This is a genomic window from Halorubrum salinarum (assembly GCF_013267195.1).
GTDB lineage: Archaea > Halobacteriota > Halobacteria > Halobacteriales > Haloferacaceae > Halorubrum > Halorubrum salinarum.
In genome coordinates this window covers 1,939,044-2,385,152 of sequence record NZ_CP053941.1, presented here as the reverse complement: position 1 = coordinate 2,385,152, position 446,109 = coordinate 1,939,044, and the positions used below count along the sequence as shown (strand labels likewise).

At 69.3% G+C, this 446,109-nt stretch carries 456 protein-coding genes, 11 tRNA genes and 3 pseudogenes (2 of these 470 running past the window's edge); 268 read left to right on the top strand and 202 right to left on the bottom strand.

Annotation, left to right across the window (positions count from 1 at the left end):
- A protein-coding gene (locus HPS36_RS12190) for a type II glyceraldehyde-3-phosphate dehydrogenase (protein ID WP_173230352.1) crosses the window boundary here: on the bottom strand, positions 1-819 show its 5' portion. The gene continues 249 nt to the left of window position 1, outside the view; the window shows 819 of its 1,068 coding nt (coding positions 1-819); the start codon lies at positions 817-819; its stop codon lies off the left edge, out of view.
- Positions 820-1,003: 184 nt separating this feature from the next.
- Between HPS36_RS12190 and HPS36_RS12185 the strand changes: the two genes are divergently transcribed.
- On the top strand, positions 1,004-1,954 hold the full coding sequence (locus HPS36_RS12185; protein ID WP_173230351.1) for an aminopeptidase: 951 nt from the start codon (positions 1,004-1,006) through the stop codon (positions 1,952-1,954).
- A gap of 353 nt (positions 1,955-2,307) precedes the next feature.
- Here HPS36_RS12185 and HPS36_RS12180 read toward each other — a convergent pair whose 3' ends face one another.
- A complete protein-coding gene (locus tag HPS36_RS12180) occupies positions 2,308-3,219 on the bottom strand; it encodes an HVO_0234 family beta-propeller protein (protein WP_173230350.1) in 912 nt (303 codons plus the stop codon).
- 145 nt (positions 3,220-3,364) lie between these two features.
- Between HPS36_RS12180 and HPS36_RS12175 the strand changes: the two genes are divergently transcribed.
- The 3 genes from HPS36_RS12175 (at position 3,365) to HPS36_RS12165 (ending at position 5,982) form a co-directional block, all read left to right on the top strand.
- Positions 3,365-4,348, top strand: coding sequence for a nucleoside recognition protein (locus tag HPS36_RS12175; protein WP_173230349.1), 984 nt, complete (start codon positions 3,365-3,367; stop codon positions 4,346-4,348).
- Between the two features lie 98 nt (positions 4,349-4,446).
- On the top strand, positions 4,447-4,611 hold the full coding sequence (locus HPS36_RS12170) for a DUF7838 family putative zinc beta-ribbon protein (RefSeq protein WP_173230348.1): 165 nt from the start codon (positions 4,447-4,449) through the stop codon (positions 4,609-4,611).
- Positions 4,612-4,722: 111 nt separating this feature from the next.
- Entirely contained in the window at positions 4,723-5,982 is a 1,260-nt protein-coding gene (locus HPS36_RS12165; protein WP_173230347.1) for a CaiB/BaiF CoA transferase family protein, read from the top strand.
- A gap of 20 nt (positions 5,983-6,002) precedes the next feature.
- Here the strand turns inward: HPS36_RS12165 and HPS36_RS12160 are convergent, their stop codons facing one another.
- From HPS36_RS12160 to HPS36_RS12145, 4 genes are read right to left on the bottom strand one after another with little or no spacing between them, the layout of a single operon-like run.
- Positions 6,003-6,923, bottom strand: a complete 921-nt coding sequence (locus tag HPS36_RS12160) for an HpcH/HpaI aldolase/citrate lyase family protein (protein WP_173230346.1) — start codon at positions 6,921-6,923, stop codon at positions 6,003-6,005.
- Entirely contained in the window at positions 6,923-7,963 is a 1,041-nt protein-coding gene (gene aceA, locus HPS36_RS12155; protein ID WP_173230345.1) for an isocitrate lyase, read from the bottom strand. Before aceA ends, HPS36_RS12160 begins: the two co-directional genes overlap by 1 nt.
- Before the next feature lie 4 nt (positions 7,964-7,967).
- Positions 7,968-8,231, bottom strand: coding sequence for a hypothetical protein (locus HPS36_RS12150; protein ID WP_173230344.1), 264 nt, complete (start codon positions 8,229-8,231; stop codon positions 7,968-7,970).
- Positions 8,228-8,569: a hypothetical protein gene (locus HPS36_RS12145; protein ID WP_173230343.1), complete on the bottom strand. Its 342-nt coding sequence runs from the start codon at positions 8,567-8,569 to the stop codon at positions 8,228-8,230. The genes HPS36_RS12150 and HPS36_RS12145 overlap by 4 nt, the downstream gene beginning before the upstream one ends.
- A gap of 304 nt (positions 8,570-8,873) precedes the next feature.
- On the opposite strand from HPS36_RS12145, the gene thiL reads away from it, so the two are divergent.
- Positions 8,874-9,788, top strand: coding sequence for a thiamine-phosphate kinase (gene thiL / locus HPS36_RS12140; protein ID WP_173230342.1), 915 nt, complete (start codon positions 8,874-8,876; stop codon positions 9,786-9,788).
- Positions 9,789-10,105: 317 nt separating this feature from the next.
- On the opposite strand, the gene HPS36_RS12135 is transcribed toward thiL, so the two are convergent.
- Positions 10,106-11,248, bottom strand: coding sequence for a thiolase family protein (locus HPS36_RS12135; protein ID WP_173230341.1), 1,143 nt, complete (start codon positions 11,246-11,248; stop codon positions 10,106-10,108).
- A gap of 63 nt (positions 11,249-11,311) precedes the next feature.
- The gene (gene gpmI, locus HPS36_RS12130) at positions 11,312-12,835 is read right to left on the bottom strand and encodes a 2,3-bisphosphoglycerate-independent phosphoglycerate mutase (RefSeq protein ID WP_173230340.1); all 1,524 of its coding nucleotides are present in this window, start codon (positions 12,833-12,835) and stop codon (positions 11,312-11,314) included.
- A 149-nt stretch (positions 12,836-12,984) separates the two neighbouring features.
- Here gpmI and HPS36_RS12125 point away from each other — a divergent pair, with 149 nt between their 5' ends.
- The 4 genes from HPS36_RS12125 (at position 12,985) to HPS36_RS12110 (ending at position 16,105) form a co-directional block, all read left to right on the top strand.
- Complete coding sequence (locus HPS36_RS12125) at positions 12,985-13,644, top strand: ArsR/SmtB family transcription factor (RefSeq protein WP_137715983.1); 660 nt, start codon at positions 12,985-12,987, stop codon at positions 13,642-13,644.
- 115 nt (positions 13,645-13,759) lie between these two features.
- The gene (locus HPS36_RS12120; RefSeq protein WP_173230339.1) at positions 13,760-14,680 is read left to right on the top strand and encodes a DMT family transporter; all 921 of its coding nucleotides are present in this window, start codon (positions 13,760-13,762) and stop codon (positions 14,678-14,680) included.
- Positions 14,681-14,810: 130 nt separating this feature from the next.
- Positions 14,811-15,404, top strand: a complete 594-nt coding sequence (locus HPS36_RS12115) for a GNAT family N-acetyltransferase (protein WP_173230338.1) — start codon at positions 14,811-14,813, stop codon at positions 15,402-15,404.
- Positions 15,405-15,511: 107 nt separating this feature from the next.
- Positions 15,512-16,105: a transporter gene (locus HPS36_RS12110; RefSeq protein WP_173230337.1), complete on the top strand. Its 594-nt coding sequence runs from the start codon at positions 15,512-15,514 to the stop codon at positions 16,103-16,105.
- Positions 16,106-16,149: 44 nt separating this feature from the next.
- On the opposite strand, the gene HPS36_RS12105 is transcribed toward HPS36_RS12110, so the two are convergent.
- Positions 16,150-16,602 (bottom strand): RNA-binding domain-containing protein, encoded by a 453-nt coding sequence (locus HPS36_RS12105; RefSeq protein ID WP_053772703.1) that lies wholly within the window; start codon positions 16,600-16,602, stop codon positions 16,150-16,152.
- Complete coding sequence (locus HPS36_RS12100; protein ID WP_173230336.1) at positions 16,599-17,213, bottom strand: AAA family ATPase; 615 nt, start codon at positions 17,211-17,213, stop codon at positions 16,599-16,601. The genes HPS36_RS12105 and HPS36_RS12100 overlap by 4 nt, the downstream gene beginning before the upstream one ends.
- Before the next feature lie 100 nt (positions 17,214-17,313).
- On the opposite strand from HPS36_RS12100, the gene HPS36_RS12095 reads away from it, so the two are divergent.
- Both HPS36_RS12095 and HPS36_RS12090 read left to right on the top strand, forming a co-directional pair.
- Positions 17,314-17,388: transfer RNA gene (locus tag HPS36_RS12095), tRNA-Arg, on the top strand.
- Positions 17,389-17,486: 98 nt separating this feature from the next.
- Positions 17,487-17,879, top strand: coding sequence for a DUF1648 domain-containing protein (locus tag HPS36_RS12090; protein WP_173230335.1), 393 nt, complete (start codon positions 17,487-17,489; stop codon positions 17,877-17,879).
- Positions 17,880-17,924: 45 nt separating this feature from the next.
- On the opposite strand, the gene moaA is transcribed toward HPS36_RS12090, so the two are convergent.
- The 7 genes from moaA to HPS36_RS12055 all read right to left on the bottom strand — a co-directional run bounded on the left by moaA (position 17,925) and on the right by HPS36_RS12055 (position 24,432).
- Complete coding sequence (gene moaA, locus HPS36_RS12085) at positions 17,925-18,929, bottom strand: GTP 3',8-cyclase MoaA (protein WP_173230334.1); 1,005 nt, start codon at positions 18,927-18,929, stop codon at positions 17,925-17,927.
- 115 nt (positions 18,930-19,044) lie between these two features.
- Positions 19,045-19,812: an MBL fold metallo-hydrolase gene (locus tag HPS36_RS12080; protein WP_173230333.1), complete on the bottom strand. Its 768-nt coding sequence runs from the start codon at positions 19,810-19,812 to the stop codon at positions 19,045-19,047.
- Positions 19,813-19,893: 81 nt separating this feature from the next.
- On the bottom strand, positions 19,894-20,319 hold the full coding sequence (locus HPS36_RS12075; RefSeq protein ID WP_121563996.1) for a universal stress protein: 426 nt from the start codon (positions 20,317-20,319) through the stop codon (positions 19,894-19,896).
- A gap of 87 nt (positions 20,320-20,406) precedes the next feature.
- Complete coding sequence (locus HPS36_RS12070; RefSeq protein WP_137715975.1) at positions 20,407-20,964, bottom strand: diadenylate cyclase; 558 nt, start codon at positions 20,962-20,964, stop codon at positions 20,407-20,409.
- Positions 20,965-21,104: 140 nt separating this feature from the next.
- Positions 21,105-21,995 (bottom strand): bisanhydrobacterioruberin hydratase, encoded by an 891-nt coding sequence (cruF, locus tag HPS36_RS12065; RefSeq protein WP_173230332.1) that lies wholly within the window; start codon positions 21,993-21,995, stop codon positions 21,105-21,107.
- Positions 21,992-22,933, bottom strand: a complete 942-nt coding sequence (locus tag HPS36_RS12060; protein WP_173230331.1) for a prenyltransferase — start codon at positions 22,931-22,933, stop codon at positions 21,992-21,994. Before HPS36_RS12060 ends, cruF begins: the two co-directional genes overlap by 4 nt.
- Positions 22,930-24,432 carry a phytoene desaturase family protein gene (locus HPS36_RS12055; RefSeq protein ID WP_173230330.1) on the bottom strand — a complete coding sequence of 501 codons (1,503 nt, stop codon included), beginning with the start codon at positions 24,430-24,432 and terminating at the stop codon, positions 22,930-22,932. Before HPS36_RS12055 ends, HPS36_RS12060 begins: the two co-directional genes overlap by 4 nt.
- Positions 24,433-24,545: 113 nt before the next feature.
- Here HPS36_RS12055 and HPS36_RS12050 point away from each other — a divergent pair, with 113 nt between their 5' ends.
- The gene (locus HPS36_RS12050) at positions 24,546-25,295 is read left to right on the top strand and encodes an SDR family oxidoreductase (RefSeq protein WP_173230329.1); all 750 of its coding nucleotides are present in this window, start codon (positions 24,546-24,548) and stop codon (positions 25,293-25,295) included.
- 352 nt (positions 25,296-25,647) lie between these two features.
- Positions 25,648-26,499, top strand: coding sequence for an SDR family oxidoreductase (locus tag HPS36_RS12045; RefSeq protein WP_173230328.1), 852 nt, complete (start codon positions 25,648-25,650; stop codon positions 26,497-26,499).
- A 39-nt stretch (positions 26,500-26,538) separates the two neighbouring features.
- On the opposite strand, the gene thiE is transcribed toward HPS36_RS12045, so the two are convergent.
- Positions 26,539-27,171 carry a thiamine phosphate synthase gene (thiE, locus tag HPS36_RS12040; protein ID WP_173230327.1) on the bottom strand — a complete coding sequence of 211 codons (633 nt, stop codon included), beginning with the start codon at positions 27,169-27,171 and terminating at the stop codon, positions 26,539-26,541.
- 115 nt (positions 27,172-27,286) lie between these two features.
- Between thiE and HPS36_RS12035 the strand changes: the two genes are divergently transcribed.
- The gene (locus tag HPS36_RS12035) at positions 27,287-28,738 is read left to right on the top strand and encodes an MATE family efflux transporter (RefSeq protein ID WP_173230326.1); all 1,452 of its coding nucleotides are present in this window, start codon (positions 27,287-27,289) and stop codon (positions 28,736-28,738) included.
- Between the two features lies 1 nt (position 28,739).
- On the opposite strand, the gene HPS36_RS12030 is transcribed toward HPS36_RS12035, so the two are convergent.
- The 7 genes from HPS36_RS12030 to HPS36_RS12000 form a co-directional block, all read right to left on the bottom strand.
- Positions 28,740-29,597 (bottom strand): mechanosensitive ion channel family protein, encoded by an 858-nt coding sequence (locus tag HPS36_RS12030; protein ID WP_137715967.1) that lies wholly within the window; start codon positions 29,595-29,597, stop codon positions 28,740-28,742.
- Between the two features lie 94 nt (positions 29,598-29,691).
- Positions 29,692-30,855 (bottom strand): 7,8-didemethyl-8-hydroxy-5-deazariboflavin synthase subunit CofG, encoded by a 1,164-nt coding sequence (gene cofG / locus HPS36_RS12025; RefSeq protein ID WP_173230325.1) that lies wholly within the window; start codon positions 30,853-30,855, stop codon positions 29,692-29,694.
- 142 nt (positions 30,856-30,997) lie between these two features.
- Positions 30,998-31,654: a 2-phospho-L-lactate guanylyltransferase gene (gene cofC, locus HPS36_RS12020; RefSeq protein ID WP_173230324.1), complete on the bottom strand. Its 657-nt coding sequence runs from the start codon at positions 31,652-31,654 to the stop codon at positions 30,998-31,000.
- A 17-nt stretch (positions 31,655-31,671) separates the two neighbouring features.
- A complete protein-coding gene (locus tag HPS36_RS12015; RefSeq protein WP_173230323.1) occupies positions 31,672-32,850 on the bottom strand; it encodes a tubulin/FtsZ family protein in 1,179 nt (392 codons plus the stop codon).
- 109 nt (positions 32,851-32,959) lie between these two features.
- Positions 32,960-33,856, bottom strand: coding sequence for a complex I NDUFA9 subunit family protein (locus HPS36_RS12010; RefSeq protein ID WP_173230322.1), 897 nt, complete (start codon positions 33,854-33,856; stop codon positions 32,960-32,962).
- A 117-nt stretch (positions 33,857-33,973) separates the two neighbouring features.
- A complete protein-coding gene (locus tag HPS36_RS12005) occupies positions 33,974-34,837 on the bottom strand; it encodes a universal stress protein (protein ID WP_173230321.1) in 864 nt (287 codons plus the stop codon).
- A 100-nt stretch (positions 34,838-34,937) separates the two neighbouring features.
- A complete protein-coding gene (locus HPS36_RS12000) occupies positions 34,938-36,326 on the bottom strand; it encodes a hemolysin family protein (protein ID WP_173230320.1) in 1,389 nt (462 codons plus the stop codon).
- A gap of 166 nt (positions 36,327-36,492) precedes the next feature.
- Here HPS36_RS12000 and tmk point away from each other — a divergent pair, with 166 nt between their 5' ends.
- Positions 36,493-37,086: a dTMP kinase gene (gene tmk / locus HPS36_RS11995; protein ID WP_121563965.1), complete on the top strand. Its 594-nt coding sequence runs from the start codon at positions 36,493-36,495 to the stop codon at positions 37,084-37,086.
- Positions 37,087-37,120: 34 nt separating this feature from the next.
- On the opposite strand, the gene HPS36_RS11990 is transcribed toward tmk, so the two are convergent.
- Together HPS36_RS11990 and HPS36_RS11985 are read right to left on the bottom strand one after the other, a co-directional pair.
- The gene (locus HPS36_RS11990; protein WP_121563963.1) at positions 37,121-37,444 is read right to left on the bottom strand and encodes a hypothetical protein; all 324 of its coding nucleotides are present in this window, start codon (positions 37,442-37,444) and stop codon (positions 37,121-37,123) included.
- A gap of 39 nt (positions 37,445-37,483) precedes the next feature.
- Positions 37,484-38,035: a DUF5813 family protein gene (locus tag HPS36_RS11985; protein WP_173230319.1), complete on the bottom strand. Its 552-nt coding sequence runs from the start codon at positions 38,033-38,035 to the stop codon at positions 37,484-37,486.
- Positions 38,036-38,187: 152 nt separating this feature from the next.
- On the opposite strand from HPS36_RS11985, the gene HPS36_RS11980 reads away from it, so the two are divergent.
- Positions 38,188-39,492, top strand: a complete 1,305-nt coding sequence (locus HPS36_RS11980) for a carboxylate--amine ligase (protein ID WP_173230318.1) — start codon at positions 38,188-38,190, stop codon at positions 39,490-39,492.
- Positions 39,493-39,517: 25 nt separating this feature from the next.
- Here the strand turns inward: HPS36_RS11980 and HPS36_RS11975 are convergent, their stop codons facing one another.
- Positions 39,518-40,804, bottom strand: coding sequence for an MFS transporter (locus HPS36_RS11975; protein WP_173230317.1), 1,287 nt, complete (start codon positions 40,802-40,804; stop codon positions 39,518-39,520).
- 160 nt (positions 40,805-40,964) lie between these two features.
- Between HPS36_RS11975 and pyrF the strand changes: the two genes are divergently transcribed.
- Positions 40,965-41,795, top strand: a complete 831-nt coding sequence (gene pyrF / locus HPS36_RS11970) for an orotidine-5'-phosphate decarboxylase (protein ID WP_173230316.1) — start codon at positions 40,965-40,967, stop codon at positions 41,793-41,795.
- A 45-nt stretch (positions 41,796-41,840) separates the two neighbouring features.
- Here pyrF and HPS36_RS11965 read toward each other — a convergent pair whose 3' ends face one another.
- Positions 41,841-41,981 carry a hypothetical protein gene (locus HPS36_RS11965; RefSeq protein WP_173230315.1) on the bottom strand — a complete coding sequence of 47 codons (141 nt, stop codon included), beginning with the start codon at positions 41,979-41,981 and terminating at the stop codon, positions 41,841-41,843.
- 50 nt (positions 41,982-42,031) lie between these two features.
- Here HPS36_RS11965 and trmY point away from each other — a divergent pair, with 50 nt between their 5' ends.
- The 5 genes from trmY to HPS36_RS11940 all read left to right on the top strand — a co-directional run bounded on the left by trmY (position 42,032) and on the right by HPS36_RS11940 (position 45,167).
- Entirely contained in the window at positions 42,032-42,646 is a 615-nt protein-coding gene (trmY, locus tag HPS36_RS11960) for a tRNA (pseudouridine(54)-N(1))-methyltransferase TrmY (protein ID WP_173230314.1), read from the top strand.
- Positions 42,627-43,043: a CHY zinc finger protein gene (locus HPS36_RS11955; RefSeq protein ID WP_173230313.1), complete on the top strand. Its 417-nt coding sequence runs from the start codon at positions 42,627-42,629 to the stop codon at positions 43,041-43,043. The genes trmY and HPS36_RS11955 overlap by 20 nt, the downstream gene beginning before the upstream one ends.
- Before the next feature lie 378 nt (positions 43,044-43,421).
- Positions 43,422-43,494, top strand: a tRNA-Pro gene (locus HPS36_RS11950).
- A gap of 92 nt (positions 43,495-43,586) precedes the next feature.
- Positions 43,587-44,360, top strand: coding sequence for a DUF429 domain-containing protein (locus HPS36_RS11945; protein ID WP_173230312.1), 774 nt, complete (start codon positions 43,587-43,589; stop codon positions 44,358-44,360).
- A 105-nt stretch (positions 44,361-44,465) separates the two neighbouring features.
- Complete coding sequence (locus tag HPS36_RS11940) at positions 44,466-45,167, top strand: TVP38/TMEM64 family protein (RefSeq protein WP_053772733.1); 702 nt, start codon at positions 44,466-44,468, stop codon at positions 45,165-45,167.
- Between the two features lie 52 nt (positions 45,168-45,219).
- Here HPS36_RS11940 and HPS36_RS11935 read toward each other — a convergent pair whose 3' ends face one another.
- Both HPS36_RS11935 and HPS36_RS11930 read right to left on the bottom strand, forming a co-directional pair.
- Positions 45,220-45,642 carry a GtrA family protein gene (locus HPS36_RS11935; RefSeq protein WP_137715953.1) on the bottom strand — a complete coding sequence of 141 codons (423 nt, stop codon included), beginning with the start codon at positions 45,640-45,642 and terminating at the stop codon, positions 45,220-45,222.
- On the bottom strand, positions 45,639-47,162 hold the full coding sequence (locus tag HPS36_RS11930; RefSeq protein ID WP_173230311.1) for a sulfatase-like hydrolase/transferase: 1,524 nt from the start codon (positions 47,160-47,162) through the stop codon (positions 45,639-45,641). The genes HPS36_RS11935 and HPS36_RS11930 overlap by 4 nt, the downstream gene beginning before the upstream one ends.
- A gap of 158 nt (positions 47,163-47,320) precedes the next feature.
- Here HPS36_RS11930 and HPS36_RS11925 point away from each other — a divergent pair, with 158 nt between their 5' ends.
- Positions 47,321-48,277, top strand: coding sequence for an alpha/beta fold hydrolase (locus HPS36_RS11925; RefSeq protein WP_173230310.1), 957 nt, complete (start codon positions 47,321-47,323; stop codon positions 48,275-48,277).
- Positions 48,278-48,422: 145 nt separating this feature from the next.
- Positions 48,423-48,695: a DUF7553 family protein gene (locus HPS36_RS11920; RefSeq protein WP_173230309.1), complete on the top strand. Its 273-nt coding sequence runs from the start codon at positions 48,423-48,425 to the stop codon at positions 48,693-48,695.
- A 34-nt stretch (positions 48,696-48,729) separates the two neighbouring features.
- Here the strand turns inward: HPS36_RS11920 and HPS36_RS11915 are convergent, their stop codons facing one another.
- A complete protein-coding gene (locus HPS36_RS11915) occupies positions 48,730-49,257 on the bottom strand; it encodes a hypothetical protein (protein ID WP_173230308.1) in 528 nt (175 codons plus the stop codon).
- Positions 49,258-49,340: 83 nt separating this feature from the next.
- Here HPS36_RS11915 and HPS36_RS11910 point away from each other — a divergent pair.
- Positions 49,341-49,415, top strand: a tRNA-Val gene (locus HPS36_RS11910).
- Between the two features lie 290 nt (positions 49,416-49,705).
- On the opposite strand, the gene HPS36_RS11905 is transcribed toward HPS36_RS11910, so the two are convergent.
- Positions 49,706-51,070, bottom strand: a complete 1,365-nt coding sequence (locus tag HPS36_RS11905; protein WP_173230307.1) for a restriction endonuclease — start codon at positions 51,068-51,070, stop codon at positions 49,706-49,708.
- Positions 51,071-51,337: 267 nt separating this feature from the next.
- Positions 51,338-53,614 carry a phospholipase D-like domain-containing protein gene (locus HPS36_RS11900; RefSeq protein WP_173230306.1) on the bottom strand — a complete coding sequence of 759 codons (2,277 nt, stop codon included), beginning with the start codon at positions 53,612-53,614 and terminating at the stop codon, positions 51,338-51,340.
- A 438-nt stretch (positions 53,615-54,052) separates the two neighbouring features.
- Between HPS36_RS11900 and HPS36_RS11895 the strand changes: the two genes are divergently transcribed.
- The gene (locus HPS36_RS11895) at positions 54,053-55,045 is read left to right on the top strand and encodes a hypothetical protein (RefSeq protein WP_173230305.1); all 993 of its coding nucleotides are present in this window, start codon (positions 54,053-54,055) and stop codon (positions 55,043-55,045) included.
- Between the two features lie 643 nt (positions 55,046-55,688).
- Here HPS36_RS11895 and HPS36_RS16880 read toward each other — a convergent pair.
- Both HPS36_RS16880 and HPS36_RS11890 read right to left on the bottom strand, forming a co-directional pair.
- Positions 55,689-55,880: a hypothetical protein gene (locus tag HPS36_RS16880; RefSeq protein ID WP_235681757.1), complete on the bottom strand. Its 192-nt coding sequence runs from the start codon at positions 55,878-55,880 to the stop codon at positions 55,689-55,691.
- A gap of 9 nt (positions 55,881-55,889) precedes the next feature.
- Positions 55,890-57,089, bottom strand: coding sequence for a HEAT repeat domain-containing protein (locus HPS36_RS11890; protein ID WP_173230304.1), 1,200 nt, complete (start codon positions 57,087-57,089; stop codon positions 55,890-55,892).
- Between the two features lie 122 nt (positions 57,090-57,211).
- On the opposite strand from HPS36_RS11890, the gene HPS36_RS11885 reads away from it, so the two are divergent.
- A complete protein-coding gene (locus tag HPS36_RS11885; RefSeq protein WP_173230303.1) occupies positions 57,212-58,453 on the top strand; it encodes a TM1812 family CRISPR-associated protein in 1,242 nt (413 codons plus the stop codon).
- Between the two features lie 358 nt (positions 58,454-58,811).
- Here HPS36_RS11885 and HPS36_RS11880 read toward each other — a convergent pair whose 3' ends face one another.
- The 7 genes from HPS36_RS11880 to HPS36_RS11850 form a co-directional block, all read right to left on the bottom strand.
- Entirely contained in the window at positions 58,812-59,126 is a 315-nt protein-coding gene (locus tag HPS36_RS11880; RefSeq protein ID WP_173230302.1) for a hypothetical protein, read from the bottom strand.
- Entirely contained in the window at positions 59,126-59,512 is a 387-nt protein-coding gene (locus HPS36_RS11875; RefSeq protein WP_173230301.1) for a hypothetical protein, read from the bottom strand. The genes HPS36_RS11880 and HPS36_RS11875 overlap by 1 nt, the downstream gene beginning before the upstream one ends.
- A 535-nt stretch (positions 59,513-60,047) precedes the next feature.
- The gene (locus tag HPS36_RS11870; protein WP_173230300.1) at positions 60,048-61,715 is read right to left on the bottom strand and encodes an ATP-binding protein; all 1,668 of its coding nucleotides are present in this window, start codon (positions 61,713-61,715) and stop codon (positions 60,048-60,050) included.
- The gene (locus HPS36_RS11865; protein ID WP_235681704.1) at positions 61,712-62,323 is read right to left on the bottom strand and encodes a hypothetical protein; all 612 of its coding nucleotides are present in this window, start codon (positions 62,321-62,323) and stop codon (positions 61,712-61,714) included. Before HPS36_RS11865 ends, HPS36_RS11870 begins: the two co-directional genes overlap by 4 nt.
- A 106-nt stretch (positions 62,324-62,429) precedes the next feature.
- Positions 62,430-63,659, bottom strand: coding sequence for a DNA double-strand break repair nuclease NurA (locus HPS36_RS11860; RefSeq protein ID WP_173230298.1), 1,230 nt, complete (start codon positions 63,657-63,659; stop codon positions 62,430-62,432).
- Positions 63,659-66,382: an AAA family ATPase gene (locus HPS36_RS11855; protein ID WP_173230297.1), complete on the bottom strand. Its 2,724-nt coding sequence runs from the start codon at positions 66,380-66,382 to the stop codon at positions 63,659-63,661. The genes HPS36_RS11860 and HPS36_RS11855 overlap by 1 nt, the downstream gene beginning before the upstream one ends.
- Positions 66,379-67,785: a metallophosphoesterase family protein gene (locus HPS36_RS11850; RefSeq protein WP_235681703.1), complete on the bottom strand. Its 1,407-nt coding sequence runs from the start codon at positions 67,783-67,785 to the stop codon at positions 66,379-66,381. Before HPS36_RS11850 ends, HPS36_RS11855 begins: the two co-directional genes overlap by 4 nt.
- Before the next feature lie 259 nt (positions 67,786-68,044).
- On the opposite strand from HPS36_RS11850, the gene HPS36_RS11845 reads away from it, so the two are divergent.
- The 9 genes from HPS36_RS11845 (at position 68,045) to HPS36_RS11805 (ending at position 85,483) form a co-directional block, all read left to right on the top strand.
- A complete protein-coding gene (locus tag HPS36_RS11845; protein WP_173230295.1) occupies positions 68,045-69,007 on the top strand; it encodes a hypothetical protein in 963 nt (320 codons plus the stop codon).
- A gap of 306 nt (positions 69,008-69,313) precedes the next feature.
- Positions 69,314-69,784, top strand: coding sequence for a hypothetical protein (locus tag HPS36_RS11840; RefSeq protein WP_173230294.1), 471 nt, complete (start codon positions 69,314-69,316; stop codon positions 69,782-69,784).
- A gap of 62 nt (positions 69,785-69,846) precedes the next feature.
- A complete protein-coding gene (locus HPS36_RS11835) occupies positions 69,847-71,085 on the top strand; it encodes a hypothetical protein (protein WP_173230293.1) in 1,239 nt (412 codons plus the stop codon).
- A 134-nt stretch (positions 71,086-71,219) separates the two neighbouring features.
- Complete coding sequence (locus HPS36_RS11830; RefSeq protein ID WP_173230292.1) at positions 71,220-72,239, top strand: transcription initiation factor IIB family protein; 1,020 nt, start codon at positions 71,220-71,222, stop codon at positions 72,237-72,239.
- A gap of 149 nt (positions 72,240-72,388) precedes the next feature.
- Complete coding sequence (locus HPS36_RS11825) at positions 72,389-74,137, top strand: helix-hairpin-helix domain-containing protein (protein ID WP_173230291.1); 1,749 nt, start codon at positions 72,389-72,391, stop codon at positions 74,135-74,137.
- A 67-nt stretch (positions 74,138-74,204) separates the two neighbouring features.
- Positions 74,205-79,313: a homing endonuclease associated repeat-containing protein gene (locus HPS36_RS11820; protein WP_173230290.1), complete on the top strand. Its 5,109-nt coding sequence runs from the start codon at positions 74,205-74,207 to the stop codon at positions 79,311-79,313.
- Positions 79,314-79,747: 434 nt separating this feature from the next.
- A complete protein-coding gene (locus HPS36_RS11815; protein WP_173230289.1) occupies positions 79,748-80,473 on the top strand; it encodes a transcription initiation factor IIB family protein in 726 nt (241 codons plus the stop codon).
- 427 nt (positions 80,474-80,900) lie between these two features.
- Positions 80,901-83,807, top strand: a complete 2,907-nt coding sequence (locus tag HPS36_RS11810; protein WP_173230288.1) for a DNA methyltransferase — start codon at positions 80,901-80,903, stop codon at positions 83,805-83,807.
- Positions 83,808-83,938: 131 nt separating this feature from the next.
- The gene (locus HPS36_RS11805; RefSeq protein ID WP_173230287.1) at positions 83,939-85,483 is read left to right on the top strand and encodes a DNA-methyltransferase; all 1,545 of its coding nucleotides are present in this window, start codon (positions 83,939-83,941) and stop codon (positions 85,481-85,483) included.
- An 8-nt stretch (positions 85,484-85,491) separates the two neighbouring features.
- Here the strand turns inward: HPS36_RS11805 and HPS36_RS11800 are convergent, their stop codons facing one another.
- Complete coding sequence (locus HPS36_RS11800) at positions 85,492-85,692, bottom strand: hypothetical protein (protein ID WP_173230286.1); 201 nt, start codon at positions 85,690-85,692, stop codon at positions 85,492-85,494.
- A gap of 142 nt (positions 85,693-85,834) precedes the next feature.
- Here HPS36_RS11800 and HPS36_RS11795 point away from each other — a divergent pair, with 142 nt between their 5' ends.
- Positions 85,835-86,701 carry a DNA adenine methylase gene (locus HPS36_RS11795; RefSeq protein ID WP_173230285.1) on the top strand — a complete coding sequence of 289 codons (867 nt, stop codon included), beginning with the start codon at positions 85,835-85,837 and terminating at the stop codon, positions 86,699-86,701.
- Positions 86,702-86,866: 165 nt separating this feature from the next.
- Here the strand turns inward: HPS36_RS11795 and HPS36_RS11790 are convergent, their stop codons facing one another.
- Positions 86,867-87,013 (bottom strand): hypothetical protein, encoded by a 147-nt coding sequence (locus HPS36_RS11790; protein ID WP_173230284.1) that lies wholly within the window; start codon positions 87,011-87,013, stop codon positions 86,867-86,869.
- Between the two features lie 43 nt (positions 87,014-87,056).
- Between HPS36_RS11790 and HPS36_RS11785 the strand changes: the two genes are divergently transcribed.
- From HPS36_RS11785 to HPS36_RS11760, 6 genes are all read left to right on the top strand, one after another.
- Positions 87,057-88,484 carry a DEAD/DEAH box helicase family protein gene (locus HPS36_RS11785; protein ID WP_173230283.1) on the top strand — a complete coding sequence of 476 codons (1,428 nt, stop codon included), beginning with the start codon at positions 87,057-87,059 and terminating at the stop codon, positions 88,482-88,484.
- 12 nt (positions 88,485-88,496) lie between these two features.
- Complete coding sequence (locus HPS36_RS11780) at positions 88,497-88,652, top strand: hypothetical protein (RefSeq protein ID WP_173230282.1); 156 nt, start codon at positions 88,497-88,499, stop codon at positions 88,650-88,652.
- Positions 88,653-90,668 (top strand): AAA family ATPase, encoded by a 2,016-nt coding sequence (locus tag HPS36_RS11775; protein WP_173230281.1) that lies wholly within the window; start codon positions 88,653-88,655, stop codon positions 90,666-90,668.
- Positions 90,668-91,141 (top strand): hypothetical protein, encoded by a 474-nt coding sequence (locus HPS36_RS11770; protein ID WP_173230280.1) that lies wholly within the window; start codon positions 90,668-90,670, stop codon positions 91,139-91,141. The genes HPS36_RS11775 and HPS36_RS11770 overlap by 1 nt, the downstream gene beginning before the upstream one ends.
- A gap of 370 nt (positions 91,142-91,511) precedes the next feature.
- A complete protein-coding gene (locus HPS36_RS11765; RefSeq protein ID WP_173230279.1) occupies positions 91,512-93,431 on the top strand; it encodes an AAA family ATPase in 1,920 nt (639 codons plus the stop codon).
- Positions 93,428-94,789, top strand: coding sequence for a hypothetical protein (locus HPS36_RS11760; protein ID WP_173230278.1), 1,362 nt, complete (start codon positions 93,428-93,430; stop codon positions 94,787-94,789). The genes HPS36_RS11765 and HPS36_RS11760 overlap by 4 nt, the downstream gene beginning before the upstream one ends.
- Before the next feature lie 36 nt (positions 94,790-94,825).
- Here HPS36_RS11760 and HPS36_RS11755 read toward each other — a convergent pair whose 3' ends face one another.
- Positions 94,826-95,119, bottom strand: coding sequence for a FaeA/PapI family transcriptional regulator (locus HPS36_RS11755; protein ID WP_321169534.1), 294 nt, complete (start codon positions 95,117-95,119; stop codon positions 94,826-94,828).
- Positions 95,120-95,259: 140 nt separating this feature from the next.
- On the opposite strand from HPS36_RS11755, the gene HPS36_RS11750 reads away from it, so the two are divergent.
- The 11 genes and pseudogenes from HPS36_RS11750 (at position 95,260) to HPS36_RS11700 (ending at position 105,286) form a co-directional block, all read left to right on the top strand.
- On the top strand, positions 95,260-95,757 hold the full coding sequence (locus tag HPS36_RS11750; protein ID WP_173230277.1) for a hypothetical protein: 498 nt from the start codon (positions 95,260-95,262) through the stop codon (positions 95,755-95,757).
- Positions 95,757-96,701 carry a hypothetical protein gene (locus HPS36_RS11745; protein ID WP_173230276.1) on the top strand — a complete coding sequence of 315 codons (945 nt, stop codon included), beginning with the start codon at positions 95,757-95,759 and terminating at the stop codon, positions 96,699-96,701. The genes HPS36_RS11750 and HPS36_RS11745 overlap by 1 nt, the downstream gene beginning before the upstream one ends.
- Complete coding sequence (locus tag HPS36_RS11740) at positions 96,698-96,973, top strand: hypothetical protein (RefSeq protein WP_173230275.1); 276 nt, start codon at positions 96,698-96,700, stop codon at positions 96,971-96,973. Before HPS36_RS11745 ends, HPS36_RS11740 begins: the two co-directional genes overlap by 4 nt.
- Positions 96,970-97,836: a hypothetical protein gene (locus HPS36_RS11735; protein WP_235681702.1), complete on the top strand. Its 867-nt coding sequence runs from the start codon at positions 96,970-96,972 to the stop codon at positions 97,834-97,836. Before HPS36_RS11740 ends, HPS36_RS11735 begins: the two co-directional genes overlap by 4 nt.
- A gap of 421 nt (positions 97,837-98,257) precedes the next feature.
- A complete protein-coding gene (locus tag HPS36_RS11730; protein ID WP_173230274.1) occupies positions 98,258-99,199 on the top strand; it encodes a hypothetical protein in 942 nt (313 codons plus the stop codon).
- Positions 99,196-99,852 (top strand): 3'-5' exonuclease family protein, encoded by a 657-nt coding sequence (locus HPS36_RS11725; protein WP_173230273.1) that lies wholly within the window; start codon positions 99,196-99,198, stop codon positions 99,850-99,852. Before HPS36_RS11730 ends, HPS36_RS11725 begins: the two co-directional genes overlap by 4 nt.
- Before the next feature lie 37 nt (positions 99,853-99,889).
- On the top strand, positions 99,890-100,615 hold the full coding sequence (locus HPS36_RS11720) for a hypothetical protein (RefSeq protein ID WP_173230272.1): 726 nt from the start codon (positions 99,890-99,892) through the stop codon (positions 100,613-100,615).
- Positions 100,616-100,999: 384 nt separating this feature from the next.
- Positions 101,000-101,494 carry a hypothetical protein gene (locus HPS36_RS11715; RefSeq protein ID WP_173230271.1) on the top strand — a complete coding sequence of 165 codons (495 nt, stop codon included), beginning with the start codon at positions 101,000-101,002 and terminating at the stop codon, positions 101,492-101,494.
- Between the two features lie 461 nt (positions 101,495-101,955).
- A pseudogene (locus HPS36_RS11710) lies at positions 101,956-102,980 on the top strand (IS110 family transposase).
- A 51-nt stretch (positions 102,981-103,031) separates the two neighbouring features.
- On the top strand, positions 103,032-104,327 hold the full coding sequence (locus HPS36_RS11705) for a hypothetical protein (RefSeq protein ID WP_173230270.1): 1,296 nt from the start codon (positions 103,032-103,034) through the stop codon (positions 104,325-104,327).
- A 106-nt stretch (positions 104,328-104,433) separates the two neighbouring features.
- Positions 104,434-105,286: pseudogene (locus tag HPS36_RS11700) on the top strand (IS5 family transposase).
- Between the two features lie 50 nt (positions 105,287-105,336).
- Here the strand turns inward: HPS36_RS11700 and HPS36_RS11695 are convergent.
- Positions 105,337-105,789: a protein-tyrosine phosphatase family protein gene (locus HPS36_RS11695; RefSeq protein ID WP_173230269.1), complete on the bottom strand. Its 453-nt coding sequence runs from the start codon at positions 105,787-105,789 to the stop codon at positions 105,337-105,339.
- Positions 105,790-106,276: 487 nt separating this feature from the next.
- Here HPS36_RS11695 and HPS36_RS17045 point away from each other — a divergent pair, with 487 nt between their 5' ends.
- Entirely contained in the window at positions 106,277-106,621 is a 345-nt protein-coding gene (locus HPS36_RS17045; RefSeq protein ID WP_222595373.1) for a tyrosine-type recombinase/integrase, read from the top strand.
- Positions 106,622-106,863: 242 nt separating this feature from the next.
- On the opposite strand, the gene HPS36_RS16875 is transcribed toward HPS36_RS17045, so the two are convergent.
- Positions 106,864-108,711 carry a hypothetical protein gene (locus tag HPS36_RS16875; RefSeq protein WP_235681701.1) on the bottom strand — a complete coding sequence of 616 codons (1,848 nt, stop codon included), beginning with the start codon at positions 108,709-108,711 and terminating at the stop codon, positions 106,864-106,866.
- Positions 108,712-109,003: 292 nt separating this feature from the next.
- Positions 109,004-109,177: a hypothetical protein gene (locus tag HPS36_RS11680; RefSeq protein ID WP_173230268.1), complete on the bottom strand. Its 174-nt coding sequence runs from the start codon at positions 109,175-109,177 to the stop codon at positions 109,004-109,006.
- A gap of 227 nt (positions 109,178-109,404) precedes the next feature.
- Between HPS36_RS11680 and HPS36_RS11675 the strand changes: the two genes are divergently transcribed.
- The 3 genes from HPS36_RS11675 (at position 109,405) to HPS36_RS11665 (ending at position 110,636) form a co-directional block, all read left to right on the top strand.
- Positions 109,405-109,662 carry an AbrB/MazE/SpoVT family DNA-binding domain-containing protein gene (locus tag HPS36_RS11675; protein WP_173230267.1) on the top strand — a complete coding sequence of 86 codons (258 nt, stop codon included), beginning with the start codon at positions 109,405-109,407 and terminating at the stop codon, positions 109,660-109,662.
- Positions 109,659-110,060, top strand: a complete 402-nt coding sequence (locus HPS36_RS11670) for a PIN domain-containing protein (protein ID WP_173230266.1) — start codon at positions 109,659-109,661, stop codon at positions 110,058-110,060. The genes HPS36_RS11675 and HPS36_RS11670 overlap by 4 nt, the downstream gene beginning before the upstream one ends.
- Positions 110,061-110,306: 246 nt before the next feature.
- Positions 110,307-110,636 carry a hypothetical protein gene (locus tag HPS36_RS11665; protein WP_173230265.1) on the top strand — a complete coding sequence of 110 codons (330 nt, stop codon included), beginning with the start codon at positions 110,307-110,309 and terminating at the stop codon, positions 110,634-110,636.
- Between the two features lie 150 nt (positions 110,637-110,786).
- On the opposite strand, the gene HPS36_RS11660 is transcribed toward HPS36_RS11665, so the two are convergent.
- Positions 110,787-111,644, bottom strand: a complete 858-nt coding sequence (locus tag HPS36_RS11660) for a CBS domain-containing protein (protein ID WP_173230264.1) — start codon at positions 111,642-111,644, stop codon at positions 110,787-110,789.
- A gap of 119 nt (positions 111,645-111,763) precedes the next feature.
- On the opposite strand from HPS36_RS11660, the gene HPS36_RS11655 reads away from it, so the two are divergent.
- The 5 genes from HPS36_RS11655 to HPS36_RS11635 all read left to right on the top strand — a co-directional run bounded on the left by HPS36_RS11655 (position 111,764) and on the right by HPS36_RS11635 (position 115,189).
- Positions 111,764-112,120: a hypothetical protein gene (locus HPS36_RS11655; RefSeq protein WP_173230263.1), complete on the top strand. Its 357-nt coding sequence runs from the start codon at positions 111,764-111,766 to the stop codon at positions 112,118-112,120.
- A 54-nt stretch (positions 112,121-112,174) separates the two neighbouring features.
- Positions 112,175-112,444, top strand: coding sequence for a hypothetical protein (locus tag HPS36_RS11650; RefSeq protein WP_173230262.1), 270 nt, complete (start codon positions 112,175-112,177; stop codon positions 112,442-112,444).
- A gap of 42 nt (positions 112,445-112,486) precedes the next feature.
- Complete coding sequence (locus tag HPS36_RS11645) at positions 112,487-113,401, top strand: ADP-ribosylglycohydrolase family protein (protein ID WP_173230261.1); 915 nt, start codon at positions 112,487-112,489, stop codon at positions 113,399-113,401.
- 151 nt (positions 113,402-113,552) lie between these two features.
- A complete protein-coding gene (locus tag HPS36_RS11640) occupies positions 113,553-114,386 on the top strand; it encodes a type IV toxin-antitoxin system AbiEi family antitoxin domain-containing protein (RefSeq protein WP_173230260.1) in 834 nt (277 codons plus the stop codon).
- Positions 114,383-115,189: a nucleotidyl transferase AbiEii/AbiGii toxin family protein gene (locus HPS36_RS11635; protein WP_173230259.1), complete on the top strand. Its 807-nt coding sequence runs from the start codon at positions 114,383-114,385 to the stop codon at positions 115,187-115,189. The genes HPS36_RS11640 and HPS36_RS11635 overlap by 4 nt, the downstream gene beginning before the upstream one ends.
- 456 nt (positions 115,190-115,645) lie before the next feature.
- Here the strand turns inward: HPS36_RS11635 and HPS36_RS11630 are convergent, their stop codons facing one another.
- Positions 115,646-117,877: an Eco57I restriction-modification methylase domain-containing protein gene (locus tag HPS36_RS11630; protein WP_173230258.1), complete on the bottom strand. Its 2,232-nt coding sequence runs from the start codon at positions 117,875-117,877 to the stop codon at positions 115,646-115,648.
- Positions 117,878-118,638: 761 nt separating this feature from the next.
- On the opposite strand from HPS36_RS11630, the gene HPS36_RS11625 reads away from it, so the two are divergent.
- From HPS36_RS11625 to HPS36_RS11615, 3 genes are read left to right on the top strand one after another with little or no spacing between them, the layout of a single operon-like run.
- Positions 118,639-120,159, top strand: a complete 1,521-nt coding sequence (locus HPS36_RS11625) for a tyrosine-type recombinase/integrase (protein WP_235681700.1) — start codon at positions 118,639-118,641, stop codon at positions 120,157-120,159.
- A gap of 60 nt (positions 120,160-120,219) precedes the next feature.
- A complete protein-coding gene (locus HPS36_RS11620; protein ID WP_173230257.1) occupies positions 120,220-120,546 on the top strand; it encodes a UPF0175 family protein in 327 nt (108 codons plus the stop codon).
- Positions 120,543-121,049, top strand: a complete 507-nt coding sequence (locus HPS36_RS11615; protein WP_173230256.1) for a twitching motility protein PilT — start codon at positions 120,543-120,545, stop codon at positions 121,047-121,049. Before HPS36_RS11620 ends, HPS36_RS11615 begins: the two co-directional genes overlap by 4 nt.
- Positions 121,050-121,182: 133 nt before the next feature.
- Here the strand turns inward: HPS36_RS11615 and HPS36_RS11610 are convergent, their stop codons facing one another.
- The 5 genes from HPS36_RS11610 to HPS36_RS11590 form a co-directional block, all read right to left on the bottom strand.
- Complete coding sequence (locus tag HPS36_RS11610) at positions 121,183-121,815, bottom strand: HhH-GPD family protein (protein WP_173230255.1); 633 nt, start codon at positions 121,813-121,815, stop codon at positions 121,183-121,185.
- A gap of 63 nt (positions 121,816-121,878) precedes the next feature.
- On the bottom strand, positions 121,879-122,874 hold the full coding sequence (locus HPS36_RS11605) for a tyrosine-type recombinase/integrase (RefSeq protein WP_173230254.1): 996 nt from the start codon (positions 122,872-122,874) through the stop codon (positions 121,879-121,881).
- Positions 122,875-123,141: 267 nt separating this feature from the next.
- Complete coding sequence (locus HPS36_RS11600) at positions 123,142-123,570, bottom strand: desampylase (protein ID WP_137715931.1); 429 nt, start codon at positions 123,568-123,570, stop codon at positions 123,142-123,144.
- A gap of 133 nt (positions 123,571-123,703) precedes the next feature.
- Complete coding sequence (locus HPS36_RS11595) at positions 123,704-124,060, bottom strand: DsrE family protein (protein ID WP_173230253.1); 357 nt, start codon at positions 124,058-124,060, stop codon at positions 123,704-123,706.
- A gap of 105 nt (positions 124,061-124,165) precedes the next feature.
- Positions 124,166-124,906 carry a competence/damage-inducible protein A gene (locus HPS36_RS11590; RefSeq protein ID WP_173230252.1) on the bottom strand — a complete coding sequence of 247 codons (741 nt, stop codon included), beginning with the start codon at positions 124,904-124,906 and terminating at the stop codon, positions 124,166-124,168.
- An 89-nt stretch (positions 124,907-124,995) separates the two neighbouring features.
- On the opposite strand from HPS36_RS11590, the gene HPS36_RS11585 reads away from it, so the two are divergent.
- On the top strand, positions 124,996-127,449 hold the full coding sequence (locus HPS36_RS11585; protein ID WP_173230251.1) for a penicillin acylase family protein: 2,454 nt from the start codon (positions 124,996-124,998) through the stop codon (positions 127,447-127,449).
- Positions 127,446-127,784, top strand: coding sequence for a hypothetical protein (locus HPS36_RS11580; RefSeq protein WP_173230250.1), 339 nt, complete (start codon positions 127,446-127,448; stop codon positions 127,782-127,784). The genes HPS36_RS11585 and HPS36_RS11580 overlap by 4 nt, the downstream gene beginning before the upstream one ends.
- A 20-nt stretch (positions 127,785-127,804) precedes the next feature.
- On the opposite strand, the gene HPS36_RS11575 is transcribed toward HPS36_RS11580, so the two are convergent.
- Positions 127,805-128,170, bottom strand: coding sequence for a cupin domain-containing protein (locus HPS36_RS11575; protein WP_173230249.1), 366 nt, complete (start codon positions 128,168-128,170; stop codon positions 127,805-127,807).
- 173 nt (positions 128,171-128,343) lie between these two features.
- On the opposite strand from HPS36_RS11575, the gene HPS36_RS11570 reads away from it, so the two are divergent.
- From HPS36_RS11570 to HPS36_RS11545, 6 genes are all read left to right on the top strand, one after another.
- Positions 128,344-129,204, top strand: a complete 861-nt coding sequence (locus HPS36_RS11570; protein WP_173230248.1) for a DUF7260 family protein — start codon at positions 128,344-128,346, stop codon at positions 129,202-129,204.
- An 80-nt stretch (positions 129,205-129,284) separates the two neighbouring features.
- Positions 129,285-130,316 (top strand): ring-cleaving dioxygenase, encoded by a 1,032-nt coding sequence (locus HPS36_RS11565; protein ID WP_173230247.1) that lies wholly within the window; start codon positions 129,285-129,287, stop codon positions 130,314-130,316.
- Positions 130,317-130,406: 90 nt separating this feature from the next.
- Positions 130,407-131,267, top strand: coding sequence for a TatD family hydrolase (locus HPS36_RS11560; protein ID WP_173230246.1), 861 nt, complete (start codon positions 130,407-130,409; stop codon positions 131,265-131,267).
- On the top strand, positions 131,264-132,385 hold the full coding sequence (locus HPS36_RS11555) for an SDR family oxidoreductase (RefSeq protein WP_173230245.1): 1,122 nt from the start codon (positions 131,264-131,266) through the stop codon (positions 132,383-132,385). The genes HPS36_RS11560 and HPS36_RS11555 overlap by 4 nt, the downstream gene beginning before the upstream one ends.
- Positions 132,386-132,584: 199 nt before the next feature.
- Complete coding sequence (locus HPS36_RS11550; RefSeq protein ID WP_173230244.1) at positions 132,585-133,166, top strand: DUF2150 family protein; 582 nt, start codon at positions 132,585-132,587, stop codon at positions 133,164-133,166.
- Between the two features lie 73 nt (positions 133,167-133,239).
- Entirely contained in the window at positions 133,240-133,722 is a 483-nt protein-coding gene (locus HPS36_RS11545; protein WP_173230243.1) for a DUF456 domain-containing protein, read from the top strand.
- 13 nt (positions 133,723-133,735) lie between these two features.
- On the opposite strand, the gene HPS36_RS11540 is transcribed toward HPS36_RS11545, so the two are convergent.
- From HPS36_RS11540 to HPS36_RS11525, 4 genes are all read right to left on the bottom strand, one after another.
- Positions 133,736-134,545 carry a DUF63 family protein gene (locus HPS36_RS11540; protein ID WP_173230242.1) on the bottom strand — a complete coding sequence of 270 codons (810 nt, stop codon included), beginning with the start codon at positions 134,543-134,545 and terminating at the stop codon, positions 133,736-133,738.
- On the bottom strand, positions 134,545-134,994 hold the full coding sequence (locus HPS36_RS11535; RefSeq protein ID WP_053772750.1) for a universal stress protein: 450 nt from the start codon (positions 134,992-134,994) through the stop codon (positions 134,545-134,547). The genes HPS36_RS11540 and HPS36_RS11535 overlap by 1 nt, the downstream gene beginning before the upstream one ends.
- 116 nt (positions 134,995-135,110) lie before the next feature.
- Positions 135,111-136,031: a DNA adenine methylase gene (locus HPS36_RS11530; protein ID WP_173230241.1), complete on the bottom strand. Its 921-nt coding sequence runs from the start codon at positions 136,029-136,031 to the stop codon at positions 135,111-135,113.
- A 91-nt stretch (positions 136,032-136,122) separates the two neighbouring features.
- Entirely contained in the window at positions 136,123-136,422 is a 300-nt protein-coding gene (locus HPS36_RS11525) for a DUF7344 domain-containing protein (RefSeq protein ID WP_121563856.1), read from the bottom strand.
- 338 nt (positions 136,423-136,760) lie between these two features.
- On the opposite strand from HPS36_RS11525, the gene HPS36_RS11520 reads away from it, so the two are divergent.
- Positions 136,761-137,048, top strand: a complete 288-nt coding sequence (locus tag HPS36_RS11520) for a hypothetical protein (RefSeq protein ID WP_173230240.1) — start codon at positions 136,761-136,763, stop codon at positions 137,046-137,048.
- Positions 137,049-137,180: 132 nt separating this feature from the next.
- Here HPS36_RS11520 and HPS36_RS11515 read toward each other — a convergent pair whose 3' ends face one another.
- Positions 137,181-138,236, bottom strand: a complete 1,056-nt coding sequence (locus HPS36_RS11515) for an NAD(P)/FAD-dependent oxidoreductase (protein WP_173230239.1) — start codon at positions 138,234-138,236, stop codon at positions 137,181-137,183.
- Positions 138,237-138,280: 44 nt separating this feature from the next.
- Positions 138,281-138,790, bottom strand: a complete 510-nt coding sequence (locus HPS36_RS11510) for a universal stress protein (RefSeq protein ID WP_173230238.1) — start codon at positions 138,788-138,790, stop codon at positions 138,281-138,283.
- A 347-nt stretch (positions 138,791-139,137) separates the two neighbouring features.
- Between HPS36_RS11510 and HPS36_RS11505 the strand changes: the two genes are divergently transcribed.
- Positions 139,138-140,496 (top strand): OFA family MFS transporter, encoded by a 1,359-nt coding sequence (locus HPS36_RS11505; protein ID WP_173230237.1) that lies wholly within the window; start codon positions 139,138-139,140, stop codon positions 140,494-140,496.
- Between the two features lie 72 nt (positions 140,497-140,568).
- On the opposite strand, the gene HPS36_RS11500 is transcribed toward HPS36_RS11505, so the two are convergent.
- A complete protein-coding gene (locus tag HPS36_RS11500; RefSeq protein WP_173230236.1) occupies positions 140,569-140,973 on the bottom strand; it encodes a hypothetical protein in 405 nt (134 codons plus the stop codon).
- Positions 140,970-141,578 (bottom strand): class I SAM-dependent methyltransferase, encoded by a 609-nt coding sequence (locus tag HPS36_RS11495; protein ID WP_173230235.1) that lies wholly within the window; start codon positions 141,576-141,578, stop codon positions 140,970-140,972. The genes HPS36_RS11500 and HPS36_RS11495 overlap by 4 nt, the downstream gene beginning before the upstream one ends.
- Positions 141,579-141,662: 84 nt before the next feature.
- On the opposite strand from HPS36_RS11495, the gene HPS36_RS11490 reads away from it, so the two are divergent.
- The gene (locus HPS36_RS11490; protein ID WP_137715912.1) at positions 141,663-142,430 is read left to right on the top strand and encodes a pirin family protein; all 768 of its coding nucleotides are present in this window, start codon (positions 141,663-141,665) and stop codon (positions 142,428-142,430) included.
- A gap of 49 nt (positions 142,431-142,479) precedes the next feature.
- A complete protein-coding gene (locus HPS36_RS11485) occupies positions 142,480-142,992 on the top strand; it encodes a hypothetical protein (protein ID WP_173230234.1) in 513 nt (170 codons plus the stop codon).
- Positions 142,993-143,020: 28 nt separating this feature from the next.
- Here HPS36_RS11485 and HPS36_RS11480 read toward each other — a convergent pair whose 3' ends face one another.
- Entirely contained in the window at positions 143,021-144,058 is a 1,038-nt protein-coding gene (locus tag HPS36_RS11480; protein WP_173230233.1) for a succinylglutamate desuccinylase/aspartoacylase family protein, read from the bottom strand.
- A 112-nt stretch (positions 144,059-144,170) separates the two neighbouring features.
- On the opposite strand from HPS36_RS11480, the gene HPS36_RS11475 reads away from it, so the two are divergent.
- Both HPS36_RS11475 and HPS36_RS11470 read left to right on the top strand, forming a co-directional pair.
- Positions 144,171-145,526: a putative ATP-dependent zinc protease gene (locus HPS36_RS11475; RefSeq protein WP_137715909.1), complete on the top strand. Its 1,356-nt coding sequence runs from the start codon at positions 144,171-144,173 to the stop codon at positions 145,524-145,526.
- Positions 145,527-145,604: 78 nt separating this feature from the next.
- A complete protein-coding gene (locus tag HPS36_RS11470; RefSeq protein WP_173230232.1) occupies positions 145,605-146,060 on the top strand; it encodes a ribbon-helix-helix domain-containing protein in 456 nt (151 codons plus the stop codon).
- Between the two features lie 66 nt (positions 146,061-146,126).
- Here the strand turns inward: HPS36_RS11470 and HPS36_RS11465 are convergent, their stop codons facing one another.
- Positions 146,127-146,723: a DNA-3-methyladenine glycosylase family protein gene (locus HPS36_RS11465; protein WP_173230231.1), complete on the bottom strand. Its 597-nt coding sequence runs from the start codon at positions 146,721-146,723 to the stop codon at positions 146,127-146,129.
- Between the two features lie 140 nt (positions 146,724-146,863).
- On the opposite strand from HPS36_RS11465, the gene HPS36_RS11460 reads away from it, so the two are divergent.
- Positions 146,864-148,846 (top strand): 3-hydroxyacyl-CoA dehydrogenase/enoyl-CoA hydratase family protein, encoded by a 1,983-nt coding sequence (locus HPS36_RS11460; protein ID WP_173230230.1) that lies wholly within the window; start codon positions 146,864-146,866, stop codon positions 148,844-148,846.
- Between the two features lie 28 nt (positions 148,847-148,874).
- Here the strand turns inward: HPS36_RS11460 and HPS36_RS11455 are convergent, their stop codons facing one another.
- The 3 genes from HPS36_RS11455 to HPS36_RS11445 all read right to left on the bottom strand — a co-directional run bounded on the left by HPS36_RS11455 (position 148,875) and on the right by HPS36_RS11445 (position 151,787).
- Positions 148,875-149,081: a hypothetical protein gene (locus tag HPS36_RS11455; protein WP_173230229.1), complete on the bottom strand. Its 207-nt coding sequence runs from the start codon at positions 149,079-149,081 to the stop codon at positions 148,875-148,877.
- Between the two features lie 52 nt (positions 149,082-149,133).
- Positions 149,134-150,180 carry an aspartate-semialdehyde dehydrogenase gene (gene asd, locus HPS36_RS11450; protein ID WP_137715905.1) on the bottom strand — a complete coding sequence of 349 codons (1,047 nt, stop codon included), beginning with the start codon at positions 150,178-150,180 and terminating at the stop codon, positions 149,134-149,136.
- A 524-nt stretch (positions 150,181-150,704) separates the two neighbouring features.
- Positions 150,705-151,787, bottom strand: coding sequence for a hypothetical protein (locus tag HPS36_RS11445; RefSeq protein WP_173230228.1), 1,083 nt, complete (start codon positions 151,785-151,787; stop codon positions 150,705-150,707).
- 191 nt (positions 151,788-151,978) lie between these two features.
- On the opposite strand from HPS36_RS11445, the gene HPS36_RS11440 reads away from it, so the two are divergent.
- Positions 151,979-152,713, top strand: coding sequence for an MBL fold metallo-hydrolase (locus HPS36_RS11440; protein WP_173230227.1), 735 nt, complete (start codon positions 151,979-151,981; stop codon positions 152,711-152,713).
- 64 nt (positions 152,714-152,777) lie between these two features.
- The gene (locus tag HPS36_RS11435) at positions 152,778-153,488 is read left to right on the top strand and encodes a hypothetical protein (protein ID WP_173230226.1); all 711 of its coding nucleotides are present in this window, start codon (positions 152,778-152,780) and stop codon (positions 153,486-153,488) included.
- 133 nt (positions 153,489-153,621) lie between these two features.
- On the opposite strand, the gene HPS36_RS11430 is transcribed toward HPS36_RS11435, so the two are convergent.
- Positions 153,622-153,694 (bottom strand) — tRNA-His (locus HPS36_RS11430).
- A 158-nt stretch (positions 153,695-153,852) separates the two neighbouring features.
- Here HPS36_RS11430 and HPS36_RS11425 point away from each other — a divergent pair.
- Positions 153,853-154,308 carry a DUF5814 domain-containing protein gene (locus tag HPS36_RS11425; RefSeq protein ID WP_173230225.1) on the top strand — a complete coding sequence of 152 codons (456 nt, stop codon included), beginning with the start codon at positions 153,853-153,855 and terminating at the stop codon, positions 154,306-154,308.
- A 65-nt stretch (positions 154,309-154,373) separates the two neighbouring features.
- On the opposite strand, the gene HPS36_RS11420 is transcribed toward HPS36_RS11425, so the two are convergent.
- Positions 154,374-155,876 (bottom strand): MATE family efflux transporter, encoded by a 1,503-nt coding sequence (locus HPS36_RS11420; protein ID WP_173230224.1) that lies wholly within the window; start codon positions 155,874-155,876, stop codon positions 154,374-154,376.
- A 217-nt stretch (positions 155,877-156,093) separates the two neighbouring features.
- Here HPS36_RS11420 and HPS36_RS11415 point away from each other — a divergent pair, with 217 nt between their 5' ends.
- The 5 genes from HPS36_RS11415 to HPS36_RS11395 all read left to right on the top strand — a co-directional run bounded on the left by HPS36_RS11415 (position 156,094) and on the right by HPS36_RS11395 (position 160,400).
- Positions 156,094-156,990 carry a COX15/CtaA family protein gene (locus tag HPS36_RS11415; RefSeq protein WP_222595372.1) on the top strand — a complete coding sequence of 299 codons (897 nt, stop codon included), beginning with the start codon at positions 156,094-156,096 and terminating at the stop codon, positions 156,988-156,990.
- 120 nt (positions 156,991-157,110) lie between these two features.
- Complete coding sequence (locus HPS36_RS11410) at positions 157,111-157,914, top strand: basic amino acid ABC transporter substrate-binding protein (RefSeq protein ID WP_137715899.1); 804 nt, start codon at positions 157,111-157,113, stop codon at positions 157,912-157,914.
- A gap of 1 nt (position 157,915) precedes the next feature.
- Positions 157,916-158,731 (top strand): amino acid ABC transporter permease, encoded by an 816-nt coding sequence (locus HPS36_RS11405; RefSeq protein WP_173230223.1) that lies wholly within the window; start codon positions 157,916-157,918, stop codon positions 158,729-158,731.
- A complete protein-coding gene (locus HPS36_RS11400; RefSeq protein WP_173230222.1) occupies positions 158,728-159,474 on the top strand; it encodes an amino acid ABC transporter ATP-binding protein in 747 nt (248 codons plus the stop codon). The genes HPS36_RS11405 and HPS36_RS11400 overlap by 4 nt, the downstream gene beginning before the upstream one ends.
- Positions 159,474-160,400, top strand: a complete 927-nt coding sequence (locus HPS36_RS11395) for an amino acid ABC transporter permease (protein WP_173230221.1) — start codon at positions 159,474-159,476, stop codon at positions 160,398-160,400. The genes HPS36_RS11400 and HPS36_RS11395 overlap by 1 nt, the downstream gene beginning before the upstream one ends.
- A 3-nt stretch (positions 160,401-160,403) precedes the next feature.
- Here HPS36_RS11395 and HPS36_RS11390 read toward each other — a convergent pair whose 3' ends face one another.
- On the bottom strand, positions 160,404-161,480 hold the full coding sequence (locus tag HPS36_RS11390) for a zinc-binding dehydrogenase (protein ID WP_173230220.1): 1,077 nt from the start codon (positions 161,478-161,480) through the stop codon (positions 160,404-160,406).
- Positions 161,481-161,626: 146 nt separating this feature from the next.
- Between HPS36_RS11390 and HPS36_RS11385 the strand changes: the two genes are divergently transcribed.
- The gene (locus HPS36_RS11385) at positions 161,627-162,784 is read left to right on the top strand and encodes a sensor histidine kinase (RefSeq protein WP_173230219.1); all 1,158 of its coding nucleotides are present in this window, start codon (positions 161,627-161,629) and stop codon (positions 162,782-162,784) included.
- 15 nt (positions 162,785-162,799) lie between these two features.
- On the opposite strand, the gene HPS36_RS11380 is transcribed toward HPS36_RS11385, so the two are convergent.
- Positions 162,800-164,299 carry a replication factor C large subunit gene (locus HPS36_RS11380; protein WP_173230218.1) on the bottom strand — a complete coding sequence of 500 codons (1,500 nt, stop codon included), beginning with the start codon at positions 164,297-164,299 and terminating at the stop codon, positions 162,800-162,802.
- Positions 164,300-164,595: 296 nt separating this feature from the next.
- On the opposite strand from HPS36_RS11380, the gene HPS36_RS11375 reads away from it, so the two are divergent.
- From HPS36_RS11375 to HPS36_RS11365, 3 genes are read left to right on the top strand one after another with little or no spacing between them, the layout of a single operon-like run.
- Positions 164,596-165,294: a P-loop NTPase family protein gene (locus tag HPS36_RS11375; RefSeq protein WP_173230217.1), complete on the top strand. Its 699-nt coding sequence runs from the start codon at positions 164,596-164,598 to the stop codon at positions 165,292-165,294.
- Positions 165,294-165,551, top strand: coding sequence for a hypothetical protein (locus tag HPS36_RS11370; protein ID WP_173230216.1), 258 nt, complete (start codon positions 165,294-165,296; stop codon positions 165,549-165,551). The genes HPS36_RS11375 and HPS36_RS11370 overlap by 1 nt, the downstream gene beginning before the upstream one ends.
- 3 nt (positions 165,552-165,554) lie before the next feature.
- Entirely contained in the window at positions 165,555-167,741 is a 2,187-nt protein-coding gene (locus HPS36_RS11365; RefSeq protein ID WP_173230215.1) for a type B DNA-directed DNA polymerase, read from the top strand.
- Positions 167,742-168,014: 273 nt separating this feature from the next.
- Here the strand turns inward: HPS36_RS11365 and HPS36_RS11360 are convergent, their stop codons facing one another.
- Positions 168,015-168,845 carry a hypothetical protein gene (locus HPS36_RS11360; protein ID WP_235681699.1) on the bottom strand — a complete coding sequence of 277 codons (831 nt, stop codon included), beginning with the start codon at positions 168,843-168,845 and terminating at the stop codon, positions 168,015-168,017.
- 76 nt (positions 168,846-168,921) lie between these two features.
- Between HPS36_RS11360 and HPS36_RS11355 the strand changes: the two genes are divergently transcribed.
- Positions 168,922-169,560 (top strand): helix-turn-helix domain-containing protein, encoded by a 639-nt coding sequence (locus tag HPS36_RS11355; protein ID WP_173230214.1) that lies wholly within the window; start codon positions 168,922-168,924, stop codon positions 169,558-169,560.
- 209 nt (positions 169,561-169,769) lie between these two features.
- On the opposite strand, the gene HPS36_RS11350 is transcribed toward HPS36_RS11355, so the two are convergent.
- The 6 genes from HPS36_RS11350 to HPS36_RS11325 all read right to left on the bottom strand — a co-directional run bounded on the left by HPS36_RS11350 (position 169,770) and on the right by HPS36_RS11325 (position 174,217).
- A tRNA-Pro gene (locus HPS36_RS11350) sits at positions 169,770-169,840 on the bottom strand.
- A gap of 46 nt (positions 169,841-169,886) precedes the next feature.
- On the bottom strand, positions 169,887-171,116 hold the full coding sequence (locus HPS36_RS11345; RefSeq protein ID WP_173230213.1) for a succinylglutamate desuccinylase/aspartoacylase family protein: 1,230 nt from the start codon (positions 171,114-171,116) through the stop codon (positions 169,887-169,889).
- A 22-nt stretch (positions 171,117-171,138) separates the two neighbouring features.
- Positions 171,139-172,137, bottom strand: a complete 999-nt coding sequence (locus HPS36_RS11340; RefSeq protein ID WP_173230212.1) for an RNA-guided pseudouridylation complex pseudouridine synthase subunit Cbf5 — start codon at positions 172,135-172,137, stop codon at positions 171,139-171,141.
- Between the two features lie 19 nt (positions 172,138-172,156).
- Positions 172,157-172,735 (bottom strand): (d)CMP kinase, encoded by a 579-nt coding sequence (gene cmk, locus HPS36_RS11335; protein WP_173230211.1) that lies wholly within the window; start codon positions 172,733-172,735, stop codon positions 172,157-172,159.
- A gap of 86 nt (positions 172,736-172,821) precedes the next feature.
- Positions 172,822-173,187 (bottom strand): hypothetical protein, encoded by a 366-nt coding sequence (locus HPS36_RS11330; RefSeq protein WP_137715889.1) that lies wholly within the window; start codon positions 173,185-173,187, stop codon positions 172,822-172,824.
- Complete coding sequence (locus HPS36_RS11325; protein ID WP_173230210.1) at positions 173,177-174,217, bottom strand: zinc-binding dehydrogenase; 1,041 nt, start codon at positions 174,215-174,217, stop codon at positions 173,177-173,179. The genes HPS36_RS11330 and HPS36_RS11325 overlap by 11 nt, the downstream gene beginning before the upstream one ends.
- 228 nt (positions 174,218-174,445) lie before the next feature.
- On the opposite strand from HPS36_RS11325, the gene HPS36_RS11320 reads away from it, so the two are divergent.
- From HPS36_RS11320 to rpsB, 13 genes are all read left to right on the top strand, one after another.
- A tRNA-Ser gene (locus tag HPS36_RS11320) sits at positions 174,446-174,531 on the top strand.
- A 55-nt stretch (positions 174,532-174,586) separates the two neighbouring features.
- Positions 174,587-175,108 carry a 30S ribosomal protein S13 gene (locus HPS36_RS11315; RefSeq protein WP_053771106.1) on the top strand — a complete coding sequence of 174 codons (522 nt, stop codon included), beginning with the start codon at positions 174,587-174,589 and terminating at the stop codon, positions 175,106-175,108.
- Entirely contained in the window at positions 175,105-175,632 is a 528-nt protein-coding gene (locus HPS36_RS11310) for a 30S ribosomal protein S4 (protein WP_121562527.1), read from the top strand. Before HPS36_RS11315 ends, HPS36_RS11310 begins: the two co-directional genes overlap by 4 nt.
- A gap of 6 nt (positions 175,633-175,638) precedes the next feature.
- Complete coding sequence (locus tag HPS36_RS11305; protein ID WP_004046448.1) at positions 175,639-176,028, top strand: 30S ribosomal protein S11; 390 nt, start codon at positions 175,639-175,641, stop codon at positions 176,026-176,028.
- A 1-nt stretch (position 176,029) separates the two neighbouring features.
- On the top strand, positions 176,030-176,782 hold the full coding sequence (locus HPS36_RS11300; RefSeq protein WP_053771104.1) for a DNA-directed RNA polymerase subunit D: 753 nt from the start codon (positions 176,030-176,032) through the stop codon (positions 176,780-176,782).
- Positions 176,783-176,931: 149 nt separating this feature from the next.
- A tRNA-Leu gene (locus HPS36_RS11295) sits at positions 176,932-177,016 on the top strand.
- Positions 177,017-177,055: 39 nt separating this feature from the next.
- Positions 177,056-177,409, top strand: coding sequence for a 50S ribosomal protein L18e (locus HPS36_RS11290; protein WP_006112315.1), 354 nt, complete (start codon positions 177,056-177,058; stop codon positions 177,407-177,409).
- On the top strand, positions 177,406-177,855 hold the full coding sequence (locus HPS36_RS11285) for a 50S ribosomal protein L13 (protein WP_121562528.1): 450 nt from the start codon (positions 177,406-177,408) through the stop codon (positions 177,853-177,855). Before HPS36_RS11290 ends, HPS36_RS11285 begins: the two co-directional genes overlap by 4 nt.
- Positions 177,849-178,247, top strand: coding sequence for a 30S ribosomal protein S9 (locus HPS36_RS11280; RefSeq protein WP_053771101.1), 399 nt, complete (start codon positions 177,849-177,851; stop codon positions 178,245-178,247). Before HPS36_RS11285 ends, HPS36_RS11280 begins: the two co-directional genes overlap by 7 nt.
- Before the next feature lie 12 nt (positions 178,248-178,259).
- Positions 178,260-178,454 carry a DNA-directed RNA polymerase subunit N gene (locus HPS36_RS11275; protein WP_006628058.1) on the top strand — a complete coding sequence of 65 codons (195 nt, stop codon included), beginning with the start codon at positions 178,260-178,262 and terminating at the stop codon, positions 178,452-178,454.
- Positions 178,455-178,456: 2 nt separating this feature from the next.
- Positions 178,457-178,633: a DNA-directed RNA polymerase subunit K gene (locus HPS36_RS11270; protein WP_006628057.1), complete on the top strand. Its 177-nt coding sequence runs from the start codon at positions 178,457-178,459 to the stop codon at positions 178,631-178,633.
- Positions 178,633-179,835 (top strand): phosphopyruvate hydratase, encoded by a 1,203-nt coding sequence (gene eno, locus HPS36_RS11265; RefSeq protein ID WP_173230209.1) that lies wholly within the window; start codon positions 178,633-178,635, stop codon positions 179,833-179,835. The genes HPS36_RS11270 and eno overlap by 1 nt, the downstream gene beginning before the upstream one ends.
- Positions 179,836-179,851: 16 nt before the next feature.
- Positions 179,852-180,664 carry a 30S ribosomal protein S2 gene (rpsB, locus tag HPS36_RS11260; RefSeq protein WP_137715886.1) on the top strand — a complete coding sequence of 271 codons (813 nt, stop codon included), beginning with the start codon at positions 179,852-179,854 and terminating at the stop codon, positions 180,662-180,664.
- A 122-nt stretch (positions 180,665-180,786) separates the two neighbouring features.
- Here rpsB and HPS36_RS11255 read toward each other — a convergent pair whose 3' ends face one another.
- Positions 180,787-181,041 carry a hypothetical protein gene (locus tag HPS36_RS11255; RefSeq protein WP_173230208.1) on the bottom strand — a complete coding sequence of 85 codons (255 nt, stop codon included), beginning with the start codon at positions 181,039-181,041 and terminating at the stop codon, positions 180,787-180,789.
- A gap of 203 nt (positions 181,042-181,244) precedes the next feature.
- Here HPS36_RS11255 and HPS36_RS11250 point away from each other — a divergent pair, with 203 nt between their 5' ends.
- Positions 181,245-182,615: a cupredoxin domain-containing protein gene (locus HPS36_RS11250; protein WP_173230207.1), complete on the top strand. Its 1,371-nt coding sequence runs from the start codon at positions 181,245-181,247 to the stop codon at positions 182,613-182,615.
- 115 nt (positions 182,616-182,730) lie between these two features.
- Here HPS36_RS11250 and HPS36_RS11245 read toward each other — a convergent pair whose 3' ends face one another.
- From HPS36_RS11245 to HPS36_RS11235, 3 genes are all read right to left on the bottom strand, one after another.
- On the bottom strand, positions 182,731-183,081 hold the full coding sequence (locus tag HPS36_RS11245) for a DUF4870 domain-containing protein (RefSeq protein ID WP_173230206.1): 351 nt from the start codon (positions 183,079-183,081) through the stop codon (positions 182,731-182,733).
- Positions 183,082-183,165: 84 nt separating this feature from the next.
- Positions 183,166-183,753, bottom strand: a complete 588-nt coding sequence (locus HPS36_RS11240) for a mechanosensitive ion channel domain-containing protein (RefSeq protein ID WP_121562534.1) — start codon at positions 183,751-183,753, stop codon at positions 183,166-183,168.
- A 150-nt stretch (positions 183,754-183,903) separates the two neighbouring features.
- Positions 183,904-184,869: a halo transducer protein gene (locus HPS36_RS11235; protein WP_173230205.1), complete on the bottom strand. Its 966-nt coding sequence runs from the start codon at positions 184,867-184,869 to the stop codon at positions 183,904-183,906.
- A gap of 207 nt (positions 184,870-185,076) precedes the next feature.
- Here HPS36_RS11235 and HPS36_RS11230 point away from each other — a divergent pair, with 207 nt between their 5' ends.
- The 10 genes from HPS36_RS11230 to HPS36_RS11185 all read left to right on the top strand — a co-directional run bounded on the left by HPS36_RS11230 (position 185,077) and on the right by HPS36_RS11185 (position 195,206).
- Positions 185,077-186,327, top strand: a complete 1,251-nt coding sequence (locus HPS36_RS11230) for a PstS family phosphate ABC transporter substrate-binding protein (RefSeq protein ID WP_173230204.1) — start codon at positions 185,077-185,079, stop codon at positions 186,325-186,327.
- 141 nt (positions 186,328-186,468) lie between these two features.
- Complete coding sequence (pstC, locus tag HPS36_RS11225) at positions 186,469-187,599, top strand: phosphate ABC transporter permease subunit PstC (protein ID WP_173230203.1); 1,131 nt, start codon at positions 186,469-186,471, stop codon at positions 187,597-187,599.
- The gene (pstA, locus tag HPS36_RS11220; RefSeq protein ID WP_173230202.1) at positions 187,599-189,227 is read left to right on the top strand and encodes a phosphate ABC transporter permease PstA; all 1,629 of its coding nucleotides are present in this window, start codon (positions 187,599-187,601) and stop codon (positions 189,225-189,227) included. Before pstC ends, pstA begins: the two co-directional genes overlap by 1 nt.
- 6 nt (positions 189,228-189,233) lie before the next feature.
- The gene (pstB, locus tag HPS36_RS11215; protein ID WP_173230201.1) at positions 189,234-190,157 is read left to right on the top strand and encodes a phosphate ABC transporter ATP-binding protein PstB; all 924 of its coding nucleotides are present in this window, start codon (positions 189,234-189,236) and stop codon (positions 190,155-190,157) included.
- A 5-nt stretch (positions 190,158-190,162) separates the two neighbouring features.
- Positions 190,163-190,834: a phosphate signaling complex protein PhoU gene (gene phoU, locus HPS36_RS11210; protein ID WP_173230200.1), complete on the top strand. Its 672-nt coding sequence runs from the start codon at positions 190,163-190,165 to the stop codon at positions 190,832-190,834.
- Between the two features lie 2 nt (positions 190,835-190,836).
- Positions 190,837-191,847, top strand: a complete 1,011-nt coding sequence (locus HPS36_RS11205; protein ID WP_173230199.1) for an AbrB/MazE/SpoVT family DNA-binding domain-containing protein — start codon at positions 190,837-190,839, stop codon at positions 191,845-191,847.
- Positions 191,848-191,917: 70 nt separating this feature from the next.
- Positions 191,918-192,934 (top strand): mevalonate kinase, encoded by a 1,017-nt coding sequence (gene mvk / locus HPS36_RS11200; protein WP_173230198.1) that lies wholly within the window; start codon positions 191,918-191,920, stop codon positions 192,932-192,934.
- Entirely contained in the window at positions 192,931-193,755 is an 825-nt protein-coding gene (locus HPS36_RS11195) for an isopentenyl phosphate kinase (protein WP_173230197.1), read from the top strand. Before mvk ends, HPS36_RS11195 begins: the two co-directional genes overlap by 4 nt.
- An 81-nt stretch (positions 193,756-193,836) precedes the next feature.
- Positions 193,837-194,874 carry an Mrp/NBP35 family ATP-binding protein gene (locus HPS36_RS11190; protein WP_173230196.1) on the top strand — a complete coding sequence of 346 codons (1,038 nt, stop codon included), beginning with the start codon at positions 193,837-193,839 and terminating at the stop codon, positions 194,872-194,874.
- Positions 194,871-195,206 carry a hypothetical protein gene (locus tag HPS36_RS11185; RefSeq protein ID WP_137715871.1) on the top strand — a complete coding sequence of 112 codons (336 nt, stop codon included), beginning with the start codon at positions 194,871-194,873 and terminating at the stop codon, positions 195,204-195,206. The genes HPS36_RS11190 and HPS36_RS11185 overlap by 4 nt, the downstream gene beginning before the upstream one ends.
- A 48-nt stretch (positions 195,207-195,254) precedes the next feature.
- Here HPS36_RS11185 and HPS36_RS11180 read toward each other — a convergent pair whose 3' ends face one another.
- Entirely contained in the window at positions 195,255-197,114 is a 1,860-nt protein-coding gene (locus HPS36_RS11180) for an aldehyde ferredoxin oxidoreductase family protein (protein ID WP_173230195.1), read from the bottom strand.
- Between the two features lie 120 nt (positions 197,115-197,234).
- Here HPS36_RS11180 and yqeC point away from each other — a divergent pair, with 120 nt between their 5' ends.
- Positions 197,235-197,966 (top strand): selenium cofactor biosynthesis protein YqeC, encoded by a 732-nt coding sequence (gene yqeC, locus HPS36_RS11175; protein WP_173230194.1) that lies wholly within the window; start codon positions 197,235-197,237, stop codon positions 197,964-197,966.
- 2 nt (positions 197,967-197,968) lie between these two features.
- Here the strand turns inward: yqeC and HPS36_RS11170 are convergent, their stop codons facing one another.
- Positions 197,969-198,613 (bottom strand): hypothetical protein, encoded by a 645-nt coding sequence (locus tag HPS36_RS11170; protein WP_173230817.1) that lies wholly within the window; start codon positions 198,611-198,613, stop codon positions 197,969-197,971.
- Positions 198,614-198,701: 88 nt separating this feature from the next.
- Between HPS36_RS11170 and HPS36_RS11165 the strand changes: the two genes are divergently transcribed.
- Positions 198,702-199,856: a CobW family GTP-binding protein gene (locus HPS36_RS11165; protein ID WP_173230193.1), complete on the top strand. Its 1,155-nt coding sequence runs from the start codon at positions 198,702-198,704 to the stop codon at positions 199,854-199,856.
- Here the strand turns inward: HPS36_RS11165 and HPS36_RS11160 are convergent.
- Positions 199,853-200,005, bottom strand: coding sequence for a hypothetical protein (locus HPS36_RS11160; protein WP_166377178.1), 153 nt, complete (start codon positions 200,003-200,005; stop codon positions 199,853-199,855). The genes HPS36_RS11165 and HPS36_RS11160 overlap by 4 nt on opposite strands.
- Positions 200,006-200,165: 160 nt before the next feature.
- On the opposite strand from HPS36_RS11160, the gene HPS36_RS11155 reads away from it, so the two are divergent.
- Positions 200,166-200,333 (top strand): hypothetical protein, encoded by a 168-nt coding sequence (locus HPS36_RS11155; RefSeq protein WP_173230192.1) that lies wholly within the window; start codon positions 200,166-200,168, stop codon positions 200,331-200,333.
- 48 nt (positions 200,334-200,381) lie between these two features.
- Here HPS36_RS11155 and HPS36_RS11150 read toward each other — a convergent pair whose 3' ends face one another.
- Positions 200,382-201,551 carry a glutathione-independent formaldehyde dehydrogenase gene (locus tag HPS36_RS11150; RefSeq protein ID WP_137715866.1) on the bottom strand — a complete coding sequence of 390 codons (1,170 nt, stop codon included), beginning with the start codon at positions 201,549-201,551 and terminating at the stop codon, positions 200,382-200,384.
- A 227-nt stretch (positions 201,552-201,778) separates the two neighbouring features.
- Here HPS36_RS11150 and fdhF point away from each other — a divergent pair, with 227 nt between their 5' ends.
- Positions 201,779-203,920 carry a formate dehydrogenase subunit alpha gene (fdhF, locus tag HPS36_RS11145; RefSeq protein WP_173230191.1) on the top strand — a complete coding sequence of 714 codons (2,142 nt, stop codon included), beginning with the start codon at positions 201,779-201,781 and terminating at the stop codon, positions 203,918-203,920.
- Positions 203,921-203,935: 15 nt separating this feature from the next.
- Here the strand turns inward: fdhF and HPS36_RS11140 are convergent, their stop codons facing one another.
- Positions 203,936-204,400 (bottom strand): hypothetical protein, encoded by a 465-nt coding sequence (locus HPS36_RS11140; RefSeq protein WP_173230190.1) that lies wholly within the window; start codon positions 204,398-204,400, stop codon positions 203,936-203,938.
- A gap of 127 nt (positions 204,401-204,527) precedes the next feature.
- Between HPS36_RS11140 and HPS36_RS11135 the strand changes: the two genes are divergently transcribed.
- The 3 genes from HPS36_RS11135 (at position 204,528) to HPS36_RS11125 (ending at position 207,474) form a co-directional block, all read left to right on the top strand.
- Entirely contained in the window at positions 204,528-204,845 is a 318-nt protein-coding gene (locus HPS36_RS11135) for a DUF5785 family protein (protein WP_121562556.1), read from the top strand.
- Positions 204,846-205,372: 527 nt separating this feature from the next.
- A complete protein-coding gene (locus HPS36_RS11130) occupies positions 205,373-206,431 on the top strand; it encodes a DUF1611 domain-containing protein (RefSeq protein ID WP_173230189.1) in 1,059 nt (352 codons plus the stop codon).
- Positions 206,428-207,474, top strand: a complete 1,047-nt coding sequence (locus HPS36_RS11125) for a dipeptide epimerase (protein ID WP_173230188.1) — start codon at positions 206,428-206,430, stop codon at positions 207,472-207,474. The genes HPS36_RS11130 and HPS36_RS11125 overlap by 4 nt, the downstream gene beginning before the upstream one ends.
- 65 nt (positions 207,475-207,539) lie before the next feature.
- Here the strand turns inward: HPS36_RS11125 and HPS36_RS11120 are convergent, their stop codons facing one another.
- A complete protein-coding gene (locus HPS36_RS11120; RefSeq protein WP_173230187.1) occupies positions 207,540-208,430 on the bottom strand; it encodes a PspA/IM30 family protein in 891 nt (296 codons plus the stop codon).
- Between the two features lie 178 nt (positions 208,431-208,608).
- On the opposite strand from HPS36_RS11120, the gene HPS36_RS11115 reads away from it, so the two are divergent.
- The gene (locus HPS36_RS11115; RefSeq protein ID WP_173230186.1) at positions 208,609-209,580 is read left to right on the top strand and encodes a sugar phosphate isomerase/epimerase family protein; all 972 of its coding nucleotides are present in this window, start codon (positions 208,609-208,611) and stop codon (positions 209,578-209,580) included.
- 23 nt (positions 209,581-209,603) lie between these two features.
- Entirely contained in the window at positions 209,604-210,737 is a 1,134-nt protein-coding gene (locus tag HPS36_RS11110; RefSeq protein ID WP_173230185.1) for a Gfo/Idh/MocA family protein, read from the top strand.
- Positions 210,738-210,782: 45 nt separating this feature from the next.
- Here the strand turns inward: HPS36_RS11110 and HPS36_RS11105 are convergent, their stop codons facing one another.
- Positions 210,783-211,247, bottom strand: a complete 465-nt coding sequence (locus HPS36_RS11105; RefSeq protein WP_137715858.1) for a type IV pilin — start codon at positions 211,245-211,247, stop codon at positions 210,783-210,785.
- A gap of 162 nt (positions 211,248-211,409) precedes the next feature.
- Here HPS36_RS11105 and HPS36_RS11100 point away from each other — a divergent pair, with 162 nt between their 5' ends.
- The 3 genes from HPS36_RS11100 (at position 211,410) to HPS36_RS11090 (ending at position 215,020) form a co-directional block, all read left to right on the top strand.
- Complete coding sequence (locus tag HPS36_RS11100) at positions 211,410-212,021, top strand: YIP1 family protein (protein ID WP_173230184.1); 612 nt, start codon at positions 211,410-211,412, stop codon at positions 212,019-212,021.
- 74 nt (positions 212,022-212,095) lie between these two features.
- On the top strand, positions 212,096-214,276 hold the full coding sequence (locus HPS36_RS11095; protein ID WP_173230183.1) for a DHH family phosphoesterase: 2,181 nt from the start codon (positions 212,096-212,098) through the stop codon (positions 214,274-214,276).
- 162 nt (positions 214,277-214,438) lie between these two features.
- Positions 214,439-215,020 carry a DoxX family protein gene (locus HPS36_RS11090; RefSeq protein ID WP_173230182.1) on the top strand — a complete coding sequence of 194 codons (582 nt, stop codon included), beginning with the start codon at positions 214,439-214,441 and terminating at the stop codon, positions 215,018-215,020.
- An 81-nt stretch (positions 215,021-215,101) separates the two neighbouring features.
- On the opposite strand, the gene fer (HPS36_RS11085) is transcribed toward HPS36_RS11090, so the two are convergent.
- Complete coding sequence (fer, locus tag HPS36_RS11085) at positions 215,102-215,758, bottom strand: ferredoxin Fer (RefSeq protein ID WP_121562566.1); 657 nt, start codon at positions 215,756-215,758, stop codon at positions 215,102-215,104.
- Positions 215,759-215,921: 163 nt separating this feature from the next.
- Here fer (HPS36_RS11085) and fen point away from each other — a divergent pair, with 163 nt between their 5' ends.
- The 4 genes from fen to gcvPB all read left to right on the top strand — a co-directional run bounded on the left by fen (position 215,922) and on the right by gcvPB (position 220,436).
- Complete coding sequence (fen, locus tag HPS36_RS11080; protein WP_173230181.1) at positions 215,922-216,899, top strand: flap endonuclease-1; 978 nt, start codon at positions 215,922-215,924, stop codon at positions 216,897-216,899.
- Positions 216,900-217,122: 223 nt separating this feature from the next.
- Positions 217,123-217,506, top strand: a complete 384-nt coding sequence (gene gcvH, locus HPS36_RS11075) for a glycine cleavage system protein GcvH (protein ID WP_173230180.1) — start codon at positions 217,123-217,125, stop codon at positions 217,504-217,506.
- Between the two features lie 171 nt (positions 217,507-217,677).
- On the top strand, positions 217,678-219,006 hold the full coding sequence (gene gcvPA / locus HPS36_RS11070) for an aminomethyl-transferring glycine dehydrogenase subunit GcvPA (protein WP_173230179.1): 1,329 nt from the start codon (positions 217,678-217,680) through the stop codon (positions 219,004-219,006).
- Positions 219,006-220,436 (top strand): aminomethyl-transferring glycine dehydrogenase subunit GcvPB, encoded by a 1,431-nt coding sequence (gene gcvPB / locus HPS36_RS11065; protein ID WP_173230178.1) that lies wholly within the window; start codon positions 219,006-219,008, stop codon positions 220,434-220,436. The genes gcvPA and gcvPB overlap by 1 nt, the downstream gene beginning before the upstream one ends.
- A gap of 30 nt (positions 220,437-220,466) precedes the next feature.
- Here gcvPB and HPS36_RS11060 read toward each other — a convergent pair whose 3' ends face one another.
- A complete protein-coding gene (locus HPS36_RS11060) occupies positions 220,467-221,312 on the bottom strand; it encodes a helix-turn-helix domain-containing protein (protein ID WP_173230177.1) in 846 nt (281 codons plus the stop codon).
- A 261-nt stretch (positions 221,313-221,573) separates the two neighbouring features.
- Between HPS36_RS11060 and HPS36_RS11055 the strand changes: the two genes are divergently transcribed.
- The 5 genes and pseudogenes from HPS36_RS11055 (at position 221,574) to HPS36_RS11035 (ending at position 226,284) form a co-directional block, all read left to right on the top strand.
- A complete protein-coding gene (locus HPS36_RS11055; RefSeq protein ID WP_173230176.1) occupies positions 221,574-222,800 on the top strand; it encodes a threonine synthase in 1,227 nt (408 codons plus the stop codon).
- 49 nt (positions 222,801-222,849) lie between these two features.
- A pseudogene (locus tag HPS36_RS11050) lies at positions 222,850-223,788 on the top strand (NADP-dependent phosphogluconate dehydrogenase); the annotation flags it as partial.
- Between the two features lie 105 nt (positions 223,789-223,893).
- Positions 223,894-224,682 (top strand): MarR family transcriptional regulator, encoded by a 789-nt coding sequence (locus tag HPS36_RS11045; protein WP_173230175.1) that lies wholly within the window; start codon positions 223,894-223,896, stop codon positions 224,680-224,682.
- An 81-nt stretch (positions 224,683-224,763) separates the two neighbouring features.
- Positions 224,764-225,108, top strand: coding sequence for a DUF5802 family protein (locus HPS36_RS11040; RefSeq protein ID WP_121562574.1), 345 nt, complete (start codon positions 224,764-224,766; stop codon positions 225,106-225,108).
- 267 nt (positions 225,109-225,375) lie between these two features.
- Positions 225,376-226,284 (top strand): Vms1/Ankzf1 family peptidyl-tRNA hydrolase, encoded by a 909-nt coding sequence (locus HPS36_RS11035; RefSeq protein WP_173230174.1) that lies wholly within the window; start codon positions 225,376-225,378, stop codon positions 226,282-226,284.
- A gap of 28 nt (positions 226,285-226,312) precedes the next feature.
- On the opposite strand, the gene HPS36_RS11030 is transcribed toward HPS36_RS11035, so the two are convergent.
- From HPS36_RS11030 to HPS36_RS11010, 5 genes are all read right to left on the bottom strand, one after another.
- The gene (locus HPS36_RS11030; RefSeq protein WP_173230173.1) at positions 226,313-226,705 is read right to left on the bottom strand and encodes a rhodanese-like domain-containing protein; all 393 of its coding nucleotides are present in this window, start codon (positions 226,703-226,705) and stop codon (positions 226,313-226,315) included.
- Complete coding sequence (locus HPS36_RS11025) at positions 226,705-227,031, bottom strand: cupin domain-containing protein (RefSeq protein ID WP_137715843.1); 327 nt, start codon at positions 227,029-227,031, stop codon at positions 226,705-226,707. Before HPS36_RS11025 ends, HPS36_RS11030 begins: the two co-directional genes overlap by 1 nt.
- Before the next feature lie 47 nt (positions 227,032-227,078).
- Positions 227,079-227,612: a cob(I)yrinic acid a,c-diamide adenosyltransferase gene (locus HPS36_RS11020; RefSeq protein ID WP_173230172.1), complete on the bottom strand. Its 534-nt coding sequence runs from the start codon at positions 227,610-227,612 to the stop codon at positions 227,079-227,081.
- Positions 227,609-227,848: a glutaredoxin family protein gene (locus HPS36_RS11015; protein WP_121562579.1), complete on the bottom strand. Its 240-nt coding sequence runs from the start codon at positions 227,846-227,848 to the stop codon at positions 227,609-227,611. Before HPS36_RS11015 ends, HPS36_RS11020 begins: the two co-directional genes overlap by 4 nt.
- A 79-nt stretch (positions 227,849-227,927) precedes the next feature.
- A complete protein-coding gene (locus tag HPS36_RS11010; RefSeq protein WP_173230171.1) occupies positions 227,928-228,326 on the bottom strand; it encodes an acyl-CoA thioesterase in 399 nt (132 codons plus the stop codon).
- Between the two features lie 112 nt (positions 228,327-228,438).
- Here HPS36_RS11010 and HPS36_RS11005 point away from each other — a divergent pair, with 112 nt between their 5' ends.
- Positions 228,439-228,918, top strand: a complete 480-nt coding sequence (locus tag HPS36_RS11005) for an Lrp/AsnC family transcriptional regulator (protein ID WP_053771048.1) — start codon at positions 228,439-228,441, stop codon at positions 228,916-228,918.
- 9 nt (positions 228,919-228,927) lie between these two features.
- Here HPS36_RS11005 and HPS36_RS11000 read toward each other — a convergent pair whose 3' ends face one another.
- On the bottom strand, positions 228,928-229,944 hold the full coding sequence (locus HPS36_RS11000; RefSeq protein ID WP_173230170.1) for an amidohydrolase family protein: 1,017 nt from the start codon (positions 229,942-229,944) through the stop codon (positions 228,928-228,930).
- A 263-nt stretch (positions 229,945-230,207) separates the two neighbouring features.
- On the opposite strand from HPS36_RS11000, the gene HPS36_RS10995 reads away from it, so the two are divergent.
- The 3 genes from HPS36_RS10995 (at position 230,208) to HPS36_RS10985 (ending at position 235,667) form a co-directional block, all read left to right on the top strand.
- Positions 230,208-231,695 (top strand): proton-conducting transporter transmembrane domain-containing protein, encoded by a 1,488-nt coding sequence (locus tag HPS36_RS10995; protein ID WP_173230169.1) that lies wholly within the window; start codon positions 230,208-230,210, stop codon positions 231,693-231,695.
- Complete coding sequence (locus HPS36_RS10990; RefSeq protein WP_173230168.1) at positions 231,685-234,150, top strand: DUF2309 domain-containing protein; 2,466 nt, start codon at positions 231,685-231,687, stop codon at positions 234,148-234,150. The genes HPS36_RS10995 and HPS36_RS10990 overlap by 11 nt, the downstream gene beginning before the upstream one ends.
- A gap of 110 nt (positions 234,151-234,260) precedes the next feature.
- On the top strand, positions 234,261-235,667 hold the full coding sequence (locus HPS36_RS10985) for a sensor histidine kinase (protein WP_173230167.1): 1,407 nt from the start codon (positions 234,261-234,263) through the stop codon (positions 235,665-235,667).
- A 69-nt stretch (positions 235,668-235,736) separates the two neighbouring features.
- On the opposite strand, the gene HPS36_RS10980 is transcribed toward HPS36_RS10985, so the two are convergent.
- Together HPS36_RS10980 and phoU (HPS36_RS10975) are read right to left on the bottom strand one after the other, a co-directional pair.
- On the bottom strand, positions 235,737-236,081 hold the full coding sequence (locus HPS36_RS10980) for a hypothetical protein (protein ID WP_121562585.1): 345 nt from the start codon (positions 236,079-236,081) through the stop codon (positions 235,737-235,739).
- Between the two features lie 155 nt (positions 236,082-236,236).
- A complete protein-coding gene (gene phoU, locus HPS36_RS10975) occupies positions 236,237-236,911 on the bottom strand; it encodes a phosphate signaling complex protein PhoU (RefSeq protein ID WP_137715835.1) in 675 nt (224 codons plus the stop codon).
- 143 nt (positions 236,912-237,054) lie between these two features.
- Between phoU (HPS36_RS10975) and HPS36_RS10970 the strand changes: the two genes are divergently transcribed.
- The 4 genes from HPS36_RS10970 to HPS36_RS10960 all read left to right on the top strand — a co-directional run bounded on the left by HPS36_RS10970 (position 237,055) and on the right by HPS36_RS10960 (position 241,086).
- Complete coding sequence (locus HPS36_RS10970; protein WP_173230166.1) at positions 237,055-238,713, top strand: ABC transporter substrate-binding protein; 1,659 nt, start codon at positions 237,055-237,057, stop codon at positions 238,711-238,713.
- A 70-nt stretch (positions 238,714-238,783) separates the two neighbouring features.
- On the top strand, positions 238,784-238,918 hold the full coding sequence (locus tag HPS36_RS17010; RefSeq protein ID WP_268898302.1) for a hypothetical protein: 135 nt from the start codon (positions 238,784-238,786) through the stop codon (positions 238,916-238,918).
- Positions 238,919-239,004: 86 nt separating this feature from the next.
- Positions 239,005-239,748, top strand: coding sequence for a carbonic anhydrase (locus HPS36_RS10965; RefSeq protein WP_173230165.1), 744 nt, complete (start codon positions 239,005-239,007; stop codon positions 239,746-239,748).
- An 87-nt stretch (positions 239,749-239,835) separates the two neighbouring features.
- Positions 239,836-241,086, top strand: a complete 1,251-nt coding sequence (locus HPS36_RS10960; protein ID WP_173230164.1) for an outer membrane protein assembly factor BamB family protein — start codon at positions 239,836-239,838, stop codon at positions 241,084-241,086.
- Between the two features lie 161 nt (positions 241,087-241,247).
- Here HPS36_RS10960 and ndk read toward each other — a convergent pair whose 3' ends face one another.
- From ndk to rpl7ae, 4 genes are read right to left on the bottom strand one after another with little or no spacing between them, the layout of a single operon-like run.
- The gene (gene ndk, locus HPS36_RS10955; protein ID WP_173230163.1) at positions 241,248-241,727 is read right to left on the bottom strand and encodes a nucleoside-diphosphate kinase; all 480 of its coding nucleotides are present in this window, start codon (positions 241,725-241,727) and stop codon (positions 241,248-241,250) included.
- The gene (locus tag HPS36_RS10950) at positions 241,724-241,918 is read right to left on the bottom strand and encodes a 50S ribosomal protein L24e (RefSeq protein ID WP_004595320.1); all 195 of its coding nucleotides are present in this window, start codon (positions 241,916-241,918) and stop codon (positions 241,724-241,726) included. Before HPS36_RS10950 ends, ndk begins: the two co-directional genes overlap by 4 nt.
- Before the next feature lie 3 nt (positions 241,919-241,921).
- A complete protein-coding gene (locus HPS36_RS10945; RefSeq protein WP_004595321.1) occupies positions 241,922-242,146 on the bottom strand; it encodes a 30S ribosomal protein S28e in 225 nt (74 codons plus the stop codon).
- Between the two features lie 6 nt (positions 242,147-242,152).
- The gene (gene rpl7ae, locus HPS36_RS10940) at positions 242,153-242,515 is read right to left on the bottom strand and encodes a 50S ribosomal protein L7Ae (RefSeq protein ID WP_004595322.1); all 363 of its coding nucleotides are present in this window, start codon (positions 242,513-242,515) and stop codon (positions 242,153-242,155) included.
- 278 nt (positions 242,516-242,793) lie between these two features.
- On the opposite strand from rpl7ae, the gene HPS36_RS10935 reads away from it, so the two are divergent.
- Positions 242,794-244,221, top strand: a complete 1,428-nt coding sequence (locus HPS36_RS10935; protein ID WP_173230162.1) for a bifunctional metallophosphatase/5'-nucleotidase — start codon at positions 242,794-242,796, stop codon at positions 244,219-244,221.
- A gap of 10 nt (positions 244,222-244,231) precedes the next feature.
- On the opposite strand, the gene HPS36_RS10930 is transcribed toward HPS36_RS10935, so the two are convergent.
- Together HPS36_RS10930 and HPS36_RS10925 are read right to left on the bottom strand one after the other, a co-directional pair.
- On the bottom strand, positions 244,232-245,125 hold the full coding sequence (locus HPS36_RS10930) for a bifunctional methylenetetrahydrofolate dehydrogenase/methenyltetrahydrofolate cyclohydrolase (RefSeq protein ID WP_173230161.1): 894 nt from the start codon (positions 245,123-245,125) through the stop codon (positions 244,232-244,234).
- A gap of 93 nt (positions 245,126-245,218) precedes the next feature.
- The gene (locus HPS36_RS10925) at positions 245,219-245,995 is read right to left on the bottom strand and encodes an aldo/keto reductase (protein WP_173230160.1); all 777 of its coding nucleotides are present in this window, start codon (positions 245,993-245,995) and stop codon (positions 245,219-245,221) included.
- Positions 245,996-246,212: 217 nt separating this feature from the next.
- Here HPS36_RS10925 and HPS36_RS10920 point away from each other — a divergent pair, with 217 nt between their 5' ends.
- Positions 246,213-246,752, top strand: coding sequence for a hypothetical protein (locus HPS36_RS10920; protein WP_173230159.1), 540 nt, complete (start codon positions 246,213-246,215; stop codon positions 246,750-246,752).
- 1 nt (position 246,753) lies between these two features.
- Here HPS36_RS10920 and HPS36_RS10915 read toward each other — a convergent pair whose 3' ends face one another.
- From HPS36_RS10915 to HPS36_RS10905, 3 genes are all read right to left on the bottom strand, one after another.
- Positions 246,754-247,503, bottom strand: a complete 750-nt coding sequence (locus HPS36_RS10915; protein WP_173230158.1) for a hypothetical protein — start codon at positions 247,501-247,503, stop codon at positions 246,754-246,756.
- A 78-nt stretch (positions 247,504-247,581) separates the two neighbouring features.
- Positions 247,582-248,259, bottom strand: a complete 678-nt coding sequence (locus HPS36_RS10910) for an HAD family hydrolase (protein WP_173230157.1) — start codon at positions 248,257-248,259, stop codon at positions 247,582-247,584.
- Between the two features lie 57 nt (positions 248,260-248,316).
- Positions 248,317-248,457 carry a hypothetical protein gene (locus HPS36_RS10905; RefSeq protein WP_173230156.1) on the bottom strand — a complete coding sequence of 47 codons (141 nt, stop codon included), beginning with the start codon at positions 248,455-248,457 and terminating at the stop codon, positions 248,317-248,319.
- Between the two features lie 126 nt (positions 248,458-248,583).
- On the opposite strand from HPS36_RS10905, the gene HPS36_RS10900 reads away from it, so the two are divergent.
- Entirely contained in the window at positions 248,584-249,723 is a 1,140-nt protein-coding gene (locus HPS36_RS10900; RefSeq protein WP_173230155.1) for a CBS domain-containing protein, read from the top strand.
- A gap of 72 nt (positions 249,724-249,795) precedes the next feature.
- On the opposite strand, the gene radB is transcribed toward HPS36_RS10900, so the two are convergent.
- Positions 249,796-250,530, bottom strand: a complete 735-nt coding sequence (radB, locus tag HPS36_RS10895; protein WP_173230816.1) for a DNA repair and recombination protein RadB — start codon at positions 250,528-250,530, stop codon at positions 249,796-249,798.
- A 170-nt stretch (positions 250,531-250,700) separates the two neighbouring features.
- A complete protein-coding gene (locus HPS36_RS10890; RefSeq protein WP_004595330.1) occupies positions 250,701-250,907 on the bottom strand; it encodes a cold-shock protein in 207 nt (68 codons plus the stop codon).
- Positions 250,908-251,115: 208 nt separating this feature from the next.
- Here HPS36_RS10890 and HPS36_RS10885 point away from each other — a divergent pair, with 208 nt between their 5' ends.
- The 4 genes from HPS36_RS10885 (at position 251,116) to HPS36_RS10870 (ending at position 253,805) form a co-directional block, all read left to right on the top strand.
- Positions 251,116-251,811: an SCO family protein gene (locus tag HPS36_RS10885; protein WP_173230154.1), complete on the top strand. Its 696-nt coding sequence runs from the start codon at positions 251,116-251,118 to the stop codon at positions 251,809-251,811.
- Positions 251,808-252,353 carry a TlpA family protein disulfide reductase gene (locus HPS36_RS10880; RefSeq protein WP_173230153.1) on the top strand — a complete coding sequence of 182 codons (546 nt, stop codon included), beginning with the start codon at positions 251,808-251,810 and terminating at the stop codon, positions 252,351-252,353. Before HPS36_RS10885 ends, HPS36_RS10880 begins: the two co-directional genes overlap by 4 nt.
- A gap of 16 nt (positions 252,354-252,369) precedes the next feature.
- Positions 252,370-253,035 (top strand): cytochrome c biogenesis protein CcdA, encoded by a 666-nt coding sequence (locus HPS36_RS10875; protein WP_173230152.1) that lies wholly within the window; start codon positions 252,370-252,372, stop codon positions 253,033-253,035.
- 113 nt (positions 253,036-253,148) lie between these two features.
- Positions 253,149-253,805, top strand: a complete 657-nt coding sequence (locus HPS36_RS10870) for an AIM24 family protein (RefSeq protein ID WP_173230151.1) — start codon at positions 253,149-253,151, stop codon at positions 253,803-253,805.
- Positions 253,806-253,835: 30 nt separating this feature from the next.
- Here HPS36_RS10870 and HPS36_RS10865 read toward each other — a convergent pair whose 3' ends face one another.
- A complete protein-coding gene (locus HPS36_RS10865; RefSeq protein ID WP_173230150.1) occupies positions 253,836-255,191 on the bottom strand; it encodes a sodium-dependent transporter in 1,356 nt (451 codons plus the stop codon).
- A gap of 198 nt (positions 255,192-255,389) precedes the next feature.
- Here HPS36_RS10865 and HPS36_RS10860 point away from each other — a divergent pair, with 198 nt between their 5' ends.
- Positions 255,390-256,778, top strand: coding sequence for an NAD(P)/FAD-dependent oxidoreductase (locus tag HPS36_RS10860; RefSeq protein ID WP_173230149.1), 1,389 nt, complete (start codon positions 255,390-255,392; stop codon positions 256,776-256,778).
- 63 nt (positions 256,779-256,841) lie between these two features.
- Here the strand turns inward: HPS36_RS10860 and HPS36_RS10855 are convergent, their stop codons facing one another.
- A complete protein-coding gene (locus tag HPS36_RS10855) occupies positions 256,842-257,966 on the bottom strand; it encodes a M24 family metallopeptidase (protein WP_173230148.1) in 1,125 nt (374 codons plus the stop codon).
- A 247-nt stretch (positions 257,967-258,213) separates the two neighbouring features.
- On the opposite strand from HPS36_RS10855, the gene HPS36_RS10850 reads away from it, so the two are divergent.
- From HPS36_RS10850 to HPS36_RS10800, 11 genes are all read left to right on the top strand, one after another.
- Positions 258,214-258,288, top strand: a tRNA-Val gene (locus HPS36_RS10850).
- A gap of 253 nt (positions 258,289-258,541) precedes the next feature.
- Complete coding sequence (locus HPS36_RS10845; RefSeq protein WP_173230147.1) at positions 258,542-259,984, top strand: lamin tail domain-containing protein; 1,443 nt, start codon at positions 258,542-258,544, stop codon at positions 259,982-259,984.
- A complete protein-coding gene (locus tag HPS36_RS10840; protein WP_173230146.1) occupies positions 259,981-260,277 on the top strand; it encodes a DUF3006 domain-containing protein in 297 nt (98 codons plus the stop codon). Before HPS36_RS10845 ends, HPS36_RS10840 begins: the two co-directional genes overlap by 4 nt.
- 115 nt (positions 260,278-260,392) lie before the next feature.
- Complete coding sequence (locus HPS36_RS10835; protein WP_173230145.1) at positions 260,393-261,091, top strand: AAA family ATPase; 699 nt, start codon at positions 260,393-260,395, stop codon at positions 261,089-261,091.
- Between the two features lie 99 nt (positions 261,092-261,190).
- On the top strand, positions 261,191-261,475 hold the full coding sequence (locus HPS36_RS10830; protein WP_006628131.1) for a translation initiation factor eIF-1A: 285 nt from the start codon (positions 261,191-261,193) through the stop codon (positions 261,473-261,475).
- Positions 261,476-261,698: 223 nt separating this feature from the next.
- Complete coding sequence (gene trxA, locus HPS36_RS10825) at positions 261,699-262,037, top strand: thioredoxin (RefSeq protein WP_173230144.1); 339 nt, start codon at positions 261,699-261,701, stop codon at positions 262,035-262,037.
- Between the two features lie 86 nt (positions 262,038-262,123).
- Positions 262,124-263,266 (top strand): aminotransferase class V-fold PLP-dependent enzyme, encoded by a 1,143-nt coding sequence (locus HPS36_RS10820; protein WP_173230143.1) that lies wholly within the window; start codon positions 262,124-262,126, stop codon positions 263,264-263,266.
- A gap of 72 nt (positions 263,267-263,338) precedes the next feature.
- On the top strand, positions 263,339-263,896 hold the full coding sequence (locus tag HPS36_RS10815) for a class I SAM-dependent methyltransferase (protein WP_137715815.1): 558 nt from the start codon (positions 263,339-263,341) through the stop codon (positions 263,894-263,896).
- Between the two features lie 95 nt (positions 263,897-263,991).
- Positions 263,992-265,092, top strand: coding sequence for a DoxX family protein (locus HPS36_RS10810; protein ID WP_173230142.1), 1,101 nt, complete (start codon positions 263,992-263,994; stop codon positions 265,090-265,092).
- Positions 265,093-265,212: 120 nt separating this feature from the next.
- A complete protein-coding gene (locus HPS36_RS10805; RefSeq protein ID WP_173230141.1) occupies positions 265,213-266,499 on the top strand; it encodes a glucose-6-phosphate isomerase in 1,287 nt (428 codons plus the stop codon).
- An 86-nt stretch (positions 266,500-266,585) separates the two neighbouring features.
- Positions 266,586-267,320, top strand: coding sequence for a CPBP family intramembrane glutamic endopeptidase (locus tag HPS36_RS10800; protein WP_137715812.1), 735 nt, complete (start codon positions 266,586-266,588; stop codon positions 267,318-267,320).
- A 40-nt stretch (positions 267,321-267,360) separates the two neighbouring features.
- Here HPS36_RS10800 and HPS36_RS10795 read toward each other — a convergent pair whose 3' ends face one another.
- Entirely contained in the window at positions 267,361-268,233 is an 873-nt protein-coding gene (locus tag HPS36_RS10795; protein ID WP_173230140.1) for a mechanosensitive ion channel family protein, read from the bottom strand.
- A 60-nt stretch (positions 268,234-268,293) separates the two neighbouring features.
- The gene (locus HPS36_RS10790; RefSeq protein ID WP_173230139.1) at positions 268,294-269,589 is read right to left on the bottom strand and encodes a DNA double-strand break repair nuclease NurA; all 1,296 of its coding nucleotides are present in this window, start codon (positions 269,587-269,589) and stop codon (positions 268,294-268,296) included.
- Positions 269,590-269,859: 270 nt separating this feature from the next.
- Here HPS36_RS10790 and HPS36_RS10785 point away from each other — a divergent pair, with 270 nt between their 5' ends.
- Complete coding sequence (locus tag HPS36_RS10785) at positions 269,860-271,767, top strand: methyl-accepting chemotaxis protein (RefSeq protein ID WP_173230138.1); 1,908 nt, start codon at positions 269,860-269,862, stop codon at positions 271,765-271,767.
- A 57-nt stretch (positions 271,768-271,824) separates the two neighbouring features.
- On the opposite strand, the gene HPS36_RS10780 is transcribed toward HPS36_RS10785, so the two are convergent.
- The 4 genes from HPS36_RS10780 to arcD all read right to left on the bottom strand — a co-directional run bounded on the left by HPS36_RS10780 (position 271,825) and on the right by arcD (position 275,634).
- Positions 271,825-272,211, bottom strand: coding sequence for a hypothetical protein (locus HPS36_RS10780; protein WP_173230137.1), 387 nt, complete (start codon positions 272,209-272,211; stop codon positions 271,825-271,827).
- Position 272,212: 1 nt separating this feature from the next.
- Positions 272,213-272,716 (bottom strand): DUF2240 family protein, encoded by a 504-nt coding sequence (locus HPS36_RS10775; protein WP_173230136.1) that lies wholly within the window; start codon positions 272,714-272,716, stop codon positions 272,213-272,215.
- 61 nt (positions 272,717-272,777) lie between these two features.
- Positions 272,778-274,220: an MFS transporter gene (locus HPS36_RS10770; RefSeq protein ID WP_343203863.1), complete on the bottom strand. Its 1,443-nt coding sequence runs from the start codon at positions 274,218-274,220 to the stop codon at positions 272,778-272,780.
- Positions 274,168-275,634, bottom strand: a complete 1,467-nt coding sequence (gene arcD / locus HPS36_RS10765; RefSeq protein WP_173230135.1) for an arginine/ornithine antiporter ArcD — start codon at positions 275,632-275,634, stop codon at positions 274,168-274,170. Before arcD ends, HPS36_RS10770 begins: the two co-directional genes overlap by 53 nt.
- A gap of 199 nt (positions 275,635-275,833) precedes the next feature.
- Here arcD and HPS36_RS10760 point away from each other — a divergent pair, with 199 nt between their 5' ends.
- Positions 275,834-276,817: an NOG1 family protein gene (locus HPS36_RS10760; RefSeq protein ID WP_173230134.1), complete on the top strand. Its 984-nt coding sequence runs from the start codon at positions 275,834-275,836 to the stop codon at positions 276,815-276,817.
- Between the two features lie 40 nt (positions 276,818-276,857).
- Here HPS36_RS10760 and HPS36_RS10755 read toward each other — a convergent pair whose 3' ends face one another.
- The 3 genes from HPS36_RS10755 to HPS36_RS10745 all read right to left on the bottom strand — a co-directional run bounded on the left by HPS36_RS10755 (position 276,858) and on the right by HPS36_RS10745 (position 281,178).
- Entirely contained in the window at positions 276,858-277,601 is a 744-nt protein-coding gene (locus HPS36_RS10755) for an SIMPL domain-containing protein (RefSeq protein WP_173230133.1), read from the bottom strand.
- A 60-nt stretch (positions 277,602-277,661) separates the two neighbouring features.
- Positions 277,662-279,818, bottom strand: coding sequence for a formate/nitrite transporter family protein (locus HPS36_RS10750; RefSeq protein ID WP_173230132.1), 2,157 nt, complete (start codon positions 279,816-279,818; stop codon positions 277,662-277,664).
- Positions 279,819-279,903: 85 nt separating this feature from the next.
- Entirely contained in the window at positions 279,904-281,178 is a 1,275-nt protein-coding gene (locus HPS36_RS10745) for a TIGR00341 family protein (protein ID WP_173230814.1), read from the bottom strand.
- A 124-nt stretch (positions 281,179-281,302) separates the two neighbouring features.
- Between HPS36_RS10745 and HPS36_RS10740 the strand changes: the two genes are divergently transcribed.
- The 6 genes from HPS36_RS10740 (at position 281,303) to HPS36_RS10715 (ending at position 286,603) form a co-directional block, all read left to right on the top strand.
- A complete protein-coding gene (locus tag HPS36_RS10740) occupies positions 281,303-281,551 on the top strand; it encodes a hypothetical protein (RefSeq protein WP_053771008.1) in 249 nt (82 codons plus the stop codon).
- Between the two features lie 154 nt (positions 281,552-281,705).
- Entirely contained in the window at positions 281,706-282,587 is an 882-nt protein-coding gene (locus tag HPS36_RS10735; RefSeq protein WP_137717401.1) for a homoserine kinase, read from the top strand.
- A 176-nt stretch (positions 282,588-282,763) separates the two neighbouring features.
- Complete coding sequence (locus HPS36_RS10730) at positions 282,764-283,813, top strand: metal ABC transporter substrate-binding protein (protein WP_173230813.1); 1,050 nt, start codon at positions 282,764-282,766, stop codon at positions 283,811-283,813.
- Positions 283,810-284,712 (top strand): metal ABC transporter ATP-binding protein, encoded by a 903-nt coding sequence (locus HPS36_RS10725; RefSeq protein ID WP_173230131.1) that lies wholly within the window; start codon positions 283,810-283,812, stop codon positions 284,710-284,712. Before HPS36_RS10730 ends, HPS36_RS10725 begins: the two co-directional genes overlap by 4 nt.
- The gene (locus HPS36_RS10720; RefSeq protein WP_173230130.1) at positions 284,709-285,827 is read left to right on the top strand and encodes a metal ABC transporter permease; all 1,119 of its coding nucleotides are present in this window, start codon (positions 284,709-284,711) and stop codon (positions 285,825-285,827) included. Before HPS36_RS10725 ends, HPS36_RS10720 begins: the two co-directional genes overlap by 4 nt.
- Positions 285,824-286,603, top strand: a complete 780-nt coding sequence (locus HPS36_RS10715) for a metal-dependent transcriptional regulator (RefSeq protein WP_394353763.1) — start codon at positions 285,824-285,826, stop codon at positions 286,601-286,603. The genes HPS36_RS10720 and HPS36_RS10715 overlap by 4 nt, the downstream gene beginning before the upstream one ends.
- A 91-nt stretch (positions 286,604-286,694) precedes the next feature.
- On the opposite strand, the gene HPS36_RS10710 is transcribed toward HPS36_RS10715, so the two are convergent.
- Positions 286,695-288,326 (bottom strand): HTTM domain-containing protein, encoded by a 1,632-nt coding sequence (locus HPS36_RS10710; protein WP_173230811.1) that lies wholly within the window; start codon positions 288,324-288,326, stop codon positions 286,695-286,697.
- Between the two features lie 145 nt (positions 288,327-288,471).
- Between HPS36_RS10710 and HPS36_RS10705 the strand changes: the two genes are divergently transcribed.
- Positions 288,472-288,888, top strand: coding sequence for a thiol-disulfide oxidoreductase DCC family protein (locus HPS36_RS10705; protein WP_053771002.1), 417 nt, complete (start codon positions 288,472-288,474; stop codon positions 288,886-288,888).
- Between the two features lie 42 nt (positions 288,889-288,930).
- On the opposite strand, the gene HPS36_RS10700 is transcribed toward HPS36_RS10705, so the two are convergent.
- The 3 genes from HPS36_RS10700 to HPS36_RS10690 form a co-directional block, all read right to left on the bottom strand.
- On the bottom strand, positions 288,931-289,512 hold the full coding sequence (locus HPS36_RS10700; protein WP_173230129.1) for a dihydrofolate reductase: 582 nt from the start codon (positions 289,510-289,512) through the stop codon (positions 288,931-288,933).
- Positions 289,512-290,540 carry a thymidylate synthase gene (gene thyA / locus HPS36_RS10695; protein WP_173230128.1) on the bottom strand — a complete coding sequence of 343 codons (1,029 nt, stop codon included), beginning with the start codon at positions 290,538-290,540 and terminating at the stop codon, positions 289,512-289,514. Before thyA ends, HPS36_RS10700 begins: the two co-directional genes overlap by 1 nt.
- Before the next feature lie 105 nt (positions 290,541-290,645).
- Positions 290,646-291,242, bottom strand: coding sequence for a metal-dependent hydrolase (locus HPS36_RS10690; protein WP_173230810.1), 597 nt, complete (start codon positions 291,240-291,242; stop codon positions 290,646-290,648).
- A gap of 143 nt (positions 291,243-291,385) precedes the next feature.
- On the opposite strand from HPS36_RS10690, the gene HPS36_RS10685 reads away from it, so the two are divergent.
- The 3 genes from HPS36_RS10685 (at position 291,386) to HPS36_RS10675 (ending at position 294,228) form a co-directional block, all read left to right on the top strand.
- Positions 291,386-292,471 (top strand): pyridoxal-phosphate-dependent aminotransferase family protein, encoded by a 1,086-nt coding sequence (locus HPS36_RS10685; protein WP_173230127.1) that lies wholly within the window; start codon positions 291,386-291,388, stop codon positions 292,469-292,471.
- A gap of 66 nt (positions 292,472-292,537) precedes the next feature.
- On the top strand, positions 292,538-292,912 hold the full coding sequence (locus tag HPS36_RS10680; protein WP_137717394.1) for a hypothetical protein: 375 nt from the start codon (positions 292,538-292,540) through the stop codon (positions 292,910-292,912).
- 329 nt (positions 292,913-293,241) lie between these two features.
- Positions 293,242-294,228, top strand: coding sequence for an aldo/keto reductase (locus tag HPS36_RS10675; RefSeq protein WP_173230126.1), 987 nt, complete (start codon positions 293,242-293,244; stop codon positions 294,226-294,228).
- A 68-nt stretch (positions 294,229-294,296) separates the two neighbouring features.
- Here the strand turns inward: HPS36_RS10675 and HPS36_RS10670 are convergent, their stop codons facing one another.
- Positions 294,297-297,431 (bottom strand): FAD-binding and (Fe-S)-binding domain-containing protein, encoded by a 3,135-nt coding sequence (locus HPS36_RS10670; protein WP_173230125.1) that lies wholly within the window; start codon positions 297,429-297,431, stop codon positions 294,297-294,299.
- A 120-nt stretch (positions 297,432-297,551) separates the two neighbouring features.
- Between HPS36_RS10670 and HPS36_RS10665 the strand changes: the two genes are divergently transcribed.
- On the top strand, positions 297,552-299,198 hold the full coding sequence (locus HPS36_RS10665) for a lipopolysaccharide biosynthesis protein (protein ID WP_173230124.1): 1,647 nt from the start codon (positions 297,552-297,554) through the stop codon (positions 299,196-299,198).
- A 55-nt stretch (positions 299,199-299,253) separates the two neighbouring features.
- Positions 299,254-300,132, top strand: a complete 879-nt coding sequence (locus tag HPS36_RS10660; protein ID WP_173230123.1) for a M14 family metallopeptidase — start codon at positions 299,254-299,256, stop codon at positions 300,130-300,132.
- Between the two features lie 51 nt (positions 300,133-300,183).
- On the opposite strand, the gene HPS36_RS10655 is transcribed toward HPS36_RS10660, so the two are convergent.
- From HPS36_RS10655 to pan2, 3 genes are all read right to left on the bottom strand, one after another.
- On the bottom strand, positions 300,184-300,561 hold the full coding sequence (locus tag HPS36_RS10655; RefSeq protein WP_053770950.1) for a DUF5811 family protein: 378 nt from the start codon (positions 300,559-300,561) through the stop codon (positions 300,184-300,186).
- A 92-nt stretch (positions 300,562-300,653) separates the two neighbouring features.
- Positions 300,654-301,199 (bottom strand): pyruvoyl-dependent arginine decarboxylase, encoded by a 546-nt coding sequence (locus HPS36_RS10650; protein ID WP_137717388.1) that lies wholly within the window; start codon positions 301,197-301,199, stop codon positions 300,654-300,656.
- Positions 301,200-301,283: 84 nt separating this feature from the next.
- Positions 301,284-302,507: a proteasome-activating nucleotidase Pan2 gene (gene pan2 / locus HPS36_RS10645; protein WP_137717387.1), complete on the bottom strand. Its 1,224-nt coding sequence runs from the start codon at positions 302,505-302,507 to the stop codon at positions 301,284-301,286.
- 256 nt (positions 302,508-302,763) lie between these two features.
- Between pan2 and HPS36_RS10640 the strand changes: the two genes are divergently transcribed.
- A complete protein-coding gene (locus HPS36_RS10640; protein ID WP_173230122.1) occupies positions 302,764-303,321 on the top strand; it encodes a response regulator in 558 nt (185 codons plus the stop codon).
- Between the two features lie 25 nt (positions 303,322-303,346).
- Here the strand turns inward: HPS36_RS10640 and HPS36_RS10635 are convergent, their stop codons facing one another.
- Complete coding sequence (locus HPS36_RS10635; RefSeq protein WP_173230121.1) at positions 303,347-303,631, bottom strand: amphi-Trp domain-containing protein; 285 nt, start codon at positions 303,629-303,631, stop codon at positions 303,347-303,349.
- 107 nt (positions 303,632-303,738) lie between these two features.
- Between HPS36_RS10635 and HPS36_RS10630 the strand changes: the two genes are divergently transcribed.
- Positions 303,739-304,128, top strand: a complete 390-nt coding sequence (locus HPS36_RS10630; RefSeq protein WP_173230120.1) for a hypothetical protein — start codon at positions 303,739-303,741, stop codon at positions 304,126-304,128.
- Positions 304,129-304,143: 15 nt separating this feature from the next.
- Here the strand turns inward: HPS36_RS10630 and HPS36_RS10625 are convergent, their stop codons facing one another.
- Complete coding sequence (locus HPS36_RS10625; RefSeq protein ID WP_173230119.1) at positions 304,144-305,223, bottom strand: aminopeptidase; 1,080 nt, start codon at positions 305,221-305,223, stop codon at positions 304,144-304,146.
- A 152-nt stretch (positions 305,224-305,375) separates the two neighbouring features.
- On the opposite strand from HPS36_RS10625, the gene HPS36_RS10620 reads away from it, so the two are divergent.
- Entirely contained in the window at positions 305,376-306,362 is a 987-nt protein-coding gene (locus HPS36_RS10620; RefSeq protein WP_173230118.1) for a M48 family metallopeptidase, read from the top strand.
- A gap of 4 nt (positions 306,363-306,366) precedes the next feature.
- On the opposite strand, the gene HPS36_RS10615 is transcribed toward HPS36_RS10620, so the two are convergent.
- The gene (locus HPS36_RS10615) at positions 306,367-307,674 is read right to left on the bottom strand and encodes an acetamidase/formamidase family protein (protein ID WP_137717381.1); all 1,308 of its coding nucleotides are present in this window, start codon (positions 307,672-307,674) and stop codon (positions 306,367-306,369) included.
- Between the two features lie 367 nt (positions 307,675-308,041).
- On the opposite strand from HPS36_RS10615, the gene nadA reads away from it, so the two are divergent.
- From nadA to nadC, 3 genes are read left to right on the top strand one after another with little or no spacing between them, the layout of a single operon-like run.
- Positions 308,042-309,172: a quinolinate synthase NadA gene (gene nadA, locus HPS36_RS10610; protein ID WP_173230117.1), complete on the top strand. Its 1,131-nt coding sequence runs from the start codon at positions 308,042-308,044 to the stop codon at positions 309,170-309,172.
- A 1-nt stretch (position 309,173) separates the two neighbouring features.
- Complete coding sequence (locus HPS36_RS10605; RefSeq protein WP_173230116.1) at positions 309,174-310,712, top strand: L-aspartate oxidase; 1,539 nt, start codon at positions 309,174-309,176, stop codon at positions 310,710-310,712.
- A complete protein-coding gene (gene nadC / locus HPS36_RS10600; protein WP_137717378.1) occupies positions 310,712-311,536 on the top strand; it encodes a carboxylating nicotinate-nucleotide diphosphorylase in 825 nt (274 codons plus the stop codon). The genes HPS36_RS10605 and nadC overlap by 1 nt, the downstream gene beginning before the upstream one ends.
- Positions 311,537-311,970: 434 nt before the next feature.
- On the opposite strand, the gene HPS36_RS10595 is transcribed toward nadC, so the two are convergent.
- A complete protein-coding gene (locus HPS36_RS10595) occupies positions 311,971-313,089 on the bottom strand; it encodes an ATP-binding protein (RefSeq protein WP_173230115.1) in 1,119 nt (372 codons plus the stop codon).
- A 188-nt stretch (positions 313,090-313,277) separates the two neighbouring features.
- On the opposite strand from HPS36_RS10595, the gene HPS36_RS10590 reads away from it, so the two are divergent.
- The 3 genes from HPS36_RS10590 to HPS36_RS10580 all read left to right on the top strand — a co-directional run bounded on the left by HPS36_RS10590 (position 313,278) and on the right by HPS36_RS10580 (position 316,443).
- Entirely contained in the window at positions 313,278-314,237 is a 960-nt protein-coding gene (locus HPS36_RS10590; protein ID WP_173230114.1) for an HFX_2341 family transcriptional regulator, read from the top strand.
- Between the two features lie 303 nt (positions 314,238-314,540).
- On the top strand, positions 314,541-315,998 hold the full coding sequence (gene cofH, locus HPS36_RS10585; protein ID WP_173230113.1) for a 7,8-didemethyl-8-hydroxy-5-deazariboflavin synthase subunit CofH: 1,458 nt from the start codon (positions 314,541-314,543) through the stop codon (positions 315,996-315,998).
- Between the two features lie 124 nt (positions 315,999-316,122).
- Entirely contained in the window at positions 316,123-316,443 is a 321-nt protein-coding gene (locus tag HPS36_RS10580; protein ID WP_173230112.1) for a DUF2250 domain-containing protein, read from the top strand.
- 38 nt (positions 316,444-316,481) lie between these two features.
- Here HPS36_RS10580 and hmgA read toward each other — a convergent pair whose 3' ends face one another.
- Together hmgA and HPS36_RS10570 are read right to left on the bottom strand one after the other, a co-directional pair.
- Positions 316,482-317,705 (bottom strand): hydroxymethylglutaryl-CoA reductase (NADPH), encoded by a 1,224-nt coding sequence (gene hmgA, locus HPS36_RS10575; protein ID WP_173230111.1) that lies wholly within the window; start codon positions 317,703-317,705, stop codon positions 316,482-316,484.
- 84 nt (positions 317,706-317,789) lie between these two features.
- A complete protein-coding gene (locus HPS36_RS10570) occupies positions 317,790-318,263 on the bottom strand; it encodes a GNAT family N-acetyltransferase (protein WP_173230110.1) in 474 nt (157 codons plus the stop codon).
- 168 nt (positions 318,264-318,431) lie between these two features.
- Here HPS36_RS10570 and HPS36_RS10565 point away from each other — a divergent pair, with 168 nt between their 5' ends.
- The 5 genes from HPS36_RS10565 (at position 318,432) to HPS36_RS10545 (ending at position 322,523) form a co-directional block, all read left to right on the top strand.
- Positions 318,432-319,241 (top strand): DUF502 domain-containing protein, encoded by an 810-nt coding sequence (locus tag HPS36_RS10565; protein WP_173230109.1) that lies wholly within the window; start codon positions 318,432-318,434, stop codon positions 319,239-319,241.
- Entirely contained in the window at positions 319,238-319,681 is a 444-nt protein-coding gene (locus tag HPS36_RS10560) for an archease (protein ID WP_173230108.1), read from the top strand. Before HPS36_RS10565 ends, HPS36_RS10560 begins: the two co-directional genes overlap by 4 nt.
- Before the next feature lie 55 nt (positions 319,682-319,736).
- Positions 319,737-320,279: a hypothetical protein gene (locus tag HPS36_RS10555; RefSeq protein WP_137717370.1), complete on the top strand. Its 543-nt coding sequence runs from the start codon at positions 319,737-319,739 to the stop codon at positions 320,277-320,279.
- 90 nt (positions 320,280-320,369) lie between these two features.
- Positions 320,370-321,878 carry an RtcB family protein gene (locus HPS36_RS10550; protein WP_173230107.1) on the top strand — a complete coding sequence of 503 codons (1,509 nt, stop codon included), beginning with the start codon at positions 320,370-320,372 and terminating at the stop codon, positions 321,876-321,878.
- 69 nt (positions 321,879-321,947) lie between these two features.
- On the top strand, positions 321,948-322,523 hold the full coding sequence (locus tag HPS36_RS10545) for an NUDIX domain-containing protein (RefSeq protein ID WP_137717368.1): 576 nt from the start codon (positions 321,948-321,950) through the stop codon (positions 322,521-322,523).
- 18 nt (positions 322,524-322,541) lie between these two features.
- Here the strand turns inward: HPS36_RS10545 and HPS36_RS10540 are convergent, their stop codons facing one another.
- The 3 genes from HPS36_RS10540 to HPS36_RS10530 all read right to left on the bottom strand — a co-directional run bounded on the left by HPS36_RS10540 (position 322,542) and on the right by HPS36_RS10530 (position 324,279).
- Positions 322,542-322,853: a thiamine-binding protein gene (locus HPS36_RS10540; RefSeq protein WP_173230106.1), complete on the bottom strand. Its 312-nt coding sequence runs from the start codon at positions 322,851-322,853 to the stop codon at positions 322,542-322,544.
- Positions 322,854-322,930: 77 nt separating this feature from the next.
- On the bottom strand, positions 322,931-323,866 hold the full coding sequence (locus HPS36_RS10535; protein WP_173230105.1) for an alpha/beta hydrolase: 936 nt from the start codon (positions 323,864-323,866) through the stop codon (positions 322,931-322,933).
- Positions 323,863-324,279 (bottom strand): hypothetical protein, encoded by a 417-nt coding sequence (locus HPS36_RS10530; protein ID WP_173230104.1) that lies wholly within the window; start codon positions 324,277-324,279, stop codon positions 323,863-323,865. The genes HPS36_RS10535 and HPS36_RS10530 overlap by 4 nt, the downstream gene beginning before the upstream one ends.
- Positions 324,280-324,514: 235 nt before the next feature.
- On the opposite strand from HPS36_RS10530, the gene HPS36_RS10525 reads away from it, so the two are divergent.
- The 3 genes from HPS36_RS10525 (at position 324,515) to HPS36_RS10515 (ending at position 327,624) form a co-directional block, all read left to right on the top strand.
- A complete protein-coding gene (locus HPS36_RS10525; protein ID WP_173230103.1) occupies positions 324,515-325,627 on the top strand; it encodes a DUF4013 domain-containing protein in 1,113 nt (370 codons plus the stop codon).
- A 25-nt stretch (positions 325,628-325,652) separates the two neighbouring features.
- Entirely contained in the window at positions 325,653-326,720 is a 1,068-nt protein-coding gene (locus HPS36_RS10520) for an mRNA surveillance protein pelota (RefSeq protein ID WP_173230102.1), read from the top strand.
- Positions 326,721-327,018: 298 nt separating this feature from the next.
- Positions 327,019-327,624 (top strand): hypothetical protein, encoded by a 606-nt coding sequence (locus HPS36_RS10515; protein ID WP_173230101.1) that lies wholly within the window; start codon positions 327,019-327,021, stop codon positions 327,622-327,624.
- Positions 327,625-327,681: 57 nt separating this feature from the next.
- On the opposite strand, the gene HPS36_RS10510 is transcribed toward HPS36_RS10515, so the two are convergent.
- Positions 327,682-327,861: a hypothetical protein gene (locus tag HPS36_RS10510; protein ID WP_173230100.1), complete on the bottom strand. Its 180-nt coding sequence runs from the start codon at positions 327,859-327,861 to the stop codon at positions 327,682-327,684.
- Positions 327,862-327,902: 41 nt separating this feature from the next.
- A complete protein-coding gene (gene infB / locus HPS36_RS10505) occupies positions 327,903-329,696 on the bottom strand; it encodes a translation initiation factor IF-2 (RefSeq protein ID WP_173230099.1) in 1,794 nt (597 codons plus the stop codon).
- 160 nt (positions 329,697-329,856) lie between these two features.
- Between infB and HPS36_RS10500 the strand changes: the two genes are divergently transcribed.
- From HPS36_RS10500 to HPS36_RS10490, 3 genes are all read left to right on the top strand, one after another.
- Positions 329,857-330,102 (top strand): PRC-barrel domain-containing protein, encoded by a 246-nt coding sequence (locus HPS36_RS10500; protein WP_119713056.1) that lies wholly within the window; start codon positions 329,857-329,859, stop codon positions 330,100-330,102.
- Positions 330,102-330,560: an NOB1 family endonuclease gene (locus HPS36_RS10495; RefSeq protein WP_121562660.1), complete on the top strand. Its 459-nt coding sequence runs from the start codon at positions 330,102-330,104 to the stop codon at positions 330,558-330,560. Before HPS36_RS10500 ends, HPS36_RS10495 begins: the two co-directional genes overlap by 1 nt.
- 131 nt (positions 330,561-330,691) lie before the next feature.
- Entirely contained in the window at positions 330,692-331,792 is a 1,101-nt protein-coding gene (locus tag HPS36_RS10490; protein WP_173230098.1) for a DUF2891 domain-containing protein, read from the top strand.
- On the opposite strand, the gene uppS is transcribed toward HPS36_RS10490, so the two are convergent.
- Complete coding sequence (gene uppS, locus HPS36_RS10485; RefSeq protein ID WP_173230097.1) at positions 331,789-332,784, bottom strand: polyprenyl diphosphate synthase; 996 nt, start codon at positions 332,782-332,784, stop codon at positions 331,789-331,791. The two genes, HPS36_RS10490 and uppS, sit on opposite strands and share 4 nt — an antisense overlap.
- Positions 332,785-332,845: 61 nt before the next feature.
- Here uppS and lwrS point away from each other — a divergent pair, with 61 nt between their 5' ends.
- From lwrS to HPS36_RS10465, 4 genes are all read left to right on the top strand, one after another.
- Entirely contained in the window at positions 332,846-333,229 is a 384-nt protein-coding gene (gene lwrS / locus HPS36_RS10480; RefSeq protein WP_173230096.1) for an LWR-salt protein, read from the top strand.
- A gap of 78 nt (positions 333,230-333,307) precedes the next feature.
- Complete coding sequence (locus HPS36_RS10475) at positions 333,308-334,027, top strand: HAD family hydrolase (RefSeq protein ID WP_173230095.1); 720 nt, start codon at positions 333,308-333,310, stop codon at positions 334,025-334,027.
- 34 nt (positions 334,028-334,061) lie between these two features.
- On the top strand, positions 334,062-334,367 hold the full coding sequence (locus HPS36_RS10470; RefSeq protein ID WP_173230094.1) for a PadR family transcriptional regulator: 306 nt from the start codon (positions 334,062-334,064) through the stop codon (positions 334,365-334,367).
- A 79-nt stretch (positions 334,368-334,446) separates the two neighbouring features.
- Entirely contained in the window at positions 334,447-334,962 is a 516-nt protein-coding gene (locus tag HPS36_RS10465) for a CopG family ribbon-helix-helix protein (protein WP_173230093.1), read from the top strand.
- A gap of 42 nt (positions 334,963-335,004) precedes the next feature.
- Here HPS36_RS10465 and HPS36_RS10460 read toward each other — a convergent pair whose 3' ends face one another.
- Positions 335,005-337,236 (bottom strand): AAA family ATPase, encoded by a 2,232-nt coding sequence (locus tag HPS36_RS10460; protein ID WP_173230092.1) that lies wholly within the window; start codon positions 337,234-337,236, stop codon positions 335,005-335,007.
- A 170-nt stretch (positions 337,237-337,406) separates the two neighbouring features.
- Between HPS36_RS10460 and HPS36_RS10455 the strand changes: the two genes are divergently transcribed.
- The 3 genes from HPS36_RS10455 (at position 337,407) to HPS36_RS10445 (ending at position 340,201) form a co-directional block, all read left to right on the top strand.
- Positions 337,407-338,321, top strand: coding sequence for a phosphotransferase family protein (locus HPS36_RS10455; protein WP_173230091.1), 915 nt, complete (start codon positions 337,407-337,409; stop codon positions 338,319-338,321).
- A gap of 67 nt (positions 338,322-338,388) precedes the next feature.
- Positions 338,389-339,543, top strand: coding sequence for a tRNA-intron lyase (endA, locus tag HPS36_RS10450; RefSeq protein WP_173230090.1), 1,155 nt, complete (start codon positions 338,389-338,391; stop codon positions 339,541-339,543).
- A 55-nt stretch (positions 339,544-339,598) separates the two neighbouring features.
- Positions 339,599-340,201: an LURP-one-related/scramblase family protein gene (locus HPS36_RS10445; protein ID WP_173230089.1), complete on the top strand. Its 603-nt coding sequence runs from the start codon at positions 339,599-339,601 to the stop codon at positions 340,199-340,201.
- A gap of 38 nt (positions 340,202-340,239) precedes the next feature.
- Here the strand turns inward: HPS36_RS10445 and HPS36_RS10440 are convergent, their stop codons facing one another.
- Together HPS36_RS10440 and HPS36_RS10435 are read right to left on the bottom strand one after the other, a co-directional pair.
- Positions 340,240-341,094, bottom strand: coding sequence for an SDR family oxidoreductase (locus HPS36_RS10440; protein WP_173230088.1), 855 nt, complete (start codon positions 341,092-341,094; stop codon positions 340,240-340,242).
- Entirely contained in the window at positions 341,091-341,750 is a 660-nt protein-coding gene (locus tag HPS36_RS10435) for an NAD(P)-dependent oxidoreductase (protein ID WP_137717350.1), read from the bottom strand. The genes HPS36_RS10440 and HPS36_RS10435 overlap by 4 nt, the downstream gene beginning before the upstream one ends.
- Positions 341,751-341,865: 115 nt before the next feature.
- On the opposite strand from HPS36_RS10435, the gene HPS36_RS10430 reads away from it, so the two are divergent.
- The 3 genes from HPS36_RS10430 to HPS36_RS10420 all read left to right on the top strand — a co-directional run bounded on the left by HPS36_RS10430 (position 341,866) and on the right by HPS36_RS10420 (position 344,282).
- Positions 341,866-342,273: a winged helix-turn-helix transcriptional regulator gene (locus tag HPS36_RS10430; RefSeq protein ID WP_121562673.1), complete on the top strand. Its 408-nt coding sequence runs from the start codon at positions 341,866-341,868 to the stop codon at positions 342,271-342,273.
- 99 nt (positions 342,274-342,372) lie between these two features.
- Positions 342,373-343,413: an ABC transporter ATP-binding protein gene (locus tag HPS36_RS10425; RefSeq protein WP_173230087.1), complete on the top strand. Its 1,041-nt coding sequence runs from the start codon at positions 342,373-342,375 to the stop codon at positions 343,411-343,413.
- The gene (locus tag HPS36_RS10420) at positions 343,410-344,282 is read left to right on the top strand and encodes an ABC transporter permease (RefSeq protein WP_173230086.1); all 873 of its coding nucleotides are present in this window, start codon (positions 343,410-343,412) and stop codon (positions 344,280-344,282) included. The genes HPS36_RS10425 and HPS36_RS10420 overlap by 4 nt, the downstream gene beginning before the upstream one ends.
- A gap of 49 nt (positions 344,283-344,331) precedes the next feature.
- Here HPS36_RS10420 and serS read toward each other — a convergent pair whose 3' ends face one another.
- From serS to HPS36_RS10405, 3 genes are all read right to left on the bottom strand, one after another.
- Positions 344,332-345,702, bottom strand: a complete 1,371-nt coding sequence (gene serS / locus HPS36_RS10415) for a serine--tRNA ligase (RefSeq protein ID WP_173230085.1) — start codon at positions 345,700-345,702, stop codon at positions 344,332-344,334.
- A 95-nt stretch (positions 345,703-345,797) separates the two neighbouring features.
- Positions 345,798-346,037, bottom strand: coding sequence for a hypothetical protein (locus HPS36_RS10410; RefSeq protein ID WP_173230084.1), 240 nt, complete (start codon positions 346,035-346,037; stop codon positions 345,798-345,800).
- 100 nt (positions 346,038-346,137) lie between these two features.
- Positions 346,138-346,728 (bottom strand): hypothetical protein, encoded by a 591-nt coding sequence (locus HPS36_RS10405; RefSeq protein WP_173230083.1) that lies wholly within the window; start codon positions 346,726-346,728, stop codon positions 346,138-346,140.
- Positions 346,729-346,846: 118 nt separating this feature from the next.
- Between HPS36_RS10405 and HPS36_RS10400 the strand changes: the two genes are divergently transcribed.
- The 5 genes from HPS36_RS10400 (at position 346,847) to yciH (ending at position 353,242) form a co-directional block, all read left to right on the top strand.
- The gene (locus tag HPS36_RS10400; RefSeq protein WP_173230082.1) at positions 346,847-348,178 is read left to right on the top strand and encodes a dihydroorotase; all 1,332 of its coding nucleotides are present in this window, start codon (positions 346,847-346,849) and stop codon (positions 348,176-348,178) included.
- A gap of 208 nt (positions 348,179-348,386) precedes the next feature.
- Entirely contained in the window at positions 348,387-349,424 is a 1,038-nt protein-coding gene (locus HPS36_RS10395; RefSeq protein WP_173230081.1) for an AAA family ATPase, read from the top strand.
- Positions 349,425-349,454: 30 nt separating this feature from the next.
- Positions 349,455-350,615, top strand: a complete 1,161-nt coding sequence (locus HPS36_RS10390; protein WP_173230080.1) for a DUF58 domain-containing protein — start codon at positions 349,455-349,457, stop codon at positions 350,613-350,615.
- A complete protein-coding gene (locus HPS36_RS10385; protein WP_173230079.1) occupies positions 350,612-352,894 on the top strand; it encodes a transglutaminase TgpA family protein in 2,283 nt (760 codons plus the stop codon). Before HPS36_RS10390 ends, HPS36_RS10385 begins: the two co-directional genes overlap by 4 nt.
- 54 nt (positions 352,895-352,948) lie before the next feature.
- Positions 352,949-353,242, top strand: coding sequence for a stress response translation initiation inhibitor YciH (gene yciH, locus HPS36_RS10380; protein ID WP_004596695.1), 294 nt, complete (start codon positions 352,949-352,951; stop codon positions 353,240-353,242).
- Between the two features lie 120 nt (positions 353,243-353,362).
- Here yciH and HPS36_RS10375 read toward each other — a convergent pair whose 3' ends face one another.
- The gene (locus tag HPS36_RS10375) at positions 353,363-354,196 is read right to left on the bottom strand and encodes a geranylgeranylglycerol-phosphate geranylgeranyltransferase (protein WP_173230078.1); all 834 of its coding nucleotides are present in this window, start codon (positions 354,194-354,196) and stop codon (positions 353,363-353,365) included.
- A gap of 146 nt (positions 354,197-354,342) precedes the next feature.
- Here HPS36_RS10375 and HPS36_RS10370 point away from each other — a divergent pair, with 146 nt between their 5' ends.
- From HPS36_RS10370 to HPS36_RS10360, 3 genes are all read left to right on the top strand, one after another.
- A complete protein-coding gene (locus tag HPS36_RS10370) occupies positions 354,343-355,386 on the top strand; it encodes a disk-shape morphogenesis protein volactin (RefSeq protein WP_173230077.1) in 1,044 nt (347 codons plus the stop codon).
- A 130-nt stretch (positions 355,387-355,516) separates the two neighbouring features.
- On the top strand, positions 355,517-356,125 hold the full coding sequence (locus tag HPS36_RS10365) for a helix-turn-helix domain-containing protein (protein ID WP_121562685.1): 609 nt from the start codon (positions 355,517-355,519) through the stop codon (positions 356,123-356,125).
- Positions 356,126-356,194: 69 nt separating this feature from the next.
- Entirely contained in the window at positions 356,195-356,362 is a 168-nt protein-coding gene (locus HPS36_RS10360; RefSeq protein ID WP_158598853.1) for a hypothetical protein, read from the top strand.
- Between the two features lie 19 nt (positions 356,363-356,381).
- Here the strand turns inward: HPS36_RS10360 and HPS36_RS10355 are convergent, their stop codons facing one another.
- The 3 genes from HPS36_RS10355 to fer (HPS36_RS10345) form a co-directional block, all read right to left on the bottom strand.
- Positions 356,382-357,617 carry a TIGR04347 family pseudo-SAM/SPASM protein gene (locus HPS36_RS10355; protein WP_173230076.1) on the bottom strand — a complete coding sequence of 412 codons (1,236 nt, stop codon included), beginning with the start codon at positions 357,615-357,617 and terminating at the stop codon, positions 356,382-356,384.
- Complete coding sequence (locus tag HPS36_RS10350; RefSeq protein WP_137717785.1) at positions 357,614-357,988, bottom strand: Htur_1727 family rSAM-partnered candidate RiPP; 375 nt, start codon at positions 357,986-357,988, stop codon at positions 357,614-357,616. The genes HPS36_RS10355 and HPS36_RS10350 overlap by 4 nt, the downstream gene beginning before the upstream one ends.
- Before the next feature lie 208 nt (positions 357,989-358,196).
- The gene (fer, locus tag HPS36_RS10345) at positions 358,197-358,586 is read right to left on the bottom strand and encodes a ferredoxin Fer (RefSeq protein ID WP_049931604.1); all 390 of its coding nucleotides are present in this window, start codon (positions 358,584-358,586) and stop codon (positions 358,197-358,199) included.
- 232 nt (positions 358,587-358,818) lie between these two features.
- Here fer (HPS36_RS10345) and HPS36_RS10340 point away from each other — a divergent pair, with 232 nt between their 5' ends.
- Positions 358,819-359,688, top strand: coding sequence for a CheF family chemotaxis protein (locus tag HPS36_RS10340; protein WP_173230075.1), 870 nt, complete (start codon positions 358,819-358,821; stop codon positions 359,686-359,688).
- 83 nt (positions 359,689-359,771) lie between these two features.
- Positions 359,772-360,689 (top strand): heavy-metal-associated domain-containing protein, encoded by a 918-nt coding sequence (locus tag HPS36_RS10335; RefSeq protein WP_173230074.1) that lies wholly within the window; start codon positions 359,772-359,774, stop codon positions 360,687-360,689.
- A gap of 238 nt (positions 360,690-360,927) precedes the next feature.
- Here the strand turns inward: HPS36_RS10335 and HPS36_RS10330 are convergent, their stop codons facing one another.
- The 8 genes from HPS36_RS10330 to HPS36_RS10295 all read right to left on the bottom strand — a co-directional run bounded on the left by HPS36_RS10330 (position 360,928) and on the right by HPS36_RS10295 (position 368,470).
- A complete protein-coding gene (locus HPS36_RS10330) occupies positions 360,928-361,161 on the bottom strand; it encodes a hypothetical protein (protein ID WP_053770891.1) in 234 nt (77 codons plus the stop codon).
- A complete protein-coding gene (locus tag HPS36_RS10325) occupies positions 361,158-363,149 on the bottom strand; it encodes a TRAP transporter permease (protein WP_137717788.1) in 1,992 nt (663 codons plus the stop codon). The genes HPS36_RS10330 and HPS36_RS10325 overlap by 4 nt, the downstream gene beginning before the upstream one ends.
- A gap of 155 nt (positions 363,150-363,304) precedes the next feature.
- Entirely contained in the window at positions 363,305-364,414 is a 1,110-nt protein-coding gene (locus tag HPS36_RS10320) for a TAXI family TRAP transporter solute-binding subunit (RefSeq protein ID WP_173230073.1), read from the bottom strand.
- A 173-nt stretch (positions 364,415-364,587) separates the two neighbouring features.
- Entirely contained in the window at positions 364,588-365,016 is a 429-nt protein-coding gene (locus tag HPS36_RS10315; protein WP_121562692.1) for a universal stress protein, read from the bottom strand.
- Positions 365,017-365,067: 51 nt separating this feature from the next.
- Positions 365,068-365,889 carry a fumarylacetoacetate hydrolase family protein gene (locus HPS36_RS10310; protein WP_173230072.1) on the bottom strand — a complete coding sequence of 274 codons (822 nt, stop codon included), beginning with the start codon at positions 365,887-365,889 and terminating at the stop codon, positions 365,068-365,070.
- A gap of 7 nt (positions 365,890-365,896) precedes the next feature.
- Entirely contained in the window at positions 365,897-366,244 is a 348-nt protein-coding gene (locus HPS36_RS10305; protein WP_173230071.1) for a cupin domain-containing protein, read from the bottom strand.
- Positions 366,241-367,029: an SDR family oxidoreductase gene (locus HPS36_RS10300; RefSeq protein ID WP_173230070.1), complete on the bottom strand. Its 789-nt coding sequence runs from the start codon at positions 367,027-367,029 to the stop codon at positions 366,241-366,243. The genes HPS36_RS10305 and HPS36_RS10300 overlap by 4 nt, the downstream gene beginning before the upstream one ends.
- A 121-nt stretch (positions 367,030-367,150) precedes the next feature.
- Positions 367,151-368,470, bottom strand: coding sequence for a DUF362 domain-containing protein (locus HPS36_RS10295; protein ID WP_173230069.1), 1,320 nt, complete (start codon positions 368,468-368,470; stop codon positions 367,151-367,153).
- 120 nt (positions 368,471-368,590) lie between these two features.
- Here HPS36_RS10295 and HPS36_RS10290 point away from each other — a divergent pair, with 120 nt between their 5' ends.
- The 5 genes from HPS36_RS10290 (at position 368,591) to HPS36_RS10270 (ending at position 373,513) form a co-directional block, all read left to right on the top strand.
- Entirely contained in the window at positions 368,591-369,700 is a 1,110-nt protein-coding gene (locus HPS36_RS10290) for a mandelate racemase/muconate lactonizing enzyme family protein (RefSeq protein ID WP_173230068.1), read from the top strand.
- Positions 369,701-369,721: 21 nt separating this feature from the next.
- The gene (locus HPS36_RS10285) at positions 369,722-370,942 is read left to right on the top strand and encodes a mandelate racemase/muconate lactonizing enzyme family protein (protein ID WP_173230067.1); all 1,221 of its coding nucleotides are present in this window, start codon (positions 369,722-369,724) and stop codon (positions 370,940-370,942) included.
- 179 nt (positions 370,943-371,121) lie between these two features.
- Positions 371,122-372,282, top strand: a complete 1,161-nt coding sequence (locus HPS36_RS10280) for an acyl-CoA dehydrogenase family protein (protein WP_173230066.1) — start codon at positions 371,122-371,124, stop codon at positions 372,280-372,282.
- Positions 372,283-372,456: 174 nt separating this feature from the next.
- The gene (locus HPS36_RS10275) at positions 372,457-372,849 is read left to right on the top strand and encodes a CopG family ribbon-helix-helix protein (protein ID WP_053770881.1); all 393 of its coding nucleotides are present in this window, start codon (positions 372,457-372,459) and stop codon (positions 372,847-372,849) included.
- Positions 372,850-372,928: 79 nt separating this feature from the next.
- Complete coding sequence (locus HPS36_RS10270) at positions 372,929-373,513, top strand: methyltransferase family protein (protein ID WP_173230065.1); 585 nt, start codon at positions 372,929-372,931, stop codon at positions 373,511-373,513.
- A 34-nt stretch (positions 373,514-373,547) separates the two neighbouring features.
- On the opposite strand, the gene HPS36_RS10265 is transcribed toward HPS36_RS10270, so the two are convergent.
- The 4 genes from HPS36_RS10265 to HPS36_RS10245 all read right to left on the bottom strand — a co-directional run bounded on the left by HPS36_RS10265 (position 373,548) and on the right by HPS36_RS10245 (position 377,319).
- Entirely contained in the window at positions 373,548-373,841 is a 294-nt protein-coding gene (locus HPS36_RS10265; RefSeq protein ID WP_173230064.1) for a chorismate mutase, read from the bottom strand.
- 39 nt (positions 373,842-373,880) lie between these two features.
- Positions 373,881-374,774, bottom strand: a complete 894-nt coding sequence (locus tag HPS36_RS10260) for a shikimate kinase (protein ID WP_173230809.1) — start codon at positions 374,772-374,774, stop codon at positions 373,881-373,883.
- A gap of 731 nt (positions 374,775-375,505) precedes the next feature.
- Positions 375,506-375,967, bottom strand: coding sequence for a hypothetical protein (locus HPS36_RS10250; RefSeq protein ID WP_173230063.1), 462 nt, complete (start codon positions 375,965-375,967; stop codon positions 375,506-375,508).
- On the bottom strand, positions 375,964-377,319 hold the full coding sequence (locus tag HPS36_RS10245) for a hypothetical protein (protein ID WP_173230062.1): 1,356 nt from the start codon (positions 377,317-377,319) through the stop codon (positions 375,964-375,966). Before HPS36_RS10245 ends, HPS36_RS10250 begins: the two co-directional genes overlap by 4 nt.
- 158 nt (positions 377,320-377,477) lie before the next feature.
- Between HPS36_RS10245 and HPS36_RS10240 the strand changes: the two genes are divergently transcribed.
- From HPS36_RS10240 to HPS36_RS10225, 4 genes are all read left to right on the top strand, one after another.
- The gene (locus HPS36_RS10240) at positions 377,478-377,936 is read left to right on the top strand and encodes a DUF5796 family protein (protein WP_121562704.1); all 459 of its coding nucleotides are present in this window, start codon (positions 377,478-377,480) and stop codon (positions 377,934-377,936) included.
- Positions 377,937-377,955: 19 nt separating this feature from the next.
- The gene (locus HPS36_RS10235; protein WP_173230061.1) at positions 377,956-378,195 is read left to right on the top strand and encodes a DUF7508 domain-containing protein; all 240 of its coding nucleotides are present in this window, start codon (positions 377,956-377,958) and stop codon (positions 378,193-378,195) included.
- A 72-nt stretch (positions 378,196-378,267) separates the two neighbouring features.
- Positions 378,268-378,624: a ferredoxin gene (locus HPS36_RS10230; protein ID WP_137717803.1), complete on the top strand. Its 357-nt coding sequence runs from the start codon at positions 378,268-378,270 to the stop codon at positions 378,622-378,624.
- Positions 378,625-378,669: 45 nt separating this feature from the next.
- Positions 378,670-378,754, top strand: a tRNA-Leu gene (locus tag HPS36_RS10225).
- Between the two features lie 272 nt (positions 378,755-379,026).
- On the opposite strand, the gene HPS36_RS10220 is transcribed toward HPS36_RS10225, so the two are convergent.
- Positions 379,027-379,245, bottom strand: a complete 219-nt coding sequence (locus HPS36_RS10220; RefSeq protein ID WP_173230060.1) for a hypothetical protein — start codon at positions 379,243-379,245, stop codon at positions 379,027-379,029.
- A 57-nt stretch (positions 379,246-379,302) separates the two neighbouring features.
- Complete coding sequence (locus tag HPS36_RS10215) at positions 379,303-379,755, bottom strand: MoaD/ThiS family protein (protein WP_137717805.1); 453 nt, start codon at positions 379,753-379,755, stop codon at positions 379,303-379,305.
- Between the two features lie 241 nt (positions 379,756-379,996).
- Between HPS36_RS10215 and HPS36_RS10210 the strand changes: the two genes are divergently transcribed.
- On the top strand, positions 379,997-382,285 hold the full coding sequence (locus HPS36_RS10210; protein WP_173230059.1) for a nitric-oxide reductase large subunit: 2,289 nt from the start codon (positions 379,997-379,999) through the stop codon (positions 382,283-382,285).
- A 22-nt stretch (positions 382,286-382,307) separates the two neighbouring features.
- Here the strand turns inward: HPS36_RS10210 and HPS36_RS10205 are convergent, their stop codons facing one another.
- From HPS36_RS10205 to HPS36_RS10190, 4 genes are all read right to left on the bottom strand, one after another.
- Positions 382,308-382,751, bottom strand: coding sequence for a CBS domain-containing protein (locus HPS36_RS10205; RefSeq protein ID WP_121562710.1), 444 nt, complete (start codon positions 382,749-382,751; stop codon positions 382,308-382,310).
- Positions 382,752-382,841: 90 nt separating this feature from the next.
- Positions 382,842-383,753 carry a 1,4-dihydroxy-2-naphthoyl-CoA synthase gene (locus tag HPS36_RS10200; RefSeq protein WP_173230058.1) on the bottom strand — a complete coding sequence of 304 codons (912 nt, stop codon included), beginning with the start codon at positions 383,751-383,753 and terminating at the stop codon, positions 382,842-382,844.
- A gap of 156 nt (positions 383,754-383,909) precedes the next feature.
- Entirely contained in the window at positions 383,910-384,149 is a 240-nt protein-coding gene (locus HPS36_RS10195; RefSeq protein WP_049931624.1) for a hypothetical protein, read from the bottom strand.
- Between the two features lie 98 nt (positions 384,150-384,247).
- Entirely contained in the window at positions 384,248-385,021 is a 774-nt protein-coding gene (locus HPS36_RS10190; protein ID WP_121562712.1) for a GTP cyclohydrolase III, read from the bottom strand.
- A gap of 149 nt (positions 385,022-385,170) precedes the next feature.
- Here HPS36_RS10190 and HPS36_RS10185 point away from each other — a divergent pair, with 149 nt between their 5' ends.
- The 6 genes from HPS36_RS10185 (at position 385,171) to HPS36_RS10160 (ending at position 390,156) form a co-directional block, all read left to right on the top strand.
- On the top strand, positions 385,171-385,950 hold the full coding sequence (locus tag HPS36_RS10185; RefSeq protein WP_173230057.1) for an HAD-IIA family hydrolase: 780 nt from the start codon (positions 385,171-385,173) through the stop codon (positions 385,948-385,950).
- 274 nt (positions 385,951-386,224) lie between these two features.
- Positions 386,225-387,559 (top strand): DUF92 domain-containing protein, encoded by a 1,335-nt coding sequence (locus HPS36_RS10180; protein ID WP_173230056.1) that lies wholly within the window; start codon positions 386,225-386,227, stop codon positions 387,557-387,559.
- Between the two features lies 1 nt (position 387,560).
- Complete coding sequence (locus HPS36_RS10175) at positions 387,561-388,046, top strand: GNAT family N-acetyltransferase (RefSeq protein WP_173230055.1); 486 nt, start codon at positions 387,561-387,563, stop codon at positions 388,044-388,046.
- Between the two features lie 78 nt (positions 388,047-388,124).
- Entirely contained in the window at positions 388,125-388,508 is a 384-nt protein-coding gene (hisI, locus tag HPS36_RS10170; RefSeq protein WP_137717812.1) for a phosphoribosyl-AMP cyclohydrolase, read from the top strand.
- Positions 388,509-388,511: 3 nt separating this feature from the next.
- Positions 388,512-389,687 carry a DUF7118 family protein gene (locus tag HPS36_RS10165; RefSeq protein WP_173230054.1) on the top strand — a complete coding sequence of 392 codons (1,176 nt, stop codon included), beginning with the start codon at positions 388,512-388,514 and terminating at the stop codon, positions 389,685-389,687.
- Positions 389,688-389,757: 70 nt separating this feature from the next.
- On the top strand, positions 389,758-390,156 hold the full coding sequence (locus HPS36_RS10160) for a hypothetical protein (protein ID WP_121562718.1): 399 nt from the start codon (positions 389,758-389,760) through the stop codon (positions 390,154-390,156).
- 37 nt (positions 390,157-390,193) lie between these two features.
- Here HPS36_RS10160 and HPS36_RS10155 read toward each other — a convergent pair whose 3' ends face one another.
- Entirely contained in the window at positions 390,194-390,361 is a 168-nt protein-coding gene (locus HPS36_RS10155; RefSeq protein WP_173230053.1) for a hypothetical protein, read from the bottom strand.
- An 83-nt stretch (positions 390,362-390,444) separates the two neighbouring features.
- Positions 390,445-390,996, bottom strand: coding sequence for a hypothetical protein (locus HPS36_RS10150; protein WP_173230052.1), 552 nt, complete (start codon positions 390,994-390,996; stop codon positions 390,445-390,447).
- 121 nt (positions 390,997-391,117) lie between these two features.
- Between HPS36_RS10150 and HPS36_RS10145 the strand changes: the two genes are divergently transcribed.
- Positions 391,118-393,838, top strand: a complete 2,721-nt coding sequence (locus HPS36_RS10145; protein WP_173230051.1) for an AAA domain-containing protein — start codon at positions 391,118-391,120, stop codon at positions 393,836-393,838.
- Positions 393,839-393,848: 10 nt separating this feature from the next.
- On the opposite strand, the gene HPS36_RS10140 is transcribed toward HPS36_RS10145, so the two are convergent.
- Complete coding sequence (locus HPS36_RS10140; RefSeq protein ID WP_173230050.1) at positions 393,849-394,565, bottom strand: DUF47 domain-containing protein; 717 nt, start codon at positions 394,563-394,565, stop codon at positions 393,849-393,851.
- Positions 394,566-394,658: 93 nt separating this feature from the next.
- Complete coding sequence (locus HPS36_RS10135) at positions 394,659-395,705, bottom strand: phosphoribosylaminoimidazolesuccinocarboxamide synthase (protein WP_173230049.1); 1,047 nt, start codon at positions 395,703-395,705, stop codon at positions 394,659-394,661.
- A 169-nt stretch (positions 395,706-395,874) separates the two neighbouring features.
- On the opposite strand from HPS36_RS10135, the gene HPS36_RS10130 reads away from it, so the two are divergent.
- A complete protein-coding gene (locus HPS36_RS10130; protein ID WP_173230048.1) occupies positions 395,875-396,510 on the top strand; it encodes a tRNA (cytidine(56)-2'-O)-methyltransferase in 636 nt (211 codons plus the stop codon).
- Positions 396,511-396,521: 11 nt separating this feature from the next.
- Here HPS36_RS10130 and HPS36_RS10125 read toward each other — a convergent pair whose 3' ends face one another.
- Complete coding sequence (locus HPS36_RS10125) at positions 396,522-398,075, bottom strand: ATPase domain-containing protein (protein WP_235681695.1); 1,554 nt, start codon at positions 398,073-398,075, stop codon at positions 396,522-396,524.
- 73 nt (positions 398,076-398,148) lie between these two features.
- On the opposite strand from HPS36_RS10125, the gene HPS36_RS10120 reads away from it, so the two are divergent.
- A complete protein-coding gene (locus tag HPS36_RS10120) occupies positions 398,149-399,651 on the top strand; it encodes a PAS domain-containing protein (RefSeq protein WP_173230047.1) in 1,503 nt (500 codons plus the stop codon).
- A gap of 16 nt (positions 399,652-399,667) precedes the next feature.
- On the opposite strand, the gene HPS36_RS10115 is transcribed toward HPS36_RS10120, so the two are convergent.
- On the bottom strand, positions 399,668-400,633 hold the full coding sequence (locus HPS36_RS10115; RefSeq protein ID WP_173230046.1) for a hypothetical protein: 966 nt from the start codon (positions 400,631-400,633) through the stop codon (positions 399,668-399,670).
- A 150-nt stretch (positions 400,634-400,783) separates the two neighbouring features.
- On the opposite strand from HPS36_RS10115, the gene HPS36_RS10110 reads away from it, so the two are divergent.
- From HPS36_RS10110 to HPS36_RS10085, 6 genes are all read left to right on the top strand, one after another.
- Entirely contained in the window at positions 400,784-401,308 is a 525-nt protein-coding gene (locus tag HPS36_RS10110) for a transcription factor (RefSeq protein WP_173230045.1), read from the top strand.
- Positions 401,308-402,003 (top strand): DUF2110 family protein, encoded by a 696-nt coding sequence (locus HPS36_RS10105; RefSeq protein WP_173230044.1) that lies wholly within the window; start codon positions 401,308-401,310, stop codon positions 402,001-402,003. Before HPS36_RS10110 ends, HPS36_RS10105 begins: the two co-directional genes overlap by 1 nt.
- Before the next feature lie 13 nt (positions 402,004-402,016).
- On the top strand, positions 402,017-402,796 hold the full coding sequence (locus HPS36_RS10100) for a DUF5803 family protein (RefSeq protein ID WP_173230043.1): 780 nt from the start codon (positions 402,017-402,019) through the stop codon (positions 402,794-402,796).
- A 75-nt stretch (positions 402,797-402,871) separates the two neighbouring features.
- Positions 402,872-403,570, top strand: a complete 699-nt coding sequence (locus tag HPS36_RS10095; RefSeq protein WP_173230042.1) for a competence/damage-inducible protein A — start codon at positions 402,872-402,874, stop codon at positions 403,568-403,570.
- Positions 403,571-404,167: 597 nt separating this feature from the next.
- Positions 404,168-405,295, top strand: a complete 1,128-nt coding sequence (locus tag HPS36_RS10090) for an ATP-NAD kinase family protein (protein ID WP_173230041.1) — start codon at positions 404,168-404,170, stop codon at positions 405,293-405,295.
- Between the two features lie 96 nt (positions 405,296-405,391).
- Positions 405,392-405,955, top strand: a complete 564-nt coding sequence (locus HPS36_RS10085; RefSeq protein WP_173230040.1) for a maltose acetyltransferase domain-containing protein — start codon at positions 405,392-405,394, stop codon at positions 405,953-405,955.
- Positions 405,956-405,959: 4 nt separating this feature from the next.
- Here HPS36_RS10085 and prs read toward each other — a convergent pair whose 3' ends face one another.
- Complete coding sequence (gene prs / locus HPS36_RS10080; protein WP_173230039.1) at positions 405,960-406,820, bottom strand: ribose-phosphate diphosphokinase; 861 nt, start codon at positions 406,818-406,820, stop codon at positions 405,960-405,962.
- A 167-nt stretch (positions 406,821-406,987) separates the two neighbouring features.
- On the opposite strand from prs, the gene HPS36_RS10075 reads away from it, so the two are divergent.
- From HPS36_RS10075 to HPS36_RS10055, 5 genes are all read left to right on the top strand, one after another.
- Positions 406,988-407,644 carry an HVO_0476 family zinc finger protein gene (locus HPS36_RS10075; RefSeq protein ID WP_121562733.1) on the top strand — a complete coding sequence of 219 codons (657 nt, stop codon included), beginning with the start codon at positions 406,988-406,990 and terminating at the stop codon, positions 407,642-407,644.
- Positions 407,645-408,400: 756 nt separating this feature from the next.
- Positions 408,401-408,604, top strand: a complete 204-nt coding sequence (locus HPS36_RS10070) for a hypothetical protein (RefSeq protein WP_121596059.1) — start codon at positions 408,401-408,403, stop codon at positions 408,602-408,604.
- Between the two features lie 96 nt (positions 408,605-408,700).
- Positions 408,701-409,006, top strand: a complete 306-nt coding sequence (locus HPS36_RS10065) for a putative quinol monooxygenase (protein WP_137717695.1) — start codon at positions 408,701-408,703, stop codon at positions 409,004-409,006.
- Between the two features lie 105 nt (positions 409,007-409,111).
- Positions 409,112-410,770, top strand: coding sequence for a gamma-glutamyltransferase (gene ggt, locus HPS36_RS10060; RefSeq protein WP_137717696.1), 1,659 nt, complete (start codon positions 409,112-409,114; stop codon positions 410,768-410,770).
- 210 nt (positions 410,771-410,980) lie between these two features.
- On the top strand, positions 410,981-412,381 hold the full coding sequence (locus HPS36_RS10055; RefSeq protein WP_173230038.1) for an ABC transporter substrate-binding protein: 1,401 nt from the start codon (positions 410,981-410,983) through the stop codon (positions 412,379-412,381).
- A gap of 75 nt (positions 412,382-412,456) precedes the next feature.
- Here the strand turns inward: HPS36_RS10055 and HPS36_RS10050 are convergent, their stop codons facing one another.
- The 9 genes from HPS36_RS10050 to HPS36_RS10010 all read right to left on the bottom strand — a co-directional run bounded on the left by HPS36_RS10050 (position 412,457) and on the right by HPS36_RS10010 (position 420,163).
- Positions 412,457-412,849, bottom strand: a complete 393-nt coding sequence (locus tag HPS36_RS10050; protein ID WP_173230037.1) for a hypothetical protein — start codon at positions 412,847-412,849, stop codon at positions 412,457-412,459.
- 90 nt (positions 412,850-412,939) lie between these two features.
- Complete coding sequence (locus tag HPS36_RS10045; RefSeq protein ID WP_235681694.1) at positions 412,940-413,734, bottom strand: ABC transporter ATP-binding protein; 795 nt, start codon at positions 413,732-413,734, stop codon at positions 412,940-412,942.
- Entirely contained in the window at positions 413,731-414,633 is a 903-nt protein-coding gene (locus HPS36_RS10040) for an ABC transporter ATP-binding protein (RefSeq protein ID WP_137717699.1), read from the bottom strand. Before HPS36_RS10040 ends, HPS36_RS10045 begins: the two co-directional genes overlap by 4 nt.
- Positions 414,626-415,969: a branched-chain amino acid ABC transporter permease gene (locus HPS36_RS10035; protein WP_173230036.1), complete on the bottom strand. Its 1,344-nt coding sequence runs from the start codon at positions 415,967-415,969 to the stop codon at positions 414,626-414,628. The genes HPS36_RS10040 and HPS36_RS10035 overlap by 8 nt, the downstream gene beginning before the upstream one ends.
- Positions 415,966-417,087 (bottom strand): branched-chain amino acid ABC transporter permease, encoded by a 1,122-nt coding sequence (locus HPS36_RS10030; protein ID WP_137717701.1) that lies wholly within the window; start codon positions 417,085-417,087, stop codon positions 415,966-415,968. The genes HPS36_RS10035 and HPS36_RS10030 overlap by 4 nt, the downstream gene beginning before the upstream one ends.
- Before the next feature lie 103 nt (positions 417,088-417,190).
- On the bottom strand, positions 417,191-418,129 hold the full coding sequence (gene lipA / locus HPS36_RS10025) for a lipoyl synthase (protein ID WP_173230035.1): 939 nt from the start codon (positions 418,127-418,129) through the stop codon (positions 417,191-417,193).
- A gap of 79 nt (positions 418,130-418,208) precedes the next feature.
- Positions 418,209-419,210: a hypothetical protein gene (locus HPS36_RS10020; protein WP_173230034.1), complete on the bottom strand. Its 1,002-nt coding sequence runs from the start codon at positions 419,208-419,210 to the stop codon at positions 418,209-418,211.
- Positions 419,211-419,328: 118 nt separating this feature from the next.
- Positions 419,329-419,400, bottom strand: a tRNA-Thr gene (locus tag HPS36_RS10015).
- Positions 419,401-419,497: 97 nt separating this feature from the next.
- Positions 419,498-420,163, bottom strand: coding sequence for a DUF7114 family protein (locus HPS36_RS10010; protein WP_173230033.1), 666 nt, complete (start codon positions 420,161-420,163; stop codon positions 419,498-419,500).
- Positions 420,164-420,222: 59 nt separating this feature from the next.
- On the opposite strand from HPS36_RS10010, the gene HPS36_RS10005 reads away from it, so the two are divergent.
- The 3 genes from HPS36_RS10005 (at position 420,223) to HPS36_RS09995 (ending at position 422,475) form a co-directional block, all read left to right on the top strand.
- Positions 420,223-420,930, top strand: coding sequence for an enoyl-CoA hydratase/isomerase family protein (locus HPS36_RS10005; protein WP_173230032.1), 708 nt, complete (start codon positions 420,223-420,225; stop codon positions 420,928-420,930).
- 89 nt (positions 420,931-421,019) lie between these two features.
- Positions 421,020-421,090: transfer RNA gene (locus tag HPS36_RS10000), tRNA-Gly, on the top strand.
- Between the two features lie 218 nt (positions 421,091-421,308).
- Positions 421,309-422,475 (top strand): inorganic phosphate transporter, encoded by a 1,167-nt coding sequence (locus HPS36_RS09995; protein WP_173230031.1) that lies wholly within the window; start codon positions 421,309-421,311, stop codon positions 422,473-422,475.
- A gap of 30 nt (positions 422,476-422,505) precedes the next feature.
- On the opposite strand, the gene HPS36_RS09990 is transcribed toward HPS36_RS09995, so the two are convergent.
- The gene (locus tag HPS36_RS09990; RefSeq protein ID WP_173230030.1) at positions 422,506-423,171 is read right to left on the bottom strand and encodes an undecaprenyl diphosphate synthase family protein; all 666 of its coding nucleotides are present in this window, start codon (positions 423,169-423,171) and stop codon (positions 422,506-422,508) included.
- A gap of 79 nt (positions 423,172-423,250) precedes the next feature.
- On the opposite strand from HPS36_RS09990, the gene HPS36_RS09985 reads away from it, so the two are divergent.
- From HPS36_RS09985 to HPS36_RS09960, 6 genes are all read left to right on the top strand, one after another.
- Complete coding sequence (locus HPS36_RS09985; protein WP_173230029.1) at positions 423,251-423,811, top strand: hypothetical protein; 561 nt, start codon at positions 423,251-423,253, stop codon at positions 423,809-423,811.
- Between the two features lie 61 nt (positions 423,812-423,872).
- Complete coding sequence (locus HPS36_RS09980; RefSeq protein WP_137717709.1) at positions 423,873-424,343, top strand: DUF5812 family protein; 471 nt, start codon at positions 423,873-423,875, stop codon at positions 424,341-424,343.
- A gap of 180 nt (positions 424,344-424,523) precedes the next feature.
- Positions 424,524-425,408: a protein translocase subunit SecF gene (secF, locus tag HPS36_RS09975; RefSeq protein WP_173230028.1), complete on the top strand. Its 885-nt coding sequence runs from the start codon at positions 424,524-424,526 to the stop codon at positions 425,406-425,408.
- Positions 425,408-427,012, top strand: a complete 1,605-nt coding sequence (locus tag HPS36_RS09970; RefSeq protein ID WP_173230027.1) for a preprotein translocase subunit SecD — start codon at positions 425,408-425,410, stop codon at positions 427,010-427,012. The genes secF and HPS36_RS09970 overlap by 1 nt, the downstream gene beginning before the upstream one ends.
- A gap of 62 nt (positions 427,013-427,074) precedes the next feature.
- A complete protein-coding gene (locus HPS36_RS09965; protein WP_173230026.1) occupies positions 427,075-427,776 on the top strand; it encodes a TMEM165/GDT1 family protein in 702 nt (233 codons plus the stop codon).
- 98 nt (positions 427,777-427,874) lie between these two features.
- Positions 427,875-428,342 (top strand): hypothetical protein, encoded by a 468-nt coding sequence (locus HPS36_RS09960; protein ID WP_173230025.1) that lies wholly within the window; start codon positions 427,875-427,877, stop codon positions 428,340-428,342.
- A 92-nt stretch (positions 428,343-428,434) separates the two neighbouring features.
- Here HPS36_RS09960 and rnhB read toward each other — a convergent pair whose 3' ends face one another.
- The 3 genes from rnhB to HPS36_RS09945 all read right to left on the bottom strand — a co-directional run bounded on the left by rnhB (position 428,435) and on the right by HPS36_RS09945 (position 431,317).
- Entirely contained in the window at positions 428,435-429,145 is a 711-nt protein-coding gene (rnhB, locus tag HPS36_RS09955) for a ribonuclease HII (protein ID WP_173230024.1), read from the bottom strand.
- Positions 429,146-429,195: 50 nt separating this feature from the next.
- On the bottom strand, positions 429,196-429,567 hold the full coding sequence (locus tag HPS36_RS09950) for a 30S ribosomal protein S8e (RefSeq protein WP_137717715.1): 372 nt from the start codon (positions 429,565-429,567) through the stop codon (positions 429,196-429,198).
- 118 nt (positions 429,568-429,685) lie between these two features.
- The gene (locus HPS36_RS09945) at positions 429,686-431,317 is read right to left on the bottom strand and encodes a potassium channel family protein (protein ID WP_173230023.1); all 1,632 of its coding nucleotides are present in this window, start codon (positions 431,315-431,317) and stop codon (positions 429,686-429,688) included.
- Positions 431,318-431,494: 177 nt separating this feature from the next.
- Between HPS36_RS09945 and HPS36_RS09940 the strand changes: the two genes are divergently transcribed.
- The 4 genes from HPS36_RS09940 (at position 431,495) to HPS36_RS09925 (ending at position 433,547) form a co-directional block, all read left to right on the top strand.
- Positions 431,495-431,893 carry an ArsR/SmtB family transcription factor gene (locus HPS36_RS09940; RefSeq protein WP_173230022.1) on the top strand — a complete coding sequence of 133 codons (399 nt, stop codon included), beginning with the start codon at positions 431,495-431,497 and terminating at the stop codon, positions 431,891-431,893.
- Positions 431,890-432,168 carry a DUF7521 family protein gene (locus HPS36_RS09935; protein WP_121562755.1) on the top strand — a complete coding sequence of 93 codons (279 nt, stop codon included), beginning with the start codon at positions 431,890-431,892 and terminating at the stop codon, positions 432,166-432,168. The genes HPS36_RS09940 and HPS36_RS09935 overlap by 4 nt, the downstream gene beginning before the upstream one ends.
- A 64-nt stretch (positions 432,169-432,232) precedes the next feature.
- Positions 432,233-432,934 (top strand): helix-turn-helix domain-containing protein, encoded by a 702-nt coding sequence (locus HPS36_RS09930; RefSeq protein WP_137717717.1) that lies wholly within the window; start codon positions 432,233-432,235, stop codon positions 432,932-432,934.
- Between the two features lie 67 nt (positions 432,935-433,001).
- A complete protein-coding gene (locus HPS36_RS09925; RefSeq protein WP_173230021.1) occupies positions 433,002-433,547 on the top strand; it encodes a DUF1684 domain-containing protein in 546 nt (181 codons plus the stop codon).
- A 138-nt stretch (positions 433,548-433,685) separates the two neighbouring features.
- Here HPS36_RS09925 and dpsA read toward each other — a convergent pair whose 3' ends face one another.
- Entirely contained in the window at positions 433,686-434,234 is a 549-nt protein-coding gene (gene dpsA, locus HPS36_RS09920; protein WP_121562757.1) for a DNA starvation/stationary phase protection protein DpsA, read from the bottom strand.
- A 72-nt stretch (positions 434,235-434,306) separates the two neighbouring features.
- Complete coding sequence (locus tag HPS36_RS09915) at positions 434,307-435,149, bottom strand: carbon-nitrogen hydrolase family protein (RefSeq protein ID WP_173230020.1); 843 nt, start codon at positions 435,147-435,149, stop codon at positions 434,307-434,309.
- A 118-nt stretch (positions 435,150-435,267) separates the two neighbouring features.
- Here HPS36_RS09915 and HPS36_RS09910 point away from each other — a divergent pair, with 118 nt between their 5' ends.
- From HPS36_RS09910 to HPS36_RS09895, 4 genes are all read left to right on the top strand, one after another.
- On the top strand, positions 435,268-435,912 hold the full coding sequence (locus tag HPS36_RS09910; protein WP_173230019.1) for a DUF7384 family protein: 645 nt from the start codon (positions 435,268-435,270) through the stop codon (positions 435,910-435,912).
- 25 nt (positions 435,913-435,937) lie between these two features.
- Positions 435,938-436,861: an HhH-GPD family protein gene (locus tag HPS36_RS09905; protein ID WP_137717721.1), complete on the top strand. Its 924-nt coding sequence runs from the start codon at positions 435,938-435,940 to the stop codon at positions 436,859-436,861.
- Positions 436,862-436,934: 73 nt separating this feature from the next.
- Positions 436,935-437,333, top strand: coding sequence for a DUF5778 family protein (locus tag HPS36_RS09900; RefSeq protein WP_137717722.1), 399 nt, complete (start codon positions 436,935-436,937; stop codon positions 437,331-437,333).
- Between the two features lie 34 nt (positions 437,334-437,367).
- Positions 437,368-438,015 carry an alpha/beta hydrolase gene (locus tag HPS36_RS09895; RefSeq protein ID WP_173230018.1) on the top strand — a complete coding sequence of 216 codons (648 nt, stop codon included), beginning with the start codon at positions 437,368-437,370 and terminating at the stop codon, positions 438,013-438,015.
- Between the two features lie 115 nt (positions 438,016-438,130).
- Here HPS36_RS09895 and HPS36_RS09890 read toward each other — a convergent pair whose 3' ends face one another.
- The 8 genes from HPS36_RS09890 to HPS36_RS09855 form a co-directional block, all read right to left on the bottom strand.
- Positions 438,131-439,375 (bottom strand): glycosyltransferase family 2 protein, encoded by a 1,245-nt coding sequence (locus HPS36_RS09890; RefSeq protein WP_173230017.1) that lies wholly within the window; start codon positions 439,373-439,375, stop codon positions 438,131-438,133.
- A 214-nt stretch (positions 439,376-439,589) separates the two neighbouring features.
- Complete coding sequence (locus HPS36_RS09885; protein WP_173230016.1) at positions 439,590-440,129, bottom strand: hypothetical protein; 540 nt, start codon at positions 440,127-440,129, stop codon at positions 439,590-439,592.
- Between the two features lie 5 nt (positions 440,130-440,134).
- Complete coding sequence (locus tag HPS36_RS09880; protein ID WP_173230015.1) at positions 440,135-440,464, bottom strand: transcription factor S; 330 nt, start codon at positions 440,462-440,464, stop codon at positions 440,135-440,137.
- A gap of 482 nt (positions 440,465-440,946) precedes the next feature.
- On the bottom strand, positions 440,947-442,038 hold the full coding sequence (locus HPS36_RS09875) for a putative sulfate/molybdate transporter (protein ID WP_173230014.1): 1,092 nt from the start codon (positions 442,036-442,038) through the stop codon (positions 440,947-440,949).
- 88 nt (positions 442,039-442,126) lie between these two features.
- Entirely contained in the window at positions 442,127-442,789 is a 663-nt protein-coding gene (locus HPS36_RS09870) for a hypothetical protein (protein WP_173230013.1), read from the bottom strand.
- Complete coding sequence (locus tag HPS36_RS09865; protein WP_173230012.1) at positions 442,786-443,766, bottom strand: AAA family ATPase; 981 nt, start codon at positions 443,764-443,766, stop codon at positions 442,786-442,788. Before HPS36_RS09865 ends, HPS36_RS09870 begins: the two co-directional genes overlap by 4 nt.
- A 111-nt stretch (positions 443,767-443,877) precedes the next feature.
- Positions 443,878-444,714 carry an RAD55 family ATPase gene (locus HPS36_RS09860; protein ID WP_173230011.1) on the bottom strand — a complete coding sequence of 279 codons (837 nt, stop codon included), beginning with the start codon at positions 444,712-444,714 and terminating at the stop codon, positions 443,878-443,880.
- A 3-nt stretch (positions 444,715-444,717) separates the two neighbouring features.
- A complete protein-coding gene (locus HPS36_RS09855) occupies positions 444,718-445,806 on the bottom strand; it encodes a beta-ribofuranosylaminobenzene 5'-phosphate synthase family protein (RefSeq protein WP_173230010.1) in 1,089 nt (362 codons plus the stop codon).
- Between the two features lie 176 nt (positions 445,807-445,982).
- On the opposite strand from HPS36_RS09855, the gene hemC reads away from it, so the two are divergent.
- Positions 445,983-446,109, top strand: partial view of a hydroxymethylbilane synthase gene (hemC, locus tag HPS36_RS09850; protein WP_173230009.1) — the 5' portion only. Its footprint extends 1,037 nt past the window's final position; only the first 127 of its 1,164 coding nucleotides appear in the window; its start codon is at positions 445,983-445,985; the stop codon falls past the right edge of the window.

Below are 446,109 nucleotides of genomic sequence, written 5' to 3'. Positions count from 1 at the left end.
GCGGGGCCGCCCCGCGTCGGCGGCGTAGTCCTTCAGCGCGCCCGCGCCGTCGATGCCGGCGGTCTCGGGGATGAGGAAGATCCGGCTCTCGTCGGCGAGCAGGTCGCGGACGGCCGCCGGGTCCGGCTCGGTCGCCAGCGTGACGTTGACGCTGTGGGTGTGCATGCCGGTGACCGGCGCCTTCAGCGCCGCGGTGTCGACGGCCACGTCCGGGAGGATCTCGTTCACGTCGGGGCCGTGGTGGGAGGGGACCGTCGCCGGGTCGGGGACGATGTCGTTTATCGGGCCGCGGTCGGTCTCGTTCGGGTCGCCGCCGCGGCGCACGAGCGTGACGCGCGCCTTCTCGACGCCGAAGGTCTCGTCGAGCGGCGCGAGCAGCCGCGAGAGCGCGGTCGTGTTACAGGAGACGACCCGGACGGAGTCGGCGCCGCGGGCGGCCTCGAAGCGGCCGCGGGCGTTGAACGAGGCGTCGGCGACGGCCGCGTCCTCGCCGCCCTGAAAGATCGCCGGCGTGTCGTGGGCCTCGTAGACCGGCGCGTTGCGCTCGCCGACGCCGGAGGGCGCGCAGTCGACGATCACGTCGACGGCGTCGAGCAGGTCGCCGAGGGTCCCCGCCAGGTCGACGCCGGCGGCCGCGAACCGGTCCGTGCGGTCCTCGACCGCCGCGTAGAGGTCGTATCCGCGGCGGGCCGCGGCTTCGACGCCGTAGTCCGGCGACGCCTTGGTCACGCCGACGAGCTCCATGTCGGCCTGGGCCGCGACGGCGTCCGCGACCCGCTTGCCGATCGTGCCGTAGCCGTTGACGCCCACGCGTATCATGTGCGTCCCTCGCTCGGGGACCGGTATAATCTTTTCGAGGTACGCAAATTGAAATTAACTACCCCACGAGTAATCGATCGGTTAATTCGACGCCGATCGGCACCGGACGTAAATAATTCAATTACGAAATAGAGTAAAATCGCCGATGACAAGGCCTAACGCCCGGGCGGACGGAGACGCGAGCATGGCTGCCGACCTCTCCGACGCCGCGGCGACCGCGGTCGAACAGTGCCTGAACGTCGCCTCCGACGAGTCCGTCGTCGTCGTCACCGACGACGAGCGCGAGCCGATCGGCGAGGCGCTCTACGCGGCCGCGAGCGCCGTCACCGATGACGCGACCGTCCTGCGATACCCGCCCGCGGACCAGCACGGGACGGAGCCGCCGGCGCCGGTCGCGGCCGCGATGCGAGAGGCCGACGTCTTCCTCGCGCCGACGACGAAGAGCCTGAGTCACACCCGCGCCCGCGGCGCCGCCTGCGACGCCGGCGCGCGCGGCGCGACGCTGCCGGGGATCACCGAGGACGTGTTCACGACCGGGCTCGACGCCGACTACGCCGCAATCGACGCCGCCTGCGACGACGTGCTCGACCAGGTGGCCGACGCCGACGAGGTCCGCGTCACCGCGCCCGCCGGCACGGACATCACGTTCGGGATCGGCGGCCGCGAGTGGCTCGCCGACACGGGCATGGTCCGCGAGCCGGGCGACTTCTCGAACCTTCCCGCCGGCGAGGTGTTCGTCGCGCCCGAGACCGCGACCGGCACGTTCGTCGTCGACGGAACGATGATGCCCCACGGCCTGCTCGACGAGGGACAGACCCTCTCCTTCGAGGTCGAGGACGGGTTCGTCACCGACATCGACGACGACGCGATCCGCGCCGACGTGGAGGCGGCCGCCGAGGACGTCGGCGACGCCGCCTACAACCTCGCGGAGCTCGGCATCGGGACCAACGGCGGCGTCGAGGAGCTCGTCGGATCGGTCCTGTTAGACGAGAAGGCGGGCGGCACGGTCCACATCGCGATCGGCGACAACGCCGGTATCGGCGGCGAAACGGACGCGCCGCTCCACCTCGACGGGATCATCCGGGAGCCGACCGTCTACGCCGATAGCGAGCCGATCGACCTGCCGAGCACGTAAGACGGCCTCAGGCGGGAATCTAACTAGTTGGTTATAAATGACCGAGGCGGTGGCGCGTGCCGACGAGCGCCCGCAGGGCGCGAGTCGCACGCGCGAGGGAGTCGGTGGTTCGGAGCGAAGCGGAGAACCGCCGACGAGGCTGGGGAGGCGTGAGGTGCGGGGCTGTGTGGGGCGGGACTCGAAGGGGCGGTCGCGAGGCGGGCGCAGGCGACGGAAGCACCGCAGCGAGCGAACGGAGTGAGCAAGCGAGGAGCGCACCGAGCGTGCGCCCGCCTCGCGACCGGGGCTTCGGCGGTCTTCATCGCGCCAGCGGCAGCGGAGGAGCAACCGAACGGTTCCGCATATCGCTCGTCTTATTCCACGACCGCGAGCGCGACCCCTTCCACGTCCCGGACGCCGACCACCTGGTGTCGCCACCCGTCGCCGGCGCCGACGCAGAGCGTGCCCGCCGCCGTGACCGCGACCGAGAGGCCGGGGCCGTAGCCGAGCGCGACGACCGCTTCGTCCACGGGGAGGTCGGCGGTCTCCCACGCCTCGGCGCCCCACTCGCCGCCCGCGTCGGCGTGAACCAGCAGGTCCCCGTCGACGACCGCCGTCGCGTGGCCGTCGCCGTCGGCCGCGACCGCGTTCGCCGGTCCCTCCAGCGCCGTCATCCAGCCGTTACCGAGCCAGTAGAGCCCCGCGCCCGTCGCGGCGAGCGGCATCCCGGCGCCGGCCACGTCGCGCGCGTCGTCCAGTCCCACGTCCGTGAGCCCGCCGTCAGCGACGCGGAACACCCCCTCTGCGCCCGCGACGAGCGCCCCGTCGACCGCGCGCGGCTCCGAGACGGTTCCGAGCCGCGTCGTCGAGGCGACCGCCGTCCCGTTCGGTTCGAACGCGACGCGCTCGACCGCGCCGCTCTCGCGGGCGACGAGGAGCGCGCCGTCACGCGCTCCCGTCGCGTCGCCGCGCCCGCTCGCCGCGCCGACCGCGACCGCCGCGTCGTCGTCGACCGATTCGAAGTCGGGGTCGTCGCCGACCGCGGCGACCGAGAGCCCGTCCGGCGTCGCCGCGGCGACGAGGTCGGCGGCGCCGTCGCCGCGCGCGAGGACGGCCACGTCGCGGGCGGGGTCGCGCGCGACCATGTCGAACGCGCCGACCTTGTCGGCCGACAGCGAGACGCGGACGATCCCGGTCCCCGTCGCGACGTAGGCGTCGGTGCGGCCGGCGCTGTCCGCGTACACGCGCTTTTCGTCGATCGAGATGTCGTCCTCGGCGGGAGCCATCGGCCCCCCGTTCTCCGCGGCGGGACATAAGCCCCGCGCGCCGCCGCTCTCGCTCCGCGCGCCGACGCCGGGTCGCCGTTCCGACGCGGTGAGAACGAGCGCGCGTTCCGACGCCCATTTGAGCGCCCCTCGCGTACGTCGGTTCGTGCAGTCAGTCGCCGCCGACCTCTCGGTCCTGCTCGCGGAGGTGGTCCCCCGGCTGGCGCGGATCACGGCGTTCATCGCGGGCGGCGTCTTCGCCGCCAACGTCGCCGTCGCGTTCGGGCTGGTCCGGTACGTCGCCGGGATCGCGGGATGGCTCACCCGGCCCGCGAATCTCCCGGACGAGGTCGGCACGGCGATCCTCACGACCGCGGCGTCGACGACCGCGGGCTACGCGACCCTCGCGGAGTACCGCGAGGCGGGCCTGCTCGACGACCGGGCGACGCTCGTCGCCGTGGTGATGAACACGTTCTTCGGGTTCGTCCAGCACGTGTTCACCTACTACGTGCCGGTATTGATCCCGATCCTGGGCGTCACCACCGGGGCCGTCTACGTCGGCGCGCGCGCGGGCATCGCGCTGCTGATCTCGGTCACGGGCGTCGTCGCGGGGGGACTCCTCCTCTCGGAGTCGAACGTCGACCGGGCCGCGCTCGCCGACGTGGACGCGACCGGTCCCGAGGCCGACGACCGGACCGACCGCGAGCGCGTCCGTGACGCCGCCGAGAAGTCGTGGGGGACGCTCCGCCGGATCGTGCCGCGGCTCGCCGTCGTGTACACGCTGGTCATCTGGATCGTCACCACCTACGACGTGAACGCGCTGACGAGCGTCGCCGAGCCGATCACGGGCGTGCTGGGACTCCCGGGCGCCGCGGTGCCGGTCATCGCGGTGTTCACGCTCGACACGACCGCGGGCGCGGCGACGCTCGCCGGGACCGAGGCCGGCGTCTTCACCACCCGCACCGCGGTCGCGTCGCTGCTCATCGGGAGCATCCTCTCCTTTGCCGTCTCGACGTTCCGGCGCTCGATCCCGTTCCAGTACGGGATCTGGGGCCCCTCGTTCGGCACGAAGGTGATCGTCGTCAACACCGCCCTGAAGCTCGTCTTCATCTCGGCGACGGTCGCGCTGCTGCTGGCGCCGGTGTGGTGAGGGGCGGCTCGTCGGGGCGCGGGCCGCGGCGACCGACCGCGCTCGACGGCGGCGGTCGGATCAGTAGGTTCAACACCGGCCCGGACCGATCGGCGCACATGGCGCTCGAAAAGGACGTGGACTGTCCCGCGTGCGGCGAGACTCGCTCGTTCTACCGGACCGCGGCGATGACGCTCCACCTCGGCGAGAAGACGAAGTGGCGGTGTTCCGACTGCGGCTACGGCTACGTCGAGATCGACGGTATCGACACGCTCGCGGCCTGAGGCGACGCTCGTTTTCCGTCGGCCGCGGCGACGCCGCAACACTCAGTACCCCGGCGGCTGTGCCGGATCGCATGAACCGGATACGGCGACGGTCAGCGGAGGCGAGACCGCGTGGTCGGTGAGGCGCGAGAGCCCGAGGGCGACGCGGGCCCGCTCGACGGGCTCACCGTGTTGGACCTCTCGCGCGTCCTCGTCGGCCCGTTCTGCACGATGCAGCTCGGCGACCTCGGCGCGGAGGTCATCAAGGTCGAGCGGCCCGGCCCGGGCGACCAGACCCGGACGTGGGTCCCTCCGGCGTTCAGCGAGGGGGACGACGAGAGCGACGAGGGCGCGGAGAGCGCCTACTACGTCAGCGTCAACCGCAACAAGCGGTCGATCCAGCTGGACCTGACGACCGAGGCCGGCCGGGCCGTCGTCCGCGACCTCGCGCGCGAGGCCGACGTGCTCGTCGAGAACTTCCGCGTCGGCAAGACCGCCGAGTGGGGCCTCGACTACGGCGACCTCGTCGAGGAGAACCCGGGGCTCGTCTACTGCGGCATCTCCGGGTACGGCGAGTGGGGGCCCGACCGCGACAAGCCCGCCTACGACATCATGATGCAGGCGCGGGGCGGGTTCATGTCGTTCACGGGCGTCGAGGGCGGCCCGCCGGTCCGGATCGGGGTCGCGCTCGCCGACGTGGGCGCCGGGATGTACGCGACGCAGGCGATCCTCGCGGCGCTGCTCGAACGCGAGCTCGGCGACGGCCGCGGGCAGAAGATAGACGTGAGCCTGCTCGACGGGCAGGCCGCCTGGACCAGCTACATGGCGACGAACTACTTCGCCAGCGGCGAGCCCCCGGGGCGCATGGGGAGCAAGCACCCGAACATCGTCCCCTACCGGGCGTACGAGACGGCGGACGACTTCGTCGTCGTCGCGTGCTCGTCGGACCGGTTCTGGCCGCCGCTTTGCGAGGCGATCGACCGCCCAGACCTGCTCGCCGACGAGCGGTACGAGGAGAACGAGGGGCGCGTCCGGAACCGCGACGAGCTCGAACGCGAGTTGGAGGAGACGTTCGCGGCGATGACGACCGACGAGGCGGTCGAGCGGCTGGAAGCGCACGACGTGCCCGCGAGCCGCGTCCGCGACGTGGGCGAGGTGTTCGACGACCCCCAGATCGAGGCGCGCGGAATGCTCGCCGAGGCGGAGCACCCGACCGCGGGCACGGTGCGGTTCCCCGGCTCGCCGATGCACTTCTCGCGGACGCCGACGACGGTCCGCCGCCACCCGCCCGCGCTCGGCGAACACACGGAGTCGGTGCTGCGCGAGTACGGCTACGGCGAGGGCGACATCGAAGAGCTCCGGGACCTCGGCGCCATCGCGGACAGGGAGTGAGCGGCGCGCGCGCCGGGGCCTCAGAGGATCCCGGCCTGCTCGGCGCGCGCGACGATGCCGCGGGCCATCTTGTCGGTCGCCTCGTCGACCATCTCGCCGTCGACCGAGACGGCGCCTTTCCCCTGTTCCTTCGCCTCGGCGTAGGCGTCGACGATCCGGCGCGCCTTCTCGGCCTCCTCGGGCGAGGGCGCGAACGTCTCGTTGGCGGGCTCGATCTGGCTCGGATGGATCGCCCACTTGCCGTCACAGCCCAGCTGGCTCGCCCAGCGGCAGGAGTCGCGGAACCCCTCCGCGTCCTCGATCTCGGCGTACGGCCCGTCGATCACCTGGAGGCCCTGCGCCTTCGCCGCGTGGGCGATGCGCGCGAGCTGGTAGTGCCAGTAGTGGCCGGGGTAGCCGCCGCCGGAGCCGATCGTGAGGCCGGCGGCGCCGACGTTGGCGGTGTAGTCGCCGGGGCCGAACACGAGCGACTCCAGGCGGTCGCTGGCGCGGGCGATATCGGCGACCTTCGTCATCGCCTCCGGCGACTCGATCTGCGCCTGGAGGCCGATATCGCCGACGGGGAGGTCGTTGTTCGCCTCGACCTGCGTCAGGAGGTTGTCGACGGTGGCGACCGTCTCCGGGTTGTTCGCCATCGGCACCATGATCGTGTCGAGGTACTCCCCCGCCCGCCCGACGACCTCGATCACGTCGTCGTAGAACCAGCGGGTGTCGACGCCGTTCATCCGGTAACAGGGCCGGGTGTCCGACCAGTCGTACTCGATCAGGCCCTCGATGACGTTCTCGCGGGCGTCGACCTTCGCCGCGGGCGCGACGGAGTCCTCTAAGTCGAGGAACGCCTCGTCGGCGCCGGAGTCTGGCGCCCGCTCGATCATCTTCGGGTCGGAGCCGGGGGTGGCGAGCTGGCTCCGCCGCAGCGTCACGTCGTCCGGTCCGCCCATCAGTCGTCGCCCTCCGAGGCCGTGATCGGGTCGCTCTCCTCTTCGGTGAAGCCGGCCGACTCCTCCTGGCGCTGCCGGGCCTCGGGGTCGAACTCGGCCTCGACCTCCTGGTACCGCGGGACGAAGGAGAGCTCGTGGTGGCTCTCCGTCTCGTGGCCGATGTACCGCTCTTCGAGGTCGAACTGCGCCTCCTCGTCGTTCTCGGCGATGTTCGCGAAGTCCTCGTAGGCGGCGTGCGCGCCGGAGTGGAGCCCGTACAGCGTGATGAAGATGTACTGGTAGCCCAGGTCGCCCAGCTCCTCGAAGGTGAGCGGGTCCTCCTCGGCGCCCCACTCGAACGACGAGGAGTAGTTGAAGGCGAGATCGAGGTCCGGGTGGGTCTCGTGGATCGTCTCGGCGTACTCGACCGCGTCCTCGCGGGACGGGTCGGGCATCTCGGGCCAGACGAGGTCGACGCCGGCGTCGGCGTAGATCCGGCCGCGTTCGAGGTGCTCCTCCCAGTCGCCGTTGGCGGAGCCGTACGCGTCGGTGCGGGCGATGATGACGGTGTCCTCGCTCTGCTTGGCGTCGACCGCGGCCTCGAAGCGCGAGCGGGCCTGCTCGCGGGAGACGATCTGCTTGCCCGCGATGTGGCCGCAGCGCTTCGGCGAGGTCTGGTCCTCGATGTGGACGGCGGCGACGCCGGCCTTCTCGTACTCGCGGACCGCGCGCCGGACGTTGTGGACGCCCCCGTACCCGGTGTCGCAGTCGGCGATGACGGGGAGGTTCGTCGCCTCGACCATGCGCTTTGCGTTCTCGACCATCTCGCTCATCGTGACCATCTCCAGGTCGGGGAAGCCGAACTGGCCGAGGACGGTCGAGTAGCCGCTCATGTAGGCCGCGTCGAGCCCGGCCATCTCCGCGAGGCGGGCGTCGAGGGCGTGGTAGATCCCGGGCGCGAACGTGTACTCCTGCTCGTCGAACAGCTCGCGGAGTCGGCGGCCGGCCGGGTTGTCGATATCTCTGGTGAAGACGTCGTCGTCGAGTTCGTTGGGATTCATCGGGTTACTGCGTGGGGTCGTCGGCTGCGGTGCGGTTCGTCGTCGCCCGGCGCTCGCCGGCGCGGCGGCCGTCGGTCGAGCGTCGGTTAGCGGCGGCGCGTCGGTCGCCGCGACGCTCGCCGTCGCCGCGAGCGCTCGGCGCGAACGTCGTGGGGTCGGGTCGGGGGCCGTCGCCGGTCCCGGCCATCGGGACGGCGCGGCGGAACGAGCCCTCGGCGGGCGATCCGGTCGAGCGGTCCCGGGACTGGCGCGCGGCGTTCGCCGTCATCGCGACCCCCCGTCCGTCCGCGTCCGCGAGGCGGGACGTAGGTCGGGGACGAGCGGCGCGTCGCGCTCGTCGTCCGTCGGCGGGCGAGTCGGCCCGCGGGTCTCGGTCGCCGGCGTCGAACCGGGCGACCGCGTTCCGGTGGCTCGCCTGGTCGTGATCGTCGGGACCAGCGGCGCGCCGGCCTCCTCGGTGATCGGGGTGCGGCCGGGGATGGTCCGGGGAGAAGGTGTCGTCGTACTCGACTCCGTCCGGCGGTCGGTACGGGTCGTCGAGTCCGCGTCGGTCGTGCCGTCGGTGCGTCGGGTCGTGTCGTCGGGCGTGTCGTTAGGTGTCGTCATCGGGTCGTGTGGGCGGTTGGGGCGGTCGTATGGTGATCGACTCGGTGCGTCGGGTCGCTGCGTGTCCGTGTACGGATACTGCCATTGCGACTGGGACGACTCGAGAGGGAGTAATAAACATAATGATTGATAATGGTAATATTCGTTATGTTGTTTTACCCGATTAAATGTTCCATGGCAACACGACCCATAGACGCGGCGAACGGCCCGACCGCACGGCCCTCGGCGCCGACGCCGAGCGGCGGTCGGCGGTCCCGCCGCCCGGACCGATCGCTTATTGCCCTCGCCGCGCCGAGCGTCGGTAGTGAACGAACGCGACGCCCTCCGGGCCCTCGCGGCCGACCTCCCGCACGCGGGCGACGACGCCGCCGTCGTCGACGGAACGGTCATCACGACGGACATGCTCCACGAGCGGACCGACTTCCCGCCCGGGACGACGCGCTACACCGCCGGCTGGCGCGCCGTCGGCGCGTCGCTGTCGGACGTGGCCGCGACCGGCGCGAGGGCGCGCGCAGCGGTCGCCGTCTACGCCGACGAGGCGTTCGACCGGGACGACCTCGAGGCGTTCGTCGCCGGCGCGGTCGACGTCTGCGAGGCGGTCGACGCCGAGTACGTCGGCGGCGACCTCGACGAGCACGTCGAGTTCACGACGGCGACCACCGCGGTCGGCGACGTGACCGAGGCCGGAGCCGTCACCAGGTCGGGGGCGCGGCCAGGCGACGCGCTCTGCGTCACCGGCGAGTGGGGGCGGTCCGCGGCCGCGCTGCGCCTGTTCGAAGAGGGGGACGACGCGGCGGTCGAGCGCGCCAACGAACTGTTCCGGTTCACGCCGCGGGTCGCTGACGGGGTCGCGCTGGCCGAGAGCGCGACCGCGATGATGGACTCCTCGGACGGCCTGGCGCGGTCGTGCCACCAGCTCGCCGAGGCGAGCGGGGTCGGGATCGAAATCGAGCGGGACGCGGTCCCGGTCCATCCCGCGGTCGAGGAGGTGGCCGAGGGGTCGGCGGAGCGGTTCGAACTCGCCGCGCACTTCGGCGAGGACTTCGAGCTGCTCTGTGCGATGCCGGACGAGGAGTTCGAGGCGGCCGCGGAGGCGTGCCCGGCCGGCCTGACGCGGATCGGGCGCGTGGTCGACGAGCCGAGCGACGACGGGGGGCCGCGCGTCACGGCCGACGGCGACCCGCTACCCGACCGCGGCTTCACGCACGGCGACGAATAAGCGATCGACGACAGGAGCGGATCAGCGATCGACACGGACACCTCCGAAGCCCCGGCCGTGAGGCGTGCGCACGCTCGCTGCGGTCCTCACTCGGTCGCTCACTTCGTTCGCTTCCTCGTTGCGGTCCTTGCGTCACCTGCGCACGCCTCACGGCCGCCCCTTCGAGTCCCGCCCGCACAGCACCTCACGCCTCCCCAGCCTCGTCGGCCGGCCTCCGCTTCGCTCCGGCCGCCCGACTCCCTCGCGGGCTGGCTCGCGGCCGCCGGGGGCGGCCGCTCGCAGGCGCGCCGCGGCGGAAAATTCGTCTCGTGGGTCGCCTACCGGATGAACTCGATCGCGGCGCCCTGCCCGAACCCGACGCAGAGCGTGGCGAGGCCGCGCTCGGCGTCGCGCTTCTGCATCTCGTGAAGCAGCGTGACGGGGAGGCGCGCACCCGAGGCGCCGAGCGGGTGGCCGATGGCGATGGCGCCGCCGTTGACGTTGTACTTGTCCTCGTCGACGCCGAGCTCGCGCCGCGAGTACTCGCACTGCGAGGCGAACGCCTCGTTGAGTTCGACCAGGTCGTAGTCGTCGATGTCCGTGCCGGCGCGTTCGAGCAGGCCGCGGGTGGCGGGCACCGGGCCGATCCCCATCACCGTGGGGTCGACGCCGGCGACCGCGTTGGTGCCGACCTCGGCGAGCACGTCGAGCCCGTGCTCCTCGGCGAAGGCCTTGCTCGTGACGACCGTGAGCGACGCGCCGTCCGAGATCTGCGAGGAGTTCCCGGCGGTGACGCTGCCGTCGCCGGTGAACGCCGGCGGCAGGTCGGCGAGCTTCTCGGCGGTGGTGTCCGGGCGGATGCCCTCATCCTCCTCGACGAGCCCGTCCTCAGTCTCGACGGGAACGATCTCGTCGTCGAAGCGGCCGGACTCGGTGGCCTCCGCGGCGCGCTGGTGGCTGCGGGCGGCGTACTCGTCTTGCGCCTCGCGGCTCACGTCGTACTCCTCGGCGACCTTCTCGGCGGTCATCCCCATCTGGAGCTGGAAGAGGTTGTACCGCTCCGAGAGCTCGGGGTGGAGGTGCTGGTAGGAGTCGCCGTCCATCGGGACGCGGCTCATGTTCTCGACGCCGCCGGCGATGATACAGTCGCGGTTGCCCGCGGCGATCGCGTCCGACGCCGAGATGACCGCCTGCATCGAGGAGGCGCACCAGCGGTTGATCGTGGTGGCGGGCACCGACTCGCCCAGCTCCGAGAGGAGGGCGATGACGCGCGCGACGTTGTTGTCCTGCTCGGTCCGCTGCTGGGCGACCCCCCACATCAGGTCGTCGACGTGGTCACTGGTCAGCCCCGTCTCTTCGAGCGCGTGGTCGATGAGCGTCGTCGAGAGGTCCTCGCTGCGGACGTCCTCGTAGACGCCGCCGTCTTTCCCCTGCGGCGTTCGGTACGCGGCCGCGATCACGGGCGTGGTCTCGTCTGTCATGAAAGATAGCAGGACAGACGCCGTATTAAAACGCCGTGGAACGGGCGGGAATCGCTCCGAAGTTTATCGTTTATTCGCGAGCAGGCTCTCGCCGGTCATCTCCGCGGGCCGGTCGCGGTCCATCAGGTCGAGGAGCGTCGGCGCGATGTCGCAGAGCGAGCCGTCCTCGCGGACCCTGCGTCCCCCGTCGTCGCCGTCGGGCGTCAGGTAGACAAACGGGACCGGGTTGTACGTGTGCGCGGTGTGCGGGTCGTCGGCCGTGCCCATGTCGTCGGCGTTGCCGTGGTCGGCGGTGACGACCGCGTGCGCGCCGGCGTCGGCGACCGCGTCGAGCAGCCGGTCGAGCTGTTCGTCGACGGCCTCGACGGCCTCGACCGCCGCGTCGAAGTCGCCGGTGTGGCCCACCATGTCCGGGTTCGCGTAGTTGAGGACGAGCAGGTCGGGGTCCTCCGAGGCGATGGTCTCGACGGCCTCATCGGTCACCTCGGGCGCGGACATCTCGGGCTGGCGGTCGTAGGTGGGCACGTCCGGGCTCTCGACGATGGTCCGGATCTCGCCGGGGAACTCCACCTCGCGGCCGCCGTTGAGGAAGTAGGTGACGTGGGGATACTTCTCCGACTCCGCGATCCGCAGCTGTGTGCCGCCCGCGTCCGCGACGACCTCGCCGATCGTGTTCGCCGGGATCTCCGGCGGGAACGCGACCGGGAACTCGAACGTCTCGTCGTACTCGGTCATCGTCGTCATGCGCACGTCGGGCTGATCGAGGTCGAACTCCCACGCCGGCCGGGTTCCGGTGAGCATCCGGACCAGCTGCCGCGCGCGGTCCGCGCGGAAGTTGAAGAAGACCACCGCGTCCCCGTCTTCGAGCGCGGGCTCGCCGGCGACGAGCGTCGGCTCGACGAACTCGTCCGTCTCGCCGCGGGCGTGGGCCTCCCTCGCGGCCGCGACGGCGCTCTCGGCCTCGTGGGGCGCCTCGCGCGAGACGATGGCGTCGTACGCCTTCCTCGTGCGCTCCCAGTTCTCGTCGCGGTCCATCGCGTGGTACCGTCCCGTCACGGTCGCGACGTGGCCGGTCCCGCGCTCGTCCGCCTCCGCGGTCACGTCGGCGAGGAACCCGTCGGCGATCTCCGGGGCCGTGTCGCGCCCGTCGGTGAACGCGTGGCTCGTCGCCGGCACGCCCGCGTCGGCCGCGGCGTCGATCAGCGCGAGCAGGTGCTCCACGTCCGAGTGGACGCCGCCGTCGGAGACCAGTCCCATGAAGTGGACTCGGCCGCCGGTCGAGTCGGCGTGGTCGAGCGCGTCCGCGATCGCGTCGTTGTCCGCGAGCGACCCCTCGGCGAGCGCGTCCGTGATCCGCGTGTACGCCTGCTTCACCACTCGCCCGGCGCCGATGTTGAGGTGGCCGACCTCCGAGTTGCCCATCTGTCCCTCGGGGAGCCCCACGCGACGTCCGTGGACGACGAGGCGGCCGTCCGCCCCGCGGTCCGTCGCCGCGTCGAACGTCGGCGTGTCGGCCGCCTTCACGGCGTCGCGGCGGTCGTGGTCGCCGAGCCCCCAGCCGTCGAGGATGACGAGTGCCGTCTCCATACTCCCGCGTGCCGCCCGCGGGGTAACTACCCTTCGGTGGGCGGCGTCTCGCCGCGCTCCCGGCGGGGCCGCTCCATCGGTCGATCCGCGCCCCGACAGCCCGTCGCCGGAAGCCAACCTTTTATCGGCTCGACGCTAACCACACGTTAATGGACTCCGCGGTACTGCTCGATCTCCTCGGTAACGAGAACCGCCGGCGTATCCTCCGGCTTCTCGCGACCAAGCCCTGCTACGTCACGGAGATCTCGGAGTACCTCGACGTGAGCCCGAAAGCGGTGATCGACCACCTGCGGAAGCTGGAGGAGGCCGGCGTCGTCGAGTCAACCACGGACGACCAGCGGCGGAAGTACTTCCGGATCGCGCGCAGCCTCCGCCTGGAGGTGAGCGTCTCGCCGTACGGGTTCGGCGCGAAGAGCGCGTACCCGGCGAAGAACAGCCTCGACATGTCCGGGCGCTGCCCCCACCTCTCGATCGAGGCGCCGGACGGGTCGGGCGCGACCGGCGACCTCGCGGAGCTCGCCGAGGAGTTCGCGCGCCTCCAGGACCTCGACCGCGAGCTCTCCCTCGCCCAGCGGTGGGTCCAGGGCCGCGTGGAGGACGCCCTCGCAGAGATCGACGAGCGGCTCGGCGGGCAGGCCGACAGCCGCTTCTTCGCCGCCGTCATCGCCGCGGTGGTCGAGACCGACGGCACCCCCGCGGCGGTGGCCGACGAGGTCGGCGCACAGGAGTCGACGGTCGAGAGCGCCCTCCGACGGCTCTCCGACGTGGGCGTCATCGCCCGCGACGCCGACGGGTATCGAGTCCGCTGACGGTCGGCCGTCCCCCGAGCCTCGGCGGCCGCGTCGCGCTCGACCCCCGGTCGTCCTAACCAGCGAACCGGGCCGCTTTCGGAAGCTTTTGGCCCGACCCGGGAAGAGGGCCGACGTGAGCCGTCTCAGAAACCTCTCGCTGTTCCTCGTCCTCGCCGCCGTCTGGGGCTCGGCGTTCGTCGCGATCAAGGCGGGGCTGACGTACTTCCCGCCGGTGCTGTTCGCGGCGTTCCGGTACGACGTGGCGGGGGTCGTGATGCTCGCGTACGCTGCGTACGCGGTCGACGACCCCGTCCCGCGCGGCCGGGACGCGTGGCTGGAGGTCGCCTCCGGCGCCGTGTTCATCATCGCCGCCTACCACTCCTTCCTGTTCGTCGGCGAGACGGACCCGGCGGTGACGAGCGCCGTCGCGGCCGTCATCGTCAGCCTCTCGCCGCTTTTGACCACCGTCTTCGCCCGGGCCTTCCTGCCCGCGGAGCGGCTGACCGCCGTCGGAGCGCTCGGCCTCGCGATCGGACTGGTCGGCGCGGTCGTCCTCGCGAACCCCGACCCCGCGAACCTGACGGGCGGCGGCACGGTCGCGAAGCTGCTCGTCCTGCTCGCGGCCGCCTCCTTCGCGCTCGGCTCCGTGCTCTCCCGGGCCTCCGAGGCCGACATCGCCATCGAGACGATGGAGGCGTGGTCGATGCTGCTCGGCGCGGGGCTCACCCACCTCGTCTCGGTCGCGATCGGCGAGTCGGTCGCCGACGCGGTCTGGACGACGGAGTCGCTGCTCGCGCTCGCGTACCTCTCGGTCGTCGCCAGCGGCGCCGGCTTCCTCATCTACTTCGACCTGCTCGACCGGTTGGGGCCGATCGAGATCAACCTCGTCTCCTACGTCGCGCCGGTGTTCGCGGCCGTCGTCGGGTGGCTCGTCCTCGACGAGGGGATCACCGCTACGACGGTCGCCGGCTTCCTCGTCATCTGCGTCGGCTTCGCGCTGGTGAAACGCGACGCGATCCGCGAGGAGCTGCGGGCGGCCGGCGTGACCGGCTGAGCGGTTCGCCGACGTTCGCGACGCCCGATCGCCGGCCGAATCGTCGTGGGGCCGTCGCCGGACCGACGGGTGTGACACGCCCTCTCGCGCCCCCGACAGGATTTATTCGGACGGAGACGAGTCGTCTGACATGTTCCCCGAGGTAATCGAGACGGACCGACTCCGCTTGGAGGCGCGACGCCCCGAGACCGTCGATCTCGACGAGTGCTATCGGATCTGTTCGTCGGACCCCGGCATCGACGAGGTGACCGAGTACGTCACGTGGGACCCCCACGAGACGAAGCGGGAGACGCTGGAGTTCCTCGAACGCGGCCGCGAGCGGTTCGAGGACGGCGAGGCCGCGAGCTACGTAATCCGCCCCCGGGAAGGCGAGAACGGCGCCGGCGAGATAGCCGGCTTCGGCGGCTTCGGCGTCGACTGGGACACGCGGACGGCGAACCTCGGCACGTGGCTCCGCAAGCGGTTCTGGGGCCGCGGCTACTCCGGCGAGCGGGCCGCCGCGCTCGTCGAGGTGGCGTTCGACGACCTCGACCTGGAAGTCGTCGCCGTGAGCCACCACCCCGACAACGAGCAGTCGCGGCGCGCCATCGAGAAGTACGTCGACCGGCTCGGCGGCCGCCGCGAGGGACGCCTCCGGAACCGCCTGACGTTCGCCGACGGCAGCGTCCACGACGAGGTCCGGTACACCATCTCGCAGGCCGAGTGGCGAGAGGCGACCGCCTGATCGGTCGGGAAAACCCTCCGAACGCGTCGCTCGGCCGGATAACCGCCAAATTTCGACTCCGTCTCGACCCAACAAACACTTACGCCGCCCGAAACGATACCGGGCGCATGTCTTCGTCACCGCCCGGTGGGACGACCGGTTCGAGTCCGAGCACGGCCCGAGAGGCGATCGGCGGTGCGGTCGCGGGCGCCGCCGCCTACCTCCTCGGCTACTTGTCCGTCTACCTCACGCAGAGCGGTCGGATCGAGGAGGGGCTGTCGGGGCTCAACTTCCTCGCCGAGCTGTTCGGGAACGACCCCATCTCGGCGTGGCAGGTGTCGGGCTGGATGTTCTACAACGCCCACTTCGTCGAGACCGTGTTCCCCGCGCTGTTCGGCGGCACGCAGTCGCGTAACCTCCTGATGGAGGCCGAGGGTGCCGGGTTCCTGTTCGTCGTCCCGCCGGTCCTGCTGCTCGTCGGCGGGCTCGTCGCGGGCCGGGTCGCCGAGGCGGATAGCCCCCTCGACGGCGCCCGCTCGGGGGCGCTCGTCGCGGCCGGCTACCTCCCGCTCGCATTGATCGGGGCCTTCCTGTTCCGGTACGCCGTCGGAGACGGGAGCGTGGCGCCGGACGTCGTCACCGCCGTCCTCCTCGCCGGCGCCGTCTACCCCGCCGCCTTCGGCGCGCTCGGCGGCGCGGGGTCGTCGCTCCTGATTAACTGAGCCGGACCGCAGGCGCGTTCCGTTCGAGTTCGCCCGCCCCGGAGTCAGTACGCCTCGTCCTCGGGGTCGAAGCGGTCGCCGTACTCGCGAACGGGGTCGACGGGCTGTCCCTCGTCGGTCTCGGGGGCGACGTAGTCGATGAACGACTCCACGTCCGGCTCGCGGACGCGCACCTCCACGTCGATCTCGCCCAGTTCGTCCGGCTCGCCGACCGCGAAGTTGACGACGCCTTCGAGCGCCGCCTGCTTCTTCAGCGAGAAGGCGAACCCCTCGTCGGTGCGGTTCTGCCGGAAGACGCGGCGCGCGGTGTCGAGGATCTCCTGCTCGTGGAGCACGTCGGAGAAGGCGTCGAGGCTGTGCGTCTCGGCGACGAGCCGCCCGTCCTCGTGGGCCGGCTCGGCGTCCGGGAAGACGTTCGCGACCGCGTCCGCGACCCGGTCGGTCACCTCGGTGTCGTGGACCGGCGCCTCGATCCGGACGTCGACGCTGTAGATCACGCGCCGTCACCCCCGGCCTCGGCCGCCTCGGCGCCGCCGTCGGAGCGGTCGGCCGCCTCGCCGTCGATGCCCAGCACCTCGCGGACGCGCTCGCGGAACGCCGTGAGGCTGTCGGTGTTGTCGATCTCCACGTCGGCGCGGTCGAGCGTCTCGCCGAGCCCGAGGTCGATCTCGCGGGCGTCGCGCTCGCGCAGCGCCGAGAGGTCGGCGTCGGAGTCGTCGCGGCCGCGCTCGCCCAGCCGCTCGGCGCGGAGCTCGAACGGCGCCCGGATCGCGACGAGGGTGAAGTCGTCGCCGAACGCCTCGCGGAAGCGGTCGAGTTCGACTGTCGACCGGAGCCCGTCGACCAGGACCGTCTCGTCGCGGTCGCTCTCGGCCGCCGCCTCCCGGATCCGCGGGAGCGTCCGGGCGGCGATCGCGTCGTCGCCCTCCTCCTCGCGGAGCGCCTGCGCGATCCGCCCGTGGTGCTGCGCCGGGTCGAGGTCGCGGCGGCGGCACTCGGCGCGGATCACGTCGCCCATGACGACGACGGGGATGCCCGCGGCCTCGGCCACGTTCGCCGCCTCCCCCTTCCCGCTGCCGGGGAGGCCGACGGTTCCGATGACGTTCATTACCGGCGGCTACTCCGCTCGCGGACTTATGTCTGCTGTTGGCCCGCCGACGGCGCGAACCGCGGGCGTTTTTTAGACACGGGGGATCAGGAGACGATAGGGGCACGTAGCTCAGCCAGGATAGAGCGTCGGACTTCTAATCCGATGGTCGTGGGTTCGAATCCCACCGTGCTCGTGAAATTGCTGAACGGAATCAAGCGCTCCGAGTGACGGAACGCGGCGTTCGTTTCGCGCGAATAACGTATTTATTCGGGGCCGCCGTCGCCTGTTCACATGAACCCTCCAGCCAGACTCCTCGCCCGTCAGAGGGCGGTCGCGGGGCTCGTCACCGCGGCGCTGTTGGCGCTCGGAGTCGTCCTGTACGGCGCGCTCCCGGACCAGATGGCGATCCACTGGAACGCCGCCGGCGAGGCAGACAACGTCGTGGGGAAGCCGGTCGCGGTCCTGATGATGCCCGCGATCGTCGTGTTCGTGAGCGTGCTGTTCGAGGTGACCGGCGCCGACGTCGGCGAGCGCATCGTCGGCTCCCTGGCGATGCTCCTGCTGTTCGTCGTACAACTGCTGGTGTTCGGGGTCAATCTCGGCTACGACGTGCCGATCGTTCCGATCGCGCTGGCGCTGGCGGGCGGGCTAGTGGCCGTTGCCGTCTGGTTCGAGATGCGGTAGGCCGGAACGCGTGACGGGCCGCCGGCCGGAGCGCGGGCCCTCGTCTCAGTCCGCCGCGCTCGGCGCCCCGAGGTACTTCTCGTTGAGTTCGTACTCGCCGTCGTCGCCCTCCACGAGGTACTCGCCGTAGTAGGGCACGCGGTTCGCCACGACCGCCTCGAAGGTCTCCGCGATCTCCTCGCGGGTCATCTCGCCCATCGAGCGGAGGTCGTCGTTGCGGTTGAGACACCCCTTCAGGTACCCCTCGTGGGTGACGCGGACGCGCCCGCAGTTGGCACAGAAGTCCTCGTTCTCGACGGGGTCGACGATCTCGACCATCCCGCCCGTCTCGTCGTCGCTCGCCTCGCCGACGAAGTAGCGCTTCCGGTCGTGCATCTCGCGGTGCTCGACGCGGTCCGCCTTCTCCGCGAGCCAGTCGTGGACACGCCCGATGTCGACGTTCCACTCGGGCTTGCCGGTCAGCTCCGGCATGTACTGGATGAGCTGGAGCTGGAGCCCCTCGTTGTCGGCGACGTGCTCGACCATCTCCTCGACGTAGCCCGCGGTGTGCGTGAACACGACCATGTTGAGCTTCACGGGGTCGAGCCCGGCGTCGACGGCGGCCTTGACCCCCTCCAAGACCTTCTCGTAGGCGCCCGACTTGGTCACTTCCGCGAAGTCGTCGGGGTCGAGCGCGTCCTGCGAGACGTTGACGCGGTCGAGCCCGGCGGCCTTCAGGTCCGCCGCGCGCCCGGGGAGGAAGGTGCCGTTCGTCGTCATCGAGACCTCCATCGAGTCGGGCGTGCGCTCGATGATCTCCTCGAGGTCTTGGCGGAGCATCGGCTCGCCGCCGGTGAACTTCACGGCGTCGACGCCGTACCCCTCGACGACCTCCAGGAAGCGGACCACGTCGTCGGCGCTCATCTCCGACTCGCTCGGCTCCATCGGCCCGCGCGTGTCGCCTAACCCCTCGTTGTGACAGTAGACGCAGTCGAAGTTACACCGGTCGGTGAGCGAGATACGCACCCCCGTCACCTCCCGTCCGAAGTCGTCCGCGAGTGGGCCGGCCATGAGAGACGGGAGCCACTACGCGCGCTTAAATATCCGGGTCGAACGTGCGGGTGCGTAACACTCAGCGGTTACGTCGCGCCCGCGACGCCGCCGACCGCCGGTTACGATTCAGGCCTCAAAGCGACACGCGCAGGCCGTCCGCCGCGACCCGCACCTCGCCGTCGAAGCCCGCGTCGCGGACGCTCTCTACCATCTCGCGCTCGCGGCCGCCGGTGTGCGGATAGAGGTGCGAGAGGAGGAGCGTCCCGACCGCCGCGCCCGCGAGCGACTCGCCGAGGCTCGTCGGCGTCGGGTGGTTCGACACGTCCACGTCGTCCGGGAACGAGCAGTCGTGGACGAGGCAGTCGGCGCCGTCCGCGAACCGCGCCATCCCCGCGAACGCCTCGGTGTCGCCCGAGAGCGCGAGGGGGCCGTCGCCGGGCGCGGCGTCCGAACTCGGCGGCGAGAAGCGGTAGGCGAACCCGTCCATCGAGTGGCGCGTCTCGCGGGCGGTCACGTCGAACCCGCCGGCGGTGAACGACCGCGCGGCGGACACCTCGCGGACGGCGAGGTCGATCCGGCCGTCGAGGTAGTCGTGGACGTCGAGCAGGTCGTCGACGAGCGACTTCGTGCCCGCGGGACCGACGACCTCGAGGTGCTCCTCGCCGGCGAGCCAGCGCGCCTTCACGAGCGGGAGGAGGTCCGCGACGTGGTCGAGGTGGTGATGCGTGAGGAGGACCGTCGAGGCGCCCTCGTAGCCGGTGTCGGTGCCGGCGAGGCGCCCGAGGACGCCGCTGCCGCAGTCGACGAGCAGCGAGCGGTCGCCGTCGTCGAGGAGGTATCCGGCCTGGGCGCGGTCGGGGACCGGCATCGCGCTGCCGGACCCGAGCACGGTGAGTTCCATGCCGACCGGTCGCGGCGCCACCCACCTAACTGGCTCGGACGGGCGCCGAGCGGCCGCGGTCGGTCGCGGTCGGCCGAGGGGTCACTTGATCAGGAACACGGGCACCGACGCGTCGTCGGCCACGCGGTCGGAGACGCTGCCGAGGGACTGGATCCGCTCGCGGGGAGACTTCCCCTCCGGACTCATCACGATCACGTCGATCCCTGCCTCGTCGGCGTAGTCGACGATCTCCGTGTCCGGCGTCCCGTACGCGACGTGGGTCTCGGCGTCCAGGCCGGCCTCCGCGGCCGCCTCGGCGACCGCGTCGACCGCGGCCTCGCCCTGCGACTCGAGGTCCTCGACCACGTCGTCGTGGAGGTCGCCGGAGTTGGCGGCCGCGATCCGCTGGTCGACGACGTACAGCGCGTGGAGCGTCGCGCCGTGGTCGGTGGCGAGTCGGATCGCGTGGTCGAGCGCGCGGTCGACGGCGTCGCTCCCGTCGGTCGGCACGAGAATGTCGTCGTACATGCGTCGCCGTTCGCCCGGCCGGGGCTTAACGGTGGGGCCTCGGTGTCGGCGTCCGGGATCGCCCCGCGGTCGAGGGGCCGCGACGCGCTACTCGCCGCGCCAGCGGCCGCCGATCTCCTCGCGTCGCATGCTGTTCGCCTTGCCGTCGCGGAACACGCTGACGCGGCCGGTCTCCTCGCTCAGCGTCACGGTCGCGACGACCTCCGGGCGCACGGAGGTCTCGATGGCGCTCATGTGGCGCGACCCCATCCACGGCTCGTAGCTCACGTCGTCGACGAGGTCGGCCTCCTCGTCGCGGGTGCCGAGGTCGCGGAACCGGACCATCTGCCCCTCGATCTCGCCGTCGACCGCGACCACCACGCCGCCGTCCTGCGCGACGCTCACCGACTCGGCGGCGGACGCGAGCGCGTCCTCTTCGAAGACGGACGGACAGGTGTCCCGCGGCCAGCGGTTGTCGCCCATCGGGTCCGCGTACGCCCCGTAGTCGCTGTCGCCGATGACGGCGAAGTAGAGCCCCGGTCCCTTCACGTGGGGCTCGTCCCACCCGTCGAAGGCGACGCCGACGTGCTCGGCGCAGTAGGTGAGTCGGTCGACGACCTCGCACACCCGCCCGTGGTCGCCGTAGTCGATGGCGAGGTCGTTCATCGCGTTCGAGCCCCTCGGTTCCGTCGTCCGCCGCTGTTGCCGCCGTCGATCACGCTCGAACGGACGGGACACCGGTATTTAAGCGCAACAGAGTCGGTCCGTGGCGGCTCGCGACCCGGACCTGCCGCGACGCCGACCGGTCACGACCCGCGCCACTGGGTGAACAGCCGCGTGTCGAACCGGTCGGCGCGGAGGAGGCCGACGCCGAACGCGGCCGCGACCGCCGCCGGCAGGAGGTTCCCGAACCAGAGGTTGATTCCGCCCCAGAGGATCACGAAGCTCACCATGTCGTCGAGCATGAACTCGCAGTCGCGGAGCCGCTCGCGGATTCCGACCGCCGCGAAGGCGCGGTCGAGCGTGACGACGGCGACGATCGCCGACAGCACCCAGCCGGCGTAGTTCGAGAGCGGGACGCCGTAGAACGCGCCGCCGCCGAAGTCCCAGAAGCCGAGCGACACCGCGCCGGGGTCCAAGACCACGTCCATCGCGACGACGACGGGGATCACGGTCGCCAGCCGGACCCACACGCTGTCGGCGCGCGGGCCGAGCAGGAGCAGGCAGAGCAGGTAGGCGTTGGTCACGAGCGGGATGAAGAAGACGGGGAGCGCGACCGGGACGCCGGCGAGCATCGGACCGAGGTCGACCGTGTACGCGAACTCGCCGTACGGCCACCCGGTCGCGACGCCGACCGACTCGATGAGGTACGTGTACGCTGTCAGGACGCCGATCCAGCCGAGCGCGCGGCGGTCGATCGTCGGCAGCACGCCGACAACCAGGGGCGAGCGCATCACGATCACGCCGAACAGCACGAACCACGGGTGGAAGGCGTACGGCTCCGGCACCCACCCCTCGGCGCTCCCGACGAGCGCTATCGCTCCCACGAGCGGGAAGACGACCGCGATGGTGAACCGGTTCTCGCGGACCAGGCGGTCGAGCAGCGCCTCGGCCTCGCGGCGCGTGTCCGGCGCGCGCTCGCGGAGCGCGTCGAGTCCGGCGGCGGTCGAGGTTCCGCCGGGCGAGCCGTCGGTCACGGCAGCGCCTCCCAGAGCGGGTACACCCGCCAGAGGCCGCCCATCGACAGCAGCGTGCCGACGACGGTGTTCAGCGCCGGGAACCACCAGTAGGCGCGGTCGACGGAGACCGACGAGCGCGCGACCCACGCGACGAAGACGGGGTACACGCCGAGCAAGGCGCCGAGCCGGGCGTCGACCGCCCAGAATCCGGCCGCCGCGGCGGCCCACGCCGCGAAGCAGTAGGCGTACGTGCGCCCCTCGCCGAGCAGCGTCGCGGTCGTGTCGATCCCCGCCGCGCGGTCCGGTTCGATGTCGGGGATGGCGGAGAACGTGTGCATCCCCATCGTCCAGAGCCACGCGCCGGCGAGCGCCGCGAGCGGCGGGTGCGCCCCCGCGACCGTCGCGTACGCCGCCGCGCCCGGGAGCGCGTACAGGCCGTTCGACAGCGAGTCGAGGAACGGCGTCGTCTTGAAGCGGACGGGCGGCGCGCTGTACCCGACGGCCAGGACGAGGAAGCCGAGCAGGTACGGCCACGCGACCCGCGGCGTAATCGCGAGCGTCGCGAGCCCCAGCGCGCCCGACGCGACGACCGCAGCGACCACGGGCCGGCTCCCCTGCCAGCGCGCCTCGCGGCCCTCCTTCTTCGGGTTCAACTCGTCGATGTCGGCGTCGAACACGTCGTTGACGCCGTAGAGGAACACGTTCGCGGGGACGAGGAAGTAGAGGGCGAGCGCGACGGTGACGGGGGTGAACAGCCCGCTCACGGCGTCGATACCGTAGGTGACGCCGACCGCGACGGGGCCGGCGAGGTACAGCCAGAAGCGCGGCCGAGACAGCACCAGCAGGTAGCGGAGCCCCTCGCCGCCGCCCCCGGCGGCCCGGGACTGCTCGTCCTCGACGGACCGGGGCTGGCCCTCTCCGGCGGATCGGTTCTGGTCGCTCACGGCGGGGATCACACGTCGTCGTCGGCCATCGCTTCCGCGGTCAGCCCCCCGCTGATGAGGCACATCGGGACGCCGATGCCGGGCGTCGTCGTCGACCCCGTGAAGTAGAGCCCGTCGACCGCGTCCGAGACGTGCGGCGGGCGCAGCAGCGAGGTCTGCGTGAGGGTGTGCGCCAGGCCGAGCGCGCTGCCCGCGTAGCTGTTGTACCGGTCCGCGAAGTCGTCGACGGAGAACGTCTCCTCGACGACGACCCGTCCGCGCAGGTCGGTGCCGGTGTTCTCCGCGATGTCGTCGATGACGAGGTCGCGGTAGCGGTTGCGGATCTCCGGGGTGTCGGCCAGCCCGGGCGCGATCGGCACGAGCGCGAAGAGGTTGCTGTGCCCCTCGGGCGCGACGGTGTCGTCCGTCTTGGAGGGGACACAGAGGTAGTAGGCGGGGTCGTCGGGCCACTCGGGGTCGTCGAAGATCTGCGCGAAGTGCTCGTCCCAGTCGGTCGGGAGGACGAGCGTGTGGTGTTCGAGGTCCGGCACGTCGCCCTCGACGCCGAGGTACAGCAGGAACGCGGAGGGGGCGTACGTCCGCGACTCCCAGTACTCCTCGGTGTACTGGCGCTTGTGCTCCGGCAGCAGCTCCTGTTCGGTGTGCGCGTAGTCGGCGTCGGAGACGACGCGGTCGGCGAGGTAGCGCTCGCCGCCCTCGGTGTCGACCGCGAACGCGCCGTACCGCCCCTCGATCCCCGTCACCTCGGCGTCGGTGACGAACTCGACGCCGAGGTCGTCGGCGAGCTCGACGATGCCGTCGACGACGGCGCCGATCCCGCCGTCGGGGTAGTAGACGCCCATGTTGTAGTCGACGTGGCTCATCAGGTTGTACAGCGCCGGCGTGTTCGTGGGCGAGCCGCCGAGGAACACGAGCGTGTACTGCATAAGCTGCTGGAGCTTCGGGTGGTCGAAGTAGTCCTCGACGTGGCCCTGCATCTTGCCCAAAAGCGAGAGCCCCCACGAGTAGCGCAACACGTCGGTGTCCACGTAGTCGCGCAGCCGCGGGCGGTCCTCGTACACGAAGTGCTCCATCCCGATCTCGTAGGTCCGCTCGGACTCGGCCAGGTACTCGTCGAACGCCTCGCCGGCGCCCGGCTCGTACGACTCGAATATCTCCTTGTTCTTCTCGCGGTCCGGCAGCACGTCGACCTTGTCTCCGTCCTTCCAGAACACGCGGTAGTGCGGGTCGAGCCGCTCCAGCTCGTAGAACTCGTCGGGCGACCGGCCGAAGTGGCCGAAGAACCGCTCGAAGACGTCCGGCATCAGGTACCACGACGGCCCCATGTCGAACCGGAAGCCGTCGACTTCGAGCCGGCTGGCCCGGCCGCCGAGCTGCTCGTTCTTCTCCAGCAGCGTGACGTCCGCGCCGGCGTCCGCGAGGTAGCAGGCCGTCGAGAGGCCGCCGAATCCGCCGCCGATCACGACGACGGACTCGCCGGCGACGCCGTCGATGTCCGGGACCACGTCCATACGCGATCGTAGGAGCGGCGGGGGTATAAATCCGGTCAGACGCGTCGGGGTCGGCGGCCGGTCGCGCCCCGAGTGGATACCACTAAGTCGCCGACGCGCGTAGCCGTGTTCACATGGATCTGACGGTCGCGATCACCGGGGCAACGAGCGGGATCGGACGAGCCGTCGCCGAGGCGTTCGTCGACGAGGGGGCGTTCGTCGCCGTCTCCGGGCGCGACGGCGAGGCCGTCGATCAGACCGTCGCGGCGCTGAACGGCGAGGGCGACGACGCGGACGAGGAGACCGACGCCGACGACGAGAGCGACGCCGACGCCGAGCGCGGCGTCGCGTGGGGCGACCGCGTCGACGTGCGCGACGAGTTCGACCTCGAACGCTTCTTCGAGCGGACCGCCCGCGAGGCCGGCCCGATCGACGTGGTGTTCGCGAACGCCGGTGTGTTCCACGGCGCGCCGGGCGAGCGGCCGACGACCGAGGTCACCTACGCCGACTACGACGACACGATGCGGACGAACGCGCGCGGCGTGTTCGCGACGATATCGGAGGCGGTCCCCCACCTGGCCGACGGCGCGCGCGTCGTCGTCCCGTCGGGCGCGGTCGCGGCCGAGTCGAAGCCCGGGATGGGCGCGTACGCGGTGTCGAAGGCGGCCGCCGAGGCGGTCGCGCGCGGCTTCGCCGCCGACCTCGACGCGACCGTCGGCGTCGTCGACCCCGGCCTCGTCGCCACCGACCTCACGGGCAAGGAGCGCGCCCGCGACCCCGAGAGCGTCGCGCCGCTGTTCGTCTGGGCCGCCACCGAGGCGCCCGCCGAGGACCTGAACGGCGGACGGCTGGGGCTGCGGGAGTGGAAGTCCGCGACGCGATAAGCGTGGATTGTGTCCGGATTGGCGGTCGCGAAGGGCCCAGCCGCTCGCTGGTGAATAATCGATAACGGGGCAGTGACAACCACCTCCAAAGCCCCAGCCGCGAGCCGCGCTGACGCTCGCTGCGCCCCTCGCTCGTTCACTCCGCTCACTCGCTGTGGTGCTTACGTCGCCTCAGTGCGGCTCGCGACTGCCCCTTCGAGTCCCGCCCCGCACGGCACCGCACCTCGCACCTCCCCAGCCTCGTCGCTCACTTCGTTCGCGACTCCCTCGCGCGTGCTCCTCGCGCCTACAAGGCGCTCGGAGGCACGCGCCGACCACCGAGAATTATCCTCCCGCCGGTCGAACGGCCGGTATGCCACTCGCGGACCCTGACCTCTCGGGATCGACAGCGTTCATCACCGGGACGACTCGCGGCATCGGCAAGCAGATCGCGCTCGCGCTCGCCGACCAAGGCTGTAACGTCGTCTCGACGGGCAAGACGACCGACGACGACGACTCCGAGCTGGAGGGGTCGATCGAGCAGACGGCCCGCGAGGTGCGCGAGCGCGGGCCGGAGGCGCTCGCGCTCGAACTGAACCTCCGCGACGAGGAGCGCGTCGACGAGGTCGTTGAGGCGGCGATCGACCGCTTCGGCGAGGTCGACATCGTGATCAACAACGCCAGCGCGATCCAGCTGGCGAACGTCGCCGACCTGCCGGCCGACCGCTTCGACCTCCTGACCGACGTGAACGTCCGCGGGACCCACCTCGTCGCGCACGCGTTCGCCGACCATCTCGCGGGGCTCGACGAGGCGTGGCTCCTGACGAACGCGCCGCCGGTCACGACCGACCGCTCGCCGGGCAAGGCGCCGTACGCGTGGTCGAAGCTCGGGATGTCGTTCGTCACGCTCTCGCTCGCCGAGGAGCTCGGGAGCGACGACGTGGGCTGTAACACCTTCTGGCCGGTGACGACCATCGACACCCGCGCGACGCGCTACTTCGGGCTCGGGACCGAGGACGACTGGCGCGCCCCCGAGGTCGTCTCCGACGCGGTCCTCGAGATCCTCGCCCGCGACCCGGCCGAGTGTACGGGGCAGAGCTTCTACGACGAGGAACTGCTCCGCGAGGCGGGCGTCACCGACTTCTCCGAGTACAACCTCACCGAGGGCGACCCGGCGCCGATGTCGGCGCGGCTGTTCGACCCCGAGTTCGAGCGCGACTGGTGACCGCGCCGGTGCGGTCGGTCTCCCGCCGGTTGGGCCGAGTCACCGCGTCACCGCCTCGCGCAGCGCCGCGGTCGCCGCCGCCGGGTCCTCGGCGGCGGTGATCGCCGACAGCGCCGCGACGCCGGTCGCGCCAGCCTCGACCACGGGCGCCGCGTTGCCGGCGTCGATCCCGCCGATCCCGAAGACGGGGACGTCGACCGCGTCGGCGACCGCGGCGATCCGCTCGGCCCCGATCCCGTCCCGGTCGCCGGAGACGTCCTTCGAGTCGGTGCCGTAGACGGCCCCCGCGCCGAGGTAGTCAGCGCCCGCGGCCTCGGCCGCCTCGGCCTGCTCGACCGTCGAGGCCGAGACGCCGACGACGGCGTCCTCGCCCAGCCGCTCGCGGGCGACCGCGACCGGGAGGTCCGCCTGCCCGAGGTGGACGCCGTCGGCGTCGACGGCGGCGGCGAGGTCGATCCGGTCGTTGACGATCAGCGGCACCCCGGCCTCCGCGGTCAGTTCGCGGAGCCGAAGCCCCGTCTCGTAGCGCTCCCGCGCGCTCGTCGCCTTGTCACGGAGCTGGACGACGTCGACGCCGCCGTCGAGCGCGGCCGCGACCACCTCGGGCGTCGCGCGCCCCGCGGAGCGGCTCGCCGCCGTGACGAGGTACGTCCGCCACTCGTTGATATTCACGTGTGGTACAGTCCGGTGGTCGCGTCAAAACGGTTGCGCTCCGACCGCGGCCGCCCGGCCCGGTCGCGGGCCGTGACGGACAGACACAAGCCGGCGCGACCCGTACGGGAGTCCAATGCTATCCCGGCTCCGGAACGGCGCCGCGCGCGTCGCCGAGGCGGTCGCGGGCGCGCTCGACCGGGCCGGCGTCATCGACCGCTCGCGGCTGGACGAGACGATGGGGTTGGCGTGGCCCCGGATCGTGACGGGGTTCGCGATCATGTCGAAAAACACCGTGGACCTCGCGGTGATCGGGTACGCGGTCGGGGTGTCCGCGGTCGCGGGCATGGGGTTCGCGTTCGCGTACTGGCAGCTGGCGAAGTTCGTCTCCATCGGGCTCGCGGGCGGCACCGTCTCGCTCGTCTCGCAGAACTACGGCGGCGAGGAGCGCGGGCGCGCCGGCCTCGTGGTCAAGCAGTCGCTGATCGTGGCCGCGCTGCTGGTCGCGCCCATCGTCGCGGGGTACGTCCTCGGCGCGGAGCGGCTGATCGCGCTCGTCGGCGGCGACGGCGCCGCGCTGTCGGCCGGGACGACCTACCTCGCGGTCACGGCGCCCGCGCTCGCCTTCGAGTTCTTCAACATGATCGCCAGCCGGACGTACGCCGGCGTCGGCGACACCCGCACTCCCATGGTCGCGCGCGCCGGCGGTGCGATACTGAACGTCGTCCTCACGGTCTGGCTCGTCCTCGGGGCCGGGCTGGGCGTGTTCGGCGCGGGGCTCGGCACCGCGGTCTCCATCGCCGCCGTCGGGCTCGTCCTCGCGTGGGGGATGACCGGGCGGTCGTACCTCGGCCGCGGCGCCTCCCCCGTCCCGGTCGGGCGCTCGGGCCCGTGGTTCGACGCCGGGCTGACGCGCCAGCTGCTCCGGGTCTCCGCGCCACTGATCGCGCGCCGCGTCGCCGAGGGGGTCGTCGTCTTCCCGCTCCTGTGGGTCGCGTCGTCGTTCGGCCAGGCGACCGTCGCCGCCCTGGAGGTCGGCCGCCGCGTCAGGGCGCTGCTCGGCAGCTTCAGTTGGGGATTCTCCATCGCCGCAAGCACGCTCGTCGGCCAGCGGCTCGGCGCCGGCGAGGAGGCGCTCGCCACGGCGTACGGCCGCGACGTGATCTCCCTGTCGGCGGTCGTCTACGTCCTCGCGTCGGCCGCGGTGATCGCCGCCGCGACGCCGATCGCCGGCGTGTTCGTCGACGACCCGGCCGCGGTGAGCGCCACCGCCGCGTTCGTCGTCGCCGCCGCGGTGAGCGCGGTGCCGCTCGGCGTGGACGGCTCGATAACGGGGTCGCTGCGCGGCGCGGGCGACACGCGCTGGCCCTTCCTCGCGTCGATGGTCGGCCTGTACGCGTTCGCGCTCCCGGTCGCGCTGGTCGGCCTCGTCACGCCGCTCGGCGTCGGCGGGCTCTACGCGGCGCTGGTGGCGGAGAAGCTGGTGCCGGCCGGACTGAACGGCTACCGGTTCCGCTCGAACCGCTGGCAGGCGGTCAGCCGGCAGTACCGGCCCGACGCGGGCGAAGCGGAAGAGGAGGTCGGGTGAGTTACTCGTCGGCGACCTCTTCGATCACTTCGACGCTGCCGGTTAGCTGGCGGTGGACGTACGGCATGTCGATGCCGGCGTCGTCGAACGCCTCCTTCACCGCGGTGACGTACTCGGAGCGCACGCGGACGAAGTCGCCGCGGTCGGGGTCGGCGATCCACCAGCGCGACTGGAGCCCGACGGCGGAGTCGCCGAGCTCGACGAGCCGGACCGAGACGCCGGGGTCGTCGAGGATCTCCTCGTGGGCCTCGGCCTCCTCGACGATGATGTCGGTCGCCTCGTCGATGTCGTCGTCGTAGCCGATCCCGAAGACGAACTTCTGTCTGAGCGTGTCGTAGGCGACGGGGTTGGTGACCGCGCTGTTCGCGAGGTCGCCGTTCGGCACCGTCACCAGTTCGTTATCGAACGTCCGGACCCGCGAGACCCGGAGGTCGATCTCCTCGACGCGGCCCGAGTTGCCGTCCCACTCGATCCAGTCGCCGACCTCGAACGGCTTGTCCTTGAGGATGAACACGCCGGCGACGAAGTTCCCGAGGAGCTCCTGCGCGGCGAAGCCGACCGCGAGCGCGATGGCGCCGCCGAACACCGCGAACGCCGAGAGGAAGCTCCCGTAGCCGGCGACGGCGAAGCCGATCGCGATCGCGGCCACCCAGACGACGGCGTTGAGGACGTTCGTGCCGAGGCTCAACACCGCCTCGTCGAACCCGCGCGCCCTGACGACCCGTCGCAGCCCCGGGATGAGGACGAGCTTTCCGAGCAACAACACGGCGACGAAGCCGGCGACGAACCTGGCCACCGTCACGGCGATCGCCGCCACGTCGACCGCGTTCGCGATCGCGTCGAGCTGTAAGGGGAGCATCGTCACCCCGTTCGCAAGACTATATAAAGAAGCTACTGGCAGCGCGGTTGTTTATCTCCGGCGGGAGGGGGCGATCGCCCGGCGCGGCGGCCCGTCAGTCGCTCCGCACCGCGAGCGGCCCGTCGCCGCGAGCGACCGCGCGCAGCCGACGGCCGTGGACGTCGTCGTCGGCCATCCGCCCGCGAACAGCCGGGGGGATCCACGCCTCGCGACCGGGCGGGTCCGGCGCGGAGTCGACGCCCGGCGGCCGGAGGTCGTCGGGGAGGTACCGGGCGTACGTCGGGAGCCGCTCGCGGAGCGGTACGCCGCCGGCGTCCGCCACGGCCTCGAGCCCGCGGAGGTCGGGCCACTCGTACGCCGGGTTGATGTAGTCGTCCGTCACCGGCGAGACGCCCCCGAGGTCGTCGATCCCGCAGTCGACGAGCTCCGCCGCCGGCGAGAGGTTCGGCGGGACCTGAACTGAGACCTCGGAGGGCAACGCCGCGCGCGCCATCGCCACGACGCGGCGCATCACGTCGCGGTCGGGCTTCGAGAAGTCGGAGCGCTCGTTGGGCACGACGTTCTGGACGATCACCTCCTGGACGTGGCCGAACCGCTCGTGGAGGGCCCGGATCGCGAGCAGGCTCTCGGCGCGGTCGCGCCAGTCCTCGCCGATGCCGACCAGGATGCCGGTGGTGAACGGGACGCCCTGCCGGCCGGCGGCGCGGATCGTGTTGAGCCGCTGGCCGGGCGTCTTCCGGCGCCCCCCGGCGTGCGCGTCGACGTCCGCGGTCGTCTCCAGCATGACGCCCATCGACGCGTTCACCTCGCGGAGGTCCGCGAACTGCGCCTCGGTCAGGTCGCCGGGGTTCGAGTGGGGGAGCAGCCCCTCCTCCAAGGCGATCTCGCAGGCCCGGTAGAGGTACTCGTGGATCGAGTCGAACCCCCACTCGGCGAGCGTCTCGTGGATCTCGGTGTACCGGTCATCCGGGTCGTCGCCGAACGTGAACAGCGCCTCCGTACAGCCCGCGTCGGCGCCGACGCGGCACTGCTCGCGCACCTCCGCGGGCGACAGCAGCGACGCCTCGCCGGGCACGTCGTAGTAGGTACAGTACGTACAGGTGTACCGGCACGCCGTCGTGAGCGGGATGAAGACGTTGCGCGCGAACGTCAACCGGTCGGCGGCCTCGACGTCGTCCGGGCCGACCGAGAGCAGCCGCTCGACCGCCCGGTCGGCGACCGCCACGTCGACCCCGTACTCGTCGGCCCCAGCGAACACGGCCGTCACTCGCGGTCGGCGTTTAAAAAGAATCGCGGTTGCGGAACCCCCGGCGACACCGGAACCGGTTACGCCCGGCGACGGGCGGAGGGGACGACCGCGGCAACGGGCGGAGGGAAAGGCTCGGGCGACCCCGTCTCGGTCACTCTCGAACGACCGCGACGCGGCCCTCGGACGCGTCGAGCGCGAAGCCGGCCTCGCGGAGCCACGCCGCCGCGCGGCCCTCGCCGTGGATCAGCACCTCGGCGAGGTCGTCCGGCTCGTCGACGTCGGTCCCGAGGCGGTGGGAGTCGACCGCGGCGAACGACGCCCCGACCTCGGCCGCGATGTCGCGGTGGTCGAGGTAGGAGGCGCCGTGGTAGTCCACCCGGAACTCGGGGTGGGAGGCGACGAAGGCGTTCGTCCCGCCGCCGCGGCCCGGCGCGACGGCCACGTCCGCGTCGCGCCCGGCCGCGAACAGGCGCTCGACCGCGTCGGGGGTCGCGAGCGCGAGGTCCGCCATCACGACGGCGACCGGCTCGGGGGGACCGTCGGCGTCGCGCTCGTCGCCGTCGGCCCCCAGCCGCGCGTCGAGCGCCGCGTTCACGGCCGCGGTCAGCGGGCGGTCGTCGACGGTGACCGGGCGGTCCACGTCGACCGCGTCGGTGGCGAGGACGCGCGGCTCGCCGCCGGCGGCGGCGACGGCGTCCAGCACGTCGTCGAGCATCGCGCGGGCGAACGCCGAGCGCTCGTCGGGGGAGAGGGCGTCGGAGAGTCGCGACTTCGGGCGGTCGGTCGAGAAGGGAACGATGACCTCCATCGCGGCGGCGGGAGGTCTTAGAACAGGGATTCCAGCTCGTCGCTGTCGTCGTTGACGAGCTCGTCGAGGTTGTCGTCGCTCTCCTCGCGGATCTCGTCGAGGTTGTCCTGCGCCTCGATGGCGACCTGCTGAAGCTCCTTGATCCGCGGGACGTTCGTGACGCCCGCGAGCAGGATCACCGTCGCGACGAAGCCGGCGCCGCGGTACGGGTAGTCCCCGCCCCGGACCTCCATTGAGCCGGTCTGCTCTTCGAGCCACTTGCGGCCGCGCTCGATGCCCTTCCGGTTGAGGTACTCCGGCGGGCCGGCGAGCACGAGCAGCGCGCGCTCCGCGCCCTCGATCTCACAGGGGAGCGTGAGCCGACCGAGCGCCGCCTTCCGGACGAGGCTGGTGATCCGGTTGGTGGTGTGGGCGCTGTCGAGCTCCTCGTCGTTGCCGTCGTCCCGGAGCCGCGAGAGCAGGCCGCCCGAGGAGCGCTCCTCGACCTCCTCCTCCGCGTAGCCGACCGTGGAAACGCCGCCGCCGGAGAGCGTGTTGATGATCTCCGAGGAGTCGACGACGCTCTCGGCGACCTCCTGGCCCTGCTGGATCTCGCCGGCGCCGAAGAGGATGCCGAACCGCCGGACGATCTCCTCGTTGATCTCCTCGTAGCCGCCCTGGACGGACTCGCCCGTCTTCCGCCAGGCGTCGTTGTCGAACACCATCAGGTTGTCCACCTCGCGGACGAACGTCTGGAACGAGCGGGCCGCGTTGAGGGTGTAGATGCCCCCCTCGTCGCTGCCCGGCAGGATGCCGAGCCCGTAAACGGGCTCGGTGTAGATCCGCTTGAGGTGCTTCGCGAGCACCGGCGCGCCGCCGGAGCCGGTCCCGCCGCCGAGGCCGGCGACGACGAGGAAGGCGTCGACCTCGTGGACCGGGATCGAGTCGATGGCCCCCTGGACCTCGTCGATGTCCTCCTCGGCGATCTCCGCGCCCAGTTCGTTGTCCGCGCCGACGCCGTGGCCCTTCACGCGCGACTGGCCGATGAGGACGCGCTGGTCTTCGGCGATGTGTTCGAGCCCCATGAGGTCCGCCTTCGCCGTGTTGACGGCCGCGGCGGCTCGAACGATCTCGGAGCCCGTCCGCTTATCGTACTCCAAGAACTTGTCAACGACTTTGCCCCCCGCCTGTCCGAATCCGATCATTGCGAGTTTCATCGTGTGCTCCCTCCGCGTTTGAACTGAACAGAACGCGATCTCGTATATAAGCCTTCGGTTGCCGTTACCAGCGTTGAGATTAGGACAGTTGACACGTTCGGTGCCCCGGTCATCGGATCCCGAGGTGTTCGCCGAGCGTCGTCAGGTCCGTCTGGTCGACGCCGAACGCGCCGACGTCGTTGTCGGCGGTCGTGTTGTCGAACTTCAGCGACCGGTACTGGTCCGGCCCCATCGGGAAGCCGGGCACCGCCCCGAGCACCGAGAGGCCGACCTTCGCGAGCGGCATCGGCAGCGGGACGATGGTGACGCCCTTCCGTTCCGCCTCGTAGACGAGGTCCGTCACCTGCCGGAGCGTGAGCACCTCCGGGCCGCCGATCTCGTAGGTCTCGCCGGCGTGCTCGTCGTCCGTCACCGCGGCGGCGATCATCGGCACGAGGTCCTCGACGTGGATGGGCTGGAACCGCGTCTTCCCGCCGCCGGGGAGCGGGTACAGCGGGACCCCCGGCGCGAACATCCCCTTCAGCCGCTTGGTGAAGGAGACGAACTCGCCGCCCTCGCCGAAGACGACCGAGGGGCGGAAGATCGTCCAGTCGAGGTCGCTGTCGCGGACGATTTCCTCCGCCTCGCCCTTCGCCCGGATGTAGGCGGTGTCGCCGTTCGGGTCCGCCCCGAGCGCGCTGAGCTGGACGAACCCGTCGACGCCGCCGTCCTCCGCCGCGCGGACGAGGTTCTCGGTCCCGCCGCGGTGGATCCGGTCGTGCATTCGGTTGCCGCCGTCGGGCTCGAACAGCGGCGAGAGCGCGACCAGGTTCACGACCGCGTCGTGCCCCTCGACGGCCGACGCGATGGAGTCGTAGTCGGTCACGTCGCCGCTGACGCCCGTCACGCCCTCCGGCGCCTCCTCGGGCGATCGGGAGAGCGCGGTCACGGCGTGGCCGTCGTCGGCGAGCGAGCGACAGAGGTACGACCCGATGAATCCGGTCCCCCCGGCTACCAACACTTTCATGCGAGCCATGAGGCGTGGAAGGCCCGTAAACCTACCGCGGCGTCAGACGCTCGCGGACGCCGGCGGGATCCGGGGCGGAGAGCGCCGCGGCGAGGGGGTTGACTCGGTCGACCGCGGTCACTCCTCGTCCCGGACCGGGACCGTCAGCACCGGAACGGGGGCGCTGCGGAGGGTACGCTCGGCGACGCTGCCCAGCAGGTACCGGCCCACGCCGGTCCGCCCGTGCGTCCCCATCGCCACGAGGTCGACGCCGGGGTCGTCGACGTACGACAGGATCCCCCGGGGGGGCGAGGAGGCAACCTCGACGGCGCCGACCGCCTCCAGCCCGGCCGCCTCGACGCGCTCGACGCCCGCGGCGACCGCGTCGTCGGCGTACTCCGAGAGCACGTCGACCTCGACGTGGTCCCCGACGCCGATGCCGCCGGTGTCGACGACCGAGAGGACGTGGACCGTCGCCCCCGCCCGTTCGGCGACCGGGAGCGCGCGGTCGAGCGCGGCGGTCGCGGCCGGGCTCCCGTCGGTCGGCACCAGCACGTCCTCGTACGGGTACGGGACGGCCTCGTCGCCCGGCCGGAGGGCCAGCACCGGCACCGGCGACCGCCGGACGACACGCTCCGTGGTGCTGCCGACGAGGCGTTCGACCCCCTGCCGCCCGCGCGTGGACATCGCGACGAGGTCGGCGTCGGTCCGGTCCGCGTAGTCGACGACCGTCTCGGGGACGCCCCCCTGCTCGACGGCCGTCTCCGCGTCGACGCCGCGCTCCGCGGCGCGCGCGGCCGCCGCCTCGACGATCGACTCGCCCTCCGTCTCCAGCACGTCGACCACGTCGCCGCCGATGCGCGTCACGCTGTCGCGGGTCGTGTCCGCGACGTGGAGGACGTGGACGGTCGCGCCGTGGTCGGCGGCGATCGCCAGGACATGGTCGAACGCCGCCGCGGCCGCGTCGCTGCCGTCGGTGGGGACGCAGATCCGGTCGAACATACCCGCCCGGTCGCGCCCGCGGGTGAAAAACGCTCGCGTCGGCGCCGCGTCGGCGTGGGGGAGGCGGGACCGCTCAGGGGTCCTCGAGACCGCCGCGCCGTTACGCCGCGTCGCCGCCCGTCGAGTCCCCGCCGCCCGACGACTGCCCGTCGTCGCCCTCGTCCGCCGACCCCGCCGGGTCGTCGCGCCGCGTGACGCGCACCGTCGAGATCCGCGCGCCGTCGACGGCGGTCACCTCGAAGGCGTACGCGTCCGTCTCCGCGACGTCGCCCACCTCGGGCGAGCGCCCGATCCGGTCGAGGACGAACCCGCCGAGCGTCTCGTAGCCGTCGCCGCTGAGGTCGGTGCCGAGCGCGTCGTTGACGTCGGCGAGCGCGACGGAGCCGTCGGCCTCGTGCGTCCGGTCGCCGGTCCGGCGGATGGTCCGGCGGCGCTCGGCCACGTCGAACTCGTCGCGGAGGTCGCCGACGAGCGCCTCGGCGACGTCCTCGACGGTGGCGATCCCTTCGAAGGCGCCCCACTCGTCGATCACCGCCGCCATCTGTCGGCGCTCGTCGCGGAACTGGACGAGGAGGTCGCTCGCGCTCGTCGTCTCGGGGACGACGAGTATCTCCCGTGCCAGGTCACTCGCGGTGGCGCCGTCGTCGCCCGCCGCGGTCGCGCGCAGCACGTCCTTCGCGTCGACGAAGCCGACGACGCGGTCGGCGTCGTCCCGCTCGACGACCGGGTACCTGGTGTGGCCGGCGTCGAGGACCGTCTCGCGGACCGCCGAGAGCGACGCGTCCGCGGGCAGCGAGACCACGTCGGGGCGGGGGACCATCAGCTCGCGGGCCGCGGTGTCGTCGAGGTCGAACACGCCCTCGATCATCGCGACCTCGGACTCGTCGACGTGGCCGGCCTCGCCGGCGCGGGCCAGCACGCGGCGGATCTCCCGCTCTTCGAGCGTCTCGTCGCTCTCCGAGGCGGGCGGCACGCCGATCAGGCTCGTGAAGGCGTTCGCGGTCCCGTTGAACACCGCGATGCCGGGCGAGAAGACCAGGTACGCGAGCTTCATCGGCGGCGCGAGCAGCAGCGAGATCCGCTCCGCCTGCGCGATGGCGATGGTCTTCGGCGCCAGTTCCCCGAAGACGACGTGGAGGAACGTGATGAACGAGAACCCGATCGCGAACGCGACGAGGTGGACCAGTCCCTCGGGCAGGAGCGGCCCGAGGACGGGCTCGATCAGCGCCGCGACCGCGGGCTCGCCGATCCACCCGAGGCCGAGCGACGCGAGCGTGATCCCGAGCTGGGTCGCCGCGAGGTAGTCGTCGAGGTTGCCCATCACCTCCTGGAGCGTCTCCGCGCCAGCCTTCCCCTCCTCGGCCAGCTGTTCGACCGAGGTGGCCCGGATCCTGACGAACGCGAACTCCGAGGCGACGAAGAAGCCGTTCAACGCGACCAGCGCGAGGGCCGCCGCCACGCGAGAGACCGAGACGGCGACCGCTACCATCCGTCCCCTCCGAGCGCGCGGGCGACCGAGGAGTCGACGACCATGGCGGTCGTTCGGGAAGGGGTCACAAAAAGGGGCGGTCGGACCGGGGTCGCAACCGGTGAGCGGGCCCGCCCGTACGGTCCGGACCCGCGCCGTTTATTCCTCGCCGCGTCGGAACGCCACCATGCTGATCACGCTGGAGGGGCTCGACGGCAGCGGTAAGACGACGGTCTGGGAGGCGCTCCAGGACGTGTACCCCGACGCGACGTTCACCCGCGAGCCCACCGACAGCTGGTACGGCGAGGCGGTCGGGCGCTCGATGGGCGACCCGGACGCCGACCCGCTCGCGGAGCTGTTCCTGTACACCGCCGACCACGCGAACCACCTCTCGGAGACGGTGCGACCGGCGCTGGCGGACGGCGGCCTCGTGATCGCCGACCGGTACTCAGACTCGCGGTTCGCCTATCAGGGAGCGACGCTCGCGCGCTCGGACGCCGGGATCGAGCGGCCGCTGGAGTACGTCCGAGGGATCCACGCCGCCTTCTCGCGCCCGCCGGACGCGACGATCTACCTCGACTTGGACCCGAAGACCGCGGCCGAGCGGGCGGGCCGGACCGACAAGTTCGAGCGCGACGGCTACCTCGCCGCCGTGCGCGACAACTACGAGCGGCTGATCGACGCCGACCCCGGCCGGTTTCATCGCGTCGACGCGACGCGCGCGCCGGAGGACGTGGTCGCTCGGGTCGAGGAGATAGTGGCCGGCCTGGTCGACCGCTGACCGCCGGGAGGGTCGCGGGCGACGGCTGTCGCCGTCAGCGCGTGTCCGGCAGCTCGTAGTCGTCCGGCGACGGGACGTAGAGGTAGTCGATGGCGATCCCGAGCGCCAGCGGGAGCGCGATCAGGAGCGCCAGCAGGATCGTCGAACTCCCAACGTCGATCCCGGTCCCCACGCCGAGCGCGCCGGTGAACACGAGCGTGGAGACGAGCAGGAGCAGGGGGGTCAACACGAGCGTGTAGAGGACCGACCCCCACGACGTGGAGAGCTGAATCCGAAAGAACCGGGTCGCGACCCCGGCGAGGAACGTGTGGAACGCCACCAAGGCGAGGAGGCTGCCGAACCCGAACAGCGCGAGCATGGTTGCCGTACGGGCCGCCGACACTTCCCCCTATCGGCCTCAGATGGGACCGCCGCCGCCCTGCTGCCGCGCGGCCGAGAGCAGGTCGGAGACGGGCGCCGTGTACTCGTAGCCCGGGATGACGCCCTGGACGTACGTCCCCTCGACGAAGTCGATCAGCGCGCCCGCGTCGTCGACGCCGCGACGCTCGTTGATGTCGACGAACTCGTAAGTGACCGCTATCTCGTCGCCCTCGCGCTCGACGACGGGGTCGAACTCGCGGTTCATCCGGGTGACGCCGCCCACGTCGACCGCGCGGCGCTCGAACGTGTCGGCCCAGCCGTCCTCGACCACGTCGGCCACCTCGTCGGCGGTAACGGCCGACAGCGTCGGCACGCGGACGGTGACCGCGAACCCGATCCGTCCCTCGGCCGCCGGCTCGGCGCGGACGCGCCCGTCGAACGCGGTGGTCGTCGAGACCCAGGCGTCGCCCTCGCGCTCGAACGAGCCGTGGTCCGCGAACGCGCGCCGGACCCGGTCGGGGAGTTCGTCGGCCGGGGCGGCGTCGTCGGCGTCGTCGACGCGCTCGGCGTCGTCCTCGGTTTCGGTCATACCGATCCGGAGGCGACGCGCCCTGAAAAGCCGCTCGCGTCGCCCGCGCGAACTGCGACCGCCGACGCGGACCGTTCCCCGCTCCGTCCTCGATACGGGCACTCCGGGCCGGTACGTGGGACCCTTTTGTGCGTCCGCCGACGAGGCGGGGTATGGCAGACACGTTCCGGTCCACGGAGGGACTGATCGACGCGCTCGCGGACGCCGAGTTCGACCGGCCGCCGGCGCTCGTCAGCAACGCGCACATCACCGGGCTCGGGGTCGCCCGCGCGCTCGACGCCCACGGCGTGCCCGTGATCGCGCTCGACCGGGCGGGCGGCGACGCGGGGACGGACGCCGGGACGGTCGCGCACGACGGGCTCGCGCCGCCGTCCGACGCGGTCGACTACGCGGGGGCGGTGACGTACCCGCTCGACGACCTCGACGGGTTCCGCGAGGACGTGGAGGCGGTCGTCGACGCCGCGGGCACCGAGGCGGTCGCGTTCGGCTGTATGGACGAGTGGGCGCTGTCGTACGCCGAGGCCGACCCCGACGGCGTCCGGCTCCCGTTCGCCGGCAGCGAGACGCTCGACGACGTGTTGAACAAGTCGGAGCTGTACGCGACCTGCGAGGCGCTCGGCGTGCCCTACCCGGAGACGTACCGGCTGGAGGAGACCGCGGCGGCGGCGACGCGCGACCCCGACGCGACGGTCAGGGAGGCGGCCGAGGCGCTCGGGTTCCCGCTGGTGGTGAAACCCGAGCTCAAGCGCGACTTCGAGGAGGCGTTCGGCACCAACGTGATCGAGGTCGCGGACCGCGGGGAGTTCGCGGACGTCGTCGCGGCCGCGAGCGAGGAGGGGATCGCCGTGATGGCCCAGAAGCGCGTCGACATCGCGACGGGTCGCGACCACTCGCTGGCCTCCTACGTCCCGCCGTCCGGGAGCGACGACGCGCTCGCCGTCGTCGGCAACGCCGCGGTCCGGTACCCGCGCAACTTCGGCACCTCCTGTCTGGTCGAGACGGCCGACGAGCCCGCCATCGAGGAGCGCGCGCTCGCCGTCCTCGACGACGCCGGGTACCACGGGATCAGCGAGTCGGAGTTCGTCTACGACGCCGACCGCGAGGAGTTCCTGCTGCTCGACGTCAACACCCGCCCGTGGAAGTGGATCTCGATGCCGGTCGCCGCGGGCGCGAACCTCCCGATGGCCGCCTACGCCGCGGTCACCGACGCGAGCTACGAGTCCGACGGCGTCGAGCCGACGCGGTGGGTGTACCTCCGCGACTACCTCTCGCTTCTGGCGGGCGACGACGCCTTCTGGGACCAGCTGTCGGCGGCCGACTGGCGCCGGCTCGTCTCCGGCGCGTTCGAGCGCGAGGGGGGCCCGACGACGGGCGTGTACCGGCCTTCCGACCCGGGCCCGGCGGCGAAGCTGTTCGAGACGGAGTTCGTCGACCGCGAGTACTACTGCTCCTGCTAGCGGGCGGCGGCGCCGAGCGAGCGCCTCAGTCGTCCGGGCGTTCGTCACCCGAGCCGTCCGGGCGTTCACCACCCGAGCCGTCGGTCGGCTCGTCGCCGATCGGGACCCGCCAGAGGAGGATGGCCGTCGCCCCGACGACGAGGACGCCGCCGCCGACGCCGAGCGCGAACAGCGGCGAGACGGCGTCGGAGACGACGCCGCTGCCGAGCTGGAACGGGACGACCGCGAGCCCGCTCACCATCGCCATCGCGCTCAGGACGGTGGCGCGACCCAGCGTCTCCGCGCGGTCGTTGACGTACTGCCCGGCGAACGACCGCGTGACGTCCGACACCCCCCGAATCAGGAGGAAGGTCGGGAGCGCGAGCACCGGGACGAAGTACATCCCGAGCAGCGCGCCGCCGACGGCGAACGGGAGCGCGAGGAACCACGTCCGCAGCCCGATCCGGTCCCGTATCGCCCCCGTGTAGTAGGTGAGGACCGCGCCGACGAGGCTGTACGCCGCGTAGAACCACCCGAGGAGGGGTTCGACCCGCGACCGCGCGACCCCGAGGTCGAGGACGACGGTCTCGAACACCGGCTGGAGGAAGACGAACGCGAGGTACGTGATGGCGGCGTACAGGACGTAGTAGTACAGCAGGAACGAGCGCATCCGACGGCGCGAGAGGACCTCCCGCACGATGCCGACGGTCCGGCGGAGGGTCAGGTCGTCCGCGTCGGTCTCCTTGTACGTCTCCGGTTCGTCGAGGGTGAGGAGCACCGCGACGCCGAGGCTCGTCACGCCGGCCGCGACGAACCACGGGTACGAGAGGTCGACGCGGCCGAGGTACCCGCCGAGGACCGCCGCGACGGCGCCGACGGCCAGCGCCGCGGACTCGCCGCGCCCCCGGACGTGCGCGAACTCGTCCTCGGAGAGGTCGTCGGTGAGCGTGTCGTAGAGCCACGCGTCCTCGCTTCCGGAGCGGAAGTTGTAGCCCAGCGACCAGCAGACGTACAGCCCCGCGAGCGGGAGGAACGAGTCCGACAGGCCGATGCCGAGGAGCGTCGCCGAGATGAGCGCCGTCCCGATGAGGAGGCTGTTGCGCCGCCCGACGCGGTCGCCGACGTACCCGGTCGGGATCTCGCCGAACACGGTCGTCAGGTTATACAGCGCCTCCAGGACGGCAATCTGCGTGAACGAGAGCCCCTGCGCCAGGAAGAAGAGGTACATGATCGGCCGGTAGAACTCGACCGACTTCGTCGCCTTGTAGACGTAGTACTTGAGGATGGGTCCGGAGACCGCCGTCCGGAGCCCACCGCCCGTGCGACCGGCCATGCGTGTGGCGACCGACGAGGGGCCGACTGGTGTATCCTGTTATTACGGCGCCCCCGGGTCGGCACATACGCCGGCTCGGCCGGCGGGGACGCTCGCCCGCGGTCCTCGGGGCGCGGCCGCGGAACACAACGGTTAGTGCGCCCGCCGACGCAGGGCGCGTATGGGCTTCTTCGAGACGCTCGCGGACCGGATCGAGGCGGTCGACAGCGTCGTGTCGGTCGGGCTCGACCCCGACCCGAGCCGACTCCCCGAGACCGTGACCGACGCCGACCTCCCGCGGTGGGCGTTCAACCGCCGGATCATCGACGCGACCCACGAGCACGCCGCCTGCTACAAGCCGAACGCGGCCTTCTACGAGGACCCGGACGGCTGGCGCGCGCTCCGCGAGACCGCGGCGTACGCCGAGGGTAAGGGCGTCCCCGTCCTGCTCGACGCCAAGCGCGGCGACATCGGGAACACCGCGCGTCAGTACGCCGGGATCCTCGACCACGTCGACGCGATCACGGTGAACCCGTACCTGGGCCGGGACTCGCTCCAGCCGTTCCTCGACCGCGCGGACAAGGGCGTGTTCGCGCTCTGTCGCACGTCGAACCCCGGCGGGACCGACCTCCAGGACCTCGAACTCGCCTCCGGCGAGCCGATCTACGAGCGCGTCGCCGCGCTCGCGGACACCTGGAACGCGAACGGCAACGTCGGCCTGGTCGTGGGCGCGACGACGCCCGACGAGCTGGAGACGGTCCGCGAGATCGTGCCCGAGATCCCGTTCCTCGTGCCCGGCGTCGGCGCGCAGGGCGGCGACGCGGAGGCCGCGGTCGAACACGGGCTCGCGTCCCGGCCCGACCTCCCTGTCGACGTCGGGCTCGTGAACTCCTCGCGCGGCATCATCTTCGCCGGCGAGGAGTCGAGCCGCCCCGACGACGAGGCGACGTACTTCGGCGCCGCGGGCGACGCGGCCAAGCGACTCAAGAAGCGGCTGAACCGCCACCGATAGGTCGCCGACTGCGAGGCGTTCCGGCGGGCGTCGGCTCGGGCGTCGCTACCCTCGCCCGGCGGCACAGCCCGAGCAGGCGCGGGCGGTCTCGTCCCAGTGGTCGTCGCAGACGGCGCGCCCGCAGCGGTCGCAGGTCCGGCTCGCGGTCGCCGCCTCGCAGACCTGGCAGAGTCCGGTGAGGCTCACGGCGGCGGTTGGGTCGCACGGCTTATGAGGGTCGGGGGCGAGCCCCGGACATGCGCCAGTTCGTCGTCATCGGCCGCGACGTGCCCACCGACCCCGACGCGATCTCGCTGTCCGACATCCCCGGGGCCGGCCGGCTCGACCTCCTCTGTCGATGCGTGAGCGCCGGCCTGTTCCTCTCGCACGGGATCCGCGAGTCGGTCCGGGTCCACCTCGTGATCGCCGACGAGTTCACCGTCACCGTCGACGCCGACACGGTCCGCCACCTCCACCCCGACGAGCGCAACGTCGCCGCGCGGATCCGCGACGCGCTCGACGCGAAGGCGGACGCGATCGGGCACATGCCCGCGGACGTGTCGCCGGGCGTCGAGATCCGCCGGATGGGGCTCGACGCGACCCTCGACCGGCTCGTCGGCGACGGCGGGCGCGGCCCCGACGGGACGCTCGTTCAGCTCCACGAGGACGGCGACCCGCTCGTCGACGCCGAGCCTCCGGAGGACCCCGTGTTCGTGCTTTCCGACCACCACGACTTCGCGCCCGAGGAGGCCGAGGCGGTCGCCGAGCGCGCCGAGCGGCGGCTGCGCGTCGGCCCCGAACTGCTCCACGCCGACCACGCCGTCACCGTGGTCCACAACTGGCTCGACACCGATGGCTACGCCGAGTACTGACCGCGAGACGACGACCGCGCCAGACACCGACGCGCGCTTCGCGGTCTCCCTCCGCGGCGTCGCCGTCGACCCCGAGACGCGCTGCGCGCACTGGGACGACCCCGTGGACGTGATCGCGCTCCGGTTCGGCTGCTGTGAGACGTACTACCCCTGCGACGCCTGCCACGACGCGGCCGCCGACCACGAGGCGGTCCCGTGGCCCCGCGACCGCTTCGACGAGCCGGCGGTGCTGTGCGGCGCCTGCGGGACGACGCTCACGGCCCGCGAGTACCTCGATGCTGACGACGACACGTGCCCGTCGTGTAGCGCCGCGTTCAACCCGGGCTGTCGGAAGCACCGCGACCGGTACTTCGAGATGTCGGAGTCGGACGACGGGGACGACAATGACGATTTATAAGGCATGGCGCGGTGCGGTGGCGCGTGCCTGCGAGTGGCCGCCTGCGGCGGCCGCGAGGAGCACGCGCGAGGGAGCCGGTGAGCGCTCGGAGAGCGCGAACCGCGAGGCTGGGGAGGCGTGAGGTGCGGTGCTGTCTTGGGCAGGACTCAAAGGGGCAGCCGCGAGGCCGCAGTAGGCGATGGAAGCACTGGAAGGAGCGAACGGAGTGAGAGACTGAAGCGCGCAACGAGCGTACTGCGGCCTCGCGGCTGGGGCTTTGGAGGTGTCCGCGGCTGCCACCAATTTGCTTGCTCCTCGCCGATTCGCGTTCCATCAGAACCTCGCTGATCGCCCCCCTTTCGGAAGGATTAAAAGAACGAGCGGCCTTCTGTCGAGTGCGGGCCGGTGGGGTAGCTTGGTATCCTTCGGCCTTCGGGTGGCCGTAACCACGATTCAAATTCGTGCCGGCCCACTTCTCCCGCATCCGTTCGCCCCGACGAGCCGCGGCGCTCGGGTTCCGACGCACCGAATCGATTGAGTGTCCCGAGCCGGAACCGATCGGTAATGCCAACCGACACCGTCGCGGGCGTCGACTGGGCGGGCGGCGCGTGGCTCGCGGTCGTGATCGACGGGGACGGCGAGCCGGACGCGCGCCTCGAACGCGACCTCGAAGCGCTGTGGGCGGACGGCGTCGATCGGATCCTGGTCGACGTGCCGATCGGGCTCCCGGACGACGCGGAGACGCTGGCGGCCCGGGAGGCCGTCGACGCGGCCGCGCGGTCGGCCAGCGGCCGACCGAGCAGCGTGTTCCCGGTCCCGTCGCGGGGCGCGTGCGAGGCGGCGATGGACGGGGCCGATTACGATACCGTGAGCGAGCGGAACCGACGGGACCTCGACAAGGGACTGAGCCGGCAGTCGTACCACATCGCGCCGGCGGTCGGCGAGGTCGACGCGTTCCTCCGAGGGGACGAGGCGGCGCGCGAGGCGGTGATAGAGGCGCACCCGGAGGTGTGCTTCCGCGGGCTCGCCGGACGGTCGCTCGACCACTCGAAGACCGGTGCGCCGGGCGTCGGCGAGCGGCTGGACGCGCTCGCCGACCACCTCGACGAGCCGGGCGCCGCGCTCGGGGATGTCTGTCGGGGGCTGGCCGACGACGCGCCCGACCTCGCGGAGACCGCGGACGCGACCGTCGACGACGCGGTCGACGCGCTCGCGCTCGCCGTCGTCGCGCGCCGCCCGGCCGACGAACTCCGGTTCCTCCCGGGCGACGCCGACTACCGCGACGCCGAGGGGATCCCGATGCGGATGGCGTACTGGAGCGCGGAGCCGCTGGCGTGAGGCGGGCCCGGGGTCGGGCCCGCCGACGTTCCCAGGGGGCGACGACCGAGATCCGATTCCGACGTTGGTAAGGTTCAAGTCCCTCTGTCGCCCGCTACGACACGAATGAAACTCTTCTCCTCGCGGGCGGACCGCCGGCGGGGGATCGCGGCCGCGGTCGGCGTCGCGGTCCTCGCGGTCGGGCTCTACGTCCTCGTGAGCCGCTACGCCGGCTTCCTCACCAACGCCGAGGCCCTCCGGACGTGGCTCGACCAGTTCGGCGTCTTCGCCCCCATCGTGTTCATCGGTCTCCAGGCCCTCCAAGTCGTCGTCGCCCCGATTCCGGGTCAGGTCGTCGCCCTCGTCGCGGGCTTCCTCTTCGGCTCGCTGTGGGGTACCGTGTACAGCCTCACCGGCGTGCTCATCGGCAGCGCGGTCGCCTTCTCGCTCTCGAAGCGGTACGGTCGCTCCTTCGTCGAGAACGTCATCCACGAGGACGTGATCGAGCGGTTCGACGGGTTCGTCGACACCGTGGGCGTCCCCGGGCTGTTCGCGTTCGTCATCATCCCCGGCCTCCCGGACGACGCCATCTGCTTCCTGAGCGGCCTCACCAAGTGGTCGCTGCCGACGTTCATGGGCGTCATCGCCGTGGGGCGGCTCCCGGCGTACGTGCTGACGGTGTACGCCGGCGGGGAGCTCGCCAGCGGGCGGTTCCTCTCGGCGATGGCGCTGGTGGGGCTGGTCGTCGCCGCGTCCGCGGTCGGCTACTACAAGCAGGAGGCGGTCCGGGACCTCGTCGAACGGGTCGAGCCGCGACTCCCGTTCTGAGGCGCGCGGCGCGCTCGTCGGCCGAGCGGTCCGACGGTGATCGACCCCGGGGCTACCCCCACGTCCACTGCGCGTCGAGCACGAAGCGGTAGAGGCCGCTGATGATGATCGCGACCACGTTCGCGACGAGGTACATCACGCCGCCCCACTCGACGAGCGCGGCGAGGACGCCGAGCTGGATCGGGATCGCGGTGCCGCGGACCAGGTTCGTCTTCAGCAGTCCGGTGAGGTACTCGGAGACGCCCGTGTTGCGGCTCGCACGGAACGTCCACGCGTTGTTGAGGACGTACGAGCAGACGATCGTGATCTCGATGGCGATGGTCGCGCCGACGAGGTAGTTCAGTCCCGCGGCGTCGACGAACAGCCAGAGCAGCGCTAACTGGAGCCCTGCGGTGAGCGCGCCGACGACGACGAACCGCCGCATCTGGACCGCGATCGGCCCGCTCGCGAGGTCGCGCAGGACCGCTCGGATCATTTGTACCCGAGCGCTTCGAGGCGGGCTTCGAGGTCCTCGTCGACCTCCCCCTCGTCCTCGCCGCGCTCGGCGGCCGCGGCGGCCGCCGCCGCGCCGCGCTCGCGGAGCAGTTCCGCGTGGGCGTCGACGACGGGCGCGAACCGCTCGATGACCGCCTGCGCCTCCGCGTCGGGGTCGACCGCGAGGTTCGTCTGCTGGGTCGGGTCGGAGGGGCGGTGGTACAGCTCTCGCTCGCCGGCGTCGACGTTCTCGATGTACGTCCAGTCGTCGTCGCGCGCGCTGACGAACAGGTCGCCGTCGGACAGCGATCGGGGGATCGGCTGCTGGGTCACGTCCTCGCCGCGGACGGTCACCGAGACGACCGGGTCGGCGGCCGACTCCTCGTCTGTCTCCGAGGGCGCCCCGTCGCCGCGCAGCGCCGGGAGGAGCGACTCGCCGTGCCAGTCGTCGGGCGCGTCGACGCCGAGGAGGTCGGCCACGGTGGGCGGGATGGCGTCCAGCCCGACCCGGCCGTCGACCCGCCCGCGGTCGAGCCCGGGGACGTCGGCCACGAACGGGACGTGGATCAGCTCGTCGTACAGCTTCGGGTAGTGCGCGAGGTGGCCGTGTTCCTGGAACTCCTCGCCGTGGTCGCCGGCGAGCAGGACCGCCGTGTCGTCGCGGACGCCGGCCGCGTCCAGGGCGTCGAGCAGCCGGCCGACGCTGGCGTCGACCTGCCGCACCGTCGCCTGGTACAGGGTCCGCAGCTCGTTGAGGGTCCGTTCGCCGACTTCGAGGCCGAGGCTCGTCCGGGCGTGCGCGTGGAGCATCTGGTGGGTACCGACGATGCCGTCCGACACCTCACGGATGTACCGCGGCGCGGGCACGTACGGGGTGTGCGTGTCCATGTAGTGGACCCACAGGAAGAACGGCTCGTCGGTGTCGTCGACGAACGCGGTCGCGGCGTCCTCGACGTCGAACATGCGCGAGGCGTCGAGGAACGGGCGGTCGTCGCTGTCGCCGCGGAGCTTCGAGCCGAGCCGGCGGATCGGCGAGGTGGCGAGCTGGATCCACGCCTCGACGGTCGGGTGCGCGGCGAGGTATCGGCTGTAGACGCTGGAGCCGACGCTCGTGACGAACGGCTCGAACTCGTCGAACCCGTCGGGGTACCCCCAGTGCTCGGTGAGGAACCCGTTCGCGGCGTTGAACCCGCCGGTCGCGATCCCGGCGTCGGAGAGCGCCTCCGCGAGCGTCACCGACTCGTCGACGCCGATGTCGCCCGTCCGCGCGAACACCGGCTCGGAGGCGAGGATGGCGGGGAACGAGAACGGCGTCCAGTTGCCGGTCGCGAACGCGCGGTCGAACACCGTCCCGCCGTCGGCGAGGTCGTCGATCACCGGCGAGCGGCGCTCGGCGTCGTACGGGGAGACGGCGTCCGCGCGGAGCGAGTCCACGGTGACGAGAACGACGTTGGAGACGGGCGCGTCGTCGGTCGACGCGTCCGCGTCCGCGGCTGAAGGGGTCGACGAGTCAGATGTCATAGGGTACGATGCGAATCCCCGGAGAACGCGCTCACCGCGGCGGACTTCGGGATCCGCGAATATACGTGGAACGGCGGTAGCCAGCGGCTTGAGGATTTCGATCCCGCGCATCTCCCGTCGAGCGTACCTATTTGCCGGTGCCGACACACCGTGTCGACATGGACGAGACGCCAACCGGCCGGCCGGTCGACGACGCGGCGCTGCCGGAGTCGGTCCCCGACGACGAGATTCCCGAGTCGGTTCCGGGGCGATCCCGCGCGGTCGAGACGAACGGCGTGCCGCTCCACGTCGTCGAGGCGGGCCCGGAAGACGGGAAACTGCTGGTCCTGCTCCACGGCTTCCCCGAGTTCTGGTACGGCTGGCACGACGCGATCGCGTCGCTCGCGAACGCGGGCTACCGCGTCGTCGTCCCGGACCAGCGCGGCTACAACTGCTCCGGGAAGCCCTCGGCCGTGCGCGACTACCGGATCGACGAACTCGCGCGCGACGTGGTCGGGCTGATCGACGCGTACGACCGGCAGAGGGCGGCGGTCGCGGGACACGACTGGGGCGCGGCGGTGGCGTGGTGGCTCGCGCTCCACCACGAGGACCGCGTCTCCGAGCTGGTCGCCGTCAACGTCCCGCACCCGACCGTCTTCGAGCGGGCGCTCCGCACCTCGTGGGACCAGCGGCTCAAGAGCTGGTACGTGCTCGCGTTCCAGTTCCCCAAGCTGCCCGAAGCGATCGCCAGCGCCGGGAACTGGCGGCTCGCGACGAACGCGTTACGCGACACGAGCGCGCCGGGCACATTCACCGACGAGGACCTGCGGCGCTATCGCCGCGCGTGGGACCGGGACGGCGCCTTCGAGGCGATGGTGAACTGGTACCGCGCGATCGTCCGCGACCGTCCCGAGCCGGCGACGACGGAGGTGACGGTGCCGACGCTGGTCGTCTGGGGCGCACAGGATCGGTTCCTCGCGCGCCGACTTGCCAACGAGAGCGTCGAGCACTGCGCCGACGGCCGGCTGCTCGTGATCGACGAGGCGAGCCACTGGGTCGTCCACGAACACCCCCACCGCGTCGCTGAGGCGATCGCGGACCACGCCGACCCGCTGCCGCCGGGCGCGCGAGAGTAGTCCCCGGAGCGGTCTCGGCGTTCCCGAGTCGGGCTCGGCGTTCCCGAGTTGGGCTCGGCGTTCGGGATGGACGACGCGCCGCGACGAATACTGTCCTCAGTCCGTCGCCACAAAGATTATATCTGCCCTTCACCAAAGGACAGATATGAGCAAGCACTTCGAAGACGCACGGTACTACCTCGGTCGAGCAGCGGAACACGCGAAGGCGGGCGTGAAAGAGGAGTTAGCGCCCGTCGAGGAACGGGTGAAAGAGCTCGTCGGCCGGGAGGACGAGGAGCCGGAGCCCTCGCGGCTGGACAAGCTCCAGGCGGACCTGAAGGAGCTCGAAGAGCGCGCCGAGGGCGAGGCCCGCGAGGCGGTCGCGTCCGCTCGGAAGCGCGTCGCGGAGTACCGCGGCAAGGACACCGCCGCGGAGTAACGGCGCTCCTCTCGGCGCGATCGCGGACGCCGACCTACTTCAGCGGCGGCCCGGCCGTCGCGGCCGCGTCGACGCCGATCCGCTGTTCGGCGGGCAGCACCGCGTACTCGACACCGGCCGCCTCGAACAGCGACCGCACTCGTCGGATCCCCTCCTCTGCGTCGACGTCCGTCGCGCGGTAGTGGCGGATGGGGTGCCGGATCCACGACGGCTCCCAGTGAGCGTACACGTCGGTCGTCGAGCGGTCGGCGCCGGCGTACAGCGCGAGGTGAAGCTGGTCGTCGCTTTCGAGCGCCCCCTCCGGGTACCGGACCCAACTGGCCACGGTCGTCTGCGGGGGCGTCTCGTAGTCGCGGTACTTGAGCGAGGAGACGAGGTTGCGCACGAACCCGAGCCGGTGGAGCCGCGCCTCGACGACCGGGTACGGCTCGCGGAGCGTGAGCGCGTACTGCTCTCGTGGCGTCTCCCGCTCGGCGTAGAGGCCGACGAGCGACAGCGGCGCGTGGAGGAGACTCGCGACGTTCTGGCGGAGGCGTTCGAGGAAGCGGAGTTCGTGGGTCACGACGGGGGATCCGGGCGGCCGCGAAATGAAGCTTCGGCGTAAAGTAACTCTTAAGTCCGGACGTCGGATACCTCGACACGAGCGGGTTGGTGGTCTAGCCAGGTTATGACGGCTCCTTCACACGGAGCAGGCCGGCGGTTCGAATCCGCCCCAACCCATACGTAGTACGCACGGACTGTAACCGTGTGATTTCTTCACCTTCAGACTCGCTAGCTCCCGAATCGTGATTTTGTGCCGCGTTTTCGGGGGGTCGGAAACTTCCTAACTCAACCGGTCGGCGTATGCTGGTCGCCTCCGTCCGGGAATCCGGTTATATGACTCGGATCGATGTATAAGTATCTGGTGGCGTCGCGGACCTCCGCGCGCGCCGGGCAAGACGCTCACTCTGAAGAGATTCCGCTGACCGGCACCGGTTAACCTCGAAAGCGAACGCGATAGGGGAGATCTGTCAGAGACCACCGATACTGAGGAGGGCTCCAAGCACGACGAGGACGGCGACGGCCGTCGCGCCGACGGCGAGCGCCGTGTTCTCCTGCGCTTTCTCGTAGAACGGCATGGCGTCGTACTCCTCACGGAACGCGTCCCGGTTCTCCGCGTCGTAGAAATACTTCGTTTTGAACGCGAACCGTTCAGTCACCGCGCACCCGGTACAGACGGGCGTCCCCTCTAGGCGCTCCGTTCTGATGTGCGAGTCGCAGTTGATGCTCCCGCAGTTCGCGCAGTACGTGTAGGTCGCGTCGGTCCCGGCCGTGTCGCAGTGGACGCATCGGTGAATCCCGTCCTCGCTCGTCACGCGCGACGGCCCCGCCGCGAAGTACTCGTACGGATACGTGTACTCCCCTAATTCAGTCGTGTGCCGAACCTGCGGCACGTACACTGGTTCGATCGAGTGGACTGAAATATCAGAGCGCTTCGGCTCGCACGTTTTCGTGTACGTGACGTTGTTGTCTCCCGTGTAGGAGACCGTCGTCGTGTGGTGGTCCCGGAGTCGGTCGACGGCCCAGTCCTTGTACTCGGTCTGCGTCTGCCCGAACCGTCGCTCCTCGACCGCGTCGAACCGATCTTCGAACCGGCCCGCATCGAGATCGACGGTCGCGTGGAGGTTCTCTATTACCAGCTTCGAGACGTCACCGGACGCGGTTTCCGGGTGGCCGCGTTCGGCGTGGACGACGAACCGGGACCGGTCGTTGACCTGGTGGATCACGCCGACGGATGTCTCGAACACCGCGTTCGTGTCCGCCGTCACGGCGACGACCGGGCGGAACGTGACGTGAGAGTGCGGCGCGGGAAGGTCCGCCGACTCGATGTTGTCGATGTTCTGGAACACTTCTTCGACGGGTGCCGTCACCGACATCGCTGGGTCGTGCGGTCTGAGCGTCTCATCGCACAGGATTTCGATCCGCCCGTTGTACAGGTCCAGCCCGATGTCGTCCGCGATCTCGCGTAGATCCTCGCCGTCGATCAGCTCGATCGGGTACGGGTCGTCGTTCCGCCGGAGTCGCTCGGCGTACTCGACGGCCGGGCCGGTGAACCGACCGGTCGTCGCCACCATCCCGCGTTTCGGCCCGTCGAACTCGAACGTCGCAATCGCCGAGTGTAACTTCTGGACCACCGGCCGCCCGACCGTCCCCGTGTGCTTACACTCGACGACGACCCCGCGCCGCGTCCCGTCGACGACCCCTTCCATCAAAACGTCGCGCCCCTCGTCGGCCGTGCGTTCCGCCTGCCGGACGTTCTCGTACCCGAGGTTCCGAAAGACGTCCTCCATCACGTCTTCGAACTCGAATCCGGAGAGGTCATCCAAGACCGGCATTGAACGCACGCCAATTGTGTCAGTCGCCTAATAAAGGCTCTATTGAAACTTCCAAAGCAATCCGTCTACGCAAATGGAACTCACGAATTCCGAAATAGCGATTTCGGAAATCGTGATTTCAGAAATCATGATTTCTGCTATGTCGTTCCGATTATAGAATCAATATGAGGCACAACGGTTACCGGTCAGAGAACCGTCGGCGTGAATCGTAGCGAGTTTTGAGATGCTCTGACGGAGAATGCCAGAAACACTTCTACGGGGTGCTCGCTATGACCTGCCCAGAAGCCGGGAGAGGAAGCCGCTTGACTCGTCAGCGTCACCGTCCTCGGTTTCGTTTTCTTGTCGATTATCTGGCCGCGTCTCGGTCTCAGCGGGATCTCCGAGGAGCTCTTCGACCGGGTACCCGATCCACTCGGCGAATTCATCGGGTGCGCCGATGTACACGCTCGTTGAGGACTTCTCGGACATGAACCGCTTAGGGAGACGTTTCTCGTAGTCGTACACCTCGTACTCTTCGCGGTCGAAATCAGCCGTGATCGCGTCGGGCTCCGATTCGAAGGTGACGCGGCCGCCCTGAATGTCGCGCTGCCATTTGAGCCGCCCCGTGTCGTACGTTTTCTCGGCCGGCTCGTCGGCGGGGAAGTACTCCGGCTGCTTTCGGCCGGCTTCCTCGTAGAACTCCCGAACGATACGGCGAACGTCTTCGATCGTTCCGTTCCCGTCAGTCCAGGGTTTGTCGGTGAGCATCCGTCGCGCGACGTAACTGAAGATCGGGTTCTGCCGTTCGAGCACCTCCGCGAGGTCGTCTTGCGCCGCGCGGAACCCCGGGTCTTCCGGGTTCGACGGGAACGACACGTCCATGCTGAGGATCTTCATCCGGTTCCGGAACTCAGATTTCGGGAGCGCGTCGTTCGTCGTGAAAATCAGGCACGGCTGATCGACGCTCGTCGGCGTCCAGTCGCCCCAGTAGTTCCGGATCGGACTCCACCGCTGTATCTTCTCTTTCTCCGCGTCGATGATCGCGTACGGGAAACTCGTGTTCCACTCCCGAATCCCGCGGATCTCTTTGACGCCGACGTCGTCGGCGTCCACTCCGGAAATAACGGTGTTGTCCGATATCAGTCGGAGGATGTACTCGGTGAGTTTGTCCTTCCCGGCGTCGCTTTTCCCTTCGATGTACAGGTGCTGGAGGACGTTATCGAGAGTGCGTGACGGCGATGATAACGCCTCGGCGTACTGGTTTGCGAACGGGGCCCAGAACCCGTAGAGGAACGCCTCGTACATCTGCGCCATCACCGCCGTCTCGGACTGCGTGTGCCCGTGGTTTTCGACGGTCTCGATGTAGTCTTCGATCGTTTCGAGGCAGTGATCCAACACCGCCGGCGTCGGTTCCTCGGTGGCGACGAAGATCATCTCGTCTTGCTCGCCGATCACGACTTGCTCCGCGTCCGGCAGCACCGTCATCGTCGGGATCGCCGTCGATTCCTTCACCTGCGTGTTGTACGCGCTGAGCGGCGCGGTGATGCTGTGATCCTCGATCGTCGCGCCGCGATCGCGGAGACTCGCCCCGAACTCGTCCGCGGTGTCCTTATCGACCTTACTCGTCCCCATCCGGATCCGCTCATCGGGCGTCCTGACACGAGGGCGATCGAGCGTGTCCGTCAGCCCCGTTTCGTGCTCCGATTCGACGAGCCCAACGTCCGGTTCCGCATCCTCGTCGGCAGCGTCGCTTGACTCCTCGCTTCCGGCCGCTTCTGGTTCGACGACGGTTCGATCAGCGGCGTCCGGATCTTCGACGAACGCGACCGTTTCGTCGGCCTCCTCAGGGTCTTCGACGACGGCCGTGACGTGGTCCGCGACCGCTTGTAGATCCTCGACGGCGTCCTGGTTCAGCGCGGCCGTGTCACTCACGTCAAGATCGCCGGCCCCGACCCAGTACTCGATCCGGTTTTCGCGCTCTTCGGGGGAGTCCGCGTCTTCGAGCGCTTCGACGAGGCCTTCCAGCAGCGTCTGGCTGCTGTACCCGTCTCGGTACTGATCGATGAACCGTTCGAACGCCTCGTCCAGCTCCGTGCCGAGCTCGGTCGTCATCACCGAAATCTGGTTCGTGTGGTACTCCCACGAGTTCCGCGACAGGTTCGCCGACCCTTGAACGAGTTTCACCGTGTCGTCCGGCATGACGATCCGGTAGATCTTCGAGTGAACCGTTTTCCGGTTCTTCAAGCGAACGACGAGCCGGTCGTCCTGCCGAAGCTGGACCAATGACCGAGCCGTCGCCACTTCGTTCACCTGGTCGGCGTAATCGTCGGCGTTCCCGATCAGCACGTCGAGCGACCCGATACCGTACTCGGTCAGCATCTGTACCATCAGCTCAGGCGTCTCGGCGTACGTCACCGCGTCCACGTGATCCGCGCCTTCGAACAACTCCAAGAAATCATCCCGGCTTTTCACCATCGCCAACCGGTACTTCGCCGCACCTGACCCGTAGAACTCCGGCATATCCGCGAACCGGTCGAACGAGATGTTTGCCGTCAGTTCGTCCATGGAGAATACAGCGCGATGACACGAATAAAAGCGAGCCACGGAGTGATAGTAACACGCGGTGCTCACCAGTGAAGCCGACACTCGATCAGCGTAATTTGGTCGTGCTGTGAGTCGGGATCACATGCTGTGAATGCGTAGTAGAGGATTTCTAAGGCGGTTTCAGGGCGATCTATTTTGGCGCTGTCGGTGCTAGTTTTGAATATGCGATTGAGCCCGTTCGAAGCGGCATATGATGATCACTGGCTGAACGACGCCCCACTGTATGGGAGGCCTGGACTACGTGATCCTCGTGGGAGTTACGCATTCGAAGTGTTCCCGGCTCGTACGGATGATGATCTGAGCCGGTGTCGCCCTATCCCGCGTAACGAGGAAGAGTGTGACTGGTCTGCGATCGGCTTTGAGATTCCGAAGGCGACGGCATTCGATAACCACGTGTTGATGATCAACACGTACAACCGCCCGAGATTACAGTGGTACACCCCGGGAGAGTTCGAAAAACGCTTCTTCTACGATCCGCTCGACCCGCCGCGACCGCGCGGCGTTCTCCCGAAGGGATGGGAGCGACGAGTCTCGAAATCACTCGACCCGTCCGTCCCTATTACTGAGGACAGGCGAACGCTGCTGCGCCGGATTACGAAGCTGTGGAACGGTGACGTCGTGTGCGGCGTTCACTTGCTTGCTGACCGCTGCCCGACGATCAAACACATCACTCACGACCTGGATGAAACCGAACTCAATCGGCTATACTACAACACGAGGCTCGGCCGTGATACGCTGCTCGCGTTCACCGATGCCGACTGGTTCGAAACCACCACTGGCTTCCTCAAACCGACGACCCTGTTCCGCAAGCAGGCCTGGTACGACCTCAACGACAAGGCCCGCGTCCACATCAACGAGAGCGAAGCGTATCCGACCCTGCGCGGCGACCCACACGAAGGACTCACACATCGCGTTACGGTCGGCCTTGTCCGACTCCACGACACCATTCGTGGGTGGAACGGCGCAAGCTACTACGACTGGAACGGCTACACGATAGACGCGATCGCCAACGACCAGCGCGGTCGAACAATCGCCCGGGAAGTTCTCACCGGTCACAACAACTGGAAACTCCACCGGGCCACGTACCGAAAGCTACGAGAGTTAGACCGGCGAGGAGCCAAACCGATAGCCGTCTTCGACACGCGCCGCACAGCGTACCGAGTGTTCAACCACTGGCACAACCGGGACGGCCTCGGTACCCTCCCGAACGGTACGTTCAATTCAGAGTTCAGTATCTCCGCAGGCCGAGACCGAATCCAGGACGCGTACGACAACGACGCGCACGACTGGGCCGTCGCCGACTGGACGACTACATGGCGGCTCAACCAAGACACCCTCGGGGCAAACGCCCCGGAGCTCAGCCGAGATCAGATCACCTCAGTTAACTGGTAGCTCGATTTCCACACACCCCCACCACTTTCCCCTAAATGGGGTACACAACGGTACTATTACTGGTCTGATTTCGACACCCGGACATCGTGAATTCGCGCGTCACACCCCGTTCCGGAGTAGAAAATCACTCCGGAACTTGCCGTCCGGTACACCCCACTGACAGCCTTCGTACACATTGAGATGGACAACAACCTCTCGAAAATCGAGGGACCGGAGTTCGGAGTCCTGTAATGTAATCGTGTAACGATCTGGTCAAAACCAATGGGCAGCGGAACGATCTTGACACCACTCAAAATAGAATAATTACAATAACCAGATGTTGAATTCTATTCGGGTAATGTAGATCTACAACGCCTGATTCAAAACCGCACCCGGGCGTAGCAATTGAAAATTGGTACGTTCGATAGAAAACTCACCGACAGGACCCATTTCGATATCTAACCCGACCTCATCTACGTACTCCAGAATCTCATATCGATCGAATAGACAAACTGGACCGCCAAATCCAACAAATTCAATAAATCGTCAATGTCGTAATCTCCGACGTTCCCGAGATTTAGCGTCCAAGTTGACGTCCTCGCTAGGCGGACAGTACCACCGTACAGGTCATCTCCCACCAGCGATGACTCGTCCCGATCCAGTACTACAGGCTACCGAGATACACCTCTGCCGTCTCAACTCGCCCGTGCCTTCCATCGATCACATCCAGCGAGTCTAGCGTTTCACGGACTAAGGCACGAACTGCGTCGCTCCGATTTACCGGGTTCTTCTCGTCACCGACGTGCTCATTGAGATAAACATACTTATCGCTTTTTTCGTGATTGTAAGTAGTCAGTCTAGCAGTTCAGTCTTCGAGATTATCCAGGGCTAGTTGGGCGACTGATCTGACGTCGGCGTCGGGGTCTTTCGCTGCGATTTCGCGTAACGTGTCTACGGCGTGCTTCGCGTTAATGTGGTTAAGCGCCCAGCACGCGTTAAACCGCGTATTGGCCGGGTCATCATCAAGTACAGCGAGCAGTTGCTCTTCAGCTGGGCGCACGGCGTCAGGGTGCTCAGCGGCGACACGAGCCAGAATCGCGGTCGCGTTGTGTCGCACCTGTTCATCGGAATCATCCATCAGCTCAATCGCCTCTGGAACCCACGGTTTCACCTTCGTAGGGTATTCACCAGCGATATCAGCGAGCACTCCAGCCGCATTCGATCGCAGCGGCATCTCCTCAGCTGACAACAACTCGCCAGCGGTCGGCACCGCTTCGACAGTCATCTCCGGTTGCTCCTTGCTGAGCAGCCCGATCACCGTGAGTACCCGGGTGTGCGCGCGCTCTGGTTCGGTCTCTAGGAACAACTCCAATTTCGGCACGACATCCACTAACGCGTCAGGCTGGGCTCGCACAACCGCAGCCAGGATGCTTGCGACGACGTCCGCGTCCGTGGACTCATCCCGGAGAAGTGCGGCGAGGTCCGGTACAGCACTCGTTACAGCAGTCGGATCGTGCGCAGCGAACGTAGCGAGGAACTGTACTGCTTCACTCCGCAGCAACGGATGTGTAGCGGAATCAAGTAGCGTCACGGCCGGATCAACCCCTGATCGAGTGAGTTCCGGGTCGGACTCACAAACCATTGTGAGCACGTTGAGCGCCTCACCCTGGACCGCGGGCGGACTGTGACCCAGTAGGCCCACCATCGGTTCGACAGCCGCAGTACACGCAGCCGGCGCTTCTGCTGCTATCTCAGCGAGATGCGCGAGCGCCAATCGGTGTGGCTTTCCCGTTGACGACTCAATCGCTGTCAACACCTCATCGAGCCGCTCTGGATCAGGTGTCTCAGGAATCCGGTCAAAATCCGACTTCGTGTACGTGTTCCCTGCCCGGTCAACGAGACTGTACTCGGTCAGATCCCCATCTGGCCGAACTGACATTTCAGACAGTTTCAACCGGTTCGTGTGCGTCAGCGGCATCACCCGCTCGTCAGGCGGTTTCAGCAGATCCCACTCAACTGTCTGATACCCCACCTCTGGCGTCGCATCCGCCAATGGATCTTTCATTCGTTCACCCTCGCTTCACACCCGCGCTCGGTTCCCTCGCGTTCGCACCCGCGGCGCACTACGCATACCAACAACTAGTCGTTCATGAGTAAATTCATTTTCTATAAGCATAATGGGATCCTATGACAGGCGACCGACTCCTTCTTTCAACTGTTGGCGTTGGTCCATACGAGCAGACCACCTTCGGCTTAGAGAACCATGGTGAGACACGCGCATCGATCTCGCCGATCGCGTTGACAGATTTGCTTGAAATTGACACGGTACTCCTTGCTCACACAGCGACAATACGCGACGAAACCGCGTACCTCGACCAGATCCGTGACGCGTGTGCTACACAGAACATCGCCGTTCAGACAGTGGAAGTCCCGCTCGTTGAGGGCCGTACAGATGTCGATCAGATCCTTGACCGCGTCGGCGCATCCCTGACCCGGTCCGGAGCAGACTCCGTCGTGCTCGACATCACGCACGCACACAGGTCGCTTCAGCTCGGGTTCTACACGACAGCCGTCCACCTCGACGCGCTCGACGTAATTGACTTGGAGAACATCTACTACGCTGAAGACGCCGGTCACGGTGGGAACGCGCAGATATTCGACTTGTCGTATCTCGCCGCGTTACTGGAGTGGCACCACGCACTCCGAAGTTTCAGAACGCAGGGGACGCTCGGCCCGCTACAACAACTCCTCACATCGAAGAGAGACCGAGTCTACCGGCGAGGCGACACCCACCCCGAACTACTCCGACTCTCAAAAGCGCTCAACAGCGTCACATCATACCTCGACGCGGGACTCCCACTAGAGACCGGCATCGCAGCACGCGACGCAGTTGAGATCATCGATGAGCTCGACGACCGCGATTTCATCGGCCCGGAAGGGGCCTTCCTCACACCACTATCGAACCAACTCGAACGATTCATGATCGAGCAGGACGACGTAGCGGCGAAGACAGACATCGAACTCACACCAGGAGAATTACGGCGCCAACAAGCGCTCGTCCGGTTTTACGTTGACACCGGCCGAGAGTGGATTGCGCTTGAATGCGCCCGCGAGCTATTCATCACCCGACTCCTCTTCACCTCCGGCAGAAACTCGCACGACTGGCTGGAACCTGACACTCGTCACACCACGCGGAAAACCCTCACTGAGACAGCCAAACAATACCAAGCCAGCAGTGCGCCCGACACAGAGGCACTACAGGTCTGGGAAGAACTCTCCAGCTACCGCAACGCACACGCTCACGCCGGATTCGACCCGGACAACACACCAACAGGTGCGACGGTCAAGCCAGTGCTCGAAACCGTGTGCGACCGACTAGACGATGACCAATTCTGGAACGAAATCGCCGAACTAATAGACACCTCGTAATTGAGAGCCCTCACCGACTCATCGACAGGTTAGACAAAGAAGCTTACCGGAGTCGTCAGAGACGGTTCCTGAGCACAGCAGGTCGGGTTAGTGCCTCCTACTTCGTTTGAACGAGCTCGTCATCTCGTACGGGACGCCGGGCTCCAACTCCGATGCCGCGGCCTCGGATGCTGTCAGTAACGACAGACCAACGATCGTCGTTGGACATACAGTATCTCGAGTATGAAAAACGCGGTTACAATAAAATCCGAGACGCGCCGAGAGAGTAGTTTTGATCTACATTGCGGGGGATATCTCTCGAAACCATTTGAACGAGCGCACGAATTGACTGTGCGCCGTTCAGTGCGTCTTGGGTGCGCTACTCTGTCGTGTCTGTAATCTCTTCGCAGTACGCGTCCTCCCCAAGCACGACTTGAATCTCTCCTGTCTTTGTATACTCGTAATCAGTGCCGTTGAGGACGTACACCTTCCCCTTGTCTAAACGCAGGTCTTCGTCGTACACCACGAACGGCCGGACCTCATCGTCGCTCATCGACCGATCACGTAGCAATCCCTTCTGGTACGGCTTGTGACTGTCAAGATCTTGGATGTGCGTGACAAGCGCCTTCACCAGCACGTTATCACCGGATCCACTCAGGTCGGTGAGTTGGGTGAGCCCCTCTCGAACAGCCATTATCGGTCCTCCGTGTACCGCACGGTAATCGTGCCAGTCGTTCGGCCCTCGGGCGTCTCTACGCCACACCACGGGCAGGCGTCCATCAGCGCAGCCTCGTGTGGTTCCTCACACTCTGGGCACTGGACCGCGTCAGGCGTTCGGACACGGGTTGCCGCCGCGTTAAGGACGGTCACGATAGCGTTGCCAGTTCGACAGGTAACGACGCCGGCAGGCGGGTAGTACCGAGCGCCGTCAAAATCCTTGTCCGGGAGCTCTGCGGTGATCCCCTCGTTCCAGAGCTTCTGAACGGAGTGGCTGGTCTCGGGGGAACGTTCATCGAGGCGCAGCGTGGCGTGGGTGGTCGTGAGCGGCCGGTGCGTCGTCGGGTGCGGTGTGACGGACATGTGTTGTCGTGTTCGGCTGGCGGTTGGCAGGCGGTTCCTCAGTGACTTCCAAGCCGGGGGAAGCACAGAACTACAGATTCGGGGATATAATAAATAATTTTCTGCGATACTTTTACTTATTTCCGTATTTCGCGGACGTATGTGCGCATATGAGCGCATACGCAGCGCAGATGCGCACATGTGGGCGTCTGAGCGGCCGGGTGCAGGCACGCTCGGCTGTGTGCCCCCGGCCGCGCTCGGCCCCGGGGGCGCTAGCGCATAATTGACGCGCGTGAATTCACGCGCGTGGTAACCGCGCCCGCGCGTTGATGGCGCACGCGGGCGCGATTGGCGCGCGTTTTGACGCGCGTGATCATAGATGGGGTTCCTGCTGTAAGGGGGCAAAGGGGGTCCTGCCGCAAGAGGGTCGAAGGGGCCTCTACAAGGGGGGTTGAAAGGGGCCTTACTACAGGGAGCTGAAGCGGCCCTACCGCAAGGAGGCCCCGACTACGGAGGAACTGCGTGAAACGGTCACCATCAAATTCTGTACAGGTGGTTACAGCGGAGTTTCGTCGACATCGCCATCGTCGTCATATGCGTCCGTCACACCCGCTGGTTCGTTTTCGAGTCGGTCGTGCGCCGTTTTCCACTCCTTTGTCGCTTCGGGGCTATCGGCACCGTGTTCGGTGTGGCGTTCCCGGACGTTCATTAGGACGGGCGTGTTCATCGCGTCCCCTGCCACGACGGCTTGCCCGGGCGTGAGTCCGGGGAGTTCATCGAGTACGTCTTCGCCGGCGCTCTCGACAGACGTGCGGATCGCCTGCTGGTCGTTCGGGTTCTGTATCTGCATGATGATCTGCGTGCCGCACTGTGACAACACGTCCGGGTCGATTTTCGACGGGCGTTGACTGATGATACCGACTCCGAACCCGAACTTCCGGCCTTCCGAGAGGATCCGGCGGAGGATCCCGAGACTCCGAGCGTCCCCGTCGGGGGCGAACCGGTGGCCCTCCTCGAACAGCGAGAAAACGGGGTGGTCGATCGCGTCGTCCTCACCGCGCGTCGCGGCTTCCCGTGCCTCGTACAGTTTCCGGAGCAACGCCGCGGCAAGCATCTGCTGGTCGGACTGCGACAGTCGATTGAGTTTGAGAACCGTGACTTGCCCAGGGGCGACGAGGTCCGTGAGTTCGTCGCGCGCTGCCGGGACGAACAAGTCGCGGTTCAAAGACTTGTTCAACCGCCACGCGAGCGCATCGACCGTCCCGCTGCGCTCTCCCTCGATGTCCTCGCATTTGTTGATGATGTCTTGCGGCGTGATGTGGTTGCTCTCGTCGGTCAGGTCTCGCCAGGCTTCGTTGAGCACGTACCGCATCCGGTCGCTCGGCCCGTCGAGCAACGCGAGCAAGTCGCTGTACGTGAGGTCCGGAATCGGGATCGTGATCTCGTCGGGTGTGACGATCTCCACCTCGGGCCGGTACCCGTCGTCGCCTTCGAACACGTGGCTGTGTTCGTCGCGCCGCATCTCCGGGAGCGTGTCGTACTCCGCGTGCGGGTCGAACACCAGCATCGCGGCGCGCGACGCCGGCCGCATCATCTCCTCGATCAGGACGCTCGCCGTGTAGGATTTTCCGCTCCCGGTCGATGCGAGGATCGCCAGGTGCGTCGCCGCGAACTTATCGATCGGGATGTGTACGTTCGCGGCCCCATGCGGTCGATTCAACAGCCATCCGAGGTGCGCCGTGCCGCTTCCGGAGTCCCAGTCCGCGCTCGGCAGCACGGCCTCCAAGTACGCGTCGGCAGCGAGCTGGAGTCGCGTCCCCGGCTGCGGTTGGATACGCGGGTTCGTGAACGTCGATATCTGCTCGTCGAAGTACCCGATCGTTCGCGCCGTGAACCGGCTGAGTTCCGTGTCCTCCGTCGGGACACCGAGGGCACCGGCGACCTCATCCGGATCCACATTCGGGTTCGCCAGGAACTCGCCCGGTAACCCGCGTTCCTGTGCCGTGTTCGTCACCCGAGCGAGGATCGCTTCCTGCTCGCCGGCGACCGTCGCGTTGTACGCGACGAATTCTCCGGTGCGAAGCCCCTTGTCGCCGGGTGCGATGAACTCGAACTCCGACGGGTCGTCTCCGGGGCACGCGACCGTCCCGACAGGCGTCCCGGTGAGCGCTGACACGTCGCGCGTCGCCGGCGGACTCGGGAGGCCGTGTTCGTCGCTCGTCATCGAAGCACCCCGCGGCTCTCGCTGGATTGCCAGCGGACTTTCTTCTCGACGACATCTAACACGGCGTCGGCGTCCGTGAGCCGCCGTAACCGGTCCACGATGGCTAACGCGACTTCCGGGCCGAACTGATCGGCCGTGGCGATCAGTCGCTCGTAGTACTCTAGCTTCAGTGTCCCGTCGTGCGTGTGGAATTGCCGGAACCCGTCGTCCGAGAGCGCGTACACGAAGTCGTCGATGTCCAGCGTCCACCGCGGCATCGACTGCGACACTGCGGTGAACGACTGCGGATCGCCGTCCGCCTCGCCGTTCGAGTGCTGGTGCGGGTCGGCATCCAGTTCGGCCGTGCCGAGGAGCGCGATCCCGAGCATTGTCTGCTTCTCGTTCACGTACCCCGGGACGAACATCTCCTGATCCGGAGCGGAAAGCCGCGGGCCGTCCCGTCCCTGATCGGGGTCCACGAGCCGCGTGTCGTACACGACACCTACCACGGCGTGCGGAGTGCCGCGAACGGTTTCCGTGGCGTACACGGGCTGGCCGAACTCGTACTCGTCGCGTGACGGCGGGTCCTCCCGCTCGCCATCTCGGAACGCCTGCGCGACGTAATCCATCTGCGTGTTGGAGTGTACGATGCTGCCTAACGCCGTGTCGCTCGCTGCGATCGCCGGCGTCGAATCGTCCGCGTTCGGTTGTTGTGTCATGAGTTGTGTGATCGTGTTATCGGCGGCGACGTTCCTTCGAGAGGGCTTTCGCGTCCCACTCGATCGGTAAGTCGTGTTCGTCGGCGAACTCCTGTACGAGCGCCAGGAACCGGTTTTTTGCCCCGGTGTCAAGCACCGCGTTGGCGTCCGCCTGCTGAAGTATCTCCGGGTACCCGCGGCCGACCCCGGCTTCCGCCCGCACGACGTCGAACACGTACTCCGCCCGGTCGTCCTGAAGCACCCACCCCGGAAGCTCGACGCGATCGAGAGCGTCTCCGCCGGGGACGTTGAGGTACGCGAACAACACGTCGTCCCAGAACGCGTACTCTTCGCCGCGGTACTGCGTCGTCAACGCGTCAACCGCGCCGTCCTGCCGGTTACTGAATAACTGCGACCGGTCGCCCCAGTGGTCGATGAACGGATCCAGGATCCGGGAGTCCGCGACAAACGGCCGGTCACCCAGCACGTCCGGGTACCGCCGGCGCAGCAGTTTCGCCAGGTTCGTGCTGCCGCTCCCGGCCGTGTACCCGACGACCGGGACGCCGTGGTGTTCCGACGCCGCCAACACCATCGCCATCGGCTCACGGTAATACTCGTCGCGGACATCCGGCGCGAACGTGTTGGCGAACGACGGGACGAGCGGCCCGTCGTACAACACGACCGGCGGCGGCGTCACGTCCGTGAACCGCTCGATGCAGTCGATGATCGTCCGCGCCTCCTCGCGGTACCGTTCGTGCGCCGGTGCCTGCCCGTCCACGTACCGCCGCCCGTCATCACGGTCCTCCGTCAGGTCCGCGGGGACGAGTAGCCGCGTTGAGACGTCCTCCTCGTAATCGCGGGACGGTGAGTGCCCGTTCCGACACCACGCGGTCTGCACCAGGCCGAGCGGGACGGTGAACTCGCGCGTCGGCCCGATCTCCGACCCGTCCGCCGCCACCGTTGACACGCCGGCCAACACGTCCGCCGCGAACTCGTTCACCGCCTCGTGATTATCCCACGGCACCGACGCATCGAACGGCACGACCGGGCCCGACACCGCATCCCACTCGCGCGTCGGGACCGCACCCGGGTACGAATCGCGGTCATCACCGACCGCGTCACGAACCGCCGCCTGCGACTCCGTCACCGCGTCGCGGAGCCGATCACGGTACACTTCGACGACGCGCGTGTCGTCGTGGGTGAACCGGTGGATCTCCGCCTTGTTCGCTTCCAGTTGCTCGGCGACGCGTTCAGGGTACAACGGCATTACTGAGACACCACCCGCGTGACCTCATCGGTCTCGTCTTTTTCGAGCACGACCGCGCGCTCAGTCATCGCCTCGAACGTCCGGTCGTGACTCACCACAGTCAACTGCCCGAGCCCCTCCAGCGACTCCAACTGATTCACGAGGTTCTGCTTCTTCTCCGTGTCCAGGTTCGCCGTCGGCTCGTCAAGGAACGCCATCCCGACGCTCGCCAACCGTTCAAGAATCGCCAACCGGACCGCGAGCGCCGCCGCCATCTTCTCCCCGCCGGACAGCGAATCGAACGGCTTGTCCTGCCCCTTCACGCGGACACGGAGATTGTACGTCTTATCCCACACCAGCGTCTCCGTCGGATTCCCGCGGAGCTGCTGAAACACCTCGTTCGCTCGGTGCCCGATCTCCGTCGTGATCAACTCACGAAGGTCCGCCGCCCCCTGCTGTAACGTATTCCGCGACCACCCAGCGAACCGCTTGTCGCGCTCTAACTCAGTGATCTCCGCTTCGAGCGCTTCTTTTTCCGACTGTTTCTCGTACAAGTCATCCAGCTTGCTCTGCTTGCCACTCAGATTCTCTTCAACGGTTTCTCGCTTGCCTGACAGGCGATCTTTCTCCGTTTCGAACGCGTCAATATCGCTCTCCAACGCCCCTAATCGCTCCTCATCGAACTCCGAGTCCAACTCATTGATTTCATCCCGGACATCCTCTGCTCTCGATTGAAGGCTCTCTAACTCGGAGCGCGCTTCCTCTACCGCTTCCGCTCTCTCGTCGCGTTTCTTCGCCTCATCCTCTTTAGCGAGGTATGTTTCATATCCCTCTCTCGTCTCTGCTAACGTCTCCTTCACCGCCTCAAGCTCCGAATCAAGATCGCCGTACGACGCGATCTCCTCATCAAGCTCCGCGACTTCAGTTTCTAACTTCTCAATACGGTCCTGAATACATTCCAACTCTGACTCGGCGGACTTGTTATCCTCGTACCGAGTCTTGGCCCTCGTATACTCCTCCTTGACACCGTCGAGCTCTTCGAGACGACGCTGTTTCTCAGGGAGATCCTCTGTACGTGCTTCGAGGTCGGACCGCTCGCTCCGCAGCTCCTCGATCGTCGATTCGATGCTGGCGATCTCCTCCTCCAAGTCGGCAATCTCGGATTCGTACCCAGGAATTTCAGACACCGCATCGGCCGCGGCCTCCGCGTCATCGATCTCGCCGCTAAGCTCATCAAGCCGAGCGTCAATCTCCGGGAATTCCGACGACTCGATTTCCTCGATCCGCGCCGTGTTCTCCTCCATCACCGAATCACGGTGCTCCGCCGTGATCGGTCGATCGCACGTCGGGCACGGCACATCCGACGCATCGCCAACGTCGATATCGTTTAGCTCCTCGTTTTGCGCTTCCAACTCCTCCACTTCGTTTTCCAGCGACTCCCGCTCAACGGACAACTCACGCTGCTCCTCACGCAGCGTATCGAGTTCCTCGGCTTCATCGCGCTGCGCTTCAGCCGCCTCGATTTCGTCCTCCAGGTCCGATATTTCGTCTCCCAAGTCCGATATCTCGGCTTCGTGCTGGCTAATCTCTTCGTCGATCGCAGCGATCCGTTCGACGTCATCCTCAAGATCCGAGACCTCCTCCTCTAACTCTCGATACTCCTCGACATCAGACTCAAGCTCTTCGAGCCGCTGTTCGGCCTTGGTCGCGGTCTCAACGTCCTCTTTTTTCTGCTCAGCCTCGGCCCGCTTCCGGTCGATCTCCCCCTGAATCTCGTCACGCTCACCGACTAACTCATCACGCTCTTCGATTTCCTCTTCCAACCGTTCGCGCTCGCTCTCCGCCTCGCGGTGTGCCTCGTACTCATCTTCAACGTTGGACAACGTCTCGACTGCGGCTTCGGCGTCCTCCAGCGTCTCCTCGGCTTGTTCGAGTTGCTGCTCTGCGGCAGGGATCTTGGTCTCCTCAAGTGATTCCAACTCGCTTCGCTTCTCATCAAGCGCGGACTCGACCTCCTCAAGCGCCGCACGGTTCGACTGTAACACCGCCACACGGTGTTCAATCGTCGCAATGTCTGCTTCGTACTCTCGCAGTTCGTCTTCTAACCCCTCGACCTCCGATTCGACGGCCGGCAAGTCATTCAGTTCGCCACGGAGTTCACTGACCTCCTCGCTTTTCTCGCTGATCTCCTCATCGAATTCGCTCTGTAGGCCACTCAGCGACTTGTACGCCTCCCGGTACCGCTCGATGTCGAACAACGGGTCGAACGTGTCCACGCGCTCCTTCTCGCTTTGCGTGAAGTCCGCGAGGAAATTCGTCTGCGGCACCCCGACGCTCCGCTCCCACACTTCCGATAGGTCGTCCGCGTCGTCTACGCCGATTTTCTCCGCGACCCACTCTTTGATCGCCGACCCGGTGTCCAGTCCGAGCGCGTCCCCGTTCGCATCGAGCACGTCGAACTTGTACCGCCCGGCCCAGCGCCGCACTGTGTACACCTCACCCGTCTCGACGACCCGGAACGTCACTTCGACGTGCCCGGAATTCTCGCCATCTCGCACGAGGCGGTCTTGATTGTCGAACGGGTGCGTGTCGAATAACGCGAACCCGATTGCTTCCTGTACCGTGCTTTTCCCCGACCCGTTCTCCCCGACGATCGCCGTGACGCCGTCGCCGAGCTCGATCGTCGTCCGGTCCGCGTAACTCTTGAAATCCTCTAACGTCACCGACTCGATAACGACCGTCACTCCGCCTCACCTCCTTCAGCGGCGGCCGCTTCGTTCGTTTCTCCTGGCTCGCCGACGCCGTCCGGGAACAATTCCCGACGGCGCTCTCGCAAGTACGACGCCGCCTCACCGACACCGGCACCGTCCTCAGTGACGAGTCCCTCCAGTTCGTCAAGCGTCGACGCAACGTCGTCTGCGGCGGTACTGTACCGCGACTCCTCAGCGAGCGTCGTGAACACGCGTTCCTGTAACGCGTCCGTGTTCACCGTCCCGTCAGCCGCGAACGCCTCGTCACGATCGATATCCCCGAGCAGCTCCTGAATCGCTTTCCGCTCCGTGTTATCCGTCGGCTGTACGTACAACGCCTCCAGCGTCTCCTCTGCGATGTCTCGTAACGCATCGACGTCGAACGCGACGTGATCGAGCAACAGCGTCCCCGTCAACCGCAGGTTCACAATCGGATCACGACGCGACCCGTCACCCGCCTGGAACTCCACCTTACCACACACGCGCTCAACCCTGCCTTGTTCGTCACGCACCGCGTCCTCGAACGCTGCGCGGAGATCGTCGAACGTCCGGTACCCCGACACGTCGAACTCGACCGTCACGTACGGCCGTCGCTTCGACACGCGGTGATCCGCCGACCAGTCGGCCGCATCCACAACGTAGTACCCGTGCGCGTCGTCCCACCGCCCCTCCTGTACCGAGAACGCTTCCAAGCTCCCCGGATTGTACACGTTCTCCACCTCGTACCGCTTGTGAATGTGGCCGAGCGCCACGTAATCCACCGCGTCCATCAGCGGCGTCAACGACGCGACCGACACCGTCGCACCCAGATCCGGCACCGCATCATCCACACCGAAATGCGCCAACACCACCGTCGCCGCCGGCTCCCCTTCAGCCGCGTTCACGGCTTCGATCCCGTCCACGACGGCCGAGATCTGGCGTTCCATGTACGCACCCCGGTACTGAACACCGAACACGCGAACCGTCCCCTCGTCCGTCTCCAAATCAACGTACCCGCCGCCACCCTCCCGCGAAGACTCCACGTCAGTCGGAGCGAACGACGCGCGGTCATCAGCGAAATCAGCCGACAACAACGTGATCAGTCCCTTGTTATTCAGATACTGTAGCCACGTCAAATCCCGTCGGCGACTCATGTTCTGATCGTGATTCCCCGGACTCACGATCACCGGCACCTCGACGTCCGCGAGCACGTCTTCTACCGAGGCGAGCGTCTCCGGCCGCACGTCCCGACTGTCGAACAAGTCGCCCGGGAGTAGTATTGCGTCGGCATCCTCAGCCGAAACTTGCGACAGCGCGTGCTGGAACGAGAGTTTCGCATCAGTCGCTCGCTGCGGTACGCCGTACTGCTGCCGACCGAGATGAATATCCGCCAAATGGAGGAATCGCGTCACACACATATCACTTACCGGCGGGGTAATAAACCTACACTCAGCGGGGTGAAAGTAAAACGAAGAGTAGAGTTGAGCCCCCACAATTCCTCCACACTAGACTTTCAATCCAGTCTCCCGTCCAGTCTGATTACGATTCAACAGAACTGTTTGCCCCTGTAGTTGCGATGTAACCTCGTCAGAATTCCTTACCCGGTCGGTGTGTCGATCATATAGCAGAACCAATCAGCCCTAGAGAATCGCAATAGAATATTCAAACTATATTTTATTGAAACTAAGCATCGGATTATTTGTAATTTGGAATTCTATATCGAAAGACATGTTGTCGGAAATAGATACGACGTCGTTACCGACCATATTCGCAAGGCACAAGCTTGGTAGCGGGGTTCAGTCGCTCTGGGACAGCGAACAGATTGCGATTAACTGGGGGGACACCCCGAGCGCAAATCCAGATGATTACCAAGACCGCGGAGCGACTGAGATCGGGAAACTAAACGATGTTGCCTCAGGGGGCGCAATCGTTGGAGCAGCATACAGGAGCGTCCACAAAAACAAGATGCTGGTCGGCGTTATTCCACCGGGATCCGAAATCAATATTCTATTCATTCACGAAGATGACATACTCCGATCCGAGAGTGTCGAACCAGGCAGTAGTATAGAATACCCTGAAGGCCTGCCGAAGGAATGTACTGTTCATAAAGCCGTACAGGTGAAAGACTGCGTCACCGTCACAAGACAGGAACAGCCTCTGCTTTTCGATAACGGAGTGAGGCCTCCCTTCTGGTCGATTTGTGATTGGGACGGAGGAGAGGATCAGTTGCGTGCGATAATTCGTGGCGAGTTACCACCGTATGATGTCGGATCTCTCACTACCGACCAGTTAGAAATTGTCTGTGAAGAGTACCTACGTATTGTTGACGACTCATACCATCGAACTGCTGGAATTGGAGGGACCACTTCGGACGTGGATATTATCGGAGCGAGTGGTGACGACCTCGTATGGGCGCAAGTCACGCAAGGAGGGACTGAAAAGGTAGAACGCAAAATCGAAAAGCTAGGTGACTATACCGATGAGGAAGCGCGGGTAATCATGTTTGCGCCAGCAAGTTCTCGGCCAGCAACGATGGACGAGAATATCACGTTCATTCCAGTTGAGGGTGTTTTTGAGACCGTTAATCTAAACGAGACAGGTACGCTCCTGCTGAGTCGGCTCCTCGGACGGATGGACTAGCAATCCGTCCATCCAACGCCGAGAAAACCACCACGATATCCTTGTTCAGGCTATCAAGCGAAAGCAGGCCCAGTGTAACGATTTGATGAGGTTCAACAAACGCTCTGTCTCACTTATAATCAAAACACATGACAAATGGAACGCAAGATCTCGATATTCCACAAGCGATTGAACCGGGTATTTTCTACTATATAAAACCATATTCCTGGTGAACGATTTAATCCGTCAGGACCCAGTATTTAGAGTGTTCAGTAAATCGTTTCACGGGAATTTTTATTTATTATCAATCCCCTCCATATGGCTATTATGGGACTTGGAAAATACGTCCTCTGGAAGCAAACGCCACTTGACAAGCACACTTACCTCGCAGCGAGAGAGGTTAACTCAGATTTTCACTCAAAAGGTGAGATAGGCCCGACGTACAGACAGCATCTACTTCTTGAGTACCGAGAGCTGAAGGGGTGTCCACCGAAGCGGGACGAGAACGGTCAGTTGCGGAGTTCAAAACAGGCACAACTGGACCGCGCGTGGGCACCTGTCGCAGAGCGGTTTGACCGATCACCAGAGGCAATTCGCAGCTGCGTGATGAAACTCTATGACGATGTAGATCTCGAAGCGGCTCGTGAAAGAGCCAAACAAACAGGGGACGACGAACTATTGGCCGAGGTAAAAAAGTACGAACAGATGCCGAAGACAGCCTGGCTGCGAGAGGAATTCGACGAGATCTTGGAACTAGCGGCTGAGCGCCGGGAAGAAACGGAAACCGACGACGATTAGAAGGTTCTCACTTGACCGCCTAACCCTCCAGTTATATTGGTGAGCCAAGAGAAGATGTAGCAATGGCTGTCTCACTTGCGGAACCAACTGTGCTTGCTGCCGCGAAGGAGACGCTGTACCCTGACGTAGACACGACCCCGGACCAGTACGCAGTCACGGAAACACAGTTCACGCAATCCACATGGGGTGGGTGGACCGTCCCTGACACGATTCGGAACCGTCTCGCACCGTACAACACGCTCCGACTCCACGCAGGAGAACCCGACTTACTCGGCGTTGGCATGCCAGCCACCGATGTCCTAAACGGCGACGCGGCCACGACGCCAGTCACGGTGATAGAAGCGAAAGGCCACAACACTAACCCAGGTGACGCAGACGTCGCTCGGGGCATCACGCAAGCACACGCCCATCTCCCAGAGGTCAACCTCGGGTACGTCGCCGCACCAGCCCCCAGTATCACTGACGCGGCACGCGCACAAGCCAGGAACCTCAACGTCGGCGTCATCGCCGTGGAAGACACTGACTCTGCGCGTGTCGTCGAGCCTGCCCGGGTTACTGGTGCCGGTGAGTTCTCCACGACGATCGACGCGGTGCGACTCCAAGCCACCACGCACCGACTCACCGACGGGAGTTTTCCAGTGAATCACCCGAAAAACTATCTCGGATACGCGCTCGCACTCGCAGCCGATGGCGACACTAACACCGTGTACGCCGACAACGTCATCAACGCTATTTCTGGTGGGCGGCGCGGCGCGATCCTGTTGAATCTCGTCGACGACCAACCCACCGGCGACTCACTCACACACCTCGGCGCAGAAGTCGTCCGCTTCGCCCGCGATCAGCACGGCAGTATCACCGCTGCACTCGCCGAATTCGACACGTGGACCGGCCGGTCAAAGAGATTCACCGAGCTCGCTCCGCGATGGGCACAGCTCGCCCGTTCAGTCGCCATCCAATACGAACCCACGCAGCTCATCACCACCGCACTCGAACGCCTCCATCAAGACGGGACGCGGGACGCGACCCTCGCCGACGTCGCACTCGAAGCCACACGCATCAACCAGCCACTTGCCGTCGAAGTGTTCTTCACCCAACATCGCCGCGACGACGTTCTCACCGCAGACGGCGATATTAACCAGTCCGTCCTCGGAGACCCAACGATCTACAAATCCGGCATCCACTTCCAATTCAAATACCAGCTCTACCACCTCGGAATCCTCACCACCGGTGGCACTGACGACAAGGACGCTGTGTTGAGCGACACGTGGCGGTTAGAACACTCGATTAGAAGTGTACAATAGCTCGTTGAATCTCTTTTGTGTGTGAAAAGAACAGTTAGTACTCATTCTTACAGAGGTAGATCTGATCAAGGCAATGACCAGCACATGGGTGTGAGCCGGTAGCGTTATGATTCGCGTCAGTTTGTATACCAGATATGAGTGAGGAGTTCATCGAAGAGATTGACGACATTCTCTCAGATGTACTCAGCGACGTCGATTCTACATCACCTGCAGAGATTGAACAGAACATCACGTTCGGACAGTCGGTGTCTGCTGAGCGGCAAACAGCGATCGTAGATGGCCGGATCAACCAGTTAGCGGCTGAGTTAGATGTTCCCGAGGCGGCCGTCGATCTTGCGAAATCCCTGCGCGATCAGTACCGTAACCAGCGCGGAGACCTCATCGGGACCGCGCTCGAATTAGTCGCCGCCTCGTGCTTGTACTGCGCGGTCAAAGTCACGGAAGTCCCGTTGGATCCGACTGATTTCGTCGCTGCTGACGATACCGTTGTCACGCGGAAAGCACTGCTTCGCCGTTCGAAAGATATTGCGAGTACCGTCGGACTCGATCCGTCTGCGTTCTTTGGCAGCGAACACTACGTGGACCGGTACTGCGACGCGCTTGACGTGACTGACGCAGTCAACGAGCGTGCACGGGAAATCATCGAAATCACCGAAGAGTCCGGGTTGTCCAGCGGGAAAAGCCCGTCCGGGTGGGCCGCTGCCGCCGTGTACAACGCGTGTCTCGACGTCGGGGAGAAGCGAACGCAACAGGAACTCAGCCGTGTAGCGAACGTCTCCGAAGTAACGATCAGAAACCGGTATCAGGAACAGCGCGCGGAGCTGCGACAGGTAGATTCGCTCCCATCGGACCCAGTTGGCGTCATCAACCACGTTGTAGATGCGAGCGGAGTTGACAATCCTACGCGGGAACTAGCTGAACTCCTTATCCGGGAGGCACGCAGCGAACAGTACCCTGTCGACGCCGACGCGACACTGTGGGGATTAGCTGCACTGCGCCGCGCATCTCAGCTCACGGACGGGGATGTCAAGCTCAAAACTCTGTCACAGCATATCGACGAAGATTCAGATGCGATTAAATCTCGTGCTTCTGGTCTACAGTCTGTCATTACACAGGCAGAGTTAGATGAGTTCCGAGCGACTCATGTACAGTAACGGTCTCGTCAGATTCAGTACTACAGACACATGTCCCTACCTACTGGAAATAACACGATGATAACGGGTGAGTGGTGGGTATGCTACTAACCGCAGCAATCCTGTTGCTTCTAATTGCGTTGTTCACCCGGAACGCCGTGTGGGCAGGTATGAGTACGGTGATTTACGTTGCGGGCGTGGGAGTTGCTGCGATTGGTTGGATCTTGGATAGTTTAGCAACTGTTCTTCCGGTCGTGTCAGGATGGGGTGACGTGTTGTTATCGTTCGTAACCTGGCCATTCGATCTTCCGGTGTGGCAATCGGTTGTGATAGCGACAGTCCTGTTTGTTACTGCGCTCAATATCGTTGAGAGCGGAACGTCAACGACCGGTGACGGATCCGACACTCCAGACGCTGATGGGATACCAAACGTCGAAGAGCTCCCCGGAGTTGGCGAGCACAAAGCAGATACGTTGCGCGATGCCGGGTACAAGGATGCTGAAGATATTCTCACAGCAACGAAAGCGGAACTAACGGAGGTAGATGGTATCGGAACAGCGCTCGCTGCAAGACTCACAACAACGGTTACAGAGAGGTACGGAGACCGCAAGGGAGATTCACCGAAAACGCATGGCACTACATCGTCGCCAAGCGAAGATTCGAATGACGAAACAACGGCTCACGAATCCACCGGGACAGCACATACCGACCGTGAAAAAACCCGGTTAGTAGCCGGGCTTGAGCTGACGTGCGACCGGATCGAAACACTAGTTGAAACCGACGAGGTCAGCGAAGCAAACGAACGAATTCCAGCAACGCGTGCTGCGGTAAGCCAGACCCGAGACGCGCTCACCACGCTATCAAGTGACCGTGATTTGCGGTTGCGTGTGAACGACGTTGAAGACCGGTTAGACGCGGTTCCGACGGAAGCCGAAGCGCAGTATCACGAGCTCGTCACTGATGGCGACGAGCACGTCACAGCCGCGCAGGAGGCAGTCGAAACCGGGGAAATCGAGGCGGGGCTGGAAGCGTGTGAGAACGCACATGCTGTGTATCGGTCGGCTCGACAAATAGGGGAGACAGCGAACGAACAGTGGTTCACGGAGGAGAAGGCGGCGTTGGACGGCCGGATTACGTCGGTTGAGGCGCTCACGGACCGGCTTGAATATGAACGGGAGGTACAGCAAGCGGAAGCGACGATTGACACGTTGACACAGCGAGTTTCGTCACTCAAAGAGACATCCGAACTCCAGGAAGCTGAAGACGTCATCCAGTCCATCGTCGACGACGGGAACAACGCGCTCGACCGTCTTCCGGATGACATCACCGCGCCAGAACTAGAGCGGCGCGTCGCGCATCTGCGCGAGCAAGTCACTGAATTTGAAGCCGTCGCCGAGCATCTCGCGGCGCAATCCGCGTCCACACCGTCGCACACACCTACTGAGCCGGGGAGTGAAACGGCGTCATCAACGAGTGAGGAGACCCGTGATACCGTAGATTCACCGGCGACAGCAACGGATGACCGCGAAGACAAGAAATCGACAACGTCGGAACGATCGAGCGACGCAGTGCGTGACACGGAGGGGCCGCGTTCAGTTGTGCGGACCGCAGCCGGTATCGAAGAGACGCCACAGCACACCGCCCCAGTCGTGTTACGGATTCGAGAACAGTTGACGGAAGACGGCCGCCGACACGTGTTCCGCGCGGAGACGAGCGACGGCGAGTCAGTGCAACTCGACGTGTGGAACCGGCATCTCAGTGAGTTTAACTGGGAACCGGGCGCGTGGTACGCGTTCGAGAAGGTGCGCGGCCAGCAGTGGACGGTGAACGGTGAGTCAGGCGTAACCGTCAGCACGACACCAGACGTGACCGTCACGCAGCGCGATTCGGCACCTGACGCTGACGTGACGGCCGGGTAGCGGCACCGCCGATACTGTTTTATTTACTGGTTGATGACAAGTGGACAAGCAGTTATCGCCCCGAATAATGGATCCGTTCAAAAATCAGGTCGATGATCGCACTTCGTACACGGATCTTGACGAGCAGTTCTACGACGCGCGGCTCGCCAAAGACTCGTTGACGCAAGGCGACTGGCCGTCACAAATCGACCGGGCCGCGATCGATGTCACGTACGGGGTCGCGCTCGGAACCACTGATTCGGCGTTCGATCAGGGGGCGACGATTGGCCGCATGGACTTCGGTACCGCGTGCGGCCCGCACTACGTTGACGGGTTGCGAGCGCTTGCAGGGACACAGTCAGACCTGCCGCAGCTCATTAGCGAGCACGACGCAAGCGATATCGGGGATTTGGCCTTCCGACTGAACGAGCTGCGCGTCGAACTCACGAAACTCGGGTTAGACGACAGCGAAATCGGTGATCTCAACCGCGCAACCGAGGCGCTCATCGAGAAACTCATCACGCAACACGGCGACGAGACGTTATCCCGCCAACCGCTACAGCAACCGGAAGCCGTCGCTGACCTGCTGTATCAACTGTTCTCCGACCCGGCTGTGACGAACTACGCAGAGATTCTCATCGACTCAATCACCGCAGACACCGGAAACAGCATCGGCGGGGACAGCCTGTTAACACACCTCGATAGACCGCAAATGGTGACGCCGCTGTGGGATCATCAGCGACGCGCCATCACGAACTGGGTTGCCAACGGGACGACCGGGTACGTGAACATGGCGACCGCCACCGGGAAAACCGTGCTCGGCCTCGCCGCCATCGCACACCTGTTCGGTGACTTACACCCTACCGATACGGCTGACATCCCGGCAGCAACACGGTCACCGACCGGACGCGCAACCGTGCTTATCGTCGCCGGACAGGATTTACTCCTCGAACAGTGGCAAAGCGAATTCGACGAACACCTGAACATCCCGCGGAGCCGCACCGAAACAGACAGCGACGGTGACCGCCGCATCGAACTCGCGTGGGGCGACATCGAATTCCGCACCGCACAGGAACTCCTCGCAGCGGACCCCGGGCTCCACTACGACCTCGTCATTCTGGACGAAGCCCACCGGTACAGCAGCGGGCGGCGCGACAGTCGCGGATGGCGCGACCTGTTCGACGACCTCACGACGAACGCCGACAGCGTCCTAGCGATGTCCGGGTCGATAGACGACGAATGGCTCGGTGACTCCGGCGTCAAAGACGCGCTCGAAGCGAACCTCGCACAGTGCATCGAGTTCGGCATCACCGAAGCCCGCGAGCAGAACGTCATCGCAGATTTCCGGTGGGACGTGTGTTACGCCGCAAGCAACTCTGGAGACACGCTCTCCGGGGTCGCCGACTCGACGACCACACTCACACCGGCATACGACACCGACACGCACAAATTCACACCGCAAGAGCTCACCGGTGACGTCCCAGCGACCGTCCCGGACACGTTCGAGACGCTCCGGGACCTCCGGTCGTTCGCGCAGAGTAAAGACGGGAAAGACGCGCGCGATCAGTCAGAATCGTTCGACACGTTCGCCACCGCAGCGTTCTCCCGCCGACCGAAACGCTGGCAACTCAACCCGCCGCACAACACGATCCGGCAGCTCCTCACCGAACACGTTCCGGATCGGAAAGCCGTCGTCCTCGTACAGAGTTACGCGCAAGCCGACGCTGTCTCTGAACATCTTGCGGACTGGTTCGACGCGGACACCGTGTACACGCCGGCGAAGGACGAAGCCGCGCCGTACGACACGATCGCGGCGTTCAAACAAGCGGACGCCGGCGTGCTCGTCGGGCCCGGTGACGTGCTCGGCGTCGGTGTTGACCTGCCCGACGCCGGCATCGCCGTGAACCTCGCTAAAGGCGGGGTGAACGCGTCACTCATTCAACGCATCGGCCGGATCCTCCGGAATCCGACCGGCGACAAGCACGCGCACTTCTACCACGTCGTCACCATCCCCGGCGAGGCCGACGCGCGTCTCCCCGGCGAAGACGGCCGGCGACTCCTCCGCCGCGCCGCCGAATTCCGCGCACTCGGGTCCCGATTCCGCGAACACCCCGGGTTCGTCGCCGTCACCGACACCACCAGTCACATCCTCTGCGAACTCGAAACCGCCGGCGCACGCGCCACCATCGCCGACAACCGCGACACGAGCGACATGGTCGACGACGACGTCGCCCGCACCCTGTTAGATGAACTCATCGACGAGATCAGCTTGACACTCGACGACACGCGCGACCAGCCCGTACTCACGACGTACTGGCAGCCCGAATCACTCACCCCCGGCGCGATGCCCGTCCACGACAGCGTCACCCAACCCAAATCCACGGACCAGTCGGAGGACACGAGCGACACCACTCCGACGGACATCACCGTCACAGTCACCGACACGAACGACTCACCGATCGGGAACGCTGTAGTCATCGCCGAAACAACCACTGACTCCACCGAGAGCATTACCGACGCGGACGGCACCGTCACCATCACACCGCCAACGTCTGGCAGTGACCGGTCGCTGTTCGTGTCTCGCGCTGGGTACCAGAACCAAACCAGCGAGCTTCCAAGTGAGAACAACACGGTCACAATCACACTTCCGGACGCAACGCACACTGTCCTGACCGCACACGCAGACGAGGACAGTGACTCTGATGACACCGAAACCGACTCCGAAGACGAACATGCTGAGTCTGTACAACCAGACGTGGACGAACTATGTGCTGAAATTCAACGTGTTGATGGCGTCCTTGCCGGGTACCCGACTCTTGAGGACATGGACACGCACAGCAGGTACGCACCCGCACGCTACATGGACGTGTTCGAATCGTGGACCGATGCGCTACACGCTGCCGACATCGATCCGGACCAACGCGTCATCGATGACGTACAACGCGTCGCCGACACCGTCGATGGCGTGCCGACAATAAGTGACATCACCACGCACAGCCACTACACCCCAGCCACACTCGGCGAGCACTTCGGCAGTTTTGACGCTGCCATCGCCGCCGCCGGCGTCCACGACCAAGACCAGTCCTCACCATCTTCACCCGACACTGACACTGACTCCGCGAAAACTGGTTCGGCTAGTACCACGCAAAATACAAGCGAGCCGGCGGAGACAACGAGTACGTCGTCCACTGTCTCGGATACTGAGGCACCTGCTACGGACACACCCACTGAGACCTCCACGCGTGACAAGCTCATCAGTGAACTACAGGCGTTGGCGACTGACTGGGATAACATCAACCGGAAGCTCCTGTACTCCGTCGGCAGTCACCATCCGGACGAGTACGAAGAGGTCTTCGGGAGTTTGGACGCCGCACTCGTTGAAGCAGGCGTCGCCGACCCGGACACCGTGAAGACAGTCATCGCAGCCCAATCGACACTGACCGATAAGCAGAACGAACTCATCGGTGAACTACAGGATCTCGCAGATGAGTGGGATACGATCGACCGGAAGCTCCTGTACTCCGTCGGCAGTCACCACCCAGATGAGTACGATGACGCATTCGGCAGTGTGGACGCTGCACTCGTCGAAGCAGGATTGGCAGACACCGATGCGACCGGTGACGACGCAGCCGTCTCAACTGACGAGACCTCGACAGACACGACATCCACGGCGACGACCGAGAAACAACCGCAGTCAGTCGATTCGAGTACCACCGCTGAGATTCCTTCAAACGAACTTGCTGAACTGTACGTCGCGTTCGATCGGTTCCAGCACCTGTTAACCGAACTCGCGGACAAACTCGACACCGATGGTACCACCCCAATGGAGCGATGGGCCGAAGCCGTGGCCGATCACTGGGGCGAGGACGGGCCAGACGGCGCACCAAACTACGGAACCCAACAGCGCGACCGGAACGACTTCAGCATCAACGACTACCGCGACGCGCACGGCGACGGCGACCGCGTCACTGACTTCCACCACGTCGAATTCGCCGCCGTCAACGACCGCATCCAGCACTTACTCGGCGACGCAATCGAAGACTGGGACCACGCCGTCCCCGTCACACCCAAATCGAACACGCCGCTCCCCGTCGCTATCACCAGCACCGACGCACTCAACACGGCCTTCGAACTCCTCGACGAATTCCCTGCATACCCTGACGCCGACCGCCCAACACCGGACGATACCAAAATGGACACGGACGGTCCCATCCTGCCCGACGGTCGCGTCGACACACTCACCGTCACCGTCCTCGACCGCGACCAAAACCCCGGCTCGAAACGCGACGCCCGCCTACAAGTCGCACTCACAGACGGCACCGAAGTCCCGCTCGACATCTGGAGCACGCACGACCTCTCACTCGACTGGACCGTCGGCGACACTTACACAATCGAGCAAGCCCGACACAAAAGTTGGGAGACAAGCACCGGAACCGGCCACGAACTCAGCAGCACGAAAGACTTCCACGCCACGCCAACTGACACCGGCTCTGCGGGCAACACGCCGGATATTAACCTGCCGTCACAAGCGGGCACGGACACGAATTCGACTTCCGAGCGTAGCCGAGACGCCAGTACGAGCGGCGCAAAAAGCGCTTCGAGCAGTGGGAGAAGTCAATCGAGCAGCAGCGGCACCCCGAGCCGGGGCGATCTCCTCGACGCGATACAGCGCGTCGGCGAGACGATCGACCGGCCGTTGAAAGCGGGTGACGTAAGCGACACCACAGCGTATTCCGTGAATGACGTCACGCGCGTGTTCGGATCTTGGCAGAACGCACTCGACTCAGCCGGCATCGATAACAAAGCCCGACTCATCGACGACCTGCACCGCATCGCCCACAAACTTGGACACCGGCCCACCACGACCGAAATGAACGAGCACGGGCACGTCTCCGCCACCACCTACGCCACGTACTTCGGCACGTACACCGCCGCGATTGAGCAGGCATTCGATGAAACGGAAGCCACTGCCACTCGTTCATCGACCGAAGTAGACACCACAGATCGAAGTAAGTCTGCTAAAACAGATCCTGAGACAAGTACAGCGACGGATGCGACAGTGACCGAGCTAGACACTGAAGGCGGAAACCAGGAAGGTGCTAGTGATCACGACGACACTGTAACAAATTCCGACAAAGGGATTATTAGCGATATTATGAATGATTTCGACGAGCTTTCTGATTCTGGATCAGAGTGACACCACCAACGTCAGAACGGCTTCGCATATACGTTTGACAACGGTTACAACCCCCTTTGTCGAGGACCGGTTTTAGTACAACTTTCGCACAAAAATTTATAAATTAAATTGAACACTTGTTTAGGATCAAAGTAGGGTAACCAGCTATGATCCGCCTTGGCTGTGGCAAGTGTGAATATATCCACTTGTCATAGAAAAGCTACTCCACCGGCTGTCTGATTTTGACGTTGGAGTATGAGAGAGCGGTGAGTGGATCGCCACCAGCTTCGTCCCCGCTCATCCGTCTGTGTAAATGTTTTCTCGCTGGCAATGTCGAACGTACGACCCAGCGAGACGGGTACTACGGGACCGGGGTGCGACTACAGACAGAGTATCTGTCTTTATGGCCTCTAGCTCCGATAAATTAACAACACCTTCGAAAGTAGTGTGTATAAATGACAGACTCGATAGAAGGTTTTCGTGAAGAAATCGAAGAGTTGCTTGAAGACGTCAATGATGCCGATAAATTAGATAATTCACATACAACTACGAAGCATAATACTGATGGCTGGTTTAGAGAAGAATTCACTTTTCGAGACGCGCATACTGATGAATTTATTATTAGGTGTGCAGCTAGCGAGATAGAGCAGTATGCCACAGAACTGAATATCACAGGAGGGGCTGACACGATGGCTGAAGAGTTATTCGAGCAATATCTGAAGGCAAGTGAGAGGCAGTTCGTTACGGAGTTAATTGCTGCAGCAACTCTCTATTGTGCATGTAAAATCAACGGTGTGGGAATTAGTCCAACAGCTATTGCTGACATCGGTCCAGCAGTAGTCACGAAGAAACACCTCCTAAGAAGATCAAAAAAGATTGTCAATACTCTTGGACTTGATCCATCGTCATTTTTTGATGTTGGACAGTATATTGACAGGTACTGTGAGGAACTGGAACTGGAGCCAAATATACGTAAGACTGCCCACGAACTGATCGAAAACGCTGAAGAAAAAAACGTCATCAGCGGCAAAGCTCCTACCGCCCTAGCAGCTGGGGCTGTATACTGGGCCGCAAAAAAAGAAGGGGTCAAAATAACCCAGAACGATGTCGCAAAAGTATCTGATGTTTCGACCATTTCAATACGTAGCCGGTATCAGGATTTGGCTGAGTTGAATAATTAAACTAGATGCGGCTCAGCGAAATAAGTGTTAGAAATATATTATTATTGGCGCCTCCTCGACCGGCGCGTAATAGGTTCGTTGCTCTGACTGTGAGGTGGAGATCCCCACCGGCAACACCAAACATGCGACCCACCGAGACGGGTTCGGCGGTCCTGAGGAATAACCTCAGCTGCTTCTTTTGATTTTTGAATGCCGTCGAACGTGTTTTTATCAAGTAAAAGTAGTAAATAAATATTTTAAACACGTACTGCCAAGCCAAACACCGCTGGTAGTTGGTTACAAACGTTCCCTTCATACTGAACCAGCTTATCCAGACACTACCGAAAAATCAACTGTAATCATATAGATTAAAGATCTCTCAGTCAGAGGTGTCGACAAGAACGTAGAATGGTATCTAACATTCATTTCAGGAGGTGTGTTTCGATTCATGAATAGTGAGACATGTGAGTCTGCTGTTGAGCTGGAAATGCTTGCTTCAGGAATGGCAAAGCAACACGAGACATATTTAGATGCGTTACAAGAACTTATTGATAATTCAGTTGCGGCATCTGTAGATGACGAGTCATACTTTGAAGACCCAGATGAACAGGTGACAATCTCGCTGACGTTTGTGCGTGGCGAAGATACAGTCACGACCTATATCTCAGATAATGGGCCAGGGATTACTCGTGAGCAACTCCAAAACCATGTATTTCGAACAGGAAATAAAGAGATTTCCGATGGCATTCTAAATAATGTCGGATGGGGTCTCAAAGCCAGCCTCGCATGGTTTGAGGAGTCTCTCAAACAGCGTGAGCTCCAGAATGACACGAATCAATTTACCCTCGTAACACAGACGAAAACGAGCGACTGTTTGCGTGTTGATGGACCCATTACAGGTGACCTTCCCATTTCTACTGGGAGTCAGAATGATTGGGAGATCGGAATTCCAGACAAAATTTCTGAATTAAATCAGGCCGATCACGGGACACGTGTTCATGCTACTTGTGCCAGGGCCCAATTTGATAATGATGTTTGGCCGTCAGCGGACTCACTCGATAAAAAAGTCCAATACGTCCGTGAGCGACTAGGTACTCTCTTTCGACGGTTACTGTCTGCACGTGAGGACAATCGAATTGTAGTGAGTTATCACGACCTCAAAACAAATGAGAGAGAGTGTTTCGATGTAGTTCCAATCTGGCCAAGGTACTCTGATGAGACACAAAAGAAGAGCCACGAATTTGAGGTTACGACCCCGAGGGGCGAGCAATACAGAGTAGAGTACGAGTCCGGGACACTGGATATTGACGCGATGACAGACCGTGCTAAAGAGGAGTGCCCGGGTTTATTAACACAAAGCGAAAAGTTCCGGTACAGATACCGCCCAAGTCAGAACAGACAGGGTATTGATATTTACGCAAACGGTCGGGTCTTGATGACTTCCGTATTCGAGGACGTGTTTGATCTCACACGCAATAACCAGTATAACTACTTCGGAGGGACACTCCAAATCATACCGATAGGAGACACCAGCGAGGTGCCAACGGATAATAAAAAAACTCGGCTAGATACGAACAGCGAGTTATGGAGAGAGATTCAATCTGAACTGTCTACCGAGGAATTTCTTCCTGAAGGGCGTGAGTACGGGAAACGGATTTCAACCGGCGGGGCATCCGGAGAAGATACGACACCAGAGGAAGATGGGACAACTGAAATCCGCAGTCAGTCCACAACAATTGACAGCGATTCAGATGTATTCGGGCTCCATAATGCGGATGCTCGGAGTGCTGTCTCTGAGCTCCGTACCTACCAAAAAAATACTACAGAGACTGACGAACAACTCTTAGATACGACTGTCACGTCTCCGCCATACTACGATCTGAAAGAGTATGGCTCAGATGACGACGACGAAGTAGGTCAGCACGGCTCGTATGTAGAGTACCTCAATGAACTCCGAGAAGTGTTCGGTGATGTATATAAACTAACGAAACAGGACGGGTCGCTGTGGGTCGTTGTCAACACATTTCGGCGGAATCGAGAGATCGTTCAGCTCCCGTTTGATATCGCCAGAGTCTGTCAAAACCTTGACCACGGTATAGAATGTCCAAGCTGTGAGAGTACTCTCTTAGGAGGTGTGGACATGGTGGAGGGTCGCAAAGCGAATTGTCCGCATTGCGGTCATTCCATACAGAATAACGATTCGTGGATTCTACAAGATATCGTCGTCTGGAACAAGAACAAGGCGCTCCCGTACACTAAGCAAGGACGGCTCCGGAATGTGTTCGAATACATTCTTTGTTTCAGCAAAAAACCCGATTTTGATCTGAAGATGGACCGAATCCGCGAATCACATCCAGACAATTTCAAACAGTGGTGGGCAGACTTCCCCGAGCGGTATCACCCACGTGGCAAGCTCCCCGAGAATATCTGGGAATTTGAACCACCAACACGTGGTTCCTTTACGGGTGACGTAGACGTGTTCGATCATCCGGCCGCGTTCCCACCTGCGCTTGTTGAGCGAATGCTAACCCTCTCAACGGATCCAGGTGACGTGGTGTTGGATCCGTTTGCAGGATCAGGTGTCACTATCGCACAGGCCGAGCTCATGGAGCGAAACGGCATTGGAATAGAACTCAATGAGAAGTACTGTAACGCGTATCCAGAGCTTCAGGAACACCTCAAAACACAGCACGAGAGAGCAGAGCCAACTACAACACAGGACGATCTAGACCGACTAATTTGCGGGTTACGTCAAACGAAGTATGCACGCGAATTGGTTCGGACACTCGCCGGGGAACTCGGTCTTTCCAATCCAGCTCAGCTCGACGTACACACGATCTTCTTAGTCAGTCGAGAACTCGGATACCAATCTGTCGCGCCTGATACGCACGGACAAGTCGATATCGTGTTAATTGTGGATGAGGAAACAACAGCTCGTGATGCGCTCACTTATGATGAGACTGCTGAAGAAGTTACAACAATGCGACCTTGCTCCGGATTCGGCGTCAAAGCCCGCCCGATTGTGCTAACGGCCGACGAATTCACGACTGAAGTCGCGGACGGTACGTACACACACCTGCCAGACGACTTGTTCGTGTACGAAGACGGGCGGCACTACGTGTACACGGAGAAAACCACTTTCTCAGAGTGGAAATCAATGACACAGAACAGCGCAGAGTGGACGCAACGATATGCCGACGACGAAACTCCACCGATCGTTACCAACCTCGGTCTCGAAGTAAACCATCCAAAACACTCGATGGATACTATTTCTCGACCGCTGTCCGGAAATCACGAGTTCCAACTCACCCAACCATCCGGTAAATCAATCGAGTCGGTGATTAAATCGGACTAGCCAGAAGAACATTTGAATGTAGTCTCATAGTTTCTACATCCTCTAATCAGAGGACGGCATCACTGTTGGGGATTCAAGAACAGAGTACCAACTCATTTATCAGTGGTCCTGCCATCGTCACTGACGAACAAATGAGCGACGAGCCAGACTCTCGTTTTCGTATCTACCAGCATGACTCACGAGAGCTGAAATCACGGTTGGAAGCCGAATTCGAAGACGTCGATGGGCTCGTCGATACCATAATTACCTCTCCGCCGTACGCAGATCTGATCGACTACGGCGATCACGATGAACAGGTCGGTCAGCAAAACTACGAATCATTCCTCGACGACATCAGATCAATATACAAGCAGTGTTACGAAATCGCCGCTGACGACTGTACACTGTGGATAATCACAGACACGTACAAAACTAATGGCCGAGTCGTACGGTTACCGTTCGATATCGCTGACGAACTCGAAAATCTACAAAATCACAAAACGTGTCTTGAACCAGACTGTAGCGGTCATCTTCAACGAAACCGCGGTAACGGGACACTCGTGTGTCAAACGTGTGGTGAAGTACACGACCCACTACCTGAATCTTGGCGTATGGAGGATAACATCATTTGGGATAAACTTCGTACGCGGCCGTGGCATCAGAAGGGCAGGTTGCGGAACGTCTACGAACACATTACCATGTACTCGAAGACAGATGAGTTCACATACAACAAAGACGCAATCCGCATCACTGACCCCGACGAATTCAAAAAATGGTGGGTGAACTACCCAGAACGATACAGCCCAAAAGGGATCGTTCCGAGCAACGTATGGGAATTCCCGATCCCGAAACAGGGTCAGTGGGGGCCAAAAGTCAGCTACCATCCGAGTCCGTTCCCGGAGGGGCTTGTTCGACGAATTGTCCACCTCGCCTCTGATCCTGGTGACGTTGTCTTCGATCCCTTCGCGGGGATTGGTACAACCCTCGCTATCGCAGAGGCACTTGGTCGGAAGCCGCTCGGATTCGAGCTTAATAGTGAATATATAGACTACTACGAGGATCACGTCCGCCCCACTGCGCTACGCGAAGTTGGTAGCGTCCAATCAACACTCCAGGATGAGCAAGCACTCCTCCAGGATCGGATCTACACCCTACGCATACACAAGTATGCCTATGAACTCTACAAGGAACTGATCACAACCGATAGAAACAGCCTCCGTGATGGGCAGATCGAATTTATTCAAGCTACCAGCGACCCCACTCAATTCGATCAGGACGCAGATCCAGCAGCCAGCCTTGTGTTCGTCTGCGAATCGGCAGAGGATTTCAATGACGTGTCAATGGACGCTGCAATGGAGGGTATGCTTTCAGAAGACAAGGGATCTGGCGACTACTATGGCGTTGATTTTGATCCTATGTTCAGTACGGTCAACGAATATCTGGATACACTACGTACTGATCCACCCACACTCCTTGATGAGGAGGTGTACCTCTACCAAGGCAAACACAACTGGGCCGAATCCAACATGGAAATCGGGGACTGGATCGAATGCGTCGCTAGTAACGATTGGTTACAGTATTGGTCAAAAACACGCCCTCCACTCGTCTCGAATCTCAATATTCAAGTCGAGAACCCCATGGAAGATCGGGGACAGAAGCAAGCGGGCCACCAAGCAGGTTTGAACTCATTTGATTAACACGGCTGTTACTCAGCCGTTCCTGCTTTCCACCCGGAATGGTAATGTGCGAGATTCTGCGCTGAATTAAATTGGGCTCCTGTTGGTACATGTACCAAGATTGGCTCGTCGGGTGGCATCTCGACGGTACCCTTCTCAATCAACTTTTCAACCAGCATCATCGCTTTTTTTTCGTACATATCCATTGTATCGTACGTTGATTCGCTCATATTGCGTTAAGATACGTGAGCATCCGCAAAAGAGTAGCGGGGTATTCAGACAGTTATTCTCTCAGGCGTGCCGGTAACAGTACTGCCCGCAATAATCAGGAGAACCTTGGATTTATTCGGTACGGTGAGTAGATGTGAGCAAATGGCAGAACCGATTCTCAAATGGGTAGGTGGAAAACGCCAACTCCTCTCCGATCTTCGTTCTCGTTTCCCGATTAAATACGATCAATATCATGAACCATTTATCGGCGGTGGCGCTGTCTTCTTCGAACTAGAACCGACAACCGGATCAATAAACGATCTAAACCGTCGTCTTATCACATTTTACAAGATTATACGTGATTTCCCAGAGCGACTTATCGAAGAGAACCAACGACACTCGTATGAAGAGGAGTATTATTACGAGGCTCGGGAGCGATTCAATGAGTTACATGCTCTTGATGAGCGGTCTGTAGACCAGGAAATTGAAGAGGCTAGTCTTATGTTGTATCTCAATCGCACCGGATATAACGGACTCTACAGAGAAAACCAGTCCGGGGGATTCAATGTACCGTTTGGGGAGCACAGCAACCCGGATTTTATCCGGAAACGACAAATTCGTGCTGGGAGTGTTATTCTGGATGACATCGACATCCACAATGATGATTTTACATATATTGCTGAACGTGCTACATCGAAAGATCTCGTTTATTTTGACCCTCCATACGAACCAGTCTCAAAAACCGCTGACTTCACTCAATACCAATCAGATGGATTCAGTAAATCCGATCAAGAGCGGCTTCGAGATCTTGCAGTCAGACTGGACAAAGATGATATCTATGTTGTAATATCGAATTCCCCACCAGTGTGGGAACTGTATGATCACCTCTCGGATTTCACCGTTAGTTACGTCAATGCCGCTAGAATGGTTAACAGCGATGCGAACAATCGCGGTGATGTCGCTGAGGTTATTATTACCAACGTTCCTCGAGAACAACAACAACAGCAAAATCTCCAGGATTATACATAATAACGCCGAACAAATTCTAAGTACTTGTATTATTACATGTTTGTGTACATCAGTTAGATGGAAGTCACTATGCTGAACATATTTGCGTGCCTCCATTTAGATACTCATCCAGTAGCATATTCTTCGGAACCTACTGAATACAGCGCGTGAGTCGATCACAGAGGTCTAATATCCTGTCCCGATTGATGTGATAACACCATCATGGAACTCAAGGGCTTCTTCGCCTTCGTACTCTCGCGTAATTGAGTTCGCTTTGGTCTCGTCAAGTTCTGTAACAGGCACACCCCGGATATTCCTGATGAGGGAGAGCACACTACACTATAAGTATCAATGAGACTCATTACCTCTCAATCGAATGGCAGCATTGTCCAAACCAGATTGGCTCGAACCACGTGAATATCAGGATAAAGCCGTACAAGCATGGGTGAATAGCTCAGGACAAGGAATTCTGAATATGGCGACGGGAACAGGCAAAACAGTCACTTCTTTATTGGCAGCATCCCAGCTCGCGTCACTCCAAGGCGACTCATTAGCGCTCATCATTGCCGCCCCGTACCAGCATTTAGTGGACCAGTGGAAGTCCGACCTGAATGACTTCGGCGCTTCGCCAATCCTCGCGTATCAGTCACGAACCCGCTGGACAGATTCGTTGGCTGGCCAAATCACTGAATATAACTCTGGTGTCAGGGATATACTCGCTGTCATAACGACGCACAAAACATTCTCCAGTGACCACTTCCAGAGTATTATCGGCCGGCTCAACGGGGCTCGCACGATGCTCATCGTAGACGAAGTCCATCATATGGGTGCCCCACATCTTCGATCGTCGCTCCCTCAAAACATCCGTGCTCGACTGGGTTTATCCGCAACACCGCAGCGGTGGTATGATGAGGAAGGGACAGAGGTACTAACAAATTACTTTTCCAACGGGGTTGTGTTTGAGTACGGACTTGAGGAAGCCATCGAAAACGGTTATCTCGCTGAATACTACTACATACCTCATATCATTGAACTGACTGAGGAAGAGCAGGAAGAGTATCTCGCGCTTTCACGATCGATAGGCAAGCGGATGGCGGCTGTGAGCGGTGATATCGGTGACGCGGATTCACAGGCGGATGAAACGCTCAAGCAGCTACTGTTCAAACGTGCGAGACTGGTTGGTTCTGCGGCCAATAAGATCCCGGAGCTCAGAGAGTTACTCGTTAAGACCGGCCTCGAAGATCTACACCATACACTCATCTACAGTGGTGATGGGAATGTTGGAGAGGAGGGTGAAGAAACGAGACGGCAACTGGAAGCGATCACTGAGCTCATGGGAAATGAGCTGGGACTCAGAGTTCACCAATTCACTTATGAAGAAGATCAGGCGGAACGAGAACGTCTCTTAGGTGAATTTGAAACCGGTGTTCTACAGGCACTCGTAGCTATAAGATGTCTTGATGAGGGTGTTGATGTGCCAGCGACACAGACGGCGTTCATTCTCGCTAGTTCGTCCAATCCGCGTCAATTTATCCAGCGCCGTGGACGGATTCTTCGGACTCATGCGGATAAGGACCACGCAATAATTCATGATTTTGTCGTTGCGCCTCCAACTGACGTCCGGAAGTCAGGTGAAGATTCGCTCTTTTCTCTTGAGCGAAATCTCGTTCAGAAAGAGCTCCAGCGTGTGAGTACCTTTGCCGCATCAGCTCGTAATCACCCGGACGCATCGATTCCAGGCATTCCGACTTCCACCGGATCCATACGTCAGTTAAAGAAAGATTTTAACCTACTTGATGTATGATGATTCTTTATAATGAGCGGTCAGGACCTGCCAGACGGCGTTGACGAAGAGACGGTTACCCGGATGATGCGGCGAGTCCTTGAGGCGGAGAAAGATAAACTACACATGGGCAACCCGATCGGCATCAATGATGATATCGAGTCCATCATCGAAGACGAAATTAAATAAATGGAGTTAATAACCCTCAAGCTACAGAACTTCCGCCAGTTCTATGGAGAGCAATCGATTCACTTCTCCACAGACCAAGACCAGAACGTGACGGTTATCCACGGATCGAACGGCTCCGGGAAAACGACACTCCTGAACGCGTTTACATGGTTATTCTATGATAACATCTCTCTTCCTAAGCCTGGTAAACTCGTATCTGAGCGTGCTGTCGCAGAGGTCAACTCTGGTGACAGTGTTAGGGTCAGCGTCTCACTTGTGTTTGAGCACGAAGGAACTGAGTACGAGGCAACGCGCATCAAGAAATTCGGTAAACGCGAGGGTATTTCTGCTGTCGAACAGTCGAGCGAGATTCGGCTAGAGTTCACCGACGAGCACGGAAATCTGAAAACCAGATCGAATCCGGGTACCATGCTCAATCAGATCATGCCTGAACGTCTCAAAGAGATATTCTTCTTCGATGGTGAGACTATCGACGAATTATCTGCTATCGATGGCCAGGAGAAGATACAGGAAGCTATTCGAAATATTATGGGGCTGACTATTCTAGAGCGCTCTAAGAGGCATCTTGGGCATGCGGTTGAAAAGTATGAGCAAATTGCTCAGGAACAGGGGAGTGAAGAACTATCAAACCTCATCAGTGAAAAACAGGAGATCACACAACAGATTACCACTAAGGAGGATACGCTGGAAAGCCATCGAAAGTCGAAATCCGAAACGGAAGATGAGGTTTCGGACATTGAAGATCGACTGAGTCAGCTCGAAGGGAGCCGAGAACTCCAGATAGAGCGCGACAATTTGAAAGAAGAACTCGCGGATGTCAATTCAGATATCGAGGCCATTAACGACGATATTGCGCGCGAAATCTCGGAGCGTGGCTTCCTACCATTTGCGATGCCCGCGGTCGAAGAGACGGGTAAAATGCTTCAAAAGAAGCGGGAGAAAGGTGAGATTCCCTCTGATATCAAGACTCACTTCGTGGATGACTTGCTTGACCTGAAGGAATGTATCTGTGGCCGCCCGCTTAAAGAGGGAACAGATCCTTACGAAGAGGTGAAGGGATGGCGTGAACGCGCAGGCTCGACGGAAATTGAGGAGACGGCGATGTCGATCGTAGGTCGGCTGAGTGAGCTTGGTGGTGACCAGGAAAAGCTATACTCAGAGATCGAACGCCACCTGAGCAGACGGGCACAGAAGGCCGATAAAAAACAAGAGATTCAGGAGCGCCTTGACGAAATCAGCTCTCAGCTGAGTGACGAAGAGCAAGAAAGTATTTCGGAACTTGAGTCCAGACGCAGTAATCTTCTTGGGAAAATCGGAGAGTACGAGGAGAAAATCCGTAATTTAGACTCAGAAATAGAGGAACTCAAAGACAAACGCGAGACACTCGAAGACGAGATCGCCGAAGCAAAAGAAGAGAACGAGAAAGCACAATTAGCTCGAAAACGAGCACAAACGGCGGCTTACCTACAAAGCCAGATATCAACACTGTTCCAGCAGTATCAGGATGAGGTTCGCCAGAACGTTAATGAGCGTGTGAACGAAATATTTCAGGACATCATCGCAAAGAACTACTATGCGAAAATTTCAGACAATTATACTCTACAAATCTTAAAAGATGTCGGCGAAACATCGGAGATTCCGGTCGCGCAATCGCAGGGAGAGCGGCAGGTGGCCAGCCTCTCCTTCATAGCCACTCTGATTTCACTGGCCCGAGAGCGATACGAATCTGACGAGGATGCCACGTATTTCAAGGGTGGCATCTATCCGATGATAATGGACTCTCCATTCGGCTCGCTGGACCCGACGTATCAGGAGCGTGTGAGCCGGATGCTCCCGGAGATGGCACAACAAGTCGTGGTCATGGTAACCCAGTCCCAGTGGAGCGAAGCAGTCGCCAACGAGATGGAGCATGTTGCCGGTGAGCGTTACTACCTGGATTACCATGACCCTGGAGAAGAATCCGGCACGAATTACGAGTACACTGACTTAGTCAGAAAGACTGGAGGTGATTATTAATGTCCTCAGGTACGCTTACATTCAAATACGAAAATAACGAAGCGTTCGAAGAGCTTGCTGATGGCGACTCACCGATTTTCGATTCCCGGGTTCGGTTCCTGGTTTTTGCGGCAAGCGTTGGGTACGCAAAAGATCGGTCGGTCGATGACCCAGGTGAGGACAACTACATCAGGTGGAACTACATCGGCCAAGATAGTCAGTTGTCGGTGATTACTGCGTCCTTAGCCTATGCCGTGACAGAGGACCCGGAGGTTATTCTGGATCCCCACGACCAATTTGATGTATTGAGCCGGTACGGCGCTGGTGGTGCCCGCCTCATTGAGAAGGAAGTCGTTGATGAGCCAGGAGATAATTTGGATAACCTCGTAGACTTTATCCAAGACCATCGCAACGAAGATGAAATGAAGGAACGGGTTGGCGTACTCGAAGAGATTGAGAGAGAAATCAGCAGCCTCAAACCGTCCGCGGAATAGCGAATAGCGAAACTATCACATGACTCGTCATACAGATACCTGGGTTTTCAATATCGATTCAGAAGTTTGGGACGATTGTCTCGGTCACAAGGCCGGTGACGAAGGTGACGAAGATGTCACTCCCCGATTCGGCTTCACGGATACAGACGGCTTGTCACCGGATGACTTTCGAGAAGGAGATACTGTCCTGGCGCGGATCGTCTCAGACGACTCTGGGATTGGAGCAGTCTTCGAAGTAAGAGAAATTGTTCCCGCGGACAAAACATCTCATTCAGTCCCCGGTTATGACTTCGAGTGGATTGTCTTCTGTAATACTGTCCAAGATGAATTTAATTCGATATACCGAGAGAATTGGGAGCGATTCGCGGAAGTGTCTAACGCCAATCTCGAAGCGGTGAAAACGCTCGCCACGCGAAATGTTGTCAATCTCTTTCCCGAGTACAAGCAGACGTACATCGACGGACTCTTAGAACACGACAGTGTTACGGAAGCCGTCCGTACACGACTCGAAAATTCGAGGGAGTCCAGCGATGAGGACGATTCCTCCATTTGGCCCGAAAAAAAAGAGATCGAGGGACGCAATTACAAGCAAGATGGAATCGATCCCGATCATCCCCTTGCGGTGTACATTCAGGAGACAGATGCCCGCATCTACAAACTGACGGCACCACCGGACAGCTGGCTCACAACCTTCGAATACGCAGCATTCGCCTTCGGGGAATCCGATCACGGACTGTGGGTGGATCTGTCGCCTGGTGACATCGTGCTCTTCCACTCTCGCAGCGAGCCAGCGCGGGAGGCGCTCGACGAACAAGCAAGCTGTATTCTCGGTGTAGGCATCATCGGTGCGCTGACGACCAAGCCCCAAGACGAATCCTGGTGGTACGATGAGCGACCCAATTCGCCAAAAGATCAGTCGTTCCCCTATCTTGTGACGTTTGACCGACTTTACGCTACTGGGGATATCGAGGACATCGATTTCTCACGATCCATCCTGAGCAAGGACACCACGGAGGCGAACGACAATCTCACAGCTCTGACAGCTAACGGAATGTCCTTCGAGACAGCGGACACAATCTGTAATGAGACCACAGAAGCTGGCTTTCCTCGCCACCGTATCCAGGAGCCACTCGATACAACGGCCGACTCGGAACCTGGCCGTACACTCGTGAACGCTATCACAGCGCACCTCAAGGAGGTCCCCCCGGTTGCGATCCACAAACCGTTTACTGGGAATCTCGACACAGGGTCACTCCTTGATGGGTTATACTTCCCGGATGAGCTGGGTGAAACCATCATCGAACAAATCGAAGCCGCACTCCTCGCCGGCGACCACATCATCCTAACCGGCCCACCCGGCACCGGGAAAACCGAGATCGTAGAACGCGTCGCCACGTACCTCGCTGACGCGTACCCGCACCTGTACTCCGGATCTGAACTCACCACGGCGACCGCTGACTGGTCCACGTTCGACACCGTCGGCGGGTACATGCCGACCGAGACCGGCGGCGACAACGCAGACTCCGATCTCGCGTTCACCCCCGGCATCATTCTCAATCGGCTCAAAGACACGCGGACCGGCGTTCAATCGAACGAGCCCGTCATCATCGACGAGTTGAATCGCGCCGACATCGACAAAGCCTTCGGCCAGTTATTCACGCTGCTCTCCGGTCAATCCGTTCAACTCCCCTTCACGCGAAATAACCGCGAAATCGAACTCCTCACCACCGACCACCTCGACGGCCTCCCCGCTGAACACCAGTACGTCGTCCCCGACTCCTGGCGGATCTTCGCCACCATGAACACGTACGACAAAACCTCGCTGTACGAAATGAGCTACGCGTTCATGCGGCGCTTCGCATTCATCCGCGTTCCCGCACCAGAATTCACCACCAGCGACGACGACACCGCACGTACTGAACTGACGACCGAGATGAACGCGTACATCGACGCGTGGGACGGGCTTGACCCGAGCGACGAGGAACGCGACGCGATTGGGCAAGTGTGGAAGCAGACGAACCAAGCCGTTGACGACCGGTCGATCGGCCCCGCAATCGTCCGCGACATGCTCACGTACGTCACGAACCGCCGCACCTCCGCGACAGACGACCTGTCTGAACGCGTCACCGAGGCCGTTATCAGCTACATCTTCCCGCAGCTCGAAGGCGTCCCGGAACGCAAGCAAATCATCACGCACATCGCAGCCGTCGACGCAACCGACACCGACACGCTCAGAACCGCTGCGAGCGACATGCTCCAAGTCACGATCGACACAGAGACTGAGTCATGAACCGCGAGGACCTCATCGACGGGCTCACCCAAGACATCCTCGCGTACGTCATGAACGGCGGGTTCCCCAAACGAGAACTCGCTGCCTCGATCAAACCCGAAGCGCTCGACCAACGCTTCGAGGACTACGAGCTCCTCCTCGACCTACACTTCATCCTCAAACCCGACGTCGTCGAGTTCGTCGAGCAACTCTCACAACGCCTGCGAAACGTCCGCACCGAAACGAAAACCGTCGCCCGCACCCAACGCGGTGGCATTGACGGGCACATCAACTGGGGCTCAACCGTCAAAGCCCGGTACTCCACCAACCCGAACGACCGGTCGCTGTTCGTCACCGAAAACCGGTCCGAAGACTACAACATCCCCGAAAACATCGTCCTCAAACGCCTCCTCTCCGTTATTTACACAACGCTGCGCGACGCCGACGAGTACCTGAAAGGCAACTACGACTGGGTCACCGACCGGTGGCAAGCTAACACCGACCTCATCGACCAGGTACAACGCACCGTCGAACGCAACGTCCACGTCCGCCGCATCCGCGACCCAGAAACGTACGAACCAACCGAACGCATGCTCACCACCGCCGCCAACTCCCGACAAGAAATCTACCGCGATGCCGCCACGCTTCTCCGCGCCCGTCAAGAATTATTCGACGGCAACCCCGATGCGCTACGTACACTATTGAGTCAAACCGCCATCACCCCAGACGACCAAGCCCGACTCTTCGAGCTTTATGTCCTCTTCCGATTCATCACCACGCTCGAAGACCTACAAGACACACAGCCCGTCTTTCAAACAATCAAAAGCGGACGCCAAGAAGTCGCCAAGATCGACGGCGAGCAAGAGATCGTGCTATACCACGACACATCCGCCAGCAACCGCGGCCTCTCCTTCCGCACAGAAGCGACGCCAGACGGCCGAGAGCCAACTCGTGCTGAGCACGTCCAACAAACCGCACGCGACGTCGCCAGCACGTACTTCGAGAAGAACTTCCAGAATCACACGGGCCGTCCCGACGTTATCGTCCTCGAAGTCAAATCCGACGAACCGATCACGTACGAATACCTCATTGCCGAAGTGAAGCATAGTACCCGCGAAGAAACAATCCGAACTGGAATCAAAGAGACCCTCGAATACCTCGCCTTCCTCCGAATCAACGAAGACTACGTGTTCGGGCGAGACACAACTGGTGAGGCAGATATCTTCGGCAACGGGTGGAATGGCCTCCTTGTCGTACAGGACCTTGATCGGGAGACGCTGTCCGTAGACGCACAGGTAGACGAGCCAATAACCATTCTACAGGCAGGGGAACTCAGTGAGGAACTGCCCGGAATTCTAAAGAACGTGCTAAATAGGTAGCTGAGTATATATGTGAACAGCAGGAAGACTGTGACTTTAGTTTTCTTTTGTTCTACTCCTCTCCCACAGTAGCGTGTTGCCCATTTTACGAGAAGAGATCATTCCTTCTTTTTCAAGCTCTTGAAGCCGCTTATACGCCGTGTCGTGCGCGCAGCCTACGTGGTCCGCAATCTCACCGGTACCGGCCATTCCTCCTTCTTCATCAATAGCATTAAGAAAATCGTCAGTAGGGTACTGACCGGTATATCGCCCTGTTTCTTCGTCACGGCCAGGCATTATTCTCCTGTTTTCGGTCACACTGATTAGTCCTGACGGTATTTCAACCTCCATTATGAGATATCCGAAAGGTATTTACCTATATGAGTACTCATAATGGATGTGGAGCCCAGCCCCGACGGGGCGTAACGATCCAACGAATGCCTGGGTGGTAGTGACACCCGGGCTGGGCTTCCCACGGACGTGAGAATCCCATGGTAAAGTCAAATCCGAAATGGCAAGAGACTATCGGTGAACAGTTTATTGAAGCTATATACCAGTTAGAAAAATATGCGCTCGGGGAAGGGGCCGCGATGTGTCAGGTGTGCGGCTGCGGACTCGGGGAAGGCGACGACGTAACGGCGTATGCCTTCCGGGCGGCTGGCAACCCGATTTTTGAAATTGGGTTCGTGATGTGCGGGGCGGATGAACACGAACACCCGTCGGTGTTTACGCGTGGTGTTCATGAACTGGTCGTCACGGGCAGGATCGGTCTCTGTACGGATGTTGCGACGCAGTCGTCGTGGTTGGTGCTGGTTGACCCGTCGCTGGTGGTGGTGAGTGCGGCGTCGTCGAGTGCGGCTCGTGCGGTGGGTGATGCGTCGCGTGACGGGATCACTGAGAGTGCTGAGACGGATGAGCATCGTGATGGCCCGACTTCACTCCTGACGGCTGTTTGTGAGCACATGCGGGCTGGTGGGGGTGGGCGGTGATGGTGCCGGAGTTTGAAACGGAGCACCTCGATTACGAGTTCACACTCCCGGACGACGTAGACGATCTCACACTCCCGGATGTGTACGTGGGGCTTGAAATCCCACTGCTCGCGCCGGGCGACGGGATTGTCACGGACAGACACCACGCCTCGGCTGACCGGTACGAGGCCGACGACCCGCAGAACCAAATCGGGGGCATGGTGTCGCCGTTCCCACTGTCGGGGTGGTTGCGGCACGGGTGTGAACGCGTCGTACAGGCAGCGGGAGGCACGGCGTGCCACCCGGGTGCGGCGGATGCGGAGTACATGCTTGACGACGTGTACGAGCGTGATCTCGATGCCGGCTACCATGAGAAAGGCTCGTGTGTGGATGGCGACGAGGGGTGTGTACTCTACGATTTGTTCGGTGGGTTCAATGACCGGGCGGGGCGTCTCGTCCGCAGACCGATCGGGTTCTCGCCGATCCGCAGGCAAGTGGACGTGCTCCAAGGCGAAGCAGAGGCGCACTACCGTCAACTGAACACGCAGGTCCGCTCGCGGAACAGCGAGGATGACGGGCAGCCGCTGCGGATGGCGTCGCGGGACGTCGTCGGGAACCTCGTGGGGACGTGGAAACTCTCGCTTCGAGAACTGAAACCGGAGTACGTTGGGCTGCTCGTGGAGGCGGTCGATTACCTCGACGCGCACAGCAACGAGTTCGAGTTACAGCTCGGTGGGGCGCGGAATTTCGGGGCGGGCATGGTTGATGCGCGCGTCATCAACCCGCTGTACTCGGACGCGGAGATCAAGCGCGTGTTTAATCGCGCGCAGGATGCGACGTCGGGGATGGAGTGGAAGGATGATGTGTGGCGGGAGTCGGTCCGCGGGGAGTTCGTGGCGGCGTTACAGGCGCGTGTGGCGGCGCGTGATGGTGACTCACCGGTGCCGGGAGGTGGGTCGGCGTGACGGACTCGGACGAGCCGAGCGGCAAGGATGAAGAAGTTGATCTCGATGAGCCGCGGCCGCCGACGACGGCGACGAATCCTGCGCAGGACCCGATTGAGTGGGAAGCGCAAGGCGAGAGTGATGCGGGGGTGGACGGGGAGTTGAATGAGCTGCAGTCGCCGACGACGGTGACGGAGACGGTGCAGGAAACGCCTGCGAGTATCTGGGAGCGCCGAAGTGAGAGGGTGTCGGGTGAGGACGAGGGCGAGTCGGGCGCGGGTGATGGGGCGTGACGGGGTCGGAGTCCGCTCAGGTGCCTGGTGGTGATGGTGAGTCGGGCGGGTTGGTGGCGGCGTTCCGGCACGACGTGCACAAGCTCCGCGGGAAGCGGCATGCGTCGGCTGACAGGGAGGTGTGCGGGGTGCGGGTGAATCAGTCGGTGCCGTGCGGTGCGGATGGGGATGCGGCGGTGTTGAGTCGGCCGTCGGGTGAGCCGGAGCAAACAGTGGCGAATCACGTGTCGCCGGCACGGCTTTCCCTGGTGACGGGGGCGACGGTCGCGGATCCCGGGGAGGTGCCAGCGTCTGTGGAGGATGTGCGTGGGCTGGTCAGGCCGGGGTGTTCGGACCCGGCGCGACTCCACGCTGAGTGGTTGACGAGTGATGTGGCGGCGCGGTTCAACGAGTCCGTGTACGTCCCGTACACGTCACTGAAGTACCACACGTTGCTGGTGGCGGCGCTGCTCGATAATTACCGCGCGGGGCACGCGTTCGAGGATCTCTGTCTCGTGGCGGAGCGGCCGGCGCGCGGCCCGCCGACTGGCGACGGCGATGATGGTCGTGTGGCGGCGGCGCTTGACGCCGAAGTGGTGGTGCCGTGCCGGACGGTGCTGTGGACGTCTGAACTGGCGGTCCGCGTGACGGGTGACGCACCTTCGACGGGGGCGGTGGCGTCGCTTGGGGCGGGGCCGGCGCGGGCGTTTGCGGATACGTGGTCGCGGTTGTCGGCGGAGCCCCTGGATTTGGAGCGGAAGTGGCTGCGCGTGGTGGATGCGCAACTACGGCGAGTCCGGTCGTTTTCGACGGCGCTACAGTACGTGGAAGATGTCGTAGAGCGCGATGTGGGTGCTGCGGTGCGTGGCGGGGTGGGGAGGTGATCCGGGCGGGTGGGCGGGGTCGACGGGGCGGTGCGGTCCTGGGGAGGCGACCTGGTCGTGGGTCGGGGCTGCGGGTTGTGGTGGGCTCGCAGCCGCGACGGGCGTGTGCCGCGGGCCGCGGGCTTGGTGCCGGGTTGTTCGTGGTGGGACGACGCGGGGCCGGTGCGCGGCTCGGAAACCGGTGGTGCGGGTCGCAGTTGGGAGTGCCGCTTCGACCCTGCCACCGAGACACGGTGCGAACACTGGACACGAGGTGTGCGGATCGCGTGACGGGTCGGCGAAGAACACTGGAAACAGGGTGTGTGGATCGCGGGGAGAGTACGTCGTGGAGAACACTGGAAACGGGGTGTGTGGTGCGGGGTGCTGGTAGTGTGGTGTGTGAACGTGTGGCGGTCTCTAGTGGGAGCGTGGGGTTGGTCGCGTGACGCGGATTCAGCAGGTGTTGTTCGCGTTGGAGGGGCCGTACATGGGGCACCCGTACTTTGTGAGCGGTAACGCGTTGTTTAACGCGATTGCGCCGCGCGTGAATGACGAGACGCGGCGACGATTGCGGGTGAGTCACGGGGTGTTCGTGCCGGAGGAGTACGGTGAGTATCCGGACGCGCATTCGATGCCGGGGTATGCGGGGAAGCTCGGCGGGTCGCTCCCGACGGTGGACGCGTACGAGGACTTGTTCCTGTACCGTGACCCGGCGCACCGGTGGATGCTGGATTCCAGGCCGCGAGATGCGCAGAACACGCACGATGTACAGACGCACGGTGGGCGCGTGGCGTACGCTGACACGTCGTGGTTTGGCCGGCCGGAGGAGATGCGGAACACGCGGCGGTCCGTGTCGTGGTACGTGCACTGCTACGTACATGTGGACGGGGCCGGTGACACGGTTCCGTTGAGTGACGCGGTGCTTGACGGGATCCAGGTCGGGGCTGCGCGGAACTACGGGTTCGGTGAACTGTCGGTTGCGGACACGCAGGTCGTTGAGTTAGCGGACCTGGATTACGCGCGGTTGGAAGCGGCGCAGCGGGACGGCGAGCCGTGCTTGATTGAGTTGGTGACGCCGTTCGTCACCGCGTCGGAGTACCCGGGTGCGGACGATCAGGACGTGCCGTGGTGGTGGAAGGTCGGGGATGACGAGGTGCGGCGGCGAGACACCCGCGTCGTCGATGACGGCAAGGTGTACGTGGTGGACACGATCGATCACGGGCAAGTTGTTCCGTACACTGGGTCGGAGCCGGTGCGGACGGCGGTGAACGGCGTGCGTCGCGTCGGAACGCATTCGAAGTACGGATTCGGAGAGTTCCGCGTCAGACCGGCTGGTGAGCGGCGCGTGCCGGGCCGGGCAGACGCCGGGGGTGACGGGGCGTGACGTTGCGGCAAGTGCCGTTCGATATCGAGACGACCGGGTTCGACGCGGATGACGTCGTCACGGTGGTCGGGTTCGCGGTGCCGCTCGGTGTCCGCGTGTTCGTGAACACGGGCGGCCGCGCCGCTCCTAGTATCGACGAGGTCGACGGCGACGTGGTCGTGAAGGCGTCGACGCACTCGTCCGAGGACGACCTACTAGCGGCCGTGTCCGGGTTCGTTGCGGAGCGGTTCCGGGACGCGGACGTGTTGCTCGTCGCGTACAACGGAGAACGGTGGGGCGGCGGGTTTGACCTGCCGTTCCTCCGCACGCGGTTCGCGCGCCTTGATTTGTCGTGGGCGTTCGCGGGGGTGCCGTACGCGGACGTCATGCCGGTCGTTTCGAAGCGGTTCAACACGACTGTTGACGGGGACGCGCGCAACGATCTCGACACTGCGTACGACGTGCTGTGCGACGGCGAGTACGGTGAGCTCGACCCGTTCGCGGAGAGTAGCGAGGCGGTGACGGCGTTCGAGGAGGCGCGGTTCGCGGCGCTCGCGGCGCATAACGTGGCGGACGTGCTGCGGACGCGTGGCCTCGGGCGGCTCGCGGAACGGTACTGTGCGAAATCAGAGTTCGACGTGAAGTCGCTAACACCGACACGGACCGACACATGACACGGCACGCAACGCGGTTGACGGCGGGTGATGGACAGTGAGTACGGACGACTTCCCCGATGACATCGACGGATTCCGAACCGCGGGGAAAGAGTCGCGGGCGCATCTCTGGCCGAAATTAGAGTTGGAGCGGCGTCGCCGCGCGCAAACCGAGCCGTTCTTCCACGGTGAGTACCGGTTTGAGCGGACGGTTGCTGACCGCGTTCCGGACTGTGCGGTGATCGGGGGCGACGTGAACCGGTGGATTGAGTTCGTCGCTGGATCCGACCAACCGTTCCGGGCGAAGACGCGGGAAGCGCTGCGCTTGGGATTCGTGGTTCACTGGGTGTTCCACACGGAGCATCGAGACCGGATGCGTGACGCGTGTGAGGCGTTGACGCCGGAGTTACAAGCGCCGTTCCGGTTCGGTGAGTATGACCCGGTGGCCGAGACGTTGTCGCTGGGCGATCCGGTGACGTTCAAGAACTATGCGTTCCCCGTGGAGTCGATGACGGAGTTTGAGCCGCGGGAGCTGCTCGGGTATCGGCGTGGGGCGGCGCGGATCGCACAGCGGGACGGCGCGTACGATCTCGGGATGTTCGATGTCGCCGGGTGTCAACGCCGGATCCTCGCTGAGTACCCGCAAGGCGCGTACTTTCGGTGTGTCGCGCCGGGCCGCCCAGTCGAAACAGGGACGTTCGGCTTCCCGACCGAAGACGGGCTTGTGCGACTCGTCGAAGACGGGCAAGTAACGCGGCTCGGACCGGTTCAGTACCGTCAGTGATCCGCGAGTGTAGTCGCGGGGTGCCACCTCGCCATGTGGCGAGCACCAACTCACGAACCCTGTCCGCTCAGCGGTAGAAAGATCTGGTCGTTCAGCAGAGCCGGGAGAGGAGCGGGGTTGAAGGTAGGGTTTCGATAGGGAGCCAGTCGTGCTGGCGCGGTGTCTGCTGTGACGTGCCGTGTGCGTGCCGCGAGGGGTGGGGGAAAAGTTGATAATCACACACCATCTCGACGTGATTGTAAGCCATCACCGGACAGCTCAGGAACGACGTGGATGCGTGATCTGTGCATCCGTAGTACTTTGAGGGAGGGTCCGGCTTCCTCGTCAGCCGACGGCACTGTAAACGACGCAACCGGCAACCCAGTCACAACTACGGATACACCAATGCCAGACAAACCCATCCGCGAGCAGTTCCCGACTGACTCGCAACGATACGGTAACGAGACGACAATCGACGAGACGTTCAGTAACCCGTACCATCCGCTGGACAACGAACTGAAAGCTGCGCTTGAGGACACGGCGCTGCTGAGTGGACCGGAGGCCTTCGCGTTCGTGTGGGGGCAACTCGGGACATCTCCAGTCATGACGGACGAGGAGATGGCTGAACAGTTCGTTCAACGACACGGGTTCGAGAGCTTGTCCGGCTTCAGGGAAGTCGCAGCCGAGGCTCGGTCGAAGATCGCTGAGGCGATCTGGATTTACGAACTGATTGACGCGTACCGATTCCCGGACTTCCCGGAGGAGTGCGCTGAGTGCGGCCGGTCACTCGACGGGATGTGGGTTGAACCAGATGACGGGCCGAGCCCGATCTGTCGGATCTGTGCCGACGTCGATCCTGAACGGCACTTCCCGTCAGGGAACCCTGACGACCCTCGATAGTAACGCGCGGCGAACACATTTTTATTTGAGCTGACGGGTGGAGGGCTGCTCATAAGCGATCGGGAGACGGTCAGCAGTCGCTGCTCGCTACTGCTTGAGATGATACTCTTGAATACGATACTCTGGAATATAATTATTCAGAGTATTGTATTTCGTGCGCGCTGAGTGAGCGGTATGATTGGGCTCGTGAAGCGTTCGGATGAGTTGGATCGGCTTCACGGCCTGTTCGAGTCGGGGAACGCGCCGCTCGCTGTCGTGTACGGGCGGGGACGACTCGGAAAACCGAGCCTCGTGAAGAAGATGCTTGAAGATCGGGGGAACGCACCGATCGTCGATGTCGGCGGTGGTAGTATCGGGACCACGAGATCGACGTCATCGGACTCACCGACGGCAAGGCGCTCGTCGGCGGCGAGCCCGAATAGGTGTGGCTCCCTTCACGCACTTCCCACTCCAGAGGAACCATGTACTACCTCGGAATCGACCTTCACAAAGATGAGTCGCACGTCGCTGTTTTGGACGACGATGCCGAGGTCGTCGAAGAGATTCGCGTCGCAAACGCGAATCTTGACGAAGTCGCCGAAGAATACGCTGGAGCCAAAGCGGCGATCGAAGCAACCAGCAATTACTACACGGTCTACGACGCCCTCGACGTGGTTGTCGCAGAGCCGAGCCAACCAAGCCGATCGGCTATGCTGGGGTGAAAAACGACCGGCTCGACGCGAAGTTGCTCGCGCAACTTTGCCGAGCCGGCATGATCGCTGAGAGTTACGTTCCGCCCGAAGAACTCCGGGAGCGCCGCACACTCGTGCGCGGCCGGGAGCGACTAGTCGAGAAGCGGACGGATTTCAAAAACGAAGTCCACGCTGTTCTCGACAAACACGGGATCACCTACGACTGGGATCCGTTCAGCGTGAACGGGAGAGAAATCCTCGCCGGCGAGGATTTCTCCCTCGGTGTGGTCGGCGATCAGTTGATGGAGTCGTTCCTCTCGATCATCGACGAGCTCACCGCTCAGATTGAGGAACTCGAAGAGATGATCGAAGAGACCGCTGCGTCTCTGGACGAGACGCAGCGGTTGATGACGATTCCCGGCGTGAGTTTCTACTCGTCGTTGCTGATCACCTCGGAGATCGGTGAGATCGACCGGTTCAACGAGGCGAATCAGGTAGTGAGCTACGCGGGATTGGATCCGGTCGTCCGCGAGTCAGGTGACTCGCGGACTAAAGGATCAATCTCGAAACGAGGAAGTGGAGACTTACGATGGATCCTCGTCCAATGCGTCCAAACGGCGGTTCATCGGTGTAACGATCTGTACCTTGGGCGGTTTTACGCTCGGTTGAAACAGCGGAAGAACCACCAGATAGCGATTGTCGCAACGGCGCGAAAACTGCTCGTGTCGACCTTCCATATGCTGGAGCGTGAGGAGGTGTACGATCCACCAAAGGTGAGTCGATGCTTGTCCACGTTTGTGACCTCTAGCGAGTAGCACCAGAATTTCCCACAGATTTTTAACATCTGCTTTCTTGGAAATTTGTTGATGAAGATATTGCGTGAAGAGAGTTATCAGTCTACTCCTAGCTTATGGCCTGGTGAGGAAGAAGTCCAATCTCCCGATGGCAGGGCTGACCCATGGGTCAAGAAAGATTCTGTCGTTATCCAATTACAGGATAGTGGTCCATATAATAACAGATTGGTTGTGAAATTGAAAGATGGTAGCGAGACTATTGAGCAGTATCAATTTGAGGTTCTCTCGGATGAGTATCGGATCTGCCGGCCGGAAGGTGAGGATCTACCAATTATTATTCTCCACTATGTCGCTGAGTTTGGGTACTACGTCGAAGGAAGTGAGAACGGGCCTTGGGGGCAGTATGAATATTTGATTGATGCAGCTGGACGCTTCCAAAAGCGAGCGCAACAGGCAAGTTCCCCAATTACTAATTATTTTTTCAGTATTGTCTCGTCTCACGTTGAACTTTTGTGTGTGAAGCTCGCCTCAGAGTCCAAGCTTAACGATGAGAAGTATGATTTAGAAGCATTAGAGCAAGAGACTGAAGCGGACAGTACAGAGGAAGCAGAATTCATCCACGGGATGACTGAACTTGAGAAACTCCCTCTCTCTGAAAATACGAAAATACCTGAGCAACTCAAACAATTTGGTCTTACTCCTGAGATCGTTCGTCCAAATGAGGGTCTTCATGGAGTTGATGTCAGTATATACTACGAGGAGCACCACAACACGATTGCGGTGGTCGTGACTCTCCCGTGGGGCATGAAGTATTTCAAATTTGATGGGGAAGTCGACGGTAAATGTACTCTTGAACTCACAGGTCGAGAAGAGCTTCCGGGGACCTTCATAGAAGAGTATCTCAAGAATGACGCTAATGTAGAAGTTATGAATATCCCAAGAGTGAGAGCCTCAGACACGAATGTGGAGATGCTTAGAAATTGCCGGATGCTGCTGGATAACATCCGTGAGACTGAAGGGATAAAAAACAGCTCAAGTATGGATTGGTTAGAAACGACCGAGCTTACAATCAATCTTAGTGAGATGTTCTTGAGTCTTCAGGAGTCAGTCGGAGAGGAACGGTTCTTACAAGTGCTAGACAACGTGTTGTCCGAAAGAGCAGATGATATTCGTGTTGATAACATAGTAGAGGCATCTTTCGAGCAATTTGAAACGATCGTGGTGCTACTTGGATCAGCAGCGCGACAGCTAGATGACGATGAAAAGCAAGAGGCCAGTGCCTACATTGAGCGGAAGAATCTGGATGAAGTTGATACTAATGCAATCAGCATCAAGGAATATACGGAATATCTCGCCAAGAAGTTATAGTGCTACTGTTGACTCTCTTACGTGCCTATAAGCGGAGATATACTTGCCGAAGTGGCCTTGTTGAAACCCTTGCTGACAAACATGACTGGTGAGTATCTGGAGGAAGATGGTTACTCTCCCGAAGTCACGACTCCTTCGGTTCGTTGAACGGGCTATGATGCTGGCTCGCCGTGCTGTGACACGGTTTTCGACACGCTACTCACGGAAGCGGTTCACGCTCCGCCAACATGTCGTCCTGCTCTGTCTCAAAGTGAAAAAGACGACCACGTACCGCGATCTTGTTGACCAACTCATCGAGATGCCTCGCATCCGTGATGCCCTCAATCTCGATTCAATCCCTACACCCTCGACACTCTACAAGGCGTTCGACCGCTTGGAGATGGCCGTCTGGCGGGTGTTACTGAACGTCTCGCTCACAGATTTACCGGTCAGTGGTGTCACTGGTATCGATGCGTCCGGGTTTGAGCGGGCGCATGCCTCAACTCACTACACGAAACGAACGAACCTCACCACCCAGCAGCTGAAGACGACGCTACTGGTCGATACGGCGTCCAACGCCGTTCTCGATGTTCACGTAACGACAACGCGGAAGCACGATACACAGATTGCGCCACAGGTGGTGAAACGGAACGCGGAATCCATCGCGGTGTTGACCGGTGACCAAGGGATACGACGACCAGAAACTCCGGCAGTTCGCCCATGACCACGATATTCGACCACTCATCAAGCATCGGGAGTTTACACCTCTCCACAAAGCGTGGAATGCGCGACTGGACAGCGATCTCTACCACAGGCGGAACATGAACGAGACAGTCAACGTGGCGATCAAACAGAAGTTCGGTGCATTCGTCCGGTCACGCCTGTGGTGGAAGCAGTTCCGCGAACTCGTCATTAAGTGCATCGTTCACAATCTGGAGCGAAGCCTCGCCATTTCACACGAGGGAGGCGAATGTCCGTGATTTCGAGAGGAACGGACTGCTGAATATAGAGGTTCTATACAGCAGCTTGGTCACGCCCGAGCTGCCAGATATACGACTGCCAACTCATGGAGCGCAGGATTCGCCGTTGCGCTTGGCCGTGCCTGTAAGACGGCCGAGAATGTATCGCGGAGCGGCCGGGATTCCTCGGCGGCGAGCGCTGTCGCAATAACCGTACTGCTCCGGGAGATGCCCGCAGTACAGTGAACCAGAACTGAGCCGTCCCTCCGATAGAGCCGTCGTGTAGTATCGACCGCCCCTTCGAACTCCGTCCAGTCGTTACCTGGCCCATCGTCCAGTGGATGATGATGTGTTGTCAGTGGGTGGTCGTCCGTCGAAACCGAGAGGACGTATTGAAACGACTGATTGTGCCGCTCAGAATCAGCCGCATGCTTGTTGCCCAAGTATAGGTTCCGCTCCCCGATCCGCCGGATGACGGGCTCGTCTTCAGCGTACCCGACGGGCCGAACGACAATCTCGGACATAGAAACTGTCTAACTGACACACGTACGGAGGGTACATATTTTTCCACGTTTCGGTGTGACCGACTTGCGCCCTCTATGTATCACGGTTCGGCGGTACTCCCAATCTCCCACCATGTGAACGCCCACTAGTGTCTCACCACAAGCAACCCGGAACTGAATGGGCCGACCGACATCGACAGGCATTGACGACTCGGCACACTCACGAAGATGTCCTCACCGACCGCCAATTCGAGCTCCTACTTGAAGCATGCTCAGATCTTCCAGCACCACGCGATTTTGAGGCACGATTTATTTGCCTCATCGCAGGCCGACTTGGGCTCCGAGCAGGGGAGATCGCACACTTCCAGACTGAGTGGGTGAATTGGAACCGTCGCACGATTCGTATCCCACAGCACGAACCGTGCCAATGCGGGTACTGCCGACGTCAGGCCAAGCAAGAAATCACTCACAACGACGACCTATCTACCGTAGATGCTCTTGAATCCCGATGGCATCCGAGAAAGTCGCTTCCGCACGGCTCATTCCATTTGATCTCTCGCTTCGGCTTGAGCTGTGCGTTGAACGTTTTGCTAGCCGGTACGATGCGTTTCCCCGCTCGCGGTCTACAATCAACAGGCGAGTACAGGCCGCAGCCGACGAAGCCGACCTTTCGGGACGTGTCTACCCACACTGTCTACGAGCGACTGCTGCCAGCTACCACGCTTACAAGGGCGTCGCCCCTGTACCGCTCCAAGCTCTGATGGGGTGGAGCAATCTGGCGATTGCGCAAAAATACATCCGCATCTCAGGGACAGCAACGGCTGATGCACTACGTCGTGTCCATCACGGGTAGGAACTTCACAAACAACGTTCAGTAGCGACGTGACCGATACAGAGGGTGTATGTAGCAGAGCAAATACTGGCAAACCGAAGTGTAGCTAACAGACTGGATCATCTCTGCGCGAAGAACACGCCAGCTTCGTCACATACGACATCAGTCTGCTCGACAGTACCACAGGCCGAAAGGAAACGAAAAACTACACACAGCCGAACATCACGCTGCCGGAGGCGGACAGACAGCCCAACGTGGAGCGGTCAGTTGACCTGCCCCGACAGTTCTGCTCCCGCTTTGAACTTCACCTCGTTCGACGCGCTTCCCGCATTTGCGAGGTGGAGAATCGGTGCAGTCATATCAATGGTCGTCACGAACCCGTACTCGTCTCCATCAACCGTCCCACGCGACAAAACGCCGGCCTCGGCCAACAACTCAACCGACCCCGAAATGATCTGCGCTCCCCGTGCGTTGTAGCGAAGGGCTCCTGGAGTACCTCGGGACGCCCGCTCCAGCGCATCAAGGATGCCGTCACCATCCGAGTCCGAATCCACGTCGTCGAGGTCGATGCCCACGACTGCTGTCGCTTCTCTCATGGTCAGCACGGTCACCGCCCGTTCGTAGAGGGCTGCGTCGTCGATGATCCAGCCACCAGTGTAGATGAGTTGGTCATCGTTCCGATACTGCTGGACGTACAGCAACGCCGGGAACGGATGTGGACACTCGGGGGGCTGCACCATCACCTGAAAGACGGAGACACCAGACCCCGAACTCGGCAGCGACGGTCGCGTCCACACGCCCTCTCCACACGAGCTATCAGCCCCAATACGCTCACAGACTCTTTCCAAGCCGGGAGGAGTGCGGTCGCTGACCACCGCCGTCATCTCGTCTCCGCGGATGACTTCGAGACTCCCGCCTGTCGACACCGGGCCGGAGATTGCCGCCGACAGATGTGGCGACCAACACACGACCTCACCATTATGTGCCACACACCCGCTGTCTCCGTCAGCATCAGGAGCCGCTGCGAGATCGAACACCAACGGTACCCCATCAATGAGTATATCGTCGTGTTTGTTCCCCGTGATGTAGTCGATGAAACGCTGGGGCGTTACCGCCTCCCTGATACTTCCGTTCCCGCCCGGCACTTCCGCGTCAGGCAGACAGACCGTGAACCGTTCCGCTACGATTGGCTCCACATCCAGATATCGGAACAACGCTGCCCGTTCTCCGAGGTCGGACGCACCGGGCGCATCGAAAATTATCGGGGGGGCAAGATACTCACCCGTCAAGATAGCGGCGTCCTCGTCGGTAACGCCGAACGCCGCCCACTCACTCTCCGCGGCGTACTCCTGTGCCCGGCGAACGTCTGCCTCTCTGGCCCCGACGTTCTCCAGCGCCACCCTGCACACGTCGTCGGAACACCGCTCTAACTCGGCCCGCATCTCCGAGAGCGTTCCTGCCATCGCCTCCAGCGCCGCCGAAACCTCACGGTCGAGTTCCGGGTTCCGTCCCGTCCGGGCACTCCGCTTCGAGATCGTCGCCCACGCCCTCGCAGTCGCCTCCTGAAGTTCTGTGTCCAACCTCGACACGACCCGGAACGTCTCGTCGTCCTCGTCGAGGTCGTCGTCGAGTATGTCCGGCGGGCGCACCGTACTCCGGTTGCTCCGTGTGTTGTTGTAGTTCGCCCGTGTCTCCGCGGTCCCGTCTCCCACGCCATCGCTGTCGGTGTCAACGTCATCGAAGTCGGGGGCTGTAACGCCTGCCTTGTTGCTCCGGGTGTTGTTGTAGTTGGCCGCGCTGATAGCCGTCGCCGTGACCCACCCCTCCAGTTCGACATCACCGGACAGCGACCCCGATCCAACACTCAATGCGGGAGTCAATCGAGTAACACGCGGCTCGCCAAGCGTGGTGGCGGCGCCGTCCACAGTCCTCCCCGCAAACACAGCCGCCGGAGATGCTCCGGTGTTCGTCGCTGTCGAGGCCACCCGATCCAGACAGCCGCTGAGTCCGACGACAGTAACGGCACCAGTTGCGGCGAGTAGGCTCCGGCGGCGAAGCGGCAGATCGTCCGTGTTGGCGGCACTGCTCTTCGGAGATGATGAATCACTCATTTGGTATTAAATGTCACGCATTCATATAAGTTTTCTTATGTTTGAGGCGTAGACGTTACACTCATCTCTGGATGGATGCTGTCGAGGCATCGAACAGAGACGTAGATGACCGGCTCGCGCGCTGTATTCAGCAGAGCCCTGGGAACGTATCACCGGCTGAGGATTTCAACAGAGCCATTTGAGGTTATCCCATGCTCTCCAGGCTTGTGCGGCTCATCTGTTGTCCTCGCGTGTCGTGCCTGAAGAGGACGGAGGGATTCCGCGGACTGATCGGTGCGCGGCCCGCTGACGATCACTCACCGTCGTCAGTTGATTCGTCGTCCGGGCATGGTTGCTTTCCTGCGCTGGGATCGGGTTCGTCGATGATGTCCATGTCCTCGTCCTCGGGGTGGCCTTGCGTCGTCTCTTCGATATCGTCCGGGTCCGGTCGCTCCCCCGCGTTCGGTTCTTCGTCGTTGCTGGGCATGTCTGGTCGATGGGTGCGGTCAGGTAAGTGTGTGGCCCACAGGTCATCCAGAGTACCCCGTTACGGGTGTTCTTAGTACACTGTATGGTCGGGAACCGGTGAACGTACTCCGGCAAAAGCTGTCCGCTATTCGGTAGTGCCGCTGAAATCCATCGCCAGAACGGGTGACGGGATGAAAGCTGCGGTATTGGGAAAATTTGATTGTTATCCCACGCGTTGTATGAGGTATGACGACTGAGACTGATGATCGAGGGAGAATTTACCTCTCGAAGGATCTCCGAGATCGTCACGGCGAGCGGTTCCGCGTGGTTGACCTGCCGAGTCGAATCGTCCTCGTTCCCGTGGACGACGACCCGCTACAAGCGGTCCGTGAGAGCGTGGGCCCCGCTTTCGAGGGGAAGGATATCGATGAGCTTCGTGAAGACGCGCGGGCAGCGATCGCGGAGGAGGCCCGCCGAGAAACCGCGGAGGAGTCTGACACGTGACGGCGACGTACGTCGAAACCAATTTTCTCTTCGCCGTGGCGAAACCCGACGACTGGCTGAGCGAGGAAGTCGAAGCGGTCCTCGCCGAGGAATCCGTCGAAACGTCGCTGCTCGCGTACGCGGAGTTTCTCGTCGCCGCGTACAGGGAAGACGACGGGTTCGAGTTCGAGGTGACACCGCTCGTTGCGAACATGCTTGATTTGGTTCCGCTGCCGTCACCGGAGGAAGAGGAACTGCTGCTCGCGGCGGCAACGTACCTCGATGACCACGATCTCACGCCGTTCGACGCGCTTCACGCGGCACACGCTGCGACGCGCCACGGCGGCGTGCTCATCGGCTCCGACCAGGCGTACAACGGGCTGTCTGATCTTGACCGTCGGCCGCTCACTCCCGACTAACATGCTTTCGACCGCGCGGATCGCGGCGTGCTTACACCAGTTGGTGTTGTACGACTGGTGGTCTCCGAGCGGGAACGGGACGTGAGTGACACCGCGGCTGTCAGCGTCGGCGACGACGTAGTGGACGGCTTGCCCCGGGGTGAAGACTGGGAGCAGGGTGTTGTGTAACGAATGCGAACAATGTCTCAGATATACTACGTATTGCACAAGCTATACCCGGGTTTGGCTGCTACGCGGCAGCATCACATGACGACACTTCGGAGCCGGCTGTCGCAGCTCACCGATCCCAATGTTAAAGCGGCTGAACAGACGCGTGACGCGCTGCTTTCTGAACTCGATATCCCGGCGGACTGGACGGTAGCCGACACGGACGTCGAAATCGCGCAGGACGGAACGGAAGACTGGTTTCTCGTGGCGTTCGAACACCGGTCGGACCGGGCGCAGCGAGCGTCCGTCTTTCTGCTAGCAGACTCGCACGCGTTACAGGTCTACGTCGAAGCTGCTGATACCGATCACTGGAGCGAGCCGACGCGAGACGCCACGGAGATCTCGGCGACACTCCGCGGCCACGCGTGATCGACGTCGGACTCACGGTTGTGAACGCAACAGGGCAGTGACTGGCGAGGGATATACAGACTGCCATACTGATTGACGGGTGAAACTGGGAACGCAGCGTACTGAACGCGCTTTCCGGTGGGATCGTTCCTTGGACCACTCCTGATGCCGTTACGGGTCGTTGTTATCGGGATGTGTTGGTTCGTCTCGCGTGGTCCGCGCGCCTGGGTCGTACCCCGCGTCTTGGAGGTTTGAGAGGACGTCGTTGATGGTTTCGAGGGTGGTGTACAGGTTTTCCGTGGTGCGGCCGCTGGTGAGGAAGTCGGTGCTGTCCGTGTTTTCGACGAGGAGGTTGGCGTGCGCGACGTCGTTGCGGAGGTCGGTGATTTCATGGAGGCGCGAGTCTGCGCCGCCTTTCGTGGTGAATCCGCAGGCCTCCCGGCAGGCTTCGACGTTGGTGACGATGGTTTCGAGCGTGGAGAACTGCGCGTAGTGGAGTTCGTCGAGTGCGACGTTGGCGGCTTGCGCGTCTTCGTGCCGGGCTTCGATGTCGTCGATTTCGTCCGGGGTGACCGGCGTGGTTTTCCAGTCCGGCTTCGTGTCGAGGACGAGTTCGCGGAGGTGTTCTTCGAGGTATGTGATGCGGTCGAACAGGTACATGCGGGCGGGGGCGGTGTTCAGGTCGGCGCGGGTGAGGATTCCGGTGACGTGGGCGGGGCCGCCGAGGAAGTAGACGGGGGTGTCGATGAGTGCGGACAGCACGGCCGTGAACGGGGTGTCGCCGCTGACCATGTAGTCGATGGTGAGTGGGGTGAGGTGGTCGGCGAGCGTGGTGCCGTCGTCGTCGGTCGTGACGTCGGTTTTGTGGATGAATCCGACGGGACCGTCGTCGGCGTACACGGGGGCTGCGTCGTACCCGTGTTCGGCGAGCCACGCGGCGGCGGTGCTCGGCGGCGTGTCGTGATCGAGGTGTTCGACGGAGTGCGTGGCGAGCTCGGCCGCGGTACAGTCGTACAGGTCACGGGGCATGCGAGTGAGTGTGCCAGCCGCGGTTGTGAAATTACGGGAACGGCCGCGTGAGGGTGACTGATCGAGACACCCACTCACCGCAAGCTTGATGTTCAAAAAGCATATATTATTGCTTGATTATGCTTAAAAGGCATTTCTTGTCGGCGGGGGCGAGCGTCGAATACGGGGATGCGAAGTGCCTCTTCCCTGTCGATGAGCTGGATGCGACGGTACTCCAGTATCGAGATGCCCAACTCGCGCTCGACGGTGCCGACGGGGCGAGCGTCATCGTCGTCGCGCCGACGAGCCTCGCAACGAGTTACCATCTCACCCAGCACGCGCTGACCGCGATTCGCGTCGAGAGCCTTCCCGGCGCAGTCCGCAGGGAGATCGACGCAGCGATCGATGCTCTGATCGATGCGTTCGAACTCATCCAGATCGGGAAATGGAACAGTGACAGCCGGAACCACTCGCTCGCTGAATTCGCCGACACCTGACCAGTACCCGTTGACGCACGGACCAAACACATCCCTTCCACTACCTGTAATTCAATGACCGAGTCATTCGCTGACGAGTACCCGGAAGCCGCTCCGTACATTCAGAAAGCCGTCGACGAACACGGCGAAGACTGGGTGTTGGAGAACTACTACGAACAACTCTACCCGCTCGGACAGATGATGGCGATGCCGGAAAAAGAGGAACTCCCGTTCTACGATGCGGACGAACACGAGACGATGACGGAGGAGGAACGGGTGGAGATGTATCAGGCGTGGGCGGAATACCGAGAGAATCTCCGCACAGGGACGAAGCCCGGCGAGTAGCTGCCGCCCCACATTTTTCTCAGCGGTAGTCGTTGGTGACGTATGGACTCGGATCGAGCGCGGGGTGTGCTGCTCGGGTTGGCGTGCGGGGATGCGCTCGGCCGGCCGGTCGAATTCCAGTCGGCGTCAGAGATTCGGCGTGAGCACGGACGGCTCGACGAGATGATTGGGCAGGGGACGTGGAACCAGCCGGCGGGGACGATCACGGACGACACCGAGCAGGCGCTGTGTATCGCGCGGAGTCTCGTCGAACACGAGGAGTTCGACCCGGCGGACGTCGCTGAGCGGTTCGTCGCGTGGTATGATACCGGTCCGTTCGACATCGGCGGGATGACGCGGCGATCGCTCGACCGGCTCAAACGCGGTGACGCGTGGGACGAGGCGGGCCAGCGTGTGTGGGAGCAAAGCCGAGAAGGGCGGAACGCGGGGAACGGGAGCGTGATGCGGTGTGCGCCGCTCGCCATCTCGTACGCCACGGACCGGGGTTGGCTTGTGGGGGTGAGTCGGGAGTCCTCGCGGATCACGCACGCCGACCCGCGGTGTACGTACGGCTGCGCGGTGCTGAATCTCACACTTGCCGGCCTGCTTACAGACGCGGACGCGCCGTTACAGGATGCGCTTGACTACGTTGGTTCAGACGCGCCTGACGAGCTCGTGACGGCGCTTCGACCGCTCGCTCGTGGCGACCCACCCGACACGCTGGAAACGTCCGGATACGTGGTACATTCGCTACAGACGGCGCTCCACGATGGACTGTTCGCGGACAGTGCCGAGGAGGCGATCGTGGCGGCGGTAAATCGCGGCGGAGACACCGATACGATTGGAGCGATTGCGGGTGCGGTCGCTGGTGCGCGGTTCGGGGCGTCACGGCTTCCGGACCGGTGGCTTGCTGCTCTCGATGCGACTGACGAACTCGAATCACTGGCAGAGCGACTTGCGTCGGTGTCAGACAGGTGATGGAAGAGGCACTCGCGTTTTGTATCGGTGTCGGAGACAGATTTAGAGTCTATGTATTCTGAGCGGCTGTGAAGACAACTTCTGTTAAAATAACTCGTAACGACCAGCTTTATGTCGGGGCCGATTTAGATTCTATGTACGCTGAGCGGCTATGAAGTCAACAAACGACGAAGAGATTCAACGGAAGAGCCTGTCGGCGCGTGAGTCGCGGGCACTGTCACGGCTCGCAAGCGAGAACCGGCAGGTAATCAGTATTAGTGACATCGCGGACGCGCTCGACATTCCACGGAAGTCGGCCAAGGACATGGCGTATGCGCTCAAGGAGAAAGGGTGGCTTGAGCGGATCGCGCAGGGAAAATACCTGATTCTGCCGCTCGCTGCGGGTGAGAACGCCGTGTATACCGCACACGAGTTCGTGATTGCGTCAGCACTTGTGGAGCCGATGTACATTGGGTACTGGAGCGCGCTGAATCAACACGGATTGACAGAGCAGATGTCCCGCACGGTGTACATCGTGACGACAGAGCGCGCTCAGGAGCGTGAAATCCACGGGGTCACGTACCGTCCGGTGACGATCACGGAGCAGAAGTTCTTCGGGTATCAACCGACTGCGATCGGGTCGAACCAGGTGAACATGTCGAGTATCGAAAAGACGCTGGTCGATTGCGCCGACCACCCGGAGTTCTGCGGGGGTATCAGCGAGGTTGCGAAGGCGATGCAGAACGCTGTCGATACGCGCTGTTCGTGGGACCGCGTCGTCGAGTACCTGCGGCAGATTGGGAACGGTGCCGCAACGAAACGACTCGTGTATCTCGCCGATCAGTTGAACATCGACCTTCCGGAGTACCGGGACCTCGTCGAGAACTTCACGACCGGGTACCCGCTGCTCGACCCGACGAGAGAAGCGACGGGAACCCGGGACAGCACGTACCAACTCCGCCTAAATGTTGACCCCGAATCGTTCCTCCCCGGTGACTTCTCATGATTTCCGAAGCGCAACTCAGACGACTGGCCAGAGAGCTGGATGTCCGACTCGGCTACGCGGAGAAGAATTACGTCAATTCATGGATACTGTGGGCGATCTACACGAGTCCCTACGGTGACAACCTGCTGTTCAAGGGCGGCACGGCACTCAGCAAACTGTATTTCCCGGAGACGTGGCGCTACTCGGAAGACCTTGATTTCGGTGTCGAGGGAGCGTACCACGGGACCGAATCGGACTTACAAGACGCATTGGAAGACGCAACGAGAGCCTCCGGGATCGGCTTCGAGGTGACCAAACACCGCGAACTACAGACAGAAGCGTATCCGACGCACTACGTTGATATCGATATCCAGTACGACGCTGTGCTCGGTCACAAGAACACGACGAGTCTGGACGTGATGATCGATGAATACGTCGCGTTCGCTTCGGTGAACCATCGTCACAGCTACGAGGATGTCCCTGAATTCGAGGTGACTGCGTACAGTCTGGAAGAAATCTTCGCGGAGAAGTTGCGAGCGCTGTATCAGCGGTCACAGGCGCGTGATTACTACGACCTGTATCGGATGCTTACGGAGGCTGACGTTGATGACTCGGTTATTCTCCCGGCATTCACGCGGAAGTGTGAACACGACGGGCTGGATATCGACCTTCGTAACGGGCTCCCCGATGAAAAACGCGGTGAGATCCGTGACGGCTGGCAGAACACACTTCCCGATTTGGTTACGGGTCTTCCTAAGTTCGATTCAGCCTATGACACGCTCGAAGACTACATCGAGTCGCTAGTAGACGAAGAAGAACGCTAATCTTGGACGTAGTCGACGGTGCGACCGAGTTGAGGCTGCGCTCCACCGGTGTTCGGTTTTCTGCTTCGACGATCGGTTCGTATCAAACGCTTCCGATGTGCGGTTCCGCGCTCAGACACGGAACGGGGTGTTTCCGGAATTGCCGGTGCGAGACTGTAACTGGAATCCACGGGGCGAGAGCGCAACACGACCCGCATCTTCGGTCACTCTCTCAAGCACCGAGTGACCACGCTCGGCGTCATTGACGACCTGAGTTACTGATCCGGGCGTTCGGTAATCGCTCGGTGATCGGGCACGCGGTTTCAACGACACGCGATATGGTCGTGCTGGCAGTCCCCGCTCCCGATTCACGGGCAGTCGGTCCCGCCTGCGTCCCCAGTAAGTGTCGATGAGCGCCGTCCCCGCTGTCTGCCTCACCTCATCGAGAGTCCCTCTGGATCGCTTCTGGACGCCCTGTCACTCCGGCCGCATCTGCTCGATGGCCCGCTGAACGAGCGCGTCGATGGTGTCGATGATCTGGTCGTGTGAATCGCTGTGCCGAGAAGTTTCACGGAGGGCGTCGAATGCGTCGGCAAGGCCCTGGACGATGTCTTCGGACACGTTCGACGGGTCGATGACCGGGAATTGTCGAACGGTCGTCACGCTGTGTGACTCCGCCCCGCCGCTTCGAGTCTCGCTGTATTGCTGGGCGACCTCTCCGAGGATGCCGCTGTTCAAGTACGCGAGTAGCGCTTTCCGTTCGGTTCCGACCCGGTCGATTTCGACTCCGAAGAAACTGTTCGTTGTCCGGAGTCCGGCTTCGTTCACGACGAACCGTGACTGCTCTTGTCCCGCGTTGTTGAACACGACGGGTGCCGGGTCGCATCGCTCCGGCCGCCACCAGTACTCCCGGGTTCGACACGTGTAATTGCCTCGCAAGTCGTGTTCGCGGATGCTGTCGCGCAGGTACTCGAAGAGGTTCTCAAGATCGCTCGCGGGATCGGCGGTGGTGGATTCCCCCGCGTCGTACTGTTCGAGGGTGCCTTGTTCGCTCGTCCCGTCGCCGGTGAGGGCTCCAGCTTCGTACTGTCGAACGAACTCGTCCATCGTGTCCGGGATCGCATCAATGTCGTTCGGATCGAGCAACCACACTTCCTTACCGGCATCGCGTGCGGCGATCCAGTCACTCTCTTCGAGGTCGTATCCCGTCACGTCCGCCGGGTGGCGGGCGAGTCGTGACAGGTGGCGTGTGCTGATCCCGTACGTTTCGACGGTGTCGTCCGACAGGCAGAACACCTCGACTTTACCGGTCGGAGGGACTGAGCGAACGGAGGCGAGGCTCGACAGCTCCGGGAGGTGACTCACGTCTCGCTCGATCGGATCGAACCGCGCCTGCCAGTTCTCCGCAACTGTGAGCGCCGACTGCTCGACGGTGTTGATCATGCCCCAATCAGTATCATCCGTGGCCGTGCTGTCCATCGCCCTGTGAAGCGTCGAGAACCCTTTGTCATCGACGGTGATGAAACGCGTTTCACTCCCAGGATCCGGGTCGTTACGAGCTTCGAGGAGCGTGAACACGGCCGTCGTGTCCGCATCGGGGAACAGCGACCCTTCCTCTGGATCCACCCTGATCAGCGCCTTGACGTCGAACCGGTCCAACAGGAACTCTTTGAGTTCGCGCCCGTACTGTTTCTGTAACCAGGATTGCGGGGTGAGGAACGCGACTCGGGTCCCGTCGTCAGCCAGCGTCTCCGCGTGAATCATGAAGTACACGTACAACGGCGAGAGCTTGCTCACGTCGGCACCTGCCTCCCGTCTGACCTGCTCGCACCACCGTCGCTTGTCGTCACCGTCGAGCCGGTCGTGGCTCGTGTACGGCGGGTTACTCACGATGGCGTCAGGGCTCGCCGGAAGGTCCACTCGCGTGGTCCCCAGAAAATCCGATTCGAGCGTTTCGTGCGACTGGTTACCGAGCGTGAACGCGGTTTCCGCGAGGAGAACCGAGAGGCGACTCCGGTCGATCCCGACGACGTGACGCGGTTCCCCGTGTAGACTCCAGGACGGGTGGAGCGACGCGGACAGCGCTCCGGCTCCGACGCCGATATCGAGCATCGTCTCCTCGCCGTTCGCCGCCCACGCACGCATGGCGCGTCCGGCCCACCGCGGCGAGCGGAACTGACTGAGGGTCTGCCGCGCGTCGCTGTCGATGACCGCGGCGTACAACGCGCCGAGATCCGCCGACGGAACCGTTGACTGTTGAAGCTCGTGCCGCGCGGCGATCACGGGAGCGAGATCTGCCGCGCCCGCGAGCCACGCAACGTCGTCGAGCACGCACCACTCCACCGCCGGACTCGCCTCCGACGACGCGTCCGCCCGAAACGATCGCTCTGCTTTTTCAGGCGTCAATTCAGCGTCGTGACGAGCGTCGAATATCGCTGCTCGAAGCAGGACCGTAAGCGCGGCTTGCGGCGCGATCACGGTCTCTACGGGATCGCCGTCAACTTCACTGACGCCGTGCGCATCGACCCACTCGCGGGCCCGGTCGCGTAAGTCGGCGGACGCATCGGGGGTGAACGCGTCCGCGATCGCTTTCGCCGCGTCCGTAAGCGTCTCTTCGAGCGCATCAACGTCGGCATGTACCTCAAGCGGCGGTATCGGGTCGTCCGGATTGTCCCCGTCGGCGTCCGGCGGAGTCGTGCTGATCGGCACGCGCGGGCTGGCATCTCTAACCGTCGAATCGAGCTGAGCGGGTGCTGGAGACGCGTAACGCGTCGATGAGTCCGTTCTCGTGAACGCTACCGTGGAACTGTTGTCTCGCATTTGCCTAATTACTTAACTTGAACCTCCGACGTTTGAACGTTAGCCCTAAACCTCGCGCCGAGATCTCGGTCGAATCCCGGTACGGCGGCGGATCGACCGCGAAGACGCGCGAACGATGGGAGCGCTAACCGGCCCGGCCAAACTGGAATCCGCTCGGAACAAATCGTCTTCCCGGTACCGCTCCCGCTAGGCCCCGTGGTTCCTCGCACATCTTGTAAGGGGTCTCGACGACCCGGCACCGGATTCTGTAGAGATCATGTTCTAACGCTCAGTGCCACCGGTACGCACTACCCACCGGACGCCCGGCACCGGATTCTGTAGAGATCGTGTTCCAGCAGTTAGCGCCACCGGCACACACCACGCATCAGACTCCCGGCACCGAGTTCTGTACTTTTCATGTGTGGTGACACGTACTCCGGGAAAAGCGCGGTGAGAAGCCACTCAAACCCTGATTCGATAGGTTTCATGATCGAGAAAACGTGGTCTACAGCCTAGAATCCCGGGCGGTACTCACTCGTCGAACCGGATCGGGCTACCAGTCAACCGGGATCAGGTGCGGGGTTCGCTCTGTCTGACTGACTGGTGGCGGCTCCTGACGGGTTCTCGGCTGAGATTTAAATTCATCTGGTTAATATGGCGTCCGATCCGAAATGATGAACCAGGAGTTAGAGCCGATGGGGCCGCGGGAAGCGAGAGATGACTACTTACAGGAACGGCAGGAAGACGCGAGCTTCGAGACGCTTCGAACGATTCGGAAGGGACTCAATCTCTTCGTGGAGTGGTGCGAGGAGAAGGGCATCCGGAACATGAACGAGATCAGCGGCAGGCAGCTCAACAAGTACAAGAACTGGTGTAAGGACACGAGCGACAACAACACCGTGAGTCTCAACGGTCTCCTCGGGATCCTCCGGCGGTTCCTCGTCTACTGTGTACGGGTCGAGGCCGTCGCGGTCGGAACGCCGGACAAGACGCCGACCCCTAACGTGCCGGACGACGAGGACGTAAGTTACGAGAAACCGACGGAAGAAGAGGTTGAAGCGACGCTGGAATACTTGGAAACGTACGAGCGGGCGTCGCGTCGCCACGTCGAATACAAACTCATGGAGGAAGTCGGGTGTCGTGTAGGGGCAGTCCGAGCGATCGACATCGAGGATATCGATCTCGAACGACAGGCGATCCATCTCCGCCATCGACCTGAGAACGACCACCCGGAGGAGAAGGGTACTCCGTTGAAAAACGGGCCGGACGGGGAACGGCACGTCAACATTCCGATCGATTTGGCGGGCCTGATCGCCGACTACATGGACAACCCGGACCGCCACGACATCACCGACCGGTACGGTCGGAAACCGCTGTTCACGACGGCGCAGGGTCGGCCGTCGACGGATACGATTCGTCGAGACCTGTACAAGGTGACTCGGCCGTGCGTCTACGCGGACAACTGCCCGCATGACCGGGACACGGACGCGTGCGACGCGTTCAAAAACGAGTACGCGAGCGAGTGTCCGTCCAGTCACAGTCCGCATCCGCTCCGCCGATACGCGATCGAGTCGAAGATTGATGGCGGAGTCCCGAAGGACAGGCTGACCGGCCGCGTGGATGTCTCGATGCCCGTGTTGAACAAGCACTATGACACCCGTAGCAAGGAGCGAAAGCGGAAGCACCGCCTCAAAATATTCGAGAAACTGTTCGACGGTTACGGGGATCCGGACGAAACGCTGGACTTGGACCACGTGCCGGACGACCTAGTCAACGAGAACGAGATGATCGACCCGCAGGTGCTGTTACAGCTCCAGTCGGACGGGACGGACTCGGAGACCGACTCGATGTCTGATAGCACGACGGACAGCGGAAGCGTCGGAACTACGAACGCCGGAGAGGAACCGAACGAGGAACCAGAAGAGACGGACGGGGAACAACTGAGTATAGACGACTTCGGACGGAGTCCGAAAGCGGTCTTCGGCCCGGGAACGGCGGCGGTCGCGGGCACCGCAGCGCTCGGGTCGAAGACCATCGATCGGCTTCACTCAGAGCTCGAAGCGCTGACGCCCGGCGAGACCGGCGTCACGCCGCCGGGGCCGGAACGCGCCGCCAAGGGAGTCGCCGGGTACGCGCTGTTCGTGGCGATGATCGCGGTGAACTTCGCGTTGCTCGGGATCGTTCCCGCCTGACCGGCTTGGAGGTCCCGGCAGAATTCATATAATGTATAAGACTACGTGTTGGGTGAGGGCATGTCCCGAACCACTGCCACCATCCCAGACGATCTCACCGACCTCATGGAGGGGGCGGTTAAAACGGGCATCTTCGAAAACAAGAGCGACGCCATCCGCCACGTCCTCCGAGAATACTTCGACGAGAATCAGAACGCCCGGTTCGCCGCCGCAGTATCACTGTACGAAGAGGGAAACATCACCCTTGGAACTGCTGCCCGCCTCGCTGGCGTCAACCGGTTCGAGATGCGAGATATACTGCGGGAAGAGGGTGTTGAGCTGCGGTTCGGTCCTGAAGACATGGCGGCCGCGAGAGACGAGATCGACGCCGCTCGAAATCTTGAATGACAGGCCTACCCGGCAACGCAACGGTACTCAACACCACTGTCCTTTCGAACTTCGCGCAGGTCGATCACGTCGAACTGCTACTGGACCTTCCCCGACTCGTGACGGTCACTGCTGTCCAGCGCGAACTCGAAGACGGAGCTGAAACCCACCTGTACATCGAACGCGCACTAGCCGTGCTTGACGACGGGATTCCGGTAATCTCCCCGTCTTCGTCAGCAGAGCAATTAGAAGAGGAACTACTGGGAAAACTCGACCCAGGGGAAGCACAGGCGTTGGCGGTCGCAGAGGCCGCTGACGGAACGGTTGTCACGGATGACGGCGATGCGCACGTAACCGCCAACCAGCGTGGGGTCGAGTTGACCGGATCGATCGGGCTCTTGGTGCGATTCGTCGAAGACGACTACATTACGGCAGCGACAGCAGATGAGTACCTCAAACGCTGGATCGAGGAAGTCGGGTTTCGTTCACCTGCCCGTGACTTCGACGCCTTCCTTGAGGAGTAACCCGGTCTAAAACAGGCCCCGACTGTAGTTGCGGATGCCAAGATTACAGTACGGAATTCAACAGATCCGTGAGTCTTCCTCTAGTGGATAGAACCCGGGTGATGGGAGGGTTTGATCGTCGCTTCGGCGTGAGTTATTCTTCGGCGCTCGCACACGGTCCGCGGAGCGGACAGGAAGAACACGCGGGGGAGCCGGCGGTACAGACTTCGGCCGCGAAGTCAAGCATCGCGTGTTGGAAGTCAGCGCTCCGGGTCGGAGGAGCCAGCGCGTCGGCGAGGACGGCGATCCGGTCCCGGTCCGGCGTCACGTCGAAGAACCGGGACAGCAGCCGTCGGACGTTCGTGTCGACGGCCGCGATTCCGAGCCCTGTGACGTGTATCAGGACCGACCGGGCCGTGTACTCGCCGACCCCGTGAAGACCCACCAGCTCCGGGTACTCTCGCGGCACGTCGCCCGAGGGCCGCGCGAGGATCTGCTGTGCGCACCGTCGAAGGTACGCGGCGCGTTTCACGAGCCCGAGCGGTGCGACGAGCGCCTCGATCTCCTCGGTCGGGGCGGCCGCGACCGTTTCCGGCGTCGGGTACCGGGCCGCGAACGGTCGGTACGCGCCCGCGACCGCTTCGGCGGTCGTCCGCTGTAGCAGGATCTCCGCGAGCAGTACCTCGAACGGTGTCCGGTCGGGCTCTCGCCACGGCAGGTCGTGGCGACCGTTCCGTTCGTGCCAGTCGAGTAGCGGATCCACGAAGTCGTGCTGCGGGTCGAACACGCGGCGGTCTCGCCGCGGCTTCGGTGAAAAATGCGAGCGGCGGTGGTTACGACGGGCCGGTCGTCAGATGTCGTCTAGGTACCCGCGGCGCTGCTCCATTTTCACCTCCTCGGACCGCTTGTCGTAGTGCTCGTCGAGGACCTTCCGACTCACGTTCATCCGGTCGCTGACGACGTCGACGGGCACGTCGCTGGTGAGGAAGTGCGTGATGCTCCCTCGGCGGATCGCGTGCGGGCTGACCGCCTCGGGACACTTCGACTCGTCGCTCTCGCAGCCCGGACAGTCGACGCCCCGGTAGCACGGCGCGGTCACGCGGTACGTGAGCCGCCGGATCGTGTTGCCGTGCATCCTGCCGTGCGCCGTGGTGAACAGCGGCTCGCGTCCGTGCTCGTCGGTCACGTCCCTCCGGTGGGTTCGGATGTACTCCGCGAGCACTTCGGCGACGTCGGGCGTGAGCGCGACGGGGCGCTGACCGCTCTTCCCGTTCTTCAGCGTCGTCCCCTCGTCGGGTCGATGGATCAGCCGAACGTAGTTCTCGTCGAGGAAGACGTCGTCCACGTCCAGCGAGTGCGCGGACCCGACGCGGATCCCCGTCTGCCAGAGCAGCGCCATCACCGCGTGCTCCTTCGACGCGTACTCGTACTTCGACAGGTACTCCAGGATCTCCCGCGCGTCGTCGGCGTCGAGCGTCTCGTCGCGCTGCCGCTCTTCCGGGCGGACCCGCGGCACCATCACCTTGTCGTACAGGTTCTGCGGCACCGCTTCGATCGACCCGGCCCACTTCAGGAACACGCGGAGCGTGGACATCTGCATCCGGAGCGAGAGCTTGTTCAGGTCGCCGTCCTCCTTCCGCCAGAGCCGGTACCGCTGTAGGTCCCGGCCCGTGAGTTCGTTGAGATTGTCGATCTCCTCCTCGCCGCACCACCGAACGAACGGGTTCAACCGGTATCGGTGGTTCTGAACGGTCGAATCGGTACAGTCGGTCGCCTTGTGATCCAGGAACAGCTCCTGCGCGGTCCCCGGCTCGATCGGTTCGAGATCGTCTTCGTCCGTGTTCATGCTTGTCACAGACCCCCGTTAGGAGACGCCTCGACGCCGAAACCGGGAGGGAAGGAACCCCGCGCAGTCCGCTGATTATCCGCCCCAACCCATACGTTTTCCTGCCGTTCGTGAAGGAGGTGCCGAAAGTCTCACGCGCTCGTCTTCCGTCGCGCACCCGATAGCGACGACGCAGAAGGTCACCGTCCGAGCCGACCGGAACCGCGTCGCAACCCCGTGAGTCCGCCGGATCAGTCGTCGACACACACTCAGGCGCCGAGCGAGCCATTACCGCTCGCTCCGGACCGACACCGTCTCCTGTTCGAACTCGTCCGCGTCGTCGCGCCAGCGCCACGAGCCGACGAACGGGTAGCCGTCGAGCGCGCAGATGACGTACGAGCGGTCCGGCCACGTCGCCCGCGCGGCGTCCGTCTCGCTCGGGTGCGTCGGGCCGGTCGGATGGGAGTGATAGAAGCCGACCACGTCGCGGCCCGCCGCCTCGACGGTCTCGATCAGTTCGAGCTGCGTTTCGGGGTCCATCCGGTAGCGGATCTCGGGCGTGTCCGCGACGTTCTCGGCCGGGTGCGTCTCCGTGACGACGCTGGGATCACCGTCCGTCCCGCGGTCGCCGGCGAGGACGCCGCAGACTTCCGCCTCGCCGCCCTCGTAGGCGCGATACACGATGTCGTCGTACGCCGCCCGCGTGAGTTCGATCATACCGGAGGAAGGCCCGACGACGGGATAAGTCCGATCCGACCGGCATGGCTACGACTGGTCGGCGATACCGGCAGTCGCTGGCGAGGTGAGAGCGTCGATAAAGGCGTGAGTGCGGTTCGGCGGACCGAGCCGCTCAGAACGTGATGATCTCGTAGTCGTCGTCGACGAGCGAGCGGATGCTCGGGTGGCCGTCGTACTCCGCGAGGGTGGCGAGCCCGGACTCGGAGACGGCGTCCGCGACGTCGAACGCGCTCGAACAGTAGTCACAGACCGCGGCGTCGTCGCGGACCGCGCGGTAGAGTTCGTGGTAGTCGCTCTCCTCGTCTTCGAGCTCCGGGACCCACTGCGTCCTGGCGCCGTCGAAGATGAGCTTCAGTTCGTCGTCGTCGTTCTCGGCGAACTCCTTGGCCGCCTCCAGGGCGTTCGCGAGGCGACCGTAGTCGGCGTGCGACTCGTTACCGGCGAGGATCACGATTGCTGCTTTCGCCATCGTGGCTCCCGATACATGGCACGCACACAAAACCCGCCCGCGGCTGTGTGTTCGGATCACCGGACCGGCGAGAGGGCCCGAACCGGTCCGCGAGCGCACCCTCCCTCACCAGTCCCGGGACACCGGCGTCTCGCTCGCGTCGGCGTGCTCCAGCAGCCACGCCGCGGCCGCGTCGAGCGCGTCGTCGTCGGTCCCGGTCACCTTGAGCCGGTTGTGGTCGGCCTCGCGGTCGGGGTAGCAGCCGACGGCGACGTCGAACCGCTCCATCGACTCCTCCAAGGCGTCGATGATGTTCGACTCCGGCTCGACGGTGTAGAGGAACCGCGAGCGCCGGTCGCCCGCGAACTCGTCTGCGACGGTCTCGAACGTCGCCTTCAGCTCGTCCGGGATCCCGGGCATGACGTAGACGTTCTCGACGACGCAGCCCGGCGCGAGCCCGGCCTCGGTCACCAGCGGGCGACCCCCCTCGGGGACCGACGCCTCGGCCTCGACGTCGACGTCGAACTCGCGGTCGGGGACGCGCTCGCGGATCGCGGCCAGCCGGCGCTCGACCGACTCGCGCGTGAGGTCGGTCGGGGCCATCTCGCGGTCGAACGCGTCCGCGACCGCCTCCATGGTCACGTCGTCCGGGGTGCTGCCGATCCCGCCGGTGACGATCACGGCGTCGAAGTCGGCCGCGTACTCGCTGACCCGGTCCGCGATCTCGGCCCTGTCGTCGGGGATCGAGAGGATCCGCGACACGGCGACGCCGCGCTCGCTCAGCTCCGGGGCGAGCCAGTTCGCGTTGGTGTTCACCGTGTCGCCCGAGAGCAGCTCGTCTCCGACCGTGATCAGCGCGACCTCCATCGGACCGTCGTACGACCGGCCGACGGATGTACGTTTCCCGCCGCGGACGGACCCGAATAATAATGAGGGACCGCGGCCTCGGTCGGGGAGTGACACGCGACACCACGCGCCGCGCGGTCCTCGCGAGCGTCCTCGCGGCCGGCAGCGCCGGACTGGCGGCGAGCGACGTGGCCGACCTCCTCGACTCGTTTGCTCCGCTGTCGGGCGAGGCGTGGGACGCGGCCGACCGGTCGCTCCCGGAGACGGTCGAGAGCCCGCACGGGGCGGCGAGCGTCTCGCGCGACGAGTTCGGGGTCCCGCAGGTCGAGGCCGACGCGGAGCCCGCGGCGTACTTCGCGGTGGGGTACTGCCAGGCGTTCGACCGCCTGTTCGCGATGGACCTCCAGCGGCGGGTGATGCGCGGCCGGCTCTCAGAGGTGATCGGCGAGGCGACGCTCGACAGCGACGAGTTCAACGTCGCCATGGGCTTCGCCGACGCCGCCGCGGTCACCTGGGACGCGGTCGCCGACACCCGCGCCGGCCCGCTCGTCGAGGCGTTCGCCGACGGCGTCAACGCCGCGATGGACGACCTCCCGCTCCCGCTGGAGTTCGAGCTGATCGGCTACGAGCCCGAGCCGTGGACGCCGGTCGACTCGATGCTGATGGAGAAGCAGATATCGTGGACGCTCACGGGGAGCTTCTCGGAGCTGCGTCGCGCGCTCGTCGCCGACCGCCTCGGCGCGGAGCGCGCGGAGACCCTGTTCCCGACGCGGTACGACCACGACGACCCGATCCTCGACGGGACCGAGACGCGGCTCGACGGGGCGCGGGAGTCCGCGCTGGCCGACGCGGGCGAGCGCGGGTCGAAGGGTCGAAGGCGGGCTTCGAACGGTCGGGAGCGCGGCTCCGTCGACCCCGTCGACCCCGCGCTGACCGACTGGCTCTCGGGCTTCGAGTCGCCGACCGGCGTCGGCTCGAACAGCTGGGTCGTCTCGGGCGAGCACACCGCGAGCGGGACGCCGACCGTCGCGTACGACCCGCACCTCTCGCTTCAGGCGCCGCCGCTGTGGTACGAGCAGTCGGTCGACACCCCCGAGCGCTCGGTGCGGGGCGCGACGTTCTCGGGCGTGCCCTTCGTCATCGCGGGCGCGAACGACCGCGGCGCGTGGTCGTTCACCAACCTCGGGGCCGACGTGCTCGACTGCTACCGGTACGAGATCGACGAGGCGGGCGACCGCTACCGGTACGACGGCGAGTGGCGCAACTTCGAGGTCGACGAGCGCGAGACGATCCCGGTCGCGGGCGGCGAGGACCGCGAGCTCCGCGTGCGCCGCACCGTCCACGGCCCGCTGATCGAGCGCGAGGGGCGGACGGTCGGCGTCGCGTGGACCGGCCACACGGCGACGCGCACCACGACCGCCATCGAGGCGTACGGGCGCAGCGAGGGGATAGACGACCTGCTCGAAGCCACCCGCGACTTCGACCTGCCGACGCAGAACCTCGTGTACGCGGACGCCGACGGCCGGACGCTCTACTTCGCGACCGGCCGGCTGCCGATCCGCCGGACCGACGGCGAGGTCGTCGACGGCGACCGGGTCTTCGACGGCTCCGCGGGCGAGGGGGAGTGGGAGGGGTTCGAGCCGTTCGGCGAGTCCTCGTGGGAGGGGTTCGTCCCCTTCGAGGAGAAGCCGCACGCGATCGACCCCGACGCGCTCTCGACGGCGAACCAGCGCCCGATCGACGACCCGACCCACTACGTCGGCGTCGACTACGCGACCCCGTACCGCGGCGCGCGGATCGCCGACCGGTTGGCCGAGCGGACTGCCGACGGGGGGACGACCGACCCCGAGTTCCACCGCGGGCTCCAGAGCGACGTGCGCGACGGGCGCGCGCCGGAACTCGTCCCCGAGGTGGTCGCCGCCGTACGCGACCGGTCCGACCCCGACCCGGCGCTCGTCGACGCGGCCGACGCCCTCGACGACTGGGACTACCGGATGGCGCGCGACTCGCGCGGCGCGCTGCTCTTTGCCCGCTACCTGCCGGCGTTCCGCGAGCGCGTCTTCGGGCCCGCGTTCGACGAGGCGGACCTCGGCGACTCCTACTACCCGAGCGACTGGACGCTCGCGCGGCTCCCGGACGACGACCCGCTGTTCAACGGCCGCTCGCGGGCCGACCTCGCGGTCGCCGCCCTCCGCGACGCGCTCGACGAGGCCGACGAGGCCGGCTGGGAGGCCTACGGCGACTACAACACCACGCGGGCGATGACCCACCCGCTCGGCGGCGAGGCGCCGTTCCTGAACTACGCGGAGCGCCCGGCGGACGGCTCGCCCGCCACCGTGAAGAACTACCGCGTCGAGTCGTCGGTCGGGTCAAGCTGGCGGATGGTGGTGCGGCCGGGGACCGACGCGACCGCCGTGCTGCCGGGCGGGAACTCCGGCGACTACTTCTCCGAGCACTACGACGACCAGCTCCGGCACTGGCTCGAAAACGACCAGCGCCCGATGCCGCTCGGCGGGGGCGGCGACCCGGCAGTGCGGTTCGAGCCGACGGAGGGGTCGCGATGAGCGACGCGCCGTCGCCGGTAGAGCGCGTCAGGACGGAGCCGCGGGCGCACGCGGTCGCGGTCGTCGCCGCCGCGGCGGTCGGCGTCGCGTTCGCGTCGGTCCACTGGCTCGGGCTGATCGCGGCCGGCGCGCTCGCGTCGCTCGTCGCGCCGACGGTCCGCCGCGGCGTCGCGTACGCGCTCGGCGCGGGCGTCGTCGCCCTCGCCGCGTTCGCGGTCTCGCTCGGCCCGGCGGCCGCCGCGGTGCCGGGGATGCGGCCGATCACCTACGTCGCGGTCGGCGCGGGGCTGGCGCTCCCGCTGTTCGGGTCGCTCGCGCGGGCCGTCGCGACCTGACGCGGTCCGACGCCCGGCGCTCAGTCCAGCCGCTCTACGTCGGTGACGGTCTCGTCGGTCTCGACGTCGCCCGTGTTGCGCGTCTCGCTCGGCTCGAACAGCAGGATCTCTGCCTCGGGCTCGGCGACGGGCCGGTGTTCGGTCCCGCGCGGGACGACGGTGAAGTCGCCGGCCTCCAGCACCGCGTCGTCCGCCTCGCGGAACTCGATCCGGAGCCGGCCGTCGTGGACGAGAAAGAGCTCGTCGGCGTCCGCGTGGCTGTGCCAGACGAACTCCCCGTCCGCCTTCGCGAGCTTGACCGCCTGTCCGTTGAGCTCGGCCGCGAGCCGCGGCGACCACGTCTCGTCGAACGAGCCGAACGCCTCGGCGAGGGACACCGTCTCCATACCGGCTGTCGGGGGCGGAGCGGTAAAGTCGCTGTTCACCCCGGGCGCCGCGCGCCCGCGACGGTCCGGATCGTGTGCGTGGTATATAGCGCTCCGGAGCGGTGCGGACCGCTCGGGCGCGCGCCGGACCCCTCATATAAGCGCTTAGGAGGGGACTCTGCGTGCCGCGAGGTATGGCAGCGACCCACGCGGACGAAGCGAGCGATCCGATCCGGGCGGCGCGGGCCGCGCTCCGCGTCGAGCGCCGCCGGACCGTCGACGAGCGGGAGGCCCTCCGTGCGTTCCGCGGCCGCGTGTCGTCGGTCCCGACCGAGGACGGGAACGCGACCGCGGCGGGTCCCGCCGCGATGGATCCGACCCGCGGCGCGGGCGGCGCGATCGGCGGGGCGGCGGGCGGTCCCGACGGCGGCGCCAGCGGGGCGGCGTCGCCCGGGTCGAGCCTCGTCGCGGTCCGAGACGCGTACCGGGCGACGGTGATGTCCGTGCCGCACTACGAGGCGGAGTACGACGACACCTACGAGCGGAGCGTCGCGGCCGAGTTCGGCCCCGAGATCGCGTACGCGCTCACCCGGACGGACAGCTTCCACGAGGCGTACAAGCGCTCGCTCCTGAGCGCCGTCGAGACCGCGGTCCAGGAGCGCGAGGCGTTCCTCGACGCCTTGGAGTCCGAGGTCGAGTCGGTCGAGCGCGGCGGGTCCCGGCTCGACACCGTCCGCTCGGAGGTCGCGGCAATCGACGACGAGCTCGGCGACGGCGACGCCGCGGCGGCGGCCGCCGGGTTCGGCGCGCTCGACGCCTGCCGGACCCGGACCGAGGCGCTCGTCGCGGACTGCGACCGGATCGCTGCGCGGCGCCAGCGCGTCCTCGCCGACCACGAGCGCCGGCTGGCGATCGGGGACGATATCGACTTCGCGGCGTACTGCTATCAGGGCCTCGACGCCTCGTATCCGGTCCTCGCCGCGGTCGGGGCGGTCGGCGACCGGCTGGAGCGGCTGCGCGACCGGATCGAGCGGGCGATGGCGCGGACGCGGTGAGCCGCCCGTCGGCCGCGGCCGGGACCCGGTAACACCCGTGTCCGCGCCGATTCAAGTCCCTCCGCGACGTAGTGCGGGGCATGACAGACGCCACCGACGACGGCGCCGACCGACCCGCGAGCGACGGCCCGACCCCCACGCCGGGGATCCACCACGTGACCTGCGTGGCGGGCGACCCGCAGCGCAACCTCGACTTCTGGGTCGAGACGCTTGGGCTCCGCCTCGTGAAGCGGTCGATCAACCAGGACGACCCCGGCACGTACCACTTCTTCTACGGCGACGCCGAGGGGACGCCCGGCACGAGCATGACCTTCTTCCCGTGGACGGACCTCCCCGAGGGCGAGGTCGGCTCCGGGCAGGTCTCCCGCACCGCGTTCCGGGTCCCCGAGGGGAGCCTCGACTACTGGGAGGAGCGGTTCGACGAGCGCGGCGTCGACTACGACGCCCGCGAGGAGCGGTTCGGCGAGACGGTGGTCCCCTTCCGCGACCCCGACGGGCTCCCCGTGGAGCTCGTCGCCGTCGAGATTCCGGACGACGACCCGACGACCGCGTGGACCGCGCACGTCCCCGAGTCGGCCGCGATCCGCGGCTTCCACTCGGTGACGCTGTGGATCGACGAGCCCGAGCGCACCGAGCGCCTCCTCCGGACGATGGGGCTGACTGAGGTCGAGTCCGAGGCCGACGCGAGCACGGACGGCGACCGCACCCGGTTCGCGGCCGGCGGCCCCGTCGGGAAGTACGTCGACGTGGTCGAGGTCGACCGCCGCGGGCGCTCCGGGCGCGGCACCGTCCACCACGTCGCGTTCCAGACCCCGACCGACGACGACCAGTCCGGGATGCGCGACGCGGTCGCGTCGATGGGCCTCCGCCCCACCCAACAGATCGACCGGCACTGGTTCCGCTCCGTGTACTTCCGGGAGTTCGCCGGCGTCCTCTTCGAACTCGCCACCGCGGACCCCGGCTACGCGAGCGACGAGCCGCTGGACGCGCTCGGCGAGCGCCTGGTGCTGCCCGGGCGGTTCAAAGAGCGCCGCGACGAGATCGAGTCCGGCCTCGCCGACGTGACCGTGCCGCGGGCCGACGGCGAGTTCGCGGCGAACCGCGCCGACTGAGCGCGGTCGGCACGGAGGTCGGACGAGACGGACAGCGCGGACGACGCCGCGGACCGATCCTTCTAATCCGTCGCCGCCGAATCCACGCCCATGACCGAGGACCTCGGCACGCCCGTGCTAGACGACCACCTCCACCTCGACCCGCGACACGGCCGCGGGATCGAGGCCGTCGAGGAGTTCGCGCGGCTCGGCGGCACGCACCTGCTCGTCGTGAACAAGCCCTCGTGGCTGCTCGGCGTCGAGCCCGACGAGCCCGACGACTTCCGCGCCGTCTTCGAGGAGACGTTAGAGACCGTCGCGGCCGCCAGCGAGACGCTCCCGGGGCGCGCGTGGCCCGTCCTCGGCGTCCATCCGGGACTGATCAGCCGGCTCGTCGACGAACGCGGCTTCTCGCCCGAGGCGGCCCGCGACCTCATGCGCGGCGGCCTGTCGGTCGCGAGCGAGTACGTCGCGGACGGCGACGCGCTCGCGCTGAAGTCCGGCCGCCCCCACTACGACGTGACCGACGCGGTGTGGGACGCGTCGAACGCGGTCACTCGTCGGGCGTTCGAGCTGGGCGCTGAAGTCGACTGCGCGGTCCAGCTCCACACCGAGGCGACCGAGGACCTGACCGACCTCGCCGCGGTCGCCGACGAGGTCGGACTCGACCCCTCGAAGGTCGTGAAACACTACGCCGCGGGCGAGCTGGCGGGCGTCACGCCGAGCGTGATGAGCGACAAGGAGCGGCTGGAGCGCGCCGCCGAGGCGGGCGAGCCGTTCCTGATGGAGACGGACTTCGTGGACGACCCCGACCGCCCGGGGATGGTGCTCGGCCCGAAGACCGTCCCCCGGCGGGTGCGCTGGCTGCTGGAGGAGGGTCACGAGGAGGCGGTCCGCCGGGCGCACGTCGAGACGCCGCGCGACGTGTACGGGATCGACACCGAGGCGACGCTGGAGCGGGGGGAGCCGTGAGCGGGGCGACGGCCTCGCGGCCGCCGGCGGTCCTGTTCACCGGGTTCCCCGGCTTCCTCGGCTCGGCGCTGCTCCGGCGCGTGCTCGCCCGCGGCGACGGCCCGGTCGCCTGCCTCGTCCAGCCCCGGTACCGCGACCTCGCGGCGCGGCGCGCCCGCGACATCGTCGCCGACGTCGGGGACGAGGCCGGCGACGGGGCGGCCGTCCACCTCTACGAGGGCGACATCACGGAGCCGGACCTCGGGCTGGGCGCGGCGCTCGACGACCCCGACCTGCTCGGCGGCGTCGACGAGGTGTACCACCTCGCCGCGGTGTACGACTTGAGCGTCGACGCCGACCTCGCCGAGGCGGTGAACGTCCGCGGCACGGAACACGTCCTCGACGCGGCCGAGCGCGTCGGCGTCGACCGCCTCCACTACGTCAGCACCTGCTACGTCAGCGGCCGGTACGACGGGGTTTTCACCGCCGAGGACCTCCGCGAGGGCCAGTCGTTCAACAACCACTACGAGGCGACGAAATACCGTGCCGAGGTCGCGGTGCGGGAGCGGATGGCCGAGGGGCTCCCGGCGACCGTCTACCGCCCGGCGATCGCCGTCGGCGACAGCGAGACGGGCGAGACCGACAAACTCGACGGCCCCTACAACCTCCTGCGGCTGCTCCTCGCGCAGCCGCGGCGGCTGGCGGTCGCGTTCTCGATCCCCGGCGCGGCGGACACGGAGCTGAACGTCGTGCCCCGGGACTACGTGGTCGACGCGATCGCCGAACTGAGCGGTCGCGCCGAGACCGTCGGGGAGACGTACCAGCTCTGCGACCCCGACCCGCTCACCGTCCCGGCGTTCGTCGCCGCGATGAGCGACGCCGCGGGGCGCCGGACGGTCACGGTCCCGACGCCGAAGCCCGTCGCGAAGGCGGCCGCGAGGCTGCTCTCGGCGCGCGGCGTCGACGTGGAGCCGGCGACGATCGACTACTTCGACCACCCGACCCGCTACCGCTGCCCGAACGCGAGCGACGCGCTGGCGGACACCGACGTCTCCGTCCCGCGGTTCGGGTCGTACGTCGACCGGATCGTCGCGTTCGCGCGGGACCACCCCGACCTCGGCGACGACCCGATGACGTGAGTCCGGGAGGGGCGACGGAGGCGCCCGACCGCGGGACGGAGGCGACCGACCCCGGACGGAGACATCCGACCCCGGGGCAAAGGCGTCCGACCGCGGGACGGTGGCGCCGCCGGGAATCCGGGATTCACGCGGGTGAGACGCGGTCTCGCGCGGCGATCGATAGGAAAGGCATTTGAGTTGGCCGGGCGACGTACGGCACATGACCGACGACGACGCCGTCGAAACGTTCTATACCGACGAACGCTGGCAGAACTGGCTCGACAGGCTGGCCGAAGAGGAGCTCGACCCCGAGAACGAGGACTCGGCGCGCCTCCTCCTCAACCTCCAGGACGACGCGGCGATCGCCGTGGTGAAGGTGCTCGCGGCGTTCGACGACGACCGCATCGGCGAGGAGCGCGCCGTCGAGGAGGTCCGCGACATCCGCGAGATCGTCCTCGCCGACGTGGAGTTCGACGACGAGGACAAGGTGATGCTGATCGACGGCGTCCAGACCTCGCTCGTCCCCGTCTTCTACGCGGCCGAGGAGTACGTCGTCGGCGGCGTCGTCGACGGCGACGTGAGCGAGTTCGTGCGCGCGGCCGCCGAGGCCGAGGAGGGCGACGACCTCGACGCCGCGCTCGGCTACGTGGTCCAGGCCGGCACGCGCGTCATCGACGGCGAGGCGCTCGACATCGAACTCGTCGAGGACCTGGAGTACGGCCTCGTCTCCGAGTGGGTCAACGGGCTCGACTCCCTCCAGTCGGCCATCGAGGACCCGGAAGTCGTCGAAGAGGAGGACTGACGGCGTCGCCGGACCCGCCCCCGCCGGGTCGATCGAGGTGAAGTGTTTTCAGCGCCCGTAGCGTCGAGTCCGCATGGTCTCTCTCGCGGCCGGCCTGGCGATCGCCCTCCTCGTCGTCTGGACGGCCAGCTCGTTCGTCCCGTTCGTGCCGGGCGGCGTCCTCGCGGCGCTGACGGTCGTCGGCTACGCGTACACCACCGGCTTCGCCGAGCCGAGCCTCCCCGCGCTGGTCGCGCTCGTCGCCGTCTCGCTGCTGGCCTCCGCGGCGGACCTCGTGTCCGGAATGGTCTCCGGCCGGCTCGGCGGCGCCTCGACTCGGACCGTCGTCGTCGGGACGCTGATCGGGATCGTGCTCCTGATCCCGCTCGGGCCGATCGGGCTCGTCGTCGGGCTGGGCGGCACCGTCTTCGTCGCCGCCCTCGACGAACACGACGGCGACACGCGCGAGGCCGCCCGGCAGGCGGCCTACGCGGTGGTCGGGGCCCTCGCCAGCGCGTTCGTCCAGGCCGTCCTGCTCGCGGGCGTCACGGTCGCGTTCGCGCTGGCGGTCGTCTGAGCCCGGCTCGGCCTCACGCCGCCACGGAGAACAGGATGAGGTTGTGCGCGGCCGGGCCGAGCCCCATCGCCGCGACGAACCCGAGGAGGAGGTACCCCTCGGCCGGCGTCTCGCGGACGTACGCCGCGAACAGCCACACGACGGCGCTCGCGACCGCGAGCTTCACGAGGAGGAACAGCCACCCCTCCCCGATCACCGGGAGCGACGGCAGCCCGCCGACCTCCAGCAGGAGCCGCGAGAGCGGCGTGCGCTCGCCGAATCCGAGCTGGGTGGTCCCGACCGCGGTCGAGACGCCGTCGAGCGCGTGGCCGAACACCGCGAGCGCGCCGACGGAGCCGGTGACCGCGGCCTCCGGGCGGAGCCGCGTCAGCCCGGCCCAGGCGGCGCCGGCGACGGGGACGGTGAGCGCGAGCGCGACCGTCGACCAGCGCGCGCCGACCGGGGAGATCCCGGTGCCGACCGCGACCGCGACGACGGGGACGAGACAGAGCGCGCCGAGGGCCGCGAGCGTCGGCGCGACGCGGTCCGGCCGCGCGGCGTCGGCGGCGAGCCACGCCGCGCCCGCGAGCGCCCCCACGGTGAGGTAGACGGTCGGCGAACCGGCGAACGGGGCGAGGAGCGGCGGGAGCGCGTCGACGACGTAGAGGACGTGGGCCGCGGAGCCGAGCGCCATCCACGGGGCGAGCGCGAGGACGCGCCGCGCGGTGACCCGCGGGCGACGGCGGCGGAGCGCGACGACGACTCCGCCGGTCGCGAGCAGGACGGCGAGGAGGTGCGGCAGGGGCGGCAGCGTCGTGCCCGTGGGGAGGAGGCCGCCGACCATCAGACGGACAGGACGGGCTGGCTCGCGTACAGCAGCACGTACTCGGCGGCCTTCCCCAGCACCTCGCCGGGGTCGCCGGAGACGGGCTCGCGCGGGACGACGATGAAGTCCGACTCCAGCTCCTCGGCCGTGTCGAGGACGACGCTCCCCGGGTGGACCGTCTTCACCGACGTAGAGAAGCCGTAGGCGATGGAGTTGCTGTGGGGCACCCCGGCCGCGTCCGCGCGGCGGGCGACGGAGTCGGTGAACGCCTCGGAGTCGTCGGCCACCTCGCTCTCGTCGACCACCCCGTGGTCGATGGCGCGGACGACCTCCTCGTCGAGGACGTACAGCGCGTGGACGCTCGCGTCGTACTCCGCCGCGAGCGCGATGGCGTAGTCGACCGCCTCGTGTGACTCCTCGCTGCCGTCGACGGGCACGAGGACGAGGTCGATGTCGAGATCGGTCATACCCGACCCGTCGGCGGGGGAGGTCAAAAAGCCCGCCCCAACGCCCCGCGCCGGGGCCCGAAACCGACGGCGGCGACCGCGGTACCGGGGTGGCCCGGCGGCGCGCCGCCGCCGGCTCAGTACCCCGACAGCTCGCGCTGGCCCGCCTCCCGGCGCTCGGCGGGCGGGACGTTCGTCGCCACGATCTCGTCGACCGCGTCCCGGTTGTCCGCGTCGCTGTTGATCGCGCGGGTCGCGCCCTCGCGGTCGACCCGGAACCCCGCCTCGGCGTAGGCGTCGTACATCACGCCGCTGTTCGAGAGGACGACCCACACCCCGGCGTCGTCGAGCTCGCCGGCGACGTCGAGCAGGCGGCGCTGGTCCTCGCGGTCGAAGCCGTCGGCGCTGTACTCGTTGAAGTTCGCGGTCGCGCTCATCGGCTCGTAGGGGGGATCGAAGTAGACTACGTCGCCGGGCTCGGTCGCGTCGAGGACGTATGCGAAGTCGCCGTTGCGGATCTCCGCGTCGGCGAGCAGGTCGCTCGCCCGACGGATCCGGTCCCGCTGGACCCAGTCGGGATCTGCGTACCGACCGATCGGGACGTTGAACCCGCCGTCCGCGTTCTCGCGGTAGAGCCCGTTGTAGCAGGTGCGGTTGAGGTACAGGAGGAGCGCGGCCTCTTCCAAGGGATCGAACGAGCCCTCGTAGGGGCGGCGGTTGAACCGCGCGCGCTGCTGGTAGTAGTAAGCGTCCACCTCCCTGCCGCGGGCCGTCTCCTCGGCGTACGGGAGGGCCGGGTCGGGGTCGCTCTCGGGGTCGTCGAACGACGCGAGCCGCGAGATCAGCTCGTCGGGGCGGTCCCGGACCTGCTCGTAGAAGTTCACCAGCCGCGGGTTCGCGTCGTTGACCGTCGCGCGGGCGGGTTCGAGGTCGAAGAAGACCGCGCCGCCGCCGACGAACGGCTCGTGGTACCGGCCGAACTCGGCCGGGAACCGGGCGTACAGTTCGTCGAGCAGCTGTCGCTTCCCGCCGGCCCACTTCAGGATCGGCTCGGCCATCGCTGTCGGGTGTCGCCCGCGCCCGGGGATAAACGTCCCGGGCCGCGTCCGGGGCGGCGGGGTCCCGCACCCGTTCGACCGCCCGCGGCGGTCAGTCGTCGGAGGCTTCGACGCCCGGCATCGGGAGGTCGTCGACGTGGCTCGCGGCCTCCTCGAAGTTGGGACCGGGCTCGATGGTCCCGGCCTCGCGGTCCCACTCGATGTAACCGGCCTCCTCTAAGGCCGGCAGGTGCGTCTCGCGGAGTTCGGCGGCGATCTCGTCGGCCCGTCCGCGAACGCGCAGATCCGCGACCGTCTCGACGGCGCCGTCCGCGAGGGCGGCGACCGCGCGCCTGCGCTCCGGCGCCGAGACGACGGCCGCTGGATCGGTGGTGGGAGTGTCGAGTGTCATTGTGTGGCTCCGTTCGTATCTACGAAAGCGGTCGTAACGAAATAAAAGCACCGCCGAACCCGTTCCCCGCCTCGTCGGCCCGCTCGACGGCGTGTGACGCGACGCCGGCGTCCGCGACCGGTCGCCCCGGCCGGCGAGGGAAGAGAACCCGCGCCGAACGGCCGCTCGTTGCCGACACTTCACAGAAATATGAGAAGTGTACCAACGAGTACCATGGTACTATTTACACCCCGTAAACAACCGTTTCAGATGTTTTAAATGCGTGACGTGTGGTACCGTTTCTCAAAACTTATTTGGAAAGTGAAAGGTTTTAGTCGGCCGAGCGTGTACGGTGAGATATGTACCAAGGCTCTATCACCTCGGCGGAGACGCACCGGCCGATCGGCGCCGACTCGCCGCCGGGCAGCCGCTCGCCGCTGGGGACGCTCGCGTTCCTCGCGCTCGTCGTCGCACCGTTCGTCGCGTTCGCGTACCCCGTCGCGACCGTCGCGCTGCTGACCGGCACCGTCGCGCTCGCCGTCGTCTCGCGGTCCGTCCTGCGGACCCTGCGCCGCCGCAGCGGCCGCGTCCGGACGCTCACGCTCCCCGGCCTGGGAACCGTCGAGTACCGGATCACGAGGAACTAACGCGAACGACCGGCGTGCGGCCGAACCGCCGCCGAACTACCGCAGAACAGCTTTTCGAAGGGACTCGCTCGCCCAGCGGTGACGCCGAGGGCGGCCGCGGACTCGCCGCGGATTTCCTTCTCGTCGATTCCCTCAGATACCGTACGCGACGCGCTCGCCGACGTCGAGCCCGTTCGCGAGCGCGGCGTGGAGCCGTCCCTCGCCGGCGACCCAGTCGCCGAGCAGGTACAGCCCCGCGTCGCGCGCCGAGTCTACCGGGCCGCGGTCGACCCCGCCCTCGGGCAGCGCGTAGCGCCATCCCTGGTGGTCGGTCCACACGGGGTCGGCCAACCGCTCGTCGCCGACGATGTCGGCGGTGTGCTCCGCGAGCGCGGCGACGTTCTCGGCCGGGTCCTCGTCGTAGCGCGCCGTCGACCAGGCGTCGTTCGCCTGGACGACGAGCAGCGTCTCGCCGTCCGGGACGTGGCCGGGCTTACACTCCTCGCGGGAGATCCAGCCGACGGCGTGCTCCTTGTCGGTGTTGACGAGCGCGTAGTAGGGCACGTCGAGTTCGAACGGGTACCGGAGGACCGCGGTCCAGACGCTGCCGTACTCGACCTCGCCGACGGCCTCGACGAGCGTCTCGCGGACCGGGTCGTCCCACTCGGCGGTCGCGAGGAGGTCCCTCGTCTGCGGGGCCGGCGGGTTCATGAGGAGGGCGTCGAACGGCCCGCGCGTCTCGCCGTCCGCGTCGACGAGCTCCCAGCGGCCGTCGCCGTCGGCCGCGCCGTCCAGGCGTCGGACCGTCTCGATCCGGGTCCGTCGGTGGACGGTCGCGTCGGTGCGGCCGAACAGGCGCTTCGCGATCTGCGTGAGCCCCCGCCGGTAGCTCCACTTGTGGTCGTCGGCGTCCCGGCCCGGCGACACGGTCTCGTCCGCCTCGAAGGTGTACACCGGTTCCGTCACGTCGACGAGCCCCTCGTCGTCGAGCGTCTCGGTAATCAGTTCGACGACGCGGTCGTCGTCGCTCTTCAGGTAGTTCGCGCCGTAGTCGTACGTGAGCTCCTCGTGGCGCCGGGTGGCCGCGCGCCCGCAGAGCCCGCCGGACTTCTCGAAGACCGTCACGTCCGCGTCCGGGACCGCGCCGTCGATGACGAACGCCGCCGCGGCCGCCCCCGCGCCCGCGCCGACGATGCCTACGTGGGTCACACCGATCGTAGGGACCGCGACCACTTAACCGGTCGCCGCGCGGGTCAGTCGTCGTCCGGGCCGACGACCATGACCGGGACGTCGACGCCGCGCCGGACGCGGGCCGGGACCGGATCGGGGTGGAGCAGGCGGTCGAGCCCGGTCCGGCGGGCGGCGCCGACCACCACGAGGTCCGCGTCGTGCGCGGCGGCGAAGTCGACCGCCTCCCGGTGCGGCGTGCCGTAGCGGAACCACTTCTCCACCTCGACGCCGGCGGCCGCGCCCGCGTCCGCGGCGGCCTCGACGAGCTCCTCGCCGGCCCGCTCGCGGCGCTCGACGACCATGTCCCAGCCCTCGGTTGTGTCGACGACGTACAGCGCGTCGACGGTCGCCCCGTGCGTCGCCGCGAGGTCGACGGCCGCCGAGGCCGCGGCCCGTCCCGCGGGGTCGTCGGTCGTGACGACCAGCACGCGCTCGAAGCGCCCCGTCCCGGGCGACTGGGCGGGGCGGTCGGCGTCGCGGGACGCGGTCGCGGTTCCGTCGCGCGGGTCGGCGGCGTCGGTGTCGGTGGACATGGTGTGGGGTTCGGGCGTCGGTCGGGTGACGCCCCGTGTTCGAATACGGCTACGAGAGGCGTCCTCTTAACAATTTTCGACAGGATAGACGATTATCATAATTTATTCGCGGCGGCGCGTGAGCGGTCGCGACCGCCGCCGGGCGGTGACTCGCCGCCGGCCCACCGCGGGCGGTTCCGGGCCGACGAGCGACTTGCGGGGACCGACCGCAGCGACGAGTTTTAGTCGGCGAGCGCGGTGGGTGGAAACGAGAACTCCCCGAACCGGGGGAGCGGTGCCGAGAGGCGGACCGACAGGGGGTACGCACGTCATGACACAGACCGACACCACGCGGACGACGGACGACGATGGGTGAGGGCGAACCGATGGCGGGAGACGCCGACGGGGAGGCAGAGGCGACGGCCGCCGGGGACGGGTCGACGGGCGGTGTCGACTACGCCGCGCGCGCCGCCGACACGCTCGGCTTCTCCCGGTGGTGGCAGATCGCGGCCGCGGCCGGGATGATGGCCGCGGTGAGCCCGTACCAGTACGTCTGGTCGTCCATCTCGCCGGCGCTCTCCGAGGGCCTCGACATCGCGCTCCCGGCGCTGGGCGCGGTGTTCTCGTTTTACGTCGTGTTCCAGTCGCTCTCGCAGTTCCCGGCGGGCAAGTGGCGGGACAGCCGGGGGCCGGGCGCGCTCACCTTCCTCGCGGCGGTGCTCGCGGGCGGCGGGTACATCGGCCTCGCGTACGCGACGAGCCTGTGGCAGCTGTACCTGCTGTACTCGCTGGGCGCGGTCGGCGTCGGCATCGTCTACACGGTCGCGGTCAACACCGCCGTCAAGTGGTTCCCCGACCGCACCGGGCTGACGACTGGGGTCGGGACGATGGCGTTCGCGGCCGGGAGCGCGCTCGTGGTCCCGTACGTGCGGGCGAACGCGACCGTGGCGGCGTACAGCGACGTGCTCCGCAACATCGGGATCGGGATCCTGGTCGTGACGCTCGTCGGCTCGTTCCTCCTCCGGGACCCGCCGACGGACTGGCTGGACCGCGACGGGGACGACGACGGCGACGAGGGTGACGACGGGCTGGCCGCCTCGATCCGCGGCCGCAACTACTCGACGCGGGAGATGCTCTCGACCTGGCAGTTCTGGCTGCTGTACGCGATGTTCATCGCGATGGCGAGCGCCGACCTCCTCGTCATCGCGAACGTGGTCCGGTTCGCGGAGAACTTCGGGCTGGCGGCGCTCGTCGCGACGCTCTCCGCGACGCTGCTCCCCGTCGCGGCCGGCGTCTCGCGGCTGATCCTCGGCGAGGCGACCGACCGCTTCAGCCGCAAGCGCGTGATGGCGGGCTCGTTCCTCCTCGCCGGGCTCTTCCGGGTCGGGCTGGTGGCGGCCGGCGAGGCGGGTAACGGCGCCGTCTTCGTCGCGTTCGTCCTCGGCGCGATGTTCTTCTCCTCGCCGCTGTACGTCTTCTTCCCGTCGCTGCTGGCAGACTACTACGGCTCGGCCAACTCCTCCGGCAACTACGCCGTCCTGTACACCGCGAAGGTCGGCGGCGGGGTCTTCTCCGGGACGGTCGCCGGCTACCTCGTCGCGAGCCTCGGCTGGAACCCGACGTTCCTCCTCGGCGGCGCGCTCGCGCTCGCCGCCGGGGCGGCGGTGTTCGTCCTCCGCCCGCCCAGCGGCTCCGGGCTGGAGTCCGCGCCGTCCACGGCGGACTGACGAGGGGAACGGGCGCGTTCCCCGCCCGATTCCTCTACCGCGTTAGCCGGCCACTACCGCGTCCGCCTACCCCTATCGCGCCGCCCGGCGGACCGCGAGCGACCAGAGCCCAACGGCGACGCCGCCGGCGGCGAGCACCGCGTTGACGCCCGCCGGTTCGAGGCCGAACGGCGTGAACGCGGGGGCGATCGACGCGTGGAGCAGGAAGCCGACCGCGCCCGCGGCGGCGACGCGTCTGGGGCGCCACACCCACGAGTCAACGGTGCTCCCCACCGGGCCGAAGACGCGGTCGCCGGAGGCGACGAGGACGTGGCCGAGGCCGAACACGGCGCCGAGCGCGACGGAGCCGGCGAGGTCGACGGCGACGCTCGTCTCGAAGAGGCGGTACCAGAACACGTGCGCCAGCCGCGCGGCCGCGCCGAGCGTCAGGGCGAGCGCGAGGTCGAAGGCCCCGGCCGCGACGCGGCGAGGCGTCACGAGAGCGTCCCCACCAGGGCGTAGAACGGGTCTTCGCCCGGCCGCTCGGCGATCCGATCGGCGACCGCGAACCCGCCCGCGTCGAGGTACCGCTCGACGAGGTCGGCGCGCTCGGTCATCGAGGCGGCGCGCCACGCACGGACGGCCTTCGTCGGGAACATGCGGTTCGAGAAGCTCACGACGACCGTCCCGCCGGGCGCGAGGACGCGGGCGAACTCCGCGAACACGGGGCCCGGGTACTGGAGGTACTGGACCGACAGCGCGCAGCAAACGGCGTCGAAGGACCCGTCGGCGAACGGGAGCGACGGATCGGCGTTGAGGTCGCTGACGACGAACTCGTCGAGGCGGTCGTTGGCGGCCAGTTCGGCCTCGTTGAGCCCGTGGCCAACGACGCGCTCGTAGTCGGTCTCGGGTAGGTGCGACACCCAGCTGCCCATCGCGTCGAGGACTCGGTCGCCGGGCTCGGTGACGGAGTCGTACAGCGCGGTGAGCCGGTCGAGGAACGCGTCGTCCGCATGGGTGACGAACCGCGGCTCCTCGTAGAACGTCCCGTCCGGCCGGTCGTCGCGCTTGCGGCGGTCGAGCTCCGAGAGGACGGTCGTCACGGTACCGGACCGAGGTGCGCGGGACAAAAGAGCGCGTCGCCCCCACCGGACGGCTTTTGCCGGCGGAGATTTTACCAATTGGTAATGGACTCCACTCCCACCGCCGCCGACCGCGGGCTCCACCCGGCCCCGCGCTCCGACGTCTTCCAGAACCAGGGGAAGTTCCGCACCCGGTTCAATTTCCCCGGCCGCAACGTGCCGGACCACGACGACCACGGCTACGGGCCGCTCTCGACCGTCGTCGAGTCGTTCATGGACCCCGGGACGCTGATCCGGATGCACCAGCACCGCGACGAGGAGATCGTCTCGTGGGTCCCCGCGGGCGTGATGCGCCACGACGACCGCGAGGGCAACGAGCTGGTCACGGACCCCGAACACCTGCTCGTGATGAACGCCGGGTCGGGCTTCTGGCACGCCGAGGAGACGCTCGCGGACGACCCGCCGCTCCGGATGCTCCAGATATTCGTCCGACCGCACGAGCTCGGCCTCGAACCCGGGATCCAGCACGGGCCGCTGCCCGACCCCGAGCCGAACGAGTGGCGCCGCGTGTTCGCGCCCGCGGGCGCCGACCACCCGTTCACCGTGCGCAACGCGGTCGACTGCTACGACGTGCGCCTCGACGCCGACGCGGGCGCGACGCTCCCCGAGATCGAGGGGCGCGACGCCTACGTGTACGTCTTCGAGGGCGCCGTCGACGTCGACGGCGTCGCGCTCGATGAGACGGAGAGCGTCCTCTGGACCGGCGACGGCGCCCCGCCGACCGTGACCGCGGGCGGGGAGGGCGCGACCGCCGTGGCGTTCCTGATGGACCCCGACGCGCCCGTGACGCGGCAGGGGACGATCGGTCGGTAGCGCGGCGGCGACCCCGAACGCTCAACTCTCGGCCCGCCGAACGCGACGTATGCGCACCCCGCTCGCGGCCGCCGGGCTCGTCGCGCTCGGCGTCCTCCTGATGGCGAACCCGCTGTTCCTCCCCGTCTCGGTCGGCGAGCCGACCCCCGCGTACACGCACACCGTCCAGCCGGTGACCGAGGGGTCCGTCGCGGGCTTCGAGTCGCCGGCGAACGGCTCGAACGCCTCGGACGCCGTCGTCGCGTACGCCGACCTCTCGCCCGACGCCCGAGCGGCGTTCGACCGCGCTCGCGACTCGCCGGAGGGGGGCTTCGGCGTCGAGCGCCCGGACGAGCGCGTCGACTCGCTGTCGTACCCGACGGAGCCGACGCTCGGGGACGGAATCTTGATCGTCGAGCGCGACGGCGAGCGGTACGAGTTCTGGACGCGGACCGTCGAGCGCGAGCCGGGCGCCGTCGTCGCGCAGCGCGTCCTCCTCCAGCCGGCGGCGTTCCTGATCGGGTTCCTCGCGGTCGTCGCCGGCGCGGCGGTCGGACTCCGGGGACGGCTCGGCGGGGAGTGACGGGGCCGCGACGGCGCGACCGACCGACTCACTCGGACGGCGTCGGCTGGCCGACCGGGCTGGGCGCGTCGCCGGCCTCGATCGCCCGGCGGGTCGACTCGCCGATCTCGACGAGGTGACACAGGGGGTTGCCGGGGTAGACGACCGGGTTCTCCAGGAGGCCGATCAGGAGGCCGGTGAACGGGGCCTCGACCGCGACCGCGTCCTCCTTGAACGGGTTGGTGATCGTCGCGATGCGTTCGCCCTCGCGGACGAGCGACCCGCTCTCGAAGTGCGTGTCGACGATGCCGCCGGAGTCGGCGCGGAGCCACGTCTTCTCGCCCGCGCCGGCGACGATGGTGCGCCAGCCGGGCCAGCGCACCGCGTCGGTCTCCAGGAGCCCGTACTCCGCGAACACGGAGCGCACCCCGTCGAGCGCGTCGTCGATGAGGGGGCGCTGGAAGCGGTGGGCCTCCCCCATCTCGATTGTGATCGTGGGGATGCCGTCGTCGGTCGCCTCGCCGCGGAGGGTGCCGCTCGGCCCGTCGCTGTCGATGACGACCTTCGAGCCGAACGCCATCGCGAGGCGGTAGACGGCCTCGTCGGTCATGTCCGCGCGGACGTGGAGCATGTTCGTCCGGCCGCGCGTGGAGGTGTGGAAGTCGAGCCCGAAGTCGCACGGCGCGATGAAGTTCTCGTAGATCTGGTAGGCCATGCGCTTCGAACTGGTCGACTCGGGCTTCCCCGGGAACGACCGGTTCAGGTCCCGGTCGTAGACGGGGAGGTACCGCTGCTGCGCGAGGAACCCGGGGACGTTGAGCACGGGGAGGCAGACGAGCGTGCCGGCCAGCTCGGAGAGGTCCCACTCGTGGGCGACCTCGCGGACGACCTCGATCCCGTTCAGCTCGTCGCCGTGGGCCGCGGCGGTGAGGAACGCGGTCGGCCCGTCGCGCTCGCCGTTGACGATGGTGACGGGGATCCGAACCGGGTCGCCGAGGTACGTCTCGCTGATGCCGTAGCGGATGTTCTGCGTGTCGCCGGGCGGCACCGCCCCGCCGTTGTACGTGAACGCCCGGTCGTCGCTCATGCCTGAGCGGAGCGGGGGGCGGGCTATATATATGGCGACCCGTCCCTCCCCGGGCGACCGGTCGGCCGAGTCGATCGGTCGAACTTTTAGGCACGCCCGCGCAGGAGTCGCTATGAGTTCGGACCCGGTTCGGGTGGGAGTCCTGTCGCTGCACAACAGCAAGGAGACGAAGGCGATCTGTAACGCGGTCGAGGATCTCGGCCACGAGCCGGTGTGGCTCCGCGAGGAGAACGCCGCCGTCAGCGTCGAGGACGGCGACGTCTCCGTCGAGCCCGCGGTCGACGTGATCGCGAACCGCCTCCTCCTGTCGAACACCGACCAGCCCGCGGAGCTGCTAGGGCTGGCGGCGACGTTCGAACGCATCCGCCCGATGCTGAACGAGCCGAACGCGGTGCTGGCGTCGATCCACAAGTTCGCCACGGCCGCGACGCTCGCCGACTGGAACATCCGCGTGCCCGACGCGCTGCTGGCGCTGTCGAACGACCGCCTCAACGAGGGGCGCGAGCGGTTCGGCGACGTTGGCGTGTATAAGACCGCGATCGGCACCCACGGCGGCGGGACGTGGAAGGTGGACCTCACGGAGCGGGTGAACCCGAAGGTCGGCAACCGGCAGGCGTTCCTCCAGAAGCTCATCGACCGCGACGACGAGAAGCACCGCGACCTGCGCGTGTACGTCGTCGGCGACGAGATCGTCGGGTCGATGTACCGCTACGCGCCCGAGGGCGACTGGCGCACCAACGTCGCGCTCGGCGGCGCGGTCGAGGACGCCACCGACGACATGCCTGACGAGGCGGCCGACACCGCCCTCTACGCCGCCGAGGTGATGGGCCTCGACTACGCCGGCGTCGACCTCGTCGAGGGGTACGACGGCTGGTACGTGCTGGAGGTGAACCCCACCGCCGGGTTCAAGGGCCTCTTCGAGGCGACCGGGACGAGCCCGGCCCCGTACATCGCGAAGCACGCGATCGAGACGGTCGGCGGCGAGGTGGACGACGAGGCGGTCGAGCGCGTCGCCGCGACGCTCGACGACTCGCGCCCGTCCTGCGCGCCCGCCCCGAAGCCGAGCACGACCGAGCAGCCCGACATCGGCTACATCGAGGAGGTCGTCGTCACCGGCACCTCCGGCTCGACGCAGGCGCTCGCGAAGTCCGACACGGGCGCGACCCGGACGAGCATCGACACCCAGCTGGCCGCCGAGATCGGCGCCGGCCCGATCAAGAGCATGACGCGCGTCAAGTCGGGCAGCGTGAAGGGCGGCAAGGCCCGCCCGGTCGTCGACCTCGTCATCGGGATCGGCGGGAACCAGCACACCGTCACCGCGAGCGTCGAGGACCGCGGGCACATGGAGTACCCGCTGCTGCTCGGCCGCGACATCCTCACCGACTACCGGGTCGACGTGCGCCGGCGCGCCGACACCGACGAGGCCGAGCGCGGCGAGGCGGGCGAGATCCTCGAAGAGGAGGAGTAAACCGCCCTGTCGGCGCCGGTTCGAGCGCCGGGCTCGTCTGGCGAAGGTATAAGACCGGGGGTGTCAATGTGACGGCATATGGTGAAGAGCACGGTTCGATTCCCCGAGCCGGTCGTCGAGGAGATCGAATCGCTCGTCGACGAGGGGCAGTTCGAGAGCAAGTCGGAGTTCTATCGGTTCTCCGCCGACTACGTGCTCTCGCGGACGCTCGACGAGTACGAGCCGTCGACGATCGACTACGACGCGATCGAGGCGGAGGTGATCCCCGAGACGGAGCGGAAGCTCGGCGGCGACGACGGCGAGACGGGGGAGCCGCCGTTCTTCGACTCGGTGGCGTTCGTCCGGAAGCTCGCGCTCCGCGGGCGGTTCAGCGACGCCGAGGACTTCATCGACCACCAGTACGTCCCGGGCGACCGGCACGCCGTCCTCCTCGAAGAGCTGCTCCGACTGTACCGGGAGGACGCCGCCGGCGACGACCCGGCGCCGGTCGAGGGCGAGGGGCGGCGCCCGCGACAGGGCAGCGAGGCCAACTGACCCGCGCGTCCGCGACCGACGCCCCGCGCTCGACCGCCGCCGGCCCGTCACCGGCCCGTCGCCGGCTCACGACTCGTACTCGGCCCAGACGTACCGCGTGCCGTAGCTCCGGTAGGGGCGCCACGCCTCGCCGATCTCGCGCATCTCCGCCCGCGACAGCTCCTCGCCGTCGTTGTAGACCTGCTCTATCCCCTTCCGCACCGCGAGGTCGCCGAGCGGCAGCACGTCCTCGCGGCCGAGCGCGAAGATCAGGTACATCCGCGCCGTCCACTCGCCCACGCCGCGGATCTCCGTGAGACGATCGACGACGGCCGCGTCGCTCAGGTCCGCCAGCCCCTCCCGAGTGAGGTCGCGCCCGCCGTCGCGGAAGGCGTTGGCGACGTTCCGCAGGTACTCGACCTTCGTGGCGCTGAGCCCGGCCTCGCGCAGCGCCGCCTCGTCGGCCGCGAGGACGCGGGCGGGCGTCGGGTCGCCGCCGAGGGCGTCCACGAACCGCTCGTGGATGGCCGCCGCGGAGGCGGTCGAGAGCTGCTGGTTCACGATAGAGGTACAGAGCCGCGCGAACTCGTCGTCCGCGGGCGCGACGTCGAGGGGGCCGTGGCGGTCGATCAGCGCGGCCATCGTCGGGTCCTCGCGCAGGGTCGCTGCGACTCGGTCGTCCATGTCGGGACCCGGGACCGCACGCGGGAGTACGATTCGGTTCTGACCGCCGTGGTGGGGGCGGCCCGCCCGAATAAACTTACTTCGAGTTTGGCGTTTGGAAGATGGAAACGTTCAACCATGACGGTTCCGACCGTTCGGGTATGCAACTCGAAGACGTCCAGCGCGTGGCAGTGCTCGGCGCCGGGAACATGGGACACGGCATCGCGGAAGTGGCCGCCCTCGCCGGCTACGACGTGTCGCTCCGCGACATCAACGACGACCTGGTCCAGAAGGGGTACGACCAGATCGAGTGGTCGCTCGGCAAGCTCGCCGAGAAGGACCGGATCGGCGACGACGAGGCCGACGCGGCGCTCGACCGCGTCGACGCCTTCGTCGACCTCGGGGACGCGCTCGACGGCGCCGACGTGGTCGTCGAGGTCGTCCCCGAGAAGATGGCGATCAAGAAGGACGTGTACGACGACGTGGTCGAGCACGCCCCCGACGAGGCCGTCTTCGTCACCAACACCTCCAGCCTCTCTATCACCGAACTGTCGGAGGTCACCGACCGACCCGAGCGGTTCTGCGGTATGCACTTCTTCAACCCGCCGGTGCGGATGGACCTCGTCGAGGTCATCTCCGGGAAGCACACGAGCGACGACACCCTCGAACTGATCGAGGGGCTCGCGGAGTCGATGGGGAAGACCCCCGTCCGCGTCCGGAAGGACAGCCCGGGCTTCATCGTCAACCGCATCCTCGTGCCGCTGATGAACGAGGCGGCGTGGATCGTCGAGTCCGGCGACGCGACGATGGAGGCCGTCGACTCCACGACGAAGTTCGACATGGGCCTGCCGATGGGCTCGTTCGAGCTGGCCGACCAGGTCGGCATCGACGTGGGGTACCACGTGTTGGAGTACATGCACGAGGTCCTCGGCGACGCCTACCGCCCGTGCCCGCTGCTCGGCGAGAAGGTCGAGGCGGAAGACCTCGGCAAGAAGACCGGCAAGGGGTTCTACGACTACGAGGACGGCGACGGCGCCCAGATCCCGACCGACGCGGTCGACGCGGACGTCCGCCGCCGCCTGCTCGCGGTGATGGCCAACGAGACGGCCGGCCTGATCGGCGACGACGTGGCCGACGCCGACGACATCGACGAGGCGGTGAAGCTCGGCGCCGGCTTCCCCGACGGCCCGGCCAAGCTGGCGGACGAGGAGGGGCTCGACGCCCTCGTCGAGACGCTCGACGCGCTCGCGGCGGAGACCGGCGAGGCGCGCTACGAGGCGACCGACTACCTGCGCGAGGCGGCCGAGGAGGGCGGGTTCCGCGGCGACGGCGGCGGCGACGCCGACGACGGCCCCGACTACGAGGTGCTGAACGTCGAGGTCGACGCCGAGAGCCGGGTCGGGCACATCGAGATCGACCGCCCGCACCGGATGAACACGATCAGCGGCGAGGTCCTCGACGAGCTCGCCGACGCGGTCGACCGGCTGGACGACGACGACGAGGTCCGGGCGATCCTGCTCTCGGGCGCGGGCGACCGCGCCTTCTCCGCGGGCGCCGACGTCCAGAGCATGGCCGCCGGCGGCGCCGACCCGATCCACGCGGTCGAGCTCTCCCGACAGGGCCAGCAGACGTTCGGCAAGCTGGAGTCGTCGGACAAGCCCGTGATCGCCGCGATCGACGGCTACTGCCTCGGCGGCGGGATGGAGCTCGCGACCGCCGCGGACATGCGGATCGCCTCCGAGCGCTCCGAGCTGGGCCAGCCCGAGCTCGACCTCGGCCTGCTGCCGGGCTGGGGCGGCACGCAGCGGCTCGCGCGGGTCGTCGGCGAGGGCCGCGCGAAGGAGATCATCCTCACCGCCGACCGCTACGACGCCGAGACGATGGCCGACTACGACTTCGTCAACGAGGTCGTCCCGGACGACAAGCTCGACGAGCGCGCGCGGGAGCTGGCCGAGCAGCTGGCCGGCGGCCCGCCGATCGCCCAGAAGTACACGAAGCGCGCGATCCACGCCGGTCGCACCGACAACGAGGCCGGCCTCGAAGTCGAGGCGATGGGCTTCGGCCACGTGATGAACACCGACGACCTCATGGAGGGCATCACGGCGTTCATGGGCGACGGCGAGCCGGAGTTCGAAGGGAAGTAACTCGGCCGGGAACCGTCGCGCGCGCCGTTCAGAACGGCGTGTCCGCCGCGGCGGCGACCTGGCCCCCGAGGCTGCCGACGAGGTAGGCCAGGGCCGCGACGAACAGCACCGCGCCGACCGCGTCGGAGAGGCCGGGCAGCGCGGTCTCGACGAACGCGGGCAGCGTCGTCGCTCCGGACAGCGGGATCAGGAGGAGGGCGACGCCCCGGCGGAGGGATCGGGTCTGGTCCGACATGACGGGCGGGAGCCTCTCGCCGGAGCGGCAAATCGGTGACGGACGGGGGCGCTCAGACGTACCCTTCCTCGACGAGCAGCTCGCCGTTGAGCAGCGAGGCGCCCGCCGCGCCGCGGATCGTGTTGTGCGCGAGGCAGTTGTACTTCGCGCCGGCGTCGGTCGACTGGACGCCGCCGGCGACGATCCCCATCCCGTCGGCGTACGTGCGGTCGAGGCGGGGCTGCGGGCGCTCGGGCTCGTCCTCGCCGAACACCTTGATGAGCTGGTCCGGCGAGCTGGGGAGGTCGCCGACGCCCTCAAACGAGCGCATCGCCTCGCGGAGGTCCGCCGGGGAGGGGTCCTCGGCGAACTCGGCGAAGACGTTCTCCAGGTGGCCGTCGAGCGTCGGGATCCGGTTACACGAGGCGGCCACGTCGGCGTCGTGGAGCGCGACCTCGGCGCCGTCGAACTCGCCGAGGAGCTTGCGCGACTCCGTCTCCATCTTGTTCTCCTCGCCGCCGATGTGCGGGATGGCGTTGTCGATGATCTCCATCGAGGTGACGCCGGAGTAGCCGGCGCCGGAGACGGCCTGGAGCGTGGAGACGCGGACGCTTTCCAGGCCGAACTCGTCGATCGCCGCGAGCGTCGGCACCATCGTGATCGTCGAGCAGTTGGGGTTCTTCACCAGCGCGCCGTCCCAGCCGCGCTCGTCGCGCTGGACCTCGATCAGGTCGAGGTGGTCGGGGTTGATCTCGGGGATGGTGAGCGGCACGTCCGCGGCCATGCGGTCGTTCGAGGAGTTCGAGGAGACGACGTAGCCGGCCTCCAGGAACGCGGGCTCGACCTCCGCGGCGACGCCCGAGGGGAGCGAGGAGAAGAGGAGGTCCACGTCGGCGTCGGCGATCCCCTCCGGGGTCGTCTCCGCGACCTCCATCTCGGCCACGTCCGCCGGGATCGGCGTGTCGACGCGCCACTTGGCCGCCTCGCGGTACGTCTCGCCCGCGCTCTCCGAGCTCGCCGTGACCGCGGCGAGGTCGAAGGTCGGGTGGTCGTCGAGCAGCTGGATGAATCGCTGGCCCACGGCGCCCGTCGCGCCGAGGATACCGACTCGGACTGACATTGCGCGTGGGTCCGTGACAGGGACGTAAGTGCGTTCGGATACGGGTCGATTCCGCCGGTCGCGGGCGGCGGATCGGCGGAACGGCCGATCCGACGACGATGCGTCGGCGATGGCGCCTCGCGCCCGACGGACCGTCACCGAGCGGCGCGATCCGTCCCGGGTCTCCGGATCCGCTCCGACGGCTAACACGTGACAAATAGGAATGCGTGACACTCTCACGCTACGTCCGAGTTCGACGCCGGGCGCCGCGGACGGACGTTTTAACTTCGGTCGGCGGGTATCGGCAGCCGCGCGCCATCAGTCCCCGCCCGAGTACTCCCCGATGGGAGCGATGACAGCGCGGAGAACCCAGGCGCGTGACATCGGTCGCAGACGCGACCCGCCCGTCGCCGCGCAGGCGACCGCCCGCCACGAGGGTTTCCCGGTCGACGCGGCACGCCGCCGGAGATGAGACCGGTCGTTAGTGTCGCGGGCGACATCTTCCGCCCCCGAGCGCGCCGTCTCTCAGAGAGCGACCGCGCCCGCTACTCGGAGTCGCGCAGCACCAGCGGCCCGATGGCGAGCGTGCGCTTCGCGAGCGTGAGCACGCGGAGCAGGTAGGAGACGAAAAGCGAGAACGGGAGGAGCGCGACCGCGAACGCGCCGCCGACGGCGAGCGTCACGTGGGCGACGCCGAGCGTGCTCCCCGGGAACGTGCCGGCGTCGACGACCGTGACCATGAGTCCCGCGACGACCAGCGCCGGCACCGCGGCGTAGAGGATGAGCCGCGAGAGGTCGATCAGCGCCCACTGGAAGTACAGCGTCTTGACGTGCTCGCGGGCGGGCCCGAACAGCGACACGGTCGCTTTCAGCTCGTCGAGGAGCCCCCGCTCGTCGTCGGTGAGGGCGTCGTCGTGCTCGGTGGCGATGCGCTCTATCTGTCCGATCTTCGGCCCGTAGTCGAAGTTCAGCGCGGCGAAGACGACGTCGAAGGAGCCGAACTCGGCGCCGTCGAGCTGGCCGCGCACGGCGTCGGCGTTCCCGGTGAGCCCCGTCGCGAGGTCGTCGACCTCCGCTCGGAGCGCGTCCCGGTCCGACTCGTCGCCGTCGTCACCCTGCCCCGCAACCGAGTCGCGGAGGTCCCGAGCGCGCCCCGCCGCGGCGCCGAGGATCGCGTCGAGGAACGCGGCCGGGTCCGTGGGCGTCGGCCCGCCGGTCAGGTCCGCGATGTCGTCCCGGACGGCGAGCGTGTCGTCCATGCGGTCCCGCTGGTCGCCGAGCGGGCCGTTCTCCTGCGTGAGCACGAGCTGTCCGATCGTGACGACGAGCGTCGCCCCCGTGACGATCGCCGTGATCATCGACGCGAACAGCGTCTCGACGGGGTCGCTCGACCCGACCTTCGTCGCGAGCGACGGCGATATCGCGACCGCGACGGCGACGAACGCGACGAAGACGGCGAGCGTCAGCACCGCCGCGACGACGAGCCGGTCCGCGCGCAACAGCAGCCAGAGCTTCACCCGGTTCTCGCCGGCGCGCTCGCGCATCGTGTCGGCGGTGTCCGTGCCGCCCGCGTCGGCGGCGTCCGCGTCGCCGCTCGCGCTCGACGACCCCTCGGTCGACCCGCTCATCGCGGTTCGACGCGCACCGAGAGGTCGTCGCCGGTCCCGTCGCTCGTTGAGCGCAGACCGCGCGGGCTCACGTCGACTCACATCCGTTCATGACGCACGGGTTGACCCGCGGCCGACAAATAACTCGCGGACGCCGCGGTCGGCGGGGGTCCCGCCGCAAGCCACAACACCGCGCTCGCCGAAGGGGCGGTATGTCGACCGACGCCGCCCTCGACGTCACCCTCGCCCGCAACGCCACGGTCCTCGCGACCGTGGACGAGACGACCTTCCTCGTCGATCCCCTGTTCGCCGAGGAGGGCGCGCTGCCGCCGATCGACGACACGCCGAACGACCGGAACAACCCGCTCGTGCCGATGCCGGACGTCGACCTGTCGCACGACGCGGTGGTCGTCACCCACCGCCACCCGGACCACTTCGACGAGGCGGCGGTCGAAGCGCTCGACCCGGACGTGCCGCTGTTCTGCCAGCCGGCCGAAGAAGACGCGTTCGTCGAGGACGGGTTCACCGACGTGCGGCCCGTCGAGGAGACGGCGTCGTTCGGCGGCGTCACGCTCCACCGGACGCCCGGTCGCCACGGACACGGAGAACTGGCCGAGGCGATGGGGCCCGTCTCCGGGTTCGTCGTCGAGGGCGCGGAGACGCTGTACCTCGCCGGCGACACGGTCTGGTACGAGCCCGTCGCCGAGACGCTCGCCCGGTTCGATCCCGACGCGGTCGTCCTCAACGGGGGCGCGGCGCGGTTCAACGAGGGCGAGCCGATCACGATGGGCGTCGACGACGTACGGGCCGTGCGCGAGGCGACCGACGCCGCGGTCGCCGTGGTCCACATGGAGGCGATCAACCACTGCCTGCTCTCGCGGGAGGAACTCCGGGCGGCGACGGAGGACGTGCTGGTTCCCGAGGACGGGGAGCGGGTCGGGTTCTAACCGCCACGCCGTTCCACCCTGCGGACCCCCGGCGACTTTGTGCGTCACCCCGGAACGGACTCGCATGTCCCGTGCCGCGGACCTCGGTCGGTTCTACGACCTCCTCGATCGCCTCGAAGCGAACGTCGGCGGGAAGCGACGCCTCGCGGAGTGTACCGGACGCATGGACTGGCCCGAGCGAGGGGTCTACTTCTTTTTCGCGAGCGGGGAGACCCGAGAGGCCACAGACCAGCTACGAGTCACGCGCGTCGGAACGCACGCCGTCTCGACGGGGTCCGGAACGTCGCTGTGGAATCGGCTGCGGACGCACCGGGGAGCGAACCGCGGGAGCTACGAGGGCGGCGGGAATCACCGCGGCTCGGTGTTCCGCAAGCACGTCGGGCGAGCCATGATCGAGCGGGACGGGCTCGGCGACGAGTACCCGCACTGGGGTGAGGGGGCGACCGCCGACCGTGAGCGTCGCCTCGCGGAGTTGGCTCACGAGCGCCGAGTCAGCGAGTACATTCGCGACCTCCCGTTCCTGTGGGTCGAGATCGAGGACGAGCCGGCCCCCGAGAGCGACCGCGCATACGTCGAGCGGAACGCGATCGCGCTCCTCAGCAACTACGAGCGTGACACCGTCGACGCCCGGAGCGACGAGTGGTTAGGGCGGGAGAGTCCTCGCGACGAGATAGCCGACTCCGGACTGTGGAACATCGCGCACGTCGACGAGCAACACGAAACGGGGTTTCTGGACCGGCTCGAAGACGCCGTCGGCGAGACCTCCGGGCTCTAACGCACCCTCGGTTTGCCAAAGGTCCGGGTGCGAGAATTGAACTCCGGTCGCGCCGCTCGCGTTCGCTCGCGTCGCTCCCTAGTTCAATTCTCCGCGCAACCGCGCGGCTCGCGGTGTTGCTCGCCGCGAGAAGGTCCGGGTGCGAGAATTGAACCCGCGTCTCAGCCTCCACAAGGCTGAAGGATAGTCCACTACCCTAACCCGGACACGCGTCGAAACGTACCTCGCTTCGGTAAATAACGGTTACGACTCCCGGACGGGCGTGGCATCGAGTGGCGCCCCGAGCGGAACGGCCGAGCGAGTCGCCGCCAGCCCCCGCTCACCGCGTCGCTTTTGGGGCGCGCCGGCGTATCGGCCGATAACCGTGGCCTTCACCGACAAGATCTACGTGAAAAACCACCGGCAGCTCGCCTCGCAGCTGGAGGCGAACATCCCGAAGGGGGCGTTCGCCGGCGCCACCCTCGACCTGCTGTTCACCGGCGACGGGCTCTCGAAGCTCGACGAGACGACCCGCGACCGCGTCCTCGACTTCGCGGAGGACTTCCTCGACTGCGACTGCGATTCGAACCCCTACTGCGGCTGTCCCGAGGAGAAGTTCATGCGCTACGTCCTCGAACTGCGCGCCGAGGGGCTCGGGCCGCAGGCCATCGTCGACGTGATGACCGACGACTACATGGTGTACGCCTACACCGGCGACGTGCTCTCCTTCCTCGACGACTCCGTCCGCAAGTTGGAGGCGATCGGGACGCTCGCGGACGTCGACGGCAACGGCGAGATGTCCGAGCGGGCCCGGAAGGCGAAGCGGGAGCTGTCCGGATAGCGACAGAAACGAGGCCAATCCGCCGACACGGCGCCCGCCCGCCGACGCCCTGAACGATTCGGGCGTCAGTCGCCGTCGGCGGACGGGATGTCGGACCCGATCTCCTCCGCCGGCGAGTCGCTCTCGGTGAGGTTCCCGTCGCGCCACGTGTCGCGTTTGAACCAGAGGTACGCGACGACGCCGCCGACGACGTTCGAGACCGGGAACGCGATCCAGAGGCCCATCGCCCCGAGCGAGCCGGCCGCAACCCACGCGACCGGGAGCCGGACGAAGCCGAGCGTGATCAGCGAGATGACGGCCGCGATCATCGTGTGGCCGGCGCCGCGAAAGCCGCCAGTGTAGGCGCGCATGGCGCCGATGAACCCGAACGACAGACCGCTCACTCGGAGGAACGTCGTCGCGTGGTCGACGACCGCCGGGTCCGGGGAGAAGACGCCCGCGATCGGTCGCGCGGCGAGGACGATGACCCCGCCGCCGACCGTGAGCAGCCCGAGCATGGCGCGGGCGCCGAAGTGGTTCGTCTCGGCGGCGCGGTCCAGCTCCCCGGCGCCGATGTTCTGCCCCGTCATCGTCTCGATCCCCTGCGAGACGGCGAGCGCCGGCAGGAAGATGACCGAGAAGATCCGCGTCCCGATGCCGTACGCCCCGCTCACCGCGTTCGGGAAGTTGGCGACGACGAGGAGGAGCGCGGTGATCGAGACCGAGCGAGCGGCGCCCTCCGCGGAGGCCGGCAGCCCGATGCCGAGGATCGTCTTCCCGAAATCCGGGTCGGGGAGCATCTCCGAGAGCCGGATCTGGACCCCGCGGTCCCCGCGGAACATGATCCGGAGTCCGACGAGGAGCGCGAGCGCCCGGGACCCGACCGTCGCGATCGCGGCGCCGCCGATGCCCCACCCGGTGAACCCGGTCGCGTCGAGGGCGGCGGCCTCGACGCCGCCGAGGCCGAGCGCGCCGAACAGCGGGTTCGCGTCGAACCCGAAGATGAAGATCGGGTCCAGGAGGATGTTGAGGACGACCGAGCCGGCCATGACGTACATCGGCGTCACGGTGTCGCCGTAGCCGCGCATCAGCGACATGAACACCGCGAAGCCGAAGACGGCGAAGAGGCCCACCGCGTACACGCGCATGTACTCGACGACGAGCGGCGCGACGGTCTCGTTCACGCCGAGGAGCGCCGTGATGTCGTCGACGAGGACGTAGCCCAGCACGCCGAAGACGACGGAGATGACGGCGGCGTACGCCATCGTCTGCGAGGCGGCGTAGGCGGCGCGCTCCTCGTTGCCGGCGCCGGTGTGTTGGGCGACGAGGACGCTCCCGGCGACGGAGACGCCGAGCGCCAGCGAGATCATCAGGAAGACGATCGGGAACGCGAACGTGATCGCGGACAGCGCCTCGGTGCTGTAGCGCCCGAGCCAGAAGGTGTCCGCCAGGTTGTACAGCACCTGAAAGAGGTTCTGGACGACGATCGGGAGGGAGAGGAAGAACAGCGGCCACCCGATGTCGCCGGAGGTGAGGTCGAGTTCGTCGGCGCCCTTGAACAGCGAGCCGACGGCGTCGCGGAGGCCCATCAGGCGACCGCCTCCGCTGGAGCCGAGCCGTCGCGTTCGGGGAGGGGACTGTGCGGGGGATCGGGGATCCGGCGGTCCGTGTCGGCCATTCGGTGTATACCAATACTGACTGACTAGTCAGTCAAAAGGGTTCGGAAGCCGGCGGCCCGCGGCGAGCGCTTCCCGGCGACGAGGAGCGGCCGAACGGTCTAAGTGCGCGCACGCCCGAAATCCGCCAATGAGTCTTCGGCCCGCGTGGCTAACGTTCAGGCGATACGCGGCGGCGACGACGGGGATGACGCTCGTCCTCTTCTCGCTCGGCGTCTACACCGCGGCGACCGGCTCCGGGCTCGCGTGCCAGGCCCAGTGGCCGCTGTGTTCCGACCAGCTCATCCCGGCGCTGACGATCAACCCCGACTTCATCGAGTGGTTCCACCGCGCGTGGGCGATGGTGACCGGCTTCCTCATCATCGGGGTCGCCGGGTGGACGTGGCTCGGGTCCGGGTTCGACCGGCGGACCAGGCTGGCGGCGACGCTCGCGGTCGCAATCTTACCCCTCCAGATCACCGTCGGCGCGATCACGGTCACCCTCAGCGGGCTCGTCCCCGGCGGGTACACGGTGTCGACGCACGCCGCGCACCTGGTCGTCGCGCTGACCATCTTCACGCTGCTCGGACTGGCGACCATCTGGGGCGGCGGGCGCGGGACCGCGCGGCTCCTCCGGGTGGCGGCCGGGATCGCGGTCGCCGGCGTCGTCGCCAGCGCGGCCTTCTCGCGCGCGGTGCCGTTCCTCACCTACGCGCCGCCCGCGCAGGCGGCGTTCTACATCACGGGCCTCGCCGGCCACCTCGGGCTCGTCGCGACGGTCGCGTACGCCACGGAGGCCGTCCGCGGCGGGTACGACGGGCTCGACGCCGGCACCGCCGGGAGCGTCCGCGCGCTCGCCCTCGGCTCGATGGGCGCGCTCGTCGGCACGCTGCTGCTCGGCCGCGACCTCGTCCTGTACACCGCCGTCTGGCAGCAGGTCAACCTCGTCGCGCTGGGCGTCGCGATCGCGCTCGCCGCGGGCGCGGCGTGGACCCTCCGCGGGGCCGACGAGATGCGCGACGGCGCCGCGCCGATCGGCGGCGACTGAGCGGCGCCCCGGCGTCGGACGCCCTCGGTCGACCCGAACGGGCGGCGTCGGACCGGCAGATGCGCGTCTGGGCCGCCCGAGGGAGGAAAGGTTGAAATCGCTCCCCGTACTCGCACAGGTATGACACGCCGCACCCACACCGACGTGAGCCGTCGGACGTACCTGAAGCTGACCGGCGGATCGGCCGCCGTCGGACTGACCGGCGTCGCCGGCTGCCTCGGCGACGGCGGGAGCGCCACGACGATCACCCCCGGGACCGCCCCCGGGTTCCCGCCGTTCGAGATGCGGCAGGACGGCGAGCTGGTCGGGTACGACATCGACCTGCTCGAGGCGGTCGTCGCCGAGACCGACTACGAGATCGGCGAGTGGGCGACCTTCGAGTTCGAGGGGCTCATCCCGGCGCTCACACAGAACGAGGAGATCGACGTCATCGCCGCCGCGATGACGATCAACGAGGAGCGCCGGCAGACGATCGCCTTCTCGGACCCCTACTGGGAGTCCGACCAGGCGATCCTCGTGCGCGAGGGCGGCGACTTCCAGCCGTCCGGGTGGAGCGACTTCGAGGGCACCCGGGTCGGCGCGCAGTCCGGCACCACCGGCGCGAACCAGGTCGAGACGAACCTCGTCGACGAGGGGATCATCTCGTCGGACAGCTTCTCGACGTACGGCAGCTACGTCCTCGCCGTCGAGGACCTCGCGAACGGCAACATCGACGCGGTCGTCGTCGACAACCCCGTCGCCGAGACCTTCGCCGCGAACCGCGACGTGACGATCGCGTTCGTCGAGGAGACCGGCGAGCAGTTCGGCTTCGGCATCCGGCAGAACGAGTCGGAGCTCCAGTCCGCGCTCAACGACGGCCTCCAGACCGTCCGCGACGACGGCACGTACCAGGAGATCACCAACACCTGGTTCGGGCAGGAGTAGGATGTCGGTTTCGGGGTCGCTCGCGCTCGCCGCGGCTGCCAGCCTCGCCAGCCTCGGGGCCCCGGACCCGACGGCGGGCGGCGCCCTCCTGTCGGCCGCCGAGTCGGTCGACTGGTGGCTCGTCGGCGACCCCGCGGACTGGTGGTTCGTCGTCCGGAACGCCGACTACCTCGGCGGCGGGCTCCTGTTGACCGTCGGGCTCACCGTCGCGTCGATCCTGCTCGGCTTCCTCGTCGGCTTCCCGGCCGGCGCGGTGGAGGTGTACGGGGACGGGCTCTCGAAGCGGCTCGTGGAGACGGCCGGCGTCGTCCTCCGCGGGACCCCCATCGTGGTCATCCTCCTCGTCATGTACTTCGTCCTCGGCGTCCCGCAGGTGAACCTCGGGGTCGGGTCGATCTCGCCGGCGATCTCGGCGGGTATCCTCGGACTCGGGCTGCGGAGCGCGGCGTACCAGTCGCAGATCTTCCGCGCGTCCCTGTCGAGCGTCGACGACGGACAGCTGGAGGCGGGCCGGGCCGTCGGGCTCTCCCGGTTCGAGGCGATCCGGTACGTCGTCGTCCCGCAGGCGCTCCGCCGGTCGATCCCGGGGTTCCAGAACGAGTTCACCATCGTGTTGAAGGACACGAGCATCGTCTTCGCGATCGGCCTCGCGGAGCTCCTGACCCGCGGCTACGACCTGTTCACGGAGCAGACGACCGCGGTCCTCGAAGTCATCCTGTTCATCAGTGCCATCTACTTCGTCCTCACGTTCACGACGAACCGCGCGCTCGATTACCTCGGCACCCGCTACGCGATCCCGGAGGGGGAGTCGGCGTGACTGACGACGACTTCCTCCGCGTGGACGCGGTCTCGAAGTGGTACGGCGACGAGCAGGTGCTCGACGAGGTCTCCTTCGAGATGGACCGCGGCGACGTGACCGTCCTGATCGGGCCGTCCGGCTCCGGGAAGTCGACGATGCTCCGCTGCGTCAACCGGCTCGCGGAGGCCCAGGAGGGCTCGATCACGCTGGACGGCGAGGAGGTGCTCTCGCCCGACACCGACGTGGACGAGCTCCGCCGCGAGGTGGGGATGGTGTTCCAGAGCTTCAACCTGTTCGCGCACCTCACCGCGGTCGGCAACGTCGCGCTCGGGCCCCGGCGCGTGCTCGGGCTCTCCGAGGACGCGGCCCGGGACCGCGCGGCGGACCAGCTTGAGCGCGTGGGACTCGCCGACCAGCTCGACTCGTACCCCGCGGAGCTGTCGGGCGGCCAACAGCAGCGCGTGGGGATCGCCCGCGCGCTGGCGATGGAGCCGAAGCTCATGCTGTTCGACGAGCCGACGAGCGCGCTCGACCCCGAGCTCATCGGCGAGGTGCTGGAGGTGATGCGCGGACTGGTCGAGGACGGGATGACGATGCTCGTCGTCACTCACGAGATGAGCTTCGCGCGGGCCGTCGCCGATGAGGTCGTCTTCCTGGACGACGGCCGGGTCGTCGAGCGCGGGCCGCCAGAGCAGCTGTTCGAACGCCCCGAGAAGGACCGGACCGCCCGCTTCCTCGACCGAATCGCGAGCCACGAGTGATGGCGGGGGCGACGCGACCGCGGACGGTCGGCGAGCGCGTGGCCGACGCGGACGAGTCCGCCGGCCGGATACTGCTGGTTGCCGCCGGCGCGCTGTTCTGGGGCTGGCTCGTCGTCAGCTGGGGGAACCGATGGCTCGGCGGCGTGATCGCCCCGGTCGGCGAGCCGCTCGTCTCGCCGGACGCCGTCGAGGCCGCGCTCGCCGGCGTGCCGGGGCTCGCCGGGCTGGCGGCCGACGCCGCGTTCGTGGTCGAACTCTCGCCGATCCTCGCGCAGGGGACGTGGCTCACCGTGGTCATCACCGGCGTGAGCCTCGTCTGCGGCTTCTTCATCGCCGTGCCGCTGGCCGTCGCGCGGGTGTACGGTCGGTTCTCCGCGTGGCTCTCCTTGGGCTACACCGAGCTGCTGCGCGGCACGCCGCTGCTCGCGCAGCTGTTCGTGCTCTACTACGGGCTGAACCTGGCGGCGTCGGTCCCGGCGGTGCTGTCCGGCGTCTTCCCGCGCGAGGTGGTCTGGGTGGCGATTCTCGGGTTCACCCTCAACGGGGCGGCGTACCAGGCCGAGTACATCCGCGGCGCGGTCGAGAGCGTCGACGACGGGCAGATCACCGCGGGGCGGGCGATCGGGCTCTCGAAGCTGGAGTCGATATACTACGTCGTCCTCCCGCAGGCGCTCCGCTACGCGATCCCCTCGTGGACGAACGAGTTCGTCTACCTGATCAAGTACTCGTCGCTGGCGGGCTTCATCACGGTCCCGGAGCTGTACTACCTGGCCAATCAGGTCGCGAGCGACACCTTCCGGTACACCACCGTCTTCCTCGTGCTCGGCGCGATGTACCTCGCGCTCGTGTTGACGGCGTCGAAGGTCATGGAGCGCGTCGACGAGCGCGTCGCGATCCCCGGGCTCGGGGCGGACCGGGAGCGGTGACGCTCACCCCTCGAAGTCGGTGACGACCTCGACGCCCCGCACGTCGTACTCGTCCATGGCGGCGAGCCGGTCCGAGACCTCCGACAGCGACAGCTCGCGGGCGACCAGCGCGCCGGGGTCGATCCCGGTCGCCTCGATCAGCGCGAACAGGTCCGGGTAGCTCGTCGGCGGCATCCCGCGCGAGCCGAGGAAGGATATCTCCCAGCGCGTCATCCAGTCGGTCGGCAGCGACACCTCGCCGCGTTCCGCGTCCGTGGTGAGCCCGACCTGGACGTGCGTGCCGCGCGGGCGCAGCGACCGGATTGAGTTGCGGCAGGTCTCCGCGATCCCCAGGGCGTCGAGCGAGACGTCGGCGCCGCCGTCGGTGAGGGCGCGGACCCGCTCGGGGACGGACCCGTCTCCTTGGAGCGACTCCGGGTTCACGGTCTCGGCCGCGCCGAACTCGGCCGCGAGCGCGAGGGCGTCGGGGTCGAGGTCGACCGCGACCACGCGGGCGCCCAGCGCGGCGGCGATCTGGACCGCGGAGAGCCCGACGCCCCCGCAGCCGTGGACCGCGACGGCGTCGCCCCCGCCGACGGTCGTCCGCTCGGCGAGGGCGTGGTACGCGGTCATGTAGCGACAGCCGAGCGCCGCGGCCGCGGTCGCGCCGAGCCACTCGGGGCGCTCGACGAGGTTGTAGTCGGCCGCCGGGACGGCCACGCGCTCCGCGAACGCGCCCGGCGCGGCGGCCTCGAACCCCAGCGCCCGGCCGTCCTCGCAGACGTTGCCGGCCCCGCGGCGGCAGTGCGGGCAGGTGCCGTCGCCGAGCGAGAAGGGGACGACGACGCGGTCGCCGGGTTCGAACCGGTCGACCTCGCCGCCGACGGCGACCACCTCGCCGGCCGGCTCGTGGCCGAGGACCTGGCCGCGCGGGACGCGGTCGTCCGCCCACTCGCCGTGGCCGGCCCAGGCGTGCCAGTCGCTGCGGCAGACGCCGCAGGCGTCGACGCTGACGACGGCGCCGTCCGGGTCCGGATCGGGCTCGGGGAGGTCGCGGACGGTCAGCGGCTCGCCGTACTCCTGGAGGATCGCTGCGCGCATACGACGATCCATCGGGGGCCGCGACAAAGGTCTCTCGGCGTCGCGGGGGCGTTTCTCGTTATTTTCGCACTTTTCAGACTTGATCTCAGCGTATGACAAGTGATAGGCGAGTAAGGTTTATACTGGCCGAGTAGTCTCGTTGACACGTGTCCCCAGCGATGGAACGACGCCCCGGGATCGCCTACCACCGGCCTGCGGGGGATCCGTCGCGGTTCGTGATCGAGGCGTCCGGGGAGTCCCGGATCGAGGTCCCGGAGCGCGCGGAGGGCGGCTGGCTCGACTGCGTGGTCGACGAGGACCGCGAGCGGCTCCGCGAGGCGCTCGACGCCGCCCCGGTCGACGTGGTGTACCGCGTCGTCTCCGACGGGGAGCCGCAGTGGGTCCACGAGCGCGGCCGGGCGACGGACGGCGGCGACGTGGTCGGGTACCTGTTCCCCGCGGACGAGCGCGTCGAGCGCCGGAAGCGGCTGGAACGCCAGCGAGAGCGGCTCGACGAGTTCGCGAGCGTCGTCTCGCACGACCTCCGGAACCCGCTCTCGGTCGCGTTCGGGAACGTCGAACTGGCCGCCGAGCTCGACGGGGACGCGTCGAGCGAGCGGCTGGACCGCGCCCTCAACGCGCTCGACCGCATGGACGACCTCATCTCGGACCTCCTGACGCTGGCCAAGGAGGGGAAGACGGTCCGGACCGCCGAGCCGACAGACCTGCGGTCGGTCGTGGACCGCGCGTGGCGGACCGTCGGCGAGCCGGCCGACGCCGCGCTCGTCGTGGACGGACCGCTCCCGACCGTGACGGGCGACTCGGAGCGACTCCGGCAGTGCCTCGAGAACCTCTTCCGGAACGCCATCGAACACGGCGCGCCCGACGAGTCCGGGTCGGCCGACGCCGCCCCCGCGGACGACGAATCTGACTCGGCCGGTCGCGTCGCGCCGGGCACGTTCGCACCGGGATCGGGTTCGGCGGGCGGCGACCCGAGCGCCCCCGACGCCGCCGCGGTCCGCGTCCGCGTCGGGCGGACGGACGAGGGGTTCTACGTCGCGGACGACGGCCCGGGGATCGACCCCGACCAGCGGGACGCCGTCTTCGAGCCGGGCCACACGACCGCCCCCGACGGCACCGGCTTCGGGCTGGCGATCGTCGGGCGGATCGCGGCGGCGCACGACTGGACCGTCTCGGTGACCGAGAGTCGCGAGGGCGGCGCGCGGTTCGAGTTCCGCTGCGCGGACGCGGTCGACTCCCCGACGCCGAGCGGAACCGACACGGATCCGAACTCGCCCCGGCTCAGCGGCGGCGGGAGTCGATGAGCGACCGGCTCCGGCTCACATGAAGTCGGTCAGACCAGCCTGATCGTCGTCGCTCTCGTCTGAGGACTCGTCGTCGGCCGACTCCTCACCCGAGTCGGCCAGGTCGCTCTCGGGATCGGTCGACCCGGAACCGTCGCCGTCGCGGTCCGCGGTCTCCGCGGCCGCGTCGCCCTCGTCGCCGCGGCGGGCGCCGTCGAGCGCGAAGGCCCCGTCGGCGTGTTCCTCGATCAGCTCCTCGCGGCGGGCCTGCGCGTCCTCGACGATCGACGCCACCTTGTTCGTCGACTCGCCGGAGCCGGTGACGAAGGCGACGCCCGCCTCGTCGAGGTCGTAGGCCGCCGCCATCGCGACGGTCAGCTCGCGGGGCTTACAGTGGTGGGTGACGGCCTCGAGGAACGGCAGCACCTCGCGGCGGGCGGTCGCGACGCTACACCCGCTCGCGGCCGCGATCTTGCCGACGATCTCGTCCGCGGTCGCGTCCGACGACGACCAGAACTGCGGGCGGCCGTACCGCGTCCACCCGCCCTTCTCGCCGTCGCGGGCGGCCGCGACGCCCGCGGCCGCGTTGTCGGTCGCGTACCGCCAGTAGGAGTAGTTCTGCGTGGCGCGCACGCGGCCGAGCCACACGTCCGCGTTCGCGAGGAAGTCGTACGCGCGGACCGCCTCCGCGGGCTCGTACACGTCGAGGACGTTGTTCTCGATCCAGCGCGAGAGGTCGTCCGGCGTCTCGTCGACGGCGTACGCGGACTGGAGCGCCTCCTCCGCGGACTCCTCCTTGAGGACCGCGTCGAGGAACGGGAAGAGGCCCAGCGCCTTGTCCCGGTCGCCGGTGACGACGTCCTCGACCGTAATCGAGTCGCGCCCTTGCGTCGCGGCCTGGAGGTCGTTTATCGCGCCGCGGAGGTCGCCGCGGTTCCCCTCCGCGATCCGCTGGAGGGCGTCGGACTCGAACTCGATCCCCTCCTTGCGGCAGACGTCGCGCAGGACGGGGACGATGGAGCGCGCGGAGACGTCGCGGAACTCGATCTCCTGGGTCGCGTTCCGGAGCCCGCGCGACATGTCGTAGTAGTCGTTGGCGATGAGCACGATGGGCTGACCCGACTCCTTGACCAGCTTCGTGATCGCCGAGGCGCCGCCGCGGTCGTAGTTGCCGTGGATGTTGTCCGCCTCGTCGAGGACGACGAGCTGACGCGAGGCGGTGTCGCCGCCGGCCGCGCCGCCCCCGGCCGCGCTCCCGCCGAGGGTGGCGTTGCGGGCCGCCCGGCCCGCGAACCGCTCGATCACGTCGGCGGTACGCTGGTCGGAGGCGTTGAGCTCGACCGTCTCCCACCCCATGTCGTTCGCGAGCGCGTGGGCCGCGCTCGTCTTCCCGACGCCCGGGCTGCCGTGAAGGACGACCGCCTCGCGGTGCTCGTCCCACGACCGGGCCCACTCCGCGAACGCGTCGCGGGCCTTGTCGTTGCCGCGCACCTCCGAGAGCGTGCTCGGGCGGTACTTCTCCGTCCAGTCGGCCATTACCGGAGCAAGGAGCGAGCCGCGTTTAGTGGTTGCGGAGCGGGCGGGATCGCCGACCTCCAGAGCAAACTGACTCCTGGGTGAGCGGTAATCGGTGCGGAGTACTCGAGCAGGCCCGCCTCCCATTCCGCGGGTCCGCGATCCGGAACGCCGCCGGGTACTTTGTCTCGGCACAACCCCGAGATCCGTCTCGTGTGCGTCCCCGTCGTTCGACGGGCCCAGGCCTCGTCACCACTTCCACTTTCACCGCCCGTCCATGGCTCACCCCTTTTACCCAATTCCACGTCGGCCCTACCATGTCCACTCGTTCCCGACGACCGACCGCCGACCTCCCGGAGCTCGCGCCGGGCGTCACGCTCGTCGACGTCGACGACGAACTCGGTGTCACCCCTGTCCAGGCGCTCCTGCTCGACCGCGTCCTCGGCGCCGACGGCCCCGCGTTCTGGGTCGACGGCGCGAACAGGGCCAACACGACGCGCCTCCGCGAACTCGCCCCGGCCGACCGCGTCCTCGACCGCATCGAGGTCGCTCGCGGGTTCACAGCTCACCAGCACACCTCGCTGCTCGACCGATTGGCCGGCCGGCTCGCCGCCCGCGAGTCGCCCTCGGTCGTCGTCGCGACCGGCCTCGACGGCATGTACCGCGCCGCCGATGTCGACGCCGACACCGCCGAGCAACTGTTCATCCGCGCGATCGCGTCGGTCGCCCGCGTCGCTCGCGTCCACGACACGCCGGTTCTCGTGACGCGGTGCCGCGACGACGCGTTCTCGAAGCCCCTCCGCCGCGCCGCGGGGACGCACCTCACCTGCCGGAAGACGCCCTTCGGCCCGCGCTTCGAGGACGCCGCCGGCGACACGGAGACGCTCGTCTACCATACCGACGACGGCTGGCTCCAGACGACGCTCGCGTACTGGCAGGAGGTCCTCGAACACCGCGCCCGGATGTACGAGGGAGCGACCGTCGACCGCGCCGCGGCCGCGCCGAGCATCCGGTAATGGGCCGGACGAACCCGACCTACCGGGACCAGTTGAGCGCGATCGAAGACGACTGGCGCCCGTTCCGACGCGTCCTCCGGCGGCAGGACAAGTCTCGATTCGACCGGCTGTTCGTGTACGCTCGCGACCACGCCGACGCCGCGGGGAACCTCAACCCCGCCGACCCGCTGGCACCGATGTGGATGGCGATCGCCCTCGAACAGGAGCGCCGAATCGCCGAACTGGAAGACCAGGTCGAGGCGCTCACCGAGGCGTAGCCCGTGACGCTCACGCTGGAGTACCTCGGTGACGGCCGCGTCGCCCGATGGACGCTCACTCCGGACGGCGCCGCTCGCGAGGTTCACGAAGACCACCACCCGACGCTCTTCGTCGGTGACTCAGCGGGGGATCTCTACGGTCGATCGGGCGGCCCGGATCCGACGCCGCCGCCCCGCGACGGGCTCTCGGACGCGCTCCAAGACCTCTGGTCCTTCCTCGACGGACAGGACGCGGTCGAGCGGCTCAGCGTCGAGGCCCACCGGCAGACGTTCCGGACCGACGCCCGGCCGCTGCTCCGCGTCGACGCCGCCTCGATCGAGGCGGTCCGAAGGATCGCGAGTCGCGTTCAGGAGTTCGGCCAGCCCGACGCCTACACCTGCTACAACGTTGATTTCACTCGCCAGCTCCGCTTCTGCCTCGAAACAGACACGCCCGCCGCTCCGGACCGCTCGGTGCGCGACCTGCGGACGCTCCACCTCGACTTGCCGAGTCACGAATCGGGCATCGAGTCGCTGCCGCAGCTCACCGTCGACGGTGACCGAGTCGGCACGTCGCCCGGTGAGACCGTCGCCGGCGTTCAAGCGATTCTCGACGAACGCGATCCCGATGTCCTGGTCGTCTCGACCGCGGACCTCGTGCCGCTGCTGTTCGAGGCGGCCGACGCCTACGGCATCGATCTCGAACTCGGTCGGCGGGAGGGCTACATCAAGCTCGCCGGCGAGTCGACGTACACCTCGTACGGCAACGTGGGGCACTCGCCGGCCCGGTACGCGGTCCCCGGACGCGTCATCATCGACGAGTCCAACTCTTTCTTCTACCATGAGTCCGGGCTGGAGGGCTGTCTCGACCTCGTCGAGCGCTCCGGGCTCCCGTTACAGGAACTCGGGTGGGCGTCCATCGGGCGAGTGCTGACGGCGATGCAGATCCGAGAAGCGAGAGACCGAGACGTGCTCGTGCCGTGGCGCGCGTGGCGCCCGGAACTGTTCAAGCGGGCGTCGACGCTCGACGACGCCGACCGAGGCGGCACGACGTTCGCCCCCGACGTCGGCGTCCACGAGGACGTTCACGAACTCGACTTCGCATCCCTGTACCCCAACATCATCCGAACCCGCAACATCTCGCCCGAGACCGTCCGCTGCGGGTGTTGTGACACCGAGGAAGTGCCAGGACTCGGCTACTCCGTCTGTGATCGAGACGGCTACCTGCCGGAGGTCCTCGGCCCGCTGATCGACGCCCGGAGCGAGATCAAAGCACAGATCCCCGACGCCGCCGGTGACGAACGCGAGCGCCTCGAAGCCGCCTCGTCAGCGATCAAGTGGATCCTCGTGTCCTGCTTCGGGTATCAGGGCTTCTCGAACGCCAAGTTCGGCCGCATCGAGTGTCACGAAGCGATCAACGCCTACGCTCGCGAGCTCCTCCTCGACGCGAAGACCGCACTTGAAGCGGCCGGCTGGCGCGTGGTACACGGCATCGTCGACTCCATCTGGGTGACTCCGGCCGACGATCGCGAGCAGCGTCCCTTGGAGGAAGTCGCCGCCGAGATCAGCGCGGAAGCCGGTATCGAGCTAGAGTACGAATGCGAGTTCGAGTGGGTCGCGTTCTGTCCGATGCGAAACTCCGAGTCGGGAGCGCTCACTCGGTACTTCGGCAAGCGCTGCGGTGAGGACTACCCCGAGGCGGGGCTCGGCGACGCGGTCAAAACGCGGGGCATCGAGGGGCGACAGCGCTCAACGCCGACGTGGGTCGAAGAAGTACAGAGCGAGGCGCTTCGTGTGTTCGACGAGACGCGCTCTCCAGAGGCGGTGTGCGACGTACTCCGGCGGCACCTCGACGAGCTACGAGAGGGGACGGTCGACCCGAACGCGCTCGTCGTCGACAATCGCGTGTCGAAAGACGTCGACGACTACTCGATGGAGACGCTCACCGTCGCAGCGCTGAAGCGGGCGTCAATCGAGGGTGCGGGACTATCCCCGGGACAGGCCGTTCGATACGTGGTCGTTGATGCGGACGCACGAGGCGCGTCGCGGGTCAGGTTGGTGTTCGAAGAGGTACCACGGTACGACGCCGCGTGGTACGAAGATGCCGCTGTGCGCGCCGTCGAAAGCGTGCTGTCGGTGGTCGGTTGGGACGAGGGAGCGATTCGGCAGTATCTCAGTGAGACGAGAGACGAAACGCTGGCGAGCTTTTGAGAACGGGCATCTGATTCTCCGGTCTCTCTGACCCTAATCAGAACTGATCTTGTGTCGCCTCGGTCGGCAGGGATTTCGACTCCATCTCCCGCGGGGAGATGGGGGGCTGGCGCACACGCGGGCGCGAAATCTCGCCGGAGAGACGTTCAGTCCCGATTGGCGTGAAATCGCCATGTGCCGCAGTTCCTCTCGGCACGTGGTGATTTGGCTGCTAATCAGGTATCAATATCTGTTGCTGTAAGCGTTATCGCCCCGGATTCGTGAGATCACTCGTCACATGAGGGCCGGGGCGACGCCGAGGGCGGCGGTCACGAGAAGGACCGCGACGTACCCGGTAGTGACGAGGTAGACCACGCGTCGCGGATAGTCGACGAGTCCTCGACGGTGTCCAACTGCCGCGAGGTAGCCGGCCAGCGGCAACAGCTGGAGGGCGTGGAGGCCGACGAAGTGTGCCAGACGGAAGTCGCCGACGAGCTGCCAGCCGACGACCGGGACCGTCGGCTCCGTCGTCTCGACGACCCGGGACTGGATCGCGATCATCGCCGCCCCCTCGAACGCGCCGACGACGAACCACCCGATCCCGAGGAGGATGCCCGCGGCGAACGCCGGATGGACATCGAACTCGTTGCCGCGCGCGCGGACCGCCAGCGCGGCGATCGCGACGGTGACGATGACGATTGTAACGCCCATGATGCCCCCGATCGCCCCGTCGAGGATCGTTGCTCGATTGAAGTGGGAACCGACGCCGCGCGCGGCCTGTCCGCCGATAAGGACGATTTCGATGAGGAGACCGACGCCGACGATCCGGGAGACGCGGCGGCGAAAGTCCGGGTCGACCGGGAGATGGACGCCGAGCCAGCCGAGCGTCGCGCACACGAGCGCGATCGAACCGGCGAACTTCGTCGGCTTGAGCCACGCCGGCTCCCCGTTGACGACCGTCGGGTCCAAGACGGTGCCGACGGCGAAGGCACCGAACAGGACGGCGTTGATCGCGGCCACGGCGGACAAAACCGGATCGCGGCACCACAGCTCTCCGATCGGTCCGGTGATCGTCCGCAGCGTCGCCCGTCCGCTCGTGGCCGTAGCGGCCGACTCGGAGTTCATACTACAGTGTTGCCGGGCGATTCATGTGTGAATGACCCCAACGTGTTGGTATCTGTCCGAAGCGGCAGTACCCAGCATGATCGACGCCCGATTCCGCATTCGCCTCCCGCCGGACCTGTACATCGCCGACCTGTCGGAGGCGTTCCCCGACGCGACCTTTCGTCTACTGTCCGGCGTCCGCAGCGGCGCCACCGCGACGGAACTCGGAGAGGTGCTGACTCGGACTCCCGGGTCGATCGCAGCGGCGTTTCGCGAACACGGGGCGGTCGACGCGTACGAGGTGTTGGAACGCACCGACGACCGGCTCCTCGCGACGTACGAGACGACCGACGTCGACCTCTACGCCTTCGTCGAGTCCGGAGGGTTCCCGCCTGAGTTTCCGATCGAAGTTCGGAACGGGTTCTATGAGTTCGACATAACCGGTACTCGCGAGGAGTTCGACCAGCTCCGGAACGCGCTGGAATCGAGCGGTACCGAGTACGAACTCCTCTCGAAGGTGGACAAGAAGCGGTCGGACCGACTCCTCACACGACGACAGGAGGAGCTCCTCGCCGCCGGCCTCAGAGAGGGATACTTCGAGGTCCCGAGAGAGTGTACCCTGGCGGACCTCGCCGACGTGGTCGGCGTGGACAAGTCGACCGCGTCGGGCATCGTCCGCCGGGCACAGGCGCGGCTTATTGCGTGGTACCTGACCGACGTGACCGCCAACAGCTGACGATAGCCCCCGAAGGACCACTCGACCGAGGTGGTCGTAGACGCGCTCGGTCGTCTGACTGCTCGCGTGTCTGACCCGACTCCGAACGTCGTCTCCCGCGTCCTCGACGGACGTAACTGACGGGTGAACCGGGCGGGTCACTGTCACACCAAATGACCGTAATAGCGGCCAGTCTAGCCGGTTTCGGACGCCTCGTGTAAAATTCCGTATGGGACCGCTGAGAGTCGAACTCAGGTCATACGGACCCCATCCGCATAGGATACCACTACCCCACGGTCCCTGACTACACGCAGATGAACGGCGGTCCGGTAATTAAGGACTTCGCTTCACTCGTCGGCGGCGTCCCGCGACGCCACGAGGTCGCCGTCGTCCCGGACTGCGAGGCTCCCGATCGGGTCGCCCTCGTAGACGGCCAGCCCCTCGCACCGGCCGAGGACGTAGCCGTCGCGGTCAGCGCGGACCGCCGCGCGCGTCGTTCCCGCTGCGTCGACCACGTCGGCGAGCGCGTCGCCCTCGCCGAACGCGTCGCCGGCGTCGACGCGGTGGCGGACGAGTCCGGCCGCGTCCGTCGCCGGTCCGCGGAATCGTCGCACGGGGAAATCGACCGGCGCGGGATCGACGCCGACGCCGGGGTCGCCGACCGACTCGGGCGCGTCGCCGGGGGGCAGCAGCCCCATCTCGACCGCGACGCCGACCACGCCCGCGACGCCCGCGTCGAGGAGGGCGTCGTCGACGACGCTGTGCGCGCCGAGTTCGGCCGTGAACGCCGGGATACCGGCCTCGTTGAGCACGGCCCCCGCGGTCGAGCGCTGGAGGTTCTCCTCGACGTACTCGGCCGCGGGGTACTCGCGCACGACCGGGAGGCCGAACGCCTCGACGAGCCGACCGAGTTCGGCGGAGAGCGCGGCCGCCTCGGACTCGTCGCGGCGGTCGCCGTATAGGACGCGGTCGCGGATGACGAAGGGCTCGCTGCCGACCCCCGCGGTGTGACAGTCGATCAGCGCGTCCGCGGCCGTGTTCGTCCCGACGGAGTCAACGGGGTCCGCGGTCGCGTCGCCCGCGAATGCGTCGGTGCCGGCCGGGAATTCGTCGTTGCCGTCGACTGCTCGGCCGGTGATCGCGGCGTACAGCCGGGCGTCGATCCGCTCCTGGAGCTTCGGCGGGCGGGCCGACTCGGCGTCCGCGTCCGGGAAGTGGCGGTTCGGATCCTCGTCGGCGTAGTACGTCTCCCGTGCGTTCCGTCGCAGTCCGGCCGGCGAGACCACGGGCACCGCCACCACCGCGCCGGCGAGGTCGGCGAGGCGGTCGCCGAGGGCGGCGACCGCGTCCTGGACGACCGCGACGCCCGTCGCCTCGTCGCCGTGGACGCCGCCCGTGAGCCACAGCGTGGGCCCGTCAGTGGCGCCGTTCGCGACGACGACCGGGAGCCGTTCCGAGCCGCCGGTCGGCAGGTTCGCGACCGGGAGCTGTCCCCTGTTGAGCGTCCCCGGCGCGGCGCTCGCGCTCCCGAGCGTTATCCGTCCGTCCGCCTCTCCGTCCGCGTCCGGCTCGTCCATACCCGAACCCGGCGTGGCTGACTTATAAAAGAACGCGCTCTAAGTCGACGACCTTCCCGCCGTCTGCGCTCGGGTCGCCGACGACTCGCCCGAGACAGATCGCGGTGCCGTCCGGGGTGAAACACGCGACGAGGGGGGTGTCCCCCTCTTCGGCGTCGGTCTCCCGACCGCTGACCGTGCCGGGGACCGCCGCGTCGTCCGCGTCGATCACCCCGGGCGCGTACACCGGCGCGCCGGTCGCGACGCTGCGCGCGGCCGACCGCGCGACCGTCACCGCCGGGAGGTGCGTCAGGGCGTCCTCGGCGGGACGGACCACCTCGCGGAGGAGCGCGTCGTCGCCGTCCTCAGCCCACGCGAGCGCGTCCACGAGGTCCTGGAGCGGGCGGAGGTCGCGGTCGTCGAACGGGTCGGTGGCGGTCCGCCGGAGGTGCCCCATGTGCGCGCCGACCCCCGTCGCGAGCCCGAGGTCGTGACAGAGCTTCCGGACGTACGTCCCCGACTCACAGCGGATCCGGAGGAGCGCCTGACGGTCGGCGACCTCCAGCACGTCGAGGTCGTGGACCGTCCGGGTGCGGAGCCGACGGCTCACGGCGCTCTTTTGCGGCGGCTTCTGGTATATCTCGCTCTCGAACTCCGCAGCCACCTCGCGGAAGTCCGCCGGCGGAGGCCCGTGGAGCTCCAGCACCGCGACGTACTCCTTCGCGCCTTCGAGGAACACCTGCGCCATGCGCGTCGCGTCCCCGGTCAGCGTGGGGAGGCAACCGGTGACCTTCGGGTCGAGCGTGCCGGAGTGAGCGACGCCGCCGGTGGGAGGACCGCCCGGGTCGAGCGCGGCGAGCGTTTCGTCTATCGCGTCGCGCACCCACGCCGACACCTGATGCGATGAGGGGCCGGCGGGCTTGTCGAGGTTGACGACGCCGAACCGGAGCAGTTCCGGCACCGAGCGCTCGCCGGGCGGCGCCCGAAGCGGGTCCTGCCCGTCGGCGGGAGCGTCGGCGTCGGAGTCTGAGGCGTCTGTCATGCGGAGGCGGAGTACGGTCTCAGAAGTCGTACACGACGCCCTCGACGGGCGATTTCCCCTCGTCGTCCTCGGGGTCGTACGCCTCGACGGTCGCGACGAGGACGTCGAGGAACGGTTCGGGGCCCCAGCGGGCGGTGTTGTACGCGGCGTCGTAGATCGAGAGGTCCTCGATGTCGATGTTGTAGTACTCCCGGTACCGCTTGCGCTCGGAGGCCTCGCGGCGCTCCGTCTCCGTCCGCGCGCGGTCGACCGGCTTCGCCTCGCGCTCCGCGATGCGCTCGGCCCGGACCGACAGCGGCGCGTCGAACCAGAACCGGAAGTCGGCGTGGTCGGCCGCGAGCCACCCAGCGAGCCGCGATTCGAGGACCACGTCGTCGCGCTCGACGGCGATCTCGCGGAGCCGGCGGTCGAGGTCGCGGTCGATCTGGGGGTCCTCCTCGGCGAACTCGTTGAACTCCACGGGCGTCATGTCGCGTTCGGCCGCCATTTCGCGGAAGATGTCGCCGCCGGAGACGTGTCCGAGGCCGAGCGCGTCCGCCAGTTGGACGGCGTTAGTGCTCTTCCCGCTGCCGGGCGGGCCGGAGACGGTGATCAACATATCACCACTGCGCGGGTGTCGTTCAAAACGGTTGTCGTTCGGCCGCGGCGGGGCCGTCCGTTCGCGGGCAATCCGGCCCCGCTCGGTCAGGGCTCGTCGTCGGCCGTCGCGGCCGTCATCGACCAGACCGCGACGAGGCCGAGGAGGAGCGCGGGGACGAGCGGGAGCGCGAGGTAGGTCGCGAAGAAGGGGAGACCGAACCAGCCCGCGGCGTACGGGTAGACGTAGATGATCCCGGGGATGACGAGCGCGCAGGTGAATATCGCCGCCGTCAGCGCCCACCCCTTGCGGCCGAAACCGTCGGCCGCGGGCTCGTCGGCGGCGGTCGGGCCGCCGGCGCCGTCGCTGTCGGTCGCGTCGGCGCCGTCGTCGGTGCCCGGGACGTGGACGTAGCCGCCGTCGGTGGTGCCGTCGGCGGTCGCGTCCGCGCCGGCGTCGGTCTCAGAGCTCACTGTCCGGCTTTACCACCACTTTGCCAAAGCCCTCACGGTTCTCGATCATCTCGTGTGCGCGCGCGGCCTCGGTCATCGGGAGGACCTCGCGGACGCGGGGCTCGAAGGTGCCGTCCCAGACGAGTTCCAGCACGTCGTCGACCTCGCCGGGGGTCGCCATCGTGGAGCCGATGACGGACAGTTGGTTCCAGAAGATGCGGTTGAGCCCGGCGCCCGGGTTCGGGCCGGTCGTGGCCCCGCAGGTGACGAGCCGGCCGCCTTTCGCCATCGACTTCAGCGAGTCGGGGTAGGTGGCCTCGCCGACGTGGTCGACGACCACGTCGACGCCGCGCTTACCGGTGAGCGCGGTGATCTCCTCGGCGAAGTCGTTCGCCTCGTAGTCGATGACGTGGTCGGCGCCGCACGCCTCGGCGTGCGAGAGCTTCTCCTCGGAGGAGGCGGTCGCGTACACCTCACAGCCCGCGTGGTCGGCGATCTGGACCGCCGCGTGGCCGACGCCGCCGGAGGCGCCCAAGACGAGCACCTTCTCGCCGGCCTCGATGTCGGCGCGCGTCTGGAGCATGCGCCACGCGGTCTGGAAGACGAGCGACGCGGAGCCGGCGACCTCCCAGTCGACGCCGGACGGGACCGGGATGAGGTTCGCGGCTGGCACCGTCGCCTTCTCCGCGTGGACGCCGCGGACGTGCTCGCCGATGATGTGGAAGGAGACGCACAGCGACTCCTCGCCGTTGCGACAGAACTCGCAGTCCCCGCAGGAGACGCCGGCGCTCACGGCGACGCGGTCGCCCGGCTCGAAGCGCGTCACGCCCTCGCCGACGGCCTCGACGACGCCCGCCGCGTCGCTGCCGGGGATGTGCGGCATCTCCAGGTCGATGCCGGGCATCCCGCGTCGCGTCCAGATGTCGAGGTGGTTCAACGCGCCGGCCTTCACGTCGACGAGGACCTCGCCGCGGTCCGGCTCCGGGTCGGGGAACTCGCCGTACTCGATCACGTCGCGGTCGCCGTGGTCGTCGAACTGAACGGCCTTCATGCCCGGACCCTCCCGCGGGACCCACTAAACAGTACGCTTCACGGAAGCGGGCGATCACCCTCTCGTCGCGACCGCGAATACACGGGACTGCGCGCGCACCGACCGTGCGAGTGGCCCACAGCGACCCGACCGTTTCGTGATGTTTAAGTACCGAAAGCGGGAGCATACGAACGCACGAACTGCAGGGGCGTCGGGCCCCGAGTCCGCAAGGGCGATGATACAACGCGGGTTGCGGTAGCCAAGCCTGGCCCAAGGCGCAGGGTTGCTAACTCTGTGGCGTCACTGCCTCCGGGGTTCGAATCCCCGCCGCAACGCTCGAACGGACGAGTACCGCCGATTCGCGTCGGTAGGGCTCACCACAACCAACACATGAGCACGGAAGAATCACAGGACGACTCGCCGGAGGAGGAGGAAGACCTCCAGTACTTCGTTCGGATCGGGGGCGCGGACCTCGACGGGACGAAGACGGTCGAGCGAAGCCTGTCCGAACTCGACGGCATCGGCACGCGCACGGCGCGGCTGGTCGCCGAGAAGGCCGACGTGGACCGCAACGCCACGTTCGGGCTCCTCGACGAGGAGGACATCGACGCGGTGGTCGACATCGCCGAGAACCTCGAAGACCACGTCCCGTCGTGGATGACGAACCGACAGAACGACTTCTTCACCGGAGAGACGACGCACCTCGTCGGCACCGACGTCAGCGAGAAGCGCCGTCACGACATCAACCGGATGAAGGTCATCGAATCGTACAAGGGCGTGCGCCACAAGCGCGGGCAGAAGGTCCGCGGCCAGCGCACTAAGTCCACGGGTCGCTCGGAGGGGACCATCGGGGTCAACGTCGAGGAGATCCGCGAGGAGATGGCGGACGACGAAGGCGGTGACGACGAATGAGCACCGGAAAGAACACCAAGGGCTACGAGACGCCGAACCACCCGTACCAGGGCGAGCGCATCGCCGAGGAGTCCGACCTCCTCTCGCGGTACGGCCTGAAGAACAAAGAGGAGTTCTGGCGCGCCCAGTCCGAGCTGCGTAACATGCGTCGGGAGGCCCGACGGCTGCTCGGCGAGGCGCAGGGCGACGTCGAGGCCGCCCAGGACGCCGGCGCGGAGTTCGTCACCCGGCTCCGCCGCATCGGCATCCTCGGCGACAACGACGACATCTCGACGGTCCTGTCGCTCGACGTGACCGACCTCCTGGAGCGTCGCCTCCAGACGGTCGTCTACCGACAGGGCTTCGCCTCCTCGACCCAGCAGGCCCGCCAGTTCATCGTCCACGGCCACATCACCGTCAACGGCGCCCGCGTCACGCGCCCGTCGGTGAAGGTGGACGTCGACGACGAAGGCGCCATCGCCTTCGACGAGACGAGCCCGCTCGCGGACGATCTCCACCCCGAGCGCGCGGAGTCACAGGAGTAACCAACCATGAGTGAATCCGAGGACGGAAAGTGGGGCATCGCCCACGTGTACGCGTCGTTCAACAACACGCTCATCACGGTCACCGACGAGACGGGCGCCGAGACGATCGCCAAGTCGTCCGGCGGCACCGTGGTGAAGCAGAACCGCGACGAGGCGTCGCCGTACGCCGCCATGCAGATGGCGGAGGTCGTCGCCGAGCGCGTCAAGGACGCCGGTCTGGAGGGCGTGCACGTTCGCGTGCGCGGTCCCGGCGGCAACCTCAACAAGTCCACCGGTCCCGGTGCGCAGGCGACGATCCGCGCGCTCTCGCGTGCGGGCGTCGAGATCGGGCGCATCGAGGACGTCACGCCGATCCCGCACGACGGGACGAAGGCGCCGAAGAACAAGCGAGTCTGACATGACCGAAGACGAATTCGACGTCCAGTACGTCGAACGGGACGAACGCAGCGCGCGGGTGCTGATCCGCGGGCTCACGCCGGCGTTCGCCAACGGCATCCGCCGTGCGATGATCGCCGACGTCCCGACGTTCTCGATCGACACCGTTCGGTTCGTCGAGAACTCCTCGGTCATGTTCGACGAGATGATCGGCCTGCGTCTGGGGCTCGTGCCCCTGACGACGCCGCTCGACGACTTCGAACTCGGCGACGAGGTCACCCTCGCGCTCGACGTCGAAGGCCCGGCGACGGCGTACTCCGGCGACATCGAGAGCAGCGACCCGCTCGTCGAGGTCGCCGACGAGAACGTCCCGATCATCGAGCTGAAGGAGGGACAGCGGTTGGAGTTCGAGGCCGACGCGGTCCTCGACACCGGCAAGGAGCACGCCAAACACCAGGGCGGCGTCTCCGTCGGCTACCGCCACCTCCAGCGCGTCACGGTCGAGGGCGACCGGGGCGAGTTCGACGACGACGAGCCGAACATCCTCCGCGGCGTCATCGAGACGCCCGAGGGCGACATCGAGCTCACGGACGAGTTCGACAACGACCTCTCGGAACGGTTCCCCGGGAAGGAGGTCGCGGTCGAGGACGTGCCGGGCGCGTTCGTCTTCCACATCGAGACGGACGGCTCGTTCGACGTCGAGGAACTGCTGCTCCGCGCCATCGACTCCATCGAGGAGCGCGCGGACGAACTACAGACGAAAGTCGCAGTCTAAGGAAATGACGGCCCTTCGAACCAACACCCTGACCGTCGCCCCCGCCGACAGCCGCGGCGCCGCTCCGACCGCCGGAGCGCCCGCGGCCGACGCGGCGGACGGCGGGACCGAAAGTGGTTTGAAGGGAGCCGGAATACGGTGGAGTGCACGCAGGGATAGCCAAGTCAGGCCAACGGCGCAGCGTTCAGGGCGCTGTCCTGTAGAGGTCCGCAGGTTCAAATCCTGCTCCCTGCACTCCGTTTTCCACGAACTCTCCGTTCAGGAGGGACAGCTATGAGTAGCAAGACGAACCCGAAACTACAGAACCTCATCGCCGATCTGAAGTCGGTCTCGCGTGACTCCGGTGCCAACGTGTGGCAGGACGTCGCCGACCGACTGGAGAAGCCACGGCGCACGCACGCTGAGGTCAACCTGGGCCGCATCGAGCGGTACGCTCAGGAAGACGAGACGGTCGTCGTCCCCGGCAAGGTGCTGGGCAGCGGTGTGCTCGAAACGAACGTCACCGTCGCCGCCGTCGATTTCTCCGGGACCGCCCGGACGAAGATCGACCAGGCCGGCGAAGCGGTGACGCTGGAACAGTTCATCGAACAGAACCCCGAAGGAAGCGACGTGCGGGTGATCCGATGAGTCTCGCGAAGATCGACGCGGACGTCGTGGTCGACGCCCGCGACTGTATCCTCGGTCGCGTCTCCTCCGAGGTCGCGCAGCGCGCCCTCGCCGGGGAGACCGTCGCCGTCGTCAACGCCGAGCGCGCCGTCATCACCGGCAACGAGGAGGCGACGATGGAGACGTACCACAAGCGCGCGGAGCTCGGCTCGGACAGCGGGCCGTACTACCCCAAGCGCCCGGACCGGATCTTCAAGCGCGCCATCCGCGGCATGCTGCCGTACAAGTCGGAGGACGGCCGCGAGGCGTTCTCGAACGTGCGCGTGTACGTCGGGAACCCCTACGAGCGCGACGAGGACGTCGAGAGCGTCGTCCTCGACGGCACCTCGCTCGACCGCCTCTCGAACATCAAATTCACGACGCTCGGGGACATCTCCGAGTCTCTGGGAGCCAACGTCACATGGTAACGAACACCTCAGGCAAGAAGAAGACGGCCGTCGCCCGCGCCACCGTGCGCGAGGGCGAGGGTCGCGTGCGCATCAACTCCCAGCCAGTCGAGCTGGTCGAACCGGAACAGGCGCGGCTCAAGATGCTGGAACCGTTCCGCATCGCGGGCGAGGAGCTCCGCGAGGGCGTCGACATCGACATCGACGTCGAGGGCGGCGGCTTCAGCGGCCAGGCGGACGCGGCGCGGACCGCGATCGCCCGCGGCCTCGTCCAGCACCTCGGCGACGCCGAGCTGCGCGACGCGTACATGAACTTCGACCGCACCCTGCTGGTCAACGACGTGCGCCAGTCCGAACCCAAGAAGTGGGGCGGACCCGGCGCGCGCGCTCGCTACCAGAAGTCCTACCGCTGAGGTGATCCAGTCATGATGATCCCGGTCCGGTGTTTCACGTGCGGCAACGTCGTGGGTGAACACTGGGAAGAGTTCAAAGAGCGGGCTCGCGAGGGCGACGAGGACCCCGGCGAGGTGCTCGACGACCTCGGGGTCGACCGGCACTGCTGCCGGCGCATGCTGGTCAGCCACCGCGACCTGGTCGACGTCGTCTCGCCGTACCAGTAACCATGTCAGGACAGCGATACAATCGATACGAGAAGGCACGCATCCTCGGCGCGCGAGCGCTACAGGTGTCCTACGGGGCGCCCGTGCTGATCGACACGGACCAGACGGAGCCCATCCTCGTCGCCGCGGAGGAGTACGACGCGGGCGCGCTCCCGTTCACGGTCCGGAGGGAGAGCTGATGACGCGGATCACCAGCGTCTCGCTCCGCCGCGTCCTCGACTCGCGCGGGAACCCGACGGTCGAGGCCGACGTGCTCACCGAGTCCGGCGGCTTCGGCCGCGGCGCGGCCCCCAGCGGGGCCTCGACGGGCGAGTACGAGGCGATCGAACTGCCCGCGAGCGAGTCCATCGCGAAGGCCCGCGAGCACGCGGTGCCGCGCCTCGAAGGCGTCTTCGCGGGCGACCAGCGCGCGGTCGACAACGCCTTGCGCGCCGCCGACGGGACGGACGACTTCTCCGCCATCGGCGCCAACAGCGCGGTCGCCATCTCGATGGCGGCGGCGAAGGCGGCCGCCGACGTGTTGGGCGCGCCGCTGTACCAGCACCTCGGCGGCGCGTTCCGCGGCGAGAACTTCCCCGTTCCGCTCGGCAACGTCGTCGGCGGCGGGGAACACGCCAAGGAGGCGACCCACATCCAGGAGTTCCTCGCGGCCCCCGTCGGGGCGCCGAGCGTCTCGGAGGCCGTCTTCGCGAACGCCGCGGTCCACGCGGCGGTCGCGGACGTGCTCGACGAGCGCGGCGTGCCCGCGGCGAAGGGCGACGAGGGCGCGTGGGCGCCCCCCATCTCGGACGCGGAGGCGTTCGAGGTCGTCGACGAGGCGGTCGACCGGGTCGAGGAGGAGGTCGGCTTCGAGATCCGCTTCGGGCTCGACATGGCCGCCGCGGAGCTGTACGACGACGACGCCGAGGCGTACGTCTACGGCGACGAGACGAAGTCGGCCGACGAGCAGATCGAGTACGTCGCCGGCCTCGTCGACGAGTACGACCTCGCGTACGTCGAGGACCCGCTCGACGAGAACGACTACGAGGCGTTCGCGGAGCTGACCGACCGGGTCGGCGACCGGACGCTGATCTGCGGCGACGACCTGTTCGTCACCAACGTCGAGCGGCTCCAGGACGGGATCGACGCGGGCGCGGCCAACAGCATCCTGATCAAGCCGAACCAGATCGGGACGCTGTCGGACGCGTTCGACGCCGTCGAACTCGCCGCCCGCAACGGGTACGAGACGGTCATCTCGCACCGCTCGGGCGAGACCGAGGACGCGACCATCGCACACCTCGCCGTGGCGACCGACGCCGGCTACATCAAGACCGGCACGGTCGGCGGCGAGCGCACCGCCAAGCTGAACGAACTGGTCCGCATCGCGGACGACGCGGTATGACGGGCCCACACCACGCATGAGCGAAGACAACGACGCGGTCGAACTCGACGACGACGCGGAGACCGAGGCGGTCGACGCGGGGGTCGAGGAGGAGGCCGACACGACCGAGGAACCGACCGCCGACGCGGGCGCCGAGGGGGCGTCCGCTGACGCCGAAACTGGGGCGCCGGCCGACGCCGAGAGCGAGGCCGCCGAGGAGGACGAAGAAGAGGCCTCCCCGTTCGACGACGACGTCATGCCCGACGACGACGTCGACCTGCTGATCCCCGTCGAGGACTACCTCTCCGCCGGTGTCCACATCGGGACCCAGCAGAAGACGAAGGACATGGAGCGGTTCATCCACCGCGTCCGCGACGACGGGCTGTACGTCCTCGACGTGAGCCTGACCGACGAGCGGATCCGCACGGCCGCGGACTTCCTCGAGAGCTACGACCCGGAGCAGATCCTGGTCACGTCCTCGCGGCAGTACGGCCGGTTCCCGGCCGAGAAGTTCGCGGACGCCATCGGCGCCCGCGCCCGCACCGGGCGCTTCATCCCGGGCACGCTGACGAACCCCGACTACGCCGGCTACATCGAGCCGGACGTCGTCGTCGTCACCGACCCGATCGGTGACGCGCAGGCCGTCAAGGAGGCCATCACCGTCGGCATCCCGGTCATCGCGATGTGCGACTCCAACAACCAGCTGTCGAACGTCGACCTCGTCATCCCGACGAACAACAAGGGTCGCCGCGCGCTGTCGGTGGTCTACTGGCTCCTCGCCAACGAGACGCTCGACCGCCGCGGCGCCGACACCGTGTTCGCCCTCGAAGACTTCGAGGACGAACTCTAACGCGGTCGGTTTTCGAGTCCACTTTCGTTTCGTTCTGTCGCCGCTCGCCAGCCGCCGGCAAAGCGACCCGACGCGCGGCGCGCTCAGGTGATATTAGGGACGGACGCGGGTGGTCGAACTCATCACGCCGCAGAGACACCTAACAGTCCGAGCCCGCCGGTCATCAGACCCACTGCGATGAACACGAGTCCGAGAATTCGGACTAATCCCTTGACCACGGCCTGCGCTATCGGGCCAGCGCTCTCGACTCGTTCTTTCGCTTTGTATCCGCGAGAGAACGACCCGTCCGGCCGTAACACTGCGACGGAGCCGAAATACATCAGAAACGCGCCGAATAGCAGGAGCCCGATTGCGAGCGACAGTTCACCGACGTTCATCGGGTGGGAGGACACCCGCTTCCGACAAAGCGTTACGGGTTCGTCAGTTCGGTCCCGTAACGCCTCACGCAGTTGTCGCGGCACCGACCGAACTGCGTGGCGAACATGACGGTTGTAGAAATGACAGATTTAAAAAATTACTCGGTTTTTTGACTAATTCTTTTTACTCGGCGGTCCGTTAGGCGATCCACGGGCAGATCTGTATGAAACGACGGCAACTGCTGGGCGCTGTCGGTGTGTCGGTGACGGCGTCCCTCGCCGGCTGTTCCACCGAGTGGATCGACGCGGTAGACGATCAGGGGGGCGCGAGCGGCGACGACTCCGCTTCGGAGACGCGTTCACGGCTCTCGACGGGCCTCGCGCGGATCGACATCGACGAGTACGACGCCGAGGCGCTCGTGGTTCGGACGTTCTCGCCGAACGACCTCAGCGGAGTCAAGGAGTCGATGGCGTATCTCAGGCGCCTGGACGCGGCGATCCCAATGTCGCTCGATATCGACCTCGGGTCGCTCGCCGACGCGGTGGTAGTATCGGACGGGACGTTGGTCGAGCTGACGGCCCCCGGTGACGGCTCGTTCGAATCGGCCGTCTCGGGGCTCGAAGGCAGCAGTGAGCAGATCGGCGCGTTCGACCTCTACTCGGTCGACGACGGCGTCGTTGCGATCGACGGTCGTCGGCTGCTACTGGCTCGGGCGGACGACTCGCTCTCGCTTTCGCCGCGGGAATTGGTGCGCCGCGTGATCGAGGGCGAGTCGACTGAGGGTTCGACCGCGACGACGACCGAACGGGCCGCGGTCGAATCGGTCGTCGACGCCGTAGAGGCCGACGCGCTGCGGTCGGTCGCCGTCCCGTTGAACGGAGACGCCTTCGGGCCCGAAACGCGGTTCGTGCCCGGCGCTCGGGCGGCCGCCTGGGGAGTTGCCGTCGGCGATTCGATCGGTGGGCCGAGCGTCGAAACAAAACTGGCCGTCGGATTCCCGGAGGGGGAAGCGTCGACGCGGCCGGTAGTCGACGCGCTCCCCGAAGAGTGGGGAGAACACTATACCGGCGGAGACGACGGAGTGGCCGGTCCCCGCGTTGTCGGGGCCATCGACGAGTCGGAGTTCGTTCACGTGGACGCGGACACGGCGTCGGTCGAGGGGAATACGGTGACCGTGACCGCATCGGGTGACGGAGAGCCCCACGACGGACGCAACCCGTACCTGCGGCCGCGCGGGGTGGACGACCTGCTGATCGTCGAAGTGACGGCGAGGCAGTATGAATTCCGGTTCAGTTACCCGCAGTACGGTGTGACGGGCCGAGAGGAACTCGTCGTCCCCGTTGATCGGCCGGTAGCGTTCGGCCTCAAAAGCGAAGACGTTCACCACAGACTACACGTCCCGGACTCTGACCCCGAACTCGTGTACGACATCTATCCAGGGATCGAGCGGTTCACCGACGTGGTGACACCGAGTGGTTCCGGCGAGTACGCCGGAGTCTGTCGCGAGTACTGCGGTGCGGGCCACACGAACATGGTTACGAACGTGCGGGTGACGGGATCGTCTGCGTTCGACGACTGGATCGGTGCGGCGTAACGCCGTCGGGGAAATACGCCGCCGCTACGAGCCTCCTGATCGGAGGCGGTCGTTCTCAACCGGCTTCTTGCTCGAACGCCCCGACTCCGGCGAGAAGACGTGCCGGACGACGACCTCAGACGATGTCCGGCGTGAACGGGTACGAGTAGACCTGCCCGTCGTTCGCTTTCACCGTCGCGACGAGGACCAAGACCAGGTCGACGATTGCGATGACCGGGAACAGCAGGAGCCCGACGAACACGAAGCTCAGCACGGCGGCGAGCATGAGCGCGGCGAAGACGACGATCTGGAAGTTCAGCGAGTTCTTCGCGTTCTGCTTGACGAGCTCGTCGTCGTCGTCCGCGAGGATCAGGAACAGGATCGGCCCGAGGAAGGAGGCGAACAGCGCCGACGCGTGAGAGAGCGCCGCCAACGTCGTGTCGCCGTCGACGCGACCGTTCCCGGTGTCAGTGGCTGGTGTCGACATAGCGGGAGTTTGGTTTCGTAGCTGAGAGATAAGCTTTGGGAGAGGGCACGCCGCTCGTCGGGAATCCGTCGACCGCCGCCCGCGTCAGTCGGCCGTCGACGCGGCGTCGTCGCCCGTCGCGCCGTCCCCGGCCTCCGCGGGCACGTCGTGGGTCCACCGCGGCTCTATCTCGCGGTTCGCCACCACGATCCGGTCGCCGGCGTCGGTGTCGATCCGCGTCTTCCGGAGTTCGATGGCGGCGACGGTGCCGGTGACGCCCTTCGCCTCGACGCGATAGCCGACGTTGAAGTCGGGGTCGCGCAGGAGGTAGACGCCCGCGACCGTGTCCTCGATCATCTCGGAGAGCGCGTAGGAGACCCCCAGGGCGATGAAGCCGACGGCGGTGCCCAGACTCGCCGCGATGTCGCCCATGCCGAGCACCTTGAGGAACGTGAGCGCGACGCCGAACCAGAGGAAAATGGAGACGAGTGTGACGATCAGGTCGCCGACCAGTTCGCGGTCGCCGACGTACAGCCGCCCGATCGACCGCCGGACGAGCGCGAGGACGACCCGGACCGTGGCGTACGCCAGCGCGAGGAAGATCAGTCCCGAGAGCAGTCGGGGGACCGCGACGACCAGCCCCTCGACGAAGTTCGCGAGCGATCGGGCGGCGAGCGACGAGATCCGCGTCATGCCGACCCGGACGCGCGCCCGGATGGAAAAGGTACGGGGCCGCGACGGGGCCGGTTCGCGTCGGCGGGATCGGTCTCGTTCGGGGGCAGTCACAGCGATCGGGCGCGACGGAGCGACCAGCCCGGTCGACGGCGGACGGGCCGGTCGTCGTCACTCGGCGGTTCCGGCGACCGAGCCCCGGTGACCGTCCCGCTCGTCGGTCGACAGCGCCGCCCGCGCCTCCGCGACCGCGCCGTCGACGCGGCTCCACGCGACCGGCGGCTCGACGGTGCCGAGCTCCGCGTCGAGGGCGTCGAGCCGCGCCGCGAACCGGTCGTCCGGCTCCGGACCGTCGGCGAGCGCCGAGGCGCTCGCGGTCACCTCGGCCGCGAGGCCGTCGAGCCGCGCGTGGACGCCGTCGGGGAAGGCGACGCCGTCGCGCTCGGCCCACGCGCGGAGATCCTCCGCCTCGGCGCGGAGGTCGGCGACGACGAGGTCGAGGACGCGCGCCTGGACGCCCGCGTCGAACCGGCGCTCCGGGTCGGGCGCCTCGGCGGCCCGGAGCCGGTCGACGGTCTCCGCGAGGGACTCGGCGGACTCCTCGGCGGCCTCGACCTCGTCGACGAGGCCGTCGTGGCGGCGGTTCGCGGAAGAGAGCCACGCCTCGAACGCCTCGAGTTCGGTTTCGAGGTCGTGGGCGACCCGGACCACGTCCTGTGCGCCGGTCGTCACCTCGTGGAGGTCGACCGCGGCGCGGTACACGTCCATCGGCGACTCGGGGTCCGCCCTGGCCGCCGCGAGGTCGTCGCCGAGCGCCTTGACCTCCGCCCGGAGGTCGTCGAGCCGCGCCCCGAACGCCCGCCTGCGGACCTCGACGACGTCGAGGTCGGGCGCGTCGTCGGCGGCCGCGGTCGCGTCCTCGTGAGCGCGCGTCGCGAGGTCGACGCGGGTCTCGGCGGTGGCGAGGATCTGCGACACGTCCGTGACGGTCGACTCGAAGGCAGCGGCCGTCACGGTCCCGTCGTCGGTGACGGGGTCGAGCCGACGGCGGATCGACTCCGGATCCGCATCGACTCGATCGGAGACCTCGTCGACAAGTACGTCGACTGAAACGTCTTCTGTCGCGGGTCGAGACATGTCCATCCGTTTTCGACGCGGCGGAGTAATACCTTCGGTCAGATACGTATTTATGCGATAGAAGCCAGTAAAGCGCTATATTTGTCTATATATTCTATTGAACTCGATATTACTAATATGGGATCTACAGACGCCTCTACCCTGCCACGGATACCGACATATCAGAAATATAAACCAGTTTAATACACTACTTCCTGTCTCCACTCGATGTCAGACCGGAACTGGGTCGACGGCGGCGTGTCGCGGCGGAAAGTTCTCATCACGTCCGGGGCGCTCGGGTCCGCCGGATTGGCGGGCTGCGGGGGCAGCAGCGACGGCGGCGACGGGGGTTCGGGCGGCTCCGGCGGTTCCGGCGGCGATGGAAGCGACGGAAGCGACGGCGGCGACGGGGACTCCGGCAGCAGCGACGACAGCTCCGGACAGAGCACGGCGCTGCTCAACGCCGAGGGGTCCTCGACGGTGTACCCCATCTCGAACACGGGCAGCTCCTACTGGAACTCCAACGCGCCGCCGAGCGACGGCGAGTACTGGGGGTCGAACGACGAGGGGTCGGTCCCGGGCTGGAACCAGCTCTCGGCCGACGGCGCGGACGACATGCTCATCGCCGACTACTTCGCGTCGAAGTTCGGCTTCGAGCCGAGCGAGCAGCGCTCCTCGCCGCCGTTCCCGACGACCGTCGGCCTGAGCCACTCGGGCACCGGCTGCGAGGCCGTCACCGAGGGGCTCGTCGACATCGGCAACTCCTCGGGCCCGATCACGGCCGAGCTCGACTGGAGCGAGGAGAAGGCCCAGAGCACGGTCGTCGACAACGTCGTCGGGCGCGACGGCCAGCCGGTCGTTATCAGCTCCGACGTCGCCGACGCCGGCGTCAGTCAGCTGACGGGCGAGGAGATCCGCGCGATCTACCAGGACGAGATCACCAACTGGAGCGAGATCGACGGCGTCGACTACGACCAGGAGATCTACGTCATCGGCCGCGCCGAGGGCTCCGGGACGGACACCTCGTTCCGCCTGAACATGCTCGGTGAGGCCGACGCCTCGATGTCCGGCGTCGACACGCGCTTCGGGCAGAACCAGCAGGTCGCGCAGGCCGTCGCCCAGAACGAGGGCGCCATCGCGTACATGGCGCTCGCGTTCACGGGGCCGGAAGTGACGCCCATCGCGATCGAGTTCGACGGCACGCTGTACGAGACCAGCCGGGACGCGGAGAACACCATCTTCGACAGCGAGTACCCGCTGAACCGCGACCTCCACATGTACACGCTCATCGAGGAGGACAACCCCGACGGCGGCGGGTACGACCCGCGCGAGGCGGCGTTCGTCAACATGTTCCTCAACGAGTTCGGCCAGAGCGTCTTCGTCGAGGGGAACAACTACATCCCGCTCCCGACCAGCGACCTCGAAGCGATGAAAGAGAAGGTCTCGGCGGTCGCCACCGAGGACCTCATCTCGCCGTAACGGACCGGAGTCCGGTCCTCGATCGCGCCACGGGTCGCCGGTTCACCGGCTGACCCCGCCGTTACACCCCGAAACACACGTTCACAATGAACTCCACTTCTGCGAGAGACGCCACGCACAGATGACACCGCTAACAGACCCATGTCGTCGGTAGGCCGACTCCGCGGGCGCGCGAGTCGGGCGCTCGGCGAGCAGCTGCGACGGCTCAGCGAGTTCGTCGACGACACCGAACCCCCGGCGCTGGCGATCGTCGCGACGATGACGCTGTCGCTTTTCGCCACGCTCGTCGGGTTCCTCGCCGTCTCCGACCTGACGATCGTGCCCTTCGTCGTCTTCCTCGGCGCCGCGGGGATCGGCTGGTTCCGGTATCAGGAGGAGACGGCGTACACCGTCGCGCTGATGATGACGGCCTCGACGATCCTCATCCTCGGCCTGATCATCGTGTTCATCTTCCGGGAGTCGATCCCGGTGATCCGGTACGAGAGCGCGACGGTGTTCGGCGTCACCGTCCCCGGGATCCGGATGTTCATCCAGCCGAACTGGGACGCCGTCTCGCCGCCGATCCGGTACTCGATGGTCCCGATGATCCACGGGACGGTGATGGTGACGCTCATCGCGTCGGCCGTCGCCGCGCCGCTCGGGGTCTCGGCGGCGCTGTTCCTCTCCGAGATCGCCCCGCCGACCGTCCGCGAGGTCGTCAAGCCCGGCGTCGAGATCCTCGCCGGGGTCCCCTCGATCGTCTACGGGTTCATCGGGTTCACCGTGCTCGGCCCGTGGGCCTCGGACCAGTTCCAGACCACCGGGCAGGGGTCGTACCTGTTCGTCGGGATCGTCGTCGGCCTGATGGCGCTGCCGACGGTCGTCTCCGTCGCGGAGGACGCGCTGAGCAGCGTCCCCGAGTCGATGAAGAGCGGCTCGCTGGCGATGGGCACGACCGACTGGCAGACGATGACCTCGATCACGCTCCCGGCGGCGTTCTCCGGCGTGTCGGCCGCGGTCCTGCTCGGCGTCGGCCGCGCCATCGGCGAGACGATGGCCGCCACGGTGATGCTCCGCGGCGTGCCGCGGCTCACGGACCCGCTCGTCAACGTCTTCTACGGCCAGGAGACGCTGACCTCGATCATCGCGCGGAACTACGGGGAGGCGGACGGGCTCCAGATGGACGCCCTGTTCGTCGCGGGCGTCATCCTGTTCGTCACCGTCCTCGTCATCTCGATCGGCGCGCAGTACATCGAGTGGCGGATGCACAAGCGGCTCGGGGGTGAGGTCTGATGGCCGGTGCCAACGAGACCGACGCGAAGCTCGTCGAGTCCGAGACCACCGAGACGGACGCGGTCGCCGGGGTGGCGGTCGGCCTCTCGGCGGTCCTGTTCGCCCTCGCGGTCGCGGCGCTGTTCGAGCGCGTCAGCCTCACCGGCTCGCTGTTCGGCGTCCGGACCGTGACGCTGCTCGGGGGGCTCCTGACCGCCCTCGGCGTCGCGGTGGTCGCCTTCGGCGCCGGGTCGCGGCTCGGCTACGTCGAGACCGACCCGGACCCGAGCGCCGGGCTCGTCGCGGGCTTCGGCGCCGCGGTCCCGTGGGTCGCCGTCGGCGGGGGCGTCGCGAGTCAGACGCTCGGCCTCGGCACCGCCGGCGGCGCCGTCGCCGGGATCGCCGCCGGCGGCGTCGCGTTCGCACTCACCGTGCTCCCGCGGGAGGACCTCGGGTCGACGCTCCCGCTCGGGAGCCTCCTCGCGCTGACCGGGCTCGTGTTCCTGACCGGCGTCATCGGTCCGGAGTGGGTGTGGGAGCTCGACTGGGCCCAGCAGGCCGCGATCACCGCCGAGTTCCTCATCCCCGCGTCGACGCTGTTCGCCGCCCTGTACGGCGGGTGGGCGTCGGCGAAGGCGTACGGCGGCTTCGGCGCTCGGGGGCGGCACATGGGCGCGTACGTCCTCGTCTACCTGAACGCGGTCTCCATCGTCGCCTTCCTCTTCATCCTCGTCGCCTTCGTGGTCGTTCAGGGGCTCCCCGGCCTGCTGAACGGCGCCGAGTTCGGCTTCGGGACCGGACCGGAGACGACGATCCTCGGCGCGTCGGTCACCCTCCCGGCGTCGGTCCCGTTCGTGATGAACGGCGTCGCGCTGTTCAACGACTTCCAGGGCGTGTTGCCGGCCATCGTCGGCACGCTGTGGCTCGTCGCCGGGGCCGTCGTGCTCGCCGTCCCGCTCGGCGTCGGCGCGGCCGTCTTCCTCACCGAGTACGCCGACCGCGGCCGGTTCACGCAGGTCGTCGAGATCGCCACCAACGGGCTGTGGAGCACCCCGAGCATCGTCTTCGGCCTGTTCGGGTTCGCGTTCCTCGTCCCGCGGTTCGGCAACGGGAAGTCGCTGCTCTCGGGGATGATCACGCTCGGGTTCATGCTGCTCCCGCTCGTCGTCATCACCTCCCGCGAGGCGATGCTCTCGGTCCCCGACGAGTACCGCGACGCGAGCGCCGCCCTCGGCGTGTCGAAGTGGCAGACGATCCGCAGCGTCGTCCTCCCGGCGGCGCTCCCGGGCGTCGTCACCGGCGTCATCCTCGGCGTCGGTCGCATCGCCGGCGAGACGGCGCCGATCCTGCTGACGATGGCCGGCGGGACGTTCCTCCCGGGCTCGCAGACGGCCGACGTCCTCGGCAGCTTCCAGTTCACGACGGCGCCGCCGTTCGTGGCGAACCCGGCGCTGATGGAGGCCACGTCTGCGCTCCCGTACCAGCTGTACGCCCTCATCGCGGCCGGCGTCGGCGCGAGCAGCAACGTCGGCAACGCGGACGAGTTCCGGTGGGCGACGGCGCTGGTCCTGCTCGTCGTCGTCCTCTCCTTCTACGCGATCGGCATCGCGACGCGCTACTACTTCCGGCGGCGGCTCAAGCACACCTGATCACCGATGAGCGAGAACACGACACCACAGACCCAGACCACGACCGCGGCGGCGGAGAGCGACCAACCACTCACGACGACCGCCGGCGAGACCGCCGAGCAGACGCGGTCGGAGTGGACCGACTACGAGTTCCCGGGCGACGCGAAGATGGCCGTCGAGGACCTCCACGTCCACTACGGCGACGACCACGCGCTGAAGGGCGTCTCGATGGAGATCCCCGAGAAGAGCGTCACCGCGCTGATCGGCCCCTCCGGCTGCGGGAAGTCGACGTTCCTCCGGTGTCTCAACCGGATGAACGACCGCGTCAGCTCCGCCCGGATCGACGGGTCGGTGAAGCTGGACGGACAGGAGATATACCAGGACGGCGTCAACCTCGTCGAGCTCCGAAAGCGGGTCGGGATGGTGTTCCAGTCCCCGAACCCGTTCCCGAAGTCGATCCGCGAGAACATCGCCTACGGGCCGGAGAAGCACGGCGACCTCGACACGGGCCTCCTCGCGCGGCTGCTGAACCGGAGCGACGCCGAGGAGCGCGACGAGCTGGTCGAGCGCTGCCTCCGCGACGCGGCGCTGTGGGACGAGGTGAGCGACCGACTCGACGACAACGCGCTCGGCCTCTCGGGCGGCCAACAGCAGCGCCTCTGTATCGGCCGGTGCCTCTCCGTCGACCCGGAGGTCATCCTGATGGACGAGCCCGCGTCGGCGCTGGACCCGATCGCCACCGCGAAGATCGAGGACCTGATCGACGACCTCGCGGAGGAGTACACCGTCGTCATCGTCACGCACAACATGCAACAGGCCGCGCGCATCTCCGACCAGACGGCGGTGTTTCTCACGGGCGGCGAGCTGGTCGAGTACGGCGACACGGACCAGGTGTTCGAGGACCCCCACAGCGAGCGCGTGGAGGACTACATCACCGGCAAGTTCGGGTGACTCCGATGCCACGAGAACGGTACCGCGACTCGCTCGACGAGCTCCGGTCGGACGTGCTCGCGATGGGCGACCTGGTGACGGAGCGGCTCGGAGACAGCCTGGAGGCCGTCGAGACCCGGGACGAGTCGCTGGCGCGGGCCGTCGCCGAAGGCGACGACGAGGTCAACGAGACGTACCTCGCCCTGGAGGACCGCTGCGTCGACCTCTTCGCCCTCCAGCAGCCGGTCGCCGGCGACCTCCGGTTCGTCACCGCCTCGTTCAAGATCATCACCGACTTAGAGCGGATCGGCGACCTCGCGGTGAACCTCGCGAACTACTCGCTGGCGGCGCGGGAGACGGTCGCCCCCGAGGTGGCGGTCGACGCGATCGGCGCGGCGGCGCTCGATCTCCTCGAACGGAGCCTCGCGGCCTACGAGACCGGCGACGCCGCGGCGTGTCGGGCCGTGGCCGCCGGCGACGACGAGGTGGACGCGCTCTGCCAGCGCGCGAGCGAGAGCGTCACCCGCGAGCTGATCGCCGAGACCGACGACGACGGGTGGGCGGCCGAGCGGCTGTTGGACGACGTGTCGCGGGTGCTGTTGACGGTCAGGGACTTGGAGCGAGTCGGCGACCACGCGGTGAACATCGCGGCGCGAACCCTGTACATGGTCGAGAACGACCCGGAACTACTCTACTGAGCATGGAAACCCGTAAGGTCCAGACCGTCGGAAACGGAACGTACACCGTCTCGCTGCCGAAGGAGTGGGCGGAGTCGCAGGGCGTCACCGCCGGCGACACCGTGAGCCTCCACGACCACATCGACGGCGTGCTGGCGGTCCAGACGCCGGAGGGCTGCGACGCCGACGCGCCGGCCGCCGGCCGGATCGAGTCGACCGATCCGGAGGTGATCGCGCGGGCGCTGCGAGCGGCCTACGCCGCCGGTCTCCGAGAGGTCACGGTCGAGCGCAACGGGCCGCTCACCTCGGCGCAGCGGCGCGTCGTCGAGCGGACCGCCCGGGGTCGCATCGGGATGTCCGTGGCCGCGGAGTCCGAGACGGAGACGACGGTGCGGATCATGCTGGACTCGGAGGAGGTCTCCGTGAGCCAGTCGCTCCGCCAGCTGTCGTTCACCGCGCGCTCGATCCACGCGGACGCCGTCGAGGCGCTCGCGGCGGCGCCCGACGAGTCGCCGGTCGGCTCCCGAGACGACCAGGTCGAGCGCCTCGCGGCGATGGTCGAGCGGTCCGTGTCGCGGGGGGCGGCTGACCTGAGCGAGGTCGACGCGCTCGGCGCGACGCGGCCGGAGCTGTTCGAGTCGTGGACCGCGATGCGCGAGCTCCGCCGGTTCGGGGACGCCGCGTCGGAGATCGGCGCCGCCGCCGCCGCGCTCGACGAGCCGCCGGACGGGCCGCCGCTGGAGGCGTTCCGCGAGGTCGGCCGAACGGTCCGCGAGGTCGTCGTCGACGGGGTGGGCGTGGCCCTCGGCGACGAGCCCGTCGCCGTCGCTCGGGACGCGGTCGTCGCCGCCCGCGAGGCGCGCGAGCGGATCGACTCCTTCGACCGGCGGTTGGACGAGGCGGGGGCGAGCGCCGCGGAGCTGCGATGGGCCTCGCGCGCGCTCCGGCGGACCGCTGAGCGCGCGGGCGACGTGGCCGAGGTCGGGCTCCGGCGGGCGGTCCGGTGCGGCGAGCCGGTCCGCGACGCGGAGTAGCGGCGCGACCGCGGAACGCGCCGCTCCGGCAAGCGCAACGACTGTAAGCCCGCGGAGCGACCGTCGTCGTATGACCGTTTGCGAGGCGCCGGGGAAGGTGTACCTCTTCGGCGAACACGCCGTCGTCTACGGCGAGCCGGCCGTGCCGGCGGCCATCGAGCGACGCGCCGCGGTGACCGCCGAGCCGCGCGCGGACGACCACGTGCGCGTCGAGGCGGAAGACCTCTCCTTGGACGGGTTCACCGTGGAGTACTCCGGGGGGACGAGCGACCGCCCGGACGTGGACGTGCCGACGCCGCTCGTCGAGGCCGCGATGGGGTACGTCGACGCCGCCGTCGAGCAGGCGCGCGACGCGGCGGACGCCCCCGACGCCGGCTTCGACATCACCGTGGAGAGCGACATCCCGCTGGGCGCGGGGCTGGGGTCGTCCGCGGCGGTGGTCGTGGCCGGCATCGACGCCGCGACGCGCGCGCTCGGCGAGCCGCTCGACCGCCGCGAGCTCGCCGAGCGGGCGTATCGGGCCGAGTTCGAGGTCCAGGACGGGCAGGCCTCCAGGGCGGACACCTTCTGTTCGACGATGGGCGGCGCGGTCCGGGTCGAGGGCGACGACTGCGAGCCGATCGACGCCCCAAACCTCCCATTCGTCGTCGGCTTCGACGGCGGCGCGGGGGACACGGGTGAACTGGTCGCCGGGGTCCGCGCGCTCCGCGCGGAACACGAGTTCGCGGCGGACACCGTCGAGTCCGTCGGCGACCTCGTCCGGGAGGGCGAGCGGCTCCTCGCCGACGCCGACCCCGAGAGCGATCCCGACCCGGAGCTGCTCGCGGCGCTGGGCGAGCTGATGGACTTCAACCACGGGCTGCTCGCGGCGCTGGGAGTCTCCGCCCGGTCGCTCGACGCGATGGTGTGGGCCGCTCGGGACGCGGGCGCGCACGGCGCGAAGCTCACCGGCGCGGGGGGCGGCGGCTGTATCGTCGCGCTCGACGAGAGCGACGCGACGGAGACCGCGCTCTCGTTCACCCAGGGCTGCGAGGAGGCGTTCCGCGCCGAGCTGGCGACCGAGGGCGTCCGGGTGGTGGAGCCGTGACGGGCCCCGGCGCGGCGAGGGGCGGTGCGGACGACGCGGACGACGCCGCCGACTCCGAAGCCGGCGCGCCGCCGGTCGTCCTCAAGCTCGGCGGCAGCCTGATCACCGAGAAGGACCGGCCCGAGACCCTCGACGGCGACGCGCTCGACGCCGCCTGCGACGCGGTGGCCGACGCGCTCGCGGCGGGCGACGTCGACCGGCTCGCGGTCGTCCACGGCGGCGGGAGCTTCGGGCACCACCACGCCAGCGAACACGGCGTGTCGACGACGGCCGGCACGCGCGACGCGGACGCGGTGGCGGCGGTCCACGGCGCGATGAAGCGGCTGAACGCGCACGTGTTGGACCGGCTCCGGGAGCGGGGCGTGCCCGCGGTGCCCGTTCACCCGCTGTCACTCGCGGCGCGGGCGGCGGGGACGGGCGGCGACCTCGATCTCCCGCTCGGGTCGACGGCGACGCTCCTCGGCGAGGGGTTCGTCCCGGTCCTCCACGGCGACGGCGTGGCGACGGCGGGCGACGGGGTGACGGTCGTCTCGGGCGACGAGCTGGTCGTCGAGCTCGCGGCGGGGCTCGGCGCGCGCCGAGTCGGCGTCTGCTCGACGGTGCCCGGCGTCCTCGACGGCGACGGCGACGTGATCGACGCGATCGACGAGTTCGAGGCGGTCGCGGACGCGCTCGGCGCGAGCGACGCCACCGACGTGTCGGGCGGGATGGCCGCGAAGGTGCGCGAGCTGCTCGCGCTCGACGCGCCGGCGCACGTGTTCGGCGCGGAGGGGCTGGCGCCGTTCCTGCGCGGCGAGGACGCCGGGACCCGGATCGACTGACCTGGCGACCGCGGTCGCGCCGGGAACGGCGGCGCGCCCGGGTACAGAACCCTTATTCGACCCACGGCCCTCCCCTTGGGCATGAACGAATCGGACGTGCGGGAGCGGCTCGCGGACGTGCGCGACCCGGACCTCGGCGGCGACATCGTCTCGCTCGGGCTGGTGAACGACGTCGCGGTCGCGGACGGGACCGCCCGGATCTCGCTCGCGCTCGGCGCCCCCTTCTCGCCGACCGAGTCGGCCATCGCCGACGACGTGCGCGACGCGCTCGCGGACACCGGCCTCGACGTGGAGCTGTCGGCGTCGATCCCCGACGACCTCTCGGCCGACGAGCAGGTCCTGCCGGGCGTCCAGAACGTGATCGCGGTCGCCTCGGGGAAGGGCGGCGTCGGGAAGTCGACCGTCGCGGTGAACCTCGCGGCCGGGCTCTCGGCGCTCGGCGCCCGCGTCGGCCTGTTCGACGCCGACGTGTACGGGCCGAACGTGCCCCGGATGGTGTCGGCGGAACAGCGGCCGGAGACGGACGGCGAGACGATCGTCCCCCCCGAGCGGTTCGGGGTGAAGCTGATGAGCATGGACTTCCTCACGGGCGAGGACGACCCCGTGATCTGGCGCGGCCCGATGGTCCACAAGATCATCACCCAGCTCGTCGAGGACGTGGAGTGGGGCGACCTCGACTACCTCGTGATGGACCTCCCGCCGGGCACCGGCGACACGCAGCTCACCATCCTCCAGACGCTGCCGCTGACGGGGGCGGTGATCGTCACGACGCCGCAGGACGTGGCCCTCGACGACGCGGTGAAGGGGCTCCGGATGTTCGGCAAACACGACACGAACGTCCTCGGCATCGCGGAGAACATGGCCGGCTTCCGCTGTCCCGACTGCGGCGGCTTCCACGAGATATTCGGCTCCGGCGGCGGGAAGGGGCTCGCGCAGGAGCACGACCTCCCGTTCCTCGGCGGCATCCCGCTCGACCCCGACGTGCGCACCGGCGGCGACGACGGCGAGCCGGTCGTCTTGGAGGACGGCGAGACCGCGGACGCGTTCAAGGTGCTCGTCGAGAACGTCGCGAACAACGCCGGCGTCGTGCGCCGCCGCGGGGTGGGCGAGGGCCGATGACCGACGCGGACGACGACGACGGCGGAATGGCTTCGGACGGCGCCGCGAGCGGTGACGACCGCGAGGACCCCCTCGCGGCCGCCGGCGTCGATCCGGTCGTGCCGGAGGACGCGGGGGGCGGCGAGTTCGCCGCGGACGAGGAGGTCCGCGAGTTCCTCCGCGAGGTCGCCGAGGACGTGCGGGGAGACAGCTCCGAGAGCAAGCAGCTCTCGGCGATACTCTACCGCGTGTCGGACCTGTACGACGCCGGCGAGGAGACCTCTCCCGAGGAGATATACCTCAACGTCCGGCACATCATGCGGATCAAGTCGGAAGGCGGGCTGCGTCGCTGAGCCGGTCGGGCCCGCGGTCGGCGGTCGGTGCCCGCTCTCCTCCGCCCGTTAGTCGTCCGAACGGGCCGCCGCGGGGTCGATCGGCCGCTCGTCGAGCGGGGTCGCGTCGTCGGCGACCCCCGCGAGGCCGAGGCGGTCGAGCGTCTCTGGCGTCGGGAGGCCGCGCTCGCCCCACCCCCGCGCGGCGTAGTAGCGGTCCAGCAGGCGGTCGAAGGCGTCGGCGTCGACCCCGGGCGTCCCGTCCGCGGCGGGCGTGCGGAGCGGCTCGGGGAGCGCGTCGTCCGCGCGGTCGAACCCCTCGCGGGCGTTGAACAGCCGCGCGAGCGTCCAGATCCGCTCGCCGGTCCCCGCGAGCGCGTCGACCGGGTCGTCCGCGGCGTCGTCGTCGCGCCCGGCGGGGTCGACCGCGGGGTGGTCGACCGCCGCGAGCCACTCCGCACCGAGGTCGGCCCAGACCGCTTCCCCGACGAAGTCGTCGACGACGAGGCTCCACAGCACGGAGCGGGCGTTCTGCTCGCCCACCACGTCCCGCACCTGATCGGCGGGAGAACGGTCCGGACGGGCGAGGGGCTCGGTGTCCTGCGGCCGCGCCCGGCGGTGGCACGCGCCGCGGTCGCTCGTCGCGTACGCGAGCGCGACCCCGACGGCGGCGCGGGGGTCGAACCCCGGCAGCGCCATCGACTTCACCGTGGGCACGAGGGCCGCGCCGCCGAACCGGTCGACGGCGGCGTCGATCCCGTCGGCGAGCGCGTCCGGCAGGTCCGGGTCGACGGCGAGTCCCGACGACGGCTCGCGGGCCGCGATCGACTCCAGCAGCCGCTCCGCGCCGTCGGCGTCGCCGAACGAGACGGGACAGTCGACGACCCCCGCTTCGCCCGCGCGGACCGCCCACGCGACCGCGTTGCCCGCGCCGATCACGTCGAGACCGAGCCGGTCGCAGAGCCCGCAGAGCTCCACGACGCGGTCGAAGTCGTCGATCCCGAGCCCCGCGCCGAGCGTGATCGGCGCCGCGCCGCGCGGGACCACCTCGCCGTCAGGGGTGTCGATCCGGAAGCCGCCTGAGACGGTCTGATCCTCGCCCTCCCGCCCCGTTGCGCGCTCCAGCGCGGCCTCGACGCCGATGTCGTCGGCGCCGTCGAAGCCGGTCGCCGTCCACCCCTCCGCCGCGAGGATCCCGACCTCGTCGGCGTAGTCGACCGTCTCGACCGTCTCGCCCGCGGCCTGCCACTCGCCGGTCGGGTCGCGGCCGTACGCCGCGGCGTCGCGGTCGCGGAGCGCGGCGAGGTCGTCCGGCACCGCGGGCGGCGGGTCGCGCGCGACGATCGCCTTCAGCCGCTTCGAGCCCATCACCGCGCCGGCGCCGCCGCGGCCGGCGTGGTGGTCGCCGCCGTCGCTCGCGACCGTCGCGTAGGCCGCCCCGCGCTCGCCCGCCGGGCCGACGCAGGCCACGCCGGCGTCCGGGAACCGCGCGGCCGTCTCGGCGGCGTCGTCGCCCCACGCGTCGCTCGGCTCGATCCGTGCGCGCCCGCCTTCGACCTCGATTCGCACCGGGCGGTCCGCGGCGCCCGTCACGAGCAGGCCGAGGCAGTCGCCGAGCGACCCCGCGAGGCGGTCGGCGAAGTCGCCGCCGGCGTACGAGTCGAGGAACCCGCCGGTGAGCGGCGACTTCGTCACGGCGGCGTAGCGCGTCTCGCCCGGGAGGTAGCCCGCGAGCGGCCCGACGAAGAGCGCGAGGACGTTCCCCGGGCCGGTCGGGTCCGTCCCCGGCGACAGCTCCTCGTAGAGGTAGCGCGCGCCCAGCCCCTTCCCGCCGACGTAGTCGCGCCGCCACCCCTCGGGGACGCGCTCGCGGGCGGTCTCGCCCGCAGAGAGGTCGACCCGGAGGACGCGGGTGCGGCTCCGACTCATTCAGGCGCTCTGCGCGGCGGAGACGTATCAATCTGTTCGCCGCGCGGGTTGAGGCCCGCCCGACCGCCTCCCGCTCGCCCCACCGTTAGAGTGACCCCGGCGGCGGGCGAACGACCGGGCATGGACCTGACGACCGCGCTCGACGCCCGCGACGCGACCGTCTGCGTCGTCGGCGCGGGCGGCAAGAAGTCGACGCTGTTCGCGCTCGCCGACCGGCTCGACCGGGCGGTCGTGACCGCGAGCGTCCGGATACCGATCTTCGACGACCGGGTCGCCGCGGTGCGCGTGACCGAGGACCCCGTGGCCGCGCTCGACGAGGCCGAGGAGGCCGACTGGCCGCTGGGGCTGGTCCCCGAGCGCGACCGGTCGGACCGATACCTCGGGTACGACACCGCGACCGTCGCGGAGGTCGCCGACGCCGCGCCCGGTGCGACGCTGGTGAAGGCCGACGGGGCGCGCCTCCGCGAGTTCAAGGCCCCCGGCGAGCGCGAGCCGCAGATCCCGTCGAACGCGGACGTCGTCGTCCCGATCGCGAGCGCGCACGTCGTCGGCGAGCCGCTCACCGACGACCTCGTCCACCGGCCGGAGGAGGTCGCCGCGATCACCGGTCGCGAGGTGGGATCGGAGATCCACCCCGCCGACGTGGCGACCGTCCTCGCGAGCCCGGCCGGCGGGCTGAAGGGCGTGCCCAGCGGCGCGACCGCGATCCCGGTCGTGAACAAGGTCGACGACGACGCGGACGCCGCCGCGGCGCGGGCGGTCGCCGGGGAGATCCTCTATCGCGCCGACGTGCCGCGCGTCCTCCTCACGCGCCTGATCGCGGGCGACCCGGTGGTCGAGGTCGTCGAGTAACGCTACGGGCTCCCCCCGGAGACCCCCTCGAACGACCGCCACAGCGCCCGGTACAGCGTCCACGCGTCGACGCCGGTCCGGTCCATCACGGCCCGGCAGGCGTCGTCGAACCGCCGGTAGTCGGCCGCCGACGGCGGGTCCGGATAGTCGCCGTCGAGCTCGCCGGCCGCGACCAGCACCGCCCAGGTCCGGCGGTCGATCGCGACGAACCGCGAGGGCGCGAGGAACTGGCAGAAGGCGGACGCGACCGCGACGTCGACGCCGCCGAGCGCGGTGAGCGCCGAGAGGGCGGCGTCGACGTCGCGGTCCCCGTCGGCGGGGGCGTCGGAGCCTTCGTCGGACGGGGCGTCCCCATCGGGGTCCCCGGCGTCGAGCGCGTCGAGCGCGGCGTCGAGCGCGTCGATCACGTCGCCGAAGTCGTTGTCGCGGAAGGCGTCCTCGCGCTCCCGCCGCTCCCGGTCCGGGTACTCGCCGAGGTACCGCCGGAAGTACCACCGGACGATCCACTGGGCGTCGCGGCGGCCGTACTCGTCGCCCGCGAACGTCTTCGGGACCGTCTCGACGTGCTGGCGTTCCACGTCGTACAGCGGCTCCGTCTCCGCGTACGCCCGTGCGCGGTCCCGCACGGTCGACTCGCTCAGGTCCATCGCCTCGCGGTACGGCGGTGGGACGGATGAACGTTCCCCGACCCACCCGATCGATCGTTTCATACAGCCGTGGTCACTGGTAGCACACATGACAGACGCGCGCATCCCGGTCACCGTCCTCAGCGGTTACCTCGGCGCCGGGAAGACAACGCTCGTGAACCACCTCCTCTCGAACCCGGGGGACCGGCGGATCGCCGTCATCTTGAACGACATGGGCGAGGTGAACGTCGACGCCGAGAAGATCGCCCGCGAGAACGACGAAGAGGGGGTCGTCGACCTCTCGAACGGCTGTATCTGCTGTCGGCTTCAGGACGACCTGCTCTCGGAGGCCGCGGCCCTGGCCGATTCCCGGGAGTTCGACTACCTCCTCGTGGAGTCGTCGGGCATCTCGGAGCCGGTGCCGATCGCGCGGGCGTTCACGGAGGGCACCGACGACAGCGACGTCGACCCGCGGGAGCGGTTCCGGCTGGACACGATGGTGACCGTCCTCGACGCGTACGGCTTCTGGAAGGAGTTCGACGCGGGCGAGACGCTGCCGGGGGGCGCACAGCCGGAGACGGACCGCCCGCTCGCGGACGTGCTCGTCGAGGGGATCGAGTTCTGCGACGTTCTCCTCGTGAACAAGACCGACATGGTCCCCGACGACGTGCTCGACCGGATCGAGTCGGTCGCGGAGCGGCTGGGACCGAGGGCGAAGCGGATCCGGACCACCTACTCGGCGGTCGACCCGGACGAGGTGCTCGACACCGGCCGGTTCGACTTCGCGGCGGCGAAGGGGTCGGCGGGGTGGAAGCGCGCCATCGCCGACGAGGAGGCGGACGGTCACGACCACGACGGGGACGGAGGAGGAGCTCATGAGGGTGACGGAGGCGGCGGCCACGACCACGCGCATCCGGAGGGCGCCGCCGCGGCCCACGGAGTCGGGTCGTTCGTCTACCGGTCGAGTGACCCCCTCGACCCGGGCGGGCTCGCCGAGTGGCTGGACGACTGGGACGGGTCGATCGTCCGGGCGAAGGGCGTGGTCCGCGTCGCCGGCACCGACGAGGTGATCGGCGTGAGCCAGGCCGGCCCGTCGGTCCAAGCCGGACCGATCGGCGAGTGGGGCCCCGACGACGACCGCCGGACGCGGCTGGTGTTCATCGGCGAGGACCTCGACGAGGCGCGGATCCGCGAGGAGTTGGGCGGGCTGGCGGCGGACGAGGGCGGGCCGACGGCGGACCCCGGTGCGGTGTTCCCAATTTAGATTCCCAGTTCGCTCCGGAGGTCGTCCCACTCGTCGTGGAACCCGTGGGTCGACTCCGTCTCCGCGCCGACCGCCGACTGGTACGTCTCGTCGTACTTCAGGAGCTCCCCCCACCCGTCGTGGAAGGCCCAGTTACAGTACTGACACATGGCCGTCACCACGCCCCGGAGTGACATACCCGTTTCGCCGGGACGGGTCCGACCGCCTCACTCTGCGGCGGGCCTCGCGCGGCGGCCGTCGACAGCCTGAACCCTGGTGAGTGCGTACACGACTCAGACGCGGGCGCGACCCGAGTCGACGGAGCATCAAATGCCGACCTACAGACGCGGCGGCCACGTCCGCGGCGACGACGACGGAGTGGAACGGGAGTGCGACCTCTGCGACTGGCACTGCGTGGCTGACTCGTACCCGGCGCTCGTCCGGGAGTACCAAGCGCACCTCCGGAGCGACCACCCGAAGGCGTGGCTCAGGGCGTGACGGCGGGCGCGGAAAAATAGCGGTTCTCGGGGCGCGACGCGGTCGGTCTCAGGGCTCTAACAGGACCTTCGTGACGCCCTCCTCGCGGGCGTCGAACGCCTCGTACATCTCCGGCGCGTCTTCGAGGTCGACCCGGTGGGAGACGACCCAGCTCGGGTCGGCGCGGCCCTCGATGATCATGTCGCGCAGGTACCGGTTGTACTCCTTGACGTTACACTGGCCGGTGCCGCACTTGAGCCCCTTCTCGAAGAACTTCCCGAAGTCGATGCCGAGCCGCCCCTGCGCGGCCATGTCGTCGGGCGCACCGGGGTCCTCCGGGACGTACAGGCCGGGGATCCCCAGTTCGCCGGTCGGCCGGACCACCCGGATCAGGTTGTTGATCACGACCGCGGGATTCTCCTTGGCCGGCTGGTAGGAGTAGTCCTCGGTCTCAGTGTCGACGTCGTCGGGGTCCGTCGCTTGGTAGCCGACGGCGTCGACCCCCTTGTCGACCATGCCGCCGTGCTCCTCGATGATCTGGTCGACGGGGTCGCCCTCCGAGAAGTCGATGGCGTGGGCGTCGCAGTGCTCCTCCGCGAGCTCCAGTCGGCTCGGTACCTGGTCGACGACGTATATCTCGGCGGCGCCCTTGATCTTCGCGCTGTAGGCGGCCATCAGTCCGACCGGACCGGCGCCGAAGATGGCGACCGACTCCCCGGGCTGGAGGTTCGCCAGTTCGGTGCCGTGCCAGCCCGTCGGGAAGATGTCTGCGAGCAGCGAGAACGCGTCCTCGTGTTCGCGTCCTTCGGGGAGCTTCAGGGCGTTGTGGTCGGCGTACGGGACGCGAAGCTTCTCGGCCTGTCCGCCCGGATAGGGGCCCATGGCGACGTAGCCGTACGCGCCGCCCGCGAAGCCGGGATTGACGTTGGTACAGAAGCCGGTGAACCCCTCCTCGCAGTTCTGACAGAAGCCGCAGGAGACGTTGAACGGCATGACGACGCGGTCGCCCTCCTCCAGCGTCGATACGGCGTCGCCCACCTCGCTGACGATCCCCATGTTCTCGTGACCGAAGACGATCCCCTCCTCGGCCGCGGTCCGCCCCTCGTACATGTGGAGGTCCGACCCGCAGATACAGGAGGTCGTGATGTCGACCACGACGTCGTTCGGGTGTTCGATCTCCGGTTCGTCCACGTCCTCGACGGCCACTTCGTACGGGCCTTGATAAACAACTGCTCTCATGTTGATCCCAATTGTAACGTGTTAACAATCCGTAGTAAATGTTTTTCCATTATAATTATGCTTAGCAATTTTGAAACGCCGGCTGTTAACGAGGGTTGTACGGCAGCGGACGGCGCGGCGACCGGACTCCGCGCGTTCGGCGACGCTGGGGCTCCAGCCCACCGGTACACTGATGGACGCCGACGATAGATCGTGTGGTATGAACACACACGGGGGCGGTGAGACGGATGTCCAGTGAACCGGACAACGCGACGAAGACGATCTGCCCGTACTGCGGCGTGGGGTGCGGGATCCGCGTGCTCGAAGGCGACGAGCCGGGCGAGATGCGCTTCATGCCGTGGGGCGACGCGCCGGTGAACGAGGGGAGCGTCTGTATCAAGGGCGGCGCGGCGACGCAGGTCGTCGACCACGAGGACCGGCTGACGGAGCCGCTGATCAAGGAAAACGGCGAGTTCCGCGAGGCGACCTGGGAGGAGGCGCTCGGCCGCGTCGTCGACGAGATGAGGTCGATCCGCGAGGAGCACGGTCCGGACGGGATGGGATTCTTCGGCTCCTCGAAGACGTTCAACGAGGAGAACTACCTCATCCAGAAGCTGGCGCGCCGGTACGGGACGAATCAGGTGGACAACTGCACGCGGATGTGCCACGCCTCCACCGTCTGGGCGCTTCGCACCAGCCTCGGCATGGGCGCGATGACGAACAGCATGGCCGACTTGGAGGACTCGGCGGACGTGCTGTGGATCCAGGGCGCGAACCCCGGCGAGCAGCACCCGATCGCCAACAGCCAGTACTTCCGGCAGGCCGTCCTGGAGGGCGCGACCGTCATCCAGGTCGACCCGCACGCGAACAAGACCACCCGGTCGTTCGAGATCGACGAGACCGACCGGCACATGCACCTCCAGCTGAAGCCCGGCACCGACATCCCGCTCCTGAACGTCGTCCTCAAGACGATCTTGGACCGTCACGAGGAAGAGCCCGACGCGGGCTGGATCGACGAGGAATTCGTCGAGGAGCGCACGAAGGGGTTCGACCACCTGAAGGAGACGCTCGCGGACTTCGACGTGGAAGCGGCCGCCGAGGAGTGCGGCGTCCCGCTGGAGGACATCGAACTCGCCGCCGAGAAGTACGCGATGGCGAACGACGCCGCCATCTTCACCGGGATGGGGATGAGCCAGCACACCTGCGGCGTCGATAACGTCCAGAACGAGATCAACCTCGCGCTGGTCACGGGGAACCTCGGCCGGCCCGGCACCGGCGTCAACCCCCTGCGCGGGCAGAACAACGTCCAGGGCACCTGCGACGTGGGCGCGATGCCGAACGTGCTCCCGGGGTACCAGCTCGTCGACGACGACGAGGCGCGCGAGAGCGTCGAGGAGGTGTGGGGCTTCGAGGTCCCGGAAGAGCCCGGGCTGACGAACGTCGAGATATCCCACGCGATCGGCGACACCGTCCACGGGCTCTACGTCATGGGGGAGAACCCGATCATGAGCGAGCCCGACGGCAACGAGACGGAGCGCCGCTTCCGCGAGGAGCTCGACTTCATGGTGGTCCAGGACATCTTCATGACCGAGACCGCCGAGCTCGCGGACGTGGTCCTCCCGGCGACGACGTGGGCCGAGCGCGACGGCACCGTCACCAACACCGACCGCCGCGTCCAGCGCATGCGCGGCGTCCACAAGGTCCACGAGAACACGCGCCACGACCTCGACATCCTCTGTGAGGTCGGGACGCGGCTGTTCGACGGCGACGAGTTCGACTTCGACGGGCCTGAGGAGGTGTTCGAGGAGCTGCGCGAGGTCTGCCCGATCATGCACGGGATGACCTACGACGCGCTCGGCGAGGCCGGGATCCACTGGCCCTGCTACGAGGAGGGCGACGAGGGCGACTCGTTCCTCTACGAGGACTCCTTCGAGACCGACGACGGCCTCGGCCGCATCGAGGGCGTCGTCCACCAGGAGCCGAAGGAGACCCCCGACGAGGAGTACCCGCTCGTGTTGACCACGGCGCGGCTCGAAGAGCACTACAACACCGGGACGATGAGCCGCCGCTCGCCCACGCTCTCGAAGCAGCACCCGGAGAACTTCGTCGACGTCCACCCGAACGACGCCGAGCGGTACGGCATCGAGGACGGCGACCACGTGACGCTGAAGTCCCGGCGCGGCGAGATCACCGTCCGCGCCGACGTGACCGAGGACATCAAGGAGGGCGTCGTCTGGACCACGCCGCACTTCGCGGCCGCGTCCGCGAACCGCCTCACCAACGACGTGCTCGACGAGCGCGCCAAGATTCCGGAGTACAAGGCCGCCTCGGCAGAGATCGAGGTCGGCATCGAGCCCGCGGGCGACGGCGCCGCGTCCGCCGACGACTGAGCGGCGTCGGAGTTTTCAGACGCCCTCTTCCAGCACCGTCTCGTCGCCGTGGTGGACGACGACCCGCTCCGGCACGGGCGCCTCGGGGAACGCGACGGCGACCGAGTACGGGTGAGGTTCGGCGACGTCCGAACAGCGGTCGACGTCCGAATCGGGGTCGTCCTCGGCGACGATCCGGAGGCGGAGCGCCCCCTCGTCGAGCGCGGCCTCGAACAGCGTGACGCGGTAGCAGCTCCGGGGTCCGTCGAGGAGCGAGCCAGCCACGACCAGCCGCGGCGGGTCCTCGTTGAGGCGGCGGCGGACCTCGGCGACGTCGTTCCCGCCGCCGGGAGCGTCGATCTCGCCGTCGTACTCGCGCCGGAACGTCACGTCGGCGCCGTCGATTTCGGTGGGGTCGTCGGTCCACGGCGGCGTGGGACAACCCGCGACGGAGGCGGTCGAAGCGGCGGCCGCGGACGCGAGGAGGGCTCTGCGGCGCATACTGAAGGCGACGCGGACTGGCGGGAAATGTCTTGTGCGCCGGTCGGGGTGTGGAGCCGCGTCGCGCGCGGTCGGCCGCCACCGCCGCATCCGAAACCACTATCCCCGATCCGGCGAACTTCCCCACATGGACTGGCCACACGACCCCGACGGCGAGCAGGGGAGCGAGGGCATGCGGCAGTACGGCCACGCCGTGCTCGCGAAGAAGATCGACGAGGAGGAGGACTTCCCGCTCACGGCGGCGGAGTACGTCGAGCAGTACGGCGACCACCCGATCCGGATCGACTTCGAGACGGTCGTCTCCGTCGAGGAGATCTTCGAGCACGTCGAGAAGGAGGAGTTCGCGGACTTCGTCGAGTTCCACCAGGAACTCGGCCGGGCGATGCGCGAGAACGGCTACTGGTTCTACGAGGGCGCCGACCAGTTCGTCGACGGCAGCGCATAGGACGCGCTTTTTGATCGCAGGGTCGTTCTCTCCGAGGAATCCTCAAGAGCTCGCTTGGAAATGGCTGCTGGCGGAACGACGACCACTGCCTCCAGAGCCCCGGCCGTTCAGTTATAAATGACTGACGGTGAATCGGCGACGAATACCTCCAAATCCCCAGCCGGGAGGCGGGCGCACGCTCGCTGCGCTCCTCACTCGGTCGCTACCGCTCCCTCGTTGCGGTGCTTGCGTCGCCTGCGCCCGCCTCCCGGCTGCCCATTTGAGTCCCGCCCCGGTTCGCACCGCAACCGCAGCCTCACACCTCCCCAGCCTCGCCGCTCGCTCCCTCCGGTCGCTCGCGGCGTCCCTCGCGCGTGCTCCTCGCGGCCTCCGCTTCGCTCCGGCCGCTCGCAGGCACGCGCCACCGCAGTTCGGTTGTAAGTGTCGCAGCTGTCGTTCGGATCTCGTCGGACGGAATCGGCGCGGTCGAGTCGATCGCCCGGTCAACCCTCGACTCTTTTAAGAACTCCCGGGGCGAGCGACCCATCATGGACAACGAGCGGATCGCCGTCCTCGCCCACGAGAAGTTCCCCGACCGCGCGAAGACCGCACTCGGCGTGCTGCGCTACGGCGACCAGGAGGTGTGCGCCGTCCTCGACCGCGACCGCGCCGGCGACCGCGTGGCGGACCACGTCGCCGACGTCTCCGACGCGCCGATCGTCTCGTCGTTCGCGGACGCGCACGCCGCGGCCGACGGCGACCTCGACGCCTTATACATCGGTATCGCGCCGATCGGCGGCGGCTTCGACGAGTCGTGGCGCGCGGACGTCGAGGCCGCGATCGAGGCCGGCTGCGACGTGGTGAGCGGCCTCCACTACTTCCTGAACGAGGACGAGGAACTGGCCGCGCTGGCCGCCGAACACGGCGTCGATCTCATCGACGTGCGGAAGCCCGACGACGACCTCAGCGTGGCGACCGGGGCGTCCGGCGACGTGGACGCCGACGTGGTGCTCACGGTCGGGACCGACTGCTCGGTCGGGAAGATGACCGCCTCGCTGGAGATCGTCGCCGCCGCCCGCGAGCGCGGCATCGACGCCGCGTTCGTCCCCACCGGACAGACCGGGATCATGATCGCCGGCTGGGGGAACCCGATCGACCGCGTCGTCTCCGACTTCACCGCAGGCGCCGTCGAGGAGATGCTCGTCGCGGTCGGCGACGACCACGACCTGCTCGTCGTCGAGGGGCAGGGGAGCATCGTCCACCCCGCCTACTCGGCCGTCACCTGCGGCATCCTCCACGGGTCGATGGCGGACGGCCTCGTCCTCTGTCACGCTGCGGGCCGCGAGGCCGTCCACGGCTACGAGTCGTTCGACCTCCCGCCGCTGGCCGACTACGTCGACCTCTACGAGGACCTCGCGGCGCCCGTCCGCGAGACCGCGGTCGTCGCCGGCGCGCTCAACACGAAGGACGTGAGCGACGACGCGGCCGCCGCCGAGGCCGTGACCGAGTTCGGCGACGCGGTCGGCGTCCCGGCCGCCGACCCCGTCCGCGACGGCGCGGAGCGGATCGTGGACGGAATCGTCGACGCGGGGCTCGGCGGCCGATGAGCCTCGACGCCGAGTTCGAGCGGGTCTCGCTACCGCTCGACGACCCGTTCACCATCTCGCGGGGGACGCAGACCGAGGCGGAGAACGTGGTCGTTCGGATCACGGACGAGGCGGGAATGACCGGGGTCGGCGGGGCTGCGCCGTCGGCGCACTACGGCGAGACGGCCGACACCGTGACCGCGGTGCTGCCGGCGCTCCTCGATGCGGTCGAGCGCGTCGGCGACCCCCACGCGAATCGCGAGATCGAGTCCGAGCTCCGGGAGGTGGTGAACGGCAACCCCGCCGCCCGCTGCGCCGTCTCGATCGCCGTCCACGACCTCGCGGCGAAGCGGCTCGGCGTGCCGCTCTACCGCCTGTGGGGCCTCGACCCGAGCGACGCGCCGAAGACCTCGTTCACGGTCGGGCTCGACGAGACCGACCGCGTGCGCGAGAAGGCGGCCGACGCCGTCGCGGCCGGGTACGACGTGTTGAAGATCAAGCTCGGCACGGACCGCGACCGCGAGCTGATCGACGCGGTCCGCGACGCCGCGCCCGACGCCCGGCTCCGCGTCGACGCCAACGAGGCGTGGACGCCGAAGGAGGCGGTCGCGAAGAGCGCGTGGCTCGCCGACCGCGACGTGGAGTTCGTCGAGCAGCCGGTCCCCGCCGAGAACCCCGAGGGGCTCCGCTACGTCTACGAGCGGTCCGAGCTCCCGATCGCCGCCGACGAGTCCTGCGTCACCGCGGCGGACGTGCCCGCGATCGCCGACCGTTGCGACATCGCGAACCTGAAGCTGATGAAGGCCGGCGGCCTCCCGGAGGCGCGGCGACTGATCGCCGCCGCGCGGGCCCACGGCTTAGAGGTGATGTGCGGCTGTATGATCGAGTCGAACGCGTCCATCGCGGCCGCCGCGCAGCTCGCGCCGCTCCTCGATTACGCCGACCTCGACGGCTCGCTGCTGCTCGCCGAGGACCCGTACGCGGGCGTCGACCTGACCGACGGCGAGATCCGACTCGCCGACCAGGACCGCGCGGGGACCGGCGCGCGCCTGGCCTCGGACTGAACAGCTCGGAAACGGGAACCGGAAGGCGGGGACCGCGGGGACCGACCGGGGATCTGACGGGGGACTCAGTTCCGCTGCTCGTCCGCGTCGGACTCCGACTCCTCTAGCTCGACGTCCAGCTCCTCGTCGAGGTCGGCGCTCGAATCACCATCGAGGTCGCTCTCTAACTCGTCGGCGTCGATCTCCGACTCGATGTCCGCCAGCTCGGCGTCGACATCCTCGTCGCTGACGGCGGCGTCGCCGTCGCCGGCCGATTCACCCTTCCCGAGCTCGCCCTTGAGCGTCTCCAGCTCGGCGTCGACCTCGCTGTCCGTCGAGAGGCTCTCAAGCTCGCGGTCGATGCTGTCCTTGTCGGAGAGCGCGTCCTCGAAGGCGCCGGAGTCCTCCAGCTCGTCCATCGCCTCCGCGCGCGCCTCCATCTCCTCGGTGCGCTCCTCGGCGCGCTCGATGGAGCGGCTCACGTCCTCCATCTCGTCGCCGACGCCCGTCATGGCCTCGGAGACGCGAGAGGAGGCCTCGGCCGCCTCGTAGCGCGCCTTCATCGTCTCCTTCTTCGTGCGGAACTCCTCGATGCGGTTCTGGAGCTTGTTCTTCTTCTCGACGAGCTGCTCCTGAGTGTTGTTCAGCTCGGCGATCTGGCCCTCCAGCTCCTCGATCTGGTTCATCTTCGACTTCTTCTTCTCGAGGGCCTTCCGCGCGAGGTCGTCGCGGTCCTGCTGGACCGCCTCGCGGGCCTGGCGGTTGTGCTTCTCGACGTTCTCTTCGAGCTTGCGCTTTTGGATCTCCAGGCGCTTCTTCTGGGTCGTCAGGTCGGCGATCCCCTGCTTGACATCCTGGAGCTCGTCGCGCATCTGTTCGTACGAGTAGTCGAGCGACTCCGTCGGGTCTTCGGCCCGGTTGAGGAGGGCGTTCACCTTCGAGCGGACGACGTAGGAGGCGCGCGAGAGGATTCCCATGTCCCGTCATACGCGTTCCACCCGTTAAAACCTCATGCGGTTCGCGGCGGAGCGACGCGGTTCGCGGCGGGAACGCACGGTCACGGAGACGGCCGCGCGGTCGTCCGGTCGGCCGGACGGAGCCCCGCCCGTCGGCGCTCCCTGAACACTTATCGGGGGCGTCGGTGTAGGCCCGCGCATGGACATCGGCGTGCTGACCGTCCCCCTCGGCGGCGAACCGATCGACGACGCGGCCGCGTACCTCGACGGCCTCGGCGTCGACGCCGTCGAACTCGGCGTCGGCGGCTGGCCCGGCGAGGACCACGTCGACCGCGAGCGGCTCCTCGGCGACGGGGAGGCGCGCGACGAGCTGGTCCGCCTGCTCGACGGGCACGGACTTCGCATCTCCGCGCTGGCGACCCACAACAACCCGCTCCACCCGGACGAGGAGCGGGCCGCGGCGGCCGACCGCGAGCTGCGCGAGGCGATCGAGCTGGCCGACCTGCTCGGCGTCGAGACGGTGACCTGCTTCTCCGGGCTCCCCGCGGGCGCGCCCGGCGACTCGACGCCGAACTGGGTGACCGCGCCGTGGCCGACGGAGCACGCCGACGCGCTCGACTACCAGTGGGACGAGGTGGCGGTCCCGTACTGGCGCGACCTGGCGAAACACGCCGCGCATCACGGCGTCGACGTGGCGATCGAGATGCACCCGAACATGCTCGTCTACGAGCCGACCGGGATGGCCGCGCTGCGCGAGGCGACGAACGAGCGGATCGGCGCCAACTTCGACCCCTCACACCTCTACTGGCAGGGGATCGACGTGACCGAGGCGATCCGGTTCCTGGGCGAGCGCGACGCGATCCACCACGTCCACGCGAAGGACACGCGGGTGTACGAGGCCAACTCGCGCGTGAAGGGGGTCCTCGACACGACGGGCTACGCCGAGGAGGCCGACCGCTCGTGGCTGTTCCGCTCGATCGGCTACGGGCACGGCGAGGAGCACTGGAAGGACGTGGTCTCGACGCTGCGGATGGTCGGCTACGAGGGCGCGCTGTCGATCGAACACGAGGACTCGCTCACCTCGGCGCGCGAGGGGTTAGAGAAGGCGGTCGACGTGCTCGACCGCGCCGTCTTCGAGACGGAGCCGGGCGACGCCTACTGGGCGGAGTGAGGCGGCGACCGAGGAATCCAACAATGACCGACGAACCACTGCGGATCGGCGTACTGGGGTATCGATTCATGGGCAAGGCGCACGCGAACGCGCTGGCGCGGCTCCCGATGTTCTTCCCGGACGCGCCCGAGGTCGAGCGGCACACGCTCGTCGGGCGCGACGAGGAAGCGCTGGCCGAGGCGGCGGAGCGGTTCGGCTTCGCGAACACCGCGACCGACTGGGAGGCGGTGATCGACGAGGTGGACGCCTTCTACAACCTCGGGCCGAACCACGTCCACGCCGAGCCGTCGATCGCGGCCCTCGAGGCCGGGGTCCCCGTCCTCTGTGAAAAGCCGCTCGCGCCGACGGTCGAGGAGGCGGCGGCGATGCGCGACGCCGCCGCGGCGACGGGCGTCACCGCGGGGACCGCGTTCAACTACCGGTTCGTCCCCGCGATCCGGCACGCGAAGCGGCTGATCGAGGACGGCGAACTCGGCGAGATCCGACAGGTCCGCGGGCGGTACCTCCAGGACTGGCTCGTCGACCCCGAGGCGCCGTGGGCGTGGCGGATGGACGCCGAGATGGCGGGGTCGGGCGCGCTCGGCGACCTCGGCGCGCACACCATCGACCTCGCGAACTTCCTCGTCGGCGACCGCGTCGGCGAGATCGAGCGCGTGTCGGGGCGCCTGACGACGTTCACCGACGAGCGCCCGGTCTACGACGACGACGGCAACGTCGCGGAGTACCGCGACGTGACCGTCGACGACGCGTACGGCGCGCAGGTCGCTTACGAGTCCGGCGCGACCGGGACCTTCGAGGCGAGCCGCGTCGCCGCGGGCCACAAGAACGACCACACGGTCGCGGTCCACGGGACGGAGGGGAGCCTGAAGTTCTCCTTGGAGCGACTCAACGAACTGGAGGTCCTCCGCGAGGGGAACCGCGGCTACGAGACGGTGTTGGTCACCGAGGAGTCGGACCCGTACGTCGACCGCTGGTGGCCCCCCGGACACGTGATCGGGTGGGAGCACACGTTCGTCCACGAGAGCTACGAGTTCCTCTCGGCGGTCGCCGAGGGGCGGTCGTTCGAGCCGTCGTTCGAGGACGGCTACGAGGTCCAGAAAGTCCTCGCGGCGATCCAGCGCGCCGACGAGCGCGGCGAACGGGTCGCGGTCGAGTGAGCGGTCGGGGACGGGCGCCGCCCCGAAGTCGAGCGACGATCGGTCTCAGACGCCCACGGCCCCGCCCGCGGCGCCCCCGTTCTCCTCGCTCCACTCCTGTATCGCGGAGTCCTCGCCGTTGTAGCTGCCGAGCGTCTCGCGGGTGTCGAACGCCACGGGCTCCCAGACGACCTCGAAGTTCTCGTTGCCGGTCGCGTTGGGCACGACGACCTGATCGCCCGGTCTGACGATCCCGTCGCCGGGCCACGCGCCGAACTGGACGTTGCCGTCCGGGTCCTCGCCGCGGACGTACAGCTCCTCGGCCGGGACCGGCTCGGGACCGAGCGCGACGACGACGAGGGAGCCGTTCTGCTGTTGCCCCTCGAACTCGGCGTCCGGCGGGGCGACGCCGTCGATGAGTCCGAACACCGCCGCGCCGACGAGCGCGAGCAGCAGCACGACGACCCCGACCAGCAGACCCGTCCCCGCCAACGGGGTGAACCCTCGCTCGTCGGTGCTGAACGCGGCCATTCGAGCGACAGTCAGAGAGGGCCGATATAAGGGTTTGCGCGCCGCGTATCAGCGCTGATAAGTTCGGCGGCGGCCTCCCGAACGCGCGGGCCGACTCCGCGGACGGGACCGAACCGGAAACGGGTTATTCCGCGCGGTCGAACTACCCGCGTGACCTCTCGGATGAGCGGTTCGTCGGGCGGTCGGCCCCGCGGCCCGCGGGGGATAGCGCGGACGTGGGCCGAGGTGCTCGTCCGGCCGCGGCGGGCGTTCGCGAACGGGATCACGCCCGGCGACCAGGCGCCCGCGCTGACGTTCGCGGTGGCGGTCGCCGCGGCGTTCACGCTCGGGTGGATCGCGTCGGACCCCGCCGCGATGCCCGCCGTCGTCCCCTCCTCCCCCCTGCTCTCGCAGGCCGTGGTCTTCCTCGTCGTGGTCGCGCTGGCGGCGCCGGTCGGCCTCCACCTGACCGCGGCGGCGGCGACCGTCGCCGTCGTCGTCGCGAGCGTCGAGATCGCCGACGGACATTTCGCCCTGCGGGACCGCGGGGGCGTGAGCGAGACGGTTCAGGCCGTGGCGTACGCGAGCTCGCCGATGGCGCTGGCCGGCCCAGTGATCCCGGAGCTCAGGGTCGCCTGCGGCGCGTACGCGGCGGTGCTTCTGTTCGTCGGGTTCCGTGAAGTCCACGGGCTGGGACCGCTCCGGACGGCCGTCGCCGCGGTGCCGCCGGCCGCGCTCGGCTACGGGGTCGGCTACCGCGCCGTGGCCGCCGCGCGAACGCTGCTCGGCGCGTGACGCGCCGGGCGCTCGCGCCGCCGCCAGCGGGCTTTCGACAACCGTTTTAGGCCCGAGACTCTCGGTGTACTCAAATGGGATCCTGTATCATCTGTGGCACCGACGTCGGGGGCGGTCGCGTCTGCGACTCGCACCAGGAGGACGTCGTGTTCGATTTCCGCGGCGACTCCCCCGAAGACCTGGTTCCGAGCCGGTTCTACCGGGGGGTCGTCGACGGGTACGCCGAGTTCGGCGTGTTCGTCGACCTCGCGCCGGGCGTCACCGGGCTGCTCCACCGCTCCGAGCTCGACCGCCGGCTCGACAGCCTCAGCTGGGAGCCGGGCGACGACGTGTTCGTCCAGGTGAAGGGCGTCCGCGACAACGGCAACGTCGACCTCGCGTGGTCGATCCGGCAGGCCGACCGCGAGTTCCGCGGCGTCCTCGTCCAGGAGTCCTCCGGGGAACACCTCCCCGACGAGGACCCGGACGACGACGAGCCGACGACCGATGAGTCCGACGAGAGCGCGGAGCCGACCGACGAGAGCGACGACGAGGCGGCCGAGGAGTCCACCGAGGCCGACGCCGGCACCGAAACGGCGGCGCCGGAAGACGAGGCGCCTGAATCCGCCGAGACCGCCGAACCCGACGACGAGGCGGAGGGTGACACGGAATCCGCGAACGAGACGGAGGCCGCTGAGCCCGAGACCGACGACGTCGCGACCGCGGACGACGAGGAGACGCCGGAGGCCGAGACCGACGAGGACGACGCGGAACCGGAGCGCGCGTCGATCGCGACGCTCGGGGACGCCGTCGGCGACGTGGTCCGGATCGAGGGCGAGGTCGTCGGCGTCCGTCAGACCGGCGGCCCGACGGTGTTCGAGGTCAGCGACGAGACGGGCGCCGTCGACGTGGCGGCGTTCGTCGAGCCGGGCGTCCGGGCGCACCCGGACGTCGAGGTCGGCGACGCGGTGCGGGTCGACGGGGAAGTCGAGAGCCACCGCGGCGACATCCAGGTCGAGTCAGAGGCGCTCGCCCTCCTCGACGGCGAGGCGGCCGAGGCGGTCCGCCGCCGCCTGGCCGAGGCGCTCACGGACGAGGCGCGGCCGGAGGGCCTCCAGCCGCTGGCCGGCGACGAGACGGTCGCCGAACTCGCCGACGGCCTCCTCGACGCGGCCGAGGCGGTCCGCCGGGCGGTCCTCGAATCGCGGCCGATCGTCGTCCGCCACCCGGCGACCGCCGACGGCTACGTCGCGGGCGCCGCGGTCGAGCGCGCCGTGCTCCCGCTGATCCGCGACGAGCACGCGAAGAGCGACGCCGAGTACCACTACTTCACCCGCCGCCCGCTCGACGAGCCGGTGTACGGGATGGACGCGGCTACCAACGACGCGACGCGGATGCTCCAGGACCGCGACCGCCACGACGAGAAGCTCCCCCTGTTCCTGCTCGTCGGCGCGGGCTCGACGACCGAATCCGCCGACGGCATCGACCTGCTGTCGGTGTACGGGGTCGACGCGGTCGTCGTCGACGCCGCTGTCGCCGACCCCGAGACCCGGGACGCGGTCGACACGCTCGTCTCGCCGGAGCTGTCCGACGTGGGCGGCGACGAGACGCTCTCGACGGGCGCGCTCGTCACCTCGCTGGCGTCGGCGATCAACGGCGAGGTCCGCGAGGACCTGCGGCACCTGCCCGCCGTGAGCTACTGGGCGGACGCCCCCGACCGCTACGTCGACCTCGCCCGCGACGCGGGCTACGACGCCGAGCGCGTCGCGGAGCTCCGCGAGGCCGTCGCGCTGGAGGCGTACTACCAGTCGTACCAGGACAAGCGGGAGCTCATCGCCGACCTCCTGTTCTCGGACGGCGGCAACCTCGCGGCGCACGTCTCCGAGCAGTTCCGCGAGAAGCTGGAGACGGAGGTCCAGACCGCGGACGCGAACGTCGTGACCGAGGCGGTCGACGGCGTCGAGTTCGCGCTGCTCGACACCGACGGCTACACGCACCGCTACGACTTCCCGCCGACGCCGCTGCTGCTCGACGACCTCCACCGGCGCCGCGCCGACGGCGAGCCGTTCGCGACGGTCGGCGTCGGCACCGACGAGCTGTACGTGCGCACGACCGCGGACATCTCCGTCCGCGACGTGGCCGAGCGCGCGGCCGAGCTCGCGCCGAACGCCGACATCGCGACCGCCGGCGTCCGCGAGGGCAAAATCGAGTTCCTCTCCGGCGAGCGCGACGCGGTCGAGGACGCCGTCGTCGCCGCCGTCGCCGAGTCGTTCTGACCTGTCGGGCCGGTTCGGCCCGGGGTCCCCGCTCCCGACCGTCAGCCCGGGCCGAATATGTTCGGTGGTTTTGATTTACGCTTCGCGTAGAACCGACGAGCATCGGATCCGTCGGTAGATTATTGCTGATGTGTGAAACTTCCTCACGTGAGGTGTTACATAATGGCAACACAACCGTCGGAACGGACGCTTCGCGCGGACCTGCTCGGTCGCAACGTGGACTTCAACTACTCGGAGACCTGGCTCGCGTACTCGATGCTCGGACTCCGGGTCGTGATGGCGTGGGTGTTCCTTCAGGCGGGGCTGTCGAAGCTGTTCGAGGGCGGCCTCGCCGACCCGCTCGCGTGGAGCTCGGTCGGGTTCCTCCAGAACGCCGTCGCGGACGCCAACCCGCTCCAGGGGCTGTTCCTCTTCTTCGCGGACTACGCGGCGATCGTCGACCCGATGGTCGTGTTCGGACAGATCCTGATCGGGCTGGCGCTGCTGTTCGGCGTCCTCTTCCGGTTCGCCGCGCTGATGGGCGCGATCATGATGTCGATGTTCTGGACCGCCGCGTGGCAGGGCGGACTCATGGACGGGTTCCCGGTCGCGCACGGCTACTTCGTCGACAGCTCGCTCGTGTACCTGCTGATCCTGTTCGGCCTCGGCGCCTGGGGCGCGGGCCGGATCGTCGGGATCGACCGGGCGTTAGAGGAGACGGAGCTGGTTCGGAACGCGCCGGCGCTCCGGTACCTGCTGGGGTGAAGGGACCGGCGCCTCCCGCGGCCGCCGGCGGTCGGCGAGCCGCGGTCCGCCACGGAGATTTTTGCGGCGCGCGATCCGCGCTCAGCGGCGCGTGAACGGGCCGGGCGGGAGGATCAGGTCGTCGAGCTCCGGCCGCTGCTTCACGTTGAACACGACCGACAGCTCGTCGGTCAGCGGGTAGCCGTTACAGGAGAGCCGGAAGCCGCGCTCGGCCAAGTCCTCGGGCATGATGTGGTCGGTCGGCTGCGAGAGCTCCCCCTCCGCGAGGTACACCGCGCAGTTCGCGCAGGCGCCGCCGCGACAGGAGAAGGGCCACGCGAAGCCGCTCCGCTCGGCCGCCTCTAAGAGGCTCTCGTCGGGGTGGACCAGCAGCCGACCGTGGGCATCGGGGCCGAGGTCGGCGTGGCCGGCCTTCCGGAACAGCTCGTCGTCGTCGAGCGACCAGCCGTAGTCGACGACGGCCTCGTAGTCGAGGAACTCGACGCGGGTCGAGGCGGGCTCGCGCGCGTCCTCCCCCTTCGTGAGGTCCACGTCCGCCGGGTCGGCCCGGTCGTCGCCCCCGTCGCCGTCCCCGTCGCGCTCGGACAGCTCCCGGTAGGCGCGACGCACGAGCTGGAACTCGTCGATCGAACCGCCCTGGTCCGGGTGCGCCCGCTTGACGCGCTCGCGGTAGGCCCGTTCGATCGCGTCGTCGTCGGCGTCCTCGTCAACCTCCAACACCTCGAACGGGGAGACCATTCAGACGGGAGTCCGTACGCGCGTGACGCACATAAACTGCCCAGAAGTCGGCAGGCGGGTCCCGGGGGCGTGCGGGAGGCGGACCGGACGCAGGGGAGACGGACCGGGCGCAGGGGAGACGGACCGGTGGGCGTTTAATAGCGGCGCGCCCCAGTGACCGACGATGGGAAACGCCGACCTGCGCGACCTCGCGTCGATCCGCGACGTCCCCTTCGCGGACATCGAGGGGAGCGTCGTCGCCGTCGACGCGCACAACTGGCTGTACCGCTACCTCACGACCACGGTCAAGTGGACGAGCGACGAGAAGTACACGACGGCCGACGGCGTCGAGGTCGCGAACCTCATCGGGGTCGTCCAGGGGCTCCCGAAGTTCTTCGAACACGACCTGATCCCGGTGATGGTGTTCGACGGCGCCGTCACCGACCTGAAGGCCGACGAGGTGGCCGAACGGCGCGAGAAGCGCGAGGCGGCCGAGGAGCGCAGGGCCGCCGCCGAGGAGCGCGGCGACGCAGTCGAGGCAGCGCGCCTGGAGGCCCGCACCCAGCGGCTCACGGACACGATCCAGGAGACGACCCGCGAGCTGCTCGAACTGCTCGACGTACCGATCGTCGAGGCGCCCGCGGAGGGGGAAGCGCAGTGCGCGCACATGGCCGCGACCGGGACCGTCGACCACGCGGGCAGCGAGGACTACGACACCCTGCTGTTCGGCGCGCCGACGACGCTCCGCCAGCTGACGAGCAAGGGCGACCCGGAGCTGATGGACCTGGCGGCGACGCTCGACGACCTCGGACTGGACCGCCAGGGCCTCGTCGACGCCGCGATGCTCTGCGGGACCGACTTCAACGAGGGGGTCCGCGGGATCGGTCCGAAGACGGCGGTGAAGGCGGTCCGGGAACACGGCGACCTGTGGGGCGTCCTCGAGGCGCGCGGCGCCGAGATCCAGAACGCCGAGGCGGTCCGAGAGCTCTTCATGGACCCCCCGGCCGAGGACGTCGCGGTCGACGCCGACGTGAACCCGGACGTCGAGGCCGCCCGCGAGTACGTCGTCGACGAGTGGGGCGTCGCCGCGGACGAGGTCGAGCGCGGGTTCGAGCGCATCGCGGAGTCGCAGGTCCAGACCGGGCTCGACCGCTGGACCTGACGGGGCGGCGCGACGCGGGTTCGGCCCGGCGTTCCCCCGCTCGACCGCCGCGAACACACCTTTTATTTCCTCGTCGCCGGAAGGGTGATTCACACGTGTCGCGGACCGCCACCCGATCGCGGACGCCGCCCGCAGCCGACCGACGGGTCGCCCCCGGCGACGGCGCTGACGGCCCGGCGCCCTCGCGGCCAGGCCTCCGAGCGGACCGCGGCGACCCTGACCAATGAGCTTCGACGTTCCCGACGACAGACGGTACCTGGAATCGCACGAGTGGGCGACGACCGGCGGCGACACGGTCCGGATCGGCGTCTCCGACTTCGCGCAAGACGAGCTGGGCGACGTGGTGTTCGTCGAACTCCCCGAGGTCGGCGACGAGGTCGCCGGCGGCGAGTCGTTCGGCGTCGTCGAGTCGATCAAGGCCGTCTCCGACCTGTACGCGCCCGTCTCGGGCGAGGTCGTCGCGGTCAACGAGGCCCTGTTCGACCGCCCGGAACTCGTCAACGAGGACCCGTACGGCGAGGGCTGGATGCTGGAGGTCGCCCCCGCCGCGGACGGCGACGCCGACGGCCTGCTCGACGCCGACGAGTACGACGACCAGATCGCGTGACGCCGGGGGTTCCCCGGCGCGCGGACCGCGGACACCGGACCACACACCCATCCGACACACGACCATGACCACGCCACCTTCCCACGTTACCGCACCCGCGAACCGACGAGTCGCGCCCGGACGGGCCACCGGCGGACGGCCGAACGACCGCGGACGAGGCGAGACGCACCGATGAGCCGGGCGAACGGCACGCCGTACGCGCCCCACACCGACGAAGAGACCGCGGCGATGCTGGCCGAGATCGGCGTCGACGACGAGGAGGCCCTGTTCGACATCCCCGACGCCGTCGCCTTCGACGGCGAGTTCGGCATCGATCCCCGGACGGAACGCGAGATCCGCGACGAGTGCGCGCGGATCTTCGCCCGGAACGACGACCTGACCGAGTTCCTCGGCCGGGGCCACTACGGCCACTACGTCCCGAGCGTCGTCGACCACCTCGCGGACCGCGCCGAGTTCCTCACGAGCTACACCCAGTACCAGCCGGAGGTGTCCCAGGGGTTCCTCCAGGCGCTCTTCGAGTACCAGTCGATGCTGGTCGAGCTGACCGGCCTCGACGTCGCGAACTGCTCGATGTACGACGCCGCGACCGCGCTCGGCGAGGCCGCGACGCTCGCGGACCGCGTCCGGTCGACCTCGGGCGACACCGTCCTCGTCCCCGAGCAGCTCCGCGAGGGGAAGCGGGCGGTGCTGGAGAACTACTGCGACGGCGCCGACCTCACGGTCGAGACGTATCCGATGGCCGACGGGACCGCCGACGTCGACGCCCTCGCGGACCGCGCGGGCGACGACGTGGCGATGCTGTACGCCGAGAGCCCGACCGTCCGCGGCTGCATCGAGGAGCGGCTCGCGGCGATCGGCGACCTCGCCGACGAGACGGACGCGCTGTTCGTCCTCGGCTCGGACGTGGTCGCGCTGTCGGTCCTCGAGTCGCCGGCCGCGGTCGGCGCCGACGTGGTCGTCGGCGAGGCGGGGTCGCTGGGCCTCCCGACCGCCTACGGCATGGGGCTGGGGATCTTCGCGTGTAGCGACGACTTCCTGCGGCAGGTCCCCGGCCGGCTCGTCGGCGCGAGCGAAGACGCCGACGGCGACCGCGCGTACACCCTGACGCTCCAGACCCGCGAACAGCACATCCGCAAGGAGCGGGCCACCTCGAACATCTGTACGAACCAGGCGTGGGTCGCGCTCCGCGCGGCGATCCACGCGGCGACGCTCGGGCCCGACGGGCTCGTCGACCTCGCGAACGACTGCGTGCGCGAGGCCGCCGACCTCGCGGACCGGATCGACGGCCTCTCCGGGGCGAAGGCGCCGGTCCACGACCGCCACCACTTCCGGGAGTTCGCGGTGCGCGTCGACCAGCCGGCGCCCGCCGTGGCCGAGGACTTAGAGGCCGAGGGGTTCGCGGTCCACGCGATCGGCGACCACCTGCTTCAGGTGTGCGTCACCGACCTGAACGCCGGGAAGACGGACGGCCTCGTCGCGGCCTTCGAGGAGGTGCTCTGATGATCCACGACCAGGCGAACTACGAGCGAGAGGCGGAGGGCGTCCGCGAGCCGCTGCTCTCGGAGAAGGGGCAAGAGACGGTCGACGTGCGCGAGGACTCCCCGCTTCCCGACGACCTCACCCGCGAGGAGCTGACGCTGCCGAACCCCTCGGAGCCGGAGACGGCGCGCCACTACACCCGGCTCTCGCAGATGAACTGGGCGATCGACGCGGGGCCGTACCCGCTCGGGAGCTGTACGATGAAGTACAACCCCAAGTTCACCGAGGACGTGGCGGCCGACCCGAACGCGGCGATCCACCCCGACCGCTCCGCGCGCTCCGCGCAGGGGAACTTGGAGCTCCAGTACCGGCTCCAGGAGGCGCTCGCCGAGATCGGCGGGATGGACGCCGTGACGCTCCAGCCCCCGGCGGGCGCCGCCGGCGAGCTCACGGGCATCCTCGTCGCGAAGGCGTACCACGAGCACCACGGCAACGACCGCTCCGAGGTCGTGATCCCGGCGTCCGCCCACGGGACGAACTTCGCGACGGCCGCGACTGCGGGCTACGACGTGGTCGAGCTGCCCTCCGGCGATGACGGCCGCGTCGACCTGGAGGCGCTGGAGGCGGCGGTCGGCGACGACACCGCCGCGCTCATGCTGACGAACCCGAACACCGTCGGGCTCTTCGAGCGCGACATCACGGAGGTAGCCGACATCGTCCACGACGCCGGCGGGCTGCTCTATTACGACGGCGCGAACCTCAACGCGCTGCTCGGGCGCGGCCGCCCCGGCGACATGGGGTTCGACGTGATGCACTACAACGTCCACAAGACGTTCGCGACCCCCCACGGCGGCGGCGGCCCGGGCGCCGGGCCGGTCGGCGTCGTCGACGAGCTGGCGCCGTTCCTCCCCACCCCGCGGGTGCGCGAGACGGACGGCGGGAAGGGGTACGAGCGGTTCGAGCCCGAGCACACGATCGGGAAGGTCCACGGCTTCGCCGGCAACTGGCTCGTGGCGATCAAGGCGTACGCGTACATCGCGCGCCTCGGCGACGAGGGGCTGGCGGACGCGGCCGCGAAGGCCGTCCTCAACGCTAACTACCTCGCCGAGCGGATCGACCTCGACGTGCCCTTCGGCCCGTTCCACCACGAGTTCGCGGCGACCGCCGGCGACCGCGACGCCGCCGACGTGGCCAAGCGCATGCTCGACTTCGGCGTCCACCCGCCGACGACCAAGTGGCCGGAGATGGTGCCGGAGGCGATGCTGACCGAGCCGACCGAGATAGAGGGGCGGTCCTCGCTCGACGACCTCGCGGAGGCGTTCAACCTCGCGTACGCCGACACCGACGAGGCGCTCGACGCGGCGCCGAGCCGGACCGCCGCGAGCCGGATCGACCAGGTCGGCGCCGCGCGGAACCCGCGGCTCTCGTGGCAGGCGCTCGACGGGGAGTAACCGTCGCGACGGACGCGGCGACCGCGGGCCTCAGGGCTCGGTCGCCGCGGACCGGACCGGCTCCTCGCGGTCGGCGGCCTCGAACTCGTCGCCGTCGGACTCGTCGTCGCCGCGCGCGGCCGCGTCGAACTCGTCGCCGTCGAGCGCGACCGCCTCGGCGGGGTCGGTCGCGTCGTCGCCCGCCGTCTCCGGCGGCGAGAAGGGCCCTTCGCCGTCGACGAACCGCCGCATCACACGTCCCTCCGCGCGGTGGAGCGTCTCGCTACAGGTCGACTTCGCGATGTCGTTCGCCGCCGCCAGCTCGGTGAGCGTACACCGCCGCGGGGTGTCGTAGTAGCCGGTCTTGACCGCCTCGAACACTAACTCGCGCTGCGCCTCCGTGAGCGTCCGGTCCGGCTCGTCGCTCCCGGTGGCGGCGACGCCGACCGTCACGCCGTCGGCCGCGAGCCGTCGACCGAACGCCTCGACCCGGTCGCGGTCGCCGACGACGCTCACCGTCGCGCGGCCGTCGACGACCTCGACCGCCGCCGCTATCGGGAGGCCGACCGCCCGCGCCGCGGGGAGGTACGCGGGCGCGCTGCCGACGACCCGGAGCGTGCGAACGTCTCCCCGGCGCTCGACCGCCGTCGCGCGGTCGACCCGGTCGTGCTCGCGGAGCGCCGCCTCGACGCGGTCCCTGTCGGTGCCGCCGACGCGGACGGTCGCGGCCGCCGTCAGGCCCTCGCCGGTCGCACCCGGGCCGTCGTCGTCGGTCGCCGCCGAGCCGTCGACCGCGATCGTCTCCGCGACCCGGAGCGTCGCCGCGGGGACGCGGCGGGAGACGTCCCCGAGCCACGACCCGGTCGGGAGGTCCAACCGCAGTTCCGTTCGGCTCATCGGTTCCACCTCGCTTCCCCCGGCGGACCGGACGCGGTCGCTGAAGCGGGCATCTCCCGTGGAGGTACGGCGGCGGCCGCCGTCGGCGTACCCCTTCATACGTTTCGAGCATAAGTACCCGCGGCCGGGACGACGAGCGCCTCGCGGCGCGCCGCGACCGCGGCACCGAAGCGCTCGGAGCCCGTCGCGATTACGGCACCGAAGGCCCCGGATCGCGCCGCGACCACAGCACCGAAGTCCCCGGCACGCGAGCCGAGGTCCATGGAGACGACAGACGCGTTCATCGGCCTGACCTGCGTCGACTGCGGCGAGACGTTCGACGCGGAGACGGCGACGCACCGCTGTCCCGACTGCGACGGCATCCTCGACCCCGACTACGACTACGACCGGATCGACCCGACGCCGGAGGCGCTCGACGCCCGACCCGACGGGTCGATGTGGCGCTACGACGAACTGCTCCCGTTCCCGGCCGAGGCGGCGGTGTCGCTCGGCGAGGGCGCCACGCCGCTCGTCGAGTGCCCGGCGCTGGCTGACGCGATGGGCGTCGGCCGCGTCCTCCTGAAAGACGAGGGCGCGAACCCCACGGGGACGTTCAAGGACCGCGGGCAGGCGGCCGCGATGACGGCGGCGCGCGAGCACGGCGCGGCGGAGGTCGCGCTGAACAGCGCCGGCAACGCGGGGCAGGCGGCCGCGGCGTACGCGGCCCGCGCGGACCTCGACGCGCACGTGTTCCTCCCCTCCCGGGCGGGGTTCACCCAGAAGGCGATGACGGAGGTCCACGGCGCGGACCTCACCGTCACCGACCCCGTCGACGGCAACTCGCAGATCGGCGACGCGGGGAAGGCGTACGCCGAGGCGATGGACGAGCACCCCGAGTGGTACTCGACGAAGACGTTCGTCACGCCGTACCGCCACGAGGGGAAGAAGACGATGGCGCTGGAGCTCTTGGCGCAGCTCGACTGGGAGGCGCCCGACGGCGTCGTCTACCCGACGGGCGGCGGCGTCGGGCTGGTGGGGATGCACAAGGCGGCGCGGGAGGCGCGCGACCTCGGCTGGACCGACGGGCTGGTCCCGATGTACGCCGCGCAGGCCGCGGGCTGTGCCCCGATCGTGCGCGCCTACGAGTCTGGGGCGGACCGCCACGAGCCGCTCGCGGACGACGAGGTCGACACGGCCTGTAACGGGATCGCGATCCCCGACCCGGGCGCGAGCCACCTCATCTTGGAGGCGGTCCGCGAGTCCGACGGCGGCGCGGTGGCGACGACCGACCGCGAGATCCTCGACGCCGCGATCGAGGTCGCGCGGAGCGAGGGGCTGGAGGTCGGCGCCACCTGCGCGGCCGCGGTCTCCGGGGCGTTCGCGCTCGCCGAGTCCGGCGAGTTCGGCCCAGACGACACCGTCGTCCTGCTGAACACCGGCGCGGGCAACAAGGACGTGGACGCGCTCCGCGCGCACCTCGGCGAGCGCGAGGCCGAGGCGGGCGAATAGCCCCGCGGCGGACGGGCGGGCGAGGAGCCGAACCGGAACCACTACGGCGGGCGGTCGCCACCCCTCGCGCATGGAACTCGGGGTCATCGGACTCGGTCGGATGGGGCAGATCGTCGCGAACCGGTCGCTGGAGGCGGGCCACGACGTGGTCGCGTTCGACCTCTCGGCGGAGGCGACCGCCGAGGCGGCGGCGAACGGCGCGGAGCCGGCCGACTCGGTCGCGGACCTCTGCGAGCGGTTGGACGGGTCGGGCGAGACCGACGGCAAGCGGATCTGGCTGATGGTGCCCGCGGGCGACGCCGTCGACGCCACCCTGGCGGACGTCGAGCCCCACCTCGACGGCGACGACGTGGTCGTCGACGGCGGGAACTCTCACTTCGAGGAGTCGGTCCGCCGCGCCGAGGCGACGGACGCCGCCTACCTCGACTGCGGGACCTCCGGCGGCCCCGCGAGCGCGGAAGCCGGATTCTCCCTGATGGTCGGCGGCCCCGAGTGGGCCTACGAAGCGATGGTCCCGGTCTTCGACGCGGTGGCGACCGGCCCGGACGGCCACGACCGGATGGGCGAGTCCGGCTCGGGCCACTACGTGAAGATGGTCCACAACGGCGTCGAGTACGCGCTGATGCAGGCGTACGGCGAGGGGTTCGAACTGCTCACCGACGGGCGCTACGACCTCGACATGGAGTCGGTCGCGCGCACCTGGAACAACGGCGCCGTGATCCGGTCGTGGCTGCTGGAGCTCTGCGAGGAGGCGTTCCGCGAGGAGGGCTCCGACCTCGGCGACGTGGCGGACCACGTGGCCGGCGGCTCGACGGGGACGTGGACCGTCGAGGAGGCGCTCGAACAGGAGGTGCCCGTCCCGATCATCTACCAGGCGCTCGCGGAGCGGTTCGACTCGCGGAACGAGGGGCGGTTCTCCCGGCGGCTCGCGAACCGCCTCCGGTACGGGTTCGGCCGCCACGAGGTCGCGCGGCGCGACGACGCATAGCCGTCCCGGCGCGCGCGGCGTCGACGCCGCGCGCCGGTGCCCGCACGCGGCGGGACCTCTTCCTCGAACGACACGTATTACTGAAGGCTGGCCGACAGTTCACTCGTGCTCGACCTCGCCTTCAGTCGTCGGCAGTACCTCGTCCGCCTCGCAGACGGTCCCGCGCGGATCCGGGACCTCGTCGACGAGTTCGAGCACTCCAGGTCGACGGTCAACCGCGCGGTCCGGGCCCTCGAAGCCGACCGGCTCGTCGAGCGCGGCGCGGACGGCTACGAGGCGACGTACGCCGGCCGGATCCTCTTGGACACCGTCGACGAGGCGGTCGCGGTCGCGGAGGCGGTCGAGACGGCGAACGGCGTCCTCAACGAGCTCCCGTCGTCGCCGCGGAACCACCGGTTCTTCGCGGACGCCGAGGTGGTGACGATAGCCGAGACGCCGCCGGCGACGGTGTTGTCCCGGCTTCAGCGCGTCGCCGAAGCCGCCGACCGGCTCCGGGGCGCGTCGATCGCCGCCAACGACGAGCGGTTCGTTTCGACGCTGTACCGCCGCACCGTCGTCGAGGAGTCGCTGGCGCTGTCGTACGTCCTGACGGAGTCGGTCACGGACTACCTGGCCGCGGAGAGCCCGGAGCGGGCGCGCGCCATCGTCGAGGCCGAGGTCGGGGTGAGCGTCGTCACCGACCTCCCGTTCGCGTGGTACCTGAGCACCGTCGACGGCCGGACGACGGCGTACCTCGCGATCCACGGCGATAGGGGCAACTTCCTCGGGTACGCCGCGAACGACGACTCGGACGCCGTGGCGTGGCTCGCCGACCTGTTCGAGTCCCACCGCGAGCGCGGCACGCCGCTTGCGGCCTACTACCGGGCGAACGGCGGCGACGCGCTCGCTCCGTAGCGGACATCCCGCCCGAATCTCAGCGCGCGTGAGCCGCGGGAAACGCTTATATGGGTCATGGCAGAGAGTACCACGCATAGAATGTTCGAGCGATTCTCGAGCGGCTACTACCTGGGGGAACTGTACGTGGAACCCCACGGCGGCGAGCGCGCCGTCATCCAGCGGGCGGACCACGAGCACGTCAACGAGCAGCTGTACGCGGACGGCGAGGGCGTCGAACGACTCGACGCCCCGCTCGTCATGAAAGTCGACGGGGGCCACATCCCGGTCGCCGGCGACGACGACGTACCGAGCGGGACGCTCGCGATTCCGCGGGAGCTCGCCGACGAGACGCTCCCGGACCGCCGGAACGTGCTGTTGGCGGACGCGGACCGCGCCGAGAAGCTCCTACGATGGGAGGGGTGGGAGCCGTTCGTGAACGCGTAGGACTACGTGATTGACCCCGTTTTCGCTGATTTCGTCCCCGTGACCGGCTATTTATAAATAGCTGCTGACGGGTCGACGGCGAACACCGCCAAAGCCCCAGCCTCGTCGCTGGCGGCGCCAGCCGCCAGCGACTCCCTCGCGCGTGCGACTCGCGGCCTACGGCCGCTCGTCGGCACGCGCCACCGCACGGGCTTCGTTTATAAATAGGCTCGACGACGTCTCCGCCGCAGACGCACCTTTTAGGTCGCGGCGGGTCGCGGATTCGGTATGATCGACAGGCTGCTCGGGCGCGCCGAGCTGAAGGAGCGTATCGAGGAGTTAGAGGAGGAGAAGCGCCACCTCGAACGGCGCGCGGAGGCCGAAGAGGAGCGGCGGTCCGAAGCCGTCGCCGACCGCCAGCGCGCTGAGGAGCGCGTCAACGAGCTCGAACACCGGATCGAGTCGCTAGAGGAGCGGCTGGAGCGCGCTGAGGGGACCGAGGCGTCCGTCGAGTTCCGGCGCGTGAGCGACCTGCGCGGCCCGAAGCTGACCGACGCGCTCGACCGCTTCCGCGCCGTCGAGAGCGACGACCCCGAGGGGCTGTTGACCGCGTTCGTCCCCGACGCCGACTCCGTCCCGGCGACCGTCTCGGACTGGTTCGGCGAGCGCGCGGCGCTCGTCCGGCGCGCGGCTCCGGCCGTGGTCCTCGCCGACGACACCGGCGCGGTGAGTGTCGCGCTGACCCCGCCGATAGCGCCCGACCCGTTCGACCGGTGGAGCGACCGCTTCCGGCTCGACGAGTCGTGGTTCCGCCCGACGGGCCGGTTCGCGTTCGCGCTGGTCCGCTCGGACACCTTCGCCGTCGGCACCTACGAGGGCGCCGAGCGCGTCGCCTTCGAGGGGTTCACCAGCGACGTGAAGGAGGCCCACTCGAAGGGTGGGTTCTCGCAGGGGCGCTTCGAGCGCCGCCGCGAGGGACAGATCGACGACCACCTCGACCGGGCGGCCGAGGCGCTCTCCGAGGTCGCCGACGCGGACGACCTCGACCGCGTGATCGCCGTCGGCGAGCGCAGCGTCCTCGGTCGGGTGCGCGACCGCGCCGACGTCACCGACGTCTCCGACGCCACCGGGAAGCCGGAGGCGGCGCTCGACGACGCGTTCCGCGACTTCTGGCGGGTGCGGGTTCGCGCGATCTGAAGGCCGGGCCCGGAGCGGCCGGCCCGCGTCAGAAGGGCGACTCGGGGCCTTCGTCGGCGCCGTCGTCCCCTTCGGGCGCCGGCGACTCGGTCAGCTCGCCGACCGCTTCCTGCCAGCCCTCGATGCCGCCGCGGAGACTCTCGACGCGCGCGTCCTGCGTGCCCTCGTAGCTGCCGATGAGCTGGGCCGCCTGCTGACTGGCGACGCCGTGGGGACAGACGGTGACGATCCGGTCCGCGCCCTCCAGCTCCGCGATCCGGCTCGTCAGCTCCGGGAAGGGGATACACTCGCTGTCGGGGAGGTGGCCGCGGTCGAACGCCCGCTGATCGCGGATGTCGACGATACGCAGCGACTCGTCGGGGGAGCCGTCGCGCTCGTCCAGCAGCGCCGACAGCTCCTCGGGATCGATTTCGCCGTCCATCAGGGGAGGGGTGCGATGCTGGCCGTGAGCACGGCCCGATCGTCGGTGTCGTTGCGGGCGCCGTGAACCGCGCCGCGCTCGTTCGGCACCACCGCGGGCGCCGCGAGCGCCGCCTCCTCGCCGTCGCGGACCACGGTCGGCTCACCCTCAAGCACGTGGAACACGTTCGTGGCGTCGGCGTGTTCGTGCGGGTCGACCGCCGCGTCGGGGCCGAGGACGAACGCCTTCACGAGCACGTCGTCGCTCACCAGTAGCTCCGCCGTCTCGACCTCGCCGGGGCCCGGGTCGAGCCCGTCGACCGCCGCCGCGTAGCTGTCGAGCGTCATACCTCCACCTCGCGGGGGACGGGGAAAAATCGCGCGCTCGGGGCGACTCAGTACGTGGGCGACTCCTCGGGCTCGCCGTCGCGCGCGTTGACGACCCGACCGAGGGTGAAGAGGAGGTCGGAGAGCCGGTTGAGGTAGGTGACGACGGCCTCGTTTATCGGCTCCGAGCGCGCGAGGTCGACGACGCGCCGCTCCGCCCGCCGCACCACGGCGCGCGCGTGGTGGAGCGCCGCGCCGGCCTCGCCGCCGCCGGGCAGGATGAACGACTGGAGCGGCTCCAGCTCCTCGTCGAACGCGTCGATGCGGTCCTCCAGCTCCGCGGCGTGGTCGCCGTCGACCTGCGGGTCGTCCGGGTCGGGGTCGGGGTTCGCGAGGTCCGCCTGGACGATGTGGAGGTGGTTCTGGACCGTCTCCAGGAGGTCGTCGACGTCGTCGTGGCCCGTCGGACGGACCGTGCCGAGGAGGGCGTTCGCCTCGTCGACGGAGCCGTACGCCTCGATGCGGTGGCTCGACTTCGACACCCGGCTCATGTCCCGGAGGTCGGTCTCGCCCTCGTCGCCCCGGCCGGTGTAGATGCTCATGCGAGGGTCCTCTCGACGTACTCGACGATGTTCGCGCTCTCGGCCATCGTCACGCCGCGCTCCTCGTCGACGAGAACCGGGACGCCGCGCTGGCCGCTGACGCGCTTGACCTCGTTCCGCCGCGAGTGGAGCGCCTCCACCCACTCCGTCTCGTAGTCGACGCCCGCCTCGTCCAAGGCGTCGGCCGCCTTCTCGCACCAGGGACACCCGTCGAGGGCGTACAGTCGAACGCTCATACCGATCGATCCGTCCGCGGCGTCAAGAAGGTGTGCGTCCGGAGCGGATCGGCCGGCGGGACCCGGTCCCCCGAGCCCCTCAGAGGTCGTGGTACGACTCCATCTTGGTCCGGTGCTCCTCGGGGATCGGCGCCGGCTCTCCGGTCTCCGGGTCCAACGCGACGACCGTCGCCTCGGCCTCCGCGGCGACCGCGTCGCCGACGCGGATCTCGTGGGTCATCGTCGCGCTCGACCGCCCCAGGTCGGCCAGTTCGACGGTGACGGTCACGTTTTCGTCCGGTAACTCGATCGGGCGACGGAAGTCGATCGACAGCGACGCCAGCACGTTCGACGACTGCGAGATGTCGATGTCGAGCACGTCGCGGAAGTATCGCGTCCGAGCCTGCTCGATGTACGTCGCGTAGACAGCGTTGTTGACGTGGCCGAGCGCGTCGATGTCGCGGAACCGCACTTCGATGTCCACGGTGTAGGGCGCCATACCCGACCAACTGGCGGCGGTCGTATGTAGGCGTCGGGATCGAGGCGACGACCGGCGGCGCGCCGAACCGCCCCGACAACGTATAAAAGCGGCACGCGCCTATCGGCGGGGTATGGACAACGGCGCGATCGACGACGTCGACAGGGCGATCCTCTACGCGCTCCAGGCCGACGCCCGGAACACGTCGTCCGGGGACATCGCGGAGCGGACCGGCACCTCGGACAGCACCGTCCGCAAGCGCATCCAGCGGCTCGAGTCGGAGGGCGTGATCAAGGGGTACAGCGCCAGCGTCGACTACCAGCGGTCGGGGTACCCGCTCCGGATGCTGCTCTACTGCACCGCGTCGATCCCGGAGCGGGGCGAGCTCATCCCCGACATCTTAGAGATCGACGGCGTCGTGTCGGTCCAGGAGCTCGTGACGGGCGAGCAGAACCTGCTCGTGACCGTCGTCGGCGAGTCGGACAGCGACATCACGCCCGTGGCGCAGGCGCTCCTCGACATGGGGGTCACGGTCGCCGACGAGGTGCTCGTGCGGACCCACGAGACCACCCCCTTCGGGCGGTTCGACGCGGAGCGGCACGAGGGTGACTGACCGGGGCGGTCAGCCGACGACCCGCTTCACGTCCAGCCCGGTCGCGCGCCGGACGACGGCGCTGACGGGGTCGGCCGTCCCGGAGGTGTTGTCCGAGTCGCCGTCGAGGACGAGCAGCGCCGCGCGCCGCCCGGGCTCGACGACGCCGCAGTCGAGGCCGGCGATCTCGGCGCCGGCGGCGGTGGCCATCCGCAGCACCTCCCGGTCGGTCACGTCGAACCGCTTCGCGGCGGTCGCCATCTCGCGGAACATCGACGGCTGGTTCAGCATGACGTTGTCCGTGCCGAGCGCGACGGTCGCGTGGTCCACCAGGTCGCGCATCGGCGCCGTCCCGACGCCGAGGACCGCGTTCGCGCGCGGACAGACCGCGATCGGAACGGACTGGTCCGCGACCCGTTCGAGGTGCTCTTCCTCGGCGTGGACCATGTGGACGAGCAGGTCCGGGTCCAGGTCGAGCGCCGGGTGGATGTCCGTCGCGTCGGGCTCGCCCGCGTGGATCGCGAAGGGGACGCCGCGCTCCTCGCAGGCGGCGCGCTCGGCGGCGAAGTCGTCGTCGTTGGCGCCGGAGGCGCCGTAACCGTCGGCCACGTCGAGCACCGCCGGGTCGCCGCTCCCGAAGATGAACGGGTCAACGCCCGTGTCTTCGGCCGCCTCGCGGAGCGCGCGCGCGCCGGGAGGACCCGACTCGCGGAAGTCCAGCGCGGAGACCGTGCCCGTCCGGCGCATGTACCGGAGGGTGCGACGCGTCGCCGACACCAGTTCGTCGCGGTCGGCGGCCGCCAGCCGGCGGTGTTTCAGGCTGTCCGGCGGCGCCACGGCCTCGTCGAGCGAGAGGCCGACGGCCGCCTCCTTCGCGACGGAGTCCCCGAGGTGGGTGTGCGCGTTGACGAACGCCGGCAGCACGATGTCCGTCGACTCCGTGGCCGTCTCCTCGACCGCCGCTATCCGCCCGTCCTCGACGACGACCCGTCCCCGCACCGGCTCGAACGACTCGCCGGCGAGGACGGTCCCCGAGAGTTCTTCCATACCGCCCCTCCGGACCGGGGGACGTTATGGTTTCCTGAGTGGCGACGGGGGCGAGCGGAAGTCGAGTGGGGCCGCAGGCCGGGCTCGTCCGCTGTGCGCTCGCGAGTCGGTAACCATAATGTTCTATAATGCGAGATAATCGAACGAATTGTGAATACAGACAATTTTAATAGACGGTGCGTTCTCGAGGGGGAGTAGATGCGACCGAATTCGGATCCGGACGCGGTCCGGACTCCGACGGCGGTCGCGTGACGACTCGAACGATGTCAGGACGCACCTCGAAACCGACGGTCGGAGCGCTCCGGGAGACGGCCGAAACCTCGTCACTTCCCGTCGCATTAACCCGGCTCGCGTGGACGCTGTTCGCCGCGAGCGTCGCCGTCCTCGTCGCCCGACTCCGACTCGGCGGGGTGTGGGAGATTCCCGGCGCGGTCGCCGTCGACGGGCTGACCGTCCTGATGTGGGTGGTGGTCACGTTCTTCAGCGGGATCGTCCACAGCTACTCGCGCCGCTACATGGCCGGGGACGCCCACGAGACCGACTTCTTCCTCGGCGTCTTCGGGTTCACGCTCGCCGTGATGGCGCTCGTCGCGGCCGACCACGTCGCGCTGTTCTGGACCTGCTGGCTGGCGATGGGGCTCCTGATGGCCCGGCTCGTCGGCACCGTCGACGGCTGGCCGCAGGCCCGCGCCGCCGCGGGCGTCGCCCGGCGTCACTTCCTCGCCAGCAGCGCGCTGCTCGGCGTCGCGCTGACGGCGCTGTGGCGGACGACGGGCGAGACGACGATATCCGGCGTCGCCGCGAGCGCCGACGCCCTCGGCGGGCCCGCGTGGCTCGTCGCCGGCGCCGCGCTCGTCCTCGCGGCGATGATCCAGTCGGCGCTGGTCCCGTTCCACGGCTGGCTGCTCTCCTCGATGACCGCCCCCACCCCCGCCTCGGCGCTGATGCACGCCGGGTTCGTCAACGCGGGCGGGATCCTGTTGACCCGGTTCGCGCCCGTCGTGACCGTCGAGACCGGGCTCATGCTCGCCGTCGTGGTCGTCGGCGCCGCGAGCGCGCTGGCCGGGAAGCTGCTCAAGACCGTCCGGGCGGACGTGAAGGGCGAACTGGGCTGCTCGACGGTCGGGCAGATGGGCTTCATGATCGTCCAGGCCGGGCTCGGCTTCTTCGGCGCCGCCGTGACGCACCTCATCCTCCACGGCTTCTACAAGGCGTACCACTTCCTGAGCGCGGGCGACGAGGTCGAGCGCGCGGCTCCGGGGGAGGCCGACCACGACGCCGGCGGAACGGGCGTCGCCGGCGCGGTCGTCGTCCTGCTGACGGGGCTCGCGGGCGGCGCGACGTTCGCGCTCCTGACGGGGAAGGGGACGAGCGTCGACACCGGGCTGCTGCTCGCCGGGTTCGTGACGCTCACGACGCTCCACGCGGCCCGGAGCGCCGTCCGGCAGACCGCCCTCTCGACGGCGGCCCGCTACGCGGCGGTCCCGCTCGTCGCGCTCCCGGCCATCGGCGTGTACGCGCTCGCGTACCGGGCCGTCTCGGGGGTCCTCTCCGGGCTCCCGCTCGTCTCCGCGCCGACCGAGCTGACCGCGCTCCACGCCGTCGTCGCCGTCGCCTTCCTCGCGGCGTACGTCGCGGTCGAGACCGGCGTCCACGAGCGGAGCGAGCGCCTCTACGTCGCGCTGCTGAACGCGGGCCAACCGGCCCCGAACACCGTCCTGACCGCCACGGAGGAGTACAATGACAACTGAGACCGGTACCGACGACGACGCTGACGACATCGAAGCGGAGATCGACGCGGCCGCGACCGCGGTGGGCTCGGTCTGGCCGGTCCACTCGTTCGTGACCGCGAACCCCCTCGCCGGCTTCGAGGACCTGCCGTTCGACGAGGCCGTGAGCCAGGCGGCCGACCTCCTCGGCGGTCGCGGCTACCCGCGCGCGGAGACGTTCCGGGCGGCCCTCGACGAGGGGCGGATCGACCCGGAGCGCCTCGACGCGGAGCTGACCGACCGGGGGTACGAGGCGGACCCCGAGGCCATGCTGGAGCGGCTGGCGGCCGCCGAGGACGCGGACGGAGCCAGCGGCGCCGGCGAGGCGGACGGCTCGGACGCGGGCGCCGACCGCGTCGACCGCGTGCTGACGAAGTGGCTCTCGGCGTTCCTCGACGAGGGGCAGGCCGAGTGGGCGATGCCGAACCGCGAGGCGGGGTTCTACGACGCGTTCCGCTCTGTGGCCCGCCACGACGACGAGATCCCCGACGACGGGCTCGTCGCCGACCTGCCGGCGTCGCCGACCGAGGCGATCGAGGCCGCGCTGGCGCCGTATCCCCGCGAGCGGTGGGCGGCCGTCTTCGAGGCGCAGTTCGCCGCGCTCCCCGGGTGGACCGGCCTGCTCAAGCGGCGCGCCGACGACGGCGGCGCGTGGCAGTCCGCGTACCCGATCACGCTGACGGGGTACCTCGCGGCGCGGCTCGCGCTGGCGGACGCCCTCGGGGTCGACCTCTCGCCGCCCGAGACCGACGGGCCGGCGGTCGAGCCGAGCGACGAGATCGCCGACGCGTTCCTGAGCGCGTGGGAGGCGACGTACCGCGACGGGCTCGTCGAGCGCGTCGCCGCCGAGAGCGAGGCCCGCGGGGAGGAGCGCGGGGCGCGCGCCGACGGCGGCGCGTCGGGTCGCCCGGACGCCCAGCTGGTCTTCTGTATCGACACGCGCTCGGAGGTGATCCGCCGGCACGTCGAGGCGACCGGCGACTACGAGACGCACGGGTACGCCGGCTTCTTCGGCGTCCCGATGGAGTACAGCGGCTACGACGCCGACGTGTCCGTCGACGCCTGTCCGCCGATCCTCGACCCGCAGCACCGCGTCGAGGAGGTCCCGACGGACGGCGCCGCGCGCAGGAGCCGCGACCGCTGGGGCGGCCTCCGTGAGGCCGCCGGCGAGGTGATCGAGACGGTGCGGTCGAACCCCGCCACCGCGTTCAGCTTCGTCGAGGGCGCCGGAAGCGGGTACGGGCTCGCGCTCGCCGCGCGCACGCTCGTCCCCGGCCGGGTGCGCGACCTGCTCGGCGGCGCCGACGACGCGGTGCCGGGCGACCACGAGTTCTGCGAGCCCGGCGTCCACGGACACGACGACGCCGGCGAGGGGCTCCCGACGGGGCTGTCTCGCGACGAGCGGGTCGAGTACGCCGCGACCGCGTTCGAGCTGATGGGGTGGGAGTCGTTCGGCCGCCTGGTCGTCTTCACGGGCCACGCGGCCGAGACGGCGAACAACCCCTACGACTCCAGCCTCGACTGCGGCGCCTGCGCCGGCAACCCGGGCGGCCCGAGCGCCCGCGTGCTCGCCGCGATCTGTAACGACCCCGAGGTCAGGGACGGATTACGCGAGCGCGGGATCGACGTGCCCGACGACACCGTCTTCCTCGCCGCCGAACACAACACGACGACCGACGAGGTGACGCTGTACGACCGCGACGTGCCGGACTCGCACGCCGACGACCTCGAACGGCTGCGCGCGGACCTCGACGCCGCCCGCGAGCGCGCCGCCGACGAGCGCACCGGCGGGGCCGCCGAGGGGACGGGCGTCCGGGAGACCGAGCGCCGCGCCGGCGACTGGGCCGAGACGCGCCCCGAGTGGGGGCTGGCCGGCAACGCCGGCTTCGTCGTCGGGCCCCGCGATCTGACGGACGGGCTCGACCTCGACGGCCGCGCCTTCCTCCACTCGTACGACTGGGCGACCGACGCGGACGGCGACGCTCTCGAAGCGATCCTCACCGGACCGATGGTCGTCACCCAGTGGATCAACGCGCAGTACTACTTCTCGACGGTCGACAACGCGGCGTACGGCAGCGGGTCGAAGGTGACGCACAACCCCGTCGGGAACGTCGGCGTCTACCAGGGCAACGGCGGCGACCTGATGACCGGCCTGCCGCTCCAGTCGGTCATGGCCGCCGCCGACGAGCCGTACCACCTGCCCCTCCGGCTCTCGACGGTCGTCCACGCGCCGGTCGACCGCGTGACCGAGGTCCTGGCCGACAACGAGTCGGTGGCCGGGCTCTTGGACAACGGCTGGCTCTCGCTGACGGTCGTCGACCCGACGCGCGACCACCGCGCCTTCCACTACGACGGCGGGCTGGAGTGGACGCCGACGCCGGAGTCGGCCGACCCCGCCCGCGAGCGGCGCGCGGCCCCCGCCGTCGCGGACGACTGAGCGCCGCCCCCGGGCGACGACCGGTCCGCCGCCCGGCGCCGCCGACCGCGCGGTATCAAAAGTGATTGTCGGGAGGTAACGCCTATGCGTCAGGCGTCGTTCTCGGCGGTATGAGGAGCGAACGGCCCGTTGACCTGCTGTACGTCAACGACGACGATCAGCTCCGGGAGCTGGTCTCGCGGCAGCTGCGGGCGGAGAGCGACCGGCTCCGGATCGAGACCGCGGACTCAGCGGCCGAGGGGGAGCGGCTGCTGGCGGAACGGGCGATCGACTGCGTGCTCTGCGACCACCACATGCCGGAGGTGACCGGCGTCGAGTTCCTGCGGTCGGTCCGCGAGGACCGGCCGGACCTCCCCTTCCTGCTTTTCACGAACACCGGGACCGAGACGGTCGCGAGCGAGAGCATCGAGGCCGGCGTCACCGACTACGTGATCCAGGACGCCGTCGAGAACCAGGCGCCGCTGCTGGCGCGGAAGATCGTCACCTACGTCGAACACCGGCGGGCCCAGCGCGAGCGCGACCGGACGAACAGGCGGCTCCGCGAGATCGCCGCCGTGACCGACCAGGTGTGGTGGGTGTTCTCGCCGACGTGGGACGAGCTCCGGTTCATCAACGACGGCCACGAGGCGATATTCGGGCAGCCGGCGGCGGAGATCCGGGACGACCCGACGACGTTCTTAGACAAGATCCACGGCGACGACGTCGCCCGCGTTCGGCAGGCGATGGAGTCGGCCTCGGCGGGGACGCCGCAGGTGGTCGAGTACCGCGTCGAGAAGTCCGACTCGGTGCGGCTCTGGGTCGAGTCGCGGTGTAAGCCGATCACCGACGAGGACGGCGCGGTCGCCTCGCTCGTCGGGCTGACGCGCGACATCACCGACCGGAAGCTGTACGACCGGGAGCTGACCGAGACTGTCGACCAGTTGGAGGAGTTCACGGCGACCGTGTCACACGACCTCCGGAACCCGCTGAACGTGGCGGCCGGGAACCTCAGCCTCGCGGCGTCGGACATCGAGGACGACGGGATCGACACGGCCCTCGACGCCGTCGGCCGCATGGACACGCTCATCGACGAGCTGCTGACGCTCGCGAAGGAGGGCCGCACGCTCGGCGAGCGGCGCGACGTTCCGTTTCGGGAGATCGTCGAGAAGAGCTACGAGAACGTCCGGGCGCCGGAGAGTTCGCTGCGGGTGACCGACAGCGTCACGCTGGCGTGCGACCCCGCGCGGGTCACGCAGGCGTTCGAGAACATCATCCGGAACGCCGTCGAACACGGCGGCAGCGGAGTCACGCTCACGGCCGGCGTCCTGCCGGACGGCGGCGGCGTGTTCATCGAGGACGACGGCCCGGGGATCCCGCCCGAGGAGCGCGACCTGATCTTCGAGAAGGGACACACGACCCGGGAGGACGGCAGCGGGTTCGGGCTGGCGATCGTCGAGCGGATCGTCGACGCGCACGGCTGGGAGGTCCGCGTCACCGAAGACCCGGGCGCCGGCGCTCGGTTCGAAATCGCGACCTGATCGGCGCGGTCCCGTGAGGAGACCGTTCGTCGGGCGGACGGTCGAGGGGAACCGGCCGCGACGCCTCGGTCAGACGCCGGGCACCCCGAACGCGCTGATCCCGAGCCCGAGGACGCCGTTCAGCACGGCGATGACGACTAGGGCGGCGGCCCACGCGACGAGTCCCATGACCGCCGCGTCCCTCCAGCCGCCGGGGTACCGCCACTTGATCACCCACACCCACGCGACCAGCGCGACGACCGGCCCGATCAGCGGGATCAGCGATCCGAGCGCCCAGGCGAGGGCGCCGAGCAGCGCCGTGACCACGGCGTGCGAGTAGTCGTCGACGCCCGCGACGATCCGACCGCTGACGTAGATGCCCAGGCCGCCGACCAGCAGCGCGACGACGAACGAGACGATTGCTCCGAGAACCATGCGTCCGACCTCGCCGCTCGGACGGATATAACAGGGGGGAAGCGTCAGGCTCGGTGACAGGTTTCGGGCCGGCGAAGCGGACTGTGCCGGGTCGGTGACGGAGACTGCGACCGGACCGTCGACGCGGCGGAAAATCGGAAGGGGACGGGCGCCGGTCAGTACAGCAGTGCGTCGTCGTTCTCGATCATGTACAGCGACCGGGCCGCGATGTTGACCGCGTGGTCGCCGACGCGTTCGAGGTCGCGGATCGTGAGCAGGAGCCGCGAGACGTTCCGCATCGTCGCCTCCACGTCCTCCTCCTCGCGGAGTTCGTCGCGCTCGATGAGGTCGCGGACGACGAGGTCGCTCGCGGCCTCGCAGGCGGCGTCGAGGTCGTCGTCCGCCTCGGCGACCGCGTAACAGCGCTCGGGGTCCGACTCCGCGTAGGCGTCCATCGCCTCGTCCAGCATCGCCAGCGTGTCGTCGCCGATGCGCTGGACGTCGACGTCGGGGAACACCTCGCGGTCCGCCCGCTTCGCGTACTCTCCGAGGTTCGTCGCGAGGTCCGCGATCCGTTCGAGGTCCGTGATGATCTTGAACGAGGCGGCGATGAACCGCAGGTCGCCCGCGACCGGCTGCTGGAGCGCGATGAGGTCCGTACACTGCCCCTCCAACTCCAGGTAGAGGTCGTTGATCTCGGCGTCGCCGGTGATCACTTCTTCGCCTAACTCCTCGTCCTGCTGTTCGAGGGCGTCGAGCCCCTTGCGGAGGCGCTCGGCGACCACTTCGCTCATGTACAGCACGTCGTCGCGGAGCCCCTCTAACTTCGTCTGGTACTGTTCGCGTGGCATCGTGTTGGCGTATCCGCCACGCCGAACGCACAAAAACACGTCGGCGGCCGTCGGTTCTCGGCGACAATCTCCGGTTGTCCGGCGTACGGTCGAACGCTGCCACGGAGTCTCCTGATTTATCCCCCGGAGCGATAGGGGAGGGCATGTCAGGTGAACTCGACCCGTCGCGGCGGCGCGTCCTGCGCGGCGTCGCGACCGGGGTGACGGCGGGGGCGATCGCCGGCTGCGCCGGCCGCGGCCCCGACGCCGAGGGGAACGGAACCGCCGAGACGAACGGGAACGGAACGGACGACGAGAGCGGAGGCGGGAGCGAGCCGGTCAGCGGCGGGGAGCTGGTGTACTCCCAGCAGGTGTCGCCGATCGAGTTCGACCCGATCGTCGTCAACGACATCTACTCCCAGCAGGTGTGCTCGCAGGTGTTCGAGCCGCTGTACGCCTACGACGAGGGCACCGACCCCGTCCCGCACCTCGCCCGCGAGGAGCCGACGATCGAGCGCGACGGGACGCGGTACGTCGTGGAGCTGCGCGACGGCCCGCGGTTCCAGAACGGCGAGCCGGTCACCGCGGAGGACGTCCGGTACTCGCTGCTGGCGCCGGTCGAGGAGGAGACCGCGAACGCCCCGGACGTCGACATGATCGACGCGGTGGAGGTCATCGACGAGCGGACCGTCCAGATCGACTTACAGTACGGCTACGGCCCGTTCTACGCGCTCGGGCTGACGCGGAACGTGGTGCCCAAGTCGGTCCGGGAGGAGGACAAGGATGCGTTCAACCTCGAATCGCCGGTCGGCTCGGGGCCGTTCGAGTTCGTCGACTGGACCGAAGGCGAGTTCGTCGACCTGGTGAAGTGGGACGACTACTGGGGCGACGAGCTGCCGCACCTGGACCGGCTCCGGTTCGAGCCGGTCGCGGAGAGCACGACGCGCGTCGTCTCGCTGGAGACCGGGCAGTCGGACGTCGCGGACGGGATCACGCCGCAGACGTGGCAGACGGTCCAGAGCGCGGACAACATGTCGCTCCAGTCGGAGCCCGGCATCTCCTACTACTACCTCGCGTTCAACTGCAACGAGGGGCCGACCGCGGACCCGCAGGTCCGCGAGGCGATCGACTACGCGGTCTCGATGGACCAGGCGGTCTCCGACTTCATCGAGCCGGCCGGCGAGCGCAACTACGGACCGGTACCGCTCCCGGTCGCGGACTCGTGGGACTTCTCGGTGGACGAGTGGGCAGATATTCCCCACGACCGCGACGTCGACCGCGCCGCGGAGCTGCTCGCGGACGCCGGCGTGCCCGAGGACTACACCTTCCGGATCATCGTGCCGCCGGACGACCTCCGGGAGCAGATCGGGATCTCGGTCTCGAACGGGCTCAACGAGGCCGGCTACGAGGCGGAGGTGCGCCGCTACGACTGGGGCACCTTCCTCGACTCGTACAGCACGGGGAACGAGGACGACTACAACATGTACGCGCTGGGGTGGCTCGGCGGCCCCGACCCGGACTCGTACGTGTACAACCTGTTCTACGACGGGCAGATCGGCGCCACAAACGGCACCTACTACGAGAACGACGACCTCATGGACGAGATCGTCGAGGCCCGGCGCGCAAGCGACGTCGACGAGCGCCGCGAGCGCTACGAGTCGATCATCCCGACGCTGCTCGAAGACCGGGTCCACCTCCCCAGCTACAGCCTGCGCGTCTCCATCGGCGTCCGCGACTACGTCAACGACTTCGTCGCCCACCCGCGCTCGCAGTACAACCCGCGGGTGCTGAGCGACTACAACAACGTGTGGATCGACGAGTGACCGACCGCTTCGACGGGTAGCGCGGCGCTCGGTCGAAGCGTTCAAACCCCGCGGCGACGAGGTGGCGCACATGCAGAACCTCGAAGACGTGGTCCTCGACGAGAACGAGGAGGCCCTCGCCCCGGCGGTCGTGATCGCGACGGTCGCGCTCCTCGCGGTGTTCGTCGTCGGATTCGCGGTCTCCCTCGTCGGACTCGTCGCCTGAGGCCGGCCGCTCCGCCGGCGAACGCGGCCCGTCCCGGCGAGGCTCCGCGCACGGCGTTTTTTATTCCCGCGTGCGGTCGGGACAGTATGGACAGCCGGATCCTCGCCGACCTCCTCGACCGCAACGACGACCACGTCGCTGCGCTGCCGCCCGGCTCCTTCGACCGGCACCGCGACGACCAGCGGCCGGGCGTGGTCTCCGTCTGCTGTTCCGACTCGCGCGTCTCGCAGGAGGGGATGTTCGCCGTCGACGAACCGGGGTACCTCTTCACGTCCGGCGCCATCGGCAACAGCGTCAGCGCCGTCGTCGACGGCGAGCGGGTCCTCGACGGGAGCGTGGCGTATCCGCTCGGACACACCCACACCGAGGTGCTCGCCGTGGTCGGCCACACCGGGTGCGGCGCCGTCGACGCCGCACTCACGGCGGCCCGCACGGGCGAGTTCCCGAGCGAACCGGGCGTCCGCGCCGACGTCGAGGCGCTGCTACCGATCGTCGAGGACGGGCTGAGCGATCCGCGGGTCGGCGGCGGGGCGGCCGACGGGAAAGGCGGGGATGCGGCGGGCGAGAACCGGGGCGACGGCGCCGGCCCCTCGCTCCGCGACCGCCTCGTCGAGCACAACGTCCACGAGCAGGTCGCGTTCGCCCGCGGGCGCGAGGAGGCGGCGGACGCGACCGTGTACGGCTTCGTCTACGACCTCCACGGCGCGTACGGCGACCGCGACGGCGCCGTCTACCTCGTCAACGCCGACGGCGAGCGCGACCCCGCGGCGCTGCGCGACCTCGTCGGCGAGGAGCGCGCCGACCACGTGGGGACGCTGCTGGGGCGGTAGGGTCGGACCTGGGCACGGCTCCCCGCGGCGCGGGCCGGGGGGCTGCATCCGACAACCGTTTCACGGCGACGCCCGAAGGGGGTTCAAATGGACCGACGCGTCCTGTTCGCGACGCTGATCCTGCTGGCCGGCGGGGCGACCGGCGTCGGCGTGGCGCTGTTCGCGTTCGTCGGCGTCGACGACGCCACCACGGGGACCACGGTCGTGTGGGAGTCGGAGCCGGCGGCCGGCGACGACGGCAGCGGCGCCGTGGTCGCGACCGTCGACGGCGACCCGCTCCTCCTCCGGCCCGCGGTCGAGAACGGGTCGCGGGTCGTCCGCGCGACGGTCGTCGGAACCGGTGAGACCCCGTGGACGGTGCCGGTCGCCGGCCCGGACGCGGAGCGCGGCGGCGGCGACGACGGGGACGGCTCCGAGGGCACCGGCGATCCCGTCGGCGTCAGCGGACTCGCGACGGGCACCCTCGGCGGCGACCCGGTCGTCGCGCTCACGACCGCGTCCGGCGAGCTACTCGTCGTCGACGCGGCCGACGGCGCGGAGCGGTTCGCGGTCGACCTCGGCGGTCCCTCGGGGATCCGCCCCGCCGTCGGCGACCTCACCGGCGACGGAAGCGCGGAGGTGGCCGCCGTCACGACCGACGGGGGCGTCCTCGTCGTCGACGGCGAGGGCGACGCGGTCGCGGAGGCCTCGCTACCGGGCGAGGTGGCCCGGCGACCGCTCGTCGTCGAGCCCGCCGCCGAGGCCGGCGAGCGGGGCGGGCTGGCGGTGCTGACGACCGCCGGCGACCCCGCGACGGTCCACATGCTCGACGCCAGCGGCGGGACGCGCTGGACGACGGAGCCGAGCGTGAACCCGCTGAGCTGGAACGCGGCCGACAGCCGCGACGGACCGGTGCTGGCGCTCGGCGGCGCGAACGGGAACATCGAGACCGTCGAGACCAGCGACGGGTCCAACCGGTACGAGGTGAAGCTCCAGGACCGCCCGATCGCCGTGGGGGACGCCGACCCCGGTCGGGTGTACGTCGGCGGCTCCGGGAGCGTCTGGGCCGTCGACCTCCTCGACGGCGAGGTGGTCTGGAAACAGCAGTACGGCGCCTCGACCCGGATCAACGAGCCGCGGATGGGCGACGTCGACGGGAACGGCGAGCGCGCGCCGGTCGTGGTCAACCGCGCCGGCGAGGTGCTGGCGATGACCCAGCAGGGCGAGGTGCTCGCCCGGGGCGGCCCCGCCGAGGTCGTCGTCTACGGCGGCCCCCTGTTCGCCGACGTGACGGGCGACGGCGGCGACGAGGTGATCGTGGTCGCGGACGACGGGACCGCCGTCGCGGTCGACACCTGAGCCGGCAGGGACCGTCGCGGTCGTTTATATACGGTCCGTTGGGGGAAACCGGACGACCGAGCGGAGCTTCTCGGAGAAATTCACCGGAAACGCGGTGTGTCGAGCGAGCGATGACTCTCCGAGGGCGGGGCGGCGGCGAAAAGTGAAATCCGCGAGCGGCGTCAGTGGTCTTCTTCCTCGTACACCCACGCCGAGGTGTCGAGGTCGTAGTCGACGAGTTCGTCGTCGTCGAAGAACAGGTCGATCTCGCGCTCGTTGGCGCCCTCGTCCTCGTGGTCCGACGCGTGGATCACGTTGTGGCCGAGGTCGAGGCCGAAGTCGCCGCGGATCGTGCCCGGGGCGGACTCGGTCGGGTCGGTCTCGCCGACCATCGCGCGGACCTGTCGGGTCGCGTCCGCGCCCTCCCACACCATCGCGAAGACGGGGCCGGAGGTGATGAACTCGACGAGGCCGTCGAAGAACGGTTTGTCCTCGTGCTCGCCGTAGTGCTCCTTCGCGAGCTCCTCGTCGAGCTGAACGAACTTGCCGCCGACGAGCTTGAGCCCGCGGTCCTCGAAGCGAGAGACGATCTCGCCGATGAGGCCGCGCTGGACGCCGTCGGGCTTCACCATCACGAAGGTGCGCTCGTCGTGGTGGCTCACTGCTCGTCGCCTCCGGCTCGGTGACCCTCCTCGGTCCACTCGACGTCGCGCGCCTCGCGACCGAGGAAGTAGTTCTTCTCCGCCTTCGAGTCGACGAAGTGGAGGACGGTGCCGTCCTTCTTGACGAACATCGTGCCCGTGCCGGGCTCGATCTCCTCACCGCTGTAATCGCAGGTGCGTGTCTCGACCATTGGTTATCGGCCTCCGATGGAGTCGGCGTCGCGCTGGGTCTCCCGAAGCTGGAGCACGTCGCCCAGACGGACGGGACCCAGGACGTTCCGGGTGATGATCCGGCCCTGGTTCGATCCCTCCTGGATGCGGCACTTGACCTGCATGGCCTCGCCGTGCATCCCGGTCTTGCCGACGACCTCGATGACCTCCGCGGTCGTCGAGTCGCCGGTGCCCTCTTCTGCGCTCATGGGAGGTTATCGGAGCTCCGCGACCTTCTCGCCGATGTCCTCGACGTCGTCGGCGGCGTCGCCGGCGTCGACGACGGCGGCGGCGGCCGAGCCGACCTCGAGGCCGGCGGCCTGCCCGACCTCGTCCTGCGTGTCGACGAAGGCGACGGGGATCCCCTTCTCTTCGGCGAGCTCGGGGAGGTGCATCACGATCTCCTCGGGGGAGACGTCCTCCGCGACGATGACCAGGTCGGCGTTGCCGCGCTCGACGGCCTTGGTGGTCTCGTTGGTTCCTTTCTTCACGGTGCCGGTGTCTCGGGCGACCTCGAGCGCTTCGAGGGATCGCTCCGCGAGGTCCGCCGGGGTGTCGTAGTCTACGTAAACGGGCATATGTTGTTCACCTATCCTCCGTGTAGGCTCGCGTGTCCGTCCCGTGGTCGGTCCCTAACGGAACGGCACATCATCAACCCCACAGAGGCTGTGCCCCGTCGTAGTCCGGACATCCATAAAAGCGCTTTCAATGTCCTGCGCGTGTGCGAGCGGGGATCACGGGGCGAAACCAGGGGCGGGGGAACGGACGGCGCGCGATCCGGCCGCGCCCCGACCGCGCGGGCGCCGACCGACTCCGCGATTTTTAAACCCCGCTCGCCCCTCTCGTTTCACATCGAATGGTCCGCCTCGTTCACTACTCCGACATCGAGAACGTCTTCGACGCCCCGGAGCGGGCGGCCCGCCTCGCCGGCCGGATCCGCGCGCTCTCGGGCCCCGACGCCGCGGTCGTCGGGACGGGCGACACGACCGCGCCGGGCGTCCTCTCGCTGGTCGCGACCGGCAGGCAGGTCCTCGACTTCTACGAGGCGACCGACACCGTCTTCGACACGTTCGGCAACCACGAGTTCGACTACGGCCCCGACGCGCTCCGCGGCCTCGTCGCCGACTCGCCGGCGACGTTCGTCTCCGCCAACGTCCGCGACGAGGCGGGGGAACCGTTCGGGCGCGCCGAGGGCGTCGTCCCGTGGGCGACCCGGGAGGTCGACGGCGAGACGGTCGGGTTCGTCGGCGTCACCGACCCCGCGACGGACTCGCTGAACCCGATGGCCGCCGACCTGTCGTTCGACGACCCCGTCGCCGCAGCGCGCGACGCGCTCGCGGAGATGCGGACCGCGGTCGCCGAGCGCGGGGAGAATAGGGCTGGCGGCGACGCGGGCCCGCTCGATCACGTGGTCGTCCTCTCGCACCTCGGCGCCGGCGACGACGACCTCGCCCGCGAGCTCGACGTCGACGCGGTGCTCGGCGGCCACGTCCACAGCCGCCGGAACGAGGTCGTCGCGGACACCCTGCTCGTCCGGCCCGGGGTCAACGGCGAGGCGGTCGCGGAGGTCGACCTCGACGCAGAGCCCCCGACCGCGACGCTCCACGAGCCGGACGGGGCCGACCCCGCGCCCGGCCTCGAGGCCGCGCTCGCGGAGCGGATGGCCGCGGCCGACCTCGACGAGGTCGTCGACACGGTCGCGGAGCCGATAGCGCGGACCGGCGACGTGGTCCACGGCGGGGAGTGCCGCGTCGGCAACTTCGTCGCGGACGCGTTCCGCTGGGTCCACGACGCCGACGTGGGGCTGTCGAACGCCGGCGGCCTCCGGCAGGGCGACCCGTTCGCCGGCGACGTGACGAAGGCGGACCTGATCAGCCTGATCCCGTTCGAGGAACCGGTCGCGCTCGCGTCGGTCACGGGCGCGGAGCTCCACGACGTGTTCCGCGAGATGGCCGCGCCCGACGTGGACTTCGGCGAGGACGACTGGTGGCACGGCCACGTCTCGAACGCCCGGGTCGTCTGGGACGACGACGCCGAGCTAATCCTGGAGGCCACCGTCGGCGGTGAGCCGATCGACCCCGACGCCCGCTACACGGTCGCCGTCTCCGAGTACCTGCTCCACTCGGAACACGAGTACCCGACGCTCGCCCAGCGCCACCGGATCGACGAGGCGGACATCCAGTACGAGGTGCTGGCCGACTACGCCCGCGAGCGGGGGATCGACCCCGAGATCGAGGGCCGGATCGAGATCCGGAACCGCGCCGCCGCGGCCGACGACGACTGAGCGGCGAGCGCTACGGTAAGTTCACGTCAACGCCGCGCTGGAGGCCGGCCGCCTTCACCGTGTTGTAGAGGAGCATCGCGCGCGTCATCGGCCCCACGCCGCCGGGGACCGGGGTGATCGCCCCCGCCACCTCGCTGGCCGACTCGTAGTCAACGTCGCCGACGAGCTCGTACCCCTTCTCCGTGTCCGCGTCGACCCGGTTGATTCCCACGTCGATCACGGTCGCGCCCTCTTTCAGCATCGAGCCGTCCACGAACTCCGGGAGGCCGGCGGCCGCGACGACGAGGTCCGCGCCCGCCAGCTTCGCCTCCAGGTCCTCGGTGCGGGAGTGGCAGACCGTCGTCGTCGCGTTGCCGGTCGGCGACTTCTGGATCAGGAGGTTCGCCATCGGCTTGCCGACGATGTCGGAGCGCCCGACGACGACGGCGTCGGCGCCCTCCGTCTCCACGTCGTAGGCGTCGAGCAGCTTCTGGACGCCGTGGGGGGTACACGGCTTGAACCGGGCGTCGCCCGCGACGAGGCGGCCGACGTTCTCCGGGTGGAAGCCGTCCACGTCCTTCTCCGGGTCGATCCGCCGGAGGACCGTCCGCTTGTCGACGTGGTCCGGCAGCGGGAGTTGGACCAGAATTCCGTGGACGTCGCCGCGGTCGTTGAGGTCGTCGATCGTCTCGTACAGCTCGCTCGCGGGGGCGTCGGCGTCGATCTCGACGTGGAAGCTCTCGATGCCGACCTCCTCGCAGTCGCGCTGTTTCATCGAGACGTACGTCTCGCTGGCCGGGTCGTCGCTCATCAGCACCGTGGCGAGCCCCGGCTCGACGCCGGCGTCGGAGAGCCGCGTCACCTCGTCGGCGACCGCGCCGCGCACGTCGGCCGCGACCGCCTCCCCGTCGATGATCTCTGTCACGGGAGGATGTCGACGGCGGCGGGATAAAAATCATACGGGATCGTGGTTATCAGCCTCCCAATTTCGAATATTGTATACAAGAATGAGGATCAATTACTCGGGGAACAGCTCTTCCTCGCGCTCGACGGCGTCGATCGCCGCGACCTCCGCGTCGGTGAGGTCGAGGTCGGCCGCGGCGAGGTTCGCCCGGAGGTGCGCCTCGCTCGACGCCTTCGGGATCGTCACCACCGGCTCCTTGGCGGCGGCCCACGCGATGGCGACCGCCTCGGGCGTCGTCCCGTGCGCCGCCGCGGCTTCGGCGACCGCGTCGACCTCGCGCACCCGCCCGTCGGCGAGCGGCGAGTAGGCGACGACAGGATAGCCGTGCTCGCGGGCGTGGTCGAGCAGCTCCGGTCGGTGGAACAGCGGGTGGAGCTCGGTCTGGTGGGCGGCGGGCGGGCGACCGAGGACCTCAACCGCGCGGTCGAGGTCCGCGACCTCGAAGTTCGAGACGCCGACGTTCCGCACGAGGCCCTCCTCGACCAGTCGGTCGAGCGCCGGCAGCGTCGCCTCGGGGTCGTAGTCGCCGCGCGGCCGGTGGACGTACAGCAGGTCGATCGCGTCGACCCCCAGCCGCTCCGCGCTCTCGCGGGCCGCGGGCGCGACGGCCTCGCTCCCGAGGTCGTCGATCCACAGCTTCGTCGCGACGGTCACGTCGTCGCGGTCGAGGTCGGCGGCGGTCAGTCCCGCGGCGAGCCCGTCGCCGACGACCGCCTCGTTGTCGTAGATTCGGGCGGTGTCGAGGTGGCGGTAGCCGACCGAGAGCGCGGTCGCGACCGCGTCCGGGTCGTCGATCCCCATCGTTCCGAGGCCGACCGGCGGGAGGTCCATGCGCCGGGGTCCGGGCGACGCGGACAAAAGCCTCCCGTCACGTCCCCGACCGCGGTCCGACGCGGCGCCCGGAGGCCACGGATCACTTAGGTGAGCGGCGTTCGTAACCCCGCCCGTCGATGTCAGTCCGCCCTCCGCGTAGTCCCCGCGCCGGACTCGCTCCGTCCGCACCGCCCGCGCCGCCCGTCGAACAAGTGTCGATCGATCCCCGCGCCGCGTGACCCGGACCGGGACGTGGTCGTTCGCGACGACCGCGGGACGAGTCGAGGTAGCCCCCGGCGAGATCCGCGTTCGGAAGCGGCTCGCTCGCGTGGCCGAGACGACCGTCAGGCGCCTCGCGAGCGGCCGAGCGCCCCCAGTCGGACGCGAGGTTGGCTGGTCGGCCGTCGCGAGCGGGATCGCCCTCCTCGGGGCCCTGATCGAGCTGGCCGCCGGGTCCGGGGAGGGGATCGAGGTGGCCGGGTTCGCGCTCGCGACGGCGCTCGCCGGGACCGGCGTCACGGCGCTCCAGAACGCCCGCGTCGAGGTGTCGACCCGCGATGCCCAGTACGTCAAGTTCAGGGACGGCGACGTTGTCGTGGTCCGCGACGACGACGGCGACGAGGGCGAGACCGTCCTTCACCCTCGGTCGCCCGCGGCCCGGAACGACGCGGCGCTCGCGTTCCGGCTGCGCGGGATCGAGGTCCGCGGCGTGGCCGACGCGGAGGGCGTCTCCCGGACCGTCGTCGACGCGCCGAAGGCCGAACTGGTCGCGTGAGTCACCGCGTCATCGACACCGACCGCTCGACGACCTCGTAGCCCTGCGCGGCGAGCACGTCGGCGTAGTACCGCTCCGCGACCCGTCCCTGCGGGAGGCGGCGGAGGTCGAACCGCCGCGTCGGCCGCAGTTCGACGTCGACCACGCTCCCGCCGTCGGCCGCCTCGCGGACCGCGACCGCGTACGACGCCCACGCCTTCCCGCCGGCGGTCCCCTCGATTTCGACCGTCGCGACCGGCCGGCGCTCGTGCTCGCCCCCGTCGACCGCGCCGTCGAGCGCGTCCCCGTCGCTCACGTCGACGGAGAGGTCGAGCTCGACCGTCTTGAGCCCCAAGAGGTACGAGAACTCGTACGTCGCGGCCGTTCCGGACGCGTCCCCGTCGGCGGAGTCGGCCGGGCCGTCGTCGACTCCGCGCACCTCGTCGGCGACGGCCCACTGGAACGCGAGGATCGGCGGCCTCGCGGACGCGAACTCGCGCAGGACGGTCGCCGGCGGGGCGTCCGTCCGGAGCCGCGCGGTACCGCGCCGTCGGAACGCGGGCGCGCGGAGCGCGAGCAAGAGGAGACCGCCGACCGCCACGCCGGGCCAGAAGGAGAGCGCGGTGACGGCCGCGAGGACGGCGCCGGCGGCGAGCAGCGCGAGCGTCCAACTGACCGCGCGTTCGGCGCGGCGGTAGCGAGCGGTCGCGTCGTCGAGGGCGTCTCGGTCGGTGCGTCGGCGCGACCCGACGCGGGCGGAGGGCGCGGACACGGCTCGGACTCGTCGGGCGCGCAGTTCAGGATTGCGGTCGAATCCAGGTCGGTCGGCGTCTTCCGCGAGGGTCGGCGGTCAGGCCGGACCGTCGGTCGGCGCTCGGCCGCAGATGCTGACGAGGTCGTGGAGGTCGTCTATCTCGTAGGTCGGGTGACAGGCGAGCTCCGTCGACCGGCGGTGCGGGCGGCGGAGGAACGCGGAGTCGATCCCCGCGTTGTCGGCCGCGCGCACGTCTGACTCGTTGTCGCCGACGAACAGCGCCGTCTCGGCGCCCAGGTCCTCGAGGGCGCGTTCGAGGTAGTACGGGGAGGGCTTCTTGCGCGAGAGGCTGGCCACCGAGGGCTCGCGACCGTACGCGACCTCGAAGTGGCCCGCCAGCCCGAAGTGGTCGAGGAGGGCGTCGACGGTCTCCTGCTGGTTCGAGGAGACGACGCCGAGCGAGGCGTCGAGCGCGCGGAGCGCGTCCACGTCGTCGTACGGCGTCTTCTGCCCCTTCCGGGCCGCGCCGATCTGCGCCGCGGCGGCGGTCTCGTCCCTGACCCGCCAGAACTCCGTCGGGTCGACCCCGTACCGCTCGCAGATGTCGGTCAGGGTCGCGGGGTCGACGCCGACGGCCACGTCGTCGACGTGCGAGAGGTCGGGGTCCTCGACGCCGAGGCTCACGAACGCGTCCCACGCGGCCTCGCGGAGCGTGTCGAACGGCGTCCGTCCGACCAACACCCCGTCGTTGTCGAGGACGACGGCGTCGTACACGCCTCCCTGTGCGGGGGTAACGGGCAAAAAGCTTTCACACGCCGGGGGGACGGCGCCTCACACGCCGAAGAGGCGGAGGAAGAGCCCGGCAAGCACCGCGAGCGCGCCGGCGATCACGCCGACGAACGGGATCGGAACCGGCAGCGGGATCACGATCAGCGCGACGCCGACTGCGATCAGCGCGGTCGAGAGCTTCACGAAACGGGTTCGTCGGCGACGCCCAAATACCTTCAGGCGGATTCCGGTGATCGGACGAGACGTGTCGGCGGGCGCGACGACTCCCGCACTTTCAATACCCGGCCCGTCGAACTCTCAGAGTGGACTATGAACATCTCTGATATCGCGGTCGCGGAATACGTGGAGGTCGACGTCGACGAGCGGCTCGCCAAGGTCCGTTCTATCTTCGAGCGAGAGAACCCCAAGGGGATCGTCGTCGTCGAGGACGGCGAGTACGCCGGCGTCGTCGGCGAGAAACAGCTGATGCGGTCGCGCATGGAGGACGACACGAAGGTGTCGGCGGTGATGAAGCCCGCGCCCTCCGTCGACCGGCACGAGGACGTGCGCGAGACCGCTCGGCTCCTCGTCGAGGGCGACGTGAAGATCGCGCCCGTCTACGAGGGAGAGAAGCTCTACGGGATCGTCACCGTCGACCAGATCCTCGAGGCCGTCATCGACAGCCTCGACGCGATCACCGTCGCCCAGATCGCCACCGAGGACGTGATCGGCATCGGCGAGACGGAGAGCGTCGGTCGCGCGATCAACCGCCTCCGAGAGAACGGCGTCTCCCGGCTCCCGGTCCTCGACGACGAGGGCGACCTCGTCGGCGTCGTCACCACGAACGACATCGTGGAGTTCGTCGTCCGCGACCAGGAGCGCCAGGGCAGCGGCGACCGCGCCGGCGACATCGACCGGATGCTCGACATCCCCGTCTACGACATCATGTCGAGCCCCGTCGTCACGGCGACGAACGACGAGACCGCGCAGGCGGTCGTCCAGCGCATGTTCGACAACGACGTCTCCGGGCTGGTCGTCACGCCCGAGGGCGCCGACACCGTCGCCGGGATGGTGACGAAGACCGACGTGCTGCGCGCGCTCACGTTCACCGAGGAGGACTCGATGGACGTCCAGATCACCAACGTCGACCTGCTGGAGGGCACCAGCCGCGAGCACATCGTCGAGTCCATCGAGCAGGTCGCGGACAAGTACGCGGAGATGCAGGTCATCCACGCGCACGTTCGGCTCCACGCGCACAAGGAGAAGCTCCGCGGCACGCCCCTGATCCAGTGTCAGATCCGCCTCCGCACCAACGAGGGACAGGTCGGCGGCTCCGGCGAGGGGTACGGCGCCGAGCACGCCTTCCACGTCGCGCTCGACAAGTTAGAGCGGAACGTCTTAGAGATCAAGGGCGTCAACGCCGACGAGGAGTACCGCGGCCAGCTCCTCCGGAAGCTCGGCGAGCTGTGAGCCGGTAGGCCGCCGTCCGGTCGACCGACCGCTCTCCTCTTTTCCGCCTCCCGCGGCCGCTCGCCGCGTCGGCTACCCGTCCGCGCCCTCCGCGAGCCCGTCGCCGACGATCCGGAAGGTCGCGGTGTCGCCCGCGGGCTTCGACCGGTGCTTTTCGAGGGTCACGCGGCGGTTCCCGCCCCGGAACCGGTCGACGCGGAGGATCGCGCCGGTCCAGTGGTTGAGGGTGTTACCGCCGAGCGCGCGGTCCCGGTCCCCCTCCGGGTCGGTGAATACCTGGTTCGTGATCACCACGGCGACGTCGTGACGCCGGGCGAGAGAGAGGAGATGGGTCACCTGCTTTGCGACCTTCCGGAGCGACTCGCCGCCCTGGGTGTCGCCGGCGCGCTCCAGCCGGTAGAAGCCCGTCGCGGAGTCTAAGACGATCAGTTCGACCTCCTCGGCGAGCTCCTCGGCGTCGCGGACCGCCTCGCGCTGGTCGTCAAAGTCGTACGCCTCCGAGATGACCAGCCGCGAGGCGAGCGCGTCGAGGTCGTCGTCGCCGTCGCCCCGGTCGAGCCGCCCCTCGGCCAACTGCTCGAACCGGTCGATGGAGAGGCCCTCGGTGTCGATGTAGAGGGCGCGGTCGCCGCCGGCCGCGACCTCGACCGCCGCGGCGAGCGCGAGGTTCGTCTTCCCCGCGGCCGGCGGGCCGTACACCTGTGTGACGACGCCGCGCTCGAAGCCGCCGCCCATCAGCTCGTCGACCGGTCGACAGCCGGTCGGGATCGGATCGCTCACTGGAACCGCCTTGGCCCGCGCTCGTATTTAAACGGTCGATCGCGTCGCTCAGCGGAGGACAGCCGTCGCGTGACCGACATTGGCCGTCGCTCGTCGAGGTATTATAAGTGTGAGAGAAACGGAGATGGCGCCGATCGCGTCGAGCGACGGCCGAAATCCGGTAGTTCGTGCGGACGCGCCGTCCGCGGTGTGAAGGGTTAGTTGCGGACGAGGTTCGTCGCGCGGGGTCCCTTGGGGGACGACTCGATGTCGAACTCCACTTCCTGCCCCTCCTCGAGGTCCGGGCCGCCGACGTCTTCCATGTGGAAGAACACGTCTTCGTCGTCGTCGAGGTCGCCGTCGTCAGTCGAGATGAAACCGTAGCCGCCAGTGTCGTTGAAGAAATCAACCTTACCGTTTGCCATTACAAATAAACGTACAGCCGGTTCGGGGATAACCCTTGCGAGGGTCACGGTACCACGGGGGTTCCGGACGTTCGTCCAAGCGCGCAGTCTCCGGAGAACGGCCGCTCACGGCCGCCGAACCGGCTCTTCTGGCGGCCGCGGTCGTGTTCATCGCGCGCCACCAGCCGCGGGGTTCATTTACGAGCGCCCACGTAGGTCGGACAACGACATGGACCGCCGCCACTTCCTCCGCACGCTCGCCGCGACCGGCGCCGTCGCCGGGACCACCGCGACGGCCGGCTGTGCCGGCGTTCTCGGCGACTCCGGTCCCGAGGGGACGGTCCTCGGCCCGCCGGAGCAGAGCCGCGGCGATCCGGTTCATCCGATCCAGGGCGACCAGATGCCCGAATTCACCGTGCCGGACCCGATCACCGGCGAGGAGATATCGACGGCGCAGTTCGAGGGGGAGCGGGCGTTCCTGTGGACCTCCTTCTACACGAGCTGCCCCGACGGCGTCTGTCCGGCGCTCATCCTCCGGCTGCGGCGCGCACAGGAGGTCGCCGCCGAGGAGGGGTTCGGCGACGAGGCGGCGTTCCTGCCGCTTACGTTCGACCCCGAACGCGACACCGCGGCGGTGCTCCGCGAGTACGCGAACCGACGGGGCGTCGACCTCGACGCCGGCAACTGGCACTTCCTGCGGCCCGAGAGCTACGAGGCGGGCGTCGAGCTGATGGACGAGAACTTCGGGCTCAAGATCCAGAAGACGGACGCCGAGGGGTACGAGAACCTGGAGTACGCGTTCCCGCACTACGGGCTCATCCTTCTCGTCAACAAGCGCGGCATCGTCGAGCGCGCGTACCCGCGCGGGCCGGCCACCGACGTGGAACGGATCGTCGACGACTTCAGACGGGTGGTCACGGCGTGAGGCGGCGGCACCTGCTGGCGGGGCTCGCGAGCGTCGGCGTCCTCGGCGGAGCGGGCGCCGTCGCGACCGGCGGCGTACCTGACTCACTCGGGGGCGAGGAGGCCCCCGAGCCGGTCGAGCCGGTGACGATAGACGCCATCGACGCGCCGGGAAGCCGCGACGGCGAGGTGACGATCCCCGCGCCCGACCGGCCGACGTTCGTCGACTTCTTCGGGACGTGGTGTCCGCCCTGCGCCGAGCAGATGCCGGCCCTCGTCGCGGCGCACGACCGGATCGGCGACGACGTGCTGTTCGTCTCCGTGACGACGGAGCCGGTCGGCGAGGCGGTCAGCGAGGAGACGGTGGTCGACTGGTGGCGCGAGCACGACGGCGACTGGCTCGTCGCGGCCGACGTCGCGGCCGAACTCGCGGCGCGGCTCAACGTCGGGAGCTACCCGAGCGCGCGTGCCATCGACGCCTCGGGGCGCGTCCGCTGGGCGACCTCCGGGACGCACACCGCCGACGAGTTCGTCGCGGGCATCGAGCGGGCGCTCGACCGATGACCCGGCGGCGCGACCGATGACCGACGTCTCGCTCGCGACGAACGTCCCGTTCGCCGTGACCGCGGGCGTGGCGACGTTCTTCTCGCCGTGCGCGTACCCGCTCCTCCCGGGGTACGTCGGCTTCTACGTGAACTCCGTCGAGGCCGACTCCGCGTCGGTGGTCGGCGCTGGCGCCCGCGGGGTCGCGGCCGCGGTCGGCGTGTTGGCCACGTTCGCGCTGCTCGCCGGCGCCACCGTCCGGATCGGCTACTCGACGCTGTCGAACATCACCGTCTTCGAGACGCTCGTCGGAGCGCTGCTGATCGCCTTCGGCCTGCTCGTGATCAGCGGGCGCGCGCCGTCGGTGTCGGTGCCGCTGCCGGAGCGGCGCGCGAGCGTGTTCGGCTTCGGCGTCTTCGGCGCGGGGTACGCGCTGGCCGGCGCGGGCTGCGTCGCGCCGGTGTTCCTCGGCGTCGTCGCCCGCGCGGTCGCGCTCCCGGCCGAGGCGGCGACCCTCGTCGTCGGCGTCTACGCCGGCACCGTCGCCGTCCTGATGGCCGCGACCACGGTCGCGACGGGCGTCGGCCTCGTCAGCAACGCGAACCGGGTGATGGCCCACGCCGGCCTGCTGAAGCGGATCGCCGGCGCCGTGATGGTCGTCGCGGGGATCGGACAGCTCTACCTCGCGCTGGTCGTGTACTGAGCCCGGCGCGTCGCGGGCGCCCCCTGTGACGCGCCCGCACGCCGCCCCATACCTTCTTAACCAATAGCGGGAAACCTCCGTACAGCCGAACCGAACGGTTCGGTCCCCGCACCATGAACCTAGACGAGTTCACCGCCGCGAACGCACCGACCGACAGCGCGGAACCCTTCCAGCGCGAGAACAGCTACACCCTCGACGTCGAGGTCGCCGGCACCGTCATGGCGAAGGCCGGCTCGATGGTGGCGTACACGGGCGACGTGTCGTTCACCGGGAAGGCCTCGGCCGAGGGCGGGATCACCGGCTTCCTCAAGGAGGCCGCGACCGGCGAGGGGACGCCGATCATGGCCGTCGAGGGCGACGGACACGTCTACTTCGCGGACGACGGCAAGAAGGTCCAGGTGATCGAGCTCGGCGCCGGCGAGTCGATCACGGTCAACGGCGAGGACGTGCTCGCGTTCGAGGAGTCGCTCTCCTACGAGATCAACACCATCGACAGCCTCGCCGGCGCGCTCGCCGGCGGCTTCAGCAACGTCTACCTCGAAGGGCCTGGCTACGTCGCGATCACGACGCACGGCGACCCGATCGTCTTGGAACCGCCGGTGGCGACCGACCCGAGCGCGACCGTCGCGTGGGGCGGCACGTCGCCGGACGTGGAGGTCAACCGGAGCCTCTCGGACATGATCGGCCAGGAGTCGGGCGAGCGCTACCAGATGCGCTTCGACGGCGCCGACGGCTTCGTCGTGGTCCAGCCGCGCGAGGAACACGTCTGAGGCGGGGAGGCGACGCCCCCGCGACCGCGGTTACCGCGCGGCCAGCCAGTCGGCGAAGCCGCCGGTGAGGAAGTCGACGTAGTCGGTGACGCCGAGGACTAACGAGACGAAGATGACGACGACGAGGGGGAGTCGAACGACCCAGATCCACGCGCCGTCGAAGCCGGCGGGGGAACCCATCCCCTTGCGGAGCTCCTCGCGGCCGACGCCGGGCACGACCCAGCCGACGAACAGCGCGAGCAGCAGCGATCCGAGGACGAGCAGGATGCCGTACGCGAGCCCGTCGTACAGGCCGAGGAAGATCGAGTCGATCGTCACCGGCACGCCGAGCAGGAACACCGCGGCGCCCAGCGCGGCCGACGCCGGGACGCGGGCGACGCCGACCTCGTCGATCAGGTAGGAGACGAGCACTTCGAGGATGCTGATCGCCGACGAGAGCGCGGCGATCCCGACCATGCCGAAGAAGACGATCCCGAGGATCCGGCCGCCGGGGATCCCGGCGAACGCGGCCGTGAGACTGACGAAGATCGCGCCGGGACCGCCGGAGCCCGGTTCGATCCCGACCGTGAAGAGGACGGGGAAGACGACGAAGCCGACGAGGACGGCGACGAGCGTGTCGAGCGTCGCGATGATCCCGGCGTCGGCCGCGAGGTTCCGGTCCTCGCCGAGGTAGGAGGCGTAGGTGATCATCACGCCCATCCCGAGCGAGAGCGTGAAGAACGCCTGTCCGGCCGCGGCGGGGAGGATCTCCGTCCAGTTCGCCGCGATCGTCCCGAAGTCCGGCGAGAGGTAGTAGGCGTACGCCGCGCTCGCGCCGTCGAGCGTGAACCCGTACGCGGCCAGGCCCACGAGGAGCACGAGGATGGCGGGGATCATCACCTTCACGCTCAGTTCGATCCCGCGTCTGACGCCGGCGGCGATGATGCCGACGACGAGGAGCATGAACAGGGCGTGGAAGACGAGCGTGTCGAGCCCCGTCGAGACCGTCTGGTACAGCGCCTCGGCCTCTGCCGGGTCGGTCAGCGTGTACCCCTCGGTGATCCCGATGAGCGTGTAGCGCAGGAACCACCCGGCGACGACGCTGTAGTACGAGAGGATGATGAATCCGGTGACGACGAATAGCCACCCGGCGGACCCCCAGACGCCGCTGCCGAGTTCCCGCAGCGCGCCGACCGGGTTCCGGTCGGTCCGGCGCCCGATGACGAACTCCACGAGGATCGCCGGGAACCCGATCAGCGCGACGAACGCCAGGTAGGTTATCAGAAACGACGATCCGCCGTACTGGCCGGTGATGAACGGGAACCGCCAGACGTTCCCCAACCCGACCGCGCTGCCGACCGCGGCGAGGATGAAGCCCGCTCGCGTCGCCCACGTCTCGCGTGCCATTTGTGTGCCGGATGAATCCTCACTGCCCCCTAAAAACGTGTCTCTCCGGCGCTCTTACCACCGATCATCGAACATGATCAATCGGTCACCGGCGACGGCGGAGGGGGACGGCGACCCGCGGTGGCGCCGGGAGGGCGGTCCGGTCCGCGCCGCGTCGGGGACCGTGAATTTAATAGCCGGACGGCAACCTCTCGAGGTATGGAACGCGTAGACGTCGCGATCGTGGGCGGTGGGCCGGCCGGGTCGTCCGCGGCGCACGCGGCCGCGACCGGCGGCGCGGACGCCCTGGTCATCGAGAAGGGGGTCCCACGGGCCGACCGCGACCGCCTCGGCCCGGACTCCACCGACGCGGCCGGCATCTTGGACTACTGGGTGGACATCATGGGGATCCACCCCGACGAGTTCGACGACGGGGTCGTTCAGCGCGAGCTGAACCGCGCGGAGTTCCGCGGACCCGACGAGGCGGCGACGCTGACCTCGACCGGCATCGACTCCTCGTACGACAAGTTCGGCTACACCTTCCAGCGCGCGCGATTCGACGACTGGCTCCGCGACCGCGCCGAGGACGCGGGCGCCGAGTACCGCGTCGGCACTTCGGTCCGCGGCGTCGACACCGACCTCTCGGTCGCGCCCGGCGACGACGGCCCGCGCCACGTGCTCGACCTCGCGGACGGCGGGAGCGTCGGCGCCGACTTCGTCGTCCTCGCCGACGGCCCGCAGCGGACGGTGACGAACCGCGTCCTCGACGAGTACCTGCCGGCGGACGCGCAGGCCTCCGAGCGGTTGGCCTCCCGCACGGCGAACCACATCGCCTACCAGGAGTACCGGCGCGTCCCCGAGGAGGTGTTCGAGGAAGTGAACGACGCCATCGTCTTCTGGTGGGGCGTGATGCCCGGAGAGACCGCGTACCCGTGGATCTTCCCGAACGCGGACCGGGTCTGCCGCGTCGGCCTGACGATGCCGATCGGCCTCGATATCGACGAGGTGGACGCCTCGGAGTACGCCCTCCTCCGCGAGGACGACGAGTCGATCCCGCAGGGCGGCGAGTACATCCGCCGCCTCCTGGAGTGGCAGTACGGCGACGAGTACGACGTCGAGGAGGACTTCCCGCTGGTCGAGGGGGCGGGCAAGCGGAAGGGGACGGAGACGTACCCGATCTCGTCGACGCGGCCGATCGACTCGCCCGTGGACGCCGGCATCGCGGTCGCGGGCGGTGCGATGGGGACGACCTCGGCGTTCCACGAGGGCGGCGACCACGTCGCGGTCCGCACCGGCGCCATCGCGGGCGAACTCGCTGCCGAGGGGGACCTGGCCGCCTACAACCGCCGCTGGAAGGAGGCGATCGGCGACGAGGTCGTCCGCAACGTGACCATGGCCGACATGGTTGCCGACTACGGCCCGGACGACTGGAACCGCGTCATCGGGGCGGCCGACGCGATGCTCGCCGCCGAGGCCGGCGGAAACCTCCTCTCGCAGCCGTACCGGTCCGGCTGGGAGTCGCTGAAACTCATGCTCGGCTACAAGTGGAACAAGCGGCGCGTGAAGAAGGGGTACGTGGGCATCGACGAGAGCGAGTACGTCTACTGACTCGCTGCGCGCGCCCCGGTCCGGAGCGAGCTATTCGGAACCGGCGCCGCGCCGGAGCCCCCGTTATCGGATGACCGGCGCCGCCAGCTCGACGGGGTCGCCGTCGACTCCCGCGACGTCGACCGGCTCGACCTCGTGGGTCGGCCACCGGCCGGTCTTCGTGAGCCGCTCGGTCAGCTCCGGCGCGACGAGGTGCGTGTCCTCGCTTTTCGTCCCCTGGACCGTCGGGTTCCACGCGTAGCCCATCGGCCACCGGACCGGCTCGTCACCGTCGGGCGTCGCGAACCACTCCCGGCCCGCGAAGCCGGCCGCGCCGCCCTGATGGTGGTTCTCCCACTCGTCGCCGAAGCCGACCGCGTCGTACGCGTCCCGGATGACGCCGAAGAGGTCGCCGGCGGTGTCGGAGCCGTCGTCGTCCCCGGAGAGGGCCCCGGCCGCCGCGGCCTCGGTGGCGCGGACCGCGGTCGCCTCGACGCGCGCCGCGGCGCGGTGGCGCTCCTCGAACCAGTCCGGGGCGTCGAAGGCGACGGTGCGCGTCATCGAGGCGTACAAGCCGGCGCGCTCGGCGGTGACGGACACGAGCGCGTAGTCGCCGAGCGCCGCGTCGGTCGGCGTGTAGTGGCGGAACGACTGCGCCCGCTCCGCGCCGCCGACGAGGACGACGGGCGTGTCCACGTCGCGGGAGGCGAGCGAGATGTCGATGCCGGCCGCAACCTCGTACTCGGGGTCCTCGGGTTCGAGGTTCCGGCAGACCGTCTCGACGGCGGCCGCGACCTCGCGGCCGAGCTCGCGGTACCGCTCGACGTCGTCGTCGGTGAGGGGCTGTCTGAGCCGGCTCCCGTCGACGGCCTCGAAGCCCGGCACGTCGAAGTCGGCGGCCGCGGGCGCGGGCGAGCGCTCGGCGACCGCCTCCGGGAGCGAGTCGGCGTGCCACGGGAACGACTCGACCGCGAACGCGTCCGGCAGCTCCTCCGCGGCGAGCCGCTCCGCCTCGATGTTGTCGGTGATGACGCGGAGCTCGCCGTCGTAGCCGGCGGCCGCGACGCCCGTCGTCGCGTCGTCGTCGACGACGTTGTCGCCGCCGGTGAGCCACGCGAACCCGTTCGGGCGCGCGAACCAGACCGCTTCGAGCCCGCGCTCGTCGAGGTACGCGTCGAGCCTCTCCGTGCGGGCGGCAAGGTCGACCATACCCACGGACTCTCACCGAACGGGTAAAACCGGTCGGAACCGCGCCGACGGCCGAGAGACCGCCGCGCGAGGTCGGTGGGGTTCTATCCCGGACGACCCGAGACGACCCCGGATGAGCCCGAACGAGACGGGATCGTCGCCGCGCCGTCTCCCGATCGATCGCTCGGAACCGCGGCAGCGGGCAGGCGGAAACGAAAGGTTCAATTACGTCCCTCGGAAACGAAGAGATGCGTCAGTAAGCCCCTGCGGGTTGGTAGTCTAGTCCGGTTATGACACCTCCTTGACATGGAGGAGGCCGGCAGTTCAAATCTGCCCCAACCCACTCGCTTATACCCGAAAACCGCACGACGGCGAGAGACGTTTATATCGTCGAATGAGGCTCGGACCGGTGGTCCGGTCCAAGTCGAGCGCGTTTCGGGTCCGGTCACTGTGCTCCACGATATTGGGAGCACTGCGATGTCCGACCACCGACCGAACAGGCCGTCGGAACGGCGGCACCGCCGACTCCGCCGACCGGCCGGTCGGGAACGGTACCGGACACGTACCTCTTTCCGTGTGTGGCGCAGTAAGGAAATATGAAACGAACAGGAGGTGCGCTCAAGGTCCTCCTGGTCGTGGGGATCGTCGTCCTCGCGGGCTGTGCCGGCGCGGCGCCCGGCGATCAGTCGCCGACGGGTCCGGACACGGGCGACGAGACTCCGGCCGGGACGGCGAACGGCACCGTCGAGGTCCACTACATCAACGTCGGACAGTCGGTCAGCACGCTGATCTTCGGGCCGCAGGGCGAGACGATGCTCGTCGACACGGGGCACTACAACGACGACGGGGAGTACGTGCTGGAGTACCTCCGGCGACACGACGTCGCGCGGATCGACCACCTCGTCACCTCGCACAACGACGCGGACCACATCGGCGGCAACGCGGCGATTATCGAGTACTACGAGACGGAGGCCGACGGGATCGGGGCCGTCTACGACCCCGGGATCGCCGCGAGCACGCAGACGTACGCGGAGTACCTCGACGCCGTCGAGGAACACGACGTGACGCTGTACGAGACGCGTGAGGGCGACGCGATCTCGTTCGGCGCGGTCGACGTCGACGTGCTCGGGCCGCCCGAGCCGTACCTCGAAGGCGAAGCGCGCAACGAGAACAGCATCGTGCTGAAGCTCACGCACGGCGAGACGAGCTTCCTCCTCTCCGGCGACGCCGAAGACGACCAGGAGGCGTACCTGGTCGACACCTACGGCGCGGAGCTGCGGTCGACCGTGCTGAAGGCCGGCCACCACGGGTCGTCGAGCTCGTCGAGCGGCCCGTTCGTCGACGCGGTGGCCCCGCGGGCGGTCGTCGTGTCGAGCGCGTACGACTCGCAGTACGGGCACCCGACCGAGGAGGTGCTCCGGCGGTTCGCGGACCGGTCGATCCCGACGTACTGGAGCGCGACGCACGGGAACGTCGTCCTCGTGAGCGACGGGAGCGGCGTCTCCGTGCGGACGCAACGCGACGCCCCCACCGACCCGCTCGCGCTCCGCGACGCTGAGCCGATCGAACCCGGCACCGCGGGCGAGGTCGTCGAGCGCGCTCGGCTCGGGGGCGACCCGGTCGCGGGCGGGACCGACGGCGAGACTGAAGGCGAAAACGGGGGCGACGGCGGCGACGGCGGGGACGACGGGACGGCGAGCGGCGCGGACGCGCTGGCGGTCGCCGCGATCAACGCGGACGCCGAGGGCGCGGACGGGGAGAACCTCAACGACGAGTACGTGGTGTTCGAGAACACCGGCGAGGAACCGATCGACCTGTCCGGGTGGACCGTCGCGGACGAGGCGGGCCACAGCTACGAGTTCCCGGAGGGGTTCTCGCTCGACGCCGGGGCGACGGTCACGCTGCGGACCGGGAGCGGCACGGACACCGAGACGGACCTGTACTGGGGCGCCGGGTCGCCGGTCTGGAACAACGCCGGCGACACCGTGATACTCTCGGACGCCGACGGGGACCGCGTGCTGGAGGTGAGCTACGAGTGAGCGACGTCGACCTCCCGGACGGCGAGTACACCGCGGTCGTCGACGCCGTCGAGGACGGGCTCGCGACCGTGTTCTTCGAGCGGGACGGCGAAGAGGTGGGAGACGCGGTGGTGGACGCCGCGCGGCTCCCGCCGGACGGGCGACGCGCCGACGCCGTCCTCTCGGTGACTCTCGGGAGCGGGCACATCGAATCCGCCGCCTACGACCCCGAGCGGACGGAGGCGCGGGCGGAGGCGGCGCAGGACCGGTTCGATCGGCTTTCGAAGCGGCCGCCGTCCGACGACGACGCCTGACCGGGTCGGGCGGTCGGAGCGCGCCGCGTCGGACGGCCGGAAGCGGAGCGCAGCAGGGGCTCGCGGGGCGGGCGATGCGAAGTTTCTTTAGCGTCACCCCGGAGGGTACGGGTAGATGAGCGACGGAGGCGGCCGACGACCGGACCGGGCCGAATCGCCGACTTCGAAGCGTGACGCGTCCGATTCTCTCCCCCCGGAGGCGTCGACCGCGGCCGCTCCGGTCGCCGAGGACGGGCCCTCGTCCGGGCGGCTGGTCGTCGTCTGCGGCCTGCCCGGCGTCGGCAAGACGACCGTCGCCGAGCGGGTCGCCGACCGCGTCGACGGTCGGATCCGCCGCACCGACGTGATCCGCAAGGAGCTGTTCGACGACCCCGAGTACACCGACGCGGAGACCGCGGCCGTCTACGCCGAACTTCTCTCTCGCGCCCGCGACGACGTCGACGCCGGCGACGCCGTCGTCCTCGACGCGACGTTCGCGGACGCGCGGTTCCGCGCTGACGCCCGCGAGACCGCCGCCGCGGCCGCCGCCGAGTTCGACCTCGTCGAGGTCGCCTGCGACGAGGCCGTCGTCGAGCGCCGGATCGAGCGGCGCGACGGGATCAGCGACGCGGACTTCGACATCCACCTCCGGTTCAAGGAGCTGTTCGACGAGATCGCGACCGACCACGTCGTCGTCGACAACTCCGGGACGCAGGCGGAGACGTTCGCGCAGGTCGACGCCGCGTTCGGCGGCGCGCCCGGCGAGGACGCGTCGAACGAGGAGGCCTCCGCCGCCGGCGACGACCGCTCGGCCGCGGTCACCGACGCGGAGTGAGGGCCCCGTCCACGACGCGGCGGTCGTGTGAACAGACCGCATGACGGGAGTACACACGCGTCTCCCATCACTTATACGGGCGAGCGCACTACGGGTGGTATGAGCGAAGAATCCGGGCGGAAGAACCTCCGCATGCCCAACGACGACGAAGTGTTCGCCGTGGTGACGGAACACCTCGGCGGCAACCACGTTCAGCTGCGCTGCGCCGACGGCGTGGAGCGCCTCGGCCGGATCCCCGGCCGCATGAAGTACCGCACGTGGATCAGCGAGGGCGACGTGGTCCTCGCCGAGCCGTGGGACTGGCAGGACGAGAAGGCGAACGTCGAGTGGCGGTACGAGGACGAGGACGCCGACCAGCTGCGCCGCGAAGGCCACATCCAGTAATCGAAGCGCCCGCCGCGTCGCCGCCGACCGGTCCCTCTCAGTCTCTCTCAGTACTCCGACGCGCTGCGTTCGGGCGGTCGCCCGGTCAGCGTCGTTTCTCACCTCGATAGCGGCCGGGCCGGCTCGCACCGCGTCCCGATCGGGCTGACCGCGCCAGCCGTGTTACGTAGTATTGTGATTTCTATCCAAAACCATTATCACGTCGAGGCGCGTAGACGGGGATATGAGTTCGACAGAAGCGGCCCCCGCGGAACCGATCCAACTGACCGACGCGGACGCGTTCGACGACCACGTCGCCGACGGCGTCGTCCTCGTCGACTTCTACGCCGACTGGTGCGGCCCGTGTCAGATGATGGAGCCGGCCGTCGAGGCGGTCGCGGCGGACACCGACGCGGCGGTGCTGAAGGTCGACGTGGACGTCCACCAGGCGCTGGCCGGCGAGTACGGGGTCCAGGGCATCCCGACGCTGCTCGTGTTCGCGGACGGCGAACTCGCCGACCGGATGGTCGGCGCGCAGTCCGAGCAGGCCCTGACCGACGCGATCGAGAAGCACGCCGCCTGAGCCGTTCCGGACGCGCAACACGCCGAAGCAACCGGGGCGCGGTCGGCGGTCGATCCGCCGCGGCCCGGGTCGCCGAAACCGACACCATGAGAACGATTCGACTCGACGACGACGGTATGACCCCCAGAGAGCTCCGCGCGGACGTCCCGGCCCTCGGCGACGCGGCGTACTTCAACTTCGGCGCGCACGGGCCGAGCCCGGAGTACGTCGTCGAGGCGGCGGCCTCGTTCGTCGAGGACCACGAGTACGGCTCCGCGACGACCGACCCCTACGAGCACGCCTTCGAGACGTACGAGCGAGTGCGCGAGCGGATCGCGGCGTTCGTCGGGGCCGACCCCGAGGAGATTGCCCTGACCGAGAGCACGACCGACGGGATCAACCGCGTCGCCGGCGCGATCGACTGGGAGCCGGGCGACGTGGTCGTCCGGACCGACCTCGAACACCCCGCCGGCGTCCTCCCGTGGCGGCGCCTCGAACGCGAGGGCGTCGAGGTGCGCGTCCTGGAGACGGAGGACGGTCGCCTCGACCGCGACGAGTACGCCGCGGCCGTCGCGGACGCCCGCCTCGTCTGCTTCAGCGCGATCACGTGGACGCACGGCACCCGGCTCCCGGTCGCCGACCTCGTCGAGGTCGCGAACGACGCCGGCGCGTTCACCCTCGTCGACGCGGTCCAGTCGCCCGGGCAGATGCGCATGGACGTACACGAGTGGGGCGCCGACGCGGTCGCGGCCGCGGGCCACAAGTGGACGCTCGGCCCGTGGGGCGCCGGGTTCCTCTACGTCGACCGCGACGCCGCGGCCGACCTCGCGCCCCGCGCCGTCGGCTACCGGAGCGTCGCGGACCCGACCGGCGACGATATCGAGTTCAAGCCGGCGGCGGGGCGGTTCGAGATCGGGACGACCACGGCGGCGGCCCACGTCGGCCTCGTCGAGGCGCTCGACGCGATCGACGCGGTCGGGGTCGACGCGATCGAGTCGCGGATCGAGTCGCTCACCGACCGCCTGAAGGCCGGCGTGCCCGACGACCGGCTCCTCAGCCCGCGAGCGTACGAGTCGGGGCTCGTCACGATCGACGTCGACGACCCCGAGGCGACCGTCGAGCGGCTCGGCGAGGAGGACGTCGTCGTCCGCTCGCTCCCGCACCCGAACGGGATCCGGGCGTCGGTCCACGCGGTCTCGACGGAGACGGAGGTCGACCGGCTCCTCGACGCGCTGGAACCGGAGTGGTGAGCCGCGGCGCCCCCCGGCGGTCCCGCAGCGCGCGACCGGACGCGTTTTAGCACTCGACGGACAAGACCGCGTATGGGATTCCACACGTTCGACGCCGAGCAGGCGGACCGGCTGGAGCGCCCCGGCCGGTACCGCTGGGTGTCCGCGGAGGAGCTGGTCGGGCCGCTGGTCGAGGCCGACGCCGCGGTCGTCGCCGACCTCGGCAGCGGCACGGGCTTCTACACGGACGACGTGGCGCCGCACGTCGAGACCGTCTACGGCGTCGACGTCCAGCCCGAGATGCACGACCGGTACCGCGAGAAGGGGACGCCGGCGAACGTCGAACTCGTCGCGAGCGACGTGGAGGACCTCCCGTTCGCCGACGGGGAACTCGACGGGGCCGTCTCGACGATGACGTACCACGAGTTCGCGAGCGACGCGGCGGTCGCGGAGGTCGCGCGCGTCGTGCGCTCGGGCGGCGTCGTCGCGACGTTCGACTGGTCGGCCGACGGCGACGGCGAGCAGGGGCCGCCCGTCGACGAGCGGTTCGCCGCCGCCGACGCGGTCGCCGCGCTGGAGGCCGCGGGCTTCGAGGTCGTCTCGGCGGCGACGCGGACCGAGACGTTCGCCGTCGTCGCGCGGGCGCCGTAGCGCTCGCCGCCGCGGGGGCGAACCGACCGTCTCAGCCCCGGGGACGAACGTTCGTGAAGAAATAGGGTTAGGTGCGTTCGGCCCGTAATGAGAACATGTCCGTTCGTCACCGATCGGTCGCCGCGGTCGCGGTCGCACTGCTCGCGACGCTCGTCGCGCGGCCGGTCGCCGCCCACGTCGACTACGTCACCGAGGACTCGGGCGACCCGCTCGACGCGGTGGCGTTCGTCGCCGAGGTGCTCTCGGACCCGTTCAACGCGGCCCTCTTCGCCGGGTCCGGGCTCGTCGCGGTCGCCGGGCTGGCCGCGTACCTCCGGGTGCGCCCGACTATCGTCGACGTCGTCGTCCTCCGGGAGAAGCTCGCCGGGTACGGCGACCTCGTCCCGTGGATGCTGCGGCTCGCCGTCGGGCTCCCCCTCGTCGGCGCCGGCTTCCAGGGGTACCTGTTCGCGCCGACGCTGTCGTTCGACCCCGCGGCGAGCCCGCTGCTCCGGCTCCTGTTCATCGGGCTCGGCTTCGCCCTCCTCTTCGGGCTCGCGACCCGGATCGCCGCCGCGGTCGGCCTGCTGACGTACGCGTGGGTGCTCGTCGCGGTCGACCCGCTCGTCGTCCTCGCGGTGGAGTACGTCCCGGTGTTCGTCGCGCTGGGAATCCTCGGCGGCGGGCGGCCGAGCGCCGACGACATGCTCCTGGAGGTCGCGAGCACGCCCGGGTCGTACTACGGTCGGGTCGACCCCGTCCACCACCTGAAGTCGTTCCTCGACGAGAGGACCGGGCCGCTGCGGCGCTACGTGCCGACGGTGCTCCGGGTCGGGATGGGCGTCTCGTTCGTCTACCTCGGACTGATCCAGAAGCTGGCCGACCCGGCGAGCGCGCTTCAGGTCGTCGAGAAGTACGACCTCACGTCGGTCGTGCCGGTCGACGCGGGGCTGTGGGTCGTCGGCGCCGGCGTGACCGAGGTCGCCGTCGGCCTCGCGCTGATCGCGGGCTTCTTCACCCGCGGCGCGGCCGCCCTCTCGTTCGTCCTGTTCACGACGACGCTGTTCGGGCTCCCCGACGACCCGGTCCTCGCGCACGTGGCGCTGTTCGGCATGGCGTCGGCGGTGTTCACGCTCGGCTCCGGCCCGCTGGCGTTCGACCGCCGGGTCGGTCGGCCCGCGCTCGGCGAGGAGGAGCCGGTCGCGGCCGCCGACTGACCGGGCGCCGATCGACCGAGGGCCGACCGACTCCCGGCGCTCGCGCGTCGCGCCGACGGGCGGCGGGGCGACGGCGGTCCGCCGGCGGTTATTAAGTTCCTCTCGCGCGGTGAGACACGTATGCGAGTGGACCTCGGCAACGCCCTGGAGACGACCCCGGGGCTCACGACGGAGACGCTAGACAGGCTCGACGACCGCGTCGCGGCCGCGCACGAGCGGATCGCGGCCGGGATGGCGGACGACGAGTTCGGGTACGCCGCCCTGACCCTCCCCGAGACCGCGGACCCGGACGCGATCCACGCCGCGGTCGACGGGTTCGACCGGCCGGAGGCGGTGCTGACGGTCGGGATCGGCGGGAGCGCGCTCGGCGCGGCGACGCTGTCGAACGCCCTCGCGAGCGACGTGGACGCCTACGTCCTCGACAACGTCGACCCCGACGACGCGCGGGCGCTGCTCGCCGACCTCCCCCTCGACGACACCGTCGTCAACGTCGTCTCGAAGTCGGGGACGACGGCCGAGACGCTCGCGAACTTCCTCGTCGTCCGCGAGGCGATGGCGGACGCGGGCGTCGACTGGACCGAGCGCACCCTCGTCACGACGGGGGCGTCGGGGAACCTCCGCGAGTTGGCCGACCGCCACGACCTGCCCTCCCTGCCGGTCCCCGACGGCGTCCCGGGCCGCTTCTCCGTCCTCTCGACCGTCGGGCTCGCGGTCGCCGCGCTCCAGGGCCACGACGTGGAGGCCGTCCTCGCAGGCGGCCGCGACGGGATGGACGCGCTCGCGGGGTCGCTGTACGAGTCGCCCGCCTACGCCTACGGGGCGGCGACGTACGCGCTCGCGGAGCGGGGCGCGCTCACCAACGCCGTGATGCCGTACGCCGAGTCGCTGGAGACGTTCGCGGAGTGGTTCGCCCAGCTGTGGGCCGAGAGCCTCGGGAAGGACGGGCTCGGGCAGACGCCCGCGCGCGCGCTGGGCGCGACCGACCAGCACTCCCAGCTCCAGCTGTACCGCGCCGGCCCGCCGGACAAGCTGGTGACGCTCGTGCGCCCGACCGAGCGCGCCGACGCGCCGATCCCGGAGACCGACCTCGACGGGCTCGCGTACCTCGGCGGCTCGTCGCTCGGCGACCTGCTCGACGCGGAGTTCGAGGCGACCGAGGCGAGCCTCGCGGCCGCCGGCGTCCCCAACGTGCGCGTCGAGGTCGACCGCGTCGACGAGCGCGCGCTCGGCGAGCTGCTGTTCGGGATGGAGGCGGCCTGCGTGCTGTACGGCGAGCTCGCGAGCGTCTCGACGTTCACGCAGCCCGCGGTCGAGTGGGGGAAGAAGGCGGCCCGCGGGCTGCTCGGCGGCGGCGACTTCGCGGAGGCCGAGGCGGTCGACGAGAAGCGCGAACTGCGGATCGAGTGAGCCGCGCGCCCGTCCCGGACCGGACGCGCGGCGACCGCCGATCGCCATCCGGTGCGTCTAAGCCTCGGGGTCTCGTACGCCCTCCAATGAGCGACGACGCACCGGGCTCGGAGATCGCCGAGCGAGTGCTCCGAGTCGCGAGCGCGCTGTTCGCGATCGTGTTCGCGCTCCTCGTCGCGAGCGCGATCACCGTCCCGGCGGCGGACCTGGCGGTCTCGATCGGGCTGGTCGCGGAGGGGTCGACCGGCTACCAACTGCTCCGGACGGTGCTCCAGTTCGGCGGGTTCGCGGTCGCGGTCGCCGGGTACCTCGCGATCACGGGCGAGTGGGAGCTCGCCCGCGCGTCCCGGCCCGACGCGCGACAGGCGGCGATCGTCGTCGGCGGCGGAGCCGTCCTCTTCGCGTTCCAGTACGGCGCGCTGTTCGCGCTCGATCAGGTCGGGCTCTCGACCGGACAGAACCAAGCGGTCGTCCCCGCGGGCGACCCGGTCACCTACTACCTCGCGATGATCGCGGTGTCGCTCGCGGTGGTCGGACCGGTCGAGGAGCTGCTGTTCCGCGGCGTCGTCCAAGGGGGCGTCCGGCGCGCGTTCGACGCGGTCCCCGCGGTGCTCATCGCGAGCCTCGCGTTCGGCCTGATCCACCTCCCCTCGGTCTCCGGCACCCCGGCCGAGCGGTGGGCGTACGTGGGCGTCGTCGTCGTGCTCGGGTCCGTCCTCGGCGCGCTCTACGAGTGGACGGACAACGTCGTGGTCCCGGGGCTGGCACACGGCGTGTACAACGCCGCGATCTACGTGGTGCTGCTCGCGCAGGCGCTCTGAGGGCCGGAGCGGCGCGGATCTCGGTTGCCCCCGGCGCGGGTCATTCGTCGGTCGAGCGCTCGGTGACGGCGAGTTCGCCCGAGAGCGACTGCGCCGACGGGGGCGCGATCGCGATCTCCTCCTCGTCGAACCGGCGCTTCACTTCGCGGCGGAAGTCGGACCGGAGGGTCGCCACGTCCCTGTCCCCGGGGTCGTCGACCCACAGCTCGGCCTGGACCGTGACCGCGTTCTCGCCGGGGTCGAGGACGCGCGCGTTCGGCGCCGGCTCGTCGAGGACCGCCTCCGTGTCCGTCGCGACGGAGCGGAGCGCCATGAGCGCCCGCTCGACGTCCTCGTCGTAGGCGACGTACACCGCCTCCGTGATCCGGTAGGTGTCCCGGCCGTAGGGGCGGGTGAGCGCGTTGCTCGTGAGCTCCGTGTTCGGTACCGATATCGTCTCGTTGTCCGGGGTCCGGACCCGCGTCACGCGGAAGTCGACGGCCTCGACGGTCCCCTCCCCGCCGGGCCACGCGATCCAGTCGCCGACGTTGAAGTCGGGGTCGGCCACGAGGAAGATCCCGCTTATCAGCGACCCGAACACCTGCTGGCCGGCGATGCCGAAGACGAAGGTGATCGCCGCGATGACGATCGCCGAGTCGGTGAGGACGCTCCCGTAGCCGGCCGCGATCACGCCCGTCAGCGTTGCGAACCCGATCAGCGCCACCCGGACGTACGTCCTGACCGCCGTCTCGATCGTCGGGTTGTTGCGGTTCCGCGCCCGCACGACGCGGACGACGAACGGCACGACGACGACCTGTCCGAGGGCGTAGACGACCGCGAGCGCGGCGAGGAACCAGAACAGCTCCGAGAGCACGCGGTCGTACGCCGACACCAGTTCCGTCGCCCACCTCGGCAGCGCCGTCAGCCCGGTCATACGCTCGCGTCGCGTCGCACCGGTAAAAACCCCGGACCGCGCGGGAGCCGGGCCGGCGGGTCAGTACCCGTCCTTCCCCCAGCGCAGGTCGTCGTAGGTCGCCTGCTGGTCGCTGCCGAGCCGCTCCTCGAACTTCCGGCGGAGCGCCGCCTTCTCGGTGGCCGAGATCCGGGCCAGCTCGTCGGCCTTCGCGACCGGCTCCGGGGGGCCGCGCGTCGCCGCCACCTCCGCGATCACCTGCCGGGTGAGCCGCTCGCGGGTGGCCGCGTCGCGCGTGAACGCGTACGGCGCCTCCAGCTTGTAGGTCACGTCGGTCCGGGGGTCGTAGACGACCATGAACGTCGGCTCGTACAGCGCCGGGTCGAGCTCGCGCTCGACGCCGAGCGCGTCGCCGTCGGCGGCCATCGGCGCGTCCGCGCCGCCGCGGCTGCGGAACCACGTGGTGAAGGTGAGGTCGTCGTCGAGGCGGGCGCCGCGATCAGCGTCGGGACCGCCGGCGTCGTCGCCGCCCCCGACGCCGGCCGCGTCCGGCTCGCGCCGCTCCAGCAGGCGGGTGAACAGCGCGGTGTCGTCGGGCCACGGGGACTCCACGCCGGCGCTCGCGAGCGCCCGGACCGCGGTGCCGCTCGCGGGGTTCTTGACGAAGCCGGCCAGCGGCACGTCGCGCTCGACGAACCGCTCGACGAGGCGGACGTACTTCTCGACCACCGCGCGGGGCTTCGCCTCGCGGGCGAGCGCGCCCAGCTCCGGGTCGCGGTCGGCCCAGGTGAACAGCTCCTTCGGGTAGACGGGGCCGTCGAGGACGAGGAGCTCGTCGACCTCGTCGGCGTGGTCGAGCGCGTGGGTCCCCTCGGCGAGGTACAGGGCCAGCGCGTGGACGACCCGCTCCGCGTAGCGGTTCACCCGCGGGACGTGGAACACCCGCTGGCGCGTGTGCCCCTCGTCGCGACGGGTCCACTCGCTGTCGAAGCCGGCGGTCGAGTCGCCGGCGTGGACGGTGGCGACGATGGTCCGGTCGCGGTGGAGGTCCAGGTCCGTCGGCGAACTCGCCATCGCCGCGTGCGCCACGTCGACGACGAGCCCGTTCTTGAACGTCGTGGGGTTGATCGTCCCCGAGTCGAGGCCGTGGACCGTCTCGAACGGGCGCGCCGCGAGCGCCACGTCGTCGATGGCGGCGCGCCGGCGCTCGTGGTCGCCGAGCGCCTCGACGACGACCCGGCCGTCGGCGCGGAGCTCCGGGAGCCACTCGCGCCACACGCGCTCCGCGAGGTCGTCGTGGTCCGTCGCGTCCACGTCGCCGCCGATGCCGTACGCGAGCTGGGCGATGTTCTCGACGTGGATCGGATCGAGCGTCACGGGCGTACGGCGGACCGGACCGATATAAAAACCGTCGGCCGCGCCGCCGACGGCGTCGCCCGACCGAGGGCGACGAGCAGACCGGGGGGATGCCGCCCCGTCCGCGAACACGTTCGACTATCGCCGAAGAAGGAGCAAGGGCGGCCGGTAGCTGGTGTCAACTCGATATCACGCTTCGGCTTATTTTCCGGCTTCTCAGAGCCTAAACGACGATATCAGCGATAATAGTTGGAGGCGATGTCCTTTTATGATATACGACAACCAACGGTTATGGCAGAGACTGCGACGGGGGTCGACGCGGGGGGATCGGGCGGGCTGACGGAGAAGGTGCGCGAGGTGCTCCGGTACATTCCGGACGGCACCTCGATGCCGACGGAGATGTGGGCGCCGCGGCATCGCAACATCCTGATCGCGACGCTGGTCCAAGTGCCGTTCCTGATCGCGCTCGGGCTCTACGAGGGGACAGAGTCGTTCACCGGGGCGCAGATCCCGGCGACGCCGCTGTGGATGCTCGGCGGGTTCGTCGCCGTCATCGTCGGCACCGCCGGGCTCGCGGCCTGGTCGGGGCTCGGCCGCCGCCAGCGGACGGTGCTCACGGCGTTCAGCCTGATGACCGTCTCGATGGCGATGGTGAAGCTGTCTGGCGGGTACATCGAGGCGCACTTCAGCTTCTTCGTGTTCATCGGCGTGCTCGCGCTGTACGAGGACTGGCTCCCGTTCGCCGTCGGCGTCGGCTACGTGGCGATCGGCCACGGCGCGTTCAGCCTCATCGATTCGAGCCTCGTCTACAACCACGCCGCAGCGGTCGAGAACCCGATCATCTGGGGCGTCATTCACGCGATCTTCGTCCTCGGGCTCTCCGGCGCGCTGATGGTCAACTGGTACTCGATCGAGAAGTCGCGCGAGGCGGCCCAACAGCAGCTCGAACTGGCGGAACAGAAGCAGTCCGAGATCCAGGACGTCGAGGCCGCGAAGGCCGAGGTCGAGGAGCGCCGCGAGGAGGTCGAGCGCCTGAACAGCCACCTGGAGACGAAGGCCGACGCGTACAGCGCCGCGATGGACCGGGCGGCCGACGGCGACCTGACCGTCCGGCTCGACGCGGAGAGCGAGAGCGAGGCGATGGCCCAGATCGGCGAGGCGTTCAACGGCATGATGGACGACATCGACGACGCGATGGGCGAGGTCCGCTCGTTCGCCCAGGAGGTCTCGACCGCGAGCGCGAACACGGTCGACGGCGTCGAGACCGCGGCCGACCGCAGCGAGGTCGTCAGCCAGTCGGTCTCGGAGATCGCCGAGGGCGCCGACGAGCAGCGCGAGATGCTCCGGCAGGTGTCCGACGAGATGAACGACCTCTCGGCGACGATCGAGGAGGTCGCCTCCTCGACCGAGACCGTCGTGGACGTCGCCGAGCAGACCGCCGACATCGCCGACGACGGCGAGGAGACCGCCGAGGCCGCCATCGAGCGCGTCGAGGAGTCCCGCGAGGCGCTTGACAACGCGGCCGACACCGTCCAGCAGCTCGACGAGCGGATGGAGGACATCGGCGAGATCGTCGACCTCATCGGTGACATCGCCGAGCAGACGAACCTGCTCGCCCTGAACGCGAACATCGAGGCGGCCCGCGCCGGCGGGGGCGGCGGCGGGAGCGACGGCTTCGCGGTCGTCGCCGACGAGGTGAAACAGCTCGCCGAGGAGACCCAGGACGCGGCCACGGAGATCGAGGAGCTGATCGGCGCCACGCAGTCGCAGACCGAGGGGACCGTCGAGGCGGTCCGGAGCGCCGAGGAGAACATCGCCGCCGGCGCCGACGCCGTCGACGACGCCGCGGACGCGTTCGCGCGGGTGTCGGACAACGCCGCGGAGGCCGGCGAGGGGATCCGCGAGATCAGCCGCGCGACCGACGACCAGGCCGCCAGCACGGAGGAGACCGTCTCGATGGCCGAGGAGGTCGCCGACATCAGCCAGTCGACGGCCGACGAGGCCGACGCGGTCGCCGAGGCCGCGGACGAGCAGCTGAACGCGATGAGCGAGGCGACGAGCGAGGCGGGGTCGCTCGCGGAGCAGGCCGAGCGGCTCGGCGCGCTCGTCCGCGAGTTCGACGTCTCCGGCGAGGGGGCCGACCCCGGCGCCGCGCCCGGCCCGAACGTCGCGGTCGGCGACGGCGGACAGCCCGAGTAACGACCACCCGAGACGGGCTCTCCCGCCCGTCAACGACGGCTTCTCACCCGGCGCCGGTCACTCGGCGTCGGACCCCGTGCGAAGCGCTTCGAGGACCGCGAGCGCCCGCTTCACCGCCGCGCCGTCCTCGACGAACACCAGCGTCCGCGGCGGGCGGACCGCCTTCGGTCGGACACGGAGGCCCGCCGCCGCCGCGGCGTCGGCGACCGCGTCCGGGGCCGCGAGCGCCTCGATCCGCGCGCGGTCCGGCTGGACGTACACCTCGGCGACGGGGTCGCCGGCCTCGCGGGCGATCCGGTACGCCAGCGCGCCGTCCGCCGTCGGCTCGACGTCGCGGTCGGCGTCGGCGACCGTCAGCCCGCGGAGCCCGCTCTCGTTGCCGGTCACCTCGGAGGCGAGCAGCTGCGCGATCCGGACGCCGTCGTCGAGGCGGTCGACGACCATCTCACGCGACCTCCGGGTCGTCGGCGTCGGTCGGCTCCCCGGTCCCGTCGTCGCCCGCGTCGGCGGCGAGCTCCTCGCGCACGTCGGCCGCGAGCCGGTCGACCGCGGCGCCCTGCTCGCGGGCGTACAGGACGGCGGCGGCCTCGATGGTGACCGCGAGCGCCCGCTGGCGCTCGTTGATCGCGGCGACCGCGCGCTGCTTCTCGACGCCGGCGGCGACGATGGCGTCGAGCGCGCTCTCGAAGGTGGACTGCTCGCGGAGGACCGACTCGTCGGGGACGAACCCCTCCGGGACCGTCACCTCCGCCGGGTCGAACTGCGGGACGAGGTCGCCGTCCTCGGAGGCTAACAGCCCGCGCCCGACGGCGACGTCGACGAGCCGCTTCGCCTGGTCGGGGGAGAACCACTCCCGCTCCAAGGACAGCGCGACGACGAACTCCCCCTCCCCGAGCCGGTCCTGGGCCCGGGTCTTGAACGGGGCGGCGACGGCGACCTCCAGGCTCATGTGAGACGGACGGCGCGGCGGCCGCGTAAACGTGTCGAACGCGGGGCCGATCGGACGCGCGTCACCGCGTCGCACCCGGGCCGCCGCCGTCCACCCGACGGCCGACGGCGAGCGCGACCGCCGCGCCGGCGAGCACGAGCGCGCCGGCCGCCGCGAACGCGAGCCCGTACCCCATCGCGGCGAGCCAGCCGCCGAGGACGCTCCCGATCCCGCCCGCCAGCGCGCCGAGCGCCGCGTACGCGCCGAGCGCCTCGCCGCGGATCGCCGCCGGCGCGAGGCGCGTGACGATGACGCCGGCGGTGACCGCGATCACCGCCCAGGTGAGCCCGACGGCGGCGAACGCGACCCCGACCGCGACGAAGCCGAGCGCGCTGGCGCCGAGCGCCGCGCCGGCGACCGCGACCAGCGGGAGCAGGACCCCCCGGGCGACCAGCCCGCCCACCTGGAGCCGCACGGCGTTCCCGTCGGCCGCGAGCCGCCCGGCGGCGCCGAACGCGACCGCGGCGGCGACGCTGTTCACCAGGTACAGCGCGAACGTCCCGCCGGAGCCGAACCCGGTCTCGGTGAGGAACGCCGGCAGGGGCGCGAAGAACGCCGAGAAGCCGGTGAGGAACAGGAGCGCGGCGAGGAAGTACGCGGCGAGCGCGGGGGTGAAGCGCGCGGCGACGCGGCGGGGGTCGAGCCCCCGGAAATCGGTCCGCGCGAGCGCCCCGGGCAGCGTCGCGCCGCGGACGGCGAACCGGTCGGCGCGGCGGAGCGCGCGACGCACGCGGCTCCCCGAGGGCAGGTCGACCGGGCCCTCGGCCCCCGCCCGCGGCGGGTCCGCGGGGAGCGACCGCGCGGCGGCGACACAGGAGAGCCCGGCGGCGGCCGCGAGCGGCGCGAACAGCGTTCGGGTGGCGGCGGCCGGGGAGGCGACGGCGGCCCCGCCGACCGTCCACGCGGTCCCGAGGAGCAGCCCGAGCGCCCAGCCGATCCCCTGGTACCGGTTGAGATCGGCGATTCGGTCGCTCCAGGCCGACTCGGGGGCGTCGGCGACGACGAGCAGCGTCACCACGGGCGTCGCGGCCGCGAAGGCGAACCAGACGACGGCGTTGGCCGCGATCACGGCGGCGATCCGCTCCGTGAGCGGGACGACCGCGACGGCGAGCGTCGCGCCGACGAGCGCGACGAGGACGAGCCCGCGGCGGCGGCCGGTGCGGTCGGCGACGCGCCCGAACCACAGCGCCCCCGGGACGCCGACGACGGCGGCGACGGCCGCAAGGACGCCGAGGACGAACGGCCCGCCGCCGAGGTCGACGACGTACAGCGGGACGACGAGCGAGGCGCCCCCGAACGCGACGGAGGCGAGTCCCCACGCGTACAGCCACCGATCTGACATGTGTCGAGTCGGTTGCCCCCGGGACAAAACGGATCCGGTTACGATCCCCTGTTCCGCGACCGCGCGACTCTCAGTCGTCGCCCCCGGTCGCCGCGGCGCTCTCGCCCGCCCCGTCGGCGTCAGCCCGAACCGGATTCACGTCGATCGTGAGGCCGGTCCCGGCCATGACGAGCAGCACGAACGGCGAGAGGAACGCGAACAGGTAGTACGGCGCGTACTCTATGGTCGGGACGCCCGTGGCGCTCGCCATGAAGACGGCCCCGGCGTGCCACGGCATCAGCGCGCCGGTCGGCGTCCCGGCCGCCTCGACCGCGCGGGAGAGCTGGTCGGTGTCGAGGCCGAACTCGTCGTAGGTGTTCCGGAGCGTGACGCCCGGCAGGACGATGCTCATGTACTGCTGGGCCGTGAGGGCGTTGATGACGATGGCCGAGACGCCGGTCCCGGCGACGAGCGCGCCCGGACTCCGCACCGACGAGGTGAACGCGTGGGCGATCACCGCGAGGACGCCGGTGCGTTCCAGGATGCCGCCGAGCGACAGCGCGGCGACGACGACCGTGATCGTCCACGCGGAGCCGGTGAGCCCACCGGTCGCGAGGAGGTCGTTCACCGTCGCCGAGGCCGACTCCGGCGCGGTGCCGTACATGAACGTCTCCCAGGCGGCGACGAAGCCCGCTCCCTGAAGCAGGATCGTCGTGAACGCGCCGGCGAAGACGCCGGCGACGAGGGTCGGCAGCGCGGCGTAGCCGCGCAGCGCCAGCCCGAACGTGACGACGAGCGGGACGAAGGCGACGACGGTGATCGCGTACGTCTCGGTGAGACCGCCCTGGATCGCCGCGATTTCGCCGGCGGGAATGTCGCCGCTCGTGCGGAGGCCGAGCGCCGCGAAGCCGAGGACCGCGAGGCCGAAGGCGATCGCGGTCCCGATCCGCATCCGGCGGATGTGCGCGTACAGGTCGGTGTTGGTGACGCCGGCGGCGAGGTTCGTCGTGTCGGAGAGCGGCGACTGCTTGTCGCCGGCGTACGCGCCCGAGAGGACGGCGCCGACCGTCATCGGTGCGGGGACGCCGAGCCCCGCCCCGATGCCGACGAATGCGACGCCGAGCGTCCCGACGGTGGTCCACGAGGAGCCGATCGCGAACGCGACGATGGCCGCGAGGACCGCGGCCGCCGGGAGGAACGTCGTCGGCGAGAGGACCTCCAGCCCGTAGTACATCATGCTGGGGATCGTGCCGGCGCTGACCCACGTGGCGATCAGCCCGTAGATGGTGAAGATGATGAGGATCGCCTGGAGGCCCATAAGGAGACCGTTGGCGATACCGTCGAACAGGTCGTCCCAGTCGTAGCCGAGCCAGAGGCCGAAGGCGCCGACGAAGGCGATACTCCAGATGAGCGGCGGGTGCGGGTCGAGGCCGAGGACGGCCGAGCCGATTCCGAGGAACGCCACGACGGCGAGGACCGGGACCAGCGCCGCCGCCAGGCTCGGGCGGCGGTCCGGGTCGAGGTCCTCGTACGACGTCGGCGTGAACGAGCGTGCCATGAGCGGTTGTATTTCTCTGAAGCATAAGTATGTCTCGAAATATGAGCGTCAAAGATAACGATCGTTCATCGCAGACGCGGTCCCTCGGCGCCGGCCGCTCCCGCTGTCCACAGGCCCCGCGTCCGCCCGTGTGCCGCCGTGTCGCGGCGGTCCGCGAACGGACGCTCTTATACGCGTCGGCGGTGAAACGCGGGTAACAATGATATTTGAGGGCCTCCCGACGACTCCGCGCGCGGAGGAACTCGTCGACAAGGCGTTCTCGCGGGCGTCGCGGGCCGGGCGCGCGAAGCGCGGCCACGAGGCGCAGGAGTCGATGCTACGGACCGCCGGCAACGTGCTCTCCGACAACTTAGAGAACGTCGTCACCTCGTGGCCCGACTTCGGCTTCGACGTCGACCCGTTCTACTACGAGCTCGCCGACGCCATCGTCGACGTGGACCGCCTCCGCCAGGCGCTCTCGCAGGTGATGTGGGCCAGCCGCCAGATCGAGGACCTCCGCGACGAGTACACGACGAAGATCCGGAACTCCGACGTCGACACCGCGCGGAAACACCGGAAGCAGGCGTTCGCGCGCATGGCCGACGTGATGGACCAGATCGAAGACGACCTGCGCTACATCGGCGACTCGCGGGACCAGCTGAAGGTCCTCCCGGACGTCAGGCCCGACGAGCCCGCCATCGTCGTCGCCGGCTACCCGAACGTCGGGAAGTCCTCGTTCGTCAACCGCGTCACCCGCGCGTCGAACCAGATCGCGGAGTACCCGTTCACCACGAAGGGCGTCCAGATCGGCCACTTCGACCGGAACCACGTCCGGTACCAGATCGTCGACACGCCCGGGCTCCTGGACCGCCCCGAAGACGAGCGCAACGACATCGAGCGGCAGGCGGTGAGCGCCCTCGAACACCTCGCCGACGCCGTCGTCTTCGTCATCGACCCCTCCGGCGACTGCGGCTACCCGCTCGACGTCCAGCTCGAGCTGCGCGAGGAGGTCCGGGAGCTGTTCGGCGCCGACGTGCCGCTGCTCACCGTCGCGAACAAGCACGACCGCTTCGAGGCGGTGAAGGCGGAGTCCGTCGACGCGACGATGAGCGTCACGGAAGAGGAGAACGTCGAGGCCGTCCTCGACATGGCCGTCGAGGCGGTCGGCTTCGAGCCCGACCTCCCCACGCGCGACGGGGAGTAACCGAGCCGCGGTCGGACGGGAAAAGAGCGGTCGCCGCCGGTCAGGCCGGGACGGCCTCGTAGACGACGTTCACCGAGACGCGCACGGTCACGTCGCCGGTCTGGACGCTCGTGGACGCGCCCCCGGCGTCGCCGCCGGCGGCCGCGTAGCGCTCCGCGACGAACGGCGTCGAGCCGGACTGCGCCGTGGAGACGTCGTACACGCCGACCACTTCGAGGTCGCTCGCGTTCGCGAGGACGGCCGCGTCGTCGTCGGCGTTCTCCATCGCCGCCGTGATCGCCTCCTCGCGGAGCTCGCGCTCGCGCTCCTCGCTCAGGCCGAACCGGATCCGCTGGACCTGGTCGGCGCCGGCGTCGATGGCGACGTCGATGACCTCGCCGACGGCGTCGACGTCGCCGACTTCGATCGCGTACTGGTGGACGCCCTCGTAGCGCGTCCGGTTCGGGTCGTCCCGGGTCTCGTAGCTCTCGCGCACGTCGTACCGCTCCGTGCGGATCGCCTCCTCGTCGAGCCCCCAGTCGGTCAGGGCCGCGCGGAGGTCCGCCTCGCCGGCGGCCAGCTCGTCGCGGACCGCCTCGGCGTCGCCGCCGGTCGCGGTGACCGCGACCCGGAGGGTGGCTCGGTCCGGGGCCGACGCCGCCTCGCCGGTGGCCGTCACTTCGATGCTCCGCTCCAGTTGCGCGTCGTCGCCGCCGGTCGGGGTGGCGGTGCCCGCGAACCCCGTACAGCCGGCCAGCGCGACGAGCGCCGCGATGCCGATGAGTGCCGTCAGTCGCCTGTTCATACGCGACCGTTCGCGTCCGGACGACGTATAAGCCGCAGATAACACAAAGAGCCGTTTTGCCTATCGGTCGTCGTCGCGCTCGGCGTCCGCCTCCTCCGCGGCCTCCTCGTCCGCCTCGTCGTGGTCCGCCACGAACGTGTCGTCGAGGTGCGGCTGCTCGTCCTCCGGGCCGTCGTCGTCTGCGGGCGCCCCGTCGTCGGCGTCGGACGCCGCGTCGGCGTCGGCGGACGCCCCGTCGGCGTCGGCGAGGGCGCCGTCCGCGTCGTCTTCCGGGGTCGCGTCCGCGTCGTCACCGGCGTCCGCCTCGTGGTCCTCGATCGACCGCACGTCGGTCCCTTCAGACCGCTCCGGGTCGCGCTCGACGCCGCGCGACAGGTCGGTGGCCCGGCGACCGGAGCCGAACAGGCGCTCGCGCAGCGACCGGCTGCTCGGCCGCTCGGTGAGCAGCACGGAGGCATCGACTTCGTGGATCACGTCGAGGTGGAGGGAGTTCGAGACGAGCCGCGAGAGCAGGCCCTTCTCCGTGGCGCCGATGATGACGAGCGTCTTGTCGGCGGCGGCCCGGCAGATCCCGTCCTCCACGTCGCCGCCGTCGTCGACGACGAGATCGGCGTCGCCGAGCCCGTGTTCGTCGGCCCACGACGCGAGGAACGCCTCGCCGCGCGCCCTGTCGCCCGGGTCGTCGACGACGTGGAGCAGCGTCACCTCGGCGTCGGTCGTCTCGGCGAGCACCCGCGCCACCTCGGCGCTGAGCGCCGAGTCGGGCCCCCCGGAGGTCGGGATGAGGATCCGCGAGGTGTCCAGCTCGTGCTCGTTGAGAATGAGGAAGTCACAGGGGAGCTGGTTGGTGAGCTCGTCGATCGGCCGCTCGGCGCGGGCGGCGCTCCACAGCTGGTCGTCGCCCCAGCCCATCAGCACGGCGTCGGGGCGGGTCCGGCGCGCCATGTTGAACATCTCCTCGAACGAGCGGTGCGAGACGACCGTCGAGGTCGACACGTCCACGTCGTAGTCGGCCGCGGTCGACCGGAGGTTCCCCATCCCCTCGGCGGAGACGTCCGCGATGCGACGCCCGGCGTCGCCGGAGGACAGCGACATGCGCTCGGGCGCCTGGACGACGTGGACGATGTGCACCACGCCCTCTTCGTGGCTGCTCGCGAGCCGCGCCGCCAGCTCGACGATCGGACTGTCGGTCCGGGGGTTCGTGATCGGCACCATGATCCGGTACCCCTCGCCCGCGAACAGCGTCGCCTCGGTGGCGTCTAGGATGGGGACGTACGACCGCCCCGCCGCCCGGCCGAACACCCACTCGGGGACGGTGAGGCGTCGGCTCACGCCTTCGAAGCGCGCCTCTTCGAGGCGCTCCTCGCTGGTCTGGAAGTAGTTGACGAGCGTGACCAGCACGACCCCGCCGATCGTGTTCCCGAGCAGCACGGGGATCACGAAGCCGACGATACCGGTGTAGAGGCTGATCTCGGCGCCGTACAGCGGGATGCCGTCCTCGAAGAACAGGAAGAGGACTTCGGTGAAGGAGACGACCACGTGGAAGAGGTCGCCGAGCGGGATCGCGAGGAACGCGAGGTAGACGACGAGCATCCGGCTCACGGAGTCGGTGGAGGCGAAGCCGACCCAGACGACGCCGGCGACGATGAGCCCGGCCATCGCGGCCTTGAAGAACAGCGGGACGAACTCGACCGTGAACCCGCCCTGCGAGATGTACCGCGCCGCGTCGACGGTCTCGCCCGTGAAGACGCCGCCGTACGAGAGGACGAGCGCCCCGATCGCGCCGCCGACGAAGTTGCCCGCTAAGACGATCGACCAGTGGCGCAGCAGGGTCGGAACGCTCGCGAGCCGTTCGAGCGTGAGCGCCACCGGCGGTAGCGTGTTCTCGGTGTACAGCTGGTAGCCGCCGATGATGATGTAGATGAACCCGAGCGGGTACAGCAGCACGCTCAAGATCGGGTGCGAGTCGGTCGCCGCCGTCAGCGACGCGTACAGCATGAACGTGATCGTGATCGCCAGCCCGGCGGCGAGGCCGCTGAAGAAGAGCTCGCGGCTCCCCGAGGTCACCTCCTCGTCCGCGGCCGCGATGATCCGCTGGAACACCTCGTCGGAGGAGAACCGGTCCCTGACGGCCTCGCCGACCGCGGGCGCGCCGCTCCGGGACCGCTCGACGACCTCCCGCATGGAATCGTCGTCGGGTTCGGTTGCGTCCGTCACTGCCGACTCCCACGGTACCCCCGTAAAAAGTAGTTCCTCTTCGGCTCACGTCGACGAAATTCCGGCGCGGACTCGGCGGGACGGCTCAGGCCCGCTCGACGGTCACCGTGCGGACCTCGACGCCGACCTCGCGGCCGAGGACGGACTCGATCCGGTCGTCGAGCGCCGGTGCCGTCCCCGCGGCGGCGCTGCCGGGCGGGACGCCCACGGTGACCACCACCCGATCGGTTTCGAGCGGCGGGACGGTGCCGCTGCGCTCGACCGTCAGTTCGAGGAGTTCGAACTCCGAATCGATCGCGGTCAGCTCGTCGCTCGCGGCGGCCCGGATGTCCGCCTCCGTGGTCGAGGCGACGTACGAGTCGTAGGTGACGCCGCCGAGGAACACCGAGAGCAGCGCGATCGCGGCCGCCAGCACCGCGGCGCGCTTGAGGAACGCGGCGCGCGCGTCGTCCTCGCGGAACCACCGCTGCGGCCGGTAGCCCTCGTACCACAGCACCACGAGCGCGGAGAGGTTGATCGAGAGGACGTTCACCGCGACGATGATCCCCGCCCCGAGGACGAGCCGCGGGATCCGGAAGGCGATCCCGATCCCGACGGCAGCCGCGGGCGGGATGAGCGCCACCGCGATCATCACGCCGACGAGCGTCGCCGAGACGCCGGTCATCAGCGAGACGATGCCCGCGACCCCGGCGCCGACCGCGACGACCAACACGAGGACGTTCGGCGCGAGCCGCTCGGACACCTCCGCGAGCTCCAGCGGGTCGAGTCCGGGCGGCACTAAGGCGAGCGAGCGCAGCGCGAGCGCGAACAATGTCGCCGCGAGGACCGCGACCGCGACGCCGAGTACCTGCATCCGCACGCCCCGCCGGAACAGCGCCTCGTCGTCGACGACCGTGCCGATCGCGGCCGACATCGCCGGCCCGATGAGCGGCGCGATCACCATCGATCCGACCACGGTCGCGGGGGAGTCGAGGAGCAGCCCCGCCGTGGCGATCACCGCCGAGATGACGGTCATCAGCACGTAGGTTCCCAGCCCGGACGCGAGGTCGTCCGCCTTCGCCTGGAGCTCTTCGCGCGAGATCCGGTCGCCGCCGTGGTCGGCGTCTTCCTCGTACTGCTCTTCGAGCGCCTCGAACCGCCGCGAGATGACCGTCTCGGCCGCGACGATGACGGTGTAGGTGCTCTCGTCGATCCCCGCCTCCCGCAGCCGGTCGAGGACGGGTTCGACGGCGGCCGTCGGCAGCGGGAACGTCGCGACCGCGGTGTACTCCCGGCCGCTCGTCTCGTCGGTGACGACGTAGTCGACCCCCTCGTCGTCGAGCGCGCGGACGACCGCCGCCCGCTTGCCCGCCGGAATCATGACCTGAACGAGTCGCACGGTCTCCGGTGGCACCGGCGACCCTTATACTATCGGCACGCCGCGGGCGCCCCGGCCACGAGAAACGGAACTTTAATGCGCGAATCGCTCGGACCTTCGGCCAAGAATGCTCTCGCCGCTGGTCATCGACACGTTCCTGCTCGACTACCACCTCGGGCACATCATCCTGTTCGGGCTCCTCGTGTCGCTCCTGGGGGCTGCGCCGCTGAAGTCACAGAAGGTCATCGCGTCGATCCTGGCCGTCTTCGGGGTCGTCTTCCTGATGGCGCCGTACACGACGATGCCGCCGACGTTCATCCTCCTCGGCGTCCCGCTCGTCCTCGTCGGCGCGCTGCTGTGGACGATGGCCCGGTAACGCCGCGGACCGACCGCCGACCGCCCCGCCCGCTCGAACCGCCCGCGACGCCGCCTTCTCCCGTCTCTCTCCGCCCGACAGCGACCGATTCGGTCCCCGTCTCGCTATCTGTTCGATCCCGCTCCTTTTTGCCCCGCGGGGGACACTCCCCGCCATGGTAACGGTACGGGCCCCCGCGACGAGCGCGAACCTCGGGAGCGGCTTCGACGTGTTCGGGGCGGCCCTCTCGCGGCCGGCGGACGTCGTCACGGTCGAGAAGGCGGCCGAGACGACGATCGAGGTCACGGGCGTCGGCGCGCAGTACATCCCGGAGGACCCGGAGAAGAACACCGTCGGCGCGGTCGTCGAGGCGCTCGACGCGCCCGCGCGGATCCACATCGACAAGGGCGTGCGCCCGGCCTCGGGGCTCGGCTCCTCGGCCGCGAGCGCCGCCGGCGCGGCGGTGGCGCTCAACCGGCTGTACGACCGTGGACTCTCCCGGAAGGAGCTCGTCCCGATCGCGGCGGAGGGCGAGGCGGTCGTCTCCGGGGTCGCGCACGCGGACAACGTCGCCCCCTCGATCCTCGGCGGGTTCACCGTGACGACCGCCGAGGGGACCAGTTCGGTGGACGCGGCGATCCCCCTCGTCGTCTGTCTCCCCGACGTGGCGGTCTCGACCCGCGACGCGCGCCGGGTGGTCCCCGAGAGCGCCTCGATGGAGGACCTCGTGGCGACCGTCGGCAACGCGGCGACGCTCGCGATCGGCATGTGCCGCTCGGACCCGGCCCTCGTCGGGGCCGGCATGAGCGACCCCGTGGTCACGCCCGAACGCGCCCGCCTTATCACCGGGTACGACGATGTCCGCGAGCGCGCCTTCGACGCCGGCGCGACCGGCGTCACGGTCAGCGGCGCCGGCCCCGCCGTGATCGCCGCCTGCCGCGAGCGCGACCGCCGCGACGTCGCGGCCGCGATGCTTGACGCCTTCGCCGGCGCTGGGGTCGAAGCGCGCGCGTACCAGACCCGGATCGGACGCGGCACGACGTTCCTCGACGGCTGACTCGGGGTGAAACGGCGCGGAGCGTCGCGCGCCGACCGCTCCGCCGACACTCCGGTACGCTGACGCCCGTCATCGTCACCGAAAGGGGTATATATACGCAGAAAGCTAGGATTAGACGAGTCTAACAATTGGATGTGGTTAGTGATATGATATCCGACGCGGACGGCGGACGGTCGGTGACGCGACGCGACGCGCTTCGCATCGGCGGCGCGACGGCCCTGGCCGGGGCGGCCGGGTGTACGGCGCTCCCGAGCGCGCCGGTCGGGTTGGGGCGCGCCGAGGGCGACGACGGCGGGCCGGTCGCCGTCGCCTCCTTCTTCAGCTTCTACGACTTCGGGCGGAAGGTCGCCGAGGGGACCCCGCTGACCGTCGAGAACCTCGTTCCGACGGGGCTTCACGGCCACGGTTGGGAGCCGAACGCGAGCATCACGCGGCGGATCGTCGAGGCGGACGCGTTCGTCCACGTCGGCGAGGACTTCCAACCGTGGGCCGACCGCGCCATCCGGACGGTCGAGGCCGACGGGACAGACACCGCGCTGATAAACGCCCGCGAGGGCATCGACCTGGTGGACCTCGCGGCGTCGCTCGACCGCGACGAGGAGGGAGTTGGCGCCCAGCGCGGGAAGGACCCGCACTTCTGGTTGGACCCGCTTCGCGCGAAGCGGTCGGTCGACAACATCGCCGAGGGGTTCGTCGACCTCGTCCCGGACCACGCCGAGACGATCCGCGAGAACGCGGCCCGGTACAAAAGCGAGGTGCTCGACCGCATCGACGCCGACTACGAGGCGATATTCGAGCGGTCGGACCGCGACGTGGTCCAGCTGGCCGCGCACAACGCCTTCCAGTACATCGGCGTGCGGTACGGCGTCCGGATGCGCCCGCTCGTCACGAGCCTCGCGGCGAGCGGCGACGTCAAGCCCGCGGACATCCGCGAGGCGACGCGCGTGATCCGCGAGAACGACATCCGGTACATCGCGAACGGCGTCTTCGAGTCGCAGCGCCCGGCCCAGCAGCTCGTCCGCGAGACCGCCGTCGAGGCGTACTTCCCGGTCACGCCGTACGCCGGGATCCGCGAGGAGTGGCTCGCGGAGGACTGGGGGTACGAGGAGATCGCGTACAACATCAACATGCCGACGTTCGAGATCGTCTTAGGTAACGAGACGCCCGAGGCCGCGGCGCCGACGGACGGGTGGGTCGAACAGTGGCGGAACTTCGAGCCGGTATGAGCGCGGACGACGCGGACCGGGCGGCGGTCGCCGAGCGCGCCGACAGCTCGGCCGAGGCCGACGCCACCGGGGCGGCGGAGTCGGTGATCGACCTCGCCGGCGTCACGTTCGGCTACACGGCGACGCCCGTCGTCGAGGACGTGTCGCTGACGGTCGAGTCCGGCGAGTACGTGGCCGTCGTCGGACCGAACGGCTCCGGTAAGTCGACGCTGATGCGGCTCATGCTCGGGCTGCTCGGGCCCGACGCGGGGACGGCCCGGCTGTTCGGCGAGGACGCGGCGCGGTTCGACGACGGCGAGCGGATCGGCTACGTCGCCCAGCAGGCCAGCGCGGCCCAGGACATGCCGATCACCGTCCGCGAGGTGGTGAAGATGGGCCGGTTCCCGTACCTCGGGCTCGACCGGCTGGCCGACGGCGCGCTCGCCGACGGGCTGGCCGACGACCCCGTCCGCACGGCGCGGTGGGCCGCGAACGTCGTCTCGGGCCGGCTCACGGCCGCCGACTGGGCGGTCGTCGACGACGCGCTCGCGACCGTCGGGATGAGCGCGTTCGCCGACCGGCGCGTCGGGCGGCTCTCCGGCGGCCAGCGCCAGCGGGTGTTCATCGCCCGGGCGCTGGCGGGCGAGGCCGACCTGCTCGTCTTAGACGAGCCGACCGTCGGCGTCGACGCCGAGTCCGTCGACGCGTTCTACGACCTGCTCGACGCGCTCAACGACGCGGGCATCACCGTGGTCCTCATCGAGCACGACCTCGGCGCGGTCGTCGAGCACGCCGACCGCGTCGTCTGTCTCAACCGCGAGGTGTACTTCGACGGCCCGACCGAGGAGTTCGTCGAGAGCGACGCCCTGGCGCGGGCGTTCGGGACCGAGGCGCGCTTCCTCACCGGGGGTGCCGAATGAACGACCCGCTGACCGCCGCGCTCGCCGCGTGGCTCCTCGCCGCGGTCGACCAGTCGCTGCCCCTCGCCGCGGGCGCGCAGCCGGGGGCGCTCGCGTTACAGGGCGGCCTCGCCGGCGTCGGGGAGGCCCTCTTCGCCGCCCTCCGCTGGGTGCTGGCGCAGTGGTACTGGCTGATGGACTGGGCGTACTACCTCTCCGGCCTGGAGATGTTGAACCCGCGCTACCGGTACATGCACCGGGCGGTGCTCGTCGGGCTCTGCGTGGGCGTGATGGCGCCGCTCATCGGCACCTTCCTCGTCCACCGCCAGCTCGCGCTGATCGGGGACGCGCTGGCGCACACGGCGTTCGCCGGGGTCGCGGTCGGGCTCTTCCTCAACGCCGTCATCGACCTCGGGGTGTCGCCGTACCTCACCGCGGTCGTCGTGGCGATGATCGCCGCGCTGTTCATCGAGCTCATCTCCGAGACGACCGACGCGTACAACGACGTCTCGATGGCGATCGTCCTCTCGACGGGGTTCGCGCTGGGGACGACGCTCATCAGCCTCAACGCGGGCGGGCTCGCGGTCGGGGTGAACCAGTTCCTCTTCGGGAGCCTCTCGACGGTGTCGCCCCAGAGCGCGGGGATCCTGCTCGTGCTGTTCGTCGTCATCGTCGGCACGGTCGCGGTGACCCGCAACCAGCTCCTGTACGTGACCTTCGACGAGACCGCGGCCGCCGTCTCCGGCATCTCCGTCAACTGGTACAACCGCGTGATGGTGATGCTGACGGCGATGGTCGTCGTCGGCGCGATGCAGATCATGGGCGTCATCCTCGTGGCGGCGATGCTCGTCGTGCCCGTCGCGGGCGCGACGCAGGTGTCCCGCAGCTTCACCGAGTCGCTCGTCGTCTCGGTCGTCTTAGCGGAGCTCGCGGTCCTCCTCGGCATCGGCGTCGCCTACTACGGCGGCGTCACCGCCGGCGGGGTGATCGTGCTCGTCGCCGTGGGGATCTACGTCTGCGCGGTGGTCGTCGGGAAGGTCCAGTCCGCCCGCGGCGGGCGGGAGGTCCCCGAGATGGAGAGCATCGAGACCGACGACGCGGCCGCGGACGCCGGAACGGGGGGTGACCGACCGTGACGGGCGACGAGGACGGGGCCGACGCGGGCAGCGGGAACGGAACGGCCGGGGGACGCGAGGCCGGCGCAGACGGCTCCGGGCCGCGGGCGTCGTCGGACGTCATCAGCGCGGTCATGGAGGACTACATCAAATCGATCTACGCCATCGAGCGCGACACCGGGGAGCGGGTGTCGACCTCCGCCCTCGCCGACTACCTCGAGGTCACCGCGCCGACCGTCTCCTCGATGGTGAAGAAGCTCGAAGAGCGGGGGCTCGTCGACCGCGAGGAGTACAAGGGCGTGACGCTCACCGAGGAGGGCGAGGTCGTCGCGTTAGAGATCCTCCGGCACCACCGGCTCTTGGAGGCGTTCCTGACCGAGCAGCTCGACTACAGCTGGGTCGACGTCCACGACGAGGCCGACAGGCTCGAACACCACGTCTCCGAGAAGCTGAGCGACCGCATCGCCGAGGCGCTCGGCAACCCGCCGGTCGACCCGCACGGCGACCCCATCCCCGACGCCGACCTCTCGCTGCCGACGGCGGGCGACACCGTCCGACTGGTCGACGCCGACGAGGGCGACCGCGTCGTCGTCCGCCGGATCCGCCACCAGGGCGACGCCGAGTTGCGCTACCTCTCCGACGCCGGCGTCCGCCCGGAGGTCGAGCTCGCCGTCGTGGACGTGGCGCCGTTCGGGATGGTGACCGTCGAGACGCCGACGGACGACCAGAGCCTCCCCGAGGAGATAGCGCGACTCATCGAGGTCGAGCCCGTGGACGGCGCGAGCGACGGCTCCTGACGCTCGTGCGAGGTGGGGACGGACCGAACGCGAGGTAAGGACGGGCCGGACGCGAGGTCGGGACGGGGCCGGACACCGCCGTCGGCGCGGCTCAGTCGCGCTGAACGAACGGGCCCGAGCAGTCGTACTCGATCAGCTCGAACCGGTTCGCGGCCTCGACCGTCCCGTTGTAGGGGTTCGTCCGCTCGTACCCCTGATAGATAGTCACGTTCTCCACGGCCGTCTCGTGGGTGCGGTTCCACTCCCCGCAGAGGTAGTTCGCGAGGTACGAGCGGTGGTTCTCGTTGTCGGCGCCGTAGACGTTCTTCAGGTACTTCCGCCAGCGCGAGGTCGGATAGGTGGTCTCGGCGCGCGCCGGTCTGTCGAAGGTGACCGGGGCGTCGCGGAACACGTCCCGCTCGCTCCCGTCTTCGAGCGTGCCCGCCGCGACGTACCAGCGCGTCGTGTGGATCGGGTCGGGCGCGAACATCTGCCACGACTGGTCCATCTCGGCGGCGTCTAAGGCCTCGTCGGCGGGCTCCGGCACCTCGGCGTAGCCGACCGACGCCGCGCTCGACAAGAGGATCAACACGAGGAAGACGTACGGCAGGACCGTCGTGAAGAGGACGCGCCCGCGGGCGAGGCCCGCGCCGAGGTCGCTGCGACGGAGGGAATCGAGGCGTTCAGACGCGGCCGGGCGCGGGAGCGACGGGCCGGCGGAGAGCGCGGTCCGCGCGAGCGACTCGGAGCGGGCCTTCCAGCGCGCGAGCGGCGCCGACAGGTTCAGGCGGTCGGCTACCCGACCGAGGGCGTCCCAGACGGGCGTCTGGAGGAACGGGATGAAGCCGACGACGACGATTATCGGGAAGAGGCCGACCCGTATCGTGACCGCCATCCCGAGGTGCATGCCGACGAACAGCGAGGCGAGGCCGGCGCGCGGGAGCCCGGTCAACAGGAGCAACAGCGGCGACGCGAACAGCAGCGCGACCCACAGGACCGTGAACACGCGCAGGAGGCCGGTGAACTCGGCGAGGTACGCGCCGAGCAGGTAGGTGAACTGGTCGGCCTGCATGACGTACGCGACCGCCTCCCCGCTCATCCAGGGCTCGCTCGCGAATTTGTGGACGGCGTTCGTCAGGTACATCACGAGGATCTGTAGCAGGACCGCCATCGTGGCGACGCTCGCCACGGCGGTCCCGCCCGAACTCAGTGACCGGGAGTCCTCGTCGCCGCCGGCCTCGCGGTCGGCGCGCCTGACGGCGTCGACCGACCAGCGCGCGCCGAGCGGGAGGAAGACGCTCCAGAACAGCAGCATGCGGAGCAGGGTGTCGCCCGAGTTCAGCACCATCGGGTTGCGGGCGTGAAGCGAGACCAGCAGCAGCCACGAGGCGATCGTCGCGAGCCGCGTCCGGTACCCGACGGCCAGCGAGAGGGCGAGGACGCCCGCGAGCGCGAACAGCAGGCCGACGGCCCACGGCTCGCCGGAGAGCGCGTGGAGCGAGTTGTTCGTCGCGTAGTCGGAGGCGAACGCCCGGAGCGGCAGCACGCCGGCGTCGGTGTAGAAGGCGGTGAACGAGCGCGAGCGGAGGAGCAGGTCGACGATCAACAGGGTTCCGAGCCCGATCCGGAACGCCGCCAGCGCGCGGCGGTCGACCGAGACGCGCGCGGCGACGGCGTCCCCGAGGCGTCGGACGGCCGCCGAGAGCCGCGACCGGGCGGTCGAGTCGGAAGGGGTTCCAGCCATGGTCTTGCGGTCCAACTTGTTGGTGACGACGAGGAACGCGTATAAGTTTTCCGTGCGACGGCACCGTCATCGCCTCGCGACGCCGGAGCGAGCGCCGCCCGCACCGGAATCCTGAACTGCGGCGGCCGCGTAGGTCCGCCAGGCAATGGACGAGGACATCCCGGACGACGCCGCCGTCGTGCTCTTCGACGGCGTCTGTAACCTCTGTAGCGGGTTCGTACAGTTCGTCCTCCCCCGCGACCCGGAGGGGAAGTACCGGTTCGCCTCGCTCCAGTCCGACGTGGGGCGGTCGCTGCTGGCGGAACACGACCTCGCGACCGACGAGCTGGACTCGGTCGTCCTGATCGAGGACGGCGAGAGCTACGTGAAGTCGGCGGCGATCATCCGGATCGCGACCGGGCTCGGCGGGGCATACCGGCTGCTGTCCCCGTTCCGGTTCGTGCCGCGAGCGGTCCGGGACCGCGCGTACGACTTCGTCGCCGACAACCGGTACCGCTGGTTCGGGAAGAAGGACCGGTGTATGATGCCCCCGGGCGACGCCGAGTCGCGGTTCTTAGAGTGAGCGGCGGTCCGACGGCGAGCGATAGCCACGTCCGGGCGCTCCTCACTCCGCGTCGCGCCGCTCGTAGGTGACGAACGCGAGGTCGCCGTCGGTCTCACGGTCGCGCTCGGCCCACGCGTCGGCGTCCCACTCCGGGAAGCGGGTGTCGCCGTCCGGGCGCTCCGGGATCTCGGTGATGACCATCCGGTCGGCGCGGTCGAGGTAGGCCGCGTAGACGGTCGCGCCCCCGATGACGTAGACGGCGTCGACCCCCCGCTCGGCGGCGTCCGCGGTCGCTCGCGCGAGCGCAGACTCGATATCGTGCGCGACGACCGCGCCGTCGGCGAGGTCGGCGTCGCCGATCGAACGGGTCGTCAACACGACGTTCGTCCGGTCGGGGAGCGGCCCGCCGATCCGCTCGGCGATGCGCTCGTACGTCTTCCGGCCGACGATCACCGGGTGGCCGGTCGTGAGCCGCTTGAAGTGCGCGAGGTCGGCGGGGTAGTGCCACGGCATCCCGCCGCCGTCGCCGATCACGCCGTTGTCCGCGACGGCGGCGACGAGGACCACGTCTGGGTCGGCGTCGCGCGCCGATTCGAGCGTGTCGGCGTCGCCCTCCGACCCGGGCGCGTCAGCGTCCGCCATCACTCCGCGACCGCGAACGAGATGCCGTCCGCGGAGTCGTAGTCGACCACCGAGACGTCCTCGTAGGCGAGCTCGTCGAGGGGCTTGTCCGCGATCTCGATCCGCGGTCGGTCGCGCGGCGTCCGCGAGAGCTGTTCGAGGAGGCCCGGGACGTGGTCGTACCCCTCCTGACCGTTGGGCTCGTCCGGCGCGGTCCGCTCGACCCAGCTTTTCACGTCGAGGTACCCCTCCTTGCTCTCGACGTTCGCGAGCCGCTCTTGGACGTACCGGAGGTTGTTCGCGTACCACTTCCCGCGGTCGCCGCGGCCGCAGTAGACGTGCGCGTCGACGACGGTGTGGCCGAACTCGCCGACCTCGAAGCCGGTCCGCTGGGCTAAGGCGTTCGCGAGCAGCGCGTACGCGGCGATGTTGAACGGGACGCCGAGCGCGATGTCGCCCGAGCGCTGCGTGAGGTGGAGGTTGAGCCGGCCGTCCTGGACGTTCACGACGAAGGTGTAGTGACACGGCGGCAGCGTGGAGACGGCGGCGTTCGCCGGGTGCCACGCGTTCACGACCATCCGGCGCGAGTGGGGACTCTCCTCCAGCGTGTCGAGGACGTACTGGATCTGGTCGAAGGTCCGTCGCGTCGTCCCGTCGGCGTCCTCCTCGACGGTGACCCAGCGGTGCGCGTCGTCCGGCCACGTCTCGCCCGGGAGCGCGGCGTCGTCCTCCGGGACCGGGTAACGGCGCCAGAACCGACCGTACGCGGTGTCCAGCTTCCCCTCCTCGTCGGCCCACGCGTCCCAGATCTTCGTCTCCTTGCGGAGGTTCCGGATGTGCTCTTCCCCGGAGAGGTACCACAACACCTCGTGGATCAGCGAGTTCCACCGGTAGCCGTCCATCTTCTTCGTGGTCAGGAGCGGGAACCCCTCCGCGAGGTCGACGGTGTACTGCCCGCTGAACGTCGCGATGGTGTCGACGCCGGTTCGGTTCGGTTTGTACGTGCCGGACGAGAGCGCGTCGTCGACGAGGTCGAGGTACTGTTGCATGGTGGATTCTCCGCGCCGGGACTGTGGCGGTCGCCGGCGCGGACTGTTATCGACTCGTGTGCGGCGGGGAAAGTAAGCGCTTGGTTCCCGGAGTTCGCCGGGGGGTCACCGGTACCGCTCGGGGAGGTACGGGTCGAGCGACGACGGGAGCAGCGGGATCACGGCCGCCGCCATCTCGGCGAGCCGCCGGCGGAGCACGGTGTACACGACCGCGACGGCCAGCGTCCCGATCACGACCGCGCGGAGCGGGGGGTCGACCAGCACGAGCAGCGGGACCGAGAGCCCGACGGAGAGGGCGAGGTCCTCGACGGCCCCGTCGTACCGGACGCCGCGCCGCGGCGCGACCCACGTCTCGCGGTAGTGGTCGTACACGGCGCGGTCGGAGTTCCCCTCCCACGGGCGGAGCTCCAGGCCGCCGCCGTACATGTCGGCGACGCTGTGGAGCGCCGCGCCGAGGAAGAAGAGCGCGACGGCGACGGTGAGCGCCGACGGCGCGACCGCGGCCGCGACGAGCGCCGGGACGGAGAGGACCGAGTAGTAGACGGGGTAGTGGAGGGTCCGCCGGTGGCCGGTGTACATGTCGAGGTCGGGGACGAGCCCGCCGAGGAACCCGGCGACCAGTCCCACCGGCGCCAGTTCCGGCGCGACGCGCACCAGCGGGGCCGCGAGCAGCATCCCCGCCAGCACGTGGGTCGGAAGCATCATCGTGACAAAAATCAGGCGACAGAAATATATGAACGTGTCGGCGCGGCGGTCTCGGGCCCGCACCCGCGTCGACGGCCGCCTCGGCCACCGCAGCCGTCGTTTCGCGGTCCGTTTATATCCCGTCGCGCGAACCGGGGCGTATGCTCATGACGCCGGGGCCGACCGCGGTCCCAGAGCCCGTGCGCGACGCGATGTCCCGCGAGCTGATCAACCCCGACGTGGACCCCCGGTTCCGGGAGATATACGACCGCCTCACGGACCGGCTCGCGACCGTGTACGGCGTCGATCCTGCCGTCTCGGCGGCCGAGGGAGGGCGCGACGTGGTCGCCCTCGGGGGCGAGGGGATCCTCGGCCTGGAGGCGGCCGTCGCGTCGCTCGTCGAGCCGGGCACCGAGGTCCTGTGCCTGTCGAATGGGCTCTACGGCGAGGGGTTCGCCGACTTCGTGGAGTCCTACGGCGGCGACCCGACGCTCGTGGCCGCCGAGCACGACGAGCCGCTGCCGCTCGACGCGCTCGACGAGGCGCTGGCGGCCGACGACGCCGACTTCGACCTCGTCACGATGGTCCACTGCGAGACGCCGACAGGGACGCTCAACGATCTCGAGGCCGCGCTCGACCGGATCGAGGCGGCGGCCCCGGCGGCCCTGACGGTCGTCGACGCCGTCTCCTCGCTCGGCGGCGTCGAGGTCCCGACCGACCGGATCGACGTGTGCCTCGGCGCGTCCCAGAAGTGTTTCAGCGCGCCGCCGGGGCTCGCGACCGCCGCCGTCAGCGACCGCGCCTGGGCCGCGATGGAGGCCCGAGACCCGCACTCGCTGTACGCGAACTTCCTCCCGTTCCGCGACGTGAGCGACGGCTTCCCGTACACGCACCTCACGACCGAGGTCGTCGCGCTCGACGCCGCGCTCGGGCTCCTGCTCGACGAGGGCCTCGACGCCGTCCGCGAGCGCCACGCGGCGGCCGCCGCGCGGTGCCGGGAGCGCGGCGCGGAGCTGGGGCTGGAGACCGTCCCGGGCCCGGAGCGCAGCTCCCCGACGGTGACCGCCTTCGAGGTGCCCGGGCGGGCCGAGGCGCTCCAAGAGCGGCTGCGCGAGGAGCACGACGTGGTCCTCGCGACGGGGCTCGGCGAGGGGTCGGAGGACATCCTCCGCGTGGGACACATGGGCCACAACGCGCGGGTCGAGCGCGTCGAGGAGGCGATGGACGCGCTCGCCGCGGTGCTGTGAGCGCGGGGTGAGAACGCGCCGCACGCCGCCGGAACGTTGAACCGTCGCGCGACGGGGCGTCCGCACATGGCGTCGCCACGCGAGGCGATCCGGGAGCGCGGCTGGACGGTCGAACACGTTCCCCACGAGGAGATCGCGAAGTACAACGCCTGCTACCGCGTCGTTCTCGACGGCAAGCTCATCTATCCGCCCGCGGCCGACGACCTCGGAATTCCGCGCAACGAGATCTGGATCTCCGAGAAGTGGGCGAAGTACGACCGGTTCATCCTCTACCACGAGCTCAGGGAGATCGAACACCGCGCCGCGGGCCACGACAAGACGACGGCCCACGAGCTTGCGGAACGCGACGAGCGCTCGCTGTGGCGGGACAACCCCCGCTGGCGGGTGATGAACGCCGAGTGGGACGAGGGGCGGGCACACCTCCCGTTCCCGGGCGAGTAGGGGGCCTCAGTCGCGCGGGTTTCCCACAGTAACAGTGCGATCCCGGAGAGCGACACCGACACCCCGAACAGGATCGTGCCGAGGTATCCGACCGCGACGGAGCCGATATCAGCTATCTGCGAGTGGTACCTGTTGGTCACGTGTGGGTAAAGTACGAGGGTACCGACCGCGCTGATCAGCAGACCGACCGCGTTCACCGCCGGTCCGAGCCGCTTCATGACATGCCCGAGTCGTTTCGGTTCCCTGTTAAAACGGATGATATCCGGCGATGACGGCGATCACCCGCCTCCGGAACGCCCTTGCGTCCGGCCGAGAAACGTTCGGGCGACATGAACCACCGCGAACTCGGCGATGTCGGCGCGGTCAGCGAGGTCGGCTACGGCGCCTGGCAGATCGGCGGCGACTGGGGCGAGGTCACCGAAGACGAGGCGGTCGCGGCCGTCGAGGCCGCCCGCGAGGCCGGGATCGACTTCTTCGACACCGCCGACGTGTACGGCGACGGGCGGTCGGAGCGGATCGTCGGCGAGACGCTCGCGGACGACATCGCCGCGGGCGACGTGACCGTCGCGACGAAGGCCGGCCGCCGGCTCGACCCCCACGAGGCGGACGGCTACGCGGAGGCGAACCTCCGGCGGTTCGTCGACCGCTCCCGGGAGAACCTCGGGATGGACACGCTGGATCTGGTCCAGCTCCACTGCCCGCCGACGGACGTGTACTACCGGCCCGAGACGTTCGACGCGCTCGACGCGCTCGAATCGGAGGGACGGATCGCGAGCTACGGCGTCAGCGTCGAGCGCGTCGAGGAGGGACTGAAGGCGATCGAGTACCCGGGCGTCGAGACCGTCCAGATCATCTTCAACCCCTTCCGGCAGCGGCCGGCCGAGCTGTTCTTGGAGGAGGCCGCCGCGCGCGACGTGGGCGTCATCTGTCGCGTCCCGCTCGCGTCCGGGCTGCTCACGGGCGCGCTCTCCCGCGACGCCGAGTTCCCCGAGGACGACCACCGCAACTACAACCGCGAGGGCGACGCCTTCGACGTGGGCGAGACGTTCGCGGGCGTCCCCTTCGAAGCGGGCCTCGACGCGGTCGACGCGCTCGACGAGCGCCTGGCGGACGACCGCCCGCTGCCCGAGTTCGCGCTGCGCTGGATCCTCGACCACGACGCCGTCTCGACGGTGATACCCGGGTCGACGACGCCCGAGCACGTCCGAGCGAACGCGGCCGCGAGCGAGGCGGCGCCGCTCTCCGACGCCGAGCGCGACGCGGCGAGCGAGGTGTACGACGACCACGTCCGCGAGCACGTCCACCAGCGCTGGTGAGGGCGGGCGAGCGCCGGCGAGCGCGGCGCGGAGCGGCGTGAGGACGCGGCGAGGCGCGCCCCGTCACCTCACTCGTCGAGCGCCGCCGCCAGCTTCTCGATCGGATGGGGCGGCGTCTCGGCGCCCTCGCGGTCGCCGAGCTGCGACCGGCAGGAGGCGCCGGGCGCCGTCACCGCGTCGCCGTCGCTGTCGGCGACCTGCCCGAAGAGGATCCGGCCGATCGCCTGCGAGAGGTCGTAGTGCTCGCTCTCGTATCCGAACGACCCCGCCATCCCGCAACACGAGGAGTCGAGCGGGTCGACGCCGTAGCCGGCGCGCCGGAGGACGCCCACCGCGTGGTGGTCCGTGTTCGCCGCCTTCTGGTTACAGTGGCCGTGGTAGGTGAGCGTCTCCGCCGGGGCGTCGAACGAGATCCGCTCGTCGACCCGGCGCGCGTCGAGGTACTCGCAGACGCCGGCCGCGGCCGCGGACACCGCCTCGGCGTCCGCGCCGTCGAGCAGGTCCAGGTACTCGTCCTGGAACATCACCGCGTCGGAGGGCTCGACGAAGAGGACCGACTGCCCCTCGCGGGCGCGGGGCGCGAGCGCCGCGACGTTCTCGGCCGCGCGCTCCCGGGCCGTATCGAGGAAGCCGGTCGAGAAGGCGGCGCGGCCGGAGGGCGCGAGGCCCTCCGGGACCTCGACGCGGACGTCGGCGGCCTCCAGCACGCGCACCGCCGCCTTCCCGGCCGCCGGGTAGCTGTAGTCGGTGTAGGTGTCGGGGAACAGCGCGACCGTGTCGACCGCGTCGTCCGGGTCGACCGCCGGGCCGCCGCGGGCCGCGAACCACGCCTCGAAGCTCTCGGACCGGAAGGTCGGCAGCGCGCGCTCGGGAGCGATCCCGACGAGGGCGTCCATCGCCCTGCGGGCGCCGGGGACCTTCGCCGCCGCGTTCGACAGCGGCGCGAGCCTGCTCCCGAGCGCCGAGAGCCGGTCGATATCGCGGAAGAGCCGCTCGCGCAGCCCCGCGCCCTCCCGCTCGTGGTGCTCGTGTTTCACCTCCGCCTTCAGCTTCGCGAGGTCGACCCCGGTCGGGCAGTCGCTCTGACAGCCCTTACAGCCGACACAGAGGTCCAGCACCTCCGCCTGGAACCGGTCGGAGTGGATCTCCTCGTCGTCGAGCTCGCCGCTTATGGCGGCCCGGAGCATGTTCGCCCGCCCGCGGGTCGTCTGGATCTCCTCGCCGGAGGCGCGGTAGGTCGGACACATCGTCCCGGAGTCGGTCTCGCGGCAGGTGCCGCAGCCGTTACACAGCTCGACGAGCTCCGAGAAGCCGCCCTCGTCGGAGAAGTCCAGGTTCGTCTGCGGCTCGACCGACCGGTACGTCGGCCCGTACCGGAGGTTCTCGCGCATGTCGGTGTCGGCGGCGGCCTCCGGGTAGCCGCGCTCGGCCGCGGTCTCGCCGTCGACGTAGACGACCTTCCCGGGGTTCATCCGCCACTCGGGGTCGAACGCGGACTTCAGCTCCTGGAACGCCGCCCAGAGGTCCTCGCCGTACATCTTCGGGTTGAACTCGGTGCGCGCGAGCCCGTCGCCGTGCTCGCCGGAGAAGGCGCCGTGATGCTCTAAGACGAGGTCGGTGACGTCGTCGGCGATGGCGTGCATCGTCTCGACGCCCTCCGACTCCTTCAGCGAGAGGATCGGCCGGATGTGGAGCGTCCCGACGCCGGCGTGCGCGAAGTACGCGGCCGAGGTGCCGTGGTCGTCGAGCACCTCCTCGAAGGCGGCGACGTAGTCGGCGAGCTCCGCGGGCGGCACCGAGGCGTCCTCGATGAACGGGTACGGCTTCGCGTCGCCGTCCATGCTCATCAGGAGCGGTATCGCCGCCTTCCGGAGGTTCCAGAGGTCCGCCTGCCTGCCCTCGTCGTACGCCTCGATGACGTCGAAGGCCTCGCGGTCGCCGTCGCCGCGGAAGCGGTCGTTCGCGTCGGCGACCGCGGCCTCGAAGTCGTCGACTAGCTCCGAGTCCCACTCCAGCATGAGCGCGGCCGCGGCCCGGTCCGGGATCGGCTCCGCGTACTGGGCGTACTCGGGCGACCCCGCGGCCAGCTCCACGACCGCGTCGTCCATCAGCTCGACCGCGCTCACCGGGAGCTCCAGCGCCTCGGGGACCGCGCGCATGGCGGCGTCGAGCGAGTCGAACGAGTACAGCGCCAGCGCGGTCGCCTCGGGGCGGGTGACGAGCGAGAGGGTGGCCTCGACGACGACGCCCAAGGTCCCCTCGGCGCCGACGAACAGCTTCGAGAGGTTGATCACCTCCTCGCCGTCGTCGTTCTCGTAGATCACCTTGTGGAGGTTGTACCCCGAGACCGATCGCTTGAGCGTCGGGTACCGCTCGGCTATCTCGTCGGCGTTGCCCTCGACGAGCGCGCGGACCGTCTCGTACAGCGCGGCCTCGCGCTCGCCGCCCGCCTCGCCCGCGACGATGGCCTCGTACTCGGAGGAGTCGAGGACGACCTCGCGGGTGTGAACGAGCGAGCCGTCCGCCAGCACCACGCGCAGCTCCTCCGTGTAGGCGTCGGTGATCCCGTACCGCACGGAGTGGGCGCCGGTGGAGTTGTTGCCGATGCCGCCGCCGACGGTGGCGCGCGCCGAGGAGGCAGGGTCGGGCGCGAACTTCAGGCCGTCCGCCGCGAGCCGGTCGTCGAGGTCGTCCTGGACGACGCCGGGCTGGACCGTGGCGCGGCGGGCGTCGGGGTCGACCGACAGGATCGCGTCCATGTGACGCGAGCAGTCGAGGACGACGCAGCCCGGCCCGACGGTCTGTCCCGCGAGCGACGACCCCGCGCCGCGCGGTAGCACGGGGACGCCGTGGTCGGCCGCGACCCGCGTCGCGGCCCGCACGTCGTCGACGCCGCGGGGGTAGACGACGCCCGCCGGGCGGGCCTGGTAGACGCTCCCGTCGGTCGCGTACAGCACCTGCGCGTACTCGTCGAACTCGACGCCGCCCGCGACCGCGTCGCGTAAGTCGGCCGCGAGCGACCGGTACGCCTCGACGTCCGGCCTGTCGTGCCCGAGCGCGGCGGCCGAGACGCCCGACCGGTCCGCACCGGCGGACCCCGCGGCCACGCCGCCGTCGGACGCGGCCCGCCGCGGTCGGTCGTCGTCGGCCTCGTCGCGCGATCCCCCCGGGCCGCCGTCGCCGGCGAGTCCTCCTCCGTCCATGGGGTAGGTGGACGGGATGAGCGTGATAAATCTATCGTGAACGATAATTATATTCATTTAGGCCGGCGGCGAAGCGGGCCGCTTTTTCCGCGGCACCGCGACCGACCGACGGAGACGACCGTGGCGCACGAACGCGACGAGGACGCGAGCGGCTCGGAGGCCGACGGCCGGGAGAGCCACGAGCGCGCCGGGAGCGGGCGCGACGCGCGGTCCGACGATGGAGGGGACGCGCCATCCGAGGACGGAGGCGACGCGATCCCGGACGACGAGCGGGAGGCGCTGGAGACGATCGCGCACGGCGCGGTGCTCACCTCCGGCGGCGTCGCCGGCCAGCGCGCGCTGATCGCGGCGACCGAATTCGCGCTGACCCGCGGACTCGGCCCGACCGCCTACGGCGTGTACGCGCTGGCGTGGCGGATCGCCCAGCTGTGTTCCCGGCTCGTGACGTTCGGCAGCGTCCCCGCTATCCAGCGCTACCTCCCCGAGTACGCGGACGAGCCGGACCGGCAGGGCGCGGTCGCCGGCCTCGCGTACGCCACGACCGTCGCGTTCGGGGTCGCGATCGCGGCCGGCGTGTGGGTCGCGGCGCCGGCGATAAACGCGCGCACCGTCACGGAGCCGGCGTTCGCGGGAACCATGCGCGCGTTCGGCGGCCTCGTCGGGCTCCTCGGCGTCGTGATGGTCGCGTCCGCGCTCCTTCGCGCGGTCGGGTCGGCCCGCGGCGAGGTCCTGTTCAACAAGCTGCTGCGCCCGGGGGTGAGGCTCGTCGGCGCCTTGGGGGCGCTCGCGCTCGGCTACTCCGTCGTCGGCGTCGCCGGAGCGATCGTCGCCGCGACCGGCCTGCTCGCCGCGGCCGCGGTCCCGCTGTCGGCGTCCGTCGCCGGCGTCCGCCCGACGCTCCGGGGCGCCCGCGCTGAGGCGCGCCGCTTCTACGACCACGCGGCGCCGGTCGCGATGAGCAGCCTCGGGAAGGTGTTCCAGAACCGCGTCGACGTGCTGCTCGTCGGCGCGCTGCTGACGGCGACCGCGGCCGGCGTGTACAACGTCGTGCTCGTAGTGATCGCGGTCGCGTGGATCCCCCTCCTCTCGTTCAACCAGCTCCTTCCGCCGGTCGCCTCGGAGCTGTACGCGGACGACCGGACGGCGACGCTCAACGCGGTGTACGGCTCCGTCACGCGGCAGATCGTCACCGCGGTCGTCCCGATCCTCGCCGTGCTGGGTGTGTACGGCCGCGAGATCCTGTCCCTGTTCGGCGCGGCGTACGCCGACGGCTACCTCCCGCTCGTCGTCTACCTCGGCGGCGTCTTCGTCGGGAGCGCGGTCGGCGCGACCGGCTGGCTCCTGATGATGACCGACCACCAGTACGCGCGGATGGCGCTCGACTGGCTGCTCGCGGTCCTCAACGTCGGGCTGACCTACGCGTTCGTCGTCCGCTACGGGCTCGTCGGCGCCGCGCTCGGCACGTCGCTCGCCATCGCGGTCCAGAACGGGATTCAAGTGCTCCTCCTCCGCCGCTTCGAGGGACTGTGGCCGTTCGACCGCACCTTCCTCACCCCGCTGGCGGCGGGCGCCGTCGCCGTCGCCGCGATGTACGCGGTCCGAGCGGCGCTGGCGGGCGCCCCGGCGGTCGTCGCGGGGAGCGCGGTCGGGCTCGTCGCGTACGCGGCGTCGCTCCGGCTCGTCGGCGTGGACCCGCGCGACCGCTTCGTCGCGCGGCGGCTGGCGCGGCGGTACCGGACGGCGATCGCCGACCGGTTCGACCGCTGATCCCGCCGGGCGCGGATCGCGACGATTTATGGGCGGACCGCGACGTACTGACGGTATGCAAACGTTCGACCGCGGGTCGGCGGGATCGGCCCGCGTCGCGATCGTCGGCGGGATCCACGGCGACGAGCCCGCCGGCGTGCGGATCGTAGAGCGGCTCGCAGCGGAGCTCGCACCCCTCGACCCGTCCGACGGCGAGGGGGAGTCCGCGGGGCTCGTCCGACTGATACTCGCCAACGAGCCGGCGATCGAGGCCGGAACGCGCTACACCGACGCGGACCTGAACCGGGCGTTCCCGGGCGACGCCGACAGCGACGAGTACGAGCGGGCGCTGGCGCCGCGGCTCGCCGCCGAACTGGAGGGGTTCGACGCCGTGCTCGCGCTCCACACGTCGCACAGCGCGCCGCCGCCGTTCGCCATCTTCAGCGACCTCACGGAGTCGGTCCGCCGCACCGTCACCGGCCTCCCCGTCGACCACGTCGTCGACGCGAGCGGGCTGCGGTCGACGACGCTCGACTCCACCATCCCGCACACCGTCTCGATCGAGGTGGGCCGACAGGGCAGCGAGGAGGCCGTCGAGTTCGGCCACGAGGCGTGCCGCGCGTTCCTGCGGGTCCACGGCGCGCTCGCCGACGAGCCGCCGGCGTTCTCGGAGACGACCGTGGTCGCGGGCAGCGAGGAGGTGCCGAAGGGCGGCGGGACGCCGCACGTCCACTTCAGGAACTTCGAGCCGATCCCGGAGGGCGCGGTGTTCGCCGAGGACGACGTGTACACCCACCGCGTCGAGGAGCCGGGCGTGGTCCCGATCCTCGCGAGCGAGGACGGGTACGACGACATCTTCGGCATCTACGGCCGCGTCACGGGCACGCTGAAGCCGCCGGGGGAGGGCGACCTGCGGGTGTACCCGCGCGAGGAGAGCGAGGAGGGGGACGACTGAGAGAACGGGGCGGACCGATCGCTCGAACGGCCTACGGCCGGGCGGGGACCGTCACTTCGCGGTGGGCGTGATGTCGCCGACGGCGTCCATCACCTGGACCGCCGCGCTGGCGGCGAGCCCGCGGGCGACCTCGTCGGTGTCGGACTCGGCGATGCCGGCGTCCAAGTCCTCCGGGTCCGGCGTGAAGCCGGCCGAGACGGGGTGGCCGGCCGGGGGGTTCACCGCGACGGTCGCCTGCGGACCGTCGGCGCCGACGGACAGCTCGGAGCCGACCGCGTAGCTGTCGGGGAGATACGACTCCGTGCGCGATACGATTCCGGCGACCGCGCGCCGGAGCTGTTTTTCCTGGTCCGGAGAGAGGTCGACGGCCGCGGGCGAGCCCGCGTCCGTCACACCCGGTGCCCCGGCGTACGGGTTGTTGCCGTTCATTCGAAGACACGACTCGTACGCGGAGCCGAGTCAAAAAGGCGTCGGCGGCGGCCGGGGCTCCGGCGCGGTCCGGCCTCTCTCCGCGCAGCCCGTTACAGGATCGGCTCCGACTCCCCGTAGGCGGCGATCACGACCGCGGTCGCGTACCGGTCCGGCTCGGCCGCGACCGTCTCGACGCGCGTCTCGCGGTCCGGCAGGTCCCAGTCGCGGAGGCCCGCCCCGCTGTCGAGGCCCGCCTCGATCCGCTCGCGCACGTCGTCGGGGTCCTCCCCGGTCACCTCGTAGAAGAGGCCGGGTCCCGGGCCCGTCGCCCAGCCGAGCCCCGCGACCGCGTCGGGGTGTCGCCTCGGGGCGCGCTTCGACTCGGCGCCCTCGGCGCCGGCGCGGCCGCCCTCCCGGAAGTCGACCTCGTCGCCCGGCCCGACCGTCCGGCGCGCCTCGACGACGGTGAGCCGGTTGCCCGCGGGGCCGAGGTCGGGCGCCTCCGCGACCGCCTCGACCGTCGCCTCGGCGGGGACGACCGAGGAGACCGCCACGAGGTTGTAGTTGTGGAGGTTCGCGTCCGCGAGCGCGGCGTCGTAGGAGGCCATCGCCGTGTCGGCGATCCCGACGCCGCCGGCGACGTGGATGGTGTTCATTACGGGCGAGTCGGCGGCGGGCGCGCTAAGGGGTTACGAACTGACCGCTCCGAAACGCGCACCGCGAGGACGGGGACCGGGGGTTCAGTACTGGTAGTTGATGACCCGCTCGTCTTCCGTGTCCGCGTCCTGAAGCTTGTCGCGGGCCTGCTCGAAGTCCTCCTGGGTCACCTCGGTGCGGCCGTCGCGGATGGCGAACATGCCGGCCTCGGTCGCCAGCGACGCGATGTCGGCGCCGCTGTACCCGTCGAGGTCGCGGGCGACGACGCCGAGGTCGACGCCGTCGGCGACGTTCATGTCGTCGGTGTGGATCTCCAGGATGCGCTCGCGGCCCTCGGCGCCCGGCTCGGGCACCTCGATGAGGCGGTCGAAGCGGCCGGGGCGGAGGATGGCCTCGTCGAGCATGTCGAAGCGGTTGGTCGCGGCCATGATCCGGACCTCGCCGCGGTCGTCGAAGCCGTCCATCTCGCTGAGCAGCTGCATCATCGTGCGCTGGACCTCGGCGTCGCCCGAGGTCTTCGAGTCCGTCCGCTTGGCGGCGACGGCGTCGATCTCGTCGATGAAGATGACGGCGGGCTCGCGCTCGGCGGCCAGCTCGAACAGGTCGCGGACGAGCCGCGCGCCCTCGCCGATGAACTTCCGGACGAGCTCGGAGCCGGCCATCTTGATGAACGTCGCGTCGGACTCGTTGGCAACGGCCTTCGCGAGCATCGTCTTCCCGGTGCCCGGCGGGCCGTGGAGTAGGACCCCGCTCGGCGGCTCGACGCCGACCGTCTCGAACTGCTCGGGGTTTTCGAGGGGGTCCTCGACGGCCTCGCGCACCTCCCGGATCTGGTCGTCGATGCCGCCGATGTCGGCGTAGGTGACGTCTGGGGACTCGGTGACCTCCATCGCCTGCGCCCGGGAGTCGGTCTCGTCGTCGAGCACCTGCTGGACGGCGAAGGAGTCGTTGATCGCGACGCGGTCGCCGGGGCGGAGGTCCTCTTCGAGCCGCGAGGCGGCCTGCGTGAGCACCTCCTGGTTGTTGCCGTGCTGTTTGATGACGACGCCCTCGTCGGTGATCTCCTCGACGGACGCGATGTACAGCGAGGTGGTCTTCAGCACCTCGTTTTCGCGTTTCAGCTGCTCGACGTCGTCTTTCAGCTCGCCGCGGCGCCCCTCGGCGTCCGCGAGCCGCGTTTCCAGTTCCTCGTTCACCTGAACGATCCGCCGGTAGTGCTGGCGGATCGCCTCCAACCGCTCCGCGTCGCTCATCTCGGGGTCGAGCTCCAACCGCGGGCGGTCGGGCAGTGAGGGGCTGTGAGACATTCGTTGTGCCCGACTAAGATGCGGGCGTAAATGTGCCTTTGGGTCACGGAGAGACCGTTGGATCCGCGGGAGAGACGCCCCCGGCGGCGCGACGAGCCCCGGCCGGTCGGGCCCTCTCGACGACCGATATCGGTTTTGATAACCGAGGGTCAACGCTTTAACGCGAAGGGGGGCAAGGTGGCCGTATGGACGCACGAACGGCGGGCGGACGCGCCGGTCCGAGGGTCGCGGACCGCGAGACCGGGAGGGCCCGCCCATGAGCGGCACCCCGGACGCGACCGTCCTCGCGGTCGACGACGAGCCGGACCTCGCAGAGCTGTACCGGGTGTACCTCGACACGGAGTACGACGTTCGCATCGCGACCGGGGGCGAGGAGGCGGTCGACATGATGGACGAGACGGTCGACGTGGTCCTCCTCGACCGCCGGATGCCCGACATGTCGGGCCACGAGGTGCTGAACGCGATCCGCGGCGACGGGTACGACGCCCGGGTGGCGATGCTGACCGCGGTCGAGCCCGACGTCGACATCGTCGAGATGCCGTTCGACGACTACAAGACGAAGCCGGTCACGAAGGAGGACCTCCTCACGCTCGTCGAGGTGCTCCTCCACCGCGCCGCGTTCGACGAGCGGAGCCAGGAGTTCTTCGCGCTCGCCTCGAAGAAGGCGGCGCTGGAGGCCGCCGGCACGACGAACTCCGAGGAGTACGAGGAGCTCATCGAGCGGATGGAGTCCGTGCGCGTCGAGGTCGACGACACGCTCGACCACCTCTCGGCGCGGGACGCGTTCGTCGAGGTCCCGGGCGAAGTACCGTAGCGGGGCGGGGACCGCCCCCGGACCGTCACTCGATCGTCAGCTCGCCGTCCGCCGCTTCCTCGCCGCCGTCCTCGTCCCACTCCAGTTCGAACTCGACGCTCAGCTCGCCCGGCCCCTCGGCCGGCCCCTCGCGCTCCGCCTTCACCTCGAAGGTGGGCCGCGCGGGCGGTTCCAGCGTCGTCGACTCGTCGCCGCGCGTGAGTGTGATCGCGTTCCCGGCGTCGAGCGAGTCCGCGACCGTCCGCAGGTACGCGGCGATCTCCTCCCGGCTCCGACGGCTTTCCGACTTGAACAGGACTTCTTCGGGCATGCGAGGCCGTACGCGCCCACGAGTGATAAACACCGACGCGGCGCGGGCGGCGGGTCGCGCCGGGACGCCCCCGATCGTTTTGTGCTCCCCGAGCGAACTCACGTCCCGTGTCCGTCCCCGACTCGCTCCGCACGGTCGTCGCCGTCGCCGTCTACTGGACGGCGATCGCGCTCGGCGGGAGCGTCCTCCTCCCGGACCCGACGAGTCCGCTCGCCGCGGTCCCGATCCTCGGCGGCGGCGCCGTCGTCGCCCACGCGGCGCGCACCGGCCGCCTCGTCGAGCTCGGGTACGCGGTGGGAACGATGTGGCTCGCCGTGCTCGCGCTGTCGGTCGGCACCGGCGTCGTCGACGTCTTCGTCCTGCCGGCGGGCGAGATCGCGCCGCTCGCCGGCTATCCGGGCGTCGCGGCGATCGGCACGGTCGGGCTGTTCGGCGTCCTCCTCGTCGCGTACGCGGCGTTCGCCCGCCGGACCGCCGCGCGCGACGCGGACGAGTGAGCGGACGCGACGTTCTCAGAACCCGTCTTCGAAGACGAACGTCCCGTTCCGCTGGACGACCTCGCCGTCGACCTCGATGACGGAGTCCTCGCTCATGTCGACGATCATGTCGACGTGCTCGGCGGACTCGTTGACCGCGTTCTCCTCGCCGACGGTCTCCGGGTACGCGGAGCCGACCGCCATGTGGACGGTGTCGCCCATCTTCTCGTCGAACAGCATGTTGTAGGTGAACCGGTCGATCTGTCGGTTCATCCCGATCCCGAGCTCGCCGAGGCGCTGGGAGCCCTCGTCGGTGTCGAGGATGCCGGAGAGCAGGTCCTCGTTGCGCTCGGCGGAGTGGGAGACGACCTCGCCGTCCTCGAACCGGAGCCGGACGCCGTCGATCTCGCGCCCGTAGCGGTAGAGGGGCAGGTCGAAGTGGACCTCGCCGTCGACGCCGTCGCGCGTCGGCGCCGTGAACACCTCGCCGCCGGGAAGGTTCGCCTCGCCGTAGTCGTTGAGCGTGGAGTTGCCCGACACGTCGAGCGTGAGGTCGGTCTCGTCGCCGGACTTGATGCGCACCTCGTCGGCCGCGTCGAGGATCTCGACCATCTCCGCCTGGAACTCGCGCTGTTCGTCCCAGTCGAGCGAGACGGCGTCCCACACGAAGTTCTCGTACGCCTCGGTGCTCATCCCGGCGAGCTGGGCGTGGCTCGCGGTCGGGTACTGCGTGAGACACCACGTCTTCGAGAGCCGCGTGCGCTTGACCTCCTCCATCGCGCGGTTGTACGCGGCGTTCGTCTCGGGGTCCACGTCGGCGTCCTCGGTGGCGTTCGCGCCGCCGCGCGCGATGACGAACGCGTCGGCCTCCTCGTAAAGCGCGCGCCGGTGGCTCGGCTCCGTGAACTCGTCGGACGAGCGCTTGAACGCGCGCTGGGCGCGCTTCGAGTAGTTGAGGTAGACGGGGTTCGCCCCGCGGTCGCCGCAGACCTCGTGGAGCGCGACCGCGAGGTCCTCGGCCTCCTTCGGCATCTGGATGACCACGTCGTCGCCCGACTCGATGCCGGTCGAGTGGTCGGCGATGATCTCCGCGTGTTCGCGTACGCGTGCGTCCATGACTACCGGTTTCGCGGCCGGGGAATTACCGCTTTTCCTTCCGGCGGGACGGGCGGGGGAGCCCGGACCGGCGGGGCCGGAGCGACGGCCCTCACCGACCGTCCGGGCGGTCGGCCGCAACGCGTTTGCCCGGCCGCCGCGTAGTTCCGACCATGTCTCGGCTCGCGTTCCGCGCGGCCGCGGCGGCCGTCGGCGTCGGCCTGCTCGTGGTGTACCTGGCCGCGGCGCTGTTCGTCGCCGACCTGCTGCGCGCGGTCTGGGCCGCCCGGCCGGACCTCCCGGTCCTCCTCGCGCTTCTCGCCGCGACCGCGCTCGCGTCGGCGTACCTCAGCTACCGGCTCGGCACCGCGCAGATCCTCGCGAACCTCGAGGGCGACCGCGTCCCTCGGGAGCGGGCCCCCGACCTCCACCGGCGGATCGACTCGCTCGCGGCGCGGATGGACGTCGAGCGCCCGGCGCTGTACGTCACCGACGCCCGCGCGCCGAACGCGTTCGCGGTCGGCGGCGGGAGCGACGGCGGCGCGCTGGTGATCGACCGGTCGCTGTTCCGGCTGCTCGCCCCCCGGGAGGTCGAAGCGATATTCGCGCACGAGCTGGCGCACCTGGAGGGGAACGACGGCCTCGCGATCGCGATGGCCGACGGGGTCGGCCGCTCGCTGGTCGGGTTCGCCACCGTGGCCGCGCTCCCGGCGCTGCTCGCGCTGTCGGGGCTCGCGGCCGCCTCGGCGTGGATCCGCGGGCGACCCGGCGACCGCTCGGGACCGTTCGCGCGCCTTCACCGGGGGCTCGCGGGCGCCCTGTTCGCGGGGTTCGTCCTCGCGACGCTCGTCGTCCGGTCGCGGTCGCGCAGGCGCGAGTTCGCGGCCGACGACCGCGCGGCCGAGGTGACGGGCGACCCCGCGGCGCTCGCGCGGGCGCTCCGCCGGATCGAGCGGGCGACCGACCCGGAGTGGCCCCTCGCGCCGTTCTCGTCGCAGAAACGGACCGACGAGACCGCAGAGCGCTGGCTCTCGACGCACCCCTCGACCGACGAGCGGGTCGAGCGCCTGCGGGAGCGGGCCGAGTCGCAGGGGCCGACGCGGCGGATCCCGGCGGGACCGTCGCGGGCGACCGTCGGACAGGGCCGCTCGCTCCGGTGAGGGCTTACAGCCCGTACTGTTCGCGCGTCACGTCGTCGAGGCCCGACTCCGCCAGCACGTCCGCGGGCACGAGCATGTCGAGCTGGACGACCCCCGGGAGCCGACCGATCTGGACGCCGCCGGTGAAGGTACACCGGGCGCGGACCTCGCCCTCGCTCATGCCGAGCAGCGTCCCGGCGCGGTCGAAGGCGTTCTGCGTGGCGTCGTTGACGGTCGCGCCGGAGCCGATCACCTGGATCGGGGCGGCGTCGGTGTCCACGTCGACGCCGTGTTCCGCGCCGAGGTCGTCCCCCGCGGCGACCTCCTCGTCGCTGTAGGGCTTGCTGATGAACGGGAGGTCCTCCTCGTTCGGGAGCAGGACGGGGCCGTCGAGGTCCACGTCCTCGATCACCTCCACGTCCATCGTGACCGTCCCGCTCACGTCGGTGGTGTGGAGGGAGAGCTCGCCGTCGCCCTGATTCGCGTGGAGGTCGCCGACGTAGACCCCGCCGCCGTCGACGGCGACCGGGCAGATCAGCGTCGCGCCCGCGCGGACCTCGGGCACGTCCATGTGGCCGTCGGTGCGCAGGTCCAGGTCCGCCTCGGTCTCGACGCCGTAGTCGTGGTCGGCGCCGATGAGGTTCTGCCCGAAGTCGCCCGCGTTGTGCGAGTCGGGCATCGTCACCGGCGGCGTCGTCCCGATGTTGCCGATGAACGGGCGGAGCCGGCCGAGCGTGCCGGGCATCTCGTCGGGTTCGTACAGCAGGATCGGGTGCTGACGGGCGTTTTCGGGGATGTCCATCACGCGCTCGGCGTCGGTCGCGAGCGCGTGGGCGCCGTCTTTATCGAGCGTGATCCCGACCGCGTTCTCGTGGTCGAAGGCGACGGTGTAGCCGTACTCGAACCCGAACGAGGAGGCGTTGGCCCCGCACTCCGCACAGCGGATCGCGTCCTCGCCGGTGCCCTCGACGACGGAGTCGGGCCACGTCGTCCCGCACTCCGGGCAGCGGTGGTCGACGAACGGGTCGTCGCCGAACGCCTCGTCGCGCTCCGCCATCGACCCCGTGCTGGTGGCCATGCTCGTCACCTCCACGTCACGGATGTGGATCGCGACGGCGTCGCCGACCTCGGCGCCCTCGACGCGGATCGGGCGGGTCACCTCGTGGCCGCCGCGGAACGAGGGCGTCACCATCGGCCCCCAACAGCCCGGCGGCGTGTACGTCGTCACCGTCCCGCCGTCCGCGACCGTCCCGGCCCACTCCTGGTCGGGCCCGACGAGCCCGAGCGTGTACTGGTCGACGTACAGCTCCTCTTTGACCTCTGTTTGCGCCATACCGTGTAGTGGTACGGCATGGCACATGATAATCGTAGGGGAGGCGGCACTCGCACGGGGAACCGCGAGGGCCGCCAAGCCCGAGGACCACGAGGCGCGCTCGCTCGACGGGCCGTCCGGGGCGAGAGCCAACCGCGCGCTCGCGGTCCGCCCGGCTCGCAGTCCGCGAATTTCGGCCCTCGGTCCGCGACCCCGCAGAGGGGTCACCGACCCACGATCCGGAGTTCGCCGGCGAGACCGTACGTACCGTTCGAAGATCGCGATTCTGAACGGACTCGGAGAGTATACGACTAGCCAAACCGAACTATTGAAGACAAAATCTTTTCACGACATAGTTCTGTGAGCGAATACGCGACGGAGACTCAGAATGCCAGCAATGGAAACCGCCGAGTTCGATACCGAACTCAGTCTCTTCAAATACGACAATCTCGAACAGCTTCCATCTGAATACCGCGACCTCGACGAGAGCGAGCGAACGCGACGGATCGAGGGGGCGCTGGACGCGCTCGGCGACGACGTGGTGATCCTCGGTCACAACTACCAGCGGCGGGAGATCGTCGAGCACGCCGACTTCGTCGGCGACTCCTACCAACTGAGCAAGGAAGCCGCCGCGGCCGACGCGGAGTACGTCGTCTTCGGCGGGGTCACGTTCATGGCCGAGTCCGCCGACATCATCACCGACGACGACCAGACGGTCGTGCTCCCGAGCATGGAGGCGTCGTGCCCGATGGCGGGGATGGCGGAGGCGCTCCAGGTCGACGCGGCGTGGGCGGAGCTGACGGCCGCGACCGACGCGGACGTCGTGCCGGTCACCTACATGAACAGCTACGCCGACCTCAAGGCGTTCTGCGCCGAGCACGGCGGGCTGGTGTGTACCTCCTCGAACGCCGACCGCGCCTTCGAGTACGCGCTCGACGAGGGCGACAAGGTGCTGTTCCTCCCCGACAAGCACCTCGGGGAGAACACCGCTCACCGGCTCGGGCTCGAAGACGAGATCGCCGAGTGGGACCCCTGGGACGCCGCGTCCGCCGACGCGGCGGCGGTCGTCGACAACGACGTGATCCTCTGGGACGGCTACTGTCAGGTCCACGAGCGGTTCAGCCCGTCGCACGTCGAGCGGGTCCGGGCGGACCACGAGGACGCGCGGGTGGTCGTCCACCCCGAGTGCCGCCGGGAGGTCGTCGAGGCGGCGGACGTGGTCGGGTCCACCGCGACGATCCGCGAGACCGTCGCCGAGGCCGAGCCCGGCGAGACGTGGGCCATCGGGACCGAGGTCCACCTGACCCGCCACCTCCAGCGGTGGCACCCGGAGGTGAACGTCGTCCCGCTCTGCGGCGAGGCGTGCATGGACTGTAACGCGATGCGCCAGATCGACCCGAACTACCTCGCGTGGGTGCTCGAAGAGCTGGCCGCCGGCCGCGAGCGCAACGTCGTCGAGGTCGCGCCCGAGGAGAAGGACCTCGCGCGCGTCGCCCTCGACCGCATGCTGGAGGTGTGAGATGACGGACCACGAGACCGCGGACGTGCTCGTCGTCGGCTCGGGGATCGCCGGACTGACGGCGGCGCTCGCCGCCGCGCGCGAGGGACGCGAGGTGACGGTGGCGACGAAGGCCACGCGCCCGGCGGACGCCGCGTCGTGGTGGGCACAGGGCGGGATCGCCGTCGCGCGCGGCCGGCCGGAGCGGTTCAAGCGCGACGTGCTGGCGGCCTCGGACGGGACGGCCGACCCGGACGCTGTCGACGTGCTCGTCGAGAACGCCGACGACGCCGTCCGGGACGTGCTCGTCGACGCGCTCGGCGTCGAGTTCGACCGCGAGGCGGGCGGCGACGCGTTCGACTACGGCCGCGAGGCGGCCCACGGCGAGGACCGGATCCTCCACGTCGGCGCGGCGACGGGCGAGCACGTCCACGTCCCCCTCTTGAACCACCTCGACGGGCGCGACGGCGTCGAGGTCGTCGACGACGCCGCGGCGCTCGAACTGATCGCGCGCGAGGGGCGCGTCCACGGGGCCGTCGTGGCGTCGGACGACGGTCGCTTTTCGGTGTACGCGGGCGCGACCGTACTCGCGACGGGCGGGATCGGTGACCTGTTCCCGCGGTCGACGAACCCGCGCGGCGCCACCGGCGACGGGGTCGCGATGGCCGCGCTCGCGGGCGCCGACGTGACCGACATGGAGTTCGTCCAGTTCCACCCGACGGCGTACGACGCGGGCCCGGACGAGGAGGGGTTCCTCGTCAGCGAGGCGGTCCGGGGCGAGGGCGCGCTGCTGCGTAACGGCGACGGCGAGCGGTTCATGCCCGCCTACCACGACGACGCCGAGCTCGCGCCGCGCGACGTGGTCTCGCGGGCCGTGGCCGCCGAGCGCGAGGCCACGGGCGAGGTCCGCCTCGACGTGGGGCCGCTCGACTTCGCGGGCGCGTTCCCCGGCCTCGCCGAGAAGTGCGCCGACCGCGGCGTCGACCCCGCCGAGGGGATCCCCGTCGCGCCCGCCGAGCACTTCCTCTGTGGCGGCGTCGCCGTCGACGACCGCGGGCGGGCGAGCCTCGACCGGCTCTACGCGGTCGGCGAGTGCGCGCGGACCGGCGTCCACGGGGCGAACCGCCTCGCGTCCACGAGCCTCCTCGAAGGGCTCGTCTGGGGGCTCCGCGCCGGCGCCGACGCCGCCGAGTCCGGCGGGACGCCCGCGAACCCGGAGCGCGTCGCGCCCCCGGAGCTGTTGGACCGCGACCCGGATCTCCCGCCGGCGTTCGCCCGCGAGAAGTTCCGACGGCTCCGCCGGGTGCTGGGCGAGCACGTCGGGATCGAGCGCGACCCGACCGAACTCCGCCGGGCGCTCGGCGTGCTCCGGCGCCTGAAGGGGGAGGTCGACGCGTACGTCCGGACTCGGACCTCGCGGTCGCTCTACGAGCTTCGGAACGCGACCGTGACGGCGCTGCTCGTGACTCGACAGGCGCTCGCGAACGGCGAGAGCGTCGGGACGCACTACGTCGCGGACGACGCCGAGCCCGCCGAACCCGGGCCGGCGGCGGACGACTGATGCTCACCGACGCCGACGTGGAGCGCTGGCTCCGCGAGGACGTGGGCCACCACGACGTGACCAACGACGTGCCGGGCGAGACGAGCGGCCGGCTCGTCGCGAAAGAGCCCGGCGTCGCGGCCGGCGTCGACGCCGCGAGCGCCGTGTTCGACTACCTCGACGCGACTGTGACCGAGCGCGTCGCGGACGGGACCGCCGTCGACCCGGGCGACGCGCTGCTGCGGGTCGCGGGCCCGGCGAGGGCGGTCCTCCGCGGCGAGCGCGTCGCCGTGAACGTCGCGGCCCACGCTTCGGGAGTGGCGACGCGGACCGACGCCGCGGTTGAGGCCGCCCGCGAGGTCGATCCGGACGTCCGGGTCGCCGCCACGCGCAAGACGACGCCCGGGCTCCGGGGAGTAGAGAAGCGCGCGGTCGCGGCCGCCGGCGGCGACACCCATCGGCTCGACCTCTCGCACATGGTCATGGTCAAGGACAACCACGTCGCGGAGCTGGGGCTGACGGAGGCGATCGAGCGCTTCCGCGAGCGCGCCTCCTTCGCGACGAACGTCGAGGTCGAGGTCGAGGGGCCCGACGCAGCCGCACGCGCCGCCGCGGCCGGCGCCGACGTGGTCCTGCTCGACAACATGACGCCCGCGGAAACGGCGGCCGCGGTCGAGCGCGTGGCCGCCGCGGACGGCGACGCGCTGACCGAGGCGTCGGGCGGTATCACGGTGGAGGCCGTCCCGGACTACGCCGGGACCGGCGTCGACGTGATCTCGATGGGCGGGCTCACGCACTCCGCGCCGGCGCTCGACCTGTCGTTCCGGACGGGAGGCGACGGGTAGCGCGCCGGTGTCGGGGCGGGCGCCGGCGGCGGGGTCGGCTCCGTCCGCGAGCGTTGGCGTCGCGGAGTGATCTGGTGGTTTTTATAAATCCCACACCCACGGTCAGGGTATACAGACCCACGTCGTGCCCGTCGGGTTCGACTACGACCGGATGATCGCCCCCCTCCTCGCTCCCGACGACGGTGCCTCCCTCCCCGTACCCCTCCTCGGGATCGAATCGGTACGTACACCGGCCCGCCATAGAGATATTGACAAGTCATCGTACTTATAGGAACTTTAATTTTGGTGCTCGCCTGTACCGCTGGGGGACGGCGATTCGTCGGAGGCGCCCTCTCGGTCGAGTCGGCGCGTTGGTCCGCAACCTCTCGTTTCGGATCGGAGACGCGCTAACGGGACGGTACCGTAGTCGATGACGGACTCGGCACCGGGTTGAACTATTCGGACCGTTCCACGGGGAACTCCATCAGGACACGCGTGCCACCCGACTCGCGCTCCGTAATCGAAAGCGAGGCGTCGGAGACCTCCATGGCCCAGTGGATCACCTGTAACCCGAGTCCCTGGCCGTGCATGAGTTGTGATTCGGTCTTGTTGCCCAGCGATTTGACTTCGATCGGTGGGATCCCCGGGCCGTCGTCTTCGACGATCAAGCGGACACAGTCGTCGAGGTTCTCGGTTCGGACGGTGACCGCTGTGTCGTCATCGGTGTGCGTCAGGGCGTTGTCGACGGCTTCTTCGAGTGCCCAGTGGGCGAACGGGGGGGAAGCGACTATCGCGTCGTCGTCCAGCGCCAGCGTGAGACGCTCGGACTCTCGGTACTGGTTCTTGGACAGCGCTCGTTCGGTAAGCGATTGGATCGACGTTTCGACGGCCTCCTCAGACGTTTCCCAGATGCGGCGAAGCCGACGCACGTTCTTCGATATCCTTTCGAGTCGGGACGCGTGTTCGCGTAAGGTGTCGGCGTACTCCTGGGTAGGACCATGGGCGGTCCCCGCGATGAGGTCCGTGTACCCGAGCATGATGTTGGCCTCCGTCCGAATGTTGTGCCGCGCGACGCGGTAGAGGATCCTCATACGTCGCGAGTTCCGCCGTAATTGGTCCTTTTGTAGCCTCTCGACCACCCTTTGGCGTCGTAGCTTCGCGTAGCCATCGCCGATCGGAATGCCGACGGCCAGTCCGGCCAGCCCGCCCACAGCGACGATGAAGCTCCAGTCAAGTGCCGCTCCTGCCCCGAGCGTGTGCGCCGTCGAGATGAGGACCGCGATACCGAACCCATACGCGCCGAACGCGGTGCCGACGCGGATAGTCGTCCCGAACCGGTCGGCGGTCTCACTCCAGCGGTTCGCGGCCCAGCCGGTTCCGAGGACGGCCACACTGAGGATGACGATGACACCGGCCTTGAGACCGGGAGATCCGGGTTCGTTCGTCGACCGGAACACGTGTTCTACACCGAGAATCGCGAGGGGGATCGTGATCGCACAGAGGCCGCCAGCGTATAGGTACCGAGCGTTAAACCGGGATGTTGTTTTACTAACCGATCTTAACGGGGCAGCCATGCGAGGAGTATTCCAAGCTAACAATTATACGAGATACTCGAATATAAACATTATTTAAAATTTTATATACGTTGTGCCTCTCACGGATCGGCGTTCAGACACGGACTCGTCGGTTAGGGTTCGGGTCGAACACGCACGTGCTAAAGCGATCTGGTGGTTTTTATAAATCCCACACCCACGGTCAGGGTATGCAGACCCACGTCGTGCCCGTCGGGTTCGACTACGACCGGATGATCGCCCCCCTCATCCGGGACCAGTTCGACGTCGACCGCGTGATCCTCTTGGAGGGCGCCGTCGGCAGCGAGGCCAACGTCGAGTACTCTCGGAACATCGCGCGCAAGCTCGAACAGGACTTTCAGAACCTCCTCGGGGCCGAGACGGTCCGGGAACGCTTGGACGACGTGTACGACTACGACGCCGCCTTCGAGCGCGCCTTCGACCTGATCAACGCCGAACTGGACCGCGACGAGGGCGTCGACGACGCCGACGACCGCGAGGTGTGGGTGAACCTCTGTTCGATGCCTCGGCCCGTCTCGTTCGCGTTCGCGACCGCCGCGCACTCGATCATGGTCGAGCGGCAGGCGGACCGCGACCGCATCCACACCTACTACACGGCCCCCGAGAAGTACCTGGAGACCGAACTGGCGGAGGAGCTGCGCGCGACGCGGGACCTCTTGGAGGACCTCGACGGCGCGAGCGACGAGGCCATCGCCGAGGCGGGCGTCGACCCCGACCGCGTCGCCGACCGCCTGGCGAGCACCACGGACCTGCTCGCCGAGTTCGACGAGCGCGGCACCACCATCGGCGCGAAGCGCATCGGCGACCGCCACGTGATCGAGCTGCCGGTCGCCTCGTTCCAGAACGTCAAGCCGTTCGAGGAGCTGGTGCTGTTCACGCTCGGCGAGCACGGCGAGTTCGAGTCGGTGTCGGAGCTGGCGGAGACGCTCGCGGCCGAGCTCAACGAGGAGTACACGGAGTCGTTCCGCTCGAAGGTCATCTACAACGTCGACCGGCTCGGCCCCGGCGGGAAGGGGTACATCGAGCGCGAGGAGCACGGGAAGTCCTACCGGACGAGCCTCTCGCGGATCGGGGAGCTGTGGGTCCGCGCGCACGCCGACGAGGACCGAGACTACCGGGACCCGGCGTGAACGCGCCCGGACGAGACGGTCGCTTATGGATCGATTATCGGTAGCTGTTCGGCGACGAAGGCCGTCGGAGCCCCAACCGATTCTCGACCCGTACCGCAACCGCAGCCTCGCGCCTCCCCAGCCTCGTCGCTGGCGGCCTCGCTCCGCTTCGGCCCCCAGCGACTCCCTCGCACGCGCTCCTCGCGGCCGCCAGCGGCGGCCGCTCGGAGGCGCGCGCCACCGCACTGACTTCGGTGCCCGATTATCAGCTGTCGACTGTCTCGACCCGCCCGTTTATCAGGGTGGAACCGGGAGCGTTAGGGGATGAGTTCGGGGGGCAGTTCCGACGCGAGCGGGTCGAACGGTCGCGGGGGCGGCGACGGCGAGAGCGGCGCGAACGAGTTCGACTTCGCGGCGCCGGCGACCGATCAGTCGTTCGAGAACGCGCTCGCGAAGGCCCGCGACGGCGCCCGGCTGACGGTCGACGACGCGACCGAACTGCTCGCCACGGGCACGGACCGCGAGGGGATCGACCCCGTCCGCAAGGAGGCGGTGCTGGAGGCGGCCGACCGGCGCAGGGCCGAGGAGGTCGGCGACGAGGTCACCTTCGTCGCCAACCTCAACAACAACGTCACCACGGCGTGTAACACGGGCTGTCTGTTCTGTAACTTCAAGGACACCGCGCACGCCTTCGAGGCCGACAGCGACGCCGAACACGCGGGGTTCACCAAGCCGCCCGCGGAGTCGCGCGCGGTCGTCGAGGACGCCCTCGACATGGGGGTCTACGAGGTGTGCTCCGTCTCGGGGCTCCACCCGGCGTTCGCGCTGAACGAGGAGCACCACGAGATACTCGCCGCGTACGACGACCCCGCGAGCGAGGTGAACTACAAGCCGCCCGAGGCGTACGCGACCGACCCGGGCACCTACGTCGAGCAGATGGCGGCGATGTCGGTCGGCGGCGTCCACCTCCACTCGATGACCCCGGAGGAGGCGTACCACGCCAAGCGCGGCACCGACTGGGCGTACGAGTCCGTCTACCGCGAGCTGGCCGACGCCGGCCTCGACTCCGCGCCGGGCACCGCCGCCGAGATCCTCGTCGACGAGGTCCGCGACGTGATCTGCCCGGGCAAGATCCGCACGGGCGACTGGGTGGCGGCGATGGAGGGCGCGGCCGCCGCCGGCCTCGACATCACCTCCACGATGATGTACGGCCACGTCGAGACGGTCGCGCACCGCGCGCAGCACCTGAAGGTGATCCGCGACCTCCAGGACCGGACGGGCGCGATCACCGAGTTCGTCCCGCTCTCCTTCATCCACCAGAACACCCCGCTCTACCGGCGCGGCGTCGTCGACTCCGGCCCCTCGCGCGCCGAGGACGAACTGGTCGTCGCGGTCGCGCGGCTCTTCCTGGACAACGTCGACCACGTCCAGGCCTCGTGGGTGAAGTCGGGCGACGCCCACGGGCTGAAGCTGCTCAACTGCGGCGCCGACGACTTCATGGGCACCATCCTCTCGGAGGAGATCACCAGCCGCGCGGGCGGCGAGTACGGCGAGTACCGCTCGTTCGACGACTACGTCGAGATGATAACGGCGATCGGTCGGATGCCCGTCGAGCGCTCGACGGACTACCGCACCCGCCGCCGCATCGACCCCGACGACGGCCCGCACGGCCCGCGGCTCGGCCCCCGCGCGGACGGGACGCCGATGCTCCCGGACGGCCCGTCCGGCGGCGAGAGCGGCGCCGACGCGACCGGGACGCCGCCCGCCGACGCCGACGACTGAGCGCCCGGAGCGACGCCGCCCCGACTGGTTCTTCGCCGAACATGTTCTGCCGACCGCCGGCAACTCCCAGCGAGTGGGAACCCGCGGTATCCCCTTTATCGTGGTACACGTCACCACGTGTGAGATGGCCCGACCCGACGCGCAGTCCGTCGACCGTCCGGAGAACGCCGCCGAAGACGGGAGCGGCGACGAGCGGGTCGACCCCGAGCGGCCGTCGCTCACGCGCTCCGACGAGCGGCTGCTCTCGTACCTCGCCGACGTGGGCGCCGACTACCAGGCGTTCATCGCCGGGAACACGGGCCTGTACGCCGACCACGTGGCGTCGCGGCTGACCGCGCTGGCGGACGCCGGACTCGTCGAACGCGTCTCCGGCGAGGCGGTGTATCGGATCACCGACGCGGGGCGGGCGGCCCTCCGCGAGGACTGCCCGCGCTGGTCGGACTGAGCGGGAGAAAGGGGAGTTCCGCGCGGCGCCGCGCCCGTCTACCGCCCGAGCTCCTCGTGGGCCGACGAGAGGTGCCGCGACCCGAGCGCCGCGAGCAGTGACAGCTCGCCCGCGAGCGCGCAGACCGCGATCGACTCCGCGAGCGCGTCGGCGTTGCTCCCGGCCGGGTCGCCGCCGCCGGCGACGCCGAGGATCTCCAGGCTGGCCTGCTGCGTCGGCAGCTTCGTCCCGCCGCCGACGGTCCCCACTTCGAGGCTCGCCAGCGACACGGAGACGTAGAGGTCGCCGTCGGCGGTCGTCTCGGCGGTCGTGATCGCGTTCGCGCCCTCGACGACCTGCGCCTCGTCCTGCCCGGTGGCGAGGAACATCGCCGCGACCGCGTTGGCGACGTGGGCGTTGAACCCGAGCGCGCCCGCCTTCGCGGAGCCGACGAGGTTCTTCCGCGTGTTGATCTCGGCGATCGCCTCCGGCGTCGTGTGGAGGCGGTCCTCGACGACCTCGCGCGGGATCGTCGCGTCCGCGACGACCGAGCGACCGCGCCCCTCGACGGCGTTGATCGCGGCCGGCTTCTTGTCCGAACAGAGGTTCCCCGAGAGCGCGACGAGCGAGGCGTCCGTCTCCGCCTCGACCACGTCGCAGGCCTCCCGCGTGGCGATGGTGGCCATGTTCATCCCCATCGCGTCCTTCGTGTCGTACCGGAACCGGCAGAAGACGTTGTTGCCGACGACGTACGGGGTCACGTCGAGCAGCTCGCCGTGGCTCGTCGTCGACTCCGCGGCCTCGGCGAGCGCGGGCTCGTTGTCGCGCACCCAGGCGACGAGCGCCTCGGCCTCGGCGACGTCGGCGACCCGGAAGACGGGCGCGCGCGTCATCCCGCTCTTGGTCACCCGCGCCGTCGCGCCGCCGGCGTCCTCGACGACGGAGCAGCCGCGGTTGATCGACGCGATGAGCGCGCCCTCCGTGGTCGCCAGCGGGAGGTAGCGCTCGCCGGAGGCGGCGCCGCCGTCGATCGTCACCGGGCCGGCGACGCCGACGGGGACCTGGACGCCCCCGAGCGTGTTCTCGATGTTCGAGCCGTGGACCGCGTCGGCGTCGAAGGCGTACTCGCCGAGCGGGTCGAGGTCGGCGTCGGTCGCCTCCGCGACGAGCAGCCGGCGCGCGGCGGTCGCGGCGTCGGCGTCGGCGTGGTCTTCCAGCTCGTGGAAGCGGAGGTCGCCGTCGCGGACCCGGGCCGCGAGGTCCGCGGGAGTCGGTTGCGACATGCCGGCCACTCCTCGCGGCGGGCGCTAATTACTGTCGGTTCGGCCGGCTTCGGTGGGAGCGGGACGGGGACGGAGGACGGTCGCCTACCGGCCGACGAACCCGGAGAGGCGCTCCCGGAGCGACTCGCCGCCGAGCTTCAGGTAGTAGGCGTCGCCGCCGTCCTCGTAGTAGTCGTCGATGCGGCGGATCACCTCGAAGCCGAGGTGCTCGTAGAAGCCGAGCGCCTGCCGGTTCGTCGTGCGGGCGTGGCACGTGACCGACCGGTGGTTCGCGGCGACGTCGGCGACGAGCCGCTCGGCGTGACCGCGGCCGCGGTGGTCCGGGTCGACGGCGAGGAAGAGGATGTAGCCGTCGCGCCGGACGGAGGCGAACGCGACGAGCCGGTCGTTCTCCACGAGCAGGTGGGCGGTCGACCGGCGGTACGCGTCGACGAAGAAGCCGCGTCGCTGTCGGAGGACGCCCTCCGCGGACCGAATTCGCTCCTTGAGCTCCCACGCGGCGGTCGCGTAGTCGGACTCGCCGGGCGGGTCGGTCCGCTTTTCGACGTTGACGCTCACTGCGATGACCTAACACGTGGACGGAATATAACTCCACCGCCAGCGGGGACCGTTGCGGGCGCGTACGGCACCGTGCGCGGGTCGGCGCCCGCGCCGACGGGTCGAGGCCGAGGGGGGCGCCGACCCTGACGGAAACGATTTTGTCGCGGTCGCGCGTGGAGTCACACAATGACCGACGAGTCGTCGGAAGTCGAACTGCTCCGACGAGCCTTCCTCACCGGCATCGCCGTCATCGTCCCCGCCGTCATCACGCTGGCCGTCCTCGCGTTCGCGTTCAACGCGGTGTACGACTACCTCGACGCCTTCTCGTCGGCGATCGTCGCCGTGTCGCCGGGGAACGGGCTGCCGCTCGTCGGCGCGGTCTCCCGGGAGCTCGCGATCGAGATCGCGACCCCCGTCGTGTTCGTGGCCGCGATCCTCCTCATCGGCGCCGCCGTCGAGTCCTCGCGGTACGGCGAGCGCGCCGTCGACTACGTCGACTACGCCGTCGAGCGGGTCCCGGGCGTCGGCTCCGTCTACCAGGGGTTCCGGCAGATGAGCGACGCGATGCTCGACTCGGACGGCGGGAACTTCCGCGAGGTCGTCCTCGTGGAGTTCCCGACCGAGGAGACGTACACGCTCGCGTTCGTCACGAGCGAGACCCCCGACGTCATCGCGGACCACGCGGACGGCGAGGGCGACGGCATGCGGACGCTGTTCATGCCGATGGCGCCGAACCCGGTGATGGGCGGCCACGTCGTCTTCGTCCCCGACCGCCGGATCGTCGACGTCGAGCTGACCGTCGACGAGGGGATCCGCGCGCTGGTGACGAGCGGCGTCGCGTTAGAGGAGGTCGCCGCCGACCTCGACGACGTGGACGCGGAGGACCTCCGCGCTCCCCAGCCGGAGCGGACCATCGACGCCCGGTTCCAGCCCGACGAGCGGACGGAGAGCCACGAGGAGTCCCGCGACGAGCCCGAGCGGAACGGTGACGGATGACGTACGAGCTGCGCGAGCACACCGCCGACGTCGCCGTCGAGGCGACGGCCGACACGCTCTCGGGACTGTTCGCGGCGGTCGCCGACGGGCTCGCGGCCGCCAGCGCGGAATCGGTCCCGGCCGCCGGCGAGCGGTTCGACCTCGAGGTCGCCGCCGAGAGCCGCGAGGCCCTGCTGTTCGACTACCTCGACCGCCTGATCTACGAGCGGGACGTGCGGCTCGTCCTGCCGGCTGACCACCGGTGTACGGTGGTCGAGCCGGAGTCCGTCGGCGCTTCGGACGACGCCGCGGACGCGGACGAGTGGCGGCTCACGGGGAGCGCGCGCGGCGTCCCCCTCGACGCGGTGTCGGCCCGCGAGGTCAAGGCGGTCACTTACTCCGAGATGGCGCTCGAACGGCGCGGCGACGGGTGGTACGCGTACGTCGTGTTCGACGTGTGAGGCCGCCCCGCGGGGCGTGACAAACCGTTATGTTTGTCGAGTACATTGTTACCGTATGTCACGCACAGAGCTTCGCGACGGGACCGGACCGGACGGCACTGGTCGACGCTGGCGCGCGGGGGCGAGTTCGGGGCTCGTCGCCGGCGCGGCGATGGGCGCCGTGTTACACGTCGGCCTCGGGCTCATGCCGACGATCGGCGCGCTGGTCGGCGTCGAGACGGTCGTCGGGGGGTGGGCCGTCCACCTGTTCAACAGCACGCTGTTCGGCGCGCTGTTCGTCGCCGTCTTCGACCGGTCGTTCTTCGCCGACCTCCGCGGGGACGTGGGCGGGTGCCTGTCGCTCGGCGTCATCCACTCGGCGCTGCTCGGCGTGCTCACCGGCGGCCTGCTGCTGCCGGCCGCGATCGCGATCGAGGGCGCCACCTCGCTGCCCGTGCCGACGCTGCCAGTACCCGGCCTCACCGCGAGCTTCGAGTTCGGCGTCGTCATCGCGGTCGCGCACCTCGTGTACGGGGTCGTCTTGGGGCGGGCGTTCGCCGCGTTCACCCTCGCGGAGGGCGCGATCGACTGGCTCCCGATCGACCCCGCGAACCGGTAGCCGGCTCGCCGGCCCCCGGGCGGCGTCGTGGCGGCCCGCCGGCGACCGCCTGACGCAACGCCCTTGGCGCCCCGCGTCGAAGTGGCGCGCATGACAACGCGCGAGTTCGACGGGATCCGGTTAGAGAAGGTGCGAGAGCACGTCTGGGAGATCCCTCGCGAGGGCGAGATGAACGTCCCCGCGCGGGTCCTCGCCAGCGAGTCGCTGCTGGAGGCGATCGGCGACGACGACTCGCTTCAGCAGCTGAAGAACGCGACGCACCTGCCCGGCATCGTCGAGCCCGCGATCTGTATGCCCGACGGCCACCAGGGGTACGGCTTCCCCGTCGGCGGGGTCGGCGCGATCGACGCCCGGACCGGCTGTATCTCGCCCGGGGCGGTCGGCTACGACATCAACTGCGGCGTCCGGATGGTGCGGACGAACCTCACCTACGACGACGTGCGCGGCCGCGAGGAGGAGCTTGTCGACGCGCTGTTCGAGGCGATCCCCTCGGGGCTCGGCGGGGGCGGCGTGATCGACGGCACCGCCGACGCCGTCGAGGGCGCGCTCGAACGCGGCGTCGAGTGGGCGGTCGAGGCGGGCTACGGGATCGAGAGCGACCTCGCGCGCTGCGAGGACGAGGGGCGGCGCCCCGACGCGCGCCCGGAGTACGTCTCCCAGAAGGCGATGGACCGCGGGCGCAACCAGATGGGGTCGCTCGGCTCGGGCAACCACTTCCTGGAGGTCCAGCGCGTCACCGACGTGTTCCGCGCGGACGTGGCCGAGTCCTACGGGCTGAGGGAGGACGGGATCGTCGTCCTGATCCACTGCGGGAGCCGGGGGCTCGGCCACCAGACGTGTAACGACTACCTCCGGCGGATCGAGCAGGAGCACGGCGACCTGCTGGACGAGCTCCCGGACAAGGAGCTGGCGGCCGCGCCCGCCGGGTCCGAGCTGGCCGACGAGTACTACGGCGCGATGGGCGCGTGCATCAACTTCGCGTGGGTGAACCGCCAGCTGATCACCCACCAGACGCGCGAGACGTTCGGCGAGGTGTTCGACGCGGACCCGATCGAGGACCTCGGGATGGAGCTCCTCTACGACGTGGCGCACAACATCGCGAAGAAGGAGACCCACGAGGTCGGCGTCGACACCGAGGGGCGCCCCGCCGTCGGCGACGCGGCCGTCGACCGCGCGGAGCGCGAGCTGTACGTCCACCGCAAGGGCGCGACGCGGGCGTTCCCCGCGGGCAACGAGGACGTGCCCGAGGCGTACCGCGGCGTCGGCCAGCCCGTCATCATCCCCGGGAGCATGGGCGCCGGGTCGTACGTGCTCCGCGGCGGCGACGAGTCGATGTCGGTATCGTTCGGCTCGACCGCCCACGGCGCCGGCCGCCTGATGAGCCGGACGCAGGCGAAACAGGAGTTCTGGGGCGGCGACGTCCAGGACGACCTCGAAGACGGCCAGCGGATCTACGTGAAGGCCCAGTCCGGCGCCACCATCGCGGAGGAGGCCCCCGGCGTGTACAAGGACATCGACGAGGTGATCCGCGTCAGCGACGATCTGGGCATCGGCGACAAGGTGGCGCGGACGTTCCCCGTCTGTAACATCAAGGGGTGACGGCGGGCGCGGATACGGCGTCGCCGACGGCCGCGGGGCCTTTGTTTCCGCGGGCCGTTGAGCGGGTCGATGGGCGACACCCCTGTGCCGTACCCCGTGGAATCACTACGTGATCCGGAGACGCTGCTCGACCGGGACGCGGTCGCGGTCGAGCGCGTCGCGAGAGGACTCGACGCCGAGAGCTACGAGGCGCGGCGCGAGCGGTACGAGGACATCGACGGCGTCGTCCAACTCGGCGTCACGGACGGCGACGGCCGCGTGCTGCTACAGGACTGGAACGGCACGGGCGAGTGGGCGCCTCCGGGTGGAACCGTCGACCCTGGCGAGGACTGGGCGGCGGCCGCGCGTCGGAGCGCCGAGCGCTTGACGGGCGTCTCGGTCGGCGTCGACGGGGCGGTCCTCGTCGAGGACCTGCGGTTCGAGCGGCGCGACGGGTCGGCGTCGTTCTCCGCGTACGGCGTCTCGTTCGTGCTCTCACTGGCGGAGACCGCCCCCTCGTTCCGCGAGGACCCAACCGTCGCCCCCGGGAGCCGATTCTCGGGGGGCGACGCCGAACTCGCCTGGGTCTCGGCCGTGCCCGACGACACAAACGAGAACCACGTCGACCACGTCGATCTGTTCCTCCGGTTCGCGGGCGCCGACTGAACGCCGGCCGCTCGCGGATCAGCGCTCCCGCTTCGCGTCTCGGCCGAGGTGCTCCTCGACGGCGTCGACCTTCGCCGCGGCGGTCCCGTCGCTCGTCCGCTTGTCGTCTATCTTGAGGAACGTCGAGACCCGGTCGCCGTCGACCGCGTCGTGGGCGGCCGCCGCGGCCGCGAACAGCGTCTCCGCGTCGTCGGCCTCGATCACCGTGCCCATCGGGTTCGTCTCGTAGCTCACGTCGAAGTCGTCGAGCGCGGCGACGGCCTTCGCCACCTCCTCGGCCATGCTCTCTTCGATCACCGGCGCGACGCTCAACATCGCGATCGCTGTCATACCCCAGCGTGCGCCGCGGGCTCACTTAAGCTGTCGCGCGGGCCGGTCCGCGGTCGCGGGCGAGCCCGACCGCCCGCCTATTCGAGCGCGTCGCGCAGGAAGGAGAGCTGGTGGCCGACCGCGCCCTCGAAGTCGTCGCCGAGCACCGAGAAGTGGTCCGCGGGCATCGTGACGACGGTCCCGCGCGAGAGGCGCTCGCCGGCGGCCGCGACCGCGTCGGCGTCGACGATCGCGTCGTCGGTCCCCGCGAGCAGCAGGGTGGGCGCGTCGACCTCGTCCAGCCGCGTCACGGGCCGGTAGCCGACGAGGCCGAGCAGCGACCGCGCGGGCGTCTCGTTGCGCCACGCCGACTCGCGGTCGACGAGGTCGATGTACTTGCGCTCCGCTCCCGGCTCGGTGATCGCGGCGCGCTCCTCGGGGTCGCCGACGATCGGCACGGTGCGGCCGCGACCGACCCGGTGGCCGAGCAGGTCGCGCAACCCGGCGGCGCCGGACCGGAGGAGGTAGCGCCCGCCGCGCCGCAGGGCGATTGCGCGCCCGTCGAGCATCGGGACGAGGCCGACCACGGCGTCGACGTCGCGGCGCTCCGCGGCGAGCGTGAGGACGTGCGCGGCCGACAGCGACGCCCCCCAGAGCACGAGGTCGTCGCCGGCGTCGTCGACGCGCTTCGCGCGGTCGATCGCGGCCGCGTACGCGTCGCGCTGGCGGTCCAAGTCGACGAGCTGGGAGTCGCCGTCGGACGCGCCGAACTCGGGGTGGTCGAAGAGGAGCGCGGCGTAGCCCGCGTCCGCGAACCGCTCCGCGACGGCGGGGTAGCCGAAGCTCCGCTCCGCGCCGAGGCCCGGGGCCATCACGACGACCGGCGGGTCGTCCGCGTCGCCGCCTGGCAGGTACAGCGTCCCGCGGCAGGTCGCGCCGTCGACGTCGAACGCGACCGCGCGGGTGGCGAACCGCTCGCGGGCCGGGCGCGCGAGGCGGCGCTGCGCGCGGTTGACCGGCTTGCGTCGGGTCACCGGTCCGCCTCCTGCCCGTCCGCGTCGGCGTCCGCCGCGTCCGACGAGCCCTCGGCCTCGTCTCCGGGCTCGTGGCTGAGCGTCTCCAGCACGCGCGACGAGAACTCGGTCTCGGAGATCTCGTAGCCGATGAGCGCCTCGAACCACTCGGCCTCCGCGTGCCACGTCCCGAGGACGTCGCCGGGCGAGCGGACCACCGTCCCCTCGACCCGGACGGGGTCCCACTCGCCGGCCTCGGCCTCGTCGATGAGCGCGTTGAGCGCGCGCCCGATCTCGCCGCGGTGGACCTCGCGGCCGGGGAACGCGGTCATGTACGTCAGCTCCAGCGGGTCGCCCCCGTCGATCGATTCGACGCTGACGCCGTAGCTCCTGAGCTCCGGCTCCAGATCGGTCGTCCCCTCGTCGCCGGTCATACCCGATCCGTCGGCGGGACGGGATAAATCGGTACCGGCACGCGGCGGCGACGCGTCTGGGGGAACGGCGTCGGCAGAAAGCCGCGGACGGGGGGCGGCCGCCGAGTGGCGGCCGCGGGTGGGTTGTCAGAGGCACACGATTGTCCCGCGCGGCCGGACGGCAATACTCCGCGAAGCGATATAAACGCTCGGGCCGGGTACCATTTATGCGGCTCCCGTCCCTGTGTCCGGTCACATGCTCACCGCGGCCGCGACGGCGCTGACGCGAACCGACGACACCGCGGGCGTCGTCCTCGTCGGCGGGTCCGTGACGCTGTTGGGGTGGATCCTCACGCCCCTGTGGCTCGCCGGCGTCCTCTTCGTCAGCCCCGCCGTCGCCGTCGCGGCCCCGGTCGCGCTCGCGCCGTCGCTCGTGGCGCGCGGCTACCTCGTCCGGGTGACGCGGGCGGCGATCCAGCCCGGCGAGGCCGCCGGCGCCCCGTCGCTCGTCGCCTGGGGAGAGCTGGCCAGGGACGGCCTCAAGTCGGCGCTGCTGTCCGCGGCGCTGCTCGCGCCCCTCGCTGGCGGGCTCGCGGTCGCGGGCGGCGCCGTCGCCGCGCTCGTCGCGGGCCCCGTCGAGCCGACGGCGACCGCGACCGCCGTCGAGTCGGCGCTCGGGCCGAACGGCCCGGCCGCCGTCGCCGTCGTCGCCGCCGGCGCCGTCCTCGCGCTCGTCGGCGCGTACCTGGCGGCGTTCGCGTACGTCCGCCCCGCGGCGCTCGCCGCGTTCGCCGCGTCCGGCCGCCTCCGGGACGGGCTCGACCCGCGAACGGTGGCCGGCGTCGCCGCGACGGGACCGTACGCGACCGGCTGGACGCTGGCCGTCGGGGCGCTCGCGGTCGGGTACGCCGTCGCGGCGCCGACGGTCCCGCTCGTCGTCGGCGTCGCCGTCGCCTTCCTCGCTCGGATCGTCGCACACGACCTCTACGGGCGGGGCGCGGCCGACAGCCTGACCGAGGAGACGGCGGCAGCGACCGCGCCGACCGCGACGCGGCAGCCGGTCGGCACGGCGCACGACGCCGCGCGCTCGGGCGAGGAAGCGGGAGCCGGCGCCGGGGCGAGCTCAGGTGTCGGTCCGGCCGGCGACGGACCCCCGGCCCCCGTGGTGTCGGGGGACGGCGGACGGCCGATGCGGAGCGAGCCGCCGGCCGCGGTTCAGGTCGGCCGCGGCGTTTCGGTCGGCGAGGGGAGCGACGCGGTCGGCGACGGCGATCCGACCCGCCCGGGCGGGGCGGGCGAGGGGGACGCCGATCCGACCGGCGGCTTCGAGTGGGGGCCGGCGCTGTCCGAGGCGGAAGACAAGAGTTGATACGGGCGCGAGCGAACGCCCGGACATGCGCATCTCCGAGCGGGGGTACGGCGAGGAGGGCCGGGAACGGCTCACGCTGGTCCCCGAGAACGTGGACGACCTCTGGCACCTCGCGCACGTCCTCGAACCCGGGGACCTGGTCGAGGGCGACACCACCCGGCGGATCCAGCGGAACGACGACCAGATGCGGGACACCGGCGGCCAGCGCGAGCACATCTTCGTCACGCTGGAGGTCGAGGACGTGGAGTTCGCGCGGTTCGCCAACCGGCTCCGCGTGGGCGGCGTCATCGTCGGCTGCTCACGGGAGGACCAGCTCAACGCCCACCACACGCTCAACGTCGAGGAGCACGACGAGATAACCGTCGAGAAGCACTTCAAACCGGACCAGACGGAGCGGCTGGAGGAGGCCACCGAGGCCGCGGAGAACCCCGACGTGGCCATCGCCACCGTCGAGGAGGGCGCCGCCTACGTCCACACGGTCCAGCAGTACGGCACGGAGGAGTACGCCTCGTTCACGAAGCCGACCGGGAAAGGCGAGTTCTCGCGGCCGCGCGAGGAGCTGTTCGCGGAGCTCGGCGAGGCGCTCGCGCACCTCGACGCCGACGCCGTCATCCTGGCCGGGCCGGGGTTTACGAAGAACGACGCGCGCGACTACATCGACGAGGAGCACCGCGACCTGACCGACCGCATCTCGGTCGTCGACACCTCCGCGGCGGGCGACCGGGGCGTCCACGAGGTGCTGAAGCGCGGCGCGGTCGACGAGGTCCAGAAGGAGACCCGCATCTCGAAGGAGGCGAGCCTCATCGACGAGCTGACCGAGAACATCGCGAAAGGCGAGAAGGCGACGTACGGGCCCGACGACACCGCCGAGGCCGCCGAGTTCGGCGCGGTCGAGACGCTGCTCGTCGTCGACGAGCGCCTCCGGACCGAGCGCCAGGGCGACGGCGACTGGGACATCGACGTGAACGCGGTGATCGAGTCGGTCGAGCAACAGGGCGGCGACGTGGTCGTCTTCTCCTCGGAGTTCGCCCCCGGCGAGCAGCTCGCCAACCTCGGCGGTATCGCCGCGATCTTACGCTACCGGCTCCAGTGAGCGCCTGGCAGTCGAAGTGCGCTGGCGCGTGCCTGCGAGCGCCCGGAGGGCGCGAGACAGCACGCGCGAGGGACGCCGCGAGCGACCGGAGGGAGCGAGCGGCGAGGCTGGGGAGGTGTGAGGTGCCGTGCGGGGCGGGGCTTCGGTGGCGTCCGTATCGATCGCCAGTTTACAAGTGTCACCTTCGTACGGCCGAGCGACCGGGACTTCGGCGCGCTCGGCCCGCGGACCGTCCACAGCGAAACCGGTCACGTACGCGGCCGTGACCTTATGAGAGCGGGCCGCCAACTCCGGATCGATGGCGGACCGACCCGGCGGTGACGAGAGCGTCTCGACGACCGCCGACCGCGAAAGGACCGACGACGTGGACGTCGACGCGCTCCCCGACGCCCGCTCCGACACCGACGCCCTCTCGGACGCCGACTCGCTCCCCGACGACCTCGACGACGCGGGCGTCGACGAGGAGGTGAAGCGGCGGCTCCGCGAGGCGTACCTCAACGACGAGGAGAACGCGCTGATCGTCACGCGGGTGCGCTCCGTCGGCGACCGCGTCGTCGTCGAGATGCGCCCGCCGCACGGCGACGCCACCCACACCGAGCGGTTCGACGCGCCCCGCGACGGATCCCTGCAAGAGTCCGAGGCGTTCCTCGACTTTCTGGAGGCCGCCGGCGTCTCGCCGCTGGACGTGGACGAACTGGTCGGGACTCGCGTCCCCGCGACGTACGACCCGGAGACGGGGTGGCGGGTCGACGCCGCGTACCGCGACGAGTCCGAGGCCGGCGGCGGAGACCGGGTCGCGGCCGCCCGCGAGTGGCTGTGGACCTACCGGGCGTGGCTGCTCGCGGCGCTGCTCGTGGGCGGCGAGCTCGCCTTCGTCGCCGTGCTCATTCTGGTGTACGCGTGACTGAGAGGGACGACCTGTTCTGGTCGCGGCGCGGGCGCGAGCGCGGTCGCCCGCTGGTCAGGCCGACTCGGCGCCGTCGACGTAGCCGATGACCAGCTGCGGCGCCACGACGGCGACGAGCAGAAGCACGCCGATCAGGAGGCGGTCGCCCAGGTCCGTCACGACGCGAGCGCCGTAGGCCAGCGCGAGGCCGGCCGCCATGAACAGGAGGATGATCGCGTTCTCTCGGGAGACCATGGGTGGCGCTGATCGCTCGGCGGAAAAGTGTCTTCGGGGGCTTACTTGCCCCAGAAGGGGTCGCGCTTCCGCCGCGTCTCCAGGTAGCCCTGAAGCGCCTCGCGCTCGTCGGCGGTGATCTCCTCTTTCAGCTCCTGTTCGAGGATCTTCGCGTGCTTCTCGGGCACCTCGGTCCAGAGCGTGTCGCCCTCCTCGATGCCGCGGCCGACGGTCGGCCCGTCGATGGCGATGCTGACGCGCTCGCCCGAGCGCGCCTCGTCGACGTCCTCGCCCTGCTTTTGAATGCCGGAGAGGCCACCGACGCGCTCGAACTCGTTGCCCTCGAAGTAGCCAACGTTGCGGTTGTTCTGGAGCGTGCCGGAGATGACTTCGACGCCGACGACCGCGGGGTCGTTCTGCCGGAAGGTGTGGTCGGGGAGGATGCGGAAGCGGGCCGGGCGCACGACCTTGTCGAGCACCGTCTCCTGTTGGGCGCGCTGCTTCTCCTCGACGTAGCGCTCGTAGTCCTCGACCAGCTGGTAGATGACCTCGTTCTTGAACAGCTTCACGTCCGCGTTCTCCAAGTCCGACTCCGCGTTCTGGAGGAGGTCGACGTTGAAGCCTAAGATCGCCTTGTGCTCGTCCTGGTTCGCGGTCTCGGCGACCGCGATGTCGCGGGGCGCGATGTCGCCGACCTCGGCGCGCAGGATGGGGACCTCGGCCTCCCGCAGGGCGTTCGCCATCGCCTCCAGCGAGCCGAGGGTGTCCGCCTTGACGACGACGCCGTTGTCGGCGGTCTCGACCTCGATCTCGGCCAGCTCCGCCTTCACCTCCTCGACGACCTGATCGACGGTGCGGTCGCGGACGACGCGGACCGGCGCGCCGGCCATCGCCTGATCGAGGTCGGGGGCGGCGATCTTCACGCCGGCCGCGGCGGCGACCTCGCCGACCTTCTCGAACTCCTTCTCGGTGCGGATCTCCGCGAGCGGCCGCGGGCGGAGCAGCGCGCGGATCTCGGTGACGATCGGCTCGTCCTGTCCGCCGACGACGACGGTGTCTCCGTTGCGGATCACGCCGTCGTAGACGACGGTGTCGACGGTGGCGCCGAACCCGCGCTCGTCTTTCACCTCGAGCACCGTCCCCTCGCCCGGGCCGGTGACGTCGATGGCCATCTCCTCTTTCATGAACCGCTGGGAGAGGCCCATGAGGACCGTCAGGAGGTCCGGGACGCCCTCGCCGGTGAGCGCCGACAGCGGGACGACGCCGATGTTCTTCTGGAAGTCCTGGACGCGCCAGTAGAGGTCGGCGGAGAAGCCGGCGTCCGACAGCTGGCCGATGATCTCGTAGAGGTTCTCGTCCAGCATCGACTTCGCGCGCTCGGACTGGGCGTCCATGCTCCGCTGGATCGGTTCGCCGTCCTGCGGGTTCCACCCGGGCGTCGTGTCGACCTTGTTGGCGGCGACGACGAAGGGCGTCCCCGTCCGCCGGAGGATGTCGATCGCCTCCTCCGTCTGCGGCTGGAAGCCGTCGTTGACGTCGACGACGAGCACCGCGATGTCGGCGAGCGCGCCCCCGCGGGCGCGCAGCGTCGAGAAGGAGTGGTGCCCCGGCGTGTCGATGAACAGCAGGCCGGGTAAATCGAAGTCCGACGGGTCGATCAGCTCGCCCGCCATCCCGGAGATGGTGTCGAGCGGGATGTCCGTCGCCCCGATGTGTTGGGTGATCGCGCCGGCCTCGCCCTCGCTGACGGCGGAGCCGCGGATCGTGTCGAGCAGGCTCGTCTTGCCGTGGTCGACGTGCCCCAGCACGGCGACGATGGGGGTTCGCAGGGTGTCCGCGTGTGTGTGGTCGGTCATATGTGATCGCCCCGAGAAGGTTATACCGTCTCTTGCGCCCGGCCGTCAGTTAAGCCTTTCAAAATGCCGCGACGAACGGCGGCGGTGAGCGCCCGATCCGCGTTCGTCGCCCGTCCGACGCCCCGTGGCGTTTAATACCGTCGCCCGGGACCGTGCGGGTATGGTCGACATCCTCGCGGAGAACCTCTCCGGGAAGGCGGTGATGAGCTCCGACGGCACGGAACTCGGGGACCTGTACAACATTACGATGAACCTCGAGTCGGGAGAGCTGAACCACCTCCTCGTCAGCCCACACGAGCAGCTCAGACACGAGCGCGTCGACTTCGAGTTCGACGAGATGGGGCGGCTCCGAGTCCCGGTCGCGAACGTGCAGGCGGTAAAAGACTACATCGTCGTCGCCCGCTGATGCAGGTCCTCGACTCGTCCGCGTTCATCCACGAGTACACGACCGACGAGGACGTGGTCTCCATCCCGGCGGTCCACGAGGAGCTCACCGGCGAGGTCGCGCTCCGGTTCGACGCCATGGAGGGCTCCGGGATGACCGTCCACGTGCCCGCGCCCGAGGCGGTCGACCGGGTCCGCCGAGCCGCGAAGGGCTCGGGCGACGCCGCGGAGCTGTCGGACACCGACATCCGGCTCATCGCGACCGCCCTGGAGCTTCACGCGACGCTCGTCAGCGACGACTACGCGATGCAGAACGTCGCCGAGCGGCTCGACCTCCCGGTCGAGCCCATCGACAGGGAGGGGATCACCGAGGAGCGGGAGTGGCGCTTCCAGTGCGTCGGCTGTAACCGCACCTTCGACGAGAACAAAGAGCGGTGTCCGATCTGCGGCAGCGACCTCACGCGGAAGAACCCGGCGTGAGCGGGCCGGCGAGGTGACGCGGTCCGACAAGGTGACGCGGTCCGACCGGAGAGGGCGGGCCGACCGGGCGCCCGCGCCGCCGCGCCGCACGGGACCGACCGATTGAACAGGCGCGCCGCCGACCCGCCGCCATGAACGCCTTCGAGGAGCTGTCGCCGGACGCGCTCCGGGCCGGGCGGGCGGACGCGCTCGACGACGCCGTCGCGACCGCGCTGGCCGCGCACCCGCTCGACGGTGTCGAGACCGAGTACCCGCACTACCAAGGGACCGTGGAGGGGCCGGACGCGCCCCCGCGGCCCTCGGAGGCCCACCCCGTCTTCTACGGCTGCTTCGACTGGCACTCCGCCGTCCACAGCCACTGGGCGCTCGTCCGCGCGCTGCGGCTCGCCCCCGACCACCCGAACGAGACCGAGATCGCGGCCGGCGTCGACGAGCGATTGACGCCCGAGAACGTCGCCCGGGAGGTCGACTACCTCGACGAGAACCCCGGCTTCGAGGAGCCGTACGGCTGGTCGTGGCTGCTGCGCCTCGCCGCCGAGTTCGACCTCTGGGACGACCCGCGCGCCGACGCGTGGCGCGAGACGCTCCGCCCGCTCGAAGACCGGATCCGCCGCGGAACCCGCGAGTCGTTCCTCGGGGTCGACCGCCCGCAGCGCGTCGGGACCCACGGCAACACCGCGTTCGCGCTCGCCGGCGTCCTCGACTACGCGCGGGTCGTCGGCGACGCCGCCCTCGAACGCGAGGCCGAGGCGACGGCGCGGCGGCTGTACGCCGACGACACCGCCGCGGTCGTCGGCGCGGAGCCGGTCGGCTGGGACTTCCTCTCGCCGGCGCTCGTCGAGGCGGACCTCATGCGCCGCGTCCTCGACCCCGACCCGTTCGCGACGTGGCTCGGCGGATTCCTGCCCGATCTCAGCGCGCCCCCGCACGACGCGCTGCTCGCGCCCGTCGACGTCGAGCCGGACGAGGGCGACGGCGCCGCGATGCACCTGATCGGGCTCAACGTCTCCCGCGCGTGGTGTCTCGCCGGGCTGAGCGACGCGCTGGCGGAGCGGACCGGCCCCGTGGCGGCCCGGCTCCGAGAGCCCCTCGACGCCGCGGCGCGCCGCCACGCCGAGGCGGGGGCCGCGGACGTGCTCACCGACGACTACGCGGGGTCGCACTGGCTCTCGTCGTTCGCGCTGTACCTGCTGACGCGGAACGAGGCCGGGATCGCGCCCGGCGCCGCTTAGTCGGCTCCCGACGCGTCGCGCGCGTCGCCGTCGGTCCGGCCGACCGACTCGCTGTCGGCCGACCCGACCGCCTCGCCCTCCGCGATGCCGAGGGCGTCGTCAGAGAGGTCGCTCCCGTCGAGTCGGGGGACGCGCTCTCGGAGCCGGGCGGCGGCGGCGCGCGCCTCCGCGAACTCGACCTCTGCGAGCGCGCGCACCAGCGCGGCGGCCCGCTCCGCCCGGGCGCGCTGCCACGACTCCTCGCGCGACTCGTAGGTGCGGATCGCGCGCAGGAAGTCGGCCTCGGAGAACTCCGGCCAGTAGGGCGCACAGAAGTAGACGGCCGCCTCGTTCCCGTTCGCGTGCCACGGGAGGAAGTTCGACGTGCGCTCGTCGCCGCCGGTGCGGACGATCAGGTCCACGTCGCGGATCGGCCGGTCGTACAGCCGCTCCTCGACGGTCTCCACGTCGACGTCCTCGGGGGCCATCTCGCCGGCGTCGACGTCGCGGGCGATGGCGCGCGCGGCGTCGAGCAGCTCGGTCCGGCCGCCGTACGCGAGCGCGACGTTGAGCGTGAAGCGGTCGTTGCCGGCGGTGCGCCGCTCCGCGTACTCGACCGCGTCGCGGACCCGCGGCGGGAGGCGGGGCACGTCGCCGATGGCCCGGACGCGGACGCCCTGCTCGTGGACGCGGTCGGCGTCGGCGAACTCGCGCAGCTTGTGTTCCAACAGGTCGAAGAGGGGCTCTAACTCCTCGTCGGGGCGCTCGAAGTTCTCCGTCGAGAAGGCGTAGAGGGTCAGCTCCGAGACGCCGAGGTCGGCGCACCAGTCGAGGACGCGCTCGGTGGTGTCCGCGCCGGCGCGGTGCCCGTCGGGGGCGTCGTCGCCGCGCTCGCGGGCGTACCGCCGGTTCCCGTCCTGGATGACGGCGACGTGGGCGGGGACGTCGTCGATCTCGCGGCGGAGGTGTCGCCGGTACGCGCGCCCGGCGAGGCCGCGGAGTCGCTGCCACATGGTCCGAGGCCACGCCCCCGAGCGGTATACCTTTATGGATCGATCGGGCGAGGAGCGACCCATGGAGGCCGCCTACGTCGTCCGCGTCGCCGTCCGCCTCGACCCGCCGGCCGCCGCCGTCGACCCCGACCGCTTCGAGACGACGATGGAGCTCCCCGCGAGCGAGCCCGGAACCGACGGCTGGCTGTTCTTCCGCGACCGCCTGTGGCGCGGCGAGGTCGGCGACGAGCCGTCGTTCCGGCGGCTGGCGGAAGAGCGGCTGGGGCTCGCGAACGCGCCCGGCGCCGCGGTCGTCGCCGCCGACTTCCGGGAGCTGCGCGCCGACGAGGCGTACCTCGGCGCGCTGAAGGAGGCGATCGCCGACGACCTCGGCCGGTTCAACGCCGACTCGGTGGACGAGGCGCTTCACAAGTACCTCGGCTCGTCGGTTCACGTGCGGGAGTGAACGTCGGGCTCGGGACGGAACGGCGCCGCGGGACGAAGCCACAACGCACTTGCCCGCCGCCGTCGTACGGAGCGATCCGTGACCCCCGCCGACTACGATTTCCACCTCTTCGACCTCGACGGGACGCTCGTCGACGCCGAGTGGGAGTACACCCGGACGGTGTTCGACCGCGTCGGCGACCGGCTCGGCCGCGAGTTCTCGGACCGCGAGGCGCGGGTCCTCTGGCACGGGCTCGGCGGCTCCCGCGCCGAGACCCTCCGCGGGATGGGGGTCGACCCCGACGCGTTCTGGCCCGCGTTCCACGCCGTGGAGGACCCGGTGGCCCGCGCGGAGGCGACGTACCTCCACGACGACGCCGCGCGCCTGCTCGACCGCGTCGGCGAGGTCGGCGGGCCGACCGGCCTCGTCACCCACTGCCAGGAGTTCCTCGCCGAGCCGGTCCTCGATCGCCTCGACCTCGGCGGCCGCTTCGACGCGGTGGTCTGTTGTACCGACGAGACCGGCTGGAAACCGGCGCCGGACCCGATAGAGGCCGCGATGCGCGAGCTCGGCGTCGACCCCGCCCGCCACCGCGGCTACTACGTCGGCGACGGCGAGAGCGACGTGGCGGCCGCCTGGAACGCCGGCCTCGACGCGGTCCACGTCGAGCGCGTCGGCCACGAGGAGCGCGGCCGCTGCGTCCTCGGCGACCGGCGCGTGCGCCGCCTCGACGAACTGGTCGGCGCCGAGGGCCGGATCGACGCCGGCCGGAGCGGCGACGAACCGCTCGGCGCCGGCGGACCGGCCGACGCGTCGTGAGCGATTTATCCCCCCGCGGGGCGAGGCGCCGACCATGACGAAGTGGTTCCACAGCGGCCGGCGCCGCGACCTCTGCGCGCTCCTGTACGACCACGGCGAGCTGCGCGCGCAGTCGGCGAAGAGCCGGCTCGAATCCCACTACGACGAGCGGATCGATCCCGGGTCGTTCTACGGCACCCTCTCGGCGCTCGTCGAGGCAGGGTACCTCGACCGGCGGACCGAGGGGATCGCCGACGTGTACGCGCTCACCGACGCGGGCGAGGCCGCGCTGCTCGACCACTACGACTGGCTCGGCGAGCGGATCGAGGGCGGCGAGGCCGCCGGCGACGACGGAGCGTAGCGGGGCGGCGGGCGGGGGCCCGGACCGCGACGGGGCCCGGACCTCAAGGATTAACAACTTCGTCGGCGTGGATTAACATATGACAGTCGTCAGCGTGTCCATGCCGGAGGAGTTACTCGAACGGATCGACCGGTTCGCGGACGAGCACGGCTACACCGGGCGTAGCGAGGTCGTCCGCGAGGCCTCGCGGAACCTCCTCGGCGAGTTCGAGGACGCCAAGCTGGAGGACCGGGCCCTGATGGCCGTTGTGACCGTCCTGTTCAACTACGAGACGACGAGCGTCGAGGAGCGGATGATGCGGCTGCGACACGAGGACGAGGGGATCGTCGCCTCGAACTTCCACAGCCACGTCGGCTCGCAGTACTGTATGGAGCTGTTCGTGCTGGAGGGGGGCTTAGAGGAGATATCGGCGTTCGTCGGGAAGGTCCGCGCGACGAAGGACACGCTCACGGTCGATTACAGCGTCACGCCGGTCGACGAGTTCGGCGCCGGCGCGCTCGGCGACGCCCACGCCCACGGCGGGCACGGGCACGGAGCGTCCGAGGAGGCGGAGGGGGAGGCGGACGCGACCGCCGAGGCGAACGAGGACGACTGATCGGGCCGCGGTCCCGGGCGACGGACCGGCCGTTCGCCCGCCTCAGGCGGTCTCGGGGCGGACGGACTCGAGCGCCGCGTCGAAGTCCTCCCCGGTGATCCCGACCTCGTCGGCGTGGTCGTTGGCGGCCTCGCCGTGCTCGTCGGCGACGCGCTCGATGGCGCGCATCGCGGCCGCCCGCGACAGCGAGGCGATCTCCGCGCCGGAGTACCCCTCCGTCTCGTCGGCGACGCGCTCCAAGTCGACCCCGTCCGTCAGCGGCTTCTCGCGGGTGTGAACCTCCAGGATCTTGCGCCGGGCCTCGCGGTCCGGCTCGGGCACCTCGACGTGCGTCTCCAGTCGGCCGGGACGGAGCAGGGCCGGGTCGAGCGCGTTCCGCCGGTTCGTCGCCGCGAGGACGACGAGGTTCGGGTTGTCGCTGGCGCGGTCGAGCTCGGTCAGGAGCTGGGAGACGACGCGCTCGCTCACGCCGGATCCGTCGCCGCCGGCCGCGTCGCGGTCGGTCGCGACCGCGTCGATCTCGTCGAAGAAGACGATCGCGGGGGCCGCCTGCCGCGCCCGGTCGAACAGCTCGCGGACCGCCTTCTCCGACTCGCCGACGTACCGGTCGAGCAGCTCCGGCCCCGCGACCTGGATGAAGTTGACGCCGCTCTCGCCCGCGATGGCGCGCGCGAGCAGCGTCTTCCCGGTCCCCGGCGGGCCGTACAGCAGGACGCCGGTCGGCGGGTCCGCGCCCGCCGCGTCGAACAGCGGGCCGTACGACAGCGGCCACGTCACGGCGCGGTCGAGCTCCGCCTTCGCGTCGTCGAGCCCGCCCACGTCGGCGAAGTCGGTCGTCGGCTGCTCGGCGACGTACTCTCGCATCGCGCTCGGCTCGACGTTCGCGTGCGCGGCCTCGAAGTCCGCCTTGGAGACGGTCACCTCGTTCAGCGCGCGGGAGTCGGACTCGCGGGCGCGCCGGAGCGCGGTCATCGCCGCCTCCTGTGCGAGCCCCTCGATGTCGGCGCCGACGAACCCGTGGGTGCGGCCCGCGATCCGGTCCAAGTCCACGTCGTCGGCCAGCGGCATCCGGCGCGTGTGGACGTCGAGGATCTGTCGGCGCCCGGACTCGCCGGGGACGCCGATCTCGATCTCGCGGTCGAACCGCCCGCCGCGTCGGAGCGCGGGGTCGATAGTGTCGACGCGGTTCGTCGCGCCGATGACGATCACGTCGCCGCGGGCGTCGAGCCCGTCCATTAGCGAGAGCAGCTGGCCGACGACGCGGTTCTCCACGTCGCCGCCGTCGTCGCGCTTGCCCGCGATCGAGTCGATCTCGTCGAAGAAGACGATGGCCGGCGCGTCCTCGCTGGCGCGCTCGAACACCTCGCGGAGCCGCTCCTCCGACTCCCCCTTGTACTTCGACATGATCTCCGGGCCGTCGACGGTGATGAACGTCGCGTCCACCTCGTTGGCGACGGCGCGGGCGATGAGCGTCTTCCCGGTCCCCGGCGGCCCGTGGAGGAGGACGCCCTTCGGCGGGTCGATGCCGAGCCGGGTGAACACCTCCGGCTCGGAGAGCGGCAGTTCGATCGTCTCCCGGACCAGCTCCAGCTCCTCGTCGAGCCCGCCGATGTCCTCGTAGGTCGCGCCCGCGGTGTGCTCGGCCGGCGGGGCGTCGCCGCCCTTCGGTCGGGCGTCGGCTCCCGGGGGATCAGCCCCCGAGTCAGCGGCGGGCGCGGACCGGTCGTCCGCCGACGGGCCGGCGCTGTCGGCCGCGCCCGCCCCGTGGCCGGCGTACTCGACCGACACGTCCGTCGACGCCGTGATCCGGACGGTCCCCGCCGGCGCCGTCCGCGCCACCACGAAGCGGAGGCCGCCGAGCCGCTCGACGTGGACGGCCTCGCCCTCGGTGACGGGGCGGTCGCGGAGCTCCCGGGAGAGCGCCCGCTCGACCACCTCGCGGCTCACGTCCACCTCCGCGAGGCGGCCGGGCGCGGTCAGCGTCGCGCGCTCGGCGTCGGACACGTCGACGGGGGCGATCGTCACGGTGTCGCCGACCTTCACGCCGGCGTTCGCGCGGGTGTCGGCGTCGATGAGGACGGAGCCGTCTGGCGCGTCGGGACCGCCCGGCCACACCTTCGCGACCGCGGTGCGCTCGCCGCGCACCTCGACTGTGTCGCCGCTGAGGAGGGCGAGCCGCTTGCGGGCCGACTCGGGGAGCCTGGCGATGCCCCGGCCCGCGTCCCGCTTCTCGGCGGCACGCACCGTGAGCCGGAGCCCTGCGGTGTCGTTCATACGCCACGTTCTCGCCGGCGGCTCTTTATCCTTGTCCGGTCGCCGCGAGCGACCGTCCGAACGCGCTTCGGAGCCGCCGGTCGCCGAACCTCTCGCGCCGGCGCCGACCCGGGCAGCGAGTCGGGACCAAAACCGGTTTGTGCGCGCTCCGGAACCGACGGGTGTCCCCGATGAAACGCGAAATCGCCGAACGGCTCGACGCGGCGTTCGACAGCCACGAGGTCCGTCGCCGGCTCCACGACGTGCCGCCGCACGAGGTGTACGAGGTGTCGGTCGACGGCCGCCGCGCCGTCTACAAGGGGAACACCGGCCCGACCGGGAACGCGGAGCGGGAGGGGCGGGTGATGGCCGGCGTCGCCGACCGTACCTCCGTCCCGGTGCCCGAGCCGCTGTGTATCGGGGACAGCTACTACGTCGCGGCGTGGCACCCCGACGCCCCCGCGGCCGAGGCGGACCACGAGGCGGACGAGGCGTGGGCGCGCGCCGCGGGCCGCGGGCTGGCGACGCTCCACGGGGAGACGGCGCCGCTCGTCGACGCGTACGGCGCGTTCCGGGCCGACGAGGCGTTCGCGGTCCGCGGCCGCGACGAGTGGGGCGCCGCCGCGGTCGAGTACGTCGAGGCGCGCCGCCCGGTCCTCGCTCGGTACGGGCACGGCGACGCGGCCGACCGGGTGCTCGACCACCTCGCCGAGCGGCCCGACGCGTTCGCCGGCGCCGGCGAGCCGGTCTGCTGTCACGGGTGGGCCACGCCCGAGCACGTCGCGGTCGCCGACGGGGAGGTGGCGTGCGTGATAGACTTCGAGCACGCGATCGCCGCGCCCGGCGAGTACGACTACTGGCGGACGGTCCTCCCGGCGTTCGGGCCGGGGGAAAGCGAGCCGCGGACCGCGTTTCGCGAGGGGTACGAGTCGGTCCGGTCGCTGCCGCCCGGATTCGACCGGCGAGCGCCCCGATACGCGCTGTTGAACACGGTGTACTACTTCGAGTCGCTGTACGTTCAGGACCAGAACGGCCCGGCGGAGACCGCGCGGAAGGCCGACCGACTGCGGAGCCGGATCGACGCGATACTGGACGACCTCGCGTGAGGGCGACGCGGCGCGCCGGCCGGGCGCGACCGCAACCCCCTTCCCTCGGCCGCCCGGCCCCACGGGTATGCAACCGACCGGCCACCTGCGGGGCGACGCGGTCCGCGTCGGCGGGGACGCCCGCCAGCGCTTCTACGACGCCCGGGGGTACGGGCGACCGCTCGACGGCAACGAGATCGCGCTCTCGCGGGTCGAGGCCGCCCACCTGCTGTTCCGCGGCGACCTCTCGGGGATCGAACTCGGCGGCGACGGGAGCGCCGGGACCGACGCCGACCCGGTCGGCTTCGAGCGCTTCTTCGTCGCGAGCGCCGCCGCGGCCGACCGCTTCGCGGTGCGGTTCCTCGTCTACTCGGACCTCCGCGACCGCGGCTTCTACCTCTCGCCCGCACGCGAGCCGTGGCCCGGCGGGCGCGACGCGGCGAGCGACGCGGTCGACTTCGTCGCCTACGAGCGCGGCGAGACCCCGGACACGGGGAACGTGAAGTACCCGATCCAGGTCGTCGGCGAGCGCGAGTCGGTCGCGGCCGCCGGGCTCGCGGGGCGCACGCTCGCGGTCGTCGACGAGGAGTCGGACATCACCTACTTCGCGGCGGAGGGGGGCGCGATCGACGGCGCGACCGGGTACGAGCCGCCGACGGGCCTGAGCGGCGTCCTCCTCGCGGACCGCGTCGTGGTCTGGGACGCCCCCGAGGGGCTGTACGACCGCGGGTTCTACGGACGCCCGCTCACCGGTCGCGCCGCCGACGTCGAGGGCGCGCTCCAGCTCTCACTCGTCGAGGCCGCGTCGCTGGCCGCCGACGGGTGCCTGTCGCTGTCGGCGTCGGTCGGGAGCCCCGAGGTCGCGGACGCGGACTCGGGGGACGCCGCCGCCCGGATCGTCGCCCGCGGCCGCGACGTGGAGGGCGAGCGCTTCGACCGCCGGCTCGCCGTCTACCGGCGCCTCCGCGCGGCCGACGCGGTGCCGAAGACCGGGTTCAAGTTCGGCGCCGACTTCCGGACGTACCTCGACGTGGAGACGGTCGAGGACCTCCCGCACTCCGAACACCTCGTGCGCGTGGTGGGGCCGGGTCACGAGTTCTCGCCCCGGGAACTCTCGCTCGACGTGCGGCTCGCGGGCGGCGTCCGCAAGGAGATGGTGTTCGCGCTGACCGAGGTCGGCGACGGGCCTCCCGCCGACGGCGCCGACGTGGAGTGGCTCGCCGTCGACCGGCTGACGCCCTGACTCCCAGGTCGGCGCGAACAGAAGGCTTTTTTGACCGCTCGCCGTCGTCGCGTCCATGCCGTTCCCCTCCGCGTCCGACGCCGAGTCGGGCAAGTACGACATCTCGACCGTCGACCTCAGCGACGACCGCTACGAGGTGACGCAGTCACTGGTCCGGAACAAGTACGCCGTCCGGGACAGCGCCGGGAACGTCGTCCTCCGCGGGAAACAGAAGATGTTCAAGCTGAAAGAGGAGTTCCCGTTCGTCACCGGGGACGACGAGGACGCCTTCTCGGTGAAGGCGGGCGGGATCGTCGACATCGGCGGCAACTACGCCATCGTCGACGCGGGCACCGGCGAGGAGGTGGTCGTGCTCGACGAGGACTACTCGCTGTTCGTCGAGAACTGGACGGTCCGCGACCCCGACTCGGGGGAGGCGCTGGCGACGATCAAGTCCAAGAACAAGCTGCTGTCGGGTCTCCGGCACCTCGTCGGCGCCGCGAACCTGATCCCGAACAAGTACGAGATATTCGACGCGGACGGCGGCCACGTCGGCGACATCGAGGGGCAGTTCTCGATGCGGGACGCCTACACGGTCACCATCGACGACGCGAGCGACGTGCCCAAGGAGGCGGTGATCGCCGCCGCCTGTATCCTCGACGCCCTGGAGAACCAGTAGCGGCGCTCGACGGCGCCCCGGTGGAGACCGCGGCCGCGCTACGGTCGGAACTCGTCCGCGTAGTCCGCGACGAACTCGCGGACCGTCCGCGGCGGGCGCCCGAGGACCGCCTCGATGTCGCCCGTCGTCCGGCCGGAGCGACCCAGCCGCACGACCGAGTATTCGATGGTCATGAACGCGACGAACCCCGGGGAGAAGCCGCGTTCGTACATCCGCCGCGCGAACGTCAGCCGCGACGGGTCGGCGTACGCGATCGGTCTGTCGAGCACCTCTGTGAAGACGTCGGCCACCTCCTCGAAGTCGAGCGCGGCCGGGCCGGTGAGGTCGTACGCCCGGTTCGCGTGGCCCGGCTCGGTGAGCACCCGCGCGGCGACCGCCGCGACGTCCCGCGCGTCGGTGAAGCTCAGGACGCCGTCGCCGGCCGGGACGAATATCTCGTCGCGCTCGACGATCTCTCGGCGGTGGATCTCGCTCAGGTTCTGGGCGAACCACGAGGCGCGGAGGAACGTGTGGTCCATGCCGGTCCCGGCGAGGTGGCGCTCGATCCGACGATGGGGGAGGACCGGGAGCTTCTCCGCGCCGAGGATCGAGAGGAACACCACGTGCTCGACGCCCACGCGGTCGGCGGCGTCGGCGAACTCGCGGACGTCGCTCACCGCGCTCCCCGGCGGGTACAGGAGGAAGAGCCGGTCGGCGCCAGCCAGCGCCGCCCCCCACGTCTCGGGGCGACCGAGGTCGAACGCCACGGGCTCCGGCCCGTCGCCGAACGCGTCCCGCGCGTGCTCCGGGCTCCGGGTCGCCACGCGGACGGACGCGTCCCGGTCCGCGAGCGCTCTGACGAGCGGATCGCCGACGGTCCCTGTCGCGCCGGTGACGAGCAGCCGGTCCGTCATCGCTCGTCCGCGACCTTCGGCATCTCGCCGACGTACGTCTCCGCTTCGAGGCAGTCGAGGACGAACGCCGCGACGTTCGCCCGCGCGGCGGCGTCGCGCATCCCGAGCGTGAGGTCCGTCCCGTGTCGGAACGCGCCCGTGTGCTCGTCCTCGGTGAGGCGCGGGGCGCGAACGACCGTCCAGCGCGCGTCGCTGGTCCGAACGGTCTCGACGTGGTCGCGGGCGTCTTCGAGAGCCGCCCGCGCCAGCAGCTTCAGGAGCGACTCCATCACCCTCCCGCCGAGACTCACCGACTCGCCCTCCTCCCTGACACCCGCGCCGACGAGCGTCACGAAGCGATCGACGCCGTGCTGGTCCATCGCCGCGAGCACGTGCTCGCCGGCCGCCGTGAGGAGGTCGTCCGGGCTCCCGTCGGTCTGTCCGAGGACGCTGACGACGGCGTCGACCGAGGCCTCGTCCCCGCCGACGGCGCGGTCGACGCCGTCGCCGGTGTACGCGTCGCCCGCGACGACGGCGACCCGGTCGTCGTCCCGGACCGACGACGAGAGGCTCGCGGGGTCCCGGACGAACGCGACCACCTCGTGCCCGCGGTCGAGCGCCTGTTCGACGAGCGGTCGGCCGGTTCGTCCCGACGCACCGAATACTGCGATTCGCATACCGGAGAGTGGCGCGCCGAGGACATATACTTGTAACTTCGAAGCTTCGAAGTGTTAGCCCGCGTTCGGCCTGTATCCCAAAGATACAATAGCAATAGCGTCCAGTGATCGCTCGATGAACGGACAGAGCGATGTGCCGGACGTGCCCGGACTGAGCGGGGGATTGACTCGCGCGGAGGCGACCGCCCTCCGGGAGTCGTTCGCCCCGGAGGAGCAGGAGCGCATCGGTCGGACGGTGGCCGAGCTCCTGGATCTCCTCGGAAAGACCCACACGATGGCGGTGTTGAGCGCGTTCGCGTTCGCCGAGGACTCGCTGCGGTTCAGCGACCTGGAGAGCGAACTCGACGCCGCCCCGAACACGCTCTCGGCGCGGTTGAAGGAGCTGACCGAGGCGGGGCTGCTCGACCGCGAGGCGTACGACGAGGTGCCGCCCCGGGTGGAGTACACGCCGACGGAGAAGGCGGAGTCGCTGTTCCCCGCCTTCGCGCACCTCCACCACTGGGCGATCGAACACGAACTCTGACGTGCCGAGCGGTCGACCCCGCTCGCAGACTTCATTTTTCGTAGTAACGTCGGACGTTCGAAGTCGGGAGTATATGCCGCCGGATCCGGTAATACGGATATGCCTACACAGGACACGGCGGGACCGACCGATCGGTCCCGAGACGGCAGCGCCGGCGAGCCGGCGGCCGCCGCCGCGATCGACGTCGACGGGCTCGAACTCACCTACGCGGACGGGACCGTCGCCGTCGACGGGATCGACATGACCGTTCCCGAGGGGGAGTTCTTCGGCTTTCTGGGGCCGAACGGGGCCGGCAAGACGACGACGATCAAGGTGTTCGCGACGCTTTTGTCCCCGACCGGCGGAGCGGTCCGGGTCAACGGCTTCGACGTGCGCTCCGACTCCCGGAAGGTCCGCGAGTCGATCGGGTACATGGCTCAGGAGACGAGCATCGACCCCGAGCTCACCGCCGCGGAGAACATCCGGTTCGCCTGCGAGGCGTACGGAGTCCCGCGGGACGAGCAGTCCGTGCGGGTCGACGAGCTGCTCGACCTCGTCGACCTGGCGGACGTGGCCGACAAGCGGGCCGAGGAGTTCTCGGGCGGGATGAAAAAGCGGCTCGACGCCGCGACCGCGCTGGTCCATCGGCCGCCGCTCGTCTTCCTGGACGAGCCGACGACGGGGCTCGACCCGAAGGCCCGCAACCGACTGTGGGAGTACTTCCGACGCATCAACGACCTCGGGACGACGATCTTCCTGACGACGCAGTACCTGGAGGAGGCGGACCAGCTCTGCGACCGCCTGGCGGTCATCCTCGACGGCGAGATCGTCGCCGACGGGAGCCCGAGCGAGCTCAAACGCGAGGTCGGGGGTGAGGTCCTCGACGTGGAACTGGAGGGCGACGGAACGGCAACCGAGCGGGCCGCGGCGATAGCGCGGGAGTTCGACGCCTTCGCGGACGCCTCGGTCGCCGAGACCGAGGAGGGGATCAGCGTCACCGCGGAGACGGCCCGGGAGCACGGCACCGACCTCCTCGTGGCGCTCCGGGACGCGGACGTAACGGTGACCGGGTTCAACATCCGCGCGCCGACGCTCGACGACGTATTCCTCGCGATCACCGGGGAAGAGCTCGACACCGACGACGGGGAGGTGGCGCAATGAGCGCGCCCGCGAACGACCGCTCGGGGTCGAGCGCGCGCTCCGGGAACACGTTCGTCGGCGACGCGTGGGTGAACTTCAAGCGGTGGAACCTCAAGGCCGTGCGGAACCCGTTCATCCTCGTCGTCTCGCTCGTCCAGCCGATCATCTTCCTCGTGCTCTTCACGGAGGTGTTCGGAAACGTCGCGGGCGGCGCGGTCAACCGGGGGCTACCGGGGATCAGCTACGAGACGTATCTCGTGCCGGCGATCACCATTCAGGTGGCGCTCGCGGCGGCGATCACCTCCGGCGTCGGGCTCGTGAACGACATCGAGAACGGGATGTTCGAGAAGGTGCTCGTCACGCCGATGAGCCGCACGGCCGTCTTCGTCGGCAAGACCGCCGCCGAGGTGTTCCGGATCGCGGTCCAGATCGCGATCATCCTCGGGCTCGGCGTCCTCCTCGGCGCCGACATCGTCACCGGCGTCGCCGGGGCGGCGGGGATCGTCGCGGTCGGGATCCTGTTTTCGCTCTGGTTCGTCGCGTTCTCGAACGCCGTCGCGATCCTCACGCGAGACCAGGAGTCGACGATCATCAGCGCGAACCTGCTGCAGTTCCCGCTGTTGTTCCTGTCGAGCGCGTTCCTCCCGCTCGAAGCGCTCCCGGGGTGGATCCAGACGTTCGCCCGCGTCAACCCCGTGACCTACGGCGTCGACGCCGCTCGCTCGCTCATGATCGACCGGGACGTGATGACGGTCATCGACGTCGCGTGGTTCGGCGGGACGCTCGACGGCGTCGCGCCCGGCGTCGCCGTGCTCGTCGGGCTCGACCTCGTGTTGGGCGCCGTCGCCGTCGTGCTGCTCTCCCGCGCGTCGAGTTCGGACGTGAAGTAGGTGGGAGCGCCGGCGCCGCTTCGGGGCGCGAGCGGTCGGAGGGCGTGACCTACTCCCCGCCCAGCTTCGACTCGCCGACCGCGTCGCCGCCCTCGATGACCTCGGTGCCGCCCATGTACGGGCGCAGCGCCTCGGGGACGGTGACGGTGCCGTCGTCGTTCTGGTAGTACTCCAGGATGGCGACGACGATCCGCGGGACCGCGAGCCCCGAGCCGTTCAGGGTGTGGAGGTACTCCGCGGGCTCGTGGTGCTCCTCCCGGTACCGGATGCCGGCGCGGCGCGCCTGGAAGTCCTCGAAGTTCGAGACGGACGAGACCTCCAGCCAGCGGCCGCCCTGCTCGGGGCCCTCGTCCATGTCGTCGGCCGGCGCCCACACCTCGATGTCGTACTTCTTCGCCTGCGTGAACCCGAGGTCGCCGGTACACATCTCCAGGATGCGGTAGGGGAGTTCGAGGCGGCGCAGCACCTCCTCGGCCTCGTCGACGAGCCCCTCGAAGCGCTCGTCGCTCTCCTCGGGCCGGACGAAGTTCACCATCTCCACCTTGTTGAACTGGTGGACCCGGACGATCCCGCGGGTCTCGGTGCCGTGTTCGCCCGCCTCCTGCCGGAAGTTCGGCGTGTACGCCTGGTACTTCAGCGGGAGGTCCTCGCCGAGGAGGATCTCGTCGCGGTGGAGGTTCGTGACGGGCACCTCCGCGGTCGGGAGCAGCCAGAGGTCGTCGTCGTCGTACGCCTCCTCGTTGGAGCCCTCGACGCGGTAGGCGTCCTCGGTGAACTTCGGCAGCTGGCCGGTGCCGCGCATCGACGCGGAGTTGACCGGGATCGGCGGGAACACGTCCTCGTACCCCTGCTCGCGGTGGACGTCGAGCATGAACTGGATCAGCGCGTGTTCGAGGCGGGCGCCGTCGCCCTTCGCGACGTAGAAGCCGCCGCCCGCGACCTTCGCGCCGCGCTCGAAGTCGAGGATCTGTAGCTCCTCGCCGATGTCGTAGTGCGGCTCGACGTGGTCCGGGAGCTCGCGGCGGTCGTCGAACCCCTCGCGGCGGCGCTCGACGTTCTCGGACTCGTCAGCGCCCACGGGGACCGAGTCCTGCGGGATCTGCGGCAGTTCGAGCAGCGACGCCTCCAACTCGGCCTCCAGTTCGTCGGCCCGCTCCTCGACCTCCTGAAGCTCCGACTTGAGCTCCTGCGAGCGCTCGATCGCCTCCTGGGCCGCCTCCTCCTCGCCGGCCTGTTTCAGCTCACCGATCTTCGAGGAGACCTCGTTGCGCTCGTGACGGAGGTCGTCGCCCCGCTGTTTCAGCTCCCGCCACTCCTCGTCGACGTCGAGTATCCGGTCGAGGTCCACGTCGACGCCCTTGTTGTCGAGCGCCTCGCGGACGACCTCGGGGTTCTCCCGGACGAACTGTCGAGACAGCATTTGACGGGAGTTCCGCGGGGCGACCCAAAACCGTATCGGAGCGTCGGCAGCGGTTGGCACGGGGGTCCACGGCGGACGGCGCCGCCGAGTTCGCCTCAGGGGATGAACGCGAAGTTCGCGACGACCATCAGCAGCGCGAGCGCGGCGACGACGACGCCCGTCGCGCGCATCGCCAGGACCCGCGTGTCGCTCGGTTCGATCCGCCCGGTCGAGCCGTCGGGCGAGCGCGTCTGCCAGCTCATCATCTTTCGGGGGAACGCCGCCATCGCCAGCGCGCCGCCGGCGACGAGGAGGGGGACGGCGACGAAGAACAGTCGGAAGGGTGCGGGGAGCATGCGCCGGGGACTGCTCGCGCGAGCCAACAAAACGTTACGGAGTCGAACCGTTCGCGGGACCCGCTGCGATCGGGCGGCGTGGCGCGGACGAAGCTCGCCGTCAGTACCCGCCCGGCAGCGCCATCCCGACCGCGAGCGCGACGAGCGGGACCGCGGCGACGGCCGCGTACCACAGCCCCGCGCCGCCGAGGAGGAGGTACGTCGAGACGCCGTAGCCGGTCGGGTCCCAGTCGGCGCCGAGCCGCGGGAGGCCGAGCGCGGCGACCGCCGGCGCGACGATTCCGACGAGGACGGTGCCGATCAGCGCCGTGAGCAGGAACCCGGAGCTCCAGGCGGGGCCCGCCTCGGCGGCGCGCGTGACCGTGATCGCGACACCGACGAGGTACGGGACCGAGAGCCCGACCGAGACGCCGAGGTACGAGGGGAGGAGCCGCCCCGTCGGCGGCAGCGCGCGGAACAGCGCGCGGAGGCGCTCGGCGGCGAGGAACGGCGCGCACAGCCCCGCGGCGACGATCCCGGGGAAGAGGAACAGCGCGACCGTCCACAGCCAGCCGACGACAGCGTCGGCAATGGCGGGGACCGCGAGGGGCGCGGCCGAGCCCGAGAGCGAAAGAACGGTGCCCGAAAGCGGAGGGATGGCATCCGAGAGCGGAGGGGCGGCGCCCGAGAGGGCGGAGAGGGCAGAGACCATGCGCGAGGGAGCCCGCGCCGGCGACAAACGTCTTGTGGTGCCCCGTGGCGGGTCGCCGCGGAGCCCGCGACCGGGAACCACCAGCGTTTATCCCGCTCGCCGCGACCGGCCGACAACGATGCTCATCACGGGCGCGACGCTGGCCGACGGCCGGGTTCGAGACGTGCGGATCGGCGACGACGGACGGATCGACGCGGTCGCCGGAGGGCTCGGCGCCGACGCCGGCGAGCGCGTCATCGAGGCCCGGGGGAGACACCTCCTGCCGGGCGCGGTCGACGTCCACGTCCACTTCCGCGAGCCGGGCGGGAGCCACAAGGAGACGTGGACCTCGGGGTCGCGGAGCGCGGCCGCGGGCGGCGTCACGACCGTCGTCGACCAGCCGAACACCTCGCCACCCACCGTCGACGGCGCGGCGTTCGACGAGAAGGCTGCGCTCGCGGCCGACTCGCTCGTCGACTACGGGATCAACGGCGGCGTCACGGCGGAGTGGGACCCGGAGAGCCTCTTCGACCGACCCCTCTTCGCGCTCGGCGAGGTGTTCCTCGCGGACTCGACGGGCGACATGGGCATCGACGCCGACCTGTTCGCCGACGCGCTCGAAGCGGCGGCCCGGCGCGACGTGCCCGTCACCGTCCACGCCGAGGACGCGACGCTGTTCGACGAGGGGGCGCTCGACGGCGACCTCGGGGGCGTCGGCACGGCCGCGACCGCCGACGCGTGGTCGGCCTACCGGACGGCAGACGCCGAGGTCGCCGCCGTCGAGCGCGCGCTCGCGGCGGCCGCGGACCGCGACGCGCAGGTCCACGTCGCGCACACCTCGACGCCGGAGGCCGTCGACGCCGTCGTCGAGGCCCGCGACGACGGGGCGAACGCGACCTGCGAGGTCACGCCGCACCACCTGTTCCTCTCCCGCGAGCGGGCGCGGTCGCTCGGGACGTTCGGGCGGATGAACCCGCCGCTCCGCTCGGAGGAGCGCCGCGAGGCGCTGTTCGCGCGGCTCGCCGAGGGCGCGGTCGACGTGGTCGCGACCGACCACGCGCCCCACGCCGTCGCGGAGAAGCGCCGCGGGCTCGTCGACGCGCCGAGCGGCGTCCCCGGCGTCGAGACGCTGTACCCGCTCCTCCTCGAATCGGCCCGGACCGGGGAGCTGTCGCTCGAACGCGTCCGCGACGTGGTCGCCGCGAACCCCGCAGAGACGTTCGGCCTCGACCGGAAGGGACGGGTCGCGGAGGGGCGCGACGCCGACCTCGTCCTCGTCGACACGGCCGACCCGCGGGAGATAGAGGCCGCCGCGCTCCACAGCGCCTGCGGGTGGACCCCCTTCGAGGGGCTCCGCGGCGTCTTCCCGGAGGTCACCCTCGTCCGGGGCGAGGTCGTCTACGAGCGCGACCCGGCGACCGGCGCGGCGTCGTTCGGCGAGCCGGTCGGTCGGAACGTCGGGGAGTCGTAAGTCCGCGTCGAACGGCCCGGTCGCGAGGCGCGAATCGTCGCCCGCGACCGTCGGCGCCGAAGGGCCGAAATCGGCCGAGACGAGCGGACCGCCGCCGGCGGAACGCATATGCCGTTGCTCGCCTTACCCGTGGTATATCGATGATCACGGGGAGCATTCGCACGGTCGCCTCCGGACGGGAGCCCGACCCGAACGAGGCCGGCCGAACATGACGGACCCCGGAGAGTCGGGGCCGTTCGGCGCCGGTCCCGCGGAGCCGGTCGACGGCGAGTCGGAATCGACCGGCGGCGAGGTCGGCGGGGCGGCCGCCGCCGGCGTCGAGCCCGAGACCCCCGCGGACGTGGCCGCGCTCGCGGACCGAATCGTCGAGGAGGTCGAGGACGTGATCGTCGGCAAGCGCGACGCCGTCGAGCACGTCCTCGTCACCGTGCTGGCGCGCGGGCACCTCCTCGTCGAGGACGTGCCCGGCGTCGGGAAGACGACGCTCGCGAAGTCGGTCGCGCGCTCGATCGACGGCTCGTTCAAGCGCGTCCAGTTCACCCCCGACCTGCTGCCCTCCGACGTGACCGGCGTCAACGTGTTCAACCGCCGGACCGACGAGTTCGACTTCCAGCCCGGGCCGGTGTTCGCGAACGTCGTCCTCGGCGACGAAATCAACCGCGCCCCGCCGAAGACGCAGTCGGCGCTGCTGGAGGCGATGGAGGAGAACCAGGTGACGACCGACGGGACGACCCGCGCCCTGCCGGACCCGTTCTGCGTGATCGCGACCCAGAACGACGTTGAGCCCGGACAGACGTACGAGCTGCCGGTCGCGGAGGTCGACCGCTTCACGAAGAAGATCCGGCTCGGCTACCCGGACACCGAGGAGGAGGCCGCGATCCTCGGGCGGCTCACCGGCGACCACCCGGTCGACGCGGTCGAGCCCGTGGCGACGATCGCCGACGTGCGCCGGGCCCGCCGGATCGTCGGCGAGATCGAGGCCTCGGAGGCGGTCCGGGAGTACGTGGCCCGCCTCGCGGTGTTCACCCGCCGGAACGCCAAGCTCGGGGCGAGCCCGCGCGGGAGCCTCGCGCTGGTCCGCGCGTCGCAGGCCCGCGCCGCGCTGGAGGGCCGGGGCTACGTGATCCCCGACGACGTTCAGGCGGAGGCCCCGACCGTGCTCTCGCACCGGATCCGGACCGAGTCGGGCGGGACCGACGGCGCCGACGTGGTTCAGGACGCGCTCGACCGGATCCGCGTGGAGTGACGAGATGACGCCGACACCGCCCCCACTCAGATGACGCCCGAACTCACCCGTCGGGGACGCGTCGCCGGCGCCGTCGGCCTCGTCGCGGCCGCGAGCGCGCTCGCCGCCGGCGGCCGCGCGCTCGACGCGATCGTCATCCCCGTCGCCATCGCGCTCGCGGCCGGCTACGTCCAGGTGTCGCGCGTCGACGCCCCGACCGTCCGGCACGTGACGCCCGCCGACGGGTTCGTCGGGGAGACGCGCGAGGTCCGCCTGGAGTTCGGCCCGCCGGCGCGGGACGGCGGCGGCTCGTCCTCGTTCCTCGCCGACGTTCGGGTCCGGGTCGACGAGGGGCTCGACGGACCGACGGCGCCGATCCGTGCGGCCGTCGGCACGGAGCCCGTCTCGTACGCCGTCACGTACCGCGAGCGCGGCGAGCGGACGCTCGGCCCGGTCGAACTCACCGCGACCGACGTGTTCGGCCTCTTCGAGCGCTCGCTGCTCGTCGACGAGACCGACGCGGTGACCGTGTACCCGCCCCGCGACCCGGTCCCGGCGCGGTTCCGGCGGGCGCTGTACGCGGCCGACGCGGTCGACGTGAGCCGCCAGCGCGAGGAGTTCGACCGTCTCCGCGAGTACACCCGCGGCGACGCGGTCCGCGACGTCCACTGGGCGACGACCGCCAAGCGCGACGAGATCGTCGTCAAGGAGTTCGCGGCCGAGACCGCGCGGAACCGGGTGGCGATCGCGGGCGGGACGGAGGTCAGCGGCGGCGGGCGCGCCGACCGCGACGGCGACCCGTTCGGCGGCGTGGGCCGCGACGGCGACGCGGACGCCGACCGCGCCGCGAGCGCGGCCGCGGCCGACGAGCTCGCGCGGGCGACCGTCAGCCTCGCGCTGGCGCTGCTCGACGACGGCGTCCCGGTCGACGTGCGGCTGCCCGGTGGACGGGTCTCGGCGGCCCCCGGCGGCCGCGGGCGGCGCGAGGTGCTGGAGCTGGCGGCGCGGACCGGCCCGGGCGCGGTCGCCGACGACGAGGCTGACGTGACGGTCGTCGCCGGGCCGGACGACGCCCGGTTCCGGGCGGGCGACCGGTCCGAGTCCTTCGCCGACCTGCGCCGCGAGGCCGAGGCGGAGCGCGCGACCGGGGACGGCGCCGGGACGGGCCGGGCCGACGCGGCGCCGGACGGACGGGAGGTGGCGTCGCCGTGAGCCGCGGGGCGTCCGTCCGGGAGCGGCTCGCCTCGGGCGGTCCCGCCGGGGACGAGCTGCGGCTGGCCGACCCGGCGGTCGTCGGCGTCGCGGTCGTCGCCGCGGCGTACCTCGCCGTCTTCTTCGAGGTGACGAACGTCGTCGGCGGGACGGGGCGGACCGCGGCGGTCGTCGCGGTCGCGGGGCTCGGCGGGGTCGCGCTGGCGCGGGCGGTCGGCGAGCGGACCGCGCTGTGGCTGGCGGGACTGCTGTTCGCCGCGGGGCTGGCGGGGTACTTCCTCGCGATCCCCGAGAGCCAGCGCGCGCTGTTCACGGTCCGGAGCGTCGCCTTGGACCTCCTCGCGCTGTCGACGGGACTCTCCGTGCTGCGGCTGGCGCTCGCGGACGTGTGGGTGCTCGCGGTGGCGCCGGTGCCGACGTTTCTCGTCGGCTACTTCGCCGGCCGCGGGCGCCACGTCGCGGCCGCGAGCGTCGCCGGCGGGACCCTCGGCTTCCTCGTGCTCACGGGCGACGCGGAGACGGGGGCGGCGGTCGCCGGCGTGGTCGGCCTCGCGCTCGCCGTCGGCCTCTCGACGCTCTCGACGCCGAGCCGGCGCCGCGGCCACGCGGGCACCTTCGCGCTGGTGGTCGCCGCCATGGTCGTCGCGAGCGCGACGATCACCGTGATCCCGGCGGGCGCGGCGGCGCCGCTGGGGCTCGACCGCGGCACGACGACGCTGGAGTCGAGCCTGAGCGGCGAGGACGAACTCGACGTGATCGGCACCACGCGGCTCTCCCCCGAGGTGCGGTACACGATCGAGAGCCCCGTCGAGCGGAACTGGCACACCGGGGCGTACGACACCTACACCGGCGACGGATGGGTGCGCACCGGCGAGCGGACCCCGCTGAACGGCACGCTGGCGGGGCCGCCGGGGGAGGCGGAGACGGTCGACGTGACGGTCACCGCGGAGACGGAGTCGGGCGCGCTGCCCGCGCCCTGGAAGCCCGTCTCGGTCTCGGGCGGCGGGGCGGTCGAGGTCGACGAGCGCGGCAGCCTCCGGCTCGCGGCGCCGCTCGAACCGGGCGAGGACGTGACGGTGACGAGCCGCGTCCTCGACGCCGACCCCGCGGCGCTACGGAACGCCAGCACCGACTACCCCGAGGCGATCGAGGAGCGGTACACCCAGCTGCCCGAGAGCACGCCCGACCGGGTCGGCGAGCGGACAGAGGAGATACTCGCGGCCGCGGACGCCGAGTCGCCGTACGAGCGGGCGGCCGCGGTCGAGGCGTACCTGCGCTCGGAGTACGAGTACTCCCTGACCGTCGAGCGGCCCGAGGGCGACGTGGCCGACGCGTTCCTCTTCGAGATGGACGCGGGCTACTGCGTCTACTTCGCGACGACGATGGCGGCGATGCTCCGGACGCAAGGGATCCCGACGCGGATGGAGACGGGCTACACTCCCGGCGAGCGCGTCGGCGACGACGAGTACGTCGTCCGCGGACAGAACGCCCACGCGTGGGTGTCGATCTACGTGCCGGACCACGGCTGGGTTGCGTTCGACCCGACCCCCTCGGACCCCCGCGACGAGGCGCGTGCGACCCGGCTCGCGGAGGCGCGCGCCGACGGGGCGGAGAACGTCGACACCGAGGCGTCGTCGCCGGACGCGGCGACAGAGACAGAGCCGAACCGGACCGACGCGGAGCCGACGGACGACGCTGGGGCGTCGACCAACGGGACGAACGGCTCGACGGCGGTGAACGCGAGCGACGGCGGGTCGCTCGGGCCCGGGGCCGTCGCGCGGCTCGACGGGACCCAGACGGGGACCGCGCCGCAGACGGCGACCGGCCCGGCGACGGAGACCGGAGAGAGCGGGGCCGACGGCGGCCCGCTCGGGTCGCTCCCCGACCCGGAGACCGCGCTCTACTGGCTGCTCGTCGCCGGCCTCGGCGTCGCGGGGGTCCGGCGGACCGGCCTCGCGAGCCGCGCGGGCCGGCGGATCGGTCCGTTGCTCCCGCGGCGGCGCGGCGACCCGACCGCGGACGCCGAGCGGGCGTTCGCCGACCTCGAACGGCTGCTCGCCGAGCCCTACCGCGAGCGGCGGCCGGGGGAGACCCCGCGGCGCTACGTCGAGACGATGCGCGCGCTCGGCGCCGACGAGCGCGTCGAGACCGTCGCGACCGCGTACGAACGCGCCGCCTACGCCGGGTCGGTGACGCGGTCCGAGGCCGACGCCGCCCGGCGGGCCGTCCGCGGGCTCGCGCTGGAGCGACTGCCGCTCATCGGGCGGTTCGTCCGCTGATCGGGGGGCTTCCCGACACTATTTAATACGGGCGTCCTGTAGATTCGGGCTGTAATGTCGGAAGTCTGCTCGACGTGCGGACTGCCTCAGGAACTCTGCGTCTGCGAGGACGTCGCGAAGGAGTCCCAGCAGATCAGCATCCGCATCGACGAGCGCAGGTACGGTAAGGAGGTAACGGTCATCGAAGGATTCGACCCGAAGGACGTGGATCTGAGCTCCCTCTCGTCGGATCTCAAGTCGAAGTTCGCCTGCGGGGGCACCGTCGAGGACGGCGCCATCGAGCTCCAGGGGAACCACTCGGGTCGCGTGGAGGACTTCCTCCGCGACAAGGGTTTCAACGTCGCGTGACCGTCACCTGACCGTCCGCCGTCGAGCATCGCCTTCGAGCGAGACCGTTTTTTCGCTGCGCCGCTCGCCCAGTAGCGGCTGCGTGACCCGTCTCACGCGACCATGGCTGCGTGGGCTCCCTCACGCGACCACGGCGGCCCGCCCGACGACGAACGCCGCCGCCGCGAGGAAGGTGCCGTACTTGAACCGGCGCTGGGCCGCCGCGGGGTCCTCGAACCCTTCGTAGGTCGCGTACAGCATGACCCCGTCGGCGACCGCGACGACCGCGAGGTACGCCGCGCCGAGGGTCCCGGAGAGGTACGGCAGCGGGCTGACGGCGACGGCGGCGACGAGCGCGGCGGCGCCGATCCACAGCGCGGTGCGCTCGCCGACCGCGATGGGGAGCGTCGCGAGCCCCTCCTCGCGGTCGCCGGCCACGTCCTCGACGTCTTTGATCACCTCGCGCGTGAACGTCGAGAGCCCCGCGAGCGCCGCGAGGACGAGGACCGCCCGCGGGTTCCCGACCGCGGCGCCGCCGAACAGGAACGTCGAGCCGACGAGGTACGCGACCAGGGCGTTGCCGAGGCCGGGCGTCCCCTTGAAGAGGCTCGTGTAGGTGAGCAAGGCGACGAGGTTCACCGCGGCGATGGCGATGGCCGCCGGGGGGAGCGCGACCGCGGCCGCGACGGCGACGGCGAACCAGGTCGCGGCCGTCGCGAGCGCGAGCCGCGGCGGGACGGCGCCGCGCGGGATCGGACGGTCCGGACGGTTGACGGCGTCTATCTCGCGGTCGAAGTAGTCGTTGATCGCGTTGCCCGCGGCGACCGCGAAGACGGTCGTCGCGGCCGCGAGCGCGGTCGGGACGGCGGCGCCGCTCGCGCCGGCGACGAACGCGCCGGTGGCCGTGAGCACCCCGGCCGCGACGCAGTTGCCGAGGCGGGCGAGCTCGATCACACCGCGGAGCGTGTCTCGCACGTCGTCCGCGTACTCCCGCCCGCGAGGAATAAACGGTGCGGGATCGGTCGGGGGGCGCCCCGTCCCGAAGGTGTTCGCCCGGCCGCGAGCGAGGTCGGAGCGATCCCCCACGAACGTTTATCAGGTCCGAAATGAAATACCCGAATATGGCCAAGGGCTTAGACGTCGGCACGATGAACATCCTCTCCGGACGACAGGAAGGCGCGGAGACGGTGTTCGTACAGCAGCGGAACTCGTTCGTCGAGATCGAGTACAGCGACATGGCCGAGCAGATGCTCTCGCGCAGCGAGGTCCTCCACATCCGCAAGGACGACAAGGTGTACGTCGTCGGCGACGACGCCTTGAACTTCGCGAACATCTTCAACAAGGAGACCCGGCGGCCGATGCAACACGGCATCCTCTCCAGCGAGGAGGCCTCGGCCATCCCGATGATCAAGCTGATCACCGAACAGGTGGTCGGCGAGCCCTCGAAGCCGAACGAGCGCCTGTTCTACTCCAGCCCGGCGGACCCCATCGACTCGCCGCTCACGACGCTGTACCACGAGAAGACCCTCGAGTCGATGCTCGGCGACATGGGGTACGACCCCGAGCCGATCAACGAGGGGATGGCGGTCATCTACTCCGAGCTGGCCGACAACAACTTCACCGGCCTCGGGATCAGCTTCGGCGCGGGGATGACCAACGTCTGTCTCGCCTACTACGCGGTGCCCGTGATGAAGTTCTCCATCGCCCGCGGCGGCGACTGGGTCGACGAGCAGACCGCGCAGGCGACGGGCACGCCCGTCGACAAGGTGACGAGCATCAAGGAGGACGACTTCGAGCTCGACTTCCGCACCGACGTCGGCGGCGTCGAGGGCGCCCTCGCCATCTACTACGAGAACCTGCTCGACTACGTCATCGAGAACATCACGCGCGAGGTCGACGAGGAGGACGTCGAGGAGGGCCTCGACGTGCCCGTCGTCGTCACCGGCGGCACCTCCAGCCCGAACGGCTTCGAGGACCTGTTCGCCGACCACCTCGCGGACGCGAACATCCCGTTCTCGATCAGCGGCGTGCGCTCCGCCGAGGAGCCGATGTACAGCGTCGCCAGCGGGGCGCTCGTCGCCGCGCGCTCCGAGGAGGGCGAAGAGGAGTCGGCCGGCGGGAGCGAGCCGGCCGCCGAGGAGGCCGCCCCCGAGTCCGAGGACTGAGGCGCGACCCACCCGCGCCTCCGACGCGACCGCGACCCCGACGCCGACCCTTTTTGAAACTGACCGAGCGCGGCGCCGGATCCCGGGAATCCGCCGAAAGCTGAAACCGACGCCGTCCGTAGCGACTGACATGTCCGACGCCGCCGGCGCCGAGGGTGACCGCCGCCTGCGGGTCGACCTCGACGTCGACCCGAGCGGCGACCGCGGCTGTCCGATCGTCGCCGAGGCCGACGAGGCCGCCGAGGTGGCGGTCAACGCGGTCGGCGACGAGTGCGTGGTCGACGTGACGACGCCGGACGGCGACGTTCGCCGCGGGACCGGCGAAGTCGACGAGGACTGCCTCTGTCACGCGTTCGGGCGGCTCGGCTGCGTCCCGCACTTCCGCCGCGTCGAGGACGGGACGGTCCTCGTCACGACCTACGTCGACGACCGCGACGCGGTCCGCCGGTTGGTCGGGGAGCTCCGCGAGGTCGTCGACCGCGTGCGGCTCGTGCGGCTGGCGGTCGTGGAGGGCCCGGACGCGACCGAACAGGTCACCTTCGACCTCTCCGCGCTGACGCCGAAACAGCGGCGCGGGCTCGAACTCGCGGTCGTCCGCGGCTACTTCGACGACGACCGGGACGTGCGCCTGAGCGAGTTGGCCGACGAGCTAGAGATCAGCAAGTCCGCGCTCTCCCAGCGGCTCCGCACCGCGCAGGCGAAGCTGGTGACGGACGTCTTCGACGGCGCCGAGCGGTGAGCGGTCGCTCTTGAAACGGTACACCGGTAAAGCGGGAGGCGGAGGCCTCGCCGACCCCTCGGTCCGGACATGGACGACGAGGACCCGCCGGCCGTCGAGCCGGTCCGAGACGACGCCACGCTCGAACTCGTGCGCGACGCCATCGGCGTCGCCCGCGGCGAGGTGCCCGCGGAGCGCTTCTCGGCGAAGTACGGGACGGGGGGAGACGCCGAGGGCGCGGGCGAGGAGCGGGAATGAGCGCCGCCGGGCGAGCGCCTCAGTCGTCGGCGGGCGCGGACCGGTCGGCGGCGTCGATCCGGGCGAGCGCCTCGTCGCCGGCGCGCTCGGCCTCGGTGAGGTAGCACTTCGGGTCGGGGGCGAACGGGTCGCCGTGCGCCGAGAGCGCGCGGAGCCGCGACCCGCCGCGGCAGATCGACTGGTACGCGCAGTCGGCGCAGCGGCCGGTGAGGCGGTCCTCGCGCTCGCGGAGCCCGGCGAGGAGCAGATTCGACTCGTCGGACCAGATCGCGCCGAACGAGCGGTCGCGGACGTTGCCGGGCGAGTACCCCTGCCAGAACTGCGTGAGGTGGACGTTGCCGACGGGGTCGACGTCGGCGACGCGCTCGCCGGTCGGGTCGCCGCCGTTGCGTTCGAGGTACCGGTAGATGAGCCGCGCGCGGTCGGTCCCCATCTCGCGGTCGGCGTACTCGACGAGGTGGCCGGCGTCGGCGTAGTTGCCGACGAGCAGCGTCTCTATCTCCTCGCCGGCCGCGTGGTACTCGCGGGTGAGGTCACAGAGGTCGGCGACGGCCTGCCGGGTCGCCTCCGGCGAGAGGTCGACGTTCGAGATGTCGGCGCCGCGGCCGCCGTAGTCGAGGTGGTAGAAGCAGAAGCGGTCGACGCCCACGTCGACGAGGAGGTCGACGACGCCCGCGAGGTCGTCGACGTTGTGCTCGGTGATCGTGTACCGCAGGCCCGTCTTGAGCCCCACGTCGAGGCAGGCCTCGATGCCGCGGACCGCGGCGTCGAACGCGCCCTCCTCGCCGCGGATGCGGTCGTTGCGCTCGGGGAGCCCGTCGACGGAGACGCCGGCGTACTTGAGCCCGGCCTCCTTCAGCTCCCGGGCGCGGTCCCGGGTGAGGAGCGTGCCGTTCGTCGAGAGGACGGGCCGGATCCCGCTGTCGTCGGCGTAGGCGATCAGCTCGGGCAGGTCCTCGCGGACGAGGGGCTCGCCGCCGGAGAACAGGAGGACGGGGACGCCGAACTCGGCGAGGTCGTCGATGAGCGCCTTCCCCTCCGCGGTGGAGAGCTCGTTCGGGGCGCCCTCGGCGTCGGCGCCCGCGTAGCAGTGCTCGCAGTAGAGGTTACACCGCTTCGTGGTGTTCCAGACGACGACCGGCCGGCGCTGTTTCTCCTCCGTGATCTGCGACTCCTCGGAGTCGTCGGCCGCGTCGTATCGAAGTCCGTCGCTCTCGGCGTCGAGCCCGCAGAGGAGTTTGCTGACGGAGATCATTGCGACCCCTCCTCGTCGGCGTCGACCGCGGGCGCGCCGGCGCGGGAGGCGGTCGGCGTCCCCTCGGTCTCCTCGTAGACGCGCGGTTCGTCCGCGTCGGCGGCCTCGTCGTCCGTTCCGTCCGCGTCGGCCGCGAGCGATTCCGCGGAGTACCGGGACACCTCCGCAGCCGGACACACCCACACGTCGCGGGCGTACCACGCGAAGAGCTTGCTCGCCTCCTCGTGAGCGACGTCCGGCGTCGGCGCGGCGACGGTGCCGACGTGGCGGAGCGGGTCCGACTCCGCCTCGCGGACGAACACCTCGAACCGGCGACCGTCGGCCGACCGCGGCCCGTTCGCGTCCTCGGTTCGGTCCGTCTTCTCGACCATACCCCCCGTACGGACGGTCCCCCGAACGGGGTTTCGCGCGTTCTCACGGCCGCGAAATTCGCCCGAACAGGTTCGGGCGGCGCTCGGTCACCGGACCGGAACCGTCCACGGCGGGCGGCGCGGTCGCTGGCGGAGCGGCGAGAGATGCGAGGACCGCGAGCGGCGCGGTCCCGCGTGAGAACGGCCTGTCACCACAGGAGAGAGCCGATCAGATGACGCGGTTCTGCAGGTAGTCGAGGTGTTTCGCGTTGTAGACGATCTTGACCTCGTCGGTGGCCGGGCTACCGATACAGGTGAGGCGGACGTTCTTCTCCTCGACCTCCTCGTCGGAGAGGATCTGCTGCATGTCCATCTCGATGTCGCCCTCCTTGACGATGGACGCGCAGTTCGCACAGGCGCCGGCGCGGCACGAGAAGGGCCAGTCGTAGCCCTGCGCCTCGGCCGATTCGAGGATGTATTCGCCCTGGTTCACTTCGAGGGTGCCGTAGTCCTCCTCGTCGAGGCCCGCGTCGGCGGCCTCCTCGAAGAGGTTGTCGTCGTCCATCGACCAGCCGTGGTCGTCGAGCACTTCGTAGTTGAGGTATTCTACTGTGGGCATCACCTGCCGGTTTGGTGCCCACCTCATTAGGCTTTGCTGTTCCCCAGCCGACCGCCCCGACGCCGGGCGCCGTCGACCGAACAAATTCGGTCCGGTCCGGCGAGTCTCGCCCCTCCGATCCCCCGATCCGACCCGCTCGATCGGCGGCCCGCGGCGCTCGGGTGACAGATCGTTATCACGACTGATACGGGGTGAGTAACAATAAATAGCGTACGGCGCTCAGGAAACACCGATGGAGGAGTCCGTCGTCGCCGACTTCGTCGGCCGCGTCCACGCGGCGAGTTTCGGGACCGACGAACCGGTGACGGGTCGCGTCCTGTTGAGCCAGCGGCGAATGGTCCTCGCGACGGACGACGGGAAGGAGACGATCCCGCTCTCGCGGGTGTTCGACGTCGTCGTCGGGAGCGTCCCGGGCGACCTGCGCTCGTTCTTCAACGACAGCGTCACCGTCGCGTACGACCGCGACGGGTCGCGGCGCTCGGCGCTCGTGGAGGGCGAGGCCGAGGACATGGACCGGTTCGTCCGGCTCCTGTTCAAGGTGTTGTTGCGGAACGTCACCGTCACCGTGCGGCACCCCGCGAAGGTCGGCGGGCGCGTCACCGACGCGGGCGACCACCGCGCCTCGGTGTCAGTGTCGCCCGGCGAGATACGGTTCGGGGACTGCCCCGAGCCGTTCGTCGTCGACCTCTCCGCCGTGATCGACTACGAGCGGACCGACCGCACCCTCGGCGGCACGAAGCGCCCGGCGCTCGTCTTCCGCCACGTCACCGACGGACAGACGGTCACGTCTATCGCGACCGTCCCGAATGAGCGGGCGCTCAACATCCTCGGCCGGTACATCAAGATCGAGTACGACGAGGCCATGAAGGACCTCGACTCGTTCGACCCGACCGAAGAGCAGCTGGAGATCCTCGTGTCGATCTACTCCGCCGGCGGCGAGGCGAACATCGCCGACGTGGTCACGGGCGACGTCACCCAGACCTCGATGATCCTCGACACGCTCCGGGAGGCCGACCTCGTCGCCGACGGCGAGAGCGGGGCCGCGCTCACCCGGAAGGGGCAGATGATCGTGAGCACCTACCTCGAATCGGTGAACGCCTGACGCGCGTCTCCGGCGCGTCGGCCGCCGAACGCGCCGCCCCCGCGGGGGGAAGTTTCATGCTTGTGTAACCGTAGGTACCTCTCATGCGAGACAACGACCACCGCGGCGGCGAGACGCCGCTCGACGCCGTGGTCCGCGAACGCGGAATCGACGCCCCCGACGCGGCCGGGGAGCGCGGCCCGCCCGGGGACGAGGCGCCCGCGGGCGACGCCGCCGGATCGGGCCCCCGGGTCGCCCGCGTGCCGGCGGACCACGACCACGACACGTTCTCCGTCGAGGGGATCGACACCGACCGGCGCGAGGGGCTGGTGGAGGCGGTCCTCCGCGACGTCGACGGCGTCAGCGCCGCCTCGGCGACCCGGCGCAACGGGACGGTCGGCGTCCACCACGACCCGTCGGTGTCGCGCGAGGCGCTCCGCGAGGTGTTGGCGGAGTGCGGGCTCGTCGTCGCGCCCGGCGACGAGGCGTTCGAGGCGCGGCGGGCCGCGCAGTTCGCGTCGGCCCGCGTCGCGGTCGCGGTCCTCTTCGGGCTGATGGTCGCGACGCCGTACATCGCGGTGCTGTACCCGACCCGGGTGGAGTGGCTGTTCTACGACCCCGTGACGGTCCAGTACCTCCAGTCGATCCTCGACTCCTCGATGACGACTCACTTCTTCGTGAACCTCGGCGCGCTGTCCGGGCTCGCGTTCCTCGTCGCCTGCGCGCCCGCGATCCGCCGCGCGGTCGCCGCGGCGCGCGACGGGCGGTTCACCAACGAGGCCGCGTTCGTCGGGGGCGTCGCCGCCCTCTACGGGTACAGCACGCTGGTCGCGTTCGCCGGCGTCGAGGGCGCGGTCCACTACGACCTCGTCGCGTACGCGGTCGTCGTCGCCACGCTCTGGACGGAGTTCGGCGTCACCGACGCCGCGACCGACCCCGCGTCGAGCGACGACGCGGCGGCGGAGGCGCCGGCCGACGTCGACGCCGACGAGCCGGTCGCGATGACCGACGGCGGTCGCTGACGCGGTTCGCGCCCGCGGCGTTTCCCTCGCGGTAGGTTCTCGCCCTCGCGTTGTCCGACGGTTACCCGTTTCTCGCGCACGCTCGGGAGCGTCCCGCCCGTGCGAGCGAGCGGACGTGACGGACGGCCGTTCGACGAGCGGAGGCAATCACTGTCGACGGGTCAAGGGCAGCGTCGCGGCGGGCGCTTGAACGGGAACGAAAGAGAATAGTCGCGGCGGCCGGGGGCCGCCCGCGGCCTCACAGCAGTTCGAGGTAGATGAGCAGCCACCAGACGTAGCCGCCGGTGAGCGCGAGCGCGGTGAGCAGTTCGAGCGCGCCGACGTACTTCGAGCCGTGCGTCCGGCGGAACGCCTGGACCTTCTCCACCTGGTTCCACACCGGCAGCAGCGGCTCCGGAATGATCTCGTCGAGCCCGCCGGCCTGCTGTGCCGACTGCTCGGCGACCGCCTCGGGGGAGTCGTCGTCGCTCATTGGCTCGCCCCCCTGCCGAACGGCAGCGTGAGACCGCGGATCATCACCTTCTCCGCGACGAACACGGCCGCGAAGACCGCGATGCCGGCGATCTTCGCGGCGTTGCTCGGGTACACCATGATCAGCACGCCGAGCGTCGCGAGCAGGGCTCGCGCGCCGAGCTTCCGACCGGGGCGCATTTTGAACGGGTAGTTCAGCCCGTAGATGATCGTCACCGCGCCGAGCAGGACGAGCAGCCCGACGTACAGCGTGTTCAGCCCCACGTCCATCGAGATCAGGCCGGGGTTGTAGACGAACGCGACCGGCAGGATAAAAAGCGGCGCGGCGATCCGGATCGCCGCCCCGCAGGTCCGCCAGAAGTTCGCCTCCGCGATCCCCGCGGCTATCACCGCCGCGGTGGCCACCGGCGGCGTGATCCCCGCGAGGATCGCCGCGTAGAACATCGTGTAGTGGGCGGTGATCGCCGGGACGTTGAAGTCGGAGACGAAGGTCGGGACGATGAGGATGGCCACGATGACGTAGGCGGCCACGGTCGGCATGCCGACTCCCATCAGGATGGCGACCCCCATCCCGAGCAGCACCGCGAACAGCAGCACGCCGCCCGAGATGTTGATGAGCAGCAGCGCGATCTTCGCCGGGATCCCCGTGGTGCTGAAGAGGTTCACGACACCGCTGATGACGACGAGGATGATCGCGATGGGCGCCAGGATGATCGCGCCACGGCGGATCCCGTGAACGGTGTTTTTCACCTGCGTGACGAGTTCGCTGACCGGGCTGACGCCCGAGCTGTCGACGACCCGCTGGAGCGGCGGCATGAGCGTCCCCGTGATCATCATCGCGACCACCGTGTACAGCGCGGAGGTCATCACGGTGTACTGCGCGATGCCGAGCAGGTAGATGAGGATCCCGAACGGGACGCCGAACCGGATGGCCTCGAACACCTTCTTCTCGGTCGAGAGCGTCTCGTCGAAGAACTCGGAGAACTCCATGTCCTGGCTGCTGGAGTCCGAGATGGCGAGGTAGTGGACCGCGATGGAGATGGAGACGACCAGGATGGCGGCCGGGACGAGGCCGGCGACGACGATGTCGAGGTACGGCACCCCGAGGTACGACGCCATCACGAACGCGGACGCCCCCATCACCGGCGGCAGCACCTGCCCGGAGGTGGACGCGACCGCCTCGATGCCCGCCGCGCGGTGGCCCTTCATCCCGGCCTCCTGCATCGTCGGGATGGTGAACGACCCCGTCATCGCGGCGTTGGCGGTGTACGACCCGTTGATCGAGCCGATGACCGCCGAGGAGAGCACCGCGGTCTGGGCGATGCCCGACTCGATGTACTTCGCGGCGACGATGGCGACGCGCAGGATCAGGTCGAACGCGCCGTACGCGAACAGCAGCCCGGCGTACAGCAGGAACGGCGCGATCCACGAGGCCGTGATCTGCGTCAGGCTCCCGTAGAACCCGTACAGGTCCGTGACCGTCGCCTGGAGCAGCGTCGCCTGGTTCATCCCCGCGTGGCCCAACACGCCGGGGACGAGGTTCCCGAACATCGCGTACCCGAACACGGCGAAGACGAGCCCGAGGAACACGTTGCCGAACTCGCGCCACGTGAGGTACATCAGCGAGAGGATCACGAGCCGCGCGAGCATGTACTCGTGTTCGAGCGCGTACCCCTGCCGCTGGAGGTACACGTCCTGGAAGTTGATCGCGAAGAACGCCGACGCGGTCATCAGCGCGAGCGACGCGGGGATCAGCACGGCGCCGTCGATCCAGTCGCCGTCCGAGATGGCGAGCCGCGTCTCGTTGAGCGCGTACACGGTCAGGATGCCGCCGACGAACGCGGTCGCGAACCGCACCTGCGAGATCGCCTGTGTCTGCGCCCAGTAGAGGACGCCGGCCCAGAACAGCAGCGCCGCCCCCGTGACGGTGACGTCGAGTCCCCGAAGGAGTCCGGACTCGGAGTCCGTCGAGGCCGTTTCCGTACTCATTGGCGCGGCTGTACCGCAGAGCGGCTGGTCGGTCGCCCGGACGTGAGTGATAGTGTCATAGTTGGTGTCTGAGTTGTCGGTTACGTATTCGATGATTTTAAATTACTGATCGGTACACCGCGGCGAACGGAGAGGAAAGCCCGGTTACCGACCGATTAGGGGCTTTCGCCTTCGGTCAGGCTGTCGTCCCAGGCGTCGTTGTCCCGGTAGTACTGGACGGCGCCGCGGTGGACCGGGATGTTCTCGCGGGCGGAGCCGAGCATGTCGGAGGTCGACTCGAAGTCGTTGAACTGCGCCTCGCCCTCGTTGACGGTGTCGTTGTGCTCGTCGACGACGCGGCACAGCTCGTAGACGGCGTCCGGGTTCGCCTCGGGGTTGAACGTGTAGTTCACCTCGAGGTTCCAGTGGAACACCTCGTCTGTGCCGATGTCGGTGCCCGCGATGGACCAGTCGTCGTAGCTCGTGGTGCCGGTGCCGGCCCCGTCGTACGACTCGGCGGACTCGATGAGCGCGTCGGTCGGTTCGACGTAGTGGATGTCGACGCGGGAGGCGATCTCCTGGACGAAGCCGGTGTACCGCACGCCGGGCGTCCCGTACGCGATGCTGGCGTCGATGGTCCCCTCCTCCATCGCGCCGGGCGCGGAGTCGACGCCCATGTTCTGGATGTTCATCTGATCGAAGACGTCCGCCGTCGGGTCCTGCGACCAGACGTCGAGCGTCGTCGCGCGCGTCGAGTACCCCGGCTCGGCCGGGTAGACGTTCGCGCCGGCCAGGTCGTCGAACGTCTCGATCCCCGTGCCGTCGCGGGCGATGACGTAGATGCTGTACGGGAACGCGTAGAAGCCGTACTGCGGGATGCGCTCGACGGGCTGTTCCGCGAACGCGCCCGTCTCGCTGAGCGCCTTCGACAGCGAGTTGTTGTCGGTGATGCCGGCGTTGAACTGGTCGTTCGCCATCCGGCGGATCGTCCCGATGTATCCCGGGCTCTCGATGGTCGAGTAGCTCAGCGTGTCGCTCTCCTGGCTCACCGCGCGCTCGACCGCCAGGCCGACGTCCTGCGTCCCGCCGGCCGACGTGCCGACGCGCAGCGAGAGGTCCTGGCTGCCGCCGTCGCCGCCGTCTCCGCCGTCCATGCCGTCGCCGCCGTCGGAGCCGTCTCCCCCGTCGCCGCCGTCCCCGCCGCCGGAACAGCCGGCGAGTCCGGTGATGCCTACCGCGCCGGTACCGTACAGGAACTTACGCCGATCGATTGAGTTCTCGGACATACTCAACAGAGTACTCCCAGTCGATCATTAACAATGTGTCTGTTTATTTCAGTTCAAACCGAAGAAATATTCATTATAGTGGTCGTCAGCAAACACGTCGCCGGAACGGGTTACCCGTCGAGGGAGGCGGTATCGGATCCGATTACCGGTCGGGATCCCGGTACCGGCGCCGGTTACTCGTCGAGGATGACCGTCACCGGTCGGTCGGCCGCGAGCAGCACCGACTGCGTCGTGCTCCCGAACAGCATCTTGCCGGTCGGGCTCCGCCGCCGCCCGCTCATCGTGATGTTGTCGACGTCAAGCTCCTCGGCGACCTCGATGATCGTCTCCGCGGGGTCGCCGTGTTCGCGCCGCTTCGACGTCGCCACCCCGGCCTCCTCCAAGCGCGCCTCGACGGCCGCGACGGCCTCGGGGAAGTTCTCCTCGTTCCACACGTCCTCGGAGTCGACGCGGCCGCCCTCGCCGCTGACCTCGAACCCCTCGTAGACGTTGAGCAGCACCGCCTCGACCTCCTCGGCGGCGTTCGGGAGCGACGCGACCGCGTCCGCGGCGGCCGGCGCGTGTTCGGACTCTCCGCCGACCGGCAGCAGTACCCGGTACATACCCGCCACTACCCGAAAGCAGGTAATAAAAGTAGCTGCCGGCTCGCCGGCCTACCGCGTCACCGGCGCGGTGACGGACCCGATCGACTCGACGACCGCCCGCACCTCGTCGCCGGGATAGATGGGCGCCGCGCCGGGCGTCCCGGTGCTGAACAGGTCGCCGGGCTCCAGCGTCATCACGTCGGAGTGGAACGAGACGATCTCCGCCGGCGGGAACAGCATGTTCCGGATCTCGTTTTCGGCCCGCACCTCCCCGTTGACCTCCGTCCGCACGGAGAGCCCCTCCAGGTCGACGGGGGCCTCCGGCACCGCGAGCGCGGCGCCGGGGACGAGGAACGTGTCGTAGCTCTTCGCCCGCGTGAGGAACCGCGGGTTCCGCTGGAGCACGTCCTCGGCGGTCATGTCGATCACGGGGAGGAAGCCGGCGACCACGTCGTCGACGTCGCCCTCGGCGACGTTCCGACACGTCCGCCCCATCACGACCGCCAGCTCGGCCTCGGCTGTCACTCGCTCGCTCTGCGACTCCGGAGGCAGCCGGATCGGGCCGCCGGGCCCCGTCAGGACCGACCGCGGCTTCATGAAGCTCGCCGGCTCGTCGGGGCGCTGCTCGTCGAGGTCGCCGGCGTGCTCCTCGTAGTTCAGGCCGATCCCCCAGAGCTTCCCGAACGCCTCCAGGGGCGCGCCGAACGACACGTCCGCTGCCGGGACGGGGGCCGCCGGCGCGTCGGCCGGGTCTCCAAGGCCACCGGCGGCCGCCCGCGGGAGCGCCGCTCGGACGCTGCCCAGGTCGGGCTCGACGGCGCCGAGCGGAACGTACCCCTCGTCGTCGCCGAGGAGCGGCTCGCCGGTCGCCGTGCGCGCGAGGTACTTCATCGACCGATCACTCCTCCCGGTCCGTCCAGAAATCGAACGAGCGCCCGGGCGCGAACACGTCGAGGCCGACCGCGCGCTCGTCACCGGTGTTCTCGACCCTGTGGGGCTCGTTGGCCTCCAGCAGGACGGAGTCGTTCTTCTGAAGCGTGACCTCGTCGTCCTCGGAGACGACGGTGAGCTCGCCCTTCAGGCAGAGGCAGACCTGCTCGTTCTCGTGGTCGTGCATCGGGGAGCTGTGGCCCGGCGGCTTCTCGAACCACTCGAAGGAGAACCGGTTGCTGCCCGCCATCGAGACGCGGCGCCAGCCCTCGTCGGGCTCGTACGTCTCCGCCTCGTCGAACGCCACCGGCTTCATAGGTTCGCTCCGGTGGAGCCGCCGTCGATCGGGAGGGCGGTGCCGTTGACGTACCCGGACTTCGGCGACGAGAGGAACGCGACCGTGTTGCCGAGCTCCATCGGGTCGCCGATGCGTTCGAGCGGGTTCTGCGCCCAGTCGTCGAGCCCCTCCTCGTAGGAGTCGTAGTCGCCGCGCTCGACGGCGGCCTCGACGAGGTCCCGGATCCGGCTCGTCTCGTGGGGGCCCGGGAGGACGGCGTTCGCGCGTACCTCCGGGGCGAACTCCTTCGAGAGGGTCTTCTCCAAGCCGATGACGCTCATCCGCACGGAGTTCGACAGCACGAGGCTGTCGATGGCCTCCTTGACGCTGCGGGAGGTGACGTTGACGATGGTGCCGCCGTCGCCCTCCTTGAGGTACGGGTACGACTCCCGCGCCAGTCGGACGACGCTCATCACGAGCAGGTCGTAGGCGTGCTGCCAGTCCTCGTCGTCCGTGTCGAGGAACGCGCCGGAGGGCGGGCCACCGGCGCTCGTCACGAGGTGGTCGATCGTGCCGAACTCATCGACGGTCGCCTCCACGAGCGCCGCGACCTCGTCCGCGTCGGTCAGGTCAGCCGAGTGGGCGACGACCTCGCCGGCCGCAACGGCCTCGACCTCGTCTTTCGCGTCCGCCAGCCGCTCCTCGTCGCGGCCGTTGATGACGACGTCGACGCCCTCGCGGGCGAGCACCTTCGCCGATGCCTTGCCGAGCCCGCTGGACGATGCGGTGACGAGCGCCGCGTTCCCGTCGATCTGTAGGTCCATGTCTCACCCATCCCGAGTGCGGCGTGAAAACGTTTGCCTACAGGCAACCGGGCGGTCTCAGGCGACGACGCGGCGGGTTCGACCGGGCGAGACGAGGGGATTCGATCGACCGACGCGACCGCTACGCGTCCGCGTCGCCGTCGGCCGCCGGCTCGAACGCCGCCGTCCCCGCGTCGAACGCTACGGTTTCGCGGTCGGTCACGACCGCGGCCTCGGGGAGATCATCGACTACGGCGTCGGAGACCCGGAACTCGCCGAGCTCCTGCGTGTTCCGGATCCACACGATCCGGGCGGTCTCGGGGTCGTACGCCCCCAGCGCGGCCGCCGCGGTCCGGAGCGCGAACTCGTCGTCCGGCGCGACCACGGGGAGCTTCGACTTCGCGAGCGAGCCGCTCGTGAGCGCGTTCGCGTACGTCTTCTTCAGGTCCAGCTGGTCGACCGCGGCCCGCCGGGTGAGGTCCGCCAGCCCGATCCCGTTGCCGTTCCCCTTCGTCGCCTCGGTCAGGCCCCGGACGTAGATGAGGTCGATGTCGGGCGTCTCCGGGTCGGGCGCGTTGAGGACGCGGTAGCGACCGATGACGTTCGTGTCCATGCCGGCGCCCGAGATCTCCTTCCCGATCTCGTCGACGATCAGCAGGTCGACGTCGTCGACCGGCAGCGTCGGCATCTCCTCGTAGGCGCGCTCTAACAGCGCCGGCTCGCGGTCGAGGAACGAGCCCGCCGGGACGCCCTCGACGTGACCGATCTCCTCCTCGAAGTTCTCGACGAGCGCGACGCCGCCGACGATCGGGGTCTCCTCCTCGATGACGTCGAGCGCCGCCGTCAGCGTCTCGACGTAGCCCTCGGCGATCGCCGTCGAGTGGAACGCCTTCGCGCCGCGCTGCTTGCCGAGCCCGACGACGGTCATCTTCGCGAGCCCGCTCTCGATCGGCCCGGTGAAGTTGGTGTGGGCCTTCACGCGGTTCACGACGAGCACCGCGTCCGCTTCGAGCGCCGTCTCGGCGAAGTACACCGGCGTCTCGGCGTCGCCGACGGACGCCGTCGCCAGCTCCGCCGCCGCCATGCGCGCGTCGATCGGCGCGCCGACGCTCTCCTCGGTGATCCCGAGCGCCGCCAGCACCTCGCGCTGCCCCTCGGGCGTCGCGCCGCCGTGGCTGCCCATCGCGGGCACGACGACCGGGTCGAAGCCGCGCTCGTCGAGGCGGTCGACGATCCCAGCCGCGACCTCGTCGATGCGATCGATCCCGCGGCTGCCCACCCCGACCGCCACGGTCGCGCCCGCGGGGAGGCCGTCGAGGTCGAGCGCGTCGAGCGACTCCCGGGCCGCCCCGACGGGGTCGTCGAGGCGCTCCGTGCGCGGCTCGTACCGCACCCGCGCGAACTCCGGGAGCGGCTGCGGGTCGATGAGTCCGTCGACATCGGCTCGCTCGGGGAACTCCATACGGGGCCCCTCGCGGCGCCGATACAAAAGCTGCCGGTGGCCGGTCGGGGTCGGGGCGGCGGTGCCGTGAGCATTGCCGATACAGCGGTCTACTTGTACCCGTGTGACGCCGCACCACGCATGCAGATAACCGAAGTCGAGTCGTTTCCGATCAAGCTGCCGCTGGAGTCCCCCGTCTCCTTCTCCAACCGGACGCTCACCTACCGGGACCACGCGATCACGTACGTGCGGACGGACACCGGCCACGAGGGGGTCGGCTACTCGCTGGGGTACGAGGGGGCGGGGCTCATCGCCGACGCGGTCGAGTCGCTGCTGGAACCCCTGCTCGTCGGCGAGGACCCCCGCGACACCGAGCGCCTGTGGCACGAGATGTACGAGGGGAACGTCCAGATCGGGCGGAGCGGGCTCTTCCTGCGCGCCATCTCGACGGTCGACATCGCGCTCTGGGACGTGAAGGCGAAGGCCGCGGACATGCCCCTCCACAAGCTGCTCGGCGGGCACTCGGAGTCGGTCCCCTCGTACGCCAGCGGCGGCTACTACCGCGACGACAAGGGCCACGAGGCGCTCCGCGGCGAGATGCGGCGCTACCTCGACGAGGGGCACGACGCCGTGAAGATGAAGGTCGGCCGCCTGTCGGCCGCCGAGGAGGCCGAGCGCGTCGCCGCCGTGCGCGACGAGATCGGCGACGACCGCACCCTGCTGCTCGACGCCAACGGCGTCTGGGAGTCCAGCACCGAGGCGCTCCGCAACTGCCGGGCGTTCGCGCCGTACGACCCGTACTTCGTCGAGGAGCCGGTGATGATCGACCGCGTTGACACGATGGCCGAGGTGAACGACGGGCTCGACTACCCGGTCGCCACCGGCGAGTTGGAGGGGACGCGACACAGCTTCGCCCGGCTCGCCGACAGCGGCGCGGCGACGATCCTCCAGCCCGACGCCACCGTCTGCGGCGGGATCACGGAGTGGCTGAAGATCGCGAACCACGCCTCGGCGTACGACATTCAGATCGCGCCCCACTACAACTGGAACCTCCACGCCTCCCTGCTCGGCGCCGTCGAGAACGGCCTCTGGGTGGAGTACTTCTACCGCGACATGGACGTGAAGGCGTTCGACGACGTGGTCGCCGACCCCCTGAAACCCGGCGACGACGGGCGGATCGACCTGCCCGACCGCCCCGGCCACGGCGTCCCGCTCGACGAAGACGCGCTGGAGCGGTTCAGAGACGACTGACTGCGAGACACATCACCACACATGCGAGACTACTCAGACCAGATCGACACCCGCGACCCGGACCGAGACGTACAGATCACCGGCCTCGACGCCTGCGTCGTCGAGGGGAACTTCGAGTGGAACCTGATCAAGGTTGAGACCGACGCCGGGGTCACCGGCATCGGCGAGGCGTACCGCGGCGGCGGGATCCCAGAGCTCGTCGAGTACACGAACCGGTTCCTCGTCGGCGAGAACCCGCTCGACGTGGGGCGGCTCGTGCGGTACATCTTCCAGGAGATGTCGGGCCACGGCGGCACGACCGGGAAGGTCGTCACCGCGGCGTCGGGCATCGAGATCGCGCTCTTAGACGCCGCCGGGAAGATCCTCGGGCTCCCGGTCTACCAGCTGCTCGGCTCGAAGTACCGCGACGAGGTCCGGCTCTACTGCGACTGCCACGCCGGCGAGGCGTACGCGGTGGAGGACGGCGCGACCGCCTACGCCGACGCCGAGGCGTACTCGCCCGAGGCGTACGCCGCCGAGGCCGCGCGCGTCACCGACATGGGCTTCTCCGCGCTGAAGTTCGACCTCGACCTCCCCGCGGACAACGAGAACGACCCGTACAACGGGCGCCTGACGAACGCGGCGATCCGGGAGAAAAAGGAGATCGTCGCGGCCGTGCGCGACGAGATCGGGTACGACGTCGACCTCGCGTTCGACTGCCACTGGGACTACTCCGTCGAGAGCGCGAAGCGGCTCGCCCACGAGTTGGAGGCGTTCGACCTGATGTGGCTCGAAGACCTCGTCCCGCCCGAGAACATGGAGGCGCAAAAGGAGGTGACGAAGGCGACCCGGACGCCGGTCGCGACCGGCGAGAATCGCTTCCGCGTGTTCGAGCTGTCGGATCTGATCTACGACCACGGCGTCGACATCGTCACCCCCGACCCGACGACCGTCGGCGGGCTCACGGAGACGATGCGGATCGCCGACCGCGCGGAGGAGAACTACATGCCGCTGTCCCCGCACAACGTCTGTAGCCCGGTCGGGACGATGGCCTGCGTCCACCTCGGCGCCGCCACGCCGAACTTCGACCTGCTGGAGTACCACGCGCTGGAGGTCGACTGGTGGGACGACCTGCTGGCGCGCGACGAGCCGCTGATCGAGGACGGCCGCATCGAGGTCCCGGAGGCGCCCGGGCTCGGGATCGAAGTCGACGAGGCCGTCGTCGAGGAGCACCTGCTCGACGGGACGGACGGCTGGGACTGAGGCGCCGCGAGGGGTCGCCCGCCGACTGAGGTCCCGGGCGGTCGCCGGCCCGCTGCCGCGGCCTCTGCCCGGCGGCGATTTCGGCGTCGCGCCCGGCTCACCCGACGGCGAAATCGGCGGTTTTGGTCGCTGAGCGGACACAACTATACTTATTTATCCTTGGGATCGCAAGCGATCGTATGCTGGATTACTTCGACATGGAGTCGACGCTGTCAGAGGAGGAGCGGCTGCTCGTCGACTCCGCGCGGTCGTTCGTCGACGGGGAAGTCCCCGACATGGGAGACCACTGGATCGAGGGCACGTTCCCCACGGAACTCATCCCGAAGATGGGCGAGATGGGCTTTTACGCGCCGAACCTCGACGGGTACGGCCTGCCGGGCGTCAGCGAGACGGCGTACGGCCTGCTGATGCGCGAGCTGGAGGCGTGCGACTCCGGGCTCCGCTCGATGGCGAGCGTCCAGGGCGCCTTGGTGATGTACCCGATCCACGCCTTCGGCAGCGACGAGCAGAAGGAGGAGTGGCTCCCGCGGCTCGGCACCGGCGACGCGGTCGGCTGCTTCGGGCTCACGGAGCCGGAGCACGGGTCGAACCCCTCCGCGATGGAGACGATGGCCGAGCCGGACGGCGACGAGTACGTCCTGAACGGCTCGAAGACGTGGATCACGAACTCCCCGATCGCCGACGTCGCGGTCGTGTGGGCGAAGGACCACGGCGAGGAGGGAACGCCGGTCCGCGGCTTCCTCGTCGAGACCGACCGCGACGGCGTCACGACCAACAAGATCGACGAGAAGCTCAGCCTCCGGGCGTCGATCACGGGCGAGATCAGCCTCCAGAACGTCCGCGTCCCGGCCGAGAACCGCCTCCCCGGCGTCGAGGGCATGAAGGGCCCGCTGTCGTGTCTGACGCAGGCCCGCTACGGCATCGCGTGGGGCGCGGTCGGCGCCGCGCAGGACTGCTTCGAGGTCGCGCGCGAGTACGCCACCGACCGCGAGCAGTTCGGGAAGCCGATCGGCGGCTTCCAGATGCAACAGGAGAAGCTCGCGGAGATGGCGACCCAGATCACGCTCGCCCAGCTGCTCGCCCACCGGCTCGCTGACCTCAAAGAGGCCGGCGAGATGCGGCCGCAGCACGTCTCGATGGCCAAGCGCAACAACGTGCGGATGGCCCGCGACCAGTCGCGGATCGCCCGGGAGATGCTCGGCGGCAACGGGATCACCGCCGACTACTCGCCGATGCGCCACATGGCGAACATGGAGACGGTGTACACCTACGAGGGCACCCACGACATCCACACCCTGATCCTCGGTGAGGACCTCACCGGGATGCAGGCGTACCAGTAACTCGGCCCGCCCCCCGCCGTCCGACCTATCTTCGACGAATTCGACGAGCGAGCCGTCCGGACGGACCCCGTCGAGCGGGACCGTCGCCGACGGGAGAGCGTCGCGGTCGGTGGTACCTAGGTGAGCGGACCGGCATACCGACCCTCTTTTGCCCGCGGGTCCGACGACGAGGTGATGAGAACCAGTTTCAACGTCCCCGAGGGGCTGATCGAGGAGTTCGACCGGACGTGGCGGGACGAGGGGATCGAGAACCGGTCGCGGGCGGTCCGAGAGGCGATGCGGGAGTACGTCGAGTCGCACGCGCGGCTCGAAGACACGGCGGGCGAGGTCGTCGCGCTCCTCGGGTTCGACTACCGTCACCACGAGGTGATCCGGGAGCTCCACGGCGTCCAACACGAGTACCAGGACGTCATCCTCAACACGAGCCACACCCACCAGGGCGAGTGGTGTCTCGAATCGCTGTTCTGCCGCGGCGACGCCGCGCGCGTCCGCGAACTGACCTATCGGCTCCGCGACTTCGACGCAGTCCGCCGCGTGAAGGTGATGATGATCCGCGACGGCGACTGACCTCGGATTTCCCGGGCCGCCCGACGCGAAACCGGCCGGACCGTGGGGTTGATACCTGTCGGTTCGGCAACTAGACTCGATGCTCGGTCTCATCGCATTCGCCGTCGCGGCGGGCTGTCTCCTCGGGCTCTCGGCGCTGATGGTCGTCTCCCTGCTCGCGCCCGAGCGTCGGCTCTGGCCCGCGGGCGACGACGACCGGAAGCGCCGCCTCTACCTCGCGTTCAGCCGCCCGCTGTTGCCCGCGGTGTTCGCAACCGGCGTCCTCGACTGGAACGCCGGCCCGCTCGCGGCCCCGTGGCATCTCGGCGTCGGCGCCGTCGGCGTGCTGATCGCGTTCGCGGTTCTCAACAGGTCCGCCGTCGACCTCGGCGAGGCCGCGACCGAGGGGCGCGAGGACGAACTGCGGACCGAGGGCCTCTACCGGTACACCCGGAACCCGCAGAACGTCGGCTACGTCCTCCTGTTCGCGGCGTACGCCGTCTTGGCGAACTCGCCGCTCGTCGGCGCGCTCGCCGTCGCCACCGCCGCCTTCTCCGTCTTCCAAGTGCTCGCCGAGGAGACCTGGCTCCGCGACGTCTACGGGGACGCCTACGACGAGTACTGCGAGCGCGTCCCCCGATTCGTCGGCGTCAGGACGCTTACGCGCGTACTCGACGACGACTGAATTTCGGGAACGCTCCGACGCGGCGACGATGCGCTCACCGATTCTCCCGCTGCTCGACCTTGTTCAACTCGATCAGCAGTCGGAAGATGGCCTTCACGAGGTTGGCGTCCACGTCGAAGCGCTCGGCGTTCTCGCCGGCGCGCTCCATCACGCGCTCTTCCTGCCCCTCGTCGGTGGTGGGGAGGTCGCGCTCCTCCTTCACGGCCGCGACCGTGTCCGCGACGTACGTCCGGCGGGCGATCAGCTCGACTATCTCGCGGTCGATGTCCTCGATCTCGCGTCGCAGTTCGTCGAGGCTTCGGTCCTCGGAGTTCGGTGTGTCGCTCATTGGTAGGTAGTGGGGTCTGTCGGTGGTGGTCTCGGGCGCTCACTCGACGGCCGCGCCGTCGTTTCTGGTCGCAGTTCGTCGCAGGGTTCCGGGGCGCTCGGCCCAGGCGTCGGCGACCGCGTCGAGGTCGGTCTCGGGGTCGGCGGGGTCCGCGACGGCGACGACGCTCGGGCCGGTCCCCGACAGCGACACCGCCGTGGCGTGCGGCATCGCCTCGACCGCGGGGTCGGCGTCGAAGCCGAGCGCGGCCGAGAACGCCAGCCCGTTCACCGTCATCGCCTCGCCGTACCGGCCGTCGAGCGCGAGGTCGGCGACGAGGTCGGCCATCGGCGCGACGGCCTCGCAGCGCGCCACATCGGCGTCGGCCGAGTAGGCCCGCTCGGGCGGGGTCCAGACGAGGGCGTCCCAGTCGACCGCCTCGCGGCGGCGCAGCTCGTCGGCGCCGTTGTCGGTGACGGTGACGCCGCCGAGCATCGACGCGGTCGCGTCGTCGAACGCGCCCGTGACCGTGACGCCGGCCTCGCGGGCCGCGCGCACGCCGAGCCGGCAGGCCGCGAGGCGGGTGACCTCGACCGCGGGGTCGTCCGGGTCGTCGCCGACCGCGAGCCCGAGCGCGTCGCAGGTCGCGAGGACGGCCGCGTTGGCGGCCGCGCTGGAGCTCTTCAGGCCCGCCGCCAGCGGCACGTCGCTGTCGGTCCGGACGCGGCCGCCCTCGCCGTCGCCCCAGCGGTCGGTCGCGAGCGCGACGCAGCGCTCGATCAGGTCGGTGTCGGCGGCGGCGTCCTCGGCTATCTCGCCCTCGACGCCGTCGGCCGCGGGGTCCAGCTCGACCGTCGCGCGCGTCTCGACGTCGAGGCCGAACGCCGCGCCCGTGCCGGTCGCGAGCGCGTTCAACACGGTCCCGGCGCCGAGCGCCGCCGCCTGTCCCTCCATGGGTTCACGGCTCGCGACCGCGGACAAAGAGGTAGCGATCACGGCGAGTCTCTCTGCCGGGGGCGGACCGGAAGCGCGGCCCCGATCGAGGTCGCGCCAGAGCGGCTCCGCGCGCCGCACCGCCGCGTCGACGGCGTACCGGTCGCGCTCGGGACGGACCGGCGTCCCGTCGCTCTCGAAGCGGATCGTCACGTCGAACGAGCGCGAGCGGCCCTCCCCAAACCGGTCGTCCGGGGAGAAGCGGCGCGTGACGTAGCCGAAGCCGACCGCCTCGCGCTCGTCCGTGCCCGGTCTGACGGCGTACGCGTCGGCGCGGAACTCGACAGTCCCGTACTCGAACCGGCCGGCGTTCCGGACGGTCAGGCGGGCCCGAACTCTGGTCCACCCGCCGCCTTCCGTCACGTCGCGGACCGTCACGTCGGTGACGACGAGCCCGGAGCCGTCGGGACCGACCTCGTCCGGGGTCGACTCGCCCTCGGACTCGTCCCCGTCGCTTCCGTCGCTATCGCCGCCGGACCCGCTCCCGCTGCCGTCGCCGTCGGCGTCGCTCCCGTTCGCACCGTCGCCCGTCTGCCGGGCGTCCGAGCCCTCCTCCTCCGACGTGACGAGGCAGCCGGCCAGGAGCCCGGCGGCGCCGACCGCGAGGACGCCTCGCCGCGACGCGCGTCGGATGGGTCTGTCCTGACGGTTGCCGTCGCCGTCACCGGGGCCGTGCCGACTTCGGTCGGCGGTCATCGCATCACCGTCCCGAGGACGCCGGTCGACGCGCCGACGGCGCCGGCGACGAACGCGGTCGCGAGCGTCGGGACGACGGCGTCGACGAGGCCGTGCGCCTGCGCGGCGGCGTCGCCCTGCGAGGCCACGATCACCGTGACCGCGATCAGCCCGTACGCCAGCGCGCCGAGGCCCGTCCCGAGCCCGCAGGTCGTCGCCGCGGAGCCGACGCCGCGGGCGCGCGAGCCGACGAGGACGCCGAGGACGCCGGCCAGCGGGACGGCGGAGACGAGGACGGTCGCGGTCGCGGCGAGGTACGACTGCGCGACGAACACCGGGCCGAACCGCGCCGTCTCGCCGGTCGCGGCGGTCGCGAGCGCCGCCTCCGCCCAGCCCGTCGCGGCCGCGCCGACGATGCCGACGCCGGCGCCGACTAGGGCGAACGCCGCGGCGACGAGACCGATCTGGTTCGCGTTCACGCGCCGGTCACCCACCCGTGCCGCAGGCGGCCGTGCCACCCGGTCCGCTCCTCCCACGCGTCGCCCGAGAAGCCGGTCGCGAGCAGGAACTCGCCCGCCCGGACGAGGTAGCCGTACTGGACGCCGGCGTGCTCGTCGAAGCCGTACCGCTCGCCCTCCGCCTCGCGGTGGTAGAAGCGGTGCCAGGCCGTCGGGCCGTCGTCGGTCCCGCCGTCGGCGTCGGTGGCGTTTCCGCCCTCGGACGCGTTCCCGCTGAAGTCGGACCCGGCGAGCGTCGCCTCGGGGTCGACCGGCGCGCGGCCCTCGGTCGCCCCCTCGTCGAGGGCCGTCGAGAGCCGCGCCTCGGCGGTCTCGGCGTCCGGGTATCGCTGGACGTGGACCGGGACGCCGTCGAGTTCGCGGGGCCAGCCCTCGAACGCCTCCCGCTGGCGGGTCCCCAGCGGCGGCCGCCGCGCGTACGCGACGAACAGCTCCTCGACGCGGTCCTCCGACTGCGGGATCGGGCCGAGCCGGGCGCGGAGCTCCCGCTGCCGCTCGGAGTCGAACGCGTCGCCGTAGATGCGCGGGATCCGGTCGCGGTCGACCCCGTCGCGGTCGTACGGGCGGTGCGCGAACGTCGAGAAGTCGCGGCTCGCGACGGCGAGCTCGACGAGCGTGCCGCCGGTGACGCGGCCGCGCTCGGGGTCCTCGGGCGGGAGCGGCGCCAGCAGTCGGCGGAACAGCCGGTTGTAGATCGGGTCCCGAGAGAACTCCTCCTCGACGTAGATGGAGGTCCCGACGCTCGCGAGGTCGCGGCGCATGCGGTCGAGCTCCTCCAGCGCGCGGTCGACGTCGTTTCGCGGCGCGAACTCCCGCAGGACGCCGACGTGTCGCTCGACGCGGGCGCGGATCCGCGGGCCGGGCGAGAAGTGCGGTTCGAGCGCCTCGGCCGCGCGGTCGGCGGCGGTCTCGCCCGCGGCCGCGACCGCGTCGACCTGTTCGCTCTCGATGGCCGCCTCCTCGTCGACGGTCGCGCGGACCGACCAGACCGTCGCGACCGCGTCGGCTATCGCGTCGCGGTAGGTCGCGACCGCCGCCGGGTACTCGGTCGCGAACCACACCGCGTCGTCGACGACCGCGCGCGTCGCCGCCGCCAGCGCGGCGTTGGCGTCCGGCGGGTCGCCGTCGGTCTGCTCGGGCGGGTCGTCGGGAGGGCCGTCTTCGGGCGGGTCGCCGTCGGGGTCGCCCTCGTCGCCCGGCGCGCCAGCGCCCGCGGCGGCGTCGGGGTACTCGACGCCCTCGACGCCGAGACACCCGGCGGTCCCGGCGAGGGCGGCGCCGACCCCGAGAAGCGCCCGTCGCGTCCGTTGCATGCCACGCACTCCCCGCGGCAGGAACTTAAATGTGGTACGCCGATTCTCGCGGCTGAGGCCGCCCCGCCGCGCGGCGTTCGGGGCGGCTCGTCGCCGGGCGCGCGTCGGCGCGAGGCCCGAGCGCGTCCCTTTTGAGGCCGGCACTCCGAGCGTCGCGTATGTCCGCGCCATCACGCAGCGACGTGCCGCCGACCTCGATCGGCGTCGACCTCCGCGAGGAGGGCGTCGTCGTCGAGTACCTCGACGGCCGGACGACCCTCTACCGGGGCGTCCCCGAGTCGGCCGAGGGGTCTGTGACCGCCGGCCCCGGCAAGGAGACCCACGTCCTCGTCACCGACCCCACGGAGACGGAGGGCGTGATGACGTACGTGAACGACTACAAGACCGACGACGAGATATTGGAGGAGTCCGGCGTCGGCCGCGTCATCGTCGAGGACGGCGAGCGCGACGAGGTGTTCCCCGGCGTGATCGTCGGCCGCGAGGGACAGCGCAACGAGGTCGTCGCCGACCCCGAGATCGCCGGCGGTCGCGTGTTCGTCTTCGTCGAGGACGGCTGGACCGAGGGGAGCTACGAGATCGTCGAGGGACCCGAGGACGGCCTCGACGCGCACCGGTGACGGGGGCGAGGGCGACGCCGTGAGCCTCGCGAAGCCCTGGCGCGACCTCGACCGCTCGACCGTCGGGAGCGCGCCGAGCCGCTACGCGCTGTACGAGCTCGGCGACGCCGACGGCGACACGGTCGGGTTCGGCACCGGCGTCCTCCGCGACGAGCTGAAGGAGGCGCTGGCGTACGGCGACGCCGCGAAGGTCCGGTGGGAGCTGGCCGACTCGCCCGACCACGCCGAGCGACTGCTCGCGGACCACACGGAGGGCTGACGGCCGCCGCCTCGGTCCGAGCGAGCGGGAACGACCGACAGACGAAAGGCCCGCGACCGCCGAGGGAGGGACATGAGCGACGACGTCGAGACCGACGGCGGCGACGAGGTGCTCCGCGCCAGCGACATCGGCGGCGAGGGCCCGCCGATCGACGAGAAGCCGTACAAGATCGTCTTCGAGGCGAACAAGTGCTTCGGGGCGGGCAAGTGCGCCGAGGTCGCCGACAACTGGGTAATGGACGTGGTGAGCGGGATGGCGAAGCCGGAGGCGTACTACATCGGCGAGGAGGACCTGGAGGAGAACGTCCGCGCGGCCGAGGCGTGTCCCGCGAAGAAGGACGCGGGCGTGATCCACGTCGTCGACCGCCGGACCGACGAGGAGATCGCGCCGGACCCGCACGGCGACGGGACGCTCTCGGTCGACTGGTAGGCGTTCCGAAAGGGGTTTTACCGCGCCGCCGGTAGCCGAATCCGCGCGGGGGTGGCTGAGCCTGGCCAAAAGCGGCGGACTTAAGATCCGCTCCTGTAGAGGTTCGAGGGTTCGAATCCCTTCCCCCGCATTGCTGCTGCGAGCACCCTGCGAGCAGCAGCAATCGGACAATAGGGATTCGAACTAGGGAGCGGGAGGTGAGCGAGCCGCCTCGCGGCGAGCGAACGGGAGCGACCGTGGTTCGAATCCCTTCCCCCGCATATCGCGGCGCTCACGATGTGTGAGCGCCGCGTCTCTGACTGGAAGGGACTCGAATCAGGGAACGGAGCGAGCGCAGCGAGCGGAGTGAGTGAGGTTCGAATCCCGTCCCCCGCATTCCTGCGCCGAGAGCGCGACGCCGGCTCACGACCGTTCGTTGAGCAGTCGCGTCGCGCGGCCGTACCCCTTCCGAAGCAGTCGCGCGGCGCCGATCAGCGTCAGGACGGCGGCGCCGGCGACGACGCCGAGGTGAACGGCCTGAAAGGACGGCACCGGGGTGTATCGCCCGAGAATTAGCAGGACGGTCAACAGGAGCCACAGCAGGTACGCACCGATTCCGAGTCGGTAGAGGGCCGCGTACATGGGCCCGGATAACGGCGCCCCCGGAAAAAGCGCACCGACGGCGGCCGGGGCGGCGAGCTAACAGCAGAACATGAACGGGTACACTAAGGCGACGCGGTCGCCCTCTTCAAGCTTCGTGTCGAAGCCGTTCTCGTTCTCGTTGAAGTGGCCGTTGACGAGGATCCGGGCGTAGGTCGTCGTCTGCTCGCCGACCGGGTTCTTCGTCCACGTGCCCGGCAGCTCGTCGGGCGCGGGCGCCCAGCCGCTGTGGGTCGCGTCCTCCTCCGTCTCGGCGATCAGCATGTCCTGAAGCTGGGGGTACTCCTCGAACAGCTCGTCTAAGAACGCGCGGAGCGTGTCGCCCGCGAAGGTGTACTCGAACTCGTACACGTCGAGTTCGGTGCGCACGTGGCCGGTACACCGCACGGTGACGGTCGTCTCCGCCTCGGTCGCCGTCGCCGCCGCCCCGTCCGCGCCGCTCGCGTCCGCGTCGGTCGGGGGCGACTCCGCCGTCTCGGTGGTCTGGGACATGATCGACGATACGCCGCGGGGCCGGGTAAGACGGGTCGCAAACATGTTCGCGGGCGTCCGGCCCGTCGGTGAGCGGAGTCGGCCGGCTGCGCCCCTCGAACGTGCGGAGCGCGGCCGGGCGTTTCGCGATGCGCCCGGGAACGCGTCTGAAACCGCCCGACTGCGGCGGTTCCGGGCGTCGGGAACGCGACCGAACATGTTGCCGCTAACCGCATAGGGGGTTCCGACGGTACGCTCGCCCATGCGACTCACGAGAAAGACGATAGCGAAGGTGATCGTCGCGGCGTTCCTGTTGAACCTCGCCGTGATGGGCGCCGGGGCGTGGTTCGCGTACCAGGAGGCGCCGCCGATACCCGACGAGGTCGTCGGGCCCGACGGCGAGACGGTCGTCACGGCGACCGAGGTCCAGGACGGCAAGGCGGCATTCCAGCAGTACGGGCTGATGAACCACGGGTCGATCCTCGGCAACGGGGCGTACTACGGCGAGGACTACACCGCCGAGACGCTGGAGCTGAAGACGCGGTACATGCGCGAGTACTACGCCGACGCCGAGTACGGCGCGGCGTACGAGTCGCTCGACGCCGGCGAGCGGTCGCGGGTCGACGCGCTCGTGCGCGAGGAGCTGGACGCGTCGCACGACGGCGGCGACGTGGTGGAGTACTCCGCCGCGGAGCTGTACGCCCACGAGCGGGTGCGCGAGACGTACGTCGAGCGCTACCACGAGGGCGACCGCGACCGCGGCGTCCCGGTCGGGATGATCGAGTCCGCGGAGGGGGCGGAGGACTTCGCCGACTTCGCGCTGTGGACCGCGTGGTTCTCGCACACCGACCGCCCGAACGCCGACCACTCGTACACCAACGAGTGGCCGTACGCGCCGGGCGCCGGCAACGACGCCACCGGGTCGGCGATGATCTGGAGCGTCATCGCCATGGTGCTGCTCGTCGGCGCCGCGGGCGCGGCGATCCTGCTGTACAAGTCGGTGAAGTTGCCCGAGCCGTCTGCGGAGGGGATCTCGGTCCCCGAGCCGGGCGACGTGAGCGTCTTCCCCAGCCAGCGCGCCGCCCTCCGGTTCATCCCCATTGCGGCGGGGCTGTTCCTCGCGCAGGTACTCCTGGGCGGCCTGCTCGCGCACTTCTACATCGAACGGGCCGGCTTCTTCGGGATCGAACAGATCTTCGGGGTCCACATCCTCCAGCTGCTCCCCTTCTCCATCGCGAAGACGTGGCACATCGACCTCGGAATCTTATGGATCGCGTCGACGTGGCTCGGCGCCGGGCTCTTCCTCCCGCCGCTGCTCACCGGCCACGAGCCGAAGCGGCAGGGGACGTACGTGAGCGTCCTGCTCGGCGCGCTCGTCGTCGTCGTGGTCGGCGGCATGGGCGGCATCTGGCTCGGCGCGAACGGCTACCTCCCGGGCGAGCTCTGGTGGCTGCTCGGCAACGAGGGGCTCGAGTACCTCGAGGTCGGGAAGGTGTGGCAGGTCGGCCTGCTCGCCGGGTTCGTCCTCTGGGCGGTCCTCGCGATCCGCGGCCTCAAGCCGCTGCTCGACCGCGAGCCGATCTACGGGCTCGCGCACATGATCCTCTACGCGGGCGGGTCGATCACCCTGCTGTTCGTCGCCGGCTTCATGTTCACGCCGTTGACCAACATCGCCGTCACGGAGTTCTGGCGCTGGTGGGTCGTCCACATGTGGGTCGAGGGCGCCTTCGAGTTCTTCATCGTCGCCATCATCGGGCTCACCCTCGTCTCGATGAACCTGCTCTCGCGCCGCAGCGCGGAGAAGGCGGTCATGCTCCAGGCGCTCTTGGTGATGGGCACCGGCGTCATCGGCGTCTCGCACCACTACTGGTGGATCGGGATGCCCGACTACTGGGTGCCGATCGGCAGCGTCTTCTCGACGCTGGAGCTGCTCCCGCTGATCTTCATCCTCTACGAGGCCATCGGGCAGTACCGCGCGATGAGCGAGACCGGCTTCCCGTACAAACTGCCATTCATGTTCATCGTCGCCAGCGGGGTCTGGAACTTCGTCGGGGCGGGCGTCCTCGGCTTCTTCATCAACCTCCCGCTGATCAACTACTACGAGCACGGCACCTACCTCACGGTCGGGCACGCGCACGCCGCGATGTTCGGCGCGTTCGGGTTCCTCGCGCTCGGCATGGTGACGTACATGCTCCAGCTGTCGATCGACCCCGACCGCTGGGACGCCTCGTGGCTCCGCGCGTCGTTCTGGTGCTGGAACGTCGGGCTCGCGCTGATGGTGTTCGTCTCGGTGCTGCCCGTCGGCTTCCTCCAGCTCGACGTCGCGTTCACCGAGAGCTACGCCGCGGCCCGCAGCCTCGGCTTCTACGAGCGCGACCTCGTCCAGACGCTGTTCTGGGCGCGGCTCCCCGGCGACACGCTGATCATCGCCGGGACGGCCATCTACGTCGCCGACCTGATCCGCAAGCGGTTCGTCCTCCGCGCGTCGGAGGACGACCCCGCGGTCGATGACATGGCGGTCGCGGAGGGGATCGTCGGCGACGACGACTGAGGGGCACTTGAGCGGGCGCCCCTCAGTCGCGGAGCCGGTCGGACCGCTCCGACCACCCGGTCGCGTCCGTCGCGAGGTCGCGGACCTCCCGGCGGATCCCGGCGTAGTTGTCGACGATGTCCTGCGTGGTGACGATCCCCTCGGGCGTCACGCCGTCGACGACGACGAGCTTCTTGACGCCCTCCGAGCGCATGCGCTCGGTCGCGCTCCGGAGGGTCGCGCTCGGCCGAACGGTGACGAGCGGGGCGCTCGCGGCCTGCCGAACCGGGATCGCAGACAATGGGTCGTCGGTGACGTACCCGGCGTGGAGGACGTCGCTCTCGGTGAGGATCCCGGCGGGCGTCCCGCCGTCCGTGACGACGACGCTGCCGATCCGGTTGCGGAGCATCGACTCCGTGGCGTCCCGGACCGTGGCGCCGACGTCACAGGTCACGAGGTCCGTCGTCATCACCTCCTCGACCAGCATGGGTAGCGGTACCGCGGCGGGGTACTTGTAGGTGACTGGGGCGACCGCTCCGAGGGCCCTCGCGCGAGCGGCCGCGTCTCGGCGCCCCCGTCAGTAGTGCCAGGGGTAGTCGCGGAACCGCGGCTCGCGGCCCTCAAGGAAGGCGTCGCGGCCCTCCTGCGCCTCCTCCGTCATGTACGCGAGCCGCGTCGCCTCGCCCGCGAACACCTGCTGGCCGACCATCCCGTCGTCGGCCATGTTGAACGCGTACTTCAGCATCCGCATCGCGGTCGGCGACTTCCGGGTCATCTCGTCGGCCCACTTCAAGGCCACGTCCTCCAACTCCTCGTGCGGGACGACCTCGTTGACCATGCCCATGTCCGCGGCCTCCGCGGCGGAGTAGGTCTTGCCGCGGAAGAACACCTCGCGGGCCTTCTTCTGTCCGATCTGCTTCGCGAGGTACGCGGAGCCGAACCCGCCGTCGAACGACCCCACGTCGGGGTCGGTCTGGAGGAACTGCGCGTGCTCCTCGCTGGCGAGGGTCATGTCGCAGACGACGTGCAGCGAGTGGCCGCCGCCGACCGCCCAGCCGGGGACGACCGCGACCACGGGCTTCGGCATGAACCGGATCAGCCGCTGGACTTCGAGGATGTGGAGCCGGCCCGCCCGCGCCTCGCGGACGAGGTCGTCGTCGTCGTCGCCCGCCTCGTCGTCGTCGCGGTACTCGTAGCCGGAGCCGCCCCGGACGGACTGGTCGCCGCCGGAACAGAACGCCCAGCCGCCGTCCTTCTCCGAGGGGCCGTTCCCGGTGAGGAGGACGGTTCCCACGTCGGCCTGCTTGCGCGCGTGGTCGAGCGCGGCGTACAGCTCGTCGACCGTCCCGGGCCGGAAGGCGTTGCGGACCGCGGGGCGGTCGAAGGCGATCCGGACCGCGGGGACGTCGACGGCGCGGTGGTAGGTGATGTCGTCGAACTCGTCGGTGACGGGCTCCCACGCGTCGGGATCGAAGATCTCCGAGACCATGCGAACCCGTACGTCCGGAGCGCTCATAAACGGCGCCGGATCGGATGGAGAAGGGTCCGTCAGAGAGGCGATTCCTCGCGCGCCGCGGCGACGACGGGGAGCCGCTGCCAGAATCCGGGACGGACGCCGGGACCGCGGCCCGCCCGTCGGGACGTGTCAGTCGTTCTGCGCGTACGCGCCCTTCGGGTGCCCTTTGTGCTGGAGGTTGCGGTTGTCGCGCTTCCGCGTCGCGGTCGCGGGGATCACCTCGCGGCTCGGGTCGATCTCGGACCGCGGCATCCCCGTGTACCCGTGGTCCGGGTGCTCGGAGCAGTGCGCCATCGCGTCGTGCGAGCCCTCCCACGGGCCCTCGTCACAGCCGTCCGCCGTACAGACGAACACTATCTCCTCTGACATGCTAACCGGAGCTATTGGAGCGGTGTATAAAAACCTCGCACCGGAATTATCATATTTGATTCCTCGTGGGAGCGGAGAACGACCGCTCGGCGGGCCGATCAGTCGCTGACAGCGGGCGCGCCGAACAGCTCGACGTTCGTCCCGTCGTGCCGGCAGTCTTCGAGGGCGTGTTTGGCCGCGAAGCCGGCCTCGTGGGCGGACGCGCCGCGCCCCACGCCGACCTGTAGCTCGATGTCGACGTCGTCCTCGACGTGGGCGACCGCCGACGAGAACGCCGACTCGGGGAGGTCGGGGCAGACCGCGACGACGTTGTCGCCGCCGACGAAGAAGGAGAGCGCGCCGTGCGCCTCGCGGAGGTGGCGCATCAGCGAACCGTACGCCCGTTCGATGTTGATGAACGTGTCGAACTCGTTGAGCTGGTCGGTGTACTTACCGGTCGCGTTGATCACGTCGAAGTGCGCGACCTGGAGGTCCGACCGGTTCGTCTCCGAGAGGTACTCGCCGGCGAGCACCTCGGTCCGGCTCTCGTCCTGGGCGCTGCCCGCGGTCTGAAGTCGCCGGTTCGCCGCCTCGAGCGCGTCGACGGGGCGCTCGGCGACGGCGGTCCCGAGGCTCACGGTGACCGGGTAGCGGTTGCCGATCGACTCCTGGAGGGTCGCGTGGGCCGCGCCGTCGACGCCGTTCGTCACCGCGATCATGTTGTCGAAGCGGGTGAAGAAGACGTAGGCGTCGCGGTGGCCGAGGAACTGGGCGACGTCGGCGTAGAGCCGCGACTGGAGCGTCTGGAGGTCCATCTCCCGGCGCGGCTCCGGCGTCGTCGTCCACGGCCCGTAGTTGTCGATCTGGACGAGGGTCACCTGGGTCGTCGTCACAGTGACCATCGATACGGAACGCGGCCGCTTTACCCTTCCGTTATCCCGAAGGTGGGACCGGTACCGAGTCCGTGATCGGTGCGGCGGGCGGCGCGAGACGCAGCGAATTCGGGCGCAACCCCTACGGCCGTGGCGCTCCCACCCTCGACATGGAATTCAGCGGCGCCGTCGTCGACGTCGACGGCACGGTCGTGCGCGGCGACGATCCGATCCCGGGCGCCCCGGCGGGGTACCGCCGGCTCCGCGAGGCGGGAGTCGAGACGCTGTTCGTCTCGAACAACCCGACGAAGGCGCCCCCGGCGTACGTCGACCGCCTCGGGGTGGCGGGGTACGACGTGGACGCCGACCGGGTGTTCACCGCCGGCAGCGTGACCACGCGGTACCTCCGAGAGCGCCACGCCGACGCCGACCTCCTCTGTATCGGCGAGTCGGGGCTGCTCGACCAGTTCGCGGCCGCCGGCCTCTCGACGACCGACGAGGTCGACGCCGCCGACGCCCTGGTCGCCTCCATCGACCGCGGGTTCGACTACGACGACCTCTGTACCGCGCTGTGGGCCTTGGAGCGCGACATCCCGTTCATCGGCACCGACCCCGACGTGGTGATCCCCGCGCCCGAGCGCGACGTGCCCGGCTCCGGGGCCGTGATCAACGCGATAGCGGGCGTCGCGGAGCGCGAGCCCGACGCCGTCCTCGGCAAGCCCTCCGACACCGCCATCGAGATGGTCCGCGAGCGGCTCCCGTACCCCCCCGAGGAGTGTCTCGTCGTCGGCGACCGGCTCGACACGGACATCGCGCTCGGCGAGCGCGCGGGGATGACGACCGTCCTCGTCCGGTCGGGCGTCACCGACGAGGCCGCCCTCGCGGCCTCGGACATCGACCCGGACCACGTGATCGATCACCTCGGCCAGATCGACCGCGTACTCGGCTGAGCGCCGCGTCGCGAAGGGTGATAACGTTCACCGCGTGGGAAACAGTTATGTACCGGCGAGCGCCCCGCTCGCATATGAGAGTGGTTGACTCACACGAGGACCGGACCGCCGACGACGAGGAGGACCCCGAGGAGTCCGTCCGCGTGCTGGAGGGACACGCAGTCCAGTTCAACGAGTACCGGTACTGAGCGCGGCGTCGCGGCGGGAGGGGGCCCCGAGCGACCGCCCGACGGCTGTCGGGACCGTTAAGTGGTCGTCGGGGGTAGCCAATGGTGTGATACGGAGGCTCCGACGCGCGAGTATCTTCGCCGCGGTGGCCGCCATTGCGGTCCTCGCACCGGCGCTCGACACCGCCGCCGCCGTCCCCTTCTTCGCCGTCGCCGGCGCGGCCTTCTTCGGGGTCCGCGACGGCGAGTGGTTCGAGACGCTCGCGCTGCCCGGCGACCGCGAGGCGGAGCGGCTGTACGGGCTCGTCTCCTTCGCGCTCGCCGGCGCGGGCCTCGCGCTGTTCGCGTCGCTGCCGCGCGCCCCGCTGCCGTACGAGGCGTTCGCGGCCGCGACGCTCGCGGTCGGCGTCGGCCGCCTCGGACGGACGCTCGTCTCGCGGCGGACGACCGACGAGTTCCCGCTCGTCGCCGGCTACGTCGTCGCCGGAACGGCCGCCGCGCTCGTCGGCCAGGTGGGGGTGCGGCTCCAGACCGGCGCCCCCGTCGACGGCGCAACGGTCCCCCTCCTCCTCTTCCTCGCGGCGGCGGCCGCGCTCACGGCCGCGCTGGTCCGGTCGCTCGTGTTCTCGCGGGACGCGCACATCACGACGATCCTCGTCGCGTTCGTGACGTGGGGGTTCCTCGCGCTGGAGCCGACCGTCAGCGTCGCGCTCATCCTCGTCGCCCTCCCGGTGACCGGCGCGCTCGGCTACGTCTCGTTCGCCATCGGCACCGCCTCGGTGGCCGGGATGCTCACCGGCGTCGTCTCGGCGCTGCTCGCGGTCGTCCTCGGCGGCGTGGGGTGGTTCGCGACGCTGATGGCCTTCTACGCGGTCGGCGGCCTCGCCTCGAAGTACCGGTTCGACGAGAAGGCCGCCCGGGGCGTCGCCCAGGAGAACGAGGGCGCCCGCGGCACCGGCAACGTGCTGGCGAACTCCGCGGTCGCGCTCGCGGCGGTGGTGGGCTACGCGGCCGCGCCGCACCTCGCGGTCCCGGCCGCGCCGCTCGGCTTCGCGTTCGCGGGCGCGACGGCGACCGCGATGGCCGACACGCTCTCCTCTGAGATCGGCGGCCTCTTCGACGGCCCGCGGCTGGTGACGACGCTCCGCCGCGTCGAGCCCGGCACCGACGGCGCGGTCACCTGGCAGGGCGAGTTGGCGGGCCTCGCCGGCGCGCTGCTCGTCGGCCTCCTCGCCGCCGCCGGGGCGCCGGTCCTCGACCCGGTGACCCCGGGCGGGGTCGCGGCGGGCGGCGCGGTCGTCGCCGCGGGCGTCGCCGGCATGACCGTCGACAGCCTCCTCGGCGCGCTGATAGAGGGCGACCGGATCGGGAACCAGACCGTGAACTTCCTCGCGACGCTGGCCGGCGCGGCCGTCGCCGTCGCGCTCTGGGGGGCCGCGTGAGATGGCGGGCGAGAACGCCGCCGGCCCCGGCGGAGACGAGCGCGACGGCGGCGACGACGGCGACCGCGACGGCCCGGACCCAAGGGTCCGGCCGGGGCGGACCGCGGACGCCGACCGGATCCGCGAGCTCCAGTCGCACCTCCGGCAGCCGAGCCCGGACCTGCTGGAGTACGGCCTGGCGGTCGGCGCCGCCCGGGTGACCGTCGCGGACGGCCGCGTGGTCGGCTACCTGCTCCCGGTCGACGCGCCGAACCGGCCCGGCGTTCACCTCGCCGAGCTCGTCGTCGCGCCCGGGTTCCGCCGGGAGGGGCGCGCCAGCGGGCTCCTGCGGGCGGCGATAGCGGACGCCGACGGGCCGGTGACGCTCCAGGCGCACCCGGACAACGACGCCGCGCTCGCGCTGTACGACTCGCTCGGCTTCGAGGTCGTCGAGCGGCGGCCGGACGCGTACGCCGACGGGGACGCGCTCGTGCTGCGGCAGGGGTAGCCCGGACCGCCGGACGGCGGCTCCCGCGCGGTGACCGCAGGCACAAGGACTATTCGAGCGCCACGCCTCCGGACGGACATGAGTGACGCCGACGCGGAGGCCGAGCCGATCGACGTCGACTTCGGCGAGGACGGGCTGGTGCCGGCGGTCGCCCAGGACGCCGACTCCGGCGAGGTGCTGATGCTCGCGTACGTCTCGCCCGAGGCGCTGGCGCGCACCCGCGAGACCGGCGAGGCCCACTACTACTCCCGGTCCCGCGAGGAGCTGTGGCACAAGGGCGCCACTTCCGGCCACACCCAGTCGGTCCGGGAGGTCCGGGTCGACTGCGACGCGGACACACTCCTGTACCTCGTCGACCAGGCGGGCGGCGCCTGCCACACCGGCCACCGGTCGTGCTTCCACCGGACGATAGACGGCGAGCACGTCGGCGAGCGCGTCTTCGACCCGGACGAGGTGTACTGACCGATGTCCGGGAGCGCCGGCGGGACCGCGGGACGGACCGAGGGCGAGGGGGGCGACCCGGTCGCCGAGGCGGGCGAGGCGGCCGCGCGCCTCCGCGAGCGCTACGACGAGCTCCGGCGGATCGAGTCGCGGATCGGCGACTACGGCCGCGAGCGCGTCGAGGGGGCGGCCGACGCGTACCGGCACGCGCACCGGATCCTCGACCGGTTCGAGGAGGACGCGGTCGGCTCCGGCGACTTCGAGTCGTACGTCCGGTTCCGCGGCGAGTTCGACGACGCGGTCGATGTCGACGACGACCTCCCGGCCGCGGAAGCGTTCGACGCGGCCGACGAGGCGGTCGACAAGCGCCGACTCTCCGAGGAGGACTTCGCGGCCGCCCGCGAGGCGCTGGATCCGGCCGGGGAGTTCGTCGACCTCCTGGAGGCGTACGACGACGCGGTCGACGACTACCGGGCGGCCCGGAAGGCGGCCCGCGAGGCCCGCAAGCGCCTCGACGCGCGGCTCGACGGGCTCCGCGAGGTCGCGGAGATGGCCGACGCCGACCTCGACGCGGACCTCGACCGCCTCCGCGAGCCGATCGAGGCGTACGACGAGGCGGTCCGGGCGGCGTTCGAGGAGTTCTTCAAGACGGCGTCCGCCCGCGAGGTGTTCGACTTCCTCGACCGCGCCGACGGGACGCCGTTCGTCGACGTCGACGTGCCGCCGACGGACCTCGCGGAGTACGTCGAGACGCACGCGGCCGGCGAGGAGCCGCCCGCGACGCTGCTGGAGTACGCCGACTACACGAACTCCAAGCTGGAGCACTACGTCGACGACCCGGGCGCGCTCCGCACCGCGGTCGCGGTCCACCGGACGTACCTCGAACGCCTCGACGGCGAGCCGCTGACCCTCGACTGGCCGCCGAAGCCCGGCGACGAGCTCGCTTACGAGATCGACGAGCTGGTGCCGCTCGTCGGGCGGATCGCGGACGACGAGGCGGTCGCCACCCTGCGCTCCGTCCGCGAGCTGGCGCGGAGCGAGGAGTACGAGCGGCTCCGGCGCGCGGCCGAGGTCCGACACGAACTCGACGACGAGGACCTGGCCCTGATCGAGGAGGGGGAGGCCGGGGCGCGGCTCGACGAGGCCGAGCGGACGCTGTCGACCGTCGAGGACGTGCTGGCGGAGACGGAGCGGGAGTGATCGGGGACGGGCAGAGCCCTCGCGGTCGCGGAGTACGGATTTTTAAGCCCCGTCGCGGCCGAACGGCCGTATGACCAGATTCGACGCCGCGAGCGAGGACGAGCGGCTGAAGCTGTTCGCCGACGCCGCGGCCGCGCACCGCGCGCGCTCCGGCGACGTGATGACCGTCGACGTCGACCCCGACAGCGACGACACCGAGGGCGGCGAGGTGCCGCCGTGGATCCAGCTCGCGGGGACGGAGCTCATCATGGACTGTACCGACGAGGAGCTAGAGCGCCTGAAGGACCTGATCTCGGAGTTCCCGGAGTTCCGGATCGACGAGCTCGTCAGTCCGGAGGAGGCCGAGGGGACGAACGCCGTCGTCACCGCGCGGTCGGACGCGAACCGCGTCGCGGGGTTCGTCGAGCGCGCGTTCCGCGAGGTGTACGAGCTCGACGCCGAGTACCGGGCGTGGGTGACGGCGATCTGAGGGCGACGGTTCCGGTTCGCCCTCACCGCTCCGCGCGTCACTTCGCGAAGTAGCTCGTGAAGAAGCCCGAGAGGAACGAGCTGATCGCGACCGCGACGAGGAGGTCAGTCGTGCTGTGGTCGCCGTCGCCGGCCGTGAGCCAGGTGACGACGACGCCGATGCCGAGCGAGATTACGCCGTTCGCGGTGTCTTCTTTGAGTCCCATACCCGGTATTTGCCGCGGACCGACAAAACCGATACGGCGGTGGTCGGCAGGCTCGGTCCGCGCGGACCGAGGAGTCGCCCCGGTCAGTGGAACCCGCGGTCCACGTCGTCGTCCTCGATCAGGTCGTCGAGCTCGCTGGTGAGCAGCTCCTCGGCCTCCTCGAAGGTGTCGGAGAGCTCGTCGAGCTCGTCCGGGCGGCCGTCGAACTCGTACTCCATCGGGCCGAACGCGGGCGACTCGACGGCCTCCATCACGTCCTCGAAGAGGTGGTCGGGGTCGGTCGGCGCCTCCGCGTGGACCCGCAGCGTCTCCGTGAGCCGGGTCGCCATCTCCCCGGCGTGTTCCTCGTCTTCCGGGGCCGACCGGACCGCGAACCGCCCGTCGCTGTCGGCGTCCGGGAGGAGCGGGTCGAGTTCGTCGTCGACGCTGCGGGCGACCTGCGCGCCGACGCCGCGGAGGTCGCGAGGGTTCTTCGCGTACGTCTTCAGGTGGTAGAGGCCGACGCTCGGGTGGCCGAAGTAGAGGTCCTCGCCGAGGCCGCCGCGGCGGGTGCCGGCGACCGCGCGCCAGCCGTCGGGGTCGGTCGAGTCGCTCGCGACGTCCGCGAGGATGTCGTCCCAGTCTCGTACGCGCATGCTGGTGGATGCGTGGGGGTCCCGAGCGCAAGAGCGTGTCGGTGCCGGGCGAACGCGGGGGCGACGGCCGACGCGCGCCGACCACCGACAGCGTTTTTCGCCGCCGCCGCCGAGCGAGGGCGTGAACGTTCGGGGGCCGATCGTCTCCGTCGGGGAGGCGCGGACGGTGTCGACGTCGTACGGCGAGCGCGACCTCCGCGAGGTGCGGGTCCGGCCGGACCGCGGCGCGGGCGACCCGGTCGACGTGACGCTGTGGGGGAAGTGGACGGAGACGGCCGAGCACGCGGATCCGGGGATGGAGCTGCTCGTCACCGACGCGGAGGAGGACGAGTACCGCGGCGAGACGGGGTACGCGACGACCGACGAGTCGTGGGTCGTCCTCCAGCCCGACTTCCTCGTCGACGTGACGGGGATCCGGTCGTGGGTCCAGTGCCCGCGGATGTACTACCTGAACAAGCTCTCCGGGATCCCGCTCAACTACCCGGTGGTCAAGGGGACCATCGTCCACGAGGTGTTCGGCGACCTGCTCCGCGGGATGGAGCTGGAGGCCTCCGTCGCGGACCGCGTCGCGGAGGCGGGGCTCGAACTCGGCCTCCTCGGCTACGAGACCGCGGAGGTCGAAGACGAGGTGCGCCGCAACGCCGCCGCGATCGAGGGGTGGCTCGCGCAGGGGACGCTCTCCGACGACGACACGTGGCGCTCGGAGTTCAGCCTCATCTCGCCCACCTTCGGGCTGAAGGGGCGCGCGGACGCGCTCCGGCGCGGCACGCCCGTCGAGCTGAAGACCGGGAAGAACACCAAGCGGGAGCCGCGCTTCCACGACAAGGTCCAGGCGGCCTGCTACGCGCTCATGCTCGACGAGCGCGGCGTCGACCCGGACATCGGGACGCTGCTGTACACGAAGAACACCGCTCTCGACCGCAACGAGGCGTCGGGCGACCTCGCGCCCGCCAAGGAGTTCACGGTCGGGCGCGGCTTCCTGGAGTTCGTCGTGCGCGAGCGCAACGCCCTCGCGGCGATGGAGTGGCGCGCGCTCAACGACCCCGGCGAGCGCCCGACGGTGCCGACGGGGTACGAGGCGGACGCGACGTGCAGCTACTGCTTCGAGCAGGACGCCTGTATGGTGGTCTCCGGCCGGCTCGACCAGGAGTCGAAGGCGGGGCAGATCGGGACGCCGATCCCCGACGCGGAGCGCGACTACTTCGACCGCTTCTACGTCGCCTTAGAGGAGGAGCGCCGCGAGACCCACGCCGAGTACCGGAAGCTGTGGGAGCAGAGCCCGGAAGAGCGCGCCGCGGACGACCGCGCGCTGATCGGCCTCGAACCGGTCGCGCGGACGGAGATCGACGACGCCCGCTGGGAGCTCCGCGCCCGGAAGCCCGGCGACGCGGTCTCGAAGCTCCGCGAGGGCGACGTGGCGCTCGCGAGCGACGGCGACCCCGTCTCCGGCCACGCGGAGCTCGGCCGGATAACGTCGCTCGGGAGCGACGAGGTGGTCGTCGAGACGGACGAGCCGGTCGAGCTGCGCCGGCTCGACGTGTACCCGTCCGAGATATCGGTCGACCGCTCGCTCACCGCGCTCCACGACGCGGTCCTGAAGGGCGAACCGGACCGCAAGGACGTGCTGTTCGGCCGCCGCGAGCCCGAGTTCCGGGACCCGAGCGAACGACCGCCGGGCAGCCCCGGGACCGACGACCCGGACGCGCCCGAGGCGTACATCGGCAACAACGCGGCCCAGAACGAGGCGGTCGAGCTCGCGGTCGACGCCGAGGACCTGGCGCTGATCCACGGGCCGCCCGGCACCGGGAAGACGTACACTATCGCGCGGACGATCCGCGCCCTCGTCGCGGAGGGGAACCGGGTGCTGCTCTCCGCGTTCACGAACCGCGCGGTCGACAACGCGCTGGAGGCGCTCCGCGACCAGGGGTTCGACGACGTGCTCAGGGTCGGCACCGAGACGGGCGTTCGCGGCGACATGCAGGACGTGCGGCTGGTCCAGCGCGGCGAGCCGAACGCGAAGGCGGCCGAGCTGCGCGACGCGCCGGTCGTCGCCGCCACCACCGCGGCCTGCGGCTCCCGCGTCATGCGCGAGTGCGAGTTCGACGTGGCGCTCGTCGACGAGGCCTCCCAGCTCACGGAGCCGGGGACCCACGCCGCGATCACCCTCGCGGACCGGTTCGTCCTCGTCGGCGACCACGAGCAGCTCCCGCCGGTCGTCCGCGCGGAGAACGACCTCAAGACCTCCCTCTTCCAGCGCCTCATCGAGACGTACCCGGACGCGAGCGTCATGCTCGACCGCCAGTACCGGATGAGCCAGCGCATCCAGGCGTTCGCCTCGGCGGAGTTCTACGACGGCGCGCTCCGGCCCGCCACGCCCGAGGTCGCCGGGCAGACGCTCGCGGACCTCGGCGTCGACCCCGACGCGCTCGCGCCCGACCTGACCGGCGGCGTGGGGTTCGTCGACCCGGACGGGGAGCGCGACGGCAACCGGAACGTCCGCGAGGCCGAGCGCGTCGCCGCGGTCGTCGACGCCTACGTCGCCGCCGGCGTCGACCCCGACGACATCGGCGTGATCGCGCCGTTCCGGGCGCAGGTCGCCGAGATCGGTCGCCGGACCGACGTGACGGTCGACACCGTCGACCGCTTCCAGGGCTCCTCGAAGGAGGTCATCCTCGTCTCCTTCGTCGCCACCGGCGACCTCGACGGGCCCATCTTCGAGGACCACCGCCGCGTCAACGTGGCGCTCACTCGGGCGAAAAAGCAGCTGACGATCGTCGGCGACGCGGACGCGCTCGCCTCCGACCCCTTCTACGAGCGCATGCTCGACTGGGCGCGGCGCTGACGGGAGGTATTCAGTCTCCGTCCGCGTCCGGCGCCGACTCGGCCACGATTCCCGGCTCCTTGCTCGCGATAACGACGATCCGATCGGTGAGGTCCTCGACGGCGTTGGCGAGCTCGTCCAGCAGGATCGCGAGCTCGCGGTAGACGAGGGGCTGATCGATCGTCTCGTCGGCGAACGCGGTCTCGATCGCGTCGTTACGGAGGTCGTCGCACTCGCTTTCTAGGCCGCGGATCGCCTCGATTCCATCGGCCAACGTCTCCGTTCCGTCGGCGCGCGTGAGCCCCCTGACGAACCCCTCGACCACGTCGCCGAGGACCGCGACCATCTCGGCGATCCGGTCCGCCATCTCGCGCATGTCGGCGAACGGCTCGACGCTCGCGTCGGGGCGCATCATCGCCACCTCCTGAGCGATCCGTTCGGTGTGGTTCGCGACCACGTCCAGCTCGTTGTAGAAGTCGAGCAGGGCGGACTCGTTGAAGTTGATCCGCGTGTTCAACAGTCCGATGTCGTCCGGCCCCGCATCAGTGATGAGCGCCCGAACCTCGCGGACGAGGTCGTCGCACTCGCTTTCGACGGCGGCTATCTCGTCGACAGTGTCCCGGTAGGCACCCTCGTCGGCGTACTCGTCGAGGACGCGCGGCAGGAGGACGACGCAGTCGTCGATCCGGTCGAGGTACGCCGCGGTCTGGGTCTCCAACCGCTCCCCGAAGTCGGCCTCGGTGGACATGTCTCCATCCACGCGCGTCGGCGATAAAGAGGTTCCCTCGCGTCCGATCGATGGTGAGGGTCCGCCCCTCGCTTCCCGGCGACCCCCCTGACGTTACAGGCCCTCGGCCGCGTCGAGCGCGGCCTCGACGACGGGCGCGTCGAACCACTCGCGGCCGGTGTAGGCGTTCGTCCCGGCCGCGTACAGGTCGGAGACCGCCTCGACAACCGCGGGAGGGAGTGGGTCGGGAGACTCGTCGCAGAGCTCGCGCCAGTCGTCCGTCTCGCGGCCCGCGACCGACTCCTTCGCTTCCTTCACGGCCGCGACCCAGTCGGGGTCGTTCGCCTTGTACCACTGGCGGACGACCTCCTTCGAGATGCCGCGGCCGCCGTAGGAGAACCGGTTCTCGTCGAAGGTGCCGACCACGTCGGCGACGCGGAGCTCACCGTCGACGTAGAGGCACTCGATCTTGCCGTCCTCGTGGACGAAGCCCGCCGCCTCGGCGCGGTCGGTGACGACGCGGTTCACGTCGCGCGCGAGCGATTCGAGGGCGTCGACGTCGGCGACGCCCGCGACCTCGTCGGCCTCCGCGCGGGTCAGGTAGCGGTCCTGCTGCTCGTACTTCGTCGAGAACTCCACGACCGGCTCGGGGAGGTCGACCGGCTCGTCGGGCCACTCGCCGTCGGCGCCGGCGAGGTCGTCGAGCCCGAAGTCGGCGGGCTCTCTGCGGCGCCGCAGGCTGGACCCGACCGGGACGCGGTTGCGGAAGACGACCTCCAAGGGAACGAGGTAGTTCTCCCCGCCCGCGGCGTGGAAGGCGTCGTAGTCGTAGCCGGCGTGGGGCCCCTCGTACGGGAGGTCGGGTACCTGCGTCAGGTCGATGGCCATCTCCGTCGGCGGGGCGGCCGCCTCGTCGAGCGGGACGACCTCGCCGGAGTCGGGGTCCGCGACCCCTCGGTAGTGGGTCGGGACCCCCTCGCGCTCCAGCAGTTCGAAGTTGAACGCGCCCATCGCGCAGAGGCTCGCGCCCTTGTTCGGGATCGCGTCGGGCATCTGCCCCCAGTCGAACACCGAGTAGGCGTCCGTGAAGACGAACCGACCCCGGCCGAGCCCGTCGGCGGTCGCCGGCTCGTCGACGCGGAACTCCTTGACGCTCGTCATGCCGCATACCGCGACCGCCTCCCACAAGAAGGTTTCAGTTACGTGGTCACCTCGGGTCGTCTCGACAAGTTTCGATCCACGACTGCGGATCAATTCGGCGGGCCGAGAGGAGGATCGCCGGCGCGCTCGCATCGAAAGCGACACCCGGCTCGCCCGCCCAGCCCGTGGCATGAACGATGCGCGCGAGGTCGTCGTCCTCCGGTACGGCCACCGGCCGGGGCGCGACGACCGCATGACGACGCACGTCGGGCTCACGGCGCGGGCGCTCGGCGCCGACCGGGTGATCCTCCCCGACAACGCGGGGCAGTCCGCGGAGACGGTCCGCGACATCACCGACCGGTTCGGCGGGCCGTTCGCGGTCGAACTCCGCGACGACCAGAAGGCGATCGTCCGCGACTTCGAGGGGGTGGTCGTCCACCTGACGATGTACGGCGAGCGCGTTCAGGACGTGGAGGCGGCGGTCCGGAAGGCGGTCGGCCTCGACGAGCCAGAGGTGGTGGGGGAGGCGTCGCCGCCGCGCGACCTCCTCGTCGTCGTCGGCGGCGAGAAGGTGCCGTGGGCGCTGTACGAGCGCGCCGACTTCAACGTGGGCGTGACGAACCAGCCGCACTCCGAGGTCGCCGGGCTCGCGGTGTTCCTCGACCGCCTGTTCGAGGGCGCGGAACTCGACCGCGAGTGGGCGGACGCCGACCGCCGCGTAGTGCCGGAGGCGACGGGAAAGACGGTGGTCGACGCCGACGGGACCTCGGGGACAGCGAGCGGAGCCGAGGGCAACGGGAGCGCCGAGGCCGACGAGGGCAACTGAGTCGGCCCTCGCTACTCGTCGCAGTCGTCGCGGTCGTCGCGGTCGTCGCGGTCGTCGCGGTCGTCGCGGTCGTCGCGGTCGTCGCGGTCGTCGCGGTCCGACCGTCGCAGATCTTCCTCGACGACCTCCGGGGTGCCGCTCAGGATGCCGCGGAGCCCGGACATCGGCTCGCCGACGGTGATCCCGTGTTCGGTGATGCGGAACTCGCGGATCGTCCGCTCGAAGTCGCTGGTCCGCTTTTTCAGGACCCCGATCGCCTTCCGGAGCTCGCCGCCGACCTCGAGGTGGCGGAGGAAGACGATGTTGTCGGCGAGGTAGCTGACGTTCTCCATCGTCGCCCGGAACTCTCCCGTGACGTTCCGCGTCTCGTCGACGAAGACGCCCGTCACGCCCGCGTTCTTGAGGTAGCGGCCGAGCGCGTGCATCTGCTGGAGCATCTGCTCCTCCTCGCCGCGGAGCGTCAGCCGGTAGCCGGAGATGCCGTCGACCATCACGATGTCGGCGCCCTCGCCCTTGACCTCGTCGCGGACCATCCGCGCGAACTCCTGTGGCGACCGCTCTAACGCCTCCACCTCGACCACTTCGAGGGTCCCCTTCTCCAGCATCTCGTCGACCGGGATGTTGACCGCCCGCGACCGCGCGAGGAACGTCCGTCTGGACTCCTCGAACAGGTAGATGACGGACCGTTCGCCCCGGCCCGCGGCCTCCTTCATGAACTGCGTGCTGAGGGTGGTCTTCCCCACGCCGGTCGGCCCGCTCACGATGCTGACGGTGCCGCGCTCGATCCCGCCGTGGAGCAGCTCGTCGACCTCAGGGATGCCCGAGGAGATCTGTTCGAACTCGGCGTCGCCGGCGCGGTTCGACCCGGGCTGGAGCGCGGGGTACACCTCAATCCCGGAGTCGGTGACCCGGTAGGCGTGATCGCCGCTCTGCGTCGACGACCCGCGGAACTTCGGCACGCGGACCGTCTTGCCGTACTGCGCCGCGTCGAGTCGGATCGTCCCGTCGGTGATGAATTCCAGGTCGTCCGTCGGCAGCGAGTCGGTGTTCTGGACGGTGAACAGCACCGTCGCGTCCCGGTCTTTCAGGAACCGCATGAATCCGACCACCTGCTTCCGGAACTGGTAGTCGTCGGACAGCAGGAAGCGGAGCTGGGTCAGCGGGTCGACGACGACGCGGTCCGGGTCGACCTCGGAGACCCCCTCGACGATCCGGTCGGTCAGGGGCTCGCGCTCGACCTCCGAGGGCGCGAACACCTCGTACGACTCGTCCTCGACGAAGGCGTCCGCGCTGGGACTCAGGTCGAGGAAGTCGATCGCGTCGGTGTCGAACCCGAGCGCCGCCGCGTTCGCCTTCAGGTCGCGGAGGTCCTCTTCGAGGTTGATGAAAAGCGCCGTCTCGCCCTCGTCGATTCCGGCCTGAAGGAAGTGGAAGCTCAGGATCGTCTTCCCGCTCCCCGCCTGCCCGCGGACCATGTAGCTCCGCGCGGGGATGAGCCCCCCGGACAGCACCTCGTCGAGCCCGGCGACCCCCGTCGACGCTCGCTCGGATAGCGGTGATGGCATACCACACCAGTCGGCGGCGATCGACATATAAATGAGGTAGTTCTTAGTGAGTGCCGCGCCTCGTAGGAAAGAGATGGACTCGGACTCGGACCCCTCGGCCGACCGCGTCGGCGGCGACGAGTCCGGCGAGCGCGAGGTGCCGCTGACCACCGAGAACGAGCCCCCACTGGCCTCCGCGGGCGACGACGCGACCGTCCTCCTGTTGATGGACGACGACCGCGACCGCGACCTGCTCGCCGAGGCGCTCGGCGACCGCTATCGGGTCCGGACCGAGTCAGACCCCGCCGCGCTCGACGCCGCGTTCGACTGCTGTCTCCTCGACGCGGGCGCGTTCGAGGCCGTCGGCGACGAGCTCGACGCCCGCCGCGAGCGCGCCGACCCGACGTTTCTCCCGTTCGTGCTGTTGGTGAGCGAGGAGTCGCGGGGGCGGCCGACCGAGCGCACGTGGGGGCGCGTCGACGACGTCATCGAGCTGCCGGTCGGCCGCCGGGCCCTGCTCACCCGTGTCTCGAACCTGATCGAGCGCCGGCTGACCTCGCTCCGCCTCAGGCGGACCGTCGCGGACCTGCGGCTCAAGGAGCGGGCGATGGACGAGGCGTCCGTCGGGATCACCCTCGCGCCTGCGGAGGGCGACGACAACCCCCTCGTGTACATCAACGAGGGGTTCGAGACGCTGACCGGCTACGGCGAGGAGCGCCTGGGCGAGGACTGCCGGTTCCTCCAGGGCCCCGACACCTCGGACGAGACGCGCGCGGAGATCCGGGCGGGCCTCGACGAGGAGCGGTCGATCGACGTGGACATCCTCAACTACCGGGCGAACGGGCAGAAGTTCTGGAACCGGCTCCAGATCGAGCCCCTGCGGAACGAGGCGGGCGAGACCACGCACTTCGTCGGGTTCCAGACGGACATCACCGAGCGGAAGATCCGCGAGCGGCGGCTGGAGGTGATGGCCCGGGTGCTCAACCACAACCTCCGGAACAAGATGAACCTCATCACGGGGTACACGGACCTGCTGCGAGACGACCCCGACGAGGAGTCGCGCCGCCGCTCGATCGACGTCATCACCGAGACGGCCACGGACCTCACGGGGATCGCAGAGGCGGTTCAGACGGTCGACGAGACGGTCTCGGCCTCCGCGCTCGACGCGCCGATCGACCTCCGCGACGAGCTGGTCGAGATCCGGAACCGGATCCACAGCCGCTACCCGGACGCCGAGGTGACGCTGTCGTTCCCGGACGACGACCCGATCGAGGTGGCGGTCGTCGGCCTCGCCGTCGCCGTCGCGGAGGCGGTCGAGAACGCGGTGAAGCACAACGACGCGCAGTCGCCGTCGGTCGAGGTGCGCGTCGAGCGGCGCCCCGAGGGGTGGGTCACCGTCGAGGTCGACGACGACGGCCCCGGGATCCCGGACCACGAGACGCAGGTGTTGGAGGCGGGCGAGACCTCGCTGACCCACGCCGATCGCCTCGGCATCTGGCTCATGTACTGGGTCGTGGCGAAGGCGGGCGGCGAGTTCGACGTCGACACCGACGAGGGCGGGACGACGATCCGATTGGAGGTCCCGGCGCGGCCCTGACCCCGGGGCGTCTCGCTTACAGCGCCCGCTTCGAGCGGAGCCGCGCGAGCCGCGTTCTGGCCTCCTGGCGGCTCGTCCCGCGCACGCGGCCCGTCTCGGCGTCGGCCATGGAGACGAGCGAGAGGCGGTCGAGGAGCGGCGGCCAGTCGCCGGCGCCCGCGGCGTCGCCGGCGAACGCGACGGCGTTGCCGAGCCCCTCGCGCTCCGCGGCGCCGGCGCGCGCGACCAGCGCGTCCGCGGCGCGCCGCCCGCCGGCGACGGCGAACCGGTCGCCGACCGTCGCCGGGATCCACGCCGGGAGGAGCAGCAGCCAGCAGAGCACGCCGGCGGCGGCGTACGCCCACGACGGGACGCGCTCGCGGTCCGGCTCGTACCCGTGGATCCGGTTGACGCGCCGGTCCGCGGCGGTGCGGTCCCCGCGGCGTCCGACGAGCAGCGTCGCGAGCAGCGCCGCCGTCTCGACGGCCGCCAGCGCCGGGAGCGTCGCGGTCGCGAGCAGCGCCTGCCGCGTCCGGAGCCGGACGAGCGCGTGGCGCAGCGCGGCGTCTCGGTCGGCCTTCGGGAGGGCGAGCAGCCGCGTCGAGACCACCAGTCGCGACCCGCGGTAGCCGTCCGCGACGGCGACGTTCGCGGCGTCGACGCGGACCGCGGTCACCTCGGGCGGGTCGACGCCGACCTCGGCCGCGAGCGACGCGACGCGGTCGGCGACGAAGTCGGCGCGGCGCTCGTCGAGGTCGGCGTCGGGGAGCCGCGCGATCCGCCTGTCGACGAGGACCGGGCCGAGCAGCGCGGACGCAGCCGGTCCGACGACGGCCGCGGCGAGCAGGCCGCCGACCGCGCCGAACGGGAGCGCGCCGAGCCCGCCGGGGCCGAGCAGCGCGGCGAGCGCGACCAGCGGCACCGCCGCCAACACCGTCGGGACGGCGAGGAGCGCGAGGGCACCGAGCGCGCGTCGCCCCCGCCCGTCCACCGAGTCAGCCATACGGGCGAGTGTGAGCCACGGCCCGTAAAGCTCTGCCGGACCGGCGGGTCGGTCGGCGGCGGACCGGGCGCCGTTCGGCGGGGCGGAGCGGGAGCGTCGCGACCGCGCCTTTCGGAGGTTTTAACCGGATTCCTCCACCAGTTTCCCGTAATGGCTTTTGAGGATCTACTGAACGACCCCGTCATCCAGAAGTACCTCCACGAGCTGGTGGGGCCGACGGGGATGCCGGTCGCGGCCGCGCCGCCCGACGGCGAGGTCACCGACGAGGAGCTGGCCGAGGAGCTCGGCTTAGAGCTCAACGACGTGCGGCGCGCGCTGTTCATCCTATACGAGAACGACCTGGCGACGTACCGCCGCGTCCGCGACGAGGACTCCGGGTGGCTCACGTACCTGTGGACGTTCCACTACGACAACATCCCGGAGAACCTCCAGGAGGAGATGTACCGGCTGCTCGAGGCCTTAGAGGAGCGCGAGGAGTACGAGCGCACCCACGAGTTCTACCTCTGTGAGGTGTGTTCGATCCGCTTCGAGTTCGGCGAGGCGATGGACTTCGGCTTCGAGTGCCCCGAGTGCGGCTCCCCCCTCGACGCGATGGACAACGACCGGCTCCGCGACGCGATGGACCAGCGCATCTCGGCGCTTCGCGACGAGCTCAACGTGGACGTGACCGGCTGATGGTCGTCCTCGCAACCAAGTGCTACGTCGAGGGCGACGCCCGCGACCGCGCGCTCGACGGCATGTACTCGCTCGTCGCCAACGACGTCGGCGAGCTCGACGTCGACTGGCAGGTGGGCGTGCGCGACGACGACTTCGTCCAGGTCGACGTGACCGGCGAGGACGCGCCGGTCGCGCGCAACGTCCTCGCGGAGACGTGGGGCGAGATCGTCGCCCACGACGGCGGGCTCGACGCCGGCGAGGAGTACGTCGGCACCCTCGAATCGTGGGACGACGTGGGGTTCACCCTCGACGCAGGCGTCGACGTGTTCGTGCCCGCCGACGAGCTCGGCCTCGGCGTCGGCTCGCCGGAGCAGGTCGTCGAGCGGTTCGGCCTCGTCCAGCACCTACCTATGCGGTTCGTCTACGGCGGCGACGCCGGCGACCCGGACGCGGAGCCGTCCCGGCTGGCCGACGCCGAGCGCGACCGCCTGTACGACTGGCAGCGCGGCGACGGCCGGGTGAACGTCAACTCGGCGACGCGAGGCGAGACGCGCGCGACGGTGAACCGCGCGGGCCACGCGCAGGATATCGTCACCGTCGAGCGGCTCGGACTGCTGGAACAGAGCATCGTCTGCGCCGAAGGGACCGACCCGCCGGGACTGCTCGCCGCCATCGGCTCGTACCTCCCGGCTGAGATGCGCTGTGTGGTCTAACCGGAGGTAACACGTGAACAGACGCTTCGCGCTCGCGGCGGCGGCGATCGCCCTCCTCGCGGTCAGCGCCGGCTGCCTCGGCTACGCGACCGGCGGCGGCGAGGTGACGAACGAGACGCTGGACGCCGAGCCGCCCCGGGAGTACGACTTCGACACGGACCGCGACGCCGCGTTCGAGCTCTCGACCGACGCGCGCTACACCGTCGTGTACGCGGTCGGCGACAGGGAGGAGATCCGGCTGTACGAGCAGACGCCGTACGCGGGCGACCAGCCGCTCGAGTTCGAGGCGTTCCGGTACCGGTACCCCGACGGCGAGGTGATCACGGGCAGCGAGTTCCGCGCCCGCGGCGGGGAGATAGAGCGGACGACCGACGAGACGTGGATCCGCTTCGCGGACGACATGAGCGGCGGCCGAGTGGCGTTCTCGGGCGCCGGATCGCCGCGCCGGTTCACCATGCGCGCGTACGTCGAGGGGTCGTACGCCGTGACGCTCCCGCCGGGCTTCAGCACCGAGTTCCCGATCGTGGGCCACGTGTCGCCGCGCGACCACGCGGTCGAGACGGTCGGCGACCGCGACCGGATCGTCTGGGAGGAGGTGTCCCGCGGCTCGATCGTCGTCCAGTCGTACCGCGAGGGCGACCTGCTGGTGTTCGGCGTCATCCTCCTCGTGGGCGTGGTCGCCGCGGCGGCGGGGACGCTCTACTTCAGGCGACAGCTGGAGGCGCTCCGCCAGCGCCGCCGCGACCTCGGCCTGGGCGTCTACGACGACGAGGACGACGACGGCTGGCTCTGACGCTCGCGTCGCGTCGAGTCCCGTCCGGTCGCCGCCGCCGCGGTCCTTTTCTACCGCGCGCCGCTTGAACTGGGTATGAACGCCGCCGTCGTCACCGTCGGGGACGAACTCCTCGTCGGAGACACCGAGAACACGAACGCGACCTGGCTCTGCGACCGGCTCGACGCGCGGGGCGTCGCCGTCCGACGGGTGACCGTCGTGCCGGACGAAGTGAGCGAGATCGCGCGCGTCGTGAACGAGTACCACGCCGAGTACGACGCGGTGATCGTCACCGGCGGCCTCGGGCCGACGCACGACGACGTGACGATGGAGGCGGTCGCGGCCGCGTTCGGCCGCGACCTGGCGGCGAACGAGGAGGCGGCCGCGTGGCTCGCCGAGCGGGGGTACAGCGGCGGCGACCTCGCGGCGGAGACGACGCACCTCCCGGCCGACTGCCGCCCGCTGCCGAACGAGGCCGGGGTCGCGCCGGGCGCGGTCGTCGAGTCCGTCTACGTCCTCCCCGGCGTGCCCGGGGAGATGAAGGCGATGTTCGAACTGGTCGAATCGGAGTTCGCGGGGACGCTCACCCACGTGCTCACGGTCGACGTGGAAGAGCCGGAGAGCGAACTGCTCGACCGGTTCGCGTCGCTGCGCGAGCGGTTCGACGTGCGCGTCGGCTCCTACCCGGGCGAGGTCGTGACGGTGAAGATCACCGCCGAGAGCGAGGCGGAGGCCGAGCGCGCGGCGGCGTGGATCCGCGAGCACGCGGACGCGGTCGAGGAGCGGTCCGCCTGAGCGGCCGAGAAGCGATCGGCCGGAGCGGCGGGAGGGCGGTCGGCGAAGCGGGGCGGCCTAGCGGTACAGGTACGCGACCCACACGGCGACGAGCGCGAGGCTCGCGAGCAGGACCGCGCCCGCGGTCGCGCTGATCGGCAACGGCTCCGTCACGGCGGCTTCGAGGATCATGTCTCGCGGTTGTTCTGGGGGCGTCTTAAGTATTGATTCTCCGACGGACGCCGCCGCCACGCGGACGGGGTCTCCGCCGTCGTCGACCAGTCTGGGTGCCGGCGGCGACCGGTCCAAGCCTGTCCGTCGGCGCGGGACCGAGGACGGTCTCGAGACTGCGTCACAGGGGTTCGAAAACGGGACCGGAAGGCGTGGGCGTGTGGCAGCTACCGAGGGAGGGATCCAGTCCCGGTGAGACGAGCGGCTGACGTCGCCGATGGCGGGCTCGTTCCATCGGCGTCTATGACGACGAGCGGACGCCTGTTGGTTCCCGTGTCCGCGTGTTGAGGGGCTTTATGAACCGACCGACCGGGTCGCCGGGGGCGGCCCCCGCGCGCCGCGACCGGACGCGGCTCGCTTAAGAGGCCGGCGCGGTGAACGTCGGGCATGCACGTGGGGATCGCGGTGAATCCTGTCGCCGGCATGGGCGGCCGCGTCGGGCTGAAGGGCACCGACGGGAAGGTGGCGGAGGCGGTCGAGCGCGGCGCGGAACAGCGCGCGCCCGAGCGAGCGCGCCGCGCGCTGGACCGACTGGCCGCGGTCGCGTCCGACGCCGTCGTGTCGGTGGCCGCGGACCCGATGGGCGAGTCCGTCGTCCGCGAGGCCGGCTTCGAGCCGGCGCGGGTCGTCGACCCCTTCGAGGGCGACGCGCCGGGACCGACCGACACGACCGCGGCGCACACGACCGCCGTCGTGCGGGCGTTCGCCGGGCTCGACGGGGACGGCGCGGTCGACGGCGACGGGACCGCCGCTCCGGTCGACCTCGTCTTATTCGTCGGCGGCGACGGCACGGCCGCGGACGTCGCGGGCGCGCTGGAGGGAACCGACGTGCCGATGCTCGGCGTCCCCGCCGGGGTGAAGGTGTACTCGTCGGTGTTCGCGGTCTCGCCGGAGGACGCCGCCGAGGTCGCCGCCTCGTTCTCGCGGACGGAGCGCCGCGAGGTGATGGACATCGACGAGGACGCGTACCGCGAGGGGGAGGTGAGCCCGACGCTGCGCGGCGTCGCGCACGTCCCCGTCGCCGAGGACCTCCAGTCGTCGAAACAGACCGCGAGCGGGACCGTCGAGTCGCTGGCTGAGGGCGTCGCCGCCGACGTTCGCGAGCGCGACGGCGAGGGCGTCACCTTCGTCCTCGGTCCGGGGTCGACCGTGGGCGCGATCAAGGACGAGTTGGGGTTCGAGCCGTCGCCGATCGGCGTGGACGTGTGGCGCGACGGCGAGGTGATCGTCCGCGACGCGACGGAGGCCGAAATCCTCGACGCGCTCGGCGAGGAGAACGTGATCGTCGTCTCCCCCATCGGCGGGCAAGGGTTCGTCTTCGGCCGCGGCAACCCCCAGATCTCGCCGGCGGTGATCCGGCGCTGCGACCTCCGGATCGTCGCGTCGCGGGCGAAGCTGGACGACGTGCGCGCGCTGCGCGTCGACACCGACGACCCCGCCCTCGACGACGAGCTCGCGGGCTGGGTCCGCGTCCGCGTCGGGAAGTTCGAGACGCGGATGATGAAGATCGTCTGAGGCGGGCGGCCGCCGCCCGGCCGCCGCTCAGCCCCCTCTCCGCTCCCGGGCGCGGCGACGGACAGCCCTTTTGTCGCTCGCCGCGCCGGGAGGCGTATGGGACGCGAGAAGGAGCGGATGCTCGCCGGCGAGGCGTACGACCCGTCGGCCCCCGAACTGGTCGCCGACCGGCGGCGCGCGCAGGAGCGCTGCCGCCGGTACAACGCCACCGCTCCGACGGAGACCGACCGCCGCGAGCGGCTGCTCGGGGAGCTGTTCGGCGAGGTCCGCGGCGACGCGACCGTCGCGCCGCCGTTCCGCTGCGACTACGGGTACAACGTCGGCGTCGGCGACGGCTTCTTCGCGAACTACGGCTGCGTCTTCCTCGACGTGGCGCCGGTCGCGTTCGGCGAGAACTGCCTGCTCGGGCCGGGCGTCCACGTGTACACCGCGACCCACCCGATCGACCCCGACGAGCGGGCGGCTGGGGTGGAGTTCGGCGACCCCGTCACGGTCGGCGACGACGTCTGGATCGGCGGGCGGGCGGTGATCACGCCGGGGGTCGAGATCGGCGACGGCGCGGTCGTCGCCGCGGGCGCCGTCGTGGTCGACGACGTGCCGGCGCGGACGGTAGTCGGCGGGAATCCGGCAGAGGAGATCCGCGAGATCGGCGACGGGTGATCCGTTACGGAGAGTCCAGCGCGTCAGCGACGGCGGGCGCGGCGCTGACGACGCTACAGCCGCGCTCGACGGTGTCGCTGCCGACGATCCGGTCGACGCCGGCGGCGCGGAGCTTCGTCACCGCGTTGGCCGCGAGGACCGGGTGGACGCAGGCGGTCAGCACGCTCGCGGCGCCGCGGTCGGTGAGGACCGCGACCGACTCGCTCATCGTCGACCCGGTCGCGATGATGTCGTCGACGACGACCACGTCGCGGTCGGCGACGGGCGCGTCGGAGGGCGACACCGCGACGGCGCCCGTCTCGCGGTCGCGGTGCTTCTCGAAGTAGTCCGTCTCGCCGGCGCCGTAGGCGTCGCGGACGGTGGCGGCCACGTCGATCGCTCCCTCGTCGGGCGCGAGGAACAGGGGGTCGTCGAGGTCGTCGGGAAGGGGATCGGCGAGGGCGCCCGCGGCGTCGACCGCCTCGGCGGGGACCTCGAAGAAGTCGGCGACGGTCGCCTCGTGGGGGTTGACGAGGACGACGCGGTCGGTGCCGGTCGAGATCGCCCGCGCCATCGCGCGGGCCGAGACCGGCTCCCCCTCGCCGAACGAGGCGTCCTGTCGGGCGTAGCCCATATAGGGGACGACGGTGGTCACGTCTGCCGCGCCGGCCTCGCGGACGGCGTCCTGGAGCTGGAGCAGTTCGACCCACGCCTCGTCGGAGTCGGTCGCGGCGACGATCACGGCCTCCTTGGCGTCGAAGTCGGGCACCGCGGCGAGCCCCTCCCCGTCGGGGAACCGGTCGTACGTCGGGGTCGCGAGCGCCCGGTCCGTCTCCGCCGCGAGCGCGGCCGCGAGCTGCTGCGAGCTGGACCCGGGTACTATCATGGGCGACCGTTCCGCGGACTCCGGTAAACCAGTTTCCTTACCGCGCGGCCTCGGCGGCGCGCGCGCGGCCGCGGAACCGCGACGGCGCCGCCGCGCGCCACGCGAGCGCGACCCACACCGCCCCCACAGGGGCGGATATTTACGGGCGCGGCGGGTACGAGCGCCCAATGAGCGACACCGAAGCCGGCGCGCGCGTCGGGCTCCCCTGTCCGTCGTGTTCGCCCGCCGAGCCGACCGTCCACGAGGTCCTGAGCCCGGGCGGGCAGGCCACCGTCCGCTGTACCGAGTGCGACCACACCCACAAGGCCGAGATTCCGGAGGAGGAGACCGTCTCCGTGACCATCGTCGTCTCGCAGGACGGCGACTCGTTCACGACGACGATGGACGTGCCCGCCGAGGGCGACGTGGCCACCGGCGAGGAGTTCGTCGTCGACACCGACGACGCGCTGATGCAGGTGCGGATCACGGGGATCGAACTCGGCCCCGAGAATCGCGCCGAGGAGGCCGACATCACCGACGTGGAGACGCTGTGGACCCGGGCGGTCGACAACGTCGCGGTCCCGGTCACCCTCCACCCGAAGGACGGCGACGCGGACCAGACGCGCTCGCTCCGGGTGAACGTCCCCGGCGACTACGAGTTCACCGTCGGCGAGACGACGGAGTTCGGCGACGAGGAGTTCACCGTCGAGGGGCTCCAGATCCGCGAGGACGCCCCCGAGTACCGCCACGAGAAGCTCGACCACGCCGGCGACCTCGCCTACGCGAAGGACCTCAAGCGGGTGTACGCCCGCGACGAGACGCTCACCGCGTGGTCGGCCTGGTAGGGCGGCCCGGCACCGCGCCGACCGCGGCGCGGTCGACCCGCCCCGTCCGCCCCGGCCGGCGATCCTCACACTAACATAAACAATTATGAAGGATACGCTCCTTATCGGACCCGTGCCACCCGTAGTACACGACTGACGCACGCTCGACGGCGGGGACGACGACCGGTCCCGGCGGTCCGAGCACGCGCGAGGCGACGGAGACCGAACCGGCGACCGACCGATCGGGTCCATCGACCAGTCCGACCGAAGACGGCGCGACCACCGACGCCGAGGATCTCCCGACCGCCGCCGAGGCGGTCGCGAACGCGGCGGCGACGTTCGACCCGTCCGACACCCGGCGGATCGCGAACGGCACCGACCGCTGGAACGAGTACGCCGGCTCGTCGCACTGACGGCGCGGCCGGATCCTTTTATTCGACGGCGCGACTACCGACGAGCGGCCGATGACGAACCACCGCTCCGAGCCGGACTCGGCACCCGGCGACGACGAGCCCTATGAGTGCCGAGGCCGACTTTCGATCACGGGGTGTCGAGGCAGCCAGCGACGCCTGCGAACCGCGTCTGTCGCCCGCTGAGAGGACGGCGTCGTCCGAGCGACGCCGGAGTTCCGCCGCGTCTCGAGGGGACATCGACCGCTCCGGCCCACACGCGGAGACGCCGGCCACTCGGGACCGCCGCACCGGGCGGTTGGCGGCTACTGCTCGCTGAACGACAGTCGAGACAATCGTTTTCAGGCCGCCGCGTGATTCCGCGTTCATGGACCACCGCTGTCCCGACTGCGGCGTCACGATGGAGGAGGTCGAGTTCAGCATGGGCGACGCCTGGAACGCGCACGTCAAGACCGGCGAGAAGCGGTCGGGGCTGCTCGGTAAACTGGGAATGAACGAGCGCAAGGAGCTGACGACGGTGATGTGTCCCGAGTGCGGACTGGTGCGCCACTACGCCGAGTTCGAGGAGTGAGCGGGCCCGTCGGTGCCCGCGACGACCCGCTCCGCGACCGATCGGATCCCCGGTGTCACGGGTGTTTTACGGCTCCCAGCCCGCCGATCCACTGGAATGTCCGACTCCGAGTACGCGCTCCAGGCACGGCTCGAAGCGAAGCCCGAGAAGGCCGACGAGGTGGCCGCGTTCCTCGAAGGCGCGCTCCCGGCGGCCGAGGCCGAGGAGAAGACGACGACGTGGTTCGCGCTGCGGCTCGACGAGACCACGTTCGGCATCTTCGACACGTTCCCCGACGAGGAGGGCCGGCAGGCGCACCTCGACGGCGAGATCGCCGCCGAGCTGATGGACCGGGCCGACGAGCTGTTCGTCGAGGACCCCCAGATCGACGAGATCGAGGTCCTCGCAGCCAAACACTCCTGAACCGCCGGACCGGAGGAGCAAACGCGGGAGCGGTCCGGTTAGGGGCTCTGGACACCGGATAGATCCGGTCGGTGGTTTATTCTCCCGGGCGCCGGACGGGTTCGTATGGAGCCAGACTTAGACCGGTTCACGTCGCGCCGATCGACCGTGTACGGTCAGCGCGGCGTGGTGGCGACCAGCCAGCCGCTCGCCAGCGAGGCGGGGATCGAAGTCCTCCGCGAGGGCGGGAACGCGTTCGACGCGGCGGTCGCGACCGCGGCCGCGCTGAACGTCGTCGAGCCCACCTCGACCGGGCTCGGCGGCGACGTGTTCGCGCTGTACCGGACCGCCGACGGCGAGGTCGGCGCGATGCGCTCGTGCGGCGGCGCCCCCGCAGACGCGACGATAGAGAACGTCAAGGCGGCGCTCGCCGAGGACGACGACGCCGACTCGTACTACCCCGACGACGGCGGCTACGCGGTCGACGACGCCGGCGAGGCCGGGATGCCGTTCTACGGCCCGCACGCGGTCACGGTGCCCGGGACGGCCCGCGGCTGGGAGGCCACCGTCGAGGAGCTGGGCCGGCTCACCCTCGCGGACGCGCTCGCGCCCGCCATCCGCTACGCGACCGAGGGCTACCCGGTGTCCGAGGTCATCGCCTCCTACTGGGCGAGCGCCGACGCGCTCTTCACCGACGACCACGCCCGCGAGGCGTTCCTCTTCGACGGCGAGCCGCCGGGCGTCGGGCAGACGGTGACGCTCCCGCGGCTCGGCGAGTCGATGCGGCGGATCGCCGAGGAGGGCGCCGACGTGGTGTACGAGGGCGAGATCGCGGAGGCCATCGCCGACGAGGTCCAGTCGCAGGGCGGGTTCATGACCGTCGACGACCTCGCCGACTTCGAGGTCGAGTGGCCGGACCCCGTCTCGACCAGCTACAACGGCGCCGAGGTGTACGAGCTCCCGCCGAACAACCAGGGACTGATCGCCCTGGAAGCGCTCAACGTCGCGAGCGAACTCGGCGCCGGCGAGTACGACTACGACTCGCCCGAGCGCGTCCACTACTTCGCCGAGGCGATGAAGCGGGCGTTCCACGACGGGCACCGCTACATCACCGACCCCGAGTACGAGTCGATCCCGCCGCTCGCGTCGAGCGAGTGGGCGAGCGAGCGCGCCGCGGGCGTCGGCGAGACGGCCTCGCACGACGTCTCCTTCGGCGTGCCGAACGCGAACGCCGAGGACGCCGACACCGTCCTCCTCACCGTCGCGGACGAGGCGGGCAACGTCGTCTCGTACATCAACTCCCGGTTCGCCGGCTTCGGCTCCGGGCTCGTCGCCGGCGACACCGGCATCGCCTTACAGAACCGCGGCGCGTCCTTCTCGCTCGACCCGGACCACCCGAACAGCCTCGAACCCGGCAAGCGGCCCTTCCACACGCTCATCCCGGGCGTCGTCCGGTTCGACGAGGACGACTGGGCGGCGTTCGGCGTGATGGGCGGGTACATGCAGCCGCAGGGCCACGTCCAGGTGATCTCCAACCTCGTCGACTACGGGATGCCGCTCCAGCGCGCGCTCGACGAGCCGCGGTGGCGCTACCGCGAGAGCGGCGAACTGGCGCTGGAGCCGCACTTCGACGACGACGCCGCGGCGAAGCTCGTCCGCAAGGACCACGACGTGCGGACGCTCTCGCCGGTCATGTTCGGCGGCGCCCAGATCGCGCGGAGCCGGGACGGGGTCCTCTCGGCCGCCACGGAGCCCCGGAAGGACGGGAACGCGCAGGGGTACTGAGGCGGACGCGACCGCGCCCGGCGGCGACGACCAGTCTCCTATCAGCGAGCGGGTACGACGCGCCGTTCGCGGCCGGCCGCCGATCGGCGAACCTGTCGGTAAAGCGCACGCGGACGCGACGAAGCCGGTCTGACGCGTCCGAATCCCGGTGCTGTGGTATTTGTGACCGTGGATACACTTATAACGGCTCGTATGGTATACGCTCACAGAATGAAGCGAAGAATCCAGCGACGCGACGTACTCAAGGGCGCCGGCGCGGTCGGCATTGCGGGGCTCGCGGGTTGCTCGACGGAGAGCGGTGACGGCGGCGGCGGCGGGGACGGATCCGACGGGTCCGACGGCGGCGACGGGATGGACGGCGGGGACGGATCCGACGGGTCCGACGGCGGCGACGGCGGGGACCAGAACAACGTCCCCGACGCCGTGATGGTCGTCGGGTTCCCGCAGTCCGGGATCCAGCTGTTCCGCGACTTCTACTCGGAGTTCGCCGACAGCGCGCCCGACCTCGACATCATCGTCCCCGACGGGCTCATCGACAGCGACCTGCCCGGCGAGGTCGACAACGACATGAACAACGTCATCGGCACCGCGCCCTCCGCGGGCGGCCCCGGCGCGGAGTTCTTCACCGAGTCGTACCAGGAGGCGTACGGCGAGGAGCCGGGCGTGTTCACCGCGCAGGCGTACGACGCGATGGCGGTCGAGATCCTCGCGGCGACCGCCGCGGGCGAGAACAGCGGCCAGGCGATCCGCGACCGCGTCCGCACCGTCGCCAACCCCGGCGGCGAGGAGTTCGGCCCCGCGGACCTGCCCGAGGCCGTCGAGACGGTCGCCGGGGGCGACCCCGTCCACTACGTGGGCGCGTCCTCCAGCGTCAACTTCGACGCCAACGGCGACATCGCGACCGCGGCCTACGACATCATCGACTTCCAGGACGGCGACCTCGTCACGCTCGACACCGTCGAGTTCGGGAACGAGCTCAGCGAGGAGGACCGGAACGCGACCGCGGCCGACCCCGTGGGCGTCGACTCGTTCACTGCCCGGATCGGCGTGTTGATGCCGGAGACGGGCGACCTCGGCCCGCTCGGCGTCCCGATCCGCGACGGCGCGCTGCTCGCGGCCACCCAGGTCAACGACGCCGGCATCAACGTCGACGTCGAGACGAGAGTCGAGGACACGCAGACCGACCCGCAGGCGGGGATCTCCGGCGCGAACGCCCTCGTCAACGCCGGTTTCGGCGCGGTCGTCGGCCCGGCCTCGTCGAACGTCAACCTCCAGGTCTCGGACCAGGTGTTCATCCCGAACGGCGTCGTGGGTATCTCGCCGTCCTCGACCGACCCGAACGTGACGGACTTAGAGGACAACGGCTACATCTTCCGGACCGCGCCCTCGGACCTGCTCCAGGGGCCGGCGATGGCCGACCTCGCCGTCGGCGACACCGTCGGCGCCTCGTCGTCCGGCACGCTGTACCTCAACGACGCATACGGCCAGTCGCTGGAGGAGGCGTACGTGAACGCCTTCCAGGAGCGCGACGGGACGATCACCCAGCGCGTCTCCTTCGAGCCGAACCAGGCGACGTACACCAGCCAGTGGTCGAGCGTGCTGAACCAGTAGGGAACCGACCGAACCTTTCCCCGATTTTTCATCCGACGTGAGCCGCGGCGCTCGCCCGCGCGACGGAGGGCGTCGTCACCGCGTCGTCAGTACGCCCGACTCTCGAACGTCGAAGGTGAGCCGCTCGCTCCCGTCGCCGTCGGGGACGAAGTGGACGTTGCCCTGATCGGTCAGCCTGGACCCGTCCTCGTAGGCCCGGTAGCGGACGAGGTACCGCCCGACCTCGGCGACCGCGTCGCGCGCCGCCTCGCCGCCGGGGCCCACGTCGAGGGCGGACTCGTACGCCCGCGCCGCCGGCTCCGGGGCGTCGTCGTCGAAGAATCCTATCTCGACGGTGTAGGTCGCGTCCGTCTGGTTGAACACGGTCAGCCCGACGCGCTCGGCGTCGGAGGAGAGGCGCGAACAGCCGCCGAGCGAGCCGACCGCCGCGACGCCGACAGCGCCGAGGACCGCTCGTCGAGAGGGCACGGCCTCACTGCGACGGCGCACCTGATAAGCCTTCCCCGAGCGGCGTCATCGACGCCGTTCAGAGTCGCGCGAGCCGCGGTCGACCGCGGTTCACCCGCCGAGGAAGTCGCGCCGCACGTCCTCGTCGGCGAGCAGCACGTCGCCGCGGTCGGTGTAGCGGTTCGCGCCGTTCACCAGCACGTAGCCGCGGTCGCAGCGGCGCAGCGCCTCCTTCGCGTTCTGTTCGACCATCAGCACGGCCGTCCCGCTCTCGTTGATCCGGTCGATCCGGTCGAACATGTCGGCGACGAGGTCGGGGGCGAGCCCCGCCGAGGGCTCGTCGAGCAGCAGGAGGTCCGGGTCGAGCATGAGCGCCCGGCCCATCGCGACCATCTGCCGCTGGCCGCCGGAGAGCGTCCCCGCCTTCTGGTCGCTGCGCTCCCGGAGGATCGGGAACCGGTCGTAGATCGTCTCGATCTGGTCTTCGGGCACCTCGTCGAGGATGTAGGCGCCCATCTCAAGGTTCTCGCGGACGCTGAGCCCGGGGAACACGTTGTCCGTCTGCGGGACGAAGCCGATCCCCTCGCGGATGATCTGCTCGGGCGCGAGCCCCTGGATCTGCGCCCCCTCGAACTCGACGGTGCCGCCCATGTGCGTCGTGAGCCCGAAGACGGTCTTCATCACCGTCGACTTGCCGGCCCCGTTGGGGCCGACGATGGTCACGTACTCCTCGTCGGCGACGTCGAGGGCCACGTCGGAGAGGATCTGGAGGTCGCCGTAGCCGGCGTCGAGGTCCCGGATCCGGAGGATCGCGTCCCCGTCGATCGTGTGGGTCGTTCCGGCGGCCGCGTCTGCCGCCGGCTCGTCGGCGTCCGCCGCCTCGCCCGCCGCGCCGTCGGCGGTCATAGGTCCTCACCCAGGTACGCCTCGATGACCCGCTCGTCGTTCCGTATCTCGTCGCCGGTCCCCTCGGCGAGCACGCTGCCCTGATGCATGACGATGACGCGTTCGCAGTTGTTCATGATGACGTCCATGTCGTGTTCGACGAGCAGGAAGGTGTAGCCGTCCGCGCGCAGGTCGTGGACCCGGTCCAAGAGCTTCTCCTGGAGGGTCGGGTTGACCCCGGCGAGCGGCTCGTCGAGCAGCACCATCTCGGGGTCGGTCATCAGCGCGCGGGCCATCTCCAGCAGCTTCCGCTGGCCGCCGGAGAGGTTCCCCGCGTGCTCGTGCGCGAGGTGGTCGATCTCGAAGAACTCCAGCGTCTCCCAGGCCCGCTCGCGGATGTCGGTCTCCTCTTCGATCACCGCGCCGCGGAGGCCGGGCGTCACGGCCCGGATCGCGGACTCGCCGACCTGGCCCTGCGGCGCGAGCATGAGGTTCTCCAGGACGGTCATCTCGGAGAGCTCCCGGGCGATCTGGAAGGTCCGAACCAGCCCCTTGCGCGCGATCTCGTGGGGCCTGAGCCCGGTGATGTCCTCGCCCTCGAAGGTCACCGTGCCCGCGGTCGGCTCGTGGACGCCGGTGATACAGTTGAACGTGGTCGACTTCCCGGCGCCGTTCGGCCCGATGAGGCCGGTCAGCGACCCGGCCTCGACCTCGAAGGAGGCGCCGTCGACGGCGGTGACGCCGCCGAACCGCTTGACGAGCCCCTCCACGCGGAGCGGGGGCGCCCCGGACGGGACGTGCTTCGCGGCCTCCTCGACCGCGCTGTCGTTCGCCTCGGGTTCGTCCTCGGGGGCGTCCGCCGCGTCGACCGCGTCGGCGACCCGGGCCGCGTCGTCCGCCTCCGGAACGTCGCTACTCATCGGCCTCACCCCCGTCGGGCCGCTCCGAGAGGTCGACGGCCGCGGCCGTCTCGATCCGGTCGCCGAGGATCCCCTCCGGGCGCCGGTGGATGATGAACACCAGGACCAGCCCGAGGAAGACGAACTGGAGCGGCGCGATGTTGTCGGTCGCGTACGCGAGGAACGTCACCGGGTCGAGCGAGACGACCGCGTCGGCGAACGACGGCGGCGTCTCCGCGTCGATGAGCCCGCGGACGACCCCGCCGACGCGGCGCGGCCCCTCGAACAGGACCGCGGCGAAGACGATGCCGCCGAGGACCGAGCCGGTGTTCGACCCCGACCCGCCGATGATCACCGCGATGAACACGTAGAACGTGAGCAGGGGGCGGAACTGCGGCGTCGGCGAGACGTTCCCCTGGCTGCCGAACCAGAGGATGCCCGCGAGCCCCATCAGGGCACAGCCGATGACGAACACCTTGATCTTCACGAGGTTCACGTCCTTGCCGAGCGAGTCGGCGACGAGCTCGTCCTCCCGGATCGCCTTCATCGTCCGGCCGAACGGCGAGCGGCCGAGGCGTTCGACCAGGAGGTAGAACCCGACCAGGAAGGCGGCGAGGACGGCGATGTACCCCCAGCCGATGAGGATCGGGTTGGAGATGCCGAGCCCGTCGGCGCCGAAGACGCCGAAGACGAACTCGCCGAACGCGGTCGGCGTCCCCGCCTGCCCGTCGACGAGGAACAGCTCGCGGACCGGGTTGTCGGGCATGCCCATCCCGCGACCGCCGCCCGTTCCGGCGCCGACCGTGTCGCGCAGGAAGTTGTCGAAGGCGCTCGACTGGAGCGACAGGCGGATGATCTCCGAGAGCCCGAGCGTGACGATGGCGAGGTAGTCGGCTTTGAGCCGCAGCGCGGGCAGGGCGGCGACGGCGCCGAGCACGGCCGCCATCGCGACGCCCGCGGCGATCCCCACCGGGAGCGGCAGGCCGAGTCCGGGCGGGCCGAACGCGGGGTCCGGCGAGCGGACGACCATCCCCATCGTGTAGACGCCGACGGCCATGAAGCCGGCGACGCCGATGTTGAACAGGCCGGTGTACCCCCACTGGAGGTTCAGGGCGAGCGCGGTGAGCGCGTAGACGATCCCGAGGAACGTCAGCGTCTCCATGAGCCCGACGACGCTGTTGAGCCCGTCGGTGAACGTCAGCAGCGTCGCGGCCGCGTAGATCGCGAGCAGCGTCCCGACGACGAGGCCGAGGTCGCTCTCCCGGGCGGCCTCGGCGAGCGCCGCCATCGCGCTCTCGGGCGCCTCGGGCGCGCTCGGTCCGGACCCGGAGTCGCCGGGCGCGTCGGCGTCGCTCATGTCGTCGTCACCCCGCCGAAGAGCCCCTCGGGGCGCAACAGGAGCATGAGGATCATCACGCCGAACGCCGCGGCCTGGTTGAAGTCGGACGGGATCCAGATCGTCGAGGTGGTGAACACGACGCCGATGACGAGGCCGCCGGCGATGGCGCCGTAGACGGATCCGATCCCGCCCAATATCACGGCCGCGAAGATCAGCAGGAGCAGGAGCCAGCCGAAGTCGAACTGGATCGTCCCGCGGAGCAGGACGTAGAGGTAGCCGGACGCGCCCGCGAGCCCGCCGCCGATGATCCACGTCGCGGTGACGACTCGCTCGGCCGGGATGCCGGTGATGAGCGCGAGGTCCTTGTTGTCGGCCATCGCCCGCATCGCCGTCCCGAGCTTCGTGTGCTGGAGCATTCCGTGCATCGCGAGCATCAGCCCGACCGCGGCGACGAGGATGGTGAGTTCGTGCGCGTTCACCGACAGCCCGAGCGGGTCGAACGCGAGGTTCGACTGCTCGACGCTGGCGGTGACCCCGCGCCGGTCGGAGCCGTAGCCGAACTGGAGCAGGTACCGGACGATGAGCGCCGCGCCGATGGAGGCGATGAGCAGCGCGATCCCGTCGCGGTCGCGCATCGGCTTGTAGAACCCCCGGTCGAGCGCCACCGCGAGCAGCGCGGTGACGACGAACGCCGCCACCAGCCCGACGAGGATGGCGGCGGGCGTCGTGAGGATGTGCGCGCCGATGTCGCCCGGCGAGGCGTTCCCCGCGTCGCGGACGGTCAGGAGCGCGCGGACCGGCACGTCGCCGAACCCCGCGATCAGGAACGCCACGCCCCACCCGGAGAACGCGCCGACGCTGACGAGGTCCCCGTGCGAGAAGTTCGCGAACGAGAGGATGCTGTACGTCATCGAGAGCCCGATTCCCGCGAGCCCGATCACGAGGCCGATGACGACGCCGTTCCAGAGGTTCGAGCCGAGCCGGTCGACCGAGATCGACCCACCGATCGGGCCGAGGCCGACCCCGGCGAGCTTCGCCGCGAGGTCGACGAGGAGCAGGCCGCCGAGGAGAGTGACGAGGAGAAGCCCCGGCCGGGCCCGCGCCGAGTCGACGATCGACGAGTCAGTTGTTCCCATGTGTACGTCTCACTGACCCAGGGTGAGTCACCGAGAGGTAAATAACTCGCTGTTCGGACAAGAATCCTCGAAACCGCCTGACAGCTCTGACGGGGCCGGAGCGTCAGTCGCCGCCCGCCGCCCGCGCGTGGCGCCGCGCCGCCTCCGGCGACCGCCCCTCGCGCAGCAGCGCCTCGACGAACAGCTCGCCCGCCTTGTACGACGACCGGACCATGGCGCCCGACGCGCAGTAGAGGAAGTCGAACTCCTCCTCGGCGACCCGGCGCCACGTCTCGAAGACGTCCGGGTGGACGTACTCGAACACGTCGAGGTGCGAGCGCGAGGGCTGGAGGTACTGGCCGAAGGTGACCACGTCGACGCCGACCTCGCGGAGGTCGCCGAGCGTCCGGTACACCTCGTGGTCGTACTCGCCGACGCCGAGCATGAGGCTCGTCTTCGTGTGGATGTCGGACTCGCGGTCGACCTGATCGAGGACCGACAGGGACTGCTCGTAGTTCGCGCGCCGGTCCCGGACCGGCCACTGGAGCCGCTCGACCGTCTCGACGTTGTGCGCGATCACGTCCGGCTCCGCGTCGATGATCCGCCGGATCGCCTCCGGGTCGCCCTGGAAGTCCGGGATGAGCGTCTCGACGAGCACCTCAGGGTCGCGGCGCTTGATTTCGCGTATCGTCTCGGCGAACTGCGCGGACCCGCCGTCCGCGAGGTCGTCGCGGTCGACGGAGGTCAAGACGACGTAGTCGAGTCCGATCTCGGCGACCGCGTCCGCGACGTTCGCGGGCTCGTCGGGGTCGAGCGGCTCCATCCCGCCCGTCTCGACGTCACAGAAGTTACACCCGCGCGAGCAGCGGTCGCCGAGCAGCATGAACGTCGCCGTGCCGGGGCCGTCCTGCCCCGACCAGCACTCGCCCATGTTCGGGCAGTTCGCCTCCTCGCAGACCGTGTGGAGGTCGTGGTCGCGGAGGGTGGACTTGATCTCGGTGAACCGACTCCCGGACGGCGGGCGCGACTTCAGCCAGTCCGGCTTCCGGCGGCCGCGTTGCATGGTCGACCCTTGGCGTCCGAGCGCAAAAGCGTGCGGGTCGGCGGGGGTCGCGCCGCGGGCGCGGCGCCTCCGGGCGGCCCTACGCCTCGGGGACGAAGACGTTCATCGACGGCGTCTGGATCCCCTGGAACTTGTTCTTCCAGTTGTACGCGATGTTCAGCACGCGCCGCCGGTTCCCCGGCGGGCCCGTCACCACGCTCACGGAGGTCCCGTCATCTGGAATCTCGACGCGCGTGTCCTCCCACTCGAAGCCGGCGAGCAGCGCCGAGGGGTTCTCGACGCTCACCGCTCCGCTGTTCCTGTTCACCTCGTAGAGGCGGTAGGAGTCCGTCTCCAGCAGCCGCTTGATGTCCTTGAGGTCGTCGTCGAAGTGCTCGTCGAGCGCGTCCGCGGTGTGGTAGCCGCAGACGATCAGGTGCGCGAACGTCTCGACGTTGCGGGGGTTCTGCTCGGCCTCGCGGAGGTGGTCGAAGTAGGCCAGCTTCTCCTCGCGGTCGAGCTCAAGGATCGCGTTGACGATCCGGGCCGCCTCGCGCTCTTTCTCCGTCGCGTCCGGGTCGGCGAGCACCTCGTCCGCCCGCGAGCCCGTGTTCTGTCCCCGGGACACGTCGAGGACGTTCTTGAGGTGTTTCGCGCGGTCGTACACCGCAGACTTGTACGACCAGTCGCGGACGTCGTCCGGGTAGCCGTCGAACTCCCGCAGCAGGGCCTCGCGGTCCTCGGGGAAGCCGATCTCCTCGCGGAAGTCGCTCCACGCGGTGGCGTCCTCGAACAGGCCGAACTCCGTCAGGGTGTCCTGCCCGAGGTTCGCCCGCGTGCCGCCGCTGGCGACGAACTTGGCCTCGACGAACGTCTCGCCGTCCGGCGTCTCGACGATCAGGTCGCCGAGCGAGTCGTAGGAGTTGCCGGCGTGGCGCACCGCGGTCGCGTCCGGGAAGTCGCTCCGGAGCCGGTCGGCCAGCGCCTCGGCGAGGTCGGGCCGGCCCGCCTCGACCAGTTCCTCGTCCGGGTCCGCGCCGTTCGCGAGCCGCGCGGTCAGCCGCTCGGTGGCCTCGACCCACGCGCGTTCGTGTTTGCCCATGTGGTGTGTCGGTCGCGGCGTGGAGAACAAAAAAGCGCGTACTGCGGCGTGGCGATCGAGTCCCGGAACGGACGGCCATCGAGCCGGCGAGGTCGCTCGGGAAGCGAGGAGGGGAGGAAGCCTAGGCCGAGATTTGAACTCGGGGTCTCGTCCTTACCAAGGACGCGCTTTACCGCTAAGCTACCCAGGCGCGCAATCAGTCGTTGACCGGATTCGACTTTATGGGTTTCGATCCGGCGGCGCGGCGTCGGGGAATCCCGCGCCGTCGCGGAGGGTCGCCGCGCGGGTCACCGGTCGGTCGCGCTGACGGCCCGCTCCGAGATGTCGGCGATGCGGTCTGCGGTCGCCTCGGGCAGCGCGCGGCCCGCGGGCGGAAACTCGCCGTCGCAGTCGGCCGCGAGGTCGCGGGCGTATTCGAGCAGTTCCGCGGGCGGGTCGCCGCCGACGGCGGTGGTGCCCGCGACGACGGCGAGCTCCATCGCGTCCACCTCCAGATTGCGGTCGAGTTCGGCCGCCGTCTCGGCGTCCGTGTCCTCGCGGTCGCGGAGCGTCTGGTCGCGGCCGAACGCGCGCACCACGTCGACGGCGGGCCGGGCGGCGTCGGTACAGGCCAGAAGCGAGAAGCCGCGGGAGACGAGCACGTCGGCCGCGAGGATGTCCATGTCCGCGTCGATGTCGGCGGCGGCGGTCGGCGCCGTCACCCACGGCTCGTCGTGAGCGACCGTCCGGGTGAGGCGCAGCCCCTTGTAGATGAGCTGCACGCCCGCGGCGCGGTCGGCCACGTCCCCGAGGTCGACGGCCGGTTCCAGCGCGCGGGCGGTGACCAGCGCCAGCACGCCGGGGGTCACCGCCGCGTCGCCGATCCGGGCGTCGAGGGCCTCGCGGAGCTGTTCGGGTTCGACGTCCGCGAGCGCCTCGCGCGCGGCGTCACGCGCTCGCGCGGCATCGTCCATTGTCGTTTCGTAGACGAGCGAAGGGCAAAGACCTTTGGAAACGAACGGGATTCCGTCTCGTGATCCGAACCCGAACCGACGGCGACGTGCGCGTCGTCACGCTCGACCGCCCCGAGGCGCGCAACGCGCTCCGGCCGGCGGACCTGACCGCCCTGCGCGAGGCGTTCGAAGCGCCCGCGGACGGAGACGCCCCGCCGGTGACGTACCTCCGCGGCGCCGGCGACGCCTTCTGCGCGGGCGCCGACCTCGACGCGGTCGCCGCGCTCGACGACCCGGAGGCGTTCGCGCGGCGGGGGCAGCGCGCGGTCGCCGCCGTCGAGGAGTCGCCGTCAGTCGTCGTCTGCGGGATCGACGGCCCGGCCCGCGGCGGCGGCGTCGAGTTGGCGCTGGCGGCGGACGTCCGGGTCGCCACCCCGCGGGCGACGCTCGGCGAGCCGGGCGTCTCGCTCGGGCTGTTCGGCGCGTGGGGCGGCACGGTCAGGCTCCCGCGCGTCATGGGCGAGGGCGAGGCGCTCGACTTCGCGCTCTCGGGGCAGGTCCTCGACGCCGAGGCGGCGCTGCGGACCGGGCTCGTCTCGCGCGTCGTCGACGACCCGCGCTCGGTGGCCGACGATATCGCGGCGGGCGAGGCCGACGCGCTCGCGGCGATCAAACGCCGGATCCGCGACCGCCGCGAGGGCGAGGCGCAGGAACGGGCGGAGGCCGCGGCGTTCGCCGAGCTTCACGACACGCACGCGGGGGACATCGCCCGACTGCGCGACCGGTGACCGGCGCGGCGAGCGCCGACCGCGTCCGCCCGCCGTCCCGATGTGACAGACTTAAGTGAGTCTCCGTTCAATTGCGGGATGCGAAGCACGCACCGGTAGTGTAGTGGTATCACGCAACCTTGCCATGGTTGCAACCCGAGTTCAAATCTCGGCCGGTGCACTCCTTTCAGTCGTCCCCCGACCTGACTCTCGCTCGCTGCGCTCGCGAGAGTCTCGGCCGGTGCTTTTTGCGAACGATGTGAGCAAAATCACCGAGAGACATCTGTGTGCGGACAGCGCGTCCCCCGATCGAACCGCGCAGATGTCATCGCCGATGGGCGGGCCCGTCAGCGGCAGACCCCGTCCGTTTAACAGCGCGTGTGTGTTCTGTTCGGGTATATGGTTGAGCCGCTTCTTCTCGTCGGCGTCGCGGTCGCGGCGTTCGTCGGATACAACATCGGTGGGGCGACGACGGGACCGGCGTTCGGGCCGGCGGTCGGCGCGGACGTGATATCGAAGGCGGGCGCGGCGGCGCTGATGTCGGTGTTCTTCTTCGTCGGCGCGGGGACGCTGGGGCAGCGCGTGGTGACCACCCTCGGCGAGGACCTCGTCACCGGCGCGAACGTGTTCACGCTGGAGACGAGCATCATCGTCCTCTTCTTCATCGGCGGCGCGCTGTTCGTCGGCAACTTCGCCGGGGTGCCGGCGTCGACGTCGATGACGGCGGTCGGCGCCATCGCCGGGCTCGGGATCGCGACGAACACCCTCGACTGGGCCGTGATGGGCGAGATCGCGATCTGGTGGCTCGTCGCGCCGATCATCGGGTTCTGGGTGTCGGGCGTCGTCGGCCGCTACTTCTACTCGGCGATCGACCGCTGGGTGGCCATCGAGAGCACCGAGGGCGCGCTGTTCGAACTCGACCGGTCGGGGCTGATCCCGCGGCCGGTCCTCGGCCCGAACACGACGCGGCGCGAGCTGACGGGCGGAGTCGTCGTCATCTCCATCGGCTGTCTGATGGCGTTCTCCTCGGGCACCTCGAACATCGCGAACGCCATCGCGCCGCTCGTCGCGCTCGACGGCGTGGAGATGACGCCGATGATCCTCCTCGGGAGCGCGGCGGTCGCGGTCGGCGCGTTCACCATCGCCCGGCGGACGCTCGACACGCTCGGCAACGACATCACCGACCTCCCGCTGACGGCCGCCATCGTCGTCGCGGTCGTCTCCTCGGGGATCGTGATCAGCCTCTCGGCGGTCGGCATCCCCGCCTCGTTCGTCATCATCGCGACGATGTCGATCGTCGGGCTCGGCTGGGGACGGGCGACCCGCACGGTGACCGTGCGACAGGGGATAAGCGGCGAGAAGGAGCCGACCGTCTCCGTCGGCGCGCTGGCGGCCGACGAGATGCCGGAGATCGGCGAGGGCGACGCGAGCGACGTGCCCTCCGCGTCCGACCTGTTCAATCCCGGGACGAGCGCGCGCGTCGTGCTGATGCAGAACGTCGTGCCGATCCTCTCGACGGTCGGCGCGCTGGTGACGTTCGCCGTGCTCTTCAGGTTCGTCTGGTAGGTCGGGGGCGGCGGCGCCGGGCTGGGTCGGTCACCTGCCGAAGCGGCGCTGGCGGTCCTGGAAGTCCAGCACCGCGCGCAGGTACTCGCGCCGGCGGAAGTCGCGCCAGTTCACGTCGGTGAAGTAGAGCTCCGCGTACACCGACTGCCAGATGGCGAAGTCGGAGAGCCGCTCGGCGCCGGTCTTGATCACGAGGTCCGGCTCCTCGGGGAACAGCAGCCGCTCGGCGATGTCCGTCTCGTCGATCGCCTCGGGGCTCACCTCGCCGTCGGCGACGTCGCCGGCCAGTTCGCGGACCGCGCCGGCGAACTCCGCCTTGCCCCCGAGCCCGACCAGGATCCTCACCGGCGCGTCGATGGATTCCGGTACCGCGTCCGCGCCCCGGTCCGTCGCGGCATCCGAACTCCCGCCGTCCACCTCGTCGGCCTGTGGACCGCGGACCACGGTCCGCTCCGGCGCGTCGAGCCGACGTAGCTCCCGGACGAGCGTCGGGGCGACCGCGCGGTCGAGGACGGAGACCGAGACGGTGACGCGCTCCGCGCCGTACTCGAACGCCCAGCCGATCGCCGACGACAGCGTGTCGAAGGCGCCGTCGGCGAGGAGGTCCCGCTCGGTGAGCACGAGGGCGACGTGCGCCGGCGGCTCGGCGTCGTGGAGGCGGTGGCGCGTCGCGAGGTACGCGTCGTAGAGACCCACGTCGAGTCGATCCGGCCGCGCGTATAAATGGCTTCCCGCCGACGAGGGGTTTAATTCGCCGACGCGCCTACCACGGGTGATGGCAGACAGCTACCGCGGGGTGTTCGGCGCGATCCCCTACGCGTTCCGCGCGACCGAGTCGTGGACCATGCGCGCGTACGCCGCGCTCGGCGCGCTGGCCGCCGGGTTCGTCGCGCTCGTCGTCACCCTCGCCTTGGTCGTCTGGATGGGCGAGACCGCCTCGGCGCAGGGAGGGACGTTCCTCTTCTCGCGGTCGCTGTACGTGGTCGCCGGCCTCGCGGCCGTCGGACCGCTGCTCGCGCCGATCCTGTTCGTCGCCCGCCGCCACCGCCGCGGCGACCGCGTCGCGGCGACGTACGACCGATGGATGGGCGTCGCCGGCTTCCTCTTCCTGCTCTCGCTGTACCTCGGGATGATCATCTCGGCGCCCGAGGGGCTCCGGGACCCGAGCGACTCCCTGATCGTCAACGCGCTGTACGACCTCCCGCAGCTCGCCGGGTTCGGCCCGCCGGTCGCGGCCGGGCTCGCCGTCTTCGCGACGCACTTCCGGCTCCGCGGCGGCGCCGCCGACGGCTCCCCCGACCCCGCCGAGTCGACCGAGGGCGGCGGCTCTGCGTGAGCGGCGCCCCGCCGGTCGCGGCTCGAAAGCCGCAAGGCGCCGGAGCGACTACCCGGACGCAATGACCGACGAGAAGGAGAGCACGTTCCTCGTCACGCACGTCGAGAGCGACTCGGCCGTGCTGAAGGACGTCCACGACGGACAGGTCCACACGCTGAGTTCGAACCCCGGCCTCGACGTCGACGACGCCGTCGAGGCGACCGTCGCCCCGGACCCGCCGATGGAGGTGACCTATCAGGTGATCGAGGTCGCGGAGCGCCGGTCGCTGTCGATAGAGGAGAGCCCGGAGCCGCCGACCGTCCACGAGCGGGAGCTCGCCGCGGAGACCGCGACGGGAGAGCTCTCCCGCGAGGAGCGCGCGGGCGTCGGCGAGGTCCACGTGTTGACGCCGCCGGAGTCGGAGACGGAGGCGGCGGTCGCGGACGTGATCGACGACCGCGAGGGGACGCTCTCGCGCGCGGCCCGGCTCGGCGTGAACCGCGTCGAAATCCGGTCGGAGCCCGGCGTCGTCGCCGTGCGGTACCTCCCGTAGGCCCGGCGAGCGCCCCGGTCGCTCAGTCGCCGCCGGACTCGGCGGACCGTTTCCGCCGAGCGGGAGTGCCGTTCTGAATGGGCCGAGCGGCCGCGGTATCGAGCCCGTGGACCGTCGGACGAGAGGCCGCAGCCACCCAGATAAGAAGGCTTATTCGCGCCCGCGGAGGAAGCGGTATTTATGGTAGCGATCGAGGTGCCGGAGGTCAACTACACCGACTACTCGAACCGGCAGCTCGCGGCGGTGCCGCTCGCCTTTCTGGTCCTCGCGCTGGCGATCATCGGCGGCTGGGTCGTGGCCACCGGTGCGCCGGCGAACCTCGGACTGGAGTTCACCGGCGGCGTCGAGCTGCGAGTCGCGGACGAGGCGAACGGGGACGTCGAACAGCAGATCCGGACGGCCTTCGACCGCGAGCCCGACTCGGTCCGGACGATCCCCGGCGACGACGTGGTCGTCGTGACGTTCCAGGCGGCCGAGGACGACCCGGAGGGGCTCGCGAACGACCTCCAGGACCAGGCGGAGGCGGCCGGCCTGACGACGACCGCGGTCGACCAGGTGTCGCCGAGCTTCGCGAGCGACACCGCGCGGACCGCGCTGTTCGGCGTGGCGCTCGCGTTCCTCGGGATGAGCGTGCTGGTGTTCGCGCTGTTCCGGACGTTCGTTCCCTCCATCGCGGTCGTCGCGTCCGCGTTTTCCGACCTCGTGATACCGATCGCGACGATGAACCTCCTCGGCATCCAGATGACGCTCGGAACGATCGCGGCGCTTTTGATGATCATCGGGTACAGCGTCGACTCGGACATCCTCTTGAACGACTCCGTGCTGCGCCGGACCGGCGAGTTCTACGAGTCGGTCAGCCGCGCGATGCGGACCGGGGTGACGATGACGCTCACCTCCATCGCCGCGATGGTCGTGATGGCCGTCGTCGCCTCGGTGTTCGGGGTCGGGCTCCTCCGTGACATCGGGATCATCCTCTCGGTGGGCCTCTGTGCCGACCTGATGAACACGTACCTGCTGAACGTCTCGCTGCTTCGCTGGTACAAGTTCGAGGGGGTGGCCCGGTAATGCTCGAACCGATCAAGGAGAACTGGCGGATCCTGCTGCTCGTCCTCGTCGTGGTCGGGTCGACGGTGACGCTGTTCGGCCCCGGGTTCGGGCCGGAGCCGGCGCCCGGCGAGAACGCGAGCGAGGCCCGCCAGGGGATCACGAACCTCCAGTACGGGCTCGACCTGGCCGGCGGGACGCGTGTCCGCGCGCCGCTGTCGGGATACACCGCGACGGACGTGGCGTTCGGGGGTGACACCCCGGGAACGGTCGCCGAGGCGGTCGCGGCCGAGCTCGACAACGCGTCGGTCCGGAACGTCGGCGTCGTCCCCGAGGAGGGCGCGGTGGAGGTCACGGAGCCGTCCGTGACCGAGTCCCAGTTCCGCGCGGCGATGGACGCGAGCGGGTACGAGTACGGCGACATCCGCGAGGGCGTCACCCAAGAGACCCGCGACGAGACGATGGAGGTCATCCAAGGGAAGATCAACGAGGCGGGCCTCTCGGGCGGGAGCGTCCAGCAGGTCCAGTCGATCACCGGCGAGTACTTCATCCTCGTCGAGGTGCCCGGACAGGGGCGCCAGGAGGTTATCGACCTCCTCGAAGAGCGCGGGACCGTCCGGATCGACATCGCGTACCCCGACGGCAACGGGACCGCCGTTCAGGAGGGCGCGCTGATCCAGGACGACTTCGAGGAGATCGGGACCGCGGCACAGAGCGACCGCGGCACGGGTGCGTACGTGCCGGTCACCGTCCGGAACACCGCCGAGAACGGCCAGTCGCCGGCGCACAGCTTCCAAGACGCCGTCGCCCAGCGCGGGTTCCAGGACGCGTACCAGACCCAGGCGGACCGGTGCGGGTACAACCCCGAGACCGGTGACATCGAAGTGGTGAACGGCGACCGGAACCCGTGTCTCCTGCTCGTCGTCGACGGAGAGGTCGTCAACTCCTTCGGGATGGACCCCGGCCTCGCCGACAGCATGGCGGCTGGCTCGTGGGCCGACACCGGGAACTTCCGCCTCACGACCGGCGAGTTCGCGGAGGCGCAGACCATCTCGCTGAACCTCCGCGCCGGCGCGCTCCCGGCCGACCTCGACATCAGCGGCGAAGGGACCTCCTCGTCTATCTCGGCCTCGCAGGGGGAGAACTTCCGGACGTACTCGCTGATCATCGGCGTCCTCTCCGTGTTCGCCGTCTCCGGAATGGTGTTCCTCCGCTACCGCGAGCCCCGCGTCGCCCTCCCGATGATCGTCACCGCGCTGACGGAGGTGTACGCGCTCCTCGGCTTCGCGGCGCTGCTCGGCTACCCGCTCGAACTCGCGGTGATCGCCGGCTTCATCGCGGTGGTCGGGACCGGGGTCGACGACCTCGTCATCATCGCCGACGAGGTGATGAGCGAGGGCGACGTGAACTCCCGGAAGGTGTTCGACTCCCGGTTCCGGCGGGCGTTCTGGGTCATCGGCGCCGCGGCGGCGACGACCATCATCGCGATGTCGCCGCTGATGGTGCTGTCGCTCGGCGACCTCTCCGGGTTCGCCATCTTCACCGTCCTCGGCGTGCTGGTCGGCGTGCTGATCACCCGCCCGGCGTACGGCGACATCCTGCGTCGCCTGCTGACGGTCAGGTGAGCCGAGCCGGCGTCGGCCGGGGTCCCACGCCGGCCCGCCGACAGAGAGGAGGCGAGTGACGCATGCCCGGCTACGCCGAGATCGTCGTCGTCGCCCTCGTGGCCCAGCTCGCGGTGCTGCCCGGCGAGAAGGTCCAACTGATGATCGCCGGGCTCGCGACGAAGTACGACCCGAAGGTCGTCGTCGCCGCCGCGAGCTCGGCGTTCGCCGGCTGGACCGCGGTCGAGATCGCGTTCGGCCGGGCGCTCCAGTCGGCGCTCCCGCCGGTCGCGCTCGACGCCGTGACCGCGACGCTGTTCTTCGCCTTCGCGGCGGCCCTGTACCGCTCCGCGCCGCCGCGCGGCGCGTCCCCCGCGGCCGAGCGCGACGATGACGGGGGCGACCCGTTCGAGGAGCTCTCGCTCCCCGGACCGCTCGACAGGTACTCCGGGTCCCTCGGCGGCTTCCTGCCCATCTTCGCGCTCACCGCGACGGGCGAGTTCGGCGACAAGACCCAGCTGGTGACCATCGGGCTGAGCGTCCAGTACGGCGCGACCTCCGCCATCTGGGTCGGCGAGATGCTCGCGATCGTCCCGGTGAGCCTCGCGAACGCGTACTTCTTCCACACGTTCGCGGGCCGGATCGACATGCGGCTCGCGCACCTGGGATCCGCGCTGTTGTTCGCCTTCTTCGGCGCGGACACCGTGTTGGCGATCGCGACCGGCTTCTCGGTGTGGGAGACGTTCGTGGGGGCGGTCGGCGGATTCGCGGCCGGACTGTTCTGAAGCCGGCGCTGCCGCGTGCGCGAGGCGGAATCGCGCCCGTCGGGCGGGAGACGCGGTCTCCTGAACCGTTTATATACTCACGGCGCCTCACGGTAGCAATGAAGCTCACACGCGGTCCGTTCGTGCTCGCCGTGGCGCTGCTGCCCCTCGTCGCCGCCACCGGCGGCGCGGTCGCGCAGTCGTCGGGCGACGACCTGTACGAGTCGCTGGAGGAGATGGTGCCGACGTACAACGACAACGTCGACGGCATCAACCTCGGGCCGATCAACCTCGCGGGGACCAGCAACATCTACGTCGAGGACGGCGACTCGACGGTCACCTACGCGGTGACGATGGACGACCGGAACCGCATCACCGGACTGTCGGAGAGCCCGAGCGACGACGCCGTCAGGAAGATAACGACCGACCGTGAGACGATCCGGGGGATCGTCGACGCCGACGACCCGGCGACGGCGTTCCGGGACGCGGTGGCGAACGACGACATCGCCATCAGCGGCGAGAGCGGCCAGCCTATCGAACAGCTCAAGTGGGCGGTCATCAACGCGTTCAAGGGATTCTTCCTCTGACGCGGCGGTGAATCCCGCGGCGCCCGCGCGGCGGGCGAAATCCGATTTTTCTTCGGCGCGGCGGTCGGACCTGATTTTCCTCGGCGCGGCGGTCAGAACTCGTCGAGCGCCGACTGCTCGGCGGCGGCGAGCGCGTCCTCGCAGGTCGCCCACGACGCTCGCGCACAGCCCGGCAGCGCCCCGTTGTCGCCGACGTACGCCGCGAGGAACGCCCTGGTGGCCGGGTCGCTCGGGTAGCCGCTGCCGAGGTCGTCGTACGCTGGATACGCGGCGTCGATCGCGGCCATCGCGGCGTCCCGCTCCACCTTCGCGACGACGCTCGCCGCGCCGACGACGGGGTCGTCCTCGTCGGCGCCGTGGGCGGCGGTCACGTCGACCGACGGGACGCGGTCGGCCCCCGCGGCGGAGTCCGCCTCGCCGCCCTCGGCGACGAAGCGCGCGAGCCGCTCCGCGAACCGCTCCTCGCTGGTGTCGCCCGCGTCGGCGACGACGCGGACCGGTTCGGCGACTTCCGGGGGACGGTCGGCGAGCGCGGCCCGGACCGCCCGCGCCTGTCCGCGGACGGTGAGCGTGTTCATGTCGGTGTCCGGCCGGTCGATCTCGGCGGACTCGACGCGGGCGACGCCGACGGCGACGGCCGGGTCGTCTCGGAGGGCCGCGGCCAGCGCCTCCCGGCGAGCCGGCGCGACGCGCTTCGAGTCGTCCACGTCGGCCGGCAGGCTCGCGGGGTCGGCGAGCACCGCCGCCGCCACCATCGGTCCCAGGGCGGGCCCCTTGCCGGCCTCGTCGACGCCGAGGTACACGCGTGGCTGGTGGGCGTGCGGGGGGAAATACCTTCAGAAAGGGCGCGGGCTCAGTCGAGCAGGACCGCGTTGACCTGGCCGGTCTGTCCGGGGCGCGAGGTGACGCGGGCGCGGCCGGCGGACGTCTCGATGATGGCGCCCTTGGTGACGATGTTCCGGCGGGCGTAGTTGACGTTCGCGGGGTTGTCGACGACGTTCTCGATCTCGGCCTCGCTGACCTCGCCGTCGTCGGCGACCTGCGCGACGTTCGTCGAGAGCGCGCGGACCTTCTTGTCCGTGCCGCGGGAGTCGATGTACTGGAGTCGCGTCTCGCCGACCGTGGTCTCGGCGGGCTCGCGGCCGAGCTGGTGGCGCTTCTTGTTCGAGGCGTGCTTGAGTCGGCCGCCGGTCCGCTTGCGCGCGGAGCGTCCCTGGTCTTTCATACGGGTACGAACAGCCAGCGAATACTTGAAGCGTTCGACTCGGCCCGGCGGAAGCGGCGGCGCGGGCGGGATCGGCGGCGGAGGCGGTGGCACGGGCGAGACCTGCGGCGCGAACCGGTCAGGCGAACGCGCGCTCGAACGACCGGACCCCCTCGTCGGTGCCGGCGAGGACGAGCTCGTCGCCGCGCTCGATCCGCGTCTCGGGGCCCACGTCGGTGATGAGGTCGCCGCCGCGCTCGATGGCGATGACGGTACAGCCGGTGGTCTCGCGGACGGCCGCCTGCCCGACGGTCCGGCCGGCCAGGACCGACGCCTCGCTCCTGACGACCTCGACGTGCGTGTCGAGCGAGAGCACGTCGCGGTCCGTGAACACGGCCGACGCCGACATCCGCCCGGTCACCGTCGACAGCGAGAGCACGTAGTCGGCGCCGGCGCGGTGCATCTTCGGCACGCTCTCCGGGTCCTCGACCCGCGCGAGCAGCTCCACGTTCGGCGCCAGGTCGCGGACCACGAGCGTCGCGAACTCGGCGGTCGTGTCGTCGGGGAGCGCGAGGACGACGGTCCGCGCGTCGGTGACGCCGGCCTCCCGCAGCGTCTCCGGGTCGGTCGCGTCCCCGACCACGTCGATCGCCTCCCCGTCCTCGCGGTCGACGACTGTCACCGGGACGTCGCCCGCTTCGAGGGCGCTCGCGACGGTCCGTCCGACCTGTCCGTGTCCAACGACGACGGTCTCGCCCGCGCCGAACCGCCGGGCCGCCGAGTTGGTCAGGTCGACGAGCCGCTCCACCTGCTCTTCCGTCCCCGAGACGAGGAGGACCGTCCCGGCCGACAGCGTCGCGTCCGGCGGCGGCGCCGCCTCGAACGAGCCGTCGAACCACGCGCCGATCACGTCGACGCCGGTGCGCTCGCCGATGGCGCTGCCGGCGAGCGTCGACCCGGCGAGGCCGCTCCCGTGGTGGACCGATATCTCCGCGATCCGCAGGTCGCCGACCGCGACCGCCTCGTCGAGGTCGGTCCGGAGCGCGGTCGTGACCTTCGAGGCGAGGCGCTCGCCGAGCAGCGACCGCGGGGAGAGCACCTCGTCCGCGCCGGCGAGCCGGTGGTACCGCTCGCGGCTCGGGTCCTCGACGACGCTTATCGCGCGGACGTCCGTCGACAGCTCCTTCGCCGCGAGGACGATGCTCGCGTCCACGCGGTCGGAGACGTCGGTGACCAGGGCGCGCGCCGCCCCGAGGCGTGCCCTCTCGAGCCCCTCGGTCGTCTCGGGGTCGGCCCGAACCACCCTGTGGCCCGCCTCGTACAGCGCCAGCGCCCGGTCCGGATCGCGCTCCACGACGGCGTACGGGACGTCCTCCGACTCGAACTCGTCTAAGAGCGCGTCGGAGCGCGTGGTGTCGGACGCGACGACGACGTGTCCCTCCAGGTCCGGCTCCAGCGACCGCGGGACGCTCGTCGCGAACGCGGACTCGAGGAGCGGGGTCGCGACGACGGGGAGCGCCCCGAAGATCAGCGCCATCCCGACGAGGTCCATCACGGCGATGTACGCGTTCATCTCGGGGCTCCGCCACGGCGCGTCGCCGCCGAACCCGGTGGTGGAGAACATCTCGACCGCGAAGCGGAACGACTCGATCAGGGTCCGCGGGTCGTTCTCGTACGCCCGCATCCCGTACTGATACGTGACGGCGGTGAACGCTATCATCCCCCCGAGGAAGACCGCGTACAACACGACCCGCCGCTTCCACGTGTCCATCGGCCCGCGGTACGCCGCGGCCGTACAAAAACGGGCGGCATCGCGCGGGCCGACTTCAGCGTCGCGCGGGCCGACCCTGCGACGGTTCCGGGCGGTCGTCGGCCGCGCCCTCGTGCGATCGGTCGCCGCTCGGACCGAAGTTCGATGGTTTAAGTTCCGGGGGCCGAACCGTCACGCATGGTGCGGGACCCGTCGCGAGAGCCGGAGCCGCCGTCGGTCGACGAGGTGCTCGACGCGCTGGCCGACGACGCGGCCCGTCGGATCGTCGCGGCGCTCACCGAGCCGAAGACCGCGAGCGAGCTCTCCGAGGAGTGCGACATCCCCCTGTCGACGACCTACCGGAAACTGGAGAAGCTCACCGACGCCTCCCTGCTCTCGGAGTCGACGGACATCCGGCGGGACGGGCAGCACACGACGCGGTACTCGGTGTCGTTCGACGCCGTCACCGTCTCGATCGACGACGGCGAGGAGGGCGACGCGGACCGCCGCGAGTTCGACGTGGAGTTCTCTCGGCCCGAGCGGACCCGAGACGAGCGACTGGCCGACCTGTGGTCGGAGCTACGAGAGGAAACATGAACCCCTACATCGACCTGACTATCATCGTCGCAAAGACCGCCATCCTGGTGCTCGGTGGCAGCATCACCTACTACGCGCTCCGTGCGTACGATCGGACCGGCGACCGGTCGCTGCGCGAGCTGGGCGTCGGCTTCGGCATCGTCACCGTCGGGGCGCTGCTGGGCGGCGTCTCTCACCAGATCATCGGCGCGAACCTGACCGTCGGCATCGCCATCGACGGCCTCCTCACGGCGGTCGGGTTCGCGGTCATCGTCTACTCGCTGTACCTGGAGTGAGTCGAGGGCGTTCGACGCGCGACGAACGGTACCCTTTTGCGGCGCTCGGTCGTCCGTTCACGCCATGAGCGACGCACGCGAGGAGCTCTCCCGCCGGATCGCCGGCGAGATAACGCTGAGCGACGATCCGGGGGCGACCCTCCGGAAGTGGCGGACCGACTTCGACGTCTCGCAGACGGAACTTGCCGACCAGCTCGGCGTCTCCTCGTCGGTCGTCTCCGACTACGAGAGCGGTCGCCGCGAGAGCCCGGGGATCGGCGTCGTCCGCCGCACGGTCGAGGGGCTGCTCGACATCGACGAGCGCCGCGGCGGCGGCCGCCTCCGCCAGCACGCCCGGGTGCTCTCGGCCGGGTTCGAGAGCGACATCGTCCACGACCTCCGCGAGTACTCGACGGCGGTCCCCCTGGAGGACTTCTACGAGGCGATGGGCGCGACGGAGGTCGTCCGCGGCGACCACGACCACGTGAACGGCCACACCGTCATCGACTCGATCCAGGCGATCACGCGGCTCTCCAGCGAGGAGTTCTACCGGCTGTACGGCCAGTCGACGAACCGCGCGCTCGTGTTCACGCGGGTGACGCGCGGCGAGTCGCCGCTCGTGGCGCTGCGGGTCGTGAGCCCGACGCCGAACGCGGTCGTGCTCCACGGCATCGAGGACGGCGACCTGTGGGACCACGCCGCCGACCTCGCCCGCGTCGACGGCGTCTCGCTGGCCACGTCGAACCGCGACCTCGACGACTGCCTCGCGGACCTCCAGGCGCTGTGAGGGCGTCGCGGGTCGGGAGGGCGGCCGAACCGCGGCCCTGAAACCGCCGGCGCCCGTCCGTCCGGCCATGAGCGAGGACTACGCCGAGCGGCTCCGCGCGAATCGACGGGAGAAAGACGAGTTCTTCGACGACCACCCGCAGTCGCCGATCCCGCCGGAGGACCGCGACGAGTTCGACGGGCTCGACTACTTCCCGCCGGACCCGGACTACCGCGTCGAGGCGACGGTCACGGTCCACGACGACCCCGAGCCGGTCGAGATGGAGACGACCGCGAGCAACCCGGTCCGGTACCTCCGGGTCGTCACGTTCGCGTTCGAGGTCGATGGCGAGGAGCACACGCTCGCGGGCTACCGACAGGCGGGCGACGACGGCGCCATCTTCGTCCCCTTCCGCGACAAGACGACCGGCCAGCAGACGTACTACCAGGGGCGGTACATGGAACTGGAGCCCGAGGGCGACCTCGAGGACGGCGACGCCGTCACGGTCGACTTCAACCTCGCGTACAGCCCCTTCTGCGCGTACAGCGACACGTTCTCCTGTCCGCTCCCGCCCGAGGAGAACTGGCTGGAGATCGTGATTCCGGCCGGCGAGCGGGCGCCGGACCTCGACTGATCGGGAGCGCGGTCGGGAGGAACGCGGTCAGCGGAAGCACGGTCGGCACGAGCGCGGCCGGCGGCGTCGCTCGGCGGTGTCAGAAAAGTCGAAGGATCGGACTCCGGAACGGCCCGGAAGCGGTCCGCCGCGGCCGGCTTATTCGAGCGTCTCGCTCGTGACGAGGGTGTCGTCTTCGAGGTAGTGCTCGATGTGGTGGCCGTGTTCCTCGACGTCGCCGAGGATGTCGCGGAGCTGCTCTTCGGTGTTGTAGTCGCCGAGGTTGTTGGCGAGCTGGATGTGCTCGCGGAGCTGCTCGGTGATGTCGCCGAACATCTCGAGGTCGTGTTCGAGCGAGGTGCGGATGTCGTAGGCGTCGGCGTCCTCGGGGGTCACCGGCGCGTGCTCCTCGTAGTTCGCGCCGCCCGAGAGCGGCACGCCGCCGAGCGCCTGCGCGCGCTCGGCGAGCACGTCGGCGCCCTCTTCGAGGTCGGCCGCGACCTCGCCGAGGTACTCGTGGATGTCGAGGAACTCGGCGCCCTCGACGAGCCAGTGGTGCTTTTTGATCTGGTGGTAGAGCACGTACGTCGCCGCGAGGTCGCTGTTGAGCGCGTCGACGAGCTGTTCGGCCTTCTCCTCGGGGACGCGGAGCGCTTCGCTCTCGTGAACGTCGCCGTATCGCTGACGGGCCTGCTTCTGGGTACTCATTTCACCTCAGTATACGCGCGCGACCCACTTAATAGTTCCTACTGAGAAAACTACTTTTTCGACATAAGAAAATTATTTTCTATTTTTGCCGATAGCGCCGACGAGGTCTCGCTGCGCGGCGAGGGTTTCGCGGTCGAGCGTCGCGGTCAGCGTCGACGCGTCCCGGTCGAGTTCGGCCGCGACCGCGCCGTCCGGGCGCGCGACGAGGGAGTTGCCGGCGTACGCCGCCTCGTCCGGCACGCGCCCGCCGCCGGCGCTCCCGGTGCGGCCCGCCCCGACGACCCACCTGACGCCGTCGAGCGCGCGGGCGCGACACAGGAGCCGCCAGTTGGCGACGTGGTCGGCGGGCCACGCGCCGACGACGACGAGCGCGTCGACCGCGCGCTCCGCGAACCACGCGCTCTCCGCGACGAAGTTGAGGTCGTAGCAGGTCAGCAGGCCGGTCGGTCCGGCGGCCGTCTCGACGACGGCGCGCTCCTCGCCGGGCTCGACCCACTCGGCCTCGTCGTCCCACAGGTGTCGCTTGCGGTAGACGGCGAACCCGCCCGGGCCGTCGCGCGCTTCGTCCGTCGGTCCGCCGTCCGCGCCGCGGTCCGGCGGGGGAACGTACGCGGTCGCGTTGTAGACGCTCTCCCCGTCGCGCTCGGCGTAGCCCGCGATCACCGCCGCGTTCGCCGCCCGCGCGACGGATTCGAGCCGTTCGCGCGCGGCGTCGCGGGAGAGCGCGGCCTCGCGGAGTCGCTCGTCGGCCGCGAACCCCGTGAGCGCGTACTCGGGGAAGACGGCGAGGTCGACCCCGGTCGGCAGGTCGGCCGCGCGGCGCCGGAGTCGGTCGGCGTTCACGTCGACGCGGAGGTCGTCGACCGGGACCTGCGGGACGGCGACGGTCGGGTCGGCTGCGGATCGGTCGCTCACGCCGTCGGGTTCGATCCGAGCGACAAATAACGTCCGGGCTCGCTGGACCCGGCCGGGCCGCGCGCTCTGCCCGGCCGCGGCCGCAAGGACGATACGCCCCCGGCGCCGACCGGGATACATGACCTTCGGCGACCTGTTCGAGCGCGCGGCCGCGCTCGGCGGCGACCGCGACGAGGCGGACATGCGGCGCGCCCTCGACGACGTGCGAGCGGCGCGGGCGGCCGGGGACTCCTCCGGCGGCGACGCGGTCCCCGAGCCTCCCGACCCCAGTCCGGCGCGCGTCGTCGCCGACGCCGGCGCGCTCGCGGCCGACCTCCTCCTCGGCGGGGCCGCACGCGAGGCGCTCGACGCGCTCCGGTCGCACGCGTGGACGACGCTCGTCGCCAGCGACCCGCTCCTCGACGACGCCGAGGCCGTGATCGCGTCGCTGTCGGACCCCGACCTGGCGGCGGACTGGCGCGCGGCGGCCGGGGAGTGGCGCGAGCCGGTGGCCCAGCCCCCGGGCGACCACCCCGCGCTGGCGTCCGCGTACCGGGGCGGCGCGATGCAGGTCGTGAGCCTCGACCCGTCGCTGACCGGGCCGGGGGCCGCGGCCGGGCTCCGCGACCGACTCCCCGTGAGCGTCCGGGAGCCGCGCGCGTTCGCGACGGTGTTCGACCCCGCGAAGCTGTACCCGGACGCCGTCGGCGGGGCGTACCCCGGCCCCGACCGCGACCCGCGGACGATGGAGCCCGTCGTCGCCGACGGGGACCAGCACGGATAAACCGCCGCCGGCCGGAGCGATCCGCATGACCGACGCGGAGGGCATTCCCGAGCTCCCGGCCGACCTCGACGCGGTCCGCGGCGCGCTCGTCGACTGGTACGAGGCGGACCACCGGGACTTCCCGTGGCGCCGCACGGAGGACCCCTACGAGGTCCTCGTCAGCGAGGTGATGAGCCAGCAGACCCAGCTCGACCGGGTCGTGCCGGCGTGGGAGGACTTCCTCGACGAGTGGCCGACGACGGCCGCCCTCGCCGCGGCCGACCGCGCCGACGTGGTCGCCTTCTGGTCCGACCACTCGCTGGGGTACAACAACCGCGCGAAGTACCTCCAAGAGGCGGCCGGGCAGGTCGAGGACGACTACGAGGGGGCGTTCCCGCAGGACCCGGAGGGGCTGCGCGAGCTGATGGGCGTCGGCCCGTACACCGCCAACGCGGTGGCGTCGTTCGCGTTCAATAACGGCGACGCCGTCGTCGACACCAACGTGAAGCGGGTGCTGTACCGCGCGTTCGACGCCCCGGACGACGACGACGCGTTCGAGCGGATCGCCTCGGCGCTCATGCCCGCGGGCGAGTCCCGGGTCTGGAACAACGCGGTCATGGAGCTCGGCGGCGTCGCCTGCGGGAAGAAGCCGCGCTGCGACGAGGCGGGCTGCCCGTGGCGCGAGTGGTGCCACGCCTACCAGACCGGCGACTTCACCGCGCCCGACGTGCCGGAGCAGCCGAGCTTCGAGGGGAGCCGCCGGCAGTTCCGCGGCCGGATCGTCCGCCTGCTCGGCGAGCACGAGGAGATGGAGCTGGACGCGCTCGGCCACCGGATCCGCGTCGACTACGCGCCCGACGGCGACCACGGCCGGGAGTGGCTCCGGGGACTCGTCGACGACCTCGCGGACGACGGCCTGGTCGAGGCCGACGCGAGCGGGGACGGCGTCGTCGTGTCGCTCCGGCGCTGAGGCGCGTCGTCGTCCGGCGCCCTCCGCCCGGTGAACCGTCACCCGTTTATTACGGGAGCCGGAACGGTAACCCATGAGCGAGACCGTCGACGCCGACCTATACACCCGTACGAAGGCCCTCTTAGAGCCCGGCGACATCGAGCTGGTGGGCTGTATCGTCCATACGGACCTCGACGGCCAGCAGGACTTGGAGATGCACGAGCTGACGGTCGCCGCCAACGACGTCATCGCCGACCACGCCGACAAGGGCGAGACGTACATCGAGGCGGGCAACGACGACACGAACTTCTCGTCGAACCAGTTCCAGGGGCTGACACTCGACGGCGAGGAGTTCGTCTGGGAGTGCCAGCAGCTCCTCCGCGACGGCGCCTTCGACATCGTGTTCTACTACGAGGCGGGCGTCGACCAGGAGGCGCTCGCGGCCGACCTCGCCGCCCTCGATAACGTCGACCGCGTGACGCAGGTCCCGTGAGCGGGAACGACGGCGACCGCGGAGTCCGGACCCAGTGAGCGACACCGTCCTGATCCCCGGCGGCCGCGACGTGCGCGCCACGCTCGATACCGCCGCGAGCGACGGCGCCCGAGAAGGTTCCGACGACGCGCCGCGCGCGGACGCGGTCGTCGTCGCCTGTCCGCCGCACCCGCAGCAGCGCGGCCACCGCGGCGACGAGCGGCTGCGCGCCGTGAGCGACGCCCTGACCGACCGCGGGGTCGACTGCCTCCGGTTCGACTACGGCGACTGGGACGAGGGGTACGGCGAGACCACCGACGCGGACGCGGCGGTCGGCTGGGCGCGCGAGCGCTACGACCGCGTCGGCCTCTTCGGCTTCTCGTTCGGCGGCACGGTCGCGCTCGTCGCGGCCGCCTCGCGACCCGACCTCGCGGGCGTCTGCGCGCTCGCGCCGACGGCCCGTCTGAACCCCGACGTCGACACGGTCGCGGCGCTCGGCGACCTCGCCGAGCGCGGCGTGCCGACGCGCGTGCTGTACGCGACCCGGGACTCGACGGCCGACTGGGAGCCCGTGGTCGAGCGCGCGGGGGAACTGGGGATCGAGACGGTCGCGTTCGAGTCGGACCACTTCTTCGTCGGGCGGAGCGGAACGGTGGGCGAGGCGGCCGCGGCGTTCCTCGGAGAGCGGCTCGCGGCGGACTGAACGGCTGAACCGACCGATCGGAGATCGCCCGAGTCGACCGATCAGAGAGCGTCCGAGTCGGCCGGATCGACCGTCCGAGCCGGCCGGAAGCGATCGTCCGATTCGACGGACCGTCTCAGTCGCTTCCGACCTTCGTCGTCACGCGGAACGACTCCGGGGGGTTGAGGATCCCGGCGACCGTCCCCATCGAGTGGACGACGGTGATGAGCGGCGCCAGCGGGACCGCGAGCGCCCAGTGCCGGTGGTCGGCGCCGTAGTAGCGGACGCCGAGCAGGAACCAGCCGAGGGTACACAGCGCCAGCCCCATCGACGCGGCGAAGAAGAGCTCGCTGTAGACGACCGTCACGCTGAGCAGCGACAGCGGGACGACGAGCAGGGTGACGATCGGCGAGAGCGCCCACGCGTAGTTGCGGACCCTGGTCAGCAGCTCGTACCGGAAGGGGAGCATCGCGGACGCCCGGACGTTCCCGGCCGCCCAGCGGCGGCGCTGCTGGAGGATCTCGTACAGCGAGGGCGGGGCCTCGTTCCGGCAGACCGCGTCCGACAGCGCGAACGTCACGTCGCGCTCGCGGAAGGCCGCCCAGACGAAGGCCGTGTCCTCGACGAGCGTCTCGCGGTCCCACGTGACCTCGTTTTCGACCGACGTGCGGACCGCGATGCCGCCGCCCCACGCGAACAGCGGGATCGAGAGGCGCGCGAACGCCCGCTGTTCGATCTGGACGCCCATGCGGTACACGTCGGCCAGGTAGCTGAGGCTCGACTCCGTGCGGCGGGGCTTCTCGCGCAGCTGGACGATGTCGGCGTCCGGCAGCCCGTCCAGCGACTCGACGACGCTGTCCTCGTCGAGGTACAGCGCGAACTCCTTCCGGCAGTCGAGCGCCCGCCGGGCCCACTCCTGAGCGCGGCCCTTACGGACCGCGCGACACGAGAACTCCTCGGGGACGACGTGGACCGTCGCCCCGCGCACGTCGATGTCGGCCTCCGCGATGACGTGGACATCGTCGAGCCCGTCCGGCAGGGAGTCGACCGTCTCCTGGACGACCTCGGCGGCGTCGACGGTCATGATCCGGACCTGTACCTCGTCGAGGCCGTACTCGTTCGGGGGCGTCTCGTGGCCCGCGCCCACGATCGCGACGAGCACGAACCAGACGGCCGCGGTCGCGCCGAACAGCAGCGTCACGCCCCAGAGGGCGACCCCGAACAGCGGGGCGAGACCGCCGCCCTCGATCGCGGTGGTCGCCGCCGCCTGCGCGGGGGCGGTCCCCGGTCCGGAGACGACGGTCGGTGCGAGCAGCGTCGCGAGCCCGCCGACGACGAGCGCCAGCGAGACCGCGACCAGTGCGACGCGTTCGGTGTTCATCGTGCCTTCCCCTCCCTGCCCGACCCACATGAACCGTCCAAACGCTACGCCGGAATTCAGCCGCGTTTCGGTCGAGTTTACGGCCCCAATTCCGTTCAAATCGAATTAATCGCCCGACTGCGGTGCTGTGACCATCGTTGTACTGTGACTAGTTACCGCGGACCGTGATCGAGGCGTGGGCCGCCGGAGTCGCGCCGCGGACGCGGCGCGCGCGTCAGAGTTCGTCGATCAGTTCGGCCGCCATCCGCTCGCCGCGGGCGGGGTCGTACCCCTCCATCCGCAGGTGCGCCAGCGGGGCCACGTACGGGTTCCGCTCCCAGTGGGCCCAAACCTCCGTCGAGCCGTCGGGCGCGGGGAACAGCCGGACGTGGACCTGCCAGTCGCCGGTGAGCCCCTCGGGGCGGTGGACGAAGCTGCCCACCTCGTGGACCGTCTCCCCGTCGCGCTCGTAGGCGTGGAAGTACGCTCGGATCAGCTCCGAGAAGCCCCGGTCGGGGAGCATCGCGCGGGTCTCCGCGGGGCTCGTCGGGACCGTCCCGGCGTACTCGTCCGCGGGCGGCGGCAGCACCCGGACGTGGTCCGGAGCGCCCTCCTCGGGCAGCAGCGCGAGCAGCTTGCCGACCGCGAGCCGCACGCGCCAGAACCCGACCGCGCGGCCGAGGAGAAAGGCCGCGGGGGCGACGACTGCGAGCGCCACGAGCGCGCGAATGGCGGACGCGCGGAGGGGTCGTCGCCGCGATGGGGCCGCGTCCATCGCGGTCAGCTGTACCCGCGCCAGCGGTGGCCGCACTCCTTACACTTGAAAAAGCGCGTCGGCGGCTCGTCGGCGGCGCCGGTCTGTTTGATCGTGTACCACGCCTCGCCGTGGCCGCACTCGTCGCAGACGACGTCGTCGGCGGTGGGCTTCCCCTCGAAGCTCGCGCCCTCCTCCGTCTCGATCACCTCGTCGCCGGTCTGTTCGGTCGTCGACTCGAACTCGGCGGCGAGCGCCTCGTCGCGCTCGGTCGTGGCGCCGCAGTCGTCGTTCTGACACACCATCTCCCCGTCGCGAGAGACCATCATCGAGCCGCAGTCGTCACAGAACTGCATATACGTGGAAGACAGGGGATCGAGCGGTATAGGTCCGGTGGGTGCGGCCGAGACGAGGACGTGTGGACCGAAGGGATCCTATCAATGACCCTCGGCACCGAGCTCGGAGTCGACGTATCAGGAACTGCCATCGTCGTCGCCTCTCCGAGAGCCCCGGCCGCTTACTTATCGATGGTCGAGTGCGAATCGGCGACGGACACCGCCAAAGCCCCAGCCGCGAGGGCGACGTACGCTCGCTGCGCGCTTCACTCGGCCGCTCACTGCGTTCGCTTCCTCGTTCCAGTGCTTGCGTCGCCTACGTCGCCCTCGCGGCTGCCCCTTTGAGTCCGCCCCGCACCGCACGGCAACCGCACCTCACACCTCCCCAGCCTCGTCGCTGGCGGCTGGCACCGCCAGCGACTCCCTCGCGCGTGCGACTCGCGCCCTGCGGGCGCTCGTCGGCACGCGCCACCGGCCACGGAAATCACCGCACTCACGGCGCGTTATCCGCCGACTCGTTCTGTCGCGAGGTGGACTGCTATCCCGACGAGGAACGCGACGCCGAGGTTCGTCGCCAACGCGAGGAGGCCGATCCCGACCGAGAGCGCACGGTTGTCGGAGTCGGTGACGTTGCGCGCGAGGGAGACGGCGACGATCGCGAGGAGCGCGCCGAGCATCGCCAGCGGGAACGCCGCGATCAGCGCGGGCGTGGCGAAGAGGGCGGCGACGAGGTAGCCGACGCCGAGCACGACGTTCGCGCCGCCGGTGCGCGCGCCGAAGGCGTACTTGCCGGCCACCCCGTCGCAGCCGTGACACATGGGGACGCCGCCGAGCGGCACGGCGATCAGGTTCGTCACGCCCATGCTCGTCGACAGCTCGTCGGGCGTCACCTCCGCGTCGAGCAGGTCCGAGAAGAGGAGGGAGGTCGCCAGCGCGGCGTTGCCGATGGTCATCGCCAGCTGCGCGACCGCACCGTCGAACGCCGCCCGCGTGAGCGCCGCCCCGAACGCCGGCGTCGGCGGCGCACCGGGAAGGCGGGGCGTCGGCACGCCGGCGACGACGAGGGCGGTCGCGACGCCGACGGCGGCGACGGCCAGCGTGCTCGCCTTCCCGTGGCCCGCGAGCGCGACCCCGCCGGCGACCGCGACCCCGGCGAGCGCGACGAGCGGGTCCTCGACCGCGAGACCGAGTCCCGTCTCCAGGAGGACGAGGCCCACCGCGAACTGGACGCCGCGGACGACCGGCTCGCCGATCCACCGCTCGACGTACGCGAGCGTGCCGGTGCGTCCGATAGCGAGGAGGACGACGCCGAGTACCACCCCCGCGAGCGCGAGTTCGGCGTACGTGAGCGCGCCGGCGATGGCGAGCGCGGCGAGCGCCTTCATCGGCTCCACGGACACCGGCAGTCCGTACCGGACCCCCCAGACGACCTGGAACGCGCCGAACGCGGCGAGCGCGTGGGGCAGCGAGACATCCGTCAGCAGCGCCAGCGCGACGACGAGCGGGATCACCGTAATCGAATCCCCTATCGCCCCGGTGACCGCTCCCGGACCGAGCTCGACGGACCGACGCCCCTCGAAACCGAACCCTCCCACGGTACTGACGACGTACCGGGCGGTCAGGCTTGAACGTGTTCAGAAATCGGCGGCGGGTACTCGGCGGTCGAAGCGAAACCGCTTCCGGTCACTCGCCGTCGAAGGCGGGGTCGTCCGCCTCGACCATCGGACAGTTGCGGACGCGGAACTGCGAGAAGTCGACCGACTCCACTATCTCCGTCCCCTCGTGGGTACACGCCGTCTCCGGGGGCGCCGCGAAGTGCGGACAGCGCTGGCAGTAGCTCCGCTTGTCGACCACGCGCTCGTCGCCGGTCGCCGCCGCGCCCGGCGTCCCGGGAGTCGGGCCGTCCGTGTCGCCGAGGTCGGTCGCGTCGGCCCCGACGGCGGTTCCCTCGTCGAGCGCCGCCCACACGTCCTCTTCGCCGACGTCCCCGCTCCCCATCGACTCGAAGGGGTCCCCGTCGGTCGGCCCGTCGGCCGCGTCCGCGTCCAGTTCGGCGAACGGGTCGTCCGCGGGCGCGCCCGGTTCCGGGTCCGCGCTGGGCGGCGTGTCGCCGCGGTCGCCGGAACGGCCCTCGTCTCGGTCGGGTCCGGCGTCGTCTCCGACCCCCTCGCCCAGGGCCGCGAACGGGTCGTCGACCCCGCCCGCGTCGGGCCCGTCGAGGCCGTCGCCGGCCTCGTCGCCCGGTCCCTCGGCGAACGTCTCGTCGTCGAACGGGCCGTCCTCCGAACCGTCGTCGCCGAACGGATCGTATTCGGCCGCGTCGTCGTCGGAGCGGTCGTCGCTCATCGGCGGTCACCGTCCGCTCCGCCGTCGCTCGCGGCGGTGCTCGTCCGGCCCCTCGCCCCGCTCGTTTCGTCGCCGCTGGCGCCGTCCGCGACATCGCCGTCGATGGCGGGCCGGTCCCCGACGAGGAGCTTCGACGTACCGAGGAAGCCGGTGTTCGGCTCCAGGTCCTCGAACCGGCGCCCGCAGTGGGGGCACTCGGGGGCCGACAGCAGTCCCAGCTCGACGCCCCCGCCGCAGTGGTCGCAGTCGGCCGCCCGCACCCCGTGCCGGTTCGCCGTGCGCGTCAGCGCGTCGAGGCGCTCGCGGTCGGCGCGGTCGCGCTCCGCCGCGTCGAGCCGGCGCTTGACCCTGACGACCGCGTTCGCGACCCGCGAGAGCTTGTCGTCGATGTCGGACAGGTCGTCCGCGGATATCGCGTCGAGGTCCGCTTCGACGCCGTCGAGGCGGTCGTCCACGTCGTCGACCCGGCCGTCCACCGCATCGACCCGCCCGTCCACATCGTCGAGGCGGTCCCCGAACTCGTCCACCCGGTCGCGGACGGCGTCCAGCTCGTCGACCCGGTCGTCGAGCGCGTCCAGTCGGTCGCGGAGCTCGTCGACGCGGTCCGCGCTCGGCGCGTCGGCGACGGCCGCGTCGAGGCGGTCGAGCCGGGCCGCGACCTCCTCCAGCTCGTCGGCGAGGTCGTCGATCCGCGCCGCGGCCGCGTCCCCCGCGCCGTCCCCGCCGGCGTCGAGCGACTCGACCTCGCGGTAGAGGTCGACGAACCGCTGGCGGAGGTCGGTGACCTTCTCGTCGAGCTCGGCGTCGAGGTCGTCGAGGCGGGCCTCGACCGCCGCCACCTCCTCGGCGTCGGGGACGTCGATCCCCTCGGACTCCGCGAGCGCGACGAGCGCGCGCTTGAGGAGCTCCTCGCGGCTCACGCCGGCGTCCTCGGCCGCGGCGTCGAGGGCGGCCGTCGCCGGGTCGTGGTCGCTCATCGCGGATCCTCCGTCATCTACCTGCCGTTGAGCGGCGAGACATAAGTAACCTGTCGCGTCGTTCTCCGAATCGATAGCCGGCGGCCGTCCGCCCCGGCGTCGGGGCGGGGGCTACCGGATCTTCCGCACGTCGCTGATGTCGAAGCCGCCCTCGTGGATCTCGGTCTCGAAGCGGACGATGTTCTCGGCCTCCAGCCGCGAAAGCACGCCGCGGAACTCGCGGACGAACATCGTCCGGGCGCGCTGGGAGCCGCCGCTCTCCCACGAGAACTGGAGGGTCCCGCCCGCGGCGTCCATCAGGGTGCCGAACTCGCGGTCGCGGAGCGCCTCGGAGTTCACCAACACGAGGACTAAGGCGTCCCACTCGTAGGCCGCCTTCTTCAGTCCCTTCATCACCATGGCGACGTCGCTCCAGTCGGTGTCGTCGGAGACCATCGAGACGAGGTCGGTGACGGAGTCGATACAGACGAGGCTCCGCTCGCCGTGCTCGGAGAGGTAGTCGCCGAAGGCGGTGAGCACGTCCTCGTACTCCCCGCGGTCGCCGAGCTCGGTGATCGACGCCGTCTCCGTCTCGTACCAGTCGCGCGGCACGGGCGACAGCTGGAAGTATTCCGGCGAGAGGTCCCGGAAGGAGATCCCGTCGACCGCCGCGTCGACGATCTCGTCGGCCATCGTGTACCCCATCTCCCGGGTGATCGCCTCCGTGTCGGCGGTAAAGGAGAGGTAGTGGACCGACTCGGGCAGGGCCGCGCCGTCGTCGACGTCGCCGTAGTAGAGGTCGAACAACTCCTCGTCGGCGTGCGCCAGCGAGTTCATCGCCGCGCTGGTGTACGCGAACTCCCGGGCGCCGGCGCCCGCCTCGCCGGCGAGCAGCACGACGCTGCCGGACGGCGCCCCGCCGCCGAGGATGGAGTCGAGGCGCGCGACCCCGAACGGAACACTGGACATGCCTTACGCCCCGTCGCCGCGGGGCTTAGTGTTACCCCTCTCCGGGTCGGCCGACAGGGGGTCCGTCCCGCCCGCCGCGTCGATCCGCGCCCCGTCGTTCGACGCCCGGACGACCGACACCTCGCCGTCGACGCCGGCCCGATCGAGCGCGCTCTCGCCCGCCGCCAGCGCCGCGTCCGCGCGGGCCGCGTCGGTGACGCCGTAGACGGTCGGTCCCCACGAGGACTGCCCGGCGCCGAACACGGACGCGGCGCCCGACAGCGAGTCGACGACCGCGCCGACGGGCGGCCGGTACACGCCGCCCTGCTCGTCGGCGTACCACGCGCCGTTGAGCCGGCCGATCTCCGCGACCGCGGCCCCGAACGCCTCCGCGTCGCCCGTCGCGACCGCGGGGAGAACGCGCCGGGTGACGATCCCGCCGATCCGGTCGGCGAGGGCCGGGTCCGCGCGCTCGACCGCGGCGCGCATCGCGTCGTCCTCGGCCGGCCCGCTCCGGCCGGCGTCCGCGTCGGGCTCGACGAGCAGGAACCGCCAGTCGTCGGGGACTCGGTGGCGGGCGGCCACCGGCGGGACGGTCCACTCGCCGTCGGCGGGGCGGTCGGTGGTGAAGCGCGCCGTCGGGTGCCCGGCGTCGAGGACGAACCCCCCGTCCTCGAACGTCGCGACGCCCACGCCGGAGCGCCCGCCGCGGCCGAGGGCCGGGGCGCGCTCGCGGACCCGGGGCGGCTCGCCGTGAGCGGCCGCGACAGCGGCGAGCGTCGCCGCCGCCAGCCGCGTCCCGCTGCCGAGGCCGGCGTGCCGCGGGAGCGACTCGCGGACCGCGACCCGGGCGCCGTCGACGCCGAGCAGGTCGGCGGCCGCGGTCGCGTACCCGCGGACGTCGTCGCGCACCGCCACGGCGGATTCGGTCGACTCGGCGGGGGTCCCCGCGGTCTCGTCGACCGTCACGCGGACCGCCGAGGCCGGCTCCGCGTCGACGACCGCGCGGGGCGCCGCGAGCCCGACGCCGAGGGCGCCGTACAGCCGCTCGTGGGAGAGGCTGAGGTTACAGAAGCCGAAGTGGAGCCGGGCCCCGACGCTCGCGCGTGCCATCTCGTCCGCGCTTCGGGGCGGACGGATAAATGGCCCGTGACCGTGGCCGGAGTTGCCTCGGTACGCGAGGACGGGCGCGAGCGAGCCGGAACGCGCGCGTCGGCGCCGCGGTCGCCGAGGCGCCGCGAGGCGGCCGAACTGGTGCGCTTTTGAACGCGGGGGACCTCGGTCCGCGTATGACCGAAACGCTCAGGCTCGCGACCCGCGGGTCGGACCTGGCCCTCCGGCAGGCCGAGACCGTCCGCGAGGCGCTGTCGAGCCGGCGCCGCGACGTGGAGCTCCGGCAGGTGGAGACGCGCGGCG

Coding starts and splice junctions, on each gene's coding strand:
- HPS36_RS11865 (WP_235681704.1), bottom strand. CDS start 62,323: ATGGATTACGTCGCGCAGGCGTTCCGAGATGGCGAGCGGGAGGACCCG.
- HPS36_RS10775 (WP_173230136.1), bottom strand. CDS start 272,716: ATGAGCCTGGAGGTCGCCGTCGCCGCCCCGTTCAAGACCCGGGCCCAG.
- HPS36_RS10985 (WP_173230167.1), top strand. CDS start 234,261: ATGAGGAGCGAACGGCCCGTTGACCTGCTGTACGTCAACGACGACGAT.
- HPS36_RS11435 (WP_173230226.1), top strand. CDS start 152,778: ATGTCCCGTGCCGCGGACCTCGGTCGGTTCTACGACCTCCTCGATCGC.
- HPS36_RS11205 (WP_173230199.1), top strand. CDS start 190,837: ATGGAAACCCGTAAGGTCCAGACCGTCGGAAACGGAACGTACACCGTC.
- HPS36_RS10545 (WP_137717368.1), top strand. CDS start 321,948: ATGGGCGACACCCCTGTGCCGTACCCCGTGGAATCACTACGTGATCCG.
- HPS36_RS11550 (WP_173230244.1), top strand. CDS start 132,585: ATGACCGACGACGACGCCGTCGAAACGTTCTATACCGACGAACGCTGG.
- HPS36_RS10675 (WP_173230126.1), top strand. CDS start 293,242: ATGAACCACCGCGAACTCGGCGATGTCGGCGCGGTCAGCGAGGTCGGC.
- HPS36_RS09865 (WP_173230012.1), bottom strand. CDS start 443,766: ATGAGCGACCACGACCCGGCGACGGCCGCCCTCGACGCCGCGGCCGAG.
- HPS36_RS10500 (WP_119713056.1), top strand. CDS start 329,857: ATGGTCGACATCCTCGCGGAGAACCTCTCCGGGAAGGCGGTGATGAGC.
- pyrF (WP_173230316.1), top strand. CDS start 40,965: ATGGGCTTCTTCGAGACGCTCGCGGACCGGATCGAGGCGGTCGACAGC.
- HPS36_RS12055 (WP_173230330.1), bottom strand. CDS start 24,432: ATGGACGTGGTCCCGGACATCGACGGCGTCGCCGGCGAGTCCGTCGTC.
- HPS36_RS10140 (WP_173230050.1), bottom strand. CDS start 394,565: ATGTCCACCGAGGCCGACTTCGGGGAGCGGTTGGAGACCCAGACCGCG.
- HPS36_RS11125 (WP_173230188.1), top strand. CDS start 206,428: ATGAGCCTCGACGCCGAGTTCGAGCGGGTCTCGCTACCGCTCGACGAC.
- HPS36_RS10860 (WP_173230149.1), top strand. CDS start 255,390: ATGGAACGCGTAGACGTCGCGATCGTGGGCGGTGGGCCGGCCGGGTCG.
- HPS36_RS11560 (WP_173230246.1), top strand. CDS start 130,407: ATGACCGAGGACCTCGGCACGCCCGTGCTAGACGACCACCTCCACCTC.
- HPS36_RS10890 (WP_004595330.1), bottom strand. CDS start 250,907: ATGGCAAACGGTAAGGTTGATTTCTTCAACGACACTGGCGGCTACGGT.
- fen (WP_173230181.1), top strand. CDS start 215,922: ATGGGAAACGCCGACCTGCGCGACCTCGCGTCGATCCGCGACGTCCCC.
- HPS36_RS10315 (WP_121562692.1), bottom strand. CDS start 365,016: ATGTACCGGGTACTGCTGCCGGTCGGCGGAGAGTCCGAACACGCGCCG.
- HPS36_RS11465 (WP_173230231.1), bottom strand. CDS start 146,723: ATGGACGACCGAGTCGCAGCGACCCTGCGCGAGGACCCGACGATGGCC.
- HPS36_RS12185 (WP_173230351.1), top strand. CDS start 1,004: ATGGCTGCCGACCTCTCCGACGCCGCGGCGACCGCGGTCGAACAGTGC.
- HPS36_RS10655 (WP_053770950.1), bottom strand. CDS start 300,561: ATGAACGGCAACAACCCGTACGCCGGGGCACCGGGTGTGACGGACGCG.
- HPS36_RS10245 (WP_173230062.1), bottom strand. CDS start 377,319: ATGCAACGGACGCGACGGGCGCTTCTCGGGGTCGGCGCCGCCCTCGCC.
- HPS36_RS10540 (WP_173230106.1), bottom strand. CDS start 322,853: ATGACAGCGATCGCGATGTTGAGCGTCGCGCCGGTGATCGAAGAGAGC.
- HPS36_RS10960 (WP_173230164.1), top strand. CDS start 239,836: ATGGACCGACGCGTCCTGTTCGCGACGCTGATCCTGCTGGCCGGCGGG.
- HPS36_RS11520 (WP_173230240.1), top strand. CDS start 136,761: ATGTACCAAGGCTCTATCACCTCGGCGGAGACGCACCGGCCGATCGGC.
- HPS36_RS10425 (WP_173230087.1), top strand. CDS start 342,373: ATGCCTACACAGGACACGGCGGGACCGACCGATCGGTCCCGAGACGGC.
- HPS36_RS10410 (WP_173230084.1), bottom strand. CDS start 346,037: ATGCTCCCCGCACCCTTCCGACTGTTCTTCGTCGCCGTCCCCCTCCTC.
- HPS36_RS10870 (WP_173230151.1), top strand. CDS start 253,149: ATGAACCTAGACGAGTTCACCGCCGCGAACGCACCGACCGACAGCGCG.
- HPS36_RS11780 (WP_173230282.1), top strand. CDS start 88,497: ATGAGCGGTCAGGACCTGCCAGACGGCGTTGACGAAGAGACGGTTACC.
- HPS36_RS10760 (WP_173230134.1), top strand. CDS start 275,834: ATGATATTTGAGGGCCTCCCGACGACTCCGCGCGCGGAGGAACTCGTC.
- HPS36_RS09905 (WP_137717721.1), top strand. CDS start 435,938: ATGACCGACGCGGAGGGCATTCCCGAGCTCCCGGCCGACCTCGACGCG.
- rpsB (WP_137715886.1), top strand. CDS start 179,852: ATGAGCGAAGACAACGACGCGGTCGAACTCGACGACGACGCGGAGACC.
- cofC (WP_173230324.1), bottom strand. CDS start 31,654: ATGGAGGTCATCGTTCCCTTCTCGACCGACCGCCCGAAGTCGCGACTC.
- serS (WP_173230085.1), bottom strand. CDS start 345,702: ATGCTGTCTCGACAGTTCGTCCGGGAGAACCCCGAGGTCGTCCGCGAG.
- HPS36_RS10040 (WP_137717699.1), bottom strand. CDS start 414,633: ATGAGTAGCGACGTTCCGGAGGCGGACGACGCGGCCCGGGTCGCCGAC.
- HPS36_RS10605 (WP_173230116.1), top strand. CDS start 309,174: ATGACGGACCACGAGACCGCGGACGTGCTCGTCGTCGGCTCGGGGATC.
- HPS36_RS11925 (WP_173230310.1), top strand. CDS start 47,321: ATGGACGAGACGCCAACCGGCCGGCCGGTCGACGACGCGGCGCTGCCG.
- HPS36_RS11800 (WP_173230286.1), bottom strand. CDS start 85,692: ATGAGCGAATCAACGTACGATACAATGGATATGTACGAAAAAAAAGCG.
- HPS36_RS11840 (WP_173230294.1), top strand. CDS start 69,314: ATGGGACTTGGAAAATACGTCCTCTGGAAGCAAACGCCACTTGACAAG.
- HPS36_RS11270 (WP_006628057.1), top strand. CDS start 178,457: ATGTCAGGACAGCGATACAATCGATACGAGAAGGCACGCATCCTCGGC.
- HPS36_RS10310 (WP_173230072.1), bottom strand. CDS start 365,889: ATGAAGTACCTCGCGCGCACGGCGACCGGCGAGCCGCTCCTCGGCGAC.
- HPS36_RS10230 (WP_137717803.1), top strand. CDS start 378,268: ATGAGCGACGACGTCGAGACCGACGGCGGCGACGAGGTGCTCCGCGCC.
- HPS36_RS11895 (WP_173230305.1), top strand. CDS start 54,053: ATGATCAACACGTACAACCGCCCGAGATTACAGTGGTACACCCCGGGA.
- HPS36_RS10325 (WP_137717788.1), bottom strand. CDS start 363,149: ATGAGTACGGAAACGGCCTCGACGGACTCCGAGTCCGGACTCCTTCGG.
- HPS36_RS10285 (WP_173230067.1), top strand. CDS start 369,722: ATGCGAGACTACTCAGACCAGATCGACACCCGCGACCCGGACCGAGAC.
- HPS36_RS09930 (WP_137717717.1), top strand. CDS start 432,233: ATGAGCGACGCACGCGAGGAGCTCTCCCGCCGGATCGCCGGCGAGATA.
- HPS36_RS11105 (WP_137715858.1), bottom strand. CDS start 211,247: ATGGCCGCGTTCAGCACCGACGAGCGAGGGTTCACCCCGTTGGCGGGG.
- HPS36_RS11650 (WP_173230262.1), top strand. CDS start 112,175: ATGACCGAGTCATTCGCTGACGAGTACCCGGAAGCCGCTCCGTACATT.
- HPS36_RS11130 (WP_173230189.1), top strand. CDS start 205,373: ATGGACAACGAGCGGATCGCCGTCCTCGCCCACGAGAAGTTCCCCGAC.
- HPS36_RS12135 (WP_173230341.1), bottom strand. CDS start 11,248: ATGACAGACGAGACCACGCCCGTGATCGCGGCCGCGTACCGAACGCCG.
- moaA (WP_173230334.1), bottom strand. CDS start 18,929: ATGGCCGGCCCACTCGCGGACGACTTCGGACGGGAGGTGACGGGGGTG.
- HPS36_RS11035 (WP_173230174.1), top strand. CDS start 225,376: ATGATCGACAGGCTGCTCGGGCGCGCCGAGCTGAAGGAGCGTATCGAG.
- HPS36_RS10815 (WP_137715815.1), top strand. CDS start 263,339: ATGGGATTCCACACGTTCGACGCCGAGCAGGCGGACCGGCTGGAGCGC.
- HPS36_RS10885 (WP_173230154.1), top strand. CDS start 251,116: ATGGACCGCCGCCACTTCCTCCGCACGCTCGCCGCGACCGGCGCCGTC.
- HPS36_RS10125 (WP_235681695.1), bottom strand. CDS start 398,075: ATGCCATCACCGCTATCCGAGCGAGCGTCGACGGGGGTCGCCGGGCTC.
- HPS36_RS16875 (WP_235681701.1), bottom strand. CDS start 108,711: ATGAGTGATTCATCATCTCCGAAGAGCAGTGCCGCCAACACGGACGAT.
- HPS36_RS10725 (WP_173230131.1), top strand. CDS start 283,810: ATGAGCGCGGACGACGCGGACCGGGCGGCGGTCGCCGAGCGCGCCGAC.
- lwrS (WP_173230096.1), top strand. CDS start 332,846: ATGGAGGCCGCCTACGTCGTCCGCGTCGCCGTCCGCCTCGACCCGCCG.
- HPS36_RS10435 (WP_137717350.1), bottom strand. CDS start 341,750: ATGCGAATCGCAGTATTCGGTGCGTCGGGACGAACCGGCCGACCGCTC.
- HPS36_RS10370 (WP_173230077.1), top strand. CDS start 354,343: ATGGCCAAGGGCTTAGACGTCGGCACGATGAACATCCTCTCCGGACGA.
- HPS36_RS10320 (WP_173230073.1), bottom strand. CDS start 364,414: ATGTCCGAGAACTCAATCGATCGGCGTAAGTTCCTGTACGGTACCGGC.
- HPS36_RS09925 (WP_173230021.1), top strand. CDS start 433,002: ATGAGCGAGGACTACGCCGAGCGGCTCCGCGCGAATCGACGGGAGAAA.
- HPS36_RS11285 (WP_121562528.1), top strand. CDS start 177,406: ATGAGTCTCGCGAAGATCGACGCGGACGTCGTGGTCGACGCCCGCGAC.
- gcvH (WP_173230180.1), top strand. CDS start 217,123: ATGAGCTTCGACGTTCCCGACGACAGACGGTACCTGGAATCGCACGAG.
- HPS36_RS09970 (WP_173230027.1), top strand. CDS start 425,408: ATGCTCGAACCGATCAAGGAGAACTGGCGGATCCTGCTGCTCGTCCTC.
- HPS36_RS11600 (WP_137715931.1), bottom strand. CDS start 123,570: ATGATCGAACTCACGCGGGCGGCGTACGACGACATCGTGTATCGCGCC.
- HPS36_RS10030 (WP_137717701.1), bottom strand. CDS start 417,087: ATGGGAACAACTGACTCGTCGATCGTCGACTCGGCGCGGGCCCGGCCG.
- HPS36_RS10685 (WP_173230127.1), top strand. CDS start 291,386: ATGCTCATGACGCCGGGGCCGACCGCGGTCCCAGAGCCCGTGCGCGAC.
- HPS36_RS10525 (WP_173230103.1), top strand. CDS start 324,515: ATGCTCACCGCGGCCGCGACGGCGCTGACGCGAACCGACGACACCGCG.
- HPS36_RS10340 (WP_173230075.1), top strand. CDS start 358,819: ATGGAGGAGTCCGTCGTCGCCGACTTCGTCGGCCGCGTCCACGCGGCG.
- ggt (WP_137717696.1), top strand. CDS start 409,112: ATGGAGCCAGACTTAGACCGGTTCACGTCGCGCCGATCGACCGTGTAC.
- HPS36_RS11920 (WP_173230309.1), top strand. CDS start 48,423: ATGAGCAAGCACTTCGAAGACGCACGGTACTACCTCGGTCGAGCAGCG.
- HPS36_RS11885 (WP_173230303.1), top strand. CDS start 57,212: ATGACAGGCGACCGACTCCTTCTTTCAACTGTTGGCGTTGGTCCATAC.
- HPS36_RS11090 (WP_173230182.1), top strand. CDS start 214,439: ATGGCAACACAACCGTCGGAACGGACGCTTCGCGCGGACCTGCTCGGT.
- HPS36_RS11750 (WP_173230277.1), top strand. CDS start 95,260: ATGGTAAAGTCAAATCCGAAATGGCAAGAGACTATCGGTGAACAGTTT.
- HPS36_RS11275 (WP_006628058.1), top strand. CDS start 178,260: ATGATGATCCCGGTCCGGTGTTTCACGTGCGGCAACGTCGTGGGTGAA.
- HPS36_RS11360 (WP_235681699.1), bottom strand. CDS start 168,845: ATGAACTCCGAGTCGGCCGCTACGGCCACGAGCGGACGGGCGACGCTG.
- HPS36_RS11770 (WP_173230280.1), top strand. CDS start 90,668: ATGTCCTCAGGTACGCTTACATTCAAATACGAAAATAACGAAGCGTTC.
- arcD (WP_173230135.1), bottom strand. CDS start 275,634: ATGGCACGCTCGTTCACGCCGACGTCGTACGAGGACCTCGACCCGGAC.
- HPS36_RS10265 (WP_173230064.1), bottom strand. CDS start 373,841: ATGAGCGACACACCGAACTCCGAGGACCGAAGCCTCGACGAACTGCGA.
- HPS36_RS10440 (WP_173230088.1), bottom strand. CDS start 341,094: ATGACGGACCGGCTGCTCGTCACCGGCGCGACAGGGACCGTCGGCGAT.
- HPS36_RS11380 (WP_173230218.1), bottom strand. CDS start 164,299: ATGGCCGACTGGACGGAGAAGTACCGCCCGAGCACGCTCTCGGAGGTG.
- HPS36_RS10990 (WP_173230168.1), top strand. CDS start 231,685: ATGACAACTGAGACCGGTACCGACGACGACGCTGACGACATCGAAGCG.
- HPS36_RS11405 (WP_173230223.1), top strand. CDS start 157,916: ATGTCGGTTTCGGGGTCGCTCGCGCTCGCCGCGGCTGCCAGCCTCGCC.
- HPS36_RS12045 (WP_173230328.1), top strand. CDS start 25,648: ATGCCACTCGCGGACCCTGACCTCTCGGGATCGACAGCGTTCATCACC.
- HPS36_RS11640 (WP_173230260.1), top strand. CDS start 113,553: ATGAAGTCAACAAACGACGAAGAGATTCAACGGAAGAGCCTGTCGGCG.
- HPS36_RS10805 (WP_173230141.1), top strand. CDS start 265,213: ATGCGAGTGGACCTCGGCAACGCCCTGGAGACGACCCCGGGGCTCACG.
- HPS36_RS10260 (WP_173230809.1), bottom strand. CDS start 374,774: ATGGAGGGACAGGCGGCGGCGCTCGGCGCCGGGACCGTGTTGAACGCG.
- HPS36_RS11340 (WP_173230212.1), bottom strand. CDS start 172,137: ATGACAGACGCCTCAGACTCCGACGCCGACGCTCCCGCCGACGGGCAG.
- HPS36_RS11530 (WP_173230241.1), bottom strand. CDS start 136,031: ATGGCCGAGCCGATCCTGAAGTGGGCCGGCGGGAAGCGACAGCTGCTC.
- HPS36_RS11535 (WP_053772750.1), bottom strand. CDS start 134,994: ATGACCGATCTCGACATCGACCTCGTCCTCGTGCCCGTCGACGGCAGC.
- HPS36_RS11575 (WP_173230249.1), bottom strand. CDS start 128,170: ATGGAGACGGTGTCCCTCGCCGAGGCGTTCGGCTCGTTCGACGAGACG.
- HPS36_RS11005 (WP_053771048.1), top strand. CDS start 228,439: ATGGACAACGGCGCGATCGACGACGTCGACAGGGCGATCCTCTACGCG.
- HPS36_RS10185 (WP_173230057.1), top strand. CDS start 385,171: ATGGAATTCAGCGGCGCCGTCGTCGACGTCGACGGCACGGTCGTGCGC.
- HPS36_RS10300 (WP_173230070.1), bottom strand. CDS start 367,029: ATGGACCTACAGATCGACGGGAACGCGGCGCTCGTCACCGCATCGTCC.
- HPS36_RS17010 (WP_268898302.1), top strand. CDS start 238,784: ATGCAGAACCTCGAAGACGTGGTCCTCGACGAGAACGAGGAGGCCCTC.
- HPS36_RS11060 (WP_173230177.1), bottom strand. CDS start 221,312: ATGAGCCGAACGGAACTGCGGTTGGACCTCCCGACCGGGTCGTGGCTC.
- HPS36_RS11440 (WP_173230227.1), top strand. CDS start 151,979: ATGTCGACCGACGCCGCCCTCGACGTCACCCTCGCCCGCAACGCCACG.
- HPS36_RS11115 (WP_173230186.1), top strand. CDS start 208,609: ATGGACATCGGCGTGCTGACCGTCCCCCTCGGCGGCGAACCGATCGAC.
- eno (WP_173230209.1), top strand. CDS start 178,633: ATGACGCGGATCACCAGCGTCTCGCTCCGCCGCGTCCTCGACTCGCGC.
- aceA (WP_173230345.1), bottom strand. CDS start 7,963: ATGAATCCCAACGAACTCGACGACGACGTCTTCACCAGAGATATCGAC.
- HPS36_RS11860 (WP_173230298.1), bottom strand. CDS start 63,659: ATGCCGTTGTACCCTGAACGCGTCGCCGAGCAACTGGAAGCGAACAAG.
- HPS36_RS11985 (WP_173230319.1), bottom strand. CDS start 38,035: ATGACCGAAACCGAGGACGACGCCGAGCGCGTCGACGACGCCGACGAC.
- HPS36_RS10350 (WP_137717785.1), bottom strand. CDS start 357,988: ATGGTCGAGAAGACGGACCGAACCGAGGACGCGAACGGGCCGCGGTCG.
- HPS36_RS11120 (WP_173230187.1), bottom strand. CDS start 208,430: ATGGGAATCCTCTCGCGCGCCTCCTACGTCGTCCGCTCGAAGGTGAAC.
- HPS36_RS11695 (WP_173230269.1), bottom strand. CDS start 105,789: ATGTCCGAGATTGTCGTTCGGCCCGTCGGGTACGCTGAAGACGAGCCC.
- HPS36_RS09965 (WP_173230026.1), top strand. CDS start 427,075: ATGCCCGGCTACGCCGAGATCGTCGTCGTCGCCCTCGTGGCCCAGCTC.
- HPS36_RS10950 (WP_004595320.1), bottom strand. CDS start 241,918: ATGGTCGAGACACGCACCTGCGATTACAGCGGTGAGGAGATCGAGCCC.
- HPS36_RS11580 (WP_173230250.1), top strand. CDS start 127,446: ATGAGCGACGCGCCGTCGCCGGTAGAGCGCGTCAGGACGGAGCCGCGG.
- HPS36_RS11975 (WP_173230317.1), bottom strand. CDS start 40,804: ATGGCCGGTCGCACGGGCGGTGGGCTCCGGACGGCGGTCTCCGGACCC.
- HPS36_RS10495 (WP_121562660.1), top strand. CDS start 330,102: ATGCAGGTCCTCGACTCGTCCGCGTTCATCCACGAGTACACGACCGAC.
- HPS36_RS10420 (WP_173230086.1), top strand. CDS start 343,410: ATGAGCGCGCCCGCGAACGACCGCTCGGGGTCGAGCGCGCGCTCCGGG.
- HPS36_RS11420 (WP_173230224.1), bottom strand. CDS start 155,876: ATGGGCCTCCGCGACGCCGTCGGCTCGCTGTTCAAGGGCGCCGACGAA.
- HPS36_RS11570 (WP_173230248.1), top strand. CDS start 128,344: ATGGCAGCGACCCACGCGGACGAAGCGAGCGATCCGATCCGGGCGGCG.
- HPS36_RS11675 (WP_173230267.1), top strand. CDS start 109,405: ATGACGACTGAGACTGATGATCGAGGGAGAATTTACCTCTCGAAGGAT.
- HPS36_RS10150 (WP_173230052.1), bottom strand. CDS start 390,996: ATGCGCGTACGAGACTGGGACGACATCCTCGCGGACGTCGCGAGCGAC.
- HPS36_RS11835 (WP_173230293.1), top strand. CDS start 69,847: ATGGCTGTCTCACTTGCGGAACCAACTGTGCTTGCTGCCGCGAAGGAG.
- HPS36_RS11785 (WP_173230283.1), top strand. CDS start 87,057: ATGGCAGCATTGTCCAAACCAGATTGGCTCGAACCACGTGAATATCAG.
- HPS36_RS09910 (WP_173230019.1), top strand. CDS start 435,268: ATGACCTTCGGCGACCTGTTCGAGCGCGCGGCCGCGCTCGGCGGCGAC.
- secF (WP_173230028.1), top strand. CDS start 424,524: ATGGTAGCGATCGAGGTGCCGGAGGTCAACTACACCGACTACTCGAAC.
- HPS36_RS10705 (WP_053771002.1), top strand. CDS start 288,472: ATGGACGAGGACATCCCGGACGACGCCGCCGTCGTGCTCTTCGACGGC.
- HPS36_RS11160 (WP_166377178.1), bottom strand. CDS start 200,005: ATGTGTCAGTACTGTAACTGGGCCTTCCACGACGGGTGGGGGGAGCTC.
- HPS36_RS10970 (WP_173230166.1), top strand. CDS start 237,055: ATGTCAGGTGAACTCGACCCGTCGCGGCGGCGCGTCCTGCGCGGCGTC.
- HPS36_RS11475 (WP_137715909.1), top strand. CDS start 144,171: ATGAGTTCGGACCCGGTTCGGGTGGGAGTCCTGTCGCTGCACAACAGC.
- HPS36_RS10130 (WP_173230048.1), top strand. CDS start 395,875: ATGAACGATGCGCGCGAGGTCGTCGTCCTCCGGTACGGCCACCGGCCG.
- HPS36_RS11255 (WP_173230208.1), bottom strand. CDS start 181,041: ATGAACGTCGGTGAACTGTCGCTCGCAATCGGGCTCCTGCTATTCGGC.
- HPS36_RS10820 (WP_173230143.1), top strand. CDS start 262,124: ATGAGAACGATTCGACTCGACGACGACGGTATGACCCCCAGAGAGCTC.
- yqeC (WP_173230194.1), top strand. CDS start 197,235: ATGGACCTGACGACCGCGCTCGACGCCCGCGACGCGACCGTCTGCGTC.
- HPS36_RS11170 (WP_173230817.1), bottom strand. CDS start 198,613: ATGGACCTGAGCGAGTCGACCGTGCGGGACCGCGCACGGGCGTACGCG.
- HPS36_RS11955 (WP_173230313.1), top strand. CDS start 42,627: ATGGCTACGCCGAGTACTGACCGCGAGACGACGACCGCGCCAGACACC.
- HPS36_RS10515 (WP_173230101.1), top strand. CDS start 327,019: ATGGCGGACCGACCCGGCGGTGACGAGAGCGTCTCGACGACCGCCGAC.
- HPS36_RS09880 (WP_173230015.1), bottom strand. CDS start 440,464: ATGCAGTTCTGTGACGACTGCGGCTCGATGATGGTCTCTCGCGACGGG.
- HPS36_RS11665 (WP_173230265.1), top strand. CDS start 110,307: ATGACGACACTTCGGAGCCGGCTGTCGCAGCTCACCGATCCCAATGTT.
- HPS36_RS10075 (WP_121562733.1), top strand. CDS start 406,988: ATGAGCGACACCGAAGCCGGCGCGCGCGTCGGGCTCCCCTGTCCGTCG.
- HPS36_RS10065 (WP_137717695.1), top strand. CDS start 408,701: ATGTCCGACTCCGAGTACGCGCTCCAGGCACGGCTCGAAGCGAAGCCC.
- HPS36_RS09950 (WP_137717715.1), bottom strand. CDS start 429,567: ATGAAAGACCAGGGACGCTCCGCGCGCAAGCGGACCGGCGGCCGACTC.
- HPS36_RS11905 (WP_173230307.1), bottom strand. CDS start 51,070: ATGCCGGTCTTGGATGACCTCTCCGGATTCGAGTTCGAAGACGTGATG.
- HPS36_RS11850 (WP_235681703.1), bottom strand. CDS start 67,785: ATGTGTGTGACGCGATTCCTCCATTTGGCGGATATTCATCTCGGTCGG.
- HPS36_RS17045 (WP_222595373.1), top strand. CDS start 106,277: ATGGCATCCGAGAAAGTCGCTTCCGCACGGCTCATTCCATTTGATCTC.
- HPS36_RS11375 (WP_173230217.1), top strand. CDS start 164,596: ATGTCCACTCGTTCCCGACGACCGACCGCCGACCTCCCGGAGCTCGCG.
- HPS36_RS10530 (WP_173230104.1), bottom strand. CDS start 324,279: ATGACCGGCGACGAGGGGACGACCGATCTGGAGCCGGAGCTCAGGAGC.
- HPS36_RS11540 (WP_173230242.1), bottom strand. CDS start 134,545: ATGGTCGGCGGCCTCCTCCCCACGGGCACGACGCTGCCGCCCCTGCCG.
- HPS36_RS10035 (WP_173230036.1), bottom strand. CDS start 415,969: ATGAGCGACGCCGACGCGCCCGGCGACTCCGGGTCCGGACCGAGCGCG.
- HPS36_RS11680 (WP_173230268.1), bottom strand. CDS start 109,177: ATGCCCAGCAACGACGAAGAACCGAACGCGGGGGAGCGACCGGACCCG.
- HPS36_RS10635 (WP_173230121.1), bottom strand. CDS start 303,631: ATGCCCGAAGAAGTCCTGTTCAAGTCGGAAAGCCGTCGGAGCCGGGAG.
- hmgA (WP_173230111.1), bottom strand. CDS start 317,705: ATGTCGCAACCGACTCCCGCGGACCTCGCGGCCCGGGTCCGCGACGGC.
- HPS36_RS11565 (WP_173230247.1), top strand. CDS start 129,285: ATGACAGACGCCACCGACGACGGCGCCGACCGACCCGCGAGCGACGGC.
- HPS36_RS12110 (WP_173230337.1), top strand. CDS start 15,512: ATGTCTTCGTCACCGCCCGGTGGGACGACCGGTTCGAGTCCGAGCACG.
- HPS36_RS11190 (WP_173230196.1), top strand. CDS start 193,837: ATGAACGAATCGGACGTGCGGGAGCGGCTCGCGGACGTGCGCGACCCG.
- HPS36_RS12160 (WP_173230346.1), bottom strand. CDS start 6,923: ATGGGCGGACCGGACGACGTGACGCTGCGGCGGAGCCAGCTCGCCACC.
- HPS36_RS11655 (WP_173230263.1), top strand. CDS start 111,764: ATGCTTAAAAGGCATTTCTTGTCGGCGGGGGCGAGCGTCGAATACGGG.
- HPS36_RS09870 (WP_173230013.1), bottom strand. CDS start 442,789: ATGAGCGACGACCGCTCCGACGACGACGCGGCCGAATACGATCCGTTC.
- HPS36_RS10900 (WP_173230155.1), top strand. CDS start 248,584: ATGAACATCTCTGATATCGCGGTCGCGGAATACGTGGAGGTCGACGTC.
- HPS36_RS11590 (WP_173230252.1), bottom strand. CDS start 124,906: ATGGAGGTCGCGCTGATCACGGTCGGAGACGAGCTGCTCTCGGGCGAC.
- HPS36_RS10580 (WP_173230112.1), top strand. CDS start 316,123: ATGGCCCGACCCGACGCGCAGTCCGTCGACCGTCCGGAGAACGCCGCC.
- HPS36_RS11825 (WP_173230291.1), top strand. CDS start 72,389: ATGAGTACGGTGATTTACGTTGCGGGCGTGGGAGTTGCTGCGATTGGT.
- HPS36_RS11760 (WP_173230278.1), top strand. CDS start 93,428: ATGAACCGCGAGGACCTCATCGACGGGCTCACCCAAGACATCCTCGCG.
- HPS36_RS11280 (WP_053771101.1), top strand. CDS start 177,849: ATGGTAACGAACACCTCAGGCAAGAAGAAGACGGCCGTCGCCCGCGCC.
- HPS36_RS10195 (WP_049931624.1), bottom strand. CDS start 384,149: ATGTCAGAGGAGATAGTGTTCGTCTGTACGGCGGACGGCTGTGACGAG.
- HPS36_RS11935 (WP_137715953.1), bottom strand. CDS start 45,642: ATGATCCGAGCGGTCCTGCGCGACCTCGCGAGCGGGCCGATCGCGGTC.
- HPS36_RS10740 (WP_053771008.1), top strand. CDS start 281,303: ATGCTCTCGCCGCTGGTCATCGACACGTTCCTGCTCGACTACCACCTC.
- HPS36_RS11490 (WP_137715912.1), top strand. CDS start 141,663: ATGGACTCCACTCCCACCGCCGCCGACCGCGGGCTCCACCCGGCCCCG.
- HPS36_RS11775 (WP_173230281.1), top strand. CDS start 88,653: ATGGAGTTAATAACCCTCAAGCTACAGAACTTCCGCCAGTTCTATGGA.
- HPS36_RS11635 (WP_173230259.1), top strand. CDS start 114,383: ATGATTTCCGAAGCGCAACTCAGACGACTGGCCAGAGAGCTGGATGTC.
- HPS36_RS10465 (WP_173230093.1), top strand. CDS start 334,447: ATGACAGTCGTCAGCGTGTCCATGCCGGAGGAGTTACTCGAACGGATC.
- HPS36_RS12115 (WP_173230338.1), top strand. CDS start 14,811: ATGTTCCCCGAGGTAATCGAGACGGACCGACTCCGCTTGGAGGCGCGA.
- HPS36_RS11025 (WP_137715843.1), bottom strand. CDS start 227,031: ATGACGCTCGACAGCTACGCGGCGGCGGTCGACGGGCTCGACCCGGGC.
- HPS36_RS10590 (WP_173230114.1), top strand. CDS start 313,278: ATGCAGACCCACGTCGTGCCCGTCGGGTTCGACTACGACCGGATGATC.
- HPS36_RS10390 (WP_173230080.1), top strand. CDS start 349,455: ATGACGCCCGAACTCACCCGTCGGGGACGCGTCGCCGGCGCCGTCGGC.
- HPS36_RS10690 (WP_173230810.1), bottom strand. CDS start 291,242: ATGCTTCCGACCCACGTGCTGGCGGGGATGCTGCTCGCGGCCCCGCTG.
- asd (WP_137715905.1), bottom strand. CDS start 150,180: ATGTCAGTCCGAGTCGGTATCCTCGGCGCGACGGGCGCCGTGGGCCAG.
- HPS36_RS12075 (WP_121563996.1), bottom strand. CDS start 20,319: ATGTACGACGACATTCTCGTGCCGACCGACGGGAGCGACGCCGTCGAC.
- endA (WP_173230090.1), top strand. CDS start 338,389: ATGCAACCGACCGGCCACCTGCGGGGCGACGCGGTCCGCGTCGGCGGG.
- HPS36_RS10200 (WP_173230058.1), bottom strand. CDS start 383,753: ATGGTCTCGGAGATCTTCGATCCCGACGCGTGGGAGCCCGTCACCGAC.
- HPS36_RS10210 (WP_173230059.1), top strand. CDS start 379,997: ATGCGACTCACGAGAAAGACGATAGCGAAGGTGATCGTCGCGGCGTTC.
- HPS36_RS11245 (WP_173230206.1), bottom strand. CDS start 183,081: ATGTCGACACCAGCCACTGACACCGGGAACGGTCGCGTCGACGGCGAC.
- HPS36_RS10290 (WP_173230068.1), top strand. CDS start 368,591: ATGCAGATAACCGAAGTCGAGTCGTTTCCGATCAAGCTGCCGCTGGAG.
- HPS36_RS11940 (WP_053772733.1), top strand. CDS start 44,466: ATGAAACTCTTCTCCTCGCGGGCGGACCGCCGGCGGGGGATCGCGGCC.
- HPS36_RS11595 (WP_173230253.1), bottom strand. CDS start 124,060: ATGGCGAAAGCAGCAATCGTGATCCTCGCCGGTAACGAGTCGCACGCC.
- HPS36_RS12100 (WP_173230336.1), bottom strand. CDS start 17,213: ATGAACGTCATCGGAACCGTCGGCCTCCCCGGCAGCGGGAAGGGGGAG.
- HPS36_RS10595 (WP_173230115.1), bottom strand. CDS start 313,089: ATGGCTGCCCCGTTAAGATCGGTTAGTAAAACAACATCCCGGTTTAAC.
- HPS36_RS11645 (WP_173230261.1), top strand. CDS start 112,487: ATGGACTCGGATCGAGCGCGGGGTGTGCTGCTCGGGTTGGCGTGCGGG.
- HPS36_RS11605 (WP_173230254.1), bottom strand. CDS start 122,874: ATGAACACGGACGAAGACGATCTCGAACCGATCGAGCCGGGGACCGCG.
- HPS36_RS11135 (WP_121562556.1), top strand. CDS start 204,528: ATGGACTGGCCACACGACCCCGACGGCGAGCAGGGGAGCGAGGGCATG.
- HPS36_RS10455 (WP_173230091.1), top strand. CDS start 337,407: ATGAAACGCGAAATCGCCGAACGGCTCGACGCGGCGTTCGACAGCCAC.
- HPS36_RS10335 (WP_173230074.1), top strand. CDS start 359,772: ATGCGAGACAACGACCACCGCGGCGGCGAGACGCCGCTCGACGCCGTG.
- HPS36_RS10460 (WP_173230092.1), bottom strand. CDS start 337,236: ATGAACGACACCGCAGGGCTCCGGCTCACGGTGCGTGCCGCCGAGAAG.
- HPS36_RS09935 (WP_121562755.1), top strand. CDS start 431,890: ATGAACCCCTACATCGACCTGACTATCATCGTCGCAAAGACCGCCATC.
- HPS36_RS10275 (WP_053770881.1), top strand. CDS start 372,457: ATGAGAACCAGTTTCAACGTCCCCGAGGGGCTGATCGAGGAGTTCGAC.
- gpmI (WP_173230340.1), bottom strand. CDS start 12,835: ATGGAGACGGCACTCGTCATCCTCGACGGCTGGGGGCTCGGCGACCAC.
- HPS36_RS11615 (WP_173230256.1), top strand. CDS start 120,543: ATGACAGGCCTACCCGGCAACGCAACGGTACTCAACACCACTGTCCTT.
- HPS36_RS10115 (WP_173230046.1), bottom strand. CDS start 400,633: ATGGCTGACTCGGTGGACGGGCGGGGGCGACGCGCGCTCGGTGCCCTC.
- HPS36_RS11990 (WP_121563963.1), bottom strand. CDS start 37,444: ATGCTCGCGCTGTTCGGGTTCGGCAGCCTCCTCGCCTTGGTGGCGTTC.
- HPS36_RS11815 (WP_173230289.1), top strand. CDS start 79,748: ATGACAGACTCGATAGAAGGTTTTCGTGAAGAAATCGAAGAGTTGCTT.
- HPS36_RS10555 (WP_137717370.1), top strand. CDS start 319,737: ATGTCACGCACAGAGCTTCGCGACGGGACCGGACCGGACGGCACTGGT.
- HPS36_RS10565 (WP_173230109.1), top strand. CDS start 318,432: ATGACCGACGAGTCGTCGGAAGTCGAACTGCTCCGACGAGCCTTCCTC.
- HPS36_RS12000 (WP_173230320.1), bottom strand. CDS start 36,326: ATGGTAGCGGTCGCCGTCTCGGTCTCTCGCGTGGCGGCGGCCCTCGCG.
- HPS36_RS11480 (WP_173230233.1), bottom strand. CDS start 144,058: ATGAGCGACGACCGGGCGTTCACGTACAACGGCGGGGCGGTGCCGCCC.
- HPS36_RS11415 (WP_222595372.1), top strand. CDS start 156,094: ATGAGTCTTCGGCCCGCGTGGCTAACGTTCAGGCGATACGCGGCGGCG.
- HPS36_RS10070 (WP_121596059.1), top strand. CDS start 408,401: ATGGACCACCGCTGTCCCGACTGCGGCGTCACGATGGAGGAGGTCGAG.
- lipA (WP_173230035.1), bottom strand. CDS start 418,129: ATGCAACGCGGCCGCCGGAAGCCGGACTGGCTGAAGTCGCGCCCGCCG.
- HPS36_RS11315 (WP_053771106.1), top strand. CDS start 174,587: ATGAGCACGGAAGAATCACAGGACGACTCGCCGGAGGAGGAGGAAGAC.
- HPS36_RS12180 (WP_173230350.1), bottom strand. CDS start 3,219: ATGGCTCCCGCCGAGGACGACATCTCGATCGACGAAAAGCGCGTGTAC.
- HPS36_RS10670 (WP_173230125.1), bottom strand. CDS start 297,431: ATGGACGGAGGAGGACTCGCCGGCGACGGCGGCCCGGGGGGATCGCGC.
- HPS36_RS10995 (WP_173230169.1), top strand. CDS start 230,208: ATGTCAGGACGCACCTCGAAACCGACGGTCGGAGCGCTCCGGGAGACG.
- HPS36_RS10780 (WP_173230137.1), bottom strand. CDS start 272,211: ATGGTCGTCGACCGCCTCGACGACGGCGTCCGGATCGCGCAGCTGCTC.
- HPS36_RS11830 (WP_173230292.1), top strand. CDS start 71,220: ATGAGTGAGGAGTTCATCGAAGAGATTGACGACATTCTCTCAGATGTA.
- HPS36_RS10640 (WP_173230122.1), top strand. CDS start 302,764: ATGAGCGGCACCCCGGACGCGACCGTCCTCGCGGTCGACGACGAGCCG.
- cmk (WP_173230211.1), bottom strand. CDS start 172,735: ATGTTGATCACCGTCTCCGGCCCGCCCGGCAGCGGGAAGAGCACTAAC.
- HPS36_RS11100 (WP_173230184.1), top strand. CDS start 211,410: ATGAGCGGTTCGTCGGGCGGTCGGCCCCGCGGCCCGCGGGGGATAGCG.
- HPS36_RS11240 (WP_121562534.1), bottom strand. CDS start 183,753: ATGACGCGGATCTCGTCGCTCGCCGCCCGATCGCTCGCGAACTTCGTC.
- HPS36_RS12005 (WP_173230321.1), bottom strand. CDS start 34,837: ATGTTCGACCGGATCTGCGTCCCCACCGACGGCAGCGACGCGGCCGCG.
- HPS36_RS10120 (WP_173230047.1), top strand. CDS start 398,149: ATGGACTCGGACTCGGACCCCTCGGCCGACCGCGTCGGCGGCGACGAG.
- HPS36_RS12090 (WP_173230335.1), top strand. CDS start 17,487: ATGAACCCTCCAGCCAGACTCCTCGCCCGTCAGAGGGCGGTCGCGGGG.
- prs (WP_173230039.1), bottom strand. CDS start 406,820: ATGATAGTACCCGGGTCCAGCTCGCAGCAGCTCGCGGCCGCGCTCGCG.
- HPS36_RS10085 (WP_173230040.1), top strand. CDS start 405,392: ATGGGACGCGAGAAGGAGCGGATGCTCGCCGGCGAGGCGTACGACCCG.
- HPS36_RS10400 (WP_173230082.1), top strand. CDS start 346,847: ATGCTCATCACGGGCGCGACGCTGGCCGACGGCCGGGTTCGAGACGTG.
- HPS36_RS11140 (WP_173230190.1), bottom strand. CDS start 204,400: ATGCGCCGCAGAGCCCTCCTCGCGTCCGCGGCCGCCGCTTCGACCGCC.
- HPS36_RS11370 (WP_173230216.1), top strand. CDS start 165,294: ATGGGCCGGACGAACCCGACCTACCGGGACCAGTTGAGCGCGATCGAA.
- HPS36_RS10755 (WP_173230133.1), bottom strand. CDS start 277,601: ATGAACAGGCGACTGACGGCACTCATCGGCATCGCGGCGCTCGTCGCG.
- HPS36_RS11325 (WP_173230210.1), bottom strand. CDS start 174,217: ATGAAGGCCGTTCAGTTCGACGACCACGGCGACCGCGACGTGATCGAG.
- HPS36_RS12015 (WP_173230323.1), bottom strand. CDS start 32,850: ATGAAACTCGCAATGATCGGATTCGGACAGGCGGGGGGCAAAGTCGTT.
- HPS36_RS12125 (WP_137715983.1), top strand. CDS start 12,985: ATGGACTCCGCGGTACTGCTCGATCTCCTCGGTAACGAGAACCGCCGG.
- fer (WP_121562566.1), bottom strand. CDS start 215,758: ATGGTCTCCCCGTTCGAGGTGTTGGAGGTTGACGAGGACGCCGACGAC.
- HPS36_RS10165 (WP_173230054.1), top strand. CDS start 388,512: ATGTCCGGGAGCGCCGGCGGGACCGCGGGACGGACCGAGGGCGAGGGG.
- HPS36_RS09900 (WP_137717722.1), top strand. CDS start 436,935: ATGAGCGAGACCGTCGACGCCGACCTATACACCCGTACGAAGGCCCTC.
- gcvPB (WP_173230178.1), top strand. CDS start 219,006: ATGATCCACGACCAGGCGAACTACGAGCGAGAGGCGGAGGGCGTCCGC.
- HPS36_RS09995 (WP_173230031.1), top strand. CDS start 421,309: ATGGTTGAGCCGCTTCTTCTCGTCGGCGTCGCGGTCGCGGCGTTCGTC.
- HPS36_RS11980 (WP_173230318.1), top strand. CDS start 38,188: ATGGCAGACACGTTCCGGTCCACGGAGGGACTGATCGACGCGCTCGCG.
- HPS36_RS11930 (WP_173230311.1), bottom strand. CDS start 47,162: ATGACATCTGACTCGTCGACCCCTTCAGCCGCGGACGCGGACGCGTCG.
- HPS36_RS09985 (WP_173230029.1), top strand. CDS start 423,251: ATGGCAGACAGCTACCGCGGGGTGTTCGGCGCGATCCCCTACGCGTTC.
- tmk (WP_121563965.1), top strand. CDS start 36,493: ATGCTGATCACGCTGGAGGGGCTCGACGGCAGCGGTAAGACGACGGTC.
- HPS36_RS11290 (WP_006112315.1), top strand. CDS start 177,056: ATGAGTAGCAAGACGAACCCGAAACTACAGAACCTCATCGCCGATCTG.
- HPS36_RS10430 (WP_121562673.1), top strand. CDS start 341,866: ATGAACGGACAGAGCGATGTGCCGGACGTGCCCGGACTGAGCGGGGGA.
- HPS36_RS11510 (WP_173230238.1), bottom strand. CDS start 138,790: ATGTCCACCGACACCGACGCCGCCGACCCGCGCGACGGAACCGCGACC.
- HPS36_RS11870 (WP_173230300.1), bottom strand. CDS start 61,715: ATGACGAGCGACGAACACGGCCTCCCGAGTCCGCCGGCGACGCGCGAC.
- HPS36_RS10615 (WP_137717381.1), bottom strand. CDS start 307,674: ATGGCGCAAACAGAGGTCAAAGAGGAGCTGTACGTCGACCAGTACACG.
- HPS36_RS10855 (WP_173230148.1), bottom strand. CDS start 257,966: ATGGTCGACCTTGCCGCCCGCACGGAGAGGCTCGACGCGTACCTCGAC.
- HPS36_RS10560 (WP_173230108.1), top strand. CDS start 319,238: ATGACGTACGAGCTGCGCGAGCACACCGCCGACGTCGCCGTCGAGGCG.
- cofH (WP_173230113.1), top strand. CDS start 314,541: ATGAGTTCGGGGGGCAGTTCCGACGCGAGCGGGTCGAACGGTCGCGGG.
- thyA (WP_173230128.1), bottom strand. CDS start 290,540: ATGCAACAGTACCTCGACCTCGTCGACGACGCGCTCTCGTCCGGCACG.
- hisI (WP_137717812.1), top strand. CDS start 388,125: ATGAGTGACGCCGACGCGGAGGCCGAGCCGATCGACGTCGACTTCGGC.
- HPS36_RS11455 (WP_173230229.1), bottom strand. CDS start 149,081: ATGTCGGACCAGACCCGATCCCTCCGCCGGGGCGTCGCCCTCCTCCTG.
- HPS36_RS10965 (WP_173230165.1), top strand. CDS start 239,005: ATGGACAGCCGGATCCTCGCCGACCTCCTCGACCGCAACGACGACCAC.
- trxA (WP_173230144.1), top strand. CDS start 261,699: ATGAGTTCGACAGAAGCGGCCCCCGCGGAACCGATCCAACTGACCGAC.
- HPS36_RS11660 (WP_173230264.1), bottom strand. CDS start 111,644: ATGCCCCGTGACCTGTACGACTGTACCGCGGCCGAGCTCGCCACGCAC.
- HPS36_RS10710 (WP_173230811.1), bottom strand. CDS start 288,326: ATGGCTGGAACCCCTTCCGACTCGACCGCCCGGTCGCGGCTCTCGGCG.
- HPS36_RS10240 (WP_121562704.1), top strand. CDS start 377,478: ATGTCCGCGCCATCACGCAGCGACGTGCCGCCGACCTCGATCGGCGTC.
- HPS36_RS11620 (WP_173230257.1), top strand. CDS start 120,220: ATGTCCCGAACCACTGCCACCATCCCAGACGATCTCACCGACCTCATG.
- HPS36_RS12030 (WP_137715967.1), bottom strand. CDS start 29,597: ATGCTCCCCTTACAGCTCGACGCGATCGCGAACGCGGTCGACGTGGCG.
- HPS36_RS10520 (WP_173230102.1), top strand. CDS start 325,653: ATGCGCATCTCCGAGCGGGGGTACGGCGAGGAGGGCCGGGAACGGCTC.
- HPS36_RS11755 (WP_321169534.1), bottom strand. CDS start 95,119: ATGGAGGTTGAAATACCGTCAGGACTAATCAGTGTGACCGAAAACAGG.
- HPS36_RS10490 (WP_173230098.1), top strand. CDS start 330,692: ATGAACGCCTTCGAGGAGCTGTCGCCGGACGCGCTCCGGGCCGGGCGG.
- HPS36_RS09940 (WP_173230022.1), top strand. CDS start 431,495: ATGGTGCGGGACCCGTCGCGAGAGCCGGAGCCGCCGTCGGTCGACGAG.
- HPS36_RS10330 (WP_053770891.1), bottom strand. CDS start 361,161: ATGAGCGACGACGACTCCCCCGAGGCGGTCGCCGAGCAGTCGGCACAG.
- HPS36_RS10295 (WP_173230069.1), bottom strand. CDS start 368,470: ATGGAGTTCCCCGAGCGAGCCGATGTCGACGGACTCATCGACCCGCAG.
- HPS36_RS11525 (WP_121563856.1), bottom strand. CDS start 136,422: ATGACACTCGACACTCCCACCACCGATCCAGCGGCCGTCGTCTCGGCG.
- HPS36_RS09980 (WP_137717709.1), top strand. CDS start 423,873: ATGACCGACGAGAAGGAGAGCACGTTCCTCGTCACGCACGTCGAGAGC.
- pstC (WP_173230203.1), top strand. CDS start 186,469: ATGTCGTCGGTAGGCCGACTCCGCGGGCGCGCGAGTCGGGCGCTCGGC.
- HPS36_RS11355 (WP_173230214.1), top strand. CDS start 168,922: ATGATCGACGCCCGATTCCGCATTCGCCTCCCGCCGGACCTGTACATC.
- HPS36_RS11015 (WP_121562579.1), bottom strand. CDS start 227,848: ATGAGCGTTCGACTGTACGCCCTCGACGGGTGTCCCTGGTGCGAGAAG.
- HPS36_RS10845 (WP_173230147.1), top strand. CDS start 258,542: ATGAAACGAACAGGAGGTGCGCTCAAGGTCCTCCTGGTCGTGGGGATC.
- HPS36_RS11235 (WP_173230205.1), bottom strand. CDS start 184,869: ATGTCTCGACCCGCGACAGAAGACGTTTCAGTCGACGTACTTGTCGAC.
- HPS36_RS10090 (WP_173230041.1), top strand. CDS start 404,168: ATGCACGTGGGGATCGCGGTGAATCCTGTCGCCGGCATGGGCGGCCGC.
- HPS36_RS10365 (WP_121562685.1), top strand. CDS start 355,517: ATGTCCGACGCCGCCGGCGCCGAGGGTGACCGCCGCCTGCGGGTCGAC.
- HPS36_RS10800 (WP_137715812.1), top strand. CDS start 266,586: ATGAGCGACGACGCACCGGGCTCGGAGATCGCCGAGCGAGTGCTCCGA.
- HPS36_RS12035 (WP_173230326.1), top strand. CDS start 27,287: ATGCTATCCCGGCTCCGGAACGGCGCCGCGCGCGTCGCCGAGGCGGTC.
- HPS36_RS11745 (WP_173230276.1), top strand. CDS start 95,757: ATGGTGCCGGAGTTTGAAACGGAGCACCTCGATTACGAGTTCACACTC.
- HPS36_RS11945 (WP_173230312.1), top strand. CDS start 43,587: ATGCCAACCGACACCGTCGCGGGCGTCGACTGGGCGGGCGGCGCGTGG.
- pstA (WP_173230202.1), top strand. CDS start 187,599: ATGGCCGGTGCCAACGAGACCGACGCGAAGCTCGTCGAGTCCGAGACC.
- HPS36_RS12050 (WP_173230329.1), top strand. CDS start 24,546: ATGGATCTGACGGTCGCGATCACCGGGGCAACGAGCGGGATCGGACGA.
- HPS36_RS10620 (WP_173230118.1), top strand. CDS start 305,376: ATGTCTCGGCTCGCGTTCCGCGCGGCCGCGGCGGCCGTCGGCGTCGGC.
- HPS36_RS12150 (WP_173230344.1), bottom strand. CDS start 8,231: ATGACGGCGAACGCCGCGCGCCAGTCCCGGGACCGCTCGACCGGATCG.
- HPS36_RS11470 (WP_173230232.1), top strand. CDS start 145,605: ATGGTGAAGAGCACGGTTCGATTCCCCGAGCCGGTCGTCGAGGAGATC.
- HPS36_RS11230 (WP_173230204.1), top strand. CDS start 185,077: ATGTCAGACCGGAACTGGGTCGACGGCGGCGTGTCGCGGCGGAAAGTT.
- HPS36_RS10215 (WP_137717805.1), bottom strand. CDS start 379,755: ATGTCCCAGACCACCGAGACGGCGGAGTCGCCCCCGACCGACGCGGAC.
- infB (WP_173230099.1), bottom strand. CDS start 329,696: ATGACCGACCACACACACGCGGACACCCTGCGAACCCCCATCGTCGCC.
- HPS36_RS10445 (WP_173230089.1), top strand. CDS start 339,599: ATGCCGTTCCCCTCCGCGTCCGACGCCGAGTCGGGCAAGTACGACATC.
- HPS36_RS11180 (WP_173230195.1), bottom strand. CDS start 197,114: ATGAGTCGGAGCCGCACCCGCGTCCTCCGGGTCGACCTCTCTGCGGGC.
- HPS36_RS11390 (WP_173230220.1), bottom strand. CDS start 161,480: ATGCGCGCAGCGATCCTCCAGGAGTACGGCGAGCCGCTGACCGTCCGC.
- HPS36_RS10980 (WP_121562585.1), bottom strand. CDS start 236,081: ATGGTTCTCGGAGCAATCGTCTCGTTCGTCGTCGCGCTGCTGGTCGGC.
- HPS36_RS10405 (WP_173230083.1), bottom strand. CDS start 346,728: ATGGTCTCTGCCCTCTCCGCCCTCTCGGGCGCCGCCCCTCCGCTCTCG.
- HPS36_RS11000 (WP_173230170.1), bottom strand. CDS start 229,944: ATGGAAGAACTCTCGGGGACCGTCCTCGCCGGCGAGTCGTTCGAGCCG.
- HPS36_RS10810 (WP_173230142.1), top strand. CDS start 263,992: ATGTCCGTTCGTCACCGATCGGTCGCCGCGGTCGCGGTCGCACTGCTC.
- HPS36_RS11040 (WP_121562574.1), top strand. CDS start 224,764: ATGTTCGAGCGATTCTCGAGCGGCTACTACCTGGGGGAACTGTACGTG.
- HPS36_RS10720 (WP_173230130.1), top strand. CDS start 284,709: ATGAACGACCCGCTGACCGCCGCGCTCGCCGCGTGGCTCCTCGCCGCG.
- HPS36_RS10865 (WP_173230150.1), bottom strand. CDS start 255,191: ATGGCACGCGAGACGTGGGCGACGCGAGCGGGCTTCATCCTCGCCGCG.
- HPS36_RS10830 (WP_006628131.1), top strand. CDS start 261,191: ATGAGCGAAGAATCCGGGCGGAAGAACCTCCGCATGCCCAACGACGAC.
- HPS36_RS10095 (WP_173230042.1), top strand. CDS start 402,872: ATGAACGCCGCCGTCGTCACCGTCGGGGACGAACTCCTCGTCGGAGAC.
- HPS36_RS10355 (WP_173230076.1), bottom strand. CDS start 357,617: ATGATCTCCGTCAGCAAACTCCTCTGCGGGCTCGACGCCGAGAGCGAC.
- HPS36_RS10550 (WP_173230107.1), top strand. CDS start 320,370: ATGACAACGCGCGAGTTCGACGGGATCCGGTTAGAGAAGGTGCGAGAG.
- HPS36_RS10875 (WP_173230152.1), top strand. CDS start 252,370: ATGACCGACGTCTCGCTCGCGACGAACGTCCCGTTCGCCGTGACCGCG.
- nadA (WP_173230117.1), top strand. CDS start 308,042: ATGCCAGCAATGGAAACCGCCGAGTTCGATACCGAACTCAGTCTCTTC.
- pstB (WP_173230201.1), top strand. CDS start 189,234: ATGAGCGAGAACACGACACCACAGACCCAGACCACGACCGCGGCGGCG.
- HPS36_RS10305 (WP_173230071.1), bottom strand. CDS start 366,244: ATGAAGCCGGTGGCGTTCGACGAGGCGGAGACGTACGAGCCCGACGAG.
- HPS36_RS10625 (WP_173230119.1), bottom strand. CDS start 305,223: ATGGACGCACGCGTACGCGAACACGCGGAGATCATCGCCGACCACTCG.
- HPS36_RS12145 (WP_173230343.1), bottom strand. CDS start 8,569: ATGACGACACCTAACGACACGCCCGACGACACGACCCGACGCACCGAC.
- HPS36_RS10795 (WP_173230140.1), bottom strand. CDS start 268,233: ATGACCGGGCTGACGGCGCTGCCGAGGTGGGCGACGGAACTGGTGTCG.
- HPS36_RS11345 (WP_173230213.1), bottom strand. CDS start 171,116: ATGGACGAGCCGGACGCGGACGGAGAGGCGGACGGACGGATAACGCTC.
- HPS36_RS10935 (WP_173230162.1), top strand. CDS start 242,794: ATGGTCCGCCTCGTTCACTACTCCGACATCGAGAACGTCTTCGACGCC.
- HPS36_RS11095 (WP_173230183.1), top strand. CDS start 212,096: ATGGGATCCTGTATCATCTGTGGCACCGACGTCGGGGGCGGTCGCGTC.
- HPS36_RS10160 (WP_121562718.1), top strand. CDS start 389,758: ATGACCAGATTCGACGCCGCGAGCGAGGACGAGCGGCTGAAGCTGTTC.
- HPS36_RS11445 (WP_173230228.1), bottom strand. CDS start 151,787: ATGAGCGGGTCGACCGAGGGGTCGTCGAGCGCGAGCGGCGACGCGGAC.
- HPS36_RS11055 (WP_173230176.1), top strand. CDS start 221,574: ATGGAGACGACAGACGCGTTCATCGGCCTGACCTGCGTCGACTGCGGC.
- HPS36_RS10470 (WP_173230094.1), top strand. CDS start 334,062: ATGACGAAGTGGTTCCACAGCGGCCGGCGCCGCGACCTCTGCGCGCTC.
- fer (WP_049931604.1), bottom strand. CDS start 358,586: ATGCCCACAGTAGAATACCTCAACTACGAAGTGCTCGACGACCACGGC.
- HPS36_RS09855 (WP_173230010.1), bottom strand. CDS start 445,806: ATGGCACGCGCGAGCGTCGGGGCCCGGCTCCACTTCGGCTTCTGTAAC.
- HPS36_RS10660 (WP_173230123.1), top strand. CDS start 299,254: ATGCAAACGTTCGACCGCGGGTCGGCGGGATCGGCCCGCGTCGCGATC.
- pan2 (WP_137717387.1), bottom strand. CDS start 302,507: ATGTCTCACAGCCCCTCACTGCCCGACCGCCCGCGGTTGGAGCTCGAC.
- HPS36_RS11185 (WP_137715871.1), top strand. CDS start 194,871: ATGACCGACGCGGACGACGACGACGGCGGAATGGCTTCGGACGGCGCC.
- HPS36_RS09890 (WP_173230017.1), bottom strand. CDS start 439,375: ATGAACACCGAACGCGTCGCACTGGTCGCGGTCTCGCTGGCGCTCGTC.
- HPS36_RS10155 (WP_173230053.1), bottom strand. CDS start 390,361: ATGGGACTCAAAGAAGACACCGCGAACGGCGTAATCTCGCTCGGCATC.
- HPS36_RS10360 (WP_158598853.1), top strand. CDS start 356,195: ATGGACGACGAGGACCCGCCGGCCGTCGAGCCGGTCCGAGACGACGCC.
- HPS36_RS10135 (WP_173230049.1), bottom strand. CDS start 395,705: ATGACGAGCGTCAAGGAGTTCCGCGTCGACGAGCCGGCGACCGCCGAC.
- HPS36_RS10270 (WP_173230065.1), top strand. CDS start 372,929: ATGCTCGGTCTCATCGCATTCGCCGTCGCGGCGGGCTGTCTCCTCGGG.
- HPS36_RS09885 (WP_173230016.1), bottom strand. CDS start 440,129: ATGGACGCGGCCCCATCGCGGCGACGACCCCTCCGCGCGTCCGCCATT.
- HPS36_RS10680 (WP_137717394.1), top strand. CDS start 292,538: ATGGCGTCGCCACGCGAGGCGATCCGGGAGCGCGGCTGGACGGTCGAA.
- HPS36_RS11715 (WP_173230271.1), top strand. CDS start 101,000: ATGCCAGACAAACCCATCCGCGAGCAGTTCCCGACTGACTCGCAACGA.
- HPS36_RS10045 (WP_235681694.1), bottom strand. CDS start 413,734: ATGACCGCCGACGGCGCGGCGGGCGAGGCGGCGGACGCCGACGAGCCG.
- HPS36_RS09945 (WP_173230023.1), bottom strand. CDS start 431,317: ATGGACACGTGGAAGCGGCGGGTCGTGTTGTACGCGGTCTTCCTCGGG.
- HPS36_RS10395 (WP_173230081.1), top strand. CDS start 348,387: ATGACGGACCCCGGAGAGTCGGGGCCGTTCGGCGCCGGTCCCGCGGAG.
- HPS36_RS11310 (WP_121562527.1), top strand. CDS start 175,105: ATGAGCACCGGAAAGAACACCAAGGGCTACGAGACGCCGAACCACCCG.
- HPS36_RS10220 (WP_173230060.1), bottom strand. CDS start 379,245: ATGTACGCGGCCCTCTACCGACTCGGAATCGGTGCGTACCTGCTGTGG.
- HPS36_RS12080 (WP_173230333.1), bottom strand. CDS start 19,812: ATGGAACTCACCGTGCTCGGGTCCGGCAGCGCGATGCCGGTCCCCGAC.
- HPS36_RS12170 (WP_173230348.1), top strand. CDS start 4,447: ATGGCGCTCGAAAAGGACGTGGACTGTCCCGCGTGCGGCGAGACTCGC.
- HPS36_RS10105 (WP_173230044.1), top strand. CDS start 401,308: ATGGTCGTCCTCGCAACCAAGTGCTACGTCGAGGGCGACGCCCGCGAC.
- HPS36_RS11625 (WP_235681700.1), top strand. CDS start 118,639: ATGATGAACCAGGAGTTAGAGCCGATGGGGCCGCGGGAAGCGAGAGAT.
- yciH (WP_004596695.1), top strand. CDS start 352,949: ATGTCGGAAGTCTGCTCGACGTGCGGACTGCCTCAGGAACTCTGCGTC.
- mvk (WP_173230198.1), top strand. CDS start 191,918: ATGACCGTTTGCGAGGCGCCGGGGAAGGTGTACCTCTTCGGCGAACAC.
- HPS36_RS11010 (WP_173230171.1), bottom strand. CDS start 228,326: ATGGCGCCCTACACCGTGGACATCGAAGTGCGGTTCCGCGACATCGAC.
- phoU (WP_173230200.1), top strand. CDS start 190,163: ATGCCACGAGAACGGTACCGCGACTCGCTCGACGAGCTCCGGTCGGAC.
- HPS36_RS10650 (WP_137717388.1), bottom strand. CDS start 301,199: ATGAACACCATCCACGTCGCCGGCGGCGTCGGGATCGCCGACACGGCG.
- HPS36_RS09860 (WP_173230011.1), bottom strand. CDS start 444,714: ATGTCCAGTGTTCCGTTCGGGGTCGCGCGCCTCGACTCCATCCTCGGC.
- HPS36_RS10945 (WP_004595321.1), bottom strand. CDS start 242,146: ATGAGCGCAGAAGAGGGCACCGGCGACTCGACGACCGCGGAGGTCATC.
- HPS36_RS10020 (WP_173230034.1), bottom strand. CDS start 419,210: ATGGGCAAACACGAACGCGCGTGGGTCGAGGCCACCGAGCGGCTGACC.
- uppS (WP_173230097.1), bottom strand. CDS start 332,784: ATGTGGCAGCGACTCCGCGGCCTCGCCGGGCGCGCGTACCGGCGACAC.
- dpsA (WP_121562757.1), bottom strand. CDS start 434,234: ATGAGTACCCAGAAGCAGGCCCGTCAGCGATACGGCGACGTTCACGAG.
- HPS36_RS11150 (WP_137715866.1), bottom strand. CDS start 201,551: ATGAGAGCAGTTGTTTATCAAGGCCCGTACGAAGTGGCCGTCGAGGAC.
- HPS36_RS09960 (WP_173230025.1), top strand. CDS start 427,875: ATGAAGCTCACACGCGGTCCGTTCGTGCTCGCCGTGGCGCTGCTGCCC.
- HPS36_RS11165 (WP_173230193.1), top strand. CDS start 198,702: ATGACAGACGCGCGCATCCCGGTCACCGTCCTCAGCGGTTACCTCGGC.
- HPS36_RS11810 (WP_173230288.1), top strand. CDS start 80,901: ATGAATAGTGAGACATGTGAGTCTGCTGTTGAGCTGGAAATGCTTGCT.
- HPS36_RS11155 (WP_173230192.1), top strand. CDS start 200,166: ATGCCGACCTACAGACGCGGCGGCCACGTCCGCGGCGACGACGACGGA.
- HPS36_RS10055 (WP_173230038.1), top strand. CDS start 410,981: ATGAAGCGAAGAATCCAGCGACGCGACGTACTCAAGGGCGCCGGCGCG.
- HPS36_RS10175 (WP_173230055.1), top strand. CDS start 387,561: ATGGCGGGCGAGAACGCCGCCGGCCCCGGCGGAGACGAGCGCGACGGC.
- HPS36_RS10510 (WP_173230100.1), bottom strand. CDS start 327,861: ATGGTCTCCCGAGAGAACGCGATCATCCTCCTGTTCATGGCGGCCGGC.
- trmY (WP_173230314.1), top strand. CDS start 42,032: ATGCGCCAGTTCGTCGTCATCGGCCGCGACGTGCCCACCGACCCCGAC.
- HPS36_RS10735 (WP_137717401.1), top strand. CDS start 281,706: ATGGTAACGGTACGGGCCCCCGCGACGAGCGCGAACCTCGGGAGCGGC.
- gcvPA (WP_173230179.1), top strand. CDS start 217,678: ATGAGCCGGGCGAACGGCACGCCGTACGCGCCCCACACCGACGAAGAG.
- HPS36_RS12010 (WP_173230322.1), bottom strand. CDS start 33,856: ATGAAAGTGTTGGTAGCCGGGGGGACCGGATTCATCGGGTCGTACCTC.
- HPS36_RS11890 (WP_173230304.1), bottom strand. CDS start 57,089: ATGAAAGATCCATTGGCGGATGCGACGCCAGAGGTGGGGTATCAGACA.
- HPS36_RS10925 (WP_173230160.1), bottom strand. CDS start 245,995: ATGGACCTCCCGCCGGTCGGCCTCGGAACGATGGGGATCGACGACCCG.
- HPS36_RS10745 (WP_173230814.1), bottom strand. CDS start 281,178: ATGATTCCGGCGGGCAAGCGGGCGGCGGTCGTCCGCGCGCTCGACGAC.
- HPS36_RS11795 (WP_173230285.1), top strand. CDS start 85,835: ATGGCAGAACCGATTCTCAAATGGGTAGGTGGAAAACGCCAACTCCTC.
- HPS36_RS10205 (WP_121562710.1), bottom strand. CDS start 382,751: ATGCTGGTCGAGGAGGTGATGACGACGGACCTCGTGACCTGTGACGTC.
- HPS36_RS10835 (WP_173230145.1), top strand. CDS start 260,393: ATGAGCGACGGAGGCGGCCGACGACCGGACCGGGCCGAATCGCCGACT.
- HPS36_RS11880 (WP_173230302.1), bottom strand. CDS start 59,126: ATGGCTGTTCGAGAGGGGCTCACCCAACTCACCGACCTGAGTGGATCC.
- HPS36_RS11300 (WP_053771104.1), top strand. CDS start 176,030: ATGACCGAAGACGAATTCGACGTCCAGTACGTCGAACGGGACGAACGC.
- HPS36_RS11820 (WP_173230290.1), top strand. CDS start 74,205: ATGGATCCGTTCAAAAATCAGGTCGATGATCGCACTTCGTACACGGAT.
- HPS36_RS11410 (WP_137715899.1), top strand. CDS start 157,111: ATGACACGCCGCACCCACACCGACGTGAGCCGTCGGACGTACCTGAAG.
- HPS36_RS11030 (WP_173230173.1), bottom strand. CDS start 226,705: ATGGACGGCGAAATCGATCCCGAGGAGCTGTCGGCGCTGCTGGACGAG.
- HPS36_RS11110 (WP_173230185.1), top strand. CDS start 209,604: ATGACCGACGAACCACTGCGGATCGGCGTACTGGGGTATCGATTCATG.
- rpl7ae (WP_004595322.1), bottom strand. CDS start 242,515: ATGCCCGTTTACGTAGACTACGACACCCCGGCGGACCTCGCGGAGCGA.
- fdhF (WP_173230191.1), top strand. CDS start 201,779: ATGTCCAGTGAACCGGACAACGCGACGAAGACGATCTGCCCGTACTGC.
- HPS36_RS12070 (WP_137715975.1), bottom strand. CDS start 20,964: ATGAACGACCTCGCCATCGACTACGGCGACCACGGGCGGGTGTGCGAG.
- HPS36_RS11020 (WP_173230172.1), bottom strand. CDS start 227,612: ATGAGCATCTACACCGGCCGGGGCGACGAGGGCGAGACCGACCTCCGG.
- HPS36_RS11805 (WP_173230287.1), top strand. CDS start 83,939: ATGAGCGACGAGCCAGACTCTCGTTTTCGTATCTACCAGCATGACTCA.
- HPS36_RS10010 (WP_173230033.1), bottom strand. CDS start 420,163: ATGGACGATGCCGCGCGAGCGCGTGACGCCGCGCGCGAGGCGCTCGCG.
- HPS36_RS11305 (WP_004046448.1), top strand. CDS start 175,639: ATGAGTGAATCCGAGGACGGAAAGTGGGGCATCGCCCACGTGTACGCG.
- HPS36_RS11900 (WP_173230306.1), bottom strand. CDS start 53,614: ATGGACGAACTGACGGCAAACATCTCGTTCGACCGGTTCGCGGATATG.
- HPS36_RS11505 (WP_173230237.1), top strand. CDS start 139,138: ATGGGTGAGGGCGAACCGATGGCGGGAGACGCCGACGGGGAGGCAGAG.
- HPS36_RS11875 (WP_173230301.1), bottom strand. CDS start 59,512: ATGTCCGTCACACCGCACCCGACGACGCACCGGCCGCTCACGACCACC.
- phoU (WP_137715835.1), bottom strand. CDS start 236,911: ATGCCACGCGAACAGTACCAGACGAAGTTAGAGGGGCTCCGCGACGAC.
- HPS36_RS10785 (WP_173230138.1), top strand. CDS start 269,860: ATGGCAGAGACTGCGACGGGGGTCGACGCGGGGGGATCGGGCGGGCTG.
- HPS36_RS11395 (WP_173230221.1), top strand. CDS start 159,474: ATGGCGGGGGCGACGCGACCGCGGACGGTCGGCGAGCGCGTGGCCGAC.
- HPS36_RS11460 (WP_173230230.1), top strand. CDS start 146,864: ATGCAACTCGAAGACGTCCAGCGCGTGGCAGTGCTCGGCGCCGGGAAC.
- HPS36_RS11545 (WP_173230243.1), top strand. CDS start 133,240: ATGGTCTCTCTCGCGGCCGGCCTGGCGATCGCCCTCCTCGTCGTCTGG.
- HPS36_RS11250 (WP_173230207.1), top strand. CDS start 181,245: ATGAAACGACGGCAACTGCTGGGCGCTGTCGGTGTGTCGGTGACGGCG.
- HPS36_RS10110 (WP_173230045.1), top strand. CDS start 400,784: ATGGCTTTTGAGGATCTACTGAACGACCCCGTCATCCAGAAGTACCTC.
- HPS36_RS10280 (WP_173230066.1), top strand. CDS start 371,122: ATGCTGGATTACTTCGACATGGAGTCGACGCTGTCAGAGGAGGAGCGG.
- HPS36_RS11705 (WP_173230270.1), top strand. CDS start 103,032: ATGAAGATATTGCGTGAAGAGAGTTATCAGTCTACTCCTAGCTTATGG.
- nadC (WP_137717378.1), top strand. CDS start 310,712: ATGCTCACCGACGCCGACGTGGAGCGCTGGCTCCGCGAGGACGTGGGC.
- HPS36_RS10700 (WP_173230129.1), bottom strand. CDS start 289,512: ATGGCGGACGCTGACGCGCCCGGGTCGGAGGGCGACGCCGACACGCTC.
- HPS36_RS11485 (WP_173230234.1), top strand. CDS start 142,480: ATGCGCACCCCGCTCGCGGCCGCCGGGCTCGTCGCGCTCGGCGTCCTC.